This window comes from Micromonospora sp. WMMD1076 (assembly GCF_029581475.1).
In the GTDB taxonomy this organism is placed as follows: Bacteria; Actinomycetota; Actinomycetes; order Mycobacteriales; family Micromonosporaceae; genus Micromonospora; species Micromonospora aurantiaca.
This window is the reverse complement of sequence record NZ_CP120862.1, coordinates 6,074,633-6,446,066: the sequence shown is the minus strand read 5'-3', so window position 1 is coordinate 6,446,066 and position 371,434 is coordinate 6,074,633. Positions and strand designations below refer to the sequence as shown.

Annotated in this window: 336 protein-coding genes, 4 tRNA genes and 7 pseudogenes; 191 read left to right on the top strand and 156 right to left on the bottom strand. The window is 73.1% G+C overall.

Going from position 1 to position 371,434, the window contains the following annotated elements:
• Nucleotides 1-699, top strand: a 699-nt coding sequence (locus O7622_RS29155) for an NADP-dependent isocitrate dehydrogenase (protein WP_282311276.1), incomplete at its 5' end; no start/stop codon positions are given.
• Between the two features lie 314 nt (nucleotides 700-1,013).
• On the opposite strand, the gene galT is transcribed toward O7622_RS29155, so the two are convergent.
• From galT to cysC, 3 genes are all read right to left on the bottom strand, one after another.
• Nucleotides 1,014-2,087, bottom strand: coding sequence for a galactose-1-phosphate uridylyltransferase (gene galT, locus O7622_RS29150; protein WP_282311275.1), 1,074 nt, complete (start codon nucleotides 2,085-2,087; stop codon nucleotides 1,014-1,016).
• On the bottom strand, nucleotides 2,084-2,872 hold the full coding sequence (locus O7622_RS29145) for a DeoR/GlpR family DNA-binding transcription regulator (RefSeq protein WP_013288495.1): 789 nt from the start codon (nucleotides 2,870-2,872) through the stop codon (nucleotides 2,084-2,086). Before O7622_RS29145 ends, galT begins: the two co-directional genes overlap by 4 nt.
• Nucleotides 2,873-3,050: 178 nt before the next feature.
• Nucleotides 3,051-4,580 (bottom strand): adenylyl-sulfate kinase, encoded by a 1,530-nt coding sequence (gene cysC, locus O7622_RS29140; protein WP_282311274.1) that lies wholly within the window; start codon nucleotides 4,578-4,580, stop codon nucleotides 3,051-3,053.
• A gap of 429 nt (nucleotides 4,581-5,009) precedes the next feature.
• On the opposite strand from cysC, the gene O7622_RS29135 reads away from it, so the two are divergent.
• The 4 genes from O7622_RS29135 to O7622_RS29120 are packed head-to-tail and all read left to right on the top strand — an operon-like array spanning nucleotide 5,010 to nucleotide 8,461.
• Nucleotides 5,010-5,924: an ABC transporter ATP-binding protein gene (locus O7622_RS29135; RefSeq protein WP_282311273.1), complete on the top strand. Its 915-nt coding sequence runs from the start codon at nucleotides 5,010-5,012 to the stop codon at nucleotides 5,922-5,924.
• Nucleotides 5,917-6,795: an ABC transporter permease subunit gene (locus O7622_RS29130; RefSeq protein ID WP_282311272.1), complete on the top strand. Its 879-nt coding sequence runs from the start codon at nucleotides 5,917-5,919 to the stop codon at nucleotides 6,793-6,795. Before O7622_RS29135 ends, O7622_RS29130 begins: the two co-directional genes overlap by 8 nt.
• Nucleotides 6,792-7,751 (top strand): ABC transporter ATP-binding protein, encoded by a 960-nt coding sequence (locus O7622_RS29125; protein ID WP_282311271.1) that lies wholly within the window; start codon nucleotides 6,792-6,794, stop codon nucleotides 7,749-7,751. The genes O7622_RS29130 and O7622_RS29125 overlap by 4 nt, the downstream gene beginning before the upstream one ends.
• Complete coding sequence (locus O7622_RS29120; protein ID WP_282311270.1) at nucleotides 7,751-8,461, top strand: ABC transporter permease; 711 nt, start codon at nucleotides 7,751-7,753, stop codon at nucleotides 8,459-8,461. Before O7622_RS29125 ends, O7622_RS29120 begins: the two co-directional genes overlap by 1 nt.
• Nucleotides 8,462-8,534: 73 nt before the next feature.
• On the opposite strand, the gene valS is transcribed toward O7622_RS29120, so the two are convergent.
• The 5 genes from valS to O7622_RS29095 all read right to left on the bottom strand — a co-directional run bounded on the left by valS (nucleotide 8,535) and on the right by O7622_RS29095 (nucleotide 16,986).
• Entirely contained in the window at nucleotides 8,535-11,099 is a 2,565-nt protein-coding gene (gene valS / locus O7622_RS29115; RefSeq protein WP_282311269.1) for a valine--tRNA ligase, read from the bottom strand.
• A 149-nt stretch (nucleotides 11,100-11,248) separates the two neighbouring features.
• A complete protein-coding gene (locus tag O7622_RS29110) occupies nucleotides 11,249-13,132 on the bottom strand; it encodes an ABC transporter ATP-binding protein (protein ID WP_282314263.1) in 1,884 nt (627 codons plus the stop codon).
• 35 nt (nucleotides 13,133-13,167) lie between these two features.
• Nucleotides 13,168-14,988 carry an ABC transporter ATP-binding protein gene (locus O7622_RS29105; RefSeq protein ID WP_282311268.1) on the bottom strand — a complete coding sequence of 607 codons (1,821 nt, stop codon included), beginning with the start codon at nucleotides 14,986-14,988 and terminating at the stop codon, nucleotides 13,168-13,170.
• A gap of 37 nt (nucleotides 14,989-15,025) precedes the next feature.
• Nucleotides 15,026-15,538 carry a methylated-DNA--[protein]-cysteine S-methyltransferase gene (locus O7622_RS29100; RefSeq protein WP_282311267.1) on the bottom strand — a complete coding sequence of 171 codons (513 nt, stop codon included), beginning with the start codon at nucleotides 15,536-15,538 and terminating at the stop codon, nucleotides 15,026-15,028.
• The gene (locus O7622_RS29095; RefSeq protein WP_282311265.1) at nucleotides 15,535-16,986 is read right to left on the bottom strand and encodes an AlkA N-terminal domain-containing protein; all 1,452 of its coding nucleotides are present in this window, start codon (nucleotides 16,984-16,986) and stop codon (nucleotides 15,535-15,537) included. The genes O7622_RS29100 and O7622_RS29095 overlap by 4 nt, the downstream gene beginning before the upstream one ends.
• 242 nt (nucleotides 16,987-17,228) lie before the next feature.
• On the opposite strand from O7622_RS29095, the gene O7622_RS29090 reads away from it, so the two are divergent.
• Nucleotides 17,229-17,693 carry a hypothetical protein gene (locus O7622_RS29090; RefSeq protein ID WP_282311264.1) on the top strand — a complete coding sequence of 155 codons (465 nt, stop codon included), beginning with the start codon at nucleotides 17,229-17,231 and terminating at the stop codon, nucleotides 17,691-17,693.
• A gap of 80 nt (nucleotides 17,694-17,773) precedes the next feature.
• Here O7622_RS29090 and O7622_RS29085 read toward each other — a convergent pair.
• Nucleotides 17,774-18,595: pseudogene (locus O7622_RS29085) on the bottom strand (EamA family transporter); the annotation flags it as partial.
• Nucleotides 18,596-18,688: 93 nt separating this feature from the next.
• Here O7622_RS29085 and O7622_RS29080 point away from each other — a divergent pair.
• From O7622_RS29080 to ychF, 3 genes are read left to right on the top strand one after another with little or no spacing between them, the layout of a single operon-like run.
• A complete protein-coding gene (locus O7622_RS29080; RefSeq protein WP_282311263.1) occupies nucleotides 18,689-19,201 on the top strand; it encodes a MarR family transcriptional regulator in 513 nt (170 codons plus the stop codon).
• A 30-nt stretch (nucleotides 19,202-19,231) separates the two neighbouring features.
• Nucleotides 19,232-19,978, top strand: a complete 747-nt coding sequence (locus tag O7622_RS29075; protein ID WP_282311261.1) for a peptidase E — start codon at nucleotides 19,232-19,234, stop codon at nucleotides 19,976-19,978.
• A gap of 58 nt (nucleotides 19,979-20,036) precedes the next feature.
• The gene (gene ychF / locus O7622_RS29070) at nucleotides 20,037-21,122 is read left to right on the top strand and encodes a redox-regulated ATPase YchF (protein WP_282311260.1); all 1,086 of its coding nucleotides are present in this window, start codon (nucleotides 20,037-20,039) and stop codon (nucleotides 21,120-21,122) included.
• Nucleotides 21,123-21,865: 743 nt separating this feature from the next.
• Here the strand turns inward: ychF and O7622_RS29065 are convergent.
• Nucleotides 21,866-23,125, bottom strand: a complete 1,260-nt coding sequence (locus O7622_RS29065) for an ATP-binding protein (RefSeq protein ID WP_282311259.1) — start codon at nucleotides 23,123-23,125, stop codon at nucleotides 21,866-21,868.
• A 488-nt stretch (nucleotides 23,126-23,613) separates the two neighbouring features.
• Entirely contained in the window at nucleotides 23,614-24,099 is a 486-nt protein-coding gene (locus tag O7622_RS29060; RefSeq protein ID WP_282314262.1) for an SDR family oxidoreductase, read from the bottom strand.
• 674 nt (nucleotides 24,100-24,773) lie between these two features.
• On the opposite strand from O7622_RS29060, the gene O7622_RS29055 reads away from it, so the two are divergent.
• Together O7622_RS29055 and O7622_RS29050 are read left to right on the top strand one after the other, a co-directional pair.
• The gene (locus O7622_RS29055; protein ID WP_282311258.1) at nucleotides 24,774-25,337 is read left to right on the top strand and encodes a dihydrofolate reductase family protein; all 564 of its coding nucleotides are present in this window, start codon (nucleotides 24,774-24,776) and stop codon (nucleotides 25,335-25,337) included.
• A 241-nt stretch (nucleotides 25,338-25,578) separates the two neighbouring features.
• Nucleotides 25,579-25,740 (top strand): hypothetical protein, encoded by a 162-nt coding sequence (locus O7622_RS29050; RefSeq protein WP_282311257.1) that lies wholly within the window; start codon nucleotides 25,579-25,581, stop codon nucleotides 25,738-25,740.
• On the opposite strand, the gene O7622_RS29045 is transcribed toward O7622_RS29050, so the two are convergent.
• The 5 genes from O7622_RS29045 to O7622_RS29025 all read right to left on the bottom strand — a co-directional run bounded on the left by O7622_RS29045 (nucleotide 25,741) and on the right by O7622_RS29025 (nucleotide 28,194).
• Nucleotides 25,741-26,232, bottom strand: coding sequence for a GNAT family N-acetyltransferase (locus tag O7622_RS29045; RefSeq protein WP_282311256.1), 492 nt, complete (start codon nucleotides 26,230-26,232; stop codon nucleotides 25,741-25,743). It lies immediately after the preceding gene.
• A gap of 96 nt (nucleotides 26,233-26,328) precedes the next feature.
• Nucleotides 26,329-26,574: a hypothetical protein gene (locus O7622_RS29040; RefSeq protein ID WP_282311255.1), complete on the bottom strand. Its 246-nt coding sequence runs from the start codon at nucleotides 26,572-26,574 to the stop codon at nucleotides 26,329-26,331.
• A 180-nt stretch (nucleotides 26,575-26,754) separates the two neighbouring features.
• Nucleotides 26,755-27,468 (bottom strand): ElyC/SanA/YdcF family protein, encoded by a 714-nt coding sequence (locus O7622_RS29035; protein WP_282311254.1) that lies wholly within the window; start codon nucleotides 27,466-27,468, stop codon nucleotides 26,755-26,757.
• Nucleotides 27,469-27,490: 22 nt separating this feature from the next.
• Nucleotides 27,491-27,853, bottom strand: a complete 363-nt coding sequence (locus O7622_RS29030) for a PH domain-containing protein (RefSeq protein ID WP_282311253.1) — start codon at nucleotides 27,851-27,853, stop codon at nucleotides 27,491-27,493.
• 32 nt (nucleotides 27,854-27,885) lie between these two features.
• A complete protein-coding gene (locus O7622_RS29025; RefSeq protein ID WP_013288453.1) occupies nucleotides 27,886-28,194 on the bottom strand; it encodes a 4a-hydroxytetrahydrobiopterin dehydratase in 309 nt (102 codons plus the stop codon).
• 184 nt (nucleotides 28,195-28,378) lie between these two features.
• On the opposite strand from O7622_RS29025, the gene O7622_RS29020 reads away from it, so the two are divergent.
• On the top strand, nucleotides 28,379-28,819 hold the full coding sequence (locus O7622_RS29020) for a (deoxy)nucleoside triphosphate pyrophosphohydrolase (RefSeq protein ID WP_282311252.1): 441 nt from the start codon (nucleotides 28,379-28,381) through the stop codon (nucleotides 28,817-28,819).
• Nucleotides 28,820-28,926: 107 nt separating this feature from the next.
• Here O7622_RS29020 and O7622_RS29015 read toward each other — a convergent pair whose 3' ends face one another.
• From O7622_RS29015 to O7622_RS28995, 5 genes are all read right to left on the bottom strand, one after another.
• A complete protein-coding gene (locus O7622_RS29015) occupies nucleotides 28,927-30,033 on the bottom strand; it encodes a succinate dehydrogenase/fumarate reductase iron-sulfur subunit (protein ID WP_282311251.1) in 1,107 nt (368 codons plus the stop codon).
• Entirely contained in the window at nucleotides 30,033-31,946 is a 1,914-nt protein-coding gene (locus O7622_RS29010) for a fumarate reductase/succinate dehydrogenase flavoprotein subunit (RefSeq protein WP_282311250.1), read from the bottom strand. The genes O7622_RS29015 and O7622_RS29010 overlap by 1 nt, the downstream gene beginning before the upstream one ends.
• 10 nt (nucleotides 31,947-31,956) lie before the next feature.
• Complete coding sequence (locus tag O7622_RS29005; RefSeq protein WP_282311249.1) at nucleotides 31,957-32,778, bottom strand: hypothetical protein; 822 nt, start codon at nucleotides 32,776-32,778, stop codon at nucleotides 31,957-31,959.
• Nucleotides 32,779-33,005: 227 nt separating this feature from the next.
• Complete coding sequence (locus tag O7622_RS29000; RefSeq protein ID WP_282311248.1) at nucleotides 33,006-34,427, bottom strand: metallopeptidase TldD-related protein; 1,422 nt, start codon at nucleotides 34,425-34,427, stop codon at nucleotides 33,006-33,008.
• Entirely contained in the window at nucleotides 34,424-35,860 is a 1,437-nt protein-coding gene (locus O7622_RS28995) for a TldD/PmbA family protein (protein ID WP_282311247.1), read from the bottom strand. The genes O7622_RS29000 and O7622_RS28995 overlap by 4 nt, the downstream gene beginning before the upstream one ends.
• A 495-nt stretch (nucleotides 35,861-36,355) precedes the next feature.
• Between O7622_RS28995 and O7622_RS28990 the strand changes: the two genes are divergently transcribed.
• From O7622_RS28990 to O7622_RS28970, 5 genes are all read left to right on the top strand, one after another.
• Nucleotides 36,356-37,459, top strand: a complete 1,104-nt coding sequence (locus tag O7622_RS28990; protein ID WP_282311246.1) for an ABC transporter ATP-binding protein — start codon at nucleotides 36,356-36,358, stop codon at nucleotides 37,457-37,459.
• A complete protein-coding gene (locus O7622_RS28985; protein ID WP_282311245.1) occupies nucleotides 37,456-38,478 on the top strand; it encodes a dipeptide ABC transporter ATP-binding protein in 1,023 nt (340 codons plus the stop codon). Before O7622_RS28990 ends, O7622_RS28985 begins: the two co-directional genes overlap by 4 nt.
• Entirely contained in the window at nucleotides 38,475-39,479 is a 1,005-nt protein-coding gene (locus tag O7622_RS28980) for an ABC transporter permease (protein WP_282311244.1), read from the top strand. Before O7622_RS28985 ends, O7622_RS28980 begins: the two co-directional genes overlap by 4 nt.
• A gap of 13 nt (nucleotides 39,480-39,492) precedes the next feature.
• A complete protein-coding gene (locus O7622_RS28975; RefSeq protein WP_282311243.1) occupies nucleotides 39,493-40,479 on the top strand; it encodes an ABC transporter permease in 987 nt (328 codons plus the stop codon).
• Nucleotides 40,480-40,583: 104 nt separating this feature from the next.
• Nucleotides 40,584-42,329 (top strand): ABC transporter substrate-binding protein, encoded by a 1,746-nt coding sequence (locus O7622_RS28970; RefSeq protein WP_282311242.1) that lies wholly within the window; start codon nucleotides 40,584-40,586, stop codon nucleotides 42,327-42,329.
• Between the two features lie 84 nt (nucleotides 42,330-42,413).
• Here the strand turns inward: O7622_RS28970 and O7622_RS28965 are convergent, their stop codons facing one another.
• The gene (locus tag O7622_RS28965) at nucleotides 42,414-44,558 is read right to left on the bottom strand and encodes a prolyl oligopeptidase family serine peptidase (RefSeq protein WP_282311241.1); all 2,145 of its coding nucleotides are present in this window, start codon (nucleotides 44,556-44,558) and stop codon (nucleotides 42,414-42,416) included.
• Nucleotides 44,559-44,643: 85 nt separating this feature from the next.
• Between O7622_RS28965 and mshB the strand changes: the two genes are divergently transcribed.
• From mshB to O7622_RS28950, 3 genes are all read left to right on the top strand, one after another.
• Nucleotides 44,644-45,567 carry an N-acetyl-1-D-myo-inositol-2-amino-2-deoxy-alpha-D-glucopyranoside deacetylase gene (gene mshB / locus O7622_RS28960; RefSeq protein ID WP_282311240.1) on the top strand — a complete coding sequence of 308 codons (924 nt, stop codon included), beginning with the start codon at nucleotides 44,644-44,646 and terminating at the stop codon, nucleotides 45,565-45,567.
• On the top strand, nucleotides 45,564-46,058 hold the full coding sequence (locus O7622_RS28955) for a hypothetical protein (protein ID WP_282311239.1): 495 nt from the start codon (nucleotides 45,564-45,566) through the stop codon (nucleotides 46,056-46,058). Before mshB ends, O7622_RS28955 begins: the two co-directional genes overlap by 4 nt.
• 86 nt (nucleotides 46,059-46,144) lie before the next feature.
• Nucleotides 46,145-46,609, top strand: a complete 465-nt coding sequence (locus tag O7622_RS28950; protein ID WP_282311238.1) for a hypothetical protein — start codon at nucleotides 46,145-46,147, stop codon at nucleotides 46,607-46,609.
• 12 nt (nucleotides 46,610-46,621) lie between these two features.
• Here the strand turns inward: O7622_RS28950 and O7622_RS28945 are convergent, their stop codons facing one another.
• On the bottom strand, nucleotides 46,622-47,611 hold the full coding sequence (locus tag O7622_RS28945) for a GNAT family N-acetyltransferase (protein WP_282311237.1): 990 nt from the start codon (nucleotides 47,609-47,611) through the stop codon (nucleotides 46,622-46,624).
• A gap of 79 nt (nucleotides 47,612-47,690) precedes the next feature.
• Here O7622_RS28945 and fdxA point away from each other — a divergent pair, with 79 nt between their 5' ends.
• From fdxA to O7622_RS28920, 5 genes are read left to right on the top strand one after another with little or no spacing between them, the layout of a single operon-like run.
• Nucleotides 47,691-48,017 carry a ferredoxin gene (gene fdxA / locus O7622_RS28940; RefSeq protein ID WP_007464872.1) on the top strand — a complete coding sequence of 109 codons (327 nt, stop codon included), beginning with the start codon at nucleotides 47,691-47,693 and terminating at the stop codon, nucleotides 48,015-48,017.
• The gene (dapC, locus tag O7622_RS28935) at nucleotides 48,014-49,123 is read left to right on the top strand and encodes a succinyldiaminopimelate transaminase (protein WP_282314261.1); all 1,110 of its coding nucleotides are present in this window, start codon (nucleotides 48,014-48,016) and stop codon (nucleotides 49,121-49,123) included. The genes fdxA and dapC overlap by 4 nt, the downstream gene beginning before the upstream one ends.
• 1 nt (nucleotide 49,124) lies before the next feature.
• Complete coding sequence (locus O7622_RS28930; RefSeq protein WP_282311236.1) at nucleotides 49,125-50,141, top strand: prephenate dehydrogenase/arogenate dehydrogenase family protein; 1,017 nt, start codon at nucleotides 49,125-49,127, stop codon at nucleotides 50,139-50,141.
• Between the two features lie 5 nt (nucleotides 50,142-50,146).
• Entirely contained in the window at nucleotides 50,147-50,788 is a 642-nt protein-coding gene (locus O7622_RS28925; RefSeq protein WP_282311235.1) for an SIMPL domain-containing protein, read from the top strand.
• The gene (locus O7622_RS28920) at nucleotides 50,788-51,435 is read left to right on the top strand and encodes a nucleoside/nucleotide kinase family protein (protein ID WP_282311234.1); all 648 of its coding nucleotides are present in this window, start codon (nucleotides 50,788-50,790) and stop codon (nucleotides 51,433-51,435) included. Before O7622_RS28925 ends, O7622_RS28920 begins: the two co-directional genes overlap by 1 nt.
• Nucleotides 51,436-51,470: 35 nt before the next feature.
• Here O7622_RS28920 and O7622_RS28915 read toward each other — a convergent pair whose 3' ends face one another.
• Both O7622_RS28915 and O7622_RS28910 read right to left on the bottom strand, forming a co-directional pair.
• Nucleotides 51,471-54,056, bottom strand: a complete 2,586-nt coding sequence (locus tag O7622_RS28915) for a hypothetical protein (RefSeq protein WP_282311233.1) — start codon at nucleotides 54,054-54,056, stop codon at nucleotides 51,471-51,473.
• An 83-nt stretch (nucleotides 54,057-54,139) separates the two neighbouring features.
• Nucleotides 54,140-54,706 (bottom strand): sugar O-acetyltransferase, encoded by a 567-nt coding sequence (locus O7622_RS28910; protein ID WP_282311232.1) that lies wholly within the window; start codon nucleotides 54,704-54,706, stop codon nucleotides 54,140-54,142.
• A gap of 161 nt (nucleotides 54,707-54,867) precedes the next feature.
• On the opposite strand from O7622_RS28910, the gene O7622_RS28905 reads away from it, so the two are divergent.
• On the top strand, nucleotides 54,868-58,197 hold the full coding sequence (locus O7622_RS28905) for a S8 family serine peptidase (RefSeq protein ID WP_282311231.1): 3,330 nt from the start codon (nucleotides 54,868-54,870) through the stop codon (nucleotides 58,195-58,197).
• Nucleotides 58,198-58,254: 57 nt separating this feature from the next.
• Here O7622_RS28905 and dapD read toward each other — a convergent pair whose 3' ends face one another.
• Nucleotides 58,255-59,214, bottom strand: coding sequence for a 2,3,4,5-tetrahydropyridine-2,6-dicarboxylate N-succinyltransferase (gene dapD / locus O7622_RS28900; RefSeq protein WP_282311230.1), 960 nt, complete (start codon nucleotides 59,212-59,214; stop codon nucleotides 58,255-58,257).
• 103 nt (nucleotides 59,215-59,317) lie between these two features.
• Between dapD and dapE the strand changes: the two genes are divergently transcribed.
• Nucleotides 59,318-60,391: a succinyl-diaminopimelate desuccinylase gene (dapE, locus tag O7622_RS28895; protein WP_282311229.1), complete on the top strand. Its 1,074-nt coding sequence runs from the start codon at nucleotides 59,318-59,320 to the stop codon at nucleotides 60,389-60,391.
• Between the two features lie 48 nt (nucleotides 60,392-60,439).
• On the opposite strand, the gene O7622_RS28890 is transcribed toward dapE, so the two are convergent.
• Entirely contained in the window at nucleotides 60,440-60,601 is a 162-nt protein-coding gene (locus O7622_RS28890) for a hypothetical protein (RefSeq protein ID WP_013288426.1), read from the bottom strand.
• Nucleotides 60,602-60,756: 155 nt separating this feature from the next.
• On the opposite strand from O7622_RS28890, the gene O7622_RS28885 reads away from it, so the two are divergent.
• The 7 genes from O7622_RS28885 (at nucleotide 60,757) to O7622_RS28855 (ending at nucleotide 71,972) form a co-directional block, all read left to right on the top strand.
• The gene (locus tag O7622_RS28885) at nucleotides 60,757-61,638 is read left to right on the top strand and encodes a TIGR00730 family Rossman fold protein (RefSeq protein WP_282311227.1); all 882 of its coding nucleotides are present in this window, start codon (nucleotides 60,757-60,759) and stop codon (nucleotides 61,636-61,638) included.
• A 3-nt stretch (nucleotides 61,639-61,641) separates the two neighbouring features.
• On the top strand, nucleotides 61,642-62,187 hold the full coding sequence (locus O7622_RS28880; RefSeq protein ID WP_282311226.1) for a TIGR00730 family Rossman fold protein: 546 nt from the start codon (nucleotides 61,642-61,644) through the stop codon (nucleotides 62,185-62,187).
• Nucleotides 62,188-62,464: 277 nt separating this feature from the next.
• Nucleotides 62,465-66,253 (top strand): PD-(D/E)XK nuclease family protein, encoded by a 3,789-nt coding sequence (locus O7622_RS28875; protein WP_282314260.1) that lies wholly within the window; start codon nucleotides 62,465-62,467, stop codon nucleotides 66,251-66,253.
• A gap of 55 nt (nucleotides 66,254-66,308) precedes the next feature.
• Nucleotides 66,309-69,713, top strand: coding sequence for an ATP-dependent DNA helicase (locus O7622_RS28870; protein ID WP_282311225.1), 3,405 nt, complete (start codon nucleotides 66,309-66,311; stop codon nucleotides 69,711-69,713).
• Between the two features lie 204 nt (nucleotides 69,714-69,917).
• Nucleotides 69,918-70,121, top strand: a complete 204-nt coding sequence (locus O7622_RS28865; protein ID WP_013288421.1) for a cold-shock protein — start codon at nucleotides 69,918-69,920, stop codon at nucleotides 70,119-70,121.
• Between the two features lie 178 nt (nucleotides 70,122-70,299).
• A complete protein-coding gene (locus O7622_RS28860; protein ID WP_282311224.1) occupies nucleotides 70,300-71,553 on the top strand; it encodes a DEAD/DEAH box helicase in 1,254 nt (417 codons plus the stop codon).
• A 233-nt stretch (nucleotides 71,554-71,786) separates the two neighbouring features.
• Nucleotides 71,787-71,972 (top strand): hypothetical protein, encoded by a 186-nt coding sequence (locus O7622_RS28855; protein ID WP_282311223.1) that lies wholly within the window; start codon nucleotides 71,787-71,789, stop codon nucleotides 71,970-71,972.
• A 98-nt stretch (nucleotides 71,973-72,070) separates the two neighbouring features.
• On the opposite strand, the gene O7622_RS28850 is transcribed toward O7622_RS28855, so the two are convergent.
• From O7622_RS28850 to O7622_RS28835, 4 genes are read right to left on the bottom strand one after another with little or no spacing between them, the layout of a single operon-like run.
• Nucleotides 72,071-72,514: an Rrf2 family transcriptional regulator gene (locus O7622_RS28850; protein ID WP_282311222.1), complete on the bottom strand. Its 444-nt coding sequence runs from the start codon at nucleotides 72,512-72,514 to the stop codon at nucleotides 72,071-72,073.
• A 4-nt stretch (nucleotides 72,515-72,518) separates the two neighbouring features.
• Entirely contained in the window at nucleotides 72,519-73,403 is an 885-nt protein-coding gene (locus tag O7622_RS28845) for an ABC transporter permease subunit (protein WP_282311220.1), read from the bottom strand.
• A complete protein-coding gene (locus O7622_RS28840; protein ID WP_282311219.1) occupies nucleotides 73,393-74,172 on the bottom strand; it encodes an ABC transporter ATP-binding protein in 780 nt (259 codons plus the stop codon). The genes O7622_RS28845 and O7622_RS28840 overlap by 11 nt, the downstream gene beginning before the upstream one ends.
• A complete protein-coding gene (locus O7622_RS28835; protein WP_282311218.1) occupies nucleotides 74,169-75,230 on the bottom strand; it encodes an ABC transporter substrate-binding protein in 1,062 nt (353 codons plus the stop codon). The genes O7622_RS28840 and O7622_RS28835 overlap by 4 nt, the downstream gene beginning before the upstream one ends.
• A 148-nt stretch (nucleotides 75,231-75,378) precedes the next feature.
• On the opposite strand from O7622_RS28835, the gene O7622_RS28830 reads away from it, so the two are divergent.
• The 3 genes from O7622_RS28830 (at nucleotide 75,379) to nudC (ending at nucleotide 79,077) form a co-directional block, all read left to right on the top strand.
• Nucleotides 75,379-76,689, top strand: a complete 1,311-nt coding sequence (locus tag O7622_RS28830; protein ID WP_282311217.1) for a pitrilysin family protein — start codon at nucleotides 75,379-75,381, stop codon at nucleotides 76,687-76,689.
• A 112-nt stretch (nucleotides 76,690-76,801) separates the two neighbouring features.
• The gene (locus O7622_RS28825) at nucleotides 76,802-78,133 is read left to right on the top strand and encodes a pitrilysin family protein (RefSeq protein WP_282311216.1); all 1,332 of its coding nucleotides are present in this window, start codon (nucleotides 76,802-76,804) and stop codon (nucleotides 78,131-78,133) included.
• The gene (nudC, locus tag O7622_RS28820; RefSeq protein WP_282311215.1) at nucleotides 78,130-79,077 is read left to right on the top strand and encodes an NAD(+) diphosphatase; all 948 of its coding nucleotides are present in this window, start codon (nucleotides 78,130-78,132) and stop codon (nucleotides 79,075-79,077) included. Before O7622_RS28825 ends, nudC begins: the two co-directional genes overlap by 4 nt.
• Before the next feature lie 250 nt (nucleotides 79,078-79,327).
• On the opposite strand, the gene O7622_RS28815 is transcribed toward nudC, so the two are convergent.
• The 3 genes from O7622_RS28815 to O7622_RS28805 form a co-directional block, all read right to left on the bottom strand.
• The gene (locus O7622_RS28815) at nucleotides 79,328-79,597 is read right to left on the bottom strand and encodes a hypothetical protein (protein ID WP_282311214.1); all 270 of its coding nucleotides are present in this window, start codon (nucleotides 79,595-79,597) and stop codon (nucleotides 79,328-79,330) included.
• A 196-nt stretch (nucleotides 79,598-79,793) separates the two neighbouring features.
• Entirely contained in the window at nucleotides 79,794-80,033 is a 240-nt protein-coding gene (locus tag O7622_RS28810; protein ID WP_282311213.1) for a DUF397 domain-containing protein, read from the bottom strand.
• A gap of 71 nt (nucleotides 80,034-80,104) precedes the next feature.
• A complete protein-coding gene (locus O7622_RS28805) occupies nucleotides 80,105-81,085 on the bottom strand; it encodes a helix-turn-helix transcriptional regulator (RefSeq protein WP_282311212.1) in 981 nt (326 codons plus the stop codon).
• A gap of 203 nt (nucleotides 81,086-81,288) precedes the next feature.
• Here O7622_RS28805 and O7622_RS28800 point away from each other — a divergent pair, with 203 nt between their 5' ends.
• The gene (locus O7622_RS28800) at nucleotides 81,289-82,542 is read left to right on the top strand and encodes an MFS transporter (RefSeq protein WP_282311211.1); all 1,254 of its coding nucleotides are present in this window, start codon (nucleotides 81,289-81,291) and stop codon (nucleotides 82,540-82,542) included.
• Between the two features lie 58 nt (nucleotides 82,543-82,600).
• On the opposite strand, the gene O7622_RS28795 is transcribed toward O7622_RS28800, so the two are convergent.
• Nucleotides 82,601-82,843 carry a mycoredoxin gene (locus O7622_RS28795; RefSeq protein ID WP_018784736.1) on the bottom strand — a complete coding sequence of 81 codons (243 nt, stop codon included), beginning with the start codon at nucleotides 82,841-82,843 and terminating at the stop codon, nucleotides 82,601-82,603.
• Between the two features lie 91 nt (nucleotides 82,844-82,934).
• On the opposite strand from O7622_RS28795, the gene O7622_RS28790 reads away from it, so the two are divergent.
• The 3 genes from O7622_RS28790 to O7622_RS28780 all read left to right on the top strand — a co-directional run bounded on the left by O7622_RS28790 (nucleotide 82,935) and on the right by O7622_RS28780 (nucleotide 85,940).
• Complete coding sequence (locus tag O7622_RS28790) at nucleotides 82,935-85,058, top strand: ATP-dependent DNA helicase UvrD2 (RefSeq protein WP_282311210.1); 2,124 nt, start codon at nucleotides 82,935-82,937, stop codon at nucleotides 85,056-85,058.
• A 129-nt stretch (nucleotides 85,059-85,187) separates the two neighbouring features.
• Complete coding sequence (locus O7622_RS28785) at nucleotides 85,188-85,442, top strand: hypothetical protein (protein WP_013288405.1); 255 nt, start codon at nucleotides 85,188-85,190, stop codon at nucleotides 85,440-85,442.
• 132 nt (nucleotides 85,443-85,574) lie between these two features.
• Nucleotides 85,575-85,940, top strand: a complete 366-nt coding sequence (locus tag O7622_RS28780; protein WP_013288404.1) for a WhiB family transcriptional regulator — start codon at nucleotides 85,575-85,577, stop codon at nucleotides 85,938-85,940.
• A gap of 331 nt (nucleotides 85,941-86,271) precedes the next feature.
• Here O7622_RS28780 and O7622_RS28775 read toward each other — a convergent pair whose 3' ends face one another.
• The 3 genes from O7622_RS28775 to O7622_RS28765 form a co-directional block, all read right to left on the bottom strand.
• Nucleotides 86,272-87,618 carry an AarF/ABC1/UbiB kinase family protein gene (locus tag O7622_RS28775; RefSeq protein WP_282311209.1) on the bottom strand — a complete coding sequence of 449 codons (1,347 nt, stop codon included), beginning with the start codon at nucleotides 87,616-87,618 and terminating at the stop codon, nucleotides 86,272-86,274.
• Between the two features lie 10 nt (nucleotides 87,619-87,628).
• The gene (locus O7622_RS28770; protein ID WP_282311208.1) at nucleotides 87,629-88,741 is read right to left on the bottom strand and encodes a TOMM precursor leader peptide-binding protein; all 1,113 of its coding nucleotides are present in this window, start codon (nucleotides 88,739-88,741) and stop codon (nucleotides 87,629-87,631) included.
• 178 nt (nucleotides 88,742-88,919) lie between these two features.
• A complete protein-coding gene (locus tag O7622_RS28765; protein WP_007464795.1) occupies nucleotides 88,920-89,087 on the bottom strand; it encodes a DUF5679 domain-containing protein in 168 nt (55 codons plus the stop codon).
• A gap of 474 nt (nucleotides 89,088-89,561) precedes the next feature.
• Between O7622_RS28765 and O7622_RS28760 the strand changes: the two genes are divergently transcribed.
• Both O7622_RS28760 and O7622_RS28755 read left to right on the top strand, forming a co-directional pair.
• Nucleotides 89,562-90,083: a M48 family metallopeptidase gene (locus O7622_RS28760; protein WP_282311207.1), complete on the top strand. Its 522-nt coding sequence runs from the start codon at nucleotides 89,562-89,564 to the stop codon at nucleotides 90,081-90,083.
• Between the two features lie 115 nt (nucleotides 90,084-90,198).
• Nucleotides 90,199-90,834 carry a hypothetical protein gene (locus O7622_RS28755; protein ID WP_282311206.1) on the top strand — a complete coding sequence of 212 codons (636 nt, stop codon included), beginning with the start codon at nucleotides 90,199-90,201 and terminating at the stop codon, nucleotides 90,832-90,834.
• 163 nt (nucleotides 90,835-90,997) lie between these two features.
• On the opposite strand, the gene O7622_RS28750 is transcribed toward O7622_RS28755, so the two are convergent.
• Nucleotides 90,998-92,269, bottom strand: a complete 1,272-nt coding sequence (locus O7622_RS28750) for a zinc-dependent metalloprotease (protein ID WP_282311205.1) — start codon at nucleotides 92,267-92,269, stop codon at nucleotides 90,998-91,000.
• 115 nt (nucleotides 92,270-92,384) lie between these two features.
• Between O7622_RS28750 and O7622_RS28745 the strand changes: the two genes are divergently transcribed.
• From O7622_RS28745 to O7622_RS28720, 6 genes and pseudogenes are all read left to right on the top strand, one after another.
• Nucleotides 92,385-93,398, top strand: a complete 1,014-nt coding sequence (locus O7622_RS28745) for a PDZ domain-containing protein (protein WP_282311204.1) — start codon at nucleotides 92,385-92,387, stop codon at nucleotides 93,396-93,398.
• Between the two features lie 127 nt (nucleotides 93,399-93,525).
• On the top strand, nucleotides 93,526-96,516 hold the full coding sequence (locus O7622_RS28740) for a UPF0182 family protein (RefSeq protein WP_282311203.1): 2,991 nt from the start codon (nucleotides 93,526-93,528) through the stop codon (nucleotides 96,514-96,516).
• Between the two features lie 149 nt (nucleotides 96,517-96,665).
• Nucleotides 96,666-97,136, top strand: a pseudogene (locus tag O7622_RS28735) (SigE family RNA polymerase sigma factor); the annotation flags it as partial.
• 215 nt (nucleotides 97,137-97,351) lie between these two features.
• Nucleotides 97,352-97,951, top strand: a complete 600-nt coding sequence (locus O7622_RS28730) for a hypothetical protein (protein WP_282311202.1) — start codon at nucleotides 97,352-97,354, stop codon at nucleotides 97,949-97,951.
• 50 nt (nucleotides 97,952-98,001) lie between these two features.
• Nucleotides 98,002-98,075, top strand: a tRNA-Met gene (locus tag O7622_RS28725).
• Between the two features lie 135 nt (nucleotides 98,076-98,210).
• Nucleotides 98,211-98,287, top strand: a tRNA-Met gene (locus O7622_RS28720).
• Between the two features lie 38 nt (nucleotides 98,288-98,325).
• On the opposite strand, the gene O7622_RS28715 is transcribed toward O7622_RS28720, so the two are convergent.
• Both O7622_RS28715 and O7622_RS28710 read right to left on the bottom strand, forming a co-directional pair.
• Entirely contained in the window at nucleotides 98,326-98,901 is a 576-nt protein-coding gene (locus O7622_RS28715) for a TetR/AcrR family transcriptional regulator (RefSeq protein WP_282311201.1), read from the bottom strand.
• Nucleotides 98,888-100,414, bottom strand: coding sequence for an MFS transporter (locus O7622_RS28710; protein WP_282311200.1), 1,527 nt, complete (start codon nucleotides 100,412-100,414; stop codon nucleotides 98,888-98,890). The genes O7622_RS28715 and O7622_RS28710 overlap by 14 nt, the downstream gene beginning before the upstream one ends.
• A gap of 138 nt (nucleotides 100,415-100,552) precedes the next feature.
• Here O7622_RS28710 and O7622_RS28705 point away from each other — a divergent pair, with 138 nt between their 5' ends.
• A complete protein-coding gene (locus tag O7622_RS28705) occupies nucleotides 100,553-100,801 on the top strand; it encodes a hypothetical protein (protein ID WP_013288392.1) in 249 nt (82 codons plus the stop codon).
• A gap of 41 nt (nucleotides 100,802-100,842) precedes the next feature.
• Here O7622_RS28705 and O7622_RS28700 read toward each other — a convergent pair whose 3' ends face one another.
• Nucleotides 100,843-102,165, bottom strand: coding sequence for an extracellular solute-binding protein (locus O7622_RS28700; protein ID WP_282311199.1), 1,323 nt, complete (start codon nucleotides 102,163-102,165; stop codon nucleotides 100,843-100,845).
• A 118-nt stretch (nucleotides 102,166-102,283) separates the two neighbouring features.
• On the opposite strand from O7622_RS28700, the gene O7622_RS28695 reads away from it, so the two are divergent.
• A complete protein-coding gene (locus tag O7622_RS28695) occupies nucleotides 102,284-103,117 on the top strand; it encodes a phosphoribosylaminoimidazolesuccinocarboxamide synthase (RefSeq protein ID WP_282311198.1) in 834 nt (277 codons plus the stop codon).
• A gap of 3 nt (nucleotides 103,118-103,120) precedes the next feature.
• Here the strand turns inward: O7622_RS28695 and glpK are convergent, their stop codons facing one another.
• The gene (gene glpK / locus O7622_RS28690; RefSeq protein WP_282311197.1) at nucleotides 103,121-104,605 is read right to left on the bottom strand and encodes a glycerol kinase GlpK; all 1,485 of its coding nucleotides are present in this window, start codon (nucleotides 104,603-104,605) and stop codon (nucleotides 103,121-103,123) included.
• Nucleotides 104,606-104,669: 64 nt separating this feature from the next.
• Here glpK and O7622_RS28685 point away from each other — a divergent pair, with 64 nt between their 5' ends.
• A complete protein-coding gene (locus tag O7622_RS28685) occupies nucleotides 104,670-105,608 on the top strand; it encodes a ribose-phosphate pyrophosphokinase (RefSeq protein ID WP_282311196.1) in 939 nt (312 codons plus the stop codon).
• A gap of 13 nt (nucleotides 105,609-105,621) precedes the next feature.
• Here O7622_RS28685 and O7622_RS28680 read toward each other — a convergent pair whose 3' ends face one another.
• On the bottom strand, nucleotides 105,622-106,089 hold the full coding sequence (locus O7622_RS28680) for an ATP-binding protein (protein ID WP_282311195.1): 468 nt from the start codon (nucleotides 106,087-106,089) through the stop codon (nucleotides 105,622-105,624).
• Between the two features lie 115 nt (nucleotides 106,090-106,204).
• On the opposite strand from O7622_RS28680, the gene O7622_RS28675 reads away from it, so the two are divergent.
• Both O7622_RS28675 and O7622_RS28670 read left to right on the top strand, forming a co-directional pair.
• The gene (locus tag O7622_RS28675) at nucleotides 106,205-107,326 is read left to right on the top strand and encodes a DUF5931 domain-containing protein (RefSeq protein WP_282311194.1); all 1,122 of its coding nucleotides are present in this window, start codon (nucleotides 106,205-106,207) and stop codon (nucleotides 107,324-107,326) included.
• An 11-nt stretch (nucleotides 107,327-107,337) separates the two neighbouring features.
• Nucleotides 107,338-107,970 carry a response regulator transcription factor gene (locus O7622_RS28670; RefSeq protein ID WP_282314259.1) on the top strand — a complete coding sequence of 211 codons (633 nt, stop codon included), beginning with the start codon at nucleotides 107,338-107,340 and terminating at the stop codon, nucleotides 107,968-107,970.
• 28 nt (nucleotides 107,971-107,998) lie between these two features.
• Here O7622_RS28670 and O7622_RS28665 read toward each other — a convergent pair whose 3' ends face one another.
• The 3 genes from O7622_RS28665 to O7622_RS28655 all read right to left on the bottom strand — a co-directional run bounded on the left by O7622_RS28665 (nucleotide 107,999) and on the right by O7622_RS28655 (nucleotide 110,378).
• Nucleotides 107,999-108,571, bottom strand: coding sequence for a DUF5709 domain-containing protein (locus tag O7622_RS28665; protein ID WP_282311193.1), 573 nt, complete (start codon nucleotides 108,569-108,571; stop codon nucleotides 107,999-108,001).
• 80 nt (nucleotides 108,572-108,651) lie between these two features.
• The gene (locus O7622_RS28660; protein ID WP_282311192.1) at nucleotides 108,652-109,383 is read right to left on the bottom strand and encodes an ATP-binding protein; all 732 of its coding nucleotides are present in this window, start codon (nucleotides 109,381-109,383) and stop codon (nucleotides 108,652-108,654) included.
• Entirely contained in the window at nucleotides 109,380-110,378 is a 999-nt protein-coding gene (locus tag O7622_RS28655) for an SDR family oxidoreductase (protein WP_282311191.1), read from the bottom strand. Before O7622_RS28655 ends, O7622_RS28660 begins: the two co-directional genes overlap by 4 nt.
• A 191-nt stretch (nucleotides 110,379-110,569) precedes the next feature.
• On the opposite strand from O7622_RS28655, the gene O7622_RS28650 reads away from it, so the two are divergent.
• Nucleotides 110,570-111,838 carry a glycosyltransferase gene (locus O7622_RS28650; protein ID WP_282311190.1) on the top strand — a complete coding sequence of 423 codons (1,269 nt, stop codon included), beginning with the start codon at nucleotides 110,570-110,572 and terminating at the stop codon, nucleotides 111,836-111,838.
• Here the strand turns inward: O7622_RS28650 and O7622_RS28645 are convergent.
• The 4 genes from O7622_RS28645 to aroA all read right to left on the bottom strand — a co-directional run bounded on the left by O7622_RS28645 (nucleotide 111,721) and on the right by aroA (nucleotide 116,024).
• A complete protein-coding gene (locus O7622_RS28645; RefSeq protein WP_282314258.1) occupies nucleotides 111,721-112,686 on the bottom strand; it encodes a hypothetical protein in 966 nt (321 codons plus the stop codon). The genes O7622_RS28650 and O7622_RS28645 overlap by 118 nt on opposite strands.
• Nucleotides 112,687-112,745: 59 nt before the next feature.
• The gene (gene hisN / locus O7622_RS28640; protein WP_282311189.1) at nucleotides 112,746-113,564 is read right to left on the bottom strand and encodes a histidinol-phosphatase; all 819 of its coding nucleotides are present in this window, start codon (nucleotides 113,562-113,564) and stop codon (nucleotides 112,746-112,748) included.
• Between the two features lie 60 nt (nucleotides 113,565-113,624).
• Nucleotides 113,625-114,560, bottom strand: a complete 936-nt coding sequence (gene rsgA, locus O7622_RS28635; protein ID WP_282311188.1) for a ribosome small subunit-dependent GTPase A — start codon at nucleotides 114,558-114,560, stop codon at nucleotides 113,625-113,627.
• A gap of 162 nt (nucleotides 114,561-114,722) precedes the next feature.
• Nucleotides 114,723-116,024, bottom strand: a complete 1,302-nt coding sequence (gene aroA, locus O7622_RS28630) for a 3-phosphoshikimate 1-carboxyvinyltransferase (RefSeq protein ID WP_282311187.1) — start codon at nucleotides 116,022-116,024, stop codon at nucleotides 114,723-114,725.
• A gap of 102 nt (nucleotides 116,025-116,126) precedes the next feature.
• On the opposite strand from aroA, the gene O7622_RS28625 reads away from it, so the two are divergent.
• The 7 genes from O7622_RS28625 (at nucleotide 116,127) to O7622_RS28595 (ending at nucleotide 120,593) form a co-directional block, all read left to right on the top strand.
• Entirely contained in the window at nucleotides 116,127-116,834 is a 708-nt protein-coding gene (locus O7622_RS28625; RefSeq protein WP_282311186.1) for an SOS response-associated peptidase, read from the top strand.
• 212 nt (nucleotides 116,835-117,046) lie between these two features.
• Complete coding sequence (locus tag O7622_RS28620; RefSeq protein ID WP_282311185.1) at nucleotides 117,047-117,439, top strand: WhiB family transcriptional regulator; 393 nt, start codon at nucleotides 117,047-117,049, stop codon at nucleotides 117,437-117,439.
• 96 nt (nucleotides 117,440-117,535) lie between these two features.
• On the top strand, nucleotides 117,536-118,147 hold the full coding sequence (locus O7622_RS28615; protein ID WP_282311184.1) for an alpha/beta family hydrolase: 612 nt from the start codon (nucleotides 117,536-117,538) through the stop codon (nucleotides 118,145-118,147).
• A gap of 228 nt (nucleotides 118,148-118,375) precedes the next feature.
• Nucleotides 118,376-119,185, top strand: a complete 810-nt coding sequence (locus tag O7622_RS28610; protein ID WP_013288373.1) for a sigma-70 family RNA polymerase sigma factor — start codon at nucleotides 118,376-118,378, stop codon at nucleotides 119,183-119,185.
• Nucleotides 119,186-119,187: 2 nt separating this feature from the next.
• On the top strand, nucleotides 119,188-119,475 hold the full coding sequence (rsrA, locus tag O7622_RS28605) for a mycothiol system anti-sigma-R factor (RefSeq protein ID WP_282311183.1): 288 nt from the start codon (nucleotides 119,188-119,190) through the stop codon (nucleotides 119,473-119,475).
• Between the two features lie 393 nt (nucleotides 119,476-119,868).
• A complete protein-coding gene (locus tag O7622_RS28600) occupies nucleotides 119,869-120,084 on the top strand; it encodes a biotin/lipoyl-binding carrier protein (RefSeq protein WP_013288370.1) in 216 nt (71 codons plus the stop codon).
• Complete coding sequence (locus tag O7622_RS28595; RefSeq protein ID WP_282311182.1) at nucleotides 120,081-120,593, top strand: GNAT family N-acetyltransferase; 513 nt, start codon at nucleotides 120,081-120,083, stop codon at nucleotides 120,591-120,593. The genes O7622_RS28600 and O7622_RS28595 overlap by 4 nt, the downstream gene beginning before the upstream one ends.
• Before the next feature lie 6 nt (nucleotides 120,594-120,599).
• On the opposite strand, the gene O7622_RS28590 is transcribed toward O7622_RS28595, so the two are convergent.
• Nucleotides 120,600-121,175, bottom strand: a complete 576-nt coding sequence (locus tag O7622_RS28590) for a TetR/AcrR family transcriptional regulator (RefSeq protein ID WP_282311181.1) — start codon at nucleotides 121,173-121,175, stop codon at nucleotides 120,600-120,602.
• A 119-nt stretch (nucleotides 121,176-121,294) separates the two neighbouring features.
• Here O7622_RS28590 and O7622_RS28585 point away from each other — a divergent pair, with 119 nt between their 5' ends.
• Nucleotides 121,295-122,884, top strand: coding sequence for an MDR family MFS transporter (locus O7622_RS28585; RefSeq protein WP_282311180.1), 1,590 nt, complete (start codon nucleotides 121,295-121,297; stop codon nucleotides 122,882-122,884).
• A 219-nt stretch (nucleotides 122,885-123,103) separates the two neighbouring features.
• Here O7622_RS28585 and O7622_RS28580 read toward each other — a convergent pair whose 3' ends face one another.
• Nucleotides 123,104-124,705, bottom strand: coding sequence for a tetratricopeptide repeat protein (locus O7622_RS28580; protein WP_282311179.1), 1,602 nt, complete (start codon nucleotides 124,703-124,705; stop codon nucleotides 123,104-123,106).
• Nucleotides 124,706-124,890: 185 nt separating this feature from the next.
• Between O7622_RS28580 and O7622_RS28575 the strand changes: the two genes are divergently transcribed.
• Both O7622_RS28575 and O7622_RS28570 read left to right on the top strand, forming a co-directional pair.
• Entirely contained in the window at nucleotides 124,891-125,919 is a 1,029-nt protein-coding gene (locus O7622_RS28575; protein WP_282314257.1) for an SIS domain-containing protein, read from the top strand.
• A gap of 25 nt (nucleotides 125,920-125,944) precedes the next feature.
• Entirely contained in the window at nucleotides 125,945-127,510 is a 1,566-nt protein-coding gene (locus O7622_RS28570; protein ID WP_282311178.1) for a PAS domain-containing sensor histidine kinase, read from the top strand.
• On the opposite strand, the gene O7622_RS28565 is transcribed toward O7622_RS28570, so the two are convergent.
• A complete protein-coding gene (locus O7622_RS28565; protein WP_282311177.1) occupies nucleotides 127,485-129,122 on the bottom strand; it encodes a glycosyltransferase family 39 protein in 1,638 nt (545 codons plus the stop codon). The genes O7622_RS28570 and O7622_RS28565 overlap by 26 nt on opposite strands.
• A gap of 450 nt (nucleotides 129,123-129,572) precedes the next feature.
• Here O7622_RS28565 and O7622_RS28560 point away from each other — a divergent pair, with 450 nt between their 5' ends.
• The 4 genes from O7622_RS28560 to O7622_RS28545 all read left to right on the top strand — a co-directional run bounded on the left by O7622_RS28560 (nucleotide 129,573) and on the right by O7622_RS28545 (nucleotide 132,985).
• Complete coding sequence (locus O7622_RS28560; protein ID WP_282311176.1) at nucleotides 129,573-131,282, top strand: nitrite/sulfite reductase; 1,710 nt, start codon at nucleotides 129,573-129,575, stop codon at nucleotides 131,280-131,282.
• A 67-nt stretch (nucleotides 131,283-131,349) separates the two neighbouring features.
• Nucleotides 131,350-131,508 carry a hypothetical protein gene (locus O7622_RS28555; protein WP_013288361.1) on the top strand — a complete coding sequence of 53 codons (159 nt, stop codon included), beginning with the start codon at nucleotides 131,350-131,352 and terminating at the stop codon, nucleotides 131,506-131,508.
• The gene (locus O7622_RS28550; protein ID WP_282311175.1) at nucleotides 131,505-132,254 is read left to right on the top strand and encodes a phosphoadenylyl-sulfate reductase; all 750 of its coding nucleotides are present in this window, start codon (nucleotides 131,505-131,507) and stop codon (nucleotides 132,252-132,254) included. The genes O7622_RS28555 and O7622_RS28550 overlap by 4 nt, the downstream gene beginning before the upstream one ends.
• Nucleotides 132,236-132,985: a CbiX/SirB N-terminal domain-containing protein gene (locus tag O7622_RS28545; protein ID WP_282311174.1), complete on the top strand. Its 750-nt coding sequence runs from the start codon at nucleotides 132,236-132,238 to the stop codon at nucleotides 132,983-132,985. The genes O7622_RS28550 and O7622_RS28545 overlap by 19 nt, the downstream gene beginning before the upstream one ends.
• A 63-nt stretch (nucleotides 132,986-133,048) precedes the next feature.
• Here O7622_RS28545 and O7622_RS28540 read toward each other — a convergent pair whose 3' ends face one another.
• Together O7622_RS28540 and O7622_RS28535 are read right to left on the bottom strand one after the other, a co-directional pair.
• Entirely contained in the window at nucleotides 133,049-133,306 is a 258-nt protein-coding gene (locus tag O7622_RS28540; protein WP_013288358.1) for a WhiB family transcriptional regulator, read from the bottom strand.
• 450 nt (nucleotides 133,307-133,756) lie between these two features.
• Nucleotides 133,757-134,707, bottom strand: a complete 951-nt coding sequence (locus O7622_RS28535) for a diacylglycerol kinase family protein (protein WP_282311173.1) — start codon at nucleotides 134,705-134,707, stop codon at nucleotides 133,757-133,759.
• A 43-nt stretch (nucleotides 134,708-134,750) separates the two neighbouring features.
• On the opposite strand from O7622_RS28535, the gene O7622_RS28530 reads away from it, so the two are divergent.
• A complete protein-coding gene (locus tag O7622_RS28530; protein ID WP_282311172.1) occupies nucleotides 134,751-135,152 on the top strand; it encodes a hypothetical protein in 402 nt (133 codons plus the stop codon).
• Nucleotides 135,153-135,265: 113 nt separating this feature from the next.
• Here the strand turns inward: O7622_RS28530 and O7622_RS28525 are convergent, their stop codons facing one another.
• The 3 genes from O7622_RS28525 to sodN are packed head-to-tail and all read right to left on the bottom strand — an operon-like array spanning nucleotide 135,266 to nucleotide 136,630.
• The gene (locus O7622_RS28525) at nucleotides 135,266-135,673 is read right to left on the bottom strand and encodes an ATP-binding protein (RefSeq protein ID WP_282311171.1); all 408 of its coding nucleotides are present in this window, start codon (nucleotides 135,671-135,673) and stop codon (nucleotides 135,266-135,268) included.
• 31 nt (nucleotides 135,674-135,704) lie between these two features.
• Nucleotides 135,705-136,229: a GNAT family N-acetyltransferase gene (locus O7622_RS28520; RefSeq protein WP_282311170.1), complete on the bottom strand. Its 525-nt coding sequence runs from the start codon at nucleotides 136,227-136,229 to the stop codon at nucleotides 135,705-135,707.
• Nucleotides 136,226-136,630 (bottom strand): superoxide dismutase, Ni, encoded by a 405-nt coding sequence (gene sodN / locus O7622_RS28515; RefSeq protein ID WP_282311168.1) that lies wholly within the window; start codon nucleotides 136,628-136,630, stop codon nucleotides 136,226-136,228. The genes O7622_RS28520 and sodN overlap by 4 nt, the downstream gene beginning before the upstream one ends.
• Nucleotides 136,631-136,708: 78 nt before the next feature.
• Between sodN and O7622_RS28510 the strand changes: the two genes are divergently transcribed.
• The 3 genes from O7622_RS28510 to O7622_RS28500 all read left to right on the top strand — a co-directional run bounded on the left by O7622_RS28510 (nucleotide 136,709) and on the right by O7622_RS28500 (nucleotide 139,419).
• The gene (locus O7622_RS28510; protein ID WP_282311167.1) at nucleotides 136,709-137,047 is read left to right on the top strand and encodes a S26 family signal peptidase; all 339 of its coding nucleotides are present in this window, start codon (nucleotides 136,709-136,711) and stop codon (nucleotides 137,045-137,047) included.
• A gap of 157 nt (nucleotides 137,048-137,204) precedes the next feature.
• Nucleotides 137,205-138,380, top strand: a complete 1,176-nt coding sequence (locus tag O7622_RS28505; RefSeq protein ID WP_282311166.1) for an NADP-dependent malic enzyme — start codon at nucleotides 137,205-137,207, stop codon at nucleotides 138,378-138,380.
• A 76-nt stretch (nucleotides 138,381-138,456) separates the two neighbouring features.
• Nucleotides 138,457-139,419, top strand: a complete 963-nt coding sequence (locus O7622_RS28500; RefSeq protein WP_282311165.1) for a zinc-binding dehydrogenase — start codon at nucleotides 138,457-138,459, stop codon at nucleotides 139,417-139,419.
• A gap of 102 nt (nucleotides 139,420-139,521) precedes the next feature.
• Here the strand turns inward: O7622_RS28500 and O7622_RS28495 are convergent, their stop codons facing one another.
• The 3 genes from O7622_RS28495 to O7622_RS28485 form a co-directional block, all read right to left on the bottom strand.
• Entirely contained in the window at nucleotides 139,522-140,487 is a 966-nt protein-coding gene (locus O7622_RS28495) for a chlorophyllase (RefSeq protein WP_282311164.1), read from the bottom strand.
• Nucleotides 140,488-140,527: 40 nt separating this feature from the next.
• Nucleotides 140,528-141,061 carry an aminoglycoside adenylyltransferase gene (locus O7622_RS28490; protein WP_282311163.1) on the bottom strand — a complete coding sequence of 178 codons (534 nt, stop codon included), beginning with the start codon at nucleotides 141,059-141,061 and terminating at the stop codon, nucleotides 140,528-140,530.
• A 145-nt stretch (nucleotides 141,062-141,206) separates the two neighbouring features.
• Nucleotides 141,207-142,307 (bottom strand): alpha/beta hydrolase, encoded by a 1,101-nt coding sequence (locus O7622_RS28485; protein WP_282311162.1) that lies wholly within the window; start codon nucleotides 142,305-142,307, stop codon nucleotides 141,207-141,209.
• A 181-nt stretch (nucleotides 142,308-142,488) separates the two neighbouring features.
• Between O7622_RS28485 and O7622_RS28480 the strand changes: the two genes are divergently transcribed.
• On the top strand, nucleotides 142,489-142,662 hold the full coding sequence (locus O7622_RS28480) for a hypothetical protein (RefSeq protein ID WP_282311161.1): 174 nt from the start codon (nucleotides 142,489-142,491) through the stop codon (nucleotides 142,660-142,662).
• Between the two features lie 95 nt (nucleotides 142,663-142,757).
• Here O7622_RS28480 and O7622_RS28475 read toward each other — a convergent pair whose 3' ends face one another.
• From O7622_RS28475 to O7622_RS28445, 7 genes are all read right to left on the bottom strand, one after another.
• Complete coding sequence (locus tag O7622_RS28475) at nucleotides 142,758-143,870, bottom strand: acetate kinase (RefSeq protein WP_282311160.1); 1,113 nt, start codon at nucleotides 143,868-143,870, stop codon at nucleotides 142,758-142,760.
• Entirely contained in the window at nucleotides 143,867-145,933 is a 2,067-nt protein-coding gene (gene pta / locus O7622_RS28470) for a phosphate acetyltransferase (RefSeq protein ID WP_282311159.1), read from the bottom strand. Before pta ends, O7622_RS28475 begins: the two co-directional genes overlap by 4 nt.
• 161 nt (nucleotides 145,934-146,094) lie before the next feature.
• Complete coding sequence (locus tag O7622_RS28465) at nucleotides 146,095-146,274, bottom strand: DUF6104 family protein (protein WP_013288341.1); 180 nt, start codon at nucleotides 146,272-146,274, stop codon at nucleotides 146,095-146,097.
• A gap of 66 nt (nucleotides 146,275-146,340) precedes the next feature.
• Complete coding sequence (locus O7622_RS28460) at nucleotides 146,341-150,060, bottom strand: multifunctional oxoglutarate decarboxylase/oxoglutarate dehydrogenase thiamine pyrophosphate-binding subunit/dihydrolipoyllysine-residue succinyltransferase subunit (protein ID WP_282311157.1); 3,720 nt, start codon at nucleotides 150,058-150,060, stop codon at nucleotides 146,341-146,343.
• Nucleotides 150,061-150,318: 258 nt separating this feature from the next.
• Entirely contained in the window at nucleotides 150,319-151,146 is an 828-nt protein-coding gene (locus tag O7622_RS28455) for an ABC transporter permease (RefSeq protein ID WP_282311156.1), read from the bottom strand.
• Nucleotides 151,143-152,081: an ABC transporter ATP-binding protein gene (locus O7622_RS28450; RefSeq protein WP_282311155.1), complete on the bottom strand. Its 939-nt coding sequence runs from the start codon at nucleotides 152,079-152,081 to the stop codon at nucleotides 151,143-151,145. Before O7622_RS28450 ends, O7622_RS28455 begins: the two co-directional genes overlap by 4 nt.
• A 141-nt stretch (nucleotides 152,082-152,222) precedes the next feature.
• Nucleotides 152,223-152,879, bottom strand: a complete 657-nt coding sequence (locus O7622_RS28445; protein ID WP_282311153.1) for a hypothetical protein — start codon at nucleotides 152,877-152,879, stop codon at nucleotides 152,223-152,225.
• Nucleotides 152,880-153,054: 175 nt separating this feature from the next.
• Between O7622_RS28445 and O7622_RS28440 the strand changes: the two genes are divergently transcribed.
• The 9 genes from O7622_RS28440 to O7622_RS28400 all read left to right on the top strand — a co-directional run bounded on the left by O7622_RS28440 (nucleotide 153,055) and on the right by O7622_RS28400 (nucleotide 162,191).
• Entirely contained in the window at nucleotides 153,055-153,831 is a 777-nt protein-coding gene (locus tag O7622_RS28440) for a GNAT family N-acyltransferase (RefSeq protein ID WP_282311152.1), read from the top strand.
• Nucleotides 153,828-154,712 (top strand): lysophospholipid acyltransferase family protein, encoded by an 885-nt coding sequence (locus O7622_RS28435; protein ID WP_282311150.1) that lies wholly within the window; start codon nucleotides 153,828-153,830, stop codon nucleotides 154,710-154,712. The genes O7622_RS28440 and O7622_RS28435 overlap by 4 nt, the downstream gene beginning before the upstream one ends.
• Nucleotides 154,713-154,836: 124 nt before the next feature.
• Entirely contained in the window at nucleotides 154,837-155,667 is an 831-nt protein-coding gene (locus tag O7622_RS28430; RefSeq protein ID WP_282311149.1) for a DUF4097 family beta strand repeat-containing protein, read from the top strand.
• Entirely contained in the window at nucleotides 155,664-156,284 is a 621-nt protein-coding gene (locus O7622_RS28425; protein ID WP_282311147.1) for a PadR family transcriptional regulator, read from the top strand. Before O7622_RS28430 ends, O7622_RS28425 begins: the two co-directional genes overlap by 4 nt.
• Before the next feature lie 64 nt (nucleotides 156,285-156,348).
• Nucleotides 156,349-157,050 (top strand): response regulator transcription factor, encoded by a 702-nt coding sequence (locus O7622_RS28420; RefSeq protein WP_030271847.1) that lies wholly within the window; start codon nucleotides 156,349-156,351, stop codon nucleotides 157,048-157,050.
• Nucleotides 157,047-158,603: a HAMP domain-containing sensor histidine kinase gene (locus tag O7622_RS28415; RefSeq protein WP_282311146.1), complete on the top strand. Its 1,557-nt coding sequence runs from the start codon at nucleotides 157,047-157,049 to the stop codon at nucleotides 158,601-158,603. Before O7622_RS28420 ends, O7622_RS28415 begins: the two co-directional genes overlap by 4 nt.
• Nucleotides 158,604-158,665: 62 nt before the next feature.
• Entirely contained in the window at nucleotides 158,666-160,189 is a 1,524-nt protein-coding gene (locus O7622_RS28410) for a trypsin-like peptidase domain-containing protein (protein WP_282311145.1), read from the top strand.
• A gap of 135 nt (nucleotides 160,190-160,324) precedes the next feature.
• Nucleotides 160,325-160,996 carry a BON domain-containing protein gene (locus O7622_RS28405; RefSeq protein WP_282311144.1) on the top strand — a complete coding sequence of 224 codons (672 nt, stop codon included), beginning with the start codon at nucleotides 160,325-160,327 and terminating at the stop codon, nucleotides 160,994-160,996.
• Nucleotides 160,997-161,129: 133 nt separating this feature from the next.
• Entirely contained in the window at nucleotides 161,130-162,191 is a 1,062-nt protein-coding gene (locus tag O7622_RS28400) for a glycosyltransferase family 4 protein (protein ID WP_282314256.1), read from the top strand.
• A 4-nt stretch (nucleotides 162,192-162,195) separates the two neighbouring features.
• Here the strand turns inward: O7622_RS28400 and O7622_RS28395 are convergent, their stop codons facing one another.
• Nucleotides 162,196-163,692 carry a serine/threonine-protein kinase gene (locus tag O7622_RS28395; protein WP_282311143.1) on the bottom strand — a complete coding sequence of 499 codons (1,497 nt, stop codon included), beginning with the start codon at nucleotides 163,690-163,692 and terminating at the stop codon, nucleotides 162,196-162,198.
• A gap of 179 nt (nucleotides 163,693-163,871) precedes the next feature.
• On the opposite strand from O7622_RS28395, the gene O7622_RS28390 reads away from it, so the two are divergent.
• From O7622_RS28390 to O7622_RS28365, 6 genes are all read left to right on the top strand, one after another.
• Nucleotides 163,872-164,705, top strand: coding sequence for a patatin-like phospholipase family protein (locus O7622_RS28390; protein WP_282311142.1), 834 nt, complete (start codon nucleotides 163,872-163,874; stop codon nucleotides 164,703-164,705).
• The gene (locus O7622_RS28385; RefSeq protein ID WP_282311141.1) at nucleotides 164,706-165,728 is read left to right on the top strand and encodes a 1-acyl-sn-glycerol-3-phosphate acyltransferase; all 1,023 of its coding nucleotides are present in this window, start codon (nucleotides 164,706-164,708) and stop codon (nucleotides 165,726-165,728) included.
• 55 nt (nucleotides 165,729-165,783) lie between these two features.
• Nucleotides 165,784-166,104 (top strand): divalent-cation tolerance protein CutA, encoded by a 321-nt coding sequence (gene cutA, locus O7622_RS28380; RefSeq protein ID WP_282311140.1) that lies wholly within the window; start codon nucleotides 165,784-165,786, stop codon nucleotides 166,102-166,104.
• Nucleotides 166,105-166,151: 47 nt separating this feature from the next.
• Entirely contained in the window at nucleotides 166,152-169,616 is a 3,465-nt protein-coding gene (locus O7622_RS28375) for a hypothetical protein (RefSeq protein ID WP_282311139.1), read from the top strand.
• Nucleotides 169,617-169,936: 320 nt separating this feature from the next.
• A complete protein-coding gene (locus O7622_RS28370) occupies nucleotides 169,937-170,989 on the top strand; it encodes an acyl-CoA desaturase (RefSeq protein ID WP_282311138.1) in 1,053 nt (350 codons plus the stop codon).
• 200 nt (nucleotides 170,990-171,189) lie between these two features.
• Entirely contained in the window at nucleotides 171,190-172,338 is a 1,149-nt protein-coding gene (locus O7622_RS28365; RefSeq protein ID WP_282311136.1) for an FHA domain-containing protein, read from the top strand.
• A 59-nt stretch (nucleotides 172,339-172,397) separates the two neighbouring features.
• On the opposite strand, the gene rocD is transcribed toward O7622_RS28365, so the two are convergent.
• The 3 genes from rocD to O7622_RS28350 form a co-directional block, all read right to left on the bottom strand.
• Nucleotides 172,398-173,612: an ornithine--oxo-acid transaminase gene (rocD, locus tag O7622_RS28360; protein WP_282314255.1), complete on the bottom strand. Its 1,215-nt coding sequence runs from the start codon at nucleotides 173,610-173,612 to the stop codon at nucleotides 172,398-172,400.
• Nucleotides 173,612-174,427 carry a dimethylargininase gene (ddaH, locus tag O7622_RS28355; protein ID WP_282314254.1) on the bottom strand — a complete coding sequence of 272 codons (816 nt, stop codon included), beginning with the start codon at nucleotides 174,425-174,427 and terminating at the stop codon, nucleotides 173,612-173,614. Before ddaH ends, rocD begins: the two co-directional genes overlap by 1 nt.
• Before the next feature lie 286 nt (nucleotides 174,428-174,713).
• Nucleotides 174,714-175,589 (bottom strand): thrombospondin, encoded by an 876-nt coding sequence (locus tag O7622_RS28350; RefSeq protein ID WP_282311134.1) that lies wholly within the window; start codon nucleotides 175,587-175,589, stop codon nucleotides 174,714-174,716.
• Nucleotides 175,590-175,948: 359 nt separating this feature from the next.
• Here O7622_RS28350 and O7622_RS28345 point away from each other — a divergent pair, with 359 nt between their 5' ends.
• Nucleotides 175,949-176,758, top strand: a complete 810-nt coding sequence (locus tag O7622_RS28345) for a DNA-formamidopyrimidine glycosylase family protein (protein WP_282311133.1) — start codon at nucleotides 175,949-175,951, stop codon at nucleotides 176,756-176,758.
• Nucleotide 176,759: 1 nt separating this feature from the next.
• On the opposite strand, the gene O7622_RS28340 is transcribed toward O7622_RS28345, so the two are convergent.
• The 4 genes from O7622_RS28340 to O7622_RS28325 form a co-directional block, all read right to left on the bottom strand.
• Entirely contained in the window at nucleotides 176,760-177,632 is an 873-nt protein-coding gene (locus O7622_RS28340) for an aminoglycoside phosphotransferase family protein (RefSeq protein WP_282311132.1), read from the bottom strand.
• Nucleotides 177,633-177,694: 62 nt separating this feature from the next.
• Nucleotides 177,695-179,116, bottom strand: coding sequence for a WGR domain-containing protein (locus O7622_RS28335; RefSeq protein WP_282311131.1), 1,422 nt, complete (start codon nucleotides 179,114-179,116; stop codon nucleotides 177,695-177,697).
• 131 nt (nucleotides 179,117-179,247) lie between these two features.
• The gene (locus O7622_RS28330; protein ID WP_282311130.1) at nucleotides 179,248-180,621 is read right to left on the bottom strand and encodes an FAD-dependent oxidoreductase; all 1,374 of its coding nucleotides are present in this window, start codon (nucleotides 180,619-180,621) and stop codon (nucleotides 179,248-179,250) included.
• A gap of 41 nt (nucleotides 180,622-180,662) precedes the next feature.
• Nucleotides 180,663-181,811 (bottom strand): glutamate--cysteine ligase, encoded by a 1,149-nt coding sequence (locus O7622_RS28325; RefSeq protein ID WP_282311129.1) that lies wholly within the window; start codon nucleotides 181,809-181,811, stop codon nucleotides 180,663-180,665.
• 197 nt (nucleotides 181,812-182,008) lie between these two features.
• Here O7622_RS28325 and O7622_RS28320 point away from each other — a divergent pair, with 197 nt between their 5' ends.
• From O7622_RS28320 to O7622_RS28310, 3 genes are all read left to right on the top strand, one after another.
• Nucleotides 182,009-182,284: a DUF6412 domain-containing protein gene (locus O7622_RS28320; protein WP_013288308.1), complete on the top strand. Its 276-nt coding sequence runs from the start codon at nucleotides 182,009-182,011 to the stop codon at nucleotides 182,282-182,284.
• A 137-nt stretch (nucleotides 182,285-182,421) separates the two neighbouring features.
• Complete coding sequence (yidC, locus tag O7622_RS28315; RefSeq protein ID WP_282311128.1) at nucleotides 182,422-183,165, top strand: membrane protein insertase YidC; 744 nt, start codon at nucleotides 182,422-182,424, stop codon at nucleotides 183,163-183,165.
• Between the two features lie 77 nt (nucleotides 183,166-183,242).
• Nucleotides 183,243-184,667 carry a carbohydrate-binding protein gene (locus tag O7622_RS28310; RefSeq protein WP_282311127.1) on the top strand — a complete coding sequence of 475 codons (1,425 nt, stop codon included), beginning with the start codon at nucleotides 183,243-183,245 and terminating at the stop codon, nucleotides 184,665-184,667.
• A 66-nt stretch (nucleotides 184,668-184,733) separates the two neighbouring features.
• Here the strand turns inward: O7622_RS28310 and O7622_RS28305 are convergent, their stop codons facing one another.
• Entirely contained in the window at nucleotides 184,734-185,396 is a 663-nt protein-coding gene (locus O7622_RS28305) for a DedA family protein (RefSeq protein ID WP_282311126.1), read from the bottom strand.
• A 70-nt stretch (nucleotides 185,397-185,466) separates the two neighbouring features.
• A complete protein-coding gene (locus tag O7622_RS28300) occupies nucleotides 185,467-186,060 on the bottom strand; it encodes a DUF1349 domain-containing protein (RefSeq protein WP_282311125.1) in 594 nt (197 codons plus the stop codon).
• Nucleotides 186,061-186,113: 53 nt separating this feature from the next.
• Between O7622_RS28300 and O7622_RS28295 the strand changes: the two are divergent.
• Nucleotides 186,114-187,765 (top strand): annotated as a pseudogene (locus tag O7622_RS28295) (alpha-amylase family protein).
• 60 nt (nucleotides 187,766-187,825) lie between these two features.
• On the top strand, nucleotides 187,826-188,584 hold the full coding sequence (gene fabG, locus O7622_RS28290) for a 3-oxoacyl-ACP reductase FabG (RefSeq protein WP_047892017.1): 759 nt from the start codon (nucleotides 187,826-187,828) through the stop codon (nucleotides 188,582-188,584).
• 25 nt (nucleotides 188,585-188,609) lie between these two features.
• Here the strand turns inward: fabG and O7622_RS28285 are convergent, their stop codons facing one another.
• Both O7622_RS28285 and O7622_RS28280 read right to left on the bottom strand, forming a co-directional pair.
• Entirely contained in the window at nucleotides 188,610-189,032 is a 423-nt protein-coding gene (locus O7622_RS28285) for a hypothetical protein (protein ID WP_282311124.1), read from the bottom strand.
• Nucleotides 189,025-189,441: a hypothetical protein gene (locus O7622_RS28280; protein WP_282311123.1), complete on the bottom strand. Its 417-nt coding sequence runs from the start codon at nucleotides 189,439-189,441 to the stop codon at nucleotides 189,025-189,027. The genes O7622_RS28285 and O7622_RS28280 overlap by 8 nt, the downstream gene beginning before the upstream one ends.
• Nucleotides 189,442-189,566: 125 nt before the next feature.
• On the opposite strand from O7622_RS28280, the gene O7622_RS28275 reads away from it, so the two are divergent.
• Nucleotides 189,567-190,463 carry a Gfo/Idh/MocA family oxidoreductase gene (locus tag O7622_RS28275; RefSeq protein ID WP_282311122.1) on the top strand — a complete coding sequence of 299 codons (897 nt, stop codon included), beginning with the start codon at nucleotides 189,567-189,569 and terminating at the stop codon, nucleotides 190,461-190,463.
• A gap of 59 nt (nucleotides 190,464-190,522) precedes the next feature.
• Here O7622_RS28275 and O7622_RS28270 read toward each other — a convergent pair whose 3' ends face one another.
• Nucleotides 190,523-190,720 carry a DUF2795 domain-containing protein gene (locus O7622_RS28270; RefSeq protein WP_282311121.1) on the bottom strand — a complete coding sequence of 66 codons (198 nt, stop codon included), beginning with the start codon at nucleotides 190,718-190,720 and terminating at the stop codon, nucleotides 190,523-190,525.
• Between the two features lie 189 nt (nucleotides 190,721-190,909).
• Here O7622_RS28270 and O7622_RS28265 point away from each other — a divergent pair, with 189 nt between their 5' ends.
• Nucleotides 190,910-192,166: an erythromycin esterase family protein gene (locus O7622_RS28265; RefSeq protein ID WP_013475318.1), complete on the top strand. Its 1,257-nt coding sequence runs from the start codon at nucleotides 190,910-190,912 to the stop codon at nucleotides 192,164-192,166.
• Nucleotides 192,167-192,200: 34 nt separating this feature from the next.
• Here the strand turns inward: O7622_RS28265 and O7622_RS28260 are convergent, their stop codons facing one another.
• The 3 genes from O7622_RS28260 to O7622_RS28250 all read right to left on the bottom strand — a co-directional run bounded on the left by O7622_RS28260 (nucleotide 192,201) and on the right by O7622_RS28250 (nucleotide 195,448).
• Nucleotides 192,201-194,381, bottom strand: coding sequence for an MMPL family transporter (locus tag O7622_RS28260; RefSeq protein WP_282311120.1), 2,181 nt, complete (start codon nucleotides 194,379-194,381; stop codon nucleotides 192,201-192,203).
• Between the two features lie 28 nt (nucleotides 194,382-194,409).
• Nucleotides 194,410-194,955 carry a TetR/AcrR family transcriptional regulator gene (locus O7622_RS28255; protein WP_282311119.1) on the bottom strand — a complete coding sequence of 182 codons (546 nt, stop codon included), beginning with the start codon at nucleotides 194,953-194,955 and terminating at the stop codon, nucleotides 194,410-194,412.
• Between the two features lie 91 nt (nucleotides 194,956-195,046).
• Complete coding sequence (locus tag O7622_RS28250) at nucleotides 195,047-195,448, bottom strand: helix-turn-helix domain-containing protein (RefSeq protein ID WP_282311118.1); 402 nt, start codon at nucleotides 195,446-195,448, stop codon at nucleotides 195,047-195,049.
• Nucleotides 195,449-195,537: 89 nt separating this feature from the next.
• Between O7622_RS28250 and ligD the strand changes: the two genes are divergently transcribed.
• Nucleotides 195,538-196,497: a non-homologous end-joining DNA ligase gene (gene ligD, locus O7622_RS28245; RefSeq protein WP_282311117.1), complete on the top strand. Its 960-nt coding sequence runs from the start codon at nucleotides 195,538-195,540 to the stop codon at nucleotides 196,495-196,497.
• Nucleotides 196,498-196,509: 12 nt separating this feature from the next.
• Here ligD and O7622_RS28240 read toward each other — a convergent pair whose 3' ends face one another.
• Nucleotides 196,510-197,241: a YoaK family protein gene (locus O7622_RS28240; RefSeq protein ID WP_282311116.1), complete on the bottom strand. Its 732-nt coding sequence runs from the start codon at nucleotides 197,239-197,241 to the stop codon at nucleotides 196,510-196,512.
• A gap of 99 nt (nucleotides 197,242-197,340) precedes the next feature.
• Between O7622_RS28240 and O7622_RS28235 the strand changes: the two genes are divergently transcribed.
• Together O7622_RS28235 and O7622_RS28230 are read left to right on the top strand one after the other, a co-directional pair.
• The gene (locus tag O7622_RS28235; protein ID WP_282311115.1) at nucleotides 197,341-197,685 is read left to right on the top strand and encodes a hypothetical protein; all 345 of its coding nucleotides are present in this window, start codon (nucleotides 197,341-197,343) and stop codon (nucleotides 197,683-197,685) included.
• Nucleotides 197,686-197,695: 10 nt separating this feature from the next.
• Nucleotides 197,696-198,820: a cupin domain-containing protein gene (locus O7622_RS28230; protein ID WP_282311114.1), complete on the top strand. Its 1,125-nt coding sequence runs from the start codon at nucleotides 197,696-197,698 to the stop codon at nucleotides 198,818-198,820.
• Nucleotides 198,821-198,876: 56 nt separating this feature from the next.
• On the opposite strand, the gene O7622_RS28225 is transcribed toward O7622_RS28230, so the two are convergent.
• From O7622_RS28225 to O7622_RS28190, 8 genes are all read right to left on the bottom strand, one after another.
• Nucleotides 198,877-200,874 (bottom strand): LuxR family transcriptional regulator, encoded by a 1,998-nt coding sequence (locus tag O7622_RS28225; protein ID WP_282311113.1) that lies wholly within the window; start codon nucleotides 200,872-200,874, stop codon nucleotides 198,877-198,879.
• 123 nt (nucleotides 200,875-200,997) lie between these two features.
• Nucleotides 200,998-201,975 (bottom strand): ABC transporter permease subunit, encoded by a 978-nt coding sequence (locus O7622_RS28220; protein WP_282311112.1) that lies wholly within the window; start codon nucleotides 201,973-201,975, stop codon nucleotides 200,998-201,000.
• On the bottom strand, nucleotides 201,972-202,871 hold the full coding sequence (locus O7622_RS28215) for an ABC transporter ATP-binding protein (RefSeq protein ID WP_282311111.1): 900 nt from the start codon (nucleotides 202,869-202,871) through the stop codon (nucleotides 201,972-201,974). Before O7622_RS28215 ends, O7622_RS28220 begins: the two co-directional genes overlap by 4 nt.
• A complete protein-coding gene (locus O7622_RS28210) occupies nucleotides 202,868-203,263 on the bottom strand; it encodes a GntR family transcriptional regulator (protein WP_282314253.1) in 396 nt (131 codons plus the stop codon). The genes O7622_RS28215 and O7622_RS28210 overlap by 4 nt, the downstream gene beginning before the upstream one ends.
• Nucleotides 203,264-203,439: 176 nt before the next feature.
• A tRNA-Arg gene (locus O7622_RS28205) sits at nucleotides 203,440-203,511 on the bottom strand.
• A 76-nt stretch (nucleotides 203,512-203,587) separates the two neighbouring features.
• A complete protein-coding gene (locus O7622_RS28200; protein ID WP_026267749.1) occupies nucleotides 203,588-204,283 on the bottom strand; it encodes a winged helix-turn-helix domain-containing protein in 696 nt (231 codons plus the stop codon).
• A gap of 483 nt (nucleotides 204,284-204,766) precedes the next feature.
• Nucleotides 204,767-205,450, bottom strand: coding sequence for a DUF305 domain-containing protein (locus tag O7622_RS28195; protein WP_282311110.1), 684 nt, complete (start codon nucleotides 205,448-205,450; stop codon nucleotides 204,767-204,769).
• 10 nt (nucleotides 205,451-205,460) lie between these two features.
• A complete protein-coding gene (locus O7622_RS28190) occupies nucleotides 205,461-206,297 on the bottom strand; it encodes a DUF3105 domain-containing protein (RefSeq protein WP_282311109.1) in 837 nt (278 codons plus the stop codon).
• A 98-nt stretch (nucleotides 206,298-206,395) separates the two neighbouring features.
• Between O7622_RS28190 and argS the strand changes: the two genes are divergently transcribed.
• From argS to prfA, 12 genes are all read left to right on the top strand, one after another.
• Nucleotides 206,396-208,063, top strand: coding sequence for an arginine--tRNA ligase (gene argS / locus O7622_RS28185; RefSeq protein ID WP_282311108.1), 1,668 nt, complete (start codon nucleotides 206,396-206,398; stop codon nucleotides 208,061-208,063).
• A 58-nt stretch (nucleotides 208,064-208,121) separates the two neighbouring features.
• Complete coding sequence (gene lysA, locus O7622_RS28180; protein ID WP_282311107.1) at nucleotides 208,122-209,531, top strand: diaminopimelate decarboxylase; 1,410 nt, start codon at nucleotides 208,122-208,124, stop codon at nucleotides 209,529-209,531.
• Nucleotides 209,528-210,832: a homoserine dehydrogenase gene (locus tag O7622_RS28175; RefSeq protein ID WP_282311106.1), complete on the top strand. Its 1,305-nt coding sequence runs from the start codon at nucleotides 209,528-209,530 to the stop codon at nucleotides 210,830-210,832. Before lysA ends, O7622_RS28175 begins: the two co-directional genes overlap by 4 nt.
• Nucleotides 210,833-210,944: 112 nt before the next feature.
• Nucleotides 210,945-211,994, top strand: a complete 1,050-nt coding sequence (thrC, locus tag O7622_RS28170; RefSeq protein WP_282311105.1) for a threonine synthase — start codon at nucleotides 210,945-210,947, stop codon at nucleotides 211,992-211,994.
• A gap of 342 nt (nucleotides 211,995-212,336) precedes the next feature.
• Nucleotides 212,337-215,576 carry an efflux RND transporter permease subunit gene (locus tag O7622_RS28165; protein WP_282311104.1) on the top strand — a complete coding sequence of 1,080 codons (3,240 nt, stop codon included), beginning with the start codon at nucleotides 212,337-212,339 and terminating at the stop codon, nucleotides 215,574-215,576.
• 116 nt (nucleotides 215,577-215,692) lie between these two features.
• Nucleotides 215,693-216,514, top strand: coding sequence for a polysaccharide deacetylase family protein (locus O7622_RS28160; RefSeq protein ID WP_282311103.1), 822 nt, complete (start codon nucleotides 215,693-215,695; stop codon nucleotides 216,512-216,514).
• A 9-nt stretch (nucleotides 216,515-216,523) separates the two neighbouring features.
• Entirely contained in the window at nucleotides 216,524-217,768 is a 1,245-nt protein-coding gene (locus O7622_RS28155) for an MFS transporter (protein WP_282311102.1), read from the top strand.
• A gap of 64 nt (nucleotides 217,769-217,832) precedes the next feature.
• Complete coding sequence (gene thrB / locus O7622_RS28150; RefSeq protein ID WP_282311101.1) at nucleotides 217,833-218,735, top strand: homoserine kinase; 903 nt, start codon at nucleotides 217,833-217,835, stop codon at nucleotides 218,733-218,735.
• Nucleotides 218,736-219,072: 337 nt separating this feature from the next.
• Nucleotides 219,073-221,124: a transcription termination factor Rho gene (rho, locus tag O7622_RS28145; protein ID WP_282311100.1), complete on the top strand. Its 2,052-nt coding sequence runs from the start codon at nucleotides 219,073-219,075 to the stop codon at nucleotides 221,122-221,124.
• A gap of 141 nt (nucleotides 221,125-221,265) precedes the next feature.
• On the top strand, nucleotides 221,266-224,691 hold the full coding sequence (locus O7622_RS28140) for a phosphodiester glycosidase family protein (RefSeq protein WP_282311099.1): 3,426 nt from the start codon (nucleotides 221,266-221,268) through the stop codon (nucleotides 224,689-224,691).
• Between the two features lie 357 nt (nucleotides 224,692-225,048).
• Nucleotides 225,049-225,273 (top strand): 50S ribosomal protein L31, encoded by a 225-nt coding sequence (gene rpmE, locus O7622_RS28135; RefSeq protein ID WP_013288272.1) that lies wholly within the window; start codon nucleotides 225,049-225,051, stop codon nucleotides 225,271-225,273.
• A gap of 91 nt (nucleotides 225,274-225,364) precedes the next feature.
• Nucleotides 225,365-226,453, top strand: a complete 1,089-nt coding sequence (prfA, locus tag O7622_RS28130) for a peptide chain release factor 1 (RefSeq protein ID WP_013288271.1) — start codon at nucleotides 225,365-225,367, stop codon at nucleotides 226,451-226,453.
• 66 nt (nucleotides 226,454-226,519) lie between these two features.
• Here the strand turns inward: prfA and O7622_RS28125 are convergent, their stop codons facing one another.
• On the bottom strand, nucleotides 226,520-228,073 hold the full coding sequence (locus O7622_RS28125; RefSeq protein ID WP_282311098.1) for a GGDEF domain-containing protein: 1,554 nt from the start codon (nucleotides 228,071-228,073) through the stop codon (nucleotides 226,520-226,522).
• Between the two features lie 73 nt (nucleotides 228,074-228,146).
• Between O7622_RS28125 and prmC the strand changes: the two genes are divergently transcribed.
• The 4 genes from prmC to O7622_RS28105 all read left to right on the top strand — a co-directional run bounded on the left by prmC (nucleotide 228,147) and on the right by O7622_RS28105 (nucleotide 232,575).
• Entirely contained in the window at nucleotides 228,147-229,094 is a 948-nt protein-coding gene (prmC, locus tag O7622_RS28120) for a peptide chain release factor N(5)-glutamine methyltransferase (protein WP_282311097.1), read from the top strand.
• Nucleotides 229,094-229,738, top strand: coding sequence for an L-threonylcarbamoyladenylate synthase (locus O7622_RS28115; RefSeq protein ID WP_013288268.1), 645 nt, complete (start codon nucleotides 229,094-229,096; stop codon nucleotides 229,736-229,738). The genes prmC and O7622_RS28115 overlap by 1 nt, the downstream gene beginning before the upstream one ends.
• The gene (locus tag O7622_RS28110; RefSeq protein ID WP_282311095.1) at nucleotides 229,739-230,350 is read left to right on the top strand and encodes a phosphotyrosine protein phosphatase; all 612 of its coding nucleotides are present in this window, start codon (nucleotides 229,739-229,741) and stop codon (nucleotides 230,348-230,350) included.
• 116 nt (nucleotides 230,351-230,466) lie between these two features.
• Nucleotides 230,467-232,575, top strand: coding sequence for a transglycosylase domain-containing protein (locus O7622_RS28105; protein WP_282311094.1), 2,109 nt, complete (start codon nucleotides 230,467-230,469; stop codon nucleotides 232,573-232,575).
• 49 nt (nucleotides 232,576-232,624) lie between these two features.
• On the opposite strand, the gene O7622_RS28100 is transcribed toward O7622_RS28105, so the two are convergent.
• Nucleotides 232,625-234,088, bottom strand: coding sequence for an SDR family oxidoreductase (locus tag O7622_RS28100; RefSeq protein ID WP_282311093.1), 1,464 nt, complete (start codon nucleotides 234,086-234,088; stop codon nucleotides 232,625-232,627).
• A gap of 35 nt (nucleotides 234,089-234,123) precedes the next feature.
• Here O7622_RS28100 and glyA point away from each other — a divergent pair, with 35 nt between their 5' ends.
• The 14 genes and pseudogenes from glyA to O7622_RS28030 all read left to right on the top strand — a co-directional run.
• Nucleotides 234,124-235,413, top strand: coding sequence for a serine hydroxymethyltransferase (gene glyA / locus O7622_RS28095; protein ID WP_282311092.1), 1,290 nt, complete (start codon nucleotides 234,124-234,126; stop codon nucleotides 235,411-235,413).
• Complete coding sequence (locus tag O7622_RS28090) at nucleotides 235,406-235,837, top strand: hypothetical protein (protein ID WP_282311091.1); 432 nt, start codon at nucleotides 235,406-235,408, stop codon at nucleotides 235,835-235,837. The genes glyA and O7622_RS28090 overlap by 8 nt, the downstream gene beginning before the upstream one ends.
• A 174-nt stretch (nucleotides 235,838-236,011) precedes the next feature.
• Entirely contained in the window at nucleotides 236,012-236,248 is a 237-nt protein-coding gene (locus O7622_RS28085) for an AtpZ/AtpI family protein (protein WP_013288260.1), read from the top strand.
• A gap of 11 nt (nucleotides 236,249-236,259) precedes the next feature.
• On the top strand, nucleotides 236,260-237,057 hold the full coding sequence (gene atpB / locus O7622_RS28080; protein ID WP_013288259.1) for a F0F1 ATP synthase subunit A: 798 nt from the start codon (nucleotides 236,260-236,262) through the stop codon (nucleotides 237,055-237,057).
• A gap of 70 nt (nucleotides 237,058-237,127) precedes the next feature.
• Nucleotides 237,128-237,361, top strand: a complete 234-nt coding sequence (locus tag O7622_RS28075; protein WP_091571232.1) for an ATP synthase F0 subunit C — start codon at nucleotides 237,128-237,130, stop codon at nucleotides 237,359-237,361.
• Between the two features lie 30 nt (nucleotides 237,362-237,391).
• A complete protein-coding gene (locus O7622_RS28070) occupies nucleotides 237,392-237,931 on the top strand; it encodes a F0F1 ATP synthase subunit B (protein ID WP_091069037.1) in 540 nt (179 codons plus the stop codon).
• The gene (locus O7622_RS28065; RefSeq protein WP_282311090.1) at nucleotides 237,931-238,752 is read left to right on the top strand and encodes a F0F1 ATP synthase subunit delta; all 822 of its coding nucleotides are present in this window, start codon (nucleotides 237,931-237,933) and stop codon (nucleotides 238,750-238,752) included. Before O7622_RS28070 ends, O7622_RS28065 begins: the two co-directional genes overlap by 1 nt.
• 75 nt (nucleotides 238,753-238,827) lie before the next feature.
• Nucleotides 238,828-240,480, top strand: coding sequence for a F0F1 ATP synthase subunit alpha (gene atpA, locus O7622_RS28060; protein WP_282311089.1), 1,653 nt, complete (start codon nucleotides 238,828-238,830; stop codon nucleotides 240,478-240,480).
• A gap of 4 nt (nucleotides 240,481-240,484) precedes the next feature.
• Nucleotides 240,485-241,414, top strand: coding sequence for a F0F1 ATP synthase subunit gamma (locus O7622_RS28055; protein ID WP_013288254.1), 930 nt, complete (start codon nucleotides 240,485-240,487; stop codon nucleotides 241,412-241,414).
• Nucleotides 241,414-242,859, top strand: coding sequence for a F0F1 ATP synthase subunit beta (gene atpD, locus O7622_RS28050; protein WP_282311087.1), 1,446 nt, complete (start codon nucleotides 241,414-241,416; stop codon nucleotides 242,857-242,859). Before O7622_RS28055 ends, atpD begins: the two co-directional genes overlap by 1 nt.
• A gap of 214 nt (nucleotides 242,860-243,073) precedes the next feature.
• A complete protein-coding gene (locus O7622_RS28045) occupies nucleotides 243,074-244,219 on the top strand; it encodes an LCP family protein (protein ID WP_282311086.1) in 1,146 nt (381 codons plus the stop codon).
• Between the two features lie 109 nt (nucleotides 244,220-244,328).
• Nucleotides 244,329-244,607: a F0F1 ATP synthase subunit epsilon gene (locus O7622_RS28040; protein WP_047893558.1), complete on the top strand. Its 279-nt coding sequence runs from the start codon at nucleotides 244,329-244,331 to the stop codon at nucleotides 244,605-244,607.
• Nucleotides 244,608-244,619: 12 nt separating this feature from the next.
• On the top strand, nucleotides 244,620-245,075 hold the full coding sequence (locus O7622_RS28035; protein WP_120573385.1) for a DUF2550 domain-containing protein: 456 nt from the start codon (nucleotides 244,620-244,622) through the stop codon (nucleotides 245,073-245,075).
• Nucleotides 245,076-245,860: 785 nt separating this feature from the next.
• Nucleotides 245,861-246,082, top strand: a pseudogene (locus O7622_RS28030) (hypothetical protein); the annotation flags it as partial.
• Nucleotides 246,083-246,144: 62 nt separating this feature from the next.
• On the opposite strand, the gene O7622_RS28025 reads toward O7622_RS28030, so the two are convergent.
• A complete protein-coding gene (locus O7622_RS28025; RefSeq protein WP_013475363.1) occupies nucleotides 246,145-246,561 on the bottom strand; it encodes a VOC family protein in 417 nt (138 codons plus the stop codon).
• The gene (locus tag O7622_RS28020; protein ID WP_282311085.1) at nucleotides 246,537-247,109 is read right to left on the bottom strand and encodes a cob(I)yrinic acid a,c-diamide adenosyltransferase; all 573 of its coding nucleotides are present in this window, start codon (nucleotides 247,107-247,109) and stop codon (nucleotides 246,537-246,539) included. The genes O7622_RS28025 and O7622_RS28020 overlap by 25 nt, the downstream gene beginning before the upstream one ends.
• Here O7622_RS28020 and murA point away from each other — a divergent pair.
• Nucleotides 247,108-248,529: a UDP-N-acetylglucosamine 1-carboxyvinyltransferase gene (gene murA / locus O7622_RS28015; RefSeq protein WP_282311084.1), complete on the top strand. Its 1,422-nt coding sequence runs from the start codon at nucleotides 247,108-247,110 to the stop codon at nucleotides 248,527-248,529. The genes O7622_RS28020 and murA overlap by 2 nt on opposite strands.
• 69 nt (nucleotides 248,530-248,598) lie before the next feature.
• The gene (locus O7622_RS28010; RefSeq protein ID WP_135241796.1) at nucleotides 248,599-249,447 is read left to right on the top strand and encodes a 3-hydroxyacyl-CoA dehydrogenase family protein; all 849 of its coding nucleotides are present in this window, start codon (nucleotides 248,599-248,601) and stop codon (nucleotides 249,445-249,447) included.
• 57 nt (nucleotides 249,448-249,504) lie between these two features.
• Here O7622_RS28010 and O7622_RS28005 read toward each other — a convergent pair whose 3' ends face one another.
• The 3 genes from O7622_RS28005 to O7622_RS27995 form a co-directional block, all read right to left on the bottom strand.
• Entirely contained in the window at nucleotides 249,505-250,314 is an 810-nt protein-coding gene (locus O7622_RS28005; protein WP_282311083.1) for an alpha/beta hydrolase-fold protein, read from the bottom strand.
• Between the two features lie 86 nt (nucleotides 250,315-250,400).
• Nucleotides 250,401-251,246, bottom strand: a complete 846-nt coding sequence (locus O7622_RS28000; protein WP_282311082.1) for an ABC transporter permease — start codon at nucleotides 251,244-251,246, stop codon at nucleotides 250,401-250,403.
• Nucleotides 251,243-252,091, bottom strand: coding sequence for an ABC transporter ATP-binding protein (locus O7622_RS27995; protein WP_282311081.1), 849 nt, complete (start codon nucleotides 252,089-252,091; stop codon nucleotides 251,243-251,245). Before O7622_RS27995 ends, O7622_RS28000 begins: the two co-directional genes overlap by 4 nt.
• A gap of 161 nt (nucleotides 252,092-252,252) precedes the next feature.
• Here O7622_RS27995 and O7622_RS27990 point away from each other — a divergent pair, with 161 nt between their 5' ends.
• The gene (locus O7622_RS27990) at nucleotides 252,253-254,256 is read left to right on the top strand and encodes a protein meaA (protein ID WP_282311080.1); all 2,004 of its coding nucleotides are present in this window, start codon (nucleotides 252,253-252,255) and stop codon (nucleotides 254,254-254,256) included.
• A gap of 99 nt (nucleotides 254,257-254,355) precedes the next feature.
• Here O7622_RS27990 and O7622_RS27985 read toward each other — a convergent pair whose 3' ends face one another.
• Both O7622_RS27985 and O7622_RS27980 read right to left on the bottom strand, forming a co-directional pair.
• Complete coding sequence (locus O7622_RS27985; protein WP_282311079.1) at nucleotides 254,356-254,652, bottom strand: DUF1540 domain-containing protein; 297 nt, start codon at nucleotides 254,650-254,652, stop codon at nucleotides 254,356-254,358.
• A 59-nt stretch (nucleotides 254,653-254,711) separates the two neighbouring features.
• Nucleotides 254,712-255,329 carry a DUF4126 domain-containing protein gene (locus O7622_RS27980; RefSeq protein ID WP_282311078.1) on the bottom strand — a complete coding sequence of 206 codons (618 nt, stop codon included), beginning with the start codon at nucleotides 255,327-255,329 and terminating at the stop codon, nucleotides 254,712-254,714.
• 71 nt (nucleotides 255,330-255,400) lie between these two features.
• Between O7622_RS27980 and nucS the strand changes: the two genes are divergently transcribed.
• Nucleotides 255,401-256,060 (top strand): endonuclease NucS, encoded by a 660-nt coding sequence (gene nucS / locus O7622_RS27975; RefSeq protein ID WP_282311077.1) that lies wholly within the window; start codon nucleotides 255,401-255,403, stop codon nucleotides 256,058-256,060.
• A gap of 9 nt (nucleotides 256,061-256,069) precedes the next feature.
• Here the strand turns inward: nucS and O7622_RS27970 are convergent, their stop codons facing one another.
• Nucleotides 256,070-257,572 carry an aldehyde dehydrogenase family protein gene (locus O7622_RS27970; RefSeq protein ID WP_282311076.1) on the bottom strand — a complete coding sequence of 501 codons (1,503 nt, stop codon included), beginning with the start codon at nucleotides 257,570-257,572 and terminating at the stop codon, nucleotides 256,070-256,072.
• Between the two features lie 214 nt (nucleotides 257,573-257,786).
• On the opposite strand from O7622_RS27970, the gene O7622_RS27965 reads away from it, so the two are divergent.
• The 7 genes and pseudogenes from O7622_RS27965 (at nucleotide 257,787) to O7622_RS27935 (ending at nucleotide 263,997) form a co-directional block, all read left to right on the top strand.
• The gene (locus O7622_RS27965) at nucleotides 257,787-258,233 is read left to right on the top strand and encodes an FHA domain-containing protein (RefSeq protein WP_282311075.1); all 447 of its coding nucleotides are present in this window, start codon (nucleotides 257,787-257,789) and stop codon (nucleotides 258,231-258,233) included.
• 144 nt (nucleotides 258,234-258,377) lie between these two features.
• Nucleotides 258,378-259,442, top strand: a complete 1,065-nt coding sequence (locus tag O7622_RS27960; protein WP_282311074.1) for an alpha/beta hydrolase — start codon at nucleotides 258,378-258,380, stop codon at nucleotides 259,440-259,442.
• 123 nt (nucleotides 259,443-259,565) lie between these two features.
• Nucleotides 259,566-261,356 carry a 3-hydroxybutyryl-CoA dehydrogenase gene (locus O7622_RS27955; protein ID WP_282311073.1) on the top strand — a complete coding sequence of 597 codons (1,791 nt, stop codon included), beginning with the start codon at nucleotides 259,566-259,568 and terminating at the stop codon, nucleotides 261,354-261,356.
• Between the two features lie 27 nt (nucleotides 261,357-261,383).
• Nucleotides 261,384-261,611: pseudogene (locus O7622_RS27950) on the top strand (sigma-70 family RNA polymerase sigma factor); the annotation flags it as partial.
• On the top strand, nucleotides 261,608-262,687 hold the full coding sequence (locus O7622_RS27945; RefSeq protein WP_282311072.1) for a hypothetical protein: 1,080 nt from the start codon (nucleotides 261,608-261,610) through the stop codon (nucleotides 262,685-262,687). The pseudogene O7622_RS27950 and the gene O7622_RS27945, both read left to right, overlap by 4 nt.
• A gap of 100 nt (nucleotides 262,688-262,787) precedes the next feature.
• Entirely contained in the window at nucleotides 262,788-263,120 is a 333-nt protein-coding gene (locus O7622_RS27940; protein WP_282311071.1) for a hypothetical protein, read from the top strand.
• A 67-nt stretch (nucleotides 263,121-263,187) separates the two neighbouring features.
• Nucleotides 263,188-263,997, top strand: a complete 810-nt coding sequence (locus tag O7622_RS27935) for an alpha/beta hydrolase (protein ID WP_282311070.1) — start codon at nucleotides 263,188-263,190, stop codon at nucleotides 263,995-263,997.
• Nucleotides 263,998-264,001: 4 nt separating this feature from the next.
• On the opposite strand, the gene O7622_RS27930 is transcribed toward O7622_RS27935, so the two are convergent.
• The 5 genes from O7622_RS27930 to mce form a co-directional block, all read right to left on the bottom strand.
• Nucleotides 264,002-265,219, bottom strand: coding sequence for an AI-2E family transporter (locus tag O7622_RS27930; RefSeq protein ID WP_282311069.1), 1,218 nt, complete (start codon nucleotides 265,217-265,219; stop codon nucleotides 264,002-264,004).
• Between the two features lie 220 nt (nucleotides 265,220-265,439).
• The gene (locus tag O7622_RS27925; protein ID WP_282311068.1) at nucleotides 265,440-267,494 is read right to left on the bottom strand and encodes a hypothetical protein; all 2,055 of its coding nucleotides are present in this window, start codon (nucleotides 267,492-267,494) and stop codon (nucleotides 265,440-265,442) included.
• A gap of 171 nt (nucleotides 267,495-267,665) precedes the next feature.
• A complete protein-coding gene (locus O7622_RS27920; protein WP_282311067.1) occupies nucleotides 267,666-268,916 on the bottom strand; it encodes a DivIVA domain-containing protein in 1,251 nt (416 codons plus the stop codon).
• A gap of 265 nt (nucleotides 268,917-269,181) precedes the next feature.
• On the bottom strand, nucleotides 269,182-270,537 hold the full coding sequence (ccrA, locus tag O7622_RS27915) for a crotonyl-CoA carboxylase/reductase (protein ID WP_282311066.1): 1,356 nt from the start codon (nucleotides 270,535-270,537) through the stop codon (nucleotides 269,182-269,184).
• Nucleotides 270,538-270,853: 316 nt separating this feature from the next.
• Complete coding sequence (gene mce, locus O7622_RS27910) at nucleotides 270,854-271,318, bottom strand: methylmalonyl-CoA epimerase (protein ID WP_030271412.1); 465 nt, start codon at nucleotides 271,316-271,318, stop codon at nucleotides 270,854-270,856.
• A 62-nt stretch (nucleotides 271,319-271,380) separates the two neighbouring features.
• On the opposite strand from mce, the gene O7622_RS27905 reads away from it, so the two are divergent.
• The 3 genes from O7622_RS27905 to O7622_RS27895 all read left to right on the top strand — a co-directional run bounded on the left by O7622_RS27905 (nucleotide 271,381) and on the right by O7622_RS27895 (nucleotide 274,120).
• The gene (locus O7622_RS27905; protein ID WP_282311065.1) at nucleotides 271,381-272,574 is read left to right on the top strand and encodes an acetyl-CoA C-acetyltransferase; all 1,194 of its coding nucleotides are present in this window, start codon (nucleotides 271,381-271,383) and stop codon (nucleotides 272,572-272,574) included.
• Nucleotides 272,575-272,646: 72 nt separating this feature from the next.
• Nucleotides 272,647-273,582: a methylmalonyl Co-A mutase-associated GTPase MeaB gene (gene meaB / locus O7622_RS27900; RefSeq protein ID WP_282314252.1), complete on the top strand. Its 936-nt coding sequence runs from the start codon at nucleotides 272,647-272,649 to the stop codon at nucleotides 273,580-273,582.
• 130 nt (nucleotides 273,583-273,712) lie between these two features.
• The gene (locus O7622_RS27895) at nucleotides 273,713-274,120 is read left to right on the top strand and encodes an Asp23/Gls24 family envelope stress response protein (RefSeq protein WP_282311064.1); all 408 of its coding nucleotides are present in this window, start codon (nucleotides 273,713-273,715) and stop codon (nucleotides 274,118-274,120) included.
• Between the two features lie 181 nt (nucleotides 274,121-274,301).
• On the opposite strand, the gene O7622_RS27890 is transcribed toward O7622_RS27895, so the two are convergent.
• The gene (locus O7622_RS27890) at nucleotides 274,302-275,630 is read right to left on the bottom strand and encodes an aspartate aminotransferase family protein (RefSeq protein ID WP_282311063.1); all 1,329 of its coding nucleotides are present in this window, start codon (nucleotides 275,628-275,630) and stop codon (nucleotides 274,302-274,304) included.
• Nucleotides 275,631-275,650: 20 nt separating this feature from the next.
• The gene (locus O7622_RS27885) at nucleotides 275,651-277,141 is read right to left on the bottom strand and encodes a CoA-acylating methylmalonate-semialdehyde dehydrogenase (protein WP_282314251.1); all 1,491 of its coding nucleotides are present in this window, start codon (nucleotides 277,139-277,141) and stop codon (nucleotides 275,651-275,653) included.
• A 149-nt stretch (nucleotides 277,142-277,290) separates the two neighbouring features.
• Between O7622_RS27885 and O7622_RS27880 the strand changes: the two genes are divergently transcribed.
• From O7622_RS27880 to O7622_RS27865, 4 genes are all read left to right on the top strand, one after another.
• Nucleotides 277,291-278,934 (top strand): PucR family transcriptional regulator, encoded by a 1,644-nt coding sequence (locus tag O7622_RS27880; RefSeq protein ID WP_282311062.1) that lies wholly within the window; start codon nucleotides 277,291-277,293, stop codon nucleotides 278,932-278,934.
• Between the two features lie 286 nt (nucleotides 278,935-279,220).
• On the top strand, nucleotides 279,221-280,909 hold the full coding sequence (locus O7622_RS27875; protein WP_282311061.1) for a methylmalonyl-CoA mutase family protein: 1,689 nt from the start codon (nucleotides 279,221-279,223) through the stop codon (nucleotides 280,907-280,909).
• A 215-nt stretch (nucleotides 280,910-281,124) separates the two neighbouring features.
• Nucleotides 281,125-282,042 (top strand): tetratricopeptide repeat protein, encoded by a 918-nt coding sequence (locus tag O7622_RS27870; protein ID WP_282311060.1) that lies wholly within the window; start codon nucleotides 281,125-281,127, stop codon nucleotides 282,040-282,042.
• A 58-nt stretch (nucleotides 282,043-282,100) separates the two neighbouring features.
• Nucleotides 282,101-283,267, top strand: coding sequence for an arginase family protein (locus O7622_RS27865; RefSeq protein WP_282311059.1), 1,167 nt, complete (start codon nucleotides 282,101-282,103; stop codon nucleotides 283,265-283,267).
• Between the two features lie 10 nt (nucleotides 283,268-283,277).
• Here O7622_RS27865 and O7622_RS27860 read toward each other — a convergent pair whose 3' ends face one another.
• Nucleotides 283,278-285,245, bottom strand: a complete 1,968-nt coding sequence (locus tag O7622_RS27860) for a penicillin-binding transpeptidase domain-containing protein (protein WP_282311058.1) — start codon at nucleotides 285,243-285,245, stop codon at nucleotides 283,278-283,280.
• 288 nt (nucleotides 285,246-285,533) lie between these two features.
• On the opposite strand from O7622_RS27860, the gene O7622_RS27855 reads away from it, so the two are divergent.
• The gene (locus tag O7622_RS27855; protein ID WP_282311057.1) at nucleotides 285,534-290,597 is read left to right on the top strand and encodes an NAD-glutamate dehydrogenase; all 5,064 of its coding nucleotides are present in this window, start codon (nucleotides 285,534-285,536) and stop codon (nucleotides 290,595-290,597) included.
• Nucleotides 290,598-290,661: 64 nt separating this feature from the next.
• On the opposite strand, the gene O7622_RS27850 is transcribed toward O7622_RS27855, so the two are convergent.
• Together O7622_RS27850 and O7622_RS27845 are read right to left on the bottom strand one after the other, a co-directional pair.
• Nucleotides 290,662-291,453: a class F sortase gene (locus O7622_RS27850; RefSeq protein WP_282311056.1), complete on the bottom strand. Its 792-nt coding sequence runs from the start codon at nucleotides 291,451-291,453 to the stop codon at nucleotides 290,662-290,664.
• Between the two features lie 79 nt (nucleotides 291,454-291,532).
• Nucleotides 291,533-292,699 carry a hypothetical protein gene (locus O7622_RS27845; RefSeq protein WP_282311055.1) on the bottom strand — a complete coding sequence of 389 codons (1,167 nt, stop codon included), beginning with the start codon at nucleotides 292,697-292,699 and terminating at the stop codon, nucleotides 291,533-291,535.
• A 506-nt stretch (nucleotides 292,700-293,205) separates the two neighbouring features.
• Here O7622_RS27845 and O7622_RS27840 point away from each other — a divergent pair.
• On the top strand, nucleotides 293,206-295,014 hold the full coding sequence (locus O7622_RS27840; protein ID WP_282311054.1) for a glycoside hydrolase family 6 protein: 1,809 nt from the start codon (nucleotides 293,206-293,208) through the stop codon (nucleotides 295,012-295,014).
• A gap of 105 nt (nucleotides 295,015-295,119) precedes the next feature.
• Here the strand turns inward: O7622_RS27840 and O7622_RS27835 are convergent, their stop codons facing one another.
• The 5 genes from O7622_RS27835 to O7622_RS27815 all read right to left on the bottom strand — a co-directional run bounded on the left by O7622_RS27835 (nucleotide 295,120) and on the right by O7622_RS27815 (nucleotide 299,384).
• Nucleotides 295,120-295,503 (bottom strand): hypothetical protein, encoded by a 384-nt coding sequence (locus tag O7622_RS27835; protein WP_282311053.1) that lies wholly within the window; start codon nucleotides 295,501-295,503, stop codon nucleotides 295,120-295,122.
• Nucleotides 295,504-295,577: 74 nt separating this feature from the next.
• Nucleotides 295,578-295,901, bottom strand: a complete 324-nt coding sequence (locus O7622_RS27830) for a hypothetical protein (RefSeq protein WP_282311052.1) — start codon at nucleotides 295,899-295,901, stop codon at nucleotides 295,578-295,580.
• Nucleotides 295,902-295,918: 17 nt separating this feature from the next.
• Nucleotides 295,919-297,577 (bottom strand): sodium:solute symporter family protein, encoded by a 1,659-nt coding sequence (locus O7622_RS27825; protein WP_282311051.1) that lies wholly within the window; start codon nucleotides 297,575-297,577, stop codon nucleotides 295,919-295,921.
• A gap of 126 nt (nucleotides 297,578-297,703) precedes the next feature.
• A complete protein-coding gene (locus O7622_RS27820; protein ID WP_282311050.1) occupies nucleotides 297,704-298,777 on the bottom strand; it encodes a hypothetical protein in 1,074 nt (357 codons plus the stop codon).
• A 13-nt stretch (nucleotides 298,778-298,790) separates the two neighbouring features.
• Nucleotides 298,791-299,384 (bottom strand): hypothetical protein, encoded by a 594-nt coding sequence (locus O7622_RS27815; protein ID WP_282311049.1) that lies wholly within the window; start codon nucleotides 299,382-299,384, stop codon nucleotides 298,791-298,793.
• Between the two features lie 304 nt (nucleotides 299,385-299,688).
• Between O7622_RS27815 and O7622_RS27810 the strand changes: the two genes are divergently transcribed.
• The 7 genes from O7622_RS27810 (at nucleotide 299,689) to O7622_RS27780 (ending at nucleotide 308,183) form a co-directional block, all read left to right on the top strand.
• Nucleotides 299,689-302,037 (top strand): nitrate- and nitrite sensing domain-containing protein, encoded by a 2,349-nt coding sequence (locus tag O7622_RS27810; protein WP_282311048.1) that lies wholly within the window; start codon nucleotides 299,689-299,691, stop codon nucleotides 302,035-302,037.
• A complete protein-coding gene (locus O7622_RS27805) occupies nucleotides 302,037-302,459 on the top strand; it encodes a roadblock/LC7 domain-containing protein (protein ID WP_282311047.1) in 423 nt (140 codons plus the stop codon). The genes O7622_RS27810 and O7622_RS27805 overlap by 1 nt, the downstream gene beginning before the upstream one ends.
• Entirely contained in the window at nucleotides 302,449-302,838 is a 390-nt protein-coding gene (locus O7622_RS27800) for a DUF742 domain-containing protein (RefSeq protein ID WP_013475407.1), read from the top strand. The genes O7622_RS27805 and O7622_RS27800 overlap by 11 nt, the downstream gene beginning before the upstream one ends.
• Nucleotides 302,819-303,421, top strand: coding sequence for an ATP/GTP-binding protein (locus O7622_RS27795; protein WP_013288179.1), 603 nt, complete (start codon nucleotides 302,819-302,821; stop codon nucleotides 303,419-303,421). Before O7622_RS27800 ends, O7622_RS27795 begins: the two co-directional genes overlap by 20 nt.
• Before the next feature lie 101 nt (nucleotides 303,422-303,522).
• Nucleotides 303,523-304,557, top strand: coding sequence for a lactonase family protein (locus O7622_RS27790; protein WP_282311046.1), 1,035 nt, complete (start codon nucleotides 303,523-303,525; stop codon nucleotides 304,555-304,557).
• Nucleotides 304,558-304,734: 177 nt separating this feature from the next.
• The gene (locus O7622_RS27785) at nucleotides 304,735-306,489 is read left to right on the top strand and encodes a substrate-binding domain-containing protein (protein ID WP_282311045.1); all 1,755 of its coding nucleotides are present in this window, start codon (nucleotides 304,735-304,737) and stop codon (nucleotides 306,487-306,489) included.
• A gap of 212 nt (nucleotides 306,490-306,701) precedes the next feature.
• Nucleotides 306,702-308,183 (top strand): sugar transferase, encoded by a 1,482-nt coding sequence (locus tag O7622_RS27780; protein ID WP_282311044.1) that lies wholly within the window; start codon nucleotides 306,702-306,704, stop codon nucleotides 308,181-308,183.
• 9 nt (nucleotides 308,184-308,192) lie between these two features.
• Here the strand turns inward: O7622_RS27780 and O7622_RS27775 are convergent, their stop codons facing one another.
• Complete coding sequence (locus tag O7622_RS27775) at nucleotides 308,193-309,326, bottom strand: PP2C family protein-serine/threonine phosphatase (RefSeq protein ID WP_282311043.1); 1,134 nt, start codon at nucleotides 309,324-309,326, stop codon at nucleotides 308,193-308,195.
• Nucleotides 309,327-309,421: 95 nt separating this feature from the next.
• Here O7622_RS27775 and O7622_RS27770 point away from each other — a divergent pair, with 95 nt between their 5' ends.
• Nucleotides 309,422-309,937: a MarR family transcriptional regulator gene (locus O7622_RS27770; protein ID WP_282311042.1), complete on the top strand. Its 516-nt coding sequence runs from the start codon at nucleotides 309,422-309,424 to the stop codon at nucleotides 309,935-309,937.
• Between the two features lies 1 nt (nucleotide 309,938).
• Here the strand turns inward: O7622_RS27770 and O7622_RS27765 are convergent, their stop codons facing one another.
• The 3 genes from O7622_RS27765 to O7622_RS27755 all read right to left on the bottom strand — a co-directional run bounded on the left by O7622_RS27765 (nucleotide 309,939) and on the right by O7622_RS27755 (nucleotide 314,033).
• Entirely contained in the window at nucleotides 309,939-310,976 is a 1,038-nt protein-coding gene (locus O7622_RS27765) for a cobalamin-dependent protein (RefSeq protein ID WP_282311041.1), read from the bottom strand.
• Nucleotides 310,973-312,490 carry a PP2C family protein-serine/threonine phosphatase gene (locus tag O7622_RS27760; RefSeq protein WP_282311040.1) on the bottom strand — a complete coding sequence of 506 codons (1,518 nt, stop codon included), beginning with the start codon at nucleotides 312,488-312,490 and terminating at the stop codon, nucleotides 310,973-310,975. The genes O7622_RS27765 and O7622_RS27760 overlap by 4 nt, the downstream gene beginning before the upstream one ends.
• Before the next feature lie 283 nt (nucleotides 312,491-312,773).
• The gene (locus tag O7622_RS27755; RefSeq protein ID WP_282311039.1) at nucleotides 312,774-314,033 is read right to left on the bottom strand and encodes an ROK family protein; all 1,260 of its coding nucleotides are present in this window, start codon (nucleotides 314,031-314,033) and stop codon (nucleotides 312,774-312,776) included.
• A 53-nt stretch (nucleotides 314,034-314,086) separates the two neighbouring features.
• On the opposite strand from O7622_RS27755, the gene xylA reads away from it, so the two are divergent.
• From xylA to O7622_RS27740, 3 genes are all read left to right on the top strand, one after another.
• Nucleotides 314,087-315,274, top strand: a complete 1,188-nt coding sequence (gene xylA, locus O7622_RS27750) for a xylose isomerase (RefSeq protein WP_282311038.1) — start codon at nucleotides 314,087-314,089, stop codon at nucleotides 315,272-315,274.
• An 11-nt stretch (nucleotides 315,275-315,285) separates the two neighbouring features.
• The gene (gene xylB, locus O7622_RS27745; protein ID WP_282311037.1) at nucleotides 315,286-316,743 is read left to right on the top strand and encodes a xylulokinase; all 1,458 of its coding nucleotides are present in this window, start codon (nucleotides 315,286-315,288) and stop codon (nucleotides 316,741-316,743) included.
• A gap of 109 nt (nucleotides 316,744-316,852) precedes the next feature.
• Complete coding sequence (locus tag O7622_RS27740) at nucleotides 316,853-318,286, top strand: MFS transporter (protein ID WP_282311036.1); 1,434 nt, start codon at nucleotides 316,853-316,855, stop codon at nucleotides 318,284-318,286.
• A gap of 58 nt (nucleotides 318,287-318,344) precedes the next feature.
• Here the strand turns inward: O7622_RS27740 and O7622_RS27735 are convergent, their stop codons facing one another.
• From O7622_RS27735 to O7622_RS27715, 5 genes are all read right to left on the bottom strand, one after another.
• Complete coding sequence (locus tag O7622_RS27735; protein WP_282314250.1) at nucleotides 318,345-319,988, bottom strand: glycoside hydrolase family 13 protein; 1,644 nt, start codon at nucleotides 319,986-319,988, stop codon at nucleotides 318,345-318,347.
• A 42-nt stretch (nucleotides 319,989-320,030) separates the two neighbouring features.
• A complete protein-coding gene (locus tag O7622_RS27730; protein ID WP_282311035.1) occupies nucleotides 320,031-321,101 on the bottom strand; it encodes a LacI family DNA-binding transcriptional regulator in 1,071 nt (356 codons plus the stop codon).
• Between the two features lie 61 nt (nucleotides 321,102-321,162).
• Nucleotides 321,163-322,122 (bottom strand): carbohydrate ABC transporter permease, encoded by a 960-nt coding sequence (locus O7622_RS27725; protein ID WP_282311034.1) that lies wholly within the window; start codon nucleotides 322,120-322,122, stop codon nucleotides 321,163-321,165.
• A 1-nt stretch (nucleotide 322,123) separates the two neighbouring features.
• Nucleotides 322,124-323,170 (bottom strand): sugar ABC transporter permease, encoded by a 1,047-nt coding sequence (locus O7622_RS27720; protein ID WP_013288164.1) that lies wholly within the window; start codon nucleotides 323,168-323,170, stop codon nucleotides 322,124-322,126.
• A 70-nt stretch (nucleotides 323,171-323,240) separates the two neighbouring features.
• A complete protein-coding gene (locus tag O7622_RS27715) occupies nucleotides 323,241-324,581 on the bottom strand; it encodes an ABC transporter substrate-binding protein (protein WP_282311033.1) in 1,341 nt (446 codons plus the stop codon).
• A 239-nt stretch (nucleotides 324,582-324,820) separates the two neighbouring features.
• On the opposite strand from O7622_RS27715, the gene O7622_RS27710 reads away from it, so the two are divergent.
• Nucleotides 324,821-325,597 carry a peptidoglycan DD-metalloendopeptidase family protein gene (locus O7622_RS27710; RefSeq protein WP_282311032.1) on the top strand — a complete coding sequence of 259 codons (777 nt, stop codon included), beginning with the start codon at nucleotides 324,821-324,823 and terminating at the stop codon, nucleotides 325,595-325,597.
• A gap of 43 nt (nucleotides 325,598-325,640) precedes the next feature.
• On the opposite strand, the gene O7622_RS27705 is transcribed toward O7622_RS27710, so the two are convergent.
• The 5 genes and pseudogenes from O7622_RS27705 to O7622_RS27685 all read right to left on the bottom strand — a co-directional run bounded on the left by O7622_RS27705 (nucleotide 325,641) and on the right by O7622_RS27685 (nucleotide 328,066).
• Nucleotides 325,641-326,138 (bottom strand): TspO/MBR family protein, encoded by a 498-nt coding sequence (locus O7622_RS27705; RefSeq protein ID WP_282311031.1) that lies wholly within the window; start codon nucleotides 326,136-326,138, stop codon nucleotides 325,641-325,643.
• Between the two features lie 152 nt (nucleotides 326,139-326,290).
• The gene (locus O7622_RS27700; protein ID WP_013288160.1) at nucleotides 326,291-326,437 is read right to left on the bottom strand and encodes a GPGG-motif small membrane protein; all 147 of its coding nucleotides are present in this window, start codon (nucleotides 326,435-326,437) and stop codon (nucleotides 326,291-326,293) included.
• Nucleotides 326,428-327,208, bottom strand: a pseudogene (locus tag O7622_RS27695) (metallophosphoesterase). The gene O7622_RS27700 and the pseudogene O7622_RS27695 overlap by 10 nt, the downstream one beginning before the upstream one ends.
• A gap of 10 nt (nucleotides 327,209-327,218) precedes the next feature.
• Nucleotides 327,219-327,428, bottom strand: a complete 210-nt coding sequence (locus O7622_RS27690) for a hypothetical protein (RefSeq protein ID WP_282314249.1) — start codon at nucleotides 327,426-327,428, stop codon at nucleotides 327,219-327,221.
• 56 nt (nucleotides 327,429-327,484) lie between these two features.
• Nucleotides 327,485-328,066, bottom strand: coding sequence for a nucleotidyltransferase (locus O7622_RS27685; protein WP_282311030.1), 582 nt, complete (start codon nucleotides 328,064-328,066; stop codon nucleotides 327,485-327,487).
• Nucleotides 328,067-328,216: 150 nt separating this feature from the next.
• Here O7622_RS27685 and O7622_RS27680 point away from each other — a divergent pair, with 150 nt between their 5' ends.
• Nucleotides 328,217-328,948, top strand: a complete 732-nt coding sequence (locus O7622_RS27680) for a dTMP kinase (RefSeq protein WP_282311029.1) — start codon at nucleotides 328,217-328,219, stop codon at nucleotides 328,946-328,948.
• Here O7622_RS27680 and O7622_RS27675 read toward each other — a convergent pair.
• Nucleotides 328,933-329,610 carry an SDR family NAD(P)-dependent oxidoreductase gene (locus tag O7622_RS27675; RefSeq protein ID WP_282311028.1) on the bottom strand — a complete coding sequence of 226 codons (678 nt, stop codon included), beginning with the start codon at nucleotides 329,608-329,610 and terminating at the stop codon, nucleotides 328,933-328,935. The genes O7622_RS27680 and O7622_RS27675 overlap by 16 nt on opposite strands.
• 259 nt (nucleotides 329,611-329,869) lie before the next feature.
• Between O7622_RS27675 and O7622_RS27670 the strand changes: the two genes are divergently transcribed.
• The 3 genes from O7622_RS27670 to O7622_RS27660 all read left to right on the top strand — a co-directional run bounded on the left by O7622_RS27670 (nucleotide 329,870) and on the right by O7622_RS27660 (nucleotide 333,215).
• The gene (locus tag O7622_RS27670) at nucleotides 329,870-330,784 is read left to right on the top strand and encodes a MurR/RpiR family transcriptional regulator (protein ID WP_282311027.1); all 915 of its coding nucleotides are present in this window, start codon (nucleotides 329,870-329,872) and stop codon (nucleotides 330,782-330,784) included.
• Nucleotides 330,781-331,728 (top strand): N-acetylmuramic acid 6-phosphate etherase, encoded by a 948-nt coding sequence (gene murQ / locus O7622_RS27665; RefSeq protein ID WP_282311026.1) that lies wholly within the window; start codon nucleotides 330,781-330,783, stop codon nucleotides 331,726-331,728. Before O7622_RS27670 ends, murQ begins: the two co-directional genes overlap by 4 nt.
• 497 nt (nucleotides 331,729-332,225) lie before the next feature.
• A complete protein-coding gene (locus tag O7622_RS27660) occupies nucleotides 332,226-333,215 on the top strand; it encodes a sigma-70 family RNA polymerase sigma factor (RefSeq protein WP_181726522.1) in 990 nt (329 codons plus the stop codon).
• Nucleotides 333,216-333,290: 75 nt separating this feature from the next.
• Here O7622_RS27660 and O7622_RS27655 read toward each other — a convergent pair whose 3' ends face one another.
• Nucleotides 333,291-334,256, bottom strand: coding sequence for an NlpC/P60 family protein (locus O7622_RS27655; RefSeq protein WP_282311025.1), 966 nt, complete (start codon nucleotides 334,254-334,256; stop codon nucleotides 333,291-333,293).
• Nucleotides 334,257-334,671: 415 nt separating this feature from the next.
• On the opposite strand from O7622_RS27655, the gene O7622_RS27650 reads away from it, so the two are divergent.
• Nucleotides 334,672-335,190: a DUF6232 family protein gene (locus O7622_RS27650; RefSeq protein WP_282311024.1), complete on the top strand. Its 519-nt coding sequence runs from the start codon at nucleotides 334,672-334,674 to the stop codon at nucleotides 335,188-335,190.
• A 7-nt stretch (nucleotides 335,191-335,197) separates the two neighbouring features.
• Here the strand turns inward: O7622_RS27650 and O7622_RS27645 are convergent, their stop codons facing one another.
• Together O7622_RS27645 and O7622_RS27640 are read right to left on the bottom strand one after the other, a co-directional pair.
• Nucleotides 335,198-335,527, bottom strand: a complete 330-nt coding sequence (locus O7622_RS27645) for a DUF3817 domain-containing protein (protein WP_282311023.1) — start codon at nucleotides 335,525-335,527, stop codon at nucleotides 335,198-335,200.
• Between the two features lie 25 nt (nucleotides 335,528-335,552).
• A complete protein-coding gene (locus O7622_RS27640) occupies nucleotides 335,553-335,993 on the bottom strand; it encodes a hypothetical protein (RefSeq protein ID WP_282311022.1) in 441 nt (146 codons plus the stop codon).
• 123 nt (nucleotides 335,994-336,116) lie between these two features.
• On the opposite strand from O7622_RS27640, the gene O7622_RS27635 reads away from it, so the two are divergent.
• From O7622_RS27635 to O7622_RS27625, 3 genes are read left to right on the top strand one after another with little or no spacing between them, the layout of a single operon-like run.
• A complete protein-coding gene (locus O7622_RS27635) occupies nucleotides 336,117-336,416 on the top strand; it encodes a DUF6158 family protein (protein WP_013288147.1) in 300 nt (99 codons plus the stop codon).
• Nucleotides 336,416-336,733, top strand: a complete 318-nt coding sequence (locus O7622_RS27630) for a hypothetical protein (RefSeq protein ID WP_282311021.1) — start codon at nucleotides 336,416-336,418, stop codon at nucleotides 336,731-336,733. Before O7622_RS27635 ends, O7622_RS27630 begins: the two co-directional genes overlap by 1 nt.
• A gap of 43 nt (nucleotides 336,734-336,776) precedes the next feature.
• A complete protein-coding gene (locus O7622_RS27625) occupies nucleotides 336,777-337,316 on the top strand; it encodes a DUF1360 domain-containing protein (protein WP_282311020.1) in 540 nt (179 codons plus the stop codon).
• 56 nt (nucleotides 337,317-337,372) lie between these two features.
• Here O7622_RS27625 and O7622_RS27620 read toward each other — a convergent pair whose 3' ends face one another.
• From O7622_RS27620 to O7622_RS27610, 3 genes are read right to left on the bottom strand one after another with little or no spacing between them, the layout of a single operon-like run.
• A complete protein-coding gene (locus tag O7622_RS27620) occupies nucleotides 337,373-337,582 on the bottom strand; it encodes a hypothetical protein (protein WP_030502248.1) in 210 nt (69 codons plus the stop codon).
• Nucleotides 337,583-337,609: 27 nt separating this feature from the next.
• Nucleotides 337,610-337,834, bottom strand: coding sequence for a hypothetical protein (locus O7622_RS27615; RefSeq protein WP_013288143.1), 225 nt, complete (start codon nucleotides 337,832-337,834; stop codon nucleotides 337,610-337,612).
• 49 nt (nucleotides 337,835-337,883) lie between these two features.
• A complete protein-coding gene (locus O7622_RS27610; protein WP_282314248.1) occupies nucleotides 337,884-338,981 on the bottom strand; it encodes a 3-deoxy-7-phosphoheptulonate synthase in 1,098 nt (365 codons plus the stop codon).
• 253 nt (nucleotides 338,982-339,234) lie between these two features.
• Here O7622_RS27610 and O7622_RS27605 point away from each other — a divergent pair, with 253 nt between their 5' ends.
• A complete protein-coding gene (locus O7622_RS27605; RefSeq protein WP_282311019.1) occupies nucleotides 339,235-339,456 on the top strand; it encodes a hypothetical protein in 222 nt (73 codons plus the stop codon).
• On the opposite strand, the gene O7622_RS27600 is transcribed toward O7622_RS27605, so the two are convergent.
• The gene (locus O7622_RS27600) at nucleotides 339,431-339,739 is read right to left on the bottom strand and encodes a hypothetical protein (RefSeq protein ID WP_282311018.1); all 309 of its coding nucleotides are present in this window, start codon (nucleotides 339,737-339,739) and stop codon (nucleotides 339,431-339,433) included. The genes O7622_RS27605 and O7622_RS27600 overlap by 26 nt on opposite strands.
• Before the next feature lie 59 nt (nucleotides 339,740-339,798).
• On the opposite strand from O7622_RS27600, the gene O7622_RS27595 reads away from it, so the two are divergent.
• The 6 genes from O7622_RS27595 to O7622_RS27570 all read left to right on the top strand — a co-directional run bounded on the left by O7622_RS27595 (nucleotide 339,799) and on the right by O7622_RS27570 (nucleotide 346,683).
• Nucleotides 339,799-341,088, top strand: coding sequence for a pitrilysin family protein (locus O7622_RS27595; RefSeq protein WP_282311017.1), 1,290 nt, complete (start codon nucleotides 339,799-339,801; stop codon nucleotides 341,086-341,088).
• Nucleotides 341,088-342,431: a pitrilysin family protein gene (locus O7622_RS27590; protein ID WP_282311016.1), complete on the top strand. Its 1,344-nt coding sequence runs from the start codon at nucleotides 341,088-341,090 to the stop codon at nucleotides 342,429-342,431. Before O7622_RS27595 ends, O7622_RS27590 begins: the two co-directional genes overlap by 1 nt.
• Nucleotides 342,432-342,528: 97 nt before the next feature.
• Complete coding sequence (locus tag O7622_RS27585; RefSeq protein ID WP_282311015.1) at nucleotides 342,529-343,551, top strand: aspartate-semialdehyde dehydrogenase; 1,023 nt, start codon at nucleotides 342,529-342,531, stop codon at nucleotides 343,549-343,551.
• Nucleotides 343,552-343,676: 125 nt separating this feature from the next.
• On the top strand, nucleotides 343,677-344,093 hold the full coding sequence (locus tag O7622_RS27580; protein ID WP_282311014.1) for a CBS domain-containing protein: 417 nt from the start codon (nucleotides 343,677-343,679) through the stop codon (nucleotides 344,091-344,093).
• 158 nt (nucleotides 344,094-344,251) lie between these two features.
• On the top strand, nucleotides 344,252-344,623 hold the full coding sequence (locus O7622_RS27575; protein ID WP_282311013.1) for an SCP2 sterol-binding domain-containing protein: 372 nt from the start codon (nucleotides 344,252-344,254) through the stop codon (nucleotides 344,621-344,623).
• On the top strand, nucleotides 344,623-346,683 hold the full coding sequence (locus tag O7622_RS27570; RefSeq protein ID WP_282311012.1) for a glycogen debranching N-terminal domain-containing protein: 2,061 nt from the start codon (nucleotides 344,623-344,625) through the stop codon (nucleotides 346,681-346,683). Before O7622_RS27575 ends, O7622_RS27570 begins: the two co-directional genes overlap by 1 nt.
• A gap of 6 nt (nucleotides 346,684-346,689) precedes the next feature.
• On the opposite strand, the gene O7622_RS27565 is transcribed toward O7622_RS27570, so the two are convergent.
• Nucleotides 346,690-347,079, bottom strand: a complete 390-nt coding sequence (locus tag O7622_RS27565) for a VOC family protein (RefSeq protein WP_282311011.1) — start codon at nucleotides 347,077-347,079, stop codon at nucleotides 346,690-346,692.
• Nucleotides 347,080-347,297: 218 nt separating this feature from the next.
• On the opposite strand from O7622_RS27565, the gene O7622_RS27560 reads away from it, so the two are divergent.
• Nucleotides 347,298-348,050, top strand: a complete 753-nt coding sequence (locus O7622_RS27560) for a lysophospholipid acyltransferase family protein (protein ID WP_282311010.1) — start codon at nucleotides 347,298-347,300, stop codon at nucleotides 348,048-348,050.
• A 127-nt stretch (nucleotides 348,051-348,177) separates the two neighbouring features.
• On the opposite strand, the gene O7622_RS27555 is transcribed toward O7622_RS27560, so the two are convergent.
• From O7622_RS27555 to O7622_RS27535, 5 genes are all read right to left on the bottom strand, one after another.
• Nucleotides 348,178-348,930: a hypothetical protein gene (locus tag O7622_RS27555; RefSeq protein ID WP_282311009.1), complete on the bottom strand. Its 753-nt coding sequence runs from the start codon at nucleotides 348,928-348,930 to the stop codon at nucleotides 348,178-348,180.
• 73 nt (nucleotides 348,931-349,003) lie between these two features.
• Nucleotides 349,004-349,720 carry a response regulator transcription factor gene (locus O7622_RS27550; protein WP_282311008.1) on the bottom strand — a complete coding sequence of 239 codons (717 nt, stop codon included), beginning with the start codon at nucleotides 349,718-349,720 and terminating at the stop codon, nucleotides 349,004-349,006.
• Complete coding sequence (locus tag O7622_RS27545; RefSeq protein ID WP_282311007.1) at nucleotides 349,690-350,886, bottom strand: hypothetical protein; 1,197 nt, start codon at nucleotides 350,884-350,886, stop codon at nucleotides 349,690-349,692. The genes O7622_RS27550 and O7622_RS27545 overlap by 31 nt, the downstream gene beginning before the upstream one ends.
• Nucleotides 350,876-352,042 carry an ATP-binding protein gene (locus O7622_RS27540; RefSeq protein ID WP_282311006.1) on the bottom strand — a complete coding sequence of 389 codons (1,167 nt, stop codon included), beginning with the start codon at nucleotides 352,040-352,042 and terminating at the stop codon, nucleotides 350,876-350,878. The genes O7622_RS27545 and O7622_RS27540 overlap by 11 nt, the downstream gene beginning before the upstream one ends.
• 148 nt (nucleotides 352,043-352,190) lie before the next feature.
• A complete protein-coding gene (locus O7622_RS27535; RefSeq protein WP_282311005.1) occupies nucleotides 352,191-352,991 on the bottom strand; it encodes a class I SAM-dependent methyltransferase in 801 nt (266 codons plus the stop codon).
• Between the two features lie 215 nt (nucleotides 352,992-353,206).
• On the opposite strand from O7622_RS27535, the gene O7622_RS27530 reads away from it, so the two are divergent.
• Together O7622_RS27530 and O7622_RS27525 are read left to right on the top strand one after the other, a co-directional pair.
• Complete coding sequence (locus tag O7622_RS27530; RefSeq protein ID WP_282311004.1) at nucleotides 353,207-353,617, top strand: pyridoxamine 5'-phosphate oxidase family protein; 411 nt, start codon at nucleotides 353,207-353,209, stop codon at nucleotides 353,615-353,617.
• A 94-nt stretch (nucleotides 353,618-353,711) separates the two neighbouring features.
• Entirely contained in the window at nucleotides 353,712-354,140 is a 429-nt protein-coding gene (locus O7622_RS27525) for a hypothetical protein (protein ID WP_282311003.1), read from the top strand.
• A 27-nt stretch (nucleotides 354,141-354,167) separates the two neighbouring features.
• Here O7622_RS27525 and O7622_RS27520 read toward each other — a convergent pair whose 3' ends face one another.
• Nucleotides 354,168-354,527 (bottom strand): MerR family transcriptional regulator, encoded by a 360-nt coding sequence (locus O7622_RS27520; RefSeq protein WP_282311002.1) that lies wholly within the window; start codon nucleotides 354,525-354,527, stop codon nucleotides 354,168-354,170.
• A gap of 75 nt (nucleotides 354,528-354,602) precedes the next feature.
• Between O7622_RS27520 and O7622_RS27515 the strand changes: the two genes are divergently transcribed.
• Nucleotides 354,603-355,322, top strand: coding sequence for an SDR family oxidoreductase (locus tag O7622_RS27515; RefSeq protein ID WP_282311001.1), 720 nt, complete (start codon nucleotides 354,603-354,605; stop codon nucleotides 355,320-355,322).
• Between the two features lie 421 nt (nucleotides 355,323-355,743).
• Here the strand turns inward: O7622_RS27515 and O7622_RS27510 are convergent, their stop codons facing one another.
• The 3 genes and pseudogenes from O7622_RS27510 to O7622_RS27500 all read right to left on the bottom strand — a co-directional run bounded on the left by O7622_RS27510 (nucleotide 355,744) and on the right by O7622_RS27500 (nucleotide 356,731).
• Complete coding sequence (locus O7622_RS27510; protein ID WP_282311000.1) at nucleotides 355,744-355,941, bottom strand: DUF397 domain-containing protein; 198 nt, start codon at nucleotides 355,939-355,941, stop codon at nucleotides 355,744-355,746.
• Nucleotides 355,934-356,329: pseudogene (locus O7622_RS27505) on the bottom strand (DUF5753 domain-containing protein); the annotation flags it as partial. The pseudogene O7622_RS27505 and the gene O7622_RS27510, both read right to left, overlap by 8 nt.
• A 329-nt stretch (nucleotides 356,330-356,658) precedes the next feature.
• Nucleotides 356,659-356,731: transfer RNA gene (locus tag O7622_RS27500), tRNA-Arg, on the bottom strand.
• 169 nt (nucleotides 356,732-356,900) lie between these two features.
• Here O7622_RS27500 and O7622_RS27495 point away from each other — a divergent pair.
• Complete coding sequence (locus O7622_RS27495) at nucleotides 356,901-357,635, top strand: hypothetical protein (RefSeq protein ID WP_282310999.1); 735 nt, start codon at nucleotides 356,901-356,903, stop codon at nucleotides 357,633-357,635.
• A gap of 64 nt (nucleotides 357,636-357,699) precedes the next feature.
• Here O7622_RS27495 and O7622_RS27490 read toward each other — a convergent pair whose 3' ends face one another.
• Together O7622_RS27490 and O7622_RS27485 are read right to left on the bottom strand one after the other, a co-directional pair.
• Nucleotides 357,700-358,716 carry an alpha/beta hydrolase gene (locus O7622_RS27490; protein ID WP_282310998.1) on the bottom strand — a complete coding sequence of 339 codons (1,017 nt, stop codon included), beginning with the start codon at nucleotides 358,714-358,716 and terminating at the stop codon, nucleotides 357,700-357,702.
• Between the two features lie 174 nt (nucleotides 358,717-358,890).
• A complete protein-coding gene (locus tag O7622_RS27485) occupies nucleotides 358,891-359,301 on the bottom strand; it encodes an HPF/RaiA family ribosome-associated protein (RefSeq protein WP_282310997.1) in 411 nt (136 codons plus the stop codon).
• A 286-nt stretch (nucleotides 359,302-359,587) separates the two neighbouring features.
• Between O7622_RS27485 and ssb the strand changes: the two genes are divergently transcribed.
• From ssb to O7622_RS27470, 3 genes are all read left to right on the top strand, one after another.
• The gene (ssb, locus tag O7622_RS27480; RefSeq protein ID WP_282310996.1) at nucleotides 359,588-360,403 is read left to right on the top strand and encodes a single-stranded DNA-binding protein; all 816 of its coding nucleotides are present in this window, start codon (nucleotides 359,588-359,590) and stop codon (nucleotides 360,401-360,403) included.
• A 110-nt stretch (nucleotides 360,404-360,513) separates the two neighbouring features.
• On the top strand, nucleotides 360,514-361,521 hold the full coding sequence (locus O7622_RS27475) for a cobalamin biosynthesis protein (protein ID WP_282314247.1): 1,008 nt from the start codon (nucleotides 360,514-360,516) through the stop codon (nucleotides 361,519-361,521).
• Nucleotides 361,518-363,140, top strand: coding sequence for a cobyric acid synthase (locus O7622_RS27470; protein WP_282310995.1), 1,623 nt, complete (start codon nucleotides 361,518-361,520; stop codon nucleotides 363,138-363,140). Before O7622_RS27475 ends, O7622_RS27470 begins: the two co-directional genes overlap by 4 nt.
• Here O7622_RS27470 and O7622_RS27465 read toward each other — a convergent pair.
• Entirely contained in the window at nucleotides 363,134-363,535 is a 402-nt protein-coding gene (locus O7622_RS27465; RefSeq protein ID WP_120573558.1) for a rhodanese-like domain-containing protein, read from the bottom strand. The two genes, O7622_RS27470 and O7622_RS27465, sit on opposite strands and share 7 nt — an antisense overlap.
• A 110-nt stretch (nucleotides 363,536-363,645) precedes the next feature.
• Here O7622_RS27465 and O7622_RS27460 point away from each other — a divergent pair, with 110 nt between their 5' ends.
• From O7622_RS27460 to O7622_RS27445, 4 genes are all read left to right on the top strand, one after another.
• Nucleotides 363,646-364,299 (top strand): hypothetical protein, encoded by a 654-nt coding sequence (locus tag O7622_RS27460; RefSeq protein ID WP_282310994.1) that lies wholly within the window; start codon nucleotides 363,646-363,648, stop codon nucleotides 364,297-364,299.
• 21 nt (nucleotides 364,300-364,320) lie between these two features.
• Nucleotides 364,321-365,685 carry a dipeptidase gene (locus O7622_RS27455; protein ID WP_282310993.1) on the top strand — a complete coding sequence of 455 codons (1,365 nt, stop codon included), beginning with the start codon at nucleotides 364,321-364,323 and terminating at the stop codon, nucleotides 365,683-365,685.
• A gap of 78 nt (nucleotides 365,686-365,763) precedes the next feature.
• Entirely contained in the window at nucleotides 365,764-365,970 is a 207-nt protein-coding gene (locus tag O7622_RS27450) for a hypothetical protein (RefSeq protein WP_030273275.1), read from the top strand.
• A gap of 79 nt (nucleotides 365,971-366,049) precedes the next feature.
• On the top strand, nucleotides 366,050-367,633 hold the full coding sequence (locus O7622_RS27445) for an ATP-dependent DNA ligase (protein WP_282310992.1): 1,584 nt from the start codon (nucleotides 366,050-366,052) through the stop codon (nucleotides 367,631-367,633).
• 4 nt (nucleotides 367,634-367,637) lie between these two features.
• On the opposite strand, the gene O7622_RS27440 is transcribed toward O7622_RS27445, so the two are convergent.
• Nucleotides 367,638-368,456, bottom strand: a complete 819-nt coding sequence (locus O7622_RS27440; RefSeq protein WP_282310991.1) for a hypothetical protein — start codon at nucleotides 368,454-368,456, stop codon at nucleotides 367,638-367,640.
• A gap of 81 nt (nucleotides 368,457-368,537) precedes the next feature.
• Nucleotides 368,538-369,356 carry an SURF1 family protein gene (locus tag O7622_RS27435; RefSeq protein ID WP_282314246.1) on the bottom strand — a complete coding sequence of 273 codons (819 nt, stop codon included), beginning with the start codon at nucleotides 369,354-369,356 and terminating at the stop codon, nucleotides 368,538-368,540.
• A gap of 134 nt (nucleotides 369,357-369,490) precedes the next feature.
• Between O7622_RS27435 and O7622_RS27430 the strand changes: the two genes are divergently transcribed.
• Nucleotides 369,491-370,861 (top strand): cobyrinate a,c-diamide synthase, encoded by a 1,371-nt coding sequence (locus O7622_RS27430; RefSeq protein ID WP_282310990.1) that lies wholly within the window; start codon nucleotides 369,491-369,493, stop codon nucleotides 370,859-370,861.
• Entirely contained in the window at nucleotides 370,858-371,427 is a 570-nt protein-coding gene (locus O7622_RS27425; protein ID WP_282310989.1) for a GNAT family protein, read from the top strand. The genes O7622_RS27430 and O7622_RS27425 overlap by 4 nt, the downstream gene beginning before the upstream one ends.
• Nucleotides 371,428-371,434: the final 7 nt, after the last annotated feature.

Genomic DNA, 371,434 nt, shown 5'->3' with positions numbered 1-371,434 from the left:
GGCGGCGGCATCGCCATGGGCATGTACAACTACGACGAGTCGATCCGGGACTTCGCCCGCGCCTCGTTCCGGTACGGCCTGGACCGCGGGTACCCGGTCTACATGTCGACCAAGAACACCATCCTCAAGGCGTACGACGGCCGGTTCAAGGACATCTTCGCCGAGGTGTTCGAGAACGAGTTCAAGGCCGAGTTCGAGGCCGCCGGCCTCACGTACGAGCACCGGCTGATCGACGACATGGTCGCCGCCGCGCTCAAGTGGGAGGGCGGGTACGTCTGGGCCTGCAAGAACTACGACGGTGACGTGCAGTCCGACACCGTCGCGCAGGGCTTCGGCTCGCTCGGCCTGATGACCTCGGTGCTGCTCTCCCCGGACGGCCGCACCGTCGAGGCCGAGGCCGCCCACGGCACCGTCACCCGGCACTACCGGCAGTACCAGAAGGGCGAGAAGACCTCGACCAACCCGATCGCCTCGATCTACGCCTGGACCCGGGGCCTGGCCCACCGGGGCAAGCTGGACGGCACCCCGGCGGTCACCGAGTTCGCCGACACGCTGGAGAAGGTCATCGTGGACACCGTCGAGGGTGGCCAGATGACCAAGGACCTCGCGCTGCTCATCTCGCGGGACGCCCCGTGGCTGACCACCGACGAGTTCATGAACGCGCTCGACGAGAACCTGGCGCGCAAGCTCGCCGCCTGACGTGCAAGGAAGGGCCCCTTCTTAACGCCTCGCGTTGTAGAAGGGGCCCTTTTTAACACCTGGAGCCCGCCGGGACGGCGTGACCTCGTTCGGTGCGCCCTCGTTGACAGGGTGGACGAGATGCCAGTCGCGTCCATGAAGGTGGGCCGTGGCCGCGCGCCGGCGACGCCGACCCTTCGAGGCTGCCGAGCGCAGCCAGCCGTCCCTTCCCTGCGGGGGGTCCTGTCCCGGGCCCCCCGCGCCCCATGCGCGGGCCGCGGTTGTTAAGAAGGGGCCCTTCCTCTACCGCAGGCGTTAACAGGGGGCCCTTCCTTTCATGCGGTGCGGAGCAGTTCGGCGGCTCGCTCGGGGGCGATGTCGTTGATGAACACGCCCATGCCGGACTCCGACCCGGCCAGGTACTTCAGCTTGTCCTTGGCCCGCCGGATGCTGAACAGCTGAAGGTGCAGGTGGCCCAGCTCCCGGTCGATCCGCACCGGTGCCTGGTGCCAGGCCGCGATGTACGGCATCGGCAGGTCGAACAGTCCGTCGAAGCGGCGCAGCAGGTCCAGGTAGAGCGGCCCGAAGGCGTCCCGCTCGGCGTCGTCGAGCGCCGGGATGTCCGGCACCGGCCGGTGCGGCGCCACGTGCACCTCGAACGGCCAACGGGCCGCCGCCGGGACGTACGCGGTCCAGTGCTCGTTGCTCGTCACCACCCGCTCCCCGGCGGCGCGTTCGGTGGCCAGCACGTCGGCGTAGAGGTTGCCCCCGGTGCGGTCGGCGTACCGCCGGGCGGCGGCCAGCATGGTCCGGGTGCGCGGCGTGACGAACGGGTACGCGTAGATCTGCCCGTGCGGGTGGTGCAGCGTCACCCCGATCTCCACGCCCCGGTTCTCGAACGGGAAGACCTGTTCCACACCGGGCAGCGCGCTCAGCGCGGTGGTGCGGTCGGCGAGCGCGTCCAGCACCGTCCGCACCCGGCGCGGGGAGAGCCGGGCGAACGAGGCGTTGTGGTCGTCGGTGAAGCAGACCACCTCGCACCTGCCGTGTCCGGGGCGTACCGGGGTGAACGGCGTGATCTCGGCCGGTTCGTCGGCCACCCGCTGGCTCAGCGACGGGAACCGGTTCTCGAAGACCGCCACGTCGTAGTCGGGCGCCGGGATCTCGCTGTGCCGCTCGGCCCGGGACGGGCACAGCGGGCACTGGTCGGCCGGGGGCAGGAACGTGCGGGTCTGCCGGTGTACCGCCACCGCCACCCACTCGTCGGTCAGCGGGTCGTACCGCAGCTGCGAGGCGGGCGGGGGAGGGGGCAGGTCCCGCCGGTCCGGCTGGTCGCGGACCGCGTCGTCCCGCTCGTCGAAGTAGATCAGCTCGCGGCCGTCGGCCAGCGCGATCTGCGTACGCTTCACTCCGCTCCCCTCGTCGTGGGCACCGTCACCAGCTCACCCACCCTGTCGTCGAGTACCCGTCGGGCCTCGGGTGCCAACCGGTCGTCGGTGACCAGCACGTCCGCCGCCTCCAGCGGCACGATCGACGAGATGCCGACGGTGCCCCACTTGGTGTGGTCGGCGAGCACCACCAGCCGGTCCGCCGCCGCCACCAGCGCCCGGTTCGTGTCCGCCTCCATCAGATTGGGGGTGGTGAAACCGGCCCGTTCGCTGATCCCGTGCACGCCGAGGAAGAGCAGGTCCAGGTGGAGCGCGGCGATCGCGGCCACGGCGAGCGGGCCGACGAGCGCGTCCGACGGCGTGCGGACGCCGCCGGTGAGCACCACTGTCTGGTCGGGCCGGCCACCGACGTGCAGGGCCTCCGCCACCGGCAGCGAGTTGGTGACCACAGTGAGGCCGGGCACGTCGACCAGCCGCCGGGCCAGCTCGGCGGTGGTGGTGCCGGCGGAGAGCGCGATCGCGGCGCCGGGCCGGACCAGCCCTGCGGCATGCTCGGCGATGGCGGCCTTCTCCGCCGACTGGCGGACGGACTTGGCGTGGAAGCCGGGCTCGTCGGTCGAGCCGGGACCGGCCGGTGTCGCGCCCCCGTGCACCTTCGCGAGCAGGCCCTGCTCGTGCAGCGTGTCCAGGTCGCGCCGGATGGTCATGTCGGAGACGCCAAACTCGGCCGCCAGCTCGGTGACCCGGACGCCGCCGGCACGGCGCAGTCGTTCCAGGATGGCCGTCTGCCGCTGCCGCGCCAGCATCCCCGGCTCACCTCCACGCCTCACCGACCCACGCGGGCACTCCACGCGGTCGAACGTGTTCCAACAAAGGCGAACACTACCGCGCAGCGAGGGGTGATGCGAGACCGCCGCCGTCCGGCAGGCCGGACGACGGCGGTCGAGGTGCTGGGGTGCCGGGACGCGGCCGGCGGTCAGGCGGTCACGCGGGCTGGAGGCGGGGCTCCACCCAGCCGGTCTCGGTCAGGTGCTCCATCACCTTCCCGATGGCCTCCTCGACGCTCAGATCCGAGGTGTCGACCACCAGGTCGGCGTCGGTGGGCTCCTCGTACGGGTCGTCGATGCCGGTCATCCCGGTGATCAGGCCGGCCCGGGCGCGGGCGTACAGGCCCTTGCGGTCGCGCTGCTCACACACGGCCAGCGGCGTCGCCACGTGGACCAGCAGGAAGCCCGCCCCGGCCGTCTCCGCCATCTCCCGGGCGGTGGCGCGGGCCGCCGCGTACGGCGCGATCGGGCAGCAGATGCCGACGCCCCGGTGCCGGGCGATCTCGGCGGCCACCCAGCCGATCCGGCGCACGTTGAGATCCCGGTCGGCCTTGCTGAACCCCAGCCCGGCGGAGAGTTCCCGCCGCACCACGTCACCGTCGAGCAGCGTGATCGTGCGGTCCCCCTGCTCGCGGAGCACGTCGGCCAGCCCTCGGGCGATCGTCGACTTGCCCGAGCCGGACAGGCCGGTCAGGAAGATCACCAGCCCTCGGTGCCGCCGCGGCGGGCGCGCCCGGGTCAGTTCCTTCGCCACCGCCGGCGGGGTGTGCCACTCGGGCAGCGGGAAGCCCCGGTCCAGCAGGTCGTCGATCTCGCGCGCGCTCAGCGCCAGCCGCCGGTTGCGCGGCGGGATGTCCTCGCGCCAGCGCCACTGCCCGTCCCGGTTGTCGTAGGCCAGCTCGCGGGGGACCAGCACGCGCAGACCGGCGCCGGAGAGCATGCCCTCGGTGGAGAGCAGGTGGGTGACGCCGTACGCGGCGGCGACCCGGGCCCGCAGCAGCGCGTCGCTGATCTCGTCACGCCGCCGGGCCAGCGGCACCGCCACGAGCGTCGCCGGAGGCATCCGGTCGCGGGCGGCGAACACGCTGCGCACCAGCGCCTCGGCCGGCAGGCCGCCGATCGACTCCTCGCCCACCGGGATCATCACCAGCAGGTGCGCGCCGAGCGTACGGGCCGCGTGCGCGATCTGCGCCAGCTGCGGCCGGTGCAGGGGACGGTCGGCGAACACGCCGAGCACCCGGCCCGGCGGCAGCAGCCCGCGTACCTCGTCGGGGCCGCGCCGCAGCCGCTGGAACGGCCCGTGGCCGCCGTCGCCCAGGCGGCGCACCGTGCCGCCGGCACCCACCATGCCCTCGCGGCCCGGCCAGACGTCGGTCACGTCCATCGCCGCCACCGGCGCGCCCTCGCCGTCGGTGAGCACCACCGCCCGGCGGGCCGGGTCGGCCGGGTCCAGCCCGTCGGCGAGCGCCGCCGGCACCTGGAGCGTCACCGGCACCGGCCACGGCGTGCCGTCGGCCAGCCGGCCGCGCCGGTTCAGCGAGGCCAGGTCGGCCCGGCTCATGAAACCGGTGAGCGGTGTGTACGCCCCGCTCAGCAACAACTGGAGATCGGCCAGCTCGGCGGGCCTGGGCGCGTACGACGGCGCATCCCGCAGAACGTCCTCGGGCAGCAGCCACCCGTTGCTCATCGAACCCCCAACTCACCGGCCGGCACACAGTTTCGCAGCCCACCGGCGATCGGTCGAGAGCGCCACCCGGCCTCCCGGTGATCGCCTGTTCCGGCGACCGGGCCGAGGACGAGTCGGGGTCACCGAATCCTTACCGGCGGGCCGCGGCCGGTCGATCGTGCGAACGGCTGCCCGCGCGCGCCGACCGGCCGAGCGCGCGGTCCCGTATCCGCCGGACCGCCGGCAGCCCCCTGCCGCGGCAGCGACGCGACGCGCGGATCGAGGTTCCCGCCGCAGTCGAGTCGGCCCTCACCCGGTGGCGGCTTCCCCGAGCGGTCGTCACCCCGTCACCCCGCTCCCGCCACCTAGGGGCCGCGGAGGCCGAGGATCAGGGGATCGCAGGGGTCAGGAGAGGCTCCGGCCCGGCACCGGAGTTCTACGCTGAACGGCGTGACACTGCTCGCGACCGAGTCGCTGACCAAGACGTACGGAGGCCGGGTCACCGCGTTGGCCGACCTCACCGTGTCGGTCGAGCCGGGGATCATCGGGCTGGTGGGCGCGAATGGCGCCGGCAAATCCACTCTGATCAAGATCCTGATGGGTCTGCTCCCGCCGACCAGCGGCCGGGTGCAGGTGCTCGGCCTCGACCCCACCACCGACCCCGCCGCGGTCCGCGCCCGGGTCGGCTACATGCCCGAGCACGACGCCCTCCCGCCCGACCTGTCCGCCGCCGAGCTGGTCACCCACCTGGGCCGGATCAGCGGGCTGCCGCGGACCGTCGCCCGGGAACGGGCCTCCGAGGCGCTGCGCCACGTCGGTCTGCACGAGGAGCGGCACCGGGCCGTCGGTGGCTACTCCACCGGTATGAAGCAGCGGGTCAAGCTCGCCCAGGCGCTCGTGCACGATCCCGACCTGCTGCTGCTCGACGAGCCGACGAACGGCCTCGACCCGGCCGGCCGGGACGCCATGCTCGCGCTGATCCACCGGATCGGCACCGAGTTCGGCATCTCGGTGGTGGTCTGCTCGCACCTGCTCGGCGAGGTGGAGCGGATCTGCGACACGCTCGTCGCCATCGACGGCGGCCGGCTGCTGCGCGCGGACCGGGTGTCCGCCATGACCACCGCCACCGACGTGCTGGCCGTCGAGGTGAGCGAGGGCACCGAGGAACTGGCCGCCCGACTCACCGCGCTCGACCTGCCGGTGACCCGCGACGGGCGGCTGCTGCTCGTCCCGCTCGCCGACGACGCCACCTACGACCAGATCCTCGGCGCGGTCGCCGAGCTGGACCTGCCGCTGCACCGGCTGGACCAGCGGCGGCACCGGGTGGCCGAACTCTTCGCCGCGAGGGAGCCCAGCCATGTCTGACGCGACCGGGGTCATCCACGACATCGGCTACCAGCGCTACACCGGTCCGCGGCTCGGCCGCCGGCAGGTCTTCGGCGCGCTCTACCTGCACGGTGTGCGTACCGTCTTCGGGCTGGGCCGCAGCGCCAAGGCCAAGATCTTCCCGTGGCTGGTCGTCTCCGTGGTCACAGTGGTGGCCGCCGGGGTCACGGCGGTACGCAGCCAGATCGGCGAGGTGGTGATGACGTACGCCCAGTTCGCCGACGCGATGAGCTGGCTGGTCATCTTCTTCGCCGCGGTGGCCGCGCCCGAGCTGGTCTCCCGCGACCTGCGCAGCGGCGTGTTGCCGCTGTACTTCTCCCGGCCGCTGCCGCGCGGCGACTACGCGCTGTCCAAGCTGCTGGCGCTCGTCACCGCGCTGTGGCTGCTGCTCGGCGGCCCGCAGCTGGTGATGTTCCTCGGTGCCGCGTTCACCACGAACCGGGGCGTGCGCGGAGTGTGGGACGAACTGCTCGACCTGGTGCCCGGGCTGCTCTACGCCGGGCTGTGGGCGGTGGTGTTCGCCTCGATCGCCCTGCTGGTCGCCTCGCTCACCGGCAAGCGCGCGTTCGCCGCCGGCGGCATCGTGGCGGTCTTCCTGATGACCACGCCGGTCGTGGGCGTGCTGTCCATCCTCCCCTCGCGGACGATCAACGAGCTGGCCTTCGTGGCCTCTCCGCCGACGCTCGTCGGCGGCGTGGGCAACTGGGCGCTCGGCGACCGGCTGACCCAGGGACGGGGCGGCATGCCGATCGGCGACTTCGGGCCGGTCTACGCCGTGGTCGCCGTGCTGCTGGTCGCCGCCTGCGTCAGCCTGCTGCTCCTGCGATACCGGAAGGTGGCCGCCCGATGACGGCGATCAGCACCCAGTCGACGGCCGGCGTGCCCGCCGCCGCGACGAGCACGCTCGACCTGGCGGGCGTCTCCCGCTGGTACGGCAACGTGGTGGCGGTCAACGACGTCACCATGCGGCTCGGTCCCGGCGTGACCGGCCTGCTCGGCCCCAACGGCGCCGGGAAGACCACGCTGCTGCACATGATGGCGGGCTTCCTGTCCCCGTCGCGCGGCACCGTGACGCTGGACGGGGAGCCGACCTGGCGCAACCCCGCCGTCTACCGGCGGCTCGGCCTGGTCAGCGAGCGCGAGGCGGTGCACACGTTCCTCAGCGCGTACGAGTTCGTGCTCGCCAGCGCCAAGCTGCACCGGCTGCCCGACCCGGAGGCCGCCACCCGGCGGGCGATCGAGCTGGTCGAGATGGAAGACGCGCAGGCCCGGCGGATCGGCACCTACTCCAAGGGCATGCGGCAGCGCACCCGGGTCGCCGCCGCGCTCGTGCACGACCCGCAGGTGCTGCTGCTCGACGAACCGTTCAACGGGATGGACCCGCGCCAGCGGCTGCACATGATGGCGCTGCTGCACCGGCTCGGCGACGCGGGGCGGACCATCCTGTTCAGCTCGCACATCCTGGAGGAGGTCGAGCAGGTCTCCGGCACGGTCCAGGTGATGGTGGCCGGCCGGCTCGCCGCCTCCGGCGACTACCGGACCATCCGCCGCCTGATGACCAACCGGCCGCACGTGTTCGGGGTGCGTTCCACGGACGACCGGGCGCTGGCGGTGGCGCTGATGGCCGAGGCGTCGGTCTCCGGCGTCGAGCTGGACCGAACCGGCCTGACGGTCAAGGCCGGCGACTACGGTGCGTTCACCCGGGCACTGCCCCGGATCGCGCTCCGGCACGGCATCCGGGTCCGGCAGCTCCTGCCGGAGGACGAGTCGCTGGAGAGCGTCTTCTCGTATCTGGCGGAGGCATGATGTCGACAGTCACCTGGATCACCGCACGCGGCCTGTTCGGCCGGAGCCGGTTCCTCATGCTGCTGCCGTTGCCGCTGGTCCTGATCGGCCTGGCGGTGCTCTGCCGGTCGCTCGGCGTCGACCCGGGCCAGTGGGGACCGCCGGTGCTCGTCGGCCTCGGCCTCGCGGTGGTGCTGCCGGTGGTGGCCCTGATCGTGGGCACCGGCGTGCTCGGCGCGGAGATCGACGACGGCACCGTCGTGCACATCCTCACCAAGCCGCTGCCGCGCTGGCAGATCGTGCTGCCGAAGCTGGCGGTCGCGGCCGGCGTCACAGCGGTCACCGTCGGCGTCCCGATCTACGTCGCGGGCGTGCTCGCCGATTCGGTACGCCTCGGACTCGCACTGGTCGCCGCCTCGGCGGCGGGCGCGCTGGCGTACTCGGCGCTGTTCCTCGCGCTGAGCCTGGTGACCCGGCGGCCCGTGCTGCTCGGTCTGGTCTACGTGCTGATCTGGGAGGGGCTGCTCGGCCGGTTCGTCGGCGGCACCCGGGTCCTGTCGATCCAGCAGTGGGTGATCGCCCTGGCCGACCGGATGGCGCCGACGCCGCTGCTCGGCACCACCGTCTCGGTGCCGGTCGCGGCGGTGCTCACCGCGCTGGTGGCGATCGGGTTCACGGTGCTGGCGATCGACCGCCTGCGCTCGTTCAGCGTGGCCGGCGAGACGAGCTGACACTCGGCACGGGCGGCCGGCGCGACGCCGGCCGCCCATCCGGTCAGCACGTCGCGAGGCGATGACCGGTTCGTCAGAACGCGCAGGCGATGACCAGTTCCGTGGTGCGGTCCGGCAGCAGGTCCAGCTTCGCGATCCGGCCCGCCGCGCGCAGGTCGTCGGCGACGGCGCCGAGCTGGTCGAGCACTGCCGCCGGTCCGAGCGCCTCGGCCAGCGGCACGTCCGCCTTCATCGACAGCTTCCGTTCCGACTTGGCGCGGCGCACCTGGCCCAGCGCGTCCGCGGCCAGCCGCAGCAGCTCCGGGTCACCCGGCGCCCCCATGGCGCGGCCCACCTCGTACGTGGTCGGCCACGGCGAGCGGTGCACCGAGCCGTACCGCCACCACGACCAGACCTCCTCGGTGACGAACGGCAGCACCGGCGCGAACAGGCGCAACTGCACCGACAACGCGGTCGCCAGCGCCGCCCGGGCCGAGTCGGCCGCCGGCCCGGTACCGTAGGCGCGCTCCTTCACCAGCTCGATGTAGTCGTCACAGAACCGCCAGAAGAACGCCTCGGTGGCCATCAGGGCGGCCGTGTGGTCGTACCCGTCGAAGGCGGTGGTCGCGGTCGCGACCACGCCGGACAGGTCGGCGAGCATCGCGGTGTCCAGCGGTTGGGTCGCCGCGGCTCGCAGCGCGTCGGCGGCGCCCAGCCCGAGCGCGAACCGCGACGCGTTGAGCAGCTTGGTGGCCAGCCGGCGCCCCACCTTGACCTGGGCCGGGTCGAAGGCGAGGTCCATGCCCGGCTTGCCGTTGGCGGCCCAGTAGCGGACCGCGTCGGACCCGTTCCGCTCCAGCAACGCCATCGGCGTGACCACGTTGCCCTTGGACTTCGACATCTTCTTGCGGTCCGGGTCGAGGATCCAGCCGGAGAGCACCGCCGTGTGCCACGGCAGCGCGCCGTGCTCCAGGTGGGACCGGGCCACTGTGGCGAACAGCCAGGTACGGATGATGTCGTGCCCCTGCGGGCGCAGGTCCATCGGGAAGACCCGGGCGAACAGGTCCGGGTCGGTCTCCCAGCCGCCGACGATCTGCGGGGTCAGCGACGAGGTGGCCCAGGTGTCCAGCACGTCCGGGTCGCCGCTGAAACCGCCCGGCTCGCCGCGCTGCGACTCCTCGTATCCGGGCGGCGGCTCGCTCGTCGGATCGATCGGGAGCATCGCCTCGTCCGCTGTGAGAGGGTGGGACCAGTCCGGCTCGCCAGCGTCGTCGAGCCGGTACCACACCGGCACCGGCACGCCGAAGAACCGCTGCCGGCTGACCAGCCAGTCACCGGTGAGACCGCCCACCCAGTGCTCGTAGCGGTGCCGCATGTGTTCCGGCACCCAGCGCAGCTCCCGCCCCCGGGCCAGCAGCTCCTCGCGCAGACCGGCGTCGCGGCCGCCGTTGCGCAGATACCACTGCCGGGTCGAAACGATCTCCAGCGGCCGGTCGCCGCGTTCGTAGAACTTCGCCGGGTGGGTGATCGACCGCGGCTCGCCGACCAGGTCGCCCGCGTCCGCCAGCAGCTCCACGAGCGTCCGCCGGGCGCCGTTGACGGTCTGCCCGGCCAGCGCCGCGTAGGGCTCCGCCGGCACGCCGGCCGGCGGCTCCGGCAGCAGGCGCCCGTCCCGGCCGATCACCACGCGGGTGTCCAGCCGCAGTTCCCGCCACCAGGTCACGTCGGTCAGGTCACCGAACGTGCAGACCATCGCGATGCCCGTCCCCTTGGCCGGGTCCGCCAGCGGGTGCGCGCGCACCGGCACCTCGACCCCGAAGACCGGGGTACGCGCAGTCGCGCCGACCAGGTCCGCGTACCGCTCGTCGTCGGGGTGGCAGACGAGCGCCACGCAGGCCGGCAGCAGCTCGGGCCGGGTGGTGTCGATCAGCACCTCGCGGCCGTCCGGCCCGGTGAACCGCAGCCGGTGGTACGCGCCGGGCCGCTCCCGGTCCTCCAGTTCCGCCTGCGCGACTGCGGTGCCGTACCCGACGTCCCACAGCGTCGGCGCCTCGGCCTGGTACGCCTCGCCCCGGGCCAGGTTGCGCAGGAACGCGCGCTGGCTCGCCGCGCGGGCCGCCGACCCGATCGTGGTGTACGTCAGCGACCAGTCCACCGACAGCCCGAGCCGCCGCCACAGCGCCTCGAACGCCTTCTCGTCCTCCACGGTGAGCAGCTCGCACAGCTCGATGAAGTTGCGCCGGGAGATCGCCGTCGGGTTCTTCCGGGCCGCGTCGTCCACCGGTGCGGCCGGCGGGCGCCAGTCCCCGTCGTACGGCAGCGCCGGATCGGGACGCACGCCGTACACGTTCTGCACCCGGCGTTCGGTGGGCAGCCCGTTGTCGTCCCAGCCCATCGGGTAGAAGACCGTCCGCCCGCGCATCCGCTGGAACCGGGCCACCGTGTCCGTGTGCGTGTACGAGAAGACGTGACCCATGTGCAGCTCGCCCGACACGGTCGGCGGGGGAGTGTCGATCGCGTATACGTCCGACCGCTCCTTCGTGCGGTCGAACGCGTACGTGCCGTCGGACTGCCAGCGGCGGGCCCAGGTCTCCTCGAGACCGTCCAGGCTCGGACGCTCGGGGACGCCGCCGCGAGGGCTGATCGTCGTGTCGGTCATCAGCCGATGGTAGGCAGCCACCTTGCCGCACTCCACGACTTTCCCCACCCTGCGCGTCCTCACAGATCTTGCACTTGCCGCCCCGGCACAAGCCGCTTTCCGGGCATCTCGCGGGCCGCAAGTGCAAGATCGACGGGCCCAGGGCGGGGCTAGAGGAGGGAGTCGCGCCACTGGCGGTGCAGGGCGGCGTAGCGGCCGTCGGCGGCGATCAGTTCGGCCGGCGGCCCGTCCTCCACGATCCGGCCGTCGTCGAGCACCAGCACCCGGTCGGCCGTCTCCACCGTGGAGAGCCGATGGGCGATCACCAGCGCGGTACGGTCGCGCAGCACGCTGTGCAGGGCCCGCTGCACCAGCCGCTCGGTCGGCACGTCGAGTGACGAGGTCGCCTCGTCCAGGATCAGCACCCGGGGGTCGGCGAGGAACGCCCGGGCGAACGCGACGAGCTGCCGCTGTCCGGCGGAGAACCGGCCGCCGCGCCGGTGCACGTCGGTGGCGTACCCGTCGGGCAGCGCGGCGATGAAGTCGTGCGCGCCGATCGCCCGCGCGGCCGCGACCACCGCCTCGTCGTCGGCGTCGGGGCGTCCGAATCTGATGTTGTCGGCCACGGAACCGCTGAACAGGTGGGTCTCCTGGGTCACCAGCACCACCGCCCGGCGCAACTCGGCGTCGGCCAGGTCGCGCAGGTCCACCCCGTCCAGCCGGACCGCGCCCGCGTCCGGGTCGTGGAAGCGGGCCACCAGCTTCGCGACAGTGGACTTCCCGGCACCGGTCGGCCCGATCAACGCCACGGTCTGCCCGGGCGGCACGGTCAGGTCCAGGCCGGACAGGATCGGCGTCCGGCGACGGTAGCCGAAGTCGACGGCGCGGAAGGTGACCGCCCCGCGCGGCGTCCCGGCCGGCAGCGGCGCCGGACGCACCGGTTCGGCCACCGCCGGGCGCTCGTCCAGCACCCCGGCCAGCTTCTCCAGCGCGGCGGTCGCCGACTGGAGCGAGTTGTAGAACTGGCTCAGCTCCTCCATCGGCTCGAAGAACCGGCGCAGGTAGAGCAGGAACGCGGCGAGCACGCCCACCTCCACGCCGCCGCCCAGCACCCGCCAGCCGCCGTACCCGAGCACCACCGCCGCTGTCAGGTTGCCGATCAGCCGGATGCCCGGCGAGTAGACCGCGATCAGCCGGAACGTGCGCAGGCTGGAGCGCCGGTAGTCGTCGTTCACAGTGGCGAAGATGCGGTCGTTGCGGTCCTCCCGCCGGTACGCCTGCACGGCCCGGATGCCGCGCAGCGACTCGACGAAGTGCACGATGACCAGCGCCACCGCCTCCCGGGTGCGCCGGTACGCCCCGGCCGACGCGCGGGCGAACCAGCGCGACAGCACGAACAGGAACGGGAACGCGAGCAGCGTCACCGCTGCCAGCGGCAGGTCCAGCCAGAGCAGGATGCCCGCCACCGACAGCACGGAGAGCCCGGCCAGCACCAGCTTGTCGATGCCGCCGTCGACCAGCTCGGCGATCGACTCCAGGTCGCTGGTCAGCCGGGACACCATCCGCCCGGACGTGTAGCGCTCGTGGAACCCGACGTCGAGGCGCAGGAAGTGCCCGTACACCCGGCGGCGCAGGTCCAGCAGCACGGCCTGGCCGATCCGGGCGGCGAGGGTGAGGAACGCGCGCCGGGCCGCGTACTCGACAGCTGTCGCGACCACGAACGCGGCGGCGACAGCGATCAGCGGGCCGGGGTCGCCGGCCCGCAGCGGCCCGATGCCCCGGTCGATGCCGAGCATGACCAGGTACGGCCCGGACATCGCGGCGGCGTTCTGGGCCAGCAGCAACGCCACCGCCATCCCGAGCGCGCGCCGGTGCGGGCGCAGCAGCCGCCGCAGCAGGAGCCGGCTGCGGCGACGCAGCCGGGTCACCGCCGCAGGGGACGAGTCCTCGGCCCGGCTGCGGTCGGCGTCCGGATCGGTGGCCCGCCCTCGCCAGCGGGACAGGTCTTCACCGTCGCCGTGGCGCGCGCCGGTCGTCCCGTTACCGTTCGGCACGTCGCGGGGCCGGGGCACCCGTGGCGCTCGGCCGGTCACGAGCGCACCAGGCCGACGCCGTCGCTCCGTCGCTCCGGCTCGGCGGACAACACCGCCCGGTAAGCGGGTACGCGGGCCAGCAGCTCCGAGTGGGTGCCGACGGCGACGATCCGGCCGTCGTCGAGCATCGCCACCCGGTCCGCCAGTGCCACGGTCGAGGGGCGGTGCGCCACCAGCAGGGTCGTGGTGGCGGTCTCCCGCAGCACCCGGCGCAGGGCCGCCTCGACGAGCGCCTCGGTGTGCACGTCGAGTGCGGAGAGCGGGTCGTCGAGCACCAGTACCGCGGGCCGGCCGAGCACCGCACGCGCCAGCGCGAGACGCTGCCGCTGCCCGCCGGACAGCGACAGCCCCTGCTCGCCGACCCGGGTCGCGAGCCCCCAGGGCAGCTCGTACGCGAACTCCGCCTGGGCCAGCGTCAGCACGGCCCGGACCTCGTCCTCGCTCGCGTCCGGGCGGCCCAGTGTGAGGTTCTCCCAGACCGACATGGAGAACAGCGTCGGCTCCTCGAACGCCACTGCGACCAGCCACCGCAACGACTCCAGCCGCAGGTCACGCACGTCGTACCCGTCGAGCGTGAGCCGGCCGTGGGTGACCTCGTGCAGGCGGGGGACGAGCGACAGCATCGTGCTCTTGCCGCAGCCGGTGGCGCCGACGAGCGCCATCGTCTCGCCCGGCTCGACTGTCAGGTCCAGATCGCGCAGCACCGGTGCGGACGTGCCGGGGTAGCGGAAGCCGACCCCCTCGAAGCGGAGCCGGCCGCGCACCTCGCCCCGGTCGAGCGGCCGGGCGTGCGGTGCGTCCACGATGGTCGGCGGCGTGTCCAGGACCTCCTGGATCCGGTCGGCGGCGGTCGCGGCCTCCTGGCCGTTGGCGATGATCCAGCCCAGCGACTGCACCGGCCAGATCAGCATGAGCTGGAGACTGACGAACGCGACCAGCTCCCCGATGGACAGCACGCCGTCGGCGACCGCCGCGGCGCCCGCCACCAGGACCGCGCCGAGGGTCAGGTTGGGCACCAGGTCGAACAACGCGGAGGTACGGGCCAGCAGCCGGGCCTTGCCGATCCCGGTGTCGTGCAGCCGGCGCGCGCCGACGGCGAACCGGGCCGCCAGTTCCGGCCCACGCCCGTACGCCCGCATGGTGCGCAACCCCAGCGCCGTCTCCTCGACCAGCGTGGCGACGTCGCCCTGCTGGTCCTGCATGCGCCGTGACGCCGCGTGGTAGTGGCGCGCGAAGCGGCGGCTGATCAGGAACAGCGGTACGGCGCTCGCCGCGACCAGCAGCCCCAACCACTGGTGCAGCCGGATCAGCAGGGCCACCACCGCCGCGTAGGTGACCAGGTTGAGGACCAGGAACAGCAGCCCGAAGGAGAGGAACCGCCGGATCACCGAGAGGTCGCTGGTGATCCGGGACAGCAACTGGCCGGACTGCCAGCGGTCGTGGAAGCCGGTCGGAAGGCGTTGCAGGTGGGCGTAGATGTCGGCGCGGATGGCGGCCTCCATGCCCACCGAGGACGACGACTGCGTCCAGCGGCGGATGAAGATGAGGACCGCCTCGGCCACGCCGAGCAGCAGCGCGAGGGCGCCGAGCCGGAGCAGCCCGGCCTCGTCGTGCCGGGCAACCGGCCCGTCGACCACCCGCTGCACCACGAGCGGAACGGCCAGGCTCGCCGCGGTGGCGGCGAGCGCCGCGACCAGCAGCCAGGCGAACTCGGTCGCGTACGGGCGCAGGTAGGGCCGCAGCCGCCAGAGGTTGCGCAGCGGCTGGGACCGGGCGCCGGAATGCGCCGCGGGGTTGCCGTCGCCGGACGCGGGCACTACCCGACGGTAGCCGCCGGGGGTGACAGTCCGGCTGTCAGCTAGCCGTCACCCGTCCCTCATGCCCGAGAAGCCACTTCTTCACGTCCAGGCCCCAGCGGTAGCCGCCGAGCGAGCCGTCGGTGCGCAGCACCCGGTGGCAGGGCACGAACAGCGCGGCGGCGTTGCGCGCGCAGGCCGCCGCGGCGGCCCGGATCGCCGCCGGTCGCCCGGCCAGCGCGGCGAAGCCGGTGTAGGTGATCGGGTCACCGGGCTTCACGTCGCGCAGCACCTGCCAGGCGTGCGTCAGGAATGCGCCGCCGGTGTGCTGCTCCACCGCTACCGCGTCGATCGCGGTGAGTTCACCGTCCAGGTAGGTCCGCACGGCGGCGGTCACCGGACCGAGGTCGGCCCGTTCCCGCAGCTCGCCACGGAGGCTCGGGTGGATCAACGGCAGCAGGGCCGCCGGGTCGGCGGTGAAGCCCGCCGCGCGTACCGCTCCGGTCGGGCCGGCGAGCACGCTCAACGGGCCGGCGGGGGTGTCGATGACGGTGCTGTCCACAGTGCTCATGCTGCTCTCCAGAGTCGGATGGTCGCGTATGACCGCCAGGGGCGCCAGCGGTCGGCGTACGCGGACAGGGTCTTCGGGTCGTCGGACAGGCCGAGCGCTGCTGCGCCGCGGCGTACGCCCAGGTCGGTGGTGAGGGCGACATCGGGGTCGCCGAGTGCGCGCATGGCCAGGTAGCCGGTGGTCCACGGGCCGATGCCGGGCACCGCGGCCAGGAGCCGGACCGCCTCCTCCCGGTCGCCTCCGGGTTCCAGGTCCAGCTCGCCGTCGCTGACCGCGCCGGCCAGCGCCCGGATCGTCTCGCGGCGTGCCGCCGGCATCCGGAACGCCGTGTCCGGTGCCGCGAGCACCTCCACCGGACCGGGGAACGCCACCAGACCGTCCGCCGGGTCGTCGGCGCCCGCCCCACCGGTGGGTCGGGTGGCGGTGAGCAGGCGGGTGAGCGTGGTCCGCGCCGAGGTCAGCGAGACCTGCTGGGTGGTGACGGCGCGGACGGCCAGCTCGAAGCCGTCGACCGCGTGCGGCAGCCGGACGCCGGGCTCGGCCGCGACGGCCGGGGCCAGTGCCGGGTCGTCGGCCAGGGTGGCGTCCACCGCGACCGGGTCGGCGTCCAGGTCGAGCAGGCGGCGGCAGCGGGCCACCGCTGGGGCCAGGTCGCGCATGTCGGCAAGTCGCAGCGTCGCGGCCACGTGGCCGTCGGCAGGGGTCAGCGCCACAGTGGCGGGACCGTGCGGCAGCCGCAGCCCTCGGTGGTAGGTGCCGTCGCGGACCACCTCGACGCCGGGTAGCGCGCGCAGCGCGAGGAAGTCCAGCAGCGCGCCCGCGTGCAGCGGGGGCCGGTACGCCAGCCGCAGCGAGAGCGTGCCCGCCCCGGGGGCCGCCGCCGGGCCACGTCGGCCGGCCCGCAGCTCGGACGGTGTGCCGCCGTAGACCTCGCGGACCGTGTCGTTGAACTGCCGGACGCTGCCGAACCCGGCGGCGAAGGCCACCTCGGCCAGGCCGAGGCCGGTGGTCTCGATCAGGATCCGGGCGGTCTGCGCGCGCTGGGCCCGGGCCAGTGCCAGCGGGCCGGCACCCAGCTCGGCCCGGAGCATCCGGTGCAGGTGCCGCTCGGTGTAGCCCAGCCGGGTGGCCAGCCCGGGCACTCCGTCCCGGTCCACCACGCCGTCGGCGATCAGCCGCATGGCGCGACCGACCAGGTCGGCCCGGACGTCCCACTGGGGCGAGCCCGGTGCCGCGTCCGGCCGGCACCGGCGGCACGCCCGCAGACCGGCCCCCTGCGCGGCGGCGGCGGACGGGAAGAACCGGACGTTCTGCCGCTTCGGCGTCATCGCCGGACAGGACGGCCGGCAGTAGATCCCGGTCGACGTGACGCCGGTGTAGAACCAGCCGTCGAACCGCGGGTCGCGGCTGTCGACGGCTCGGTAGCACCGCTCGAAGTCCAGCTCCATGCCACGATCCTGCCTCGCAGCTCCCGGGCTCGGCTGGCGGGATTCAGACATGACGTGCGGCAGCCGCGCCCGCTCGCCGGAGTGGCGGTATCCCGAGCCCCCGGACACCGCCACTCCGGCGAGGCGGTGTGGATCATGATCGGCGGACCCGAGAAAGTGTCGTAAGTGGTCGGTAGCGTCCCGCCACCAACTCAAGAAGAGGTGCGGGGCATGGCGAGCGTGGCCGGGCAGGGTGTCCGCTGATGCGATCGGGGCGAGCACCGTTGGACGCCGCGGTGGTGGAGGGCTTCTACGAGCGGATGCGGGTGGTGGCGCCGGCCGCGTACGGCGCGATCGAGCGCGACCGGGCCGGTGACCCCGGTCGCCCCTTCGCGGACACCGCCTGCGGGCGGCTGGCCGGCTCCCTCGACCCGGACGGGCTGCGCGCGCTCGGCATGTGGGCCCACCACTGGTGCATGCGCTTCTACGACGACGACACCCGCGTCGGCCTGCTGCTGGTCCGCGAGATCGCCGCGCGCTCCGGCCTGGGCTGGACCGCCGACGAGGTGCGGTGGCTGCTCGACCGGTCGTACGCGGCCGGTCCCGCCGCCGCGCACCGGTTCACGCTGCCGCTCGCGGCAGCGGCGCAACTGCCGGCCGGTGTGCTGCCCGAGGGCGTCACCGCCGAGGCGTGGCCGGACGACCGGCGTCGGCTGCGGGCCGGCTGACCGCGCAGCAGCCGGGCCGCCGTCCCGCCGCCCGGCTGCGGGCGCGGCGACCGATCCGGCATCTGCGCGAGCACCATCGCCGCCACGGCCACCGCGAAACCGGTGAGCTGGACCGGGTCCAGCGCCTCACCGAGCACCACCCAGCCGAGCGCCGCCGCGGTGAGCGGGCTCAGCGCGCCGAGCACCGACACGCGGGACACCGGCAGTCGTGCCGCGCCCCGGAACCACAGCACGTACGCCAGCGCGGTGCCGGCCAGCCCGAGCCACGCGTACCCGAAAAGGGCCGGCCCGCCGGGCACGGGCGGCGCGCCCTCGACGGCGGTGGCGACCGGCACGATCATCAGGCCGCCGGCGACGAGCTGCCAGCTCGTCGCGGCGAGGACGCCCACGCCGGGCGGCCGGCCCCAGCGGCGGGTGAGCACCAGCCCGGCGGCCATCGCCACGGCGCCGGCCAGTCCGGCGGCGACGCCGAGCGGGTCGAGGCCGGCACCCGGGCGCAGCACCACGAGGGCGACGCCGAGCGGGGCGGCCGCGGCGGCGACCAGCGCCGGCCGGGTGGGGCGGTCGCGGAGCAGCGCGACCGTCAGCACCGCCACCAGCAGCGGCTGCGCGGCGCCGAGGACGGCGGCGGTGCCGCCGGGCAGCCGGTACGCGGCGAGGAACAGCAGCGGGAAGAACACCCCGATGTTCAGCGCGCCGAGCACGGCGGCCCGCCCCCACCAGGGGCCGTGTGGTCGTCGGCGGGTCAGGGTGAGCAGCAGCAGACCGGCCGGGAGGGCGCGGATCGCACCGGCCCAGAGCGGCCGGTCCGGTGGAAGGAGTTCGGCGGTGACCAGGTAGGTCGTCCCCCAGGTGATCGGGGCGGCGGCGGTGAGTGCGACGTCGGTCCAGCGGGGGTTCATGCCGGCCTCCTTCTTAGCCCTAAGTATCTTAGGACTAAGCTAATCAGGCCCGAGCGAAAAGGGGAAGTGGGACGTGCGGCACAATCGGCAGCCGTGACAGGCGACGAGGTGGACGCGATCGTCGAGCAGTGGCGGCGGGAACGGCCAGGCATGCGGCCCGAGCCGATGGCCGTGTTCGGCCGCATCTACCGGCTGGCCCGGCTGGTCGGCGACGGTCAGGAGAAGGTGTACGCGGGCTGGGGCATCGGCCGGGGCGAGTTCGACGTGCTGGCCGCGCTGCGGCGCTCCGGCTCGCCGTACACGCTGGCGCCGAAGGCGCTCGCCGCCTCGCTGATGCTCACCTCCGGCGGCATGACCGGGCGCCTCGACCGGCTCGAACGCGCCGGCCTGGTACGGCGTTCGCCGGACCCGGCCGACCGGCGGGCGCTGCGGGTCACGCTCACCGACACCGGCCGCCGGGTGGTGGAGGAGTCGGCCGAGGCCGGGCTCGTGGTGCAGCGGCGGATCCTCGACGCGCTTCCACCCGCCGACCAGGACCGGCTGGCCGATCTGCTGCGCGCGTTGCTCGCGGCGGCCGAGGCCGGGCCCGTGGATCCAGCACGATGATCGGCACCACCAACGCCCGGAAGGACGCCCATGCCCGCCACCGAACCGACGATCGTCGCCACCAGCATGGGTTTCGCCAGCCGTCGCCGTGGCCCCTGGGACGCGCGGCCCAGCGCCCTGTTCGACCTGATGGCCGACCTGGCCGGGGCCGGTGACGCGCCACGCGTCTGCTACCTCGGCCAGGCCACCGGCGACCAGCCGACCGGGTTCACGGTCTTCTACGGCGCCTTCGCCGGCACCCGGTTCCGCGCCTCCCACCTGGCGCTCTACCCGATGCCCAACGTCGAGGACATCCGCGCGCACCTGCTCGCGCAGGACATCATCTGGGTCGGCGGCGGCAGCGTGGCGAACCTCTGCGCGGTCTGGCGGGTGCACGGCCTGCCGGAGATCCTGCACGAGTGCTGGCAGGCCGGAGTGGTGCTCGGCGGGGTGTCCGCCGGCTCGATCTGCTGGCACACCGGCGGCGCCACCGACAGCTACGGCCCGACGCTGCGGCCGTTCACCGGAGGGCTGGGCTGGCTCCCGTACGGCAACGGCGTGCACTACGACAGCGAGGAGCAGCGCCGCCCGCTGATGCACCGGCTGGTCGCCGACCGCACGCTGCCGGCGAGCCACTGCACCGACGACGGGGTGGGACTGATCTACCGGGGCATCCGGCTGGTCGAGGCGGTCGCGGACCGTCCCGGCGTGGCCGCGTACGAGCTGGTCCGCGCCGAGGACGGCACCGCCCGGGAGACCCGGATCGAGCCGCGCCTGCTGTCCGCCGAGCCGGGCTGACAGGCTTCGCGGACCTGCCTGCCCGGCGCGGGCGGCGAACCGCGTAAGCTGGTTCGTCGTGAGTCTCACCATCGGCATCGTCGGCCTGCCCAACGTGGGCAAGAGCACCCTGTTCAACGCGCTGACCAAGAACGACGTGCTCGCCGCGAACTACCCGTTCGCCACCATCGAGCCGAACGTCGGCGTGGTCGGGCTGCCCGACGAGCGGCTGGCCAAGCTGGCCGAGATCTTCTCCTCGCAGAAGGTGCTGCCGGCGCCGGTCTCGTTCGTCGACATCGCCGGACTGGTCCGGGGCGCGTCCAAGGGGCAGGGCCGGGGCAACGCGTTCCTCGCCAACATCCGGGACGCCTCGGCGATCTGCCAGGTGGTGCGCGCCTTCTCCGACCCGAACGTGGTGCACGTCGACGGCAAGGTCTCCCCGGCCGACGACATCGAGACGATCAACACCGAGCTGATCCTCGCGGACATCCAGACGCTGGAGAAGGCGCTTCCCCGGCTGGAGAAGGAGGCCAAGCTCCGCAAGGACCGGGCCGCCGCGGTCGAGGCAGCGAAGAAGGCGGTCGAGGTCCTCGACAACGGCGTGACCCTGTACGCGGGCGCCGCAGCCGCGAAGGTCGAGCTGGAACACCTGCGTGAGCTGCACCTGCTCACCACCAAGCCGTTCCTCTACGTCTTCAACGTCGACGAGGCCGAGCTGGGCAACGACGAGTTCCTCGACGAGCTGCGCGGCCTGGTCGCGCCCGCCGAGGCGATCTTCATGGACGCCAAGATCGAGTCCGAGCTGGTGGACCTGCCCGAGGACGAGGCCCGCGAGCTGCTGGAGTCGATCGGGCAGTCCGAGCCCGGCCTGGACCAACTCGTGCGGGTGGGCTTCCGGACGCTCGGGCTCCAGACGTACCTGACGGCCGGCCCCAAGGAGGCGCGGGCCTGGACCGTTCCGGTCGGCGCGACCGCGCCGGAGGCCGCCGGGGTGATCCACAGCGACTTCCAGCGCGGCTTCATCAAGGCCGAGGTGGTCTCCTACAACGACCTGGTCGAGGCCGGATCGATGGCGGCGGCCAAGGCCGCCGGCAAGGTCCGGATCGAGGGCAAGGAGTACGTCATGCAGGACGGCGACGTGGTGGAGTTCCGCTTCAACGTCTGAATCCGTCCTGTTTCCGCAGGTCAGGAGGTTGGTGTCTCGCTCTGGGGCACACCTGGGGCACAACCCCACGCCTCGTCGACCGCCCGGCGGGTGCGTTCCTCCGACACTTCGCAGACAACGGCGGACCAAGCGGCGCTGCTCGTTGACCAGGCGGTGCGGGCTACGGCGCTGTAGAGGCATGGCCGGCTGCCAGCGGCTGCCAGCGAAGTGGTTCAAAGTTTCTGTACGTCTTCAAGGCGGCCCTGAACGGGCCGCACGCGCCGCCGCCAGGGCACGCGTCCGTCGCTCCGCTGGCGCTCCGACTCCGGCCACGCAACACGCCCGGCGGCTGGCGCGGAAGCGTGAAGCCCAAGGGGCCGTCGCAGAACGACAGGGGCATTGACCGGGTGGGGTTGGGCCGGCAGCCGGCCGGGCCGCGCGGCCACGAGCCCGCGCGGCGTAGGGAGGGCACGCCGGCCGCGTCGGCGAGCTGCCGGCGGTCGCGGGGTTTGCGGTTACTGCGCCTCCGGCGGGGGCGCTCCGGCTCCAGGATGGCCGGGGCACCGCCGGCGGGTCACGGTCCGTGGGCGGTTGCGGAAGGAGCCATCCCGCCTGCCATCGACCCGGGCAAGCCGAGCAGACCACCGCCCGACCCGCCAGCGTCCGACCGTGCGTCAAGGCCGTCTTGACATGGCGGGCCGGGCGGCGGCCCGCTCCCCAGGAAAGCGGGTCGACGGCAGACGGGATGGGCTGAGGCGCGCTTACTAGCGCGTCTTCGGACTGCCGGTTTGGGGATCCAGGTAGCCGTCGCGGAAGCCCTTCATTAAGACGAAGGGGCGCATGAGCGGATTGGAGAACCGGTACCTTACCCGTCGCCCTTCACCCTTGGTGTCAAGGATCCAGGACGGCTCATCGGCAAAACGGCGTAGATGATGGAGAAAATATGAAGTGTCCCGGTATGTGCCCGTCAGCTCTGCAAGAGGGGTTCGAACGTCGGCGGGCGCAAAATAGCCCACATCATCTACTCGGGTAAGTGCGCAGGCGAGCAGAGTCATGGGGAACTGAGCATTTTGCCGGGCTGACGATACCGCCTCGGTGTACTGCGATCTGATGCTTTGCTGCGCTTCGTCAAGTGCCCGACTGAGTGCCCGAGGCAGTATCATGAAGTCCACATCCTGGACGCCGTCAATTAGTGCGATCTCACCAATTGATCCGGCTAGCAGGTGAGCGTAATAGGGCAGCCCCTGCGAGAGATGGACAATTGCATTAACAACACGCTCGGCAAGTCTAATCTCGACACCAGACCGTGTTGCGAAGGTGGCGAAACCTCCTACGACAACCTCTCGCAACTCCTCGGGCGACATGCGGGGCATGGAAATCTGCCTGATAGCACGCTCGACGCTTCGATGATTGGCGATGAGATCGTCGACATTGTCCGCTACGCCAACAATGAGCAGAGTGCAACGCACTAGGTCGTCTGAAATCGTCTTCACTAGGTCTGAAAAGAGCTGGGCCGAGCCGATGTCGCCGATACGGTCGAATTCATCAAGGACTACCAGTAGCGGAACTGCGTTCGCTAAAACGTGTAGCGCCCTGCCGACGGATTCAGGTCCAAGCTCATCAAAATCGAGGATGTCTTCTGAGCGGTCAACGAGAGGTTGGATGCTCTCGCGCATCTCCTCTGGCAAGAGATCCAGCTCGGCAACCACGCGAGGGATGAATTTCTTCCAGATGGATGCGAAGTTGTCGTCTGCGCTGCATGGAATGCGGACCGCCAAGCTGGCGTCCGGAGAAGCTGACCTGAAGGAGTCCTTCGCCATGTAGGCAAGGGATGTCTTGCCAACTCCTCGGTCACCAAAGATTACCGCGTGCTGACCAAGTTCTTGGACGGCGGAGATTACCCGTGCCAGCTCTCCACGTCGTCCTCGGAACAGCTCCCGGTCATCCACAGGCGAGGAAGGACGAAAGATCGTCTTGAGGGTTGCTAGCTTGACACCCAGTACCGGATCGCTTGGCTGTGCCATGCTCGGTTCCACTCCTCCAGCGATTCAACTCCGCGCAGGGATCATCAACTATCGCACTCCTTGAGTCAAGTTCCGGCCTGAATCACGCTCTCCGTGGCGTGTCGGGCTGCGATCCTCAACTGTGTGGCTTCGATCTTCAACTGAGCGCCGAGTGGTAGACCTCCGCCATGAAGTCTGGCCTTTACCTTCACCAGGGCGGCTTGTTCTTCAACTGTCAGGCTTTAGTCTTCACGAAGCTTCAAGTCCGTCGACCTTACGAGTGAGGGGTCACCTGGGCCATGGGGCGATGGCTGGCGCCGGGAATAGCGGGCTGGGGCGGACCGCTCGGGGCACGTGGGGGGCACAAGACACCGTCAAACGTCGGCAACCATCCAGTAGCGACGGCAGCCCAAGACGGGGCGCGACCAGCGTGCCGGCCAGGCCCGCAGGTCACACGCGAGCCGGTCTAAGTTCCGCTTCAACGTCTGAGTCCGGTCTGTTTCCACAGGTCAGCGGTTTGATGCCTCGCCCAGGGGCACACACGCCTCGTCGACCGCACAGCGGGTGCGCTCATCCGGGTCCGGCATCGGGTGACCGCAGCTCGGCAGGACCGCAGCGTCTGTCAGGAGATGCCGCCGTCGCTGCGTAACAGCTGGCCGTTGATCCAGCCCCCGTCGGGCGAGCACAGGAACGCGACGAGGCTGGATCTCTGCGGTCATCCAGCCGGTGTCGGTTGGGCCCGGATCGACGGCGTTGGCGGTCATGCCGAGGTGGCCCAGTTCTCGAGCAGCGGCCAGGGTGATCCGATCGAGAGCGCCTTTGCTGGCTCCGTAGGGAAGGTTGCCGACGGTAGCGTCACTGGTGAGGCTGACGATGCGTCCCGTGCCATGTGCCCCTCGAACCGTCGGGCGTACTCGCGAATCAGGAGCCAGCTCGCCCGGGCGTTGACCGCGAAGTGACGGTCGAAGCTCTCGACGCTGGTGTCGAGCAGGCATGATTTCACGCTCCCGCAGTGGGCGAGGACGAGCGCGAGTTCTTGCCCCATGCTTCGCGGCTTGGCTGCTGAGCCGCGTCATCGCCTCGGGATCGGCTCCCCAGGGCATCCGCTCGTCGTACGGGGTCCAGTAGGTGAAGCCGACATCCCAGCCGGTCCGAGCCAGCGTAAGTGACATTGTGGTCGCACCCCCTCGGCGCACCATCCTTGCTGCCCGCCCGAAGGCCGTCACCGGAATCACCCGGCCACCACAGAAGTGCCGGCGATGCATCGCGACGGCGCCAGGCACCGCGCGGCTGGCACCCGCGCGTGTCGTTGCGGCTGGGCGCCTCCGGCGGGCGCTCCGGCTCCAGGATGGCCGGTCCTCCGTCGGCGCGTCGCGGTCCGTGGGTGGTTGCGGTGGGCCATCCCGCCCGCCTCGGTTCGGGTGAGCCGAGCACCACCGCCCGACCTGCCAGCGTCCGTACGAACCGTCAAGGTCCGCTTGACGTGCCGGCCAGGCGACGGCCCGCTCCCCAGGAGGACCGGTCGACGGCAGACACGATGGTGAGACTCCGGTGGCTGATCAATGACGCGGGAACACCCGTGGGCCGGCCCTCGGTGTGGCCTGACCGATGTTTTCCCGGCGCCGTGCTGGTCTGTACGTCGAGTACCGACCCACGGGAGGCTGGCACGATGCGCAAACTGACATTCGCCATGAGCCTGAGCCTGGACGGCTACGTCGCCGCGCCCGGTGACGATCTGGGCTGGAGTACACCGAACGACGAGTTGTTCCAGTGGTGGTCCGACCGGGTGGGGGCGACCGGCACGGCGCTGTACGGGCGGCGACTGTGGGAGGCGATGAGCTCCCACTGGCCGACAGCCGATCAGCAGCCGGGCGTCACACCGGCGCAGGCCGAGTACGCCGGCCGCTGGCGGGACATGCCGAAGGTGGTGTTCTCCTCGACGACCAGGCCGGTCGACTGGAACACCCGCCTGGTCACCGGCGACGCGGTCACCGAGATCACCAGGCTCAAGGCCGAGGACGGCGGCCCGATGGACATCGGCGGCGCCACACTCGCCGCTGCGGCCATGCGGGGCGGGCTGATCGACGAGTACGTGCTCGTCACCCACCCGGTTCTGGTGGGTGGCGGCAAGCCGTTCTTCACGGCCCTGGACAACTGGGTGAACCTGGCCCTGGTGGAGACCCGGACCTTCCCGGGCGGTGTGCTCCTGACGAGGTACGAGACCAGGCGCTGAGGCGATGCTCCACCAGGGCAGGTCGACAACCACTGCACAGACGGCCGCCGGCCCGCGTCTTGCGGACCGGCGGTCGCTGTGTGCGTAACGGTCAGGCGTCGGCCCGGCGGATGGCCGCCATGCCCGCGACCGCGGCCGCCACCGCCACCACGGCGGGCCGTCCCACCGGCAGGCTGACCTGGTGCTGGCTGCTCAGCCACTGCCGGACGGCGCCGAACCAGCCGGTTCTTCGGTTCGCGCCGTGGAACCGAGGATCGACGAGAGCACCAGCCAGGTACGGGAGTTCGTCTGCGGCTGCTGCGACACCGCCGCGGAGCGGACCGGGCCGACGTCCGCACCGATGACGCTGGAGCGGGACGCCCTGGTGCGCCGTCACCTGGTCGGCGCCTGCCCGACCCGGTGATCAAGGGGTAGGGCTGCGGCGTTCGATCAGGGTCACGTCTCGCCAGGTGCCGTGGTGGCGGCCCAACCGCTCGCGGGTGCCGACGACGCGGAATCCGCACGTCGCGTGCAGCGCGAGACTCGCGGTGTTCTCCGGGAACACACCGGACTGGATGGTCCAGATCCCGGCCGCCTCGGTGGAGGCGATCAGCGCGTCCAGCAGTGTCCGGCCGATCCCGTGCCCGCGCCCCCGCGGGTGCACGTAGACGGAGTGCTCCACGACGCCCGCGTACACGCAGCGGTCGGAGACCGCCGAGCAGGCCACCCAGCCGAGCACGTCGCCGTTACCGTCGAGCGCCACCCAGCGGTGGCCGGGCAGCCGTGTGGCGGTGAAGCGCGCCCAGTCCGGCGGCTCGGTCTCGAACGTGGCGTTCCCCTCGGCGATGCCGAGGCGGTAGATCTCCAGCACGGCGTCGGCGTGCGAGTCGTCCATGGCGGCGACTGTGACTGTCATCGGTTCCTCCTGCCGGGACCGCGCAGACCCCGGCGGCGTCAGCGTAATCGGCGTCGGCCGAGGGCGAGACGGGTTGCCCGGCCCTCGGCGCGAGCGCTACCGCCGCCGGTGGACGGAGATGTGCGCGCGGCTGTCCGCCTCGAACGGCGTCCGGTCCCAGTCGGCGTACCGCTCGGTGAGCCGCAGCCCGGCCCGCTCCGCCAGCTCGTCGATCTGCTCCGGCCAGGCGTACCGCATGACGAACGGCTTCCGGCGCACGCCGGAGGCGTCGAAGGTGACGGTGTCGCCGACGGTGACGGGCGTGTCCGCGCCGCCCGGCTTGGCGCGCAGGTGCGCCACCATCTCCGGGGACGCCTCGACATCCCCCCCCCCGCCGGAATGGGGTACGACAAGACGAAGCCTCGTTTCGGATGAGGTGACGACGGGTCGGCTGGGCTTCGCAGCGTTCGGCATGGCGGTGCTCACTCCGGTCGGCTTCGAGGGGTTCAGCAGATCAGCAGCCGCGCCGGGGAGACAACCCGATTAGGCCCGCAGCGCGTCGTCCACTCCGGTCTCCCGGCGGCCGAGGTGCACCGGGTCACGTCTGGTGAGCACGTCCATGGCGGCCTTCACGCAGGCGCCGTACTCGCGGACCGAGCTGATCCGCCACTGGCCGGCGTACCGGCGGGCGGTGTCGTCGCCGACGCCGACGGCCTCGATGCCGGCGTCCCGGCAGAGCGCCACCGCGCGCGGCAGGTGGAACGACTGGGTGACCACTGTGGCCCGCCGCACCCCGAAGACGCGGTGCGCGCGGACGCACGAGTCGTACGTGTCGAACCCGGCGTGGTCCAGCACCGTCTTCTCCGCCGGGACGCCACGCGCGACGAGCCAGCGCCGCATCGCCTCCGGCTCGTCGTAGTCCCAGTTCATGTGGTCCCCGGAGAGCAGCAGCACCCGGACCTTGCCGGCGGCGTACAACTGGCGGGCGATCTCCAGCCGGGCGGCGAGGAACGGCGCCGGTGTGCCGTCCGGCTCCACCTTGGTGCCCAGCACGAGGGCCACCGGCGTCTCCGGCGCGTCCGCGGCGTCGAACAGGCGGCCCTCGGCGGCGTCCCGGACCCAGGTCACGCTGGCGACCGTGGCGGCGCCGAGCAGCATCACGGCGGCAGCGGCGAGCACCAGGAGGCGGCGGAGCAGGCGTACGGCCCGCCGATGGTCGCCCCGCCAGGCCCGCCATCGCGCCCTCAGCCCCCGCATGGCGGCGATTGTGCCAGGCGGATCAGGAGATGTGGTGCAGGATCACGTTGTGCACGTGGTGGCTCTTCTGCGCGCCCCGGAACTCGACCTCGTAGGTCTGCGTGCCGACGTGCACAGCGATTGACCCGGTGGAGAAGAACGAACCACCCCAGGACTTGTTGCTCACCACGCTCACGCTGGTGATCTTCGAGTACGGGATACTGGTGATCGCGTACCGCTTGCCGACGAAGGAGCGGTCCTGGATGATCACCCGCCGGTCGGTCAGGCCGATGAAGCCGGTGCCGGTGCCGACCGCGTCGTAGACGGCGATGATCTGCTCACCGGGCAGCAACCCGCTCTGGATCTGCTGGAACTGTTCCTTGCGGTCGTACGTGGGACCAGACATGCACCCGAGGGTAGGCGGGGCGTGCCAGCCGATCAGGGTTCGGTGACCGCGCGGACCGCGTCCTCGATGCGCGCCGCGAGCAGCACCTCACCCTCGGTGAGCGGCTCGCCGTCGTCGTGCCCGAGCCGGATCTGCGTACGGTCGGCCCGGCGGCTGATCTCGGGGCGCAGCCGCAGCGCGTCGGCGACCACCGCCACTCGCTCGGTGAGGGCGGCGTGCTGGGTGTCGTCGAGGACGATCGTGCGGCGGATCTGTTCGCCCTCGCGCGTCCATCCGGACAGCAGGGCTAGCGCGTCGCTGAGGTAGTCGTGCTTCGCCCGGCCGCTGAACAGCACGCGCATCACCGCACCTCCCAGGCGTCGTTGCCGGCTTGTGGCCAAATCGTCGCCATCCCGTGTCCCAGTCGACGCCCTCTAGTCTCTCGCCGCTCAGATGGTGTGTCCACGCCCACACTTCCGTGTTCTGCTGACCTGACGGCCGACGCAGCTACCCAAACCGCCGATTGATCTGGCACGCTGGTGGCCCGTGCGGACCGAACGGGTTAGCGGAGGCGGGCAGGCCGACCGGCGGGAGCCGAAGGTGGTCGTCGGGGCGGCGATCATCGAGGGTGGCCGGGTGCTGGCATGCGAACGCTCCGCGCCCCCCGAGGTTGCGGGTCGCTGGGAGTTCCCGGGCGGAAAGGTCGAGCCGGGCGAGGCCGAGACCGACGCGCTGGCCCGGGAGTGTGCCGAGGAGCTGGGCGTACGGGTGGCCGTCGGCGCGCGTGTCGGCCGGGACGTACGAATGGCGCACGGCCGGTCCGTGCTGCGCGTCTACGCCGCCCGCCTGCTGCACGGCGACGAGCCCAAGGCCCTGGAGCACGCGGAGCTGCGCTGGCTCTCCGCCGCCGAGCTGGACAGCGTCGACTGGCTGCCGGCCGACGTGCCGATCGTGGCCGTGCTGCGCCCGCTGCTCGACGCCCCCTGAACGACGGCGGCGCGAGCCGGGCCGTCCGGTCAACCGGACAGCCGGCCGGAAACGGGACGAGGGCCCGCGGCTAGTGCCGCCGGCCCCCGTCGTCGTCGCGCTGCTGTTCAGTGCTTCGGCTCGTCCTGCTGCGGGTGAGCGAAGTTGAGGTGCTCCGGCGGCAGCGGGAACGTCACGTCGTCGCCGAACGGCGACGGCGCGGCGGCCTTGTTGAACGTCAGTTCGGTCAGTGGCAGCCTGCCGTTGGCGTCCACCGCCGGGGCGGTCGGGTGCGGCACCTCGCGGTGCCAGTTGACGCCCTGCTGGGCCTGACGCTCGGCGGCGCTGTCGTGCGAGCCGCCCGCGTGCGAGTGCACCCCGCCGGCGTGCGAAGCGCCGCCGTGCGCGTGCGCCCCGCCCTGCGCCCCTCCGGACGTGACGGCACCGCTCGAATGCCCGCTGGTCGCGCTGGTCTGAGGCACCTGACCCCTCCGGAAGATCTTGTCACCGAGCCACACAAGGGGATCGTACCTGCGGTCGACGACCCGTTCCTTCATGGGGATGATCCCGTTGTCGGTGATCTTGATGTGCTCGGGGCAGACCTCGGTGCAGCACTTGGTGATGTTGCAGAAGCCGAGTCCCATGTCCGACTGCGCGTACTCCTGGCGGTCGGTGCGCGCGTCGAGCGGGTGCATGTCCAGCTCGGCCGCCCGGATGAAGAACCGGGGGCCGGAGAACGCCGGCTTGTTCTCGTCGTGGTCACGGATCACGTGGCAGACGTTCTGGCACAGGAAGCACTCGATGCACTTGCGGAACTCCTGCGAGCGCTCGACGTCGACCTGCTGCATCCGGTAGTCGCCGGGCGCCACGTCGGCCGGCGGCGCGAACGCCGGGGTCTCCCGCGCCTTCTCGTAGTTGAACGAGACGTCGGTGACCAGGTCCCGGATCACCGGGAAGGTGCGCAGCGGGGTGACGGTGACGGTCTCGGACTCCTCGAACGTCGACATCCGGGTCATGCAGCCCAGCCGCGGCTTGCCGTTGATCTCCATCGAGCAGGAGCCGCACTTGCCGGCCTTGCAGTTCCACCGGCACGCCAGGTCCGGCGCCTCGGTGGCCTGGAGCCGGTGGATCACGTCGAGGACCACCTCGCCCTCGTTCACCTCGACGGTGTAGTCCTTCAGGTCGCCGCCGGTCTCGTCGCCCCGCCAGATGCGGAACTGGCGCTTACTTCCCATCAGTTGTTCGCCTCCTGGGTGAGGGCGTCGAACTCGGCGAGTTCCTCGTCGGTCAGGTACTTGGCCAGCTCGGCCCGGTCGAACAGCCCGATCAGCTCCGGCCGCATCTTCGGCAGCGGCTTGTGCGTCAGCCGGACCGTGTCGCCGTCCAGCGAGCAGACCAGGTTGACGCTCCGCCACTTCGGGTCCATCGCCGGGTAGTCCTCCCGGGTGTGCCCGCCGCGCGACTCCTGCCGCTCCAGCGCCGCCTTCGCGGTACACTCCGAGACCACGAGCATGTTGCGCAGGTCCAGCGCCAGGTGCCAGCCCGGGTTGTAGCGCCGGCCGCCGGCCGCGCTCACCTTCGCCACCCGCTCCCGCAGCTCGGCCAGCCGACCGAGCGCGTCGGCCAGCTCGCCCTCGCGCCGGATGATTCCGACCAGATCCCCCATCACCACCTGGAGGTCCTGCTGGAGCTGGTACGGGCTCTCGCCGGTGTCCCGCTGCAACGGCGCCAGCGCCGTCTCCACGGCGGCCTCCACCGCCGCCACCGACACCGCCGGGCGGGTGGTGAGCTGATCGGTGTACGTGGCGGCGTGCCCGCCCGCGCGCTTGCCGAAGACCAGCAGGTCGGACAGGGAGTTGCCGCCGAGCCGGTTGGAGCCGTGCATGCCGCCGGACACCTCACCGGCGGCGTAGAGCCCGCGCACGGTGCCGTACGCCGCGCCGGAGTCCGGGTCCACCTCGACGCCGCCCATCACGTAGTGACAGGTCGGGCCGACCTCCATCGGCTCCTTGGTGATGTCGACGTCGGCCAGTTCCTTGAACTGGTGGTACATCGACGGGAGTCGGCGGCGGATCTCCTCCGCCGACTTACGGGAGGCGATGTCCAGGTAGACGCCGCCGGCCGGCGTACCCCGGCCCTCCTTGACCTCGCTGTTGATGGCGCGGGCGACCTCGTCGCGGGGCAGCAGCTCCGGCGGACGCCTGTTGTTGTCCGGGTCGGTGTACCAGCGGTCCGCCTCCTCCTCGGTCTCCGCGTACTGCTTGCGGAACACGTCCGGGACGTAGTCGAACATGAACCGCTTGCCCTCGGAGTTCTTCAGCACGCCGCCGTCGCCGCGTACCGACTCGGTGACCAGGATGCCCTTCACCGAGGGCGGCCAGACCATGCCGGTCGGGTGGAACTGGAGGAACTCCATGTTGATCAGCGTCGCCCCGGCGCGCAGCGCCAGCGCGTGCCCGTCGCCGGTGTACTCCCACGAGTTCGAGGTGACCTTGTAGGACCGTCCGACGCCGCCTGTCGCGAGCACCACCGCGGGCGCCTCGAACAGGACGAACTCGCCGGACTCGCGGTAGTAGCCGAACGCCCCGGCGACGCGGTCGCCGTCGAGCAGCAGCTCGGTGATCGTGGTCTCGGAGAAGACCCGGATCCGGGCGTCGTAGCTGCCGAACTCCTGCTTGTCCTCCTGCTGGAGCGAGACGATCTTCTGCTGGAGCGTACGGATCAGCTCCAGGCCGGTCCGGTCGCCGACGTGCGCCAGGCGGGGGTACTCGTGGCCGCCGAAGTTGCGCTGCGAGATCTTCCCGTCCTTGGTGCGGTCGAACAGCGCGCCGTACGTCTCCAGCTCCCAGATCCGCTGCGGCGCCTCCTTGGCGTGCAGCTCCGCCATCCGGAAGTTGTTGAGGAACTTGCCGCCGCGCATGGTGTCCCGGAAGTGCACCTGCCAGTTGTCGCGCGAGTTCACGTTGCCCATCGCGGCGGCGGCGCCGCCCTCGGCCATCACCGTGTGCGCCTTACCGAACAGCGACTTCGAGATGATCGCGGTCTTCTTGCCGGCCAGCCGGGCCTCGATCGCCGCGCGCAGGCCGGCGCCACCGGCCCCGATCACGACGACGTCGTAGTGGTGTCGTTCGATTCGCGTCTCAGTCATGTCCAGGCTCTCAGTTGATGAACCGCAGGTCGTTGATCCAGCCGGCGGCGACCGCCATCACGTAGAAGTCGGTGAGCGCCAGGGTGCCCAGGGTGATCCAGGCGAGCTGCATGTGCCGGACGTTCAACCAGGACACCCCGGTCCACGCCTTGTAGCGCATCGGGTGCTTGGAGAAGTGCTTGAGCCGCCCGCCGATGATGTGCCGGCAGGAGTGGCAGGAGATCGTGTACGCCCACAGCATCACCACGTTGCCGACCAGGACGATGTTGCCCAGGCCGAAGCCGAAGCCCTCGGGGGAGTGGAAGGCCAGGATCGCGTCCCAGGTGTTGATCAGCGAGATGATCGCGGCGGCGTAGAAGAAGTAGCGGTGCAGGTTCTGCCCGAGCAGCGGGAACCGCGTCTCGCCGCTGTACGACTGGTGCCCGTCCGGCACCGCGCAGGCCGGCGGCGACAGCCAGAACGACCGGTAGTACGCCTTGCGGTAGTAGTAGCAGGTCAACCGGAACAGCAGCAGGAACGGCAGGGTGAGCGCCGCGTCCGGGATGATCCACCAGCCGGGCAGGAACTGGCCGAAGTGCGAGGAGCCCTCGACGCAGCGGTCGGTGACGCAGGGGGAGTAGAACGGCGTCAGGTAGTGGTACTGCTCCACCCAGTACCACTTGTGCATGAAGACCCGGACCGTCGCGTAGATGACCCACGCGCTGAGCCCCACCACTGTGATCAGCGGGGCGATCCACCATCTGTCGGTCCGCAACGTCTTCGCCGCGATGGCGGCGCGTGCCCGCCCTCCCCGCGGCTGCGGTCTCGGCGTCCTGGCCGACGTAGTTGTCATTCGAGTCATCTCCCTGACGTCACTGTCACGTCCTGCGCACGCGCGAGGCCACACCGGCGAACCGGTGTGGCTAAGTGACACACGTTACGCCGATCTTCACGGCCCGGCCGCGCAACGCAGTGTCCCGTGTGTCCCGCAGCTTGGAAAGAGTCAGCTCATGATCAATGCGGCGGGCCGGCCGAACGATGCGCCGACCGGTGGCGTGGTGCGCCCGGCGGCGCGCCGGGTCACCCGGACGCGCCGCCGGTGAAGTGCCAGGAGGACAGCCGCAGCGCGGGTGCCTCGTACCAGGAACCGTCGACGCGGGCGGGCTGGCGGACCGCCGTCCGGCCCAGGCCGAGCACCCGGCCCGGCCCCAGCGCCCGGGGGTACGACTCGGTGAACCGGAAGTCGCGTACCGCCCGGGTCGGGACGCCGTCCTCGACCAGCCACACCCCGTTGCGGGTCAACCCGGTGACCACGAGCTGCTTCGGGTCCAGCACGCGCGTGTACCAGAAGTCGCTGACCAGCAGCCCGCGCCGCATCCCGGCCACCAGCGCGGCAGTGTCCGGGTCGCCCACCGCCCCGGTCACGCCCGCGCTCACCGGTCCGGCGGCGACGGCCGCGCCTGCCACGACCGCGTCGCCCGCCAGCAGGCGGATGTTGTGCGGGATCGGCCCGAACGTCGCGCTTCCCGGCATACCGTGCCCGGTGGACCCGGCGCCCGCCTCGGCGCCGCCGCGCCTGTCGTACGCCACCGCGCCTGTGGTGCCGCCCTCGACCAGCGGCAACGCCCGCCGGGGCGTGCCCTCCAGGTCGAACGGCAGCGTGCCGGCGTGCAGCGGGTCGTCCACCACCGTCACCGCGGGGTCGAACTGAGCGGTGCCCGGCTCGGCGAAGGACTGCCGCTCGGCGTACCGCTTGCCGTTGAAGCCGTACCAGGCCAAATTCTGCAGCAGGTCGGCGACGGCAGCCGGTTCGAGCACCACCTCGTAGTGCCCGGGCGGCAGTTCGACCGGGCCGGCCGCGGCGCGCGCCTTGGCCGCCGCGCGGGCGCCGAGAGCCGCGCCGTCGAGATCGGCCAGCCGGTCGGCGCAGAGCCGCGCCACCCCGTCGGCGTCGCCGGCGCGCGCGATGCCGTCCATCGCCGCCTCGGCCGCCCGGCCCACAGCCGTGTGCCCGGCCGAGTTGGCGAACGCCCCCGACCGGTACGAGGTGCGGCAGTAACCGGCCGCCTCCAGCCCTTCGACCGCGTCCACGAACGCGCGTACCCGCTCGGCCCGCTCGTCGGGCGAGGCGAACGCGGTGTCCTCGTCGACGGCCGGGCCGGACGGCACCGGCGTCGGGGCGGTGAGTCCCGGCCAGGCCGGGTCGGGCGGCGCGAGCCGGGCCGCGGCCCGGGTCCGCTCGACCAGTGCGGCCAGCCCGCCGGCGTCGACCCGGCTGCCGCTGCCGGTCGCGGTCCGTCCGTCCACGTGCAACCGCAGGTGTACGGCGACACCGGTCTCGGACACGTTCTGGTGGATGAACGAGTTGGCGAACCGGGTCAGCGCCAGGTCGGAGCGGGTCACCAGCACCTCGGCCTCGGCCGCCGGACCGGCCGTGTGCCGGACCAGGTCCACCACCCCGGCGGCGATCTCCAGTTCGGCGCTCACGCCGCGCTCGCTCATGCCCGCACCCCCACGCGGACGCCGCGGAACCGGGCCGGCGCGGCCGGGTGACCGGTGTGCCCGACCTGGCCGGGCTGCCCCTTCCCGCAGTTGGGCGTGCCCCAGGCGACCGTCTCCGAGGAGAGCATGTCCATCGAGCGCCAGAAGACCGGCCCGATGCCGGTGTAGGTGGGGTTGCGCAGCATCCGCCCCCGGCGGCCCTTCTTCACCTCCCAGCCGACCTCGCAGCCGAACTGGAAGTTGAGCCGCTTGTCGTCGATCGACCAGGACCGGTTGATGTCCATCAGCACCCCGTCGTCGGTGGCCGCGATGATCTCGTCGAGCGTGTGCGGGCCGGGTTCCAGGCCCACGTTCGTCATCCGCACCATCGGCAGCCGGGCCCAGCCGTCGGCCCGTACGCTGCCGCCGTAGTCGAGGCCCGCGACGGCGGCCGAGTCCCGGCCGGCGAGCACCCCGACCCACCGCCCCTCGCGGACCGCGTCCCGGGCGACCGCCGGGGAGCCCTCGTCGTCGTAGCCGAAGCTGCCGAGCGCGCCAGGGATGGTCGGGTCGACGGTCACGTTCATCAGCTCGGAGCCGTAGTGCAGCGAGCCGAGGCGGGCCAGGTCGAGCCAGGACGTGCCGGCGAACGCCGCCTCCCAGCCGAGGATGCGGTCCAGCTCGATGGCGTGCCCGACCGACTCGTGGATCTGTAACGCGAGCTGCTCACCGCCGAGGATTAGATCGGTCTCGCCGGCCGGGCAGAGCGGCGCGGTGAGCAGCTCGCGGGACTCCTCGGCGATCCGCGCGGCGTGCGCGGCCAGGTCGAGCGAGGTGACCAGCTCCCAGCCGGTGGTGCCGTACTGCCCGCGGTAGCTCGGGTAGGACCGCCGCTGGGTCTCGCCGTCACCGATCGAGGTGGCCGAGATGCCGCCACCGCACTCCCGGATGCGCTGGTCGATCCGGTGGCCCTCGCTGGAGACGAACCACTTCGAGGTGTCCCAGACCTGGTAGAGCCCCTCGGCCAGGTCGGCGCCGTGCTCGCGCATCGTCGCCGTGGCGCGGACCAGCAGGTCGCCCTTGTCCGACAGCGGCACCCCGAGCGGGTCGACCGCGCAGTCCGAGGCCCAGCTCGCCACCGTCGCCTCGGCCGGCACCAGGTCGATCGGCGGGCCGGGCACCCGCGCGCTCGCGGTGGCGATCGCCGCGGCGCGCCGGCCGGCGTCGCGGGCGGCGGCGTCGGACAGATCGGGTACGGCGTGGAAGCCCCACCCCGATCCGACGAGCGCGCGTACGCCCAGCCCGGTGCTCTCGTGCTGGCTCAGCTCCTCGATGTCGCCGTTGCGGGCCGACATCGACTCGTAGCGGCGGTGCATGACCCGGGCGTCGGCGTAGCGGGCGCCCGCGTCGAGAGCGGCCTGGACGGCGGCTGTCGCCGCGTCGAACTCGCTCATGCCGGCACTCCGCCGCGCTGCGTGCCGGCATGAGGCACCTTCGCGCTGCCCCGATGATTCGCTCGCTCGCGCTCGCTCATGCGCTGTCCTGCCGGGTCGCTCGCTGACGCACGCTCATGCGCCGACCCTAGGCGAGCGCACCGACATCCGTCAGGCGAGCAGGCCCTCGGGCCGGATCATCGCGTAGCGGCGTCGCTCGGCGAGATGATCTCGCAGACCAGCCGGACGCTGCTCGCCTCGATCACGGGCGCCCGAACATCCACATCCTCGACGATGGCAAGGTCGCTTCCCTGATCGCCACGGCCATCGTCGCACGCGGGGTACGACGACGAGGCGGCGACGCCCAATCGCGGCTGTGAATGTCCCAGGTGAGGGGCGTGCGGACGGGAGACCGAGTCGTTACGCTCGGACCGCTGACAGACCGCCCGATGTAGCTTATTTTCGCCTCTGGGGATTTCCTGTAGGTTCTCTTCATCACCGAAGGGGAGGCGGTCAATGGGCAGGTCGGAGGCGGTGCCGTCCGGGGAGCCGGACCGCCCGGAGGTGCCGGAGCAGCGCTCCGGCGACGGGCCCTATCTCCAGGTCAGGGATCTGCGGGTGCGGTTCGACACCGAGGACGGCGTGGTCAAGGCCGTGGACGGCGTGTCGTTCGCCGTCGAGCGGGGCCGCACGCTCGGGATCGTGGGCGAGTCCGGTTCGGGTAAGAGCGTCACGTCGCTGGCGATCCTCGGCTTGCACGACACGAAGCGCACGACCATCTCCGGGGAGATCTCGGTGGGTGGCCGTCAGCTCGTCGGGTTGGGCGAGGAGGAGGTACGGCGCCTGCGGGGCCGGGACATGGCGATGATCTTCCAGGATCCGTTGTCGGCGTTGCATCCCTACTACTCGGTGGGGAAGCAGATCGCCGAGGCGTTCCGGGTGCATCATCCGAGGGCCGGTCGGCGGGAGGCCCGGACGCGGGCGGTGGACATGTTGGGCCGGGTGGGTATTCCGCAGCCGGCGCGGCGGTTCGACCAGTATCCGCACGAGTTCTCCGGCGGTATGCGGCAGCGGGCGATGATCGCGATGGCGCTGGTCAACGACCCGGATCTGCTGATCGCCGATGAGCCGACCACGGCGCTGGACGTGACGGTGCAGGCGCAGATCCTGGACCTGCTTGCCGACCTGCAGGCGGAGTTCCGGTCGGCGATCGTGTTGATCACGCATGACCTGGGTGTGGTGTCTCAGGTGGCTGATGACGTGTTGGTGATGTATGCGGGCCGGGCGGTGGAGCACGGGAGTGTGGAGCGGGTGTTGCGGGCGCCGCAGCATCCGTACACGTGGGGGTTGTTGTCGAGTGTGCCGTCGTTGCACGGTGACGCGGACGCGGACCTGTTGCCCATCCCGGGTAACCCGCCCAGTCTGATCAACCTGCCGTCCGGGTGCGCGTTCCATCCGCGCTGCCGGTGGGCCGGCGTGAACGGCGACCGGTCCCGCACCGAGGTGCCCGAGCTGCGGGAGGCCGGAGCGCCGGGTCACCTGGTGGCCTGTCATCTGTCGGCGGGGGATCGGGAGCGGATCTACCGCGACGAGGTAGCCCAGGTGGGGGTGGCCCGATGAGCACCGAGACCGAGCCGCTGCTGTCCGTGCGCGGCCTGACCAAGCACTTCCCCGTCCGGCAGGGGCTGCGCACGACCGGCGCGGTGCGGGCGGTGGACGGGCTGGACTTCGACGTGCGCCCGGGCGAGACGCTCGGGTTGGTGGGGGAGTCGGGCTGTGGGAAGACCACGACCGGGCGGATGCTGGTGCGGCTGTTGGAGCCGACCGCCGGGTCGATCGAGTTCGCGGGGCGGGACATCACCCACGCCGGGCGTGGTGAGCTACGCGGGTTGCGGCAGGACCTGCAGATCATCTTCCAGGACCCGTACGCGTCGCTGAACCCCCGCCACACGGTGGGGCGGATCGTGGCGATGCCGTTGCAGGTCAACCGGATCACCCCACCCGGCGGCGTCAAGAAACGGGTGCAGGAGCTGCTGGAACTGGTCGGGTTGAATCCGGAGCACTACAACAGGTATCCGCACGAGTTCTCCGGCGGGCAACGCCAGCGCATCGGCATCGCCCGCGCCCTGGCGCTCAAGCCGAAACTGATCGTGGCCGACGAACCCGTCTCCGCCCTGGACGTGTCCATCCAGGCGCAGGTCATCAACCTGCTGCGCAGCCTGCAACGCGACCTGGACCTGGCGTTCGTGTTCATCGCCCACGACCTCGCCGTCGTCCGGCACTTCTGCCACCGCGTCGCCGTCATGTACCTCGGCAAGATCGTCGAGATCGGCGACCGCGACACCATCTACACCCGGCCCCAGCACCCCTACACTCGGGCGCTGCTGTCCGCGATCCCCGACGTCACCACCCTCGGCCCCGCCGGACGCATCCGCCTCACCGGCGACGTGCCCACCCCACTCAACCCACCATCCGGCTGCCGCTTCCGCACCCGCTGCTGGAAAGCCACCGACCACTGCGCCACCGAAGAACCGGCGCTCGTCACCCGCGACGACGGCCGGCAGCTCACCGCCTGCCACTACCCGGAGAGCGGACCGGTCGGCGTGCCGACCGGCGAACCCGTGGAGGTGTCCCAATGAGCCTGTCGCCGGTCGAGGGCGTCGCGCTCGCCGAGATCGAGTCCCCCGGGCAGGAGCCGGACGAGAAGAAACGGCTCGTCGGCCGCTCACCGGGTCAGCTCGTCTGGGCCCGGCTGCGTCGCGACCGCACCGCCATGGTCAGCGGCATCGTGCTGGCCCTGTTCGTCCTGGTGGCGGTGGCCGCCCCGCTGATCCAGCGGCTCTACGACGTGTCACCGAACCAGCAGTTCGGTGACCTGCTGGACGCCACTGGCATGCCGCTGGGCTACGTGGGCGGCGTCAGCGGCGACCACTGGTTCGGGCTGGAACCGGGCCTGGGCCGGGACATCTTCATCCGGATGATCTACGGCATCCGGACCTCGCTGCTGATCGCGCTCGGCGCCGCGCTCGTCACCACCACCATCGGTGTGGTGCTCGGGATCGTTGCCGGGTTCGTGGGCGGCGTGGTCGACTCGGTGATCAGCTGGATCACCGACGTCGCGCTGGCGCTTCCGTTCCTCATCTTCGCGCTGGCCGTGGTGCCGACGTTCTCGCTGCGCTTCTACGGTCCCCGGGACGCGGTGCCGACCTGGTTCGCGGTGACCACGCTGATCGTGGTCTTCGCCGCGTTCGGCTGGACCGGCACCGCCCGGCTCGTCCGGGGGCAGGTGGTCTCGCTGCGTGAGCGGGAGTTCGTGGAGGCGGCACGGGCCAGCGGCGCCGGGCTCGGGCACATGCTGTTCCGGCAGATCCTGCCGAACATCTGGGCCCCGATCCTGGTGGCATTCTCGCTCGCGGTGCCGTCGTACGTCACGGGCGAGGCGGCGCTGTCCTTCCTCGGCGTCGGCCTGCCCGAGTCGGTGCCGAGCTTCGGCCGGATGATCTACCGGAGCATCGACTACCTGCAGACCGACCCGGCGTACGTCTTCTTCCCCGGTATCACCATCTTCGCGCTCGTGCTGGCGTTCAACCTCTTCGGCGACGCGTTGCGCGACGCGCTCGACCCGAAGTCGTCACGGTAGGGGGTTCGACGCCATGGTGCGGTTTCTGCTGAAGCGGCTGCTGCTCGCGGTCTCGGTGCTGCTGGCGGTGAGCATCGTCAGCTTCCTCATGTTCTTCGCGCTGCCCCGCGACCCGGTGACCGGGATGTGCCCGAAGAACTGCAACGCCGAGCGGCTGGAACGGGTGCGTACGGAGTTGGGGCTCAACGACCCGAAGCCGACGCAGTACGTCAACTACATGAAGGGCATCTTCGTCGGCCGCGACCTGGGCAGCGCGCAGGGCGGCAAGTGCGAGGCGCCTTGTCTCGGCTACTCCTACGTGAACAGCGAGTCGGTGACCGACACGTTCGCCCGGGTGCTGCCGGTGACGCTGAACATCGTGCTCCCGGCGGCGGTGCTCTGGCTGGCGCTCGGGGTGGGACTCGGGATGATCTCCGCGTTACGGCGGGGGTCGCTGCTCGACCGCATCTCGATCGGGTTGACGCTGACGTTCGCCTCGCTTCAGCTCTACTTCGTCGGCGCCGTGCTGCTGCTGATCTTCGTGTACTCGCTGAAGATCCTGCCGACACCCCGGTACGTGCCGATCCTGGAGAACCCCGTGGAGTGGGCGCGCGGCCTGGTGCTGGCGTGGGTGACGCTGGCGCTGCTCTTCTCCGCGATCTACGCCCGGCTGTCCCGGGCGCAAATGCTGGAGACGCTCTCCGAGGACTTCGTCCGGACCGCGCGGGCCAAGGGCGTGGCGAAACGCAAGGTGTACGGACGGCACGCGCTGCGCGCGGCGATCACGCCGATCGTGACGATCGCCGGGCTCGACGTGGGCGCGGCACTCGGCGGCACCGTCATCACCGAGACGACGTTCGGCATCCAGGGGCTGGGGCGTACGGCGGTGGAGGCGGTACGGCAGGGCGACCTGCCGACCATCATGGCCACCGTCCTGGTGTCGGCGTTGTTCGTGGTGGTGGCGAACATCGTCGTCGATCTGCTCTACGCGTTCATCGATCCCCGGGTGCGCCTGGGCTGACAGGCTTCGCCGGTGATCGATCGTTGTGGCCCCGTTATCTGCTCGAAATTTACCGCGAGTGAAAGCTAGGCGAAGCTTTCCTTCATCGACCCGAGGAGTTGAATATGCGAGCAAGACTCGCCACCGCCGTGGGCGGTGCGATGGCACTGGTGGTCGCCCTCAGTGCGTGCAGCAAGAACACCGGCGACAGCGGCGACACCGCGGACACGAACACCCCCCGCAGCGGCGCCATCGCGACCGACCCGAAGGACTCGCTCGGCCCGGCGGCCGAGGTGCCCGGCGCGGCCAAGGGCGGGACCTTCTACATCCTGCGGGAGAGCAAGATCTCCCACCTCGACCCGCAGCGGGTCTACTCGTTCGCCGGCCTGATGGGCAGCCAGCTCTACGCCCGTTTCCTCACCACCTTCAAGGACGACGGCAAGGGCAACGTCACGCTGGTCGGCGACCTGGCCGAGACGCCCGGCAAGAACGTGAACAACGACTGCAAGGTCTGGGAGTTCACGATCAAGGAGGGCGTCAAGTTCGAGGACGGCCGCCCGATCACCTCCAAGGAGATCGCGTACGGCATCGCCCGCTCGTTCGACCCGGACCTGACCGGCGGCCCCACCTACCTGCAGGAGTGGCTGGCCGACACCCCGCAGTACGACACCAAGTGGGACTTCAAGAAGAACAAGGCCTCGCTGCCGCCCGGCCTGACCACGCCGGACCCGCGCACGTTGCGCTTCGAGTTCAACAAGCCCCGCTGCGACCTGCCGTTCGCGGTGTCGCTGCCGGCCACCGCGCCGCTGCCGCCGGACAAGGACACCGGCGTCAACCTGGACAACATGCCGTTCTCGTCCGGGCCGTACCGGTTCACCAAGCACACGCCCGGCGTGGAGATGGTGCTGGAGCGTAACCCGAACTGGGACCCGGCCACCGACCCGGTGCGGCACGCGTACCCGGACAAGTTCGTCTGGTCGCTCGGCTCCGACAACGCCACCCAGACCAACCGGGTCCTCGCCGGCACCGGCACCGACGCGGCGGCGGTCGCCACCGGCGGCGTGCCGCAGGAACTGCTCGCGAAGGTGACCGGCGACCCGGCGCTCAAGGCACGGATGATCGTCGCGGCGACGCCGAACGCGTACCGGCTGAGCATCAACACCACCCGGGTGACCGACCTGACCGTGCGGCAGGCGATCAACTACGCGATCGACCGCAGCAGCATCACCAAGAACCTCGGCGGCCCGTACGGCGCGGTGCCGCTGACCACGCTGCTGCCTCCGACCACGCTCGGGTACAAGAAGTTCGACGCGTACCCGGCCGGGGAGAGCGGCAACCCGGAGAAGGCGAAGGAGGCGCTGGCCGGCAAGTCGGTGAACCTGGTGCTCGGCACCTCGGACGACACCGCCTCGCAGGAGACCGCCACCCAGGTCAAGAACGCGCTGGAGAAGGCTGGCTTCACGGTCACCGTCAAGCCGATCCCCGAGGACGGCTACCTCGACTTCGTGAAGAAGAAGAGCAACCCGTGGGACCTCTGGGTCGACTCGTGGGCGGCCGACTGGCCCAGCGGCGCCTCGATCCTTCCGGTGCTCTTCGACGGTCGCAGCCTCAAGGCCGAGGGCAACAGCAACACGTCCCAGCTCAACAACGAGGCGATCAACGCCGAGTTCGACCGGGTGCTGGCCCTCGACCCGGCCAAGCAGGCCGCGGAGTGGAGCAAGCTGGACGAGAAGCTGATGAAGGAATCGGCGCCGGCGGTGCCGCTCTACAACGAGGTGGTCTCGGTGGCCCACGGCGAAAAGGCCGGTGGCATCTTCATCGGCAGCATCTTCGGCTGGCCCAGCTTCGTGAACGCGTACGTCAAGCAGTAGCTGTGTAAGGAAGGGCCCCTTCTTAACGCCTCGCGTTAACAAGGGGCCCTTCCTCTACCGCAGGCGTTAAAAGGGGGCCCTTCCTTACAAGTAGCGGCGGAGGAAGTCCAGCTCCAGGCGGAGCAGGCGCTCGGACACGCCGCCGGCGGCCAGGTGGCTCGCGCCGGTGAGCGGCAGTACCGCGTGCGGGCGGCCCGTCGCCAGCAGCGCGGCGGACAGTCGCAGCGTGTGCGCGGCGAGCACGTTGTCGTCGGCCAGGCCGTGCACCAGCAGCATCGGCCGGGCCTGTGCCGGATCGCCGAGCGGCTCGGCGGCCAGCTCGACCAGCGAGTGGTGGGCGTAGACGTCCATCCCGTCGTCCGGCATGCCCAGGTAGCGCTCGCTGTACGCGGTGTCGTACAACGCCCAGTCGGTGACCGGCGCGCCGACGATGGCGCACTTGAACAACTCGGGGTGGCGCAGCACCGCGAGCCCGGCCAGCCAGCCGCCGAACGACCAGCCGCGCACCGCCACCCGTCCCAGGTCCAGATCCGGGTGCTTGTCGGCGAGCGCGGTGAGCGCGTCCACCTGATCGGTGAGGATCACGTCGGCGACCCGGCGGTGGATCGCCTTCTCGAACGACGGCGCGATGCCCGGCGTACCCCGGTTGTCGATGGTGACCACCGCGAAGCCCTGCTCGGCCCACCACTGCCGTTCCAGCCAGACGCCGCGGGCCGCCACCACCTCCTGGTGGCCGGGGCCGCCGTACACGTCCAGCAGCACCGGCAGCCGGGTGCCCTTGACGTGCTCGGCCGGGTAGAGCACCGCGCTGGGCAGCCGCCTGTCGGTCACCCGGACCATCGTCGGCCGCGGCGCGTACGAGCAGGTGGCGGCGAACGAGCGCAACTCACCGACCTCGCTGTCGCCGTGCCACACCCGCCAGCGGATGCCGGCGTGTTCCAGCGACGCGATGCCCACCGCCAGCGTGGACCCGCCGATCGAGGCCGTGTGCCAGCCGGGATCGCTGCCCATCCGGCGGGCGTCCATGCCGCCGCCGATCGTGGTGCGCACCCGGTAGAGGTGACGCTGGCTGGGTTCGCCCTCGCTCGCCTCCACCAGCAGGTCGGCCGCCGCGTTCGGGCCGTTCGGCAGCCGCCCGACCACCCGCCGCACGTACAGCGACGGCGGGGTGAGCAGCGTGCCGTCGGCGAACAGGCAACGCGCGTCGTACCCGTCGTGGGCCAGCTCGCCGCCGACCAGCACCCGCCCGTCGGGCAGGTGCGCCGGGGTGCCGGGGATCGGCTCCACCCAGCGCGGGTCGGCCAGCTCGGCGTGCACCTGCGTCTCCCCGGTGCGCGGGTCCACAGCGAGCACCAGGCCGTGCTGCTGCGAGCGGCGCAGCACGGTGATCAGCGGCCCGCCCTCGGTCCAGTCCACCGAACTGAGGTACGGATAGGTCTCGCGGTCCCAGTGCACGTCGACCCAGCCGCCGTCGAGGTCGAGCAGGTGCAGGCTGACCTCCGCGTTCGGCCCACCCGCCACGGGGTACGCGAGCGACGTCGGCGGGCTCGCCGGGTCGGCCGGGTCGTGCAGGTACCAGCGTTCCAGGCGTGATTCGTCGACCCGGGCGGCCAGCACCCCGCGCCCGTCCGGCGCCCACCAGTAGCCCCGGTATCGGTGGAACTCCTCGGCCGCGATGTGCTCGGCCAGGCCCCAGGTGACGCCGCTGTCCTCACCGGCGAGCAGGTTGTCCGTACCGTCCGGCTCCACCACCCGCAACTGACCCCGGCGCACTCCCTCGGCGGCGTCGGTGACGTACGCCAGCCGCTCACCGGCCGGGTCGGGCCGCGGGTCGATCACCGGCCCGACCGCCGCCACCTCGACCACGTCGCCGTGCACCAGGTCGGCCCGGAACAGCCGCCCGGCCAGCGCGAACGCGGCGACCCGGCCGGCCGAGTCCAGCGCATACGAGCCGATGCCGCCGGAGCTGAGCCGCAACCGCTCGCGCAGCGCCCGCTCGCCGGGAGCGAGGCGGGCCGGCTCGGCGTCGGTGCCCAGCAGCACCGCCGGGTCCGCGACCATTCGTTCCTCGCCGCTGTCGACGTCGAGCAGCCAGAGCGCGTCGGCCGGGTCCTCCGGTCCCGCGGAACGCAGGAAGATCACCCGGGCGCCGTCGCCCGCGACGGCGACGGCGCGCGGCGCCCCGTGGCTGAACCGACGGGTACGGGCGGCCAGCTCGGGAAAGTCCACGCCTGCAGAGTAGGCGGGCGCCGGAGGTGATGTGGCCGACCTGGGCGGACGCATCACCGTCGAGCGGGCAGGACCGCCGGTTAGAGTGACGGGCGTGACGACCCTGCCCGACCGACGCCTTCTGCTGGTCCACGCGCATCCCGACGACGAGTCGATCGGCACCGGCGCGACGATGGCCCACTACGCCGCCACCGGCGCCCACGTCACGCTCGTGACCTGCACGCTGGGCGAGGAGGGCGAGATCCACGTCCCGGCGCTGGCCCAGCTCTGCGCGGCCGAGGCGGACCAGCTCGGCGGCTACCGGATCGGCGAGCTGGCGGCCGCCTGCGCCGCGCTCGGCGTGACCGACCACCGGTTCCTCGGCGGGGCGGGCCGCTACCGTGACTCCGGGATGATGGGCCTGGCCACCAACGAGCACCCCCGGGCGTTCTGGCAGGCCGACCTGGACACCGCCGCCGGGTACCTGGTGGACGTCGTCCGCGAGGTCCGGCCCCAGGTCCTCGTCACGTACGACCCGGACGGCTTCTACGGCCACCCCGACCACATCCAGGCGCACCGGGTGGCGATGCGGGCGGTGGAGTTGGCCGCGGCCGAGGGGATCGCCCCGGCGAAGGTCTACTGGACGGCGATGCCGCGCAGCGTGCTCGACGCGGGCCTGGAGACGTTCACCGAGTCGTCGGACAACCCGTTCGCCGGCATCGAGAGCGCCGACGAGCTGCCGTTCGGCACGCCGGACGCGGAGATCGCCGCCCGGATCGACGGCACCGACCAGCACGCCGCCAAGGAGGCGGCGATGCGGGCCCACGCCACCCAGATCCCGGCGAACTCCTGGCTCTACTCGATCGCCGGCAACTTCGGCGGCGAGTTCATGGGCGTCGAGTACTTCACGCTCGCGGTCGGCGGGAAGGGGCCGGGCGCCGGCCCGTACGGCTGGGAGGACGACCTCTTCGCCGGGATCGCCCCGGACGGCACGCGGCGGTCCCCGGTCGCGGCGGCCGGTCTCCGGTGACGCTGCCGGCCGTACCCGTGTCGACCCTTCCCGAGCAGCCGCCGGCGGCCGCGACGCCGAGCCCGGCGGAGCGGGTGCTCGACCGCGCGCTGCGGGTGGCCGGCGGCGTCGTGACGGTCTGGGCCGGCGTCCTGCTGGCACTGCTCGACCTGATCTTCGCGACCTGGGCCTGGGAGACAGTGCAGGGCCGCTCCGGCGGGCTGCGGGCGCTTCTCGGTGTCGGCCTGGTGGCCGCCGGTGTCGTCGCAGTGGTGGCGACCACGGTGCTGCTGGGCCGGTTCGCCCACCGGTCGACGGGTACGCGCTGGGCGGTGACGCTCGGCGCGCTGCCGTGGTTCCTGGTGATCGTGGTGGGTGGTTTCCGGACCGTCGAGGGCGACCTGGCGCTCGCCGGTGACAACGTGCTCGGTCTCGCGCTGATCGTGGCCGGCGCGGTCACGTTCGCGGTGCTGGGCTTCCGGCACCTGGTGACGCCGCCCGACGCGCGGTGAGGTGCTGACGCCGCACAGCTCGCGGTGGTAGACATTCCTGCCAGGAGGCCCGCCGAGGGAGCGGGCGGTACGGCGGGAGGCGTGCGATGGATCAGCGGTGGCGTGCGGTAGGCGTGCTGGCGGCCGTGTTGTTCGGGGTGAACGTGGTGGCCCGGCTGGTCATCAGACTCGCGTTCCCGGACGACGACACCGCGTCCGGCCGCGTCTCGCTCGCCATGTTCCTGGTCATCGGGCTGATCCTGGCCGGCACCGCGTTCCGGTGGGGCGCCGACCGGCCGCTGGGCCGCTGGGCCGGCGACCTGGCCGCCGCGGTCGCGATCGCGCTGGCGCTCACCGTGTTCGTCGGTCCGCTGCTGGTCGGGGAGAACCCGTTCGGCGGCGGCGCGGGCCTCTTCTTCGCCCAGATCTGGCTCTATCTCGCGGCCACCACGGCGGGCGTGCTGGTCGGCTACCTGATCCTGACCGCGCTGGGCCGGGACTACCGGTCCCGCCAGCTCAAGCGGTACGCCGAGATGAAGCGCACCCGGCCCCGCAAGATCGTCCGGCGCTGACCGCCCCGCCGCTCAGGCCGCCGGGGCGACCCGGGTCAGGTAGGTGTGGTGGGTGGTGAAGCCGAGCCCGCGGTAGAGCGCCACCGCGCCGGTGTTGCTCTGTTCGACCTGGAGGAACGCGTGGGTGGCGCCCTCGGCGGCGCCCCAGCCGGCCAGGGCGCGTACGACAGTGGCGGCGAGCCCTCGACGGCGTGCCTCCGGCACCGTCTCCAGCAGGCTGACGCCGAGCCAGCGACCCGCGCCGGTCACAGTGCCCCGCCCGACCGCGAGCAGCCGGCCGCCCTCGCGCAGTTCGGCGAAGCGGACCCGGGGTGCCCCGGTGAGCACCTGCCGGGCGGCGTCCGGCAGCCCGCCCTTGCGGCCGGCGGCGATCACCAGCCAGTCGTCGGCGGGCGCGTCCACCAGCGTCACCGGCGGCGCGTCGGCGGGTAGCGGTCCTGCGGTCGGCGGTGGGGTGGCGGGCGGCGGCACGGTCAGGGTGCGCAGCGGGACGGTCTGCACCAGCACCGGCGGCCGGGACGTCCAGCCGCGCGTGTCCAGCTCCGCGCCGACCGGGGCGGCCAGCGGCAGCGGGGTGTTCACCAGGGCGGGCCCGCCGCGCTCGGCGTACCAGCGCTGCACCGCGTCCAGTGCGGCGGGCAGCGGGCGGTCCGGGTCGCCGACCGGCAGCGCGCTGTTCGCCCGCCCGGTCCAGCCGTCGGCCCAGCGCAGCCGCCAGTCGCCGAGCCGTCCGCGTACCGGTGCGGGCCACGCCTCGTCGGCGGCCAGCTCCAGCGCGACCACGGCGGCGGCGGTGGGCCGCCGGGCCGGCGGCACCCGCTTGGCCCGGTGCACCTCGGCCACCGGTACGCGCAGCGGCCCGGCGTCGGTGGACAGGGTGATGTGGGTCTCGCCCAGCTCAACGAGTTCGCCGAGCGCATCGGAGAACAGCGTGCGGCCCTCGCGAATCCCCACAATCCGGCGGACCACGATCCGGTGTCCCACGTCCTGCTGTCGGAGCACGATCGACCCCCTCCCCGGCGAGATACTAGGCTCTTACCGTTGCGGTTGATCGCGACGAGTCTTGCGGAGGAGAAGACCGGTGACCTACATCATCGCCGAGCCGTGCGTGGATGTGCTCGACAAGGCATGCATCGAGGAGTGCCCGGTCGACTGCATCTACGAGGGCAACCGGATGCTCTACATCCACCCCGACGAGTGCGTCGACTGTGGTGCCTGTGAGCCGGTCTGCCCGGTGGAAGCGATCTTCTACGAGGACGACGTCCCGGAGCAGTGGAAGGACTACACCGGGGCCAACTACGAGTTCTTCGAGGACCTGGGCTCGCCCGGTGGCGCCTCGAAGATCGGCAAGGTGGAGAAGGACGCCACCTTCGTCGCCGCGCAGCCGCCGCGCGGCGAGGGCCACTGAACCGGCACTCGCCGGTCTCGGCACGGCTGCCCGACTTCACCTGGGACACCCTGGACGCCGCGGCCGCCACGGCCGCAGCGCACCCGGACGGTCTCATCAACCTGTCGATGGGCACGCCGGTCGACCCGGTGCCAGACCTGATCCGGCAGGCCCTGGCCGGCGCGTCCAACGCACCGGGCTACCCGCTGACCGCCGGTACGCCCGCCCTGCGGAACGCGATGGCGGCCTGGGTCGCGCGGGCCTGCGGCGCGGGCGTCGACGGCCTGGGCGTGCTGCCGACGATCGGCTCCAAGGAGCTGGTGGCCGGGCTGCCCACGCTGCTCGGGCTCGGCCCCGGTGACGTGGTCGTGGTGCCGTCGGTGGCCTACCCGACCTACGAGGACGGGGCCCGGCTGGCAGGCGCGACGACGGTACGCACCGACTCGCTGACCGCGCTGGGCCCGGATCCGCGGGTCCGCCTGGTCTGGGTCAACTCGCCGGGCAACCCGACCGGCCGCGTGCTGCCCGCCGCCCACCTGCGCAAGGTGGTCGAGTGGGCGCGCGAGCGCGGCGCGGTGGTCGCCAGCGACGAGTGCTACCTGCCGCTGGGCTGGGACGCCGAGCCCGTCTCGGTGCTCTCGCCCGAGGTGTGCGGTGGCTCGTACGACAGCGTGCTCGCGGTGCACTCGCTGTCCAAGCGCTCCAACCTGGCCGGCTACCGGGCCGGGTTCGTGGCGGGCGACCCGGCGCTGGTGGCCGAGCTGCTCAAGATCCGTAAGCACGCGGGCCTGATCGTGCCGGCCCCGGTGCAGGCCGCCATGGTGGCCGCGCTCGGCGACCAGGAGCACGCCGACGCCCAGCGGGAGCGCTACCGCGTCCGGCGGGAGAAGCTGCGCGACGCGTTCACCGCCGCGGGTTTCACGGTCGAGCACTCGGAGGCCGGGCTCTACCTCTGGCTCACCCGGGACGAGGACTGCTGGGAGACAGTGGACCGGCTGGCCCGCCGGGGCATCCTGGTGGCCGCCGGTGTCTTCTACGGCCCGGCCGGCGCCCGGCACGTCCGGGTGGCCCTCACCGAGTCCGACGAGCACGTGGACGCGGTGGCCGGGCGGCTCGCCGGGGGCTGACGTGCCGGGCGGGCTGGCGCGGGCGGCGGTGGTCGGCACCGGGCTGATCGGCGGTTCGGTGCTGCTGCGGCTGCGCGACGCCGGGCTCGACGTCGCCGGCTGGGATCCCGATCCGGCGGCCCGCCGGCAGGTACGCGACCGGGGCGTCGACGCGCCCGGCACGGTCGAGGAGGCGGTCACCGGCCGGGACGTGGTGTTCCTCTGCGGCCCGCTGCCCACGCTGCCGGCGACACTGGCCCGGGTCGCCGCCGTGACCGACGACGACTGCGTGCTCACCGACGTGGGCAGCGTCAAGGCCGAGGTGAGCACCGCCGCCACCGTTCAGGGGCTCGGGCACCGCTTCGTGCCGGGCCATCCGATGGCCGGCGCGGACCGGGCCGGCGCGAGCGCGGCCGGCCCGGACCTGCTCGACGGCGCCGCCTGGGTGCTCTGCCCGGGGCCGACCGGCCTGGGCGCGTTCCGGCGGCTGGCAGTGCTGCTGGTGGACGTCTTCCACGCCCGGGTGGTGCCCATGTCCGCCCCGGAGCACGACGGCGCCGCCGCGCTCGCCTCGCACGTACCGCACGTGCTGGCGGGCGCGCTGGCCGGCACCGTGCACCGGTCGGCGCTGCGGGACGCGGTGCTGGCGCTCGCCGCCGGCAGCTTCTCCGACGGCACCCGGGTCGCCGGCGGGCCACCCGAGCGGACCGCGAACATGCTGCTCGGCAACCGGGACCGCGTCCTCGTCGAGCTGGACGCGCTCGGCGCGTTCCTGACCGAGCTGACCGAGGCGCTGCGTGCCGGCGACGCCGGTGCGCTGGCCGACCGGTTCGCCGAGGGGCGGGACGTCCGCTCCACGCTGCGGGCACGCGTGTTCACCGCGCACCGGCGGGAGTTCCCGGCGGCCGCCGACCACGCGGGCGAACTGGCGTACCTGCGGGAACTGGGAGCGGCGGGCGGCCACCTGAGCGAGGTCCGGGAGACGGCCGGCGCGGTCACCTACATGGGGCACCTGCCGGCCACCCCGCCGTTAGGCTGAGCGGCATGGCTGACGCACCGGTCGTGGCGGTACGCGGTGAGGCGTACCGGGAGGTGGCTCCCGAGCTGGCCCGGTTCACCGTGACGGCGGTGGCGCGCGACCGGGACCGGGAGACCACGCTGACCCGGCTGGCCGAACGGGCCGCCGCGGTGCGCGCGCTGCTCGACGCGGCCGAGCCGGCAGTGGAGCGCCGGGAGACCGGCCAGGTCCACGTCCGGCCGGTGACGAAGCGCTCCGGCGACCGGGTGGTGGCCTACCAGGGCAGCGTGAGCACCACTGTGACGACCACCGACTTCACCGCGCTCGGCGACCTGATGCTCCGCCTGGCCGACCAGGAGCAGGTCGAGGTGGCCGGGCCGGTGTGGTCGCTGCGGCCGGACAGCCCGGCCTACCGGGAGGTGCGGCAGGCCGCGATCGCCGACGCGCTGATCAGGGCCCGGGAGTACGCCGAGGCGCTCGGTGCCCGGGTGATCGCGTTGCGGGAGCTGTCCGACACCGGGATGAGCGCCGGCCCGCCGATGATGGTCAAGGCGGCGTACGCGCGCTCCGGCGAGCCGGAGCTCGAACTGGAACTGGACCCGGCGCCGCAGCCGGTGCAGGCGGCGGTCGAGGCGCGGTTCACCATCAGCGAGCCGGTGCTGGGCTGATGCCACAGGCGGAGGTGCTCGGGCTCGACGAGCTGATCACCAGGGCCCGCGCGCTGGCCGAGGGCGGCCCGCGTCAGCTCCTCGGCATCGCCGGGGCGCCCGGGGCGGGCAAGTCCACCCTGGCGGAACGGATCGTGGCCGCGCTCGGCCCGGTCGCCCGGCTCGTCCCGATGGACGGGTTCCACCTGGCCGGATCGGCGCTGGCGCGGCTCGGCCGGGCCGGGCGCAAGGGCGCGCCGGACACGTTCGACGTCAACGGCTTCGTCTCCATGCTGCGCCGGTTGCGCCGGCTGGAGCCGACGTCGGTGTGGGCGCCGGAGTTCCGCCGCGACCTGGAGGAGCCGGTCGCCGGGGCGATCGAGGTGCCGCCAGAGGTGCGCCTGGTGGTCACCGAGGGCAACTACCTGCTGCTGCGGGACGACCCGTGGGAGGAGGTGCGCACGCTCGTACACCAGGTCTGGTTCCTCGACCTGGACGCGGAGCTGCGGCTGCGCCGGCTCACCGCCCGGCACGAGGCGTACGGGAAGTCACCGGAGCAGGCCCGCGCCTGGGCGCTGGGCAGCGACGAGGAGAACGCCCGGCGGGTCGCCGGCACGGCCGGGCACGCCGACCTGGTGGTACGCCTGGCCGAACCGCCGCAGGCGTGACGCCGGGTCGGCCGCAGACGTGACGCCCGGTCGGGTCAGCCGGTCCGCTGCCGGGGCGACGGCACGGTGCGGCGCAGCAGCCGGGCCACCACCGCCCGCTCGCGGGTGAACTCCACCGCCTCCGGGTAGCCGCTGTGGCTGCGGATGGGCGGATCGGCCACCTCCCCACCGGACGGGTGCAGCGCCTCCGGGTCGGCCACCGGTACGTCGCGCTGGCCGGCGCTCACCTGCCAGCCCAGCGGATCGGTGTCCCGCCAGAAGTTCGTCCAGGCCACGTGCCCGCCGGGCCAGGTGAGCGCGCCGGCGAGCGCCCGCAGCCGTTCCGGCCCGAAGTAGGACGGGAAGACCCGCCCGTAGAGCCGGGTGAGCTGACAGCCGTAGGAGAAGAACCAGGTCCGTAGCCGCCACCGGCGGGGCAGTTGCAGCAGCACCGCGGCGCAGATGACGGTGCCCTGGCTGTGCCCGGAGAGGATGACCCCGTCCATCCGGTCGCTGTGGTGCGGCGGCAACGCCAGCAGCCCCGCGACCCGGGTCTGGAGTTCCGGTACGGCACGTTCGGCGTAGCTGGGCGGCGCGAGCGGATGCGCGGCCCGGGGCCAGAACGTGCACACGTCCCAGATCACGCCGACCGAGCGGCGTACCGAGTCGGTGCGGTAGACGAGCAGCCCGAGCGCCGCCGTCACCACCGGCAGCCAGCCGAGGACGGTGTCGCCGCGCTCGGCGGTCCAGTGGACGGCGGTCTGCCAGCCGGACGGGGACAGCGGGCTGGGCCGCTCGCCGGAGAGCGCGGCGGCGCAGCAGAGGGTGACCAGGATGGCGCAGAACGCGGCGTAGCAGCCCACGAGCCGTACCGCGTGCTCGCCGACCAGCCGGTGCAGCGCCCGGTAGGTGCTGACGTCGCGGCAGCGCCGCAGGTCGTGCGCGGACAGGCCGGGCGTGGCGGCCAGCCCGGCGTACTCGATCCGGCGCAGCCGGTGCAGCAGGACGACTGCTCGGATCAGCACCCCGACCAACGCGGCCAGGCCGATCGCGCAGGCCAGCCCGGACCAGAAGACGGCCAGTGGCGGCACGACCCGGCTCGGGCCGCTCGGCTCGGCCGACGCGTCGAGCCGGTCGCTGACCCAGTAGAGCAGCCCGGCGCAGTACGCCACCGCCATCATCCACCCGAACCCGGCGATGACCGCCGGGGCGCAGCCACGCCAGGCGAGATCGGTGTACGCGCCGAGCGGCTGGGTCGGCACCGCCGGCCGCAGCCGGGGCAGGAACAGGCCGGCGGTGGCCAGCGCGACGGCCGGGCCGACGAGCATCCAGGTGCCCAGGGCGTCCGGCGCGGCGGGCAGCGCGGGCAGTCCGTGTTCGATCCAGGTCGCGCCGAGCGGCAGCAGCAGCATCCCGGCGGCGGGTCCGATCAGCGCCCGCCGGCCGGAGCGGTTCGCCGCGGCGATGGCGAGCAGCAACAGCACCTGGTACGCGAGCAGCCACGCGATCGCGGTGTCGTACCCGGGCAGTGACCGGTCGGCGCCACAGCCGGCGGTGTCCGGTTGCGCCACGCACGCGTCCGGCGGCCGGTACGCCGACAGCGGCTGCCCGGCCGCCCCGTCGGGGAGCAGCAGCAGGACGAACGCCCCGGCCAGTCCGAGCGCGGTGAGCGTCGCGATCGCCGCGCTCCACCGGCCGAGCGGGGTGGCGCCCTGCCGTCGGGTCAGCCAGGGACGGGCGACAGCGACCACGGCGATCACCACCACGGTGGCGAGCAGCGCCACTGTGGGCCAGGCGACGGCGGCCCGTACGCCCCGCGGCGGATCCATGATCAGCACCGCGGCGACCGGTACGGCTGCGGCGCTGACGGCGCCGGTGCACAGGTGCAGCACGGCGGCCCGGCGCAGTTGCCCCTCGCCGTTCCAGAACGTCGGGTCCTGGAGCGGGTTCCGCGGTGGCTCACGCGGGTCGGGTCGTTCGACCGGCTCGCCGTCCTCCCGGGCCGGCGCGTGGTGGTGCGGGTCGGCGGGCATCTGCGCCTCGTACTGGTAGGTGCGGAAGGCGACGAGCCCGATCCCGGCCAGCACGAGCAGTGGCAGCAGCAGCCCCAGCGCGAGCGTCCGGGTGCCCTCGCGCCACCAGGGGTCGCCGAGGAACTCCCACGCCCCGGGGATCCGGCCGAGGCAGGCCGGCTCCACGCACTGCCAGGCGACGAGGTCCACTCCGACGCCGGTCACTGTGACGACGAGCGTGCAGGTCAGGCTCAGGCAGAACAGGCGGATCAGCCAGGCGGTGATGCCGGACCGGCTGGCCCAGCGTTCCTGGTCCGGGTCGGGCGGGATGCCGGCGCGGGCGTGCAGCGCGACGTTCGCCAGCGCGAAAGGGAGCATCAGCGTCCACAGCGCCCGTTCCACGTCCCGCCGGGTCCGGGCGCCGGAGGTCAACTGCCCCCAGCTGTACGCCTCGACCGTGATCGGGTCGTCCCGGCCCGCCGTGCTGGACCGGTAGAAGCCGGTCACCTGACCGCCGGCGACCAGTGTTGGTTGCGCACTGTCACCGTTGACGCCGGCGGTCAGGCCGAGTAGCTGATCCGGCGGGGTGTTGGAGACCCCGTGCACCCGCAGTTCGAGGACCCGTTCCATTGTGCCTCCCGGTTAACGCACTACTACCCAGAGTGCGCGACCGGACGGGAATCCGCATCCGCTGGAGCGGTTGTTCCCGCAGCTCAGGCCGGTTGAGCCAGGTTCCTGATCGGGCGAGCGGGGTTACCCACCGCCACCACGTTCGCCGGGAGGTCGCGGGTGACCACAGCGCCGGCGCCGACCACCGTGTTCTCGCCGATGGTCACCCCGGCCAGCACGATCACGCCCCCGCCGAGCCAGACGTTGTCACCGATGGTGATGGGCTGGGCCGACTCCCACTTGGCCCGGCGCGCCTCCGGCTCCACGGGGTGGGTGGCGGTGAGCAGTTGCACGTTCGGTCCGATCTGGACGTCCGCGCCGATGGTGATGCGGGCGACGTCGAGGAGGACCGCGTTGAAGTTGACGAAGGTGCGCGGGCCGATGTGCGTCTGGAAGCCGTAGTCGCAGTACAGCGGCGGCCGGACCCAGGCGTCCTCGCCGAGCGAGCCGAGCAGTTCGCGCAGCGCGGCGAGGCGGCCCGCCGGGTCGTCGGCGGAGCTGCGGTTGAAGCGTTCGCCGAGCCGGGCCGCGCGCTCCAGGTCGGCGATGATCGCGGGGTCGTCGGCGATGTACTGCTCGCCGGCCAGCATCCGGTCCTTCATGGAGGTCATCGTCCGATCGTCCCGGTCGGCCCGGGAGTGGGGTGGCGGTTCCGTCGGATCGGCGACTTCCTGTTGCATACGCGGTATGCAATCCTGATACCCGCGTCGATGTGTCTCTCATCGATGAAACGTCCGACGAAGGAGGAAGGTTGCTCCGGAACCGCAGAAAGATGACGGCGCTCGGCCTCGGCCTGGCGCTGGCGCTCGGCCTGCCGGTGCCCGCGCTGGCCGCCGCGCCCACCGCGCCGACCGGCCCGTCCGCCCCTACCGGCCCGTCCGCCCAGCCCGGCGCCGGCTCGGTCACCGTCACCCTGATCACCGGCGACCGGGTCACCGTCGCCCCCGGCGGCCGTGCCGCGGTACGCCCCGGCACCGGCCGCGCCGGCATCCAGTTCCTGGTCGGGCGGGAGCGTGACCGGCTCACCGTGCTGCCGCAGGACGCGCTCCCGCTGGTCCGTGCAGGCAAGCTCGACCGGCGCCTGTTCGACGTGACCGGGTTGATCGAGGCCGGGTACGACGACGCGCGGCGCGGCAGCGTACCGCTGCTCGTGACGTACCGGCCGGGGGTGGCCCGGCGGACGGCGGCCCCGCTCGCCGGCGCGCGGGTGACCCGCGACCTGCCGGCGATCGCCGGCGCGGCCGTCGTCGCCGACAAGGGCGACACCGGTGCGCTCTGGAAGGCGGTGAGCGCGGACCGCTCCGGCGCCCGGCTCGACGCGGCGGGGGGTGTCGACCGGATCTGGCTCGACGGCCGGCGGCGGGTGACGCTCGACCACAGCGTGCCGCAGATCGGCGCGCCGACCGCCTGGGCCGCCGGCTGGACCGGGAAGGGCGTGCGGGTCGCGGTGCTCGACACCGGCGTCGACCTCACCCACCCGGACCTGGCCGGCAAGGTCGCCGAGTCGCGCAACTTCACCGAGGAGGCGGACCCGGACGACATCGTCGGGCACGGCACGCACGTCGCCTCCACCATCGCCGGCAGCGGCGCCGCCTCGGGCGGGAAGTACCGGGGCGTGGCACCGGACGCCACGCTGCTGTCCGGCAAGGTCTGCGAGGTCTACGGCTGCACCGAGTCGGCCATCCTGGCCGGCATGCAGTGGGCCGCTGCCGAGCAGCACGCCACCGTGGTCAACATGAGCCTCAGCGGCGGCGACACCCCGGAGGTGGACCCGCTGGAGCAGGCGGTCGGGACGCTCACCGAGCAGCACGGGACGCTGTTCGTGATCGCCGCCGGCAACGACGGCGCCGACGGCTCGGTCGGCTCGCCGGGCACCGCGGACGCCGCGCTCGCGGTGGGCGCTGTGGACCGGGACGACGCGCTCGCCGACTTCTCCAGCCGCGGGCCCCGGGTCGGCGACGGGGCGATCAAGCCGGACATCACCGCGCCGGGTGTGGAGATCGTGGCCGCGCGGGCCGCGAACGGCCAGATCGGCGACCCGGTGGGGGACCGGTACGCCTCGCTGTCCGGCACGTCGATGGCCACCCCGCACGTGGCCGGCGCGGTCGCGCTGCTCGCCCAGCAGCACCCCGGCTGGACGCCCGGACGCTACAAGGCGACGCTGATGGCCTCGGCGAAGCCGCACCCGGAGCAGACCGCGTTCCAGCAGGGCGCGGGCCGGGTCGACGTCGCCCGCGCGATCATCCAGCAGGTGACGAGCGAACCGGCGTCCGTCTCGTTCGGCGTGGCGGCCTGGCCCCACACCGACGACAAGCCGATCAGCCGGACGGTCACCTACCGCAACGGCGGTACCGCCCCGCTCACGCTCGACCTGAGCACCCGGTTCAGCGGACCGGGCGGGCGGACCGCGCCGGCCGGCATGCTGACTCTCAGCACCTCCCGGCTCACCGTTCCGGCGGGCGGCACCGCCCAGGTGACGGTGGTGATCGACACCCGGCTCGGCGGCGCCGACGGCTACTGGACCGGCCGCCTGCTCGCCCGCGCCGGCGACGCGGTGGTGGTGACCCCGCTCGCTGTCGACCGCGAGGTGGAGAGCTACGACCTGACCGTAACGCACCGCAACCGCTCCGGCGCCCTGACCGACGGCTACTACACGAGCCTGCTCGGGCTCGACGACGGCAGCTACCGGGACGTCTACGGCGCCGCCGGCGAGGCCCGGATCCGGGTGCCGAAGGGCCGGTACGGCGTGCAGAGCCTGATCTTCGTCGACGGTGACCAGGGCTGGTCGGAGGTCTCCTTTCTGGCCCAGCCCGAACTGGTGGTGGCCGGGAACCAGCGGCTCGCGCTGGACGCCCGGCGGGCGAAGCCGGTCCGCACCACGGTGCCGCAGCGCGGCGCGGCGCCACTGCTGATCGACCTCACAGCGGCCTGGGGATTCGACGACTACTACGCCAGCATCGGGCTGTGGACCGACAGGTTCGAGGGTCTCTACTCGGCCCAGGTCGGCCGTACCGTCTCCGACAAGGTCTTCGTCGGCTCGCTCGCCAGCCAGTGGGCCGAACCGGCGGCGCCCGAGCGCAGCCCGTACTTCTACGGCCTGAACGACCTGTTCCCGGGCCGGTTCCCGACCGGCTTCGTCCGGCACTACCGGCCGGCCGACCTGGCCACCGTCACGAACCGGTTCGCCGCCGGCTACGCCGGCATGGAGAACGAGCTGGTCGTCTACGCGGAGCCCGACTACAACATGGGCGGCTCGGCGATCATCCTGCCCGTCCAGGTGCCGGGCAAGCGGATCGACCACCTCACCACCGGCCGGACCCGCTGGAGTGCCGGGCTGGCCTTCGGTGAGCGGGACGAGGACGGCTGGTTGCAGCCGCGGGCGGTGCTGGAATCAGTGCCGACCCGCTACCGGGCCGGCCACACCTACCGCGACGAGTGGAACAAGGCCCCGTTCGGCCCGTCGTTCCCGCAGCCGCAGTGGCCGGAGCAGGGCATCACCCGTACCGGCGACACAGTCGTGGTCTCGCTGCCGGTGCACAGCGACGCGGCCGGTCACCCGGGCGGTTCGCTCAACGACACCGAGCAGACGCGGCTGTACCGCAACGGCAAGCTGGTCGCCGAGTCGCCCTACCCGGGGTACGGCGAGTTCACAGTGCCGCCGGGAACGGCGAACTACCGGGTGGAGACCAGTGCGACGCGCGGCTTCACCGACCTGAGCACCGAGGTCTCGGCGAGCTGGACGTTCCGCTCCAAGCGGGTGCCGGGTGACGTGCCGGCCCGGCTGCCGGCCATGGCGGTCCGGTTCACCCCGCCGCTGGCGGTGGACAGCTCCGCCCCGGCGGGCCGGACGTTCACAGTGCCGGTGACGGTGCAGCGCCAGCCCGGTGCGCCGTCCGGCCGGGTCGTGGCGCTCACCGTCGACGTCTCCTACGACGGTGGCAAGACCTGGCGCAAGGCGGCCCTGAAGAAGCAGGGCGGGGCGTGGACGGCCACCGTCCGGCACCCGGCCGGCCCGGGGTACGCGTCGCTGCGGGCCACCGCCCGGGACGACGCCGGCAACACCGTGACCCAGCGGATCATCCAGGCGTACCGCCTGCGGTGAGCCGGCCGTCCGGGTCCGCGCGGCGGTCGCCGTCGCGGACCCGGACGGGGGTACGGCTCAGTCGTTGGCGTGCAGCGCCGCGTTGAGCGCGATGCCCTGGCCGGTGCGGGGCTTCGCCTCCAGCGCGCCGGTCACCGAGTTGCGCCAGAACAGCAGCCCGTCGACGCCGGACAGCTCGCGGGCCTTGACCGTCCGGCCGTCCGGCAGGGTGATCTTCGAGGCGGCGGTGACGTAGCAGCCGGCCTCCACCACGCAGTCGTCGCCGAGCGTGATGCCGACACCGGCGTTCGCGCCGACCAGGCTCCGCTCACCGATGCGCACCTTCTCCGTGCCACCGCCGGAGAGCGTGCCCATGATCGAGGCGCCGCCGCCGATGTCGGAGCCGTCGCCGACCACCACGCCCTGCACGATGCGGCCCTCGACCATCGAGGTGCCGAGCGTGCCGGCGTTGAAGTTGACGAAGCCCTCGTGCATCACCGTCGTGCCGGAGGACAGGTACGCACCCAGCCGGACCCGGTCCGCGTCCGCGATCCGCACCCCCGACGGCACCACGTAGTCGGTCATCCGGGGGAACTTGTCCACCCCGTACACGGACAGGTGGCGGCCGGCGGCGCGCTCGATGACGCGCAGCTCGTCCACCCGCTCCGGCGGGCACGGCCCGGCCGACGTCCAGGCCACGTTCGCCAGCTTGCCGAAGATGCCGTCGAGGTTCAGCTCGTTGGGCCGCACCAGGCGGTGGGAGAGCAGGTGCAACCGCAGGTACGCGTCGGCCGCGTCCTTGATCGGGTCGTCCAGCGAGCCGATCACCGTGGTCACCTCGACGGTGCGCAACCCGGGCAGCGCCCGCTCGCCGATCGCGCCCGGAGGCAGGTCGAGCACGTCGGCCCGGTCCTCGCCGGGCACCAGCGGCAGTTCGCCCAGACCCAGCTTGCCGGTCGGGTACCAGGTGTCGAGCACCTGGTCCTGCGCGGTGACGGTGGCCAGGCCGATGCCCCAGGCGGATGGTGCGGACGTCACTGTGTCACCTCTCGTTCCGGCGGCGGCGTCCGCCGCTGCTCGCGGCCGGGGGCGCGGCAACGTGTCCCTCGCGCCCACCGAGGATGACGGTACCGTGCGAGACATGCAGAACCCGTTGACCCCCGAGGTCCTGGCCGATCCGGTGGCGCTGACCCGCGCCCTGGTCGACATCGAGTCGGTGTCCCTCAACGAGAAGGCCATCGCCGACTGCGTCGAGGAGGTGCTGCGCGGTGTGCCGCACCTGACCACCTACCGGCACTCGAACACCGTCATGGCCCGGACCGACCTGGGTCGGGCGCAACGCGTGGTGCTCGCCGGCCATCTGGACACCGTTCCGCTCAACGGCAACTTCCCCTCGACCATGCGTGGCGACCTGATGTACGGCTGCGGCACCTCCGACATGAAGTCCGGGGTCGCCTTCGCGCTGCACCTGGCGGTGACGCTGCCCGACCCGCGCTACGACGTCACGTACTTCTTCTACGAGGCCGAGGAGATCGAGTCGAGGTACAACGGCCTCACCCTGGTCGCGCAGAGCCACCCCGAGTGGCTGGACGCCGACTTCGCGGTGCTGCTGGAGCCGACGTACGGGATCGTCGAGGCGGGCTGCCAGGGCACCATGCGGGCGGTGGTCACCACGCACGGCGAGCGGGCCCACGCGGCGCGCTCCTGGCACGGCGTGAACGCCATCCACGGCGCGAGCGAGGTGCTGCGGCGGCTGACCACGTACGAGGCCCGCCGGGTGACGATCGAGGGCTGTGACTACCGCGAGGGCCTCAACGCGGTGCGGATCACCGGCGGGGTGGCCGGCAACGTCGTCCCGGACCGCTGCGAGATCGAGATCAACTACCGGTACGCCCCGGACCGCGACCCGGCGGGCGCCGAGGCGCACCTGCGCGAGGTCTTCGCCGGCTTCGAGCTGGAGGTCACCGACGCGGCGGCCGGTGCGCCGCCCGGACTGGAGAGCCCGGCGGCGCAGGAGTTCCTGGCGGCGGTCGGTGCCGCGCCGATCGGCAAGCTGGGCTGGACGGACGTGGCGCGGTTCGCGGCCATGGGCATTCCGGCGCTGAACTTCGGCCCCGGCGACCCGAACCTGGCGCACCACAAGGACGAGCACGTCGAACTGACCAAGATCCGGGACGGCGCGGCGACGCTGCACCGTTGGCTGGCCCCGGCCTGACGCGCTGCGATCCCGGGGCCCGCGCCCGCCTCGCGGGCCCCGGGACCGTCAGACGGTCGTCGTCAGGGGTGCTTCCGCCTCGCCGGTCTCGCCGGTCAGGTCGGACCGGTGGGTCTCCATCATCCGGGCGCGGCGGCGCTCGGCCACCACGTCACGGATCCGCCGCTGCATCTGACGGCGGATCCGGATCATCTCGCTGTTACTGATCAACGCTGGCTCCTCCCCCGAAGGCGCGTCGCCCGGGGTATACCGGGTATGTGAATAGTAAGACGTACGTGCGACCGAATTAGTTGCCCGGATCCCAAAGATTTCTTCGGCTCCCGGGCCTGCGCGCCCCGCCGGAGCCGCTCTACTACGGTGACCCCATGGGCGAGAGCAGCGGAATGTCGGCCGGTCACGGCCAGCGGGGGGAGCGGCACCGGGGAGAACGGCACCGCGGCGCGGTGACGCTGCGCAACCGGGCGATTCCGGTGAGTACGGCCGACCAGCGGCTGCTCGACTCCCGGGGACGCAGCGACTGGAAGACCAAGGACGCCTGGCGCGCGCTGCGGATCCTCTCCGAGTTCGTCGAGGGCTTCGACACCCTCGCCGACCTGCCCCCGGCGGTGAGCGTGTTCGGCTCCGCCCGCAGCAAGCCGGACAGCCCCGAGTGCCGGATGGCCGAGGAGTTGGGCGGCGCGCTGGCCCGGGCCGGGTACGCGGTGATCACCGGCGGCGGTCCCGGCGTGATGGAGGCCGCCAACCGGGGCGCCGGTGAGGCCGGTGGCCTCTCCGTCGGGCTCGGCATCGAACTGCCGTTCGAACAGGGCCTCAACGACTGGGTCGACCTGGCCATCGACTTCCGCTACTTCTTCGCCCGCAAGACCATGTTCGTCAAGTACGCCCAGGCGTTCGTGGTGCTCCCCGGCGGCTTCGGCACCCTGGACGAGTTGTTCGAGGCGCTCACCCTGGTGCAGACCGGCAAGGTGACCCGCTTCCCGGTCGTGCTGATGGGCACCGACTACTGGCGCGGGCTCCTCGACTGGTTGCGCGGCACCATGGCCGCCGAGGGCAAGATCGGCCCGTCCGACCTCGACCTGATCCGCCTCACCGACGACGTCAACGAGGCGGTCCGGCACATCGTGGAGGCCGAGGCCGTGCTCTCCGCCGAACAGGAGGCGGTCCGCGAGGAGGCGGTCGCCCGGGTGGCCGCCGACCAGCGCGCCGCCGCCGAGGCCGCTCCCGAGGGCCCGGCGGGACGGAGCTGACCCGTGGCGAACGTCTGTGTCTTCTGCGCGTCGTCCCGTACCCTCGACGCCCACTGGCTGGCGCTCGCCACCGAGACCGGTGCGGAACTGGCCCGGCGCGGGCACACGCTGGTCAGCGGCGGCGGCTGCGTCGGGATGATGGGCGCCGTGGTGCAGGGCGCGCGGGCGGCCGGCGGTCGCACCGTCGGCGTCATCCCGCAGTCCCTGGTCGACCTGGAGGTCGCCGACCTGGACTCCGACGAGCTGCTGGTCACGGACACCCTGGCCAGCCGCAAGACGCTGATGGACGAGAAGTCCGACGCGTTCGTGGCGCTGCCCGGCGGGCTCGGCACGCTCGACGAGCTGTTCGAGGTCTGGACCACAGCCACCCTGGCCCTGCACGCCAAGCCGATGGTGATCGTCGACGTGGACGGCTTCTACCGGCCGCTGCTCGACTGGATCCGTGGGCTCGGTGAGCAGCGGTTCCTCAAGCCGGCCGCGCTGGACCTGCTGATGGTCGCCGACAGCGTCCCCGCCGCCCTGGACCGGATAGACACCCGCCTGACCTGACGATCCCCCCGGTCCTTGTTCACCACCGTCTCGGCGAGCTTGATCGACACCATCTCGGGGAGGTGGTGGTGTCCGGGCCGGTGGGACATGGCCACTTCGCCGTGGTGGTGTTGATCTAGAGGTGGGATGCCGCCACTTCGCCGAAGCGGCGTGAACGCCTGAGAGACGGGTCTGTGGCAGAGCCGGGCAGTGGTGCATGCTGCGGGCAGGTGAGCTGGTGACGGGCGGGACGGCGGTCGGTTTCCGGGTGTCGTACCGGCGTGGTGGGATGTCGGTGATGCAGGCGTACCGGTTGGTGCGCCGGCCCGGCGGCGCGGGGGCGGGGGTCACCCACGACGCCGGGGCGGGGCAGGGGGTGGGTCGGTCCGGTGGACCGGCCGAGGCGGAGCCGCGATCCGGGGGGTCGGCGGGCGATGCCGCGCACCCGCAGACCGCTACGCCGCCCGGAACCGCTACGCCGCCCGGAACCGCTACGCCGCCCGGAACCGCTACGCCGCCCGGAACCGCTACGCCGCCCGGAACCGCTACGCCGCCCGGAACCGCTACGCCGCCGGACGAGGCCGGAGCGTCGTCCGCGAGTGGCACGTCGCGAGCCGGGGCGTCGCCACCGTCGGCCGCTTCGGTGGGGATCGGGGCCGGGGCGGGCACGAACCTTCCGCGCCGGGGCGACGCGGCGCAGGCCGAGGTGGTCGCGCACACCGACGGGCCGATGCTCGTCGTGGGCGGTCCCGGCACCGGCAAGACGACGACGCTCGTCGAGGCGGTCGCGGCCCGGGTGGCCGAGGGCGTCGACCCGGAGCGGATCCTCGTGCTCACCTTCGGCCGGCGCGGCGCCACCGAACTGCGCCACCGGATCGAGGCGCGCATCGCCGAGGGCGGGCACCGGGTGATCCGTGAGCCGCTGGTGCGCACGTTCCCGGCGTACGCCTTCGGGCTGCTGCGCCGCGCGGCGGCCGAACGCGGCGAGCCCTCGCCCCGGCTGCTCACCGGCCCGGAGCAGGATCTGATCATCCGTGAGCTGCTCGACGTGGTGGGGGAGGAACCCGGCGACGACCCGGTCGGCTGGCCGGAGGATCTGCGCCCCGCGCTGCGTACCCGGGCGTTCGCCCAGCAGCTCCGCGACCTGCTCATGCGTGCCGCGGAGCGCGGCGTCGGCCCGGTCGAGCTGGCCCGGCTGGGCGAGAGGCTGGGCCGCGCCGACTGGCCCGCCGCCGCGCGCTTCCTGCGCGAGTACGTCGCCGTGCTCGCCCTGCGCGACGTGAGCAACCGGGGCTCGGTGGCGTACGACCCGGCGGAGCTGGTGCGCGCCGCCACCGGCATGCTGCTCGACGATCCCGGGCTGCTCGCCGCCGAGCGTCGTCGCCTGACCCACGTGTACGTCGACGAGCTGGCCGACACCGACCCCGCCCAGCTCGACCTGCTCGCCGTGGTGGCCGGTGGCGGGCGGTCCCTCGTCGCGTTCGCCGACCCGGACTCGTCCACGTACGCGTTCCGCGGTGCCGACCCGGCGGGCGTCACCACGTTCCCGCACCGCTTCCGCACCGCCTCCGGTGCTCCGGCGGCGCAGGTCACGCTGACCACCTCGTACCGGGCCGGTCCGGAACTGCTGGCGGCGACCGCCCGGCTGGCCCGGCGGCTGCGCGGCCCGGCGGCGCACCGGCGGCTGCGCCCGCTTCCCGGCGCGCCCGCCGGAACGGTGGAGGTACGCACGTTCCGGTCCGCCACCAGCGAGTCGGCGTGGCTGGCGCACGCGTTGCGCGAGGCGCACCTGCTCGACGGCGTGCCGTGGTCCCGGATGGCGGTGCTGGTCCGCTCCACCGGCCGGCAACTGCCGTCGCTGCGCCGCGCGCTGCACACGGCCGGTGTGCCGACCGTCGTGCACGGCGAGGACCTGCCGCTGCACCTCCAGCCGGCGGTCGCCCCGCTGCTGCTCCTGCTGCGCTGCGCGTTCGAACCCGACCGGCTGGACGAGGAGGCGGCGGTCGCGCTGCTGCACTCCCCGCTGGGCGGGGCCGACCCGCTGGCCGAGCGGCGGCTGCGCCAGGGGTTGCGGGCACTGGCGCTGGCCGGCGGCGACCGCCGTCCCTCCGGCGAGCTGCTGGTGGAGGCACTTCGCGACCCGGCCGAACTGGCCACCATCGAGCGTCGCTGGGCGGCCCCCGCGCAGGCCGTGGCGCACCTGCTCGCGACCGCCCGGGAGACGGCCGGCCGGCCCGGCGCCACAGTCGAGGACGTGCTGTGGGCGGTGTGGCGGGAGAGCGGGCTGGCCGAACGCTGGGCCGGGGCGATCACCAGGGGGCGGGCGGCCACCGGCGAGCACGAGACCGCCCAGCGCTGGCGGGCCGAGGCCGCCGACCGTGACCTGGACGCCGTACTCGTCCTCTTCGACGCGGCGGCCCGGTTCACCGACCGGTTGCCCGGCGCGCGTACCGAGGTGTTCCTCGACCACGTCCTCGGGCAGGAGCTGCCCGCCGACACGCTCGCCGCCGCCGCCGACCGGGGCGACGCGGTACGCCTGCTCACCGCGCACGCCGCCAAGGGTCTGGAGTGGGATCTGGTCGCGGTCGCCGGGGTGCAGGAGGGCGTCTGGCCCGACCTGCGCCTGCGCGGCAGCCTGCTCGGCTCGGAGCGGCTCGTCGACGTGCTCGCCGGTCGCGCCGACGGCGCCGGGCTGCGGGCCAGCCTGGTCGGGCAGACGTCGGCGCTGCTGGACGAGGAGCGGCGGCTGTTCCACGTCGCGATCAGCCGGGCGCGACGGCGGCTGCTGGTCACCGCCGTCGCGTCCGCGGCGGTCGGCGGGGACGACCACGAGGAGCAGCCGAGCCGCTTCCTGCACGAGCTGGCCGCCGCCGACCCACCCGCCACCGGCGGAACCGGCCCCGCCCCGGCCGGCCCGAACCCGACCGGCCCGAACCCGACCGGCCCGAACCCGACTGGTCCGAACCCGACTGGTCCGGCTCCGACCGGAAACGGCCCGACCGGTACGGCCACGCGTGGGGGCGCCGCCGACGGGCCGGTGCCGCACGGGGACGAGCATCCGCAGGACGGGCCGCCCGCGGCGCTCCCGGTCACCCTGCCGCCGCGAGGGCTCACGCTGTCCGCGCTGGTGGCGGAGCTGCGTACCGCAGTCACCGACCCGGCGACGCCGATCACCCGGCGGTACGCGGCGGCGGGTGAGCTGGCGCGGCTGGCCGCCGCCGGGGTGCCCGGCGCGCACCCGGACGACTGGTGGGGGCTGCGCGGCCTGTCCGACGACCGGCCGCTGGTCGACGAGGGCGAGCCGGTGCGGGTCACCCCGTCGGCGATGGAGAGCGCGTTGCGGTGCAGCCTGCGCTGGCTGCTGGAACGGCACGGCGGCAGCGGGCCGGCGAGCGCCGCGCAGGGCGTCGGCAACCTGGTGCACGCCGCCGCGATGCTGGCCGAGGACGCCAGCGTCGACCGGGAGGCGCTGCTGGAGTACGTGGCCGCCCGGTTCGACGCGATCGAGCTGGCCGCCCGGTGGATGGCCGGCCCGGAGCGGCAGCGCGCCGAGGCGATGGTGGACAAGCTGCTGCGCTGGCTGGCCGGCAACCCGCGCCGCCTGCTCGCGATCGAGCACGAGTTCGCGGTCCGCCTCGACGATCCGTCCCGCCCGATCGAGCTGACCGGCCGGGTCGACCGGCTGGAGGTCGACGCCGAGGGGCGGCTCGTGGTGATCGACCTGAAGACCGGCAAGTCGACGGCTGTCACCGAGCGGGAGGTGGCCGAGCATCCGCAGCTCGGTGCGTACCAGGCGGCGGTGGAGGCGGGCGGGTTCGCCGAGTTCGGCGAGGAAACCGGAGGGGCGGCGCTGGTGCAGCTCGGCACCGGCGCGCGGGACGCCAGGGAGCAGACCCAGGCGGCGGCCGGGGAGGGGCCGGAGGCCGGGTGGGCCACCGCGCTGGTGCGCCGTACCGCCGACACGATGGCCGCCTCGACGTTCGCCGCAGTGGCCAACTCCAAGTGCCGGGTCTGCCCGGTACGCACCAGCTGCCCGGTCTCCGGCCAGGGCCGCCAGGTGGTCGAGCCGCCACCGGAGAATTCGTGAGCGCGAGGAGTGAGCCGGTGTTGCGAGCCCCGCAGTCGCGAACAAGGACCGCACCGTGACCGTTCAGCCGGCGCTGTTCGGCGCCTCCGCCACGCCCACGCCGCGCACCGCCGACGCGGGGCCCCGCTACACGCCCGTCGAGCTGGCCCGGCTGCTGCGGCTGCCGGCGCCGACCAGGGAGCAGGCCGCGATCATCGCCGCGCCGGTGGAGCCGCTGCTGGTGGTCGCGGGCGCGGGCTCGGGCAAGACCGAGACGATGGCCGCGCGGGTGGTGTGGCTGGTCGCCAACTCCTACGTACGCCCCGAGCACATCCTCGGCCTCACCTTCACCCGTAAGGCGGCGGGCGAGCTGGCACACCGCGTCCGGACCCGGCTCGACCAGCTCATCCGGCGGCTCGGCCGGCAGGGGCGGGATCCGCACGACGATCCGCTGGCGGGCGAGCCGACGGTGTCCACGTACCACTCGTACGCGGGGCGGATCGTCACCGAGCACGGGTTGCGCGCCGGGTACGAGCCGACCACCCGGCTGCTCACCGAGGCGTCCCGCTGGCAGCTCGTCGACCTGCTGGTGCGCAACTACGACGGCGACATGTCCGAGGTGGACCGGATGCCGTCGACCATCACCGACGCCGTGCTGGCGCTCGCCGGTGAGCTGGACGAGCACCTGGTCGACCCGGACGAGCTGGCCGCCTGGACCGGGCGGTTCTTCGCCGACGTGCAGTCCCGGCCCGGCCGGGTCTACGCCGACGTCCGCAAGGCGCTCCAGCTCCAGCGGACCCGGCTGAAGCTGCTGCCGCTGGTGCGGGCGTACGCCCGGCGCAAGGACGACTTCGAGGCGATGGACTTCGCCGACCAGCTCGCCCGCGCGGCCCGGGTGGCGCGTGACCATCCCGGCGTCGGGGTGATCGAGCGGGACCGGTTCCGGGTGGTGCTGCTCGACGAGTACCAGGACACCAGCCACGCCCAGGTGGTGCTGCTCAACGCGCTGTTCGGCGGCGGCCACCCGGTCACCGCGGTCGGCGACCCCTGCCAGTCCATCTACGGCTGGCGCGGGGCCAGCGCCGGCACGCTCGACCGGTTCCCGGCCGAGTTCGCCCGTACCGACGGCAGCCCGGCCGACGTGCTCAGCCTGACCACGAGCTGGCGCAACCGGCCGGAGATCCTCGGCGTGGCCAACACGCTGTCGGTGCCGCTGCGGGCGGCCGGCGCGCGGGTGCCGGAGCTGCGCGCCGCGCTCAGCGTCCGCGACCCGATCCCGCACCGCACGCCGGGCGGGCAGGCCGGCGGCACCGTGCACTGCGCGCTGCTGGAGACGTACGCCGACGAGGCCGACTGGATCGCGGACAGCGTGCTGGCGGCCTGGCGGGGCGCGGCCGGGATGCCCGGCGCGCTGCCCGAGCACATCCCCGCCGACCGCCGCCCGACCACTGCGGTGCTGGTGCGGCTGCGCAGCCAGATCCCGGCGATCGAGGCGGCGTTGCGTGCCCGCGGGCTGCCGGTCGACGTGGTCGGCCTGGGTGGGCTGCTGGACACCCCCGAGGTACGGGACGTGGTGTGCACGCTGCGTGTGCTCGCCGACCCGACCGACGGGGCGGCGCTGCTGCGGCTGCTGACCGGCGCGCGCTGGCGGATCGGCCCGCGTGACCTGGTCGCCCTGCACCGCCGCGCCCGCGCGATCGCCCGCAGCCGCCGGGAACTCACCGGCGACGAGGGCCCGGAGATCACGGTGGACGCGCTGGACGAGGCCACGCTCGTCGAGGCGCTGGCCGACCTGGGGCCGGCGCAGGCGTACTCGGCCGAGGGCTACGCGCGGCTGCGCTCGTACGGGATGGAGCTGGCGCTGCTGCGCTACCGGCTGGACCAGTCCCTGCCGGAGCTGATCGCGGACATCGAGCGGACCATCGGGCTCGACGTCGAGGTGGCGGTCCGGGCCGGCCGGGACGGCGCGGGCGACGCCGGGCTGGCCCGCGCGCACCTGGACGCGCTCGGTGACGTGGCGGCCCGGTTCAGCGGCGAGACGCCCGGAGCCACGCTGGCCGGTTTCCTCGCCTACCTGGCCGCCGCCGAGGACGAGGAGCGCGGGCTGGCGCCGGGCGAGGTCGAGGTGGTGGCCGGCGCGGTGCAGGTGCTCACCGCGCACGCCGCGAAGGGCCTGGAGTGGGACGTGGTGGCTGTGGCCGGGATGACCCGGGGCGTCTGGCCGGGACCGGTCCGCAACTCCGACCACTGGCTGGGCGGGCTGGGCGTGTTGCCGTTCCCGTTGCGCGGCGACGCGGACGGGCTGCCCGACCTGGCCCTGCCGGAGACGGAGGACCAGCGCGGCGTGGCCCGGGCGCTGACCGACTTCACCGACGCCTGGCGGGCGCACGACGAGCGGGAGGAGCGCCGGCTGGCGTACGTGGCGGTGACCCGCCCGCGCCGGCTGCTGCTCTGCTCCGGCTACTGGTGGGGGGAGGGGACCAAGCGGTTCCGGGGCCCGTCGGTGTTCCTGCGGGAGGTGCACGACGCCTGCCTGGCCGGTGCGGACGGGTACGTGGTGGACGCGTGGACGCCGGAGCCGGCCGGGGACGCGGTGAACCCGACCACCGAGACGGTGCTGCGGGCCGAGTGGCCGGCCGACCCGCTGGGCGCCCGCCGCCCGGCGCTGACCGAGGCGGGGGCGCTGGTCCGCCGCCACCTGGCCGACCCGGAGGTGGCCCGCCGCGAGGCGGCAGTGCTCGCCACCACGGGAGCGGCGGACGACGCCGAGGTGGCCCGCTGGCGGCGCGAGGCCGATCTCCTGCTGGCCGAGCGGGCGGAGCTGGACCGGCAGGCCGAGGCGGTCGAGGTCGAACTGCCCGGCCAGCTCTCGGTGACCCAGCTCGTGGCGTTGCGCCGCGACCCGGAGGCGCTGGCCCGTACGCTGCGCCGCCCGATGCCGGCCGAACCGAACCCGTACGCCCGGCGCGGCACCGCGTTCCACGCCTGGCTGGAGCAGCGCTTCGGCGCCGACCGGCTGCTCGACGTGGACGAGCTGCCCGGCGCGGCGGACGAGGACGCGGCCCCGGACGAGGCGCTGGCCGAGTTGCAGGAGCGCTTCCTGGCCGGTGAGTGGGCCGACCGGGTGCCGGTGGAGGTGGAGGTGCCGTTCGCCACCGTCATCGCCGGGGTGGTGGTCAGGGGGCGGATGGACGCCGTGTTCGCCCGTCCGGGTGGGCGCTACGACGTGGTCGACTGGAAGACCGGGCGGCAGCCGTCCGGCCGGGAGGCCGACGCGGCAGCGGTGCAGCTGGCTGTCTACCGGCTGGCCTGGGCGGAGCTGGCCGGGGTGCCGGTGGACCGGGTGGGCGCCGCGTTCCACTACGTGCGGGACTCCGCCACCGTCCGCCCGGCCGATCTGCTCGACGCGGAGGGACTGGCCGCCTTGGTGGCCGCCGTGCCGGAAATCCCGGGGGATCTCCCGGAGCGCGCGAATCCGTGATACGTTGACGGGGTTGCAGTTTTGGTTTCCAGAGACTCTGTGTGCGCCTGGCGGATTGTGGCCCCAGGCGCTCTTTGTTGTGTCCGGAGTTCTCCGGGCGGGGCGACCAGCAGCGACAGGCACGCCGCGTATTCCACGCGCGGGGTGCTCCTCTCCGGCCCGCAACACGTGCGGGCCGACCGTTCCGTCAAGGAGACGAAACACATGGCAATTGGCACCGTCAAGTGGTTCAACGCTGACAAGGGCTTCGGCTTCATCACCCCGGACGACGGCGGCGCCGACGTCTTCGCCCACTTCTCGGCGATCCAGACCTCCGGCTACCGGAGCCTGGACGAGAACCAGCGGGTCGAGTTCGAGGTGACCCAGGGCCAGAAGGGCCCGCAGGCGGAGAACATCCGCCCGCTCTGATCTCCGGATCAACCGGCACCACCATCGCGCCCCTTCGGGCGTGGTGCACGGGCCGGCCCGCCTCTGCCGGGCCGGCCCGTCCCTTTCGGTTCGTGCTTGTGACCACCGGTGACGCCGGTGACGCGCCGCTGCTCGGCGCCCTTCCTCGACACGTGCCGCGTCGAGGAAGGCTTTCCGCATGACCACGACCCTGCCCACGTTCGCCGCCACCGGCCTGGCCCCGGCGCTCGTCGCCGAACTGGCCGCGCAGGGCATCTCCGCGCCGTTCCCGATCCAGGCGGCCACGATCCCGGACTCGCTGGCCGGCCGCGACGTGCTCGGCCGGGGCCGGACCGGCTCCGGCAAGACGCTCGCGTTCGGGTTGCCGCTGCTGCACCGTACGGCCGGTCGCCGGGCCCGCCCGGGCCGCCCGCTCGCGCTGGTGCTCGTACCGACCCGTGAGCTGGCCGCGCAGGTGACCGACGCGCTCGCCCCGTACGCCGCCACGCTCGGCCTGCGCTGCGCCACAGTGGTCGGCGGGCTCTCGCTGACCCGGCAGGCGGCCGCGCTGCGTGCCGGCGCCGAGGTGCTGGTGGCCACGCCGGGCCGGCTGCACGACCTGATCGACAGGGGAGACGCCCGGCTGGACCAGGTGACCATCACCGTGCTGGACGAGGCGGACCAGATGGCCGACATGGGCTTCCTGCCGCAGGTGACGAAGCTGCTGGAGCAGGTCGCGCCGGGCGGGCAGCGGATGCTGTTCTCGGCCACCCTGGACCGCGGCGTGGACCGGCTGGTCCGCCGGTTCCTCACCGACCCGGTGACGCACTCCGTCGACCCGGGCACCGCCACCGTCACCGCGATGACGCACCACGTGCTGCACCTGGACGCGGAGGACAAGCCGGCCGCGCTCGCGCACATCGCCGCCCGCGAGGGCCGCACCATCGTCTTCATCGCCACCAAGCACCGCGCCGACCGGGTGGCCCGCCAACTGCTCGCCAAGGGCGTACGCGCGGCGGCGCTGCACGGCGGCAAGTCGCAGCCGCAGCGCACCCGCATCCTGGAGCAGTTCCGCACCGGCCAGGTCACCGCCCTGGTGGCGACCGACGTGGCGGCCCGGGGCATCCACGTCGACGGGCTGGACCTGGTCGTCAACGCCGACCCGCCCACCGAGGCCAAGGACTACCTGCACCGGGGCGGCCGGACCGCCCGGGCCGGGGAGTCGGGCACCGTGGTCACGCTCGTGCTGCCGGACCAGCGCCGCGACGTCGCCCGGCTGATGACCACCGCGGGCATCAACCCCAAGACCACGCGGGTACGCCCCGGCGACAGCGAGCTGACCCGGCTCACCGGCGCCCGGGAGCCGTCCGGCGTGCCGGTTACCATCACCGCGCCCGCCGCCGCGCACCCCGCCCCGGGAACCCGTCCTCGCCGGCGCCCGCGCCGCCGCTGACCGCGGCCCGTCGTCCGACCGGCCTCGCGTCCGGTCGGCCCGCGTCTGTCCGGGGCCGCGCCCGAGCGGCCCGCGCCCGACCGGCTCGTCTCCGGTCGGGCCGAGCGTTCGCTCCTGAGTCGGGAATCAGCCGATGTTCGGTCGGCTGCCCGACTGTGCGACCGGAACCCGACGGTGATGCTGCTGCGCGGGAGACCGGTCGGGGGGTCGGCCGGGCGCGGAGGGAGCGGTTCATGGCGGGGGAAGCCGGATCGGGCGGAGCGCGGGAAGTGGTGCTGGTGCTCGCGGTGGCGGGGGCCGGCCTGGCGCTCGCCGCGGCGGCCGCGTTCTGGCCGTGGCAGCCGTCCGACGGCGGCTCGCCGGATCGCGGCGCCGCCCGCAGCTTCACGCCCGGGATGAGCGCCCCGCACACTCAGTAGCCGCGCCGGGCGGACGATGCCGAGAAACCGATATGTCTCTGCGGCCGGCGACCGGCCGGGCACCCGCTCCCGCCGCCGGCCGCGTGACCGGACGCGCGTCAGGGTGCCGTCGCCCGGTCGCTCAGCAGATCGGCGAGCGTGGTCCGGTCCACCACCAGGGCGATGGCGCCGTCCACCGCCAGCCACACGTCCCGCAGACCGGTCGCCACGCCGTGATAGCCGGCCCGGTCGGCGGGGATGCCCCGGACGCTCGTGATCGCGCCGCCGACCGCGCGCAGCACGTCGCCGACGCTGATCTCGTCCGGCGGCCGGGTCAGCGCGTATCCGCCCTCGGTGCCGCGGTGACTGTGCAGCAGTCCGGCCCGCCTCAGGTCGAGCAGGATCCCCTGCAGGAAGCTGAGCGGGATGTCCTGGCTCCCGGCCAGGCTCGCCGCCTTGACCAGCTCGCCGCCGCCGGCCACCGGGTCGCCTGTGGTCCCGGCGGCATCGGCGACGGCGAGCATGGCCCGGAGCGCGTAGTCGGCGCGCGCGGAGATGTACACGACGTCAGTTGCCGGCCTGGTCCAGCACGCCCCAGCGGCGGCGGATCGCCTTGTCGGCGGCCCCGAACGCGGTGTCCACGAGCAGGCCCACCACCAGGATGACGATCATGATGGCCATCAGGCGTGGCGCTTCGCTCAGCTCGCGTGCGTAGGTGAGCTGAGCGCCGATCGAGGTGCGGGTGGCGATGACCACCAGCAGCTCACCGGCCATCAGGCTGCGCCAGGCGAACGCCCAGCCCTGCTTGAGCCCGGCCACGATGGCGGGCAGCGCGGCCGGCGCGATCACGTACCGGTAGAGGTTGAGCCCGCGGGCGCCGAGGTTGCGGCCGGCGCGGACCAGCAGCGGCGGCACGTAGTCCACGCCGTGGATGACGCCGTTGGCGACCGACGGCGCGGCGCCGAGCACCACGACGAAGAAGATCGCCTGCTCGCTGAGCTGGAACAGCAGGATGGCCAGCGGGAACCAGGCGATCGACGGCATGGTCTGCAACGCGGTGATCATCGAGCCGAGCGCGGCCCGGAGCACCTTGACCCGGGCCACGCCCAGGCCGAGCAGCAGGCCGACCGCGACCGCGGCGGCGAACCCGACCGCCGCGCGCCGGGCGGTGGTGGCGAGGCCCTCCCAGAGCGCCGAGCTGACCAGGTAGTCCCCGAGGTCGCCGAAGACCACCGCCGGGCCGGGCAACGCCCACGGCTCCTTCCACCCGGACCAGACCACCGCCTGCCAGATCGCGATGGCCAGCGCGAGCGCGGCGAACTTGGGCCAGGTGGCCGACCACAGGCGGCGTACCCGGGACGGGCCCTTCTCCCGGCCGGCGATCTCCAGCGCGTCGAGTCCGGAGATCTCCGCGTCCGTACGCGCCGACCCGGTGAGGGTGTCACTGGCCATGCCGGCCCACCTCCTTGCGCAGCCGGTCGGTGACCTCGGCGGCGATGGCCGAGACCTCCGGCGAGTCGATCCGCCGGGGGCGCGGCACGGCGACCTCGGTGGAGTAGATGATCCGGCCGGGCCGGCTGGAGAGCAGCACGATGCGGTCGGCGAGCCGGGCCGCCTCGCGGACGTTGTGCGTGACGAACAGGACGGTGAGCTTGCGCTCGGTCCAGATCCGCTCCAGCTCGTCGTGCAGGATGTCGCGGGTCATCGCGTCCAGCGCGCCGAACGGCTCGTCCATCAGCAGCACCGGCGTCTCCAGCGCGAGCGTGCGGGCCAGCGCGACCCGCTGCCGCATGCCGCCGGAGAGCTGGTGCGGCCGCTTGCGGCCGAACTCGGACAGGTGGACCGTGCGCAGCAGCTCGGCCACCCGCTCCTTGCGCTGGTCGCGGGGGAGTCCGCGCAGCTTCAGCGGCACCTCGACGTTGCCCTCGACGGTCAGCCACGGGAACAGCGCCGGCTCCTGGAACATCAGTCCCGGGTTGACGCCCTCGCCCAGCTCGATCGCGCCGCCGCTGGCCCGGTCCAGTCCGGCGACCAGGTTGAGCAGCGTGCTCTTGCCGCAGCCGGACGCGCCGACCATGCAGACGAACTCGCCCGGCGCGATGTCCAGCGACAGCCCGTCCAGCGCCAGGACCGCCTGCTCACCCTGGCCGTACACCTTGGTCACGCCGCGCAGCGCGACCGAGCCGGTCGCGCTGCGCGGGGTCGTGCTGGTCGATGTCACGGCTGGCTGACCTCGGCCTTGCCCTGCGTCTTGAGCACCTCGTTGAGGTACTTCAGGTCGTAGAGGCCGTTCAGGTCGACCGGCTGGGTGAGCCCGACCGCGACCGCGTGGTCCAGGCCGGTCTTCAGCGACGACGGGATCGGGTCGTTGGTGAACTCCAGCGTCGGCCAGGCCTGCTTGATCAGCTTGAGGTCCAGCGGCTTGCCGGTGATCTTGCCGATGTGGTCGGAGATCGCCTGCTGCGCCTCGTCCGGCTTGGTGTTGACGAACTCGTTCGCCGCGACCTGGCCCTCGACCAGCTTCTTCACCACGTCCGGGTGCGCCTTGAGGAACTTGGTGCTGACCAGCAGGTTGGTGATGACGAACTTCTTGTCCGGCCAGAGGTTACGCTCGTCGACGAGCACCTTGCCGCCGGCGTTCACCAGCCGGGAGACGAACGGCTCGGGCACCCAGGCGCCGTCGATGGCGCCGCTGCCGAACGTCTCGACCGTCTGCGCGTTCTCCTGCGGCACGATCTTGACGTCGCCGCCGCCCTCCTTGGTGGTCTCCAGGCCCTTCTCCTTGAGCCAGTAGCGCAGCGCCACGTCCTGGGTGTTGCCGAGCTGCGGGGTGGCGATCTTCTTGCCGCGCAGCTGCTCCACCGAGGTGATGCCGGGCTTGACCACGAGCGCGACGCCGCCGGACGCGGCGCCGGAGACGACCCGGACCGCCTCGCCCTTGGACTTGGAGAAGGCGTTCACGGTCGGGTTCGGGCCGATGTACGTGGCGTCGAGCGCGCCGGAGAAGACGGCCTCGATGGCGGCCGGGCCGGCGTTGAACGTCTTGGTGTCCAGCTCGACGCCGCTGCCGAGCTTCTCCTTGAAGATCCCCTTCTCGACGCCGACCACAGCCGGGGCGTGCGTGATGTTGGGGAAGTAGCCCAGGCGCAGCGTCACCGGCCCGGATCCGGCGCCGGCGTCGCTGTCCTCGCCGCAGGCGGCGGTGGTACCGAGCGTGGCCGCGCCGAGGGCGGCCAGGGCCGCCAGGGTGGCCAGGCGGCGCAGGGGAAGCCGTCTCATCGAATGTCCAATCCGCAGTATTCCTATTTAGTTGGTAGGAAGACTGGGGCAAGCGGCCGCCGGCGTCAAGTCCCGTCCCGCGACAGTCCACCGTTCGGCCAGGGCACACCGGCGGTAGAGCCGGTACCGAGGCGCTAGTGTCGATCTCGTGCCGACGCGGAGAGCGAAGATTCCAGCGACGAAGTACCCGGTCGAACGGTTCACCCTCGACAACGGCCTGCGCGTGGTGCTGACGCCGGACCGCAGCGCCCCGGTCATCGGTGTCGCTGTGGTCTACGACGTCGGCATCCGCTCCGAGCCCGAGGGGCGCACCGGGTTCGCCCACCTCTTCGAGCACCTGATGTTCCAGGGCTCGGAGAACCTGGAGAAGCTGGCCCACTTCCGGCACGTCCAGGGCGCGGGCGGGACGTTCAACGGCTCCACCCACCTGGACTACACCGACTACTTCGAGACGCTGCCCGCCAACGCACTGGAACGGGCGCTGTTCCTGGAGGCCGACCGGATGCGCGGCCCCCGGCTCACCGAGGAGAACCTGCGCAACCAGGTGGACGTGGTGAAGGAGGAGATCCGGGTCAACGTGCTGAACCGGCCGTACGGCGGGTTCCCCTGGCTGACGCTGCCCCCGGTGATGTTCGACACCTTCCCCAACGCGCACGACGGCTACGGCTCCTTCGTCGACCTGGAGTCGGCCACCGTGGCCGACGCCGCCGACTTCTTCCGCCGCTACTACGCCAGCGGCAACGCCGTACTCGCGGTCAGCGGCGACATCGACGTGGCCGAGGCGACCACACTGATCGAGCGGCACTTCGGGGACGTGCCGGCCCGGCCCGCCCCGCAGCGGCCCGACTTCGCCGAGCCCGACCTGACCACCGAGCGGCGCAGCACGTACACCGACGCGCTGGCCCCGCTCCCGGCGGTGGCCGGCGCGTGGCGGGTGCCCGACCCGATCAGCGACTTCACCGGCTACCTGCCCTACGTGGTGCTGGCCGAGGTGCTCACCGACGGCGACGCCTCCCGGTTGGTCGAACGGCTGGTGCAGCGCGACCGGTCGGTCACCGGCCTCGGCGGGTACCTCGGCTTCATGGGCGACCCGTTCGACGTCCGCGACCCCACCGCGCTGCTGCTCCAGGCCCACCTGCCGCCCGGCGGCGACGTGGACAAGGTGCTGCGCACCATCGACGAGGAACTGGACCGGCTGGCGGCCGACGGGCTGACCGATGGGGAACTGGCGCGTACCCAGGCCCGGATGGCGACCCACCTGCTGCGCGACACGGACGCGGTGCTCGGCCGCGCGTTGCGGATGGCGGTGCTGGAACAGCAGCGCGGCGCACCCGGCCTGCTCAACGACCTGCCCCGGCTGGTCGGCGAGGTGACCGAGGAACAGGTCCGCGCCGCAGCCGCCACCCTGCGGCCCGAGCGCCGCGCGTCCGTCGAGGTCGTTCCCGGAGGTGGGCGGTGAGCGCGAGGAGTGAGCCGGTTTTGCGAGCCCCGCAGTCGCGAACGGAGATGGCGGTGAGCGCGAGGAGTGAGCCGGTTTTGCGAGCCCCGCAGTCGCGAACGGAGATGGCCCAGTGACCGCCACGACCGCCGTCCGGCCGCTGCCCGCGCTGCGCCCGAACCGCCGCCTCAAGGTGCCTAAGCAGGCCGAACGCACGCTCCGCAACGGCCTCACCGTGATCGCGGTACGCCGCTCCTCCGTGCCGCTCGTCGAGCTGCGACTGTGGATGCCGTTCGGGCGCACCCACCTGGCCCGCGGCGCGATGCTGGCGCAGACCATGCTCTCCGGCACCGAGGCGCACAGCGCCACCGAGCTGGCGGCCGAGTTGCAGAAGGTCGGCGGCGGGCTGACCGCCGGCCTCGACCCGGACCGGCTGATGCTCTCCGGCGCGGGCCTGGTCACCGGCCTGGACCGGATGCTGGAACTGCTCGCCGAGGTGCTCACCGGTGCGACCTATCCTGCCGACTGGGTGGAGACCGAGCGGGAACGGCTGGTCGACCGCATCCAGGTCGCCCAGAGCCAGCCGTCGCACCTGGCCCGCACCGCGCTGCTCAAGCGGGTGTACGGCCGGCACCCGTACGCGGAGCAGACGCCCGACCCGGACCAGGTGCGGGCGGTCCGCCCGGCCGCGTTGCGGCGGCTGCACGCCGAGCGGGTGCATCCGGCCGGCGCGGTGCTGGTGCTCGTCGGCGACGTGGCGCCGGACCGGGCGCTGGACGCGGCCGAGCAGGCGTTGTCCGGGTGGCGTGGTGACGGCCACGTCGCCGAACTGCCTCCCGCGCCGCCCCTGGAACCCGGGCCGCTGCTGCTCGTCGACCGGCCCGGATCGGTGCAGTCCTCGGTACGACTCGCGCTCCCAGCCGTGCCCCGCACCCATCCGGACCACGCCGCATTGCAGCTCGCCAACCTGATTTTCGGCGGCTACTTCTCCTCCCGCTGGGTGGAGAACATCCGCGAGGACAAGGGCTACACGTATGGGCCGCACTCGCTCGTGGAGCACTCGGTGGCCGGTTCGCTGCTCGTCGCCGGCGCCGAGGTGGCCACCGAGGTGACGGCGGCGGCCCTGGTGGAGACGACCTACGAGCTGGGCCGCCTGGCGACGGTGCCGCCGAAGGCCGACGAACTGGAGCAGGCCCGCCAGTACGCGCTCGGCACGCTCCAGCTCGGCATGTCCACCCAGGCCGGTCTCGCGTCGCTGACCAGCGCGTACGCCGGCAACGGGCTGCGGCTGGACTTCCTCGCCGAGCATGCCGCCCGGCTGGCCGCCGCGACCGTGGACGACGTGGCCGAGGTGGCCGCCCGCTACCTGGCCCCGGCCCGCGCGGTCACCGTCGTGCTCGGCGACGCCGAGCGGGTGGCCGACTCGCTCGCCGCGCTGACAGCGGTGCGTACGGAATCGGCATGAGCGGCGAACCCGCCCCGCCGCTGGCCCGGTCGACGCTCGACCGGGCCGCGCACCGGCGTACCGATCCGGCCTGGCTGACCGAGGCGTGGGAACGGGCCCGGGTGCTGTTGCTGGATTCCACAGCCGAGGGGCGGGCGCTGGTCCGGGGCACGGCGACGCCGCCGGAACTGGTGCTGGTCGGCCCCGGCGAACTGCCCGAGGTGCCCCGGTCGGTGCCGATGTTCCTCGGCGTCGAGCCGGACGGCGTACCCGTGTTCGCGGTGGACGGGCCGCTGCCGGCGCTGCCGGACACCCGCCCGGCCCATCTGCGCGAGGTCGGTCACCTGATGACCGACCGGGACGCGGGCCTGTTCACCACCGCGCTGGCGCTGCTCAACTGGCACCTGCGGCACGGCTACTCGTCGACGACCGGCAAGCCGACGAGCGCCGACGAGGCCGGCTGGTCGCGGATCGACCCGGACGGCGGCCGGGTCTGGCCGCGTACCGACCCGGCGATGATCGTGCTGGTGCACGACGGTGTGGACGGTCCGGACAGCCGCTGCCTGCTCGGCAACAACGCGGCCTGGCCGCGCACCCCGGGACAGCGCCGCTACTCCTGCCTGGCCGGATACGTCGAGCCCGGCGAGTCGGCCGAGGCCGCCGTGCTGCGCGAGGTCCGCGAGGAGGTGGGCGTCCCGGTCGAGGAGATCGCGTACGTGGGCAGCCAGTCCTGGCCGTTCCCCGGCTCGCTGATGCTCGGCTTCCTGGCCCGCGCCGACGCGGACGCGCCGATCCGGGTCGACCTGGCCGAGATCGCGCACGCGCGCTGGTTCACCCGCCGGGAGATCGGCGCGGCGCTCGCGGGCGAGCCGGTGCCGGTGGGCGGGGGAGACCGGCTGGTCCTGCCGCCGCCGTCGTCGATCGCGTTGTTCCTGGTGCACCGCTGGCTCGACGGTCACTGCTGACCCCGCCCCGCCCCCGCCGGGGTGCCGTGTTTCGGTTGGTGCGGCGGCGCCAGTTCGGGGAAGTGGCGTGGTCGAGGTCGGTCAGTTACCGCCACTTCGCCGAACTGGCGGCGTGGGGGTGGGACGCGGCCCCGACCCGGACCGTCGTTGCCGCGACGGTCGCGGGCCGGGAACACGTTCCGTCGTGGCCGGGTGAGGCGGGAAAGCGGCGGGGGAGGCCGGTCCGGCCACGACGGACGTCAGCGTCCGGTCATCCACCGTCCCAGCGGTACGGGTGCCCGGGGGCGGATTCCTCGATCGGCAGCACCTTGACCCGGTGCCGGCCCGTGCGTACCGCACCGACGGCGGACAGTGCGCGGGCGAGCAGGAGTGCGGCGTCCCGGTCCTCGGCGTGGACGACCTGGCGGCGGGGCTCCGGCGTGCTCGTCTCGTCCCGCAGGCGGCTCCCGCCGGCCCAGGCGGCGGCGATGTCGGCGTCGGCGGCGGTACGGATCTCGGTGCGGACGATCAGGAACCGCATGGTGTCCCCCGGACAATCGGCGGTTACACGCTGGAACTTCCACGTCACTCCCGCGTCATGTTACGCCGATGTGACAGCCCGGCAAGGGGAACGCGCCAGCTCGACCGATCGGGGGATCCCAGGTCAGCACCGTTGTCGGGGTCGGACGCGCGAAGGGCCGCCGGCTCACGCCGACGGCCCTCCGGGGTTCGCCGGATCAGTCCAGATCGAACTGACCGCTCTTCGTGCCGGCGAGGAAGCCGAGCCATCCGGCCCGGTCGAACAGCAGGACCGGTCCGCTCGGGTCCTTGCTGTCCCGCAGCGCCACTGTGGCCGGCCCGGAGCCGAGCGGCGCGACCTCCACGCAGTTGGAGGTCTGGCTGCGGGTGCTCTTGTGCCAGGCGGCGCCGGCGAGCCGTCCCGAGAGGGCTGTCGTGCTGGTGTGGATCTCGTTCATGGTGCTTGCTCCTGGTGAGGTGCTCCGATGGGATCGAGCGACGCCGGAGCGCGGGCGGTGTCCGTGCCGGATCACCGTTCCGTGGTGAGGCGCCCCGAGTCCCGGCGTCGCTGGGCCGGCGCCGTTGCCGGCCCGTACGCCACCGTGGACTCGACTGCCGTGCCGGTCAGCCGTCCCGTCGCCTCGATCAACCAGGAGAGGGTGTCCGATGCGGAGAGCGCCGACGAGCATAGCCACTCGAACACCACTTTATAGCGATTTAGGGTGTTTGCCTCGGTCGACATGACGTCGGTGAACCCACAGTCGATGGCGAGTGTCTCCGGATCGAGGGGATCGGCGAACCGGTAGACCGAGAACGCGGTCGGCGGGAGGTACCAGTCGCCGACCCGGGTGTCCCGCAGCAGCAGGAGCAGCGTCACGTTCGGCAGCAACGCCATCTCGCACAGGTGGACGAACTGCTCGTGCAGCACCTCCGGCGGCCCGGCGCGGCGGCCGAGCGCCGCCTCCTCCAGCACCGCCGTGTAGCGGGGCACCTCGGGGGAGCGGGTCAGCAGCGACTGGCGGGCCTGCCGCGCGCGTACCTCGGTCTCGGGATCCTCGGTCTCCGGGTCGCCGGCCTCGGCGGCGACCTGCGCGGCGGACATGATCCGGTGCCGGGCGTACCCGGGCGTCTGCAACAGCCCCGGCACCAGCACCGGGTTGTACTCGGAGATCTCCGCGCAACCGGCCTCCAGCTCGGCGAAGGCGCGCTGCTGCTGGGTCATCACCGGGAAGTTGCGCAGCCAGCCGCGCATGTCGCCGGCCTCATGGGTGATCCCGGTCAGCTCCGCGCGCTGCTCCTCGTCGGCGCCGTAGAGCGTCAGCAACACGTCCACGTCGTCCGGGTCGGGACGGCTGCGGCCGTTCTCCAGACGGGACAACTTGGATGCGGAGGCCCAGCCGATCCGCTCGATGACCTGGTCACCGGTCAGACCGGCCTGTTCGCGGAGCCGACGCAGCTCGATGCCGAGTCGACGACGGCGCAGAATCGGGCCTGGTGCGGCAGGAGGCACGGCGTCCTCTTTCCCGTCGACCGTCGCTTGACGCGACGGTAACTGTATGAAATTCGCCCCCCACGGTCAGTATGGACGGCGCGGCCGGCGTCGGAGGTTCCGGCACGGGCGTGTCACGAGACAAAAAGAGGACCGTGGAGGGCGTCTTCACCGGCGCCCGCCCCCGATGCGCCCTGGTGGCGCACCCCTGCCGGAGGGAACCGATGCGCACCGTCCTGCGCCGCCCCGACTTCCGTCTCCTGTTCGCCGCGCTCGTCGCGAGCATGGCGGCGGAGTCGGTCCTGCTGCTCGCCCTGGCCGTCTGGGTCAAGGATCTGACCGGTTCGGACAGCATGGCCGGGGCGACCATCTTCGCGGTCATCGCGCCGATGGCGCTCGCCCCGCTGGTCGGCTGGGTGGTCGACCGCTACCGCAGGCGACAGTTTTTCGTCGCCGCCAACCTGGTCGCGGCGGTGCTGCTCACCCCGCTGCTCACGGTCCGGGACCGGTCCGACGTCTGGGTGATCTACGTGGTCGCCGCGCTCTACGGACTCTCGTACATCACTCTCACCGCCGTGCTCAACGGACTGATCCGGCATCTGGTTCCGCCCGATCTGCTCGCCGACGCGAACGGGCTGCTCCAGACCGTCCGGCAGGGTCTGCGACTGATCGGGCCGCTGGCCGGGGCCGGTGTCTACGCCGCAGTCGGCGGCTGGCTGCTGGTCCTGCTGGCGATGACCGGCTTCCTCGTCGCGGCGGCGGTGGTCGGGCGGCTGCGCGTGGAGGAGAGCACGCCGCCACGGCCGGGTCGGCGCGGGCCGTCCGAACTGGGCGCGGGGCTGCGGCACCTGACCGGAGAGCCGGCGCTGCGCCGGGCGCTGCTCGGGTACGGGCTCGGCTCGCTGGTGATGGGCTTCACCGAGTCGCTGATCTTCGCGTACGTCGATCTGGGCCTGCACCGCGACGCCGCGTTCGTCGGCGTGCTGGTCATGGTGCAGGGCGTCGGCGGGCTGGTCGGCGGCCTGTTCTCGGCCGCAGTGGTCCGCCGGTTCGGCGAGGTCGGCGCGCTCGCCGCGGGCGTGACGTTCTTCGGGCCGGCCGCGCTGGCGCTCGCGTACCCCCGGTTATGGCTCGGGGTGGTGGCGCTGCTGCTAGCCGGCCTGTCGCTGCCGCTGACCATGGTGGGGTTGAACACGCTGATCCAGCGGCGGACGCCGCCGCGGCTGCTCGGCCGGGTCACCGCCGCGTCCGAGGCCCTGGTCAGCGGGCCGCAGGCGCTCTCCATCGGCACCGGCGCGCTGCTCGTCGGCGTGTTCGACTACCGGCTGCTGTTCGCCCTGGTGGGGGCCGTCACCACGGCGGCCGGCCTCTACCTGTGGCGGGGGCGCGGGCTGACCACGCCGGTCGCCGGACCGGTGCGGATCCCGGCGCCCCGGAAGCCGGCCGACGACGGGGTGCTCAGCCGCGGTGGTTCCTGACCGACGGCGAGCGGCCGCACCCGGATCGGGTACGGCCGCTCGTGGCGTCGCGGGCGGATCAGCCGGGCAGCGCGGCGAGGTGCTGCTTGACCTGGGTGATCGAAGGGTTGGTCAGGGCGCTGCCGTCGGCGAAGCGCAGCGTCGGAACGGTCTGGTTGCCGCCGTTGACGCTCATCACGAAGTCCGCGGCCGTCGGGTCCTGCTCGATGTCGACCACCTCGTACGCGATGCCCTCCCGGTCGAGCTGCGACTTCAGCCGGTGGCAGTAGCCGCACCACGGGGTGGAATACATCGTCAGCATGGTCTGGTCCTCCAAGGGGTGGCTCGCGCCCGGTCCGATCAGGCCGGGCTAACCGCTGCAACGTCACACGATGCTGGGATGATTCCCTGCTGTGGGCGTTCACTCAGCGGCGGAACGGGTGCTGGCCGGGCTGGATCCGGAGCAGCGCTCAGCGGTGACCGCTGCGGCCGGGCCGGTCTGCATCCTGGCCGGCGCCGGCACCGGCAAGACCCGGGCGGTGACCTCGCGGATCGCGTACCGGGCGCTGACCGGGGACATCGCCGGCCGGCATGTGCTGGCGGTCACGTTCACCGCCCGTGCCGCCGCCGAGATGCGCAGCCGCCTCACAGTGCTCGGGGTGCAGGGCGTGCAGGCGCGCACGTTCCACGCCGCGGCGCTGCGGCAGGTCCGCTACTTCGCACCCCGGCTGCTGGCCGGGCGGGCCATGCCGGAGCTGCTGGACAGCAAGGTGCGGGTGGTCACGCTCGCCGCCGCCAAGGTCGGCCTGCGCGCCGACCGGGCCGCCGCGCGGGACCTGTCCGCCGAGATCGAGTGGGCCAAGTCGTCGCTGGTCGAGCCCGGGGAGTACGTCGTCGCAGCGGCCAAGGCGCTGCGCGAGACGCCGTACGAGCCGGCCCGGGTGGCCGACGTGTTCGACGCGTACGAGCGGCTCAAGCGCGGCAACGGGGTGATCGACTTCGAGGACATGCTGCGCGCCGCGGTCTGGGGCATCGAGGAGCACCCGGACGTCGCCGAGCAGGTGCGCAACCAGTACCGGCACTTCGTGGTCGACGAGTACCAGGACGTCAACCCGCTCCAGCAGCGGCTGCTGGAGGCGTGGCTGGGCGGCCGGGACGACCTCACAGTGGTCGGCGACGCCAGCCAGACGATCTACTCGTTCACCGGTGCCACCTCGTCGTACCTGGTCGACTTCCCCCGCCTGCACCGGGGCGCGACAGTGGTCCGGCTGGTCCGCGACTACCGCTCCACACCGCAGGTGGTCGGGCTCGCCAACGCGGTGATCTCGCAGGCCCGGGGCACCGAGGCGCGGCTGCGGCTGGAGCTGCACGGCCAGCGCCGGCCCGGCCCGGAGCCGGAACCGCGGATCTTCACCGACGAGCCGGCCGAGGCGAACGCGGTAGCGGCCCGCTGCCGGGCGCTCGTGGCGGGCGGCACCCCGGCGCGGGAGATCGCTGTGCTGTTCCGCACCAACGCGCAGTCCGAGGCGTACGAGAAGGCGCTCTCCGAGGCCGGTGTGCCGTACGTGCTCCAGGGTGCGGAGCGGTTCTTCGAGCGTCCCGAGGTGCGCCAGGCGATGATCGCGTTGCGCGCCGCCACCCGCTCGGCCGACGCGGGAACCCCGCTGCCGGCCGCAGTGGTCGAGGCGCTCACCGCCGTCGGCTGGGCGCCCGACGCGCCCCCGCCCGGCGGCGCCGCCCGCGAGAGGTGGGAGGCGCTCGCCGCGCTGGTCCAGCTCGCCGAGGAGTACGCGGCGCAGGCCGGGGAGGAACCTGGGCTGACCGGGTTCACCGAGGAGCTCGCCCGGCGGGCCGCCCAGCAGCACGTGCCGACAGTCGAGGGGGTGACGCTCGCGTCGCTGCACTCGGCGAAGGGGCTGGAGTGGGACGCGGTGTTCCTGGTCGGGCTGGCCGAGGGCACGCTGCCCACCACGTACGCGAAGACCATGGAGCAGGTCGAGGAGGAACGGCGGCTGCTCTACGTCGGGATCACCCGGGCTCGGGAGTGGCTCTGGCTGTCGTACGCCACCGCGCGCTCGCCGGGTGGGCGGGCCCGGCGTCCCTCCCGGTTCCTGCCCCAGCTGGACCGGTCCGGCGGCGGTGAGCGGGCCGGTGGCGCCGGGCCGGCACGGCGGGCCGAGCGGCGCCGGCCGCAGGTGGTCTCGTGCCGGATCTGCGGCGCCACGCTGCTCGCCGGCGCGGACCGCAAACTGGGCCGCTGCCCGACCTGTCCGTCCGATATCGACGAGGAGCTGTACGAGCGGCTGCGCGAGTGGCGGCAGCGGGTGGCGGGCGCGCAGAAGGTACCGGCGTACGTGGTCTTCACCGACGCCACGCTCACCGCGCTGGCCGAGCGGAAGCCCGGCCGCACCGAGGAACTGGTGGCGATCGCCGGGATCGGGCCCCGAAAAGTCGGGCTTTACGGGGATACGGTGCTCGCCCTGGTGGCGGGCGCCACTGTTGACGAGGTCTGCCCACAGAAAACTTCTGAAAACTAGCCGTAAATCATTTGCCCTCCCCTGAGGGCGAGGAATAGCCTCATGGCACACCTCGCGAGCGGCGCCGTTCTGGCTGCTCAGAGGGGATGAGTCCACGGTCGGCACGAGGAGAATAGGGAGGTGGCACCAATGAAGATCTTCACCTATGAGCGTCTTGCGGCGATGCCGTCTGCCGTCGCTCCGCTGTCGGCTGTCCGGGTGGCCCTCGCCGCTCGACCGTCGGCTCCGCAGGTGCACCAGGTCCCGGTTCAGGCCGAGCTGAACCTGACCGTTGCGCCGATCGCCGGAGTCGAGGGGACCAGTGGCTTCGCGGGCAAGGGCATCGATGGCGCCAAGAAGCGCACGGATGTCCGCGGTGTTCCACCTCGAGGTAGACCGGTCTGATCCATCAGACTACCGGCTCACCTCGAGGCCGCGGAACCCGCATACCGGGATCCGCGGCCTCAGTTTTTTGTCCCGCCGAAGTACGTCGGAATGCGATCCACGAGATCGAAGTGAGAGAGAGGTGACCGGAGGATGAGTCTGGCGTTGGCCCCCCTCGACGTGAGCGTCGACGTGGAGGCGAACCTGCCCTGCCGGAAGTTCGACCCCGACCTGTGGTTCTCCGACTCGCCCGCCGAGCTCGAGCTGGCCAAGTCGCTCTGCGGGGACTGCCCGCTGCGCGTCGAGTGCCTGGCCGGGGCGGTAGAGCGAGCCGAGCCCTGGGGCGTCTGGGGCGGCGAGATCTTCGAGCGTGGCGCGGTCGTCCCGCGCAAGCGGCCCCGTGGCCGTCCGCGCAAGGAGGACCTCGCCCGTGACGCGCAGCTCCGGGTCGAGGCGGAGGCGCGACTGGCGGCCAGCGGGCTGTCCGAGTCGCGTAGCTCCGTCCGGCTGGCAGCCTGACACACCTACGTTCCGAGACCGACCGATGCCGGTGTCCCTCCACCGGCCGACCTGAGAGAGAAACCCTGATGCTGAACCTGCCGAACGGATTCGAGATGCAACTACTCCACGAAGCGTTGTCCAGGGCCCGAATGCGCCGGCCTCAGGCCGGTCGCACCACCACGAGCACTGAGGCAACCCGTTCCGCCCGTACCGTCGCCATGCGGGGTCGCAGCCAGTCGGCCCGCGACCTGGGCGTTCTGTAGAACGATCGTGAGGAGGGGGCGGTGACCGACAGGTCACCGCCCCCTCGCCGTGCCCGCTCGCCGGCCCGCTTCCGGCCGGCTCGCGCTCAGGCCACCGGCGCGAAGCCCGGCAGCCAGCGTTCCAGGATCGACCGGTAGGACGCCTTCGCCTCCAACTGGCAGAGCACCCCGATCGACCCGAGCGTGACCCGATGGATCATCAGGTACGACGGCGGCAGGTTGAGTTGCCGGCTGAGCTGGTAGGCGGGGGAGCGGGGGTTGGCCAGCCGGGTCGCCTCGCCGCGCAGCCAGGCCCGGGTGAAGCGGAACTCCTCTGCGGCGATCGGCTCCAGCATCGGACGCAGGAAGTCGAGCACCGCCGGGGCGTCGATCGGCTCGGTGCGGCTGACGAAGCCCTCGGCGCGCAGCCCCTCCACCACCCCGTCGGCTTCCCCACGCAGCGCCAGTGCTGCGATCCGGCCGATCGGCTCGGGTGTGCCCTGCGGCATCCGGGCCACCGCTCCGAAGTCGATCACGCCGAGCCGGCCGTCCGGGAGCAGCCGGAAGTTGCCCGGGTGCGGGTCGGCGTGCAGCAGCCCGGCCCGCTCCGGCGCGGACAGGTGCAGCTCGGCCATCAGCCGGCCGGCCTCGTCCCGCTGCTCCTCGGTGCCCTCCCGGATGATCTGGGACAGCGGGATGCCTTCCACCCACTCGGTGATCAGCACCCGCGGCGCGGCGTCGAGCACCTCCGGGATGAAGATGTCCGGGTCGTCGGCGTACGCGGCGGCGAACGCCCGCTGCGACTCCGCCTCCAACTCGTAGTCCAGTTCCTCGGTGATGCGCTCGCGCAGCTCGGCCAGGAGCGGCTTCACATCCAGCCCCGGCTGGATGGCCCGGAACATGCCACCGAGCCGGGAGAGCTGCTTGAGGTCGGCGAGCAGGGCGTCACCCGCCCCCGGGTACTGGATCTTCACGGCTACGTCCCGGTGCCGGGGGCCGCCGTTCGGCCCGTACCCCGGGTCGCGCCAGACCGCGCGGTGCACCTGGCCGATGCTCGCCGCGGCGGCCGGGGTGTCGTCGAACTCGACGAACCGGTCGCGCCAGTCCGGGCCGAGCTGCTCGGCGAGCACCTTGTGCACCGTCGCCGCAGGGAGCGGCGGCGCGGCCTCCTGGAGCTTCGTCAGCGCCTGCCGGTAGGGCGCGGCGACCTCCTCGGGCAGCGCCGCCTCGAACACCGACAGGGCCTGGCCGAACTTCATCGCCCCGCCCTTGAGCTGCCCGAGCACGCTGAACAACTGCTCGGCGGTGCGCTGCTGGATCTCGGCGGAGATGACGTCGGACGCGAGGCCGGTCACCCGCTTGCCCATGCCGAGGACGGTTCGACCGGCGAACCCGAGCGGCAGGGCGGCGAGTTTGGCGGTGCGGGACACGGCCCGGCGCGGGATGTCGGTCACCCGGCCATTGTTACCGACTCGGGGCCTCCGCTGCTGCCGTGCGGCGGGTAGCGGCCGGGGCCGACCGGATCGGGCGACGCCGGCAGCAACCGCAGGAGGGGTGTGGCGGCCACCGTCGGTAGCGGACGCGACCCGGACCCCGGATCTCCACCGCGCCGCCGAGCGTCTCCGGCTGAGCGCCGTCGAGCTGGGCCAGCACCTCGGCCGTGGCGAAGGCCGCCGCGGCGAGCGCGGTGGCGGTGGCGCAGGCCCGCTCGCCCCGGTCGGCGGCGAGCTGGGCGGCCAGCGCGGGCCAGTCCGGATCCCGGTCGCGGCGGTGCAGGTCGAGGCAGCGCAGGCAGGGGCCGGTGGGCGGGCGGACCAGCGGACCGACCACCGGTACGCCGCCGCGCAGGTCGAGCAGCAGATGGGGCTGACGCCGGCGGGCGTACCCGGTGGCCAGCAGCTCGGCCGGACGGTCGACGCCGAGCTGCACCACCAGGTCCGCCCGGGCCGCCCGGGACGGGCCGGTGACGGTTCCGGGCGCGCACCGTTCCAGCGCCGCGCGTACCGCCGGGGCCAGCGGACGGCCCAGCTCCGCGGCGGTCAGGCCGGTCCCGGCCAGGTCACCGGCGCCGACCGGGCCGGCCAGATCGGGTACGACGTGCCCGACCCCGGCCTGGGCCAGCGCGACGGCGACCGCCGCGCCGAGGCGTCCCGTACCGGTGACCAGCACCCGGGCGGCACGGCGGCGGCGCAGCAGCCGGGCCGGTGTGCCGGGCAGGTCGGGCGACGCGAGCGCCAGTGCGGCAGCCTCGGCGGCCAGCCGGGCCCGGGCCGCTCCGGCCAGCTCGCGGGGGAGCAGGGCCTGTGCCGGCACCACCAGCCCGGCGTCCCGGAGCGTGTCGAGCAGGGCGCGTGCCTCGTCGGGCGGGACTCGCGCGGCGCCCGCCTCGGCCAGCACGGCGCGTTCGCTGCGGGTGCCGTCGAGCAGGTCGAGCAGGCGGGCCGTTCCCGGCGAGGACATCTCCAGCAGCACCGCGCGGCCGGGCGGCTCGCCCAGCTGGAGCGTGTGCCGGTCGCGCCAGAGCCGGGTCAGGCCGGGCAGCAGGACGGGACGGACGAGCGGAGTCGGATCGGTCACGCCACTGATCGTGACCGTGTCCGCGCGCTCCGTCGCTCGTTGTCCACAGGTGCGGCGCGCCGTGGCCAGCGTTGTCCACAGGATCTCGCCGTTTTTCCACAACCAGCCGGTAACTGTGTCGGCTACACGACGGAGGAGGACGGCCGACGGCCGTCCTCCTCCGTTTCTGCCGTACGGGTCAGACCTTGGCCTTGCCCAGGATGCGGTTCACTGTTGTGCCGCACACCGGGCACTTGCCCTTGGCCATGTTCATGCCGGTCTTCGAGACCTCCACGTGCCCCTCGAAGTCCCGCTTCTCCTTGCACTTCACGCAGTAACCGTTGTAGGTCTGGGCCTGGTCGGCCACGGTAGCCTCCTCGTCTCGTCCGCCGGAGGTGTCCCGGCGGGTCTCCCTGCGGCGGTCCACGCGTGGCACCGGCGCCGGGGGTTCTCCGCGGTCAGTCGCCTGACCGTGGTTGGCGGACCCTACCCAGGTCTGGGCGGTTCCATGTCAGCTGTACGCCGACTCTGTGAGCAAGTCGACGTCGAGAGTGTGCATGCCGAGTAACGTCGGATAAGTCAGTTTCGCGCGGACACGCCGGATGAATGCACCCAGATCCGCTTCGCGCGGCCCCGCCGACAGTCACCCGTCGTAGATCACTTAACGTGAACAGGGCCGGTCAGGTGATGGTCAGCTACCGTCGCAAAGAATTTTTTCCGGACTCCTGACAATCAACCGCCACTTTCCGGGCGCGTGTCGTCGTGTTGACTCTTGCGGAGTCCTGGTCAGTACGCATTAGCTTTCCATCGTGACAGTCAACCGAGGCTGCGCGGACCGGTAATGGCCGTGACGCGGAAGCCCGTCGTCGAGGTGCGGCGCAGCCAGCGTCGGCGGCGCACGGTGTCCGCGTACCGGGACGGGGAGCGCGTCGTCGTGCTGATCCCCGACCAGTTCTCCCGGGCCGAGGAGAGCGAGTGGGTCGACCGGATGCTCGCCCGGCTCGCCGCCCGCGAGGGCCGGCTGGCCCGATCGGACGCCGAACTGCTCGCCCGTGCCGCCCGCCTGATCGGCCTCTACCTGCCCGAACACGGGTCGGCCGCCGCGCCGGCCAGCGTCCGCTGGGTGACCAACCAGAACGGCCGCTGGGGCTCCTGCACGCCCGCCGACCGCACCATCCGGATCTCGCACCGGGTCCAGGACATGCCCGACTGGGTGATCGACTACGTGCTGCTGCACGAGTTGGCGCATCTCATCGTGCCCAGCCACAACGCCGACTTCTGGGCCCTGGTCGCCCGCTACCCGAGGTCCGAGCGCGCCCGCGGCTACCTGGAGGGCGTGGCCGCCACCGCCGCCATCCCCTGACCCCCGCCCATCGCGGGTCGATCATGAAGTTGACCCGGCGTTTCGTCCGCTTCGTCACCGCCGACCTCATGATCGTGAACGGACGCGCGCGGGGTTGTGGGGTTAAGGTCGGCGAATGTCGCGACGTGTGGTGGTGGCGCTGCTCGGCCCGGTGACCTGGACGCCGCCCGGCATCGATCCGGCGCGATGGCGTACCGCGCTCGCCGAGGACGTGGTGGACCTGCTGGCCACGCTGAACGAGGTGGAGACAGCGGTGGCGGTCACCACCCGGGACCGATGGCTGGCCGACGCCGTGGTCTGGCCCGGCACCCAGGTGTACGAGGTGCCCGAGCCGACGCCGAACGCGGTGTTCGCGGCGCTCGCCGGTGACCGGGCGGCCCGCGAGGACGGAGCGGCCGGCTACGACCAGGTGGCAGTGGTGGCGGCGGACGCGCCGGACGTGCCCGGGCTGACGCTCGGCAAGCTGCTGCGCCCGCTCAGCACCCGGCCGGTGGCGGTGGCACCGGCCGAGGGAAGCGGAGCCGGGCTGCTGGGAGTGGCGGCACGGCTGCCCGTACCGGCGTGGCTGCCGGCGCTGGACCTGGACACGACCGAGCCGGCCGGGGTGCGGCGGGCGGCGCCGAGCCCCGGTGACGTGGCGGTCACCGCCGGCTGGCGCCGGATGCGCGGCCCCGCCGACCTGACCGCCCTCGATCCGGCCGTCGAGGGCTGGGAGGCCACCCGGGCCCTGCTGTCCGGCCGCCCCGCCTGACGCACCGTTCCCGTCCCCACCCCCGGCCGCCCACCACCGCGCAGATCTTGCAGCTTGGTACCTGACAGAAGCCGCTTTCGGGACATCTTCGGGGCCGCAACTGCAAGACCGGCGGTGCGAGGGCGGCGGGTGGGGTGGGAGCGCGGGCCCCGTCGCGTTCGTGTCAGCGCTTGTCGTCGTCCTCGCCGGGGGACTTCTCCTCCGGGGCGCCCGGGGCGGAGAAGTCGAAGTTCGCCAGCTCGTCGTCGAGGTCGGTGCTCGTCGAGGCGAACGCCTCCGGGGCGGCGAAGTCGTCGTCGGAGGGCAGCAGGTCCGGATGGCCCCAGACCGCGTCCCGCCCGGCGATGCCGCGGTGCTCGGTCAGCGCCGCCCACAGCACCGTCGCCTCACGCAGCCGGCGGGGCCGCAGTTCGAGGCCGACCAGCGCGGCGAACGTCTGCTCGGCCGGGCCACCAGCGGCCCGGCGGCGGCGGAACGCCTCGCCGAGGCGTACGACGTTGGGGAGGCGGTCACCGGCGGCGCTGTCGACGACGTGGCAGACCCAGCCCTCGACCAGGGCGAGCACGGTCTCCAGCCGGGCCAGCGACGCCTTCTGCGCGGGCGTGTCCTCCGGCGTGAAGATGCCCTCCAGCGCGATCGCCTGCATCGACTCCGGGTCGGTCGGGTCGACCCGGCCCATCGCCTCCTCGATCGCCTCCCGGTTGACCCGGATGCCCGCGGCGTAGTTCTCCACCGCCGTCAGTACGTGCCCGCGCAGCCACGGCACGTGCTGGAACAACCGCTGGTGGGCGGCCTCGCGCAGGGCCACGTAGAGGCGTACCTCGTCCTCGGGCAGCTCCAGGCCCTCGCCGTACACCTTGATGTTGGCGGGGACGAGCGCGGCGGTGCCGGCGGGGCCGAGCGGCAGGCCGATGTCACCGGCGGAGAGCACCTCGGCGGCGAGCGAGCCGAGCGCCTGGCCGAGCTGGCCGCCGAAGAGGGCGCCGCCGAGCGTGGCGACCATCGACTGCATCGGGCCGAGCTGGGCGCGGGCCTCCGGCGGCACCAGGTCGCCCATCGCGCCGACCATCCGGCTGGCCACCGGGTCGCAGAGCTTGCGCCACACGTCGAGCGTCTTGAAGATCCACTCGTTGCGGTTCCAGGCGACCGAGGTGCGGATGCCGGAGGGCCACGAGGTCGCCGGCTCCAGCCAGAGGTCGGCGATGCGCAGCGCCTCCTCGACCGCGTTGCGTTCGAACGGCGACACCGCCGGGTCGCCGGCGGCGGCGAGCTGGCTGGCGGCCACCTGTCGGGCGAGGTCCCAGTTGACCGGCCCGCTGCCCGGCGCCGAGAGCAGGTGCTGCAACTGCGACATGAACTGCTGCATCGCCGCGGGATCGTTGGGGTCCGGTGGTTGACCACCCGGGAGCGCGAAGCCGAACGGAATATCAGGCACGACCTCTACGGTACGCGGGCCCCGCCGCAGGTCGTGCCACCCGGCGTTGCGCTGAGGGCGAAGTCCGCCGGTCACCGCGCCGGACGGCCGGGTGCGGATCGGTACGCTCTGGCCCATGAGACGTCGCGGCGTGACCGTCCTCCTCGGTGCCCTGCTCACCGCCCTGCTCAGCGTCGGCGTGCTGAGCGTGCCGCTGCCGTACGTGGTGCTCGGCCCCGGTCCGACGGTGAACACGCTGGGCAGCGAGGACGGCAAGGAGGTCATCCAGGTGACCGGCCGCGCGACGTCCACCTCCGCCGGTCAGCTCCGGCTCACCACTGTCGGTGTGCAGCCCACGGTGCGGCTGCGGTCGGCGCTGGCCGGCTGGTTCTCCTCGGACGAGGCGGTGGTGCCGCGGGAACTGGTCTACCCGCCGGGGGAGTCGCAGGAGGAGGTCGAGAAGCGCAACGCGGAGGACTTCCAGAACTCGCAGACCAGCGCCGAGACGGCGGCGCTGCGCGAGCTGGGCTACCCGATCAGGGTGCTGGTCAAGGCGGTCACGCCGGGCGGCCCGTCGGTCGGCGTGCTGCGCCCCGACGACGTGGTGACCTCGGTCGACGGGGTGCCGGTGACGAGCGCGGCCAAGCTCACCGAGCTGATCCGGGCGAAGCCCGCGGGCACCGCGCTGAAGATCGGCTACACCCGGGGTGACACCCCGGGTACGGCGACCGTGACCAGCCGCGAGCAGGACGGCCGGCCGCGCATCGGTGTGGAGATCGACCAGCAGCAGCCGCACCCGTTCACCCTGAAGATCGACCTGGGTGACATCGGCGGGCCGAGCGCCGGGCTGATGTTCTCGCTCGGCATCATCGACAAGCTGGAGCCGGCCGACCTCACCGGCGGGAAGATCATCGCCGGTACCGGCACCATCGACGACGAGGGTCGCGTCGGGCCGATCGGCGGCATCGCGCAGAAGCTGGTCGGCGCCAAGGACGCGGGCGCGAAGGCGTTCCTGGTGCCCGCCGACAACTGTGCCGAGGCGGTCCGCAACCCGCAGCCGGGACTGCCGCTGCTGAGGGTCGCCACGCTGGGTGAGGCATTGAAGGCACTCGAGACGCTGCGCGCCGGGGGACAGCCGACGCGCTGCTGAGGCGGGCCGGGCGGCGGCCTGCGGGCGGATCGTGACGTGACCTTGACCCGACGTGCTCAGGAACACCCCGTACTCTTGGTGCCTGGTCGGAGCCGATCACATCGAGCGTGCGGAGCCAACAGTGGTCATGCGTAGCAGTCCCTTACCGAGGATGAGCCGGCGCGGACGCGTCACCATCGGTGTCCTGATCGGGGTGTTCATCTTGTTCACCCTCCTCGGGTGGGGCGTCAACGCCTGGACCGACTGGCTCTGGTTCGACGAGGTCCGGTACACCCAGGTCTTCACCGGCGTGCTCGCCACCCGCCTGCTGCTGTTCCTCGTGGTCGGCGTCGGCATGGCGCTGCTCGTCGGCGGCAACCTCTGGCTGGCCCACCGGCTGCGGCCCAAGATGCGTCCGCACTCGGCCGAGCAGGCCACGCTGGAGCGCTACCGGATGCTGCTGAGCCCACGGCTCGGCACCTGGATCGCGCTCGCCGCCGCCGTCGTCGGGCTGTTCGCCGGCCTCTCCGCGCAGAGCCGCTGGGGTCAGTGGCTGCTGTTCCGCAACGGCGGCGACTTCGGCGTGAAGGACCCGGAGTTCGGCGTCGACGTCGGCTTCTACGTCTTCCAGCTCCCGTTCTGGCGCTACCTGCTCGGCGTCGGCTTCACCGTCGTGGTGCTGTCGCTGCTCGGCGCGCTGGCGGTGCACTACATCTTCGGCGGCGTGCGCCTGCAGGGCGTCGGCGACCGGATGACGAACGCCGCCCGCGCCCACCTCAGCACGCTGGTAGCCGTGTTCGTGCTGCTCAAGGCCGTCGCCTACGTGCTGGACCGGCGGGCCATGCTGCTGGAGTACAACGAGGGCGCCAAGCTCTACGGCGCCGGCTACGCCGACGTGAACGCGCTGCTCCCGGCGAAGGAGATCCTCGCCTGGATCTCCGTCCTGGTGGCGCTGGCGATCATCGTGTTCTCCAACGCGGTCATGCGGAACCTGGTCTGGCCGGGCATCTCGCTGGCCCTGCTGGGCGTCTCCGCGGTGGCGATCGGCGGCATCTACCCGTGGGCCGTGCAGACGTTCGAGGTCAAGCCGAGCGCCCGGGACAAGGAGGCGCCGTACATCGAACGCAGCATCAAGGCCACCCGTACCGCGTTCAGCCTCGAAGGCACGAAGACCACACCGTACGCGGCCAGCAACCTCGTTCCACCCGCCAGCCTGGCCACCGACACGTCCGTGGTGTCGAACATCCGGCTGCTCGACCCGCAGCTGGTCTCCGAGACGTACACGCAGCTCCAGCAGGTCCGCGGCTTCTACGACTTCGGCTCGAAGCTGGACATCGACAGGTACTCGGTCAAGGACAAGACCTCCGACTACGTGGTCGGCGTCCGTGAGATCAACTACGGCGAGCTGACCGACCAGCAGAGCAACTGGATCAACCGTCACACCGTCTACACCCACGGGTACGGCCTGGTGGCCGCCCCGGCGAACCAGGTGGTCTGCGGCGGCCAGCCGTACTTCGTCTCCGGCTACCTCGGCGAGAAGGCGCAGGAGGCGTGCTCCGCGCCGACCGAGGAGATCCCGGCCCAGCAGCCGCGGATCTACTACGGCGAGCGAATGGAGCCGAACGACTACGCGATCGTCGGGCAGACCGGCGAGCGGAACGTCGAGTTCGACCGGCCCACCTCCACCGGCGGCGAGCAGTACTACACCTACACCGGTGAGGGCGGCGTCAAGATCGGTTCGTTCCCGCGCCGGCTGCTCTACGCGATCAAGGAGCAGGAGTCGAACTTCCTGCTCTCCGAGGCGGTCAACGAGAACTCGAAGCTGCTGTACGTGCGTAACCCGCGCGACCGGGTGGAGAAGGTCGCGCCTTTCCTCACGCTCGACGGCGACCCGTACCCGGCGGTGGTGAACGGGCGCGTGCTGTGGATCATCGACGGCTACACCACGGCCGCGACCTACCCGTACGCCGAGCGGGTCAACCTCCAGGCCGAGACGACCGACGAGCTGACCGGCCGGGGCACGTTCCAGCTCGCCCGGGAGAACGTCAACTACATCCGCAACTCGGTGAAGGCGACAGTCGACGCGTACGACGGCACTGTCAAGCTCTACTCGTACGACGACACCGACCCGGTGCTCAAGGCGTGGAACAAGGCGTTCGGCGGCGACCTGGTGCTGCCCAAGGGCGACATCCCGGCCGAGCTGGCCGAGCACTTCCGCTACCCGGCCGACCTGTTCAAGGTGCAGCGCAACCTGCTGACCAAGTTCCACGTCACCGACCCCGGCGACTTCTACTCCGGCCAGGACTTCTGGCAGGTGCCGAACGTGCCGGACGCGCCGGACAGCGGGCAGAAGCAGCCGCCGTACTACCTGTTCACCCAGTTCCCCGGGCAGGACGGGCCACGCTTCCAGCTGACCTCGGCGGTCACCCCGAACGGGCGGCAGAACCTCGCCGCGCTGGTCTCCGGGTCGTACGTCGACGGGCAGCCGAAGCTGGAGGTGCTGGAGCTGCCGGACCAGACCCGGATCTCCGGGCCGACGCAGGTGCACCAGCAGATGACCAACAACGGCGACATCCGGCAGCAGCTCAACCTGCTCTCCTCCAACCAGGCGCAGGTGCAGTACGGCAACCTGCTCTCGCTGCCGTTCGCCGACGGCATGCTCTACGTCGAGCCGGTGTACGTGAAGAGCAGCAGCCAGGACGCGTACCCGCTGTTGCAGAAGGTGCTGCTCTCCTACGGTGACGGCGGCTCGTACGTGGTGCTCGCCAACAACCTCAGCGACGGCATCAAGCAGCTCGTCGAGCAGGGCAAGCGGGCGCCGAACAACAATCCGCCGCCCAGCACCGACGACAATCCCACGCCGCCGCCGGCCGGGGGCGACAACAACAACACGCCGCCGCCGATGAGCGGGGAGCTGGCCCAGGCGGCCGCCCGGGTGCAGACCGCGATCGCCGAGGTCAAGGCCGCGCAGACGTCCGGCGACTTCGAGCGGTACGGGCGTGCGCTGAAGGCGCTGGACGAGGCGATGAGCGCGTTCCAGCAGGCCCAGGCCGCGGCCGGCGGCTCGGGCAACCCGGCGCCGTCGGGCAGCGTCTCGCCACCGGCGCCGACGTCGCCCGCGCCGTCACCGGGCGGCTGACGCCGAGCTGACACCACGAGCCCGTGGTCCGGGACCGCAACGGTCACCCGGGCCACGGGCTCGTGTCGTCGAACGGACTTCCCGGCCGCAACCCCGGACCCCGCCGCGCCGTCAACAGTGCAGGTGAACGTGTGGGGGCGGGAGGGCACATGCGTGACGCGGACAGCTTCGACGACTTCTACCGCAGCACGTCGGGACGGGCCGTCCGGTACGGCTACGCGGTGGCCGGCGACCCGGCCGAGGCCCAGGATCTCGTGCAGGAGGCGTACGCCCGGGCCTGGCGGCAGTGGGCGAAGCTCGCCGGCCATCCCGCGCCGGAGGCGTGGCTGCGGCTGGTGATCAGCCGGCTGGCGACCGACCGGTTCCGGCGGCTGCGCGGGTGGCGTCTCGCGGCCAGCCGCACCGGCCCGCCACCCGACGTCGGGCCGCCCGGCGAGGACACCGTGCTGCTGGTCGCGGCGCTGCGGCGGCTCCCGCCCCGGCACCGGCAGGCGCTCGCCCTGCACTACCTGTTCGACCTGCCGGTGGAGGAGATCGCCCGGGAGGCCGGCGTGCCCACCGGCACGGTGAAGTCCTGGCTGTCCCGGGGACGGGCCCGGCTGGCCGAGCTGTTGCCCGGCGCCGCGCCGCGATCACCGTCCTGGCCGCCGCCGGGCTGGTCGCCGGCACGGTGGCCGGAAGCCGGCTGGTGCTCGCCGCCGGGCCGGGCCCCGACCCGGTTCCACCCCCCGCGGGTACGCCCACCCCGCGGCCGTCGGCCGCCACGCCCTCGGTCGCGCCGTCGCCCACCCCGCCGCCGCCAGTCGGCCGTACCTCCGGCTCGCGCAGTCCGGTCGTGACCACCACGCCTCCGGCCGCGGCGACCCCGACCAGGATCCCGGACCGGGCGTTCTTCGTGCTGCCCGCCGCGAACGACGCCGGTACCGGCAACTACTTCGGCCCGGGACCGGTGCTGCCGGTGCTGTGCGGCGCGACGCCCGGCGACGAGCGGGTGGTCGCGCAGCGGGCCCGGTCGCTGCCGTACCGGCGGGCCGGCGCGCCGCCCGACGAGGTGCCGTCCGGCAACTACCGGCACAGCATCACGATCTACCGGTCCGGTGGCGCCGTCGCCGCGCTGGCCGAGCTGCGCGCGGCGGTGCGGGCCTGCCCCGAGCAGCCCGCGCGGGGTACGCCGCCGGCGACGGTGCGGCAGCGTCTGCTGCCCGACACCGGGTACGGCGACGAGTCGGTGCTGTTCGAGACGCGGACGCCGTACCGGGACGCCAACGGCGATCCGAGCGGCGGCGACGAGGTGCACCTGGTCCGCGCGGTGCGCTCCGGCGACGTGGTGACTGTGCTGTGGGAACAGGGCTGGGAGAGCACCTCGACCCAGCGCGCCCAGTTCGACGCGGACGGCCGCCGGGCGGTCGAGGCGATCCGGCGGTGGCTGGACTGAGTACCCGTTTTGCGCCTGCCCGGGTCGGTGCGCTACGGTTGTCGAGCCGACGCGGGGTGGAGCAGCTCGGTAGCTCGCTGGGCTCATAACCCAGAGGTCGCAGGTTCAAATCCTGTCCCCGCTACTCGTGACGAAGGGCCCCGGAGTTCTCTCCGGGGCCCTTCGCCGTTCCTGCCCGAGGCGCCCGGGAACGGCCGGCAGCGGATCCGGGTACCCGGCTGATCTCCAGGATCGGGGTGCGATAAGCTTTGTGAGCCGACGCGGGGTGGAGCAGCTCGGTAGCTCGCTGGGCTCATAACCCAGAGGTCGCAGGTTCAAATCCTGTCCCCGCTACCAAGGTTCAGGCCCGGAATCCACGGATTCCGGGCCTGAACTCATTCCGGGGCCGTCTCGGTGAGGGCGAGCAGTTCCTCGCGGGCCAGCCGGAGCTGCTCGTCGGTGACGTAGGCGGTGCCGATGCCGATGGCGAGTCCCTCCGCGGCGTACCGGACGGCCCAGACGCGGCCCGGCGGCAGGCCGTCGGCCTCGAAGGCGCGGTTCCAGCGCGCCGGGTCCTCGGGATCCACCGCGAGCACGTGCTCCATGCTGTCGATCCCGAGTTGCGCGAGCAGACCGGTGGCGCTGCCCAGTTCCGCCAGGTAGGCGCTGTCTCCGGTGAGGGCGCGCACGTAACCGCGGGTGAAGGCGCCGGGCCGGTGGTCGCCGGGGTCGACGTGGGCGTTCACCTCCTCCCAGAAGCGGGTGATCACCTGCTCGACCAGTGCGGCGAACAGGTCCTCACGGGAGGGGAAGTGGTGCATCAGGCCGCTCTTGGTGACACCCGCCTCCTGGGCGATGGCGGCCAGGCTGACGTTGGCGCCGTGCTGGGTGACCACCCGTTCGGCGGCGTCCAGCACGGCCCGCCGGGTGCGTGCGCGATCGCGGATCGGACGACGGTCAGTGGTCGACACGAACACCTCCGGCGGGGACGGGCTCGGAGGGAATGATCTTCCAGGCCACCACCGAGGCACCGACCAGGATCACGGCGGCGACGAAGGTGGCGGACTGCATCGCCTGGGCGAAGGCGTCCTGCGCGGCGGCCACGACGCCGGGCGCCGGTGACCCGTACACGGCCGCGGCCAGGGAGTCCTCCGCCAGCGCCCGATCGGCGGCGGTGGTCCCGGCGGGGAGCGTCAGCGACGAACGGTAGAGCAGCCCGTGCACCGAGCCGAGGACGGCGATGCCGAGCGCGCCGCCCAGCTCGTACGCCGTCTCGGCCACCGCCGACGCGGCGCCCGCGCGCCGCTCCGGGACGGCGCCGACGACGGCGTCCGTCGAGAGCGTCATGGCGACACCGATGCCGAGCCCGATGACGGCGAGGCCGATGCCCAGGCCCCAGTAGCTCCGGAGGTCGACGCTCGTCCCCAGGACGGCGAGCCCGACGGCGGCGACCAGCAGTCCCAGCCCGATCGCGCGGCCCGCCCCCAGCCGCGACAGCAGGACGCCGATCAGCGCCACGACGAGCACCGCGGCGAGTGTCCCGGGCAGCTCGGCGACGCCTGCCTTCAGGGGGCCGAAGTCCCGGACCAGTTGGAGATACTGGGAGAAGAAGAACAGCAGGCCCAGGAACCCGAAGATGGCAAGCACGTTGGCGGCCAGTGCGCCCGAGAACGCCGGCACCTTGAACAGCGAGACGTCGAGCAGCGGCACCGCCAGCCGGTTCTGCCGCCGCACGAACCACCATCCGGCCAGCAGTCCGACCGCGGTGGCCGCCACCGTGACGGCGTCGACGCCGTCGCTGAACAGACGCTTGAGGGCGAAGACCAGCGGGACGATCGTGACGATGGACAGCGCCGAGGAACCCACGTCGATCCGCGCCGGCGCCTCTCCCTTCGACTCGGGCAGCAGCAGCCGTCCCGCCACCAGCGCCATCACCGGCACGTTGATCAGGAAGACCGAGCCCCACCAGAAGCGCTCCAGCAGCGCGCCGCCCACCAGCGGGCCGAGTGCGGCGCCGGCGGTCGCCCCGGCCGACCAGATCGCGATGGCCCGGGCCCGCTGAGCGCGATCGGCGAACATCGACCGGACGATGGAGAGCGTCGAGGGCATCAATGTGGCACCGGCCAGGCCGAGAAGGGCGCGGGCCGCGATCAGCACCTCCGGGGTGGAGGCGAAGGCGGCCAGCGCGGACGCCGAGCCGAATCCCACAGTGCCGATCATCAACAGCCGCTTGCGGCCGATCCGGTCGGCCAGGTTGCCCATCGTGATCAGGAGCCCGGCGAGCACGAAGGCGTAGATGTCCCCGATCCACAGGATCTGGGTGGCCGTGGGCCCGATGTCCTCCGTCAACGACGGGACCGCGAGGTAGAGGACAGTCCCGTCGACGGCCAGGAGAAGGACCACGAGGACGAGTACCACGAGGGCCGCCCATTCCCGCTTCCCGGCGGGGGCGGGTACGGGGACCGAGCGCGGGGAGGAAGTCACCAGGAAACCGTAACAGTCCAAATGGACGGCTAATCGTGAGTAGAGCCATGCGGGCTGCGGCGACGGCTCGCCCCGTGCCCGGCGACATCCGCCCTGTCCGCCGTGCCCCGGTTGCGGGTCTCGGCGAGGATGGGGGGCATGTCTGCATGGAACAAGTGGTGGGGCCGCCTGGGCGCGGTCCTCGGTACGGTCGTGCTCTCGGTCTTCGTACCGGTCGCGGCCTGGGCGTCGTCCGGCACCGGCGAGATCGTGGTGGAGGCGGCACGCCGGCGGTCCCGTGGCGGGTTCGGCATCCTCGGCCTGCTCTGCTGCCTCGTGGTGGTCGGCGGCATCGTGCTGCTGGTGGTGCTGCTCACCCGCGGCCGCCGCAACCGCCCCCCGCGCTGACACCCCTGCCCGCCCCGCCCACGCCGGGCGGGGTGGGCGGGTCACTCGGCGAGGGCGGCGTTCGCCTGGGCCATGAAGCGGGAGGTGGCGGTGCGGGCACCGGCCCGCTTGCCGCGGATGCTCTCGGCCGCGTCGATCAGCAGCGTGCGCACCTCGGCGTGCCCCTTCGGCGGCGGCGCGGGTGACGGGCCGGCCAGGTCGTCCAGCTCGGCGCCGAGCGCGGCCATGCGCTTCTCGGCCCGGCCGGTCACCTCCGCGGCGACGAACGAGCGCACCTGCTTGCTGGCGTTCAGGCCGCGCTCGACGCCGAGGAGCCGGCCGGCGGCCACGTTCGTGGTCAGGAAGTCGAGCACGTCCACCACCGCCTGCGGGTGGCGGGTGCCCCGGTAACCGGCCCAGTACATCGACGCGCGCGGCCACTGGGCGGCGGGCGTACCCGGGAAGGCGACGGCGCCCAGCTCGTCGTCGGTCAGGCTCTGCAACTCGGGCAGCTGGTGCGACCAGGCGAAGGAGGCCGCTGTGTGCCCGGTGACCACGAGCTGGCGGGCCAGCTCGCCGCTGTCGGCCTGCTCGACCAGCGCGGCGCTCGGTGTGGCCCGGTCGAACCGCGCCACCTCCCAGAACTCGAACCAGGCGAGCAGCTCGGCGGAGCTGAAGCCGAGCTGCCGACCCTGGTACAGCTCGCTGCCCTGGCCGCGCAGCCACAGCCAGAACGCCCGGTAGTCGCCGGAGGCGTCCATGGTGCCGGCCACCCGGTTGCCGGAGGCGCGCGTGACGCGCGCGGCCCAGCTCACGTACTCCTTCCAGGACATCCCGGTACGCGGCTCGGGCTGGCCCAGCCGGCGCAGCAACCGGCGGTTGAACACCAGCGCCGCGCTCGTCTGCGCGGCCGGCACGCCCACCGTGCGCTCGTCCACCCGGCCGTAGCGGGCCAGTTGCTCCGGCACCTCGCGCAGGTCGAGCCGATCGTCGGCGACGTACCGGGTCAGGTCGAGCAGGATGTCCCGGCCCGCGTACTCGGCGAGCAGCCTGTCGTCGATCTGGAACAGGTCCGGGGCGTTCCCGCCGGTGGCCTGGGTGGCGAGCCGGTCGTAGTAGCCGCCCAGCCCCTGCCAGGTCACCCGGAAGCTGACCCGCGGGTTCTGCTGCGAGTACAGCCGCAGCGCCTGTTCGGTGGCCGCGGCCCGGCGGGCGCCGCCCCACCAGAACACGGACAGCTCGACCGGGCCGTCGTCGGCGGCCACCTCCTCCGGGCTGCACCCGGTGAGCAGCGGCAGCCCGCCGGCGATCGGCAGCCCGGTGAGCGCGCCGAGGAACCGTCGCCGGTCGAGCCCGGGACGGGGTACGGACTGCGGAGCGCGCAACGGTCTCTCCGAAGGTGGGGTGGACGGATCATTTCACCGGCCCCCGGCGGGGTGTCAACGCCGGGCGGGCGTGGTGGGCGCGCCGGGCGGGCCCCGCCGGTCATGGTGTACTAGCGCCGTGGAACTTCTGCACTCGGGCAAGGTCAGGGACGTCTACGCCGACGGCGAGGACCTGATCCTGGTCGCCACCGACCGCGTCTCCATCTACGACGTGGTGCTGCCGACCCCGATCCCGGACAAGGGCCGCCTGCTCACCGCGCTGTCGCTGTGGTGGTTCGAGCAGCTGTCCGACCTGGTGCCGAACCATGTGATCTCCGCGACGGACGTGCCGGCGGAGTTCGCCGGCCGGGCGATCCGCTGCCGGCGGCTGGACATGGTGCCGGTCGAGTGCGTGGCCCGGGGCTACCTGACCGGCGGCGGCTTCGCCGAATACCAGCGCACCGGCTCGGTCTCCGGGGTGCCGCTGCCCCGCGGCCTGGTCGAGGCGTCGATCCTGCCCGAGCCGATCTTCACGCCGTCGACCAAGGCGCCGAAGGGCGAGCACGACGAGCCGATCACGTACGAGCAGGTGGTGGACAAGGTCGGGCCGGAGGTCGCCGAGCGGCTGCGGCAGATCACAGTCGACGTCTACCGGCGCGGTGCGGAGATCGCCGCCGAGCGGGGCATCCTGATCGCCGACACGAAGCTGGAGCTGGGCTGGGCGGCGGACGGCACGCTGGTCCTCGGCGACGAGGTGCTCACCTCCGACTCGTCCCGGTTCTGGCCGGCCGAGTCGTACCAGCCGGGCCGCGCCCAGTTCTCCTACGACAAGCAGTACGTGCGGGACTGGGCCACGTCGAGCGGCTGGGACAAGCAGCCGCCCGCCCCGGAGGTGCCGGCCGAGGTGATCGAGGCGACCCGGGCCCGCTACGTCGAGGTGTACGAGAAGCTCACCGGCAACACCTGGGCCTGACGCTCAGTCGACCCAGTCGAGCGTGCGCCGGACCGCCTTGCGCCACTGGCGCAGCTCGTGCTCCCGGTGCGCCGGGTCCATCGTCGACTCCCACTGCGCGTCCGAGCGCCACTTCTCGCGCAGCGTGGCCAGGTCCGGCCAGAACCCGACGGCCAGGCCGGCGGCGTACGCGGCGCCGAGGCACGTCGTCTCGGTGATCCGGGACCGCACGACCGGCACGTCCAGCACGTCGGCGAGGAACTGCATCAGCAGCTCGTTGCCGGTCATCCCGCCGTCGACCCGCAGCCGGCGCAGCGCCACGTCGGAGTCGGCGTTCATCGCGTCCACCACCTCCCGGGTCTGGAAGGCCGACGCCTCCAGCACCGCGCGGGCCAGGTGTCCCTTGGTGATGTAGCCGGTCAGCCCGGCGATGACGCCCCGGGCGTCGCTGCGCCAGTGCGGGGCGAACAGGCCGGAGAAGGCCGGCACCACGTAGCAGCCGCCGTTGTCGTCGACGGTGCGGGCCAGCTCCTCGACCTGCGGGGCGGCGGAGATCAGGCCGAGGTTGTCCCGCAACCACTGCACGAGCGAGCCGGTGACCGCGACGGCGCCCTCCAGCGCGTACACGGCGGGCTGGCCCTCGATCCGGTACGCCACCGTGGTGAGCAGGCCGTGCCGCGACGGCACCGGGCTGGCGCCGGTGTTGAGCAGCAGGAAGCTGCCGGTGCCGTAGGTGCACTTGGCCTCGCCGGGCTGGAAGCAGGTCTGCCCGAACAGCGCCGCCTGCTGGTCGCCGAGCGCGCTCGCCACCGGCACCCCGGCCAGCACCCCCTGGGCGGTGCCGTACACCTCGGCCGAGCTGCGGATCTCGGGCAGCACGGCGGCCGGGATCCGCAGCGCGTCGAGCAGTTCCGGGGCCCAGTCGAGCGTCTCCAGGTCCATCAGCATGGTGCGGCTGGCGTTCGTCACGTCGGTGACGTGCCGGCCGGTCAGCTTCCAGATCAGCCAGCTGTCCATGGTGCCGAACAGCACCTCGCCGCGTTCGGCCCGCTCGCGCAGCCCGTCGACGTGGTCGAGCAGCCAGCGCAGCTTCGGGCCGGCGAAGTAGGTGGCCGGGGTCAGGCCGGTGCGGGTCCGTAGCCGCTCCTCGTCGTACGCCTCGGTCAGCTCCCGCAGCAGCGGGCCGGTGCGGGTGTCCTGCCAGACGATGGCGTTCGCCACCGGGCGGCCGGTCTCCCGGTCCCACACCACAGTGGTCTCGCGCTGGTTGGTGATGCCCACCGCGGCCAGCATCTTGGTGCCGATGTCGGCGCTCGCGAGCGCCTCGCGCACCACGTGCTCGACGTTCGTCCAGATCTCCTCGGCGTCGTGCTCCACCCAGCCGGGCCGGGGGAAGACCTGCCGGTGCTCGCGCTGGGCCACGGCGACGATCTCACCGGCCCGGTCGAAGACGATGCAGCGCGAGGACGTGGTGCCCTGGTCGATGGCGGCGACGAACTCTGCGGTCACGGCAGCACCGTACCCGCCGCGAGCGTTCACCGTCTCCCTCCGGCGACCCGTACGATCATCAGACGTGCGTGACATTGCCGTGTTCAGCGGGTCGGCCCATCCCGACCTCGCCGCCGAGATCTGCGCCCACCTCCACGTCCCGCTGCACCCGGTACGGGTGTCCCGGTTCGCCAACGACTGCCTGGAGGTGCAGTTGCAGGCGAACTGCCGGGAGCGCGACGTCTTCCTCATCCAGCCGCTGGTGCCGCCGGTGCAGGAACACCTGGTCGAGCTGTTGCTCATGATCGACGCGGCCCGGGGCGCGTCGGCCGCGCGGATCACCGTGGTGCTGCCGCACTACGCGTACGCGCGGTCGGACAAGAAGGACGCGCCGCGCATCTCCATCGGCGGCCGGCTCGTCGCCGACCTGCTCACCTCAGCCGGCGCGCACCGGGTGCTGGCCATGACGCTGCACTCGCCGCAGGTGCACGGCTTCTTCAGCGTCCCGGTGGACCACCTGCACGCGTTGCGCGAGCTGGCCGCCCACTTCAAGGGGTACGACCTGAGCAACGCGGTGGTGGTCTCGCCGGACCTGGGCAACGCCAAGGAGGCCGCCGCGTTCGCCCGGATGCTGGGTACGCCGGTGGCGGCCGGCGCGAAGCAGCGCTACAGCGACGACCGGGTGCAGATCAGCACGATCATCGGCGACGTGGCGGACCGGGACGTGATCGTGCTGGACGACGAGATCGCCAAGGGCAGCACCGTGATCGAGCTGATCTCGCACCTGCGCGAGCGGCGGGTCCGCTCGATCCGGCTGGCCTGCACGCACGGCCTGTTCTCCAGCGGGGCGCTGGAGCGGCTGGGCGGGCAGGAGGGCGTCCTGGAGATCGTCTGCACCAACACGGTGCCGATCCCGGCGGAGAAGCGGGTGCCGAAGCTGGAGGTGCTGTCGGTGGCACCGGCGCTGGCCGAGGCGATGCGGCGGATCCACAACGGGGAGTCGGTGAGCGCCCTGTTCGCCTGACGAGGGCGGCGGGTCAGCCGTCCAGCGGGCCGGTGGCGGGCTGGCGGGTGGCGAGCGCGGCGGTGATCCGGACGACGGTGCCGGCGGCGCCGCTCTCCACCTCCATCGCGTCGCTCAGCTCCCGGGCCAGCCAGAGGCCCCAGCCGCCGGCGGTGTCCGGCGCGGGCCGGTCGCGGTCGCGCAGCCGCCGTTCGCTGATCCCGGGCCCGTGGTCGGCGACCTCGCAGACCAGTTCGCCGTCCCGCTTCCAGAGCCGCAGCCAGCCCTGCCCGCCGCCGTGCCGGACCGCGTTGGTGATCAGTTCGTTGACCGCCAGCACGAAGTCGTCCAGCCGTTGGCCGGACAGGCCCGACCCGTGCGCGCAGGAGGTGACCGAGTGCCGCAGCCCGGTCACCTGCGCCTGGTCGAAGGCGGTGGCGAGAAGCAGGGAAGGTTCGATGGGCACAACCGTACGCGGTGCGGGGAGTTCTGCGTCTGTCATGACCCCGTCCCGACGATGGTTCTCGACGACTTTCGCGGCATTTCCACCGTACGTCAGGGTTTCTCGGGCCGCACCGCCCGGGGTGCCCTGGACCGGCTGTGACAGGGTGGCCCACATGCCGTCGTCCTCCGGCCTTGAGGGCCCCTTCTGGCGATCGATAGCGGTGTTCCGCTTCGCCGCGCTCGCGTACGTCGGACTGGTCGTGCTGCGCGACGCGGACCGCTACGCGCACCCGGTCGCCGCGGGCGGCGTCCTGCTGGCGATGCTGGCGTGGAGCGGCGTGACGGCGGCCGGCTACGGCCGTCCGGCCGGGCGGCGCTGGCCGCTGCTCCTGGCCGACCTCGGCGTGGTGCTGGCGATCATCCTGGTCACGCCCTGGGTGGTGGGCCGCGCGGCGCTCGCCGCCGGGGTGCCGATGCTGACCGCCGCCTGGCTGGCCGGGCCGGTGCTCGCCTGGGCGGTCTCCGGCGGGCGGCGGCGTGGCGCGGTGGCGGCGATCGTCCTCGGCGGCGCCGACCTCGCCACCCGCGACCGGATCAGTCCGTCCGCGCTGACCGGGGCGATCCTCATGCTGCTCGCCGGCGTGGTGGTCGGGCACGTGGCGCGGCTGGCGGTGCAGGCGGAGGAGCGGTTGCAGCGGGCGGTGGAGCTGGAGGCGGCCACCCGCGAGCGGGAGCGGCTGGCCCGCGACATCCACGACTCGGTGCTCCAGGTGCTCGCGCTGGTCCGGCGGCGGGGCGCGGACCTGGACGGCGAGGCGGCCGAGCTGGCCCGGCTGGCCGGCGAGCAGGAGGCGGCGCTGCGGGCGCTGATCGGCCGGGCGGGCGCGCCGCCGGACCCGGCGGGTGACGAGCAGGACCTGCGCGACCTGATCGACAGGTACGCCTCGGCCACTGTCGTGGTGTCCGCGCCCGCCACACCGGTGCCGCTGCCGGCGCGGGCCGCCGGTGAGCTGGGCGCCGCGGTCGGCGCGGCGCTCGACAACGTGGCCCGGCACGCCGGCGGGCGGGCCTGGGTGCTGATCGAGGACGAGGAGGAGACGGTGACCGTCTCGGTACGCGACGAGGGGCCGGGTATCCCGGAGGGGCGGCTGGCGGAGGCCGCCGCGCAGGGGCGGCTCGGGGTGGCGCAGTCCATCCGGGGCCGGGTGGCGGACCTGGGCGGCGAGGTGCGGATCGTGTCCGCGCCCGGCGCGGGCACCGAGATCGAGCTGGTCGTGCCGAGGAGCCGCGGGTGAGCATCCGGGTGATGGTGGTCGACGACCACCCGATGTGGCGCGAGGGCGTGGCCCGTGATCTCACCGAGGCGGGCCACCAGGTGGTGGCGACCAGCGGTGAGGGGCGGCAGGCGGTACGGGTGGCCGCGGCGGCCCGTCCCGACCTGGTCGTGCTCGACCTCCAGCTGCCGGACATCTCCGGTGTCGAGGTGATCCGGGGCCTGCGCGCCGCGCTGCCCGGCGTGCGGGTGCTCATGCTCTCGGCCAGCGGTGAGCCGCAGGGCGTGCTGGACGCGGTCAAGGCCGGTGCCACCGGCTACCTGATCAAGTCGGCCGCACCGGCGGAGTTCCTGGACGCGGTGCGCCGCACGGCGGCCGGTGAGCCGGTGTTCACGCCCGGCCTGGCCGGGCTGGTGCTGGGGGAGTACCGGCGGCTGGCCGCGGCGCCGCCCGCCCCGCACGACGACGCACCCCGGCTCACCGATCGGGAGACCGAGGTGCTGCGTCTGGTCGCCAAGGGGCTGTCCTACAAGCAGATCGCCGACCGGCTGGGCCTGTCCCACCGGACCGTGCAGAACCACGTGCAGAACACCCTGGGCAAGCTCCAGTTGCACAACCGGGTCGAGCTGACCCGGTACGCCATCGAGCGGGGCCTGGACGCCTGAGCGGTCAGCGCGCTGGACGTCTGAGCGGTCAGCGCGCGTCCGGCGGCCGGGTCTCGTGCACCGCCAGCTCCTCCGCGCTGGCCCCGCCACCGGCCGCGCCGGCGTCGTAGGCGACGTTGTCGGTCTCCTGGTCGGTGTGCGCGCCCTCGTCCGGCTCGACCAGCCGGCCCACCTCGTGGTCGGCGACGGTGCCGAGCTGGCCGTGGTCGTACACCGACACCGGGGATCCCGGGTCCGAGACCGGGCCCGGGTCGATCACGTCGGCGTCGAGCTGGGCCTGCGCGGCGGCCTCCTCGCTGTCCGCCTCGGCGGCGATGTCCGGGTCGACCGGGCCGGCGAGCGGATCGTCGGCGGGGCGCTCGTACTGCTCGCGCTGGAGCTTGTGGTCCAGCGACTCGCCGTCGAGCTGCTCCTCCGCCGTGGTGCCGAACTGGTCCACCGCGACCGGCGTGCGATCGCCGGGGAGCTGGGCCGGCTCGGGGCCGTCCGCCTCGCGCCCGGTCAGCACGTCGTCGTTGGCGGTGGAGTCGTCGTCGGCGGTGTCGGGCAGGCCCGCCGCCTCGGGATCGGACACGGGGGTGGGGTACTCGTCGTCGCGCATGCTCGGGAACTACCCACTGCGCTACCCGCCCTAACCGCGACCGGCCGGGTGGATCAGGAGCAACGGGGCGAAACGGCACCTCAGTTGCGGTACGCCGCCTCGTCCTCGGCGTACAGCACGCACCACACCACCTTGCCGTCGGGCAGCGCCGTGCTGCCCCAGCGCCGGGCCACCGTGTCGATGAGCAGCAGTCCCCGCCCGCCGACCGACTCCACCGGCGCCGGACCGCCGTACGCGGGCCGCCCGGTCGAGTGGTCCCGGACGGCCACGTGCAGCGCGCCGCCGCGCGGGGCCAGCCGGAGCGTCATCGGTGTGGCGGCGTGCGCCACCACGTTGTTGACCATCTCGGTGACCGCGATGCAGGCCGGCTCGACCAGCTCCGGCAGCCCCCACCCGGCGCACCCGCCGGCGACCAGCACCCGTGCCTCGCGGGCGGCCTCGGCCACCGGGGACAGCTCGACGTCGAGCGGCTCGGGCGGCGCGTCCGGTGGCGGCCCGTCCGGATCGAGCAGCAGCTCGGCGGCGGGCCAGTCGGCGACCGCCCGGCAGGCGTCTTCCAGCGCGTCACGTGCCAGCGGATCGGGGATCCGCACCCCGGACAGGTCCACCAGCAGCAACCCGGGCCGCTGCCACAGCCGGGCGAGCAGCGCGTCCCGTACGGCCTCCACCCCGGAACGGTCGAGGACACCGGTCAGCCGGACCGTCGGGGAGGACTCGTCGCCCTCCACCAGGCAACGCGCATCCGGCGGCATGATCGCCCCGTTGTGCACGTCGGCCCGCGCCCGGGCACCGGTCCGGTCGACGGGACTCACGGCCGACCACCCCGGGACCGGCGGCTGATCGCGGCCACCGTACCGGCAGCGGTGCCGGCGGCCAGCCCGACGGCGGCCGTCAACCGCAGCACCTGACCGCGCCGGCCGGACCACCCGTCGGTCCGCTCCGCCGCCGAGTCCGGCGTGAACACGGCGCCTGTGGAGTCGTCGCGTACGCCGGGGCCGAACTGGGTGCGCGCGGTGTACCAGCCCAGCACCCGTTCGGCCAGCGCCGGGGCGAGCCGCCACTGGAGGCCGATCAGCCGGGCCGCGCCGCCCGCGTACGCCTCGCGCCGGGGCCGGCGCAGCAGCCGGACGATCGTCTCGGCGACCATCTCCGGCGGGTACACCGGCGGCGGCGGGGTCAGCTCCCGGCCGGAGTGGTTGGCCGCGTGCCGGAAGAACGGCGTGTCGATGGTGGCGGGCAGCACGGTGCAGATCGAGATGTTCCCCCGGCCGGTCACCCGCAGTTCCTGCCGCACCGTGTCGGCCAGCCCGCGGATCGCGTGCTTCGTCGCGTTGTACGCCGACTGGTACGGCATCGCCACCTCGGCCAGCACCGAGGCGTTGTTGACGAGCACCCCGCCGCCGGCCGCGCCCAGCCAGGGCAGCGCGGCCCGCGTCCCGTACACGGCGCCGAGCAGGTTCACCTCCACCACCCGGCGGAACTCGGCCACCGGTATCTCGTCGAACAGCCCCACCGTGCCCACCGCCGCGTTGTTGATCCAGGCGTCGATCCGGCCGAACTCGGCCACCGCCCGCTCCGCCAGCCGCTCGACCGCCTCCGGGTCGGTCACGTCGGTGGGCACCACCAGGGCGCGCCCGCCCAGTTCCCGGCAGAACGCCGCGACCCTTTGCAGCGCCGACTCGGTCCGGGCGGCCAGCACCACGTCGGCACCCCGGCGGGCCAGCGCGTACGCGGTGGCGGCGCCGATCCCGCTGGAGGCGCCGGTGATGACGACTGTGGCGTCGGAGAGGGTGCGGGTCAGCGGCATTCTCCGTCGGTACCCCCGGTCCGGGCCGTCATGCCGACCGTTTTCGACGGTGATCGGGTTCGGTCGGCTGTCCCGTCCGCGGGACGCCGCGGCCGGGTGACCCCGATCTGTCAGGTTTGGGCGCACCGGACCTGGGTTAATGGGACGCTCTGACCGGAGACCCCGCTCGCGAGAACGCATGGAGGTGCACCATGCGCGTCGGCCTTGTATGCGCGCACGCCGGCTCGTCCACCGACGGTCCCACCGTCGGGACGCAGGAGCACATTGCGCGCGTGGCGGCGGAACTCGCAGCCCGGGGCCATGACGTCCGCGTCTACGAGCGCCGTGCCGAGTCCGCCCAGCCCGCCCTGACCGAACTCGACGGCTACCGGGTGGAACGTGTCCCGGCCGGCCCGCCCGACATGCTCTCCACCGCCGAGCTGGTCCCGTTCGTCGCCGAGTACGGCCGCTGGCTGGCCGGGCAGTGGGCCGGGGACTGGACACCCGACGTGGTGCACGGGCACTACTGGGTCGGCGGGCTGGCGGCCGCGCACGCGGTACGCGCGACCGACATCCCGGTGGTGCAGACGTTCCACTCGCTCGGCGTGGAGCAGTTGCGTCACCTCGGCCGGGAGTACGGCGGGCCGGGGGAGCGCATCCCGCTGGAACGGGCGCTGACCCGGGTCGTGGACGTGGCGGTCGCCCAGTGCAATGACGAGGTCGACGAGCTGACCCGGATGGGCCTGCAACGGACGTCGGTGGCGATGGTGCCGACCGGGGTGGACACCGGCCAGTTCCACCCGGACGGCGAGGCGGCGCCGCGGGACCAGCGGGCCCGGATCCTCTCCGTCGGCGGGCTCGCGCCCGGGCACGGCCAGGACGACCTGATCCGGGCGATGCGGCTGGTCGGTGACGCGGAGTTGGTGATCGCGGGCGGCCCGCCGGCGGAGCGGCTGGACGGGCACACCGAGGCGCGCCGGCTACGCGAGCTGGCCGAACGGACGGGCGTGGCGGAGCAGGTGAAGCTGGTCGGCTCGGTGCCGCACGACCAGATGGCCACCTGGTACCGCTCCGCCGACCTGGTGGCCTGCACCCCGCACTACGCGTCGGCCGGGCGGGTGTCGCTGGAGGCGATGGCCTGCGGCGTGCCGGTGGTCGGCTACGCCATGGGCGGCATCGCGGACGCGGTGGTGGACGAGGTGACCGGCAAGCTGGTGCCGCCGGGTGACGTGCGCATGCTCGGAGTCACGCTGCGCCGGCTGCTGTCGGACAACGCCGGGCGGTTCGCGTACGGGCACGCCGCGGTGGACCGGGTCCGGTGCAGCTACACCTGGGAACGGACCGCCGCCGCGCTGGAGCGCCTCTACGAGCGGGTGATCGGGCGGCGCCGCCCGGCCACGCCGATCGAGCCGACGCCGGTCGAGGTGACGCCGCCGGTCGAGGTGGTCGTCTCCGAACGCGGGCCGGTCGAGGCGGCCTGAACCGGCACCATCCCGGCGCCCACGATCGTCTTCTGGCGGGCGCCGGCGTGGTGGTGCTGCGGTTCGGCGTACCGGGTCAGGCCGACCACAGCCGCGAGCGTCACCAGGAAGCCGAGCCCGGCCAGCCACTCCCGGCCGGGCCAGATCTTGTCGTTGAGCAGCAGCAGGCCGACGATCGCCGCGGGCACCGCGCCGGCGGCGTCCATCGCGGCGACCGCCGCCGTGGTCGACCCGCGCTGCATGGCCAGCCCGAGCAGCAACTGGCCGATCACCGAGTGGACGATCAGCAGGTAGAGCAGCGGGTCGCGGACGAACGCCTCCACCGACCCGGCCGAGGCGAGCGGACGGGCCGCCACCGCCGCGGCGGAGAACGCCATCCCGGCCAGTGAGCCGAGCACCACCGACCCGAGCGCGCCGTGCAGCCGGGCGGCGAAGAAGCCGGAAGCGCCGATCGCGACCACAGCCACCGCCAGGCCGACCAGCCCGGCGGTGCCGAGCTGCCGCGACGGCGCGGGCTGGGCGGAGAGGACGAGCGCGGTGATGCCGGCGAACAGCAGCACCAGCAGCACCACCTCGGCTGCGGGCAGCCGCCACTTGAGCACCAGCACGCCGAGGACGGCGGTCACTCCGAGCCCGGCCGCCACGCTGGCCTGGACCAGGAACAACGGCAGGTCACGGCGGGCCAGGAAGGCCAGCACGAAGCCGACGACCTGGCAGGCCAGGCCGATCAGGTACGTCCGGTGCCCGGCGAGGCGCAGCAGCAGCCCGGGATCGAACGTGTGGTGCACTGTGGTCCGCGCGGCCGCTACCGACTGGAGAAGGTTGGCGAAGCCGTACGCGATGATCATCGCTGCCAGGAAGCACCAACCGGAGGAAACCACCTGGCGAGGATAGAGGCTTCCCCGGGTCAGCGCTCGGCTGGACGGCCGAGGCGGGCCAGGATGTCGTCGTGCAGCGTGCCGTTGCTGGCCACGGCGCTGATGTCGGCCGAGCCGGCGCCGGCCGGCGCGGGCCGCCCGGCCAGATCCGTGATGATCCCGCCCGCCTCGGTGACGATCGGGACCAGCGCGGCGATGTCCCACAGCGACAGCTCGGGCTCCACCATCACGTCCAGCGCCCCCTCGGCCAGCAGCGTGTAGCCGTAGAAGTCGCCGTACGCCCGGCTGCGCCAGGTGTCGCGCATGAGCTGGAGCACCGCGTCCAGCCGGCCGGCCCGCTCCCACCCGGTCAGCGACGAGTAGCAGAAGCTCGCGTCGGCGAGCGCTGTCACGCCGGAGACCCGGATCGGCGTGCCGTCCGCCGGGCCGGTGCCGGCGAACGCGCCCGCGCCGAGCGCGCCCCACCAGCGGCGGCCCAGCGCCGGGGCGGAGACCAGGCCGAGCACCGGCCGATCGTGCTCCAGCAGCGCGATCAGCGTGGCCCAGACCGGTACGCCCCGGACGAAGTTCTTCGTGCCGTCGATCGGGTCGATCACCCAGCGCCGCCCGTCCGGGCCGGCCGGCGGCTGCTCGCCGTACTCCTCGCCGAGCAGGCCGTCACCGGGACGGTGGGCGGCCAGCAGCGCGCGGATCTCCCGTTCCACGGCGGTGTCCGCGTCGGAGACCGGGGTCAGGTCCGGCTTCGACTCGACGCGCAGGTCGAGCGCGCGGAACCGGGCCGAGGAGACGGCGTCCGCGGCGTCGGCGAGCAGGTGGGCGAGGGCGAGGTCGTCGGCGTACCCGGTCATGACGGACACGCTAGTGGCGGCGGCCCGGCCTTCGACGGCGGGTCGCCGCCGGTCCGCCGGTCAGGACCCGGCGAGCGGGTCGCCGGGGTTGCGCTCCGGCTCGCGCGGGTCGCCCTCACCGCTGCGGGAGGCCAGCAACCGGCGGTACGAGGCGAGCCGGCGCGCGTCCGCCTTCCCGGCGGCCACCCAGGCGTCGAGCGCGCAGTCCGCCTCGTCGGCCGTGTGCGGGCAGTTGGCCGGGCAGTCGACTGTCGCCTCGACCAGGTCGGGGAAGCCGTGCAGCAGGCTCTCGGCGGACACGTGGGCCAGCCCGAAGCTGCGTACCCCCGGGGTGTCGACGATCCAGCCGGTGTCGCCGTCGGCGCCGGGCTCGGCGGGCAGCCGGAGCGCCACCGCGCTGGTCGAGGTGTGCCGGCCCCGGCCGATCGCGCTGACCGTGCCCACCGCCCGTTCGGCGTCCGGGACGAGGCGGTTGACAAGCGTCGACTTGCCCACCCCGGAGTGGCCCACCATCACCGAGACCCGGCCGGCGAGCAGCGCCCGCAGCGCGGCCAGGTCGGAGTCCGGGCGGATCAGCACGTACGGCAGCTCCAGCTCGGTGTAGTAGCCGAGGACCGCCTCCGGGCCGGCGAGGTCGGCCTTGGTGAGGCAGAGCAGCGGCTCGATGCCGGCGTCGTACGCGGCCACCAGGCAGCGGTCGACGAACCCGGTACGCGGCGGCGGGTCGGCGAGCGCGCTGACGATCACCAACTGGTCGGCGTTCGCCACCACCACCCGTTCCAGCCGCCCCTCGGCGGTGGTCTCGTCGTCGTCGGCGGTACGCCGCAGCACCGAGGTCCGCTCGGCGATGCGTACGATCCGGGCCAGCGCGCCCGGTGCCCCGGAGGTGTCCCCGACCAGACCCACCCGATCGCCCACCACCACCGACTTGCGTCCCAGCTCGCGGGCCCGCATGGCGGTCACGAGCGGCGCGTCCGGCCCGGCGCCGGGGAGCACGCAGGTGTAGCGGCCCCGGTCGACGGCGATGACGAAGCCGTCGACGGCGTCGGCGTGCCGGGGCCGGGTGCGCGTACGCGGGCGCGACGACCGGCCCGGTCGTACCCGGACGTCGTCCTCGTCGTACTCGCGCCGCTTCGTCGTCAGGACGTCCCCCCGCTGTCAGTTCTTGCCTGTCACCATCCCCGACCATAGTGCCGGGAACTCCGGCATGGTCTTGGAGGTGCACGCCACGTCGTCGACCTCGATGCCGGGGACGGCGAGCCCGGCCACCGCCGCCGCGTGCGCCATCCGGTGGTCGGCGTACGTGCGGAACGTCCCGCCGCGCAGCGGGCGGGGCCGGATGTCCAGCCCGTCGCGGGTCTCGGTGAGGTCCGCGCCGAGCGCTGTGAACTCCTTGGCCAGGGCGGTGACCCGGTCGGTCTCGTGACCGCGGATGTGGCCGATGCCGGTGAGCCGGGACGGGCCGTCGGCGAGCAGCGTGAGCGCTGTCAGCACCGGGGTCAGCTCGCCCACGTCGGAGAGGTCGGCGTCGAGCCCGCGCACGGTGCCGGTGCCCCGCACCGTCAGGCCGTCGGTGCCGAGGCTCACCTCGCCGCCCATCCGGTGCAGCAGGTCCCGGAGCCGCTCGACCGGCTGGAGGCTGCTGCGCGGCCAGCCCTGCAGCGTCACCTCGCCGCCGGTCACCAGGGCGGCGGCGAAGAACGGCGCCGCGCCGGACAGGTCCGGCTCGATCTCCCAGCCACGCCCGGACAGCGGGCCCGGCTCGACCGTCCAGACGTCGGGCGTGGTGTCGTCGACGGCGGCGCCGGCGGCGCGGAGCATCTGCACCGTCATCCGCAGGTGCGGCGCGGACGGCACCGGCGGCCCCTCGTGCCGGACCACCACGCCCCTGTCGAAACGCGGCGCGGCGAGCAGCAGACCGGAGACGAGCTGGCTGGACGCGGAGGCGTCGATCACCACGTCACCGCCGGTCACCCGCCCCGCGCCGAGTACGACGAGCGGCAGGCTGCCGGCCGGGGGTGCGTCGATGCGGACGCCGAGCGTGCGCAGCGCGCCGATCAGCGGCCCGAGCGGGCGGGTCCGGGCGTGCGGGTCACCGTCGAACGTGACCCGCCCGGCGGCCAGCCCGGCCACCGGGGGCAGGAAGCGCATCACGGTGCCGGCCAGGCCGACGTCGACGTGCGCCGGGCCGGCCAGCGGATAGGGACGGACCAGCCAGCGGTCGTCGTCCGAGACGGACATGTGGGCACCCAGGGCGCGCAGGCCACCGGCCATCAGTTCGGTGTCCCGGGCGCGCAGCGGATGGGCGAGTGTCGACGGTCCGCCGGCGAGCGCGCCGAGCACCAGGGCGCGGGCGGTCATCGACTTGGAACCGGGCAGGCGCAGCGTCGCGGCGACCGGGTCGCTCGCTGTCGGTGCGGTCCACGGCTGCGGCGGAGGCGTCGCGGTCGGATTGCTCACCGTTACATTCTGCCAAGCTCGCGGTCCGGTGGAACCGTCCGTCGCCGCTGCTCCCGTTGGGCGGGACAGCCGGAACGTCCGGATGCGGCTAGCGTGGGCGCCATGTGCGGGAGGTACGCCACGACCCGGAGCGCCGCCGATCTGAGCGCGCTGTTCGAGTCGGCCGACGAGACCGGTGGCGTGGCGCCGGACTACAACGTCGCGCCGACCGACCCGGTGCCGCTGGTCCGGCTCGCCCCGGAGGGGCACCGGCTGCTCTCCCTCGGCCGCTGGGGCCTCCTCCCGCACTGGTCGCGCAGCGCCGCCGGGGCCGCCCGCATGATCAATGCGAGGGCCGAGACGGTCGCCACCAGCCGGGCGTACGCGCCGTCCTTCGCCCGCCGCCGCTGCCTGGTCCCCGCCGACGGGTGGTACGAGTGGGTCCGCCTCGCCGACGGCGGGCGCCAGCCCTACTTCATGACCCCGCGGGACGGCTCGGTCCTGGCCTTCGCCGGCATCTGGTCGGTGTGGGAGTCGGCGGGCGTGGCCCGGCTCACGTTCAGCGTGCTCACCACCGCGGCGGTCGGCGAGCTGGCGGAGGTGCACGACCGGATGCCGCTGCTGCTGTCGCCGGAGCGCCGGGCGGGCTGGCTCGGCCCGGCCGAGGAGCCGGCGGAGCTGCTCACGCCGCCGGACGCCGGCCTGCTCGCCGGGCTGGAGATCCGGCCCGTCTCCCGGGCGGTGGGGGACGTCCGCAACGACGGCCCGGAGTTGATCGCCGCGGTGGCTTCGGCGGGTGCCGGGACGGCCGCCGGACCGACGTTGTTCTGATCACGCTCCGCCACATTTGCGTGCCCTGTTTGCCGGGGTTGGGCCGGAAAAGTCGCCCGGACGTTCAGTCAGTTTCATTGAAGACTCTTGTCCTTACGTTCTCGAATGCGATAGAACACAGCGCCGGTGATGGGCGTCTGTTCGCACGGGGCGGATGGCACCCATCGATCTTGTGAAGATCTATGCCGGTTCCCACGGGGGAGGTGGGTGTATTGACACGGGCACGTATGCCGCGTCCGCACGAGGTAGCCGCCGCGCGATGCGATCCGCGACTGCTGCGGGCGCTGAGCGAACGACGCCAGGACGACGCGTGGCGCACCAGAGGTACCTGTCAGAACGTCGATCCGGAGACGTTCTTTCCGGCACCGAACGAACCGGCCGACGCGGCGGTGGCGCTCTGCCGCACCTGCGACGTCCAGGGCTCCTGCCTGGCCTGGGCGCTGGAGGTGGGCGACTGTCACGGCGTCTGGGGCGGCACCACGCCGCGTGAGCGGCGCGCCATGCTGGTTGCCTGGCGCAGCGAGGTGCAGCCGGATCCGGACGCGCTCGACGACGCCGGTCCGCCGGTGCGCGACCGCCTCCTCACGCTGGTCCCGCTGAGCTGATCCCGACGCCGCCCGTGGCCCGCTCCGGCAGGCCGCGGGCGACGTCCGTTCCGTGCCCGATCACCGGCGGGGCGGCCGGCCGCGCAGAATGAGCCGGTGCGGCACGACGACGAGATCGACACACCACGGGGGCCCGCCCGGCTCCGCTTCGACACACCAGCCGACGGCACCACGGTGCTGGTGCTCGGTCACGGCGCCGGCGGTGACGTGGACGCGCCCGACCTGACCGCGGTGCGGGCCGCGGTGCTCGCCGCCGGGGCCGGGGTGGCCCTGGTGACCCAGCCGTACCGGGTCGCCGGGCGACGCGCGCCCGCTCCCGCCGGGCACCTCGACGAGGCGTGGACGGCGGTGCTGGCCGGCCTGCGCCGGCGCGCCCCGCGGGTGCGTCACTGGGTGGTCGGGGGCCGGTCCAGCGGCGCCCGGGTGGCGTGCCGTACCGCCGCCGCCGTCGGGGCGGCCGGAGTCGTCGCACTGGCGTTCCCGCTGCACCCGCCGGGACGACCGGAGCGATCCCGGGCCGGGGAACTGCTCACCGGCCTGCCCACGCTCGTCGTCAACGGCGACCGGGATCCGTTCGGCGTGCCCGGGTCCGGCCCCGGCATCGAGGTGGTGGTCCGGCCGGGGGAGCGCCACGACCTGCGCCGCGACCCGGCCGGCACGGCCGCCGTGGTGCGGGACTGGCTGCGCGTACAGGGGTGGTCGTCCTGACCGGGCGGCGCGCGGCGTGACCGTCCGCCGCGGCGGGTCGTTGCACCGGTTGGTGCCGGCCGCCCGGTTCGGGCGCGCCGGGGCCACCCTCCCAGGCCCTTCCTGGTCCCAGCGTCGGTCGCGGCCGAGGCCGGGACCAGGATCGGGTGGGGCCGGAGGAATGCCACGCCCCACACCTCGCGTTACCTCCCTTGGACGACGACAGAGCCAGCGCGAGGGGGGTGACCGGTGCCGATCGAGACACGGAGCCGGGAACGGGACGAACGGGACGAGCGCCAGCTCCGGCGGCTGCTCGACGCGCCGGAGTGGCCCGCGGCGGCGTCGGTCGTGAGCACCGGCACACACTCCGGAAGTGAATCTGCCGGTAGGTGGGTACGCGTATCCTCGGCGGGAAAGCATCCGACGCGAGGGGATGTGCGGTTGACCACCGAGAAGACGGACGAGCGCAGGGCCCGCTTCGAGCGGGACGCGATGCCCTTCGTCGATCAGCTCTACGCTGCCGGACTGCGGATGACCCGCAACCCGGCGGACGCGGAGGACCTGGTTCAGGAGACGTACCTGAAGGCGTACGCCGCCTTCCACCAGTTCGAGCAGGGCACGAACCTGAAGGCCTGGCTCTACCGGATCCTGACCAACACCTACATCAACACCTACCGCAAGCGGCAGCGCCAGCCCATCCAGGCGCCGACCGAGGAGATCACCGACTGGCAGCTCGCCGAGGCGGAGTCGCACACGTCCAGCGGCCTGCGTTCGGCCGAGACGGAGGCGCTCGACCGGCTGCCGGACAGCGACGTCAAGGAGGCCCTCCAGCAGTTGCCGGAGGAGTTCCGCCTGGCGGTCTACCTGACCGACGTCGAGGGCTTCTCCTACAAGGAGGTCGCCGACATCATGGGCACGCCGATCGGCACCGTGATGTCCCGCCTGCACCGTGGCCGACGTAATCTGCGGAAGCTGCTGGAGCAGTACGCGGCGGAGCGGGGTTTCAGCGCCGCCTCGTCGAAGAAGGGTTCGACCGCCGCCGCCGGCCGGGAGGTGTGACCGTGAGCTGTGGACGACCGCACGAGACGGACTGCCACGAGGTCCTCGCCGAGGTTTACCTCTACCTCGACCTGGAGTGCGCCGAGGAGCGCCGGGTGCTGATCCGGCACCACCTGGACGAGTGCGGGCCGTGCCTGCGCGAGTTCGGCATCGAGCAGGAGGTCAAGGCGCTCGTGGCCCGGTGCTGCGGCAACGAGGCGGCCCCGGAGAAGCTGCGGGAGCGGTTGCGCCTGCGGCTGACCGAGCTGGTGGTCTTCGAGACCACCGAGTCCCGCGAACTGGCGGACTGACAAAGCGACGCGCAACGGCCCGGGTCCGATCACGGACCCGGGCCGTTGCGCTGTCCGGCGACTGCGCCGCCTGATCGGATGATCAGGAGTTGGGGCGCTTGCCGTGGTTGGCGCTGCTCTTCTTACGGGCCTTCTTCTTGCGGGCCTTCTTCGCCATGCTCTGCCTCCTTGTGCTGGTCACGGTTCCGTCCGCGGCGAGGCGCGGCGGAGGTCGCGTTGTGGCCCACCGGGCTCGCCGGCGGCCGACCCGCACGATGCTAGTGCCGTCACCGCCCACCGGGGCGCGGCGGGGCGGATCGCGGCCCGGTGGTGCGCGGCCCGGCGTGACAGGCGTCATGATTGGATACCGTTCGCAGGATTGTCGGGGAGCTGTCGGGGAGAGGGAGGGCCGAGATGGCCGAGGAGATCCGCGCCGAGATGGTGGCGAACGTCTGGAAGGTCGTCGTGTCGGCCGGCGACACGGTGTCCGAGGGCGACACCCTGGTCATCCTGGAGTCGATGAAGATGGAGATCCCGGTGGTCGCCGAGTCCGACGGCGTGGTGCAGAAGCTCGCTGTCAACGAGGGCGACGTGGTGCAGGACGGCGACCTGATCGCGGAGATCGGTTGACCGGCCTGCGGGTGCGCCGCGCCGAGCCGGCGGACTTCCCGGTCGTGGCCCGGCTGACAGTCGCCGCGTACGAGGCGGACGGCCAGCTCAAGGACGAGAGCGGGTACGCGCCGGTGCTCGCCGACGTGGCCGGCCGCGCCGAGACCGGCGAGGTGCTGGTGGCCGTCGACGACGCCACCGGCCAGGTGCTCGGCGCGGTGACGTTCGTGCTGCCCGGCACCCCGTACGCCGAACTCGCCGGCCCGGGCGAGGCCGAGTTCCGGATGCTCGCTGTGGATCCGGCCGCGCAGGGCCGGGGCGCGGGCGTCGCGCTCGCGGCCGCGTGCGTGGCGCGCGCCACGGAGCTGGGCTGCACCGCTGTGGTGATCTGCGTCCGCGCCGGGATGGCGGCGAGCGCACGCCGCCTCTACGAGCGGCTCGGTTTCGTCAGGTATCCGGAGAAGGACTGGACGCCGCTGCCCGGCATCGACCTGCGCGGCCTGCGGCTGGACCTGACCGCGGCGGGCTGAACCGGCTCAGCCCTGGCCGGTTTCGCCGATCTTGGCGAGCAGCTCGTCGGCCACCTGGAGCGCGATCCGCTTGCGCTCGTCGTCGGTGATGCCCGGCACGCGTACCGCGAACCAGCTGCTGTGCACCGCGAACAGCGTGAGCGCGGCGCGGAGCTGGGCGGCGGGCGAGTCGTCGCCCCGGCACAGCTCGTGCGCCAGCCGCATCATCCGGTCCCGCATCTGCTGGCCGGCGACCAGGCTCTTGAGCACCGTCTGGTTCTGCTCGAAGAAGCGCATCACCTGGGGCAGGTCGCCGGCGAACATGCTGTCGGCGTACCGGCCGATCAGGGCGCGCCGGGTCGCCAGCGTGGGCGGCTGGTCGGCCGCCCAGGCGATCAGCTCGTCCATCCGGCGCAGCCGGTCGTCGACCAGGCTGGTGACGATCTCGTCCTTGCTCTTGAAGTGGTAGTAGAGCGCCGCCTTGGTCACGCCCAGCCGCTCCGCGATCTCGCGCAGCGACGTCTTCTCGTAGCCCTGCTCGGTGAAGAGTTCCAAGGCGACGGCCTGGATCCGCTGCCGCGTGCCACCTGTGGTCTCCCTCACCGGCCGACATCCTTCCAATCCGCTTGACGTGCGCCCGCCATCAGCTTACCGTCCGGCTAGTAAGCAAACTAGCCGGGCGGCAAGTAAGTCGATCATCCGATCTGCGGGGGAGCCTACCGATGAGCCAACCAGCCCAGGTGACCACGAGACCCAATGTCCGGGTCGTCCTGTTCGGTCTGATGATCGCGATGATGCTCGCGATGCTCGACAACATGATCGTCAGCACCGCGCTGCCGCGGATCGTCTTCGAGTTCGGCGGTGCCGACCACTTCACCTGGGTGGTCACCGCGTACGTGCTGGGCACGACCGTCTCCACGCCGATCTGGGGCAAGCTCGGCGACCTGTACGGCCGCAAGACGGTCTTCCTCACCGCTGTGGTCGTGTTCCTGGTCGGCTCCGCGCTCTGCGGCATGTCCGGCTCCGGCGTCTTCGGCGGTGCCGACACCGGCATGACCGAGCTGATCGCGTTCCGGGCCGTCCAGGGCCTCGGCGCCGGCGGCCTGATGGTCGGCGTCATGGCGATCATCGGTGACCTGGTCCCGCCCCGCGAGCGGGGCCGCTACCAGGGCATGATCGCCGGCATCATGGCCATCGCCATGGTCGCCGGCCCGCTGGTCGGCGGTTTCATCACCGACAACCTCTCCTGGCGCTGGGCGTTCTACGTCAACCTGCCGCTGGGCGGCGCGGCGCTGCTGATCCTCGCCACCACCATGCACCTGCCGAAGTACCGCACCGAGCACAAGATCGACTGGCTGGGCGCGGCGCTGCTGTCCGTCGGCATCACCGCGATCGTGCTGGTGACCACGTGGGGCGGCAACGAGTACGACTGGGTATCGCCGCAGATCCTCGGCCTTGCCGTGCTGGCGGCGCTCGCGCTCGGCGCGTTCGCCATCGTGGAGCGGCGCGCACCGGAGCCGATCCTGCCGCTGAGCCTGTTCGCCAACCGCAACTTCGCGCTGATCTCGGTGATCGGGTTCCTGCTCGGGTTCGCCATGTTCGGCGCGATGAACTTCCTGCCGTTCTACCAGCAGACCGTGCAGGGGGCGTCGGCCACCAACAGCGGCCTGCTGCTGCTCCCGCTGATGTTCGGCATGCTCGTGGTGTCGCTCGTGGTCGGCCGGACCATCACCAAGACCGGCCGCTACCGCGTCTTCCCGATCGTCGGCGGCGTGGTGATGGTCGCCGGGATGGGCCTGCTCAGCCTGCTGGACGTGAACACCGGCAAGGCGCAGTCCTCGCTCTACATGATCGTGCTCGGCGTCGGCATGGGCTTCCTCATGCAGACCTCGATGCTGATCGCGCAGAACAGCGTGGAACAGAAGGATCTCGGCGCGGCCAGCGGCGCGGCCACCTTCTTCCGGTCCATCGGCGGCTCGTTCGGCGTCTCCCTCTTCGGCGCGATCTTCGCCAACCGCCTCGCCGGCTCGGCCGCCGGTTCCGCGTTCGCGGGCTCGGGCGGCGAGGGCGGCGCGATGGACCTGGAGGCGCTCAAGAAGCTCACCGGCCCGATGCGCGAGGCGGTGCTCGGCGGCCTGTCCGACGCCATCTCGCACGTCTTCTTCTGGGCCGTCGTCTTCACAGTGGCCGTACCGGTGCTCGCCTGGTTCATCAAGGAGGTGCCGCTGCGCGCGACCAACGACGCACCGCCGACCGGCGCCACACCCGAGGACGAGGCCGAGGCCGCGCTCGGCAAGGCCCCCGTCGCCTGACCCACCGTCGCGGCCCCGCCACCCCTGCCGGGTTCCGGTGCGTGGTACCGGGGCGCCCTTGTGCCCGCTGCTCGCCAGCTCGGGGAAGTGGCGGGGTCGAGGGCGAGTCGATCGCGCCACTTCGGCGAAGTGGCGGCGGTCGGCGAGGTGGTGAGGGGCGGTCCACCTCGGGGAGACGGCAGGGAGACGGGGGCTCGCTCGGGACGGACGCGGCTGCGCTCAGCCGCGGCGGAACAGGGCGGTGAGGCGTCGCCGGAGACGCCGCAGCGGGCCGCCCTCGGCACCGGCGATCAGCCGGTCGGCGATGGCGCGTACCGCCGGATCGAGGGCCGGCGTGGCCCGCGCCAGGTACGCCAGCGACACCGCCACCGGGGTACGCCGGCTCGGCCCGGCCGCCACCTCGGCGATCCGCCCGGACACCAGCGCGGCCACGTCGGCGCGCGTGTCCGGGTGTACCCAGGCGGCGGTGACCAGGGCGAACAGTGCCGCCTCGGTGGCCGGGCCGAGATCGCCGGCGGCCAGTTCCCCGAGCACCCGCCGCCGGGTCGACAGCTCCCACGGCTCGTCGGTGCGGTGGTGCAGCAGGCCGAGGCAGGCCCAGACCTGCGCGCAGCGCGTCCACAGTGCCGGATCCTGACCGCCGAGCACCCGGCCCAGCGCGGTCGCGGGCGCCTGCGGCGGGTGTGCCAGCAGGGCGAGCAGATCGGCGAGGTCCAGTGTGGCCAGCCCGACTGCGGCGTCATACGCGGCCGGGGGGTGCGCCCACGCCGGGTGCGCGAGCTGCTGGAGCCGCCGTACCGCCGCCGCCGAGGGAGCCGGACCGTCGGGGGCCGGGGCGTCGTCACCCGCCGGCGTCACCTGCCCGAGCCAGGGGCGGCCCCGGCAGCACTCGGCGAGGTCGCCGTGCTCGTGCGTGTCGTCCGGGTGGTCACGGACGAAGTCGGCGAGCGCCACCAGGTGGTCCACGTTCCCGTCGCGCAGGTAGCGCAGCCGGTGCGCGGTGTGCACCGCGCAGTCGAAGGTGGGATCCTTCGCCAGCGCCCGGTCGATCCAGCCCAGCGCCGCGTCGAGCCGGCCGTTGTCGGCCAGCGTGCCGGCGATGTCCGCGTAGACGGCGAGGTCGTCGGGATCGAGCGTGACAGCGCGTTCCAGCGCGGCGAGCGCCTCGGCGGTCCGGCCGGCGCTGCGGTGCGCGTACCCGAGCCACACCTCGCCGAGTTTGGTGGGCTGTGCGCGTACCCCCCGGGTGGCCCAGGTGACGGCGAGGGTGACCTCGCCGAGCCGCCGGGCCAGCGCGGACGCCGCGCCCAGCAGCAGCGGATGGGCCGGATGGACGGTGATCGCGTTGCGGGCCAGCGTGAGGTACGGCGCGAGCGGCTCGCGCAGCCGGCGCGGCGCGGGGTCCGGCGCCGCCGCGCAGACCTGCATGAGGATCCGGGCGGTGCGCTCGGGATCGAGGCGTTCCGGCAGGTCGGCGGCGGTCACCCAGGGTACGGCGGCCCAGGGCGCGGCCGGGGCGTAGCCGGTGGCGGCGGCGAGCAGGTCGAGCCCTTCGGCGGGGTGGCCGGTGGCGGCGAGGAGGTGCGCTCGGGCCACCACGGCGCCGACGAACGCCTGCTGACCGAGCGGGAAGAGATCCAGGTCGCCGCCGCTCGCCGCGTTCAGCCGGGCGAGCGTCTCGTGCGCCTCGGGCAGCGTGGGGGAGCGGACCAGCGCGGCGGCCACGTGGTCGGCGGCGTGCCGCAGGTCGCCCTCGCCCAGCGCCAGCCGGGCCAGCGCGAGTTCCTCCTCCGCCGAGAGCGCGGCGTCGTCCTCGGGCACGTCGTCCTCTCGCCGGGTCGGGTCGGTCAGCCGGGCAAGCCTAGGGGATCTTCCGTCGGTTAGTGATCCACTGCGCACTCCTGCTCGTTGCGTTGATTGAGGCTACTGAAACGTGCAAGACTGAGCATAGAACGCGCGGGAAACGCGCAGAAGGAGGTTCCGGAGTGACGCAAGCAGGGGCCGGTATGGCCGCCGACATCGACGAGCAGCCGGCCGGTTACGAGCGGCTGCTCTCCACCGAGCACGCGGCGGCCATCGCCGAGGTGGCGGCCGTCGTCGCCGAACGCCGCCCCCGGCACGTCGTCTTCACCGCCCGGGGCACCTCCGACCACGCCGCGCTCTACGCGGCCTACCTGACCGAGATCCGCCTCGGACTGCCCGCCGGGCTGGCCTCCCCGAGCGCGATCACCGTCTTCGGCGCCCGGCCCGACCTCTCCGACGCGCTCGTCGTCGGCGTCAGCCAGAGCGGCGGCTCGCCCGACCTCGCCGAGGTGCTGCGGGTCGCCCGCGCGTCCGGCGCGCTCACCCTCGCGGTCACCAACAACCCCGGCTCGCCGCTGGTGGAGACCGCCGAACTGAGCGTCGACATCGCCGCCGGTCACGAGCGCGCGGTCGCCGCCACCAAGACCTACACCGCCGAGCTGCTCGCGCTGCTCATGCTGATCGAGGGCGTACGCGCCGGCGACGGCGTGCTGCCCGCCGAGGAGCACGCCGCCCTGAGCCGCCTGCCCGAGCTGGCCGCGCAGACGCTCGCCGACGACACCCCGGCCCGGCTCGCCCCGCGCTACCGGTTCGCCGCCCAGCTCGTCACCACCGGCCGGGGGTACGCGTACCCGACCGCCCGGGAGGCGGCGCTGAAGCTGATGGAGACCTCGTACCTCCCGGCGCTCGCCTTCTCCGGCGCCGACCTGCTGCACGGCCCGCTCGCCATGACCGACCCGGACGTCCCGGTGCTCGCCGTGGTCGGCTCCGGCCCCGGCGGCACGTCCATGCGCGAGGTGCTGCCCCGCCTCGGCGAACGCCGCGCCGACGTGGTCGTGGTCGGCTCCGCCGACGTCGGCGAGACCCGGATGGCGGTGCCCGAGGTCGACGAGCGGTACGCGCCGCTGCTCGACATCCTCCCGCTGCAACGGCTCGCGCTGTCCCTGGCGCTGACTCGGGGCGAGGACCCGGACGCGCCGCGCGGCTTGAAGAAGGTCACGGCGACGATGTGAGGTCCGGCGTGGCACGCTGTGTGGCGTGTCCACCCTCCGTGACCTCGCCGAGGAGCACACTGCGCTCCGCCCGGCCGACATCGACCACCTGCACCGGATCGCCGGCGACTGGCAGCTGCTGTCCGACCTGTCCTTCGCCGACCTGCTGCTCTGGGTGCCGGTGGACGGTGACGGCACGTTCCTCTGCGTGGCCCAGGTCCGTCCCACCACCGCGCCGACCGCCTACCTGGACGACCAGGTCGGGCGCATCGTCGGCGGGGCCGAGGTGGCCCACCTGGAGGTGGCCCACCGGCAGGGACGGATCTGGCGCGAGGGCGACCCGGTCTGGTACGGCGACGTCCCGGCCCGCCACGAGGCGATCCCGGTCCGGCTGCGCACCGGCGACGGTGAAGCCGGCCAGGTGATCGCCGTGGTGGGCCGGGACACCAACCTCTCCACCGCGCGCACCCCGAGCCAGCTCGAACTGAACTACCTGACCACCGCCGACGACCTCGCCCAGATGATCGCCGACGGCACGTTCCCGCCGCCCCGACACCCCGGCGAGACCACCTCGGCGCCCCGGGTCGGCGACGGCCTGGTGCGGCTCGACGCCAACGGCAAGGTCACCTACGCCAGCCCGAACGCGCAGTCCGCGTACCGCCGCCTCGGCTACGCCTCCCACCTCGTCGGGGAGGACCTGGCCAAGCTGCATCGACGGCTCGCCGGCGACCCCCTCGAAGGCACCGACGCGGGCAACGCCGTGCTCGCCGCGCTGCGCGGCGAGGCGCCGCCCCGCCGGGAGATCGACGCGCGGGGCGCCACCATGCTCACCCGGGCGCTGCCGCTGATGCCCGCCGGAGTGCCGATCGGCGCGCTGGTGCTGGTCCGCGACATCACCGAGGTACGCCGCCGAGACCGCGCCCTGATCACCAAGGACGCCACCATCCGGGAGATCCACCACCGGGTGAAGAACAACCTCCAGACCGTCGCCGCGCTGCTGCGCCTCCAGGCCCGGCGCGTCGCCATGCCCGAGGCGCGGGTGGCGCTGGAGGAATCGGTACGCCGGGTCGCCTCGATCGCTCTCGTCCACGAGACGCTCTCCCTGTCCAGCGACGAGGCGGTCGAGTTCGACGGCATCGTGGACCGGGTCGCCAGCGCCGCCACCGAGGTCGCCGCCACCGAGGTGAGCGTGGGCATGCGCCGTCGCGGCACGTTCGGCGTCCTGCCCGCCGAGATCGCCACCTCGCTGGTGATGGTGCTCAACGAGCTGCTGCTCAACGCCGTCGAACACGGCTTCCCGCCGGCCGACGAGGAGGCCGCTGCCCCGTCGCCCGCAGACGCGCCCCGGCCCGAGGTGGTGGTCTCCGCGCACCGGGCCCGCAAGCAGCTGCACGTGACCGTCACCGACAACGGCCGGGGACTGCCCGAGCAGTTCGACGCCGAACGCGGCGGCAACCTCGGCCTCCAGATCGTCCGGGCGCTGGTCACCGGCGAGCTGCGCGGCACCATCGACCTGCGCAACGGCGCCGACGGCGGCACCGAGGCGGCCATCGTCGTACCGCTGGCCCGCGGCACCACCGACCGCCTCACCGGACGAGCAGGGCCACCGTGATCCCCGGCCGCGGCCACACCCGCCGTACCGGGTAGCCCGCGCGCAGCGCGTCGCCCTTCGCGCCGGGCACCGCCGCCGGCGGGTCCGCGTGGCGGCCGGTGACCACCAGCCACACCCGGTCCACCCCGGCCAGGCACCGCGCCGGGTCGTCGCACTCCACGGCCCAGAGGCTCGCGTCCTGACGCTGGTCGCGGACCACGAGCACGTCGCGCGGCAGCCTCGACCCCAGGTGGTACGCCATGCCGAGATCCGGGAACAGCCAGCCGTCCCGGGGCGCGTAGACGATCGCGTCGCCCGGCCGCTGCTCGGCGCTGATGATCCCGGCCGCCCCCGCGTAGTCGACTGGTGCGCTGCGCGGCCACTCGTGGGTACGGCGCAGGGCCGCCTGGTCGGGCAGCCCGAGCAGCCCCGCCAGCACCACCACCGCCAGCCCTGCCGCGAGCGGTCGCAGAGTCTTCTGTGGTGGCGCGGCCGGCGGACCGGTCCGCGTTGTCCCCGTCGGCGCGGCGCCGGCCAGCAGGCAGGCGAACGGCACGGTGAAGACCAGGTAGCGGGTCACCCAGAGCGGCACCATCGTCCCGGCGGCGAAGACCAGCAGCACCGGCAGCAGCACGGCGGCGGCGGGCAGCAGCGCCCGGCGACCCAGCCGGGCCGCCCCGAGCGCCGCGAGCGCGAGCACGAACCCGCCGACGACGCCGCTCTGCGCCAGCGCGCCCGGCAGTGCCGCCAGGTCGGGCAGGCGCGCCGGATCCACCCAGTCGAGCTGGCGTCCACGCTGTCCCCGGGCCACGAGCGCCAGCGGAGTGACCAGCAGAACCGCCGGCAGCAGCGCCACCAGCCACCACGCGAACACGGCCGGCGCCCGCTGTGTGCCGGCCGAGTCCCGGTGGGAGCCCGCACGTTCCGGGCCGGCTACGCGAGGGTGGGCCGGGTCGGAGTCGCCCGCGCGTACCGGGCTGGTTCCACCGATGTGGGCTGGTGGGGACTGGCCCGGATCCTCGGCGCGTTGCTGTCCGGCGGCGTCCGTCCGTAGCGGGTCGAGGCCCGCTGCGGACGGACCGCGTGCGGCGGCCAGCAGCACCACGAGGGCGTGCGCGGCGAGCAGCGTGAGCGCGAGCAGGTGGAACAGGCCGAGCGCGGCGACCGCGACCGCGTACCCGGCCCAGCGCCACCGTCCCGGCCGGCGCAGCGCCTCGACCAGCAGCAGCGTGGCCAGCACGGCGAGCAGCGTCGCGAGGGCGTACGGGCGGGCCTCCTGGCCGTACCGCGAGGTGACCGGCAGCACCGCGAACAGCAGCCCGGCCAGCAGCCCGGCGCGGCGGCCGACGAGCACCGCGCCGAGGCGGGCGGTGAGCGCGGCAGCCACCGCCACGGCCAGCGCCGAGGGCAGCCGCAGCGCGGTCGGCGACGTCCCGGCCAGCGCGGTCCAGCCGTGCATGAGCAGGTAGTACGGCCCGGTCGCGGCGTCGATGGTGCGGGTCATCCGGACCAGGTCCGGCACCGGGCGGGTGGCGGCGCTCCAGGTGGCCAGCTCGTCCCGCCACGGCTGGGCGTGCCCGATGCCGGCCAGCGTCACCACGAGCGTGAGCAGTCCGGGAACCACCCACACCACCGGACCCGACCGGGCACGGACAGACGCGGGCGCGAACCTCCTCACCCCCGCAGCGTCACACGCCCGCTCCCGTAAACCCGCCCGCTCCACCGAAACCCACCCACCCGGCCCCAGCGACGGGGCGAAGGTGGGGAGGGCGGGTGGAAGGGGGTCGATCTCTGCGGGCCCGTGATGTGGGATCACAGTGCGGAGCTGTGGTCGCGCGGAGCGGGGTGTGGCAGCATGAGGCACATGACCGCCGCTGTCGTCCGCCGCTTCGTGGCTCGTCGCCACGTCGACTACGGCCGCGTGCGCAGCGCGATCTGTCCGGCCCACTGACGACGCCCGACCTTCCCGTCTCGGGCGCGTACTCGCGCCGGCCGTCATCGACATCGCCGTCCACGGCCCTCTCCAGGGTCGGCCGCCGCGTCCGCGCTCCAGGCACCGCAGCAGACCATGGAGGACGCCGCGATGGCGGTCAGCAGCACCCCGACCCGTCCCGACACCCCGGCGCCTGCCGCCCGTGCGCCCCGCCGGCCACGCGGCGAGGGACAGTGGGCGCTCGGACACCGTGAGCCGCTCAACCCCAACGAGCGCATCAAGAAGGACGACGACCCGCTGAACGTGCGGGACCGGATCGAGAACATCTACGCCCACAGCGGTTTCGCCTCGATCGACCCGCAGGACCTGCGCGGCCGGTTCCGCTGGTGGGGCCTCTACACGCAGCGCAAGGCCGGCATCGACGGCGGGCGTACCGCAGTGCTGGAGCCGCACGAGCTGGAGGACGAGTTCTTCATGCTCCGGGTCCGGGTGGACGGCGGCCAGCTCAACCTGGCCCAGCTCCGCGTGATCGCGGACATCTCCCGGGAGTTCGCCCGGGACACCGCCGACATCACCGACCGGCAGAACATCCAGTACCACTGGATCCGGGTCGAGGACATGCCGGAGATCTGGCGCCGGCTGGAGGCGGTCGGACTGCAGACCACCGAGGCGTGCGGCGACTGCCCCCGGATCGTGCTGGGCAGCCCGGTCGCCGGGGTGGCCCGGGACGAGGTGATCGACCCGACCCCGGCGATCGACGAGATCGTCCGCCGGTACGTCGGCGACAAGGCGTACTCCAACCTGCCCCGCAAGTTCAAGACGTCGATCTCCTGGCTGGTCGACACGCCGTACGAGGCGAACGACATCGCGTTCCTCGGTGTGGAGCACCCGGAGCACGGGCCCGGGTTCGACGTGTGGGTCGGCGGCGGGCTGTCCACCAACCCGATGCTCGCCAAGCGGCTCGGCGTCTGGGTGCCGCGCAACGAGGTACCGGACGTGTGGGCCGGTGTGGTCGGCATCTTCCGCGACTACGGCTACCGCCGGCTGCGCAACCGGGCCCGGCTGAAGTTCCTGGTCGCCGACTGGGGCGTGGAGCGCTTCCGCGAGGTGCTGGAGAAGGAGTACCTGGGCCGGACGCTGCTCGACGGTCCGGCCGCGGACCTGCCGGCGAAGCCGGTCGACCACATCGGCGTGCACCAGCAGCGCGACGGCGCGAACTACGTGGGCGCGGCCCCGGTGGTGGGCCGGGTGTCCGGCACCCAGCTGGCGCAGCTCGCCGACGTGGTCGAGGCGCACGGCAGTGACCGGGTGCGGCTCACGCCGTACCAGAAACTGCTCGTGCTGGACGTGGCGCCGGAGCGGACCGACTCGCTGGTCGCGGCGCTGCGCGGGATCGGCCTGGAGGCCCGGCCGTCAGCCTGGCGGCGCGGCACGATGGCCTGCACCGGCATCGAGTTCTGCAAGCTCGCCATCGTCGAGACCAAGCGGCGCGGTGAGGAGCTGGTCGCGCGCCTGGAGGAGCGGCTGCGCGACTTCGACGCGGACATCTCCATCCACCTCAACGGCTGCCCGAACGCCTGCGCCCGCACCCAGGTCGCCGACATCGGGCTCAAGGGCCAGCTCGTGGTCGGCCCGGACGGCCGCCAGGTCGAGGGCTTCCAGGTGCACCTCGGCGGCGGCCTCGGCATGGCGCAGGGGCGGACCGCCGGCTTCGGCCGCAAGCTGCGCGGCCTGAAGACCACCGCCGAGGAGCTTCCGGAGTACGTGGAACGGCTCGCCCGCCGCTACCTGGCCGGCCGGACCGAGGGCGAGACGTTCGCCAACTGGGTGATCAGAGCTGACGAGGAGGAGTTGCGATGAGCGAGCGAATCATTCGGCTCAGTGCGGCCGTGCCTCATCGTGCCGGCGAGCGTAGCGAGGTGGCGCGATGAGCGACGCCAGATCTGCGCCTCTCTACTGCCCGTACTGCGGTGAGGAGGACCTGCGACCGCACGAGGCCGGGCACGGGGCCTGGGAGTGCCACGCCTGCGCGCGGGTCTTCGCGGTGAAGTTCACCGGCCTGCTGAGCCGGGCGGTGACCCGGTGACCGGCCTCGTCTCCGCCGCCGGCCTCGGGCTGATCGGCGCGGCTGAGCCGGCCCGCCGCGACCCGGAGGAGCTGCGCGCGCTGGCCGAGGAGGCCGGCCGGGAGCTGGCGGACGCGCCCGCGCTGGAGATCGCGCGGTGGGCGGCGGAGACCTTCGGCGAGCGGTTCTGCGTGACCAGCTCGATGGCCGACGGCGTGGTGGCGCACCTGGTCTCCCGGGTCGCGCCCGGCGTCGACGTGGTGTTCCTGGACACCGGGCTGCACTTCCCGGAGACGTTGCGGGTCCGCGACGAGGTGGCCCGGCGGATGCCGGTGCGGGTGCGCTCCATCCGGCCCCGGATGACTGTGGGCCAGCAGGACGGCCAGTACGGTCCGCGCCTGTTCAACAGGTCCCCGGACGACTGCTGCCAGCTCCGCAAGGTGGAGCCGCTGGAACGGGCGCTGTCCGGGTACGACGCCTGGGCCGCCGGGCTGCGGCGGGACGAGTCGCCGACCCGGGCGAACACGCCGGTGGTGGGCTTCGACGCGCGGCGCGGCAAGGTCAAGGTGAACCCGATCGCGGCCTGGACGCAGCGGGAGGTGGACGCGTACGTGGCCCGGTACGACATCCCGGTCAACGAGCTGTTCGCCCGCGGCTACGGCTCGATCGGCTGCTGGCCGTGCACGCGGCGGACCCGGGCGGGGGAGGACCCGCGCGCCGGGCGCTGGGCGATGTTCGAGAAGACCGAGTGCGGCCTGCACACCTGAGCGCCGGGCCGCCGGTGGTGCTGGTGGCGCACGGCAGCCGTGACCCGCGTGCGGCGGAGGCGACCCGGGCGCTGGCCCGGGCCGTGGCGGACACCTGCCCCGGTCGTCCGGTGCTGCCGAGCTGGCTCGACCACACCGATCCCGGGCCGGTCGAGGTGCTGCGCGGGCTGGCCGCCGCCGGCCACTCCCGGGCGGTCCTGGTGCCGCTGCTGCTGACCGCCGCGTACCACCGGAAGGTGGACATCCCGGCGGCGGTCGCGGCGGCCGACGCGGACATCGAGGTACGGGTGACCGACGTGCTGGGGCCGACCGGCGGCGGGGTGGACGGCGGGCTGCTGGACGGGCTGGGCCGCCGCCTGGCGGAGGCGACCGGTGACGGGCCGGGTGGGCTGGACGCGGTGGTGCTGGCGGCGGCGGGTACCCGGGATCCGGCGGCGCGCGCCTCGGTGGGGCGGGTCGCCGCGGCGTTCGGCGCCGGGCTGGGCGTGCCCTGCCGCGTCTCGTACGCCTCGGCCGCACCCCCGGAGGTCGGCGGCGCGGTGACGCGACTGCGGGCCGCGGGCGCCCGGCGGGTCGCCGTGGCCGCCTACTTCCTGGCGCCGGGCCGGTTCCACGACGGGGTACGCGCGTCGGCCCGGTCGGCCGGCGCGGTGGCGGTGGCGGACCCCCTGACCGACCTGCCGGAGCTGACGGACCTGGTCCGGCGGCGGGTGGAGGCGGTGGCGGGCTGACCCGGTCCGGGACAGCAGAACGCCCCGGCCGGGATCCCGGCCGGGGCGGTCAGCGTGTACGGGTCAGGCGGAGTGAGCGCGCAGCACCCGGAGGCCGCCGCGGCGCTTCACCGCGCGACGCTCCTCTTCGCTCATCCCACCCCAGACGCCGGCGTCCTGACCGGACTCCAGCGCCCACTGCAGGCACTGGTCGGTCACGGGGCAGCGCCGGCAGACGGCCTTCGCCTGCTCCACCTGAAGGAGGGCCGGGCCGGACGTCCCGATCGGGAAGAACAGCTCCGGGTCCTCGTCGCGGCAGACCGAATCGTGGCGCCAGTCCATGGCGGCAACACTCCTCATTCTTAGTGGGTGGCCAGATAACGCTTCGTTGTTGCTATTTCTATATGCGTCCGCATTGCCGAATGGTGACGGTCAGCATCCGTCAATTCGGCGCAGCGTGAGCAGGCTGTGGGGTGCCCGGACCTGCTGGAACAGCTCAACCGAACGAGCATATCCAGGCAATGTCCCGGCAACACGAGTTCGCTTGTGAATACTTTCACGAACTACAGCGATGTCAAGGGTGACGCTCGGAAAAACTCCGAACAGTGAGCGGGCTCACCACCCATTTGTCCCGGTTTGCCAGAGCCCTGGTTACCCGGCGTGCCACAGTCGATAATCAATGTAGTACGGTCTGCGTGACGTTGCTGACATTTCCGGCACCCTTCCTCGGCGTGGCGGCCACCACGCCCGTGTGGCGGGGGGTCCGCGTCAACCGACTGGGATACCCGAGACCTAGCAGATTACTCTCAGTGCGGCCGGTACGGATGTGAATCGGACTTTCTCCCGCTCGCCGAGGTAGTCCCCGTCCAGCTGGAACGGCAACGGCCGCTCCGAGACCAGCGTGAACTCCGCCACGTCGTGCAGCCGCAACACCTGCTTGCCGTGCGGATCCGGTCGCTTCGAGAAGAACTGCACCGCCGTACGGGCCGTGCTGGCGACCCGCAGCCGCCGCAACGCGAGCACGTCGAGCCCGAGATCGAACGACGCCTCCGGGTTCGGGTTGATCTCGCGGTCGCCCAGGTACGTCCACGGCGCGGTGTTCTGGATGATCGCTGTGGCCAACTCCGCCTCGGGCGCCTCACCCGGGCGCTCCAGCGTGATCGACGGGTGGCGGCGGTCCGAGCCGACGAAGTACTGACTCGCCGTGGAACGGAAGTAGAGCGCCGGGGTGGAGACGCGCCCCTTCTTGCGGGCCTGCTCCACCCGGCGGATGACTGCCGCGTCCAGCCCGAAGCCGGCGCAGAACGTGAAGTAGCGGTCGTCCGCACGGCCCAGCCCGATCGTGCGGGACCGGCCCAGCCGCAGCCCTTCCAGGATCATGCTGGTGCCGTCCGGCCACTCCCGGGGCAGCCCGAGCGCGCGGGCGAAGACGTTCGTCGAACCGCCCGGCACCGTGGCCAGCGCGGGCAGCCGCTCGGCCGAGGTCTGTCCGGTACGGAACGTCGGCGGCTCCGCCGCCATCAGGCCGTTCACCACCTCGTTGACGGTGCCGTCACCGCCGAGCGTGACGACCAGGTCGACGCCCTCCTGGGCGGCCTCCCGGGCCAGGTCCGTGGCGTGGCCCCGTCGGCGGGTGTAGCGCACCGACAGGTCGACTTCACTGCGCAACGCCCGGACCAGCACGTCCCGGCTGCGCTCGCTGGTGGTGGTGGCCTTCGGATTGACCACCAGGACGGCCCGCATGGGCGGCACTGTACCGCGACTACCCACCGGTATCGTGGCGCCCGTGACGATCGACTCCGACCCGCTCCCCGGCACGCTGCGCGCCGCGGTGCTCCTGCTACGTGCCCAGGCGGTGGCGCTGGGGCTGATCGCGGTGTGGCTCATCCGGGCCGACCTCACCGCCGACACGACGGATCTGACCTCGGCGCTGCTGGTGACCGTCTTCGCCGTCGGCGGCGCGGTGGCGCTCTGGGCGCTCGGCGGCGCGCTGTCCCGCCGCCGTGCCGGTGCCCGCGCGCCGGCCATCGTGCTCCAGCTCATGCTGCTGCCGGTCGGCTGGTTCATGATCGAGGGCGGCATGGGCTGGCTCGGGGTGCCGCTGATGGCGCTCGGGATCGGCATGGCCGGGTTGCTGGTGAGCGGTCCGACCAACCGCGCGCTGGGTTTCGGCGAACCGGCCCGTTGAGCGCGGGACCGGCCCGACATCGCCGGCCCGCTGAGACCGGACCGGCCCGACATCGCCGGCCCGCTGAGACCGGACCGGCCCGACATCGCCGGGCCGGTGGCCGCGAAGACCGGTCAGAAGCCGCCGGCGCGGCGGGTCAGCAGCGAGATGGTGGCCCGGCCGTCGGACGCGTGGGCGTTCGCCCCGGTGGTCAGCGCGGTGAGCACCTTCCACGCGAACGACGACTCGGACGGGAGCGTGGCGCCCCGGACCGTCGGCACCGTCACCTCGACGGTGAGCGCGTCCTCGGTCACCGCGAAGCGGCACTCCAGCTCGGCGTCGCGGGTGGCGATGGCGAGCAGCATGGCGCATGCCTCGTCGACGGCGATGCGCAGATCCTCGATCTCGTCGAGGGCGAACTGGAGCCGGGCCGCGAGGCCGGCCGTGGCGGTGCGGAGCACGCCGAGATAACCACCGTCGGCGGGCACGGTGAGGTGGACGACGTCGTCGTCGGTCGTCGGGTGCCCGGTCAGTTGAGTCACGGCTCCTCCCCCGGTGCGGGACTCTACCCGGTCAGGGGACGGGCCGCGTGGGCGCGGCCGTCGCGTGCGTGACGAGCTCGTGCAACGCGGGCCCGGCCAGGCGGTACGGGGTCCACTCGTCCATCGGCGTGGCGCCGATCGCGGCGTAGAAGCGGGCCGCCGGGTTCCAGTGGATCATCCACCACTCCAGCCGCTGGTAGCCGCGCTCCACGCAGATCGCGGCGAGCGTGGCGAGCAGCATCCGGCCCGCGCCGGTGCCCCGGGCGTCCGGGCGGACGTAGAGGTCCTCCAGGTAGATGCCGTGCACGCCGGCCCAGGTGGAGAAGTTGAGGAACCAGAGTGCGAAGCCGACCGGCCGGTCCGACGCGTCGACGGCGACGTGGCCGTACAGCGCCGGCGAGGGGCCGAACAGGGCCGTGTCGAGCTGTGCCGTGGTCAGGTGGCACTGTTCCGGTGCGCGCTCGTACTCGGCGAGTTCGTGCACCATGGCGACGACGGCCGGTACGTCCTCGGGACGTACCGGCCGGATCGTCGGAGTGCCGTCGGGCGACGTCACGCCTGCTTGGTCTCCCAGAAGATCTTCGAGATCTCGTCGATCTTCGTCAGCAGCTCGTCTGCCTTGGCCGGGTCGGTGCCGCCCTTGGCGCCGGCCGCGCCGGCCAGCTTGGTGGCCTCGTTGAACAGCTGGTGCAGGTGCGGGTACTTCTCGAAGTGCGGCGGCTTGAAGTAGTCGGTCCAGAGCACCCACAGGTGGTGCTTGACCAGCTCCGCCCGCTGCTCCTTGATCAGGATGGCGCGGGTGCGGAACTCCGGGTCGGTGTTGGCCTGGTACTTCTCGCAGATCATTTTGACCGACTCGGCCTCGATCCGGGCCTGGGCCGGGTCGTATACGCCGCAGGGCAGGTCGCAGTGAGCGCTGGCCGTCACCCGGGGCGTGAGGATGCGGGGAAGGCGCATCAGGGTCCTCCATGGGTTGTTTGCGATGATCCAGGACGACATTACTCCTGGAGACGCCCTCGGGGGCTGGGAGGTGACATGGCGCCCATCGGTGAATTCCCCGCCCTGCGCGGCCCGCTGGTGCCGGTGCTGGTGACCGGCCCGTCGATGGCCCCGACGCTGCGTCACGGCGACGCGGTGCTGGTCCGCACGAGAGGCCGGCCGGTACGCGCCGGGGACGTGGTCGTCGCGGTGTTCCGCAGCCGTCCCGACCTGCTCGTCGTCAAACGGGCGGTGGAACCGCGCGACGGCGGATGGTGGTTGCGCGGTGACAACGATTTCGTCGCCGACGACTCCCGGGCGTACGGGGTGGCCGACGTCCGGGGCCGGGTGGTCGCCCGCTGGTGGCCGCGCCCCGGACGGGTCAGGGGCCGGTGACGACCGGAACGGATATGACCCCGCTCACATACTGGGTGCCGACGCGTGACTATGCTCGAAAAGTGCCCGGGTGACCCCCGCACCGCCACGCCGCCGGTCGCTGACCACCGCTGACCACGCCGGCCGGTCCGTCTGCTCGACAGATCCTGGAGTCACCATGTCTTCGTCCACCCCGGACCCCGCCGATCCCGTCTTCCGCCTGCACGTCGGCGGCAAGATGGCGGTCGCCTCCACAGTGCCGCTGACCAGCCGCGAGGACCTCTCCCTCGCGTACACCCCGGGTGTGGCCCGGGTGTGCGAGGCGATCGCCGCCGACCCCGCGCTCGTCGACACCTACACCTGGGTGTCGCACACCGTCGCCGTGGTGACCGACGGTTCCGCCGTACTCGGTCTGGGCAACATCGGCCCGCGCGCCGCGCTGCCCGTGATGGAGGGCAAGGCGGTGCTGTTCAAGCAGTTCGCCGGCGTGGACGCGGTGCCGGTCTGCCTGGACACCCAGGACGTGGACGAGATCGTCGCGACGGTCAAGGCGCTCGCGCCCTCGTTCGGCGGGATCAACCTGGAGGACATCAGCGCCCCGCGCTGCTTCGAGGTGGAGCGCCGGCTCGACGAGGCGCTGGACATCCCGGTCTTCCACGACGACCAGCACGGCACCGCGATCGTGGTGCTCGCCGCGCTGCGCAACGCCGCGACGCTGCTCAACCGCAAGCTCGGTGACCTGCGGGTGGCGGTCAGCGGTGCGGGCGCGGCCGGGGTGGCGGTCACCAAGATGCTGATCGCCGGCGGCGTCGACCCGGACCGGGTGGTGGTGTGCGACTCGCGCGGCATCATCGGCCGGCACCGCGAGCTGACCGGCACCAAGGCCGAACTGGCCGAGATCACCAACGCCGAGGGCCGGCAGGGCGACATCACCGAGGCGCTGCGCGACGCGGACGTGCTCGTGGGCGTCTCCGGCGGCCAGATCCCGGAGGCGGCGGTGGCCGGCATGGCCCCCGGCGGCATCGTGTTCGCGCTGGCCAACCCCACCCCGGAGGTGCACCCCGAGGTGGCCGCCCGGCACGTGGCGGTGGTCGCCACCGGGCGCAGCGACTACCCGAACCAGATCAACAACGTGCTCGCGTTCCCGGGTGTGTTCCGGGGCGCGCTGGACGCCGGGGCCACCCGGATCACCGACTCGATGAAGGTGGCCGCCGCCGACGCCATCGCCGGCGTGGTGGCCGAGTCGCTGACCGTCGACGCGATCGTGCCCTCCCCGCTGGACCCGCGAGTCGCCCCGGCGGTGGCCGAGGCGGTCGCGGAGGCCGCCCGCCGCGACGGGGTAGCCCGCCGCTGAGGTGTAAGGAAGGGCCCCTTCTTAACGCCTCCGGTAGAGGAAGGGCCCCTTCTTAACGGGCGCTCAGCTTGTTACCGTGCCGATCATGCGTGCTGCCTATGCCTCGGCCTTCGACGCCGACAACCCGCTCGCCGCGCTCGCCGTCGGCGACCGTCCCGAGCCGGCCCACCCGCAGGACGACTGGGTCACGGTGCGGGTCCGGGCCAGCTCGCTCAACCACCACGACCTCTGGTCGCTGCGGGGCGTGGGCCTGGCCGCCGACCAGCTGCCGATGATCCTGGGCTGCGACGCGGCCGGCACCGACCCGGACGGCAACGAGGTGGTCATCTACCCGGTGGTGCCCACCCCCGGTGACCCGCGTGGGGTCTCCATCCTCTCCGAGCACTACCAGGGCACGTTCGCCGAGCTTGTCGCCGTACCCCGGATGAACCTGCTGCCGCTGCCCGACGGCCTGTCGGCGACCGACGCGGCGTGCCTGCCCACGGCCTGGCTCACCGCGTGGCGGATGCTGACCACCAAGGGCCGGGTCGCCGACGGCGAGTCGGTGCTGGTCCAGGGTGCCGGCGGTGGCGTGGCCACAGCGGCCGTCGCGCTCGCCGTCGCGCTCGGCAAGAGGGTGTACGCGACCAGCCGCGACGCCGCCAAGCGGGAGCGGATCACCGAGCTGGGCGCGACCGCGCTGGAGCCCGGCGCACGGCTGCCGGAACGGGTCGACGTGGTGATCGAGACGGTCGGCGCGGCCACCTTCGACCACTCGCTGAAGTCGGCTGCCCCGGCTGCCCGGATCGTGGTCTCCGGCGCCACCTCCGGGCACGAGCCCAAGATCAACCTACGGCGGGTCTTCGCCATGCAGCTGGAGATCCTCGGCACCTCGATGGGCACCCCGGACGAACTGACCGAGCTGCTCGCGTTCTGCGCCGAGCACGAGGTGCGCCCGGTGGTCGACCGGGTGGTGCCGTTCAGCGAGATCTCCGAGGCGTTCGCCCGGCTGCACTCCGGCGACGTCTTCGGCAAGGTGGTCGTCGACCACACCGCCTGAGGCGGTCGACCACGCCGCCTGACGCGGACGGCGCGCGCGGCGCGGATGGCGTGTTAAGAAGGGGCCCCTTCTCTACCGGAGACGTTAAGAAGGGGCCCTTCCTTACAGGCGGTCGTCGAGGGTGGCCAGGCCGCCCCGGGCGGCGTCGGCGGGGAGGCGCTTCTTCGCCGCCGGGTCGCCGTAGAGCGTCCAGCGGAGGAACTCGACAGTGGTGTCGGCGACCACGCCCAGCGCCTTGCCGTCGCCGAGCAGCGCCCGGCCGTGGTCGCCCTTCGGCAGGCTGAGCATCGCCTTCGGCCACGGCACCACGTCGTACACGGCCTTGCCGGCGGCGTACGACACCACCTCGTCGGCCTCGCCGTGCACGAACAACTGCGGCGCGGCGGCACCGGCGAACGCGGTACCCACACCGAGCGCGGTGCCGGCGAAGACGATGCCCGCGTCCAGCCGCTCGTCCCGGCCGGCGGTGAACAGCCCGATCGTGGTCACGCCACCGGCGCTGTGCCCGGTCGCGGCCACCCGCTCCGGGTCCAGCCGGCCGCGCAGCGGATCGCCAGCCTTCTCGCCGAGCGCGAGCACCCGCGTCAGCACGTACGACACGTCGGCCGGCTGGTTGAGCACGTCCAGCGGGTTGCCGTCGGTGCCCCGGGAGGTGTGCGGGAAACGCGGCGCGGCGACCACGAACCCGGCCGCCGCCCAGCGGGTCAGCAGCGCCTGGTAGTCCTCCGGCCGGGCGCTGAGCCCGTGGCTGAACAGCACCACCGGGAACCGCCCGTCCGCCGCCGGGGCGGAACGCTCGACCGCGCCACCGGCCGCGCCCGCCGCCGGGTACCAGAGCGTCACCGGCAACGGCCGGTCGCCGTCGCGGTTCAGCTTCACCTGGCGTACGCCGACCGCGAAGCTCTCCGTGGGGGCCTTGCCGGCGGGTACGCGCGGAGCCGGTGTGGTGGTCGTCGGCGGGGCGTCGGGGGCGGGCCGCCCGGCCGGGGCGGTGGGCTGCTCCGAGCAGCCGGTGAGGGCGGCGCCGAGCACGGCGGCGGTGATCAGGGCGGCGGGACGACGGCGCATGAACTCGATTGTGCCTCGCGATCCCGGCCACCAGGCCGGGTCAGCGCGGCAGGTGACCGCCCGCTGACGCCCGGAGACGAGCCAGGTCGGCGGCGTCCTTGGCCCGGCGCGGGCGCTCGGGCATCCAGATCGGGAACATCTCCTTGAACTCGATCTGCGCCGCGACGCTGATCACCGGTGCCGCGAGCGTGCCGATCCGGCCGGGCGGCCCGGCCAGCATGCCTTCCGGCAGGGCGGTGCCCGCCCACGGTCCGGCGCCGACGACGACGCGGCCGTGCGCGTCCCGGTCGAGGTACGCGAAGCTCAGCTCGACGTCGTCGCGCAGCAGGTCGAGTTGCGCCGTTGCGGGCATCCGGGGGTCGGGGCGCCAGCCGAGCGCGCCGAGCCGGTCGGCCAGCGTCCCGGCGTCGCGCCGCCAGCAGTACCAGTCGACGTCCACGTGCGGGCGTGTGACTTCGCCGAGGTGGAAGTCCATCGCCCAGCCTCCGCGCAGCCACACGTCGATCCCACCGGCGCCGGCGATGTCGACGACCTCCCGGATGGCCCCCAGTTGCCGTTCCCCCACCCCGTCCATCCCGGCACCCTACCCACCCCGCCCGGGCGTCCCCGCCGCCCGGCCCAGACCTTCGGCGATCATGAAGTTGACGGCACCGGCTGTCCGGTTTGTCACCGTCAACTTCATGATCGACGCGGTGGTGGGGGTGGGGAGGGCGGGCGGGTCAGGTGGGGAGGGATCGGGTGGTGAGGGTGGTCAGGCCGGAGGTTGTGGCGTCGGTGGGGAGGCGGCGCAGGGCGGCGCGGTCGGCGTAGAGCGTCCAGCGCAGGAAGTCGGTGGTGGTGGCGAGCACCTGGGCGAAGCCGGGCCGCCCGGGCGTCAGGTACTCGCCGTGGCCCTGACCGATCAGGCTCAGGAAGGCGGCCGGCCCCAGGCAGCGGGCGTACGCGGCCCGGCCGATCGGCTCCGGCACGATCCGGTCGGCGCTCCCGTGCACGAACAGCATCGGCGCGAGTGGGCGGGAGAGTCCGGCGACCATCCGGCCACCGGCGATCACGATTCCGGCCCGTACCGGGGACGGCTGCCCGGAGGCGAACATGCCGAGCGTGGTGTGCCCGCCGGCCGAGTGCCCGGCGGCGGCGAACCGGTCCACTGCCATGTGCGCGCCGAGCGGATCCCCGTGGCGGGCCCCCAGCCGGACCAGATGGCGGATCAGTCGCCAGGCGTCGGCGGGCTGGTTGCGGACGTCGTCGCGGGTGTAGGCGCGGGCGCGCTGGTTCGTACGCGGATAGGTGGGCGCGACCACCACGAACCCGGCGGCGGCCCAGCGGGTGGTCAGCGCGGCGTGCAACGCGGGCAGGCTGCGCAGCCCGTGGCTGTAGAGGACCACGGGGAACCGTCCGGCCGCGAACGGGGCTCCCGGCCGGACACGCGGTCCGCGCTCCGGGCCGGGGCTCGCCGGTGTGGCGCTTCCGGAGCCGGAGGGAGTCGCGACGACGGACGGCCGGGACGGAAGGGCCGAAGCACGAGGCCCGCGCGGGCCGGACAGGACCGGCGCGTGACCAGTACCGGCCGAACCAAGGCCGGCCGAGCCGGGGCCGACGGTCTGCGGCGGCGGGGGAGACGGTTGTGCCGGGTACCAGACGGTGACCGGCAACGGCCGCCTGCCGTCCGGGTCGAGCGTGAACTGTCGCATCCCGACCGAGTACCGGTGCTCCGGCGCGGGCCCGACGGCGGCCGGGACCGGGTCGGACGTGGTCACGGCCGGGCCACAACCGGCCAGCAGCGCCGTCAACAGCGCGGCGACCAGCCGCTGCCCCCTCACACCTGCACGGTAGGCAGCCGAGCGGTCGGCCCGCGCCCGCCGTCCGGGCCGGTCGGTGCCGCCACCCGGGCGGCTCTCGCCTCCACCGGGTGGCCGGGTTTGCCCGGTCCCGCCACCCGGATCCGCAGGTGACGGCCCGGCGGGGCGGACCGGTCCGGTCGGCTTCGCTAGGGTCAGCCGCATGGCTGAGAACTACACCGACCCGAGTGGCAACACCGCGCAGTTCCGCGCGTTCGTCGATTCTCCCGAGCCGGCCGCGTCGGCGCCGGCGCCGTCCCGCCTGCCGCTGATCGCCGGTGTGGCCGTCGCCGCCGTCGTGGTGGTCGCCCTGATCGCCTGGATCGCCCTGGGCTGACCGGCGGCCCCGCGCCGACCGGCGCTGACCGGGCGGCCCCGAGCTGATCCGGCCAGGCCCGACCGCGCCCGGCGCACGGAGGGCAGGGCGGGCGGTCAGACGCCCAGCACCTCACGGGTCTCGCGGGCGATCTCCCGCTCCTCGTCGGTGCCGACCACGAGCACCGCCACCTCCGCGCCGTCGGGGGAGACGAGCCGGTCGCCGTGGCCGTCGTTGCGCGCCGGGTCGACGGCGACGCCCAGCCGCTCCAGCCCGGCCAGTGAGGCTGCCCGGACCGGTGCGGCGTGCTCGCCGACCCCGGCGGTGAACGCGATCGCGTCGACCCGGCCGAGCAGCGCGTAGTACGCGCCGACGTAGCCGGTGATCCGCCGGCAGTAGACGTCGAACGCCAGCGTCGCGTCGGGGTCACCGGCGTCGCGGCGCGCCAGCACCTCGCGCATGTCGTTGACGCCGGTCAGCCCGAGCAGGCCGCTGCGGTGGTTGAGCAGGTCGTCGATGTCGTCCACCACCATGCCGCCCTCGCGGCGCAGGTGGAAGATGACGGTCGGGTCGAGGTCCCCGCTGCGGGTGCCCATCACCAGGCCCTCCAGCGGGGACATGCCCATCGAGGTGGCCACGCTGCGCCCACCCTGGACGGCACACGCGCTCGCCCCGTTGCCCAGGTGCAGCGTGATGGTGTTGAGCCGGTCGTACGGGCGGTCGAGCAGGTCGGCGACGCGACGCGAGACGTACGCGTGCGAGGTGCCGTGGAAGCCGTAGCGGCGGACGTCGTACCGCTCGGCGGTGGCCTTGTCGATCGCGTACGTGGCGGCGGCCTCGGGCAGCGTGTGGTGGAACGCGGTGTCGAAGACCGCCACCTGAGGGACGTCCGGCAGCGCCTCCCGGGCCACCCGGATGCCGGCGAGGTTGGCCGGGTTGTGCAGCGGCGCCAGCGGCACCAGCTCCTCGATTGCGGCGACGACAGCGTCGTCGATGCGTACCGGCGCGCTGAACCTCCGCCCGCCGTGCACCACCCGGTGGCCGACGCCGGACAGCCCGGTCAGGTCGAGCCGGCCGATGATCTCCCGGACCGCGCTCTCGTGGTCGGCCGGCCCGCCTCCGGGCTCGCCGATCCGCTCGACGATGCCCTTGTCCAGGACGTCGTCGCCGTCGTACAGCCGGTACTTGACCGACGAGGACCCGCTGTTGAGGACCAGGATGCGGCTCATTCCGACGCCTCCGCGGCGGCCTGGATGGCGGTGATCGCCACCGTGTTGACGATGTCCGGCACTCCTGCGCCGCGGGACAGGTCGTTGACCGGCCGCCGCAGGCCCTGCATGACCGGCCCGACCGCCACCGCCCCGGCCGACCGCTGCACCGCCTTGTACGTGTTGTTGCCCGTGTTCAGGTCCGGGAAGATGAACACGGTGGCCCGCCCCGCGACCGGGCTGTCCGGCAGCTTGGTGGCCGCCACCTGCGGGTCGATCGCCGCGTCGTACTGGATCGGGCCCTCGACCAGCAGGTCCGGCCGGCGTTCCCGGACCAGCTTGGTGGCCGCCGCGACCTTCTCCACGTCGGCTCCGGCGCCGGAGCTGCCGGTGGAGTACGACAGCATCGCCACCCGTGGCTCGATGCCGAACCGGGCCGCCGTGTCGGCCGACGAGATGGCGATGTCGGCGAGCTGGTCGGCGTCCGGGTCGGGGTTGACGGCGCAGTCGCCGTACACCAGCACCCGGTCGGCGAGCAGCATGAAGAAGACGCTGGAGGCGACGGCGACGCCGGGCACGGTCCGGATGATCTCGAACGCCGGGCGGATGGTGGCTGCTGTGGTGTGGGTGGCGCCGGAGACCATGCCGTCGGCGTGACCGGTCTGCACCATCATCGTGCCGAAGTAGTTGGGCTGCGCCACGATGTCGTGCGCCAGCTCCACCGTGACGCCGCGGTGGGCGCGCAACTGCGCGTACGCCTGCGCGAACTCGTCCCGCCACGGGCTGGTCACCGGATCGACGACCTGGGCGTCGCCGAGGTCGACGCCGAGTTCCCGGGTCCGCCGGGCGATCTCGTCCGGGCGGCCGAGCAGGGTGATCTCGGCGACGCCCCGGCGCAGCAGCACCTCGGTGGCGCGCAGGATCCGTTCGTCCGCGCCCTCGGGCAGCACCAGCCGGCGGCGGCGGGCGCGGGCCCTGTCGATCAGGTCGTTCTCGAACATCAGCGGGGTCACCCGCGCGGACCGGCTGACCCGCAGCCGGCGGGCCAGGTCGTCGGTGTCCACGCAGCGCTCGAACGCGCCGAGTGCGGCCTCGACCTTGCGCGGGTTGGCGGTGCTGGGGCGGCCCTCGATCCGGCTGGACGCGGCCACCGTGTCGTAGCTGTCGCTCGGCACCGACACCACTGGGAGCCCGGTGTTCATCCGCTCGACCAGGCGCATGGCCCGCGGGTCGGGCTGCTCGCCGAGCGTGAGCACCAGCCCGGCCAGCGACACCTGCCCGGCCACGTGCGCGGCGCCGGCGGCCACCAGGAGGTCCGCCCGGTCGCCCGGGGTGATCACCAGCGCCCCGTCGGTGAGGTGGTCCAGCAGCGTCGGCACGTGCGCCGCCCCCACCACGTAGTCGAGCACGTCGCGGTCGAGTGCGGTCTCGTCGCCGGTGAGCACAGTGCCGCGCAGCGCCGCCGCCACCTCGGCCACCGTCGGCGCCGACACGGTCGGCACCTCGGGGATCGCGTACGCGGGCACCGGCAGCTCGGGCAGCGTCATCGGCTCCGGCACGCGGTTGGCCAGCGCCGCGATCACAGTCGCGCCGAGGTCGGCCAGATCGTGGTACGCGCCGCGCAGCGCCGCCGCGATCGCGTCGGGCGTCTGCCCGAACCCGTCCACGACGGGCACCACGACGCTGCCGAACTCGGTCGCCAGCCGGGCGTTGAAGGCCAGCTCACGGGGACCGGTGCCGTCGCCGTAGGCGAAGTCGCTGCCGACCACCACTATCGCCGGGCAGCGCCGTTCCACCTCGCGGTAGCGGGTGACGATCCGGGAGATCAGCTCCTCCCGGCGGCCGTCCGCGACGAGCGCGCTCGCCTCGGCGTACGTGGCGCCGTACAGCTCGTCGACCGGCAGTTCCATCCGGTAGCGCTCGGTGAGCAGGGCGAGGATCGGGTCGGTGCCGTCACCGGCGACGAGCGGCCGGAACGCGCCTATCCGTTCCACCTGGCGGGACAACAGCTCGGCCAGGCCGAGCGCCACTGTCGATTTTCCCCCGCCCGAACCAACGCCGGTCAGGTACACGCTGCGCGCCACGACCTCACGCTACAAGATCGCTGTAACCCCCGCCCAGGTCCTTCGACCCGTCCCCACCCCCGCCGGCGCCGCCGATCGTGCAGTTTCCGCCCCGGCAGATGCCACTAACCGGACACGAGGCGGGCCACAACTGCAAGATCGCGGGGGAGGAGGGGAGGGGGTCAGTCGTCGTCCGGGTCGTCGAGGCGGGCCAGCCAGGTGGCGAACCGCTCGATCGGGGTCTCGAACTCCGGGTTCAGATCGATGAAGTCACGCAGCCGCTCGCCCAGCCACTCCATGCTGACCTGCTCGTCGCCACGGCGCTCGACCAGCTCCTCGATGCCACGGTCGGTGAAGTACACGGTGTTCCTCTCGTCGTCGTACGGCAGCGGCCCGCCCCGGGTCGGGACGGGCCGCTGCCGGTGGTGTCACGGGCGGGGGAGAGCCGCCTCGATCAGCGCGTTCTGCTCGACCTCGTGCATCTTCGCCGAGCCGACCGCCGGGGCGGCGGCGGCCGGGCGGGAGATGCGGCGCAGCCGGACCTCGGGCAGGTGCTCCAGCAGGTTGAGCGCGACGAACGACCAGGCGCCCTGGTTGGCCGGCTCCTCCTGGACCCAGGCGAAGTCCTCGGCGTTCGGGTACTGCGCCAGCGCGGCCCGGACCTCCTCGACGGGCAGCGGGTAGAGCTGCTCCATCCGGACGATCGCGGTGTCGGCGACGCCCCGCTCCTGCCGGGCCTGGAACAGGTCGTAGTAGACCTTGCCCGAGCAGAGCAGCACCCGCTTCACCTGCTCCGGCGCCGGAGCCGCGGTGTCGGCCAGCACCGGCTGGAACGTCCCGGTGGTGAAGTCCTCCACCGGGGACACGCACAGCTTGTGCCGCAGCAGCGACTTCGGCGTGAACACCACCAGCGGCTTGCGCTTGGGCGACAGGGCCTGGCGGCGCAGCAGGTGGAAGTAGTTCGCCGGGGTGGTCGGGATGGCCACCCGCATGTTGTCCTCGGCGCAGAGCTGGAGGAACCGCTCCGGGCGGCCGGAGGTGTGGTCCGGGCCCTGGCCCTCGTGGCCGTGCGGCAGCAGCAGGGTCACCGCGGAGCGCTGGCCCCACTTCACCTCGCCGGAGGAGATGAACTCGTCGATCACCGACTGGGCGCCGTTGACGAAGTCACCGAACTGGGCCTCCCAGGCCACCAGCGCGTTGATGTTCTCCACCGAGTAGCCGTACTCGAAGCCCATGGCCGCGTACTCGGAGAGCAGCGAGTCGTGGACGAAGAAGCGCGACCGCTCGCCGTCGGCGGTGAGCGACTTCAGCGGCAGGTAGTCCTCACCGGTCTTGGCGTCGACCACCGAGGCGTGCCGCTGGACGAACGTGCCGCGGCGCGAGTCCTGCCCGGCGAGCCGGACGGTGACCCCGTCGTGCAGCAGCGTGCCGAACGCGATGATCTCGGCGAAGCCCCAGTCGATGCCGCCCTCGACGGACATCTTGCGACGCCGCTCCAGCAGCTGCTGGATCCGCTTGTGCGGGGTGAAGCCCTCCGGCAGGTTGACGTGCGCCTCGCCGATCGCCTTGACCACTGCGGCGTCGGTGGCGGTGTCGACCTGCGGCTCCGGCTCGTCCTCCCGCGCCGGGCGGCTGAGCTGACGTGGGGTGGTCGCGGCGTCCCGGGTGGCCTTGAAGACCCGCTCGAGCTGCCCCTGGTAGTCGCGCAGCAGCTCCTCCGCGTCCTCCACGGTGATGTCGCCGCGCCCGATCAGCTCCTCGGTGTAGAGCTTCCGGACGGACCGCTTCGAGTCGATGATCTTGTACATCTCCGGGTTGGACATCGACGGGTCGTCGCCCTCGTTGTGCCCGCGCCGGCGGTAGCAGACCATGTCGATCACGACGTCCTTGTTGAACGCCTGCCGGTACTCGAACGCGAGCCGGGCCACCCGGACCACGGCCTCCGGGTCGTCGCCGTTCACGTGGAAGATCGGCGCCTGGATCATCCGGGCCACGTCGGTGCTGTAGAGGCTGGACCGGCTGTACTCCGGGGCGGTGGTGAAGCCGACCTGGTTGTTGACGACCACGTGCACCGTGCCGCCGGTGCGGTAGCCGCGCAGCTGGGAGAGGTTGAGCGTCTCGGCCACGACGCCCTGGCCGGCGAAGGCGGCGTCACCGTGCACCGCCAGCGGCAGCACGGTGTAGCCCTCCAGCTTGAGGTCGATGCGGTCCTGCTTGGCCCGGACGATGCCCTCCAGCACCGGGTCCACGGCCTCCAGGTGCGACGGGTTCGCCACCACCGACACCTTGACCGCGTGCTCGGCGTCCGGGGTGGTGAACTTGCCGTTCTGGCCGAGGTGGTACTTCACGTCACCCGAGCCCTGCGTGGACCGCGGGTCGAGGTGCCCCTCGAACTCGGAGAAGATCTTCTCGTACGGCTTGCCGACGATGTTCGCCAGCACGTTGAGCCGGCCGCGGTGGGCCATGCCGATGACGACCTCGTCCAGCCCGGCCTCGGCGGAGCACTCCAGCACCTCGCCGAGCAGCGGGATCAGCGACTCCCCGCCCTCCAGCGAGAAGCGCTTCTGGCCGACGTACTTGGTCTGGAGGAACGTCTCGAACGCCTCGGCGGCGTTGAGCCGGTTCAGTACGTGCTTCTGCTCGTCGGAGCTGGGCTTCTCGTACTTGCGCTCGACCCGCTCCTGGATCCAGCGCCGCTCCTCCGGGTCCTGGATGTGCATGTACTCGATGCCGACCCGGCGGCAGTACGAGTCGCGCAGCACGCCGAGGATCGAGCGCAGCTTCATCCGCTGCTGGCCGGCGAAGCCGTTGACCGGGAAGACGCGGTCGAGGTCCCAGAGCGTGAGCCCGTGCTGGAGCACGTCCAGGTCCGGGTGCTTACGGATCTTGAACTCCAGCGGGTCGGTGTCGGCCATCAGGTGGCCGCGCACCCGGTACGCGTGGATCAGCTCGTGCACCCGCGCGGTCTTGTTGATCTGGCCTTCGCTGTCGACGGCCACGTCGCGCATCCAGCGCACCGGCTCGTACGGGATCCGCAGCGAGGTGAAGACGTCGTCGTAGAAGCCGCGCTCGCCGAGCAGCAGCTCGTGCATGACCTTCAGGAACTCGCCGGACTGCGCGCCCTGGATGATCCGGTGGTCGTACGTGCTGGTCAGCGTGATGACCTTGCTGACCGCGTTCTCGGCCAGGGTGGCCTCGCTCATGCCCTGGTAGGGGGCCGGGTATTCCATCGCGCCGACGCCGATGATGGCGCTCTGCCCCTGCATCAGGCGCGGGATCGAGTGCACCGTGCCGATGCCGCCCGGGTTGGTCAGCGAGATGGTGGTGCCGGAGTAGTCCTCCATGGTCAGCTCGTTGCGGCGGGCGCGCCGGACCACGTCCTCGTACGCCTGCCAGAACTGCCGGAAGTCCATCTGCTCGCAGCCCTTGATGGACGGCACCACCAGGTTGCGCGAGCCGTCCGGCTTGACCAGGTCGATCGCGATGCCCAGGTTGACGTGCTCCGGGCGGACCATCGCCGGCTTGCCGTCGACCTCGGCGAAGGAGTTGTTCATCTCCGGGTGCTCGACGACCGCGCGCACGAGCGCGTACCCGATCAGGTGGGTGAAGCTGACCTTGCCGCCGCGACCGCGGGTCAGGTGGTTGTTGATCACGATGCGGTTGTCGACGAGCAGCTTGGCCGGGACGGCGCGCACGCTCGTGGCGGTCGGGACGGCGAGCGACGCGTCCATGTTCTGCACGATCTTGGCGGCGACGCCGCGCAGCGGCGTGGTGCCCGCGGCGCTCGCGGTCGGCGCCTTGGCCGGGGCGGACTTCTTGGCCGGCTCGGGCGCCTTCGCGGCGGGCTTGGCCGGGGCGGCCGCGGCCTTGGGGGCGGCCTTCGGCTCGGTCTTGGCGGGCTGTGCGGTGACAGTCGCCACCGCCTCCTGCTGCTCGGCCGGCTCCGGCTTCGCGGCCGGCTTGGCCGGCCCGTCCGGGCGCGGTGTGGCGGCGCCCGGGGCCGGCCGGTAGTCGGCGAAGAAGTCGTGCCAGGCCGAATCGACGCTTGAGGGGTCGGCGAGGTAACGCTGGTACATCTCCTCGACGATCCACTCGTTCGGGCCGAAACCCGCCAGTGGGTTCTCCTGCGAAGTCTGCTGGGTCGACACGGCCGCTAATCGCCTCTTTCACGCGGTTGTGAATGTCACGGTGGCCCCCGGTGACCCCCGGTTGCCGACGCTGGGTAAACCGATGCCAAGGCTACGCCGTGCGCTGCGCGCAGGCATTCTCGCCTCCGGCTGGTGGTCCGTTTCACAGAAGATGCCAGAAGTTCGGCAAACGCTGCGTGATCCGCCGACTCCTGCTAGACGAGCGAGACCCCGGCCGATGACGTCCGTCACCGGCCGGGGTCCGTCCCCGACGCGAGGTCAGGAGATGTCGCGCTTGCGGATCGTGGCCACGCCGATCGCGCCGGCCACCACCGCGTACCCGATCAGCACCAGGGCACCGGCCCACTGCGGCGGGTTGCCCGGGATGTCGGTGTCGCCGCCGACCATGAGCCCGGAGGCCAGCGACGGGACCAGCAGCTGGAGCTTGTTGATCCAGTCGCCGTACCGCGAGGCGAGGAGGCTGAGGACGATGACCGCGCCGATCGCGCCGCCCAGGTAGAACAGGATGCCGGTCACCGTGGCGCCGATCTGGCTGCGGATCAGCACGCCGAGCCCGACGCCGAGCACCGACCAGAGCAGGTACGCCAGGCCGTTGAGCGCGATCGCCCGCCACACGGCGCCGCTGCCGAGCTGCGATCCGACGTCCACCGAGTTGAGGATCAGCGGCGCGGTGACCAGGTTCAGCAGCGTGGTGACGAGCCAGAACAGCAGCGCCAGCACGCCGGCCGCGGCCAGCTTGGCCAGCATCACAGCGGTGCGGTGCGGCGCGGTGAGGAACGTGGTGGTCACCGTCTGGTGGAAGAACTCGCTGGTCACCACCACGATGCCCAGCAGCAGCACGATGAGCAGCCCGAAGAACTGGCCGTTCGTGTAGAGGTTGGCCGCCAGGTTGTCGGCGGCCGAGATGGCCTGCAACTGGTCGGACTGGTCGGCCGGCACCTCGCCGAAGTCCCCGCCGGCCAGCGCCTCGGTCTGCAACCAGTTGAAGAACAGCGTGAGCGCCCACAGCGCCAGGCTGATCAGCCCGAAGATCCACCAGGTGCTGGTGGTACGGATCTTGAGCAGTTCGGATCGGACAAGCGTCATCGGATCTCCGCCTTTCCGGCCGTCAGCTCCAGGAAGACCCCTTCGAGGTCGGGGCGCTCGGTGGTCAGCTCGTGCAGCTCGACCTTGGCGGCCAGCGCGACCCGGCCCACAGCCGGCGCGTCCACGCCGGTGACCAGCAGCGCGCCGTGCGGGTCGGTGTCGACGACGGCCGACTGCTCGCGCAGCGCCGCGGCCAGGTCGTCGGCCTGCGGGGTGCGCACCCGCACCCGCACGTCGTGCGTCATCGACGCCATCACCTGGTCGACCGGGCCCTGCCGGACCAGCTTGCCGGCCGCGATGATCACCACGTCGTCGGCGAGCAGCTGCATCTCGGAGAGCAGGTGGCTGGAGACCAGCACGGTCCGTCCCTCGGCGGCCAGGCCCTTGAGGAAGCCGCGCATCCAGCGGATGCCCTCCGGGTCCAGGCCGTTCGCCGGCTCGTCCAGGATCAGCACCTGCGGGTTGCCGAGCATCGCGGCGGCGATGCCGAGCCGCTGCTTCATGCCGAGCGAGTAGCCCTTGAACTTGCGCTTCGCGGCGGGCGAGAGCCCGACCAGGGCGAGCGCCTCGTCGGCGCGCTCCTTCGGCAGGCCCGCCGCAGCGCAGATCACCCGGAGGTGGTTGATGCCGGTGCGGCCCTTGTGCGCGCTGGACGCCTCCAGCACCGCGCCGACCGTACGCAGCGGGTCGGGCAGGTCGGCGTACCGGCTGCCGCCGATCGTGGCCGTGCCGGCGCTCGGCGTCACCAGGTTGAGCAGCATGCGCAGCGTGGTCGTCTTACCGGCGCCGTTCGGGCCGAGGAAGCCGGTGACCCGGCCCGGCTCGACGGTGAACGACAGGTCGTCCACCGCGCGGACGGTCTTGTATTGCTTGGTCAGGCCGGACACGATGATCTGGCCGGTCCCGGCACTGGGGCGTGGCTGCCCGTCGGACATCATTCTCCTCTCCTGCCCCGGCGGGCTCGTCGCGCGCCGGTGGGGGCACCGTTGCGGGGGCACCCGGCAACAGCCTTCCAACCCGGCGCAACGGGGTCAATCAGGCGGGACGCGTACGTGCCGTCCCCCTCGGGGATGAGATCACCGGGTCGGCAGCGCCACCCAGGTCGCCCGGGCGCGGCCGAGTAGCGCGCCGTCCGAACCGTACAGGCTGGTGTGCACCTCGGCCTTGCGCCCCTCACCGCCGACCGCGAGGCCCGTCACCACGCACTCGTCGCCGGGCCGTGGCAGCGCCGTGACCTGTGCGGCGATCCGCCCCAGCACGTACGGCCGGCCGGGCGCGAGCACCGCCCAGCCGCCCGGGCAGTCCAGCGCCGCCCACACCGTCGCGGGCGCCACGTCGGCCGGCGCGCGGAACGGCGCGGTGGTCCGGCCGTCCGGCAGCCGCCCGGGGAAGATCCGCAGCCCGTCCGGGTTCGCCGGGCCGCAGACGTAGCAGCGGGGGAAGGGGTGGTCGACCAGACCGGGGTACGCCCGCGCGGCGGCGGCCGCCGTCGCCCGGTCCACCGGCGGCACCACCGCGTCGACCGGCTCGACCCGGCGTACCTGGGCGATCAGGTGTCCGTCCGGATCGCGTACCTCGCCGTCGGCGGCGGTCAGCGGCGTGTCCAGCGGCGGCGGCCGGCGCAACGTGACCTCCACCGGGCCCCGGTCGTCGATCAGCGCGGCGAAGATCCCGGCGCTCCAGCCGCCGTTGCCGGAGCCGTCCGGCCCCTGGAAGCGGGCCTCGACCAGCATGTGCACCTCCGGGTTCCCCTCCGCCGGCGCCGTCGCGGGCGGTCCGCCCCGGCAGCCTCGCACACTCCGGTCCCGTCCCGGCCGTCCCGGTTCGCACGCCGTCGCCGACCGGCGTTCACCGGATCGACACCCCTCATCCCGTCCGGTGGCAACCCGGGGCACCTACACAGGAGTCATGGCCGTTCTGCACGCCGCTGGCGCACCGCTCACGACCAGCGGTTACACCCTGCTGATCGCCGACGACCCGACACTGGTCGCGGCCGCGCAACGCCTGCGCCACGAGGTGTTCGCCGGCGAACTCGGCGCCACCCTGCCGACCGCCGCCACCGGGCTCGACACCGACGGGTTCGACGCGTACTGCGACCACCTGGTGGTGCTACACGAGGGGACCGGGGAGGTCGTCGGCACGTACCGGCTGCTGCCGCCCGGCCGCACCGACCGCCGGTACGCCGACGCCGAGTTCGACCTGGGCCCGCTGGCCCCGCTCCGCGACCACCTGGTCGAGGCGGGCCGCTCCTGCGTCCACCCCGACCACCGCACCGGCGCCGTGATCAACCTCATGTGGGCCGGGATCTGCCGCTACCTGCACCTGCGCGGCGCCCGCTGGCTCGGCGGCTGCGCCTCGGTGCCGGTCGCCGACGGCGGGACCGCCGCCGCGCAGGTGTGGGCCGAGGTCACCGCCCGGCACCTCGCCCCGCCGCTGCTGCGGGTCACCCCGCGCCGGCCCTGGTTCGCCGAGGCGCCCGCCGCCGACCTCGCCGCGCTCACCCCGGTGCGACGCCGGGCGCTCGTGCCGCCGCTGCTGCGCGGCTACCTGCGGCTGGGCGCCTGGGTGGCCGGCGAGCCCGGGTACGACGCGGACTTCGGCTGCGCCGACTTCTACGTGCTGTTCTCGCTGGACCGGATGAACCCGCGCTACCTGCGGCACTTCCTCGGCGAGGCCCTGTCGTGACCGCCGTCGCGGAGACGTGGACGGCCGGTCCGGGTGCCGGGGAGGGCCTGTGGCGGCCCGCCTCCGGCTGCGGGCCGGACTGCCTTCCGCCGCACGCCGCCCCGGACGTGTCGCGGCTGCGCCGGACCGGCCGGCTGCTCGGCGTACTCGGCATGCTCCTGGCCGGGACGGGTCTGGCCGCGCTGCTGCCGGTGCTGCCCGCCGCCCGGGGCCGGGCGGCGTTGCGGGGCTGGGCGCGGTGGACGCTGCGTACCCTCGGGGTTCGGCTGCTGGTCCGCGGCCGGGCGCCGCGGGGGCGCGCGCTGCTGGTCGCCAACCATGTGTCCTGGCTGGACGTCCTGGCGGTGCTCGCCGTGTCGCCGGCCCGGATGCTGGCGAAGCGCGAGGTCCGGAGCTGGCCGCTGGTGGGTGCCCTGGCCGCCGCGGCGGGCACCGTCTTCGTGGACCGGTCCCGGCCGCGTGACCTGCCGGCCACGGTCGCGCGGGTGGCCGGCGCGCTGCGGTCCGGGCGGTCGGTGGCGGTGTTCCCGGAGGGTACGACCTGGTGCGGTGCCGCGACGGACTGCCGCCCGAGCCGCGGCTTCCGCCCGGCGATGTTCGAGGCCGCCGTGGCGGCGGGCGCACCGGTGGTGCCGCTGAGCATCGGTTACCGGTACGCGGGCGACCCGAGCACGCTGCCCGCCTTCCTCGGTGAGGAGACGCTCTGGGCGTCGATGCGCCGGGTGCTCGCCGCCCGGGGCCTGACCGTGTCGGTGACGGTGAGCGCGGCGCTGCACCCGGCCGAGGGCGCGGACCGCCGGGCGCTGGCCCGGATCGCCGAGGCAGCGGTCCGCCCGGCCCCGCGCCCCGTGTTCGCGACCCAGCTCGACCTGGCCGCCTGACCCGCTCAGTCGCGGAGACGCGACATAGTCGCGATAGTGTCTTGTTCAGTCGCGATGTATCGCGTTATGCTCCTCGCAACACCTGGCGTGCCGTCGACCGGTACGCCGACGAGGGGAGCGTGTCATGGCCGGTTGGACTGTCGAGAGCCCGCAGCGCATCACGCTGGACGAGCCGATCACCCGGCTCGACGCCGAGCTGATCAGCGGCCGGCTGAACGTGGTCGGCGCCGATGGTCCGGCCCGGGTGGACGTGACCCGGATCAGCAGCCGGCCGCTCCTCGTCGACGTGCGCGACGGGCGGCTGACGATCCGGCACAAGCGCAGGCCCGGCTGGCTCGGCATCTTCTCCTGGTTCGGCAACCGGATCCGGGCCGAGGTGTCGGTGGCCGTCCCGCCGGACGTGCTCGCCACCCTGTCGGTGGTCAGCGGCGCGCTCGTCGCCTCCGGGCTGCGCCGGGAGACCAGAGTCGACGTCACCTCCGGGCAGGTCACACTGCGCGGGCTGCGGGGACGCACCAGCGCGAAGGTCATCTCCGGGCCGGTCGAGGCGCTCGGCATCGGTGGCGACCTGGACCTGGAGACGGTCTCCGGCGAGCTGATCCTGGCCGACAGCGCGCCCGAGCGGGTCCGCGCACACGCCGTCTCCGGCTCGATCACCTGCGACCTGGACAACCCGCGCGGCAGCGAGATCCGGCTCAGCGCCATCTCCGGCAGCATCACCGTGCGGGTCCGCGAGGACAGCGACCTCACAGTGCACCTGCACACCACCTCCGGCAAGATCACCAGCGGCTTTCCCCAGGTGGACAGCGGTGGGCGCGGGCTGGGCTCGATCAAGGACAGCCACGGTGTGCTCGGCGGGGGTGCGGGTAGGCTCTGGGCCTCCGCGACCTCCGGCAGCATCGCGCTGCTCGCCCGCCCGGTCGCGCCCGCCGACCACGTGGAGGACGTGCCGTGACCGCCGTGTTCAGCCACGGCCGGCTCCGGCTCTACCTGCTCAAGCTGCTCGACGACGGCCCGAAGCACGGCTACGAGCTGATCCGTCTGCTGGAGGAGCGCTTCCTCGGCCTGTACGCGCCCAGCGCCGGCACCATCTACCCGCGCCTGCAACGGCTGGAGGCGGAAGGGCTGGTCACGCACACCGCCGCGGGCGGACGCAAGGTCTACGAGATCACCGAGGCGGGCCGCGCCGAACTGCGCCAGCGCGCCGACGAGCTGTCGACGCTGGAGAGCGACATCGGCGCCGCCGTCGAGGACCTCTCCGCGCTGGCCGGTGAGATCCGCACCGAGGTACGCGGATCGGTGCGCGACCTGAAGCGAGAGCTGCGTGAGGTGGCCCGGCAGACCCGGCAGGGCGGCTGGACGGCGTCCGCGACCACCCGGCCGGCGGGCGACGGGGGATCGGCGCGCCCGGGCGAGTCGCCGCTGCTCGCCGACTTCGACCATCGGCTCGCCGCGTTCACAGTCGAGGTCGGCGCGCTGGTCCGGGCCCGGCGGCTCAGCGACAACCAGCTCCGTACCGCGATCCGGCTGCTCGACGGCGCGCTGGAAGGGCTCCGGCGGCTGCTCCGCTGATCTCACAGGTTGTTTCCAGGGAGCACCCAGCGCGGCCGCAGCCGGAGCACGGATGATGGGTGACATGGCGGCTACCCAGACCGAGGCCCGGCTTCTCGTCGTCGAGGACGATCCCAACATCCTCGAACTGCTCTCCGCGAGCCTGCGCTTCGCGGGCTTCGACGTGGCCACCGCGACCAGCGGCAGCGCCGCCCTCAACGCCGCCAAGGACCACCGGCCCGACCTGGTGGTGCTCGACGTGATGCTGCCCGACCTGGACGGCTTCGAGGTCATCCGGATGCTGCGCGAGGGCGGTACGCGTACCCCCGTGGTGTTCCTGACCGCGCGCGACGCCACCGACGACAAGATCCGTGGGCTCACCCTGGGCGGCGACGACTACGTCACCAAGCCGTTCAGCCTGGAGGAGCTGACCGCACGGATCCGGGCCGTGCTGCGGCGTACCGCGACCGGTGAGCAGGCGCCGTCCCGCCTCACCTTCGCCGACCTGGAGCTGGACGAGGAGACCCACGAGGTGCACCGGGCCGGCCAGCGGGTCCAGCTGTCGCCGACCGAGTTCAAGCTGCTGCGCTACCTGATGCTCAACGCCAACCGGGTGCTCAGCAAGGCGCAGATCCTCGACCACGTCTGGAACTACGACTTCCGCGGTGACGACAACATCGTCGAGTCCTACATCTCGTACCTGCGGCGCAAGGTCGACAACACCCAGCCCCGCCTGATCCACACGCTCCGGGGAGTCGGCTACGTGCTCCGCAAGCCGGCGGCGTGAACGTCGTCCACGACGCGAAGGGCAGGCTGCGCAGCGTCCCGCTCCGGCTGAAGCTCGTCGCCGCCGTCCTCGCGCTCGTGGCCGCGGCCCTGGTCGTGATCAGCGGCCTGACGGCGTTCCTGCTGCGGAACTATCTGATCGGGCAGGCGGACGACCAGCTCCGCGGCGGCGCGCTCACGGTGGCCAACACGCTCGACAAGGCCGACGGCGGACAGATCAAGATCACCATTCCATCGGACTACGTGGCGTCCACGATCGCGCCGGGCAAGCTGCCGGAGGGGCCGTTCCGCTACGAGGGCCTGCGTAACGAGGAACTGCCCCGGTTCCCCGCCGACTACGCGGGCTACCGGGAGCGGGTGGGCGACCCGTTCACGGTGCGCTCCGAGGACGGCCGGAGCCGGTGGCGGATGCTCTACGCCGACCTGCCCGACGGCCGGATCATCGCGTTCGGGCAGCACCTCACCGGCGTCGACTCCGCAGTGCGGCAGCTGGTCTGGATCGACCTGCTGGTCGGTGGCGCGGTGCTGATCTCGCTGGCGTCGGTGGGCGCCGGGATCGTGCGTACGAGCTTGAAACCGCTCGTGGAGATAGAGCGCACCGCGGCGGCCATCGCCGGCGGCGACCTGACCCGGCGGGTGCCCGACCCGGAGATGGGGCGGTCGTGCCCCACCTCGGAACTGGGCCGCCTGTCCCGGGCGCTCAACGCCATGCTCGCGCAGATCGAGGCCGCGTTCACCGCGCGGGCCGCCTCCGAGGCGGCGGCGCGCAGCGCCGAGATGGGCGCGCGGGACGCCGCCGCGTACGCGCAGGCGTCGGAGGCACGGGCCCGCCGGTCCGAGGAGCGGATGCGGCAGTTCATCGCCGACGCCTCGCACGAGCTGCGGACGCCGCTGACCACCATCCGGGGCTTCGCCGAGCTGTACCGCCAGGGCGCGGCGCGGGCGCCGGAGCAGACCGCCGACCTGCTGCGCCGCATCGAGGACGAGGCGGCCCGGATGGGTCTGCTGGTGGAGGATCTGCTGCTGCTGGCGCGGATGGACCGGGAGCGGCCGATCGCGCTGGCCCCGGTCGAGCTGCCGGTGCTGGCGTCCGACGCGGTGGAGGCGGCCCGGGTGGTCGACCCGGACCGGCGGATCGAGCTGGAGCGGGAACCGGGCGCCGGGCCGCTCGTGGTGCTCGGCGACGACGCGCGGCTGCGCCAGGTGATCGGCAACCTGATGACGAACGCGCTCACCCACACCCCGCCGGAGGCCTCGGTGACGCTGCGGCTACGGGCGGAGGCGGGCAACCTCGCCGTGGTGGAGGTGGCGGACACCGGTCCCGGGCTCACACCGGAGCAGGCCGAGCGGGTCTTCGAGCGGTTCTACCGGGTGGACGCCGCCCGTACCCGCCGGGCCGGCGGGCCGATCAGCACCGGTCTCGGCCTGGCCATCGTGGCCGCGCTCGTCGCCGCGCACCACGGCACTGTCGAGGTGGCGGAGACGCCGGGCGGCGGGGCGACGTTCCGGGTGAAGCTGCCGCTGTTGCCGGAGGCGCCCGAGCCGGGCGAGTGACATTCAGAGAACTTCCAGGCGGATTCCAGGCTGGTGACAGTGCTACGGGGAAAGCTGGTGACATGACCGACCACGAGACCGATCCGCAGCGGTCGCCGGCCCCCGCCGACGCCGAGCCGTCGCACCACACCGCCGAGCTGCCCCGCGTCGAGAGCGGGACGTCGGACTCCTCCAGCACCCCGGCCGCGGCATCGATTCCGGCCGACTCCCCGGCCGCCGGAACCAGCACGCCCGCCGGGCACACGAACCCGGCGGAGAGCGCCGGAAACACCGGGCCCGCCGGGCCGTACCCGCCGCAGGCGGCGACGCCGTCCGCACCGCCGTACCCGGCCTCGGGGCAGCCGCAGCAGCCCCACCCCTGGTACGGGCAGCAGCACCAGCAGGGCGGCTGGAACCAGCAGACAGCCGCGGGCTACCCGTCCACGCAGCACGGTGGACCGGTGCCGTCGTACCAGGCACAGCCGTACCAGACGCAGCAGGGATACCAGTCGTACCAGCCCGGGCAGCCGATGCCGCAGTGGGGACCGCAGCAGCCGGCACGCCCCAGCCGGGCCGGGAAGTTCGTCGGTGCGGGCGCGCTGGCGCTGGCCCTGATGCTCGGCTCCGGCGCGGCCGGTGGCGCGCTCGCCCTCGCGCTCGACGGGGACGCCCCCACCCGCACCTACTCCGCCGCGCCGGTGATCAACAGCGCCGACCTGCCGAAGATCGCGGCCTCCGTCCAGGACAGCATCGTCACGATCATGACGAACAGCGGTGAGGGCTCCGGGGTGATCCTCAGCGCCGACGGGTTCGTGCTCACCAACAACCACGTCGTCGCCGGCGCCGGTGGTGACACGGTGCGGGTGGTCTTCGCCGACGGCAAGAGCGCCTCCGCGAAGATCGTCGGCACCGACCCGAAGACCGATCTCGCTGTGGTCCAGGCCAGTGGCGTGAGCAACCTGAAGGCGGCCAAGTTCGGCGACAGCGACGCCATGCAGGTCGGTGACCAGGTGCTCGCCCTGGGCAGCCCGCTCGGCCTCCAGGGCTCGGTCACCGCCGGCATCCTCAGCGCCCGCGACCGCACCATCCAGGCGGGGGAGGGCGGCCAGCAGAACCCGCAGCAGGGTGCCAGCTCGATCTCCGGCCTGCTCCAGACCGACGCCCCGATCAACCCGGGCAACTCCGGCGGCGCGCTCGTCAACACCCGGGGCGAGGTGATCGGCATCAACACCGCCATCGCCACCGCCGGGCAGGGCAGCACCGGAAACATCGGCGTGGGCTTCGCCATCCCGAGCAACAAGGCCAAGGACGTGGCCGAGAAGCTCCAGCGCGGCGAGAAGATCAGCCACCCCTCGCTCGGGGTGAGCGTGAACGGCGCCGAGGACGGCGGCGCGCTGGTCGCCGCGGTCACGCCCGGCAGCCCCGCCGAGAAGGCCGGGATCCAGCGCGGCGACGTGATCACCAAGTTCGGCGACAAGGTGATCAACGACTCGAACGACCTGGTCGGCGCCGTGCAGGCCGGCAAGGTCGGTGACCGGGTCGAGGTGCAGTACAAGCGAAACGGATCCACCGAGAACGCAACCGTGACGCTCGCCGAGACGTCATAGTCCCGAGGACCTGCCTCCCTCCCGGGCGGCGGGTGACGGAGCCAAGGGGGTTGGCTCCGTCACCCGCCGCCCCTCCTCGTTTCTCACCCGGTACGGGTGAGCGCGCCTCACCCGTACCGGCGTCAGGCTCGGGGCATGACCACCACGTCCGCCGTGCGTACCGACCAGGAGATCCAGCGCGACGTCCTCGCCGAACTGGACTGGGACGCGCAGACCCGGGCCACCGAGGTCGGCGTGACAGTCGCGCGGGGCGTCGTCACGCTCACCGGCCAGGTGGACAGCTACGCCCGGCGGTGGGCCGTCGAGCGCTGCGCCCACCGGGTACGCGGCGTACGGGCGGTCGCCAGTGACCTGGCTGTCGACCTGCCGGCCACGGACCTGCGTACCGACGCCGACATCGCGATCGCGGCGAGCCGGGCGCTGGAGTGGGACAGCTTCGTGCCCGCCGAGCGGCTGGACGTGACGGTGGCCGACGGCTGGGTGATGCTGCGGGGCGAGGTCGAGTTCGGCTTCCAGCGCCGTACCGCCGAACGGGAACTGCGCCGGCTGCGGGGCGTACGCGGGGTGACGAACCTGGTCGAGGTGCGGCCGCCGACCCCGCCGAGTGACGAGCAGAAGCGGATCGACCTGCGCCGCCTGCTGCTGCGGCGTACCGGGACCGAGCGGATCGACGCCCGGGTCGACGGCGACACGGTGGTGCTCGACGGCGTGGTGAGCGCCTGGTGGCAGCGGGAGGACGCGGAACGGGCCGCCTGGGCGCTGCCCGGCGTACGGGAGGTGCACGTCGGGATCGTGGTGTCCGGCTGACCGGCTGTCGTTTACCACGAGCCGGGCCGGGAATCCGCGCCCGGCGGGGTACGCCGGGGACCGACGGGGAGGACTCGTGGCCGTGAACCAGCAGTCCTCGGAGCGCGCGTGGGCCGGGCCGTTGCGGATCGCCATGGTGGTGCCGCCGTGGCTGTCGGTGCCGCCGCCCGGCTACGGCGGGCTGGAGACAGTGGTGGCGGGGCTCGTCGACGCGCTCGTCGACAGGGGGCACCGCGTCACGCTGTTCGGCGCCGGGACCGAGCACGGCACCGCCGCCGACTTCGTCTCCACCTGCGACGACCTCCAGTACGAGCGGATGGGCGAGTCGCTGCCCGAACTGGCACACCTGGCCCACGTGGACCGCCTGGTCGACCCGGCCGGCTTCGACCTGATCCACGACCACACCACGATCGGCCCGATGGTGGCCGGCCGCCGCCGGGTGCCCACCGTGGCCACAGTGCACGGCAACCCGGTCGGCGAGTACGGCACCGTGCTCGGCAACACCGACCGGGGCGTGGGCCTGATCGCGATCTCGCACGCCCAGCGCCGGGCCAACCCGGGGCTGCCCTGGGCCGGCACCGTGCACAACGCGATGCCGCTGCGGGACATCCCCCGCAAGCGCAGCCCGGGCGCGGGCCCGGTGCTCTGGCTGGCCCGGTTCAGCCCGGACAAGGGCCCGGACGTGGCGATCGCGGCCTGCCGGGCGGCCGGGCTGCCGCTCACGCTCGCGGGCAAGTGCAACGAGCCGGCCGAGCGCCGCTACCTGGAGCAGGTGGTCCGGCCGCTGCTCGGCGACGACGTGACGCCCGTGGTGAACGCGGACCGGGTGACCGCGCTGCGGCTGCTGCTGGACGCCCGCTGCCTGATCATGCCGATCCAGTGGGCGGAGCCGTTCGGCATGGTGATGGTGGAGGCGATGGCGACGGGTACGCCGGTGGTGGCGCTGGGCCGGGGCGCGGTGCCGGAACTGGTCCGCGACGGGGTGACCGGCTTCGTCTGCGACCACCCGGGCGAGCTGCCGTCGGCGTTGCGGGCGGCGGCGGACCTGGACCCGGCGGACTGCGTCGCGCACGTGGCGGAGAACTTCTCGGTGGAGCGGATGGCCGCCGACTACGAGGCGGTCTACCGGAGCTTCCTGGCCGCGCGGGCGCCCGCACGGGCACAGCGGGCGGTCGCGCCGGTCGTGGCCGGCTGACCCGTCAGGTCTGCCCGGCCACGAGTTCCGCGGCGGCGGCGTCGAGTCGCCGCGCGTACCCGGGGCTGATGCTGCCCTCGCGGCGACGTTCGTCGATCTTGCCGCGGAGCCGGTCCACGGCGGCTGTCACCTCGCTCTCGCCGTTCGCGGCGACCGCGTTGCGCAGCAGGTTGCGCAGGTCCACCCCGACGTCCTCGCGGATCTGGCCCTCGGTCAGCCCGGCCTCGATCAGCCCGTCCACCCGTTCGGCGGCGTCGGCCTGACCGGCGGCCGGCGGGCGCACGCCGCCGGTCGACGGCAGAGCCGTCGGCCCGGCCGGCGGCGTGGTGGCCGGCTCCTCGGTCACCGGCGGTTCGGCGGGAGACGGCTGCACCGGCCCGGCGGTCGGCAGCACCCGGGGGCCGGCGGGCCGGTCCGGTGTCAGCGCGGAGGCCAGCAGCGCCGCGGCGGCGACCGCAGTCACGCCGACGGCCGCCAGCGTGAGGGTCCGCCGCCGGCCCGGAACCGGCTGCGCGGCGGGATCCTGCCCCGGCTCCGGGATCGGCTGCGCCGCGGGGGCCCGGCCGGGGGCCGGCGGCCCCGCCGGTGCCGGGCCGGCCGGCGGCGGCGGGGAGGTCAGCGCGGGCAGCGTCATGGTCGGCGCCAGCATGGTGGCCGCCTGCGGGTCGCCGGGCAGCATCTGGTCGCGCAGCACGGCGGCCACCCGGCGCGCTGTGGGCCGGTGACGCGGGTCGCGGGCCAGGCAGCGCAGGCAGATCTCCGCGACCGGCCCGGGCAGGCCCGGTACGTCGTCCAGTGTGGGCTCCGGGCAGTCCGCGAGCGCCGCGCCCAGTTGTTCCCAGGTCTCCGCCGGGTACGGCGGCTGCCCGGTCAGCGTCTCGAACAGCAGCACGCCGAGCGAGTACACGTCGGTGGCCGGCTGGGCGGGCGCGCCGTCGAGCCGTTCCGGGGCCACGTACGCCGGGGTGCCGAACGTGCCGCCGTCCTCGTCGTCGTCCGGCGTGCCGATCCGGGTGGCGATGCCGAAGTCGAGCACCTTCGCGCCGGTGCCGGTCATCATCACGTTGGCCGGGGTCACGTCGCGGTGCACGATGCCGAGCCGGTGTGCCGCGGCCAGCGCCTCGGCCACCTGCGCGCCCGTCTCCACCGCCGCCGGCCAGGGCAGCGGCCCCTGGGTCAGCAGGTGTTCCAGCTCCTCGCCGGTGAGCAGTTCCATCACCACGAACGAGGTGATGGAGCCGTCCGGGGCCACCGTCTCGCCGTAGTCGTGCACGGCGGTGACGTGCGGATGGTCGAGCTGGGCGCTCGATCGGGCCTCCTCGCGCACCATGTCGCGGAACCGCGCGTCGGCGGCGAGCGAGGGGGCGAGCACCTTCACCGCCACCACCCGGTCGAGCACCTCGTCGCGGGCACGCCAGATCACCGACATGCCACCGGCACCGATCCGGTCGATGAGCCGGTACCGCCGGGCCAGCAGACGGCCGGCCTGGAGTGTCGCCATCAGCTCGCACCTGCCTGGGCTCGGGAGCGCTATCAGGTTGCGGGAATGTGTCCGACCTGTCAACGGTCGTCCGGTTGACGATCGCGCTGTGTCATGACCCGGGCGGCGTCGTGTGACGCTCCCGCCTCGCTCGGGGCGGCCACCCGGCCGGGTGTGGGCCGCGTGCCAGGATGAACGGCATGGCGGCAGGTCCGGTGGCGTTCGTGCTCGGCGGCGGGGGAGTGCTCGGCGCGGTCGAGGTGGGCATGCTGCGTGCCCTGTTCCGCGCCCGGATCAAACCCGACCTGGTGCTGGGTACGTCGATCGGCGCGGTCAACGGCGCCCTGGTCGCCGCCGACCCGACCGAGGCGGTCACCGACCGGCTGGTCCGGCTCTGGGCGTCGCCCGAGGCGAGCGAGGTGTACGGCGACTCGGTCGCCCGGCAGCTGCGCCGGTTCGCCGCCCGTACCCACCTGCACTCGCCCCGGCCGCTGTACCGCCTGCTGGAGAGCACGCTGGGCGAGGACACCACGTTCGCCGACCTGGCCGTGCCGTTCCGCTGCTGCGCCGCGAACATCGAACGCGCGGCCGAGTACTGGTTCCACACCGGACCGCTGGTGCCGGCGGTGCTCGCCTCCGCCTCGGTGCCCGGGCTGCTGCCCCCGACCCGGATCGACGGCCAGCACTACATCGACGGCGGGGTGGTCAACTCGATCCCGGTCGGCGAGGCGGTGCTGCTCGGCGCGAAGCAGATCTTCGTGCTCCAGGTGGGCCGGATCGAACGCGAGCTGACCCCGCCGCGCCGCCCCTGGGAGATCGCCCAGGTGGCGTTCGAGATCGCCCGCCGGCACCGGTTCGCGCGGGAGATGGCGGCGCTGCCCGAGGACGTCGAGGTGCACGTGCTGCCCACCGGCGGGCTGGAGCCGCGCGACGACAGCCCGTGGGCGTACCGGGACACGGCGGCGGTGGGACGGCGGATCAGCCGGGCGTACACTGCCTCCCGCCGATACCTGGACACCGCGCTGGAGCGCTGAATGCCGCTGCCACCCCGCTGGCTCCGCCGGTTGGTGCTCGCCCCTGGTGTGGTGCTGCTGGCCTTCTTCGTGGTGACCACGCTGCCCGGCTGGGCGCTGCTGGCGCTCGCCGCGTCCCCGCTGGTGCCGGGGCGGCTCCGCCCGCTGCGGCTGCTCTGGATCGGCACCGTCTACCTGGTCTGGGACGCCGCCGCGCTGCTCGCCCTGTTCCTGCTCTGGCTCGCCTCGGGCTTCGGCGCGTACAAACGCGCGCCGGCCTTCCAGCGGGCCCACTACGTCCTGGCCGGGTGGTTCCTGCGGATCATGTTCTGGCAGGCCCGGTGGACGCTGCGGCTGAGCATCGACGTGGTCGGCACCGACCCGGACACCGCCCTGCCGGGCCGTCCCGAACTCGTGGTCTGCCGGCACGCCGGGCCGGGCGACTCGTTCATCCTGATCCACGCGCTGGTGAACTGGTTCAGGCGGGAACCCCGGATCGTGCTCAAGGAGACCCTCCAGTGGGATCCGGCCATCGACGTGCTGCTCAACCGGTTGCCCAACCGGTTCATCGCGGCCGGGCCGGACGGGCGGGAGTCGGTGGTGCGGCAGATCGGGCACCTGGCCACCGGCCTGGACGACGACGACGCCTTCGTGATCTTCCCGGAGGGCGGCAACTTCACCCCGTCGCGGCGGCTGCGCGCGATCGACCGGCTGCGGTCGCTCGGCCTGGAACGGATGGCGCGCCGCGCCGAGCGGATGCGGCACGTGCTCGCCCCGCAGCCGGGCGGGCTGCTCGCCGCGCTCGACGCCGCGCCGGACGCCGGCGTGATCTTCGTGGCGCACACCGGCCTGGACCAGATGCTCACTGTCGCCGACGTGTGGCGCGAGCTGCCGATGGACAAGCGGATCGTGATGCGGTTCTGGTCGGTGCCGCCGGAGGAGATCCCGGCCGGCAAGCAGGAACGCATCGACTGGCTGTTCGACTGGTGGGCACGCATCGACGCGTGGATCGCCGCCAACCGCAACGGCGCGGCCGACACCTGACCGATTCCTCCGCGCCTGCTCGGCGTGGCGGTGGTGCGCCACGTAGGGTGCGCTGGTGGAGCAGATCTGCGTGGTGACGACTGTGGTGGACGCCCGCGGGGTCGCGGACGTGCTGGCGGCCGCGGCCGTCGCCGGCCGGCTGGCGGCCTGCGCCCAGGTCGGCGGCCCGGTGGACAGCACCTACTGGTGGCAGTCGGCGATCCAGACCACCGCCGAGTGGCAGGTGCGGTTCAAGACCGCGCCGGACCGGGTGGACGCCCTGGTCGACCAGCTCCGCGCCAACCACCCGTACGAGGTGCCGGAGATCCTGGTCAGCCGGGAGGACAGCGGCAACCCCGGCTACACCGCCTGGGTACACGAGCAGACCCGGCCCTAGGTACTCCTACTCTGTCCGTCCGCTCCGCCGCTGACGAAGCTGGCGGGGTGGAGAACACCGGCTACCCCTGCCCCGGTTGCGGCGCCCCGGCCGACCTCGTCGCCGGATGCCGCGCCTGCGGCCGTCCGCCCTACCCGCCCGCCGCCGAGGTGGTCCGGCTGGACCGGGAGATCACCGAGCTGGTGCCGCGCGTCGAGGCGGCCCGGCTCGCGTACCAGGATCTGTCCGGCCGGCTGGTCACGGCCCGGCAGCGGCGGGCGGCGCTGGCGGCCCGGATCCGCCAGGAGATCCCCGCGCCGCGCGCCGCCGGTCCCGCGCCGCTCCCGGCGCCGATGCCGCCGCGTCCGGTTCCGGTTCCACCCACCCCCGCGGTACGCCCCGGCGTCGCGGAGACCTCCACCCGCGCGGTCCAGGGCCTGCTGTTCGTCCTCGGCGGACTGCTGCTCGGCACCGCCGCTGTGGTGTTCACCGCCGTCGCGTGGGCCACGTTCGGGGTAGCCGGCCGGGCGCTGATCCTGCTCGCCGTGACCGCTCTGGCCCTGGTCGCGCCGCTCGTCGCCCGGGCTCGCGGCCTGCGCGGCACCGCCGAGACGCTCGCCTCGGTGGCGCTGCTCCTCGTGGTCCTGGACGGGTACGCCGTCTGGTCGGTGGACCTGTTCGGGGTGACCGGCCTGCCCGGCAGCCGGTACGCGGCGCTGGTGACGGCGATCGGCGCCGCGGTGGCGGCCGGGTACGGCCTGGTCAGCCGCCTCACCGCACCCTGGTTCGCGGCGTGGTTGCTCGCGCAGCCGGTGCTGCCGCTGGCCGCGGCCGCGTTCCGGCCCACTGCCGCCGGCTGGGCGCTGGTGCTGACCGCCGTGGCGCTCGGTGACCTCGTGGTGGTGGTCGCGTTGCGCCGCCGTACCTCCGGCACGGGCGCGGCGCTGGTGGCCGGGCGGGTGCTGGGCTGGACCGGGCACGGCTCGGCGCTGGTCCTGGCGGCCGGCTGCGCGCTGGTGCCGCTGGCGGTCGGTCGCGCGGCGGGCACGCCGCTGCTGGCCGGCGGCCCGTTGCTGGTGGTGGCACTGACCCTGGTCGCCGGTGCGCTCGCCGCCGGTGGCCGACTCTGGCGCGCGACCACCGCCGGGCTGCTGGTGCCGGTGCTCGCGGTCGCGCTGGTCCGGCCGGTCGGCGAGCTGCGTCCCGGTCTGCTGCTGCTCGCCGCCGGCCTGGTGGTGGCGGCGCTCGCCGGTGCGGTCCGGGCGCTGCCGGCGCCGGTCCGGACCGGCCCGCTCGTGGGCGCGCTCGCCGTGGCCGCCGCGCTGGGCCAGGTCGCGGTCGTGCTCACCGGCCTGGTCGGCGCGGCCAGCGCGAGCGTCGGCTTCCCGGCCTGGCAGGGCGGTCGGGACGTGCCGGCTCCGTCCTGGGGCTGGCAGCTTCCGGTGGCCCTGCTGCTGACCGCCGGGGCGGTCGTGCTGCTGACGCCCCGGGCCGTCCGTCCGCTCGCGGGCGTGGCGGCGGCCGGGCTGGTCGCCCTCGCGGTACCGGCGGTGACGGCGACGCCGTGGCCGCTGGTGCTGGTCGTGGACCTCGCGACGGCCGCCGCGCTGCTGCTGGCGGCGGTGGCCCGGCCGCGCGGGGGACGGGTCGTCGTCCCGGTCACCGCGTCGGCCGGGGCGGTGCTGCTCGGGCACGCGCTGCTGGTCGGCTGCGCCGCCCCGGGCGGTGCCGTCGCCGTGCTCGCCGTCACGGCGGTGCTCGGCGCGGCGCTCGCCGCGCTGGGCCGGCGTGGACAGGGCGCACAGCCGGTCGTCGGTGGCGTCGCGCTGGCCGTGTCGCTGCTCGCCGTACCGGCGGGCGTGGCGGTCGCGCTGCTCGGCCTCGGCGCACCGGCCTGGTGGCAGCTGCGTGGCGCGACCGCCGCCGTCGTGGTGCCGGTCGTCGCCGTCCTCGCCGTCCGTCGCCTGTGGACCGACCTGAGCGGGTACGCCTCGACGGGGCTCGCCGTCGCGCTCGCCGGGGTCGGCCTCGGGCCGCTCGTCGCGCCGGGCGGGGAACCGGTGGCGCCGTACGCAGCGGTGGGGGTGCTGCTGGCGCTCGCCGCCGGGGCCGGCTCCCGGCCGGCGGTCGCGCTGCGCGCAGTGGGTGCCGCGCTCGCCGCTCTGGCGTTGCTGGCCGCGTCCCCGGCGGTACTGACAGTGCTCGTCGACCTGCCGGTGCAACCCTGGTCCGGGGTGCCCGCCACGGCGGCGGCCTCCGCCGGGACCGCCCGCGCCGGGCTGGTGCTGCTGTTCCTGGGCGCCGCCGCCGGAGCGTACGCCGCTATCGATAGCCGCATCGCGTGGTGGCTCGCCGCGCTGCCGTTCGGCGCGGTCGCGCTGCCCGTGCTGGCGGCTGCGGCCGGTGCCCCCTGGCCGGTGGTGCCGGCGGTCGCGTTCGGTGTCGGGCTGGCCGCGCTGCTGGTCGCCGCGCTCACCGGTGCGCGCCCGGTGGTGCTCGTGCCGCTGGGGGCGGTGCTGGCCGTACCCGGGTTCGGTGGCCTGCTCGCCACCCGGGCCGGGACGCTCGCCGCACTCGGGGCTCTGGTGGTGGCCGGTGCCGTGACCGGGGCGGCCGGGCGGCCGGCGCTGGTCCGGATCACGGGGTGGCTGGGTGCCGTCGCGGCGGCCACCGGGTTCGCGGTCACCGCGTCGCTCGCGGCCGGGCTGCCGCTGCGTACCGCGGCGTTCGCCGCCCTGGCCGTCGCGGCGGTGACGCTGCACGCGGCGCCGCTGCTGCGCGTCGGCCGGTCCGGCGGGCCGGAGGCGGCAGCGGCCGGGCCGGGCCGCCCGACCGGCATCCCGGGCGGCGTCGAGCGGGCCGGTGTGTGGGCGCTGGAGGCGGCGGCGCAGGCCGTGGCGCTGCTCGCGCTGCTGCTCGCGCTGCTGCTCACCGGCGGCTCGCTGCGGTACGCGGCGGCGGTCTGCGTGCTGTGGGGCGCGGCCGTCGCGGTCCGGGTGCCGCGCCGGGGCGAGTCGCCGGCCGGCCGTGGCGTGCTGGCGGCGGTGGCCGCGGGCAGCGAGCTGGTCGGCGGCTGGCTGCTGCTCGCCGCGGGCGGAGTGGTCGTGCTGGAGGCGTACACGCTGCCGGCGGCGGTGCTCGCCCTGGGCGCCGGGCTGCTGGCGTTGCGGCGCCGGCCCGGCCTGACCAGCTGGCTGGCGCTCGGCCCGGGACTCGCCGCGGCGTTCCTGCCGAGCCTCGTGTCGGTGCTGGTCTCCGGTGAGCCGCAGCCGTGGCGGCGGCTGGCGCTCGGCGCGGCGGCGCTCGCCGTCGTGCTGGGCGGGGCGGCCCGGCGCTGGCAGGCGCCTGTGGTGCTGGGCGCGGCCACGCTGGCGCCGCTGGCGCTGCACGAGCTGGCCCGGGGCTGGGACCTGCTGCCCCGCTGGATCTTCCTGGGCCTCGGTGGGCTGTTGCTGATCGGGCTGGCGGCCACCTACGAGCGGCGCCGGCGCGACCTGGTCCGGCTGCGCGACGCCGTCGCCCGGCTCGGCTGACTGCCGACCCGCGCCGTCCACAACCGCGACTACGCCCGCGAGGTGGCTCTACCGAACCTGGCTCGCCGAAGGCCGGCTCGACGCACGTGGGTCACGCCGAGTACGGAACCGACCTGGTCGGGGGCGAAGCCGCCGCCCTCGTCGGCACGAGCGCCCGCTGCGGTCTGACGAAGATCGTTTGCGCTGCTCCGGCCCGGAGGGGTAGGGACAGCACCACCTCCGAGCCGGGGGTCTGCGGGATTACCCACGGCGACGATCATCGCCAGAATCGGTGACGGAGAGTCGCGTACGAGAGCGTGGCTCGCGGCATCGGGGGCGACATGACTACTTCCACGTCGACGGAACCCGCGGCACGGCGGGGCAGCGACTACGCGCGGCTGTCCCGCCGGATCGCCGAGGCGGGGCTGTTCGAGCGGCGGCCCGGCCGGTACGCGCTACGGATCGCGCTCACGCTCGGCGCGTTCCTCGCGGGCTGGGTCGCGGTGGCGCTCGTCGGTGACTCGTGGTGGCAGGTGCCGCTGGCGGTGGTGATGGCGGTGGCGACCACGCAGGTGGCGTTCCTAGGCCACGACGCCGGGCACCGGCAGATGTTCCGCCGGCGCGGGCCGAGCGAGGCGGCCGGACTGGTCGCCGGCAACCTCGCGGTCGGGCTCAGCTACGGCTGGTGGGTGGACAAGCACAACCGGCACCACGCCAACCCGAACCACACCGACGAGGACCCGGACGTCGGCGCGGGCGCGCTGGTCTGGACGTACGAGCAGGCGACGGCGACGCGCGGCCTGAGCCGGTGGACGGCCCGCCACCAGGCGTGGCTGTTCTTCCCACTGCTGCTGCTGGAAGGGCTGGCGCTGCACGTGGCGAGCGTGCAGGCGCTCATCGGCCGGGAACCGGACGGCCGGTGGCGGGTGCCGATGCGGCACCGGGCCGTGGAGGCGCTGCTGCTCGCCGCGCACGCCGCCGGCTACCTCGGGCTGCTGTTCGCGGTCATGTCGCCGGGTAGGGCGCTGCTGTTCGTCGCCGTGCACCAGGGGCTGTGGGGCCTCTACATGGGCTGCTCGTTCGCCCCGAACCACAAGGGCATGCCGATGCCCACCGCCGACGACGAGCTGGACTACCTGCGCAAGCAGGTGCTGACCTCGCGCAACGTACGCGGGGGCCGGTTCGTCGACCTGGCGCTGGGCGGGCTCAACTACCAGATCGAGCACCACCTGTTCCCGAACATGCCGCGTGCCAACCTGCGCCGGGCCCGGCCGCTGGTGATGGCGTACTGCGCCGAGCAGGGCGTCCCGTACGCGGAGACCGGGCTGTTCGAGTCGTACCGGCAGGCTCTGGCGCACCTGCACGACGTGGGCCGGCCGCTGCGCGCGGCCTGAGCGCGGCGGGCCGGGCGGGGGAGAGTGGGGCTCCCCGCCCGGTGGTGTGCGCCCCTTTCGGGAGTGCGCCGTGACGCCGCCGACGAGGGTGGCCGGTAGGGTCGTCGCATGGTGGAGGACGCGCCGCGGAGGTGGCGCGCGGCGCGGCGGGCCGACCGGCCCCGGCCGCGTCACGGGACGACATCGTGCGGAGCTGCGGCATGAGATTCGAGATCAGCAAGGTGCTCGACGCCATCGAGGGTCGGGTCTGCACCGATCCGTCGCTGGCCCGGGCCGTGGTCGACCTGGCCGAGGTGATCCGCTGGCAGAACCTGGACGGCGGCCGACCGGCCAGCCTGCTGCGGCTCGGCATGGTCATCGACGCACTGTCCCGGCAGATCGGCGAGGACAGCGTCCCGGTCTACGCGATCGTGCACCGGGCGCTGCTGTCCGACGCCGACCTGACCTCCAACGAGCGGATGGTGGTGCGCCGGTGGGCCGACGACGGCCTGGTGGAGGTGCTCGACCAGCCCGGTGACCGGATGCTGGAGGTGGCCGACCTGCTCGGCCTGCCGGTGCTCACCCGGGCGCGGCTGGACGGGCTCGTCGGGCGGTACCCGTGGGTCGGGCAGGCGGGCCGGGTGCTCGCCCCGGTGCCGGGCGCCGGCGGGCCGGTCTTCATCGCGCACGTCGGCGGCGGCCAGGACCCGGCCACCGGGAGCCGCTCACCCGCGGGCGTCAAGGTGCTCTCCCGGAAGTGGCGCTGTCCCGAGCCGGGCTGCGCGCTGTTCGGCGGCGGTGGGGGCGGTGGAGCCTTCGCCGACCTGGCCGCCGTGGACCGGGTACCGGCCGAGCAGCCGCCGCCCACGCTGCGTACCGGCGCGCCGACCTGCCCCCGGCACGGCGCACGGCTCTCCGATGCCGGCCCGCGCCCGCGTACCGCTGTGCTCGCCGTGCGTATCGGCGGTCTGGTCCGCAAGCGGTTCGTGCTCACCGAGATCGAGCCGGTGGCGATCGGCCGGGCGCCCGACGGCCCGGGCGGGGTGACGCTCGGCCAGTGGCTCAACGACGAGGCCCGGCGCTGGATCAGCCGCAGCCACATCCGGCTGGAGCTGCGGGCGGGCGAGGTGGTGGTCACCGACACCAGCACCAACGGCTCCGGCGTACGCCCCGGCGGCTCGATGGCCGAGCACGAGCGGATCGCGCTGGCGCCGCAGCAGTCCCGGGTGCTAGCCGAGGGCGACCTGATCGAGCTGTACCCGGGCGTGCAGGTCGGCCGCGCCGACGACATGACCAGCGACGCGAAGTACACCCCGAACTCGGTGATGGCCGAGGCGCCGACCATGGCGATGCGGCTGCCGCGTCCCTGACGGGCACGTGCGAAGGCGCCGGGACCGTCGTGGTCCCGGCGCCTTCTCGCGTACGGGCCTCAGCCGGCCAGGACGGCGGCGAGCTGCGCCACCGCGTGGTCGATCTCCTCCTCGGTGATCACCAGCGGCGGGGCGAGCCGGATGGTCGAGCCGTGCGTGTCCTTGGCCAGCACACCCCGCTCCATCAGCCGCTCGCACGCCTGCCGGCCGGTCATCAGCTCCGGGTCGATGTCCAGCCCGGCCCACAGCCCGCGCCCGCGTACCGCCACCAGGCCCTTGCCGACCAGGCCGCGCAGCCCGGCGTGCAGCCGCTCGCCCAGCTCGGCCGAGCGGCGCTGGAACTCGCCGGTGGCGAGCAGCCGGACCACCTCGGTCGCGACCGCGCAGGCCAGCGGGTTGCCACCGAACGTCGAGCCGTGCTGGCCCGGCTGGAGCACACCCAGCACGTCGCGGTTCGCCGCCACCGCCGACACCGGCACGATGCCGCCGCCGAGCGCCTTGCCCAGCAGGTACATGTCCGGCTCGACGCCCTCGTGCTCGCAGGCGAACGTCGCGCCGGTACGCCCCAGACCCGACTGGATCTCGTCGGCGACGAACAGCACGTTGCGCTCGGTGCAGACCCGGCGCACGCCCGGCAGGTAGCCCTCCGGCGGCACCACGACGCCCTGCTCACCCTGGATCGGCTCCAGCAGCACGGCCACCGTGTTCTCGTCGATCGCCTCGGTCAGCGCGTCCAGGTCGCCGTAGGGGACCACTGTGAAACCCGGGGTGTACGGCCCGAAGTCGGCGCGCGCGTCCTCGTCGGTGGAGAAGCTGACGATCGTGGTCGTACGGCCGTGGAAGTTGCCCTCCGCCACCACGATGTTGGCCTGGCCCGGCGTGACGCCCTTGACCTGGTAGCCCCACTTGCGGGCCACCTTGATGCCGGTCTCGACCGCCTCGGCGCCGGTGTTCATCGGCAGCACCAGGTCCTTGCCGCACAGCGCGGCCAGCTCCCGGCAGAAGTCGGCGAACTGGTCGTGGATGAACGCGCGGCTGGTCAGCGTGAGCCGGTCGAGCTGCGCGTGCGCGGCCTCGATCAGCTTCGGGTGCCGGTGGCCGAAGTTCAGCGCCGAGTATCCCGCCAGGCAGTCCAGGTAGCGGCGGCCGTCCACGTCGGTCAGCCAGACGCCCTCGGCCGACGAGATCACCACGGGCAGCGGGTGGTAGTTGTGCGCCGTGTGACGCTCCGCGTCCCGGACCGCGGACGGAGTCCGCAGCATGTCGTCGATGATCACTTGCTCGCCTTTCCCTGACGGAGTCGCAACGTGCAGCACTTCGGTCCGCCGCCGGCCTTGCGCAGCTCCGACAGGTCGATCCCGATGGTCTCGTAGCCCCGGTCGCGCAGCTTCGCGGCCAGGTCGGTGGCCTGCGCGGGCAGCACCACGTGCCGGCCGTCGCTGACCGCGTTCAGGCCCAGCACCTCGGCGTCGGCCATGGTGGCGTGGACCGCGTCCGGGAACAACCGGCGCAGCACCGCCCGGCTGCCGGGGGAGAACGCCTCCGGCAGGTACGCCACCGTGCGCTCGTCCAGCACCGTCAGCGCGGTGTCCAGGTGGTAGAAGCGGGGGTCCACCAGCTGCATGGTCACCACCGGGTAGCCGAACACCTCCTGGAGCTGCGCGTGGGAGGCGTGCGCGGTGCGGAACCCGGTGCCGGCGAGCAGGTGGTCACCGGCCAGCAGGACGTCGCCCTCGCCCTCGTTGACGTGCTTCGGGTCGTACATCTCGAAGCCGGCGCCCTCGAACCAGGCCCGGTACGCGGGCGCCTCGTCGGCGCGCTGCGGGTCGCGGAACTGCACCGCCATGGCCTTGCCGTCGATCACGGTGCCGCCGTTCGCGGCGAAGACCATGTCCGGCAGGCCGGCGACCGGCTCGATCAGGTCGACCTCGTGGCCCAGGTCGAGGTACGTGCGCCGAAGCTGCTCCCACTGCCGGATCGCCAGGTCGGCGTCGACCGGGGCGGTGGGGTCCATCCACGGGTTGATCGCGTAGTCGACGGCGAAGTACGTCGGCCGGCACATCAGAAAGCGCTGGCGGATGGCGTCCATCGTCATGTCGTGCTCCCAGGGTCGGGCGCGCCCGGCCACCGTCGGCCCACGGGCTGGCGCCGTGGTCCAACGTTATGCGGCCCGGGTAGACGACATCCACCGTGAGAAGTTGCGTTGAGCAGCGAATTGTTGCGTTGAATCGGTCAGCACCGGTTGATCGTTGCGCCGACCCCGGACGCACTTCGGGGGCGGCGAACCGCCGCCCCCGAAAGAGGTGTTGCCCGGCCGGTGAACCACCAGAACTGATCGGGCTGACCGGCCCTGCCGGCGATCGGGACAGTGCCCGTCAGAACCAGTTGCCAAACTGTGAGTCGAGCCACTCGCGGAAGCGGCCCACCCAGTCGCCGTCGGTGGTCGGCCAGTCGAACTGGCCGGTCATCGCCACGATGCCGAGCACCACGGCGGCCAGGCCGACAGCGACGCCGATCAGCGCGTCGGTCTTGCCCGCCACGTGCCGGCGACGGGTGGCGACCAGGCCCAGCACCGCCAGCACGGCACCGGCCGCGCCGACGCCGATGCCGTACCCGGCGAGCGTGCCGGAGAGCACGAACAGCGCCCCGACCACCGAGACGATCAGGCCGAGCGTGGCGAGCAGGCTGGCCCGGGGACGCTTCGTGGTGTACGGCTCCGGCCGGTCCACCCGGCCGTCGCGGTCGGAATCCGTACCGTCGGGCCGGTCGTCCGGGTCGAGGTCGGTGCGGTCCGGACGGCCGTCGCGGTCCAGGTCCACGGTGCGCTCGGCGGCGGGCGCCGCGCCGGCGGTCCGGGCGTCGGTCACCGGAGCTGTCCGCGTGTCGGCGTCGACCCGGCGGCCGGTGACCGCGCGTGCCGCGGCGCCCCGGTCCGCCGCCCGTCGCCGGGCCTCCGCGTCCCGCTCGTCGTCGCCCGCCGCGATCCGGGCGTCGGTGGCCGTCGTCGCCGTCCGGCCGTCGGTGGCCGTCGCGCCGAGGTCGTGCGCGTCCCGGCCGGTCGCCGCGTCCCGGGCGCGCTCGTCGTCGGTCGCGGTGGCGGCGCTGCGGTACGTGGTCCGCTCCTCGTCTCGGTCGGTGACCACGGGCGGGCCGGCCGGCTGCTCGGCGGTCCGGTCGCGCTCGTCGACCACGCCGTCGCCGTTGGTATCGGTACTGGTCGCCGGAGAGTTCCGGCGGGACAGGATCTTCACGATGGCACCTCCTGATCCAGGCGCGGAGGCCGCGCATGACATGCGGGGAGTACCCAGGTGTGCCGAAATCGACACCAGCGGCCCGCTCCGCACGCTCCGGCGACCGGCACCGGAGCGTGCGGAGATCGCCGCCGGTCCACCCCCACTGCTTGACCTCGGCGTTGTTCGCCGGCGGCGGGCGTCGCGCTCGTCGCCACGAGCAGGCCGGACGTCAGCCGGCCCGCGACCGGCTCGGTGCCGTCGTTGCGTACCGTCACAGTGGCGACGAAGCCACCGCCCCACCTGCTGTCGATCGTGGCCGTCGCGGAGCGGGACCCGAAGTCGCCGACCGGGCGATCCGCTGACTACGCTTGGCGGTCGTGCCAGAGGGACACACCATCCACCGCCTCGCCGCCCGGCACGCCGAGCTGTTCGCGGGCGACAAGGTGCACGCCGACAGCCCGCAGGGGCGCTTCGCCGAGGGCGCGGCCCGCCTGAGCGGCACCGTCCTGGACGGCACCGAGGCGTACGGCAAGCACCTGCTGCACCACTACGCGGGCGAGCTGACGCTGCACGTCCACCTCGGCCTGTACGGGAAGTTCGCCGACGGGCCCGGGGAGCCCCCGGCACCGGTCGGGCAGGTGCGGCTGCGTCTGCACAGCGACCGGCACTGGCTGGAGCTGCGCGGCCCGACCGCCTGCGAGCTGCTGACCCCGCCCGAGGTGGCGGCGCTTCGCGACCGGCTCGGGCCCGATCCGCTGCGTGCCGACGCCGACCCGGACCGGGCGTACGCGCGGATCCGCCGCAGCCCCACCCCGCTGGCCGCGCTGCTGCTCGACCAGTCGGTGGTGGCCGGCACCGGCCTGATCTTCGTGACCGAGGCGCTGTTCCGGGCCGGTCTGCCGCCGCTGCTGCCGGGACGGGAACTGACGCCGGCCGGCTGGGCCGAACTCTGGGCGGACCTGGTGGCGCTGATGACCCTTGCGGTCGAGCGGGGCCGGATCGACACAGTGCGCGACGCCGACCTGCCGGAGGTGACCGGCCGTGCGCCCCGGGTGGACCGGCACGGCGGCGAGGTGTACGTCTACCGGCGCCCCGGCGCGCCCTGCCACGTCTGCGGCACCCCGGTCAGCCGGGGCGCGCTCGCGGGGCGCAACCTCTACTGGTGCCCCACCTGCCAGGCGGGCTGAGTCACATCTCGTCGAGCAGCCAGCGGGCCGCCTCGACGTTGCCGGGGAAGACCTGGTCGCCGCCGATGCTCCAGGCCACCGTCTGACCGATCGCCCAGCCGCGTACCCGCTCCCGGTCCAGGCCCAGCTCGGCGCTGAGCCGGTCGAGCCGGTGCCGGACCGCCGCCGGGGAGTGACCCAGCTCCGCGCCGCGCACGAGCGGCACCACCGCGAACTCCCGCTCGCCGACCAGCGGCTTCGGATCGATCACCAGCCACGGTTCGCGCCCGGCGGCCAGGATGTTGCCGGCGTGCAGGTCCTGGTTGACGAGCACCTGCTCGCCCTGGCTCGGCGCCAGCTCGGCGAGCAGCCCGAGCGCGGTGTCGAGCAGGCGCCGCTCGTACGGGCGGCCGGCCCGTCGCCAGTTGCCCGGCATCCGCTCCGCCCAGCCGGCCGCCTCCTCGGCCAGCGGCGTGTACGGTTCACCGGCCGGCACCGCGAGCCCTGGTAGCAGGCCGACCGCGACGTCGAGCGCCACGCCGGCCGCCAGCGAGTGCAGCGGTGTGCCGGGGTCGCACCGCTCGACCAGTAGCGCGCGCCGATCGGCGTCGTGCCCGAGCAGCCGGATCGCGCCGCGCCCGTCCCAGTGCGCCAGCGCCGTTGCCTCGTGGACGCTGTCGTCGTCCGGGTACTGAAGCTTCAGCACCGCCCGGGTGCCGTCGGGGAGTGTCGCGGGCAGCGCCAGCGAGGCGAACGCGTACGCGAACGGCGGGCCGACCGTCAACTCCCACCGCGCGGCGCAGTGGGCCAGCCGGCCGGGCAGCTCCGCGAGCCACGCCCGGCCGGCCCCGGTCCGCTCGACCCAGCGCAGCCCGTCAGGAATGTCGCACCCCATCGGAGCATCCTGACCGGTACGGCGACGATCCGCTGTCCCGGGCCGGTCTCGCCGGTCTGCCGTCAGCGCAGCCGGCGGATGTCCCCGTACGCCCGGTAGAAGCCGCCCCGGCCGGACTCGCGGACCTCGGTGACCAGGTAACGCGCGCCCGGCTCGCGGATGCCCTTGGGGAACTGCACCGACCAGTCCCGCCGGTAGCCGTCGGCGAGGACGTGGACGCGCAACCGGCCGCCCTGCTCGACGCACTGCACCAGCACGCCGTCGCGGTCGTCGGTGGTCACCTCGACCGAGGTCCAGGCGGCCGTCTCGGGCATCCGGGCCGGGGCCTTGACGTCGACCACGTCGGGCACGCTGCCCGCCTCGGCCGCCCGGATCGCCGCCTCGCTCGCGTCGACGCAGGCCAGGTAGCCGCTCGTGGTGACCACGTAGAGCCGGTTGTCGTGGTACTGCATCGAGTACGCCGACCCGCAGCCGGTGCCGAGCTTCCACAGCCGGTTGCCGGCCTGGTCGAAGCAGTAGATCGAGGAGGCGCTGTCACCGGCGAACACGTACCGGCCGCCCTCGGCGGTGGCGCAGGAGAAGACCGCGGCGTCGCAGCGGTAGACCTGCTCGGCCCGGCCGTCCTTGCGCAGGCGCACCACCTCGCGGGTGCCGGTGCCGGCGAAGACGGCGTCCCGCTCCTGCCAGCCGAACAGGACCGCGCCGGTGCCGGTGTGCCACAGCTCGCGCCCGGTGCGCCAGTCGTAGCCGGTGACCCCCTGCGAGTGGCCGTGGTAGAGCGCGTCGGCGTCGCAGCGCACCATCCACGCCGACCGGCCCCGGCCCGGCCGGCGCCAGAGGAACTCGTCCTCGTGGTCGATCGCCGAGATGCCGCCGTCGCGGTCGGACACGCCCAGCACGCCGTCGTGGATGTCGAGCCAGTAGATGTCGATCTCGGGCGCGATGGCGTACGCCGCGCGGGGCACCTTGCCGGACAGGTCGTAGACGTTGCCGTCGTCGCAGCCGGCGTAGACCCAGGCGTCGTCGGCGACGATGCACTTCACCCCGTCGGGGAGCCGGACCTGGTTGACCAGCCGGGCGTCGTGGTCGAGCGTGGTGATCACGCCGTGCTCGTTGCCGACCATGCAGTGCCTGTCGTCGACGAAGATGCCGAAGGCGGGCGCGCCCGAGGCGTACCGCCAGAGGACCGGGGCGGTGCGGGCGGTCGAGCGGGTGCTGACGATCTGCCGGCGCGACACCGTCCGCTTCTGGCGTACGCCGGGCACCGCCGGGGCGTACCCCTTGCGGACCTTCTCGCCGATCTTCTTCGCGGCGGCGGCGCGGGCGCGGGCGTTGTCCGGGTAGGTGCTGGTCTTCACCTGGCCCTGGTCGCCGATCCGCCCGTAGCGCACGGTCATCGCGGTGTCGTCGACCACCACCTCGTAGAACTTGTGCGCTCCGCCGTCCACTTCGGACAGTTCGAGGTAGGTCGTCTCCTGGGACATGGGGGTTTACCTCCGAGGGGAAGTGCCGGACCGGCAACGCGCACACGCTAACCCCCGGCACCGACAAACCCGGGTGTCGGTGTTAAGAAGGGGCCCTTCCTCTACCGGAGGCGTTAACAGGGGGCCCTTCCTTACACGGCGGCCAGCGCGTCGACGGCCTTGCGGGCGGCGATCAGCACCGGATCCCACACCGGGGCGTACGGCGGTGCGTAGCCCAGGTCGAGCGCTGTCATCTCGTCCACTGTCATGCCGTTCCACAGCGCCACGGCGAGCGCGTCGATCCGTTTGGCCGCCTCGGACCAGCCGACGATCTGGGCCCCGAGCAACCGCCCGCTGGGCCGCTCGGCGATCAGCTTGACGGTCATCGCCCGTGCTCCCGGGTAGTAGCCGGCCCGGTTCGTCGACTGGGCCAGCACTGTGACGAACTCGAAGCCGGCCTCCCGCGCGTCCCGCTCCCGCAGCCCGGTGCGGCCCACCTCCAGCTCGCAGACCTTGGTGACGGCGGTGCCGATGACGCCGGGGAAGGTGGCGTACCCGCCGCCGATGTTGATGCCCGCGACCCGGCCCTGCTTGTTGGCGTGCGTGCCGAGCGGGATGTGCACCGGCATGCCGCTGACCCGGTGCAGCGACTCCACGCAGTCGCCCGCCGCCCAGACGCCGGGTACGCCCGGCACCCGCATCCGGCGGTCGGTGCGGACCGCCCCGGAGGGACCGATCGGCAGGCCGGCGGCCTCGGCGAGCGCGGTGTTGGGGCGTACGCCGAGACCCAGCACCACGACGTCGGCCGGGATCGGCCCCTCGTTCGTGACCACGGCGGAGATCCGGCCGTCCCGCTCCTCCAGGCCGGTGACCTGGAGGCCGGTGCGGACACCGATGCCGGTCGCGCGCATCGCGTCGGCGACCAGCTCGCCGATGTCCGGGTCCACCGTCGACATCGGCTGGTCGGCCTGCTCCACCAGATGGACCTTGAGCCCGCGCTGCACGAGCGCCTCGGCCATCTCGACGCCGACGTAGCCGCCACCGACCACCACCGCGTGCCGGGGCCGGGGCTCGCGTTCGAGCCAGCCGATCAGGGCCGCCCCGTCGTCGAGCGTCTGCACGCCGAACACGCCCGACACGTCGTCACGCGCCCACTCCGGCTGCACCGGGGACGCGCCGGTGGCGTACACCAGGGTGTCGAAACCGGCGCGGACCTCGCCGCCGCCGTCCAGGTCGCGCGCGATCACCTCGCGGCGGTCCAGGTCGACGGCGGTGACCTCGTGCCGGGTGCGGACCTCGATGCCGAAGTCGTCGCGGAAGGTCTTCGGGTCGCGGGCGATCAACTCGTCCTGCTCCTCGACCAGGCCGCTGACCCAGTAGGGGATGCCGCAGGCCGAGTAGGACGTGAAGTTTCCCCGCTCGAACGCGACGATCTCCAGGTCGGACCGGTCGCGACGGCGCCGCGCCTGCGACGCCGCGGACATGCCGGCGGCGTCGCCACCGATGACGATCATGCGCTCGGCCACGTCGCCCATCCTGTCACGCCGGGCCACGGCCGCGTGGCCGCTCAGCCACGGGTCTGCCGCGCCACGTCCGCGACCACGTCGACGAGGCTGCCGGTACGCGCGAACACCGCCCGCTGCCGTGCCGCGCCGCTGCCGTGCCGGCGCAGCCCGCCCAGCAGATCGGTCACCCGGTCCAGGTCGCCGTGCCGTTCCAGTTCCGGGCGCAGCCGGCCGACCAGGCGGTCCAGCAGCTCCCAGGCCGGGCGCAGCTCACCGTCGGTGAGGTCGACGCCCTCGCCCTCCAGCCCGTCGTGGGCGGCCCGCCAGTGCGCCGCCACCAGCAGGTGGTGATCGGTGTTGACGGGCGGGCGGCCGGCGGCGATGTCGGTGAGCGCGGTGGCGACGAGCGCGCGGACCAGCGCCGCCACCAGCACCGCGTCGTCCACCGACGGGCAGACGTCGCCGATGCGGATCTCCACCGTGGGGTACTTCGCGGACAGCCGGGCGTACCAGTAGAGCATTCCTTCGTCCAGCATCACGCCGCTGGCGATGAGCTGCCGGATCAGCCGCTCGTAGTGCTCGTGCGACTCCAGGAACGGCGTGGGCGCGACCGACGGCCAGCGTTCCCACTCCACCGAGCGCCAGCTCGCGTACCCGGTGTCCTCGCCCCGGGAGAACGGGGAGTTCGCGGTGACCGCGTGCAGGATCGGCAGCCACGGCCGGACGTGGTTGAGCACCCGCACTCCGGTGTCCGGGTCCGGGATGCCCACGTGCACGTGCATGCCGTTGTTGCCGGGACCGGGCACCAGCAGCCGGAACCGCTCGATCATCCGGTCGAAGCGCGGCTTGTCCACCACCGGCGGCACCGGCCCGTCGACCGGCCCGGTGCCGAGCGCGAGCAGCCGTACGCCCGCCCGCTCGGCCGCGTCGGCCAGCTCGGCACGCAGCATCGACAGCGAGTGCCGGATCGACGACAGGTCCAGCCCGGGCGGGCTGCCGATCTCGATCTGGCTGGTCTGGAACTCGCGTTCCACCTGACCGCGCAGCTGGGCCGGCACCTGTTCCATGACCAGGTCGACGGCGGGTACGGCGGTCCCCGTGTGCGGGTCGGCGAGCAGGAACTCCTCCTCGACGCCGACTGTCAGCAGGTCGGTTCCGCCCGACGCGGCGCTCCGCTCCCGCTCCGCCACTGAGCCACTCATCGTCACCACCGTCTCCTCCGGACCGCTCGCGGCACGGTGCCGCGTGGTCGAGGCACTGTTACCCACCGTGTCCGGGCCGGGAAACGCACCGGGCGGCGTGTCGGCGCCGGTTCGCCCGTTCGGGTTCGCCCGGCTCGGCGGCAGGGCGGCGCTGACGGGCCCTGCCGGGGCGTGACACGGCGGGCTAGGGTTGTCGCGTGGCGGGGATGCTGGCGGTGCTGACGGGGGCATGGGCCTACGCCCTCGCCCTGTTCGCCGACCGGCCGGCCGGGCTGATCGCCGGTGCGGCAGTCGTCGCCGCGCTGCTGCTCGCCACCCTGCTCGCGCTGCGGGTCCGCGCGCTGCCCACGCCGCCCGGCACCCGGTTCGCCGCCGCGCTGCGAGCCCGCGCCCGCCGTCGCGGGGTGCCCCGGCAGGTCGACCCGGACGCACCGGGGCGGCCGCGCCCCCGCGCTCCCGGCCTGCACCCCTCGGCCGCGTAGCCACCTTCCTCCGGCCCGCGTCGGCGGGCCAGAAGCTCCCTCCGCACCGGCTTCGCGGCCGATTCCGTCGTCATCCGTCCCGCCGCGCGGCACGTCGCCGCCCGGGACACCCGGAATCGCCACCGAGGGGTCCACCCATGCTCGCCTTCGCACCGTTGCACTCCGCGGCCTCGGCCGCGGCCACAGTCGTCACCTGGCTCGCCGACGTGCTCGCCCCGCTCACCGGCGGTGCCGCGACGGCCGCCGCCATCGTCCTGTTCACAGCCGCCGTCCGGCTGCTGATCTCGCCGCTGACAGTGGCCCAGGTCCGCGGGGAGCGGCGCCGGGCCGCGCTCGCCCCCGAGGTACGCGATCTCCAGCGTCGGTACGCCGACGATCCGGCCCGGCTGCAGAGCGAGCTGTTCGCGCTCTACCGCAACGCCGGGGCCAGCCCGGTGGCGGGCTGTCTGCCGGCGCTGTTGCAGGCACCGTTCTTCCTGGTCATGTACCGCCTGTTCGCCACCGGCGACGGCGCGCCCGAACTGCTGGGGGAGCGGCTGGCCGGCGTACCGCTGGGGTGGCACCTCGGCGACGGGCTGTCCGGCCCGGTGCCGCCGGTGTTCGGGGTGCTGCTGGCCGCGCTGCTCGCGCTGGCCTGGTGGTCGTCGCGCCGGATGCGGCGGGCGGCGGCCGCCACCGGCACCGTGGGCGGCGCGCCGGCCGAGGGTCCGGGCGCGGCGGTGCTCGGGCGGCTGCTGCCGCTGCTGCCGTACGGCACCGCGCTCGTCGCGCTCGTGGTGCCGCTGGCGGCGGTGCTGTATCTGGTCACCACCACGGCGTGGACGGCGCTGGAGCAGGTGGTGCTGCGGCGGCCGCAGCCGGCAGCCATCGACGAGCGTTGACAAGTGCGGGTGGTGAGGCGTACAAATCGCTCTCAGAGAGCGCTCTCCCGGACCCGTCCCCGCAGAGAGGCACCCCGATGAATCCGATCCCGGCGGCTCCGGCCGCCTCCGCCACCGCGCCCCGACCACGCCGCCGCCTCGCCCTGGCCGCGGGCGTGCTCGCCCTCACCACAGCGCTCGCGGGCGTCTCGATGACCGCCCAGGCGGCGGTGCCCCCGCCGCCGTCCGGCTGGAGCCTGGTGTGGAGCGACGACTTCACCGGCGCGGCCGGCACGCTGCCCTCGTCCGCCAACTGGATCATCGACACCGGCACCGGCTACCCGGGCGGACCGGCGAACTGGGGCACCGGCGAGATCCAGACCTACACGTCGAGCACCGCCAACCTGGCCCAGGACGGCTCGGGCAACCTGCGCATCACGCCACTGCGGGACGGCGCCGGCCGCTGGACCTCGGCCCGGATCGAGACGGTGCGGTCGAACTTCAAGGCGCCGGCCGGCGGTGTGCTGGCCCTGGAGGGCCGGATCCAGATGCCGAACGTGACAGGCGCGGCGGCGGCCGGCTACTGGCCGGCGTTCTGGGCGCTCGGCTCGCCGTACCGGGGCAACTACCAGAACTGGCCGGGCATCGGCGAGTTCGACGTGATGGAGAACGTCAACGGGATCAACTCGGTCTGGGGCGTGCTGCACTGCGGCGTCGCGCCCGGCGGCCCGTGCGGGGAGTTCAACGGCATCGGCGCGTCCCGGGCCTGCCCGGGGAGCACCTGCCAGTCGGCGTTCCACACCTACCGGTTCGAGTGGGACGCCTCGATCAGCCCGCAGCAACTGCGCTGGTACGTCGACGGCCAGCTCTTCCACACCGTCGGGCAGAACCAGATCGGTGAGCCGTACTGGAGTCAGATGACCAACCACGCCGGCTACTTCATGCTGCTCAACGTGGCGATGGGCGGCGGCTTCCCGGACGGTGTGGCCGGCTCCGCGACGCCCACCGCGGCCACGGTGCCCGGCCGGCCGATGCTCGTCGACTACGTGGCCGTCTACACCCGGGGCGGCGGGGGCAACCCGTCGCCGACCGCGACCACGCCGCCGCCCGGCGGGGTGCGGGACGCGTACGCGACGATCCAGGCCGAGTCGTTCAACGCGCAGAACGGCGTGCAGGTGGAGACGTGCGCCGAGGGCGGCCAGGACATCGGCTGGCTCGCGAACGGCGACTGGGCCCGGTACGACAACGTCGACTTCGGCTCGACGCCGCCGCGCGACTTCGTGGCCCGGGTCGCCTCCGGCGCGGCGGCCGGGGTGAGCGGGCTGGTGCAGGTCCGGGTGGACAGCCCGACCGCGCCGCCGATCGGCAGTTTCGCGGTCGGCAACACCGGTGGCTGGCAGACCTGGCGCTCGGTGCCCGGCAACGTCAGCGCGGTGACCGGCCGGCACACCGTCTACCTGACGTTCAGTAGCGGCCAGCCGTCGGACTTCGTCAACGTCAACTGGTTCACCTTCCGCCGCTGAACGCGGCCGGGGCGCGGCCCGGACCTCTCTGGGGTTCGGGCCGCACTCGTCACCCGGAGGACGCCGTCAGCGCCCGGTGGTCACCGACTGCCGGGCGCGCCGCCGGCGCACCTTCTTCACCGCCCAGCTCACGATCATGAAACCGAAGACGGCGAAGATCGCGTAGTTGAACCACTGGCTGTACCTGTCGACGTCCTCCCACCGCGACCCGAGGGTGAACCCGGCGCCGACGATCAGGGCGTTCCACACCCCGCTGCCGAGCGTGGTGAGCAGGATGAACTCGCCCAGCGGCATCCGGTTGGCGCCGGCCGGGATCGAGACCAGGCTGCGCACCACCGGCACCACCCGGCCGATCAGCACCGCCCACCGGCCGTGCCGCTCGAACCAGCGGTCGGCCTTCTCCAGATCCTCCAGGTCGACCAGCGGGATGTGGTCCAGCCAGCGCTTCAGCCGCTCCTCGCCGAGGGCCGCACCGAGCCAGTAGAGCACCAGCGCGCCGAGCAGCGAGCCGACTGTCGCGGCGACCACGATGAACACCACGTTGAACCGGCCCTCGGCGGACAGGTAGCCGGCCATCGCCAGCACGATCTCGCTCGGGATCGGCGGGATGATGCTCTCCAGCGCCACCAGCAGCGCCACACCGACCGCGCCGAACGAGTCGATCACGCTCGCCACCCAGCCGGTCAGCCCGGTGAACTGGTTCGGGTCGACGTCCTGGGCCAGGGCCATGGCGGTCCTTCCACGCGAGAGCCGGAGATCCGAAGGTGTTACCCGGACAGGCGGCTGTCACACCTGTGACTCAGCCCTCCGGGTGCAGCGCGGCGTCCACCGGACCCCGCCGCCAGCCGGTGAAGCGGACCAGCAGGCCGCCCCGGCTGGGCGAGCAGCAGTACGGCCCGGCCGAGGCCCGCGCCGCCGGATCGAGCGGGGCGACGCGGACCAGCCGCCACGGCTCGTCCTCGCACCGGGCCCGCACGGTGAGCGCGTCGCCGGCCCGGCTCACCCGGACCGTCACCTCCCGGCCCGACCAGTCCGGCACCGGCGCCACCGACCAGTCGGAGAACTCGTCGGTGACCACTGCGCCCACCTGCGGCGAACCGTCGCTCACCTCGACCCCGGCCTTGGTCCACCGCCGCTCGTCCACCCGGACCAGCACGCCGGCCTGGTCGAACTGGGCCGAGTAGTCGAGCCGGAACGACACCTCCACGGCGCTGTCCACGCCGAACGGCGCGAGCAGCGCCGAGCCGTCGTCGTGCACGAAGCCGTAGCTGGTGCGCCGCCAGAAGTCGCTGCCGCCGCGCGGCTCGACCAGGAGGCCGCCGTCGACCGGCTCGGCCCGCTCCGGCGGGTTCAGCCAGGTGCCGGCGGACCAGTCGTACGCCTCCTCGCTCATCCCGGCACCGTACCGGGTTTGCCGCCGCGCGCGTTCGGACAAGTAGTAGCCGCATGGGTGACAGGTGGTATCAGGAGGCGGTCGTCTACTGCCTCGACGTCGACACGTACGCGGACTCCGACGGCGACGGGGTGGGTGACTTCCAGGGGCTGATCGGCCGGCTGGACTACCTGGCCCGGCTCGGGGTGACCTGCCTGTGGCTGAACCCGATCCACCCCTCGCCCAACGAGGACGACGGGTACGACGCGACCGACTTCTACAACGTCGACCCGCGCCTGGGCACGCTCGGCGACTTCGCCGAACTGCTGCACCAGGCGAGCAACAGGGGCATCCGGGTGATCATCGACCTGGTCGTCAACCACACCTCGGACCAGCACCCGTGGTTCCAGTCCGCCCGGTCCTCGCCCGACTCGCCGTACCGGGACTGGTACGTCTGGGCCGACCACGAGCCGGACGACCGCCACCAGGGCATGGTCTTCCCCGGCGAGCAGCACGAGACGTGGACCTACGACCGGACCGCCAAGGCGTGGTACTACCACCGCTTCTACAAGTTCCAGCCGGACCTGAACATCGAGAACCCGCGGGTCCGAGCGGAGATCAAGAAGATCACCTCGTTCTGGCTCCAGCTCGGCGTCTCCGGTTTCCGGATGGACGCGGTGCCGTTCATCATCGAGCGCACCGAGCCGGGCAACCCGAACTCGCCGAAGGACTTCGACTTCCTCACCGACCTGCGCCAGCACGTGCAGTGGCGGCGCGGCGACGCGGCCTGCTCGCCGAGGCGAACGTCGAGCCGGACGAGCTGCCGGTCTACTTCGGCGACGGCAGCGGCTCGGGCAACCGGATCCACATGCTCTTCGACTTCATGCTCAACGGCCGGCTGATGCTCGCCCTGGCCCGCGAGGACCCGGAGGTGATCATCGAGGCGTTGCGCGACACCCCGAAGCTGCCCACCGGCGGCCAGTGGGCGACGTTCCTGCGCAACCACGACGAGATCGACCTGTCCCGGCTCACCGCCGACCAGCGCAACGACGTGCTGGCGAAGTTCGGGCCGGACGAGGACATGCAGCTCTACGGCCGGGGCATCCGCCGGCGGCTCGCACCCATGCTCGGCAACGACCGCCGGCACATGGAGCTGGCGTACTCGCTCCAGTTCTCGCTGCGCGGCACGCCGGTGCTGCGCTACGGCGAGGAGATCGGCATGGGGGAGGACCTGTCGCTGGACGGGCGCGACGCGATCCGTACGCCGATGCAGTGGTCGTACGCCGACAACGCCGGCTTCTCCACAGCCGAGCCGGAGAAGCTGATCCGCCCGGTGATCGACAAGGGCGAGTACGGCTACCAGAACGTCAACGTCACCGCCCAGCGCAAGGATCCGCGGTCGCTGCTCGGCTGGTTCGAGCGGATGATCCGGACGCTGCGCGAGGCGCCGGAGACCGGCTCGGGCAGCACCACCCACATCGACGTGCCGATGCCGCCGGGCGTGCTCGCGCACCGCGCCGACGGTCGTACCGGGACCATGGTCTTCCTGCACAACCTCGGCACCGAAGACGTCGAGGTCGACCTGAGCACGCTGGCGCCGGAGGCGGACCTGCCGATCGACGTGCTCGGCGACCGCAACTACGAGGACGTGGGCAAGCTCGACCGGCTCAAGCTCGGCGGGTACGGCTACCGGTGGATCCGGCTCCGCCGGGGCCACGAGCGGTAGGGGCGGCGTACCGGCGGGTTAAGCTCCTCCGATCGAGCCACAAGTTACCGGGAGGTAAGCATGTCGGAGGAGCCCCGCGTCGCCATCGTCACCGGAGCCGCGCGCGGCATCGGGGCGGCGACCGCCCGCCGGCTGGCGGCCGACGGCATGGCCGTCGCCGTGGTCGACATCGACGAGTCCGCCACCAAGGAGACGGTGGACGCCATCGGCTCGGCCGGCGGCCGGGCTCTCGGCGTCGGCGCCGACGTGTCCGACCGGACCCAGGTCGAGGCCGCCGTCGAGCGGATCGCCGCCGAACTGGGCGCACCGACAGTGCTCGTCAACAACGCCGGTGTGCTGCGCGACAACCTGCTGTTCAAGATGACCGACGGCGACTGGGACACGGTCATGGGCGTGCACCTGCGCGGGGCGTTCCTGTTCAGCCAGGCCGCGCAGAAGCACATGGTCGAGGCGAAGTGGGGCCGGATCGTCAACCTGTCCAGCACCTCCGCGCTCGGCAACCGGGGCCAGGCGAACTACTCGGCCGCCAAGGCCGGCCTCCAGGGCTTCACCAAGACGCTGGCGATCGAGCTGGGCCCGTTCGGGGTGACAGTCAACGCGGTCGCGCCGGGCTTCATCGTCACCGACATGACCGCGGCGACCGCGGCGCGGATGAAGGTCGACTTCGACGATCTCCAGAAGCACGCCGCCGCCGAGATCCCGGTCCGCCGTCCCGGCCGCCCGGAGGACGTCGCGCACACCATCTCGTTCCTGGCCAGCGAGGGGGCGTCGTTCGTCTCCGGCCAGGTCATCTACGTCGCCGGCGGCCCGAAGGACTGACCGGCCTCACCCGGCGCGGGCCCGCTCAGGCGGGGTCGCGCCGGGTGCGCCAGAGCCAGAACAGGCCGAGCACCGGCAGCACCAGCGGCACGTAGCCGTAGCCGCTGCCGAAACCGGACCAGACCGTCTCGTCCGGGAACAGCTCCTTGTCGGCGATGCTCAGCACGCCCACCCCGAGCACCCCGGCCAGTTCGACCGTGCAGCAGGCGAGCGCGATCCGGCGGCCGGTGTGCCCGCCGCGGGCCAGCCCGACCGCTGCCACGATGTAGATCAACGCGGCGAGCGCGGAGAGCAGGTACGCCACCGGCGCCTCGTCGAACTTCGTGGCGATCTGCAAGCCCGCCCGCGAGGTCGCGGCGATGGCGAAGAGGATGTAGACGGCGATCAGCAGCCGCCCCGGCCCCCGGTTGGTGGCGCGCTGCTCGTGCGCGGTCGTGGTCTCAGCCACCGAGGGCCTCCCAGGTCTGCTGGAGCCGTACCGCCACCACGGGCGTGACCAGGCAGATGGCGCAGACGATGCCCGAGCCCCAGCGGGTCGGCTCCATCCGGGCCAGCACCCAGGCCAGCGGCGGCAGGCAGACGAGCGTCGCCAGGTAGCCGAAGAACGCGCCCGGCTCGCCCGGCCGCTCGCCGCCGCCGAGCGCGACGAGCGCCGTCACGGCGAGCGCGAGCAGCGCCACCTCCAGCACGGCGAGGCCGGCGAACTGGATCCGGTCCGGCGGCCGGTGGCGTACCGCCGCCACCACGGCCCAGACGGCGACGGCCAGCGAGATCACGATCGCGACCGTGGCGAGCGGTCCGTCCACCGGAGAGGCGGCCGCCGCGCTGGTCGTCGACACGGTGTCGTTCACCGGCACAGCCTACTAACCGGTGTAGTAGCGGCTCGCCCGCCGGGTCGGGGCGCGCCGGACGGGCCGGGGGACTAGCGTGGATCACGGTCCCGGCGTACGCCGGTGACGGACGTCGACGGCAGGGGGTCGGGGTGCGGTTCGGTTTGTTCGGCACGGGTTACTGGGCGGCGGAGACGCACGCCGCGGCCATCGAGGCGCACCCGCGGGCCCGGCTCGCCGGCGTCTGGGGGCGCAACCCGGCGAAGGCGGAGGAACTGGCCACCCGGCACGGCGTACCGGCCTTCACCGACGTCGACGCTCTCATCGACGCCTGCGACGCGGTCGCCGTGGCGCTCCCGCCGGACGTGCAGGCCGACATCGCCGTGCGGGCCGCCACCGCCGGGCGGCACCTGCTGCTGGACAAGCCGCTGGCGCTCGACCTCGCCGACGCCGACCGGGTGGTCGACGCGGCGCAGGCGTCCGGGGTGGCCTCGGTGGTCTTCTTCACCCAGCGCTTCCACCCGAACGTCACCGGTTTCCTCGCCTCGACCGCGGCGGCCGGCGGCTGGCAGCACGCCCGCGCCACCATGTTCGCGTCGATCTTCCAGCCCGGGAACCCGTACGGCGACTCGACCTGGCGGCGGGAGCACGGCGCGCTCTGGGACATCGGCCCGCACGCGTTGTCGCTGATCCTGCCGGTGCTCGGCCGGGTCACCCGGGTCGCCGCGATGGACGGCCCGAGCGGCCTGGTGCACCTGCTGCTCACCCACGACGGCGGCGCGACCAGTTCGCTCTCGCTCACCCTGGACGCGCCGTCCGAGGCGGTCACCCGGGATTTCGTCTTCTTCGGCGAGAACGGCACCGAGACCGTCCCGCCCGGCGACGGCAGCGCGCTCCAGGCGTTCGGCGCCGCGCTCGACCAGCTGCTGGAGGAGGTCGACTCGGGCACCCGCGACCACCGCTGCGACGTGCGGTTCGGCCGCGAGGTGGTGGCGGTGCTGGACGCCGCGCAGACCGCCCGCGCCCAGGGCCGCACGGTCGACCTGTAAGGAAGGGCCCCTTCTTAACGCCTCCGGTAGAGGAGGGGCCCCCGCTTAACACCCGCCGGTCAGGCGTCGGCCAGCATGACCAGCGCCTCGCCCAGCTCGGTGGCGGTGTGGAACTCCTCGGCCGGGAGGGACCGCAGCGCCTGCAGCGCCTCGGTGCCGGCACCGTTCTCCTGGCCCCAGCGGACCAGATCCTCCCGCGAGACCGGGTAGTCGAGCCCGGCCAGGAACTCCCGCAACTGCGCACCGGTGACGGTCATGCCGCCCGGCTACCCACTGAGCCCGGCGCCATGCCGCCGCCGGGTCCGGACCGCGTCCGCCGTACGCCCGCCGCCGCGTACGCCCGCCGCGCCCGCCGCGTGCGCCCGCCGTTGTGCGCCGCCGTTGTGCGCCCGCCGCCGGACCCGGCGGCGGCGGTTTGCCCCGACGGGCCCCGGGTAGCCGCTGACATGCTGGTACAGCGGCTCGGCGCGCCGAGCGACTTCGACCCCTTGCTGGACCGCGTACGGGACGCCCGGGTGGTGATGATCGGCGAGGCGACGCACGGCAGCTACGACTACTACCGGCTGCGGGAGCAGTTGACCCGGCGGCTCATCGCCGAACAGGGGTTCGACTTCGTGGCGGTGGAGGGGGACTGGCCGGACTGCGACCGGGTGCACCGATCGGTGGTGGGCGCCCCGGACGGGCCGGCCGACCCGCTCGCCGCGCTGGAACGGTTCGAACGCTGGCCCACCTGGATGTGGGCGAACGCCGAGGTGGCCCGCTTCTGCCGCTGGCTGCGGGCGTGGAACCTGGAACGCCCCGAGGGGGAGCGGGCCGGCTTCCACGGGCTGGACGTGTATTCCCTCTGGGAGTCGATGCAGGCCATCTTCGACTACCTCGGTGAGGAGGATCCGGCCTCGCTGGAGGCGGCCCAGGAGGCGTACCGCTGCTTCGAGCCGTACGGCAAGCGGGCCGAGGAGTACGGAACGGCCAGCCGGTTCGTCTCCGCCCGGTGCGAGGAGGAGGTGGTCCGGCTGCTGGCGCGTACCCGGGAACAGGCCGCCGCGGACGGCCCGGACCGCTTCTCGGCCTGGCAGAACGCGGAGGTGGTGGCCGGCGCGGAGCGGTACTACCGGGCCATGGTCGGCGGCGGCCCCGAGTCGTGGAACGTCCGCGACGTCCACATGGCCGACACGCTCGACCGGCTGCTCGACCGGTACGGGCCGGGCTCGCGGGGCATCGTGTGGGCGCACAACACGCACGTCGGCGATGCCCGGGCCACCGACATGGCGGCGGACGGCATGGTCAACATCGGGCAGCTCGGCCGGGAACGGCACGGCCGGGACGCGGTGGCGCTGATCGGCTTCGGGAGCTGGCGCGGCAGCGTGGTGGCCGCGCCGCGCTGGGGCTCACCGGCCGAGACGATGGTGGTGCCGCCGGCCCGGGAGGGCTCGGTGGAGCATCGGCTGCACGAGCTGATGCCGGACCGGGCGGTGCTGGTCTTCGGCGGCGACGACCAGCCGGAGTGGGTGACCGGCGAGGCGGACCACCGGGCCATCGGGGTGGTGTACGACCCGAGCTTCGAGTCCTGGGGCAACTACGTGCCGACCCGGCTGGGTGAGCGCTACGACGCGTTCATCTGGTGCGACGAGGCCACGGCGCTGCATCCGCTGCCGACGTGCGTCACGCCCGGTGAGATGGAGACGTATCCGGCGGGTGTGTGACGGGTGGGGCCCGGCTGGGCCCCACCCGTGCGGATCACACGTTCGCGTGCTGCTTCTCGGCGAGGTGGGCGCGCAGGCCCTCACCCTCGACGTCCACGTTGGGCAGGATCTTGTTCAGCCAGCGCGGCAGCCACCAGGCGGCGTTGTTCAGCAGCGACATCACCGCCGGCACGATCGTCATCCGGACCACGAACGCGTCGATGGCGACACCGATCGCGAGCGCGAAGCCCATCGACTTGATGATCGGGTCCTCCAGGAAGACGAAGCCGCCGAACACCGAGATCATGATGAGTGCGGCGGCGGTGACCACCCGGGCGCCGTGCCCCATGCCGTTGATGGTGGCCTGCTGGGCGGTGTCGCCGTGCACGAAGTCCTCGCGCATCCGGGAGACCAGGAAGACCTCGTAGTCCATGGCCAGGCCGAACAGGATGCCGATGAGCAGGATCGGCAGGAAGCTGACCAGCGGGGCCGGGGTGTCCAGGCCGACCAGGTCGGCCAGGTGGCCCTGCTGGAACACCGCCACGGTGATGCCGAACGTGGCCGCCACGGTGAGCAGGAAGCCCAGCGCCGCCTTGACCGGCACCAGGATCGACCGGAACACCAGCATCAGCAGCAGGATCGACAGGCCCACCACCAGTAGCAGGTAGACCGGCAGCGCGTCGGAGAGCTTCTCCGACACGTCGATGCCGACCGCGGTGACGCCGGTGAGCAGCACGTCGGCGTTCTGGATGCCCGACACCTGCTTGCGGATGTCGTGCACGACCGTCTCGGTGGCCTCCTCGGTCGGCCCGGTCTTCGGGATCACCCCGATCAGCGCGGTGCGCCCCGACGGGTCGACCTGCGGCGGGGCCACGGCCAGCACCCCGTCGGTCTTCTGGACCAGCGCCGTCACCTGCGGGATGGCGGCCTGGGTGGCCTGCGGCGAGTCGGCGGTCACCACGACCGCGAGCCGGCCGGTGAAGCCGGGGCCGAAGCCCTCACGGATCAGGTCGCTGCTGACCCGGGCCGGGGTGCCCTCGGCGGCGGCGGAGGCGTCCGGCAGCGCCAGGCGCATGTCCTGCGCCGGGATCGCGAGCAGGCCGAGGCCGAGCAGCCCGACCAGGATCACCGGGATGCGCAGTTTGGTCACCCACCGGGCCCAGCGGAAGCCGAAGCCGGAGCGGTCCTCCGAGCCGGTGGTCGGGTCCTCGACCGCCTTGCGGTCGCGCAGCTTGCGCGGCAGCACCTTGTGTCCGGCGAAGCCGAGCAGCGCCGGGGCCAGCGTGATCGCCACCAGCACGGCCACTGTGACGGTGCCGGCGGCGGCCAGGCCCATCACGGTGAGGAACGGGATGCCCACCACGGCAAGGCCAGCGAGCGCCACCACGACCGTCGCGCCGGCGAAGACCACGGCCGAGCCGGCGGTGCCGACCGCACGGCCGACCGCCTCCTCCGGCGAGAGCCCGTCGAGCAGGTTCTGCCGGTGCCGGGAGGTGATGAACAGCGAGTAGTCGATGCCGACCGCGAGGCCGAGCATCAGCGCCAGGATCGGCGCGGTGCTGGTCAGCTCGACCGCGCCGCTGAGCGCGAACAGACCGGCCATGCCGACGCCGACGCCGATGAGCGCGTTCAGCATGGTCATCCCGGCCGCCACGAGCGAGCCGAACGTGATCACCAGGACGATCGCCGCGACCAGCACGCCGATCGCCTCGGTCGAGCCGACCTCCGGCTCACCGTTGAGCACCTCGCCGCCGGAGGCGATCTGCCAGCCCTGCGCCTCGGCCTGCGCGCCGACCTTCTCGTACGCGTCGCGCTGCTCGTCGGTCACCTCGTCAGCGCCGCCGGCGAACTGCACCTGGATCAGCGCGTACCGGCCGTCCGGGGTGAGCGCCTGCGCCTGGTACGGGTCGACCGCGCCGACCACGCCGGGGAGCGTGGCCGCCTCCTGCGTGACCTGCTTGACCACCGCCTGTCCGGCGGGTGAGGTCAGCGCGCCGTCCTGCGGCGCCTTGATCGCGATCGTGCCGGTGGCGCCGCTGGCCGCCGGGAAGCGGTCGGCGAGCAGGTCGATCGCCTTCTGCGACTCGGTGCCCGGCATGGTGAAGTTGCTCGCCGTCGGGCCCTTCAGCGTGGCCGCGGCCAGGCCGAGTCCGACGAGTACGACGAGCCAGACGACGGCGACGAGTCGCCGCCGGCGCAGGGATGCCCGGCCGAGCCGGTACAGCAGGGTCGCCATGGACCTTCCTTGTCCTCGCAGAAACGGATCAGGTGGTGACTTCGAGCGCGCGGTACGCCACGGCGAGCAGCGCGGGTCGCAGCTGTTCGTCAGGGATGTCCAGGAACTCGCCGCAGGTCTCGGCGATGCCGGCGAGCACGACGAGCGCCGCGACGCGTGCCTCCGGACGGTCGGAGAAGCCGGAGAAGGCGGCGACGAGTCGTTCGGAGATCTGCTGGATGTGGGCGAACGCGGGCTGCTGGAGCAGGTCGGGGAACTCGCCCCGGAGCAGCGCGATCTCCCGGCGGAAGCGGACCGCCAGGTCGACGAAGCCGTCCGCGGCGACGCGTTGGGCCTCGGCGCCGGTGTGCGCGGCGATGCGGAGGTCCAGCTCCTCCAGCATCGTGATGGCCGGGGCCATCAGCTCGCAGAGCAGGGCGTCCTTGCTGGCGAAGTGGTAGAGCACCGTCGCCTTGGAGCAGCCGACATCGCGGGCGATGTCCTGCAGCGAGGTGCCCTTGTACCCGGTGACGGCGAACCGGCGAGCGGCCGCGGCCAGCAGCTCGTCGTGGGTGGCGGTGGTCGGTCGCGCCATGTCCTCCAGCATGCCTGACCGATCGGTCAGGTGCTGACCGATCGGTCAGATCCGCCGCGTGGCGTTCGCCACAACAGCCGGTTTCCGCAGGTCAGGCCGGCGGGCCGCCGTGCCTGCGGTCGTACTCGGCCCGGGCCGCGCTGATCGCCTCGCGGTGCCGCTCGGCCCAACTCGTCAGCGCCACCAGCGACTCGTACAGCTCCCGGGCCATCGGCGTGGCCGCGTACTCCACCTTCGGCGGCACCGTGGAATGCACGTGCCGGTCCAGCAGCCCGTCCCGCTCCAGGTTGCGCAGCGTCAGCGTGAGCATCCGCCGGCTGATCCCCTCCACCCGGCGTTCCAGCTCGGTGAAGCGGACCGGGCCGGCCGAGGCGGCGATCAGGATGCCGATGGCCCACTTGCCGCCGACCCGGTCCAGCGCCTCCCGCACGGTGCAGGCGCTCGCCTGCTCCGCCGCGTCCGGTCCGCACCGCTCCGACTCCGCCTCACCCACGCCCCGATCGTCGCAGGTGCCGGCCGGTGCGGCGCGCCGGGCGCCGTGTCGGGGTTGCCGAGCCGGGCCCGGCCCGGGATGGTGGTCCGATGGGCGCCGCCGACGAGACCCGGGCCGGAGTGCCGCTGACCAACCTCGACCAGCCGCTGTTCGACGGCGCCGGGGCGACCAAACGCGACCTGGTCGACTACCTCGACGCGACGGGCGACCGGATCCTGCCGGAACTGCGGGACCGGCCGCTGTCGGTGCTGCGGGTACGGCCCGGCCAGGAGCCGTTCATGCAGAAGAACCTGCCGAAGTACACGCCCGACTGGGTCCGCCGCACCGACGTGTGGGCGGAGGCGTCGCACCGGCGGATCTCGTACGCGCTCTGCGACGACCGGCGGACGCTGCTCTGGTTCGCCAACCAGCGGGCGGTGGAGTACCACCCGACGCTGGCCCGCGCCGGTGCCCCCGAGCACCCGTCCCACCTGGTGCTCGACCTGGACCCGCCGGAGGGGGACGCGTTCGGCGCCGTGGTGCGGGTCGCGCTGCTGGTGCGGCAGGCGCTCACCGACGCCGGGCTCGCCGGCGCGGTGAAGACGAGCGGCGCCAAGGGGCTGCACGTGGTCGTACCGGTGGATCCGGCCACCACGGCGGAGGAGGCCGCCGCCGCGACCCGGGCGCTCGCCGCCCGTACCGAACGGCTCGACCCGGCGGCCGCGACCACCGCGTTCATCGTCGCCGACCGCGGCGGCCGCGTCTTCGTCGACTCCACGCGGGCGTACGGCGCGACGGTGGTGGCCGCCTACAGCCCGCGGATCCGGCCCGGCACCCCGGTGTCGTACCCGGTGGGCTGGACCGGCCTGGAGAGCGCGAGCCCGGCCGACTTCACCGTGCGGACCGTGCCGGGCCTGCTGGGTGACCGGGATCCCTGGGCGGAGGCGCTGCCCGCGCCGCAGCGCCTGCCGGCGGACCTGGTCGAGCAGGGGCGGACCATCCCGGTGGCCCGGGTGCAGGCGATGCACGAGGGCAAGCGCCGCGCGAAGGCCCGCCGCGAGGCCGAGTGACGCCGGTCCGCGTCAGCGGCGCCTGGTCGCCGTCGCCGGTGGCCGCTTGCCCCAGGTGAACGCGATGAGCACCACGGCCAGCGCCCAGGTGACGATCATCGTCCAGATCGGGCGGGTCTCGGTGGCCGCGCCGACGAACCCGCCGATCGCGTAGCTGACCAGGCACAGCAGGCCGGTCGCGGCGAGCCGGAGGGCCGCGCTGCGGCCCTCCGGCTCGAACACCCAGTCGGCGATGCCCTTCGTGGTGCGCAGCACGGTGCCGGTCTGGTACGACGTGGCGGTCTGCACGCCGAACGTGCGGACGACGAGCCCGCCGAGGATGCCGACCGGGAACGCCAGCAGCGCGGTCAGGATCGTGCGCTCGGTCAGCGAGTCGCGCCCCGAGTCGAGGGACCGGTCCACCAGCCCCCAGAGGACGAGCAGCGCCAGCATGGCGAGCAGTTCCATGCCCGGCGGGGTGAGCGGGCCGGCCGGGCGCACGCGGCGGATCCCGGCGCCGAGCAGGCCGCCCAGGCCGAACGCGACAAGTGACGCCAGCGCGGACGGCCATGCCGGCAGGTGATCGGCGGCACCCATTCCGACGAACACCACGTTGCCGGTCTGGATACCCACGAACACCTTGTACTTGAGGAACGAGAAGGCGTCCACCACACCGGCGAGGCCGGTGGAGAGCGCAAGTGCCAGAAACGGTATGTGGAAGTCGTGTTCCCCCACCCGCCAGCGATTCTCCGCGTTATTGGACATCGCCCTCCCTACCCCTGGACCGGGCTGGTGAAACGGTTGCGACGCGAGCTGAGCGGATGCGCCGGGAAAGCCGTTTCCAGAGGCTCCTGTCGCTTTCCGATGAATGGCGCGATCGCGTTATTCACCAACGGCGCCCGGTTCGGCAGCATCGCAATTGCGTCTCGACGCCGAGACTCGAAGCCGAAGGAGGCCGAGCGCATGTTCGTGCTCCCCGTCGCCAGAATCCGCGCCACGTTCTATTCGATCGCGGCGCTGACCGTCGCCGGAGTCGCCACGGATGCCCCGGTCTGGAGCATCGCGGCGTCGCTGTTCCTCTGTGTCGCGATTCCGCTCGCGGTGGCCTTTCAGAGCCCGGAACACCTGCGGGCGATGTTCGTCCCGTCCCGGGCCGCCGAATCGGCGGCCCACACCCGGAAGGAAATCCGTCATGCCCCGATCCACTGACCGTGCCGGAATGGGATCGCCCAAGGACCACCAGATGGTCGGCACGGTCCCGCGGAATCCGGCGATCGACCAGTCACACCCCGACCTGGTGCATCCGCCGTCGACCGACAACGGGCTCATGCCGAACCTGGTGTTCCCGTTCTCGCTGGCGCACACCCGGCAGGAGAGCGGCGGCTGGACCCGGGAGGTCACCAACCGTCTCCTGCCGATCGCCCACGACCTGGCGATCGTGGACATGAAGCTCAACCCCGGCGCGTACCGGGAGCTGCACTGGCACATCCAGTCCGAGTGGGCCTTCGTCCTCACCGGCAGCTGCCGGATCGCCGCCGTGGACCAGGAGGGCCGCAACTTCCTGGAGGACGTCAAGGCCGGCGACCTCTGGTACTTCCCGGCCGGCATCCCGCACCACATCCAGGCGCACGACGAGGGCGTGGAGTTCCTGCTCGTCTTCGACGACGGCTGCTACTCCGAGGACGCCACGTTCCAGCTCACGGACTTCTTCTCGCACGTGCCGAAGGAGGTCATCGCCAAGAACTTCGGCTGGACGATGCAGCAGATGGCCAACTTCCCGCCCGAGTCCGAGCGCTACATCTTCCCGGGGCAGAGCCCGCCGCCGCTGGCCGAGGACCGCGTCTTCAGCCCCACCGGCGACGTGCCCCGGACGTTCAAGCACAGCCTGCTCGCCCAGACGCCGGAGAAGTTCGAGGGCGGCAGCGTACGCATCGCCGATTCGAGCAACTTCGCCGCGGCGATCACCACCACAGTCGCCATGGTGGAGATCGAACCCGGCGCGATGCGGGAACTGCACTGGCACCCGAACGGCGCGGAGATGCAGTACGTGATCTCGGGCAAGGGACGCATGGGCGTCTTCGCCAACCACGGCACCGCGCGCACCTTCAACATGGAGACCGGCGACGTCGGCTACGTGCCGATCTCGATGGGCCACTACATCGAGAACATCGGTGACAAGCCCTTCGTCTACCTGGAGCTGTTCCGGACCGCGAAGTTCGAGGACGTGTCGCTCGCCCAGTGGCTGGCGAACATCCCGCCGGAGGTGGTCGCGGACACGATCAACGTGCCACGCGAGCTGATCGAGGCGCTTCCGAAGACGAAGAGCCCGCTGCAACGGCACTGAGAACGCGGTGCGGAGCGCGGACGCCGCGACCCTGTGGTGTCCGCGCTCCGCGTTCCTCATGCGCCGTCCCGCGACTCCCAGACCAGCGCCAGCTCCACCCGGTTGTGGACGCCGAGCTTCGCGTAGATCGAGCGCAGGTGGGTGTCGACGGTGTGGAACGAGACGAACAGGTCCCGGGCCGCCTCCTGCTTCGTCATGCCGACCGCGAGCAGTTCGGCCACCCGTACCTCGGCGGGGGTCAGCGTGGCCACGGCCGGGCGGCAGGCGTCGCCGGCCGTGCCGTCGGGCTCCCGCGTCCCGTCCCCGGCGACGGCGGCGCCCATCCGGGTGTACATCGCGGCGCACTCGTCGAGCAGGCCGGGCGCCTCCGCCGGCGGCAGCCCGGGCGACCGCGCCAGGTCGTGCAGCGCGTCGGCCAGGGCCGGCCGGGCGGAGGTGGTGCGGAGCAGCCGTACCGCCGCGCGCAGCGCCGCCGGATCACCGGTCAGCAGCCCGTCGACCTGGTGCGCCACCCCGCGCCAGAGCGCGTTGTTCGCCATCCCGGCGGCCCGCTTCAGGTGGTCGGCGAGGGCCTCGGCCCGCTGCCGGTCACCCAGCGCCAGCGCCGCGCGGACCAGCCGCGGGCCGTGGTGCGGCACCAGCAGCAGGGGAGCCATCGAGCGGTCCGGCATGGTGAACGCGGCCCCCAGGAGCGCGGCGTGCCGGGCCGGTTCCGGGTCGCCCGCGGCGGCGCACCCCAGCCGGAACCACTGCATGTCGTCGGGCCAGCCCACAGTGGGGCGTTCGTCCGCCAGCAGCTTCCGGGCCGCGGCCGTCTCACCCCGGCGCAGCAGCACCTCCACGACCGTGGCGAGCAGGTCCACCCGGGCCTGCGCCGGCAGGGCACCACCGCGTTCGGCCAACGCGAGGCGGGCCCGCGCCTCGGCCTCGGCCAGCTCGCCGGTGGTCAGCCGCAGGACGCAGCCCAGCGCGGTCACCAGCGGCTGGGCCACCGCGCCCAGCGTGTCGATCTCCCGGGCGACGCCGTCGAGCGCGGTCGCCGCGTCGACGTACCGGCCGAGCGCGATCTGGTTCGCCACCCGGTCGACGCGCAGGAAGATCGCCTGCGTACGGGCGGCCGGTTCGCCCGCGTCCACCTCCCGCAGGATCCGCGCGGCGCGGGGCAGGTCGCCGGTGGCGGTGGCCCGGTACGCGTTCGCCAGCGCCAGCCGGATACCGCCGCCGGGGGAGGGGCTGCGCTCGTGCGCCCGCTCCGCCGCCACCACCAGCTCGGCGGCGTCGGGATGCCCGAACCGGGCCGCCTGCGACGCCAGCATGGTGAGCGTCCAGCTCCGCCCGGCGGCGTCCAGCTCCTGGTCGAGCGCCCGCCCGAGGTACGTCAGGGACAGCGAGGGGCGCTGCGTCGCGTAGTAGGCCCCGAGCCGTCCGAGCAGCATCGCCCGCTGACGTGGCCCGTACCTGTCGGCGGCGACCTCCCGGTGCAGCATGCGCAGCGTCTCGTCCACCCGGCCGGCCAGGTAGAGGTTGTCGGCGACGTCGACCAGCCAGGCCAGGCGCTCGTCGGCCGGGCCGGGTGCCGGAGCGGCCAGCAGCAGGTCCGCGGCGAGGCTGGGTCCGACCGCCGGGTCGGCCGCCAGCCGCGTGGCGAGCGCCCGGGCGGACCGGCTCACCGCCGGCAGGACCCGCAGGAGCTGCCGGGCGGCCTGGGCCGGGCGCCCGGCGGCGGCGAGCACCTCGGCGGCCGTCTCGCGCAGCGCCTGGCGCACCGAGGCCGGCGTGTCCCGCAGGACGTCGTCGCGCAGCGCGATCGAGGCCAGCCGCAGCCCGGCCGCGGCGTCGACGAGGAACCCGCGTGCGATCAGCTCCTCCACCGTCGCGTCGATCGGCTCGTCCGGCGTGCCCCCGGTGCGTTCGGCCACCGCTTCGAGGAACCACAGGCCGCAGGGGGCGTCCGCGACGGCGACACCGCGCAGGACCCACCGCTGCGCGGTGGTGAGCGACGAGGGTACGCCGGTGTGCATCTTGGGGCGGTTGGTCAACGGCGTCTCGGGCAACTGGCTCGCCTTCGCAGGTGCTGGGGTTCTACCCGTTCACCGCGAGGTTAGCCAGCTCGTGACCTGCCCATCCGCGAATCGGGGACAAAGGTGAGGGTGGCTCCGGACCGCTGGTGCGGGCCGCTAGATCACGCGGCGCCGGACCCGCCACACCACCACACCGACCAGGATCGCCGCGACGATGACGAACAGGGCCGCCTCGACGAGCTGGAACGTCCAGAACCGGTCGGCCGGGTGGTAGACCCCGAACTGCTGGATGCCCCGCGCGTGCAGGAACTGGTTGAGGTTGGTGCCGGCCCGGTCGGCGGCGTCCTTCAGCTCGTAGTACTCGGCCCCGCTCAGCCGGCGCCCGGTGGCGTCCGCGTAGCCGCGTTCGATCACCCAGTCGGCGACGCCGGGCACGGTCCGGTGCCCCGCCCGGTCCGGCGAGCCGCCGGCGGGGACCGGCTCCATGGTGGTGAGCGGCGTGGCGTACGCGGGACGGGCCAACAGCCCCACCGACATCCGGGCGGCGAGGAACGCCCCGAACGCGACGCCGAACGCGGGCAGGCTGCGCCGCAGGATCGCCCCCGCGGCGGTGGCGACGCCGAACGCGAACAGCGCGTACGCCACCGGAACAAGTCCCTCCAGGTCGAATGCGTCGTACTGGAACCGCCCCTCCCACGCGTCGAACGGCTGACGGAACCAGGTGAGCACCGCGGTGAACACCCCGGTGAGCGCGACGGTGACGCCGGCCAGTGCCGCGAGCTTGGCCGCCAGCCAGCGCATCCGCGGCACGGCCTGCGTCCAGGCGAGCTGCCAGGTGCCGTCCTCCAGCTCGCGCGCCAGCAGCGGCGCGCCGAGGAACGCGCCGACTACCACGGGGACCAGGTAGAAGGCCGCCAGGAGGTTCTCGACGTACCCGTACTCCTCGTCGAGCCGGCGGAAGGCGGCCGCGCAGGCCCCGTCGACGCCGGCCTGTCCCGCGCACCGGGCGGGACCGCCGGGGAACAGGTCGTGGGCCTGCGTCCCGAGCACGAGCAGGGCGACGCCGAACACGCCGACGAACAGACCCAGGACGCAGACCTCGGTCCGGTGCTGGCGCCAGATCAGCCAGGTCACGCCGCCACCCCCGACGTGACAGCGGCGTCCGGCTCGGAGGCCCGGCGCAGGTACGCCAGCACCAGGTCCCCAAGCGCGACCGGCTGGGCCTGCCATCCGGGCGCGGCCGGGAGCCCGCCGTCGCGTACGAGCAGGGTCGTGTGCCTGTCGCTGTGGACGGCCTCCACGACGGCGCCGGCCCGGTCGAGGTCGTTGGCCGTGCGCGGGCCGACGAGCAGCCGGTGCTCGGCGAGGAGGGTGTCGATGTCACCGGTGAGCGTGACCCGGCCCTGGTTGAGCACGACCAGGTGGTCGCAGACGCGCTCCAGCTCGTGCACGACGTGGGAGGAGAACAGGACGGTCACCCCGCCCTCGGCCACCGCGCCCATGAGGACCTGCAGGAACTCGTGCCGGGCCAGCGGGTCGAGGCTGGCCACCGGCTCGTCGAGGACGAGCAGGTCCGGCCGCTTCGCCAGGGCCAGCGCCAACGCGACCTGGGCCTGCTGACCGCCGGAGAGCGTGCCGGCCCTGCGATCGAGCGGGATGCCCAGCCTCGCCAGCCGGCGCTCGGCCAGCCCCTGGTCGAACCGCAGGTTGCAGGCCCGGCCGAAGCGGAGCATCTCGGCGACTGTGAAGCGCTTGTACAGCGGGTGGTCCTGGGCCAGGAACCCGACCCGGGACAGCGTCTGCGGGGTGCTGGCCGTGACGTCCTGGCCGAGGACCTCCACCGTGCCGGTGCTCGGTGCCAGCAGCCCGACGACCAGGCGCAGCAGCGTGGTCTTGCCCGCGCCGTTCGGCCCGACCAGGGCGATCACGCCGCCCGCCGGCAGGGCCAGGGTGCAGTCACGCAGCGCCCAGCCCTTCCGGTACCGCTTGCCCACCCCGTCGGTGCGCAGCGCGAACCCGTTCGCTGTCACGCCACGTCCTCGTTCCTCGTCTGCTGGTGGACGGAGGTGAAGAGCGCGTCGACCGCCTGTTCGTCGAGGCCGGCCGTGTAGGCGCGGCGCAGCCAAGTCTCCAGGCCGCGGCGCAGCGACGTGTACGTCGACGCCGACATCGCGGCCGACTGCTGTTCGTTGACGAACGTGCCCTGGCCGGGCCGGCCGGTGACCAGGTTCTCCTGCTCCATCTGCCGGTACGCCTTGGCGACGGTGTTCGGGTTGATCGCCAGGTCCTCGACCACCTCGCGGATGAGCGGGAGGCGGTCACCGGGTTCGAGGAAGCCCAGCAGCACCGCCTGGCGCACCTGCTGGACGAGTTGCAGGTACGGCGGCACGCCGGAGTGGGTGTCGAGCCGGAAGACGAACACGGTGCTCCTCACTGCTTTACTAGTAACGTAGTAAAGCAGTGAGTCGGTGGTCAAGGGAGCCGGAGCGCCCGGCCTGCCGAGGGATTGCCCGTGAACGGAACGAGCCCGGCAGCCGGGGCGGCTGTCGGGCTCGTGAAGATCTGTCGCCGCTCGATGCGCGGCGGTTCTGTGGAGTGTGCCCCCGGCAGGATTCGAACCTGCGCCCCCGCCTCCGGAGGGCGGTGCTCTATCCCCTGAGCTACGGGGGCTCAGCGACCCGAGAAGAGTAGCAAACCCCCTCCCGGATCACCGAATCGGTACCCCCACGAGTCGATCTTCGTCGGATCAGGCCGCGGCGACGGCGCGACCGCAGCTAGGCAGCGGGTGCAGCACGACCCGGCGGGGCAGCCGGCGGGGCCACTCGTTGCGGGGCCACGAGCCGTCCACGATCAGGTGCACCGTGCGCTCCTCGGCGCCGCTGAGCCGCAGCACGAAGTCCCGGGGCAGTGGCGGGTCCACCGACGGCGTCGTGACCATGAACCGCACCCGTCCCCGCGAGGAGACCGCCGAGACCACGTCGGCGGCCGGCATGGTGCCGCGCAGGCGTACCCGGCCGATCCAGTAGACCTCCGCGGCGTGCTCCTGGGCCGCTCGCGTGATCGCCGGGTACTCGCTGCGCACCCAGCGCTCGACCGCGCCGACGCACAGGCCGCAGGCCCGCTCGCGCGGCTCGCGCGGCCCCAGGCCCCAGGCCCGGAGGTACGCCCCGACGGTGCCGGCGTCCATCGCCAGCCCGAACCGGCGCTCGATGAGGGCGGTCAGGCTCTGCCGTGTCCAGAGTTCCTCGTCGAGGCCGAACTCGTCGGGGTGGACCCCCCGGAGCACGTCGATGAGTTCGAGTTCCTGTTCGCGGCTGAGCGTTCCCGGCTCGCCCTGCCGCAGTCCGCGACGGACGGCTGCCACCGCTCCGTCACCGCCGATGGTGTGGCGTCGGCACCAGCTGGTCACCGACCGCCCTGCGTCTCTGAGTGCAACCCCCACGTCTTGGGCAACGAGCCCGAATCGCAACTGGTCACGATATGTGGGTAGAAAACTCTCCAACCCCCACAATGACCCGTTAACCCCAAACCGTTACAAACACTCATACAGAACATTCCGGACAGCATGGAGCCCCCCGCGGCCGAGATCTTGGTACGAAACGGCCCTCCTGGGGGCCCCTCCGTACCAAGATCTCCGTGGCTTGACCCGCGCCCCCGTCCCCGCGCCCCCGTCCCCGCGATCTTGCACTTGCGGCCCCTCGATAACGGGGCGAATCCGGCACTTCCAGGGCAGTAACGGCAAGATCGTCGGCGCGGCGCGGCGCGGCGCGGCGCGGCGGGGCGGGGCGGGGCGGGGCGCGGCGCGGCGGGGCGGAGTTGCGCGGGGCAGGGTGAGGGAGTGCGGGGACGGGAGAGTGCGGGGACGGTGAGGCCCGGTGCCCCTGGGAAGGGGACCGGGCCTCGGGGTCGGGCGGGGCGGCGGGTGTTACGGGGTGCCGCCCAGGCGCTTCAGGGCGGCGTTCAGGTTGGTCAGGTCGTTCTGCTGGGTGTTCTTCATGATCTGGGCGACCGCCAGCACGTCGTCGTCGTGCCCCTCGTCGAGGATGCCGTCGATCATGTGCACCCCGCCGATGTGGTGGCGGATCATCATCTGGAGGAAGAGCACGTCGAACTCGCGGCCGCTCGCCGCGCGCAGCTTCGCCATCTCCTCCGGCGTCGCCATGCCCGGCATCAGGCCGTTCTTGACCAGCCCACCGCCGTCCGGCATCCATGCCATCGGGGCCCGGTCACCCGTCGGGTCGAGCTTCCAGGAGCGCAGCCAGGTCTGCATGGTGCCGATCTCGCCCTGCTGGCCGGTGGCGATGTCCACGCCGACCTGGCGTACCTCCGGGTCCTGGCCCTGACTGAACGCCAGCAGACCCATGGCGACGGCCTGGTTGTGGTGGGTGGTCATGTCCCGGGCGAACCCGGCCTCGGCCGAGTTCGCACTCGGACGGGTGAGCGCCGGGGTGAGCAGGCCGCCCGCGTACCCGAGGAGCAGCCCGACCACGAGGGCGGCGGCCACGGCCAGCAGGCCGTAACGGCGCACCGCGCCCCGGCCGCCCCGGCCGCCCCGGTCGGCGGCCGGAGCCTCGTCCAGTTCGCTGTCGGCGGTCACCGGAGCGGTCATCGCGGCGTCCTCACTGGGTGGGCTGCTGGGGCATGGTGTTCTGCAGGTTGTCGCGCGGGGTGGTGCCGGTGGCGGTGACGCCCTGGTCGCAGAGCGCGTTCGGGCCCTCGACCGAGGCGTTCACCCGCAGGGTCTTGATGAAGTCGTCGATCCGGCCGTCGTCGGCGTTGTCGACCTTGAGCTGGTAGCCCCACGCCTGGAGTGAGATCGGCTTGTCCAGCCCCTCGAACGGGCTGAGCATCATCTTCTCCGTGCCCTGGACCTTGCTCCGGAGCTTCTCCACCTGGTCGGCGGGCAGGTCCGGGCGGTAGGTGATCCAGACCGTGCCGTGCTCCAGGCTGTGCACCGCGTGCTCGTTGGCGATCGGGGCGTCGTAGACGTCACCCATGCAGTTCTGCCAGGCCTGGTTGTGCGGGCCGCCGACCGGCGGGAGGATGTCGTACTTGATCGTGCCGGGCTGGTGGTTGCCGCCCTTGACCAGGTCCTTGTCCTTGGCGCGGTAGTCGACGATGCCGTCGATCGCCTCGGCCCGCTTCTGCCACGGCTGGCCGCCCTGGTAGACCGCCCAGGCGCCGACGCCGATGATGCCCACGGCCAGTACGCCGACCGCGACGAAGAGGGCGATCGGGCCCCAGGAGCGGCCCTGGCTCACCTTCACCGGGGTGACCGGCTTGCGGCCCTTGCCCCCGGCGCCCTGCCGTGGCGTGCCCTTGCCGCCCCCGGCCTTGCCCGAGCCGGCCTTCGCGGCGGGCTTGTCGGCAGCCGCGGGCCGGCCGGCGGCCGGCTTCTTGCCGGTGCTGACCACGGTGGGACGGCGCTCCGGGCCGCCCGGGGTGCTGATGCTCATCGTGCCTCGTCAGGTCGGTCGGTCAGGGGAGCGCGGGGCCGGTTCACATGCTGGGTCGCCTCCGCGGTGCCCGAGTCTACCCCCGATAACATGGTTCGGTGACTCCCGCAGAACTCGCCGAGATCGTCCTCGCCGCAGCCCACGCCGTCTTCGACGAGCGGGGGCTGGACCGCGCCGCGCTGCCCGCGCAGACCACCGTCGAGCGACCCCGTAATCCCGATCACGGTGACTACGCCTCGACGCTGGCGCTCCAGCTCAGCAAGAAGGTGGGCGTACCCCCGCGGGAGCTGGCGACAGCGCTGGCCGACGAACTGGCCAAGGCGCCGGGGATCAAGTCGGTGGAGATCGCCGGGCCCGGCTTCCTGAACGTCCGCCTGGACGCGGCCGCCGCCGGTCAGCTCGCCAAGGTCGTCGTCGAGGCCGGTCCGGCGTACGGGCGCAGCGACACGCTCGCCGGCCAGCGGATCAACCTGGAGTTCGTCTCGGCGAACCCGACCGGCCCGGTGCACATCGGCGGGGTCCGGTGGGCGGCCGTCGGCGACGCGCTCAGCCGCCTGCTCCGCGCCACCGGCGCCGACGTGGGCACGGAGTACTACTTCAACGACGCCGGGTCGCAGATCGACCGGTTCGCCCGCTCGTTGCTGGCCGCCGCGACGGGCGAGCCCGCGCCGGAGGACGGCTACGGCGGCGCGTACATCGCGGAGATCGCCGCCGAGGTGGTCCGGCTGCGGCCGGACGTGCTCGACCTCCCCGAGGACGCCGCCCAGGAGGTGTTCCGGAACGAGGGCGTCCAGTTGATGTTCGCCGAGATCAAGTCCTCGCTGCGCGACTTCGGGGTGGAGTTCGACACCTACTTCAACGAGAAGGCCCTGCACGACGGGGGCGCGCTGGACGCGGCGCTGGACCGGCTGCGGGAGCAGGGGCACGTCTTCGAGTCCGAGGGCGCGACCTGGCTGCGCACCACCGAGTTCGGCGACGACAAGGACCGGGTGCTGCGCAAGTCCAACGGCGAGTGGACGTACTTCGCCGCCGACTGCGCCTACTACCTGAACAAGCGGGAGCGCGGCTTCGACCGGGTCGTGATCATGCTGGGCGCCGACCACCACGGCTACATCGGCCGGATGAAGGCGATGTCCGCGTGCTTCGGCGACGACCCGGCGCGCAACCTGGAGATCCTCATCGGCCAGCTGGTCAACCTGGTCCGCGACGGCGCCCCGGTGCGGATGAGCAAGCGGGCCGGCACCGTTGTCACGCTGGAGGACCTGGTCGACGCCATCGGTGTGGACGCCGCCCGGTACGCGCTGGCCCGCTACTCGGCCGACTCGCCCATCGACATCGACGTGGAGCTGTGGACCCGGGCCAAGAACGACAACCCGGTCTACTACGTGCAGTACGTCGCGGCCCGTACCGCCGGGGTGGCCCGCAACGCGGCCGAGATCGGGCTGGCCCGGGGTGACGCCGCCGCGTTCCAGCCGGAGCTGCTCGGCCACGACAAGGAGAACGAGCTGCTCAAGGCGCTCGCCGAGTTCCCCGCGGTGGTGGCCACCGCCGCTGAGCTGCGCGAGCCGCACCGGGTGGCCCGCTACCTGGAGGAGAGCGTCGCGCAGGCGTACCACCGGTTCTACGACAACTGCCGGATCGCCCCGCAGGGCGACGAGGAGATCACCGACACCCACCGGGCGCGGCTCTGGCTCAACGACGCCACCCGGGTGGTCATCGCCAACGGCCTGCACCTGCTCGGGGTGTCCGCGCCGGAGCGGATGTAGCGTGCGAGCGCGAGGAGTGAGCTTGCGAGCCCCGCAGTCACGAAGCGGAGACGAGTAGATGCGTGCTCATGAGGCAGGCGCACTGCACGGCGAGATCGGCACCCGGGGGCCGGCCTGGCTGCGTACCCCGGTCGACGTCAACGCCCTGGTGCCGCAACTGTGGCCGCGCAACGTGGCGCGCGGCCCCGGCGGCGCGCTCACAGTCGCGGGCCTGGACGTCCGCGACCTGGCCGCGGAGTACGGCACCCCGGCGTACGTGCTGGACGAGGACGACCTGCGCGAGCGCTGCCGCGAGTTCCGGGCGGCCTTCCCGGACGCGGACGTCTACTACGCCGGCAAGGCGTTCCTGTGCCGCGCCGTGGTCCGGATGATCGCCGAGGAGGGCATGTTCCTCGACGTCTGCACCGGCGGCGAGCTGGCCACTGCGTTGTCGGCCGGGATGGAGCCTGCGCGGATCGGCTTCCACGGCAACAACAAGTCGGTGGCGGAGCTGACCCGGGCGGTGGACGCCGGGGTGGGCCGGATCATCGTCGACTCGTTCACCGAGATCGACCGGCTCTCCGAGCTGGCCCGCGAGCGCGGGGTACGCCCGAAGGTGCTGGTCCGGGTCACCGTCGGCGTGGAGGCGCACACCCACGAGTTCATCGCCACCGCGCACGAGGACCAGAAGTTCGGCTTCTCGCTGGCGGGCGGGGCCGCCGCGGCGGCCGCGTTCAAGATCCTCGACGAGGACGTGCTGGAGCTGCGCGGCCTGCACTCGCACATCGGCTCGCAGATCTTCGACGCCAGCGGCTTCGAGGTGTCCGCCCGCCGGGTGCTCGCCCTCCAGTCGCAGATCCGCGACGCCCGCGGCGTGGAGCTGCCCGAGCTGGACCTGGGCGGCGGCTTCGGCATCGCGTACACCACGCAGGACGACCCGGCGTCGCCGCACGACCTGGCGAAGCGGCTGCGCAAGATCGTGGACGGGGAGTGCGCGGCGGAGAACCTGGCGGTGCCGCACCTGTCCGTCGAGCCGGGCCGCGCGATCGTCGGCCCGGCGGTGTTCACGCTCTACCAGGCCGGGACCGTGAAGTCAGTGCCGTTGGGCGCTGGCGGTGACGCGGCGGACGGTCGTGCCTATGTCAGCGTGGACGGGGGGATGAGCGACAACATCCGTACCGCGCTCTACGACGCCTCGTACTCGGCCACGCTGGCGAACCGCACGTCAACCGCGCAGCCGATGCTCGCCCGCGTGGTGGGAAAGCATTGTGAGTCCGGGGACATCGTGGTGAAGGATGAATTCCTGCCCGCTGACGTGCAGCCCGGAGATCTTGTCGCGGTGCCCGGCACCGGGGCCTACTGCCGGAGCATGGCGAGCAACTACAACCATGTCCCGCGGCCGCCGGTCGTCGCCGTCCGCGAAGGTCGGTCGCGGCTGATCGTCCGGCGGGAGACCGAAGACGACCTGCTGGCATTGGATGTGGGATGACCTCACCGGTTCGCTTGGCGCTGCTCGGCTGCGGCACTGTCGGCAGCGACGTGGTCCGGCTGCTGCACGAGCAGTCGGAAGACCTCGCCGCCCGGATCGGCGCCCCGCTGGAGATCGCCGGGATCGCCGTACGCCGGATCGGCCGCGACCGCGGCGACCTGCCTGTCGACCCGGCGCTGTTCACCACCGACGCGCTCGGGCTGATCAAGCGTGACGACGTGGACGTGGTGGTCGAGGTGGTCGGCGGCATCGAGCCGGCCCGGGGCTGGCTGGTCGAGGCGCTGCGCGCGGGCAAGAGCGTGGTCACCGCCAACAAGGCGCTGCTCGCCGAGGACGGCGCGGCCCTGCACGACGCCGCCGCCGAGGGTGGCGCCGACCTCTACTACGAGGCGAGCGTCGCCGGGGCCATCCCGCTGCTGCGCCCGCTGCGCGAGTCGCTGCACGGCGACCGGATCACCCGGGTCACCGGCATCGTGAACGGCACCACGAACTTCATCCTCTCCGCCATGGACGCCACCGGCGCCGGCTTCGCCGAGGCGCTGGAGGAGGCCACCGAGCTGGGGTACGCGGAGGCCGACCCGACGGCCGACGTGGACGGCTTCGACGCCGCCGCCAAGGCCGCCATCCTCGCCTCGCTGGCGTTCCACACCCGGGTGACCGCCGCCGACGTGCACCGCGAGGGCATCACCGAGGTGACGGCCGCCGACGTGGCCAGCGCCAAGGCCATGGGCTGCACGATCAAACTGCTCTGCATCGCGGCCCGGGGCGTCGACGCGGAGGGCCGGGAGACCGTCAACGTCCGGGTGCACCCGGCGATGATCCCGCTGACGCATCCGCTCGCGAGCGTCGGCGACGCGTTCAACGCGGTCTTCGTCGAGGCCGACGCCGCCGGGCAGCTCATGTTCTACGGCCGGGGCGCCGGTGGCGCGCCCACCGCCAGCGCGGTGCTCGGCGACGTGGTGGCGGTGGCCCGCAACCGCCTCGCCGGGGTGCACGCGGCGAGCGAGTCGGCGTACGCGGACCTGCCGGTGCGCCCGATGGGCGAGGCGCTCACCCGCTACCACATCAGCCTCGACGTGGCCGACCGGCCGGGCGTGCTGGCCGGGGTGGCGGGCGTCTTCGCCCGGCACGAGGTGTCCATCGCCACCGTCCGGCAGGGCCCGGCAGGCGGGGACGCCGAACTGGTCATCGTCACCCACGTCGCGCCGGATGCCGCCCTCGCGGCCACCGTGCGTGAACTGCGCGGACTCGACATCGTCCGTTCGGTGACGAGTGTGCTGCGGGTGGAGGGTGGCGCGTAACCCGCGCGTCCCGCCTGATGGTTGGAGCAGGGTGTGCCGGTGACCGGGCGGGCAGGCTGGTCCACGCTGGTGACAGGCCCCGGAGCGGGGCGACGGAGGCGAGGAGCACGACATGTGGCGGGGACTGATCGAGGCGTACCGGGATCGGCTGCCGGTCACCGGGGCGACTCCCGTCGTCACGCTGCACGAGGGCGACACGCCGCTGCTGCCGGCGCCGGTGCTCTCCGCCCGGGTCGGCGCGGACGTGTGGCTCAAGGTCGAGGGCGCCAACCCGACGGGCTCGTTCAAGGACCGCGGCATGACTGTCGCGGTCTCCAAGGCCGTCGAGGCCGGTGACAAGGCGATCATCTGCGCCTCCACCGGCAACACCAGCGCCTCCGCCGCCGCGTACGCGGCCCGCGCCGGGATCACCTGTGCGGTGCTGGTGCCGCAGGGCAAGATCGCGCTGGGCAAGCTGGCCCAGGCGCTCGTGCACGGCGCGAAGCTGCTCCAGGTGCAGGGCAACTTCGACGACTGCCTCGGGCTCGCCGGAAAGCTCGCCCAGGACTACCCGGTCGCGCTGGTCAACTCCGTCAACATCGACCGGCTGCACGGCCAGAAGACCGCCGCCTTCGAGATCGTCGAGACGCTCGGCGACGCGCCCGACATCCACTGCCTGCCGGTCGGCAACGCCGGCAACATCACCGCGTACTGGATGGGCTACTCCGAGGACCTGCGCGACGGCAACGCCACGAAGGCCCCCCGGATGTACGGCTTCCAGGCGGCCGGCGCCGCTCCCATCGTCACCGGTCAGGTGGTGCCGGAGCCGTCGACGATCGCCACCGCCATCCGGATCGGCAACCCGGCGAGCTGGACGAAGGCCGTCGACGCGCGGGACGCCTCCGACGGCCTGATCTCGGCGGTCACCGACCGGGAGATCCTGTCGGCGTACCGCCTGCTGGCCCGCGAGGTGGGCGTCTTCGTCGAGCTGGGCAGCGCGGCAAGCGTCGCCGGTCTGCTCCAGCAGGCCGAGGCCGGGCGGGTGCCGGCAGGGTCGCGGGTGGTCTGCACCGTCACCGGGCACGGCCTGAAGGACCCGGAGTGGGCCATCTCCACCGCGCCGGCGCCGATGACCATCGCCAACGACGCGCTGGCCGCCGCCCGCTCCCTCGACCTGGTCTGATCGCTCCGTCCCCGCGGCTTCCCGGGCCTTGCCAGGCCCCGATTCACACCTCCGTCCGGGGTGCCTTGGGCTGGACCTCGCGGGCCTCCGCGCTTCCCCTGCCGGACCTCAGTTCGGGAGGTGGTGGCATTCCCGGTCTTGGTCCGCTCCAGTTCGGGGTGGTGGCGGGATCGGGGTGGGCGGAATGCCGCCACCTCGGCGAGCTGGTGTCGATCAAGGCGGGCGCGGGCGACCCCACAGCACGGCGGTGTCGTCGGCTGGGGCGGATGCCGGGAGTGTCGGGGCGTGCGGCAGACTCAGACACCCCCCTGCCGGACACCTCTCCAGGAGTGAGTAACGCCGATGTCGCTGCTCGCCAGATTCAGCCTCGCCAACCGGGGACTGATCGCCCTCGTCGCGTTGGTGACCACGGCCTTCGGCCTGTTCGCCGTGCCGTCGCTGAAGCAGCAGCTCCTGCCGTCGCTGGAGTTCCCCGCCGCGTTCATCGTGGCGACGTACCCGGGCGCCGCGCCGGAGATCGTGGAATCCCAGGTCACCGAGCCGATCGAGAACAGCCTCCAGGGCATCTCGGGCCTCGACAAGGTCACCTCGACCTCGCGCGAGGGCGCGGCCACGGTCCAGGTGCAGTACGAGTTCGGCACCGACCTGGACGACGTGGTCAACAAGATGGAGACCGCGCTCAACCGGATCGACTCCCAGCTCCCCGAGGGTGTCGACCCGCAGGTGATCGCCGGTAGCACCGACGACCTGCCCGCAGTGGTGGTCGCCGCGACCGGCGACGGCGACGAGCGGGCGCTGGCGGAGAAGCTGCGCAGCGCCGTCGTACCGGAGCTGGAGGCGCTGGACGGCGTCCGGTCGGTGGACGTCACCGGCGCCCGCAACCAGGTCGTGACGATCACGCCGAACCCGGCGAAGCTGGCCGCCGCCAAGGTGGCGCCGGCCGCCATCGCCTCGGCGCTCAAGAGCAACGGCGTGGCCGTGCCGGCCGGTGCGCTCGCCGACGGCGACCGGTCGCTGCCGGTGCAGGTGGGCACGCCGATCCGAACCATCGACGACCTGCGCGGCATCGTGCTGACCACGGCTCCCGCCACCCCGGTACGCCTCGGCGACGTGGCCGCCGTGGAGCAGCAGCTCGCCCCCGCCACCTCCTTGACCCGGACCAACGGCAAGCCCAGCCTCGGCATCGCGGTGACCGCCGCGCCGGACGGCAACGCGGTGGACATCTCGCACGACATCCGGGACCGGCTGGACGAGCTGTCGGCCGCCTCCGGCGCCGAGCTGGCAGTGGTCTTCGACCAGGCGCCGTTCGTCGAGCGGTCGATCGAGAGCCTGACCACCGAGGGCCTGCTGGGCCTGGTCATGGCGGTCGTGGTGATCCTGGTGTTCCTGCTGTCGGTGCGTTCCACGGTGGTCACCGCGGTGTCCATCCCGCTGTCGGTGCTGGTCGCGCTGATCGTGCTCTGGTCCGGCGACTACTCGCTGAACCTGCTCACCCTCGGTGCGTTGACCATCGCCGTCGGGCGGGTGGTGGACGACTCCATCGTGGTGCTGGAGAACATCAAACGCCATCTGGAGTACGGCGAACCGAAGCGGGACGCGATCCTCACCGCGGTACGCGAGGTGGCCGGCGCGGTGACCGCGTCCACGCTCACCACTGTCGCCGTGTTCGCGCCGATCGCCCTGGTGGGCGGCTTCGTCGGGCAGCTGTTCGCCCCGTTCGCGATCACCGTGACGGTGGCGCTGCTCGCCTCGCTGCTGGTGTCGCTGACCGTCATCCCGGTGCTGGCGTACTGGTTCCTGCGGCCGCGCGGCGGCGCGGACGACGCCGCCGCCCGGCGCGCCGCCGAGGAGAAGGAGCTGCGCAACCCGTTGCAGCGGGCGTACCTGCCGGTGATCGGCTTCGCCACCCGCTCGCGGAAGACCCGCTGGGCCACGGTCGGCCTGGGCCTGCTGGTGCTCCTGGGCACGTTCGGCCTGGCGCAGAAGCTGGAGACCAACTTCCTGGACGACTCCGGCCAGGACACGCTCGCCATCCGGCAGGAGATGCCGGCCGGCACCTCGCTCGCCGGCACCGACCGGGCCGCCGCGCGGGTCGAGGAGGTGCTGCGGCGTACCCCCGGGGTGGAGACCTACCAGGTCAGCGCCGGTGGTGGGGACAACCCGTTCGCCGGCGGCGGCAGCGACCGGGCCACCTGGTCGCTGTCGCTCTCCGACGACACCGACGCCGCGACGGTACGGCGGGGCCTGCGCAAGGAGTTCGACGCGCTCGGCCCGGAGGCCGGCGAGTTGACGTTCGGCGGCGGGCAGAACACCTCCGCCAACCAGGTCGAGGTGGTCGTGCAGGCCGCCGACCGGGAGACGCTGACCCGGGCGGCCGAGGCGGTACGGGGCGCGATGGCCGGCACGCCGGGCGTGGAGGACGTCACCAGCAGCCTGGCCACCCAGGTGCCGCGCGTCGAGGTGACAGTGGACCGGGTGGCCGCGGCCCGCGCGGGTCTCACCGAAGCGGCCGTCGGGCAGCTCGTCGCGCAGACGTACCGGGGAGCGCCGCTCGGGCAGGTGACGCTCGACGGTACGGCGCAGAGCGTGGTGCTGAGCAGCGGCGCCCGGCCGCCGCTGACCGTCGACGAGCTGCGGGCGCTGCGGGTCGGCGCGGTGCCGCTGGACGCGATCGCGGACGTCGAGCAGGTGGACGGCCCGCAGCAGGTGACCCGGATCGACGGGGAGCGCAGCGTCTCGGTCACCGGTACGGCGACCGGCTCGAACCTCGGCGCCACCACGCAGGAGCTGCAGAAGCGGCTGGACGCGTTGGACGTGCCGGGTGCCACGTACGTGATCGGTGGCGTCAGTGCCGACCAGGCGGACGCGTTCGCGGACCTCGGTCTCGCGGTGCTGGCGGCCATCGCGATCGTCTTCCTGATCATGGTGGCCACGTTCCGCAGCCTGACCCAGGCGCTGATCCTGCTGATCTCGGTGCCGTTCGCCGCGACCGGCGCGATCGGGCTGCTGCTGGTCACCGGTACGCCGCTGGGCGTGCCGGCGCTGATCGGCGTGCTCATGCTCGTCGGCATCGTGGTGACGAACGCGATCGTGCTGCTCGACCTGATCAACCAGTACCGGGCCCAGGGCATGGACGTGACCGAGGCCGTGGTGGAGGGCGGCCGGCGACGGCTGCGGCCGATCCTGATGACCGCCGTCGCCACCATCTTCGCGTTGCTGCCGATGGCGCTCGGCCTGACCGGCGAGGGCGGCTTCATCTCCAAGCCGCTGGCGATCGTGGTGATCGGCGGCCTGCTCAGCTCGACGCTGCTGACGCTGGTGCTGGTGCCGACGCTCTACACGATGGTCGAGCACACCAAGGGCTCGTTCCGGAACCGGCGGCGGGGTGGCGCTCCCGAGCCGGTCGAGCCGGAGCCGGGCCCGGTGCCGGTTGCGGTCGGCGGCGGGGCGCGCGCCGAGGAGCGGGGCGTGGTGGCGCCGCCGCCGGCCCGCCCGTCGGGCGCGCTGGTCGACGGCACCGACCAGTTCGAGGTGCTCCGCCTGCCCAAGAGCCGCCAGTCGCCGCTGCCGCCGACCGAGTGACCGACCGGGAGGGGTCCCGCGCGGGCCCCTCCCGGCACCTCGGCGCGCGGGGCACGGCGGAACCGCGTCGGACGGTACGCTCAGCGAGCTGCTGCCTACTTCGGTTCGGGGGTTCGATGGCGGGGGGTGCGGGCAGGTGGGATCGGCGTGCCGTGCTGCGCCGCTCCGCGCTGCTGCTCGGCGGGGCCGTGGTCGGCTCGTTCGCGACCGCCGAGAGCACCTGGGTGGCCGACCGGAGGCTCCCGATCGCGGGCGGGCCGGCGAGCGCCACGCTCGGCAACCGCCATCAGGAGGTCGGCACCGGCGGGGTGCAGGTCGTCTGGGGCGTACGCACCGAAGAGCCCCTGGTGGCGCTCACCTTCGACGACGGTCCCCGCCCGCAGTGGACCCCGATGGTGCTCGACACGCTCGCCGAACACCGGGTGCCGGCCACCTTCTTCCTGGTCGGCGAGCGGGCCCGCGAGCACGCCGCGCTGGTCCGCGGCCGGATGGACGCCCACGAGGTCGGCAACCACAGCTGGGCGCACCGCGACCTGGCCCGGATGGACGCCGCGACGGTCTACGACGACCTGCGCCGCAGCCACGACGCGATCACGGCGGCCACCGGCTCGGCGCCCCGGCTGCTCCGCCCGCCCTGGGGGCACCTCGGCGGGTCGGTGCTGTACGCGTCGGCCCGGCTGGGCTACCGCCTGGTGCTCTGGACGCTCCAGATGGTCGAGAGCGAGTTCCCGCACGACCCGGCCGGGCACGCCCGGCGCATAGTCGCCGACGTGCGCCCCGGCACGATAGTGCTCGGCCACGACGTCGGCAACGACGGCCGGCTCGTCGCGCTCCGCGGCCTGCCCGACATGATCGCCGGTCTGCGGGCCCGGGGATACACCTTCGTCACGGTCTCCGACCTGCTGCGCCGCGCCGCCGCGCCCGGGGCGGCCCGGTAGGGTGCCCGCGTGCCACCCACCCTCTCGGTCCTCGTCCGCAACCGCGACTTCCGCCATCTGTTCCTCGCCGAGCTGGTGGTCTTCGGCGCGGACTGGTTCGTCATGGTGCCGTTGCTGGTGCTGCTGCCCGACCTGACCGGCAGCGGTGTCTGGGGCGCGCTGGTGCTGGCGGTGGACACCGGCACGACCGCGTTGCTGCTCCCGTACGCCGGGACGATCGCCGACCGGTTCGACCGCCGCAGGGTGATGATGGTGGCGAACGTGGGCGCGCTGGCCGGCGTGCTGCTGCTGCTCGGCGTGCGCAGCGCCGGCACGGCCTGGCTGGCGCTGGCGGCGATCGCGCTGGTGGCGGTGGCGAAGGCGTTCTACTCGCCCGCCGCCCAGGCCGCGCTGCCGAACGTGGTCGACCCGGAGGACCTGGCCGCGGGCAACGCGGTGGCCGGCTCGGCGTGGGGCACTATGACTGTGGTCGGGGCCTCGCTCGGCGGCATCCTGAGCGCCGTCGCCGGCCCGTACGCCAGCTTCTGGGTGGCGGCCGTCGGCCTGGTCGCCGCCGCGGGCCTGGCCGCGCTGATCCGCCGGCCGTTGCAGGCGCCGCGCGACCCGGCGGCGACGGTGCCGCGCACCTGGGCGGCGATCCGCGAGGCGCTGCGCTACATCGCCCACCGCCCGCGCGTGCTGGCGCTGGTCACTGTCAAGTCGGCGGTCGGCCTGGGCAACGGCGTGCTCACCGTCTTCCCGCTGCTCGCCGGGGTGTACGGGGTCGGGGCGGTCGGCGCCGGGCTGCTCTTCGCCGCCCGCGGCGCCGGGGCCCTGGTCGGCCCGATCATGATGCGCCGGGTGCTGAGCAACCGGGCCTGGCTGCTCACCGGCCTGGCGCTGTCCATGTCGTTGTACGGCCTGGCCTACCTGGGCGCCTCGGTGGTGACCTGGTTCCCGCTGGTGCTGATCCTGGTGTTCCTGGCCCACCTCGGCGGCGGCAGCAACTGGGTGCTGTCCAACTACGCGCTGCAGGGCGAGGTGCCGGACCGGCTGCGCGGCCGGGTCTTCGCCACCGACATGATGCTGGCGACGCTCGCCATCGCGGTGAGCCAGCTGGTGGTGGCGCTCGTGGTGGACCGGGTGGACGAGCGCACCGTGCTGGCGGGCTGTGGCCTGGTCACCGTCGTGTACGCGGCCGGCTGGCGGTTCGCCACCCGGCGGCTCTCGCTCACCGACCCGGTCGACGCGCCGGCCCCGGAGCGCACCGGCTGACACGCCGGTCCCACGCTCCGGGCGGTCCGGCCGGGCTGTCGGGGTGACGTCCTAGCATGAGCCGGTGCCGACCACTTTCACCCCGGGCCCGGTGCGGGTCCGGGTGCCCGCGACCAGCGCCAACCTGGGCCCCGGCTTCGACGCGCTCGGGCTGGCCCTCGGCCGCCACGACGACGTCACGGCCGAGGTGACAGGCGGCGGCGTACGGGTGTCGGTCACCGGGGAGGGCGCCGGCGAGCTGCCGCCGGACGAGCGGCACCTGATCGTCACCGCCATGCGGGCGACCTTCGACGCGCTCGGCGCGCAGCCGGCCGGCCTGGCGCTGGAGTGCGTCAACCGCATCCCGCAGGCCCGAGGGCTCGGCTCGTCGTCGGCGGCGATCGTGGCCGGGGTGCTGGCGGCCCGCGCGCTGGTGGCCGACGGCGACCGGCGGATGGACGACGACGCCGCGCTGCGACTGGCGGCCGAGCTGGAGGGGCACCCGGACAACGTCGCCCCCTGCCTGCTCGGCGGCTTCACGATCGCCTGGACGGAACCGGGCGGCGCGCGGGCGGTCTCGCTGCCGGTGGCGCCGGCCGTGCGCCCGACCGTCTTCGTGCCCGCCGAGCGCGGCCTGACCTCGGTGGCCCGGGCGGCGCTGCCCGCCTCCGTGCCGCACGCCGACGCGGCGTCGAACGCGGGCCGGGCGGCCCTGCTGGTGCACGCGCTGACTGCTGATCCCGCGCTGCTGCTGCCGGCCACCGTCGACCGGCTGCACCAGGACCAGCGGGCCCCGGGGATGCCCGCGACGGCGGCGCTCGTCGCCGCGCTGCGTGCGACGGATGTGGCGGCTGTGGTCAGTGGGGCGGGCCCGACGGTGCTGGCGCTCTCCGAGGTCCCGGCGGGATTCCAGGCGGGAACAGATTGGCGCCGGTGGGAGTTGCCGATAGATGTCAGCGGTGCCCGGGTCATCCGGGGTAGACTTTGACACGCCGAGCGGGGCCCTGTTGCCGCAGGTCGGACGAGGCGATTACGCTCTAGACCTAGCACAGCCGCGAAGCATGCGATCTTCCTGCGGTTCGGCGCACCCCCGAAGCTCTCGGCGGTAGCCCGTCACCCCTGCTCAAGGCCCACGCCGCACCGCAGTTTCCACAGGTCGCCGCAGACGGCGAGACCTGCTCACCGATGGTGGTGAGTTGGGAAACCACCGGCTGCTGTGTCACAGACTCCCGCGACGCGTCCATGCGAGGCGGGTGCACCGAGGCCGCCCGGCCACCTGGTTCCACGACTCCGGGCAGCCCCGGCCTATCGAGGGAAGGAATCCATTGAGCGACACCACCGACGTGACGTCGGATGTTTCCAACGTCGCTGGCGATGCCACCACCACCGCCGCCCCCACGCGCCGCCGGCGGAGCGGCACCGGTCTGTCGGCGATGCTGCTGCCGGAGCTGCAGAGCCTGGCCGCGTCGCTCGGCATCTCTGGTACCGCTCGCATGCGCAAGGGCGAGCTGATCAGTGCCATCACCGAGCGGCAGCAGGGCGGCGCGGCCGGAACCCCTCGACCGCGAGCCGAGGTGGCGGCTGCGTCCGCTCCCGCCCGTGAGGAGGTGCACGCGGAGGTCCGTGAGGAGCGAGCCGAGGCACGCCCCGCCGAGCAGGCGCCGGCCGCCGAGGTGACCGAGGGTCGTACCCGCGGTCGCCGCAGCCGGGCCGCCGCCGCGACTTCCGAGGCGCGACCGGCCGAGGCGCCGGCGACCGAGGCGCGGCCGGCCGAGACGACGCGCGCCGAGGAGGCGCCCGCCGAGACCGGTGAGCGCGCCGAGCGTGGCGGTGACCGGGCCGAGCGCGGTGAGCGCAACGAGGGCCGGGGCCGTGAGCGCGGCGGTGACCGGGCCGAGCGCGGCGGCGAGCGGGCCGACCGTGGCGAGCGCGGCGGTGAGCGCAACGACCGTGGTGACCGCGCCGACCGTGGTGACCGGGCCGAGCGTGGCGACCGCAACGAGCGGGGCGAGCGCGCCGAGCGCAACGACCGGAACGAGCGCGGTGACCGGGGCGGCGACCGCAACGACCGGGGTGACCGCAACGACCGTGGTCAGCGCGCCGAGCGGGACAACGACGGCGACGACGACGGTGAGGGCGGCGGCCGGCGGGGCCGGCGCAGCCGGTTCCGGGACCGTCGTCGCGGCCGCGGCGAGCGGGGCGAGGGCGAGAGCGGTGGCGGCCGCGAGCCGCAGGTCGGCGAGGACGACGTGCTCGTCCCGGTCGCCGGCATCATCGACGTGCTCGACAACTACGCCTTCGTCCGGACCACCGGCTACCTGGCCGGCCCGAACGACGTGTACGTCTCGATGTCCCAGATCAAGAAGTACGGCCTGCGCCGCGGTGACGCCATCACCGGCGCCGTGCGGGCCGCGCGGGACGGCGAGCAGCGGCGCGACAAGTACAACCCGCTGGTCCGGCTGGACACCATCAACGGGATGGAGCCGGACGAGGCGAAGCGCCGGCCGGAGTTCTACAAGCTCACGCCGCTCTACCCGCAGGAGCGCCTGCGGCTGGAGACCGAGCCGCACATCCTCACCACCCGGGTGATCGACCTGGTCATGCCGATCGGCAAGGGCCAGCGGGCGCTCATCGTGTCGCCGCCGAAGGCCGGTAAGACGATGGTGCTGCAGGCGATCGCGAACGCGATCACCCGCAACAACCCGGAGTGCCACCTGATGGTGGTGCTGGTCGACGAGCGGCCGGAAGAGGTCACCGACATGCAGCGGTCGGTGAAGGGCGAGGTCATCGCGGCCACGTTCGACCGTCCGCCGCAGGACCACACCACGGTGGCGGAGTTGGCGATCGAGCGGGCGAAGCGCCTGGTCGAGCTGGGGCACGACGTGGTCGTGCTGCTCGACTCGGTGACCCGGCTCGGGCGGTCGTACAACCTGGCGGCGCCGGCCAGCGGCCGGATCATGTCGGGTGGTATCGACTCCACCGCGCTCTACCCGCCCAAGCGCTTCCTCGGCGCGGCGCGCAACATCGAGAACGGCGGCTCGCTGACCATTCTCGCCACCGCGCTGGTGGAGACCGGGTCCATGGCGGACACGGTCATCTTCGAGGAGTTCAAGGGCACGGGTAACGCCGAGCTGAAGCTGGACCGGAAGATCGCCGACAAGCGGGTCTTCCCGGCGATCGACATCAACCCCTCCGGCACCCGCAAGGAGGAGGTCCTGCTCGCGCCGGAGGAGCTGGCGATCATCCACAAGCTCCGTAAGGTGCTGCACTCGCTGGACTCGCAGGCGGCGCTCGACCTCCTGCTGGACCGGCTCAAGCAGTCCCGCACCAACATCGAGTTCCTGATGCAGATCGCGAAGTCCACTCCGGGCGAGTGAGCTGACGGATCCGGCGAACGAGGGGCACGGCCGCATCGGCCGTGCCCCTCGTCGCGTACCGGGCCGCAGGCGGTGAAGTTTTTCTACGGTTAAGCCGCTAGGTATTGAAACTTCTGTTCATCGTCGGGTTGACTGTCGTCCATGCGAACCCGCAGTCGACCCGCCCACCTCGCCGGCGTCCTGCTGCTGACGCCGTTGCTGACCCTCACCGCGCCGGTGCCGTCCGCCGCCACGGCCGCGCCGTCGGCCGTCGCGGCGCCGGGCACCGCCGCCGAGGACGCGCCACGCGCCTCGTCCCGCCCCGACTCCGCCGTCGCGCTAGCCGGTGTGGAACCGGCCGGCGGCCTGGAGACCGCCAAGACCACCCGGCCGGTCGCGCCCGGCCTCGACCTGACCTCCTTCGACAGGTACGACGCGGCCGGCTGGCTGCGCGCCGACGCCCTCACCGCCGACCTGGCCGGTGGGCTGACCGTCGACTACGTGAACTCGGGCGAGGTCACCAGGGACGAGCCGCTGCGCGCCGCGGTGGACCGGTCCCGTGCCGTCGCCGCGGTGAACGGCGACTTCTTCGACATCAACAACTCCGGTGCCGCCCAGGGCGTCGGCGTCCGCTCCGGCGAACTGGTGCAGTCGCCAGTCGCCGGGCACCCCAACGCCGTCGGGATCAGCGCCCAGGGCATCGGCCGGGTCGTCCAGGTCGGCTTCGAGGGCACCGCGACGCTGCCCGCCGGGCCGGTGCCGCTCACCCAGTTCAACAACATGGTGCAGCGCGACGGCGTGGGCGTGTTCACGCCGCTCTGGGGCTCGTACACCCGCAAGCGGGCGGTGGAGGGCGCGGCCCGGACGGTCGAGGTGACGGTGACCGGCGGCCGGGTGGCGAGCGTCGCCACCACGGCGGGCGAGGGGCCGATCCCGGCCGGCAGCACCGTGCTGCTCGGCCGCGAGGCCGGCGCCGACGCGCTCGCCGCGCTGCGTCCCGGCGACGCGGTGGACCTGACCTGGCGGCCTCGGGCCTCCGACGGGGGCGACCTGCGCGCCGCCGTGGGCGGCGGCAACGTGCTGGTCCGCGACGGCGTGGTGCAGAGCATCGCCGACGCCTCGCTGGCCCCCCGCACCGCTGTCGGGTTCTCCGCCGACGGACGCAAGATGATCATGCTGACGGTGGACGGCCGGCAGGTGGACAGCCGGGGCGTCACCCAGACCGAGATGGGCCGCATGATGTCCGAGCTGGGCGCCGCGAACGCGCTCAACCTCGACGGCGGCGGCTCCTCCACGCTGCTCGCCCGGGAACCCGGCGCGGCCGCGGTCCAGGTGGAGAACAGCCCGTCCGACGGCAGCGAGCGGCCGGTGCCCAACGGGCTCGCCGTCTACGCCCCGAAGGGCAGCGGCCGGCTCACCGGCTACTGGCTGGAGACCGCCAGCGACCCGACCGCCGCACCCGGTGTCGCGCCGGTGCGCGGCGGCCGGCCGGACCGGGTCTTCCCCGGCCTCACCCGCCGGCTCACCGCCGCCGGATACGACGAGACCTACGGCCCGGCCGTCGGCGAGCCGCGCTGGCACGCCACCCACGGCCGGGTCGACGGCGACGGCGTGTTCCGGGCCGCCGTCCCCGGCCGCAGCACCGTCACCGCCGCCCGCGGCCGCGCCCGGGGCACGATCGAGCTGACGGTGCTCGGCCCGCTCGCGCGCATCGACGGCACCGTCGACCGGGTCGGCCTGGACCGGGCCGGCGACAGCGGCCTGTTCGGCGTCGTCGGCTACGACGCCGAGGGCAACACCGCGCCGATCGAGCCGGCCGACCTGAGGCTGGAGTACGACAGCGACCTGCTCTCCGTCACCCCCACCGCCGACGGCAACCTGTCCGTCAAGGCGCTCGCCGCGACCGGCTCGGCGCTGGTCACCGCCCGGGTCGGCAACCGCACCACGGTCCTGCCGGTGACCGTCGGGCTCACCGACGTGCCGGTGGCCGGGTTCGACGACGCGGCGTCCTGGACGTTCAGCCAGGCCCGGGCCTCCGGATCGGTCGCACCGGCCGAGGGGCACACCGGGGGCGGGCTGCGGATGTCGTACGACTTCAGCCAGTCCACCGGCACCCGGGCCGCGTACGCCGACCCGCCCGCCTGGATCGACGTACCCGGCCAGCCGCAGGCGTTCGGCATGTGGATCAAGGCGAACGGCACCGGCGAATGGCCCAGCCTGCACCTGCACGACGCGCAGGACACCCAGTTCGTGCTGCGCGGCCCGTACCTGGACTGGACCGGCTGGAAGTACGTCGAGTTCGCCGTACCGCCGGGCGTGCAGTACCCGGTACGGGTGCGCCGGTTCTACGTGGCCGAGACCGACCCGGCCGAGCAGTACCGCAGCGAGGTGGTGATCGACGACCTGGTGGCCCGGGTGCCGCCGGACGTGCAGGCGCCGCCGGAGCCGAACCGCACCGACCGGGTGGTGGTCCGTGACGGCACCGTGGACGGGGCGCCCTGGCGCTTCGCGGTGCTCTCCGACGCCCAGTTCGTCGCCGCGAACCCGGACAGCGACCTGGTCGCCCAGGCCCGCCGTACGCTGCGCGAGGTCCGCGCCGCCCGGCCGGACTTCCTGATCATCAACGGTGACTTCGTGGACACCGCCTACCCGGCGGACTTCGCCCTGGCCAAGCGCATCCTGGACGAGGAACTGGACGGCGAGGTGCCGTACTACTACGTGCCCGGCAACCACGAGATCATGGGCGCGCCGATCGACAACTTCCGGAGCGTCTTCGGGGACACCTCGCGCGTCTTCGACCACCGGGGTACCCGGTTCCTCACGCTGAGCACCGCCACCGGGTCGCTGCGCGGCGGCGGGTTCGACCAGGTGGAACTGCTGCGCCGGACGCTCGACCAGGCCGCCGCCGACCGCTCGGTGGGCTCGGTGGCGGTGTTCTTCCACCACCCGCCGCGCGACCCGAGCCCGGCCAAGGCCAGCCAGCTCGGCGACCGCAAGGAGGCGGCACTGGTCGAGCAGTGGCTGGCCGACTTCCAGCACCGCACCGGCAAGGGCGCGCTGATGGTCAACGGCCACGTCGGCACGTTCCACGCCGACCGGGTGGACGGCGTGCCGTACGTGATCAACGGCAACTCGGGCAAGGACCCGTCCACACCGGCGGCGCTCGGCGGGTTCACCGGGTGGACCGAGTTCGGGGTGGACCCGGTGACGCCGGGGGAGGCCGAGCAGGCCCGCCGTGACCCGCTGGCCGAGGGCCCGGAGTGGGTCGGCGCGGAGATGCACGCGCACGTCGACCGGCTGGCGCTGACCGCCCCCGCGCAGGTGTCCGGGCGTACGCCGGCCGACGTCACTGCCACGCTCACCCAGCCCAGCGGCCGGCAGGTGCCGGTGGCCGCGCCGGTCAGCGCCGACTGGTCCGGCTCGCCGAACCTGCACATCGGCGGTGCCACGGGCGTACGTCCCTGGCACGCCGCCCGCTTCGATCCGCTGACCGGCAAACTGACCGCCCTGCGCCCCGGCGCCCAGGTCCGGCTGACTGTGACGGTCAACGGCGTGAAGGCCGAGGCGCAGGTGACCACGACCCGGTAACCCCGCCCCCGCCCCCCGCCCCCGCCCCGCCCCCGCCCACCCGGCTCTCGCTCCGGTGATCATGAAGTTGGCCCGGACAAAAGCGACAGGAAACACCGCTAACCTCATGATCGCCGGGCCCGGGGGCGGGGCGGAGGCGGCCCCGGGGCCGGGCCGGTGGGGGAGTGGGTGGGATGGGGGGTGGGAATGCTGACGGGTGAGCCGGCGTTGAGGGTGGCGGACCTCCTGTGCCGGGTGGAAGACGCCCGTGGCAGACTGGTCAATCGGCCACCGGTTCCGGTTCACGCCCGAGCCCGTCGTGACGACGGGGCGCACCGACGGCGACCCGGCGACCACCGACGAAAGGACCGAGGCGACATGAAGCCCAACATCCACCCGGAGTACGTGACCACCGAGGTCCGCTGCTCCTGCGGCAACACGTTCACGACCCGCAGCACCGCCAAGGGCGGCGCCATCAGCGTCGAGACCTGCAGCGCCTGCCACCCGTTCTACACCGGTAAGCAGCGCGTGCTGGACACCGCCGGCCGGGTCGCGAAGTTCCAGCAGAAGTACGCCAAGGTTCAGGCCAAGAAGGCCAAGTAGCTCCGTCGACGACGCCCGTGTCCGGCTCCTGCCGGGCACGGGCGTTCGTCCGTCTGCGCCGGTTTCACCTCCCCCAAGGAGCATCCGCAGCATGAGCAGTGAGCGCCTGGCCGCACTCCTCGACGAGTACGCCGAGCTGGAGCGGCGGCTGGCCGACCCGGCCATCCACGCCGACCAGGGCACCGCCCGGCGGGTCGGCCGTCGGTACGCCGAACTGGTCCCGCTGCACAAGGCGGCCGGTGAGCTGGAGCAGGCCCGCGCCGACCTGGCCGCCGCCCGGGAACTGGCGGCCGAGGACGCGACGTTCGCCGTCGAGGCGGACACCATCGCCGCCTCCCTGCCGGCCCTTGAGGAACGGCTCGCGGAGCTGCTCATCCCGCGCGACCCGCACGACGCCAAGGACGTGATCGTCGAGATCAAGGCCGGCGAGGGCGGCGAGGAGTCCGCGCTGTTCGCCGGTGACCTGCTGCGGATGTACACCAGGTACGCCGAGCGGCACGGCTGGGTCACCGAGGTGATCGACGCGCAGGACTCCGACCTCGGCGGCGTCAAGGACGTCTCCCTGGCGATCAAGAGCAAGGGCGTCCCGGAGGGCGGCAACGGCGTCTGGTCCCGGCTCAAGTGGGAGGGCGGCGTGCACCGGGTGCAGCGCGTCCCGGTCACCGAGTCGCAGGGCCGGATCCACACCAGCGCCGCCGGCGTGCTGGTGCTGCCCGAGGCGGAGGACGTGGACGTCACCATCGACCCGAACGAGCTGCGCATCGACGTGTTCCGCTCGTCCGGCCCCGGTGGGCAGTCGGTGAACACCACCGACTCGGCGGTACGGATCACCCACGTGCCGACCGGCATCGTGGTCTCCTGCCAGAACGAGAAGTCGCAGTTGCAGAACCGGGAGCAGGCCATGCGCATCCTGCGCGCCCGGCTGCTGGCCGCCGCCCAGGAGCAGGCGGACGCGGCGGCGTCGGACGCCCGCAAGGCGCAGGTCCGGACCGTGGACCGGTCGGAGCGGATCCGCACCTACAACTTCCCGCAGAACCGGATCACCGACCACCGCATCGGCTACACCGCGTACAACCTGGACCTGGCGCTGGCCGGCGAACTGGACGGCGTGCTCGACGCGCTGGCCGAGGCGGACCGCGCGGCCCGGCTGGCCGGCGAGACCGAGCTGTCCCGCCGCTGACCGCTGGGGTGTCAAGCCGGGGCCCCTCCTCTACCGGAGGCGTTAACAAGGGCCCCTCCTTACCGCTCAGCTCGCGCGCGGTCGCGCCTTGGCGCGCAGCATCTCCCGGTCGGCCAGCTCGAACGCGGCGCCCAGCGCCTCCCGGACGCTCACAGTGGTGCTGCCGTCGACCTCGGCGAAGCCGATCGTCACCCCGACCGGCGTGCCCGGGACCAGGGACTCCCAGTCCTCGGTGCGGACGGCCGCCTCGATCCGGCGGGCCACCTCGACCGCCTCCGGCATGCCGGTGTCGGGCAGCACCACGACGAACTCGTCGCCGCCGTAGCGCGCCACGAAGTCGCCCCGCCGCATCACCCGGTTGATCACCCCGGCGACCCGTTGCAGCACCAGGTCCCCGGAGTGGTGGCCGTGCCGGGTGTTCACCGCCTTGAACCCGTCGAGGTCGCAGACGCCGATCACCACCCGCTCGCCCCGGGACACCACGGCGCCCAGGTAGCGCTCCAGCCGGCGCCGGTTGGGCAGGCCGGTGAGCGGGTCGGTGAGCGCCTCGCCCTCGTACCGGGCCGCCTCGCGGCGCATCTCCTCGTGGTCGATCCGGGCGGCGATGCCGTCGATGTAGACGTCACGCAGCCGGTCGCTGCGCCGCGCCGCCAGCCGGAACGCGTGCCGGTCGGCCCGGTGCGCGCCCGCGTGGTCACCGGCCCGGGCCAGCGCCACGCTGCGCAGCCGGGGCGCCTCGGCCGCGCCGAGCGTCTCGTCGGATACCCGCAGCGAGTCCAGGCGGGTGACCGCCTCGATCGGGCGGCCGGCGGCCACCGCGAGGCAGACCTGACCGAGCTGGCGCAGGTCGCGGGCGCGGGCACTGTCCCCGCCGTGGCCGAGCAGCCGGTTCGGGTCGGCGTCCCCGGCGGACTCCACCCGGTCGCCGAGCGCGGCCCGCCGGGCGGCGGCGTAGCCGTACGCGGCCAGGCTGCTCGGGCGCAGGTTGCCGGCACCCCCGCCGCGCAGGAACCGGGCGAGGTCACCGGCGACGTCGCGCAGCACCCGCAGGCAGCCGTCGCTGTCGCCGTTGTGGTCGAGCGCGACCGCGTTGCGCAGCCGGATCCCGGGGGCGGCGAACGTCTCCTCGGGGATGCAGACGCTGAGCCCGACCTCCCGGGCCCGCTCGATCGCGCCGAGCGCGTGGCCGTGGAAGCTCAGGTACGAGTACGCCATCGCCAGGTCGTGCCAGCCCCAGGCGGTGTCCCGGTCGGGGGTGTCGTCGGCGCTGAGCGCGCGGGCGGCCCGGACCAGGTGCATCACGCACCGGTCCAGCGCGCCCTGGTGGTGTGCGGCGAGCGCGGCCAGCGCGTTGAGGTGCCCGTGCAGGTAGGGCTCGGTCAGGTCGCGTACGGCGGCGGAGGCGTCCTCGACGGCCCGGGTGAACTCGGCGGTCCGGCCGAGATTGATCAGCGCGGACAGGCGTTGCACGAGCGCGTCGGCGCGGGCGTACGGGTCGTCGGTGGTGCGGATGACGCGGTCGAGCAGGGCACACGCCTCCGCGGACCGGCTGGCCTCCTGCAGTGACCGAGCGCGTCGGAGAGCGTCAACCTGGTCCTCGACCTGGTCGAGCCAGCCCACTCGCGACCTCCCTGCGGTGTGCGCCCGGACGCACCCGCTCGTGAGGTGGGCCGCGACGCCTCATGATTATTGCGTGACCGCACTCCCGCAACACCCGTCCGAAGGGACAGAACGCGAACGTCCGTCGCTGGTGATCACCCGGGTGGCGCGCGCGCTCGCCGCGGCGGGCGTCGAGGCGCCCCGCGCCGAGGCCGAGCAGCTCGCCGCGTACGTCCTGGACGTGCCGCGTGGCCGGCTGGCGCTCGCCGACGGCTTCACCCCGGCACAGCGCGACCGGTTGGACGCGCTCGTCGGGCGGCGGGTGACCCGCGAGCCGTTGCAGCACCTGCTCGGCTCGGCCGGTTTCCGGCACCTGGAGCTGGCCGTCGGGCCGGGCGTCTTCGTGCCCCGGCCGGAGACCGAACTGCTGGCCGGGTGGGGGATCGAGCGCGCCCGGGAGTACGCCGCGCCGCTCGTGGTCGACCTGTGCAGCGGTTCCGGCGCGATCGCCCTCGCGGTCGCTCAGGAGGTGCCCGCGGCCCGGGTGGTGGCGGTGGAGCGGTCCCCGGCGGCGCTGGCCTGGCTGCGGCGCAACGCGGCCGAGCGCGCCGCCGCCGGGGACCGGCCGGTCGAGGTGGTGGCCGCCGACGTGACCGATCCGGAACTGCTGGCCGGCCTGGCCGGACGGGTCGACGTGCTGCTCTGCAACCCGCCGTACGTGCCGAGGTCGGTAGCGGTACCGCCGGAGGTGGCCGGGCACGACCCGGACGAGGCGGTGTTCGGCGGCGCGGACGGGCTGGACGTGATCCGTCCGGTGGTCGGCCGGGCCGCCGCGCTGCTGCGCCCGGGTGGTGCGATCGGCATCGAACACGACGACACGCACGCGGCGGCGGTGCCCGCGCTGCTGCGCGGCGACGGCCGCTACGACCGGGTGGAGGAGCACCGGGACCTGGCCGGGCGGCCCCGCTGGGCGAGCGCGTCCCGGCGGGCGGACGGCACCCACGCCGAGCCCGCCCCGGCGTGGCAGACTGACTCCTCGTGATGCTCTACGACTGTCGGTCGCCCGCCGACCGGGACCGCGGCATCGCCGCTGCCATCGAGGCGGTCAAGAACGGGGAACTCGTCGTCCTGCCGACCGACACGGTCTACGGCATCGGGGCGGACGCCTTCACCCCGTACGCGGTGAAGGCCCTGGCGGATACGAAGGGTGGCGCCCGGCAGGCGCCCCCGGTGCTCATCGGTTCCCGGCACACGCTCGACGGCCTGGTCTTCTCGCTGCCCGGCGCGGCCCGCGACCTGGTCGAGGCGTTCTGGCCCGGTGCGCTGACCATCGTGGTGGAGCACTCGCCGAGCCTGGCCTGGGATCTGGGCGACTCCAGCGGCACGGTGGCGGTGCGGATGCCGCTGCACCCGGTCGCGCTGGAGGTGCTGCGGGAGACCGGGCCGATGGCGGTCGCCTCGGCCAACAAGATCGGCCAGCCCGCCGCGCTCACCGCCGAGGAGGCGCGTGACCAGCTCGGCTACGGCGTCCGGGCGTACCTGGAGGCCGGTCCGGCGGTGGATCCGGTGCCGAGCACCATCGTCGACCTGACCGGCGACGTGCCGCGGGTGCTGCGCGAGGGCGCGGTGACGCTGGCGAAGCTGCGCGAGGTCGTGCCGGACATCCTCGACGAGCGGGGGGTCTGAGTGCCGCCCTTCACCGTCCTGCACGTCTGCATGGGCAACATCTGCCGGTCGCCGATGGCCGAGCGGCTGCTGCTGCTCGCGGTCCGGGAGCGGCTGGTCCGCCTCGACGTGGACCCGGCCGGGTCGGACGCGCTCGTGCACAGCCACAGCGCCGGCACCGGCGGCTGGCACGCGGGGGAGGAGATGAACCCGCCCGCCGCCCGGCAGGTGATCTCGCGTGGCGGTGACACCGAGGGGTTCGCCGCCCGGCGGCTGCGCTCCGATCTGATCGACGCCGCCGACCTGGTGCTCACCGCCACCGCCGACCAGCAGGAGTACGTGGTGGCGCTGCGGCCGGACGCCGCCGCGCGTACGTTCGTGCTCGGTGAGTTCGGCCGTCTGCTCGGCGCGCTGGACCGGTCCGCCCTGCCGGCGGCCGAGCCGACACCGGACGCCGTGCACGCCCGCGGCGTCGCCCTCGTCGCGGCCGTCGACGCGGCCCGGCGGAACGCCTCCGCGCTGCCCACCGACGACCTCGACGACCCGTGGGGGCGGGGCGACCAGTGCTTCAGCCGGGTCGCGGACGAGATCGAGGAGACGGTGCAGCCGCTGGCTGCCGTGCTGCTCCCCTGATCGCGGTTCATCCTTCCTCGCGAACTTCCTGCGCATTTCGCCGAAGATGGCGGCGAAAGCGGCCATTCCGGTCATTCTGAACGGGTCCGTACGGCCGGCTCCTGCGGGGAGAGCTGATGAACCGGGCCTATCTCGACAAGCTGTTCACCGTTGTGCTCGCCGGCGTGCTCGCCGGACTGGCCCTGGCCGCCGCCGCGCTGCCGGCCGCGCTGGTCTTCGGGCTGGGCGTGAAGAACCTGATGCCGTACACAGTGCTGCCGGAGGCGCTCAAGACGCCGCAGCCGGCGCAGCGGTCCAACCTGTACGCCAACGACGGGCGGACGCTCATCACCTCGTTCTACGTCGAGGACCGGGTGGACGTGCCGGTCGGCGAGGTGGCACCGGTGATGCGCGACGCCATCGTGGCCGCCGAGGACGTGCGCTTCTACGAGCACCACGGCGTCGACGTACGCGGTGTGGCCCGGGCGTTCACGGCCAACCGCCGCGAGGGCACCCGCCAGGGCGCCTCCACGCTGACCATGCAGTACGTGCGCAACGCGCTGGCCGGTGACACCCGGCTGACCGAGGAGCAGCGCGCCGCGGCCACCGAGATCACCGTCGGGCGCAAGATCCGCGAGATGCGGTACGCGCTGACGCTGGAACGGCAGATCGGCAAGGACGAGATCCTCGGGCGCTACCTGAACATCGCGTACTTCGGCGCCGGGGCGTACGGCATCGCCGCCGCCAGCAAGCGCTACTTCTCCACCACCCCGGAGCGGCTCACGCTGGCCCAGGCCGCGCTGCTCGCCGGGCTGGTCCGGTCCCCGGCCGACGACCCGATCAACGGCGACGCGGACGCGGCCCGGCAGCGGCGGGCGTACGTGCTGGACCGGATGGTGGAGGCCGGCCGGGTGAGCGCGGCGGACGCCGAGGCGGCGAAGGCCACCGAGCTGGCCCTCAAACCCAACACCACGCCGAACGACTGCGCCGCGGTGCCCGCCGACCACAACGACTGGGGCTTCTTCTGCGACTGGTTCACCCAGTGGTGGAACGCCCAGCCGGCGTTCGGCGAGAACGTGGACGAGCGGCAGCGGACGCTACGCCGGGGCGGCTGGAAGATCGTGTCCTCGCTCGACCCGGACGTGCAGGCCAAGGCCAGCGAGCAGGTGCGGGCGATCTACCCGGAGACGATCGCGCGGGCGGCGCCGACCGCCGTGGTGCAGCCGGGCACCGGCCGGGTGCTGGCCATGGCGGTGAACCGCACCTACGGCACGGCCGCCAACCCGGACGGGCAGCAGAACTACCCGAACACGGTCAACCAGCTGGTGGCCGGCGGTGGCGGCATCACCGGCTACCAGGCGGGCTCCACGTTCAAGCTGTTCGCGCTGCTGGCCGCGCTGGAGTCCGGGCTGCCGCTGGACACCGAGTTCGACGCGCCGCGTGTCTACGTGACGCAGTACCCGGTCGGCGCCGGCCCGGCGAGCTGCGGCGGCCGGTGGTGCCCGGAGAACGCCAACACCTACTGGATGGACGGCGACCGGGACATGTGGGACGCGTTCGGCCGCTCGGTGAACACGTACTTCGCCTGGCTGACCGAGCGCGTCGGCGCGGACCGGGTGGTCGAGATGGCCCAGCGGCTGGGCATCGTGTTCCGTGCCCCGGCGGACGCCCGGATGGCCCGCGAGGGCGCCAAGAGCTGGGGACCGTTCACGCTCGGCGTCTCCGCCACCACGCCGCTGGACCTGGCCGGCGCGTACGCCGCAGTGGCCGCCGAGGGCACCTGGTGCCGGCCCACGCCTGTCACCTCGATCACCGACCCGGGCGGCCGGACGGTGGCCGCCGGCAACACCGACTGCCGGCAGGTGCTCGACACCGAGGTCGCCCGCGCGGCGGCCGACGCCAGCCGCTGCCCGGTCGGCGACCAGTCGATGTACCGCCGCTGCGACGGCGGCACGGCCGAGGAACTGGCCCCTGGCCTGCGCCGGCCGGTGGCGGGCAAGACCGGCAGTTCGGAGCGGAACGCCACCGAGACAGTCGTCGCGTTCACCCCGCAGCTGTCAGTGGCGACGATCGCCGCGAACCCGGACGACCCGCGGGACGCGGTCGGCGGCGGCGTGCAGAAACGGCAGATCGCCGCCGTGGGCCGCATCCTCGCGTGGTCGCTGCGGGACGAGCCGGTACGCGACTTCGTCCCGCCCGGCCAGGCGGTCGCCTTCCAGCACACCAGCCCTCGCACCGGCAACTGACCCGCCCCGCCCCCACCCGCGGGCGAGGGCGAGGGCGAGGGCGAGGGGGTCAGCCTGGGTGTTCGGCGCCCCGGGCGATGTTGCGGGCCATGCCGCCGAAGACGACCGCGTGGAACGGGGCCACCGAGGCCCAGTAGAGGTGGCCGGGAAGGCCGCGCGGGAGGAACACGGCACGCTGGACGTAGCGGCTGCGGCCGTCCCCGTCCGGCTCGGCGCGCATCTCCAGCCAGGCCCGGCCGGGCAGCCGCATCTCGGCGCGCAGCCGCAGCAGCTCACCCGGGACGATCTCCTCGACCCGCCAGAAGTCCAGCGCCTCGCCGACCTGGAGCCGGTGCGGGTCGCGCCGCCCCCGGCGCAGCCCGACGCCGCCGACCAGCCGGTCCATCCAGCCGCGCACGGACCAGGCCAGCGGGAACGAGTACCAGCCGTGCTCGCCGCCGACGCCCTCGATGACCCGCCACAGCGCCGTCGGCGGCGCGTCCACCGTCCGCTCCCGCAGATCGGTGTACGCGGTGCCGCCGGACCAGTGCGGATCCGACGGCAGCGGCTCGGCGGGCGCGTCCGGCCCGCTCGCGTTCGACCAGCGCGTCTCCACCTCCGCGTCGCGCACCTTGGTCAGCGCCAGCGCGACCGCCTGGTCGAAGCCGGTCGACCCGTCCGGCGGGTCCGGCACGTACGCGGCGATGTCGTGCTCGTGCGCCACCGCCTCGTGCACCAGGCTCTCCACGAGTGGCCGGGCGATGGCGTTCGGCACCGGCGTGATCAGGCCGACCCAGTGCGAGGAGAGCGACGGGGTGAGCGGGCGCACCGGCAGGATGACCCGGGGCCGCAGCCCGGCCACCCGGGCGTAGCGCTGCATCATCTCGGTGAAGGTCAGCACGTCCGGGCCGCCGATGTCGAAGGCCCGGTTGACGTCGGCCGGCAGGTGCGCGCAGGCGACCAGGTAGCGCAGCACGTCCCGGACCGCGATCGGCTGGATCCGGTTGCGCACCCAGCGCGGGGTGACCATCGCCGGGAGCCGCTCGGTCAGGTAGCGCAGCATCTCGAACGAGGCCGAACCGGATCCGATGATCACGGCGGCGCGCAGCACCACAGTGGGCACGCCGCTGTCCAGCAGGATCCGCGCGACCTCCGCCCGGGAGCGCAGGTGCGCCGAGGGCAGGCCGTCGCGCTCCGCCGGCTCCGGCCCGCCGAGATACACGATCCGGCGTACGCCCGCGGCGCGCGCCGCCTCGGCGAAGTTCGTCGCCGCCTCCCGGTCGGCCGCCTCGAAACCACGCTGGCCCAGCGAGTGGACCAGGTAGTACGCCACCTCCACGCCCGCGAACACGGCCGGCAGCGTCTCCGGCCGGCGCAGGTCACCCTCGACGACCTCCGCCTCGGCCGCCCACGGCACGTCCCGCAGTCGCCCGGCGGTGCGGGCCAGGCAGCGTACGGTGTGCCCCTCGGCCAGCAGCCGGGGCGCGAGGCGTCCGCCGATGTAGCCGGTCGCACCGGTGACGAGGCATCTCACGGCATCCAGTGTGCGGCTCCGTAGACTCCTTCGCTGTGGAGAACGCGAGGGACACCTTCTGGGGGCCGGACTTCCAGCAGCTCAGTACCGCCGACCCGGAGATCGCCGAGGTGGTGCTGGGTGAGCTGGACCGGCTGCGCGGCGGCCTGCAACTGATCGCCAGCGAGAACCTCACCTCGCCCGCGGTGCTGGCGGCGCTGGGCTCCACGCTCACCAACAAGTACGCCGAGGGCTACCCGGGGCGGCGCTACTACGGCGGCTGCGCCGAGGTGGACCGGGCCGAGGAGCTGGCGGTCTCCCGGGCTAAGGAGTTGTTCGGCGCCGAGCACGCGAACGTGCAGCCGCACTCCGGGGCGAGCGCCAACCTGGCCGCGTACGCCGCCCTGGTGCAGCCGGGTGACACGGTGCTGGCCATGGACCTGCCGCACGGCGGGCACCTGACCCACGGCAGCCGGGTGAACTTCTCCGGCAAGTGGTTCCACCCGGTCGGCTACACCGTCCGGCGGGACACCGGGACGATCGACTACGACGAGGTACGCGACCTGGCCCGCGCGCACCGGCCGAAGATGATCATCTGCGGTGCGACCGCGTACCCGCGCCTGATCGACTTCGCCCGCTTCCGGGAGATCGCCGACGAGGTCGACGCGCACCTGATGGTGGACGCCGCCCACTTCATCGGCCTGGTGGCCGGCGGCGCGATCCCGTCCCCGGTGCCGTACGCCGACGTGGTCACCGCGACCACCCACAAGGTGCTGCGCGGCCCGCGCGGCGGCATGATCCTCTCCCGCGAGCCGCTGGCGGCCCGGATCGACAAGGCGGTCTTCCCGTTCACCCAGGGCGGCCCGCTGATGCACGCCGTCGCCGCCAAGGCGGTCGCGCTGCGCGAGGCCGCGCAGCCCGAGTTCCGCACGTACGCCGCCCAGGTGGTCACCAACGCCCGCGCGCTCGCCGACGGGCTGGCCACGGAGGGGTTGCCGCCGGTCTCCGGCGGCACCGACACCCACCTGGCCCTGCTCGACCTGCGCGAGACCGGAGTGACCGGCGCCCAGGCCGAGGCCCGCTGCGACGCCGCCGGCATCACGCTCAACAAGAACGCGATCCCGTACGACCCGCAGCCGCCCTCGGTCGCCTCCGGCATCCGGGTGGGCTCGCCGAGCGTCACCACCCAGGGCATGCGGGAAGGGGAGATGCGCCGGATCGCCACGTTGATCGGTCGGGCGGTGCGGACCGATCCGGAGTCCCCCGGGGGTGGCGACGAGCTGACCCGGATCGCCGCCGACGTGACCGAGCTGGTCACCGAGTTCCCGGCGTACCCCCGTGGCTGAGCCCGGGGCGCGTGCGGCGGAGGCGACGGCGGACCGCGGCTGGCGACTGCGCCATCTGCCGGTGCTGCTGGCCGCGGTGGCGGTGCTGGCCGCTGTCGCGGCGGTGGTCGGCGGGGTGTGGCGCGGCGCGGACGGCGCGCTCGGCGCGGCGGCCGGGGTGGCCGTCACGGCTGCGAGCTACACGCTCACCACAGTGGTGCTGGCCTGGGCGGACTCGAAGGATCCACAGCTCGTGCTGCCGTTCGGGCTGGGCCTCTACGTCGCCAAGATCACCATGCTCGGCGGGGTGATGGTGCTGGTGGCCTCGACCGGCTGGCCGGGACTGATCCCGTTCTGTTTCGGCATCGCCGCGGGCGTGGTGGTCTGGACCGGCGTGCACGTCTGGTGGCTCACGACCGTCCATGCCCGACGGATGTCGGGCTGAGCCGTCCCACCCTTCGGGCGACGCGTGGTTCCGTCCGCGATCGGTCATTCTCTCAGTGGCGGTGGAGGAGTACCGTTCCTCCAGACGACTTCGCCCGCCCGTGTCCCACACAACCAGGTTGTGCGGGGGGTGAGGCACAACCTCTTCTGCTCGACTGATATCGTTCGCCCCGTCATGGCCGGTGACCAGAAACCCCCCAACACTGGCGGCTCGGGCGACGTTCCGTCCGGTGCCGGTCAGGGTTGGACCGCGCTCTCATACCTCATCGGGGGCATGCTCGTCTGGGGTTTCATCGGCTGGCTGGTCGACCGTTGGCTCGATACCGGCGGCATCGCCACCGGCATCGGGGTCGTGCTCGGCATGGCCGGGGGGATCATCCTGGTCGTCCGCCGACTGGGCACGCCTACTTAGGAAGGGACGCGGTGTTCGGACAGGCGAACGTCCTGGCTCAGGGCCAGGCGGAATTCCCACCGAGCGTGGGGGACTTCTACCTGCCCAGCATCCTGCCCTGGGGTGCGGAGAACTCGTACTGGTTCACCAAGATCACGGCGATGGTGTGGATCGCCGTCGGCGTGCTGATCATCTTCTTCCTGGCCACGTACCGGAAGCCGCAACTGGTCCCCACCAAGAAGCAGTGGCTGGCCGAGTCGATCTACGGCTTCGTGCGCAACAACATCGCCGTGGACATGATCGGGCACGCGGGAGTGCGGTTCGCGCCGTACTTCACCACGCTTTTCTGCTTCATCCTGCTGACGAACTTCTTCGCGATCGTGCCGTTCTTCCAGATCTCGCCGAACTCGCACATCGCCTTCCCGGCCTTCCTCGCCGTGATCAGCTACGTGATGTTCAACTACGTCGGCATCCGGCACCACGGCTTCGTGAAGTACTTCAAGAACGCTCTGGTCCCGCCGGCGCCCTGGTTCATCCTGCCGCTGCTGATTCCGATCGAGCTGTTCTCGACCTTCATCGTCCGGCCGTTCTCGCTGGCCGTCCGTCTCTTCGCGAACATGTTCGCCGGCCACATGCTCCTGCTGGTCTTCACCCTCGGCGGGTTCGCCATGATCAGCGCCAACGCCTGGCTGGCGCCGGTGTCGGTGCTGTCCTGGACGATGACGGTCGCGCTGACCTTCCTCGAGTTCCTGGTGATCTGTCTGCAGGCGTACGTCTTCACGGTGCTGACCGCCAGCTACGTGCAGGGCGCCCTCGCCGACGAGCACTGATCCGATCTTTCGCACCAACCGTTGTCGTCCCGCGTGAGAGTCACGCGTGATAACCAGGAGGAACCAACCAATGGACATCTACGCCGCGGTAGAGGGCAGCACCGCCGCCATCGGCTACGGTCTCGCGGCCATCGGCCCGGGCATCGGCGTTGGCCTGGTCTTCTCGGCCTACATCCAGTCGACCGCCCGCCAGCCGGAGTCGTCCCGGATGACCCTGCCCTACGTCTGGATCGGCTTCGCCGTCATCGAGGCGCTGGCGCTGCTGGGCATCGCGTTCGGCTTCATCTGGCAGGGCCAGCTCTAATCCAGCCCCCCTTCGACCGGGAGGTCTTCCATGTTCTTCCTCGCCGCTGAGGGTGGTGAGACGACCCACAACCCGATCATCCCTGTCTGGCAGGAGATCGTGGTCGGGCTGGTCGCCTTCGGTGTCCTCTGCTTCGTGCTGATGAAGTTCGTCTTCCCGCGCATGGAGCAGACGTTCCAGGCCCGGGTCGACGCGATCGAGGGCGGCATCAAGCGCGCCGAGGCCGCGCAGGCCGAGGCGAACCAGCTGCTCGAGCAGTACCGTGCGCAGCTCGCCGAGGCGCGCACCGACGCCGCCCGGATCCGCGACGACGCGCGGGCCGACGCCGAGGGCATCCGCCAGGACATCCTCGCCAAGGCGCGCGAGGAGTCCGACCGGGTCATCGCCGCCGGCAAGGAGCAGCTCCAGGCCGAGCGGGCCACCATCGTGCGCGAGCTGCGCACCGAGATGGGCACCATCGCGGTGGACCTGGCCAGCAAGATCGTCGGTGAGTCGCTGGCCGACGAGGCGCGTCGCAAGGGCACCGTGGACCGGTTCCTGAACGGTCTCGAGAGCACGGGGGCCCGCTGATGCAGGCCGCCAGCCGGGAGTCGTACTCCGCCGGGGTCGAGCGCCTCGACGCGTACGCCCGCGGCGCGGAGCCGTCGGCGGTGGCCTCCACCGCCGACGACATCCTCTCCGTCGCCGCCCTGCTGCGGCGCGAGCCGCGGCTGCGCCGGGCGCTGTCCGACCCGGCGCGCTCGGGTGAGGACCGCACCACTCTGCTCACCGGGATCCTGGGCGGCAAGGTCGGCGCGGACGCGCTCGACCTGCTCGCCGCGCTGGTCTCCGGTCGCTGGTCGGCCCCGTCGGAGCTGCTCGACGGCGTCGAGCGGCTCGGCGTGGAGGCGCTCCTCGCGAGCGCCGAGTCGACCGGCGAGCTGGGCGAGGTCGAGGACGAGCTGTTCCGCTTCGGGCAGGTCGTCTCCGGCTCCGGCGAGCTGTCCAACGCGCTCTCCGACCCGATGGCCCCGGTGCAGCGGCGGGCCGAACTGACCCAGCAGTTGCTCGCCGGTAAAGCCCGGCCGGTCACCGTCCGTCTCGTCGAGGCCGCGCTCGCGGGCTTCGGGGGACGCTCCTTCACCGGTGCGCTCACCCGGCTGGTCGAGCTGGCCGCCGACCGGCGGGACCGCCAGGTCGCGTACGTGACCGTGGCGGCCCCGCTGAACGACGAGGAGGAGCGACGCCTCGGCGCCCGCCTCTCCCAGATGTACGGTCGGGAGGTGTCCGTCAAGCAGACGGTCGACCCCGACGTGCTCGGCGGAGTGCGCGTACAGGTCGGATCCGACCTGTACGACGGGACCGTCCTGCGCCGCCTCAACGAGACCCGCAACGCGCTCGCCAAGCGCTGAGCAGACCTGATTCGTCGCCATCGGACCGGCCGGTACCAGGTATCCCGGGCCCTGAGATACTTAAGGAAGCAGAGGATGGCCGAGCTGACCATCTCGACGGAGGAGATCCGCGGCGCCCTGGAGCGCTACGTCTCCTCCTACACGGCCGACGTCTCCCGCGAGGAGGTCGGCACCGTCGCCGACGCCGGTGACGGCATCGCCCACGTCGAGGGTCTCCCCTCGACCATGACCAACGAGCTGCTGGAGTTCGAGGACGGCACGCTCGGCGTGGCGCTGAACCTCGACGTCCGGGAGATCGGTGTCGTCGTCCTCGGTGACTTCGGCGGAATCGAAGAGGGTCAGCGCGTCAAGCGCACCGGCCGGGTGCTCTCCGTGCCCGTCGGCGACGCGTTCCTCGGCCGCGTGGTGAACGCGCTCGGCGAGCCGATCGACGGCCTCGGCGACATCGCCAACGAGGGCTTCCGCGAGCTGGAGCTCCAGGCCCCGAACGTGATGGCCCGGCAGTCCGTGTTCGAGCCGTTGCAGACCGGCATCAAGGCCATCGACGCGATGACGCCGGTCGGCCGTGGTCAGCGCCAGCTGATCATCGGCGACCGGAAGACCGGCAAGACCACTGTCGCCCTGGACGCCATCCTCAACCAGCGGGACAACTGGCGCTCCGGTGACCCGACGAAGCAGGTCCGCTGCATCTACGTCGCGATCGGCCAGAAGGCCTCCACCATCGCCTCCATCAAGGGGACGCTGGAGGAGGCCGGTGCGATGGAGTACACCACCATCGTCGCCTCCCCGGCCTCCGACCCGGCCGGCTTCAAGTACCTCGCGCCCTACACCGGCTCGTCCATCGGCCAGCACTGGATGTACGGCGGCAAGCACGTCCTGATCGTCTTCGACGACCTGAGCAAGCAGGCCGAGGCGTACCGGGCCGTGTCGCTGCTGCTGCGCCGCCCGCCGGGCCGTGAGGCCTACCCGGGTGACGTCTTCTACCTGCACTCCCGCCTGCTGGAGCGCTGCGCCAAGCTCTCCGACGAACTGGGCGGCGGCTCGATGACCGGTCTGCCGATCATCGAGACCAAGGCGAACGACATCTCGGCGTTCATCCCGACCAACGTCATCTCGATCACCGACGGTCAGATCTTCCTCGAGACCGACCTGTTCAACCAGGGCGTCCGGCCGGCCATCAACGTCGGCACCTCGGTCTCCCGGGTCGGTGGCGCCGCCCAGGTGAAGCCGATGAAGAAGGTCGCCGGCTCGCTGCGGCTCAACCTGGCCCAGTTCCGTGAGCTGGAGGCGTTCGCCGCCTTCGCCTCCGACCTGGACCGGGCCTCGCAGAACCAGCTCAACCGCGGTTCCCGGCTGGTCGAGCTGCTCAAGCAGCCGAACTACTCGCCGTACCCGGTGAACGAGCAGGTCGTCTCCGTCTGGGCCGGCACCGAGGGCAAGCTCGACGACGTCCCGGTCGGTGAGATCCGCCGCTTCGAGTCGGAGTTCCTGCAGTACCTCCGCCACAAGCACGAGGGCGTGCTGGCCGCGATCGCGGACAACAAGTGGGACGACGAGATCATCTCCTCGCTCGACTCCGCGATCAGCGAGTTCAAGCAGGTCTTCCTGGGCAAGGAGGACGAGGTCCGGGTCAACGACGCGCCGGCCAAGCCGCTGGAGGGCGAGGAGACCCGCGAGACGGTGACCCGCTTCCGCGACGGCACCACCGACCGCCCGGTCGAGAGCTGATCCGATGGCCGCCCAGGTACGCGTTCTCCGGCAGCGGATCCGTTCCGCCAAGGGGATGAAGAAGATCACCAAGGCGATGGAGCTCGTCGCGACGAGCCGCATCGCCAAGGCCCAGGCCAAGGTGGCGGCGTCGCTGCCGTACGCCGAGGCGATCACCGGCGTGCTGACGGCGCTGGCCTCGAACGCGCGGATCGACCACCCGCTGCTCACCCCGCGCGAGCGGGTGCGGCGGGCGGGCGTCCTGCTGGTCACCGCCGACCGGGGCCTGGCCGGTGGCTACAGCTCGAACGCGATCCGGACCGCCGAGTCGCTGATCGCCCGCCTGCGCGCCGACGGCAAGGAGCCCGTGCTCTACGTCATCGGCCGCAAGGGCGTGGCGTTCTACCGGTTCCGCAACCGGCAGATCGCCGCCAGCTGGACGGGTTTCTCCGAGCAGCCGTCGTTCGAGGACGCCCGCGAGGTCGGTGAGACGCTGATCAAGGCGTTCACCGCCGGCGCGGACGACACCGACAACGAGGCCGGCGCCGACGGGATCCTCGGCGTGGACGAGCTGCACATCGTCTACACCGAGTTCAAGTCCCTGATGACGCAGAACCCGGTGACCCGGATCGTCGGTCCGATGCAGGTCGAGGACCGGCCCCGGTCCGAGGGCCTGCTGCCGGCGTACGAGTTCGAGCCGGAGCCGGAGTCGCTGCTCGACGCCCTGCTGCCGAAGTACATCAACACGCGGATCTTCGCGGCGTTGCTGGAGTCGGCGGCCAGTGAGTCGGCCGCCCGTCGGCGGGCGATGAAGAGCGCCACCGACAACGCCGAAGAGATGATCGAGAAGTACACGCGTGAGATGAACTCGGCCCGTCAGGCCGGCATCACCCAGGAGATCAGTGAGATCGTCGGCGGCGCGAACGCGCTGGCCGCGTCGGGAAGTGAAGTGTGATGACTGTATCCGCAGTTGAGACCAAGACGGCCACGGGTCGCGTGGTCCGGGTCATCGGCCCGGTCGTCGACGCCGAGTTCCCGCGCGACGCCATGCCGGAGCTGTTCAACGCCCTGCACGTCGACGTGACGCTCTCCGGCGGTGAGAAGACGCTGACCCTCGAGGTCGCCCAGCACCTGGGTGACAACCTGGTCCGCGCCATCTCGATGCAGCCGACCGACGGCCTGGTCCGCGGCACCGAGGTGCGCGACACCGGCGCGCCGATCAGCGTGCCGGTGGGCGACGCGGTCAAGGGCCACGTGTTCAACGCGATCGGCGAGTGCCTCAACCTCACCGAGGGCGAGACCATCCAGGCCGACGACCGGTGGGGCATCCACCGCAAGGCCCCGGCCTTCGCCGACCTGGAGCCGAAGACCGAGATGCTGGAGACCGGCATCAAGGTCATCGACCTGCTCGCCCCGTACGTCAAGGGCGGCAAGATCGGCCTGTTCGGCGGCGCGGGCGTGGGCAAGACGGTGCTCATCCAGGAGATGATCACCCGTGTGGCCCGGAACTTCGGTGGTACCTCGGTCTTCGCCGGCGTGGGTGAGCGCACCCGCGAGGGCAACGACCTCATCGCCGAGATGACCGAGTCGGGCGTCATCGACAAGACCGCGCTGGTCTACGGCCAGATGGACGAGCCGCCGGGCACCCGCCTGCGGGTCGCGCTGTCCGCGCTGACCATGGCGGAGTACTTCCGTGACGTGAAGAAGCAGGAGGTGCTGCTCTTCATCGACAACATCTTCCGCTTCACCCAGGCGGGTTCCGAGGTCTCCACGCTGCTCGGCCGCATGCCGAGCGCCGTGGGTTACCAGCCGACCCTGGCCGACGAGATGGGCGAGCTCCAGGAGCGGATCACCTCCGTCCGGGGCCAGGCCATCACCTCGATGCAGGCGATCTACGTGCCCGCCGACGACTACACCGACCCGGCGCCGGCCACCACGTTCGCCCACCTCGACGCGACCACCAACCTGGAGCGGTCGATCTCCGACAAGGGCATCTACCCGGCCGTGGACCCGCTGGCGTCCTCGTCCCGGATCCTCGCCCCGGAGTTCGTCGGCGAGGAGCACTTCGCCGTCGCCACCGAGGTGAAGCGGATCCTGCAGCGCTACAAGGACCTGCAGGACATCATCGCCATCCTCGGTATCGAGGAGCTCTCCGAGGAGGACAAGCTCACCGTCGGCCGCGCCCGCCGGATCGAGCGGTTCCTCTCGCAGAACACGTACGCGGCGGAGCAGTTCACCGGCGTTCCCGGCTCGACGGTCCCGATCGCCGAGACCATCGACGCCTTCCGCCGGATCAGCGAGGGGGAGTTCGACCACTTCCCGGAGCAGGCGTTCTTCATGTGCGGTGGCCTGGAGGACCTCAAGGCCAAGGCCAAGGAGCTGATGGACGAGGAGGGCTGAGAGCCCGCTCACACCCACGAGGGCCGTCCCGGCGAAAGCCGGGGCGGCCTTCGCCCTTTCGGGCCACTGCCCTACCAGATGCCCGGTTCTCCGGCAAGCAGTTCGCCGGATCGCGCGGTACCGTTCCTGACACGACTTCACATCCGGCCGTTGATCTCTGCAACCAAACGGACCTCCGCGCCCGTCTTCCTACCCGTGGGCGCGACGATTGGAGATGCTCGTGGGCAGTAAGGGCGGCGCGGATCGCGGGAAGCGGTCCATGTGGCGCGGCGTGCCCCGGTGGGCTCGCGTCTGCACGATCCTGGGCATCGTCATGGTGGTGCTCAGCGGCTCCGTGCTGATCGGCTCGCGCGCCCTTGTCGCCCGTTACGAGGGATCGGTGGGCAAGGCCGACCTCTTCGGTGACCAGGCCGCCGGCGCCAACGAGAAGAAGAGCGACATCAAGGGCCCGCTCAACATCCTGCTCGTCGGCGTGGACCCCCGGACCGCGACCGCCCGCCCGCTTGCCGACTCGATCATGGTCCTGCACGTGCCCGCCACCATGGACCGCGGCTACCTCTTCTCGCTGCCGCGTGACCTGCGGGTGGACATCCCGGAGTTCCCCAAGGCCGACTACTCGGGCGCCAACGACCGGCTCAACGCGGCCATGTCGCACGGCAGCAACGTGCCGGGGCAGAACCCCAGCACCGCGCAGGGCTTCGAGCTGCTCGCCAGCACCGTGCAGGAGGTCACCGGCATCAAGCGCTTCGATGCCGGGGCGATCATCAACTTCAGCGGTTTCAAGAAGATCGTCGACGCCATGGGCGGAGTCGACATGTACATCGAGCGGGAGGTGCGCTCCGAGCACCTCCAGCCGGACGGCACGCCGCGCCAGCTCAAGCCCGGCGGTGGTGGCTACCTCGGACCGCAGGCCGTGTACGAGAAGGGCAACGCCCACCTCAAGGGCTGGCAGGCGCTGGACTACGTCCGGCAGCGCTACCCGAAGAACGGCGTGCCGGACGCCGACTACGGCCGGCAGCGGCACCAGCAGCAGTTCGTCAAGGCGATGGTGAGCCAGGCGTTCAGCGCCGACGTGGTGGCCAACCCGGTCAAGCTGGACCGGGTGCTGCGCGCGGCCGGGAAGTCGCTGGTGTTCAACGGCCGCGGCAACAGCGTGGTCGACTTCGGGCTGGCCCTGAAGGACATCCGGCCCGAGGCGATCGAGACGATCAAGCTGCCGGGCGGCCCGATCGGGACCGGCAGCAACTACCGGGGAGAGCAACTGCTCGAACCGGCGGAGGACTTCTTCACCGCCCTGCGTACCGAACAGCTCGACGCGTTCCTGCTGGAGCACCCCGACTTCAAGCAGAAGACCAAGTAGCCTGAGCGGGTGCGGGGCCGTGGTGGTCCGGCTCTCACCACCCGCGTTGGGTGGGCTGCGGGGGCGCGACTAGACTTTCGGCAATCCGCCGCCGCAGCAAGGAGACAGCGTGGCACAGCAGCTTCACGTCGAGCTCGTAGCCGTCGAGGAGAAGGTCTGGACCGGCGAGGCCGAGATGGTCGTCGCCCGGACGACCGAGGGTGAGCTCGGTGTGCTGCCTGGGCACGCACCGCTGCTCGGCCAGCTCGCCGAACCCAGCCAGGTACGCATCAAGCAGGCCGGTGGCCAGCAGGTCGCGTACGACGTGGCCGGCGGCTTCCTGTCGGTGACCGGTGAGGGCGTCACAGTCCTCGCCGAGAGCGCAACCCCCGCCACCCCGGCCCGCTGAGCCGACCCGCCGATGGAGATCGTCGAAGGGATCGGAATCGGCGTCGCGATCGTCGTCGTCGCGCTTCTGATCCTCTTCATCCGGCGGGCCCTGTTCACGCGTAGCGGTGGCATCATCCGGCTGAGCGTCCGGGTCAACACGATCCTCGACGGTCGTGGCTGGTCACCCGGGTTCGGTCGCTTCGTGGGCGACGAACTCCGCTGGTACCGCATGTTCAGCTTCGCGCTGCGCCCCAAGCGGGTGCTCTCCCGCAAGGGGCTGGCGGTCGAGCGCCGCCGGCTGCCCGAGGGGCAGGAGCGCATGTCGATGCCCGCCGAATGGGTGATCCTGCGCTGTACCAGCCACCACGCGCCGATCGAGATCGCCATGGCGCGATCCACGGTCACCGGATTCCTGTCCTGGCTCGAGGCCGCCCCGCCCGGGGCGGTCTCGCCGCGTCTGGCCTCCCAGGACTGGCCCGCCGCCTAACCGCTGCCCCACCCCACCCCTCCCCGGTCGCGCGAGTCGTGCCGGCGCGTCTCTTCGCCTCCGCTGACGCCGATCTTGGAGTTGTGGCGCCAGGAAACACCCGGTTTGCGCCGTTCGCGAGGCACCACAACTCCAAGATCACCGCAGCCCTCCCCGTGGCGCCCGCGATCTTGCGCATGGGGCCCCGGCAAACCTCGTAAACGGGACGCACTGAGGGCTCGAACTGCAAGATCGCGCGGCCAGTCGTGCGAGCGCCCGGCGGCGTCGCGCTGCCGCACCCGAGCCGGCCCCGCTCCGGCCAGCCCCGCTCCGGCCGACCCCGCTCCGGCCAGCCCCGCTCCGGCCGACCCCGCCCTGGGCCAGGCCCGCACTGCGTCAGCCCCGCCCTGCGTCAGCCCCGCCCAGGCCGGCTCTGACCGGCCAGCCCTGCCTGGGTCGGGTCGATCATGAACTTGGCGGCATTTGATGTCCGGTTTGTCGCCGCTAACCTCATGATCGACGGCCCGGGGGCGGGTGGGAGTGGTGCCATCCGTGCACGCGAGCCCGCCCCACGCGCCCTCCGCCGCCTCGGCGACCGAGCCAGCCGTGATCTTGGTACGAAACGGCCCCCATGAGGGCACTTTCGTACCAAGATCTACGGCTGTTCCTGGAATGCGGATATGTGTCTCAGGTGATGGGAGACGCTGCTGGCGGGAGGGCTCCGAGGTGCTCTGAGGTCGGGAGGCCGGGAGTACGGGCAGTGTTGTCCGGTTCGGCGTGTGGGTGTGGTGTCGGGTCCGGGGCATTTCCAGCAGCGTCCCTCCTCGGGTTGGGGCACGGTGGAGCAGATCACCGATCCTGAGTACTCGACGACGGCGTTCCTGAAGGGTCTGAAGCAGGTCGACGGTTGGAAGGACATGCCGCTGACCAAGGCCGCCCAGACCGTCCAGGTGTCGGCTTACCCGGACCACTACGCCCAGTGGGAGCAGCAGGCCGCCGACCTCGTCGCCCAGCACTGGAACAGCTAAGAGAACAAGTAACTGACACAAGCTGAAGGCCGGCACCCCGGACCAACGGGGTGCCGGCCTTCTCACGTCTCCGCGACCAGCTCGACCTCGTACCCCTGCCCGTCGGTGAGGTAGGCGGCGTAGCTGTCCGGGCCACCCGCGTGCGGGTGCCGGTCCGGGAACAGCAGCGTCCAGCCGTACTCTCCGGCGGCAGCGACCAGGCGTTCGACGGCGGCCGGCGGGCCGGCGTGGAAGGCCAGGTGGTTCAGGCCGGGCGCGCGCCTGTCGTGGGTGCGGCCGGTGAGCGCGGGTGACTCCTCCAGCACGACGTAGGTCGCGCCGAGCCGCCAGGAGCGGCCGGCGGGCCAGTCCTGGTACGGCGTCCAGCCCAGCTCGCCGAGAAGCCACCCCCAGGAACGACTGGCCGCCGCCAGGTCGGGTACCCAGACCTCCACGTGATGGAGGCCGCCGATGGTCAGCGCTTCCCGCCCGGCACCCATAGCACGTCGCCGTCCGGATTTGCCGTTCTTGACAGGATAAAGAGCAAATCGGAGAGCCGGTTGAGATACTTTGTCGGGAGGGGACTGGTCCGATCGGGGTCGTGTGCGACCAGCGCCCATGCCGCACGCTCGGCGCGCCGGGCGGTCGTCCGTGCCACGTGCAGCAGCGCCGCGCCCGCGGTGCCGCCGGGGAGGATGAAGGAGTCGAGCTTGCTCAGGCGCGCGTTGTACTCGTCGCACCAGCCCTCGAGGCGCTCGACGTACTCCTCGGTCACCCGCAGCGGCGGGTACTTCGGGTCCGGTTCGACAGGCGTCGCCAGGTCCGCGCCGACGTCGAACATGTCGTTCTGCACGGATTCCAGCACGGCCCGCAGCTCGTCCGAGAGCTGCCCCAGGGCGAGCGCGACGCCGATCGAGGCGTTGCACTCGTCCACGTCCGCGTACGCGGCGATACGCGGATCGGTCTTCGGCACCTGCTCGTTGTTGCTCAGCCTGGTCATGCCGGCATCGCCGGCCTTGGTGTAGATGCGCGTGAGGTGGACGGCCATGACGCACAGCCTACGGATACCGGACCTGACCATCCCGGCCCGGCCGAGCCCGGTGGGGCCGGGGGACGCGGGAGATCCGGCGGTCAACGACGTCGACGTCATCCGGGTGCGCGGTGACGCCCGGCTCGCCGGCACCGTGCACGTGGTCGGTGCGAAGAACTCCGCGCTGAAACTGATGGCCGCCGCGTTGCTCGCGCCCGGCCGCAGCCTGATCACCAACGTGCCCCGGATCACCGACATCGCGATCATGGGCGAGGTGCTGCGGCGGCTCGGCTGCGGCGTACGTTTCGGGCCGGACGACCCGGTCGACCCGATGGTGGCGCACGGCGGTGTGGAGCGGTCCCGCTCGGTGCTCATCGACGTGCCGGAACGGCCGGGATCGGAGGCCGACTACGACCTGGTGCGGCGGCTGCGCGCGTCGATCTGCGTGCTCGGCCCGCTGCTGGCCCGCCGGGGGTACGTCCGGGTCGCTCACCCCGGCGGCGACGCCATCGGCTCGCGCGGTCTGGACATGCACATCGCCGGGCTGGCCCGGATGGGCGCGGAGATCTCCGGTGAGCACGGCTTCGTCATCGCCGAGGCCCCGGGCGGGCTGCACGGCGCCGACATCGTGCTGGACTTCCCGAGCGTGGGTGCGACCGAGAACCTGGTCATGGCGGCGGTGCTGGCCCGGGGCGCCACGACGATCGACAACGCGGCCCGGGAGCCGGAGATCGTCGACATCTGCACGATGCTGAACCGGATGGGCGCCCGGATCGAGGGGGCCGGCACGTCGACGCTGCACATCGTCGGCGTACCGGAGCTGCGGCCGGTCCGGCACGCCACGGTGGGGGACCGGATCGTGGCCGGGACCTGGGCGTTCGCCGCCGCGATGACCCGCGGCGACGTGACGGTGACCGGCCTGGAGCCGGCGTACCTGGAGGTCGCGCTGGACAAGCTGGTCGCGGCCGGCGGCCTGGTGGAGACCCGGGGCGACGCCTTCCGGGTACGGATGGACGACCGCCCCCGGGCGGTCGACGTGGTCACGCTGCCGTACCCGGGCTTCGCCACCGACCTGCTGCCGATGGCGATCGGACTGGCGGCGGTCAGCGAGGGCGGCTCGCTGATCACCGAGAACATCTTCGACGGCCGGTTCATGTTCGCCAACGAGATGATGCGGCTGGGCGCGGAGATCCGTACCGACGGTCACCACGCCCTGGTGTGCGGCCGGGAGCGGCTGTCCGGCGCCCCGGTACGCGCCACCGACATCCGGGCCGGCGCCGGGCTGATCATCGCCGGGCTCTGCGCCGACGGCCTCACCGAGGTCTCGCACGTGCACCACGTCGACCGGGGCTACCCGGACTTCGTGGCCGACCTGCGGGCGCTCGGCGTCGAGGTGGAGCGCGGCACCGCGCCGGAGGAACCGGACCTGGCCATCTGACAGCCGGGGCTTATCCGTCGTTAAGTAGGGTTCTCCCAGACGTTGCAGAACACGGCGAGGGAGAAGCAGATGGCGGGTCGACTCGCGGTCGTCGGTGCCGGGCTGATGGGCTCGGGCATCGCGCAGGTGGCGGCGCAGGCGGGCTGGCAGGTGACGCTGCGCGACATCGACGACGCGGCCACGAAGCGCGGTGTGGACGGCATCCGGAAGTCGCTGACGAAGTTCGCCGAGAAGGGCAAGATCGAGGCGTCCGACGTCGAGGCGACGCTGGGCCGGATCACGCCGACCACCGACCTGGAGGCCGCCGCCGACGCGGACATCGTGGTCGAGGCGGTCTTCGAGAAGATCGAGATCAAGCACGAGGTGTTCCGCGCGCTCGACAAGATCTGCAAGGCGGACGCGGTGCTCGCCACCAACACGTCGGCCATTCCGGTGACCCAGATCGCCACCGCCACCGAGCGCCCGGAGTCGGTCGTCGGCACGCACTTCTTCTCACCGGTGCCGATGATGAAGCTCTGCGAGCTGGTACGCGGCTACAAGACCAGCGACGCGACGATGGACACGGTCAAGTCGTTCGCCGAGGGGATCGGCAAGACCGTGGTTGTGGTCAACCGGGACATCGCCGGATTCGTCACCACCCGGCTGATCTGCGCGCTGGCGATGGAGGCGGTCAAGCTCGTCGAGTCCGGCGTGATCTCCGCCGAGGACCTGGACACCGCCTGCAAGCTGGGCTTCGGCCACGCCATGGGCCCGCTCGCCACTGTCGACCTGACCGGCGTGGACGTACTGCTCAACGCCACCCGCAACATCTACACCGACACCGCCGACGAGAAGTTCTTCCCGCCGGAGTTGCTCCAGCGCATGGCCACCGCCGGTGACCTGGGCCGCAAGACCGGCCAGGGCTTCTACTCGTACTGACCAGCCCGTCCCGCCCCCGGCCCGCGCGGCCGGGGGCGGTTCACGTGCGGTGCCGGTTCACGTCCGGGGCGGGCTGAGCGCGGCGCCGATCAGCGCGAACGCGTCCGGGATGACCGTGCCCCAGTAGCCGAAGTTGTGCCGCCCGTCGGCCCAGGCGGCGCGTACCGGCTCCTCGGGCAGCGCCCGAGCCAGCGCGCGGACGTCGGAGAGGAAGTTGTCCTGCCGTCCGCACCACAGCCCGACCGGGGTGCCGCGCAGCCTCTCCACGCCGGTGAAGACCGCGTCGCCGGGGCTCACCGCGGGGGAGAAGGCGGCCGCCATCCGCAGCCACTTCGGGTACGTCTCGGCGAGCAGCAACGCGCCGAAGCCACCCATCGACCAGCCCCACACGGCCAGCCGGCTGCTGTCGAACCCGCGCCGGGCGCACCAGGTGGGCACCTCCTCGCGCACCATCCGCTGCGGGTCGTCGTCACCGGCGGCGCGCCAGGACAGCCGCCCGCCGGTGGCGCCCGCGAGCGCGAACGGCGGCGCGCCCCGGCGTACCGCGTCGGTGAGGAAGCGGGCCAGCCCGAACCGGCCGTAGTCGCGCGGGGTGGCCGACGCGCCGTGCAGCACCAGGCAGACGGGCAGGCCGCGGCCGTCGCCGTACCCCTCGGGCACGGCCGTCCAGAAGTCCACCTCGCGGCCGCGCGCGCCGGACGCGATGCGGATCAGGCGTTCGTCACCGGCCGGCGCGTCCGGCAGGGACGGCGCCGGTCCCGGGCGAGGGCCGGAGAGCTGCCGGGCGGCCAGGCCGCCGACCACCGCGGCGCCGGCCACACCGGCGGCGGCGCCGAGCAGGGTACGCCGGGTCAGCGTCGATGCCATGCCGGCGAGTGTGCCACCGACACGTGGGTGTTAAGAAGGGGCCCTTCCTCTACCGGAGGCGTTAAGAGGGGGCCCTTCCTTACACCTCAGCCGTCGCGCTTGGTGGTCCAGCGGAACGTGGTCAGGCAGAGCACCAGGCCGATGACGCACCACGCGCCCAGCACCAGCGCGACGGTGCCCAGCTCGAACGAGCCGCCCGGCTCCCGGGCGCCGAAGCTGTCCGGCAGGAAGACCGACCGCAGTCCCTGGCACATCCACTTGAGCGGGAAGATCGCCGCGACCTGCTGCATCCAGGTGGGCAGGCTGGTGAAGACGAAGAACACGCCGGAGATGAACTGGAGCACGAGCGCGACCGGGGTGACCACCGCCGAGCCGCTGCGAGCGGTACGGGCCAGCGACGAGATGGCGATGCCGCAGAGCGTGCAGGCGGTGATGCCGAGGACGGCGACCCAGGCGAACGTCAGCCACTTGCCGGTGGTCTGCGGCAGTTGCAGGTCGAACATCGCCACCGAGACGGCGAGCAGCAGCGCGGTCTCGGCGATGCCGATCACCACCACCATGATCACCTTGCCGGCGAACCAGACCCACTTCGGCATCGGCGTACCGCGGTAGCGCTTGAGCACGCCCCGGTCCCGCTCGATCGGAATCCAGATGCCGAGGTTCTGGAAGCTCACTGTCATCAGGCCGGTCGCGATCATGCCGGTGATGAAGTACTGCGTGTAGCTGACCCCGGGCGCGATCTCGTCGCTGAAGATCGCCGCGAAGATCAGGATCATGATGACCGGGAAGCCCATCGTGAACACGACGGACTCCCGGCTGCGCAGGAACTGGGTGATCTCCAGCCGCCCCTGACGCAGCGCCAGCGCGCCCGCCCCGGACCGCCGGGCGGAGGTGGGGGCGACCGGGGCCGCCGGCTTCGTCGTGGTGGTCATGAGTGTCCGATCATCCGCAGGTAGACGTCTTCCAGGGTCGGCCGGGTCACGGTCAGGCCGGGCACCTCGCCGCCGAAGCGCGCGGCCAGGTCGGCCACCAGCGCCGTCGGCGTCGCGGTCTCCGCCGAGGCCGGTGTCCCGTCGGGGGTACGCCAGGAGACGGTCGCCAGCGACTCCTGCCGATTGCCCAGCGCGTTCGGCGGGGCGACCTCGATCACCCGTCCGGCGGCGATCACGCCGACCCGGTCGGCGAGCGCCTCGGCCTCGTCCAGGTAGTGGGTGGTGAGCACGATCGTGGTGCCGGCGGCGGACAGGTCCCGGATCAGCTCCCAGAACTCGCGCCGGGCCTCCGGGTCGAAGCCGGTGGTCGGCTCGTCGAGGAAGAGCAGCTCGGGGCGGCCGATGATGCCCAGCGCCACGTCCAGGCGGCGCTTCTGCCCGCCGGAGAGCGTGTGCGTGCGCGCCCTGGCCTTGGCCCCCAGCCCGACCCGCTCGACCACCTTGTCCGGGTCGTCGGCGTCCGGGTAGAAGCCGGAGAAGTGCCGGACCACCTCGATGACGCTGAGCTCGTCGAACTCGCCGGTGCCCTGGAGCACGATGCCGACCCGGGAGCGCCAGCCGGCGTCGGGGTGGGCGGGGTCGGCGCCGAGCACGCGTACCTCGCCGGCGTCGCGCCGCCGGTAGCCCTCCAGGATCTCGACAGTGGTGGTCTTGCCGGCGCCGTTGGGGCCGAGCAGTGCGAACACCTCGCCCCGGTGGACGTCCAGGTCCACCGACGCGACCGCGACGTTGTCGCCGTACGCCTTGCGCAGCCCTCGCACGGAAATCGCGAGCTCGTTCTCCATGACGTCAAGTGTGCGTCGTGCGGTCGCCCGTTCCACTCCCGGGTCAGCTATGTACGCGGTGTATACACTCGGTGTGGCCTCTGCTCATGACGGTGGCGGGGGCATCGGGTTGTGTGGTTTTCCACACTCTCTTTTACTGGACGGTAACTTAAACTCCGGCCATGGACGACGCGATGCCGGGACGGCTGCCCGAGCGGGACCGCCCGTGGGTGATGCGCACGTACGCCGGGCACTCCTCCGCCGCGGCCACCAACGCGCTCTTCCGCCGCAACCTGGCGAAGGGACAGACCGGCCTGTCGGTCGCCTTCGACCTGCCCACCCAGACCGGGTACGACCCGGACCACGAGCTGGCCTCCGGCGAGGTGGGCCGGGTCGGCGTGCCGGTGGCGCACCTGGGCGACATGCGGGCGCTGTTCGAGGGCATCCCGCTCGCCGAGATGAACACCTCGATGACCATCAACGCCCCGGCGATGTGGCTGCTCGGCCTCTACGGCACCGTCGCCGCCGAGCAGGGCGCGGAGCTGAGCCGCTGCGCCGGCACCACGCAGAACGACATCATCAAGGAGTACCTGTCCCGGGGGACGTACATCTTCCCGCCGGCGGCCTCGCTGCGGCTGACCGCCGACGTGATCGCGTACACGCTGCGCGAGATGCCCCGGTGGAACCCGGTGAACATCTGCTCGTACCACCTCCAGGAGGCCGGCGCGACGCCCGTGCAGGAGGTCGGCTTCGCGCTGGCCACCGCCGTCGCCGTGCTGGACACCGTGCGCGACTCCGGTCAGGTGCCGCCCGAGCGGATGGGCGACGTGGTCCAGCGGATCTCGTTCTTCGTCAACGCCGGGGTGCGCTTCGTCGAGGAGATCGCCAAGATGCGCGCGTTCGGCGCGCTCTGGGACGAGATCACCCGTGACCGCTACGGCGTGGAGAACCCGAAGCAGCGCCGGTTCCGCTACGGCGTCCAGGTCAACTCGCTGGGCCTGACCGAGGCGCAGCCGGAGAACAACATCCAGCGCATCGTGCTGGAGATGCTCGGCGTCACGCTGTCCCGCGACGCACGCGCCCGCGCGGTGCAGCTGCCCGCCTGGAACGAGGCGCTGGGCCTGCCCCGCCCGTGGGACCAGCAGTGGTCGCTGCGCATGCAGCAGGTGCTGGCGTACGAGTCGGACCTGCTGGAGTACCCGGACCTGTTCGCCGGCTCGCACGTGATGACCGCGCTCGTCGACGACATCGTCTCCGGCGCCCGGGTCGAGCTGGAGAAGGTGCTGGAGATGGGCGGCGTGGTCACCGCCGTCGAGTCCGGCTACCTCAAGAGCGCGCTGGTCGCCTCGCTCGCCGACCGGCGCCGCCGGATGGAGTCCGGCTCGGACGTGGTGATCGGCGTCAACCGGTTCACCGAGACCGAGCCGTCCCCGCTGACGGCGGCCGGGGCCGAGGCGATCGAGCAGGTGGACCCGGCCGTCGAGGAGGCGGCCAGCGACGGCGTACGCCGGTGGCGGGCCGACCGGGACGCGGCGGCTGTCGAGGCGGCGCTGGATCGGCTGCGTGCCGACGCCGCCACCACGGCGAACCTGATGCCGGCGACGCTCGGATGTGTCAGAGCCGGCGTCACCACCGGCGAGTGGGCGGGCGCGCTGCGCCAGGTGTACGGCGAGTACCGCGCGCCGACCGGCCTGGCCGGGGCGGTCGGGACGGCCGGTGACGCGACCCTCGCCGGGGTCCGGGAGCGGGTCGCCGCGACCGCCCGGGAGCTGGGCAGCGGCCGGCTGCGGCTGCTGGTCGGCAAGCCGGGGCTGGACGGGCACTCCAACGGCGCGGAGCAGATCGCGGTACGCGCCCGCGACGCCGGCTTCGAGGTGGTCTATCAGGGCATCCGGCTGACCGCCGGGCAGATCGTGGCGGCGGCGGTGGAGGAGGACGTCGACCTGGTCGGGCTCTCCGTGCTGTCCGGCTCGCACCTGGCCGCCGTGCCGGCGGTACTGGACGGGCTGCGCGCGGCCGGGCGGGGCGACCTGCCGGTGGTGGTGGGCGGGATCATCCCGGCCGCCGACGCCGAGGCGCTGCGGGCCGCCGGGGTGGCCCGGGTGTTCACGCCGAAGGACTTCGCGCTCACCGGCATCATCGACGAGCTGGTGACGGTGATCCGCGAGGCCAACGCACTGACGTGAAAGGAAGGGCCCCTTATTAACGCCTCCGGTAGGGAAGGGGCCCCTTCTTAACACCCGCGCGGAAGCGGCGCCCGCGAGCAGGCGTCGCTTCCGCGCGGGTCAGCGGCTCTGGTAGGTCATGCAGTCGGCCATGTCCATGTCGGGGCCGACGGTGATGGCCGGGGCCTGACACTCCAGGTCGGCGTTGTGCCGGCAGTCGGCGCGCGAGCACGCGCCGACCTGCGCGACCAACTGGTCGAGGCCGCCGCGCACCGGCATCTCCACGAACGTGTGGCAGTGCGCGTGGTCGCTGCTGCCGATCGTGATGGCGAACGCGTGGCAGTCGTTCGTGTGGTTGTAGGCGCACGACCGGACGGCGCACTCCTGGACCCGGGGCATCTCCAACGACGCGGTCATCTCCCGTACCTCCCTGGGTGTCTTGCCCCGATTTTAGAGGTTTCAGGAGTCGGTGCGGGTCAGACGCGAAAGCCGGCCGCGCGGGCCGCGGCGCGCTCGCGGCGCCGCTCCCGGCGGCGGCGGAACAGCCACGGTACGAAGAACACCAGGGCGACCAGGAACACCAGCACCAGCACCGGCAGCAGAAGCGCCACCACCGACATGATCACGCTCGTCGCGTCCTCGGCGGTGCTGGCCACCGGCGCGCCCACGCCTGCCGTGGTCGCGTTGATGACCGGCCGGGCGGCGGCCTTGAGCAGATGCACGCCGAGCGCGATCAGCACGCCGACCACCACCGGCAACCACTGGTGGGACGAGAAGAACGTGTCCGGGTCGCTCACGGTGACCGTCTCCGAGCCGGCGCCCGCGCCGAACGCGAGCCCGCCGGCGGTCGGCCGGACCACCGTCTGCACCACGTCGTTGACGTGGTCGACCACCGGCACCTTGTCGGCGACCACCTCGACCGTGAGCAGGACGGCGAGGATCAGCACCACCCAGCCGTTGCCGAGCCACTGCCAGCCGCTCGGCAGCTCGACCAGATCGGTGTAGCGGGACAGCAGTCCCATCAGCAGCAGCGGGATGTAGGCGTTCAGGCCCGCCGAGGCGGCCAGACCGGAACCGGTGAGGACTTCGAGCACGATCTCAATATGGCACCGGTACGCCAGTGGCGCTCGTCGGCGTCCGCCGGGGCCTCGGCTACCCTCGGCGGGTGCGGTTGGTGATTGCGAAGTGCTCGGTGGACTATGTCGGACGGCTCTCGGCCCACTTGCCCCCGGCTACCCGGTTGCTGATGGTGAAGGCGGACGGGTCGGTGTCGATCCACGCGGACGACCGGGCCTACAAGCCGTTGAACTGGATGAGCCCGCCCTGCCGGCTGGAGGAGGCGCCCGGCGTCTGGCGGGTGGTGAACAAGGCCGGCGAGGAGTTGCGCATCACCCTGGAGGAGATCTTCCAGGACACCTCGTACGAGATGGGCGTCGACCCGGGCCTGCGCAAGGACGGCGTCGAGGCGCACCTCCAGGAACTGCTCGCCGCGAACCCGGCGACGCTGGGGGAGGGCTTCACGCTGGTCCGGCGGGAGTACATGACCGCGATCGGGCCGGTCGACCTGCTCTGCCGGGACGCGGTCGGCGGCGCGGTGGCGGTCGAGGTGAAGCGGCGCGGCGAGATCGACGGCGTGGAGCAGCTCACCCGCTACCTGGAGCTGATGAACCGCGATCCGCTGCTCGCGCCGGTGGCCGGCGTGTTCGCCGCGCAGGAGATCAAGCCGCAGGCGCGGGTGCTCGCCACCGACCGGGGGATCCGGTGCGTGGTGGTCGACTACGACAAGCTGCGCGGCATCGAGCGCGACGAGCTGACGCTGTTCTGAGGCGCCGCCTCAGCGGCCCCGGCCGTACATCAGCTTGGCGATCTTGATGATCCGGGCGATGTCGGCCGGGGTGCGCTCGAACGTCATCGCCGGCAGCAGCGACCGGGCCCGGCGGCGGGTGACCGACTTGGGCCGGCCGAACTCGCGCAGCCCCTCCTCGCCGTGGATGCGGCCGAAGCCGGACTCGCCGGTGCCGCCGAACGGCAGCGTCGACATGCCGGCGAAGGTCAGCGCCGAGTTGACCGAGGCCATCCCGGAGCGCAGCCGCCGCGCCACCGCCACCGCCCGCGCCCGGCCGAAGACCGAACCCCCGAGCCCGTACGGCAGCGCGTTGGCCCGCTCGACCGCCTCGTCCACGTCGCGGACGCGGTTGACCACGAGCGTCGGGCCGAACGTCTCCTCCTGGACGGCGGCCGAGTCCTCCGGCACGTCGACGAGCACCGTCGGGTGCACGTACGGCGGCTGGACCGCCCCCGGGCCGCCGAGCACCGCCCGGCCGCCCCGGCTGAGCGCGTCGTCGATGTGCCGGCGGATGACGTCGATCTGCGACGGCATGGTGATCGGGCCGAGGTCGGAGCCGTCGGCTCCCACTGTGAGCCGCCCGGCCTTCGCCACCACCTTCTCCACGAAGGTGTCGAAGACCTGGTCGACCGCGTAGACCCGCTCGATGCCGATGCACGTCTGGCCGGCGTTGGTGAGCCCGCCCCACACGCACGCGTCGGCGGCGGCGTCCAGGTCGGCGTCGCTGTCCACGATCATCGCGTCCTTGCCGCCGGCCTCCAGCAGCACCGGCGTGAGCGTCTCCGCGCAGGCGGCCATCACCCGCTTCGCGGTGGCGGTCGAGCCGGTGAACGCGACCTTGCCGACACCGGAGCGGCACAGCGCGGCGCCGACCGCGCCGAAGCCGTGCACCGCCTGGAACACCGGCTGCTCCGGCACCACCTCGGCGAACCTGTCGACCAGCCACTGGCCGACCGCCGGGGTGTACTCGCTGGGCTTGAACACCACGGCGTTGCCGGCCGCGAGCGCGTACGCGGCGGAGCCGATCGGCGTGAAGACCGGGTAGTTCCACGGGCCGATCACGCCGACCACGCCGTACGGCTGGTATTCGAGGTGACCGGTGAACTCGGCGAGGATCAGGCGGGAGCGGACCCGGCGCGGCCCGAGCACCCGCCGGGCGTTGCGGGCCGCCCAGTCGATGTGCTCCAGCGCGGTGAGGATCTCCACCACGGCGTCACCGACCGGCTTGCCGCCCTCGGTGTGCATCAGGTCGGCCAGTTCCTCGATCCGCCGGGCGAGCACGCCGCGCCAGCGCTGGAGGCGGTCCCGCCGGCCGGCGAAGCCGAGCCCGGCCCACCAGTCGCCGGCCGCCCGGGCGCGGTCGACAGCGGCACGCACGTCCGCCTCGGCGGCCAGCGGGAATCTGCCTGCCTCGGCACCGGTGGCCGGGCTGGTCGAGACCAATAGACCCTCGGAGATGAGCGGGGCGCCCGGCACGTGTACGGCGGTCATGGCCGAAGTCTAGACCCGAGGATTACTCGCCGGTAGGTGTCGAACGCGCCCTACGCTGCGCGGACGATCAGCCGTCGCATCGACGGAGGTGCCGTCCGAACGGCGAACGGGAGATGACCGGCCGGGGTCGCGGGGGTGACCGCGCGGTGGTGCAAGCCGTTACGGTGAGGTGGCAGGCTGACGCCGCGGGGCGATGTGGGGTGGAGGACTGTCCATGGAGGAGCATCCTGAGCTGATGCCGTTGCTGACGGTGTCGGGCGGGGCGATGCGGGGGCTCACGTTCCGGGTCGGCCGGGAGGCGCAGGTGATCGGCCGTGCGCCGACCGCCGACATCGTGCTCGCCGACCCGCACCTGAGCCGGCGGCACGCCACCGTCCGGGCCAGCCCCGAGGGGGTGCTGCTCACCGACCTCGGCTCGACCAACGGCACCTGGCTCAACGACGCCCGGGTCACCGGCAGCGTCGCGATCGCCGACGGCGACGTGGTCCGGCTCGGCCGCACCGACCTGCGCCTCTACGACCCGGGTGTGGCCCGGACCGACCCGGTCGGGATGAGCTTCGGCGCGATGCGCCGCGACCAGCGCCCCACATTGCCGCTGCCCGTCCCCGGGCCGCGCCAGCCGATCGAGGCGCGCGAGGCGCAGCCGGCCGACGTCAGCTAGCGGGCCCAGCGCCCGGCGGGCCCAGCGCCCGGCGGGCGCGGCGTGCGGCCACCGCCGAGCGGGGAGCCGCCGCCACCTCCGGGCGGCCCGCTGTGTCGGCAGGCCACATGGACCGGGCTCGGCCGCCCGTGCCAACATGCGCGGATGCGTAGCGCACGGCTCACGGTCCAGGCCAACGGCATCACCCAGGCGGTCCGCGTGGCCGGTCCACCGGACGGCGTGCCGGTGCTGCTGGTGCACGGCAACGTCTCCTCCTCCGCCTTCTGGGAGCCGCTGCTGTCCCGGCTGCCGGAGACGCTGCGGGTGGTGGCGCCCGACCTGCGCGGGTACGGCGAGACCGACACCGCGCCGGTCGACGCCACCCGGGGGCTCGACGACTTCGCCGACGACGTGGCCGCGCTGCTGGACGCCCCGGGGCTGTTCGCGCCCGGCGCCCGGCCGGTGGTGGCCGGGCACTCGCTGGGCAGCGGCGTGGCGATGCGGCTGCTCGTCGGCCACCCGGAGCGGGTGGCCGGGCTGCTGCTGGAGGCGCCGGTGTCCCCGTACGGCTTCGGCGGCACCCGGGACCTCGACGGCACCCCCACCACGCCCGACTTCGCCGGCACCGGCGCCGGCGGCGCGAACCCCGACTTCGTGGCCCGGCTCGCCGCCGGTGACCGGAGCGCGGACGGCCCGACGAGCCCGCGGGCGGTGCTGCGCGCCGCGTACGTGGCCGACCCGGCCTCACTGGGCGACGACGAGGACCTGCTGCTGGAGAGCATGCTGGCCACGGCCACCGGCGACGACAACTACCCGGGCACGGCTGTCGCCTCGGCGCACTGGCCGGGGACCGCCGCCGGGCCGCGCGGCGTGCTCAACGCGCTCGCCCCGGCCCACTTCCGGCTCGCCGACGAGCTGGTCGCCGTGCCGGCCAAGCCGCCGGTGACCTGGGTACGCGGCGACGCCGACGTGATCGTCTCGGACACCTCGCTGTTCGACCTGGCGTACCTCGGCCGGCTCGGTGTGGTGCCCGGCTGGCCGGGTGAGGCGGAGTGCCCGCCGCAGCCGATGGTGGGGCAGACCCGCGCGGTGCTGGACCGGTACGCGGCGGCCGGCGGGACGTACCGGGAGGTGGTGCTGCCCGGCTGCGGGCACAGCCCGCACCTGGAGCGGCCGGCGGAGTTCGTCGCCGAACTGCTGGCGCTGGCCGGGGAGAACACCACCGGGTGAGGCGCGGTGCGTGAAATATCCCACGGCGTCTCGACAACACAGCGTCACGTGGCAGACTCCGGCGCATAACCTTAGCGGCCGTTCATGTCGCGGACGGCGGAGTCGAGCCAGGGGAGGCCGGTCGTGGCGCGGGAGTTCACCAGGGTGGGCGTGGTGGGTCTGGGCACCATGGGTGCCGGCATCGTGGAGGTGTTCGCCCGCAACGGCGTCGACGTCACAGCCGTCGAGATCTCCGACGCGGCGCTGGAACGCGGCCGGGCCACGCTCACCGGCTCCACCGACCGGGCCGTCGCCAAGGGCAAGCTCGCCGAGGCCGAGCGGGACGCCCTGCTGGCGCGGGTCGACTTCCGGGTCGGCCTGGGCGCGCTGCACGACGTGGACCTGGTGATCGAGGCGGTGCCCGAGCACCTGGACCTCAAGCAGCGGATCTTCGCCGAGCTGGACCGGGTCTGCAAGCCCGAGGCGATCCTCGCCACCAACACGTCCTCGCTGAGCGTCACCGAGATCTCCGTCGCCACCGCCCGGCCCAACCAGGTCATCGGCATCCACTTCTTCAACCCGGCCCCGGTGATGAAGCTGGTGGAGGTCGTCCGCACGGTGGTCACCTCCGCCGACGTGGTGGCCGACGTGGAGGCGCTCTGCGAGCGGCTCGGCAAGGTCGACGTGACGATCAGCGACCGGGCCGGCTTCATCGCCAACGCGCTGCTGTTCGGCTACCTGAACCACGCGGTCGGCATGTTCGAGGCCCGCTACGCCACCCGCGAGGACATCGACGCCGCCATGAAGCTCGGCTGCGGCCTGCCGATGGGCCCGCTGGCGCTGATGGACCTGATCGGCCTGGACACCGCGTACGAGATCCTCGACACCATGTACCGGCGCGGCGGCCGGGATCGGCGGCACGCCCCGGCCCCGCTGCTCAAGCAGATGGTGACCGCCGGTCTGCTGGGCCGCAAGTCCGGTCGCGGCTTCTACACCTACGAGCGGCCGGGTTCGCCGAAGGTCGTACCCGACGAGTACACGCCGCTCGCCGCGGACGCCGCGCTCGCCGACGGCGCCCGCGCCATCGCGAAGGTCGGCGTGGTCGGCTCCGGGACCATGGCCACCGGCATCATCGAGGTGTTCGCCAAGGCTGGCTACGAGGTCATCTCGGTGACCCGGGGCGCGGAGAAGTCCGCGAAGGTCTGCGAGGCGGTCAAGACCTCGCTGAACAAGGGCGTGGTGCGCGGCAAGCTCAGCGAGACCGACCGGGACGACGCGCTCGGCCGGATCACCTGGTCCGCGACGCTGGAGCACCTGGCCGACGTCGACCTGGTGGTCGAGGCCGTGATCGAGGAGCTGAGCGTCAAGAAGGCGCTGTTCGCCAGCCTCGACGAGATCTGCAAGCCGGGCGTCGTGCTCGCCACCACCACCTCGTCGCTGCCGGTGATCGACGTGGCGATGGCGACCCAGCGCCCCGCCGACGTGGTCGGCCTGCACTTCTTCAACCCGGCGCCGATCATGCCGCTGGTGGAGATCGTGCAGACCATCCGTACCTCCGCCGAGACGTCGGCCACCGCCCGCGCGGTCTGCGCGAAGCTCGGCAAGACCGGCGTGGTCTGCGGCGACCGGTCCGGCTTCATCGTGAACGCGCTGCTGTTCCCGTACCTGAACGACGCGGTGAAGATGCTGGAGGCCAGCTACTCCACCGCCGACGACATCGACTACGCGATGAAGCTCGGCTGCGGCTACCCGATGGGCCCGTTCGAGCTGCTCGACGTGGTCGGCCTGGACGTCTCGCTGGCCATCCAGCGGGAGCTGTACCTGGAGCTGCGCGAGCCCGGCTTCGCCCCCGCGCCGCTGCTGGAGCACCTGGTCACGGCCGGCTACCTGGGCCGCAAGTCCGGCCGCGGGTTCCGCGACCACACCCGGCGCTGACCGCTGTCAACAGCCGGGCCCGGTGACCTCGGCGGCGAGGCGGCGGACCGGGACGAGATGTGGCGGCTGATCCGCGCCCTCCCGGACCGCCAGCGCGCCGTGCTGGTGCTGCGCTACTACGAGGACCTGGACGACGCCACGATCGCCCAGATCCTCGACTGCTCCCCGGTCACCGTCCGCACCCACGCGATGCGGGCGCTCGCCCACCTCCGGGAGCGCTGCGGCGTCCCGACGACGAAGGGGAGCCGGCCGTGACCGACCTCGACCAGCGGATCGCCTCGGTGCTGCGGGAGCACGCCGAGGGGGAGATCGACACCGGACGCCTGCTGCGTGGTTCGCGCACGCTCGGCCGGCGCCGGCGGGTACGCCGCCGGGTCACCGCCGGCACCGCGCTCGCCCTGGTCGGCGTGCTCGGTTTCGCCGGCGCGATACGCGCGGACGTGGGCGGGCTGGCCGGACGGATGCCCTGGACGGCCGCGACGCCGGCGACAGCGCCACCCCCGGTGCCGTCGCTAGCCGACGGGGTGCCCGCCGCGCGCGACCGCCCCGACCTGGTCGGCATCGATCCGCAGGTGCTGCACCTGGGCCTGGACAGCAGCCGGGCCCGCTATCTGGGCTGGTCCGTCCACAGCTCCAACCGGGTCGAGTCGATCCGGTTCAGCGTCGACGGCGGGCACCCGGTACTGCTCGATGTGAGCCCGGTGGCGAAGGCCCTCGACGACACCTCGATCGAGGGTTTCCCGGCGCAGGCCGTCAGCGGCCGGCTGACCTTCGACGGTGGCGTGCTGCGCGTCGCCGGTACGGACGGTCTGGTCAAGTCGTGGCAGCCCTTCCCCGGCCTCTACGCCCGGGCGGCGACGCTTCGCGGTGACGTGACCGCCCTGGACCGGGTGGCCGGACTGGTGCGCTGGGACGAGGCCCGGCGATGCGCCGGGCCGGTGCGGCTGACCACGCTGCCGGCCAACGCGGTGGTGACGGGATGCGCGGTGGACGTGGACACCTTCCCGAAGGGCGTCACGGTTCAGCTCACCGTCTTCCGGGAGCCCTCCTCGACCATGTGGATACGGCTGAATTACGGGGCGGAGATGGGGGAGGACACGGGCCGCCGCAGCAACCGCGACCTGGGTGGCCGCCCGGGCTTCCTCTATCCGGACGGCACCCGGCTGGAACTGCTCGGCCTGCCCGAGGGGCGGTTGACAGCCGACTTCGCCTGGCCCTTCTCCGGCGACCGGCCCGCGGGCCAGGTGGACTTCACCGAGGCCGACGCGGCGACGGTGCTCGTCGGGACAAAGGTGGCGAGAGACCTCACCCGTCCGCAGACCTGGCCCTGATCGGCCACCACGAGCAGATCTTGGTACGGAACGGCCCCGGGAAGGGCGTATCCGTACCAAGATCGCCCGACCCGGGTCCGGCCGGCGGACCGTACGCTTGGTGACCGTGAGCCCTCGTCGCAACCGCCCCCGCCGGGAGGAGAACCCCGGCCTGGACGCCGAGCGTGCCCGCCACGGCGTGCCGACCGTGCAGCAGTGGCGCGACGGCGACTGGCAGATACGCGCGATCAGCGGCGGGGCATCAGTCAAGACGTACCGCTGTCCCGGCTGCGACCAGGAGATCCGTCCCGGCGTGGCCCACCTGGTGGCCTGGCCGGCCGACGACCGGGGTGACCTGACCGACCGCCGGCACTGGCACTCCGGCTGCTGGCGGGCCCGGGACCGGCGCGGGCCCAACCTCCAGCGCGGCCGGGGCGCCCCGCGCCACGGCTGAGCGATCTGGATCACCCGGTTCCCGTCCCGCTGGGCGGCGGGCCCGCCGGCGCGGGAGACTGGCAGGCGTGAGCACTCCGATTCGCGCGTCGTCGATCCTGCCCGGTCGCCGGGAGGACATCGAGCTGCACACCGCCGACGGGCTGACGCTCGTCGGCGAGCTGGCCCGGCCGCTGGACCGCGAACCGGCCGCCACGCTCGTCTGCCTGCACCCGCTGCCCACACACGGCGGGATGATGGACAGCCACGTGTTCCGCAAGGCGGCCTGGCGGCTGCCCGCGCTGGCCGGCCTGGCCGTGCTCCGGTTCAACACCCGGGGGACCAGCAGCGTCCGCGGCACCAGCGAGGGAGCGTTCGACGGCGCGGTCGGCGAGAAGTTCGACGTGGCCGCCGCGATCGAGTACGCCGAGTTCCACGAGCTACCGGACATCTGGCTGGTCGGGTGGTCGTTCGGCACCGACCTGGCGCTGAAGTACGGCTGCGACCCGGCGGTGGACGGCGCGATCCTGCTCTCCCCGCCGCTGCGCTACTCCGCGCCGGAGGACCTGGAGGTCTGGGCTGAGACGGGCAAGCCGCTCACCGCCCTGGTCCCCGAGTTCGACGACTACCTGCGCCCGGAGGAGGCCCGGGAGCGTTTCGCCGCCGTGCCGCAGGCCGAGGTGGTGGGCGTGGACGGCGCCAAGCACCTCTGGGTCGGCGACGCGGAGAAGGTGCTGGACGAGATCGTCCGGCGGGTCGCCCCCGGCGTACCGCTGCCGCTGCCGACCACCTGGGACGGCCCGATGGAGACCGGCGACGCCAGCGCGTACGCCGACCGTACCGTCGCCGCGTTCGCGGACACCCCGGTTCCCGGCCCGGCCCAGCGGCGCGCCGAGTAACGGCTCAGCGGGCGTCCTGGCGGGGTAGCACCACCTCGCGCAGGATCAGCTGCAACGCGGCCACCGTCGGGATCGCGATGAGCGCGCCCACCACTCCCAGCAGCGCCACCCCGAGCAGCGCGGCGAGCAACGCCGCCACCTCGTTGACCGACACCGCCCGGCGCATGATCTTCGGGTAGATCAGGTAGTTCTCCACCTGCTGGTAGAGCACGAAGAACACCAGGCAGGCGATGCCCACCGGCAGGTCCGTGGCGAGCCCGACGAGCGTCACCACCACCGCGCCGAGCGTCGCGCCGATCTGCGGGATCAGGTCGGTCACCGCGACCACCACGGCGAGGGCGAACGGGTACGGCAGGCCGACCGCCAGAGCGAACACGAACGTCGTCACCCCGGCCAGCACCGCGATGGCGAGCGCGCCGACCATGTACGCGCCGACCCGGGTGAGGATCTCGTCACCGATCAGCCGGACCCGCTGCCGGCGCGAGCGCGGCACCATCGCGTACCCGAGTTCGCGCAGCTTGTCGAAGTACGCCAGGAAGTAGATCGTCAGCACCAGCACCGTGAGAAGGCGGAAGATCGTCCCGAAGATCAGTTGCGCCCCGCCGAGCACGCCGCCGAGCGCCCGCCCGATCGTGTCCGCGTTCGCCGCCGCCTGGACCCGCTCCATCACGTCGTACCGGATCACCAGGTCGTTGACTGTGGGATTGCGGCGCAGCTCCTCGACGTAGCCGGGTAGCTGCTGGATGAACTGACCCGACTGGGTCACCACCGGCGGCACCAGCGCCAGCAGGCCGGCGACGATCAGCAGCAGCAGGGTGAGCGTCACCACCGCCACCGCCAGCCCGCGCGGCAGGCCCCACCTGCGCAGCCGGACCACCGCCGGGTGCAGACCGACCGCGAGGAACAGCGCGATCACCACCAGCACCAGGATGCCGGCGGCGTTGCGGATGCCCAGGAACAGCGCGTACGCGAGCAGCACGCCGAGCGCGCCGGTGAACCCGATCAGGAAGGCGCTGCGCCGCAGCGGCCGCCCCGGTACGCCGAAACGCCCGCTCGGCTCGAACTCACCCGGCTCGACGTCGGCGGGCCGCTCGCCGCCCGTGTCCGTGCCGGCTCGTGGGTTGCCGGCGGTGCTGGCGGCGTCGCGCCCGGGTTCCGCCTCGCCGGCGGGGTTCACGGCCGCCGCCTTGTCATCCGGGGCGGCGGAGCCCTCCTGCGACACCCGTGCCTCCCGGCTTCCGCGCTGCCCGGCTCGCTCGCCGGTGCCGTCCACGGCCGACGCGCGGCCCTCTGCCCGCAGGGTAGTCGCCGCCGTCCGCCCCGACCATCCCACCACCACTTCCCGCCGGGCCGTCGTGGCGCTGGGCCCGCCAGTTCGGGGAAGTGATGTGGTCCGGATGGGACGGATGCCACCACCTCCCCGATCCGGCGCGGCGGGTGGATCAGTCCTTGTCGACCGTCACCGTGCTGGGCTTGGCGCTGCGCTCGTCGGTGGTCGGCTTGGTCGGGCGCTTGCCGTTCTCACCGGTGCTGGTGATCTTCGTGGGGGTGGCGCCCCGGCCGCCCTCGCCCGGTACGGCGGCCACAGTGGGCTCCCCCTCGACGCCCGCACCGGCGGGGGAGTCCATCGTGGTCACCGGTTCGCCGACCGGCTTCGCCCTGCCCGCCTCGGCCGGCTCGCCGTCGCCCCTCGCCGGTCCGGCCCCGTCGGGGGTCGTCGTGGCGGTGCCCCTCGCTGCCACCGGCGCACCGCTGCCGACCGGGGCGTCGGCGGGCTCGCCGCCGTCGTCGGTGGCCCGGCCGGAGGCGGCAGGCAGGTCGTCCGGATCGACCGGGGAGGCCGCGATCCCGGCCGAGTCGGCGTCGCGCCGCAGGTCGGTGAGCCGGCGCTGCAGGTCGTCGGACTCCTGTCGCGACTTCCACGTCTCGGTACGCAGGTCGGCCAGCTCCTGCTGGGCCTTGGCGATCTCCAGCATCACCCCGGCGAGCTGCTGCCGGCCGGCGGCCACCTCCTGCTGGGTGGCGGCCAGGTGCTGCTGCGTGGTGGCGAGGTGCTGCTGGGTCGTGGCCGCGTACTCCTCGAACTGGCGGCGCGAGGCCGCGACGTGCTCGTCGGCCTTGCGGCGCTGCGCGCCGGCGTCCGCCTCGGCGCGGCGCAGCAGCTCGGCGGCCTCCAGCTCGGCCTGCTGCCGCATGCTCAGCGCGTCGGCCTCGGCGGCCTGCCGGACGCCGGCGGCGGTGCGCTCGATCTCGTCGCGCCGCGTGGTGTACGCCTGCTCCAGCTCCTCCTGCCGCTTGGCGTGCTGTTTGTCCAGCTCGTCGCGGCGCTTGGCGAACTCCTGCTCGGCGGCGGCCCGGCGCTGGGCCAGCTCCTTCTCCGCGCCGTCCCGCCGCTCCGTGACCTCCTTCTCCACCCCGGCCCGCCACGCGCCCAGCTCCTGCTGGGTCTGCGCGCGGGCCTGCTGCACGTACGCCTCGGTCTCGGTGCGCATGCGCTGCACGTACGCCTCGACCTCGGCGCGGTTGCGCTTGCCGGCCTCGGCGGCCTCCGTGGTGAGCCGGTTGGCCTCGCCGCGGGCCCGGCCGCGGGTGGCCTTGGCGGCCTCCTCCGCGTCGTCCACGATCTTCTTGGCCTCGGCCAGCGCCTTGGCGTGCGTGGCCCGGCCGGCCTCGGCGGCGGCGTCGGTGAGCCGCTTGGCCTCCTGCTGGCCCTTGGCGTGCACCTCCTTGGCCGCCTCGCGGAGCTGGTTCGCCTCCTGCTGGGCCTTGGCCAGCGCCTCCTTGGCCGCCTCGCGCAGCCGCGCGGCCTCCTGCTGGGCCCGGGAGTGGATCTCCTTGGCGGTGTCGCGGAGCTGGGTGGCCTCCTGCTGGGCCTTCGCCAGCGCGTCCTGGGCGGTCCGGCGCAGCTTCTCGGCCTCGTCCTGGGCGGCCGTGCGCAGTTTCGTCGACTCGTCCTGCGCGTCCTTGCGCAGCTTCGCCGACTCGTCCTTGGCGGCCTTCAGGGTGGCCTCGGCCTCGGCCTTGCGGGCGGCGGTGTGCCGCTCCTCCTCGGTCCGGCGGGCGGCCAGCGCGATCTCGAAGTCCTTGAGCGCCTGGGCGGCCTGCTCCCGGGCCTCCTCGACGATGTGTTCGGCGGCGGCGCGGCGGGCCTCGATCTCCTCGTTGGCGGCGGCCAGGATCTCGTCTGCCTGCTCCTCGGCCATGGTGAGGATCTGCTCGACACGCGGACCCAGGTGCCGGAACGAGGCCCGGTCCACCACCGCCGCCTGCTTGCGCACCTGGGCCAGGTCGCGCTGGAGCACCTCGACCTGACCGGCCAGCTTGTGGATCTGGGTGTACGCCTGTTCCCGCTCGGTGGTCAACGCCGCGATCTCGTGCTCCGCGCGAGCGACGTAGCGGTCGACCTGCCGTTTCTCGTATCCCCGCAGGGCGGACTCGAAGCTGGGCTCCGTCGTCACGTCCCCGCCGAGCGCGAACAGTTCCTCGCCGTGCGACATGCCCCCATCCTCACACGCATCCGGCTCTGCTGGGGCGATACGGACGCCCCTTCTGGGAGCTACTTCACCCTCCTGGCGAAACGGGCCGCACAACCATGACGGCGCGGGGCGACACCGGTCACCCGGCGTCACCCCGCGCCGTGGCTCATGCCCCCGACAACGGGTGTCCGATCAGCCGGCCGACTCGGCCGTCACCTTCTGCCCGGCGGCGTCGCCCTTCGGCGCCTCGGTCTTGCCACCGGCCGGCACGCCCGGCACGATGCCGGCCAGGCCGGACAGCATCTGCCCGAGCTGCGAGGTGACAGCGTCCTTCTGACGGGTCAGGTCCTCGACCTCGCGCCGGGCCGCCTGCGTGGTCAGCTCGGCCTCGGTGCGGGCCTCGTTGAGCACCCGCTGCGCCTCGGCGCGCGCTTCGTTGAGCGTCTTGTCGGCCAGCGCCTTGGCCTTGTCGACGGTCTCGTTGGCGGTGCGCTCGGACTCGACCCGCCGGGCCTCGGCCCGCTGCTCGATCTCCTTGGCCCGCTCCTGCGCGGCGCGGGCGCGCTGCTCGGCCTCGTTCACCAGCTTCTGGGTCTGCGCGACCTGGGCGGCGTGCCGCTCCGACTCCTCGCGCTCGGCCTTCTCCCGCCGCTCGGCGAGCTGCAGCTCCAGGGCCTGCAGGTCCTTGTCGCGCTTGTCGCGTGCGTCGGTGAGCAGCTTGGTCGCCTCGGCCCGCTTCTCCTCGGCCTCGCGGGCGGCCTTGGCGCGCTGCTGGGTGATCTCCCGCTCGGCGGTGGCACGCAGCGTCGCGACCTCGCGCTCGACAGTCGACTTCAGCTCGGCCACCTCGTGCGCGGTGACAGTACGCAGCTGCTTGGTCTCCCGGTCGGCGTCGGCGCGCAGCGTGTCGGCCTCGCGGCGGGCCTGCACGCGGACCTCGGCGGCCTCGCGCTCGGCGGCGGTACGGACACTGCCGGCCTCGCGCTCGGCGGTCGCCTTCATGGCGGCGGCCTCGGCGCGGGCCTTGTCGGTGATCTCACGCGCCTCGAGGCGGGCGGCGGAGAGGATGCCCTCCGACTCGCGCTTGGCCTCGTTGCGGTGGTCGTTGGCCTGCTCCTCGGCCAGCCGCAGGATCTGCTCGACGCGAGTGCCCAGGCCGGACAGGGTCGGCCGGTTGTTCTCCTCGAGCTGCTTGTTGGTCTCGGTGAGCTTCTGCTCCAGCGCGCTCTGGCGCTGCTCGGCCTGCCGCAGCCGGCGCTGAGCGTCGTTCATCCGCTGCTCGGCCTCGGCGCGGGCCTGCTCGGACTGGCTCAGGGCGGCGCTGAGGCGGCCGATGAAGTCGTCGACCTGGTTGGTGTTGTAGCCACGCAGGCCAACGGTGAAATCGGGCTGTGAGTTCGCGTTATCGAAGAACGCAAGAGGGGAGGACTGCTGCTGGGGCATTGGGACATACTGGCAGACGCCCCAGGGTGGTTCGCAAGAGCGGGTGGGCACCTTTCGCGTCCTGTTTACATGGTCAACTCGGTCGGCCGGTGAGACCGGACCAATTGGCGATCTTGGCAGCTCCCGGGCGGGTGGGGCGGGTCGGGCTTCTGCGGGGAAGGCGGGCGCGAAAAAGGCCGCGGGTGGGTACCCGCGGCCCTTTGTGCGTACGCCGGTCGAATGGTGCCCGGCTCGGCCGGAAAGGCAATCCGGTGCGACCGTACGGTCAGTGACCGCGGAACCGGTTGATGGCGCTTTCGTGGCGTGAGCGCATCTCGGTGTCCCGGACGCCGAGCCCGTCGGCGGGGGCGAGGCAGCGCACGCCGACCTTGCCCTGGTGAGCGTTGCGGTGCACCTCGAACGCGGCCTGGCCGGTCTGCTCCAGCGCGTACGTCTTCGACACGGTCGGGTGCACCTTGCCCAGCGCGACCAGCCGGTTGGCCTGCCACGCCTCGTGGTAGTTGGCGAAGTGGCTGCCGACGATGCGCTTGAGGTGCATCCACAGGTAGCGGTTGTCGTACTGGTGGTTGAAGCCGCTGGTGGAGGCGCAGGTGACGATCGTGCCGCCCTTCTTGGCGACGTAGACGCTGGCGCCGAACGTCTCCCGGCCCGGGTGCTCGAAGACGATGTCCGGGTCCTCGCCGCCGGTCAGCTCGCGGATGCGCTCACCGAAGCGGCGCCACTCGTCCTGGTCCTGGGTCTGCTCGTCGGACCAGAACTTGAACCCCTCGGCGGTGCGGTCGATGACCAGCTCGGCGCCCATCTTGCGGCACAGCTCGGCCTTCTCCGGCGAGGAGACCACGCAGACCGGGATCGCGCCGCCGTTGAGCGCCATCTGGGTGGCGTACCCGCCGAGGCCGCCGGAGGCGCCCCAGATCAGCACCACGTCGCCCTGCTTCATGTTCGCGCCGTGGTGCGAGACGAGCTGCCGGTAGGCGGTAGAGTTGACCAGCCCCGGGCTGGCCGCCTCCTCCCAGCTCAGGTGGCGCGGCTTCGGCATCAGCTGGTTGGCCTTGACCACGGCCAGCTCGGCCAGGCCGCCGAAGTTGGTCTCGAAGCCCCAGATCCGCTGCTGCGGGTCGAGCATCGTGTCGTCGTGGCCGGCGGAGTCCTCCAGCTCGACCGAGAGGCAGTGCGCGACCACCTCGTCGCCGGCCTTCCACCTGGTGACGCCCGGGCCGGTACGCAGCACCACGCCCGCGGCGTCCGAGCCGACCACGTGGTACGGCAGGTCGTGGCGGCGGGTCAGGTCGGAGAGCCGGCCGTAGCGCTGGAGGAACTTGAAGGTGGGCAGCGGCTCGAAGATGCTCGTCCACACCGTGTTGTAGTTGATCGCGCTGGCCATCACCGCGACGAGCGCCTCACCCGGGCCCAGCTCGGGGGTGGGCACCTCCTGCACGTGCAGCGCCTTGCGCGGGTCCTTGTCGCGGGTGGCCATGCCCTCGAACATGCGGGTGTCCTCGGCACGCACCACAACGCCCCGGTAGCTCTCCGGCACGGGCAGACCGGCGAGGCCGGCGAGCTCCCGCTCCGGCTGCGACGAACCCTCCGCCGCCATGATCGCTTCGAGGATGTCCTGCACGGTGACCTCCCGTTAGTCCGCACCCGCACAACGCGGGCAGGGGTGCTGCCATCGTCGGCGCCGGTGCGACGGGACCGCCATGTCGGCAATCGACACTTCCGGCGCCGGTCGCGTTCCTGTTCGGGCGGACGTTACTGAACGGTAGCTAAAGCGGGAAGCCCTCTGTGAAAAACTGCATCCACCGATGCGTGGAGGTGTCCGTGGGGACGTGCAAGCACGCACTGCCGCGCGCGTTCCCACGTGTCGCGCGTTCCCACGTGTTAGGAAGGGCCCCTTCTTAACAGACGTCTGTTAAGAAGGGGCCCTTCCTTGCGTCTCAGGCGGGCTGGACCAGCTCGATCAGCACGCCGCCGGCGTCCTTCGGGTGCACGAAGTTGACCCGGGAGTCCGACGTGCCGCGCCGGGGTGCGTCGTAGAGCAGCCGTACGCCGCGCTCGCGCAGCGCCGCGCAGGCCACGTCGATGTCGGCCACCGTGTACGCCACCTGCTGGATGCCGGGACCGCGCTTGTCCAGGAACTTGCCGATCGTGGTGTCCGGCGAGAGCGGGGCGAGCAGCTGCACCATGCCGCCGGAGGCGTCCGGCCCGACCGCGAGCATCGCCTCACGTACGCCCTGCTCGGCGTTGGTCTCGGTGTGCACGCAGCGCATCCCGAACGTGCGCTGGTAGAAGTCGATCGCGGCGTCCAGGTCGGCCACGGCGATCCCGACGTGGTCGATGCGGCGCAGGCCGATGTCTGTGACAAACTCGGCAGCGGGCTCGACGGGGGAGTTCTCAGCCATGACGCTAGTCTGACCGAACAATCGTTAAGGCGTACAGTTCGGCACCCCCTCGGAGGCAGGCAATGGCTTCGGTGATCGTCAGCGGCGCGCGGACCCCCATGGGGCGCCTGCTGGGCAACCTCAAGGACCTTCCCGCGACCAGGCTCGGTGGCATCGCGATCAAGGCGGCCCTGGAGCGCGCCGGCGTCGCGCCCGAGCAGGTCCAGTACGTGATCATGGGCCAGGTGCTCCAGGCCGGCGCCGGGCAGATCCCGGCCCGGCAGGCGGCCGTCGAGGCCGGCATCCCGATGTCCACCCCGGCGCTGACCATCAACAAGGTCTGCCTCTCCGGGCTGGACGCGATCGCGCTCGCCGACCAGCTCATCCGGGCCGGTGAGTTCGACGTCGTGGTGGCCGGCGGCATGGAGTCCATGACCAACGCCCCGCACCTGCTGCTCGGGCAGCGCTCCGGCTACAAGTACGGCGACGTGACCGTCAAGGACCACATGGCCCTCGACGGCCTCACCGACGCCTGGGACTGCTGCTCGATGGGTGAGTCCACCGAGCGCCACGGCGCGAGGCACGGCATCACCCGCGAGGAGCAGGACGCGTTCTCCGCGGCCAGTCACCAGCGCGCCGCCGCCGCGCAGAAGAACGGCCACTTCGGCGACGAGATCACCCCCGTGATCATCCCGCAGCGCAAGGGCGACCCGCTGGTGATCAGCGAGGACGAGGGCATCCGCCCGGACACCACAGCCGAGTCGCTCGGCAAGCTGCGTCCCGCGTTCACCAAGGACGGCACCATCACCGCCGGCAGCTCCTCGCCGATCTCCGACGGCGCCGCCGCCGTGGTCGTGATGAGCAAGGCCAAGGCCAAGGAACTGGGCCTGACCTGGCTGGCCGAGATCGGCGCCCACGGCAACGTGGCCGGCCCGGACAACTCCCTGCACTCGCAGCCCTCGAACGCGATCAACCACGCCCTGAAGAAGGGTGGCCTGAGCATCGAGGACCTCGACCTCATCGAGATCAACGAGGCGTTCGCGGCGGTGGGCATCCAGTCCACCCGTGACCTCGGCATCAGCCCCGACAAGGTCAACGTCAACGGCGGCGCGATCGCGCTCGGCCACCCGATCGGCATGTCCGGCGCCCGCCTCGTCCTCACGCTCGCGATGGAGCTGAAGCGGCGCGGCGGCGGCACCGGCGCGGCCGCGCTCTGCGGCGGTGGCGGGCAGGGCGACGCGCTGATCATCCACGTACCGAACGGCGCCGAGAGCTGATCACCTGTGAACAACGCGAGTAACGCCCCGGCGGCGGCCACCGGCCCGGTGCGCCGCAGCCGGGACGTACCCATGCTGGTCGAACGGGCCCGCGCGGGCGACCCCCGCGCGGTGGCCCGCCTGATCACCCTGGTCGAGTCCGGCGACGAGGTGTTGCCGCAGGTGGCCGCGGCGCTCGCGCCGTACGCCGGGCACGCCCAGGTGGTCGGCCTGACCGGCTCGCCCGGCGTGGGCAAGTCGACCACCACGAACGAGCTGGTCCGGGCGCTGCGGGCGCGCGGTCACCGGGTCGGCGTGCTGGCCATCGACCCGTCCAGCCCGTTCACCGGCGGTGCGATCCTCGGTGACCGGGTCCGGATGCAGGACCACGCGACCGACCCGGGCGTCTACATCCGCTCGATGTCCAGCCGGGGCCACCTGGGCGGGCTCTCCGCGGCGACGCCGCAGGCGGTGCGGGTGCTGGAGGGCGCCGGCTGCGACGTGGTGCTCGTCGAGACCGTCGGTGTCGGGCAGGCCGAGGTGGAGGTGGCGTCGCTGGCCGACACCACGCTCGTGCTGCTCGCGCCGGGCATGGGCGACGCGATCCAGGCGGTGAAGGCCGGCATCCTGGAGATCGCCGACGTCTTCGTGGTCAACAAGGCCGACCGGGACGGCGCGGACGCCACCGTCCGCGACATCCAGGGCATGATCGCGCTCGGCGAGCGCGGCCCGGGGGAGTGGCGTCCGCAGGTGGTGCGCTCGATCGCCGCCCGCGCCGAGGGCATCGACGACATCGCCGCCGCGATCGACAAGCACCGCGACTGGCTGGAGCGCCACGGCGAGCTGCGCCGCCGCCGGGAGACGCGGGCCGCCGCCGAGATCGAGGCCATCGCGCTGGGCGCGCTGCGCGCCCGGATCGGGTCACTGCGCGACGGTACGCAGCTCGCCACGCTCGCGGCGAAGGTGGCCGAGGGCGCCGTCGACCCGTACGCGGCGGCCGACGAGTTGCTGGCCCAGCTCGGCTCCTGACCCGCCCTCCCCGGTGCGTTGATCTTGCGGTTGCGGCCCCGGGAACGCCTGCTTCGCGGCTTCTGTCGGGGCCGCAACTCCATGCTCGACGGTCGATGTACGCTCCCCGGGACGAGGGAGGGCGGGACGCGTGGAGCATGACGCTACTCAGGAGCTGCCGGCGACGCCTGGCGTGGTGGCGGGCGGGAGCACTTCGGTCTCGGACGAAGTGGTCGAGAAGATCGCGGTGGCCGCCGCGAAGTCGGTGCCCGGGGTGGCCGAACTGGGCGGCGACATCGCCCGCTTCTTCAACGCCGTGCTGGACCGGGTCGGGCTGGATCAGGTCGGGGACGCGCGGCGCGGCTGCTCGGCGCACGTCACCGACGGGTCCGCAGTGGTCAACCTGGTCCTCGTGATCGACGCCGGGCACCCGGTGCCGCAGGTGACGAACGAGGTGCGGGCCGCCGTGGCGTCCGCGATCGAGGCGTACGGGCTGCGGGCCGCCGAGATCAATATCCGGGTCGACGACGTGGCGATCGGTTCCCCGCCCTCCGCCTGAAGAACCGTAGATCTTGGTACGAGAGCGCCCGCCAAGGGGCCCTTTCGTACCAAGATCTCTTGGAGCGCGGCCCAGGCGCCCGCCGGCTGCTCTGGTGACCCGCCCGGCCTGCGCACTCGTCGTGCACGGCGGGAACTGACATGCGCCGGGGTGAACCCGGCGGGCGGTGGTGGGCAGTGGCTCAGACCGTGTGGCGGTCGGCGAGAGTCAGCGCCTCGTCGAGGATCGCCAGGCCCGCCTTGGCCTCCGTCTCCGACACTGTGCACGGCGGCACCACGTGGATCCGGTTGAAGTTCGCGAACGCGACCAGGCCGCCGCGCTTGCACGCGGCCAGCACCTCGTTCATCTCCGGCGACGACGACCCGTACGGCGCCAGCGGCTCCTTCGTCTCGCGGTCGCGTACCAGTTCCAGCGCCCAGAACACGCCGAGCCCGCGTACGTCACCGACGCTCGGGTGCCGGTCGGCGAGTTCGCGCAGCCCCGGGCCCAGCACGTCGGCGCCGATCGTGGCGGCGTTCTCGACGATCCGCTCGTCCCGCATCACGTTGATGGTCGCGACGGCGGCGGCGGTGGCCAGCGGGTGACCGGAGTAGGTCAGGCCGCCGGGGTAGGCGCGGGTGGCGAACGTCTCGGCGACGTGCTCGGCGATCACCACACCGCCGAGCGGGACGTATCCGGAGTTCACGCCCTTGGCGAAGGTGATCAGGTCGGGCGTCACGCCGTAGTGGTCCAGCGCGAACCAGGCGCCGGTACGCCCGAAGCCCGCCATCACCTCGTCCGCGAGGTAGAGGATGCCGTGCCTGTCGCACAGCTCCCGTACGCCCGCGAGGAAGCCCGGCGGCGGAGGCATGATGCCGGCGGTGCCCGGCACCGTCTCCAGCACGATCGCGGCGATGGTCGACGGGCCCTCCATCTCCACCACGCGTTCGAGGTGGCGCAGCGCGAGCGTGCACTCCTCCTCCTCGGTCGTGGCGCCGAACTCCGACCGGTACCGAAACGGGCCGAAGAAGTGCACCACCCCGGCGGTGCCGTTGTCGCTGGGCCAGCGGCGCGGGTCGCCGGTGAGGTTCACCGCGGTCTGGGTGCCGCCGTGGTAGCTGCGGTACTGCGACAGCACCTTCGGCCGGCCGGTGTGCAGCCGGGCCATCCGGACGGCGTGCTCGATCGCGTCCGCGCCGCCGTTGGTGAAGAACACCTTGTCCAGGCCGGCCGGGGTCAACTCGGTGATCAACCGGGCCGCCTCGCCGCGAACGTCGTTGGCGTAGGACGGCGCGATCGTGCACAGGCGGGCCGCCTGCTCCTGGATCGCCGCGACCACCACCGGGTGCTGGTGGCCGATGTTGGTGTTGACGAGCTGCGACGAGAAGTCCAGGTAGCGGTTCCCGTCGCCGTCCCAGAAGTACGAGCCCTCGGCGCGCTCGACCACCATCGGGTCGAGCAGCGACTGGGCGGACCAGGAGTGGAAGACGTGCGCGCGGTCGAGTTCGTAGGTGCGTGCGCTGCTGCTCATCGACGTTCTCTCTCCGCTGCTCAGACGTTCTCGGGGAAGCCGAGGTCGATGCCGCCGTGGCTGGGGTCGAGCCACCGGGAGGTGACGACCTTGCCGCGGGTGAAGAAGTGCACGCCCTCGGCGCCGTGGGCGTGCGAGTCGCCGAAGAGGCTGTCCTTCCAGCCGCCGAAGGAGTAGTAGGCCATCGGCACCGGGATCGGCACGTTGACCCCGACCATGCCGGCCTCGACCTCGTTCTGGTAGCGGCGGGCCGCGCCGCCGTCGTTGGTGAAGATGGCCGTCCCGTTGCCGTACCGGTTGGCGTTCACCAGCGCGAGCGCCTCGTCGTAGCTGCCGACGCGCACCACTGAGAGCACCGGCCCGAAGATCTCGTCGGTGTAGACGCTCATCTCCGGCGACACCCGGTCCAGCAGGCTCGGCCCGAGCCAGAACCCCGACTCGTCCCCGTCGACCCGCACGTCGCGGCCGTCCACCACCAGTTCGGCGCCGGCCTCGACACCCGCGTCGAGGTACGACGCGACGCGGTCGCGGTGCTCCTTCGTGACCAGCGGACCCATGTCGCAGGAGCGCCGCCCGTCACCCACCTTCAGGGTGGCGACGCGCTCCCGGATCCGGGCCACCAGGTCGTCGGCGACGGGCTCGACGACCACCAGGGCCGAGATCGCCATGCACCGCTCGCCGGCCGAGCCGAACCCGGCGTTCACAGCCGCGTCGGCGGCCAGGTCGAGGTCGGCGTCCGGCAGCACCACCATGTGGTTCTTCGCGCCGCCGAGGGCCTGGACGCGCTTGCCGTTGCGGGTGCCGGTCTCGTACACGTACCGGGCGATCGGCGTGGAGCCGACGAACGACACCGCCCTGACCTGGGGGTGCTTCAGCAGCCGGTCCACCGCGACCTTGTCGCCGTGCACCACGTTGAACACGCCCGCGGGCAGGCCGGCCCGCTCCCAGAGCCGGGCCACGAGCAGCGACGCGGACGGGTCCTTCTCGCTGGGCTTGAGCACGACCGTGTTGCCCGCCGCGATGGCGATGGGCACGAACCACATCGGGACCATCACCGGGAAGTTGAACGGCGAGATGACGGCGCAGACGCCGACCGGCTGCCGGATCGAGTAGACGTCCACGTTCGTGGACACGCCCTCGGAGTAGCCGCCCTTGAGCAGATGCGGGATGCCGCAGGCGAACTCGACGACCTCCAGGCCGCGGGTGACCTCGCCGAGGGCGTCCGAGACGACCTTGCCGTGCTCGGCCGTGATCAGCTCGGCCAGCTCCTGCTTGTGCTGGTCGACCAGCTCCCGGAACGCGAACAGCACCTGGGTGCGCCTGGTCAGCGACGAGGTCCGCCAGGAGGTGAACGCGGCGGCGGCGGACGCGACGGCCCGGTCCACCTCGTCGACCGAGGCCAGCGGCACCTCCGTCCGGATCGCGCCCAGCGCCGGATCGTAGACTGGGGCCGTACGCTCGGTGACGCCGGCGAACGGCTTGCCGTCGATCCAGTGGGTCACCCGCTCCAGCGGGACGGGAGCGGGGTCGGTGCCGGGCGCTGTCTGGGTCATGCCCGGGATCATCTGCGCTTCCCCAGGTCCGGGCAACGGGCACTGTGTCGTTCCCGTCCGCGGGAAGCGCACATACTGTGCGCCGGAGGAGAGGGGGAGGCGCTCCGATGCCGATGACCGTCCGTGACGTGCTCGAACTGCCGGCGCTGCAGCAGGCCGGGCCGCACGTCCTGGCGGGCCGGGACCGGCTGGACGCGCCGGTGCGCTGGGTGCACGTCGCCGAGATCCCCGAGATCGCCGACCTGCTCCGCGGTGGCGAGCTGGTCCTGACCACAGGCATCGGCCTGCCCCCCGACGACGGCGGGCTGCGCCGGTGGATCGACGGCCTGGCCGCCGTCGGGGTGGCGGGTGTGGTGGTCGAGCTGGGCCGCCGGTTCGGCGGCACGCTGCCGGCCGGGCTGGTCGAGCACGCCCGCAGCCGGAACCTGCCCCTCATCGCGCTGCGGCGCGAGATGCGGTTCGTCGCGGTGACCGAGGTCGTCCACTCGGTGATCGTCGAGGAGCAGACGGCCGACCTGCTCGCGAAGGACGAGATCCACCGCATCTTCACCGAGCTGTCGGTGGAGGGCGCCGAGCCCCGGCAGGTGCTCCGGGAGGTCACCCGCCTGTCCCGGCGTCCCGCAGTGCTGGAGAACCTCGCCCACCAGGTGCTGGCGTACGAGACCGGCCCGCTGACCGCCGAGGAACTGCTCGACCGCTGGGAGACCCGCTCGCGTGCGGTCGAGGTCCCGTCCGGCACCGGCTACGAGCCGCGATCGGGCTGGCTCGTGACGAGCGTCGAGGCGCGGGGCAACCGGTGGGGGCGGCTCGTGCTGCTGTGCGACCAGGCGCCGCCGGCCCGGACCCGGGTGCTGCTGGAACGCGCCGCGTCCACCATCGCGCTGAACCAGCTCGTCGCCCGGGACTCGTCGTCGGTCGAGCGGCAGGCCCGCAGCAGTCTGCTGCTGAGCATCGTCAACCACTCCGCGCCCACCCGGGACGTGGCGTTGCGGGCGCGCGGGCTCGGTGTCGTACTGGACCAGCGACTGCTGCTCGGCGTCGCGGTCCGGCGGCGCCGGGCGGCCCCGGCCGGCGGCGTCGAGGGGAACGCGCGCCGGCGGGAACTGCTCGACGCGGTGGAGACGGCGGTACGCGAGTGCGGGCTCGCCGCGCTCGCCGGCGACGTGGACGAGGCGGCAGGCGGCACCGGCGTCACCCTCCTCGTCGCGCTCGACGAGACCGGCTCCGACGCGGCCGCGCTGGGGAGCCTGTCCGCCGCGCTCACCCGGGCGGGCCACCGGGCCGGCGCGGACGTCGTGGTCGCCGCCGGATCGGTGGTCCGGACGCTCGACCTGGCCCGGCGCTCACTGGTCGAGGCGGCGCAGGTGGCCGACGCGACAGTGCACACCGCCGAGCCGCGCCCGTTCTACCGGCTGTACGACGTCCGCCTCCGGGGCCTGCTGTACCTGCTGCGCGACGACGTGCGCCTCCAGACGTTCGTCGAGCGCGAGCTGGGCCCGCTGCTCTCCTACGACCAGCGCCACGGCACGAACCACGTCGCGCTGCTGGAGACGTACCTCGTGGAGGGGCGCAACAAGCGGCGCGCGGCGGACGCGATTTCGCTGTCGCGATCAGCGCTCTACCAGCGGCTGGAGCTGATCGAGCGGGTGCTCGGCGTCGACCTGGATTCGAGCGAGCGGCGCCTGTCGCTGCACGTGGCGCTCACCGCCCGGGACGTCATGCGCGCCGGTGGCCCGGAGCCCCCCGGCTGACGGTCACCCGTGGGTGCCGGGGGTGCACTCGACGATCCTCACCGCGGATCGGTCGGGGCACCGCACGTACTGGACGTGTGAGACGGCGACCCGGCGGGAGCCGGGAGGCCGCGCCGGGCAGCGGTCCGCGACGTGCGGCAGCGCCCTGACCTGCGGACCGACGGTGACGGGTCGTCCCGGCGGGCCGGTCGCCGGGTTACCGGCCGGTACGCGAGCCCTTAAGGATCGTTCAGGATCTCGCTCTACACTCGGACTCGGGACGACGACTTGAGAAGGAGCTCCGCGCATGGACGCTGACGAGATCGCCGCCGGTCGGGCCCGCTGGCAGGCCCGCTACGACGCCGCCCGCAAGCGCGACGCGGACTTCACCACGCTGTCCGGAATGCCGGTCGAGCCGGTGTACGGCCCGCCGGAGGACACCGCGTACCCCGGGTTCGAGCGGATCGGCTGGCCGGGCGAGTTCCCGTACACCAGGGGTCTGTATCCGACCGGCTACCGCGGGCGGACCTGGACCATCAGGCAGTTCGCCGGATTCGGCAACGCCCGGCAGACCAACGAGCGCTACAAGATGATCCTCGGCGCGGGCGGCGGCGGTCTCTCCGTCGCCTTCGACATGCCGACGCTGATGGGCCGCGACTCGGATGACCCGCAGTCCCTCGGCGAGGTCGGCCACTGTGGCGTCGCCGTGGACTCGGCGGCCGACATGGAGGTACTGTTCGACGGCATCGACCTCGCCGGTGTGACCACCTCGATGACCATCTCCGGTCCGGCCGTGCCGGTCTTCTGCATGTACCTGGTCGCCGCTGAACGGCAGGGCGCCGATCTGTCCACGCTGGACGGGACACTCCAGACGGACATCTTCAAGGAGTACATCGCGCAGAAGGAGTGGCTGTTCGACCCCGAGCCGCACCTGCGCCTCATCGGTGACCTGATGGAGTACTGCGCCCGGGAGATCCCGCGGTACAAGCCGCTGTCCGTCTCCGGCTACCACATCCGCGAGGCCGGCTCGACCGCCGCGCAGGAGCTGGCGTACACGCTGGCCGACGGGTTCGGGTACGTCGAGCTGGGCCTCTCGCGCGGCCTGGACGTGAACACGTTCGCCCCCGGCCTGAGCTTCTTCTTCGACTCCCATGTGGACTTCTTCGAGGAGATCGCCAAGTTCCGCGCCGCCCGCCGGATCTGGGCCCGCTGGCTGCGCGACGTGTACGGCGCCACCAGCGAGAAGGCGCAGTGGCTGCGGTTCCACACGCAGACCGCCGGGGTGTCGCTGACCGCGCAGCAGCCGGTGAACAACGTGGTGCGTACCGCCGTCGAGGCCCTGGCCGCTGTGCTCGGCGGCACCAACTCGCTGCACACCAACGCCCTCGACGAGACGCTCGCCCTGCCCACCGACGAGTCGGCCGAGATCGCCCTGCGTACCCAGCAGGTGCTGATGGAGGAGACCGGGGTGACGAACGTGGCCGACCCGCTCGGCGGCTCCTGGTACGTCGAGGCGCTCACCGACCGGATCGAGGCCGAGGCGGAGGAGATCTTCGCCCGGATCAGGCAGCTCGGCGGCGAGGGTCCGCACACCATCGGCCCGATGACCTCCGGCATCCTGCGCGGCATCGAGGACGGCTGGTTCACCGGGCACATCGCCGAGTCGGCATTCGTCTACCAGCAGGCGCTGGAGAAGGGCGACAAGAGGATCGTCGGCGTCAACTGCCACACCGGCACCGTCGCCAAGGACCTGGAGATCCTGCGCATCTCGCACGAGGTGGAGCTGGAGCAGCGCCGGGTGCTGACCGAGCGCAAGTCGGCCCGCGACGACGCCGCCGTCACCGCCGCCGTCAAGCGGATGGTCGAGGTCTCCCGGACCGGCGAGAACATGATTCCCGCCATGCTCGACGCGGTCCGCGCCGAGGCCACCCTCGGCGAGATCTGCGACGCCCTCCGCGCCGAGTGGGGCATCTACCGCGAACCGGCCCGCTTCTAACCCGCGCGCTCTCTCCCCCGCCCCGCTCTCACCCCGGCGATCTTGCACTTCGAGCCCTCCGTGTGCGGCATTCGTCGCATTTGCCGGGGCGGAAAGTGCAAGATCGCGGGGAGGAGGGGTGGTGGTGCGGCGCCGGGGTTGAGCAGGGTGAGAGTGGCGACGTGGGCGTTGCGGGTGGTCGGAGATCCTCGGGGTACGTGCGAGACTAGACAACCATGAGCGACCCACGGATCACCTCGTCGATCTTCACCCGCGGCGCGGTCGACCTCAGCGCGCTGCGCACCCCCGCACCGGCCGACACCTCCTCCGCCACACCGTCCCAGGGCGCTGGGCCGACCGGGCTGCCGGGCAGCCCCGCAGGCTCCGCCGCCGTGATCGACGTGACCGAGGCGAACATCCAGTCCGAGGTGCTCGAACGCTCGCTCACCACACCGGTGGTGGTCTTCTTCGGCGCCGCCGGCTACCCGGAGAGCGACCAGTTCGCCCCGGTGCTGGAGCGGCTGGCCGCCGAGGGCGGCGGAGCGTGGCTGCTGGCCCGGGTCGACGTGCAGCAGCACCCGCGGCTCGCGCAGATGTTCCAGCTCCAGACGCTGCCCACCACGTACGCCATCGTCGGCGGCCGTCCGATCGACGCCTTCCCCGGCCCGGTGCCGGAGTCGCAGTTGCGACAGTGGCTCCAGGCGGTCCTCAAGGCCGGTGGCGTCACAGTCGCCGAGCCGGAGGACCCGCGCCTCGACGCCGCCGACGACGCGCTGATGAGCGGTGACCTCGACGCGGCGGAGGCGGCGTACCGGAAGATCCTGGCCGAGTCGCCCGCGGACGCGGCGGCGGAGGCGGGCCTGGCGCAGGTCGGGCTGGCCCGCCGGGTGGCCGGCGCGGACCCGCAGGGCGCGCTGGACGCCGCGGCCGCCGCCCCCGACGACGTGGACACCCAGCTGCTGGCCGCCGACATCGAGGTGCTCAGCGGCCTCGCCGACCAGGCGTACGAACGGCTGGTCGGCCTGGTCCGGCGCACCGCCGGGGACGACCGGGACCGGGTACGCCAGCACCTGCTCGGCCTGTTCACCATCGCCGGCCCGGACGACCCCGCCGTGGCCTCCGCCCGACGCGCCCTGGCCAGCGCGCTGTTCTGAGTCAACCCGCGCGGGCCGGCGCACCGCCGGCCCGCCCGACCGCCGAGGACGGGAGCCCATGATGCGCCGGATCGCCGTCCTCGACGCGCCGACGAACCTCGGACTGCGCCCGCCCACCGTGAGCTCCATCCCCGGGTGCGCGAAGGCGCCTGGCGCGCTGCGCGACAACGGCCTGCTCGCCCGGCTGCGGGCCCGCGACGCCGGCTGCCTCACCCCGCCCCGGTACGACCCGGGCGACTGGCGGCCCGGCGACGGCGTCTGCCACGCGCCGGAGATCTCGGCGTACTCGGTGGCGCTCGCCGACCGGATCGGCGCGATCATCGACCGGGGCGAGTTCCCGCTGGTGCTCGGCGGCGACTGCTCGGTGCTGCTCGGCTCGGCGCTGGCCATGCACCGCCTCGGCGAGGCGGTCGGCGGGCGGATCGGGCTGGTCTTCGTCGACGGCCACTCCGACTTCCGGCACCCCGGCAACGCCTCCTACGTGGGCGCCGCAGCAGGGGAGGATCTCGCCCTGGTCACCGGCCGGGGACAGCCCGACCTGGCCGCGATCGAGGGCCGCCGGCCGTACTTCCGGGACATCGACGTGGTGGTGCTCGGCATCCGCGCGCAGGACGAGTACCGTCTCGACCTCCAGGCCGCCGGCATCACCACCCGGCCGGTGCCGGCGCTGCGCGCCGAGGGCGCCGCCCGTACCGCGCAGTGGGCGCACGAGCAGCTCGTCGACTGCGCCGGCTACTGGGTGCACATCGACGTGGACGTGCTCGACCCGGCGGTGATGCCCGCCGTGGACGCGCCCGACCCGGGCGGCATCGCCTTCGCCGAGCTGGAGATCCTGCTCGCCGGGCTGGTCGACACCCCGCACTGCCTCGGCGTCGAGCTGACAGTCTTCGACCCCGACTACGACCCGGACGGGGCGTACGCGGCCGAGATCGTGAACACCGTGGTGGCCGGGCTCGCCCCGGTCGTCGCGCCGGGTGCCGTGCCGCCCCGGCTGCTGCCGGCCGGGCCGGTCGCACCGGCGCCCCGCGCCGCCGACAGCCTGCCGGAGCCCGAGCCGCTGCCCGCCCCGGCGGCCGTACCGGCGCCGGCGGTCGCGGTGGAGCCGATCGGCCCCGACCCGACCGCCGGCGACGACCTCGGCGACGACCCGCTGGGGCCCGGCCTGCTGCGTCGCTCCGCCGGAGACGAGCCGGACCCGGCCCGCTCCGGCAGCGACATCGCCTGACCGGTACGCCTCAGCTCGCGGCCAGGCCGCGCAGGAACTTCTCGGCGATCGGCGCCGCGACCTTCGAGCCCGCCCCGCCCTGCTCGACGAAGACGGCGAAGGCCACGTCGCCCTGCCAGCCGACGAACCAGGCGTGCGTGTGGGCCGGGTTGTCGTCGTACTCCGCGGTGCCGGTCTTGCCGTGCACCGGCTCGCCCGGCACGTCCGCCAGCGCGCTGCCGCTGCCCGCTGTGACCACCCCGCGCATCATCGACTTCAGCGCCGTCACCGACTCCGGCTTGAGCGCCTCGCCGGCCGGCGCGGGCTTGGCCGGCGCCGGGTCGAGCAGCAGCTTGGGCTGCTCGAACTTGCCCCGGGCCACCGCCGCCGTGGCGCTCGCCATCACCAGCGGGCTCACCAGCGTGGTGCCCTGGCCGATCGCGGCGGCGGCCTGCTCGGTGGCCGAGCCGTTGGCGGAGATCTTGCCGGTGAACGCCTCCGCGCCGAGATCCCACGTCGCCTCCAGGCCGAGCGTACGGCCGGCCTGGGCCAGCCCGTCCGGGCCGAGCTTCGGCGCCAGCGCGGTGAAGGCGGTGTTGCAGGACTTGGCGAAGTCGGTGGCGAACGGCACCGCGCCCAGCTCGAAGTTGTCCGAGTTCTTGAAGACCCGGCCCTCGACCGTCGACGTCTTCGGGCAGTTCACAGTGGTCTGCGGCGTCACCGCGCCGCGGTCGAGCAGACCGAGCGCGCTGACCATCTTGAACGTCGAGCCCGGCGGCACCTGGGCGGTGAAGGCGAGGTTCTCGCCGGCCGCGCCGGGACCGTTCGCGGCGGCCAGCACCGCGCCGTCGCTGATCCGTAGCGCCACCAGGGCGGATCGGCGGGTCTGCCCGCTCAGCGCGGCGTCGGCCGCGTTCTGGGTGGCCACGTCGAGAGTGGTCTTCACCGGCTGACCGGGCTTCGGCTCGCTGCGGAACAGCTCCGTACCGGTCGGCTCCACCTTGCCGTCCGGGGTGGTCCGCTCGGTGATCACGGTGACGCCGGGGACGCCGCGCAGCCGCTCGTCGTACCGGGCCTGGAGACCGCCGTGGCCGACCAGGTCGCCGCGCGCGTACCGGTCGGGGTGGGCCTGGAGGTCGTCGGCGGTGGCCTGGTCGGCCGAGCCGAGCAGCGCCCGGGCGAACTCGCGGGTCGGCGCCAGCATGAGCTGCTCCGAGACGAACCGGGTGCCGGGCAGGTCGTAGATGCGCGGCTTGATCTGCCGGTACGCCTCGTCGCGCAACGTCACCACCTCGACCAGGCCGTCCGGCTTCGCCTCCTTGAGCCGCTTCGGCAGGTCGCCCAGGTCGACCGGCGGGGTGAGCGCGGGCCGGATCGCCTTGAACGCGGCGTCCAGCTTCCGGACCATGCCGGGGACGTCGTCGACCTCGCCGGGGACGAGCTGCACCCGGACCACCGGGCGTGGCGCGACGATCGGCTGACCGGCCGCGTCCAGCACACCGGCGCGCTGCGCCGGCTCCCGCCGCAGCGCGATCCTGTCACCGCTCTCCAGCTTCTCGTGCACCACCGACGGCTCCCAGATCACCTGCCACCGGTCGTCGCCGCCGCGCTTGAGGCGTACCGGATTCTCGTAGGCCCAGGTGCCGCCGCCGGACAGCGCCCAGCTCACCTTGACCCGGGCGGTGGCGACGTCGCCCTTGGTGGTGATGTCGCCGGTGCGGGCCAGCTCCGGCGGGTTGGCCGCGAGCGCGCCGGCGAGTGCCTGGATCTGCTTGGTCACCTCACCGGCGGGCAGCCGCCCGCCGGTCGGCTCGACGAAGCCGACCGCCTGGAGGTCACCGGAGCGCCAGCCGCCGAGGAACGCCTCGACCGCCGTCTCCGGGCCGTCGTCCCCGGAGCATCCGGTCAGCGCGCCGGCCGTGACCAGGACGGCGACCAGCGCCGCGAGGGCGCGGTGACGGGTGTGACGGCGGGGGCGGACGGGGTACGACACGGGCATGAAGCAGTCCCTCCGGTGCTCAACTGCCCTGCACGCTAGTACGGCCCGGCGTTCCCCACCGCCCCGCCGCGGCCTCCGGCAGCGCCAGAAGCAGCGTGTGGCAGTGTGATGAACATCGCCAGTCGGGGTACTCCGCGAGCGGCCGACCACGGACCCGCAACGGGTGAAAGGTCAGAGTCCCGATCCGGACGTCCGGCCGGTGGTCCGCCGCGGGAGGTACCGCGCGGTAGGGCCTAGGCTGGGCGGCAGAGTGACCCACAACGCGGTGGGTCGAGGGGAGTGGCACCGATGGACCGGCGTCCGGCGATCAAACCGGGACCCGACCTCCGGCAGGCTGACACCGGCCGGGACGACGACAGCTTCGATTCGGCGACCGACGGAGACGGTTTCAGCCGTCTCGACACAGGAGTGACCGGGATGACCGGTTCCAGCATCGACACCCTCTACGACCTGGGCCTGCCCGCGCAGGCACTGGCCGACGAGTCGGAGGACGCCGAGCTGGACGAGCCCGTTCCCAACGCGGAGCGGCTGGTCGCCCAGGCGGTCGTGCTGGCAGGCGACGACCACGACGCGGCCACACTCGTGGACCGCTTCTGGCGGTTCGCGCCGGACGAGGAGCTGATCGGCTTCACCGCCGAGGAGATGCTGGAGGCGGCCCGGACCCACCGGGACCTGGCCCAGCAGCGGGTGCCGGGCGAGCTGAAGCTCCGCATCCACGAGCCGGACGCCGAACAGCACCACACGGTCGTCGAGATCGTCACCGACGACATGCCGTTCCTGGTCGACTCGGTGACCGCCCTGCTGAACTCCCGCCACCTCGACGTGCACCTGCTCGTGCACCCGCTGGTCGTGGTGCGGCGCGAGCCGCTGGGCCGGCTCACCGAGGTCTCGGCGGACGTGGAGCCGGACGACGCGATCGCCGGTGACCTGGTCGAGAGCTGGATGCGGATCGAGATCGACCCGGTCCGCGACCCGGCCGAGCGGGAGACGCTGCGGCGCGAGTTGCAGCGGGTGCTCACCGACGTGCGCGAGGCGGTCGAGGACTGGCCGAAGATGCGGCAGCGGGCCCTCGCGCTCGCCGACGAGCTGGCCGCCGCCCGGACGTCGGACAACCGCCCGCCGGTGCCGGAGAAGGACATCACCGACTCGGTCGAGCTGCTGCGCTGGCTGGCGCACGACCACTTCACGTTCCTCGGTTACCGCGAGTACCGCCTGGTCCACACCGACGGGGCGCGCGGCGGGCAGGCCCTGGAGGCGGTGCTCGGCACCGGGCTGGGCATCCTGCGCTCCGACTCGCCGGAGGCCCGGTCGCTGAACTCGATGACGTCCGAGGCGCACGAGAAGGTGCTGGAGAAGCGCCTGCTCATCATCACCAAGGCCAACTCGCGTGCCACGGTGCACCGCTCGGCGTACCTCGACTACATCGGTTTCAAGATCTTCAACGAGGCCGGTGAGGTGGTCGGGGAGCGGCGCTTCCTGGGCCTGTTCTCCACCGCCGCGTACCGGACCAGCGTGCAGGAGCTGCCCGTGGTCCGGCGCAAGGTCGCCGAGGTGCTCGACCGGTCGGGCCTGAGCCTGCGCAGCCACTCCGGCAAGGACCTGCTGCAGATCCTGGAGACCTACCCGCGCGACGAGCTGTTCCAGATCAAGACCGACGACCTCTACCACGCGGTGATCGGCGTGCTGCGGATGGCGGGCCGCCGGCAACTGCGGGTGTTCCTGCGCCGCGACGCGTACGGGCGGTTCATCTCCTGCCTGATCTACCTGCCGCGGGACCGGTTCACCACGCAGAACCGGTTGCGCATGCAGGACATCCTGCTGCGCGAGCTGAACGGCGTCGGCGTCGACTACACCACCCGGGTGACCGAGTCGATGCTGGCGCGGGTGCACTTCATCGTGCGTACCGACCCGAACAGCCCGCCCGGCGAGATCGACGCCGACCTGCTCGCCGAGGAACTGGCCGACGCGACCCGGCTCTGGGACGACGACTACCGGCTGGTGCTGGAACGCAAGCTCGGCGACGAGCAGGCCAAGCACCTGTTCGCCCGGTACGCCGACGCGTTCCCGGAGGGCTACAAGGACGGGCACACGCCGTACGAGGCGATGAAGGACCTGGCGAAGCTGGAGCTGCTGGAGGAGCCCGGCCAGCTGGAGATGCACCTGTTCCGTAAGCAGGCGCCGCCGCGCCCGTACGCCGCCCGCGCCGCCGACGCCGACGAGGCGATGGACGTGCGGTTCAAGGTCTACCGGTACGGCGAGCCGATGATGCTCTCCGCCGTGCTGCCGGTGCTGCACTCGCTCGGCGTGAAGGCGGTCGACGAGCACCCGTACGAGGTGGAGCGCGTCGACGGCCGGATCTGGCTCTACGACTTCGGTCTGGAGCTGCCCGAGCGGCACCAGGACCTGGCCGAGGTGCGTCCGCACGTGGAGAACGCCTTCGCCGCGGCGTGGCGGGGCGAGGCCGAGGTGGACGGCTTCAACGAGCTGGTGCTCCGGGCCGGGCTCACCTGGCGGCAGGTCGTCGTGCTGCGCGCGTACGCGAAGTACCTGCGGCAGGCCGGCACCGTGTTCTCCCAGGAGTACATGGAGCAGACGTTCATCGCGTACCCGCAGATCGCGGAACTGCTGGTGAAGCTGTTCGAGACCCGGTTCGCCCCGGGCGCGACCACGCTCGACGAGCGCCGGCGGCGCAGCGGCGAGCTGGTCGACGCGATCGGCGAGGCGCTGGACGACGTGGCCAGCCTCGACCAGGACCGCATCCTGCGGTCGTACCTGACGTTGATCCAGGCCACGCTGCGCACCAGCTTCTACCAGAAGCCGGTGGGCGGGCGGCCCAAGGCGTACGTGGCGTTCAAGCTGGACCCGCAGGCCATCCCGGACCTGCCGGCGCCGCGACCCAAGTTCGAGATCTTCGTCTACTCGCCCCGGTTCGAGGGCGTGCACCTGCGCTACGGGCCGGTGGCCCGCGGCGGCCTGCGCTGGTCCGACCGGCGTGAGGACTTCCGGACCGAGGTGCTCGGCCTGGTCAAGGCGCAGATGGTGAAGAACGCGGTGATCGTGCCGGTCGGCGCCAAGGGCGGCTTCGTGCTCAAGCAGAAGCCGGGCGACCGGGACGAGGCGGTGATCTGCTACAAGGAGTTCATCTCCGCGCTGCTCGACGTCACCGACAACATCGTCAGCGGCGAGATCGTGCCGCCCGAGGACGTGGTGCGGCACGACGGCGACGACCCGTACCTGGTGGTGGCCGCCGACAAGGGCACCGCGACGTTCTCCGACATCGCCAACGAGATCTCCGAGGCGCACAGCTTCTGGCTGGGCGACGCGTTCGCCTCCGGCGGCTCGGCCGGCTACGACCACAAGAAGATGGGCATCACCGCCCGGGGCGCCTGGGAGTCGGTGAAGCGGCACTTCCGGGAGCTGGGGCACGACACCCAGACGCAGGACTTCACTGTGGTCGGCGTCGGCGACATGTCCGGCGACGTGTTCGGCAACGGGATGCTGCTGTCGCCGCACATCCGGCTGGTGGCCGCGTTCGACCACAGGCACATCTTCCTGGACCCGGATCCGGACTCGGCCCGGTCCTTCCAGGAGCGCAAGCGGCTGTTCGACATGCCCCGCTCGTCGTGGGAGGACTACGACCGCGAGCTGATCTCCGAAGGCGGCGGCGTCTACCCGCGTACCGCGAAGTCGTTGCCGGTATCGCCGCAGGTCCGTGCGGTGCTCGGCCTCGACGAGGACGTCACGCAGCTCAGCCCGCAGGAGCTGATGAAGGCGATCCTCACCGCGCCGGTCGACCTGTTCTGGAACGGCGGCATCGGCACCTACGTCAAGGCGTCCAGCCAGACCAACGCCGAGGTGGGGGACAAGTCCAACGACGCCATCCGGGTCGACGGCAAGGGCCTGCGCTGCCGGGTGGTCGGCGAGGGCGGCAACCTGGGCTTCACCCAGCATGGCCGGATCGAGTACGCCTCGACCGGCGGCCGCATCTACACCGACTTCATCGACAACGCGGCCGGTGTGGACTGCTCCGACCACGAGGTCAACATCAAGATCCTGCTCAACACAGCTGTCGCCGACGGTGAGCTGGACCGGCCGGAGCGCGACGAGCTGCTGGCCCAGATGACCGACGAGGTCGCCGATCTGGTGCTGCGGGACAACTACGACCAGGCACGGGCGCTCAACAACGCCCAGGCCCAGGCCGCCTCGCTGCTCCCGGTGCACCGGCGGATGATCAACGAGTTGGAGCGGTCCGGCGCGCTGGACCGGGCGCTGGAGGCGCTGCCGTCGGACGAGGAGCTGGCGGTCCGCACCGAGAGCGGCCTGACCGCGCCGGAGTTCGCGGTGCTGCTCGCGTACGTCAAGATCGTGCTGGAGCGCGAGATCGTCGGCGAGGGCCTGGCGGACGAGGAGTGGACGACCGACGTCCTGGTCAACTACTTCCCGACGCCGCTGCGGCAGCGCTTCGCCGAGCGGATGGGCCGGCACCGGCTGCGCCGGGACATCGTCACCACCGTCCTCGTCAACGAGGCGATCAACCGGGGCGGCATCTCGTTCGTCTTCCGGGTGGTCGAGGAGACGGCGGCGTCCGCCGCCGACGTGCTCCGGGCGTACGTGGTGGTCCGCGAGGTGTTCGGCCTGCGTGACCTGTGGGACGCGGTCGAGGCGCTGGACAACAAGGTCTCGCCCGAGTTGCAGACCGCCGTCTATCTGGACACCCGGCGGCTGCTCGACCGCGCGGTGCGCTGGCTGGTCACCAACCGACGCTCGCCGATCGACGTGCCGGCGGAGATCGCCCGGCTGCGTGACGGTGTGGCCCGGCTCCTGCCGGACCTGGAGCACCGGTTCTGGGGCACCGAGCGGGAGGCCATCGCGGCGCACATCGAGTCGCTGGTCGACCGCGGGCTGCCGCGTGACCTGGCCGAGCAGGCGACCCGCCTGATGTACAGCTTCGGCCTGCTGGACATCGTCGAGACGGCGCAGGGCACCGGGCGGGACGTGAGCGAGGTGGCCTCGGTCTACTTCGTGCTCTCCGACCGGTTCCGGGTCGACGCGCTGCTGTCGAAGATCTCCCTGCTGCCCCGCGAGGACCGGTGGCAGACGCTGGCCCGGATGGCGCTGCGCTACGACCTGTACGCCGCGCTGGCCGCGCTCACCGCCGAGGTGCTCGGGTCCACGCCGGAGGACGTGCCGCCGGTGGAGCGGATGCAGGAGTGGGAGCAGGCGAACGCCACCTCGATCCACCGGGCACACCGGGCGATGGGGGAGTTCGACGAGTCCCGCGCCGACCTGTCCGCGCTGTCGGTGCTGCTGCGCCAGATCCGTACCCTGGTCCGGACCTCGGCAGCGGCCTGACCGCTGACGCACGAGTGGCCCGGTGGTCGGTTCCCCGACCACCGGGCCACTGCCGTTCCCGCCCTCAGCTCGTCATCGGGGCGTAGACGACGATGTTGTTCAGGTAGCTCCCGGTCGTCTTGTCGAACACCCCGCCGCAGGTCACCACGCGCAGGGCCGGGACGTCCGACGGACCGTAGACCTGCGCGGCGGGAAAGGCGGTCTTCGGGTACGACCCGACCTCCCGCACCGTGAACGTGGCGGTCGAGCCGTCCTGCCGGGCGACCACTATCGTGTCGCCTGCCACCAGCGCGCCGAGGTTGAAGAACACCGCCGGGCCGAGCTGGGCGGAATCGACGTGACCGACGATCACCGCGTTGCCGGCCTCGCCCGGGCTGGCGCCGGGGGAGTACCAGCCGGCCTTCATGGCCTGGTCCAGCGGGGGCACCTGGACCGTGCCGTCCGGGTTCGTGCCGAGCGACATGATCGGCGCCTGCACCCCGATGCGGGGGATCGAGATGGTGACCGGCGCCGACCGGGGCAGCGGGGCCGGGGCGGCGCCCATCGCGTTCGGGGTGCCCGGGGCGGCGGCACCCGGGGTGGCGCCGGCCGGTGGGCCCGGCGTCGCCGGGCCGCCCCCGGCGGCGTCCGCTGCCGGCCGGCCGGTGCCACCCGGTGTGGACCGGCCGGTGGTGCCCGGTGCCGGTTGGCCCTGGGTGCCCGGTGCGGGTTGGCCCTCGGCGTCCGGGTCGGCGTCGGCGCCACCCGGATCGCCCTGCGGGCCGGCGGTGACCGGGGCCGCCTGACCGAGCGGCTGCGGTGGGGACGGTGGCGTGACGGTCCGGACGGACGCGCCGATCAGACCGGCCCCGGCCATGGCGAGCAGGACGACGACGGCCGCGCCGGCGGCACGCCACGGACTTCCGTGACGGCCGCCGGCCCGGGTCGTCGTCCGGTCAGACCAGGCCACCGGCCCGCCGCCGACGCAGCAGCACCAGGCCGCCCAGTGCCGCGGCGCCGATCATGCCCGCGCCGCCGGTGGCGAGGTTGCGGTCCACGCCGGTGGTCGTCATGCCACCGTCGCCGCTGTCGACCCCACCGCGCGGCAGGACCACCAGCTCGCCCTCACCGCAGGTGCCCCGCAACTCGTACCGGCCCGGCCGGGCGTCGTGCGAGACGGTGGCCTCGCCGTAGTAGATGAAGTCCTTCCCGTGCTCCCAGCCGTCCTTGCCGTAGTCGCGCTCGGCGTCCTTGCCGTAGTCGCCCTTGTCGTCCTGCCAGGCGCCTCCGCTCGCCTGCCAGTCGTCCTTGCCGTCCTTGCCCTTGCCGTCCGGCCGGCCGCCGCGGTCGTCCTTGCCGTGCTCGTCCTTGGCGTCCTTGCCGTACCGGTCCTTGCCGTCGGGGCCGTGCTCGTCCTTGGTCCAGTCCGGCGCGCCCGGCTTCTCCTTCTCCCAGCCCGGCTCGGCGTCCTGGCCGTACTCGTCGTGCCCCTGCCAGTCGCCGGGGTCGACGGCCGCGCCGGCGCCCGCGCCGCCCGGCTGCGGCTGTCCGTCCGGCTGGCCGGCGGGCGGCTGGGGCTGGTTCGCCGGAGGCTGCGGCATGCCGTCGCCACCCGGCCCGTTCCCGCCCGGCCCGTTCCCGCCCGGCCCGTTCCCGCCAGGGCCGTTGCCACCAGGGCCGTTTCCGCCCGGCCCGTTCCCGCCAGGGCCGTTGCCACCGGGGCCGTGCCCGTCCCCCCCCGGCTCGCCGCGGCCGTCCGGGCCCTTGCCGTGCTCGTCCTTGCCGTCCGAGCCCTTGTCGTCCCAGCCCCAGTCCTGGTCGCCGCCCCAGTCGCCGCCGCGGTCGGCCCGGTCGCCGTGCTCGCCGTCGCGGGCCGGGTGCAGGTCGACCTTGCCGGTCACCTTCGACCAGACGGTGGCGTGCTTCTGCGGCTCGGAGCAGATCGCGAGCAGCTCGACGGTGTCCCCCGCCTTCACCACGTGGGGCTTGGCGATGACCTTGCCCTCGTCGTGCCCGCCCGCGTAGGCCATTCCCGGGGTGAACGCGAGAAGGCCGGCTCCGCCGAGAGCGGCGCCCGCGACCACCTTCCCGAGCATCTTCTTAGCCATGACCAGCGTCTCCATCCCTGTTCGTCCTGGGCCCGACGTCAGTCGAGCTAAGGCTGACGTTAGACCTTTTCGCGACTTATCCGGGGAAAGATTCGCTTTTAGGGATTTGCTGATGTTGAGGCAGGTGCGTGCCCTACCCGACGCCGCGCGCCGATCGGGTGCCCTTCGTGGCACACGTGGCGTTCCACCCGGGCCGGTGCCGGCGGGCGCGGCGGTAGGGTGGGCGGCAGGCGTATCGAGGCATTGCCATGGAAGCGCTCCCATGTAAGAATCGCTGCACGCGGTTCGGGGAGCCACACCGCGAGCTCAGACGTCGAGGGCAGCCGGCACCACCGGCCGACGTCCGGCTCCATCGGCCGGTCCTGCGGACCGGTCGGCACCACCACCCCCACAACGCCCGTCCGGGTCGGGCGTCCCCCGAAGAAACCCGTGGCGCGCACGGTCGTTCCCGCAGGACGGCCGCCGCCGCCATTTGCGCCGGGCCGTACGCGGATCCGGTCTCGCCCAAGGAGATCAGTGGCATGAATCTGTGGAGAAGGCTGTCCGGCCGGAACCGGACGCTTGCGCTCACCGGCGCCGGCGTCCTGGTAGCCGGTGGACTGGTGACCCTCCCGGTCACCGCGGCGCAGGCCGCCACCCAGTGCAGCGTTACCTACACCACCAGCGACTGGCCCGGTGGCTTCACCGCCAGCGTGACCATCAGGAACATCGGTGACGCGCTCAGCTCGTGGAACCTCGGCTTCACCTTCCCGAACAGCTCGCAGCGGGTGGTGAACGGCTGGTCGGCGCGGTGGTCCCAGAGCGGCCAGAACGTCACAGCGCAGAACGAGTCGTACAACGGGTCGCTCGCCAGCGGCGCCAGCACCACCATCGGCTTCAACGGCTCCTGGAGCGGCAGCAACCCGAAGCCGACCCAGTTCACGCTCAACGGCACGGTCTGCAACGGCGGCACGCCGCCGACCAGCACCCCGCCGACGAGCACGCCGCCGACCAGCACCCCGCCCACGAGCACGCCGCCGACGTCGACCCCGCCGACCTCGACGCCGCCGACGACCACCCCGCCGCCCGGGCAGCGGGTCGACAACCCGTACGCCGGTGTGAAGGGGTACGTGAACCCCGAGTGGAAGGCCAAGGCCGAGTCGGTGTCCGGCGGCAGCCGGGTGTCGAACAGCCCGACAGCGGTCTGGCTCGACCGGATCGCCGCCATCAACGGCACGCCGGACAGCAGCTCCAACGGCGCGATGGGGGTCCGTGACCATCTGGACGCCGCGCTCGCCCAGGGCGCCGGCTACATCCAGTTCGTCATCTACAACCTGCCCGGCCGGGACTGCGCCGCGCTCGCCTCCAACGGCGAGCTGGGCCCGGACGAGCTGCCCCGCTACAAGGCCCAGTACATCGACCCGATCGCCGCGATCCAGGGCGAGGCGAAGTACCGGAACCTGCGCATCATCAACATCATCGAGATCGACTCGCTGCCCAACCTGGTGACCAACACCTCGGGCAACGCGGGCGGCACCGTCATGTGTGACACCGTGAAGGCCAACGGCGCGTACGTGAACGGCGTCGGTTACGCCCTGGCGAAGCTGGGCTCGCTCGGTAACGTCTACAACTACGTCGACGCCGCCCACCACGGCTGGATCGGCTGGGACAGCAACTTCGGCCCGGTCGCCGACCAGCTCAAGGCCGCCGCCGTGGCGTCCGGCAGCACCGTCGCCAACGTGCACGGCTTCATCGTCAACACGGCGAACTACTCCGCCCTGAAGGAGCCGTACGTCAAGGTCACCGACTCGGTGAACGGCCAGACCGTACGGCAGTCGAAGTGGATCGACTGGAACCAGTACGTCGACGAGCTGTCGTTCGCCCAGGCGTTCCGGCAGAAGCTGGTCTCGGTCGGCTTCGACAGCAACATCGGCATGCTGATCGACACCTCCCGCAACGGTTGGGGCGGCTCCGCCCGGCCCACCGGCCCCGGCCCGTCGACCAGTGTGGACGCCTACGTCGACGGCGGCCGGGTCGACCGCCGCATCCACGCCGGCAACTGGTGCAACCAGGCCGGTGCGGGTCTCGGCGAGCGGCCGCGGGCCAACCCGGAGTCGGGGATCGACGCCTACGTCTGGGTGAAGCCCCCGGGTGAGTCGGACGGCTCCAGCAAGGAGATCCCGAACAACGAGGGCAAGGGCTTCGACCGGATGTGCGACCCGACGTACACCGGTAACGCCCGCAACGGCAACAGCATGTCCGGCGCCCTGCCGGACGCGCCGATCTCCGGTGCGTGGTTCGCGGCCCAGTTCCAGCAGCTGATGCAGAACGCGTACCCGCCGCTCTCCTGACGCGGCCGGACCACCCGCGGCGGCGGGAGTGAGGCACCGCCGCGCGGGTTCCCCGGGCCCCTGGTCGACGCCCACGTCGGCCAGGGGCCCTCGGCCGTTCCGGTGTCAGGGAACGGTGCGCTCGATCGCCGCCCGGCCCAGCTCGGCCAGGTCGCGGCGGGCCCGCTCCAGGTTCTCCGGCGTCACGTCCTGACCCCGGGCCTGCACCAGGTCCTCCGGATCCCAGGGCTGCTCGGCGCCGGTACGGATGTCGTCCGGGGCGGCGCCGGTACCGGTGCCTGTCGCGCCGGTCCCGGCCGCGTACGGGTCGCCGATGAGGTTCGGCGACCCGGTGTCCGGCACCGGGCCGTCGGGCTCGGTGAAGGTGGGGTTGTCCGGGTCGGTGCCGCCGTTGCGCAACTGGGGCACCGTGCTGTCGTCGTCCACCGCCGCGGCCACCTCGGGGGTCTCCTCCAGCGGCCGCTCGCCACCGCGGTCACGATCGGTCATGCTGCTGCCCTCCTGTCCCTTCGCGTGATCCCCGTGGCGTACCCGGTGCGGGCCGCGCCATGCGGGCGGAGGGGTCAGGACTCGTCGCGGTGCGGCTCCGGCGCCTCGGTCGGGCGCAGCCGCTGCCACAGGAGCATCAGCAGGCCGAACACCAGCATCGCCGCGCCGGCCCACAGGTTGATCCGGACGCCCTGCGCCTTGTCGATCTCGGCGGACGTGTCGAACAGCCCCATCAGGCCGACGATCAGCCCGTACACCACGAACAGGCCGCCGATGACCCGGCGGATGTCGAACAGCCGGGCTGCGGCGGAGCGTTCCTCCCGGGCGTCCTCGGTCTCGTCGACCAGCGGGTCGTGCGCCTCGCCGCCCTGGTAGTGGCGGTCCGCGTCGTCTGCCATGGCGTGCGTCCCCTCCTTCAGAAGACCGGGATGTAGAACAGGGCGGCGAGGACCACGGCGACGATGCCGAGCAGCACCGGGGAGCGGTACCAGGCGGCGTCGCCGGCCAGCGAGTCGTCGGCGAGCGTGGTGTCGCTGAGGCCGTACACCAGCCCGGTCAGCTCCCGGTCGGTCTTCGGCCGGGTCAGCGGCGTGACGATCGCGGCCACCACCGCGACCGTGGCGAAGGCCAGGCCCGCGCCCCAGAAGCTCTCCTCCAGGTCCGAGTTGAAGCCGATCACGCCGCCCTTGTAGAGCAGGTACGTGGCGGTGGCGACCACGGTGCCGGACAGCAGCGACCAGAACCCGGCCAGCGGCGTCATCCGCCGCCAGAACATGCCGATGATGAACGTGCCGAACAGCGGCGCGTTGAAGACCGAGAACAGCGCCTGGATGTAGTTCATGATGTTGCTGAACCCGGCCGCGATGAAGGCGGTGCCGATGCCGATGACCACCGCGCCGACGGTGGCGATCCGGCCCACCTTCACGTAGTGCTCGTCCGGCAGGTCGCGCCGGAAGTACGCCTGCCAGATGTCGTACGTGAAGACGGTGTTGAACCCGCTGACGTTCGCCGCCATGCCGGCCATGAACGAGGCCACCAGGCCGGTGACCGCGATACCGAGGACGCCGTTGGGCAGCAGGTCGCGCATGAGCAGCGGGATCGCGTTGTTGTAGACCAGGTCGCCCTCGTCGGCGCCCAGTCCTTTCACGGTGACCAGGGCGATCAGGCCGGGGATCACGGTGACCGCCGGGATGAGCAGCTTCGGGTACGCGGCGATGATCGGCGTACGCCGGGCGGCGCTCATGTTCCGTGCGGACAGGGCGCGCTGCACCTCGGCGAAGTTGGTGGTCCAGTAGCCGAAGGAGAGCACGAAGCCCAGGCCGAACACGATACCCAGCCAGTGCGCGCCGAGCGGGTTGCCGGTGCCGCCGGTGCCCTCCCAGGCGTGCAGTCCGGCCTCGCCGAGTCTGGAGTCGCGGACCGCGTCCATCAGGCCGCTGACGCCGCCGACCTTGACCAGCCCGATCACCGTGATCGGCACCAGACCGGCGATGATCACGAAGAACTGGAGCACCTCGTTGTAGATCGCGCCGGAGAGCCCGCCGACGGTGATGTACGCCAGCACGATCGCCGCACCGACGATGATCGCGAACCAGAGCGGCCAGCCCAGCAGCGCCTGCATGATCAGGGCCAGCGCGTAGAGGTTCACGCCCGCGATGAGCACCTGCGCGACAGCGAAGCTGATCGCGTTGAGCAGGTGGGTGGGGCGGTTGAAGCGCAGCCGCAGGTACTCGGGGACGCTGCGGACCTTGGAGCCGTAGTAGAACGGCATCATCACGATGCCGAGGAAGACCATCGCCGGCACGGCGCCGATCCAGTAGTAGTGCACGGTCATGATGCCGTACTGGGCGCCGTTGGCGGCCATGCCGATGATCTCCAGCGCGCCCAGGTTGGCCGAGACGAACGCCAGGCCGGTGACCCAGGCGGGGAGCGAGCGGCCGGAGAGGAAGAAGTCCACGCTGGTACGGATCGCGCGCCGGGCGGCGAAACCGACGCCGAGCACCGTGACGAAGTAGAGCGCCAGGATCAGATAGTCCAGGGCGTTCATGTTCAACCGCAGGCCGCCGCCGCCCATGCCCGTGCTCCCCTCGTGTGCACCGCCGCCCGCACGTACCCCGATTGCGAAGTTTCATACCTGCTGTTCGGTCCGGGCACGCGGAAGCCCCGGCCGGGTCACCGGCCGGGGCCTCGTGGCGGTCTCTCAGCGGCCCAGCACGCGGTCCAGGAAGTCGCGGTAGCCGCGCACGGCCACCCGGAGCTGCTCGGTGTCTGTGGAGCCGGACTCCTGCCAGGCGCCGAGTCGGGTGCGTTGCTCCCGCAGGGCGGTGGAGAGCGCCTCGATCGCCTCCTCGACCAGCGACTCCGCCTCGCCGACCGCGGCGCGCGGGTCGTCCACGAAGCGGAGCTGCACGTCCCGCCAGCGGTCCCGGAAACCCTGCGCGGCCTCCGGCGCGAACAGCGTCGCGGCGTCGGCCGGTACCGCGCCGGGGGTGGGCCGCTCCGTGCCGGACAGCGTCGTGCCGGCCGCCCCGGCGGCTGCCGCGCCCGCCGCCGCGGTGGCGCTGTCGGTGTCCACCCGGTCGTGCCGCCGGTCGGCGTCGCCGGCCGTGGAGACGGGCTCGGCGTCCGGGTCGACCAGGCCGGGCTCGGCGCTGCCGTACCCGACCGCGCCGTCGGCCGCCGCGTCGTCCCGGACCACGCCGTCGACCGTGCGGTCGTCCCGGACGGCGCCGTCGCCGTCCCCGTCGCGGTCGGCGGCGCCGGTGTGCTCGGCGTCCCAGCGGTCGCGGTCGTGCAGGCGGTCCCCGGCCGTCGGGTCGGCCCGCTCGTCGTCCAGCGGGTCGGTGCGGCCCGGCGCGCCGTCGCCCGGCGCCGCGGTGTCCTCGTCGCGCGCGTCGCGCTCGTCCTGCGGACGGCCGCCCGCCAGGGCCGAGGCGGCGACCGCGTCGCCCACCGAGGCCGCCCCGAACGCCGTCGGCAGCGGCGCCGGCTCGTGGTACGGGGCCCGCCCGTCGTCGTCGGTCCGGTCGGCCGCGTCGCGCAGTTCCCCGGCGTCGTAGGCGCGGGTCTCGTCGACCTCGGCGTCGCGCCGGTCGTCGGCGACCGCCGGGTCGTCGAAGGTGCCCCGGTCGTCCAGCGCGTCCTCGGGCACGTCGGCCCGGTCGGCGTCGCGCCGGCCGGCGCCGGTGTGCTCACCCGGCACCGGCACCGGCACCGGTGCGGACCGGACAGCCTCGGGGTGGTCCTGCGTGTCCTGCTGTTCCTCCTGGCGCATGGCGGCGGCCTCCTCAGCGGCTCGGGACGTCGTGGTCGTGGTCGGGGTGGCGCTGCTCCGGCTGCTGCGGGGCGACCGGGTCCTCGCCGAGCAGGTCGGCGAAGAGGGCCCGGTAGTGCACGAGTGCCTGCCGGAGGTCCTCGGTGCCGGCCTCACCGCGCTCGTTGCGCTGCCGGATCTCGTGGGCGTCGCGGTAGTGGGTGAGCGTGCGGGCGTGCTCGACGGAGAGGTGGGCGATCTGGTCCGAGAAGTCCCCGGTGGGGTATCCGCGCTCGGCGATCAGGCGGCTGACCAGCTCGTCGGCCTCGCCGACGGTCTCCGCGGGAGAGTCGACGAAGCGCACCTGGAGTTCCTCCCAGGCGGCGGCGTAGCGGGCCCGGGACTCCGGGCTCAGCGGGGTCAGCTCCAGCTCGGCGTGCCGGCGCTCGCGTTCCCGCAGCTCACGCTCGGCGGCGCTGCGGCTGTCCTGCTCGGCGACGACCCGGTCGTACTCGGGGCCGAAGCGCTCGCGCAGCGCCCGGCGGCGGCTGGCGACCACGGCGACCGCGACGAGCGCGGCGATGACGGCGACGACGATGACTATGACGACTACCTGGGTGGACGACATGGCTCCTCCTTCGCACGCTGGTATTCCCTCGTGCGGGTGATCGCCAATCCCGTTGTGCCGCACTTTCCGCCCCGGCCGGGAAAAAGACGCGGTGTCGCGACCGCCGTCCGGTGCCGGGCCGATGTCCGACTGAGGCCCTCCTGCCCGTCTCGGACCGTAGCGAGAGCCGAGACGGCCGGTAGTGCATCCGCCCCGGATTACGTATCCTGCCCAAGGCGTCCGGGCCGGGGCCCGGCGTCGTGGCCGGCGAACGTGACGGCCGCTGCCGGCGCCACCGAGCGACACCTTCCCGGGCGAGGTCTGATTGAACACCCGTGACTGGCCGATCCGCGCCAAGCTGACCGCGCTGGTCATCGGCCCGGTGACCGGGCTGCTGGCGTTGTGGATCTTCGCCACCACGCTCACCTTCGGGCCCGCGCTCGACCTGCTCTCCGCGCGTACCCTCCTCTACGACCTGGGCCGTCCCGGCGAGGCCGTGGTGGCCGAGCTGCAACGCGAGCGGCGGCTGTCGGTGGTCCAGCTCGCCGGCGACCGCGCCCTCCCCGAGCTGACCGAGCAGCGGGTACGCACCGACGACGCGATCGCCGAGCTGCGCCGGAAGGTCGACGGCGGGGACCTGCGCGACGTCGCCGACGCCCAGCTCGACAACCGGCTCGACCAACTGGTCTCGGCGCTCGACGCGCTGCCCGCCGGGCGGGCCTTCATCGACGAGCGGAAGGTCGACCGGGCCGGCGCGGTCGGGCTCTACAGTGGCATGATCGCCTCGGCGTTCCAGGCGTTCGGCGCCATGGCCGCGCTGCCCGACGCGCAGCTAAACGGGGAGGCGACGGCGCTCACCGCGCTGGGCCGCTCCCGGGAGCTGCTCGGCCAGGCCGACGCGCTGCTGGCCGGCGCGGTCACCGCCGGCCGGTACGCCGAGGGCGAGCACGAGCAACTGGTACGCACAGTCGAGAACCAGCGTTTCCTGGCCGAGATCGCGGTCGCCGACCTGCCGCCCGGGGAGCGGACCGCGTACCAGCGGATGACCGAGGGCGCGGGGTTCGTCCAGCTGCGCGCGCTCCAGGACAGCCTGATCCGCTCGGCCGCGCTGCCCGCCCGGTTCGACATGCGGGCGTGGGACACCGGTCACGCCGAGGTCTGGCAGAGCCTGCGCGACTTCGAGCTGCGCGGCGCGGACGCCCTGGCCGAGCGGTCGGTGCCGATGGCCACCCGGATCCTCGTGCAGCTCGCCGCCGCCGGTGTGCTTGGCCTGATCGCGATCGTGGTGTGCGTGCTGGTGGCGCTGCGGGTCGGCCGGTCGCTGGCGCAGCGGCTGACCGGCGTACGCGCCGCCGCGACCGAGGTGGCCGAACGCCGGCTGCCCGACGTGGTCGCGCGGCTGCGCCGGGGCGAGGAGGTCGACGTCGCCCGGGAGGCGCCCGAGCTGGACCACGGCGGCGACGAGATCGGCCAGGTGGCGCGCGCCTTCAACGAGGTGCGCCGGACCGCTGTCCGCGCCGCAGTCGACGAGGTCACGCTGCGCCGGGGCTTCAACGAGGTGATCCTCAACCTCGCCCGGCGCAGCCAGGGGCTGGTGCACCGGCAGCTGGCGCTGCTGGACCGGCTGGAGCGGCGTACCGAGGACCCGGACGAGCTGGCCGGGCTGTTCCAGGTCGACCACCTGGCGACGCGGCTGCGGCGGCACGCCGAGGACCTGGTCATCCTCGCCGGTGCCGCGCCCGGACGGGGCTGGCGCCGCCCGGTCGCCGCTGTCGACGTGATGCGCGGCGCGATCTCCGAGGTCGAGGCGTACGACCGGGTCGACGTGGGCGAGGTGGCGCCGGCCGGGGTGCTGGGCCGGGCCGTCGGCGACGTGATCCACCTGCTCGCCGAGCTGATCGAGAACGCGACCACGTTCTCCCCGCCCGGTACCCGGGTGGACGTCAGCGGCCGGAGCGCCCCGGGCGGCTACACCATCGAAGTCACCGACCGGGGGCTGGGCATGTCCGCGCCGGCCCTGGCCGAGGCCAACCGCAAGCTGGCCGAGCCGCCGGAGTTCGACCCGGCCGGCAGTGCCCGGCTCGGGCTGTTCGTGGTGGCCCGCCTGGCGGCCCGGCACGGCGTACGGGTGGAGCTGCGGCCGTCCCGCCCGGCCGGGATCGTCGCCGCGGTGTTCGTACCGCCGGAACTGATCACCGACGAGCCGCCGGTGGGCGCTGACGCCTCCGCCGGACTGGAACGGCGGCGCCTGGCCAAGGTGACCCGGCTGACCACTGCGTCCCGGCCGGGGCGGCCGGTCCGGCCGGGCCGGGACCGGTCGGAGAACACAGTCGTCCCGTTGCAGTCGGCCCGCGCCTCGACTGTGGAACCACCCGCCGACGGCGACGGCCTGCCCCGCCGGATCCGGCGCCGCGGCGCGACCGCGCGTCCCCGCGCGGCGGTCGCCGACACCCCGGCCCACCGCACCCCGGAGGAGGCCCGCCGGGCCATGTCCGCGTTGCAGGCCGGCACCGCGCGGGGACGCCGGGACGGCTCGCGCGCCGCCGGAACCGATCCGGCCACCCCCACCACCGAACCGCGCGACACCGGTACGCCGTCCACCACCGCGGGGCCGGCCGTTCAGCCCGCCCCGCCGGCGCCGGACCAACGAACCGCGACTGAGAGGGACGCCTAGTGGTGCACACGACGCGGCAGAACGCCGATCTCGACTGGCTGCTCGACGACCTGGTGGAGCGTGTCCCCGCCGCCCGCCAGGCGGTGGTGCTCTCGGCGGACGGGCTCCTGCTCGGCGCCTCCACCGACCAGGACCGCACCGACGCGGAGCACCTCTGCGCGCTGGCGTCCGGATTCTCCGGACTGGCCAAGGGCGCCACCCGGCACCTGAGTGGCGGCGCGGTCCGCCAGACGGTGGTGGAGATGGAGTCGGCCTACCTGTTCGTGACCGCCGCCGGGCAGGGCGCCTGCCTGGCGGTGGCCAGCGACGCCGACGCCGACATCGGCCTGGTGGCGTACGAGATGGCGATGCTCGTCATCCGGGTCGGGGAGAACCTGGCCGCGCCGAGCCGGGCGGCGGGGGAGCGGACCGATGCGCGCTGAGTCGCCGGGGCCGCAGCACGAGTGGCTGGACGCCGACGCCGGGCCGGTGGTGCGTCCGTACACGCTCACCGGCGGCCGGGTGCGGCCACCCGTCGACGGCTTCGATCTGCTGGCGTTCGTGCTCGCCACACCGGACGCGGACCCGGCCGGCACGCCTGGTCTCCAGCCGGAGCACCGCCGCCTGATCGAGCTGGCCCGGCGGCCGAAGGCCGTGGCCGACCTCGCCGCCGACCTGGACCTCGCCGTGGGCGTGGTCCGGGTGCTGCTCGGCGACCTTCTCGCCCATGGGCTCGTCGCGGTGCACCGGCCACCGGCCACCGCGTACCTGCCCGACGACAACATCCTCAAGGCGGTGGTCAGTGGACTCCGTGCGCTATGACCGGGAGCCGGGGGCGCCGCGAGTGCCGCTGGCTTTGAAGATCCTCATCGCCGGTGGCTTCGGTGCCGGAAAGACGACGCTGGTCAGCGCGTTGAGTGAGGTCCGGCCGTTGCAGACCGAGGAGGTCCTGACCGGGGCCGGGCTCGGCACCGACGACGTCTCCGGGGTCGAGCAGAAGTCGACGACGACCGTGGCGATGGACTTCGGCCGGATCACCATCAACGACGACCTCCAGGTCTACCTGTTCGGCACCCCGGGCCAGGACCGGTTCTGGTTCCTCTGGGACGAGCTGGCGTTCGGCGCGCTCGGCGCGGTGGTGCTCGCCGACACCCGGCGGCTGGCCGACTGCTTCCCCTCGATCGATTACTTCGAGCAGCGGGGCATCCCGTTCGTGGTGGGCGTCAACTGCTTCGAGGGCTCCCGCCGGTTCGGCCTGGAGGCGGTCCGCGACGCCCTGGACCTGGACCCGGACGTCCCGCTCGTGCTCTGCGACGCCCGGGACCGGCAGTCGGGCAAGCTCGTGCTGATCTCGCTCGTCGAGCACGTGGCGCGGCAGCGCGGCGAGCCGGTGCCGGTGGGCTGAGCAGGCCGTACCCGATCCGTCGGGCCCCGTGGGACGGACCGGGCGCGTCACCGGGAAGCCTCTGGTTGGATCGCAGGCAGGACCGACGAGAGGTGGGAGCGGTGACCGGGCAGGACGAGATCGTCCACATCGGCGGCTACACGGCGGAGACGGGCGGGCGGGCCGAGGGCGTCGTGGCGGCCCGGCGGGACCGGGCGACCGGGGAACTGACCCCGCTGGGCGTCGTGGCGGTCACCCCGTCGCCGTCGTTCCTGGTGCGGCATCCGGCGCTGCCGGTGCTGTACGCGTGCAACGAGCTGCCCGACGGGCAGGTGAGCGCGTTCCGGGTGGCGGCGGACGGCGACCTCGCGCCGCTGGGCGTCCGCGAGACCGGTGGCGCGGAGCCGTGCCACCTGGCGGTCGCTCCGGACGGGCGGCACCTGTTCGTGGCGAACTACGGCGGCGGCAGCGTGGCGGTGTTCGGCCTGGACGCCGACGGCGTGCCGGGGGAGCGCACCGACCTGGTCCGGCACGAGGGGCACGGCGCCGACCCGCAGCGGCAGGAGCACGCGCACTGCCACATGGTCTCGCCCGACCCGGCCGGAGGCGGGCTGCTCGCCGTCGACCTGGGCACCGACTCCGTCTACCGGTACGACGTCGACGCGTCCACCGGCCGGCTGACCGAGCGGGAGCCCCGGCTGCGGACGGCGCCCGGGACCGGTCCCCGGCACCTGGCCCGGCACCCGGACGGGCGGCGCTGCTGGCTCGTCGGTGAGCTGGACGCCACTGTCACCGCCTACGAGCTGACGCCGGACGGGCCGCGGCAGTCGACGCGTGTCGACGCCAGCGGCCGGACCGGGCACGTCCAGCCCTCCGAGGTGGCCGTCGGGCCGGGCGGGCGTTTCCTCTACGTGGGCAACCGCGGCGTGGGCACGATCGCTGTCTTCGCGCTGGACGGCGTCGCGCCGGAGCTGGTGGCCGAGGTCGACACGGGTGGCGAGTGGCCGCGGCACTTCGCGTTCGCCGGTGAGCACCTGTACGTGGCCGACGAGCGTGCCGACATGGTCAGGGTCTTCCGGGTCGATCCGGACGGCGGGGTGCCCGAGCCGGTGGGGGAGCCGGTGCCGGTGGCGAGCCCGACGTGCGTCCTGCCGTGACCGGACGGTCACCAGTTGACAGTCCGAAGTGGATTGACATCACTTTAAATGACTGACCAGTAACTTAGCGTATGAGTTAGCTGATCAACTGTTTCTGCTGCGTAACTTTCGTCCGAACGGTTGTGGTGGTAACCCCACGAGGTACGCAAGATGGTCACCGTGTCTGGCCGCCATCGCATGCGTTCTCACCTCCGCGGAGCAGGTGCCGCCGCCGTGGCGGCCGCCCTGGTCGCCGTCGTAGCCGGCTCCTGGTTCGGCTACCAGCAGCTGGCCGGCCCGAACTGTTCGGGCCGGATCGAGCTGTCGGTGGCGACCGCCCCGGAGATCGCCCCCGCGGTGCGCGCCGCGGCCGACCAGTGGGTCGCCGACGGCGCGGCGGTGGGCGGGACCTGCATCGCGGTGAACGTCTCCTCGTCCGAGCCGGTCGAGGTGGCCGCCGCGGTGGCGAGCAAGCACGGCGCCACGCTCGCCGGCGTCGGGCAGGCCAGCGGCACCGCTGTCACCCCCGACGTCTGGGTGCCGGACTCGTCGACCTGGCTGGTCCGGCTCAAGAGCGGCGGGGCCAGCGCGTTCGCGCCGACCAACGGCGCCTCGATCGCCCGCAGCCCGGTCGTGGTGGCGCTGCCCGAGCCGGTGGCCTCGCGGATAGGGTGGCCGGACAAGAAGCTCCGCTGGTCCGACCTGCTGACCCAGGTCACCGCCAGCAAGCCGTTGCGGGCCGGGATCGTCGAGCCGACCCAGGACGCGGCCGGCCTGTCCGGCCTGCTGTCGCTGACCGCCGCGGCCAGCTCCACCGGCGAGTCCGGCTCGCCGAAGGCGCAGCAGGCGATGGTCGGCGCACTGCGGGCGCTGGCGACCAACCGTTCCTCGCTGCGGCAGGACCTCCTCGCGCGGTTCCCGCGCTCGTCCGACCCGACGGCGATCGCCAACGGGCTGGGGGCGGCGGCGCTGTCCGAGGAGGACGTGATCGCCTACAACAGCACCAAGCCGCCGATCCGGCTCGCCGCGCTCTACCTGGAGCCGGCGCCGATCCCGCTGGACTACCCGTTCGCGGTGCTGCCCGGCATCGAGCCGACCAAGGCGTCCGCCGCCCGGGTCCTCTTCGAGGTGCTGCGTACGCCGGGCTTCAAGGACCGGCTCGCCTCGCAGGCGCTGCGCGCGCCGGACGGCAACTGGGGCCGGGGTTTCCAGGCGCCGACCGGCGCGCCGAGCCCGGCTAACGGCGGCGCGAGCCAGGTGCCGCCGTCGGGCCAGGGCGGCGCGGCCGACCTCGACCCGGGTGCCATCTCGACCGCGACCACGACCTGGTCGGTGGCCACCCAGTCGGGCCGGATGCTCTGCGTCATCGACGTGTCCGGTTCGATGAAGAAGCCGGTCGCGACCGCCAACGGCGCGAGCCGGGAGCAGGTCACGGTCGCCGCCGCGAGCCAGGGCCTCGGGCTGTTCGACGACTCCTGGTCGATCGGCCTCTGGACGTTCTCCACCAACCTCCAGGGCTCGCAGGACTGGAGCGAGCTGGTCGGGATAAAGCCTCTGTCCAGCAACCGGGGCTCGCTCCAGCGCGGCCTGGCCTCGATCAAGCCCTCCAGCGGCAACACCGGCCTGTACGACACGATGCTCGCGGCGTACAAGAAGGTGCAGCAGGACTGGGAGCCGGGCAAGGTCAACTCGATCGTGCTGTTCACCGACGGCAAGAACGAGGACGACGACGGCATCTCGCAGAAGGCGCTGCTGGACCAGCTGAACAAGCTGAAGGACGACGAGCAGCCGGTCCAGGTCATCATCATCGGCATCGGCACCGAGGTGAACCGGGCCGAGCTGGAGTCGATCACCAAGGTCACCGGCGGCGGCGCCTTCGTCACCACCGACCCCAGCAAGATCGGTGAGATCTTCCTCCGGGCGATCGCGCTGCGGCCGCCCGCCCCCCGCTGACCTGAAGCTCAGCGCTAGTCTTCCGCCGTACCGGAAATCCGGTACGGCGGAAGGCTTCCCGGGTCAAGGCACGGGATGAGAACTGACGGTAATGCGTCCGAATCAATCGGTAATCATAATTGTCCAGGCATGATGACCGGGTGCCTCGACCGCGGGCTCCACACCGGAGCCGGGCGGGGACGGGGCGGTCCTGAGCGAAGTGGGGAGGACCGGTGACCTCGGCGACGCTGTTGACCCCTGCCACGTCGTCGCGACCCGGTGGGGAACGCCCCGGCAAGACGACACGAGCCGCGGAGCGGGCCTACATCCGGGTGCTGGTGGTGCTGGACACCGCAATGCTCGCCGTGGCCATCCTGGTCGGTTACCTGGCCCGGTTCGGCGACGAGGAACCGACCGGATCCGAGATCCCGTACGTGGTGGTCGCCCCGGCGCTCCTGCTGGTCTGGCTCGTCTCGCTCAAGGCGATGCGCTGCTACGACGACCAGGTGCTCGGCTACGGCGCCGACGAGTACCGCCGGGTCAGCGCGGCCAGCATGCGACTCGCCGGCGGCATCGCCATCGCCGGGTACATCGCCGACGTCGGCGTCTCCCGGGGCTTCCTGGCCATCTCCTTCGCGGTCGGCACGATCGGCCTGGAGGTGGCGCGGTTCGCGGCCCGCAAGCGGCTGCACCGGGCCCGCGACCGGGGCGCCGGCTGGTCCCGCAAGGTGCTCGTGGTCGGCGACACCGCGCACGTGCTGGAGCTGGTGCACACGCTGCGCCGGGAGCCGTACGCCGGCTACCAGGTGGTCGGCGCGTGCATCCCGGACGCGCTGCTCGCCCCGGTGCCGCAGCGGCTGGGTGACGTGCCTGTGGTCGGCAGCTTCCGGGGCATCCCGGAGGCCGCCACCGCGATCGGCGCCGACACGGTGGCGGTCACCGCCTCGGGCGAGCTGACCGCGACCCGGTTGCGCCGCCTCGGCTGGCAGTTGGAGGGCACCGGTGTCGACCTGGTGGTGGCACCGGCGCTCACCGACGTGGCCGGCCCCCGCATCCACACCCGTCCGGTCGCCGGCCTGCCGCTGATCCACGTCGAGGCGCCCGAGTTCCGCGGCGCCCGCAAGCTGGTCAAGGGCTTCGTCGACCGGTCCGTCTCGCTGATCGCCCTGCTCGTGCTGGCGCCGCTGCTGATCGTGATCGCGCTCGCCATCAAGATCGACAGCCGCGGTCCGGTGCTGTTCCGGCAGACCCGGGTCGGCCAGGGCGGCGAGGAGTTCGGCGTCTTCAAGTTCCGCACCATGGTGGTCAACGCCGACGCCCTGCTCGCCGAGCTGGCCGCGCGCAACGAGACCGACGGCCTGATGTTCAAGATGCGCGACGACCCCCGCGTCACCCGGGTCGGCCGGCTGCTGCGCAAGTGGTCGCTGGACGAACTGCCCCAGCTCGCCAACGTGCTGCTCGGCCAGATGAGCCTGGTCGGTCCGCGCCCGCCGCTGCCGTCCGAGGTGGCCCGCTACGACGGCGACGTGGCACGCCGGCTGCTGGTCAAGCCCGGCATGACCGGCCTCTGGCAGGTCAGCGGCCGGTCGGACCTGAGCTGGGAGGACGGCATCCGGTTGGACCTCTACTACGTGGAAAACTGGTCGCTGGCCGCGGACCTGACCATCCTCTGGAAGACGTTCGGCGCGGTGCTCAACAGCCGTGGCGCGTACTGAGGGGGCGGGTCAGGGCTGCGGCCCCAGCCAGTCCAGACAGACCACCACCGCGTCGTCCACCAGGTCGCCGGCGACGAAGGCCCGCAGGTCGCCGATCAGCGACCGGACCGCGTCCAGCGGCTCCATCGGGCCGGTCCGGCGCAGGAACCGGTCCAGCGCCACCTCGCCGTAGCGCACCTGCTCGGTGGTGGCGTCGACCACGCCGTCGCTGACCACGAAGAGCCGGTCCTCGCGCTCCAGCCGGAACCGCTGCGGGCGGTAGTCGGTGCCCTCGAACATGCCGAGCGGGAACTGCTTGTCCAGCTCCTGCTCGGTCACCTCACCGGCCCGCAGCCGCAGCAGCCGCGGCGAACCGGCGTCGACCACGGTCATCTCGCCGGTGGCCAGGTCCAGCTCGATCAGGAGCACGGAGACGTGCTGTTCGCCCCGGTGCTGGGCGTAGATCGCCTGGTCGGCCAGCGCGGCCTGGTCGGCCAGGTCGAGCCTGGCCCGGCGCGCGTTGCGCAGCGCGTACGTGGCCAGCGAGGCGAGCAGCGACGCGGCCACCCCCTCGCCGTAGCCGTTCAGCACCGCCAGCCAGAGCCGGTGACCGTCGTCGGACCAGTCGAAGCTGTCCCCGCGCACCGCGTATGCGGGCTCCAACTGCCCGGCCAGGCTGAACGACGGCCGGATCCGGCTGCGCCCGGGCAGCAGCTCCCACTGCATCTCGGCGGCCAGCGTGAGCCGCCGGCTGCGCCGGGCGGTGCGGTAGATGTCGGTGGTCGCCATCACCGCGCTCAGCTCGTGCCCGAGCACGGTGGCGACGGTGTCCAGCTCCCGGCGGGCGTCCGGGTCGGCGGGCACCGGCGAGACCTTCAGCACGCCCCGGCGTTCGCCGCGCATGCCCACCGGGAACCAGCCGACGCCGTCGGCGATCACCGGCTCCTGGTGGTCGAAGGCGCGCCAGGCCGGGTGGCCGGGGCCGGTGATCGCCGACGGGCCGTCATCCAGCGGCAGCAGCTCGGCGAGCCGGTAGTCGACCTGGTACAGCTCGGTGCGGGCGACGCCGTACGCGCGCGCCAGCTCGGCGGCGAGCCGGTCCACGATGAGATCCGTCGGCGCCTCGGTCAGGACCCGGCGCGCGCGGCCCTCCGCTCCGCTCATCTTTGCTCCTTTGCACAGGTCGCCGGGCAGGTCCGGGGGGTAGTCTCGGGCCCACCATGACCGAAGAGCGCAGTCCCCGGGAACCTGGAACGAGTATGTCCGCCGCACTGGACGAGGCGGCAGGCACCCTGCTCGCCGTCTGGGAGGCGGCCCGGGAGCGCACCACCAGCCGGCTGTCGAGTGCCCAGCTACGCGCGATCATGGTCGTCGAGCAGTATGACGGCATCAACCTCCGCCGGCTCGCCACCCTCACCGACATGTTGCTCTCCTCCGCCAGCCGGCTGTGCGACCGGCTCGTCGCGGCCGGGATGCTGGAACGCGAGCCGGGCCGTTACGACCGGCGGGAGATCTCGCTGCACCTCACGCCCGCCGCCCTCCGGCTCCTCGCCGAGCTGCGCGCCGACCGGCGGCACCGGCTGGAGCGGATCCTGGCCGGGATGAGCCCGGAGGGCCGGACCGCGCTGGTACGCGGGATGCGCGAGTTCGACGAGGTGGGCCGGCGAGGCGAGGCGACTGTGGCGGAGGGCTGGCCGATGCTGCAACCGTCCGGGGAACGGATCGGCGACCCCGCCCGGCCCTCCGGTGAGCCGCCGGTGGCCCGTACCGCCTGACTCAGCCTGAGCGGCCGGGATCGTCCGGCACGCCGTCGCGGGCGGCCCGCAACCGGGCCACCACCCGGGGATGCTCGGTGAGCGCCCGCTCCAGCGTGTCGAGCACCTCGTCCAGCAGCGCCCGGCCGCCCCGGGAGGTCAGCGCCTCCTCCTGCCACCCGACGAAGTCGCGCAGCAGCCGGTCGTCGTCCACCCGCACGGCCGCGATCAGCGCGTCCACCAGGTGCGCGATGCCGGCGGCGACATCCTCGGTGCTCTCCTGCGGCGGGTCCACCGCGGCGAGCGCGAGCCGGACCAGCTCACGCCGCCGGTGCAGCACCGCCACGTACGCGTCGTCGGGCGGGGGCGGCGGCGCGCCGGTGTGCGCGGCCGACAACGGCCGTTCCAGCAGCGCCACCGCGTCCCGGGCGCTGGCGCCCCAGCCCGCCGCGCCGATCGCGGTGGCCCACCGGCCGTCCGGGCCGAAGCCGGGACCACCGGCGAGCACCGGCACCCCGGCCGCGCGGCTGGCCTCCACCATCCGCGCCGCCCGGACCAGCCGGTTCGGCTGCACGCAGCTCAGCAGCACCGCGTCCGGGCCGGTCTGGTGTAGGTAGGAGACCAGATGCCGGGCCGGCACGCTGGCGCCGAGGAACGTCACCCGCCAGCCGGCCGCCCGGACCACCTCGGTGACGATGCGGGCGGCCAGCGCGTGCCACTCGCCCTCCACGCAGGCCATCACCACGTGCCCGCGTCGCGGTGGGCCGACCGTCGTGCCCAGCGCGTCCACCACCTGCTCGCTGACGTGGGTGGCGGCGTGCTCCTGGGCGACGCTCCACGAGCCGGTGAGCCACCGCCGGCCGACCTCCCGCTGCGCCACCGCGACCAGGTCGACCAGGACGTCCGCGACCGAGAAGCCGTCCGCCAGCAGGCCGCGTGCCAGCGCCACAGCGCCGGCCCGGTCGGCGGCGTCCAGGTGGTCGAGGTACGCGGCGAGCGTCTCCGGCCCGATCCGGCGCTCGGCCGCGGGGGTGGGGCGGTCAGGCGGCGGTGGCGTCACCCGGCCGCCACGGCGAGCATGGCGATGTCGTCGTGGGGTTGCCCGTCCAGCCACTCGTCGACGAGCTGGAGCACCCGGTCGACGAGCGCGGCGGGCGGAAGCCCGGTGCCGGTGGCGAGCGCCTGACGCAACCGGGCGTCGCCGAACATGGCCGGCTCGGTCGGGCCGCCCCGGGCCTCGGTCACCCCGTCGGTATACGCGAGCAGCAGGTCACCCGGGGCCAGCCGGACCTCGGTGTCGGCGAACCGGGCGTCGGTGAGCGCGCCCACCGGCATGCCGCCGACCCGGACCGTGTCGACGTCGCCGCCGGCGCGGACGACGAGCGGGGCGGGGTGCCCGCCACCCGCCACCCGGATCAGCAGCCCGCCGTCCGGCTCGCGGCGCAGCGCGCCGAGCAGGAGCGTGGTGAACTGGGCCCGGCGGGCCGCGTCGGGAGCGTCCAGCAGCGCCCGGTTGAGCAACTCCAGCAGTTCCCGGGGACGCTGCTCGACCAGGCGCAGGGTCTGCAGCGACTGGCGGACCCGGCCGGTCAGCACGGCCGCGCCGACGCCCTTGCCGCAGACGTCACCGAGCGCGAACAGGCCGCCGTCGCCGGTGGGGAAGAGGTCGTAGAAGTCGCCGCCGATGCGCAGGCTGTCCCCGGCGGCGCGGTAACCGCCGGCGAGCGTCATCCCGGGCAGGTGGGGCAGCGCCGGCGGGAGCAGGCTGTTCTGGAGCACCCGGGCCAGGTGCGCCTGCTCGCCGTACAGCTCGGCCGCGGCCAGCGCGGCACCGGCCCGGCCGGCGAACTCCCGGGCCAGGCCGATCTCCCGCTTGTCGAAACCGGGCCGCTCCCGGCGGCGGGCCAGCACCAGCGCGCCGGCTGGACCACCCGCGCTGGGCATCGGGCTGATCAACACGGTGCCCGGGCGGCCGAAGCCGGCGGGCAGCACCTCGGCCAGGTCGGCCAGCTCGGCGTCCAGCCAGGGACTCGATTCGGTGAGGTCGCCGTCGAGCGCCTCGACCAGGCCGGGGACCGACTCCACCGTGTGCCAGCCGGCCGGGCCGGTGACCGGGCCGGGATCGCCGGTGGCGTACCGGATCCAGTGCGGCTGGTCCTCGGCGGGCGGAGGCGGGCGGTGCACCACGACTGCCGCGTCGGCCAGGTAGGGCACCGGCAGCGTCACGGCGGTACGCAGCGTCTGCTCGCGGTGCAGGGACAGCCCGAGCCGGCTGCCCGCCTCGGCGAGGAACGCGGTGCGCGACCTTTCGGCCAGCAGCGCGTCGGTGCGCGCGCGTTCCTCGGTGACGTCCCGGACGTACCAGGCGCTGCGGTCGTCGGCCAGGGGACGCCGCAGGCCACGCAGCCACCGGCCGTGGTGCTCGGTCTCGAACACGTCCGATCCGGCGGCGGCCGCGTCGGCCAGCGCCGGCACCCGGCACGCGGCCAGGTCGACGCCGGGCGCCACCTCGGGGAGCAGGTCGGCGGCCATCGCGTTGACGAGCGTCACCACGCCTGCGTGGTCGACCGTCACGACGGCCTCGGCGAGCCCGTCCAGCAGTTCCCGGGCCAGGCGGTCGTCAGCCGGTAGCGCGGCCTCGGCACCCCGACGGGGCCGTCTCCGCGAGGCGTGTCCACCGCCGCTGACCGGCCCCGCGACACCGCCCCGGCGCGCGGCGGTCACCTCCGGTGGCCGGGCGCTTCGGTCGGTCGACCCCTGCGCATGCTGTCGGTGCACCCCTCGCTCGGCGGATATGTTGCCTGGCGGCAAGCGTACCGAGCGCAGGCACGGAATGCCCGTCGAGGATCATCCCGGGTCAGGTGGTCCGGGCCAGCCAGCCCACCGGCCGGTCGACGATCCGGCGGACCACCGACCCGGCGCCGCCGACCGCCGCGGACTGCGCGCCGAGCACGGCCGGCCGCACCGTGACCGGCGCCCACCCGGCGGTGAGCACCCGGCGGGAGACCTCCGCCTCCACAGTCGGCCGCAGCCAGGGCGCGAGCCGGGCGTATCCGCCCCCGAGCACCACCGTGTCCAGATCCAGCAGGTTCACCACGCCCGCCACCGCCACCCCGAGTGCGCTGCCCGCGCCGGTCAGGGCGGTCAGCGTGGCCGGGTCGCCGGCCTCGGCCAGGTCGGCGAGCCGGGTGGCGGCGGTGTCAGCCGGCAGTTCCGCGCCGGGCAGCCCGGCGGCGGCCAGGATCGCCTCCTGGCCCGCGTACCGCTCCAGGCAGCCCTGGCCGCCGCAGCGGCACGGCCGCCCCTGCGGCTGCACCGGGAAGTGACCGATCTCTCCGCTCCAGCCGCGCGCGCCCCGGTAGAGCGCGCCGTCGAGCACGATCCCGGCGCCGATGCCGATCTCGCCGGTGACGTGCAGGAAGCTGCGCGGGCCGGGCGGGCCGGCGTACAGCTCGCCGAGCGCGGCCAGGTTCGCCTCGTTGTCGACCACCAGCGGCGGCACCCCGTCGACCGGCTCGGCCAGCGGGTGTCCGGCGAGCAGCGCCGGCACGTCCACGTCCCGCCAGCCCAGGTTCGGCGCGAGCCGGACCAGGCCGCCGTCACCCACCAGGCCCGGCACGGCGAGCGCCGCGCCGGCCAGTGTCAATCCGTCGCGTACGGCGGCCGCGCGTGCTTCGGCGGCCAGCGCGGCGAGCCGGGCGAGCGCGTCGGCGGGGGAGACCGGGCGCAGGTCGGCGCGGCGGACCAGGTGGTGCCGGACCGCGCCGGTCAGGTCGACGACGCAGGCCGCCAGGTAGTCGACGTTCACCTCCAGGCCGAGCCCGGCCGGGCCGTCGGAGGCGAGCACCAGGCCCCGGGCGGGACGGCCCGCACCGGTACGCGGCTCCGGCTCCGCCTCGGCGACCAGCCGGCCGGCGATCAGGTCGTCCACGACGGCGGAGACGGTGGCCCGGGTCAGGCCGGTGTCGGCGGCGATCCCGGCGCGCGAGGGCGGCCGGTCGGCGGCGGCGATCCGCCGGAGCACCACGGCGAGGTTCAACTCGCGCAGGCTGCCCTGCCGGACCGCACCGGCGCTGCTGGCGCTTGTCACCTCTTGACACTGCCACACCGCCGCCATTTAATTCAACCGCTGAACAAATCGCGGACGACACCACCACCTGGAGGTCTGCCATGGCATCCCGCCCCACCCCCGCGGACAAGTTCTCCTTCGGTCTCTGGACGGTGGGCTGGCCGGCCCGTGACCCGTTCGGTGACGCCACCCGGCCCGAGCTGGACGCCGTCGATGCGGTGCACCGGCTCGCCGAGCTGGGCGCGTACGGCATCACCTTCCACGACGACGACCTGGTCCCGTTCGGCGCGGACGCGGCCACCCGCGACGCCCGGCTGAGCCGCTTCCGCAAGGCCCTCGACGAGACCGGCCTGGTCGTGCCGATGGTCACCACCAACCTGTTCAACCACCCGGTGTTCAAGGACGGCGGCTTCACCAGCAACGACCGCGACGTGCGCCGGTACGCGCTGCGCAAGGTGCTGCGCAACGTCGACCTGGCCGCCGAGATGGGCGCGAAGACGTTCGTCATGTGGGGCGGCCGGGAGGGCGCCGAGTACGACGTGGCGAAGGACGTCCAGGCCGCGCTGGACCGCTACCGCGAAGCCGTCGACCTGCTCTGCGAGTACGTCGTCGACAACGGCTACGACCTGCGCTTCGCCCTGGAGCCCAAGCCGAACGAGCCGCGCGGCGACATCCTGCTGCCCACAGTCGGCCACGCGCTCGGGTTCATCTCCACGCTGGCCCGCCCGGAGATGGTCGGGCTCAACCCGGAGGTCGGGCACGAGCAGATGGCCGGACTGAACTTCGCCCACGGCATCGCCCAGGCGCTCTGGCAGGGCAAGCTGTTCCACATCGACCTCAACGGCCAGCGCGGCATCAAGTACGACCAGGACCTGGTCTTCGGCCACGGCGACCTGCTCAACGCGTTCGCCCTGGTCGACCTGCTGGAGCACGGCGGCCCGAACGGCGGCCCGGCCTACGACGGCCCGCGCCACTTCGACTACAAGCCGTCCCGCACCGAGGACATGACCGGCGTGTGGGCCTCCGCCGAGGCGAACATGCGGACGTACCTGCTGCTCAAGGAGCGGGCCGCGGCGTTCCGCGCCGACCCGGAGGTGGTCGAGGCGCTCGCCGCCGCCCGGGTGGCCGAGCTGGCCACCCCGACGCTAAACCCCGGTGAGGGCTACCGCGAGCTGCTGGCCGACCGGACCGCGTTCGAGGAGTTCGACCCGGAGGCCGCCGGGGCGAAGGGCTTCGGCTTCGTCCGGCTCAACCAGCTCGCCGTCGAGCACGTGCTCGGCGCGCGCTGAGGCGGGCCGCCATGCCGCTCGTCGCGGGGGTCGACTCGTCGACCCAGTCCTGCAAGGTGGTCGTCCGGGACGCGGAGACCGGCGCGCTGGTCCGGCAGGGCCGCGCGCCGCACCCGCCCGGTACCGAGGTCGACCCGTACGCCTGGTGGGAGGCTCTGCGGACGGCTGTCGCCGAGGCCGGTGGCCTGGACGACGTGGCAGCCGTCTCGGTCGGCGGCCAGCAGCACGGCATGGTCTGCCTGGACACCTCCGGTGAGGTGGTCCGCCCGGCGCTGCTGTGGAACGACACCCGTTCCGCCGACGCGGCCCGGGAACTGGTCGAGGAGGCCGGCGGCGGGGAGACCGGCCGCCGGTTCTGGGCCGAGGCGACCGGCGCGGTGCCGGTGGCCAGCTTCACCGCGACGAAGCTGCGCTGGCTGGCCCGGCACGAGCCGGACAACGCCGACCGGGTGGCGGCCGTCTGCCTGCCGCACGACTGGCTCACCTGGCGGCTCGCCGGCGCGCCCGGGCTGGACGCGCTGCGCACCGACCGGGGCGATGCCAGCGGCACCGGCTACTGGTCGCCGCGCACCGGCGAGTACCGGCTGGACCTGCTGGAACGGGCCTTCGGCCGGCGCCCGAAGGTGCCGGTCGTGCTCGGCCCGGCCGAGGTGGCCGGGCACCTCGACCCGGCCGTGTTCGGCGGCGGCGCGGGGTCCGGCGCGGCCGGTCGGTCCGGCGGCCCGGGCGCTGTCGGCCCGGTGCTCCTCGGTCCGGGCACCGGGGACAACGCCGCCGCGGCGCTCGGCGCCGGGGCCGGTCCGGGCGACGTGGTCGTCTCGATCGGCACCTCCGGCACCGTGTTCGCGGTGGCGGACACGCCGGCCGCCGACTCCACCGGCGCGGTGGCCGGGTTCGCCGACGCCACCGGCCGGTTCCTGCCGCTCGTGTGCACGCTCAACGCCGCCCGGGTGCTGGACGCCGCCGCGGCGCTGCTCGGCGTCGACCTCGACCGGCTCGGAGAACTGGCCCGGTCCGCCCCGCCCGGCGCGGACGGGCTGGTGCTGGTGCCGTATCTGGACGGGGAGCGGACGCCGGACCGGCCGCACGCCACCGGCGAGCTGAAGGGTCTGACGCTGCGCACCTCGACCCCGGCGCACCTGGCCCGCGCCGCTGTGGAGGGCATGCTCTGCGGGCTGGCCGACGGCCTGGACGCGCTGATCGCGCAGGGCGCCCGCGCCGATCGGATCATCCTGGTCGGCGGCGGCGCCCGGTCCGCGGCGGTGCGCCGGATCGCGCCGCAGGTCTTCGGCCGCCCGGTGGTGGTGCCGCCGCCGGGCGAGTACGTGGCCGACGGCGCCGCCCGGCAGGCCGCCTGGGTGGCGCTCGGTGGCGACACCCCGCCGGTCTGGTCGATCGGCGACACCGAGGAGTACACCGGCGAGGCGGTGCCCGCCATCCGCGAGCGCTACGCCCACGCCCGGGGGTAAGGAAGGGCCCCTTCTTAACGCCTGCGGTAGAGGAGGGGCCCCTTCTTAACACGCGCGCCGGCCGGGGGCGGTGTCCCGGATCCGGCCCGCACCTGATTGGCTGCCCTGCATGAAGGGCACCAGGATCTCCCGGCGCGGGAACACGGCACACCGGTTCTACAGCGTCGTGGTCTTCGTGGTGCTCGCCTCGCTGGACAACGTGGCGATCGGCCTGGTGCCCCCGCTGTACGGGCCGATCTCCGCCGCTCTCGACGTACCCCAGCGGATGCTCGGCCTGGTCACCGCCGTCAGCTTCCTGGTCAGCGCCGTGGCGGCGGTGGGCTGGGCGTACGTGGGGGACCGCACCAACCGCAAGCCGCTGCTCATGGTCGGCACGCTGCTGTGGGCCGCCGGCACCGGGGGCAGCGCGCTCGCCGGGGGGTACGCCACGTTCCTGGTCGCGCAGTTCGTCGGCGCGGTCGGGCTCGGCGCGGTGGGCTCGGTCGGTTTCTCGGTGGTCACCGACCTGATCTCACCGCGCCGCCGGGGCCTGGTGATGAGCTTCTGGGGGCTGTCCCAGGGCGTCGGCACGCTGGCCGGGACACTGCTCGGCGGCGTACTCGGCGCGACCGACTGGCGGCGGCCGTTCCTGCTGCTGACCGGCGTGGGCCTGGCCGCCACGGTGGCGTACCTGTTCACCTACGACATCCGGCGCGGGCAGAGCGAACCGGAGCTGGCCGGTGCGATCGACGCCGGGAACGAGTACGACTACCGGATCAGCCGCGCCGACCTGCCCCGGATCCTGGCCCGCCGGACCAACCGCTGGCTGATCCTGCAGGGGCTGACCGCCCAGGCCGCGTTCGGCTCGCTGGTCTGGCTGCCGGTGCTGTTCAGCCAGCGGGCCGAGGCGCAGGGCTACTCACCGGCCACGGCCGTGGTGGTGGGCAGCGTCTTCGCCACGCTGTTCCAGCTCGGCGGCGTGCTGTCCATCGTGGGCGGACTGGTGGGCGACGCGCTGCAACGGCGTACGCCGAGTGGCCGGGCCATGGTCGCGGCCGTCGGCATCCTCGCGGCGCTGCCGTTCTACCTGGTCCTGTTCTTCGTGCCGATCCGCATCGACGTGCCCGACGGCGCCCGTTCCGGCGCGGTGGTGACGGCCGTGCTGTCCAGCGTGCTGACCGAGCCGTCGGTGGGGCTGAGCCTGCTCACCGCCGTGGTGGCGCTGGCGCTGACGTCGGCGAACTCGCCGAACTGGTTCGCCCTGATCGCCGACGTCAACCCGCCCGAGCACCGGGGCACCGTCTACAGCCTGGGCAACCTGGTCAACGGCGTCGGCCGGGCGGCGGGCAACGGGCTGGTCGGCGTGGCGTTCGCGGGGCTGCGGGCGGCCTTCCCGCCGCCGTTGAACTACGCGGTGGGGCTGGCCGCGTTCCAGCTCTTCTTCATCCCGACCGGGATCATGTACTGGCTGGCTGCGCGTACCTCGCCGCGGGACATCGCGCAGGTGCACGACCTGCTGCGCGCCCGCGCCGATCGCCTGGAGGAAGGAGGGGCCCCTTCTTAACGGTGAGTGTTAAGAAGGGGCCCCTCCTCTACCGGAGGCGTTAATAAGGGGCCCTTCCTTACACCCGGAACCAGACTGTCGCGTCGGTGGGCACCGCGGAGCCGTCGAGCGGCGCGCTCGACACCAGCACCTCGGCCCCGGCCGGCAGCGGCGCCGGGTCGGTGCCGAAGTTGGTCAGCACGGTGAGGTCGCCGTTGGTGAACGTGAGCACCTCGTCGCCGGAGGACAGGAACCGCAGCGGCCCCCGGGCCAGCGCGTGCTCACGGCGCAGCCGCAGCGCGGTCCGGTACAGCTCGTACGTCGACCCGGGCACGCCGCGCTGCCGGTCCAGCGCGTACTCGGCCCACACCGGCGGCTGGGGCAGCCAGCTCGCGTCGGTCGGCCCGAAGCCGTACGACGGGGCGTCCGCCTCCCACGGGATCGGTACCCGGCAGCCGTCCCGGCCGCGCTCGGTGTGCCCGCTGCGCTTCCAGGTCGGGTCCTGCCGGGCCTCGTCGGGCAGCGTGGTGTGCTCGGGCAGCCCGAGTTCCTCACCCTGGTAGAGGTAGGCGGAGCCGGGCAGCGCGAGCATCAGCAGGCTGGCCGCCCGGGCCCGGCGCAGGCCCAGCGCGGCGTCCGGCTGCGGGTCGTCAGCGCCGACGCCGTTGGCCCGGCCGCCGGCGGTGCCGAGCCCGAGCCGGGAGGCGTGCCGGACCACGTCGTGGTTGGACAGCACCCAGGTGGTGGGCGCGCCGACGGAGTCGGTGGCCTCCAGCGAGCGGGTGATCACCGCGTACTGGGCCGGCGCGGTCCACGCGGCCATCAGGTACTCGAAGTTGAAGGCCTGGTGCATCTCGTCCGGGCGCACGTACCGGGCCAGCCGCTCGGCCGGCTCCACCCACGCCTCGGCGACCAGGATCCGTTCACCGGGGTACGAGTCGAGCACCCGCCGCCACTCCCGGTAGATCTCGTGCACGCCGTCCTGGTCCCACATCGGCGGGCGCGGCTTGTCCACCTCGCTGCCGGAGAGGATCTCCTGCGGCTCCTGCCAGTCGGCGAGGTCGGCCTGCTTGATCAGGCCGTGTGCCACGTCCACCCGGAAGCCGTCCACGCCCCGGTCCAGCCAGAAGCGCAGCACGTCGAGGAACTCCGCGCGCACCTCCGGGTTGTCCCAGTTGAGGTCGGGCTGGCCGGAGTCGAACAGGTGCAGGTACCACTGCCCGTCGGGCAGCCGGGTCCAGGCGGGGCCGCCGAACACGCTCACCCAGTCGTTCGGCGGCTCGGTGCCGTCCGGGCCCCTGCCGTCGCGGATGACGTAGCGCTGCCGCTCCGGGCTGCCCGGCGCGGCCTCCACCGCCGCTGTGAACCAGCGGTGGGCGGAGGAGGTGTGGTTGGGCACCAGGTCGACGATCACCCGCAGCCCGCGGGCCTTCGCCTCGGCGATCAGCTTGTCGGCGTCGGCGAGCGTGCCGAACAGCGGGTCGACGTCGCGGTAGTCGGACACGTCGTACCCGGCGTCGGCCTGCGGGGACGGGTAGAACGGGGACAGCCAGAGCGCGTCGACCCCCAGCTCGGCGAGGTGGTCGAGCCGGGACGTGATGCCCGGCAGGTCGCCGATGCCGTCGCCGTCGGAGTCGGCGAACGAGCGCGGGTAGACCTGGTAGATGACCGCCTCGGTCCACCAGCCGGTGCCCGGGGCCTGCTGCGTCGCGTCGGTGTTCAGCGCCTTACTCCTGTCTGGGTGGTGCGGGACGAGCGAGTTCGTTCAGTGTGCCCGGGGTGGCGCTGTCGATTCGCGCACGACCAGGCGAGTGGGCAGGATCACCGGGGGCGGTGTCCCGTCGTCGGTGTCGGGGCCGCGCGGCGCGGGCACCAGGCCCGGGTACGGCTCGGCGGCCCGTACGCCGAGCGGGTCGAGCAGGATGCGGGCGGCGAGCGACCCCTGGTCGGCGGCGGGCTGGGCGATCGTGGAGAGCCCGAGCACGCCGGCGAGGTCGTGGTCGTCGATGCCCATCACGCTCACGTCCTGCGGCACCCGCAGCCCGGCGTCGCGCAGCGCGGTGATCGCGCCCATCGCCATCTCGTCGCACGCGGCGAAGATGGCCGTCGGCGGCTCGCCCCGGGCCAGCAACTCGGCAGTGGCGCGGGTGCCCCCGTCGATGGTGAACCGCGACTCGACGTCGAGGCTCGGGTCGGGCCGTAGCCCGGCGGCCCGTAACGCCTCCTGGTAGCCGCGCCGCCGATCCAGGTGGGTGGTGAAGGCCAGTTCGTCGTCCGGGTCGCCGGAGATGTGCGCGATCCGGGTGTGGCCGAGGTCGAGCAGATGGCGGGTGGCGGTGCGGGCGGCGGCCACGTCGTCGATCCGGACGCAGGGCCACCCGGGCACCTCGCTGCCGGAGCTGATCGTCACGCCCGGCAGGTCCAGCTTCGTCAGCGCGTGCACGTCGGCCGCGCGCAGCGGGGTCGCGACCAGGATGATCGCGTCCACCCGCTTGTGCAGGCTGGCCGTGCGCAACACCCGCTGCCGGGTCTGCTCCCGGCCGCCGAGGTTGTAGAGCAGCAGGTCGTAGCCGCTGTCCTGGAGGAACTCCTCGACCGCCTCGACCACTGTGCCGAAGAACCACCTGGTGATCCGGGGCACCACCACCGCCACCGTGCCGGTCCGGCCGCCGGCCAGCCGGCTCGCGCTGGGCGACACCGCGTACTGGAGCTGTTCGGCGGCGGCGAGCACCCGGCGGCGGGTCGCGGCCGAGACCGTCGGCAGGCCCCGCAGCGCCCGGGAGACGGTGGCCGTGGAGACCCCGGCCAGGCGCGCGACGTCGTCAATCTTGGTCATCGTGGCCTCCCCGCTGTGACCCGGGCCCCGCCGCCGGCCGTGCCGGCGGCGGGGCGCCGGATCAACCCTTGACGCTGCCGGCGAGCAGACCTCGCACGAAGAAGCGCTGGAGGGACAGGAACACGATCAGCGGTACGACGATCGACACGAACGCGCCGGCGGTCAGCCGCTGCCACTCGTTGCCCCGGGTGCCGGCCAGCTCCGCCAGCCGGACCGTCAGCGGGGCGGTCTCGTCGCCGCCGCCGGCGAAGATCAGCGCGACCAGCAGGTCGTTCCAGACCCAGAGGAACTGGAAGATGCCGAACGCCGCCAGCGCGGGCGTGATCAGCGGCAGCACGATGGTGCGGAAGATCTTCGGGTGGGTGGCCCCGTCGACCCGGGCCGCCTCCATCAGGTCGCCGGGGAGCTGCGAGATGAAGTTGTGCAGCAGGAACACGGCGAACGGAAGCGCGAAGCAGGTGTGCGCGAACCACACCTGGGCGAACTTCTGCTCGTCGACCAGGTCCCACGCGGGGAGGATCTGCACCCCGGCGACGGTGACGCCGGTGGAGAAGAACCGCAGCAGCGGCACCAGGGCCATCTGCAACGGCACGATCTGGAGCGCGAAGATCCCGATGTAGACCCAGTCCCGCCCCTTGAAGTTCATCCACGCCAGCGCGTACGCGGCGAGTGACGCGAAGGCCAGCGGGAAGAGCACCGAGGGGATGGTGATCGCCAGCGAGTTGATGAAGTAGCTGGCCAGTTGCCCGGACGAGCCGCGGCTGAACAGCACCTCCTGGTAGTTGTCCAGGGTGACCTGCGGGTTGCTGAAGAACGTCCACCACCCGGTGGTCTTGATCTCGTTCTCCGGCCGGATCGAGGAGATGAACAGGCCGAAGGTCGGGATCGTCCAGAGCACCGCGATCACGATCGACACGAGCGTGGCGGTACGGCTGTTCAGGCGCTTGCGCACCCGGGCGCCCCGGGTGCTCGGCTCGGTGGCCTGGGCGCCGACTCCGACGGTGGGCGTGGCGGTGGTCATCTCAGCCCTCCCGCTGCTTGCGCAGGTTGCGGATCTGGTAGATCACGATCGGGATCACCAGGACGAACAGGAACACCGCCAGCGCCGAGCCCTGCCCGTTCTCCTGGTAGCGGAACGCCTGGTTGTACATCTCGGTCGCGATCACGTTCGTGTCGTAGTTGCCGTTCGTGGCGGTCCGGACGATGTCGAAGACCTTGAGCGTCGCGATGGACAGCGTCACCACCACGACGATCAGCGCCGGCCGGATGCTCGGCATGGTGATCCGCCAGAACATCTGCCACGGGGTGGTGCCGTCCAGCCGGGCCGCCTCGACGATGTCGGCCGGGATGGCCTTGATCGCGGCGGAGAGCACCACCATCGCGAAACCGGCCTGGATCCACACCATGATCACGATGAGTAGGAACGTGTTGAGTGGCGAGTCCAGCAGCCACTGCTTCGGCTCGCCGCCCAGGCTCACCACGATCTGGTTGAGCAGGCCGATCTGGTCGCCCTCGCCCCGGTAGGCGTAGACGAACTTCCAGATGATGGAGGCGCCGACGAACGAGATCGCCATCGGCAGGAAGATCAGGGACTTGGCCACGGCCTCGAACCGGGCCTTGTCCACCAGGACCGCGTAGATCAGGCCGAATCCGGTGGCCACCAGCGGCACCAGGAGCACCCAGATCAGCGTGTTGATCAGAACTCGGACGATCGAGTCCTCGGCGAACATCCAGCGGTAGTTGTCCAGGCCCACCCAGTTGTTGCTGCCGGAGTCCATGAAGGAGAGCAGCGTGGTGCGGATGGCGGGAACCACCAGCCCGACGGCGAGCAGCAGCAGCGTCGGCAACAGGAAGAAGAACGCGAACGTGCCCTCGCGCTGCTTGCGCCGGCGGGGCAGCGGCGCGCCGCTGGCCGAGGCCGCGACCAGTTGTGCCTCCCGGCGCCGGGCGAAGAACGACGGCACCACGTCGAGGAGCAGGAGCAGTCCGCCCACCACCGCGACGAAGGCGATCAGCCCGTACATCAGCATGAGGAACTTCGGCTGCTCCGCCGCGAAGTCGAACTCCATCGACCCTCCCTCAAGGGTTCGGCTAGCAGAGGTGGTCCGGTCCGCGACGCGGACCGGACCACCTGCTAGATCACTTCCAGCTGCCCTCGATGTCGTTCAGGACGGCGTTGGTGTCCTTGCCGTTGATCCAGGCCACCATGCCCTTCCAGAAGGTGCCGGCGCCGACCGCGGCCGGCATCAGGTCCGAGCCGTCGAAGCGGAAGACCGTCTTCTCGTCCTGGAGGATGCCCACGGAGAGCTTGTCCACCGGGTTCGGGACGTTGTTCAGGTCCAGCTTCTTGTTCGCGGAGACCCAGTCACCGATCTTGGCGCGGCTGTTGGCGAACTCGCCGGAGGCCAGGTAGGTCTGCACCGCCTGGACCTCGGGACGGTCGGCGAAAGCCGCGACGAACTCGCCGCCACCCAGCACCGGCTTGCCCTTGGCCGGGTCGATGGCCGGGAAGTAGAACGCGAAGACGTCGCCGTCCTCGGCCACCTTGGTGCCCTCGGGCCACTGGTTGGCGTAGAAGGACGCCTGGCGGTGCAGCGCGCACTTGCCGCTGGTGATCGGCGTGCCCGCCTCCTGGAACGAGGTGGTGGCGATGCTCTTCACGCCGCCGAAGCCGCCGTTGACGTACTTCTCGTTCTTCAGGATGGTGCCGGCCCGGTTGAGTGCGTCGGCCACCTGCGGGTCGTTGAACGGGATCCCGTGGGTGGTCCACTTGTCGTAGACCTCGGGGCCGCCGGTACGCAGCAGCACGTCCTCGATCCAGTCGGTGGCCGGCCAGCCGGTGGCGTCACCGGACTCGATGCCGGCGCACCACGGCTTGGTGCCGCTCGCCGCGATCTGGTCGGAGAGCTTGATCAGGTCGTCCCACGTGGTGGGGACGGTCCAGCCCTTCTCCTTGAAGGTCTTCGGCGAGTACCACACGAAGGACTTCACGTTGGAGCCGAGCGGGGCGCCGTAGAACTGGCCGTTGACGGTGCTGTACTTCAGCCAGTCGGCGGAGTAGTTCTGCTCGGCCATGGCCTTGGTGTCGGCGCCGGCCGGCTTGAGCTTGCCCGAGTCGACGAACCGCTTCAGCAGACCCGGCTGCGGGATGAAGGCGATGTCGGGGGCGTTGCCGCCGTCGACCCGGACCGGCAGCTGGGCCTCGAACTCGCCGGAGCCCTCGTGGTCGATCTCGATGCCGGTGCAGTCCTCGAACTCCTTCCAGGACTGCTGGAGGCGCTCGTCCTCGATCTCACGGATCGAGGAGTAGATCGTGACCTTCTTGCCGTCGTGACCCTCGTACTTCTCGTATGCGCCGCACTCGGCCGAGCCCGCGTTGCCGCTCTTCTTGTCGTTGCCGGTGCCGCAGGCGGCGACGCCGAGCGCCAGCCCCAGGACGCCGGCGACCGCGAGCGCCTGGCGCGATCTGGCAAACGCCATGCCGATCTCCTTCCTTGCCGGCGCATGGAGGGGATCGAAACCCGCGCCGGTCCGATGGTCGTCCCCACATGTAAGCGCTTGCATCGTGTCGGGTCCACCCCTAACCGGACACGGCCAGGTAACAATCCCGAAACCCTTACCGCTGGTGCTGGGTGCGCTCCCACGAAACTTCCCGCAGGCGGAACTTTCTGTCAGGATGTCTACACCACATTGAAGACTTTCAACATTGGAGGTAGTGGATGCGGAAGCGATGGCTCGCCCTCGGGGCGAGCACGGCGGTCCTGGCGGCGACCCTGGTGCCGGCGGCGCCGGCGATGGCCGCGCCGACGTTCAAGGTCCCGTTCCCGTGCAACCAGTCCTGGTCCGGCCAGACCCGGACCAACCACAGCCCGGCCAACGCGATCGACTTCAACCGCACCGACGACCTGGGTGACCCGGTGGTGGCCAGCGCGCCCGGCACCGTCGACGTGGTCACCAACCTCGGCAACACCAGCTACGGCAAGTACGTCCGGATCAACCACGGTGGCGGGTACACCACCTACTACGCCCACCTGAACGCCTTCAACGTCTCCGTCGGGCAGACGGTCGGCTACGGCCGGGTGATCGGGTACGTCGGCACGACGGGCGGCTCCACCGGCCCGCACCTGCACTACGAGCAGCGCCTCAACGGCAGCGCTGTGAAGATCAAGTTCAATGGGGCGCAGGCGCTCTACTGGGGCACCAAGACCTACACCAGCGACAACGGCTGCGGCGGGTCGAACACCGGTCAGGGCACCGTCAACACGGCCGGCTCCCCGCTGACTGTCCGCTCCGGCCCCGGCACCGGCTACAGCTCGGTCGGCACCGTGGCCGACGGGGCGAAGGTCACCATCCAGTGCCAGACCAGCGGCACCAGCGTGACCGGCACGTACGGCACCAGCTCGATCTGGGACCGGATCGGCTCCGGCCGGTTCATCTCCGACGCCTACGTCTACACCGGGTACGACGGCTACATCCCGGGCGTACCCCGCTGCTGAACCCGGCGGGCGCGGGGGCGAGCGGCCCCCGCGCCCGTACCGGTCAGGAGTTCAGCCGCCACACCGCGAAGTTCAGCGCGGACGCGAACGTCACCCAGGCCCAGTACGGCAGCATCAGCAGCGTGGCCGGCCGGGAGACGCGCCGGAACAGGGCCACGGTCACCCCGATCGCCAGCCACATCAGCACGATCTCGGCGAACGCCAGCCCGTACGCCCCGGCGCCGAAGAACAGCGGGGTCCAGATCGCGTTCAGCACGAGCTGTACGACCCAGGCCCAGAGCGCGGGGCCGAAACCGGCCCGCCGCCAGACCAGCCAGCCGGCGATCGCGATGAGCGCGTAGAGCACTGTCCAGACCGGGCCGAACAGCCACGACGGCGGTGCCCAGGCGGGCTGCTCCAGGCCCTGGTACTCGGCGGAGGTGCCCTGGACACCCAGCCCGCCGATCGCGGCGGCGGCGAAGGTGGCGGCGCCGAAGCCGAGCAACGCCAACCACTGGCGGGCTCCGGTGGTGCGCCGGGCGACACTCTGCGACATCTCCATGGCCGAGATGTTTCCGCTCGACTGGCCCGGCAAACGCCCGGGACGCCGCCGGACCCGGACGCGGAAAAGCCGGAGTCACCCGGCCCGGACGTTCCGGTCCGGCAGGACGGAACACCCGGGCCCGGCGACCCCGGCGGGTACGAGGACCGCTGTTACGTGTTGAAGATGCTGACGCCACCCGGGCCGACCAGCAGGCCGACGACGATGAGGACGATGCCCCAGAGGATCTGCCGGCGGAACAGGGCGAGAATTCCGGCGACCACCAGTACGACTGCGAGAATCCAGAGAATCAGCTCCATGTCGGCTGAATACCCGTGCGCCCGATACCGGAAACCTCCCGCTCAGTCGAGCTGATCACCGCCCAGGTGGAAGATGCTGTACGCCTGCTTGATCACCGGGTGGGCCACGTTGCGGACCCGGACCCCGCCCGGTGTGGTGCCGCGCTCGGTGCCGTGGTGGGCGTGCCCGTGCAGCGCCAGCGCGGTAGGTGCGGAGTCGATCGCCTGGCCGAGCTGGTAGCAGCCGAGGAACGGGTAGATCTCCAGCGGCTCGCCGGCCAGCGTGTCCGGCACGGGGGAGTAGTGGGTCAGCGCGACGAGCGCGTCGCACTCCAGCGAGAGCAGCGCGTCGGTGAGCGCGTCGGCGCTCTCCCGGGTGGTCCGCACGAACGCCTTCATCTCCGGCTCGCCGAAGTCGCTGGCGCACCGCCCGGCGAACCCGCCGCCGAACCCCTTCACGCCTGCGACCCCGAGCCGTCCGCCGGGGGTGTCCACCACGGTGCCGGTGCCCTCCAGCACGGTGATCCCGGCGTCCTCCAGCACCTTCACCACCTGCGGCACCTCGTCGCACTGGTGGTCGTGGTTGCCGAGCACGGTGATCACCGGTACGCCGAGGTCACCGAACTCACGGGCCACGCACCGCGCCTCGGCCTCGGTGCCGTGCCGGGTCAGGTCACCGGCGAGCAGCAGCACGTCGGCGCAGCCGGGCAGTTCCTCCAGCGCCGGGCGGAACCGGCCCACCACGTCCTCGTCCAGATGCACGTCGCCCACGGCGGCGATCCGGATCACCATCGAACCTCCCTCACGGCAACTCCTCGACCTGGGTGGGCGCCTGCGTACGGATCACGCCGATGTCGCTGGTCACGGGCGTGTCCGGGAAACGTTCGGCCACCCGCCGCAGGATCTCCTCCCGGCGGTGCCGGCTCTCCACCTCGCCGTAGAGCACCAGTCCGTTCTCCCGCCGCACCACGGTGATGCCCTGCTCGGCCACGGTGGGGTCCTCGGTCAGCATGCTCTGGATCTCCGCCTCGACGTACTCGTCGGGGGGAACGTCGCCGGACAGTCCGGTCACAGGGTCTCCCTTCCGCCGGGCGCGCCGCCGGGCAGCACGTCCAGCCGGTCGAGCAGCACCAGGAACGCCTCCGCGTACGGCGAGTGCTGCGTCTCCTTCCGTACCCGTTCCCAGTCGATCTGTTCCCGCAGCGAACGGGCCAGCGGCAGGGCGCGGGCGAAGTCGCAGTAGTGCTGGGAGAAGCTGAGCAGCTTGTGCACCATGAGCTGGCTGGCCGAGAGCACCGGCATGTGGATCGCGTCGACCGGGCGCACGATCGTGTCGGCGAACGTCTCCTCGGTCACCGGCGTCTCCACCGGCCGGTGGATCAGGTCCACCATCCGGTCCTCGTCGTAGACCTTGACCAGCCAGTCCTCCGGCGGGCGCTCGGCGGTGAAGCCGGCCTCGACCAGCGTCTCCAGTGCCCGGTCGACGTCCGCCTCGCGGAGCAGGAAGTCCACGTCGTGGTCGCTGGAGTGGCCGCCGTGCGCGTACACCGCGAAGCTGCCACCGAGCGCGAACGGGATCTCGGACTGTTTGAGCACGGCGGCGACCTTCTTCAGCGTGTGCACCAGGGTCTCGTCCCCGCGCTCGGCCATCTGCGGCTCCCTCGTCGTCATATCTGCGGTGGGACCACGATGCGTACCCGGCGGACGCTCCGGTCACACCTGTTGCGGCGCGATCGGCCCGTCAGGGCAGGAAGGCGACATACGGGCTCGTGTGAGCATCGGTCGGATAACCTCGGGAGGGTGGCCAGCTCACTGCGGACGCGGCGGGGCAGGGCCCGACTGCGCGCCGTCGCCCTGATCGGCATCGACGGCTCAGGTAAGACCACCCAGGCCCACCGGCTCGCCCAGGCGCTCACCGCCGCCGGCCGTCCCGCCACCTACCACCGCAACGCCGGTGGCCGCCGCTGGCTCGGCCGTATCGCCCAGCGGCTCGGCCGTCCGGACGCGCAGCGGCTCGTCGGGCGCGACGGCCTGCTCGTGGTCGAGTCGGTGCTGCGCTGGCTGGCCATCGCGCTCGCGCTGCTCAGCTGCCTGGTGACCGGGCGTACCGCGGTGATGGACAGGTGGTCCGTCTGTCAGTACGCCAGCATCCGGGCGCACGGCGGGCAGCGGTGGGAGCGGCTGGCCCGGGCCGGTTACCGGATCTTCCCGGCGCCCCGGGTGACGTTCCTGCTCACCGTCGACCCCGCCGAGGCGTACCGGCGGATCGAGCGGCGCGGCACCGACCACGAGACGATGGCGTGGCTGACCGCCGCGGACGCCGCCTACCGCGGGCTGCCGGAGTACGGCGGTTTCGTGGTGGTGGACGGCAACGGCCCGCCGGAGGAGGTGGCCCGCCGGATCCGGGCGCACCTGAGCGAGTGGCTGCCCGACGATCCGTCAGCCGGTCCCGGTCCGGCTCCGGCCGGCCCGCGCCGTCCGGCCGGTGGCGCCGGGCGGGACGGGCCGGTGCCGGTTCAGGCCCGCCCGTAGACCGGGATGCTCGCGCCGCTCGTGGGCGCGGACTCGGGGGAGGCCAGGAAGCGGATCACCTCGGCGATCTCGGCCGGCGGTACCCAGCGCCCGTGGTCGGCGTCGGGCTGGGCGGCGCGGTTGGCCGGGGTGTCGATGACGCTCGGCAGCACGGTGTTGCACCGCACGCCGCGCTGCCGGTACTCGACCGCGACCGTCTCGGCGAACGCCCGCACCGCGGCCTTGGCGGTGGCGTAGCCGGAGGCGCCGGGGAACGGCGTGACCGCCGCCCGGGCCGAGACGCACACCACCGCGCCGCCGCCGGACGCCATGAGGTGCGGCAGCGCCGCGTGGGTGACCAGGTACGTCGGGCGCAGGTTGAGCCGCAGCATCCGCTCGAAGTCCTCGACCGGGGTCTCGTGCACCAGTGCGCCGGCGGCGTACCCGCCGACGAGGTTGACCACCGCGCGCAGCGGCGCGGCCGGCTCGGCGGTCGCGGCCCCGACCGCCCGCGCGGCCCCCTCGGGCGTCAGCAGGTCGGCCACGACCCGGACCGGGCCGTCGTCCGTGCCGGGCTCCCGCTGGGGTACGACCACCCGCCAGCCCGCGTCGAGGAAGGCGGCGGTGACCGCGCCGCCGAGCCCACCCGTGCCTCCGGTCACCAGCACCGTGCGTTCCGTCATGGACACACGCTAGCCAAACCGCCCTGCCGGCGGACCGGTGGCCCGTCCGGCCCGTCCGGTCGAGGCCGACCAGGCAGGTCCTGCCGCGCGACGGCGGACCGGCACGTCGGGCGGGCAGGAGTGACTCGACCGGAGCGGATGAGGTGGCGGGGCTGCGACAATGGGATCCTTGGCCCGGGGGCGGGCACGGAAGACGGTAAATTTCCCGATACGCGGTGTCATGGTTGACGCTCACGCCGTGTGAAAGTAAGTTTCATCCGTGGCGAAGAGTTCGAAGATTTCTGCGAGTCACGAGCCCGGTGGACTGATCGTCCACATCAGCGGCCTGCTGCCCTCGCTGTCCCCGGCCGAACAGCGGGTGGCCCGGCTGGTCGTCGCCGATCCGGCGGACGCGGCCCGGCGTACGATCACCGACCTCGCCACCGCCGCCGAGACGTCCGAGGCGACAGTGATCCGCTTCTGCCGCTCGGTCGGCATGGACGGCTACCCCCAGCTGCGGATCCGGCTCGCCGCCGAGGCCGCCCGCCGGGTCGAGCCGCCGGACGCGCGGGTGGTCGGCGGCGACATCCCGCCGGGTGCCGACCTCGCCCAGATCATCGCCACGATCGCGTTCAACGACGCCCGGGCCGTGGAGGAGACCGCCGAGCAGCTCGACCCGGCGGTCTGCGAGCGAGTGGTCGAGGCGATCGGCGCGGCCGGCCGGATCGACGTCTACGGCGCGGGTGCCAGCGGCTTCGTCGCCTCCGACTTCCAGCAGAAGCTGCACCGCATCGGCCGCATCGCGTTCTACTTCCCGGACGTGCACACCGCGCTCACCTCCGCCGCCCTGCTGGGCCGCGGCGACGTGGCGGTCGGCATCTCGCACACCGGCACCACGTCCGACGTCATCGAGGTGCTGGAGCAGGCCCGGGCGCGCGGTGCCACGACCGTGGCGCTGACCAACTTCCCGCGCTCGCCGATCACCGAGGTCGCGGACCACGTGCTCACCACTGCCGCCCGGGAGACGACATACCGCTCCGGCGCGACCGCCAGCCGGTTGGCTCAGCTCACAGTGGTCGACTGCCTCTTCGTCGGCGTGGCCGCCCGCAGCCGGGCCCGGACGAAGAAGGCCCTGGAGGCCACCGCCGAGGCGGTCCAGTCGCACCGGGTCGGCCCCGGGCGGAGGCGGGGATGACGGCGGGTCGGGTGGAGCGGGACGGCGTGGCGGCGGTGCGACCGGTGGTGCGCGTCGGCGCGCCGACCGAGCGGCGCAACCCGCACAGCGTCGACCTCGACCTGATGTCCACCCGGGACGTGCTCACCGTGATCAACGAGGCGGACCGGCGGGTGCCGGCCGCGGTCGCCGCGGTGCTGGACGAGATCGCCGAGACGGTCGACCTGGCCGTGGCCGCGCTGCGCGACGGGCACCGTGTGCACTACTTCGGGGCCGGCACCTCCGGTCGCCTCGGCGTGCTGGACGCGGCCGAACTGGCGCCGACGTTCAACTCGCCTCGGCACTGGTTCTGCTCGCACCTCGCCGGGGGCCCGGACGCGATGTGGCGGGCCGTCGAGGACGCCGAGGACGACGAGAGCGGTGGCGCCGCCGACGCCGTCGAGTGCGTACGCCGCGGCGACCTCGTGGTGGGCCTGGCGGCCAGCGGGCGCACCCCGTACGTCCTCGGGGCGCTCGCCGCGTCCCGGGCGCAGGGGGCCGGTACGGTGCTGCTCTGCGCGAATCCGGAGGCCGAGGCCGCCGCGTCGGTGGACGTCTTCATCGGGGTGGACACCGGGCCGGAGGTGGTCACCGGGTCGACCCGGATGAAGGCCGGCACGGCGCAGAAGCTGGTGCTCAACACGTTCTCCACGGCCGTGATGGTGCGTCTGGGCCGGGTCTACTCGAACCTCATGATCGACATGGTGGCGACCAACGCCAAACTGCGCGGCCGCATGATCTCGATTCTCATGGAGGCCACCGGCTGCGCCGAGGAGGTGTGCCGGGTCGCCCTGCGGGAGGCCGACGGCGACCTCAAGACCGCGCTCGTCGCGCTCGTCTCCGGCGCCGAGGTGCCGGCCGCCCGGGCCGCGCTGGCCCGCTCCGCCCACCAGGTACGCGGCGCGCTCGAACTGCTCGCCTCCTGACCGTTCCGGCCCCGCCGCGGGCCGGCCCGGTCCCGCCCGATCCACCCGCCCGATCCACCCGCCCGGCGCATCCGCCAGGCGGGTGCGACGCGTATCACGTGCAGGGAGGGGACGACTCCTCCCGCACGGATTGTTCAACGAGGCGGAGGGTAATCCTTGAGCATGGCTGAACCGACCGGTCCGCAGGCGCGTATCTCGCAGTGACCAGGATCGCAACGACTCGGTGACGCGGCTCGCTGTGTTCATGGAACAGGCAATGGTGCCATTCCATGGGCGATCGGCGATTTCGCAGCTCCGGTGTGCGCCGAAAACGGCGCCCGCTAGCCGCCCGAACCGGGCCGGTAACAGGAAACATGGACCGGGCTCTCAGCTACTACTCAGGCATTCGTGACAGTTTCGACTCACGACATGGAATCCCCGACGCGTCACATCTGTTGTGTAGGTGTCAGCACCTACGGGCACAGCGGAGGTTACGGGGAGGGCTGATGAACGTGGGGATGGCAAGGAACCGGGCAACCGGCGCGAGCGAGGGGACCGTGGCAATCGTGGACAAGAACATCGGCATGCGTACCGACGAGGTCGCCGAGGAGCGGGACCTGGTCGGCGTCTACCTGCACGAGATCTCCCGGACGCCGCTGCTCGACGCCGCCCGGGAGGTCGACCTCTCGAAGGCGATCGAGGCGGGCCTCTACGCCGAGCACCTGCTCGACGAGGACCGGATCCCCGACGGCGTCGACCGGGAGGACCTGGAGCGGCTGGTCGTCGAGGGGGAGCGCGCGAAGGACCTGTTCATCCGCGCGAACCTGCGACTGGTCGTGTCGATCGCCCGGCGCTACGTGCGCTCCGGGATGCCCATGCTGGACCTGATCCAGGAGGGCAACACCGGCCTGGTCCGGGCGGTCGAGAAGTTCGACTACGAGCGGGGCTTCAAGTTCTCCACCTACGCGACCTGGTGGATCCGTCAGGCCATCAGCCGGGCGATCGCCCAGCAGGAGCGGACCGTACGGCTCCCCGTGCACCTGGTCGAGGACGTCAACCGGATGCGCAACGTGGCCCGGCAGCTCACCCGTGAGCTGGGCAGCGACCCGGAGCCGGAGCAGATCGCGACCGCGCTCGGCGTGACTGTCGAGCGGGTCAACGAGCTGGTCCGCTGGTCGCAGGACACCGTCTCGCTGGACACCCCGGTGGGCGACGACGGCGACACCAACCTCGGTGACCTGGTCGCCGACAGCGACGCGCCGTCGCCCGAGGAGATCGTGCTGACCGGCCTGGAGCGGCAGCGGATCGAGGGCCTGCTCAACCACCTCGACGACCGTTCCGCCGGCATCATGCGGGCGCGGTACGGCCTGGAGGACGGGCGGGAGCACTCGCTGACCGAGGTCGCGTCGCGGTTCTCGCTGTCCCGTGAGCGCATCCGCCAGCTGGAGATCCAGGCTCTCGGCCGGCTGCGTGAGCTGGCTCGCGCGGAGGGGCTCCAGGCGGCCTGACCTGGTCGTGACAACGAACGGCGAACGGCCGGCGTCCGACAGGGGGACGCCGGCCGTTCGCCGTCTTCGCGGTGCTCAGACCCGGCCGTAGCCGGCGATCGTCATGATGTTCATGCCGCGCTTGCTGACGTTGCGCCCGGCGCTCGGCGCGTCGATGATCTGGCCGTTGCCGACGTAGAGCGCCACGTGCCCGAGCCCGGAGTAGAACACCAGGTCGCCCGGTTGGAGCTGACTGCGGGTGATCCGCGTGGTGGCCCCCCACTGCCGCGCCGCGCTGTGCGGCAGCGACTTCCCGGCCGCCCGCCACGCGGCGAGCGTCAGGCCCGAGCAGTCGTAGCTGCCGGGGCCGTCCTGGGCGTAGCCGTAGGGCTTGCCGACCGCGCCGTAGGCGTACCGCACCGCCACACCGGCGTCGCCGGAGACGGCCGGGGGCTTGCCCGCCGAACTGGGGTTGCCGGGCGCCTCGTTGGCCCGCCCGTACGCCTTGCGCCGCATCTCGTAGAGGTCGGACAGGTCCGCCTCGATCCGCGTCTTCGCTGACTTGAGCTGCTTGGCCTGCGCCGCCTCCCGGGCGAGCGTGACGTCCAGCCGGGTCTTCTGGTCGATCAGCCGCTGCTGGTCGGCGGTGAAGCTGTTGATGGTTCGCTGCCGCTGGCGGGTGAGCTGGTCGAGCGTGCCCAGCCGCTCCGGCAGGGTGGCCTGGCCGCCCGGGTCCAGCAGGGCCGCCGCGGTGCGCATGCCACCGGTCTTGTACGCAGTCGCGGCCAGCACGCCCACGTCGGCGCGGCTGCGTTCGGCCTGTTCCTGCAACGGCCCGATGCGGGCCTCCAACTTGGCCGCGGTGGCCTTGTTGGCCTTGATGTCCTCGTTGAGCTTGTTGTAGGACTCGACGATTCGCTCCAGCTCAGTCGAGGACTTCTCGATCTGCTTCGTCAGCTCGGCGGGGGTCGGCTCGGCCCGGGCCACCTGCGCCGGGGCGAGCAGCGCGGCCGAGAGGCCGGCCACCGCCAGCGAGCGGAGCAGCATCCGTAAGGACGACAAGAGCGGAAAGCTCCTCTCCCACCGGTCGCCGGGCGCGTTCGCGACCCGGCGACACCGGCCCGGGGCCGTCCGGGTGGACGGCTGTCGACCGGGCCGACCTGGACAACCTAACCCGTGATCGCAGTAGCCGGGAGTTCAAGCAGGGGCGAAAGTTGGCAAAGTGGCGGAAAGTGATGAGGGGGAACCGGTGGGTGGATGAGGCGACTCGCCCGATTCGTCGTTCTGGGCGGATGTCGCCAGGCGGCGCCTGGCGAAGTCACGAAAAAGACGGAAATCGTTCTCGGGTCCCGGCGGGCAGGGCCGGCCCGGTGACCCCCGTGACCGCCGAAACCCCGAGGTCAGGTGGCGCGAGGCCAACACAATGAAGCCCGGACGGGACATCCCACCACGGGATCCCTGCTCCCGGGAGGCCGCCGTGCAGACCGACCGCTCCGCCACCCAGCCGCCCCGCTCGCCGCGACCGGCCGCACCCAGGCTGCTCTACGGCCGGCCCGGCATCGTCGTCACCGCCGAGCGCTTCACCGTCGGCCGCAACAGCTGGCCGGTGGCCGAGATCACCCAGCTCCGGACCGACCGTGGGCCGCACGACCGGCTCGCGATCCGGGCGGTCGCCGTGTCCGCCGCGATGATCGCCGCGGTCGGCCTGCTGCTCGGCTTCACCGGCGGCCTGCACCGGCTCACCGCCGGGGCGTACCTCATGCTCGGCGCCGTCGGGCTGGTGCCGATGCTGCTCGTGCTGATCGGCGACCGCGTGCGGCCCCCGTCGCACGAGTTGTGGGGACGGGTGCGCGGCACCGAGGTGCTGCTGTTCAGCAGCGACGACGAGCGGCAGTTCGGCCAGGTCGCCCGCGCGCTGGGGCGGGCCCGGGAGGCGGCGCGGCTGGGTGGCTGGGCCGACCCGCCGGCGGCCGAGCCGTGGCGGCCGGTCCGGTGAGACGCGGTCAGCCCGCGACCGGCTCCGGCGTACGCGGCCGGCTCTCGGCGGCCACCCAGTGGCTCACCCGCCGCTCGGCGTAGAACGAGACGAACGGCACGGTGCCGGCGAGCATCACCAGCAGCATCCGCTTCAGCGGCCAGTTCGCCCGGCGCGACAGGTCGAAGGTGAGCGCCAGATAGAGCATGTACAGCCAGCCGTGCGCCACGCCGACCACGGCCACCACGCTCGGGTTGTCGAAGCCGTACTTCAGCGGCATGCCGATCAGGACCAGCACCACGAGCGCCACGCCCACGATCCAGGCGATCACGCGGTACCGGGTAAGGGCTCCGCCCACCGTCGTCCGTCCTTCCGCACCGGCCTCAGCCGGGATAGTCGCCGGGCCGGGCGCCCGGATTGGCGTTCAACCAGGATAGGTAGCTGTTGTACGCGGCCAGCTCGGCGTCGTCCGCACCGCCGGCCGGGGCGGCCGGCACCCGCACGACCCGCACCGGCCGGCGTACCGCCGGGGTGGCGGCGGTCACCGGCGGCGCGAGAGCGTCCGACGGCGCGGGTCGGTCCGACGCCGCCGGGTCCGCCGACGCCGCCGGGTCGGCGGCGCGCAGCGTCTGGCGGACCTCGCGCCACCAGACGAAGACCACGAAGGCGGCGAACACCGGCCATTCGATCGCGTAACCGAAGCTGAGCGCGTTCCCCCCGGCGGCGCGGGTGACCTGCCACCAGCCCAGGCCGAGGAAACCCACCACGAGCACGACCATGGCCACGTGGCGGACGATCCACGCCGGTGTCCAGAGCCGATTCATGCCAACGAGAGTACCGGGGCCGCCGGGCGTCTCCGACACGGCGTCGTAGTCCGGGCGGGGTTTGGTGACACGCCCGCTGGGCATCCGAACAGGTGCCAACCCGAACGAGACGAGGGGGCGACGATGACCGAATCGGTACGCCGGGACGCGAGTCCGGAACAGCGGGTCGCGGAGTGGGACGGCGACCACGCCCGTACCGTCGACGCGGACGGCGAGCAGCTCGGGGTGGACCCGGTGGAGCTGGGTGACGACGACCTGGTCCGGGAGATGCAGAGCCTGCACCGCACCCGGCTGGACACGCTGCGGCACGCCACCGACTCGGCGCTCGCCAACCACCTGCGGCGCACCGCCGAACTGGAGACGGAGTACCTGGCCCGGCACCCCGGCCGGGAGGTCGACCCGAGCCGGCTGCGGGACGCCTGATGGCCGGCCACGCCGAGCGCGGCATGTCCGCGCCGCCGGAGGTGGTGTTCAACACCGCCACCGATCCGGACCGCTCCGCGGCCTGGCTGCCCGAGCGGCTGCGCAGCTCCGGCACCTGCCGGGTCGAGGTCGTCGACGCCGACGACATGCGGGCCCGGTGGAGCGCCGCGGACTGGTCCGCCGAGATCGACGTGGAGCCGGCCGGCGCGGGCGGCGCCCGGGTGCGGCTGGACCTGGCCGGGCCGGACCACGACCTGGCCGACGAGATCCTGGCCAACCTCGACCGCGAGGTGGCCGAAAACCTGACCGCCGGTTGAGCCCGGCCCGCACGACGAGCACGACGAGCACGAGGAGGCCGGGTTGACCGGGAGTGGCCTGAAGCAGAAGGTGGCGCGCCTGCGCCAGGCGTACGCGCCGCACGAGCACCGGCCGCTGGAGGGCTACCTGAAGGCGATGGGCACGTACGCCGGTGTCACAGCCGCGCTCGTCGGGCTGGTCCGCGCGACCGGCCGCCCGGTGCCCGATCGACCCACGCCCGCTGACGTGGTGCTGCTCTCGATCGCCACGCACAAGCTCAGCCGGCTGCTGTCCAAGGACGCGATCACCAGCCCGCTGCGGGCGCCGTTCACCCGTTACGACCGCCCGATCGGCAGCGGCGAGGTGATGGAACAGGTCCGCGACGAGGGCAGCCCGACCCGGCACGCGCTCGGCGAGCTGGTGAGCTGCCCGTTCTGCCTCGCCGTCTGGGTGGCCACCGGGCTGACCGGCGGCCTCGTGCTGGCGCCCCGGCTGACCCGGCTGGTCGCCACCGCGCTGACCACGGTGGCCGCCTCCGACTTCCTCCAGATGGGGTACGCGGTCGCCCAGCAGGCGGCCGAGGGCGGTCGCCACGAGGCGTGACCCGAAAACGCGGAAGGGGGCCGGCGCTCGCCGGCCCCCTTCCGCGTCCCCCACCGTCAGGTGGGGGTGGTGCCGTGGTCCTCCCCGGCCCAGCCGCGCGACGCCTCCGGCTCCCGCTCGTCCTCGTCCTCCCCGGTGACGACGTCCCGGTCCACAGCGGTGCGGTCGTGCTCGTTGGCGAAGTCCGGCTCCGGCAGCGTGTCGACGCCCTCCGGGGGCTGGCCGAGCGCCGCCAGATGCTCGTGGTCGGGGTTGCGGTCGGTCATGTCGCGTCCTCTCGGTCTTCCGGGGGCTCAGGCGACCGTGCCGCCCAGCAGATCCGCCGCCTCGTCCGCCGCGTACTCGCCCTGGGGGAGCGCGGCGATCCGGGTGAGCAGCTCCGCGGGGAGTTCGGCGGCCACCGCCCGGCGGTAGATGTCCGCCTGGGTGATCCGCTCCTGGCCGTGGTAGATGTCGTCGAGCAGGTCGTCGAGCGGCCTGGTGTCGGGCTGCTCGGTCACGGGCGCGTCATCGGTCACGCCGACCACCTACCCGGCACCGAACCGGTCAAACTCGCCCCAACCCCGCTCAGGCCGGTGCCGGGAGCGTGGCCCGGCGGGCCCGGACGGCCTGGGCGAGGTGGTCGAGGACCTCGGCGGTGGCGTCCCAGCCGATGCAGGCGTCGGTGACCGACTGGCCGTACGTCAGCTCGCGGGTCGGGTCCAGGTCCTGCCGTCCCGGCACCAGGAAGCTCTCCAGCATGATCCCGACGATCCCGCGCCGGCCGGCGGCGAGCTGCGCGGCCACGTCGGCGGCGACCAGCGGCTGGTTGCGGTGGTCCTTGCCGCTGTTGGCGTGGCTGGCGTCGACCACCACCCGCTCCGGCAGGCCCGCGGCCCGCAGCAGTTCCAGCGCCCCGGCCACCGACTCCGCGTCGTAGTTCGGCCGGCCGCCCCCGCCGCGCAGCACGAGGTGCCCGTCCGCGTTGCCCCGGGTGTGCATGATCGCCGGGGTTCCGGAGACGTCGATGCCGGGGAAGACGTGCGGCACCCCGGCGGCACGGATCGCGTCCACGGCGGTGGCGATGCTGCCGTCCGGGCGGTTCTTCATGCCGATCGGCATGGACAGCCCGGAGGCGAGCTGCCGGTGCACCTGGCTCTCCACCGTCCGCGCGCCGATCGCGCCCCAGGCCACCGTGTCCGCGATGTACTGCGGGGTGATCGGGTCGAGGAACTCGCAGCCCACCGGCAGGCCCAGCCGCAGCACGTCGAGCAGAAGCGCCCGCGCGGTACGCAGGCCCGTGTTCACGTCGCCGGAGCCGTCCAGCGCCGGGTCGTTGATCAGGCCCTTCCAGCCAACGGTCGAGCGCGGCTTCTCGAAGTAGACACGCATCACCACGAGCAGGTCGTCGGCGACCCGGGCGGCGGCCTCGCGCAGCCGGCCCGCGTACTCCAGGGCGGCGGCCGGGTCGTGCACGGAGCAGGGGCCGACGACGACGAGCAGCCGGTCGTCGTCGCGGTCCAGCACCCGGCCGACGGCACGGCGGCCCGCCACGACGGCCTCGGCCAGCGGGGTCTCAAGCGGCAGGTGGTGGTGCAGCAGGGCCGGGGTGGTCAGCGGCACCACACGGTCGATGCGCTGGTCGATGACCCGATGGACGTCCTGGGACGTGGTCACGGTGGGGATTCCTTCCGCCGACCGTGCCCCCGTGCCGGGTCCGGGGGATCGAGCCGGCTGCTCGCATACGAAAGGGCAGGGAAAAGAATCCCTGCCCGGCCGGCTCGAAGAGGTGGTGACGTCAGCTCATGGTCGAGTCACCGGCTCCTCCAGCCGGCTGCCTAAACCATCGATACGACCGCGTCACGTCGGCCAGCGTACCCGACCCGCGCCGGAAGTCCCGCTCCGTTCCGAAGTGCGGAACGCGGGGTAAGTGATCGTCATGACCACGAGCCATGACCCGAGTGACCAGGAACGGATCGAGTCCCGAGCGCATCTGCTGCCGGAGGAGGCGGCGGTGGGCAGCGACGACGCGGAGGCCCAGGCCGACGCGATCCTCACCGAGTCCGACATCCGCGAGGCGGACCGGAACGCCGCCCCCGACACGGTGCTGGAGCACCGCACCTCCGAGGAGACAGTCACCCCCGTCGAGCCGCCCGACTGAGCCCGGCACCCCGCCCCCGGCGGGAACCCCGGTAACTGTCGGCCCGCAGCCGGGCCAGCGGGCCGGTCGGACGCAACCCCGGCGGCACGTTGCCGATCGGGTCGAACGCGAGCGCGGCGTCCTCGGCGGCGCCGCGCTCGTCGTCGAGGCGTACCTCGCCGAACGGCCGCCACCGGCCCACCGCCAGCACCAGCCGGGGCTCGTCGCCGGCCACCGCCGCGCCCGCCTCGGCCAGGCCGCGACCCAGGTCGGGCGACGCCCGCACGGGTACCCCGGCGCGCACCGACGATGCTCCGGCGCGCGTGTCACCTTTCCGCCTCCGAGATCGGATAGCGTCGTCTCATGCCCGACAGCGGTTTCCCCTGGCCGATCGAGACGACCCGACTGGACAACGGCCTGCGTGTGGTGGTGAGCGAGGACCGCACCGCCCCGGCCGTGGCGGTCAACCTCTGGTACGACGTGGGCTCACGCCACGAGCCGGCGGGACAGACCGGCTTCGCCCACCTCTTCGAGCACCTCATGTTCGAGGGCTCGGTGAACGTGGCGAAGACCGAGCACATGAAGCTGATCCAGGGTGCGGGCGGCTCGCTCAACGCGACCACCAACCCGGACCGGACCAACTACTTCGAGACGGTCCCGGCCGAGCACCTGGAACTGGCGCTCTGGCTGGAGGCCGACCGGATGGGCGGGCTGGTGCCGGCGCTGACCCAGGAGACGCTGGACAACCAGCGCGACGTGGTGAAGAACGAGCGCCGCCAGCGCTACGAGAACGTGCCGTACGGCGACGCCTGGCTGCGGCTGCTGCCGCTGCTCTACCCGCCGGGCCACCCGTACCACCACGCGACGATCGGGTCGATGGCCGACCTGAACGCCGCCGACCTGGCCACCTTCCAGGAGTTCCACAGCACCTACTACGCGCCGAACAACGCGGTCCTCACAGTGGTCGGCGACACGGAAGCGGCGGAGGTGTTCGCGCTCGCCGACAAGTACTTCGGCGGTCTCGCCGCGCGCGCCGACATCCCGGCCGCGCCGGACGGCCGCACCGTGCCCGCCACCGGCCGCCCGGCGGTGGAGACGGTCACCGCCGACGTGCCCGCCCCCCGCGTCTACGTCGCGCACCGCACCCACCCGTTCGGCACCCTGGGGTACGACGTGACAACGGTGCTGGGCACCGTGCTCGGCAGCGGCCGGGGCAGCCGCCTCTACCAGCGGCTCGCCGACGGTGAGCGGATCGCCCAGCCGGACCTGGTCGGCGCGTACGGGGTGGACCTCGCGCACGCGCCCGCCCCGCTGATCGCCACCGCCACGGCCCGCCCCGGGGTGAGCGCCGAGCGGCTGCGCGACGGGCTGGCCGAGGTGGTCGACGAGCTGGCCACGGTGCCGGTGACCGCCGCCGAGCTGGACCGCGCCAAGGCGCTGCTGAGCACCATGTGGTGGCGGCAGATGTCCACTGTCGACGGCCGGGCGGACACGCTCGGCCGCTACGCCACCCAGTTCGGCGACCCGGCCCGCGCGGCCGACCGGCTGCCGGCCTGGCTCGCGGTGACCGCGGAGCAGATCGCCGAGCAGGCCGCCGAGCTGCTCGGCGCCTCCGACCGGGTGATCCTGACCTACCTGCCCGAGGAGAACTGATGTCGCTGATCGCCACCCGTCCCGGCCCCGGCGCCGCCCGCGCCTACCGGTTCCCGCAGGTGGTCCGGCGGACGGTGGCCGGCGGCCAGGTGGTCGCCGCGCACCTGCCCGGGCAGAACCTCGCCGTCGCGTTGCTGCTGCTCGACGGCGGCGCGGGCCGGGAGCCGGTCGGCAAGGAGGGCCTCGGCGCGGTGCTGGCCAAGGCGCTGGAGGAGGGCACCGCGCAGCGGGACGCCACCGCGTACGCGCTGGCCATCGAGGCGCTCGGCACCGAGCTGGCGACCGGGCTCGACTGGGACTCGTTCCAGGTGAGCGTGCAGGTGCCGGTGGACCGGCTGACCGCCGCCGTGGAGCTGCTGGCCGAGGCGGTCCGTACGCCCCGGCTCGACCCGGCCGACGTGCTGCGCGTACGCGACGACGAGGCGACAGCGCTGCGGATGGACTGGGCCAACCCCGGCCCGCGTGCCGACGCGGTGCTGCGGGCCGAGCTGTTCGGCGCGGAGCACCGGTGGGGCCGCCCGCTCTACGGCGACCCGGACAGCGTGGCCGCGCTGGAGGTGGACGACGTCACAGTCTTCCACTCGGAGTGGTTCATCCGCCCCGGCACGCTCGTCGTCGCCGGTGACCTGGAGCGGATCGACCTGGACGCGCTCGCCGCGACGGCGTTCGCCGGGGCCGGCGGCGGCCCGGTGGAGCGCGGCGGCCCGATCGACGTGCCGCTGGCCGGGCGGCGCCGGGTCATCCTGGTCGACCGGCCCGGCTCGGTGCAGTCCACGCTGCGGCTCGGCCACCCGTCCCCGCATCGCGCCCACCCGGACCACGTGCCGATGACGCTCGCCGGCACCGTGCTCGGCGGCGCGTTCACGTCCCGGCTCAACCACCTGATCCGCGAGGTACGCGGCTACACGTACGGGATCCGGGGCGACTTCGCCTCGTCCCGGCGGTTCGGCCGGTTCGCGGTCAGCTCCGGCGTGCAGACCGCGGTGACCGCCCCGGCGCTCGTCGAGTCGGTGGGTGAGATCTCGCGTACCCAGCTCACCGGTGTCACCGAGGACGAGCTGGAGGTGGCGCGTTCCTGGCGGGCCGGGCAGCTCTCGGTCGAGTTGCAGAGCCCCCGGGCCATCGCCGCGGCCCTGACCACGCTGGTCGTGCACGACCTGCCGGACGACTACCACGCGCGGCTGCGGGAGCAGTTGCTCGCGGCGACGGTCGAGGACGTCTCCGCGGCGGCCGCCACCTACCTGCACCCCGAGTCGCTGACGATGGTGATCGAGGGGGACGCGGCGGTCATCCGGGACGAGCTGGTCGCCAGCCGTCTCGGCGAGGTGGCCGACCACACGTGACCGGGCGGGGCGGCGGACCTGTGATTCCCGTCGCCCCGCATCCGCGCGGTGGGAAACGTTTCCCACCCGCACCGCCCGGCTGGGTAGCCTCGCGGGCATGAGGATCGGCATTGTGGGAGCCACCGGTCAGGTCGGTGGCGTCATGCGGCAGGTGCTGGCGGAGCGCGAGTTCCCGGCGGAGCAGGTGCGCCTGTTCGCCTCGGCCCGGTCGGCCGGGCGCACGCTGCCCTGGCGCGACGGCGAGGTCACCGTGGAGGACGCGGCCACCGCGGACTACCGCGGCCTGGACGTCGTGCTCTTCTCGGCGGGCAAGGGCACCGCGAAGGAGCTGGCTCCCCGGGTCGCCGAGGCCGGCGCCGTGGTGATCGACAACTCGTCGGCGTTCCGGATGGACCCGCAGGTGCCGCTGGTGGTGGCCGAGGTCAACCCGCACGCGATCGCGGACCGCCCGAAGGGCATCGTGGCCAACCCGAACTGCACCACGATGGCCGCCATGCCGGTGCTGCGCCCGCTGCACGACGAGGCCGGGCTGGTCAGCCTCGTCGTCGCCACCTACCAGGCGGTGTCCGGCGCCGGCCTGGCCGGTGTGGCGGAACTGGACGAGCAGGTCCGCAAGGTGGCCGGGGACGCCGCCGGGCTCGCCTTCGGCGGCGGGGCGGTGGAGTTCCCGGCGCCGCGCTCGTTCGCCCGTCCGATCGCCTTCAACGTGCTCCCGCTGGCCGGCTCGATCGTCGACGACGGCTCCTTCGAGACGGACGAGGAGCAGAAGCTGCGCAACGAGAGCCGCAAGATCCTGGAGATCCCCGGGCTGAAGGTCTCCGGCACGTGCGTGCGGGTGCCCGTCTTCACCGGCCACTCGCTGCAGATCAACGCCCGGTTCGCCCGGCCGATCGACCCGGCCCGGGCCCGTGAGCTGCTCGACGGCGCGCCCGGCGTGGCTTTGCGCGACGTGCCGACGCCGCTGGAGGCGGCCGGCCAGGACCCGACGTACGTGGGCCGGATCCGGGCCGACGAGACCGTCGAGCACGGGCTCGCGCTGTTCTGCGCGAACGACAACCTGCGCAAGGGCGCGGCGCTGAACGCCGTGCAGCTCGCCGAGCTGGTCGCGGCCGAGCGCTGACCCCGTAGGCGTCCGTGCCGGGCCATCCGGCAGGGACGCTCGCTCAGCGTTGCTGCCGTTCCGAACGCGTTACCTCGCCTGCGGCGGCGGGTAGACCGCGGTGCCGACACCGAGAGGGGAGCACCATGACAACGGTCGGAGAGTTCATGACGACCCGGTTGGTGACGATGGACGGCAACGACACGCTCATGGCCGCCGCGCAGGAGATGCGCGACAGCGCCATCGGCGACGTGGTGGTGACCGACGGCGACAACGTGGTCGGCATCGTGACGGACCGGGACGTCACGGTACGGGGCGTGGCCGAGAACATGGACCCCACCGCCACCCGGCTCAACCAGATCACCAGCAAGGACGTGGTGACCGTCAGCCAGAACGACGACGCCGTGGCCGCCGCGGACCTGATGCGCACGTACGCGGTCCGTCGCCTCCCGGTGGTCGAAGACGGCCGTCTGATCGGCCTGATCTCCATGGGTGACCTGGCGGTGGAGCGGGAACCCCAGTCGGTGCTCGCGGACATCAGCGCCGACGACCCCAACAACTAGACCTGTGCGCCGCGGTGACGCCGGCCCCCGGTTCGGGGGCCGGCGTCGCGCGTCGCGACGGTGCCGCGCTCACCCGGTTCGGGCGAGGTTGGCCCCGGACCGGGTGGGGACACGGAGCCTCGACAGGTAGACCGCGGACCGCGGGAGGAGTCGCCCGGATGGTGGACATGACCACGAGATTCTTCGAGGACCTGGATCGGCGGGGGTTCGAGCCGCTGCTGGTCAAGACATCCGGAACGCTCCGGTTCGACCTGCACGAGGGCCCGCACACCACGCACTGGCTGCTGGAGATCGATCGCGGCAACCTGCGGGTCCGGCAGGAGGACGGCGAGGCGGACACGGTGGTCGGCGCCGAGCCGCGCCTGTTCGCCGAGCTGGTCGGCGGCGAGGAGAACGCCATCGCGGCGCTGCTGCGCGGCGACATGACAGTCGTCGGCGACCTGCGGCTCGTGCTGCAGGTCGAGCGGGTCTTCCCCGGTCCGCCGGACTCCCGGGGACCGCACCACACGTTCGGCGGGAGGGGTGCCTGATGCCCGGCAGCAACACCGTCCGGATCCTGGACGGCAACACGTTCGTGGTGTGCGAGGACACCGGCGACATCGAGGCCACACCGAGCGAGCCGACCGGCCTGTTCTCCATCGACACGCGGTACCTGTCGAAGTGGGTGCTCACGATCAACGGCGAGCGGCTCAACGCGCTGTCCTACGACGACCTCCAGTACTACGAGGCCCGGTTCTTCCTGGTGCCCGGCATGGCCACGCACTACATCGACGCGAAGCTGTCGGTCATCCGGGAGCGGGCGGTCGGCGGCAGCTTCCGCGAGACGCTGACCATCCTCAACCACGACGAGAAGCCGGTCGACCTGGAGATCCGGATGGACGCCGGCTCCGACTTCGCCGACCTGTTCCAGGTCAAGGACGAGATCCTGAACAAGAAGGGCGAACACTACGCCGAGGCCGAGTCGGACCGGCTGCGCCTGGGCTACCGGCGGGGCAACTTCCGGCGCGAGACGCTCGTCTCCGCCAACCAGCCGGCCCGCTACGACCAGCGCGGTTTCGCCTGGAGCATCCGGCTGGAACCCAACGAGCAGTGGGACGCCGTCATCGACGTGCAGACGTTCGCGATCGGCCCCGGCGGCCGGGACCTGCGGATGGGACTGCGCGCGCACGGCACCGAGCGGCTCGCGCTCCAGCACGACCTGGAGGAGTGGATCGACCGGGCCCCGAAGCTGAACAGCGAGCACGAGGAACTCGCCGCGACGTACCGGCGGAGCCTGGTCGACCTCGCGGCGCTGCGCTTCTCGCCGCTGTCGCTCGGCGGGCAGACGCTGCCCGCGGCCGGCCTGCCCTGGTTCATGACCATGTTCGGCCGGGACAGCATCCTCACCTGCCTCCAGGTGCTGCCGTTCGCACCGGAGATGTCGAAGACCACGCTGCGCATCCTCGGCGCGCTCCAGGGCACCCGGTTCGACGACTTCCGGGACGAGGATCCGGGCCGGATCCTGCACGAGATGCGGTACGGCGAGACCGCCGCGTTCGAGGAGCAGCCGCACTCGCCGTACTACGGCTCGGTGGACGCGACGCCGCTGTTCGTGGTGCTGCTCGACGAGTACGAGCGGTGGAGCGGTGACGGCGCGCTGGTCAAGGAGCTGGAACGGGAGTGCCGGGCGGCGCTGAAGTGGATCGACGACTACGCCGACCTGCTCGGCAACGGCTACATCTGGTACGAGCGGCGCAACACCGACACCGGCCTGGAGAACCAGTGCTGGAAGGACTCGTGGGACTCCATCTCGTACGCCGACGGCACGTTGCCGCCGTTCCCCCGGGCCACCTGCGAGGTGCAGGGGTACGCGTACGACGCGAAGATACGGGCCGCCCGGATGGCCCGGGAGTTCTGGGGCGACCCCACGTACGCCGATCAACTGGAACGCGAGGCGGCGGAGCTGAAGCGGCGCTTCAACAACGACTGGTGGGTCGCCGACCGCGGCTTCTACGCGCTCGCGCTGGACCCGGACGGGCGTCAGTGCGACGTGCTCAGCTCCAACATCGGCCACCTGCTGTGGAGCGGGATCGTGGACGACGAGCGGGCGCCGAAGGTCGCCGAACATCTGGTCGGCCCCCGGCTCTGGTCCGGCTGGGGGGTGCGGACGCTGGCCGAGGGCGAGGTCCGCTACAACCCGATCGGCTACCACAACGGCACCATCTGGCCGTTCGACAACTCGTTCGTCGCCTGGGGTCTGCGCCGGTACGGCTTCGCCGAGGAGGCCGCCACAGTGGCGAACGGCATCCTCGACGCGGCCACCTACTTCGACGGCCGGCTGCCGGAGGCGTTCGGCGGCTACCAGCGCGAGCTGACCAAGTTCCCGGTGGAGTACCCGACCGCGTGCAGCCCGCAGGCGTGGTCCACGGGCGCTCCGCTGCTGCTGATCCGCACCATGCTGGGCCTGGAGCCGCACGAGGGGCACCTGGCTGTGGACCCGCGGCTGCCGGTGGGCATGGGACGGATCGAGGTGCTGGACATCCCGGGCCGCTGGGGCCGGGTGGACGCGTTCGCCCGGGGCCGGCTCAACATCGAGGAGTTGGCCGACTGAGCCGGCTCAGTGCCCGGGCGGCGACGCCGTGTGCGCCTCGTTCGGCGGGAGCAGGCAGAACTCGTTGCCCTCCGGGTCGGCCAGGACGGTCCAGCGCGGCAGCTCGCGGACGACTGTCGCGCCCGCCTCCAGCACCGCGGCCCGCTCCTCGGCGTCGCCGACCAGGTCGAGGTGGATCCGGCCGGGCTCCGGCAGCACGTCGGCGGGGCTGATCCACAGGTCCGGACGCCGCCCGTGCGGATCGCGCAGCAGCACCGCCTCGGCCGGTGCGAGCGTGCCTTCGGCGAGTTTCACCCGGTCCGCCTCGACCACCGGCAGCCCGGTGACCGCGCTCCAGAACGGGGCCAGCAGGTAGGGGTCGCGGCAGTGGATGACGATCGCGGCGAGATCGGGCATGCCTCGAACCTAGTCGCCCGCGACGGCGGGCAGGACGCTGTCCAGGAACGCGGCGGCAGCCGCGTGCAGGTCGGGCCGGGCCAGGTCGAGCGCGCAGGCCGAGCTGGAGGGCCGGCATCCCACCCGCCGAGTCGCCGCCCAGCAGCAGTGGCAGGCCACCCGCCGCGGCCCGGGATCGGCCCTACGGTCGCGTAACCTACCCGGGGTAAAGTTTCGCCATGTCGGAACTCGTGTACCCCCCTGTGATCACCGCCGCGAAGACGATGTTCCGGCTCCTCGACCTGCGCCTGGACGTGTCCGGCAGCGAACACGTGCCGCACACCGGCGGCGCCGTGCTCGCGTCCAACCACGTGAGCTACCTCGACTTCATCTTCTGCGGCTACGGCGCGCACCCGGCCAAGCGGCTGGTCCGGTTCATGGCCAAGGACAGCGTCTTCCGGCACCGCGTCTCCGGTCCGCTGATGCGCGGCATGAAGCACATCCCCGTCAACCGGGCCGCCGGCGCCGGGTCGTACGCCGCCGCGGTCGGCGCGCTGCGCCGGGGCGAGGTGGTCGGCGTCTTCCCGGAGGCGACGATCAGCCGCTCCTTCACCGTCAAGGACCTGAAGAACGGCGCGGCCCGGATGTCGCAGGAGGCGAACGTGCCGCTGCTGCCGGTCGCGCTCTGGGGCACCCAGCGGCTGTGGACCAAGGGCCGCCCGCGCACGCTGACCCGCCGGCACACGCCGATCACCATCGTCGTCGGCGAGCCGATGGACCCGTCCGCCTACCCGGACGCCACGGTGATGACCGCCGACCTGCGTACCCGCCTGTCGGCGCTCGTCGACCGGGCGCAGCGGGAGTACCCGGACAAGCCGTCCGGCCCGGACGACACCTGGTGGCAGCCGGCCCACCTGGGCGGCAGCGCGCCGACCCCGGAGGAGGCGGTCGAGCTGGACCGGTCCGAGCGCCGCACCCGCAGCGCCTCCTGACCGGCGTCCGCCCCCGCCTCCGGAGATCCTGGTACGAAGAAAGCCCTCACGGGGACCGTTTCCTACCAAGATCCTCGTGCCGCCGTCGACGTCGACTGCGCCTTCGCGCGACCGCGTACGTGGGGCGTCAGCAGGCGGAGCCGGGCTGGTCGTGGGCCGGGAAGCCGGACCACGCCCACGGCGACGCCTCGGCCGCCGGCGGACGGTAGTAGTCGTCGCGGGACAGGAACTCCACCGGCAGCGAGCCCGGCAGCGTCACGGTGCCCAGCGTCGGGCCGGGGGAGGCGGCCACCCGGACGGCGAGGACGTCCCGTTCCGGCGGGGACAGGTCCACCAGTTCGGCGTTGGCGAGCCGGAAACCGGCCACCGAGCGGCGTACCTGCCGGGCCAGCGCGGCGACCGGACCGGCCGGGCCGGTCAGCGCCAGCGCCGGCTGCCGGATGGTGCGCAGCGCGTCGCACACGATGCGCAGTTCGCCGATGCCGTCGCCCACCTCGGCCAGTTCCAGCCGGGACGGCCACTGCCAGCGGATCTGCCCACTGACCAGGCGGGACAGCCGGACCGGACGCCGGTGCCGGGCGCCCGCCCGGCCGTCCCGACCGTCCCGGCCGGAGACCACCGACAGTTCGGAGCCGGTGCAGACGTACGCCAGCCGGCGCTCGGTCACGGTGATCGTCGCCGGGAAGGGCAGCGACCAGCAGCGGACGTCCTCGCTCGGGCCGAGCAGGTGACCGGCGACGCGCAGGACGTGCTGACCGAGCAGGCGTTCGCCCGGCTCGGGCACCAGCTCGTGACGCCGGTCGAGCACGGGACGGGTGGGGTCGTCGTCGGCGTCGAACCGATGTGGCCCGACGAAGAAGGGTGTGGCGTCCTCCGGCACGGTACGACCTCCCGATGACGGTTGGCGGTACCGGTGAGCCTGCCCGATTCCTGGGTGACTGTCATGACACCTGTTAGGGGGTCGGCCGGTCGGCCGACGCCTGGGACCGGTAGATGCCGATATCTTCCGGTCGGACGAGTCCGTCCTCGATCGCCCGGGCGAGCAGCGCCGCCTTCGTGGCGGCCGGACGCCCCGCTCGGGTGTACTTGATCCGCGCACGGTCGACGTACTGCTTCACGGTGTGTTCACTGATCTGCATCCGGCGCGCCACCGACGCCTTCGACATCGACTGGAACCACAGCAGCAGCGCCTCGCGCTCCTTGTCCGACAGGGACGGACGATCCGGGCGGGCGTCACCGACCAACGCGCCGGCCAGCGCCGGCGGGACGTACGGCCTGTCGCTCGCCGCCGCCAGCACTGTGGCCACGTAGTGCTCGCGCCCCTCGTGCTTGGCCAGGAACGCGACCGCCCCGGCGTCGAGCGCGGCGAGCATGGTCTGCGGGTCGCTGTGCTCGGAGTAGACCACGACCCGGCGCCCGGCCGCGCTCAGCTCGGCCAGCTTGTCCAGCACCATCCGGCCGTGCAGGCGCAGGTCGAGCAGCACCACCTCGGCGTCCGGCGCGGCCCGCAGCACCTCGTCCGGGTCGTCGCCGGTGGCCAGCACCCGCAACCGGGGCTCGCCGGCCAGCCAGGCGCGCACCCCGTCGATCACCACCGGATGGTCGTCCACGATCGCCACCCCGATCGGGGTGCCGGCGTTCACGTCCGCCGCCAGCGGGTCTGCGTCCATCTGATCTCCCCGTCCCGCTCGTGCAGGTGTTCCACCGGCCCGTCCCCGCCGATCGCCGGCTCGTCCGGGCCGTCGTGATCCGGTGTCACCAGGCTGACCACCACCTCGTCCGGCCCCGCGACCACAGTGAGCCGGGCCCAGCCCTCGGCGGCGGCGAGCGCCGCGGTGAGCGGGTCGGCGAGCCCGCGCCGGATCTCCACCGGCAGCTCCGGTGGCGTGCCGACCGCCACCAGGTCGATCGGCAGTCCGTTGCGCTCGGCCAGGTCGGCAGCCGCGCGCAGTTCGTGCAGCAGCGCGTCGGGCACGTCGTCGGACTCGGCGATCAGCCGGCGCAACCGGGCGGCGGCCAGCACCGCGCGCCGCCGTACCGCCGGGTCGGCCGGGTCGGCGTCGCCCGCCGCCAGCCCGGCCAGCACCTCCTCGGCGGTGCCGCTCACCAGAGCCAGCCGTTCCTGACGCTCGGTGCGGGCCCGCTCGGCCGCCTCCCGCTCCGCCGCGACGGCCAGCGCCGCCGCCGCGGTGGCGGCCCGGTCCCGGGCCTGCGCGGTGAGCGCCGCCGCGCCGACGAAGACCGCCACCGGCAGGGTGGAGGTGCCGTAGACGTACATCGTGGCCCGGCTCAGATCGGCCGGCGCTGTCGCGCCGTACAGCACCACAGCCGTCAGCGCGATCGTGCCGTGCGCGGCCAGGATGACCAGCAGCCAGCGCACCGGCCGCCGCCAGAGCACCAGCAGGAAGAACCAGGCCAGGCCGCCCCACACCCAGTTGGCGGTGCTGAACAGGAACCGCCCGCCGGCCCCGGCGACCACCGCGGCGTCCACCACCAGCAGCGCCACTGCCAGCGGACCGGCCGGCGGCAGCCCGCGGCGCAGCAGGCGTACCCCGGTCCCCACCCCGACCAGCGCGGTCACCAGCCAGCCCGCCGCCACCACGGCCGGGAAGGCCATTCCCGGTCCGGCCCGCAGCACGGCCGGCAACGCGACAGCCAGGTGCCAGGCCGCGGCGATGACGATCACGGCGACCCGCGCGCCCTGGTCCGACGCGTCGGCCACCGCGTGCGCCTCCGGCGGGGCGGTGGCCACTCCGGAGCGCGTCGCCACCCGCGGCCGGGGCAGCGGGCGCAGCGCGTGGCCGGCCGTCACCGCCGTACCCGACTCACTCGCCATCGGACCACTCCAGCCGGATCCGGGTACCGGCGCCAGGGGTGGACGTCACCACCGCCCGACCGCCCACAGTGCTCATCCGCCCGTGGATCGACTCGCGCAGCCCGTACCGGTGGGCCGGGACCGTGGACGGGTCGAAACCGGGACCGTCGTCGATCACCTCGACCACGACGGTGCCGCCCTCGCGGGCCAGGCGCAGCGACGCGGCCGCGCCCGGCGCGTGCCGCGCCACGTTCGCCAGCGCGGCGGCGGCGCTGTCGGCGAGCGCCGTGGCGACCTCCGCCGGCAGCCGGCACGGCGCAAGCGTGGCGGTCACCGCCGTCCCGGTCAGCACCTCGCGCAGCCGTTCGTCCAGGTCGGCCTCGCCGCCCGCGATGGCGGTCCGCGCACCCGCCAGGGCGGATAGGGTACGCAGATCGTCCGCGCACCGCTCGCGCAACGTCGCCGAGCCGGGCGCCGCGCCGAGACCGACCATGGTGAGCGTGCCCAGCACGGTGTCGTGCAGGTCGCGGTTCTGCCGCCGTTCGGCCTCGCGGGCGGCGCGCGCCACCACCGCCTCGTGGGACAACCGCTGGTAGTCGGCGAACGCGGCGTCGGCGCGGGCGATCCGGCGGCGCATCACCGCTGTCATCACCGCCGCGCTGCCGGTCTGCACCAGCAGCGTCCCGGCGTGTGCCCGCGCCTCGACCGGGTTCCCGGCCAGCGTGGTGCCGGTGACGTACGCGGCGGTGACCAGCAGACCGGCCGGCACGGACCAGCGGGCCGGGGCGGTGGCCTGCGCGTTGATGACCGTCGAGCTGGCCAGCACCGCGATCCAGCTCGCCTCGCCCGGCAGCACCTCCGGCGCGACGAGCCACGGGACGGCGAGCGCGGCCGCGGTGGTCAGCGCCACGTCACCGGCGACCAGCGCGCCGCCGATGCCGTGCCGGAACGCGCGGAACGCGTACCAGACCGACCAGGCGGTCAGCACGACGACCGCGGGGATCAGCAGCGCCACCCGCACCGGCGGCGTACGCACCGCCAGCGCGACCACCGCGCCGACCAGGCCGCAGGTGAGCCGCAGCAGCGCCGGCAGGGTGGTGAAGATCAGACTGAACGCGTCACCCGCCGGGCGGGCCAGCGGGGCCCGGGACAGAGGCATGGCGGCAGCGACCGGCATCGGGGGGATGTCCTTCCGGCAGCGACCCGGCCGGGTCCGCGCGGCATAGATTGACGCTGGAGAATAACATGGTTTGTCGCAACTGGTCACCCTTGGTGCTTGACGAGTTTCGCTCCGGCGTAAAGGAGCCGATTCTCCGGCCCGGCGGTCAGCGGCGCGCGGCGGCGAGCAGGTGGGCGCTGGCACCGAGGATCGCGGCGTCCCGCTCGAACGTCTCGGCGCAGGCCACCGCGTCGGCGAACAACCGCTCGTGCGGCCCGGTGCCGAGCGCGTTCAGCAGCGGCCACAGCGGACCCTCCACCCCGTACACCTCCGGGGCGGGCAGTCCGGCCGCGACGAAGTCGGCGACCAGTTCCTCCGGCCGGTGGAAGAACGCGGTCGTGAAGCCGGTCCAGGGATCGTTGACTCCGGTCTCGTACTGGGCGCGCAACGACTGCCGGTTGTCCTCGTCCAGGCGGCCCTGCACGGTCAGGTCGATCAGGGCGGCGTGGCGGCTGATCGCCGCCGCCACGACCGTCCCGCCGGGCCGGGTCACCCGCGCCGCCTCGCGCAGCGCCGCCACCCGATCGGCCTGCCGCGGCAGGTGGTAGAGCGGGCCGAGCAGCAGCGTCGCGTCCGCCGCCGCGTCGGGCGACGGCAACGCGCGGGCGTCCCCCACCGACGCGGCCACCAGCGGGTACGCGGATCGTGCCGCCGCCACGTGCGCGGGTACCAGGTCGACCAGGTGTGCCCGGTAGCCGGCCGCGGCGAGCGGACCCGCGTACGCCCCGGGACCGCCGCCGACGTCCAGCACGTCCGCGGGTGCGGCGGGCAGCAGCCGGGCGAGCAGATCCCGGGTACGCCGTGCCTCCAGCCGGCCCTGCGGCGACCCTTCCAGCCGGTCGGCCTCGACGTAGATCTCGGTGTAGTAGCGACTGATGTCCGGTTCGGCCGGGCGGTGTGCGGGCATCGATCGATGGTCGCCGAGAAGCGGAGCACGGGCATCCGGTTTTGCGGATGCCCGGCCCGCCTGCCCTGCCGGGCATCGCGTACCAGCCGGCCGTGGTGCCGCCGAAGAAGTCCAGGTGAACCCCGTTCATCGTGCTGCACGTGTCCGACAACAACGGGCGGGTGAGCGAGCGAGCCGGTAGCGCGCCTCCGCGCGACACCTGATCCACTTGTCGTATGGCCTCACCTCCCACCGCACCGCTTCCACCGGCCGTCGCGGACCGGCTCGCCCGCGAGCGCAACGTCTGGCTCTGCACGCTGCGGCGTGACGGCTCCCCGCACGTCACGCCGGTGTGGTTCGTCTACGCCGACGACGTCTGGTGGATCGGCTGCGAGGGGCGCAGCGTCAAGGCCCGCAACGTGGCGGCCGACCCCCGCGTCTCGCTCGCCCTGGAGGACGCCGTCCACCCGGTCGTCGCGGAGGGCGACGCCCGCGTGCACCGCGCCGGCTTCCCGCCCGGGATCGTCGCAGCGTTCGCGGCGAAGTACGGGGGCTGGGACATCCGGCAGCCGGCCACGCCGGACGGTGACCGGGTGCTGCTGGAGGTCCCCGTCCGGCGGTGGCTGCTCGCCGGAACGGCACGCTAGTCACCGGAGAACCCCCAGAAGGAGATCTCGTTCGGGGCACCCGCCTCGTCGTGCAGCACGGCGTACCGGCCGAACCAGCGCCGCTCGGCCAGCGGTGCGAGCGCTGGCCGCGCTCGCCTGGTGCGGGCTGAGCGTGGCGTCGATGCCCGGCGAACCGCCGCTGCTCGACCTGTTCGCCGCCGTGTGGCCGGGGTTGCTCGCCGTGCTCGTCACCGCCGGGGTGCTCGCGTCGTCCGGATGGCGGAGCGACCGACGCGGGCTCCTCCCGACCGGGATGATCCTGCTGGCGCTGGTCGCCGTGGGAGCCTGCTCGGCCCTCGCCTCCGCGTGGGCGAGCTGGTGGACGCTGGTGAGGCCCGCCGAGGACGCCTTCCTGCAAGCGGGGATCATGGTGAGCGTGAGCGCTCCGGCGGCAAGTGCCATCGAGGTTTCCTCGGCCGTGGAGACGGCTGTCGCTCTCGGCGGCGTGGGGCTGGCGGTCGTCGGCGCACTGCGCGCCCACCGCGAGACCGAGGACCGCTGAGAACCCGCCGCGTCCGGCGGGCCGCGCCTACGGGTGCGTGTCGGTGATCGCGATGACCTCGTCGAGGCGGTCCAGCGCGGCCCGCAGGTCGTCGACCTTGGCCTGGATGCGCTCGCGCTCGGCGCGCAGCATGGCCCGCTGCGCGGGGTCGGTGTGCCCGGAGTCCCAGCACGGCAGGAGTTCCGCGATGCGGCTGCTGGTCAGGCCGGCGGCGTACATCTGCTGGATGAATCGGACCAGCGTGACCGTGTCCGGCCGGTAGAGGCGCTGGCCGGACGCGCTGCGCCGGGGGAGGAGAAGACCCTGCTGCTCGTAGTAGCGCACGGCGCGCACCGACACACCGGCGCCGCGCGCCACCTCGCCGATGCGGATCAGCGGCTCGGTCACGGTGACTCCTCTCACCCCGGTCTCGGCGATCAGCACTTGCCTCTGACGTCAGCGTCAGGTTTTAGCGTACCGGGCATGGACATCAACGACTCGATCGCTCTCGTCACCGGCGCCAACCGCGGCCTGGGCCGCGCCTTCGCCCAGCGCCTGCTCGAACGCGGCGCCCGCAAGGTCTACGCGACCGCCCGCCGACCCGAGACCGTCGACCTGCCCGGGGTCGAGGTGCTGGCTCTCGACATCACCAGCCCCGCATCAGTACGCGCCGTCGCCGCTGCCGCCCCGGACGTCACGCTGCTCGTCAACAACGCCGGGATCCAGACCGGAACCGATTTGGTGACCGGTTCGCCGGACGCGGTGCGACACGAGGTGGAGACCAACGTGCTCGGTCACCTGGAGATGATCCGGGCGTTCGCGCCGGCGCTCGCCCGCAACGGCGGAGGCGCGATTGTCAACGTGCTCTCCGCCATGTCGTGGTTCGGGACCAGGGGCGCAGGCGCGTACCACCTGACCAAGGCCGCCGCGTGGGCGATGACGAACGGCGTACGCCTGGAACTCGCCGACCAGGGCACGCTCGTGACGGCGGTGCACCTCGGCCTGGCCGACACCGACATGTCAGCCGGCTGGCCCGTCGACAAGATCGCACCGTCCGACCTGGCCGACGCGGCGCTCGACGGCGTCGAGGCGGGTGCCGCCGAGGTCCTGGCCGACCAGTGGAGCCGTGACGTCAAGTCCCGGCTGACGCTGACGCCGGAGGAGTTCAACGCCGCGATGGAGCGGGCGTTGACGGCGGCCTGAGCGGCCTACGGCAGGGCTGGCGATCACGGCTCGGTGACGCCCGCAGGCGCATCGCCTGGCCTCGGCCCGACCGCCGCCTGCAGCGGATCGCCAACCCTGCCATCAATCGGCCGACATCAGGCATGGGTGCGCGCCAGCTTGCCCAGTTCGACGTCGATCGAGGGGCTACCGGCTGCCTCCTCGACCCTTCGCCTCAGTGCTGGGCGGCGCGGTCCGCAAGTCGCAGAAGATTTGAACCTCTTGCCCACCGTCGGCCCTGGTGGTCGCAATGCACTTGCCGTCCAGCTTCCGAATCCACGTCGTTCCGTGCATTGCCTCCCCGACGCCACTTCGCTTGTTGACAGATCGATGCCGTAGAAGAGGTTCTGTCGGCAGGGGAGGGGCTTGCCCATCCTGGCGAGCCCCTCCTGGATCTCGAAGCTCAGTTGCGGGTGCTGTCCTTGACGAACTCGACAAAGGAGCCCCACTGATTGGCGGTGAAAGCCAGCGACGGGCCGGAGATGTCCTTGCTGTCACGCACGCCTACGACGCTCGGAAGGCTGTCGGCAATCTCGACGCAGGCACCCTCGTTGCCGCTGTAGCTGCTCTTGCGCCAGCGGGCCTCGGTCATCTCAGTCATCGTATGTCTCCTTGATCAGAGTGCCCACCAGATCCTCGGACGCACGCTCGTCCATGGCAAGGTCCCACAGAGTCCTCCAAGCGGAAGAGTACGTCTCCACCTCGTTTGGGCGGTCGAGATAGATGCTGCCGGTCAGGGACTCGCTGTACACGGTGCTGGACTCAGCAGGCCGGGTGCCCTTCGCGGGGAAGTCAAGCATCACGAATGCCCCGGCGACGGACGCACGGTGTGGGCCAACCGACCTGGGGAGGACGCGGACCTTGATGTTTCGGGCCTGGGCTGCGTTGACCAGATACGCCAACTGAGTCCGCCAGGCGTCCACGTCGCTGATAGGACGGTGAAGGACGGACTCGTCGACGATCGCTTCGAACTGCGGAGCTGCCGGGCTCCCGGTGGCGCTGTCCTGGACCGTCATCGACTACCACGTCGCCTACACCTGCTCGCGCTGTCGCCCCTACGGCTGGTGTCCGCGCGTGGTCGTTGCCCGCGCGAGCATCCGAGCGTGGCGGAAGGTCCGCGCTCAGTGGCGAACCTGAAGGCGGGGGACCTGTTGCACATCACCAGAGATGCAAGCCCTCAGTTCGTGACGTCGTTCCACTTCCGCCTCATCCGCGTCCTGGACTGGACGACCTTCGACGGCTGGACGTGGCTCGACGGTCACCAGCTCGACCAGCGAGGTGACGCCGTGGCTCGGCGCTTTGATCAGGTCAGTGAAAGTGCGCCCGGCAGGATTCGAACCTGCGGCCTTGGGATTAGAAGTCCCCTGCTCTATCCGCTGAGCTACGGGCGCGCGCCGACTGTCGTCGCGTCAAGAGGGTACCGCCGCTCCCGGCGTGCCCGGGGGTACGGGTCGGCGCGTCCGTTCCGCCTCTCAGCGTCCCTCGCCGGGCCCCGGACCGGCACCACAGTTCGGGCGGGTCCGGCGCGGCCGGGCGGGACGCGATCCGTACCCTCGTCGGATGCTGCTCGACCAGGAAACCGAGAACGAGATCGTCTTCGAGCTGTGTCAGCTCCTCGGGCGGGCGATCCTGCCCCTCACCGGCTCGGATGCGCCGGGCACACCACCCGGCGTCCTCGGCACGGCCTTCTTCTACAGCGAGCTGGTCGGCGCCACAGACGACGGCGAGATCGCGCACGAGTGGCTGCTCACCGCCGACGCGCTCACCGACCGGGCGTACGGCGAGATCGGCTTGCGGCCGAGCGTCACCGACCCGGCCGAGGGGGCGGACGAGCCGATCGATCTGCCCGGTTTCGCCGACCACTGGCTGCACCTGCCCGAACTGGGGCTCGCCGCGATGCCGACCGGCGGTCTGCACGGCTACGCCGACGACCGGGGCTGGCGCTGGCGTACCCAGCAGGTCACCGAGGCGGTGGCCGCGCCGGCCGACTCGGTCGCCCGGATCGGCGCGGCGCCCGTGTCGGCGTTCGTGCTGGCCCTCGGTGTCGGCGACGGCGGGTCGCGCCCGCTGGAGGCGGTGGTCGAGCGGGTCGCTCGGGACGGCGGCGAGGTGCGGGTCACGACGGAGCTGCCCGCAGGCTACGTGGGCGCGCCGGTGTTCGCGGTCGAGGCCGGGCCGGACGGCGGGCCCGCGCTGCGCTGCCTGGGTGTGGTGCTGCCGCCGCAGGCCGGTGGCCATCCGATCGCCACGTTCGACCGGATCCGCGCCGCGCTCACGGCCGTCGTCGCCGACTGAACCGGCCGTCCGGCGGCGGGACGGCCGACTGAGCCGGGCGTTCCGTCGGCGAGAAGGGCCGGCCTCAGCCCTCGGCGGTCGCGTCGGCCGGCCGCCGTGGGGCCGGCGGCGTCGTGGGCTCCGGCTCGGTCGGCCCGGCGCGCAGGAATCTCTCCGCCCACCGTCCGACCTCCGCGAAGACCTTCTCGCGTACGCCGGGACTGGACAGGGTGAGGTCGTGCAGCCCGCCGTCGAAGCGCGCGAGCGTGACGTGCCGGCCGAGGCGTGGCGCCCAGCGCACCATGTGCTCGACGTCGAGCACGGCGTCGGCGCCGGTCGCGCTGTCGTGCCACTTCGTGCCCCGGAAGCTGCGCGTGGAGCAGGCCAGCAGCACCGGCACCGGGATGTCCAGCCCGGTCCGCAGGCGACGCTGACCGGCGCGGATCGCGTTGATCCAGCCGGCCCGCACCGGGAACCCGGCGAGCGGTTTCCAGGCCAGGTCGTACCGCCACTCGCCCCGGTGGTCGGCGTGCAGGCTCTCGCCGTACACGGTGCCCAGGCCGAACGGCAGCACACGCTGCGGCGCTCTGCGGCCCAGGCGGGAGACGGCGGCCGCGAGAGGCCGGCGCACCATCCAGGGCGCGTTGATGTCGAAGAAGGGGCTGTTGAGCACGATGCCGTCGACCAGGCCGGCGTCGCGGCGGTCGTTCGCCCACAGCGAGATGATCAGGCCGCCGGTCGAGTGGCCCATGGCGAGCAGGGTGTCGTGGCGTTCCTCGGCGCGGATGATCTCCGCGGCGGCGTCCAGCTCGGGGAAGTAGTCGCTCAGGTCGCGGCAGAAGTTCGGGGTCTGGTGCGGGAGCAGGCTACGGCCGTACTTGCGCAGGTCGAGCGCGTAGAAGTCCCAGCCGCGCTCGGCGAAGAAGTCGGCCACGTGGGTCTGGAAGAAGTAGTCGACGAAGCCGTGCACGTAGAGCACGGCGCGGCCGCTCGGGCGGTCGGCGCGCCGCCGCACCAGGGTCGCGACCACCGGCCCCTCGTCGTCGGTGCCCAGGTCGATCGTCCGCCGCTCGTAGGGGGCGCCCAGCACGTCCGGTTCCACGACCGCGACGGTACGCCGCCTTGCTACCCGGCGGTAGGGGTGCTGGGTTGTAAGGAGGGGGCCCTTGTTAACGCATCCGGTAGAGGAGGGGCCCCTTGTTAACGAACGACCCGGGCCGCCTCGGCGCAGGGACGGCCCGCCCGCCCGCACCGCGCGGGCGGGCCGTACCGGACCTCAGGCGGTTTCGGCGTCCTCGCGCTCGGCGTCCTGCAACGGGGCGCCCTCGGGCTGGTCGACGGCGCGCAGGTGCTTGTTGTGGCGCGGCTCCTGCCGGGTCTTCGCGTCGTTGAGCTTGCGGCGCAGGTCGTCCCGGACGTCGTTGAGCGCGGCGTGCAGATCCTCCTCGGCCGAGGTGGTGACGATCTTCTGCCGCCCGGCGACCCAGCACTCCAGGGTCACCTTCTGGCCCCGGGCCTCGCGATCCTTGACCGACACCTCCAGCTCGGTGGCGTCGGCGTGGAAGCCGGCGAGCCGGGCGTCCAGGGTCGCGAACTGCTCGGCGATCCAGTTGCGGTCGCCCTGGGAGAACCCGGCGCCGACCCGCAGGCACTCGGCCACGGTCGCGGGGTTCGCCACGGCGCTCATCGCGCTGCCTCGCGGACGTCTCGGAGAAGCATGGGAGCTCCCTTTCTCTCGGTTGATCAAGTACTTACCCAACCGGCGCGATTCCGGAACCGCCTGCCTGCCGGCTCCTTTGGAGCATGCGTCGGCGCAGGTCAGACCCGTAGGGCCGGTCGGCCTAGCAGATCGGGACCTTGATCAGGTGGTTGTCCACAGGGCGGTCCGTCATCCACAGGCACGGGCCGGCGGGTGGCCCGGGCGGGGTGACCGGCCGACGCTTCCCGGGACAAGTCGATCCCTGGGAGGGGCGATGTTCGATACGTACGTGACGATCGTCGGCAACGTGCTGACCGCGCCGGAGTGGCGCCGGACCACGCAGAGCGGAACGCTGGTGGCCAACTTCAAGGTCGCCTCGACCGCCCGCCGGCTCGACCGCGACAGCGGCCGCTGGGTCGACGGCAACAGCCTTCGGGTACGCGTCAACTGCTGGCGCCGCCTCGCCGAGGGGGTGGCCGCCTCGGTGGCGGTCGGTGATCCGGTGATCGTCGCCGGGCGCCTCTACACCCGGGACTGGACCGACGAGGCGGGCACCCACCGCACGCTCTACGAGCTGGAGGCGGTCGCCGTCGGGCACGACCTGTCCCGGGGCCGGGCCCGCTTCCTGCGCAACCAGCCCCGCGCGGCCACGAGCACGGTCCAGGACGCGGAGGCCGAGCAGCGGGTGCACGGCGAGGCGACCGAGCCGGTGCCTGATGCCCATGCCCCGGCGACGTTCGACGACCGGCCCTTCGACGACGACGTCCCGCCGCCGGAGTACGGGGGCAGCCGGGTCGGGCTGGTCGGCACCGTCGAGCGGGTGGGCGAGCCCGACCCGTTCGACACCCGGCCCGGTGCGCGGGCCACCGACTACGACGGCGGTCCGGAGGAGGACGAGCTGGGCGACACGGAGGACGACGGGCCGGTCACGTCCGAGGACGACGAGCTGGGCGAGGTCCCGCCCTCGGAGGTCGACGGATCGGGTCCTTCCGGGCCGGGTGAGGGCGAGGCGGGCGGCGCGGGTCCGGGCGCCGCCGCCGGGACCGCGTCCGGGCGTCGTGGCCGGCGGCGTACCCCGGTGCCCGCCTGACCGTCCGACTCCGTACACGGGGGCGCGGGGTGGTGACGTCGGCGTCACCACCCCGCGGTACGACTAGGCTGGCCGGCCGGAGGTGGTGACGGGTGCGGCAGGCGACCGCCATGGCGAACGCGACCGGGTTGGTGGCGGGCTACGCGCTCGACGCCCTGCTCGGCGACCCCCGCCGGTGGCATCCGGTGGCCGGCTTCGGCACCGCTGCCGGCGCGCTGGAACGGCGGGTCTACCGCCCCGGCCGGGCGGCCGGCACGGCGTTCACGGCGCTCGCGGTCGGCGCGCCGGTCCTGCTCGGTGCCGCCGCCGCGCTGGCGACCCGCCGCCATCCGGTGGCCCGGGCCGCGCTGGTGGCCGCCGGCACCTGGACGGTGCTGGCTGGGCGCACGCTGCGGCACGAGTCCCGGGTGATGGCGCGGGCGCTGGGCCGGGCCGACCTGCCCGCCGCCCGGGCGCGTCTGGGCCACCTGTGCGGGCGTGACCCGTCGGCCCTCGACGAGCCGGAACTCGCCCGCGCCACAGTCGAGTCGGTCGCCGAGAACACCTCGGACGCCGTGGTCGCCCCGCTGGTCTGGGGCGCGGTCGCGGGCCTGCCCGGCCTGCTCGGCTACCGGGCGGCGAACACGCTCGACGCGATGGTCGGTCACCGCTCGCCCCGGTACGCCCGCTTCGGCACCCCGGCGGCCCGGCTGGACGACGCGCTGAACCTCGTGCCATCCCGGCTCACCGGGCTGCTCACGGTGGCCGTCGCGCCGGTGGCACACGGGGACCGCGCCACCGCCTGGCACGTGTGGCGGCGGGACCGGGCCGACCACCCGAGCCCGAACGCCGGTCAGTGCGAGGCGGCCATGGCGGGCGCGCTCGGCGTCCGGCTCGGCGGGCGCAACGTCTACCTCGGCCGCGCCGAGACCCGGCCCTTCCTCGGTGACGGGCCCCGCCCCGAGGCGCGGCACCTGAAGCGGGCCGCCCGGGTCTCCGGCGCGGTCGGTGTCGCAGCGCTCGGCCTGGCCGCGCTCTACCCGGTGACAGTCGGTCGCCTGGTCGGGGTCACCGGCCGGGCCGCGTTGCGCGCGCTCACCCGAGCGGCCCGTGGCTCGGGCCGGGGGAGCGGGCGGTGAGCGGCGGGCTGCTGGTCGCCGGCACCACCTCCGACGCGGGCAAGAGCGTGCTCACCGCCGGCATCTGCCGCTGGCTGCGCCGCCGGGGCGTCCGGGTCGCCCCGTTCAAGGCGCAGAACATGTCGAACAACTCCGCCGTGGTGGTCGGCCCGGACGGTCGCGGCGGCGAACTGGGCCGGGCCCAGGCGATGCAGGCCGCCGCCTGCGGGCTGGACGCCGACCTGCGCTTCAACCCGGTGCTGCTCAAGCCGGGCAGCGACCACGCCAGCCAGGTGGTGCTGCTCGGCGAGGCGGTCGACACGGTCACCGCCGGCAACTACCACGAGGTGCGGTCCCGGCTCGCCACCACGGCGTACGCGGCGCTGGCCGAGCTGCGATCCGAGTACGACGTGGTGATCTGCGAGGGCGCGGGCAGCCCCGCCGAGATCAACCTGCGCGACGGCGACTACGTCAACATGGGGCTGGCACGGCAGGCCGGGCTGCCCACGATCGTGGTCGGCGACATCGACCGGGGCGGCGTGTTCGCCTCGATGTTCGGCACCGTCGCCCTGCTCGACGCGGCCGACCAGGCGCTGCTGGCCGGGTTCGTCGTGAACAAGTTCCGGGGCGATCGCGGCCTGCTCCAGCCGGGGCTGGACATGCTGCGCCGGGTCACCGGTCGCCCGACGTACGGGGTGGTGCCCTGGGCACTGGACCTGTGGCTCGACGCGGAGGACTCGCTCGCGTACGGGCGGGTGCTCGGCCGACCGCCCGCGCCCCGGGGCACCGACTGGCTCGACGTCGCAGTGGTGCGGCTGCCCCGGATCAGCAACGCCACCGACGCGGAGGCGCTGGCGACCGAGCCGGGTGTGCGGGTCCGCCTCACCGTCGAGCCGGCCGAACTCGCCGCCGCCGATCTGGTGGTGCTCCCCGGCACCAAGTCGACAGTCGCCGACCTGGCCTGGCTGCGGGAGACCGGCCTGGCCGACGCGGTCCGGGCGCACGCCGCCGCCGGACGGCCGCTGCTCGGCATCTGCGGCGGCTTCCAGATGCTGGGCCGGGCGATCCACGACGCGGTGGAGAGCCGCCGGGGCACCGTATCCGGCCTCGGGCTGCTGCCCGTCGAGATCACCTTCGAGCCCCGCAAGACGGTCCGCCGGGCCGAGGGCACCGCGGGCGGCGACGTGCCGGTCCACGGGTACGAGATCCACCACGGCCGGGTCTCGGCCGCCGACCCGGGCCTCGCGCCGCTGCTGCGCTACGCCGACGGCACCGGCGAGGGCGCGCGCCTCGGCACCGTGTACGGCACGCACTGGCACGGCGCCTTCTCCTCGGACGCGTTCCGCCGCCGGTTCCTGACCGAGGTCGCGGAGGCGGCCGGACGGACCGGCTTCGAGGTCGCGCCGGACACGTCCTTCGCGGCGGCCCGGGAACGGACGCTGGACCTGCTCGGCGACCTGGTGGAGGAGCACCTCGACACCGACGCGCTGTGGCGGCTGATCGAGTCCGGCCCACCGCCGGGACTGCCGTTCGTGCCACCCGGCGCGCCACCGGCCCAGAGGGCCGCTCCACCGGCACTCGCCGCCCGCGCGACCCGGCTCGGACCACGAGCCTCAGCGCCGACCACGAGGGCTCAGTAGCGCACGTCGGCCGGACGGTCGGACATCGGCAGTCCGGCCTCCCGCCAGCCCTGCACGCCGCCGATCATGTCGGTGGCCTGCCGCAGCCCCAGCGTCTGGAGGCTGGCGGCGGCCAGGCTGGAGCTGTACCCCTCCCGGCACACCACGATGACCTCGCGGTCGTACCCGGTGGCCTCGGGTATGCGCCACGCGCTGGCCGGGTCGAGCCGCCACTCCAGCACCGTGCGGTCGATGACGATCGCGCCGGGCAGCTCACCCTCCTCGCGGCGCTGCGCCTCGGTACGCGTGTCGATCAGCAGCGCGCCGCCACGGACCGCCTCGACGGTCTCGTGCGGGGTGAGCCGGCGGAGACCGGCGCGGGCCTGTTCCAGGAGGGCGTCGACGCCCGGACACATCACGTCATGGAGCACCCCCCGATGATGCCCAGCGCGCCGCGCCGCCCTCGGCGAAACGGTCCGCCCGGGTCGCAGTTTCCAGCGGACGGGGGAACGTTAGCGTCGGTCGGGTGAACGTCGCAGTGATCGGGGCGTACGCCGGGTTGGCCCGTCGGGTGCTGGCCGGGCCGGCGCGGTTGGGGCGTACCCGGCTGGTCGCCGTCGACGGGCCCAGCGGCGCGGGCAAGAGCCGGTTCGCGGCGCGCCTCGCGGACGCCCTCGCGGCGGAGGCGGGCGGCGTCCGCCCGCCGCTCGTGCACACCGACGACCTGCTCGACGGCTGGGACGACCAGCTCACGTTCTGGACCCGGCTGGAGGAGCAGGTCCTCGGCCCGCTGCGGGACGGCCGGGCGGGCGGCTACCACCGCTACAGCTGGGTGCGCCGTCGTTTCCTGGACCGGGTGGTGCCGGTGCCGGCCGGTCCGGTGCTGATCGTCGAGGGGGTGAGCGCCGCCCGCGCCGCGGTGCGCCCCGAGCTGACGCTGTCGGTGCTGGTCACCGCGCCGGCCGAGCTGCGGTTGCGCCGGGCGCTGGCCCGCGACGGCGCGCAGATCCTGCCGGAGCTGCGCCGCTGGCACGCGGGGGAGCGGGCGCACTTCACCGCCGACGGTACGGCGGCAGCGGTGGACCTGGTCGTCGACGGCGCTCCGGACCTGCCGCACGACGCGGACCGGTACTACGTGCGCGTGGCGCGGCGATCGGGCTCGGGCGACGTGGCGGGGTAAGGCCAGCATACGATTCCGGTCATGACCACTCCGATCCTCTCCGAGTCCGAGGTGCGGGCCGCCGTCGAGCGGGAACTCCCCGGCGTCCGTGCCGACCTCGAGCGACTCGTCCGCATCCCGGGCATCGCCTTCGAGGGCTTCGACCACTCGCACGTGGAGCGTTCCGCCGAGGCGGTGGCGGAACTGCTGCGCGGCTGCGGCCTCGACACCCGGATCGTCCGGTCCGGCGGTCAGCCCGCGGTGATCGGCACCAAGGCGGCCCCGCCCGGTGCCCCCACCGTGTTCCTGTACGCGCACCACGACGTGCAGCCGGTCGGCGACCTGTCGCTGTGGGAGTCGGACCCGTTCGAGCCGGTGGAGCGCGACGGCCGCCTCTACGGCCGGGGCGCCGCCGACGACAAGGCCGGCATCATGGCGCACGTCGCCGCGCTGCGCGCGTTCGGCGACCGGCTCCCGGTCGGCGTGGTGCTGTTCATCGAGGGCGAGGAGGAGTACGGCTCGGACTCGCTGGAGCGGCTGCTCGCCGAGCACCGCGACGACCTGGCGTCGGACGTCATCGTGATCGCCGACTCCACCAACTGGGACGTCGGCGTGCCGGCGCTGACCACCTCGCTGCGCGGCATCGTCAACTGCTTCGTGGAGGTGCGCACGCTCGACCACGCCGTGCACAGCGGCATGTTCGGCGGCGCCGTGCCGGACGCGCTCACCGCGCTGGTGAAGCTGCTCGGCACGCTGCACGACGAGGCGGGCGACGTCGCGGTGGACGGGCTGGCCACCCGCGAGGGCGCCAGCGTCGACTATCCGGAGGACCGGTTCCGCGCCGAGGCCGGTCTGGTCGACGGCGCGCGGCTGTTCGGCACCGGCCGGATCACCGACCGGCTCTGGACGAAGCCGGCGCTGGCGATCCTGGGCGTGGACGCGCCGTCCACCGGCGAGGCCCCGAACGCGCTGGTGCCGTCCGCGAAGGCGAAGCTGAGCGTACGGCTGGCGCCGGGCGACGACCCGAAGAAGGCGTACGCGGCGCTGACCGCGCACCTGGAGCGGCACGCGCCGTGGGGCGCTCAGGTGACTGTGACGTTCGAGCACGACGGTGCGCCCTGCGTCATCGACGCCTCCGGGCCGATGTTCGACGCGGCCCGGTCGGCGTTCCGGACGGCCTGGGACGGCACCGACCCGGTCGACATCGGGGTGGGCGGGTCGATCCCGTTCATCGCCACGTTCCAGGAGATGTTCCTGCAGGCCGCGATCCTGGTGACAGGTGTGGAAGACCCGCACGCGCGGGCGCACGGGCCGAACGAGAGCCTGCACCTGGGCGAGTTCGCGCGGGTGTGCCTGGCCGAGGCGCTGCTGCTGGCCCGGGTGGCCGAGGCCGGAAACCGCGCCTGAGGTGTCGAAACCGTAACTTCGGGGCGGATGTCGGAGTTTGCGGTGTGTCGGCGGGCGGGGTGTTATAGCCTTTCGAACATGCGTACGAACGACGAGATGGAGCGGCTCCAGGCCGCCGTCCGTGCTCTGGGGGACGTCGACGTCTCCGCGTGGTCCGAGGACACGCTCAACGAACAGATCGGCGAGCTCTCCGCCGCCCTGGTCACGCTCGACGCGCTGCTCACCCGGGTCGCCGAGGGCGTGCGCGGGCGCGGCCTGCGCATCGAGGAACCGGTCTCGGCCTGACGTCGGCCCGGCACACCCGTGCGGTGTGCCGGGCCGCCGGATCCACCCCGATGTCCCACGCGGCTGGCAGGATGTGGGCGTGCGTTTCGCGGAGCTGGCGGCCACCTCGGCCGCGGTCGGGGCCACCAGCGGCCGACGGTCCAAGGTGGAGCTGCTGGCCGCCGCGCTGCGCGGGCTGGAGCCGGGCGAGATCCCGGCCGGTGCCGGCTACCTCGCCGGTGAGCTGCGCCAGCGTCAGACCGGTGTCGGCTGGGCGAGCCTGCGCGACCTGCCCCCGCCGGCCGCCGAGCCGACGCTCACCGTCGCCGCCGTCGACGCGGCGATCGAGGAGATCTCCCGCGTCGCCGGGGCCGGTTCGCAGGCCCGGCGGCGGGAACTGGTCGGCCGTCTCTTCGCCGCCGCCACCGCCGACGAGCAGCGCCTGCTGACCGGCCTGTTCCGGGGCGAGCTGCGCCAGGGCGCGCAGGCCGGGCTGCTGGCCGACGCGGTGGCGCGGGCCGCCGACGTCCCGGTCACGGCCGTCCGGCGGGCCCTGCTGCTCGCCGGTGACCTGCGGGCGGTGGCGGTCGCGGCGCTCACCGGCGGCGCCGCCGCGCTGGCCGGGTTCGGGCTCCAGGTGGGCCGGCCGCTCGCGCCGATGCTGGCGCAGAGCGCGCCCTCGGTCGACGAGGCGCTCACCGCCACCGGCGTGCCGGCGGTGGTCGACGTGAAGCTCGACGGCATCCGCATCCAGGTGCACCGCTCCGGCCCGGACATCGCGGTCTTCACCCGCAGCCTGGACGAGATCACCGGCCGGCTGCCCCAGGTGGTGGCCGCCGTCCGCGCGCTGCCCGCCCGCGAGCTGGTGCTCGACGGTGAGGCGATCGGGCTGGACGCCGCCGGCCGGCCGCTGCCGTTCCAGGAGACGTCCAGCCGGGCGGCCCGGCGCACCACGCCCAGCACCACCGGGCGGGCACCTGTCGCGCCCGCCGTGCTGGCCGCCGCCGAGCGCACCGGCGAACCGGTGCTCACGCCGTACTTCTTCGACCTGCTGCACCTCGACGGCACCGACCTGATCGACGCGCCCGGACGGGAGCGGTGGGCGGCCCTGGCCGGCGCGGTCGACGCCTCGTTGCTCGTCGACCGGATCGAGGTGGACGACGTGGAGCAGGCGGCCACGGCGTTCGCCGCGGCTGTCGACGCCGGCCAGGAGGGCGTGGTGGTCAAGGACCCGGCCGCGCCCTACGACGCCGGCCGGCGCGGCTCGGCCTGGGTCAAGGTCAAGCCGCGGCACACGCTCGACCTGGTGGTCCTCGCGGTCGAGTGGGGCAGCGGCCGGCGGGAGGGCTGGCTGTCCAACCTGCATCTCGGCGCCCGCGATCCGCGCACCGGCGAGTTCGTCATGCTCGGCAAGACGTTCAAGGGGCTCACCGACGAGCTGCTGCGCTGGCAGACCGAACGGTTCCTGTCGCTCGCCGTGGAGAAGGGCGACTGGGTGGTGCGGGTCCGGCCGGAGCAGGTGGTCGAGATCGCGTTCGACGGGGTGCAGACGAGCAGCCGGTACCCGGGCGGCATGGCGTTGCGCTTCGCGCGCGTGCTGCGCTACCGCGACGACAAGGCCGCCGCCGAGGCGGACACCATCGACGCGGTCCGCGCCATCCACGCCGGCCGGGTCACCGGCTGACGGTTCAGCCGGCCGACAACGACCGGGCGTAGTTGACCTGGTTGTTGAGCTGCTGCACCTGGAACTGGTCGGTCACCGGGATCCGCGCGACGTACTGGTGCCCGCCGCTGTTCACCGTCACCTGCACGGTGCCGTAGTGCCGCGTCTCCTTGACCAGCAGGAAGAGGAGGCTGAACACGGTCAGGCAGAAGAAGCCGAGGATCGCGGCGACGATGGCCCACTGGGCGATCTTCTCCTCCTTCTGCCAGTAGTCGGTCACGTACCAGGAGGCGCCGGCGAGCGGCAGGACACCGGCCGGGGTGCGGATGACAGGCGGCGTCACCATGATCTCGGCGATCTGCACCGCTACCGCCGACTGCGCGGGCGGCACCGGCCCGGCCGGCGGGTACGGCCCGGGCGCGCCCGCCGGCCCGTGGAACGGCGCGACCGCCCCGGCCGGTGGTACGGGCGGCGCGGAGAACTGCGCGGGCGGCGCGGAGAACTGCGCGGGCGGCGCGGAGAACTGCGCGGGCGGTGCGGAGAACTGCGCGGGCGGCGCCGGGTACTGGGCCGGAGGCGCGGAGAACTGCGGCGCGGCCGGGAGCTGCGCGGTGGCCGGCGGCGCGGAGAGCGGCGCCGGTGGGGCCGAGAACGGCGGCGCGGAGTACGGCGGGGCCACCGGCGGGGCGGGGAACTGCGCGGTGGGGGCGGGGGTGACGGGTGCGTCCGGCGCGGCGATCACCGGGAACTGCTCGGTGGGCGGCGCGACCGCAGGCGGCATGGCCGACCAGGGGTCGTACGCGGGTGGCTCGGCGGCCGGGGGCGTCGTGGCGTCAGAGGTCACCGCGACCCCCACGATTGACGATCATCCGCGGACCCTACAACGTCCCCGCCTCCAGGTGTGTCCACCGGGAGGGCACCGTGTTCAGGCGGAGGCGGGGGCGGCCGGCTCGGCGGCGCGGTCCACCGGCTCGCCCGGGGTGTCCAGCCCGGCCCGGCGGCGGGCCTCCCGGCGGGCCACCCAGCCGTAGCCGAACAGGCTCATCACCGCGAAGATCCACCACTGCCACACGTAGCCGAAGTTCTGCCAGTTGTTGGTGTGCCCGATCTGGACCGCCTGGAAGGCCGGGTCGGCGGCCGGCGTCTGGCCGTCGAGCAGCACGTAGCCGCCGGTCACCGGGTAGGGGAGTTGCTCGGCCAGGCGGGGGATGTCGATGCGCCGGGCCTCCAGCTTGCCGTCGCGCCGGCTGACCGCGCCGCCGCCGCTCTCGCTGCCGACCACCCGGCCGGTCACCGTCACCTCGCCGATCGGCGTCGCCGGCACCTGCGGCTGGACTGTCGCGCCGGCACCCGGCACGGGCGGGATCCAGCCCCGGTCGACGAGCACCGCGGTGCCGTCGGCCAGCACCAGCGGGGTGAGCACCTCGAAGCCGACCGTCCGGTCGACGGTCCGGCCGCGGATCAGGACGGTGTTCGCGCTGTCGTACCGGCCGGTGGCGGTGACCCGGCTCCAGGTGAGCTCCTCGGACGGCGCGGGACCGACGTCGCCGCCGCTGGGCGCGGGGAGCGCGTCGCGCAGCGGCGCGGGCGTCATGGTGGCCCCGGCGTCGATGCGCTCGTTGACGGCCGTGCGGCCCCGGTAGCGGTCCAGCTGCCAGTTGCCCAGGAACACCATCACCGTGGCGGCGACGAGCGTGAGCGCGAGGTAGCCGAGCCAGCGCGGGGTCAGCAGGAACCGGTACACGTTGGCCAAGGCTACCCGTATGAGCGGTGCCACTCACCGCTGCCAGGCGGAAACGGCTGTGTGCGCGGCCCTCACGCGCCGGGCCGGACGGGTATGGTCACGCGGGCGGAAACCACCCACATCAGGAGTCGATGATGACCGACGTGCCGCGCGTCGTGCTGAGTGCGCCCTCCTCGGGGCACGGCACCGGCGCCGTCTCCCTCGGCCTGCTCGCGGCGCTCACCGACCGGGGGATCCCGGTGGCCGGGTTCAAGGTCGGGCCGGACCAGGTGGACGCGGCGTATCTGGGGCTCGCCGCCGGGCGCGCCGGGCGCACGCTGGACCCGAGACTGGTCGGTCCGGAGCGGATCGCACCCCTTTTCGCGTACGGCGCGGACGGCGCCGGGTTCGCGCTGGTGCAGGGCACGATGGGCCTCTACGACTCGGTCGGCGGACGACCGGAGAGCGAGTCCACGGCGGCAGTCGCCACCGCGCTGCGCAGCCCGGTGGTGCTCGTGGTGGACGTGGCCGCGATGGGCCAGTCGGTGGCCGCGCTGGTGCACGGCTTCCGGGCGTACGACGACGAGCTGTGGCTGGGCGGCGTGATCCTCAACCGGGTGGCCTCGTCCCGGCACGAGGCGCTGTTGCGTGAGGCGCTCGACGACGTGGGCGTGCCGGTCTACGGGGCGTTGCGCCGGCACGAGCTGCCCCCGGTGCTGCCCGCCCGCCGGTACGGCACCGGTCCCGTGGTGCGTGCCGACGCGGACGCCGGACGCGGCGTACGCCGGCTCGGTGAGGCGGTGGCCGCCACCGTCGACCTCGACCGGCTGCTGGCGCTGGCCCGCTCCGCCCCCGCGCTCACAGTGGAGCCGTGGTCGCCGGAGCCGGCCGACGCCCCGCAGCCGTCGGGGGAGCGGCCGGTGGTGGCGCTCGCCGGCGGACCGGCCGGCGCCTATAGCCACCCGGAGACCGCCGAGCTGCTGCGCGCCGCCGGGGCCGAGGTGGTCACGCTCGACCCGCTGCGCGACGAGGCGCTGCCCGCCGGGGCCCGCGCGCTCGTCGTCGGCGGCGGGCTGCCCGAGACGTACGCGGAGCAGCTCTCCGCCAACCGCCGCCTCTGCATCGCGGTGGCCGAGCTGGCCCGTTCGGGCCGCCCGGTGATCGCCGAGGGGGCCGGCCTGCTCTGGCTGGCCCGGGAGCTGGACGGCCTGCCCATGTGCGGGGTGCTCGACGCGGTCGGCACGGTCCGGGACGGTCTGGTGGTCGGCTACCGCACGGCCACTGCGGTCACCGGCAGCGTGGTGGCCGCGGCCGGCACGATGGTGACCGGGCACAAGCAGCACGCCGCAGTGCTCACGCCGCGCGCCGGTGACCGGCCGGCCTGGCGCTGGGAGGGTGGCAGCCCGGAGGGCTTCGTCCGGCAGGCGGTGCACGCCTCGCAGCTCGTGCCGCACTGGGCCGCGCATCCGGACATCGCGGCCCGGCTGGTTGCCGCCGCGCTGGCGCCGGTGGGGGCACCGGCGTGATCGGGCAGGTGGCGGTACGCCGGTTCCCGGCGCTCACCGTCGCCACCCCGCGCGTCGAGGTGCGGCACCTCGTCGCCGCCGACGCGGAGGCGGTGGCCGAGGTGTTCGCCGACCGGCAGACGCAGCGCTGGCTGCCGCTGGCCGAGGCGTCGGGGCAGATCGACGGGCGGGCGTGGTGCACCGAGCTGGCCCGGCAGCGGCGCGACAGCGGCGACGGCGACCACTGGGCGGTGGTCCGCCGGGAGGACCAGCGGGTGGTCGGCTCGCTCTGGGCCCGCCGTACCGACTGGGGTGCCCGGCTCACCGAGCTGTCGTACGCGATCGCGCCGCACGCCCGGGGCTACGGCCTGGCGGCCGAGGCGGTGGACGCGGTGGCCGTCGCGTTGATCCTGGAGCACGGGTTCCAGCGGGTGGAGCTGCGGGTGGCGGCCGGCAACGTGGCGTCCCGGCGGGTCGCCGAGAAGGCCGGCTTCAGCTACGAGGGCCTGCTGCGCAACGCCGGTATCGTCCGCGGCGCCCGGGTCGACCTGGAGCTGTGGTCCTTCGTGGCCGCCGACCTCCGCTGACCGTTCC

Excerpts from the sequence above, each read along its gene's own strand:
- O7622_RS28575 (WP_282314257.1), top strand. The coding sequence starts at position 124,891 with ATGGCCGCCGACATCGACGAGCAGCCGGCCGGTTACGAGCGGCTGCTC.
- O7622_RS27860 (WP_282311058.1), bottom strand. The coding sequence starts at position 285,245 with ATGCCCGTGTCGTACCCCGTCCGCCCCCGCCGTCACACCCGTCACCGC.
- O7622_RS27540 (WP_282311006.1), bottom strand. The coding sequence starts at position 352,042 with ATGCCGGTCGCTGCCGCCATGCCTCTGTCCCGGGCCCCGCTGGCCCGC.
- O7622_RS29030 (WP_282311253.1), bottom strand. The coding sequence starts at position 27,853 with ATGTCTGGTCCCACGTACGACCGCAAGGAACAGTTCCAGCAGATCCAG.
- hisN (WP_282311189.1), bottom strand. The coding sequence starts at position 113,564 with ATGACCGGGTACGCCGACGACCTCGCCCTCGCCCACCTGCTCGCCGAC.
- O7622_RS28175 (WP_282311106.1), top strand. The coding sequence starts at position 209,528 with ATGACCTCACCGGTTCGCTTGGCGCTGCTCGGCTGCGGCACTGTCGGC.
- O7622_RS28035 (WP_120573385.1), top strand. The coding sequence starts at position 244,620 with ATGGAGATCGTCGAAGGGATCGGAATCGGCGTCGCGATCGTCGTCGTC.
- O7622_RS28915 (WP_282311233.1), bottom strand. The coding sequence starts at position 54,056 with ATGGAACGGGTCCTCGAACTGCGGGTGCACGGGGTCTCCAACACCCCG.
- O7622_RS28055 (WP_013288254.1), top strand. The coding sequence starts at position 240,485 with ATGGCCGCCCAGGTACGCGTTCTCCGGCAGCGGATCCGTTCCGCCAAG.
- O7622_RS28025 (WP_013475363.1), bottom strand. The coding sequence starts at position 246,561 with ATGGGTGCCGGGCGGGAAGCGCTGACCATCGGCGGCCTCCATCACGTG.
- O7622_RS28860 (WP_282311224.1), top strand. The coding sequence starts at position 70,300 with ATGACCACGACCCTGCCCACGTTCGCCGCCACCGGCCTGGCCCCGGCG.
- O7622_RS28815 (WP_282311214.1), bottom strand. The coding sequence starts at position 79,597 with ATGCGGTTCCTGATCGTCCGCACCGAGATCCGTACCGCCGCCGACGCC.
- O7622_RS28495 (WP_282311164.1), bottom strand. The coding sequence starts at position 140,487 with ATGCGCCGTCGTCCCGCCGCCCTGATCACCGCCGCCGTGCTCGGCGCC.
- O7622_RS28535 (WP_282311173.1), bottom strand. The coding sequence starts at position 134,707 with ATGCGGGCCGTCCTGGTGGTCAATCCGAAGGCCACCACCACCAGCGAG.
- O7622_RS27640 (WP_282311022.1), bottom strand. The coding sequence starts at position 335,993 with ATGAATCGGCTCTGGACACCGGCGTGGATCGTCCGCCACGTGGCCATG.
- O7622_RS28740 (WP_282311203.1), top strand. The coding sequence starts at position 93,526 with ATGCGTAGCAGTCCCTTACCGAGGATGAGCCGGCGCGGACGCGTCACC.
- O7622_RS27580 (WP_282311014.1), top strand. The coding sequence starts at position 343,677 with ATGACAACGGTCGGAGAGTTCATGACGACCCGGTTGGTGACGATGGAC.
- O7622_RS28905 (WP_282311231.1), top strand. The coding sequence starts at position 54,868 with ATGACGGCGCTCGGCCTCGGCCTGGCGCTGGCGCTCGGCCTGCCGGTG.
- O7622_RS28560 (WP_282311176.1), top strand. The coding sequence starts at position 129,573 with ATGGCGGTCAGCAGCACCCCGACCCGTCCCGACACCCCGGCGCCTGCC.
- O7622_RS27770 (WP_282311042.1), top strand. The coding sequence starts at position 309,422 with ATGTCCGCCGCACTGGACGAGGCGGCAGGCACCCTGCTCGCCGTCTGG.
- O7622_RS28540 (WP_013288358.1), bottom strand. The coding sequence starts at position 133,306 with ATGGACTGGCGCCACGATTCGGTCTGCCGCGACGAGGACCCGGAGCTG.
- cysC (WP_282311274.1), bottom strand. The coding sequence starts at position 4,580 with ATGAGCAACGGGTGGCTGCTGCCCGAGGACGTTCTGCGGGATGCGCCG.
- atpD (WP_282311087.1), top strand. The coding sequence starts at position 241,414 with ATGACTGTATCCGCAGTTGAGACCAAGACGGCCACGGGTCGCGTGGTC.
- O7622_RS27855 (WP_282311057.1), top strand. The coding sequence starts at position 285,534 with ATGGACCGGCGTCCGGCGATCAAACCGGGACCCGACCTCCGGCAGGCT.
- xylA (WP_282311038.1), top strand. The coding sequence starts at position 314,087 with ATGGCATCCCGCCCCACCCCCGCGGACAAGTTCTCCTTCGGTCTCTGG.
- O7622_RS27675 (WP_282311028.1), bottom strand. The coding sequence starts at position 329,610 with ATGACGGAACGCACGGTGCTGGTGACCGGAGGCACGGGTGGGCTCGGC.
- O7622_RS28555 (WP_013288361.1), top strand. The coding sequence starts at position 131,350 with ATGAGCGACGCCAGATCTGCGCCTCTCTACTGCCCGTACTGCGGTGAG.
- O7622_RS28385 (WP_282311141.1), top strand. The coding sequence starts at position 164,706 with ATGCCGCTGCCACCCCGCTGGCTCCGCCGGTTGGTGCTCGCCCCTGGT.
- O7622_RS28755 (WP_282311206.1), top strand. The coding sequence starts at position 90,199 with ATGTCGCGACGTGTGGTGGTGGCGCTGCTCGGCCCGGTGACCTGGACG.
- O7622_RS27730 (WP_282311035.1), bottom strand. The coding sequence starts at position 321,101 with ATGACCAAGATTGACGACGTCGCGCGCCTGGCCGGGGTCTCCACGGCC.
- O7622_RS27845 (WP_282311055.1), bottom strand. The coding sequence starts at position 292,699 with ATGGAGACGCTGGTCATGGCTAAGAAGATGCTCGGGAAGGTGGTCGCG.
- O7622_RS27575 (WP_282311013.1), top strand. The coding sequence starts at position 344,252 with ATGGTGGACATGACCACGAGATTCTTCGAGGACCTGGATCGGCGGGGG.
- O7622_RS27715 (WP_282311033.1), bottom strand. The coding sequence starts at position 324,581 with ATGGCGTTTGCCAGATCGCGCCAGGCGCTCGCGGTCGCCGGCGTCCTG.
- O7622_RS28625 (WP_282311186.1), top strand. The coding sequence starts at position 116,127 with ATGTGCGGGAGGTACGCCACGACCCGGAGCGCCGCCGATCTGAGCGCG.
- O7622_RS29090 (WP_282311264.1), top strand. The coding sequence starts at position 17,229 with ATGCGATCGGGGCGAGCACCGTTGGACGCCGCGGTGGTGGAGGGCTTC.
- O7622_RS27635 (WP_013288147.1), top strand. The coding sequence starts at position 336,117 with ATGACCGAATCGGTACGCCGGGACGCGAGTCCGGAACAGCGGGTCGCG.
- O7622_RS28475 (WP_282311160.1), bottom strand. The coding sequence starts at position 143,870 with ATGAGCCGCATCCTGGTCCTCAACAGCGGGTCCTCGTCGGTCAAGTAC.
- O7622_RS28585 (WP_282311180.1), top strand. The coding sequence starts at position 121,295 with ATGAGCCAACCAGCCCAGGTGACCACGAGACCCAATGTCCGGGTCGTC.
- O7622_RS27865 (WP_282311059.1), top strand. The coding sequence starts at position 282,101 with ATGATGCGCCGGATCGCCGTCCTCGACGCGCCGACGAACCTCGGACTG.
- atpA (WP_282311089.1), top strand. The coding sequence starts at position 238,828 with ATGGCCGAGCTGACCATCTCGACGGAGGAGATCCGCGGCGCCCTGGAG.
- O7622_RS29125 (WP_282311271.1), top strand. The coding sequence starts at position 6,792 with ATGACGGCGATCAGCACCCAGTCGACGGCCGGCGTGCCCGCCGCCGCG.
- O7622_RS28680 (WP_282311195.1), bottom strand. The coding sequence starts at position 106,089 with ATGACAGACGCAGAACTCCCCGCACCGCGTACGGTTGTGCCCATCGAA.
- O7622_RS27905 (WP_282311065.1), top strand. The coding sequence starts at position 271,381 with ATGGCTTCGGTGATCGTCAGCGGCGCGCGGACCCCCATGGGGCGCCTG.
- O7622_RS28075 (WP_091571232.1), top strand. The coding sequence starts at position 237,128 with ATGGACATCTACGCCGCGGTAGAGGGCAGCACCGCCGCCATCGGCTAC.
- xylB (WP_282311037.1), top strand. The coding sequence starts at position 315,286 with ATGCCGCTCGTCGCGGGGGTCGACTCGTCGACCCAGTCCTGCAAGGTG.
- O7622_RS27755 (WP_282311039.1), bottom strand. The coding sequence starts at position 314,033 with ATGGCGGCGGTGTGGCAGTGTCAAGAGGTGACAAGCGCCAGCAGCGCC.
- O7622_RS28910 (WP_282311232.1), bottom strand. The coding sequence starts at position 54,706 with ATGACCTCCATGAAGGACCGGATGCTGGCCGGCGAGCAGTACATCGCC.
- O7622_RS27870 (WP_282311060.1), top strand. The coding sequence starts at position 281,125 with ATGAGCGACCCACGGATCACCTCGTCGATCTTCACCCGCGGCGCGGTC.
- O7622_RS27925 (WP_282311068.1), bottom strand. The coding sequence starts at position 267,494 with ATGTCGCACGGCGAGGAACTGTTCGCGCTCGGCGGGGACGTGACGACG.
- O7622_RS28970 (WP_282311242.1), top strand. The coding sequence starts at position 40,584 with ATGCGAGCAAGACTCGCCACCGCCGTGGGCGGTGCGATGGCACTGGTG.
- O7622_RS28190 (WP_282311109.1), bottom strand. The coding sequence starts at position 206,297 with ATGAGCATCAGCACCCCGGGCGGCCCGGAGCGCCGTCCCACCGTGGTC.
- rpmE (WP_013288272.1), top strand. The coding sequence starts at position 225,049 with ATGAAGCCCAACATCCACCCGGAGTACGTGACCACCGAGGTCCGCTGC.
- O7622_RS27990 (WP_282311080.1), top strand. The coding sequence starts at position 252,253 with ATGGACGACGCGATGCCGGGACGGCTGCCCGAGCGGGACCGCCCGTGG.
- dapE (WP_282311229.1), top strand. The coding sequence starts at position 59,318 with ATGCAGAACCCGTTGACCCCCGAGGTCCTGGCCGATCCGGTGGCGCTG.
- O7622_RS28140 (WP_282311099.1), top strand. The coding sequence starts at position 221,266 with ATGCGAACCCGCAGTCGACCCGCCCACCTCGCCGGCGTCCTGCTGCTG.
- O7622_RS28395 (WP_282311143.1), bottom strand. The coding sequence starts at position 163,692 with ATGGCGACACTCCAGGCCGGCCGTCTGCTGGCCCGGCGGTACCGGCTC.
- O7622_RS27475 (WP_282314247.1), top strand. The coding sequence starts at position 360,514 with ATGGCGAACGCGACCGGGTTGGTGGCGGGCTACGCGCTCGACGCCCTG.
- O7622_RS29045 (WP_282311256.1), bottom strand. The coding sequence starts at position 26,232 with ATGACAGTCACAGTCGCCGCCATGGACGACTCGCACGCCGACGCCGTG.
- O7622_RS27690 (WP_282314249.1), bottom strand. The coding sequence starts at position 327,428 with ATGCTGACCGAGGACCCCACCGTGGCCGAGCAGGGCATCACCGTGGTG.
- lysA (WP_282311107.1), top strand. The coding sequence starts at position 208,122 with ATGCGTGCTCATGAGGCAGGCGCACTGCACGGCGAGATCGGCACCCGG.
- O7622_RS29010 (WP_282311250.1), bottom strand. The coding sequence starts at position 31,946 with ATGACTGAGACGCGAATCGAACGACACCACTACGACGTCGTCGTGATC.
- O7622_RS29095 (WP_282311265.1), bottom strand. The coding sequence starts at position 16,986 with ATGGAGCTGGACTTCGAGCGGTGCTACCGAGCCGTCGACAGCCGCGAC.
- O7622_RS28855 (WP_282311223.1), top strand. The coding sequence starts at position 71,787 with ATGGCGGGGGAAGCCGGATCGGGCGGAGCGCGGGAAGTGGTGCTGGTG.
- O7622_RS27495 (WP_282310999.1), top strand. The coding sequence starts at position 356,901 with ATGCTGCTCGACCAGGAAACCGAGAACGAGATCGTCTTCGAGCTGTGT.
- valS (WP_282311269.1), bottom strand. The coding sequence starts at position 11,099 with ATGACCGACACGACGATCAGCCCTCGCGGCGGCGTCCCCGAGCGTCCG.
- O7622_RS28310 (WP_282311127.1), top strand. The coding sequence starts at position 183,243 with ATGAATCCGATCCCGGCGGCTCCGGCCGCCTCCGCCACCGCGCCCCGA.
- O7622_RS28240 (WP_282311116.1), bottom strand. The coding sequence starts at position 197,241 with ATGTCCAATAACGCGGAGAATCGCTGGCGGGTGGGGGAACACGACTTC.
- O7622_RS28085 (WP_013288260.1), top strand. The coding sequence starts at position 236,012 with ATGGCCGGTGACCAGAAACCCCCCAACACTGGCGGCTCGGGCGACGTT.
- O7622_RS28760 (WP_282311207.1), top strand. The coding sequence starts at position 89,562 with ATGGCCGTGACGCGGAAGCCCGTCGTCGAGGTGCGGCGCAGCCAGCGT.
- O7622_RS28265 (WP_013475318.1), top strand. The coding sequence starts at position 190,910 with ATGCTGGTACAGCGGCTCGGCGCGCCGAGCGACTTCGACCCCTTGCTG.
- O7622_RS28705 (WP_013288392.1), top strand. The coding sequence starts at position 100,553 with ATGTCTGCATGGAACAAGTGGTGGGGCCGCCTGGGCGCGGTCCTCGGT.
- murQ (WP_282311026.1), top strand. The coding sequence starts at position 330,781 with ATGACGGCGGGTCGGGTGGAGCGGGACGGCGTGGCGGCGGTGCGACCG.
- O7622_RS27800 (WP_013475407.1), top strand. The coding sequence starts at position 302,449 with ATGCGCGCTGAGTCGCCGGGGCCGCAGCACGAGTGGCTGGACGCCGAC.
- O7622_RS27595 (WP_282311017.1), top strand. The coding sequence starts at position 339,799 with ATGCCCGACAGCGGTTTCCCCTGGCCGATCGAGACGACCCGACTGGAC.
- O7622_RS28335 (WP_282311131.1), bottom strand. The coding sequence starts at position 179,116 with ATGTCCCAGGAGACGACCTACCTCGAACTGTCCGAAGTGGACGGCGGA.
- O7622_RS27430 (WP_282310990.1), top strand. The coding sequence starts at position 369,491 with ATGACCGACGTGCCGCGCGTCGTGCTGAGTGCGCCCTCCTCGGGGCAC.
- O7622_RS28270 (WP_282311121.1), bottom strand. The coding sequence starts at position 190,720 with ATGACCGTCACCGGTGCGCAGTTGCGGGAGTTCCTGGCCGGGCTCGAC.
- O7622_RS28445 (WP_282311153.1), bottom strand. The coding sequence starts at position 152,879 with ATGCTGGTCGAGGCCCGCTTCCAGGGGCCGGACGGCTCCGGCAACGGC.
- O7622_RS27570 (WP_282311012.1), top strand. The coding sequence starts at position 344,623 with ATGCCCGGCAGCAACACCGTCCGGATCCTGGACGGCAACACGTTCGTG.
- O7622_RS28390 (WP_282311142.1), top strand. The coding sequence starts at position 163,872 with ATGGCGGCAGGTCCGGTGGCGTTCGTGCTCGGCGGCGGGGGAGTGCTC.
- O7622_RS27685 (WP_282311030.1), bottom strand. The coding sequence starts at position 328,066 with ATGGCCGAGCGCGGGGACGAGACCCTGGTGCACACGCTGAAGAAGGTC.
- O7622_RS29060 (WP_282314262.1), bottom strand. The coding sequence starts at position 24,099 with ATGCCTGCTCGACACCAGCGTCGAGAGCTTCGACCGTCACTTCGCGGT.
- O7622_RS28745 (WP_282311204.1), top strand. The coding sequence starts at position 92,385 with ATGAGACGTCGCGGCGTGACCGTCCTCCTCGGTGCCCTGCTCACCGCC.
- O7622_RS28885 (WP_282311227.1), top strand. The coding sequence starts at position 60,757 with ATGGGCGAGAGCAGCGGAATGTCGGCCGGTCACGGCCAGCGGGGGGAG.
- fabG (WP_047892017.1), top strand. The coding sequence starts at position 187,826 with ATGTCGGAGGAGCCCCGCGTCGCCATCGTCACCGGAGCCGCGCGCGGC.
- O7622_RS28260 (WP_282311120.1), bottom strand. The coding sequence starts at position 194,381 with ATGGCGACCCTGCTGTACCGGCTCGGCCGGGCATCCCTGCGCCGGCGG.
- O7622_RS27840 (WP_282311054.1), top strand. The coding sequence starts at position 293,206 with ATGAATCTGTGGAGAAGGCTGTCCGGCCGGAACCGGACGCTTGCGCTC.
- O7622_RS28160 (WP_282311103.1), top strand. The coding sequence starts at position 215,693 with ATGGCGGGGGGTGCGGGCAGGTGGGATCGGCGTGCCGTGCTGCGCCGC.
- O7622_RS28370 (WP_282311138.1), top strand. The coding sequence starts at position 169,937 with ATGACTACTTCCACGTCGACGGAACCCGCGGCACGGCGGGGCAGCGAC.
- O7622_RS28400 (WP_282314256.1), top strand. The coding sequence starts at position 161,130 with ATGGTGGTGCCGCCGTGGCTGTCGGTGCCGCCGCCCGGCTACGGCGGG.
- O7622_RS27605 (WP_282311019.1), top strand. The coding sequence starts at position 339,235 with ATGACCACGAGCCATGACCCGAGTGACCAGGAACGGATCGAGTCCCGA.
- O7622_RS28450 (WP_282311155.1), bottom strand. The coding sequence starts at position 152,081 with ATGTCCGACGGGCAGCCACGCCCCAGTGCCGGGACCGGCCAGATCATC.
- O7622_RS29035 (WP_282311254.1), bottom strand. The coding sequence starts at position 27,468 with ATGCGGGGGCTGAGGGCGCGATGGCGGGCCTGGCGGGGCGACCATCGG.
- prfA (WP_013288271.1), top strand. The coding sequence starts at position 225,365 with ATGAGCAGTGAGCGCCTGGCCGCACTCCTCGACGAGTACGCCGAGCTG.
- O7622_RS28010 (WP_135241796.1), top strand. The coding sequence starts at position 248,599 with ATGGCGGGTCGACTCGCGGTCGTCGGTGCCGGGCTGATGGGCTCGGGC.
- O7622_RS28600 (WP_013288370.1), top strand. The coding sequence starts at position 119,869 with ATGGCCGAGGAGATCCGCGCCGAGATGGTGGCGAACGTCTGGAAGGTC.
- O7622_RS28365 (WP_282311136.1), top strand. The coding sequence starts at position 171,190 with ATGAGATTCGAGATCAGCAAGGTGCTCGACGCCATCGAGGGTCGGGTC.
- O7622_RS27835 (WP_282311053.1), bottom strand. The coding sequence starts at position 295,503 with ATGACCGATCGTGACCGCGGTGGCGAGCGGCCGCTGGAGGAGACCCCC.
- O7622_RS27535 (WP_282311005.1), bottom strand. The coding sequence starts at position 352,991 with ATGCCCGCACACCGCCCGGCCGAACCGGACATCAGTCGCTACTACACC.
- O7622_RS27510 (WP_282311000.1), bottom strand. The coding sequence starts at position 355,941 with ATGACTGAGATGACCGAGGCCCGCTGGCGCAAGAGCAGCTACAGCGGC.
- O7622_RS28440 (WP_282311152.1), top strand. The coding sequence starts at position 153,055 with ATGGCCGTTCTGCACGCCGCTGGCGCACCGCTCACGACCAGCGGTTAC.
- O7622_RS28320 (WP_013288308.1), top strand. The coding sequence starts at position 182,009 with ATGCTGGCGGTGCTGACGGGGGCATGGGCCTACGCCCTCGCCCTGTTC.
- O7622_RS28005 (WP_282311083.1), bottom strand. The coding sequence starts at position 250,314 with ATGGCATCGACGCTGACCCGGCGTACCCTGCTCGGCGCCGCCGCCGGT.
- O7622_RS27585 (WP_282311015.1), top strand. The coding sequence starts at position 342,529 with ATGAGGATCGGCATTGTGGGAGCCACCGGTCAGGTCGGTGGCGTCATG.
- O7622_RS28925 (WP_282311235.1), top strand. The coding sequence starts at position 50,147 with ATGGCTGACGCACCGGTCGTGGCGGTACGCGGTGAGGCGTACCGGGAG.
- O7622_RS28305 (WP_282311126.1), bottom strand. The coding sequence starts at position 185,396 with ATGGCCCTGGCCCAGGACGTCGACCCGAACCAGTTCACCGGGCTGACC.
- O7622_RS27970 (WP_282311076.1), bottom strand. The coding sequence starts at position 257,572 with ATGACCGCCGTACACGTGCCGGGCGCCCCGCTCATCTCCGAGGGTCTA.
- O7622_RS27710 (WP_282311032.1), top strand. The coding sequence starts at position 324,821 with ATGCGGAAGCGATGGCTCGCCCTCGGGGCGAGCACGGCGGTCCTGGCG.
- ligD (WP_282311117.1), top strand. The coding sequence starts at position 195,538 with ATGGGCGCCGCCGACGAGACCCGGGCCGGAGTGCCGCTGACCAACCTC.
- O7622_RS27875 (WP_282311061.1), top strand. The coding sequence starts at position 279,221 with ATGGACGCTGACGAGATCGCCGCCGGTCGGGCCCGCTGGCAGGCCCGC.
- O7622_RS27550 (WP_282311008.1), bottom strand. The coding sequence starts at position 349,720 with ATGGACGCAGACCCGCTGGCGGCGGACGTGAACGCCGGCACCCCGATC.
- O7622_RS29005 (WP_282311249.1), bottom strand. The coding sequence starts at position 32,778 with ATGACAACTACGTCGGCCAGGACGCCGAGACCGCAGCCGCGGGGAGGG.
- O7622_RS27960 (WP_282311074.1), top strand. The coding sequence starts at position 258,378 with ATGCGTAGCGCACGGCTCACGGTCCAGGCCAACGGCATCACCCAGGCG.
- O7622_RS28065 (WP_282311090.1), top strand. The coding sequence starts at position 237,931 with ATGCAGGCCGCCAGCCGGGAGTCGTACTCCGCCGGGGTCGAGCGCCTC.
- O7622_RS28420 (WP_030271847.1), top strand. The coding sequence starts at position 156,349 with ATGGCGGCTACCCAGACCGAGGCCCGGCTTCTCGTCGTCGAGGACGAT.
- O7622_RS28195 (WP_282311110.1), bottom strand. The coding sequence starts at position 205,450 with ATGACCGCTCCGGTGACCGCCGACAGCGAACTGGACGAGGCTCCGGCC.
- O7622_RS28795 (WP_018784736.1), bottom strand. The coding sequence starts at position 82,843 with ATGCTGACGATGTATTCCACCCCGTGGTGCGGCTACTGCCACCGGCTG.
- O7622_RS29040 (WP_282311255.1), bottom strand. The coding sequence starts at position 26,574 with ATGGTGGCGCACCTGCGCGCCAAGCCGGGCGGCGCGGACACGCCCGTC.
- O7622_RS27560 (WP_282311010.1), top strand. The coding sequence starts at position 347,298 with ATGTCGGAACTCGTGTACCCCCCTGTGATCACCGCCGCGAAGACGATG.
- O7622_RS28000 (WP_282311082.1), bottom strand. The coding sequence starts at position 251,246 with ATGACCACCACGACGAAGCCGGCGGCCCCGGTCGCCCCCACCTCCGCC.
- yidC (WP_282311128.1), top strand. The coding sequence starts at position 182,422 with ATGCTCGCCTTCGCACCGTTGCACTCCGCGGCCTCGGCCGCGGCCACA.
- O7622_RS28675 (WP_282311194.1), top strand. The coding sequence starts at position 106,205 with ATGCCGTCGTCCTCCGGCCTTGAGGGCCCCTTCTGGCGATCGATAGCG.
- O7622_RS27820 (WP_282311050.1), bottom strand. The coding sequence starts at position 298,777 with ATGCGCCAGGAGGAACAGCAGGACACGCAGGACCACCCCGAGGCTGTC.
- O7622_RS28165 (WP_282311104.1), top strand. The coding sequence starts at position 212,337 with ATGTCGCTGCTCGCCAGATTCAGCCTCGCCAACCGGGGACTGATCGCC.
- O7622_RS28340 (WP_282311132.1), bottom strand. The coding sequence starts at position 177,632 with ATGGGGTGCGACATTCCTGACGGGCTGCGCTGGGTCGAGCGGACCGGG.
- O7622_RS28255 (WP_282311119.1), bottom strand. The coding sequence starts at position 194,955 with ATGGCGCGACCGACCACCGCCACCCACGACGAGCTGCTGGCCGCGGCC.
- O7622_RS28875 (WP_282314260.1), top strand. The coding sequence starts at position 62,465 with ATGCAGGCGTACCGGTTGGTGCGCCGGCCCGGCGGCGCGGGGGCGGGG.
- O7622_RS28920 (WP_282311234.1), top strand. The coding sequence starts at position 50,788 with ATGCCACAGGCGGAGGTGCTCGGGCTCGACGAGCTGATCACCAGGGCC.
- O7622_RS27965 (WP_282311075.1), top strand. The coding sequence starts at position 257,787 with ATGGAGGAGCATCCTGAGCTGATGCCGTTGCTGACGGTGTCGGGCGGG.
- O7622_RS28490 (WP_282311163.1), bottom strand. The coding sequence starts at position 141,061 with ATGGACGGGGTGGGGGAACGGCAACTGGGGGCCATCCGGGAGGTCGTC.
- O7622_RS28975 (WP_282311243.1), top strand. The coding sequence starts at position 39,493 with ATGGTGCGGTTTCTGCTGAAGCGGCTGCTGCTCGCGGTCTCGGTGCTG.
- O7622_RS27455 (WP_282310993.1), top strand. The coding sequence starts at position 364,321 with ATGACCACTCCGATCCTCTCCGAGTCCGAGGTGCGGGCCGCCGTCGAG.
- O7622_RS27630 (WP_282311021.1), top strand. The coding sequence starts at position 336,416 with ATGGCCGGCCACGCCGAGCGCGGCATGTCCGCGCCGCCGGAGGTGGTG.
- O7622_RS29120 (WP_282311270.1), top strand. The coding sequence starts at position 7,751 with ATGTCGACAGTCACCTGGATCACCGCACGCGGCCTGTTCGGCCGGAGC.
- ssb (WP_282310996.1), top strand. The coding sequence starts at position 359,588 with ATGTTCGATACGTACGTGACGATCGTCGGCAACGTGCTGACCGCGCCG.
- O7622_RS28480 (WP_282311161.1), top strand. The coding sequence starts at position 142,489 with ATGGCTGAGAACTACACCGACCCGAGTGGCAACACCGCGCAGTTCCGC.
- O7622_RS28950 (WP_282311238.1), top strand. The coding sequence starts at position 46,145 with ATGGATCAGCGGTGGCGTGCGGTAGGCGTGCTGGCGGCCGTGTTGTTC.
- O7622_RS28410 (WP_282311145.1), top strand. The coding sequence starts at position 158,666 with ATGACCGACCACGAGACCGATCCGCAGCGGTCGCCGGCCCCCGCCGAC.
- O7622_RS28780 (WP_013288404.1), top strand. The coding sequence starts at position 85,575 with ATGAGTCTGGCGTTGGCCCCCCTCGACGTGAGCGTCGACGTGGAGGCG.
- O7622_RS28985 (WP_282311245.1), top strand. The coding sequence starts at position 37,456 with ATGAGCACCGAGACCGAGCCGCTGCTGTCCGTGCGCGGCCTGACCAAG.
- O7622_RS28785 (WP_013288405.1), top strand. The coding sequence starts at position 85,188 with ATGAAGATCTTCACCTATGAGCGTCTTGCGGCGATGCCGTCTGCCGTC.
- O7622_RS29075 (WP_282311261.1), top strand. The coding sequence starts at position 19,232 with ATGCCCGCCACCGAACCGACGATCGTCGCCACCAGCATGGGTTTCGCC.
- O7622_RS27660 (WP_181726522.1), top strand. The coding sequence starts at position 332,226 with ATGGCAAGGAACCGGGCAACCGGCGCGAGCGAGGGGACCGTGGCAATC.
- O7622_RS28650 (WP_282311190.1), top strand. The coding sequence starts at position 110,570 with ATGCGCGTCGGCCTTGTATGCGCGCACGCCGGCTCGTCCACCGACGGT.
- O7622_RS27880 (WP_282311062.1), top strand. The coding sequence starts at position 277,291 with ATGCCGATGACCGTCCGTGACGTGCTCGAACTGCCGGCGCTGCAGCAG.
- O7622_RS27720 (WP_013288164.1), bottom strand. The coding sequence starts at position 323,170 with ATGGAGTTCGACTTCGCGGCGGAGCAGCCGAAGTTCCTCATGCTGATG.
- O7622_RS28665 (WP_282311193.1), bottom strand. The coding sequence starts at position 108,571 with ATGCGCGACGACGAGTACCCCACCCCCGTGTCCGATCCCGAGGCGGCG.
- O7622_RS28865 (WP_013288421.1), top strand. The coding sequence starts at position 69,918 with ATGGCAATTGGCACCGTCAAGTGGTTCAACGCTGACAAGGGCTTCGGC.
- O7622_RS27590 (WP_282311016.1), top strand. The coding sequence starts at position 341,088 with ATGTCGCTGATCGCCACCCGTCCCGGCCCCGGCGCCGCCCGCGCCTAC.
- O7622_RS28655 (WP_282311191.1), bottom strand. The coding sequence starts at position 110,378 with ATGCCGCTGACCCGCACCCTCTCCGACGCCACAGTCGTCATCACCGGC.
- O7622_RS27815 (WP_282311049.1), bottom strand. The coding sequence starts at position 299,384 with ATGTCGTCCACCCAGGTAGTCGTCATAGTCATCGTCGTCGCCGTCATC.
- O7622_RS27725 (WP_282311034.1), bottom strand. The coding sequence starts at position 322,122 with ATGACCACCGCCACGCCCACCGTCGGAGTCGGCGCCCAGGCCACCGAG.
- murA (WP_282311084.1), top strand. The coding sequence starts at position 247,108 with ATGACGCACAGCCTACGGATACCGGACCTGACCATCCCGGCCCGGCCG.
- O7622_RS28835 (WP_282311218.1), bottom strand. The coding sequence starts at position 75,230 with ATGAGACGGCTTCCCCTGCGCCGCCTGGCCACCCTGGCGGCCCTGGCC.
- mce (WP_030271412.1), bottom strand. The coding sequence starts at position 271,318 with ATGGCTGAGAACTCCCCCGTCGAGCCCGCTGCCGAGTTTGTCACAGAC.
- O7622_RS28300 (WP_282311125.1), bottom strand. The coding sequence starts at position 186,060 with ATGAGCGAGGAGGCGTACGACTGGTCCGCCGGCACCTGGCTGAACCCG.
- O7622_RS27705 (WP_282311031.1), bottom strand. The coding sequence starts at position 326,138 with ATGGAGATGTCGCAGAGTGTCGCCCGGCGCACCACCGGAGCCCGCCAG.
- O7622_RS27545 (WP_282311007.1), bottom strand. The coding sequence starts at position 350,886 with ATGGCGAGTGAGTCGGGTACGGCGGTGACGGCCGGCCACGCGCTGCGC.
- O7622_RS28115 (WP_013288268.1), top strand. The coding sequence starts at position 229,094 with ATGCTCTACGACTGTCGGTCGCCCGCCGACCGGGACCGCGGCATCGCC.
- sodN (WP_282311168.1), bottom strand. The coding sequence starts at position 136,630 with ATGCGCCTTCCCCGCATCCTCACGCCCCGGGTGACGGCCAGCGCTCAC.
- O7622_RS28235 (WP_282311115.1), top strand. The coding sequence starts at position 197,341 with ATGAATGGCGCGATCGCGTTATTCACCAACGGCGCCCGGTTCGGCAGC.
- O7622_RS27700 (WP_013288160.1), bottom strand. The coding sequence starts at position 326,437 with ATGGAGCTGATTCTCTGGATTCTCGCAGTCGTACTGGTGGTCGCCGGA.
- O7622_RS28645 (WP_282314258.1), bottom strand. The coding sequence starts at position 112,686 with ATGATCATCGCGTACGGCTTCGCCAACCTTCTCCAGTCGGTAGCGGCC.
- O7622_RS29055 (WP_282311258.1), top strand. The coding sequence starts at position 24,774 with ATGCGCAAACTGACATTCGCCATGAGCCTGAGCCTGGACGGCTACGTC.
- O7622_RS28980 (WP_282311244.1), top strand. The coding sequence starts at position 38,475 with ATGAGCCTGTCGCCGGTCGAGGGCGTCGCGCTCGCCGAGATCGAGTCC.
- O7622_RS29100 (WP_282311267.1), bottom strand. The coding sequence starts at position 15,538 with ATGAGCACTGTGGACAGCACCGTCATCGACACCCCCGCCGGCCCGTTG.
- O7622_RS28505 (WP_282311166.1), top strand. The coding sequence starts at position 137,205 with ATGTCTTCGTCCACCCCGGACCCCGCCGATCCCGTCTTCCGCCTGCAC.
- O7622_RS28405 (WP_282311144.1), top strand. The coding sequence starts at position 160,325 with ATGACCACCACGTCCGCCGTGCGTACCGACCAGGAGATCCAGCGCGAC.
- O7622_RS29065 (WP_282311259.1), bottom strand. The coding sequence starts at position 23,125 with ATGGCACAGCCAAGCGATCCGGTACTGGGTGTCAAGCTAGCAACCCTC.
- O7622_RS27620 (WP_030502248.1), bottom strand. The coding sequence starts at position 337,582 with ATGACCGACCGCAACCCCGACCACGAGCATCTGGCGGCGCTCGGCCAG.
- O7622_RS27450 (WP_030273275.1), top strand. The coding sequence starts at position 365,764 with ATGCGTACGAACGACGAGATGGAGCGGCTCCAGGCCGCCGTCCGTGCT.
- O7622_RS28430 (WP_282311149.1), top strand. The coding sequence starts at position 154,837 with ATGGCCGGTTGGACTGTCGAGAGCCCGCAGCGCATCACGCTGGACGAG.
- O7622_RS27565 (WP_282311011.1), bottom strand. The coding sequence starts at position 347,079 with ATGCCCGATCTCGCCGCGATCGTCATCCACTGCCGCGACCCCTACCTG.
- O7622_RS28105 (WP_282311094.1), top strand. The coding sequence starts at position 230,467 with ATGAACCGGGCCTATCTCGACAAGCTGTTCACCGTTGTGCTCGCCGGC.
- O7622_RS28045 (WP_282311086.1), top strand. The coding sequence starts at position 243,074 with ATGCTCGTGGGCAGTAAGGGCGGCGCGGATCGCGGGAAGCGGTCCATG.
- O7622_RS27515 (WP_282311001.1), top strand. The coding sequence starts at position 354,603 with ATGGACATCAACGACTCGATCGCTCTCGTCACCGGCGCCAACCGCGGC.
- O7622_RS29130 (WP_282311272.1), top strand. The coding sequence starts at position 5,917 with ATGTCTGACGCGACCGGGGTCATCCACGACATCGGCTACCAGCGCTAC.
- O7622_RS27740 (WP_282311036.1), top strand. The coding sequence starts at position 316,853 with ATGAAGGGCACCAGGATCTCCCGGCGCGGGAACACGGCACACCGGTTC.
- O7622_RS27775 (WP_282311043.1), bottom strand. The coding sequence starts at position 309,326 with ATGAGCGGAGCGGAGGGCCGCGCGCGCCGGGTCCTGACCGAGGCGCCG.
- O7622_RS27825 (WP_282311051.1), bottom strand. The coding sequence starts at position 297,577 with ATGGGCGGCGGCGGCCTGCGGTTGAACATGAACGCCCTGGACTATCTG.
- O7622_RS28020 (WP_282311085.1), bottom strand. The coding sequence starts at position 247,109 with ATGGCCGTCCACCTCACGCGCATCTACACCAAGGCCGGCGATGCCGGC.
- O7622_RS27530 (WP_282311004.1), top strand. The coding sequence starts at position 353,207 with ATGGCCTCACCTCCCACCGCACCGCTTCCACCGGCCGTCGCGGACCGG.
- O7622_RS28995 (WP_282311247.1), bottom strand. The coding sequence starts at position 35,860 with ATGAGCGAGTTCGACGCGGCGACAGCCGCCGTCCAGGCCGCTCTCGAC.
- O7622_RS27830 (WP_282311052.1), bottom strand. The coding sequence starts at position 295,901 with ATGGCAGACGACGCGGACCGCCACTACCAGGGCGGCGAGGCGCACGAC.
- O7622_RS28810 (WP_282311213.1), bottom strand. The coding sequence starts at position 80,033 with ATGAACGAGATCCACACCAGCACGACAGCCCTCTCGGGACGGCTCGCC.
- O7622_RS29000 (WP_282311248.1), bottom strand. The coding sequence starts at position 34,427 with ATGAGCGAGCGCGGCGTGAGCGCCGAACTGGAGATCGCCGCCGGGGTG.
- O7622_RS28510 (WP_282311167.1), top strand. The coding sequence starts at position 136,709 with ATGGCGCCCATCGGTGAATTCCCCGCCCTGCGCGGCCCGCTGGTGCCG.
- O7622_RS28670 (WP_282314259.1), top strand. The coding sequence starts at position 107,338 with ATGGTGGTCGACGACCACCCGATGTGGCGCGAGGGCGTGGCCCGTGAT.
- O7622_RS29025 (WP_013288453.1), bottom strand. The coding sequence starts at position 28,194 with ATGCGCGTGCTGTTCAGCGGCCGGGCGAAGCACGACTACCTCAGCGAC.
- O7622_RS29145 (WP_013288495.1), bottom strand. The coding sequence starts at position 2,872 with ATGCTGGCGCGGCAGCGGCAGACGGCCATCCTGGAACGACTGCGCCGT.
- O7622_RS28990 (WP_282311246.1), top strand. The coding sequence starts at position 36,356 with ATGGGCAGGTCGGAGGCGGTGCCGTCCGGGGAGCCGGACCGCCCGGAG.
- thrC (WP_282311105.1), top strand. The coding sequence starts at position 210,945 with ATGTGGCGGGGACTGATCGAGGCGTACCGGGATCGGCTGCCGGTCACC.
- O7622_RS27890 (WP_282311063.1), bottom strand. The coding sequence starts at position 275,630 with ATGAGCAGCAGCGCACGCACCTACGAACTCGACCGCGCGCACGTCTTC.
- ddaH (WP_282314254.1), bottom strand. The coding sequence starts at position 174,427 with ATGGACGCCATCCGCCAGCGCTTTCTGATGTGCCGGCCGACGTACTTC.
- O7622_RS28845 (WP_282311220.1), bottom strand. The coding sequence starts at position 73,403 with ATGGCCAGTGACACCCTCACCGGGTCGGCGCGTACGGACGCGGAGATC.
- O7622_RS27485 (WP_282310997.1), bottom strand. The coding sequence starts at position 359,301 with ATGAGCGCCGTGGCGAACCCCGCGACCGTGGCCGAGTGCCTGCGGGTC.
- O7622_RS27995 (WP_282311081.1), bottom strand. The coding sequence starts at position 252,091 with ATGGAGAACGAGCTCGCGATTTCCGTGCGAGGGCTGCGCAAGGCGTAC.
- O7622_RS28230 (WP_282311114.1), top strand. The coding sequence starts at position 197,696 with ATGGGATCGCCCAAGGACCACCAGATGGTCGGCACGGTCCCGCGGAAT.
- O7622_RS28455 (WP_282311156.1), bottom strand. The coding sequence starts at position 151,146 with ATGACGCTTGTCCGATCCGAACTGCTCAAGATCCGTACCACCAGCACC.
- O7622_RS27850 (WP_282311056.1), bottom strand. The coding sequence starts at position 291,453 with ATGGCCGGGGCCGGTCTGATCGGCGCGTCCGTCCGGACCGTCACGCCA.
- O7622_RS28800 (WP_282311211.1), top strand. The coding sequence starts at position 81,289 with ATGCGCACCGTCCTGCGCCGCCCCGACTTCCGTCTCCTGTTCGCCGCG.
- O7622_RS27465 (WP_120573558.1), bottom strand. The coding sequence starts at position 363,535 with ATGTGTCCGGGCGTCGACGCCCTCCTGGAACAGGCCCGCGCCGGTCTC.
- O7622_RS28070 (WP_091069037.1), top strand. The coding sequence starts at position 237,392 with ATGTTCTTCCTCGCCGCTGAGGGTGGTGAGACGACCCACAACCCGATC.
- meaB (WP_282314252.1), top strand. The coding sequence starts at position 272,647 with ATGCTGGTCGAACGGGCCCGCGCGGGCGACCCCCGCGCGGTGGCCCGC.
- O7622_RS27920 (WP_282311067.1), bottom strand. The coding sequence starts at position 268,916 with ATGCCCCAGCAGCAGTCCTCCCCTCTTGCGTTCTTCGATAACGCGAAC.
- O7622_RS27985 (WP_282311079.1), bottom strand. The coding sequence starts at position 254,652 with ATGACCGCGTCGTTGGAGATGCCCCGGGTCCAGGAGTGCGCCGTCCGG.
- O7622_RS29015 (WP_282311251.1), bottom strand. The coding sequence starts at position 30,033 with ATGGGAAGTAAGCGCCAGTTCCGCATCTGGCGGGGCGACGAGACCGGC.
- O7622_RS27785 (WP_282311045.1), top strand. The coding sequence starts at position 304,735 with ATGCGTTCTCACCTCCGCGGAGCAGGTGCCGCCGCCGTGGCGGCCGCC.
- nudC (WP_282311215.1), top strand. The coding sequence starts at position 78,130 with ATGAGCGGCGAACCCGCCCCGCCGCTGGCCCGGTCGACGCTCGACCGG.